At 67.2% G+C, this 459479-nt stretch carries 428 protein-coding genes and 2 tRNA genes (2 of these 430 cut by a window edge); 231 read left to right on the top strand and 199 right to left on the bottom strand.

Going from position 1 to position 459479, the window contains the following annotated elements:
• The 3 genes in view from ACFC4D_RS02425 to ACFC4D_RS02415 are tightly spaced (at most 10 nt apart) and all read left to right on the top strand, a layout consistent with a single transcriptional unit that may run on beyond the window.
• A protein-coding gene (locus ACFC4D_RS02425) for an SDR family NAD(P)-dependent oxidoreductase (protein WP_376061337.1) crosses the window boundary here: on the top strand, nt 1-366 show its end. Its footprint begins 381 nt before the window's first position; 366 of the gene's 747 nt are visible here — the last part of the coding sequence; its start codon lies beyond the left edge, outside the window; its stop codon occupies nt 364-366.
• Nucleotides 363-995: a TetR/AcrR family transcriptional regulator gene (locus ACFC4D_RS02420; protein ID WP_376061335.1), complete on the top strand. Its 633-nt coding sequence runs from the start codon at nt 363-365 to the stop codon at nt 993-995. The genes ACFC4D_RS02425 and ACFC4D_RS02420 overlap by 4 nt, the downstream gene beginning before the upstream one ends.
• A gap of 10 nt (nt 996-1005) precedes the next feature.
• Nucleotides 1006-2295 carry an acyl-CoA dehydrogenase family protein gene (locus tag ACFC4D_RS02415; RefSeq protein WP_376061334.1) on the top strand — a complete coding sequence of 430 codons (1290 nt, stop codon included), beginning with the start codon at nt 1006-1008 and terminating at the stop codon, nt 2293-2295.
• Between the two features lie 82 nt (nt 2296-2377).
• On the opposite strand, the gene ACFC4D_RS02410 is transcribed toward ACFC4D_RS02415, so the two are convergent.
• Nucleotides 2378-3322, bottom strand: coding sequence for a GlxA family transcriptional regulator (locus tag ACFC4D_RS02410; protein WP_375967795.1), 945 nt, complete (start codon nt 3320-3322; stop codon nt 2378-2380).
• 105 nt (nt 3323-3427) lie between these two features.
• Here ACFC4D_RS02410 and ACFC4D_RS02405 point away from each other — a divergent pair, with 105 nt between their 5' ends.
• Nucleotides 3428-4063, top strand: coding sequence for an HD domain-containing protein (locus ACFC4D_RS02405; protein ID WP_376061332.1), 636 nt, complete (start codon nt 3428-3430; stop codon nt 4061-4063).
• 54 nt (nt 4064-4117) lie between these two features.
• On the opposite strand, the gene ACFC4D_RS02400 is transcribed toward ACFC4D_RS02405, so the two are convergent.
• The 5 genes from ACFC4D_RS02400 to ACFC4D_RS02380 all read right to left on the bottom strand — a co-directional run bounded on the left by ACFC4D_RS02400 (nt 4118) and on the right by ACFC4D_RS02380 (nt 8986).
• A complete protein-coding gene (locus ACFC4D_RS02400; RefSeq protein WP_376061331.1) occupies nt 4118-4864 on the bottom strand; it encodes a PaaI family thioesterase in 747 nt (248 codons plus the stop codon).
• Nucleotides 4865-4975: 111 nt separating this feature from the next.
• Entirely contained in the window at nt 4976-5743 is a 768-nt protein-coding gene (locus ACFC4D_RS02395) for an SDR family NAD(P)-dependent oxidoreductase (RefSeq protein ID WP_376061330.1), read from the bottom strand.
• A gap of 64 nt (nt 5744-5807) precedes the next feature.
• A complete protein-coding gene (locus ACFC4D_RS02390) occupies nt 5808-6458 on the bottom strand; it encodes a DUF305 domain-containing protein (RefSeq protein WP_376061329.1) in 651 nt (216 codons plus the stop codon).
• On the bottom strand, nt 6455-8014 hold the full coding sequence (locus tag ACFC4D_RS02385; protein ID WP_376061328.1) for an LVIVD repeat-containing protein: 1560 nt from the start codon (nt 8012-8014) through the stop codon (nt 6455-6457). Before ACFC4D_RS02385 ends, ACFC4D_RS02390 begins: the two co-directional genes overlap by 4 nt.
• A 201-nt stretch (nt 8015-8215) precedes the next feature.
• Nucleotides 8216-8986 carry an SDR family oxidoreductase gene (locus tag ACFC4D_RS02380; RefSeq protein ID WP_376061326.1) on the bottom strand — a complete coding sequence of 257 codons (771 nt, stop codon included), beginning with the start codon at nt 8984-8986 and terminating at the stop codon, nt 8216-8218.
• Here ACFC4D_RS02380 and ACFC4D_RS02375 point away from each other — a divergent pair.
• On the top strand, nt 8985-10079 hold the full coding sequence (locus ACFC4D_RS02375; protein WP_376061324.1) for a hypothetical protein: 1095 nt from the start codon (nt 8985-8987) through the stop codon (nt 10077-10079). The two genes, ACFC4D_RS02380 and ACFC4D_RS02375, sit on opposite strands and share 2 nt — an antisense overlap.
• A 16-nt stretch (nt 10080-10095) precedes the next feature.
• Here the strand turns inward: ACFC4D_RS02375 and ACFC4D_RS02370 are convergent, their stop codons facing one another.
• Entirely contained in the window at nt 10096-10476 is a 381-nt protein-coding gene (locus ACFC4D_RS02370) for a PPOX class F420-dependent oxidoreductase (protein WP_376061322.1), read from the bottom strand.
• Between the two features lie 101 nt (nt 10477-10577).
• Between ACFC4D_RS02370 and ACFC4D_RS02365 the strand changes: the two genes are divergently transcribed.
• Nucleotides 10578-11042, top strand: a complete 465-nt coding sequence (locus ACFC4D_RS02365) for a winged helix-turn-helix transcriptional regulator (RefSeq protein ID WP_375967714.1) — start codon at nt 10578-10580, stop codon at nt 11040-11042.
• An 81-nt stretch (nt 11043-11123) separates the two neighbouring features.
• Complete coding sequence (locus tag ACFC4D_RS02360; protein WP_376061320.1) at nt 11124-12386, top strand: hypothetical protein; 1263 nt, start codon at nt 11124-11126, stop codon at nt 12384-12386.
• Nucleotide 12387: 1 nt separating this feature from the next.
• Here ACFC4D_RS02360 and ACFC4D_RS02355 read toward each other — a convergent pair whose 3' ends face one another.
• Nucleotides 12388-13062, bottom strand: coding sequence for a response regulator (locus ACFC4D_RS02355; RefSeq protein ID WP_376061319.1), 675 nt, complete (start codon nt 13060-13062; stop codon nt 12388-12390).
• Nucleotides 13055-14287 (bottom strand): sensor histidine kinase, encoded by a 1233-nt coding sequence (locus ACFC4D_RS02350; protein ID WP_376061317.1) that lies wholly within the window; start codon nt 14285-14287, stop codon nt 13055-13057. The genes ACFC4D_RS02355 and ACFC4D_RS02350 overlap by 8 nt, the downstream gene beginning before the upstream one ends.
• On the opposite strand from ACFC4D_RS02350, the gene ACFC4D_RS02345 reads away from it, so the two are divergent.
• Both ACFC4D_RS02345 and ACFC4D_RS02340 read left to right on the top strand, forming a co-directional pair.
• Entirely contained in the window at nt 14286-14447 is a 162-nt protein-coding gene (locus ACFC4D_RS02345; protein ID WP_376061316.1) for a hypothetical protein, read from the top strand. The two genes, ACFC4D_RS02350 and ACFC4D_RS02345, sit on opposite strands and share 2 nt — an antisense overlap.
• A 125-nt stretch (nt 14448-14572) precedes the next feature.
• Nucleotides 14573-15178 carry a hypothetical protein gene (locus tag ACFC4D_RS02340; RefSeq protein ID WP_376061314.1) on the top strand — a complete coding sequence of 202 codons (606 nt, stop codon included), beginning with the start codon at nt 14573-14575 and terminating at the stop codon, nt 15176-15178.
• Here the strand turns inward: ACFC4D_RS02340 and ACFC4D_RS02335 are convergent.
• The 4 genes from ACFC4D_RS02335 to ACFC4D_RS02320 form a co-directional block, all read right to left on the bottom strand.
• Entirely contained in the window at nt 15175-16050 is an 876-nt protein-coding gene (locus ACFC4D_RS02335; protein WP_376061313.1) for a 3-methyladenine DNA glycosylase, read from the bottom strand. The two genes, ACFC4D_RS02340 and ACFC4D_RS02335, sit on opposite strands and share 4 nt — an antisense overlap.
• A 2-nt stretch (nt 16051-16052) precedes the next feature.
• Nucleotides 16053-17117 (bottom strand): hemolysin family protein, encoded by a 1065-nt coding sequence (locus ACFC4D_RS02330; protein WP_375967705.1) that lies wholly within the window; start codon nt 17115-17117, stop codon nt 16053-16055.
• Nucleotides 17110-18486, bottom strand: coding sequence for a hemolysin family protein (locus tag ACFC4D_RS02325; RefSeq protein ID WP_376061311.1), 1377 nt, complete (start codon nt 18484-18486; stop codon nt 17110-17112). The genes ACFC4D_RS02330 and ACFC4D_RS02325 overlap by 8 nt, the downstream gene beginning before the upstream one ends.
• A 274-nt stretch (nt 18487-18760) precedes the next feature.
• A complete protein-coding gene (locus ACFC4D_RS02320) occupies nt 18761-20197 on the bottom strand; it encodes a GuaB1 family IMP dehydrogenase-related protein (RefSeq protein WP_375967793.1) in 1437 nt (478 codons plus the stop codon).
• 216 nt (nt 20198-20413) lie between these two features.
• Between ACFC4D_RS02320 and ACFC4D_RS02315 the strand changes: the two genes are divergently transcribed.
• Complete coding sequence (locus ACFC4D_RS02315) at nt 20414-20611, top strand: hypothetical protein (protein ID WP_364633729.1); 198 nt, start codon at nt 20414-20416, stop codon at nt 20609-20611.
• 33 nt (nt 20612-20644) lie between these two features.
• Nucleotides 20645-21328, top strand: coding sequence for a hypothetical protein (locus ACFC4D_RS02310; protein WP_376061310.1), 684 nt, complete (start codon nt 20645-20647; stop codon nt 21326-21328).
• A 125-nt stretch (nt 21329-21453) separates the two neighbouring features.
• Here ACFC4D_RS02310 and ACFC4D_RS02305 read toward each other — a convergent pair whose 3' ends face one another.
• The 7 genes from ACFC4D_RS02305 to ACFC4D_RS02275 all read right to left on the bottom strand — a co-directional run bounded on the left by ACFC4D_RS02305 (nt 21454) and on the right by ACFC4D_RS02275 (nt 28240).
• A complete protein-coding gene (locus ACFC4D_RS02305) occupies nt 21454-22077 on the bottom strand; it encodes a hypothetical protein (protein WP_376061887.1) in 624 nt (207 codons plus the stop codon).
• Nucleotides 22078-22124: 47 nt separating this feature from the next.
• Nucleotides 22125-23456: a DEAD/DEAH box helicase gene (locus tag ACFC4D_RS02300; RefSeq protein ID WP_376061886.1), complete on the bottom strand. Its 1332-nt coding sequence runs from the start codon at nt 23454-23456 to the stop codon at nt 22125-22127.
• A 109-nt stretch (nt 23457-23565) separates the two neighbouring features.
• The gene (locus ACFC4D_RS02295) at nt 23566-24507 is read right to left on the bottom strand and encodes a M48 family metalloprotease (protein ID WP_364633733.1); all 942 of its coding nucleotides are present in this window, start codon (nt 24505-24507) and stop codon (nt 23566-23568) included.
• 43 nt (nt 24508-24550) lie between these two features.
• On the bottom strand, nt 24551-24952 hold the full coding sequence (locus ACFC4D_RS02290) for a BlaI/MecI/CopY family transcriptional regulator (protein ID WP_067562558.1): 402 nt from the start codon (nt 24950-24952) through the stop codon (nt 24551-24553).
• A 77-nt stretch (nt 24953-25029) separates the two neighbouring features.
• Complete coding sequence (locus ACFC4D_RS02285; RefSeq protein ID WP_376061885.1) at nt 25030-25899, bottom strand: ABC transporter ATP-binding protein; 870 nt, start codon at nt 25897-25899, stop codon at nt 25030-25032.
• A 38-nt stretch (nt 25900-25937) separates the two neighbouring features.
• Entirely contained in the window at nt 25938-27032 is a 1095-nt protein-coding gene (locus ACFC4D_RS02280; RefSeq protein ID WP_376061884.1) for a FecCD family ABC transporter permease, read from the bottom strand.
• Nucleotides 27033-27202: 170 nt separating this feature from the next.
• The gene (locus ACFC4D_RS02275) at nt 27203-28240 is read right to left on the bottom strand and encodes a FecCD family ABC transporter permease (RefSeq protein WP_376061308.1); all 1038 of its coding nucleotides are present in this window, start codon (nt 28238-28240) and stop codon (nt 27203-27205) included.
• Between the two features lie 114 nt (nt 28241-28354).
• On the opposite strand from ACFC4D_RS02275, the gene ACFC4D_RS02270 reads away from it, so the two are divergent.
• From ACFC4D_RS02270 to ACFC4D_RS02220, 11 genes are all read left to right on the top strand, one after another.
• Entirely contained in the window at nt 28355-29062 is a 708-nt protein-coding gene (locus ACFC4D_RS02270; RefSeq protein ID WP_375967699.1) for a hypothetical protein, read from the top strand.
• 156 nt (nt 29063-29218) lie between these two features.
• On the top strand, nt 29219-30265 hold the full coding sequence (locus ACFC4D_RS02265) for an isopenicillin N synthase family dioxygenase (protein WP_376061307.1): 1047 nt from the start codon (nt 29219-29221) through the stop codon (nt 30263-30265).
• Nucleotides 30266-30340: 75 nt separating this feature from the next.
• Complete coding sequence (locus ACFC4D_RS02260) at nt 30341-31753, top strand: pyridoxal-phosphate dependent enzyme (RefSeq protein WP_376061306.1); 1413 nt, start codon at nt 30341-30343, stop codon at nt 31751-31753.
• A gap of 90 nt (nt 31754-31843) precedes the next feature.
• On the top strand, nt 31844-32905 hold the full coding sequence (locus ACFC4D_RS02255) for an LLM class flavin-dependent oxidoreductase (RefSeq protein ID WP_376061304.1): 1062 nt from the start codon (nt 31844-31846) through the stop codon (nt 32903-32905).
• A gap of 79 nt (nt 32906-32984) precedes the next feature.
• Entirely contained in the window at nt 32985-33812 is an 828-nt protein-coding gene (locus ACFC4D_RS02250) for an NADPH-dependent oxidoreductase (RefSeq protein WP_376061302.1), read from the top strand.
• Nucleotides 33813-33840: 28 nt separating this feature from the next.
• The gene (locus ACFC4D_RS02245) at nt 33841-34992 is read left to right on the top strand and encodes an ROK family protein (protein ID WP_376061301.1); all 1152 of its coding nucleotides are present in this window, start codon (nt 33841-33843) and stop codon (nt 34990-34992) included.
• Nucleotides 34993-35160: 168 nt separating this feature from the next.
• Nucleotides 35161-36198: an ABC transporter substrate-binding protein gene (locus tag ACFC4D_RS02240; RefSeq protein WP_376061300.1), complete on the top strand. Its 1038-nt coding sequence runs from the start codon at nt 35161-35163 to the stop codon at nt 36196-36198.
• Nucleotides 36195-37043, top strand: coding sequence for an ABC transporter permease (locus tag ACFC4D_RS02235; RefSeq protein WP_376061298.1), 849 nt, complete (start codon nt 36195-36197; stop codon nt 37041-37043). Before ACFC4D_RS02240 ends, ACFC4D_RS02235 begins: the two co-directional genes overlap by 4 nt.
• Nucleotides 37019-37741, top strand: a complete 723-nt coding sequence (locus tag ACFC4D_RS02230; protein ID WP_376061297.1) for an ABC transporter ATP-binding protein — start codon at nt 37019-37021, stop codon at nt 37739-37741. Before ACFC4D_RS02235 ends, ACFC4D_RS02230 begins: the two co-directional genes overlap by 25 nt.
• Nucleotides 37742-37753: 12 nt before the next feature.
• The gene (locus ACFC4D_RS02225; RefSeq protein WP_376061296.1) at nt 37754-39100 is read left to right on the top strand and encodes an LLM class flavin-dependent oxidoreductase; all 1347 of its coding nucleotides are present in this window, start codon (nt 37754-37756) and stop codon (nt 39098-39100) included.
• A complete protein-coding gene (locus tag ACFC4D_RS02220; protein WP_376061295.1) occupies nt 39097-42957 on the top strand; it encodes an ABC transporter ATP-binding protein in 3861 nt (1286 codons plus the stop codon). The genes ACFC4D_RS02225 and ACFC4D_RS02220 overlap by 4 nt, the downstream gene beginning before the upstream one ends.
• A gap of 23 nt (nt 42958-42980) precedes the next feature.
• Here the strand turns inward: ACFC4D_RS02220 and ACFC4D_RS02215 are convergent, their stop codons facing one another.
• On the bottom strand, nt 42981-43421 hold the full coding sequence (locus tag ACFC4D_RS02215) for a hypothetical protein (RefSeq protein ID WP_376061294.1): 441 nt from the start codon (nt 43419-43421) through the stop codon (nt 42981-42983).
• Nucleotides 43422-43597: 176 nt separating this feature from the next.
• On the opposite strand from ACFC4D_RS02215, the gene ACFC4D_RS02210 reads away from it, so the two are divergent.
• Complete coding sequence (locus ACFC4D_RS02210; protein ID WP_376061293.1) at nt 43598-45202, top strand: PucR family transcriptional regulator; 1605 nt, start codon at nt 43598-43600, stop codon at nt 45200-45202.
• A 38-nt stretch (nt 45203-45240) separates the two neighbouring features.
• Here ACFC4D_RS02210 and ACFC4D_RS02205 read toward each other — a convergent pair whose 3' ends face one another.
• The 3 genes from ACFC4D_RS02205 to ACFC4D_RS02195 all read right to left on the bottom strand — a co-directional run bounded on the left by ACFC4D_RS02205 (nt 45241) and on the right by ACFC4D_RS02195 (nt 48018).
• Nucleotides 45241-45765 carry a hypothetical protein gene (locus ACFC4D_RS02205; RefSeq protein ID WP_375967677.1) on the bottom strand — a complete coding sequence of 175 codons (525 nt, stop codon included), beginning with the start codon at nt 45763-45765 and terminating at the stop codon, nt 45241-45243.
• A 128-nt stretch (nt 45766-45893) separates the two neighbouring features.
• Nucleotides 45894-47561 (bottom strand): cation:proton antiporter, encoded by a 1668-nt coding sequence (locus ACFC4D_RS02200; RefSeq protein WP_375967675.1) that lies wholly within the window; start codon nt 47559-47561, stop codon nt 45894-45896.
• 37 nt (nt 47562-47598) lie between these two features.
• Complete coding sequence (locus ACFC4D_RS02195; protein ID WP_375967673.1) at nt 47599-48018, bottom strand: hypothetical protein; 420 nt, start codon at nt 48016-48018, stop codon at nt 47599-47601.
• A gap of 290 nt (nt 48019-48308) precedes the next feature.
• Between ACFC4D_RS02195 and ACFC4D_RS02190 the strand changes: the two genes are divergently transcribed.
• The 6 genes from ACFC4D_RS02190 (at nt 48309) to ACFC4D_RS02165 (ending at nt 52153) form a co-directional block, all read left to right on the top strand.
• The gene (locus ACFC4D_RS02190; RefSeq protein ID WP_376061883.1) at nt 48309-48698 is read left to right on the top strand and encodes a PaaI family thioesterase; all 390 of its coding nucleotides are present in this window, start codon (nt 48309-48311) and stop codon (nt 48696-48698) included.
• A 100-nt stretch (nt 48699-48798) separates the two neighbouring features.
• Nucleotides 48799-49101: an urease subunit gamma gene (locus ACFC4D_RS02185; protein ID WP_364633777.1), complete on the top strand. Its 303-nt coding sequence runs from the start codon at nt 48799-48801 to the stop codon at nt 49099-49101.
• A 15-nt stretch (nt 49102-49116) separates the two neighbouring features.
• Nucleotides 49117-49449 (top strand): urease subunit beta, encoded by a 333-nt coding sequence (locus tag ACFC4D_RS02180; protein WP_375967671.1) that lies wholly within the window; start codon nt 49117-49119, stop codon nt 49447-49449.
• Nucleotides 49449-51170, top strand: a complete 1722-nt coding sequence (locus ACFC4D_RS02175) for an urease subunit alpha (RefSeq protein WP_376061291.1) — start codon at nt 49449-49451, stop codon at nt 51168-51170. The genes ACFC4D_RS02180 and ACFC4D_RS02175 overlap by 1 nt, the downstream gene beginning before the upstream one ends.
• Before the next feature lie 62 nt (nt 51171-51232).
• The gene (locus ACFC4D_RS02170; RefSeq protein ID WP_376061290.1) at nt 51233-51901 is read left to right on the top strand and encodes an O-methyltransferase; all 669 of its coding nucleotides are present in this window, start codon (nt 51233-51235) and stop codon (nt 51899-51901) included.
• A gap of 120 nt (nt 51902-52021) precedes the next feature.
• The gene (locus tag ACFC4D_RS02165) at nt 52022-52153 is read left to right on the top strand and encodes a hypothetical protein (protein ID WP_364633785.1); all 132 of its coding nucleotides are present in this window, start codon (nt 52022-52024) and stop codon (nt 52151-52153) included.
• Here the strand turns inward: ACFC4D_RS02165 and ACFC4D_RS02160 are convergent, their stop codons facing one another.
• Nucleotides 52154-52696 (bottom strand): PadR family transcriptional regulator, encoded by a 543-nt coding sequence (locus tag ACFC4D_RS02160; protein WP_376061288.1) that lies wholly within the window; start codon nt 52694-52696, stop codon nt 52154-52156.
• 101 nt (nt 52697-52797) lie between these two features.
• On the opposite strand from ACFC4D_RS02160, the gene ACFC4D_RS02155 reads away from it, so the two are divergent.
• Together ACFC4D_RS02155 and ACFC4D_RS02150 are read left to right on the top strand one after the other, a co-directional pair.
• Complete coding sequence (locus ACFC4D_RS02155) at nt 52798-53199, top strand: nuclear transport factor 2 family protein (protein WP_376061286.1); 402 nt, start codon at nt 52798-52800, stop codon at nt 53197-53199.
• 12 nt (nt 53200-53211) lie between these two features.
• Complete coding sequence (locus ACFC4D_RS02150) at nt 53212-53622, top strand: YchJ family protein (RefSeq protein WP_376061285.1); 411 nt, start codon at nt 53212-53214, stop codon at nt 53620-53622.
• Nucleotides 53623-53705: 83 nt separating this feature from the next.
• Here ACFC4D_RS02150 and ACFC4D_RS02145 read toward each other — a convergent pair whose 3' ends face one another.
• The gene (locus tag ACFC4D_RS02145; protein ID WP_375967664.1) at nt 53706-54374 is read right to left on the bottom strand and encodes a TetR/AcrR family transcriptional regulator; all 669 of its coding nucleotides are present in this window, start codon (nt 54372-54374) and stop codon (nt 53706-53708) included.
• A 113-nt stretch (nt 54375-54487) separates the two neighbouring features.
• Here ACFC4D_RS02145 and ACFC4D_RS02140 point away from each other — a divergent pair, with 113 nt between their 5' ends.
• The gene (locus ACFC4D_RS02140; protein ID WP_376061283.1) at nt 54488-55954 is read left to right on the top strand and encodes an MFS transporter; all 1467 of its coding nucleotides are present in this window, start codon (nt 54488-54490) and stop codon (nt 55952-55954) included.
• Here ACFC4D_RS02140 and ACFC4D_RS02135 read toward each other — a convergent pair.
• Nucleotides 55929-56711, bottom strand: coding sequence for a hypothetical protein (locus tag ACFC4D_RS02135; protein ID WP_376061282.1), 783 nt, complete (start codon nt 56709-56711; stop codon nt 55929-55931). The two genes, ACFC4D_RS02140 and ACFC4D_RS02135, sit on opposite strands and share 26 nt — an antisense overlap.
• A gap of 115 nt (nt 56712-56826) precedes the next feature.
• Here ACFC4D_RS02135 and ACFC4D_RS02130 point away from each other — a divergent pair, with 115 nt between their 5' ends.
• Nucleotides 56827-57717 (top strand): SDR family NAD(P)-dependent oxidoreductase, encoded by an 891-nt coding sequence (locus tag ACFC4D_RS02130; protein WP_375967661.1) that lies wholly within the window; start codon nt 56827-56829, stop codon nt 57715-57717.
• Nucleotides 57718-57741: 24 nt separating this feature from the next.
• Here the strand turns inward: ACFC4D_RS02130 and ACFC4D_RS02125 are convergent, their stop codons facing one another.
• Nucleotides 57742-58719: a zinc-binding dehydrogenase gene (locus tag ACFC4D_RS02125; protein ID WP_376061281.1), complete on the bottom strand. Its 978-nt coding sequence runs from the start codon at nt 58717-58719 to the stop codon at nt 57742-57744.
• Nucleotides 58720-58896: 177 nt separating this feature from the next.
• Between ACFC4D_RS02125 and ACFC4D_RS02120 the strand changes: the two genes are divergently transcribed.
• The 3 genes from ACFC4D_RS02120 (at nt 58897) to ACFC4D_RS02110 (ending at nt 61061) form a co-directional block, all read left to right on the top strand.
• Complete coding sequence (locus ACFC4D_RS02120) at nt 58897-59529, top strand: urease accessory protein UreF (protein ID WP_376061280.1); 633 nt, start codon at nt 58897-58899, stop codon at nt 59527-59529.
• 75 nt (nt 59530-59604) lie between these two features.
• The gene (gene ureG / locus ACFC4D_RS02115) at nt 59605-60315 is read left to right on the top strand and encodes an urease accessory protein UreG (RefSeq protein ID WP_375967658.1); all 711 of its coding nucleotides are present in this window, start codon (nt 59605-59607) and stop codon (nt 60313-60315) included.
• Nucleotides 60316-60410: 95 nt separating this feature from the next.
• The gene (locus ACFC4D_RS02110; RefSeq protein ID WP_376061278.1) at nt 60411-61061 is read left to right on the top strand and encodes an urease accessory protein UreD; all 651 of its coding nucleotides are present in this window, start codon (nt 60411-60413) and stop codon (nt 61059-61061) included.
• Nucleotides 61062-61273: 212 nt separating this feature from the next.
• Here the strand turns inward: ACFC4D_RS02110 and ACFC4D_RS02105 are convergent, their stop codons facing one another.
• The 5 genes from ACFC4D_RS02105 to ACFC4D_RS02085 all read right to left on the bottom strand — a co-directional run bounded on the left by ACFC4D_RS02105 (nt 61274) and on the right by ACFC4D_RS02085 (nt 66095).
• Complete coding sequence (locus tag ACFC4D_RS02105) at nt 61274-61996, bottom strand: hypothetical protein (protein ID WP_376061277.1); 723 nt, start codon at nt 61994-61996, stop codon at nt 61274-61276.
• A 240-nt stretch (nt 61997-62236) separates the two neighbouring features.
• The gene (locus ACFC4D_RS02100; protein WP_376061275.1) at nt 62237-63220 is read right to left on the bottom strand and encodes a hypothetical protein; all 984 of its coding nucleotides are present in this window, start codon (nt 63218-63220) and stop codon (nt 62237-62239) included.
• Between the two features lie 134 nt (nt 63221-63354).
• The gene (locus ACFC4D_RS02095; protein WP_376061274.1) at nt 63355-64782 is read right to left on the bottom strand and encodes an NAD(P)/FAD-dependent oxidoreductase; all 1428 of its coding nucleotides are present in this window, start codon (nt 64780-64782) and stop codon (nt 63355-63357) included.
• Between the two features lie 78 nt (nt 64783-64860).
• A complete protein-coding gene (locus tag ACFC4D_RS02090; RefSeq protein ID WP_376061882.1) occupies nt 64861-65733 on the bottom strand; it encodes a tat pathway signal sequence in 873 nt (290 codons plus the stop codon).
• A gap of 176 nt (nt 65734-65909) precedes the next feature.
• Nucleotides 65910-66095: a hypothetical protein gene (locus ACFC4D_RS02085; RefSeq protein ID WP_375967651.1), complete on the bottom strand. Its 186-nt coding sequence runs from the start codon at nt 66093-66095 to the stop codon at nt 65910-65912.
• Between the two features lie 199 nt (nt 66096-66294).
• On the opposite strand from ACFC4D_RS02085, the gene recC reads away from it, so the two are divergent.
• The 5 genes from recC (at nt 66295) to ACFC4D_RS02060 (ending at nt 77769) form a co-directional block, all read left to right on the top strand.
• Entirely contained in the window at nt 66295-69720 is a 3426-nt protein-coding gene (gene recC / locus ACFC4D_RS02080) for an exodeoxyribonuclease V subunit gamma (RefSeq protein ID WP_376061273.1), read from the top strand.
• A 49-nt stretch (nt 69721-69769) separates the two neighbouring features.
• Entirely contained in the window at nt 69770-73405 is a 3636-nt protein-coding gene (locus tag ACFC4D_RS02075; RefSeq protein ID WP_376061272.1) for a UvrD-helicase domain-containing protein, read from the top strand.
• Nucleotides 73406-73448: 43 nt separating this feature from the next.
• Nucleotides 73449-75332, top strand: a complete 1884-nt coding sequence (recD, locus tag ACFC4D_RS02070; protein WP_376061271.1) for an exodeoxyribonuclease V subunit alpha — start codon at nt 73449-73451, stop codon at nt 75330-75332.
• A gap of 22 nt (nt 75333-75354) precedes the next feature.
• The gene (locus ACFC4D_RS02065; protein ID WP_376061269.1) at nt 75355-76197 is read left to right on the top strand and encodes an alpha/beta fold hydrolase; all 843 of its coding nucleotides are present in this window, start codon (nt 75355-75357) and stop codon (nt 76195-76197) included.
• Between the two features lie 87 nt (nt 76198-76284).
• Entirely contained in the window at nt 76285-77769 is a 1485-nt protein-coding gene (locus ACFC4D_RS02060; RefSeq protein ID WP_375967642.1) for a flavin-containing monooxygenase, read from the top strand.
• Nucleotides 77770-77774: 5 nt separating this feature from the next.
• Here the strand turns inward: ACFC4D_RS02060 and hutC are convergent, their stop codons facing one another.
• Nucleotides 77775-78545, bottom strand: a complete 771-nt coding sequence (hutC, locus tag ACFC4D_RS02055) for a histidine utilization repressor (RefSeq protein WP_376061267.1) — start codon at nt 78543-78545, stop codon at nt 77775-77777.
• Nucleotides 78546-78733: 188 nt separating this feature from the next.
• Here hutC and hutU point away from each other — a divergent pair, with 188 nt between their 5' ends.
• The 4 genes from hutU to hutG are packed head-to-tail and all read left to right on the top strand — an operon-like array spanning nt 78734 to nt 84030.
• Nucleotides 78734-80413: a urocanate hydratase gene (hutU, locus tag ACFC4D_RS02050; RefSeq protein ID WP_364633826.1), complete on the top strand. Its 1680-nt coding sequence runs from the start codon at nt 78734-78736 to the stop codon at nt 80411-80413.
• A 35-nt stretch (nt 80414-80448) separates the two neighbouring features.
• Nucleotides 80449-81879: a cytosine permease gene (locus ACFC4D_RS02045; RefSeq protein WP_364633828.1), complete on the top strand. Its 1431-nt coding sequence runs from the start codon at nt 80449-80451 to the stop codon at nt 81877-81879.
• Nucleotides 81857-83077 carry an imidazolonepropionase gene (gene hutI / locus ACFC4D_RS02040; RefSeq protein ID WP_376061266.1) on the top strand — a complete coding sequence of 407 codons (1221 nt, stop codon included), beginning with the start codon at nt 81857-81859 and terminating at the stop codon, nt 83075-83077. The genes ACFC4D_RS02045 and hutI overlap by 23 nt, the downstream gene beginning before the upstream one ends.
• Nucleotides 83074-84030 (top strand): formimidoylglutamase, encoded by a 957-nt coding sequence (hutG, locus tag ACFC4D_RS02035; protein WP_376061264.1) that lies wholly within the window; start codon nt 83074-83076, stop codon nt 84028-84030. Before hutI ends, hutG begins: the two co-directional genes overlap by 4 nt.
• Here hutG and ACFC4D_RS02030 read toward each other — a convergent pair.
• The gene (locus ACFC4D_RS02030) at nt 84027-84494 is read right to left on the bottom strand and encodes a hypothetical protein (protein WP_376061263.1); all 468 of its coding nucleotides are present in this window, start codon (nt 84492-84494) and stop codon (nt 84027-84029) included. The two genes, hutG and ACFC4D_RS02030, sit on opposite strands and share 4 nt — an antisense overlap.
• Nucleotides 84495-84611: 117 nt before the next feature.
• Nucleotides 84612-85571, bottom strand: coding sequence for an oxidoreductase (locus ACFC4D_RS02025; RefSeq protein WP_376061262.1), 960 nt, complete (start codon nt 85569-85571; stop codon nt 84612-84614).
• A 111-nt stretch (nt 85572-85682) separates the two neighbouring features.
• Here ACFC4D_RS02025 and ACFC4D_RS02020 point away from each other — a divergent pair, with 111 nt between their 5' ends.
• A complete protein-coding gene (locus ACFC4D_RS02020; protein WP_376061261.1) occupies nt 85683-86240 on the top strand; it encodes a TetR/AcrR family transcriptional regulator in 558 nt (185 codons plus the stop codon).
• On the opposite strand, the gene ACFC4D_RS02015 is transcribed toward ACFC4D_RS02020, so the two are convergent.
• Both ACFC4D_RS02015 and ACFC4D_RS02010 read right to left on the bottom strand, forming a co-directional pair.
• On the bottom strand, nt 86157-86912 hold the full coding sequence (locus ACFC4D_RS02015) for a tRNA-dependent cyclodipeptide synthase (protein ID WP_376061259.1): 756 nt from the start codon (nt 86910-86912) through the stop codon (nt 86157-86159). The genes ACFC4D_RS02020 and ACFC4D_RS02015 overlap by 84 nt on opposite strands.
• A 44-nt stretch (nt 86913-86956) precedes the next feature.
• Complete coding sequence (locus ACFC4D_RS02010; RefSeq protein WP_364633839.1) at nt 86957-87622, bottom strand: TetR/AcrR family transcriptional regulator; 666 nt, start codon at nt 87620-87622, stop codon at nt 86957-86959.
• A 135-nt stretch (nt 87623-87757) separates the two neighbouring features.
• Here ACFC4D_RS02010 and ACFC4D_RS02005 point away from each other — a divergent pair, with 135 nt between their 5' ends.
• A complete protein-coding gene (locus ACFC4D_RS02005) occupies nt 87758-89329 on the top strand; it encodes a succinic semialdehyde dehydrogenase (protein WP_364633841.1) in 1572 nt (523 codons plus the stop codon).
• Between the two features lie 33 nt (nt 89330-89362).
• Entirely contained in the window at nt 89363-90187 is an 825-nt protein-coding gene (locus ACFC4D_RS02000; protein WP_376061258.1) for an SDR family NAD(P)-dependent oxidoreductase, read from the top strand.
• 53 nt (nt 90188-90240) lie between these two features.
• Here ACFC4D_RS02000 and ACFC4D_RS01995 read toward each other — a convergent pair whose 3' ends face one another.
• The 3 genes from ACFC4D_RS01995 to ACFC4D_RS01985 form a co-directional block, all read right to left on the bottom strand.
• Nucleotides 90241-90954, bottom strand: coding sequence for an HAD family hydrolase (locus ACFC4D_RS01995; RefSeq protein WP_376061257.1), 714 nt, complete (start codon nt 90952-90954; stop codon nt 90241-90243).
• Nucleotides 90951-91823, bottom strand: a complete 873-nt coding sequence (locus ACFC4D_RS01990) for a putative protein N(5)-glutamine methyltransferase (protein ID WP_376061256.1) — start codon at nt 91821-91823, stop codon at nt 90951-90953. Before ACFC4D_RS01990 ends, ACFC4D_RS01995 begins: the two co-directional genes overlap by 4 nt.
• A 74-nt stretch (nt 91824-91897) precedes the next feature.
• Complete coding sequence (locus ACFC4D_RS01985) at nt 91898-92758, bottom strand: YdcF family protein (protein ID WP_364633849.1); 861 nt, start codon at nt 92756-92758, stop codon at nt 91898-91900.
• 288 nt (nt 92759-93046) lie between these two features.
• Here ACFC4D_RS01985 and ACFC4D_RS01980 point away from each other — a divergent pair, with 288 nt between their 5' ends.
• Nucleotides 93047-93895, top strand: a complete 849-nt coding sequence (locus tag ACFC4D_RS01980) for a bifunctional 5,10-methylenetetrahydrofolate dehydrogenase/5,10-methenyltetrahydrofolate cyclohydrolase (protein ID WP_375967627.1) — start codon at nt 93047-93049, stop codon at nt 93893-93895.
• A gap of 54 nt (nt 93896-93949) precedes the next feature.
• On the opposite strand, the gene ACFC4D_RS01975 is transcribed toward ACFC4D_RS01980, so the two are convergent.
• Complete coding sequence (locus tag ACFC4D_RS01975) at nt 93950-94699, bottom strand: L,D-transpeptidase family protein (RefSeq protein WP_376061255.1); 750 nt, start codon at nt 94697-94699, stop codon at nt 93950-93952.
• 130 nt (nt 94700-94829) lie between these two features.
• A complete protein-coding gene (locus ACFC4D_RS01970; RefSeq protein ID WP_375967623.1) occupies nt 94830-95480 on the bottom strand; it encodes a cyclodeaminase/cyclohydrolase family protein in 651 nt (216 codons plus the stop codon).
• Nucleotides 95481-95635: 155 nt separating this feature from the next.
• On the opposite strand from ACFC4D_RS01970, the gene ACFC4D_RS01965 reads away from it, so the two are divergent.
• Complete coding sequence (locus ACFC4D_RS01965) at nt 95636-96676, top strand: LLM class F420-dependent oxidoreductase (protein ID WP_375967621.1); 1041 nt, start codon at nt 95636-95638, stop codon at nt 96674-96676.
• Nucleotides 96677-96775: 99 nt separating this feature from the next.
• Here the strand turns inward: ACFC4D_RS01965 and ACFC4D_RS01960 are convergent, their stop codons facing one another.
• The 8 genes from ACFC4D_RS01960 to ACFC4D_RS01925 form a co-directional block, all read right to left on the bottom strand.
• Nucleotides 96776-97111, bottom strand: coding sequence for an STAS domain-containing protein (locus ACFC4D_RS01960; protein WP_364635985.1), 336 nt, complete (start codon nt 97109-97111; stop codon nt 96776-96778).
• A 191-nt stretch (nt 97112-97302) separates the two neighbouring features.
• Nucleotides 97303-99603, bottom strand: a complete 2301-nt coding sequence (locus tag ACFC4D_RS01955) for a SpoIIE family protein phosphatase (protein ID WP_376061253.1) — start codon at nt 99601-99603, stop codon at nt 97303-97305.
• The gene (locus ACFC4D_RS01950; RefSeq protein WP_375967617.1) at nt 99600-100256 is read right to left on the bottom strand and encodes a SpoIIE family protein phosphatase; all 657 of its coding nucleotides are present in this window, start codon (nt 100254-100256) and stop codon (nt 99600-99602) included. The genes ACFC4D_RS01955 and ACFC4D_RS01950 overlap by 4 nt, the downstream gene beginning before the upstream one ends.
• Nucleotides 100249-100662 carry an ATP-binding protein gene (locus tag ACFC4D_RS01945; RefSeq protein ID WP_364633863.1) on the bottom strand — a complete coding sequence of 138 codons (414 nt, stop codon included), beginning with the start codon at nt 100660-100662 and terminating at the stop codon, nt 100249-100251. The genes ACFC4D_RS01950 and ACFC4D_RS01945 overlap by 8 nt, the downstream gene beginning before the upstream one ends.
• On the bottom strand, nt 100652-101041 hold the full coding sequence (locus tag ACFC4D_RS01940) for an STAS domain-containing protein (RefSeq protein WP_364633865.1): 390 nt from the start codon (nt 101039-101041) through the stop codon (nt 100652-100654). Before ACFC4D_RS01940 ends, ACFC4D_RS01945 begins: the two co-directional genes overlap by 11 nt.
• A gap of 15 nt (nt 101042-101056) precedes the next feature.
• A complete protein-coding gene (locus ACFC4D_RS01935) occupies nt 101057-101953 on the bottom strand; it encodes an STAS domain-containing protein (RefSeq protein WP_364633867.1) in 897 nt (298 codons plus the stop codon).
• Nucleotides 101954-102135: 182 nt separating this feature from the next.
• Nucleotides 102136-102639, bottom strand: coding sequence for a MarR family winged helix-turn-helix transcriptional regulator (locus ACFC4D_RS01930; RefSeq protein WP_364633869.1), 504 nt, complete (start codon nt 102637-102639; stop codon nt 102136-102138).
• A gap of 138 nt (nt 102640-102777) precedes the next feature.
• Nucleotides 102778-103638, bottom strand: coding sequence for a helix-turn-helix domain-containing protein (locus tag ACFC4D_RS01925; protein ID WP_376061252.1), 861 nt, complete (start codon nt 103636-103638; stop codon nt 102778-102780).
• Between the two features lie 281 nt (nt 103639-103919).
• Between ACFC4D_RS01925 and ACFC4D_RS01920 the strand changes: the two genes are divergently transcribed.
• The 3 genes from ACFC4D_RS01920 to ACFC4D_RS01910 all read left to right on the top strand — a co-directional run bounded on the left by ACFC4D_RS01920 (nt 103920) and on the right by ACFC4D_RS01910 (nt 106648).
• The gene (locus ACFC4D_RS01920) at nt 103920-105596 is read left to right on the top strand and encodes a fumarate hydratase (RefSeq protein WP_375967613.1); all 1677 of its coding nucleotides are present in this window, start codon (nt 103920-103922) and stop codon (nt 105594-105596) included.
• 251 nt (nt 105597-105847) lie between these two features.
• Nucleotides 105848-106270 carry a M15 family metallopeptidase gene (locus ACFC4D_RS01915; protein ID WP_364635988.1) on the top strand — a complete coding sequence of 141 codons (423 nt, stop codon included), beginning with the start codon at nt 105848-105850 and terminating at the stop codon, nt 106268-106270.
• Between the two features lie 99 nt (nt 106271-106369).
• Nucleotides 106370-106648, top strand: coding sequence for a hypothetical protein (locus ACFC4D_RS01910; RefSeq protein WP_364633875.1), 279 nt, complete (start codon nt 106370-106372; stop codon nt 106646-106648).
• 23 nt (nt 106649-106671) lie between these two features.
• On the opposite strand, the gene ACFC4D_RS01905 is transcribed toward ACFC4D_RS01910, so the two are convergent.
• Both ACFC4D_RS01905 and ACFC4D_RS01900 read right to left on the bottom strand, forming a co-directional pair.
• Complete coding sequence (locus ACFC4D_RS01905; protein ID WP_376061251.1) at nt 106672-110517, bottom strand: NACHT and WD repeat domain-containing protein; 3846 nt, start codon at nt 110515-110517, stop codon at nt 106672-106674.
• A gap of 105 nt (nt 110518-110622) precedes the next feature.
• Nucleotides 110623-111351: a VWA domain-containing protein gene (locus ACFC4D_RS01900; RefSeq protein WP_376061249.1), complete on the bottom strand. Its 729-nt coding sequence runs from the start codon at nt 111349-111351 to the stop codon at nt 110623-110625.
• 291 nt (nt 111352-111642) lie between these two features.
• Here ACFC4D_RS01900 and ACFC4D_RS01895 point away from each other — a divergent pair, with 291 nt between their 5' ends.
• Complete coding sequence (locus ACFC4D_RS01895) at nt 111643-113037, top strand: metallophosphoesterase (protein WP_376061248.1); 1395 nt, start codon at nt 111643-111645, stop codon at nt 113035-113037.
• 150 nt (nt 113038-113187) lie between these two features.
• Here ACFC4D_RS01895 and ACFC4D_RS01890 read toward each other — a convergent pair whose 3' ends face one another.
• The 6 genes from ACFC4D_RS01890 to ACFC4D_RS01865 all read right to left on the bottom strand — a co-directional run bounded on the left by ACFC4D_RS01890 (nt 113188) and on the right by ACFC4D_RS01865 (nt 124819).
• On the bottom strand, nt 113188-114366 hold the full coding sequence (locus ACFC4D_RS01890; RefSeq protein WP_375967608.1) for a hypothetical protein: 1179 nt from the start codon (nt 114364-114366) through the stop codon (nt 113188-113190).
• Nucleotides 114367-114720: 354 nt separating this feature from the next.
• Nucleotides 114721-119223 (bottom strand): SbcC/MukB-like Walker B domain-containing protein, encoded by a 4503-nt coding sequence (locus ACFC4D_RS01885; RefSeq protein ID WP_376061246.1) that lies wholly within the window; start codon nt 119221-119223, stop codon nt 114721-114723.
• Complete coding sequence (locus ACFC4D_RS01880) at nt 119223-120806, bottom strand: TIGR02678 family protein (protein WP_376061245.1); 1584 nt, start codon at nt 120804-120806, stop codon at nt 119223-119225. Before ACFC4D_RS01880 ends, ACFC4D_RS01885 begins: the two co-directional genes overlap by 1 nt.
• Complete coding sequence (locus tag ACFC4D_RS01875) at nt 120806-122419, bottom strand: TIGR02677 family protein (protein ID WP_376061881.1); 1614 nt, start codon at nt 122417-122419, stop codon at nt 120806-120808. The genes ACFC4D_RS01880 and ACFC4D_RS01875 overlap by 1 nt, the downstream gene beginning before the upstream one ends.
• A gap of 326 nt (nt 122420-122745) precedes the next feature.
• Nucleotides 122746-123519: a DUF2127 domain-containing protein gene (locus tag ACFC4D_RS01870; RefSeq protein WP_375967604.1), complete on the bottom strand. Its 774-nt coding sequence runs from the start codon at nt 123517-123519 to the stop codon at nt 122746-122748.
• A 160-nt stretch (nt 123520-123679) separates the two neighbouring features.
• Nucleotides 123680-124819, bottom strand: a complete 1140-nt coding sequence (locus tag ACFC4D_RS01865) for an XRE family transcriptional regulator (RefSeq protein ID WP_364633890.1) — start codon at nt 124817-124819, stop codon at nt 123680-123682.
• Between the two features lie 244 nt (nt 124820-125063).
• Here ACFC4D_RS01865 and ACFC4D_RS01860 point away from each other — a divergent pair, with 244 nt between their 5' ends.
• Entirely contained in the window at nt 125064-125369 is a 306-nt protein-coding gene (locus ACFC4D_RS01860; RefSeq protein WP_067562883.1) for a hypothetical protein, read from the top strand.
• Here ACFC4D_RS01860 and ACFC4D_RS01855 read toward each other — a convergent pair.
• Nucleotides 125271-127892 (bottom strand): AMP-binding protein, encoded by a 2622-nt coding sequence (locus tag ACFC4D_RS01855; protein WP_376061243.1) that lies wholly within the window; start codon nt 127890-127892, stop codon nt 125271-125273. The two genes, ACFC4D_RS01860 and ACFC4D_RS01855, sit on opposite strands and share 99 nt — an antisense overlap.
• Before the next feature lie 69 nt (nt 127893-127961).
• A complete protein-coding gene (locus ACFC4D_RS01850; protein ID WP_309230821.1) occupies nt 127962-128855 on the bottom strand; it encodes a PAC2 family protein in 894 nt (297 codons plus the stop codon).
• Nucleotides 128856-129053: 198 nt separating this feature from the next.
• On the opposite strand from ACFC4D_RS01850, the gene metH reads away from it, so the two are divergent.
• From metH to ACFC4D_RS01835, 3 genes are all read left to right on the top strand, one after another.
• A complete protein-coding gene (gene metH, locus ACFC4D_RS01845) occupies nt 129054-132632 on the top strand; it encodes a methionine synthase (RefSeq protein ID WP_376061241.1) in 3579 nt (1192 codons plus the stop codon).
• An 84-nt stretch (nt 132633-132716) separates the two neighbouring features.
• The gene (locus ACFC4D_RS01840) at nt 132717-134420 is read left to right on the top strand and encodes a serine/threonine-protein kinase (RefSeq protein WP_376061240.1); all 1704 of its coding nucleotides are present in this window, start codon (nt 132717-132719) and stop codon (nt 134418-134420) included.
• Nucleotides 134421-134539: 119 nt separating this feature from the next.
• Nucleotides 134540-135202, top strand: coding sequence for an HAD family phosphatase (locus tag ACFC4D_RS01835; protein WP_364633899.1), 663 nt, complete (start codon nt 134540-134542; stop codon nt 135200-135202).
• Here ACFC4D_RS01835 and ACFC4D_RS01830 read toward each other — a convergent pair.
• Together ACFC4D_RS01830 and ACFC4D_RS01825 are read right to left on the bottom strand one after the other, a co-directional pair.
• Nucleotides 135189-135863 (bottom strand): CPBP family intramembrane glutamic endopeptidase, encoded by a 675-nt coding sequence (locus ACFC4D_RS01830; protein ID WP_364633901.1) that lies wholly within the window; start codon nt 135861-135863, stop codon nt 135189-135191. The genes ACFC4D_RS01835 and ACFC4D_RS01830 overlap by 14 nt on opposite strands.
• A 78-nt stretch (nt 135864-135941) precedes the next feature.
• Entirely contained in the window at nt 135942-136379 is a 438-nt protein-coding gene (locus tag ACFC4D_RS01825; protein ID WP_376061239.1) for a nuclear transport factor 2 family protein, read from the bottom strand.
• 50 nt (nt 136380-136429) lie between these two features.
• Here ACFC4D_RS01825 and ACFC4D_RS01820 point away from each other — a divergent pair, with 50 nt between their 5' ends.
• Nucleotides 136430-136912, top strand: a complete 483-nt coding sequence (locus tag ACFC4D_RS01820) for a MarR family winged helix-turn-helix transcriptional regulator (protein ID WP_376061237.1) — start codon at nt 136430-136432, stop codon at nt 136910-136912.
• A gap of 95 nt (nt 136913-137007) precedes the next feature.
• The gene (bla, locus tag ACFC4D_RS01815; RefSeq protein WP_376061880.1) at nt 137008-137907 is read left to right on the top strand and encodes a class A beta-lactamase; all 900 of its coding nucleotides are present in this window, start codon (nt 137008-137010) and stop codon (nt 137905-137907) included.
• Nucleotides 137908-137921: 14 nt separating this feature from the next.
• Here bla and ACFC4D_RS01810 read toward each other — a convergent pair whose 3' ends face one another.
• Together ACFC4D_RS01810 and ACFC4D_RS01805 are read right to left on the bottom strand one after the other, a co-directional pair.
• On the bottom strand, nt 137922-138728 hold the full coding sequence (locus ACFC4D_RS01810) for an acyl-[acyl-carrier-protein] thioesterase (protein WP_376061235.1): 807 nt from the start codon (nt 138726-138728) through the stop codon (nt 137922-137924).
• Between the two features lie 156 nt (nt 138729-138884).
• A complete protein-coding gene (locus ACFC4D_RS01805; protein ID WP_376061234.1) occupies nt 138885-140009 on the bottom strand; it encodes an epoxide hydrolase family protein in 1125 nt (374 codons plus the stop codon).
• 104 nt (nt 140010-140113) lie between these two features.
• On the opposite strand from ACFC4D_RS01805, the gene ACFC4D_RS01800 reads away from it, so the two are divergent.
• Both ACFC4D_RS01800 and ACFC4D_RS01795 read left to right on the top strand, forming a co-directional pair.
• On the top strand, nt 140114-141070 hold the full coding sequence (locus ACFC4D_RS01800; RefSeq protein WP_376061232.1) for a helix-turn-helix transcriptional regulator: 957 nt from the start codon (nt 140114-140116) through the stop codon (nt 141068-141070).
• A 108-nt stretch (nt 141071-141178) separates the two neighbouring features.
• A complete protein-coding gene (locus ACFC4D_RS01795; RefSeq protein WP_376061231.1) occupies nt 141179-141535 on the top strand; it encodes an MmcQ/YjbR family DNA-binding protein in 357 nt (118 codons plus the stop codon).
• A gap of 75 nt (nt 141536-141610) precedes the next feature.
• Here ACFC4D_RS01795 and ACFC4D_RS01790 read toward each other — a convergent pair whose 3' ends face one another.
• Nucleotides 141611-142537, bottom strand: a complete 927-nt coding sequence (locus tag ACFC4D_RS01790; RefSeq protein ID WP_376061229.1) for a toprim domain-containing protein — start codon at nt 142535-142537, stop codon at nt 141611-141613.
• A 245-nt stretch (nt 142538-142782) separates the two neighbouring features.
• Nucleotides 142783-144168 (bottom strand): NAD(P)/FAD-dependent oxidoreductase, encoded by a 1386-nt coding sequence (locus ACFC4D_RS01785; RefSeq protein WP_376061227.1) that lies wholly within the window; start codon nt 144166-144168, stop codon nt 142783-142785.
• A gap of 201 nt (nt 144169-144369) precedes the next feature.
• Between ACFC4D_RS01785 and ACFC4D_RS01780 the strand changes: the two genes are divergently transcribed.
• The 6 genes from ACFC4D_RS01780 (at nt 144370) to hisG (ending at nt 149857) form a co-directional block, all read left to right on the top strand.
• Nucleotides 144370-145287 (top strand): arpA protein, encoded by a 918-nt coding sequence (locus tag ACFC4D_RS01780; protein ID WP_376061226.1) that lies wholly within the window; start codon nt 144370-144372, stop codon nt 145285-145287.
• A gap of 96 nt (nt 145288-145383) precedes the next feature.
• The gene (locus ACFC4D_RS01775; protein ID WP_375967585.1) at nt 145384-146124 is read left to right on the top strand and encodes a class I SAM-dependent methyltransferase; all 741 of its coding nucleotides are present in this window, start codon (nt 145384-145386) and stop codon (nt 146122-146124) included.
• On the top strand, nt 146121-147923 hold the full coding sequence (locus tag ACFC4D_RS01770) for a choline/carnitine O-acyltransferase (RefSeq protein ID WP_376061224.1): 1803 nt from the start codon (nt 146121-146123) through the stop codon (nt 147921-147923). Before ACFC4D_RS01775 ends, ACFC4D_RS01770 begins: the two co-directional genes overlap by 4 nt.
• Before the next feature lie 47 nt (nt 147924-147970).
• A complete protein-coding gene (locus tag ACFC4D_RS01765) occupies nt 147971-148552 on the top strand; it encodes a TerD family protein (protein ID WP_375967582.1) in 582 nt (193 codons plus the stop codon).
• Between the two features lie 102 nt (nt 148553-148654).
• The gene (locus tag ACFC4D_RS01760; protein WP_309230825.1) at nt 148655-148918 is read left to right on the top strand and encodes a phosphoribosyl-ATP diphosphatase; all 264 of its coding nucleotides are present in this window, start codon (nt 148655-148657) and stop codon (nt 148916-148918) included.
• Nucleotides 148919-149005: 87 nt separating this feature from the next.
• Complete coding sequence (gene hisG, locus ACFC4D_RS01755; protein ID WP_375967580.1) at nt 149006-149857, top strand: ATP phosphoribosyltransferase; 852 nt, start codon at nt 149006-149008, stop codon at nt 149855-149857.
• 82 nt (nt 149858-149939) lie between these two features.
• Here hisG and ACFC4D_RS01750 read toward each other — a convergent pair whose 3' ends face one another.
• The gene (locus ACFC4D_RS01750) at nt 149940-150812 is read right to left on the bottom strand and encodes a RecB family exonuclease (RefSeq protein ID WP_375967578.1); all 873 of its coding nucleotides are present in this window, start codon (nt 150810-150812) and stop codon (nt 149940-149942) included.
• 105 nt (nt 150813-150917) lie between these two features.
• Between ACFC4D_RS01750 and ACFC4D_RS01745 the strand changes: the two genes are divergently transcribed.
• Entirely contained in the window at nt 150918-151751 is an 834-nt protein-coding gene (locus ACFC4D_RS01745) for a tRNA (adenine-N1)-methyltransferase (protein ID WP_376061223.1), read from the top strand.
• 128 nt (nt 151752-151879) lie between these two features.
• Here ACFC4D_RS01745 and ACFC4D_RS01740 read toward each other — a convergent pair whose 3' ends face one another.
• A complete protein-coding gene (locus tag ACFC4D_RS01740; RefSeq protein ID WP_376061222.1) occupies nt 151880-152305 on the bottom strand; it encodes a hypothetical protein in 426 nt (141 codons plus the stop codon).
• A gap of 41 nt (nt 152306-152346) precedes the next feature.
• Complete coding sequence (locus ACFC4D_RS01735) at nt 152347-152808, bottom strand: hypothetical protein (protein ID WP_375967574.1); 462 nt, start codon at nt 152806-152808, stop codon at nt 152347-152349.
• A 243-nt stretch (nt 152809-153051) separates the two neighbouring features.
• Here ACFC4D_RS01735 and arc point away from each other — a divergent pair, with 243 nt between their 5' ends.
• The 5 genes from arc (at nt 153052) to ACFC4D_RS01710 (ending at nt 160803) form a co-directional block, all read left to right on the top strand.
• A complete protein-coding gene (gene arc / locus ACFC4D_RS01730; protein ID WP_375967573.1) occupies nt 153052-154812 on the top strand; it encodes a proteasome ATPase in 1761 nt (586 codons plus the stop codon).
• 167 nt (nt 154813-154979) lie between these two features.
• On the top strand, nt 154980-156449 hold the full coding sequence (locus ACFC4D_RS01725; RefSeq protein WP_376061220.1) for a serine/threonine-protein kinase: 1470 nt from the start codon (nt 154980-154982) through the stop codon (nt 156447-156449).
• On the top strand, nt 156449-157717 hold the full coding sequence (locus ACFC4D_RS01720) for a hypothetical protein (RefSeq protein WP_376061218.1): 1269 nt from the start codon (nt 156449-156451) through the stop codon (nt 157715-157717). Before ACFC4D_RS01725 ends, ACFC4D_RS01720 begins: the two co-directional genes overlap by 1 nt.
• A 4-nt stretch (nt 157718-157721) precedes the next feature.
• Nucleotides 157722-159254, top strand: coding sequence for a serine/threonine-protein kinase (locus ACFC4D_RS01715; RefSeq protein ID WP_376061216.1), 1533 nt, complete (start codon nt 157722-157724; stop codon nt 159252-159254).
• Nucleotides 159255-159270: 16 nt separating this feature from the next.
• Nucleotides 159271-160803, top strand: a complete 1533-nt coding sequence (locus ACFC4D_RS01710; RefSeq protein ID WP_376061215.1) for a serine/threonine-protein kinase — start codon at nt 159271-159273, stop codon at nt 160801-160803.
• Here the strand turns inward: ACFC4D_RS01710 and ACFC4D_RS01705 are convergent.
• Nucleotides 160800-161246: a MarR family winged helix-turn-helix transcriptional regulator gene (locus ACFC4D_RS01705; protein ID WP_376061214.1), complete on the bottom strand. Its 447-nt coding sequence runs from the start codon at nt 161244-161246 to the stop codon at nt 160800-160802. The two genes, ACFC4D_RS01710 and ACFC4D_RS01705, sit on opposite strands and share 4 nt — an antisense overlap.
• Before the next feature lie 86 nt (nt 161247-161332).
• On the opposite strand from ACFC4D_RS01705, the gene ACFC4D_RS01700 reads away from it, so the two are divergent.
• Nucleotides 161333-163093 (top strand): ABC transporter ATP-binding protein, encoded by a 1761-nt coding sequence (locus ACFC4D_RS01700; RefSeq protein WP_376061213.1) that lies wholly within the window; start codon nt 161333-161335, stop codon nt 163091-163093.
• Here ACFC4D_RS01700 and ACFC4D_RS01695 read toward each other — a convergent pair.
• On the bottom strand, nt 163090-163500 hold the full coding sequence (locus ACFC4D_RS01695; RefSeq protein ID WP_376061212.1) for a hypothetical protein: 411 nt from the start codon (nt 163498-163500) through the stop codon (nt 163090-163092). The two genes, ACFC4D_RS01700 and ACFC4D_RS01695, sit on opposite strands and share 4 nt — an antisense overlap.
• Nucleotides 163501-163714: 214 nt before the next feature.
• On the opposite strand from ACFC4D_RS01695, the gene ACFC4D_RS01690 reads away from it, so the two are divergent.
• The 4 genes from ACFC4D_RS01690 (at nt 163715) to ACFC4D_RS01675 (ending at nt 169116) form a co-directional block, all read left to right on the top strand.
• Nucleotides 163715-164692 (top strand): alpha/beta hydrolase, encoded by a 978-nt coding sequence (locus ACFC4D_RS01690; protein WP_376061210.1) that lies wholly within the window; start codon nt 163715-163717, stop codon nt 164690-164692.
• A gap of 110 nt (nt 164693-164802) precedes the next feature.
• A complete protein-coding gene (locus ACFC4D_RS01685; RefSeq protein ID WP_376061209.1) occupies nt 164803-166299 on the top strand; it encodes a serine/threonine-protein kinase in 1497 nt (498 codons plus the stop codon).
• The gene (locus tag ACFC4D_RS01680; RefSeq protein ID WP_376061208.1) at nt 166286-167566 is read left to right on the top strand and encodes a hypothetical protein; all 1281 of its coding nucleotides are present in this window, start codon (nt 166286-166288) and stop codon (nt 167564-167566) included. Before ACFC4D_RS01685 ends, ACFC4D_RS01680 begins: the two co-directional genes overlap by 14 nt.
• A 2-nt stretch (nt 167567-167568) precedes the next feature.
• Entirely contained in the window at nt 167569-169116 is a 1548-nt protein-coding gene (locus tag ACFC4D_RS01675) for a serine/threonine-protein kinase (RefSeq protein ID WP_376061207.1), read from the top strand.
• 10 nt (nt 169117-169126) lie between these two features.
• On the opposite strand, the gene ACFC4D_RS01670 is transcribed toward ACFC4D_RS01675, so the two are convergent.
• Nucleotides 169127-170578, bottom strand: coding sequence for a PLP-dependent aminotransferase family protein (locus ACFC4D_RS01670; RefSeq protein ID WP_376061206.1), 1452 nt, complete (start codon nt 170576-170578; stop codon nt 169127-169129).
• A gap of 122 nt (nt 170579-170700) precedes the next feature.
• Here ACFC4D_RS01670 and ACFC4D_RS01665 point away from each other — a divergent pair, with 122 nt between their 5' ends.
• The 9 genes from ACFC4D_RS01665 to ACFC4D_RS01625 all read left to right on the top strand — a co-directional run bounded on the left by ACFC4D_RS01665 (nt 170701) and on the right by ACFC4D_RS01625 (nt 179990).
• Nucleotides 170701-171537 (top strand): nitrilase-related carbon-nitrogen hydrolase, encoded by an 837-nt coding sequence (locus ACFC4D_RS01665; protein WP_364633950.1) that lies wholly within the window; start codon nt 170701-170703, stop codon nt 171535-171537.
• Entirely contained in the window at nt 171537-172958 is a 1422-nt protein-coding gene (gene hydA / locus ACFC4D_RS01660) for a dihydropyrimidinase (protein ID WP_376061205.1), read from the top strand. Before ACFC4D_RS01665 ends, hydA begins: the two co-directional genes overlap by 1 nt.
• Nucleotides 172959-172977: 19 nt before the next feature.
• Complete coding sequence (locus ACFC4D_RS01655; protein ID WP_376061204.1) at nt 172978-174009, top strand: TIGR03842 family LLM class F420-dependent oxidoreductase; 1032 nt, start codon at nt 172978-172980, stop codon at nt 174007-174009.
• Entirely contained in the window at nt 174006-174965 is a 960-nt protein-coding gene (locus ACFC4D_RS01650; RefSeq protein WP_376061203.1) for an ABC transporter permease, read from the top strand. Before ACFC4D_RS01655 ends, ACFC4D_RS01650 begins: the two co-directional genes overlap by 4 nt.
• A complete protein-coding gene (locus ACFC4D_RS01645; RefSeq protein WP_375967561.1) occupies nt 174962-175813 on the top strand; it encodes an ABC transporter ATP-binding protein in 852 nt (283 codons plus the stop codon). The genes ACFC4D_RS01650 and ACFC4D_RS01645 overlap by 4 nt, the downstream gene beginning before the upstream one ends.
• The gene (locus ACFC4D_RS01640) at nt 175810-176583 is read left to right on the top strand and encodes an ABC transporter permease subunit (protein WP_364633960.1); all 774 of its coding nucleotides are present in this window, start codon (nt 175810-175812) and stop codon (nt 176581-176583) included. Before ACFC4D_RS01645 ends, ACFC4D_RS01640 begins: the two co-directional genes overlap by 4 nt.
• The gene (locus ACFC4D_RS01635) at nt 176580-177722 is read left to right on the top strand and encodes an ABC transporter substrate-binding protein (protein ID WP_364633962.1); all 1143 of its coding nucleotides are present in this window, start codon (nt 176580-176582) and stop codon (nt 177720-177722) included. Before ACFC4D_RS01640 ends, ACFC4D_RS01635 begins: the two co-directional genes overlap by 4 nt.
• Before the next feature lie 112 nt (nt 177723-177834).
• A complete protein-coding gene (locus ACFC4D_RS01630; protein ID WP_364633963.1) occupies nt 177835-178464 on the top strand; it encodes a TetR/AcrR family transcriptional regulator in 630 nt (209 codons plus the stop codon).
• On the top strand, nt 178464-179990 hold the full coding sequence (locus tag ACFC4D_RS01625; protein ID WP_376061202.1) for an ArnT family glycosyltransferase: 1527 nt from the start codon (nt 178464-178466) through the stop codon (nt 179988-179990). The genes ACFC4D_RS01630 and ACFC4D_RS01625 overlap by 1 nt, the downstream gene beginning before the upstream one ends.
• Before the next feature lie 6 nt (nt 179991-179996).
• On the opposite strand, the gene ACFC4D_RS01620 is transcribed toward ACFC4D_RS01625, so the two are convergent.
• Nucleotides 179997-180731 carry a peptidylprolyl isomerase gene (locus tag ACFC4D_RS01620; protein WP_376061201.1) on the bottom strand — a complete coding sequence of 245 codons (735 nt, stop codon included), beginning with the start codon at nt 180729-180731 and terminating at the stop codon, nt 179997-179999.
• Between the two features lie 173 nt (nt 180732-180904).
• On the opposite strand from ACFC4D_RS01620, the gene ACFC4D_RS01615 reads away from it, so the two are divergent.
• Nucleotides 180905-181585, top strand: a complete 681-nt coding sequence (locus ACFC4D_RS01615) for a TIGR00266 family protein (RefSeq protein ID WP_375967556.1) — start codon at nt 180905-180907, stop codon at nt 181583-181585.
• 335 nt (nt 181586-181920) lie between these two features.
• On the opposite strand, the gene ACFC4D_RS01610 is transcribed toward ACFC4D_RS01615, so the two are convergent.
• Complete coding sequence (locus ACFC4D_RS01610) at nt 181921-182439, bottom strand: NUDIX domain-containing protein (protein ID WP_376061200.1); 519 nt, start codon at nt 182437-182439, stop codon at nt 181921-181923.
• Nucleotides 182440-182582: 143 nt separating this feature from the next.
• On the opposite strand from ACFC4D_RS01610, the gene ACFC4D_RS01605 reads away from it, so the two are divergent.
• Both ACFC4D_RS01605 and ACFC4D_RS01600 read left to right on the top strand, forming a co-directional pair.
• Nucleotides 182583-182963 (top strand): nitroreductase family deazaflavin-dependent oxidoreductase, encoded by a 381-nt coding sequence (locus ACFC4D_RS01605; protein WP_376061198.1) that lies wholly within the window; start codon nt 182583-182585, stop codon nt 182961-182963.
• A gap of 151 nt (nt 182964-183114) precedes the next feature.
• Nucleotides 183115-184659 (top strand): glycosyltransferase family 39 protein, encoded by a 1545-nt coding sequence (locus tag ACFC4D_RS01600; RefSeq protein ID WP_376061879.1) that lies wholly within the window; start codon nt 183115-183117, stop codon nt 184657-184659.
• On the opposite strand, the gene ACFC4D_RS01595 is transcribed toward ACFC4D_RS01600, so the two are convergent.
• The gene (locus ACFC4D_RS01595; protein ID WP_376061197.1) at nt 184613-186076 is read right to left on the bottom strand and encodes an ABC1 kinase family protein; all 1464 of its coding nucleotides are present in this window, start codon (nt 186074-186076) and stop codon (nt 184613-184615) included. The genes ACFC4D_RS01600 and ACFC4D_RS01595 overlap by 47 nt on opposite strands.
• Nucleotides 186077-186261: 185 nt before the next feature.
• On the opposite strand from ACFC4D_RS01595, the gene ACFC4D_RS01590 reads away from it, so the two are divergent.
• On the top strand, nt 186262-187179 hold the full coding sequence (locus ACFC4D_RS01590) for a metal-dependent hydrolase (RefSeq protein WP_376061195.1): 918 nt from the start codon (nt 186262-186264) through the stop codon (nt 187177-187179).
• 44 nt (nt 187180-187223) lie between these two features.
• Nucleotides 187224-188435 (top strand): PDR/VanB family oxidoreductase, encoded by a 1212-nt coding sequence (locus ACFC4D_RS01585; RefSeq protein ID WP_376061878.1) that lies wholly within the window; start codon nt 187224-187226, stop codon nt 188433-188435.
• On the opposite strand, the gene ACFC4D_RS01580 is transcribed toward ACFC4D_RS01585, so the two are convergent.
• The 4 genes from ACFC4D_RS01580 to ACFC4D_RS01565 form a co-directional block, all read right to left on the bottom strand.
• Nucleotides 188366-190150, bottom strand: a complete 1785-nt coding sequence (locus ACFC4D_RS01580; protein WP_376061877.1) for an SDR family oxidoreductase — start codon at nt 190148-190150, stop codon at nt 188366-188368. The two genes, ACFC4D_RS01585 and ACFC4D_RS01580, sit on opposite strands and share 70 nt — an antisense overlap.
• A 141-nt stretch (nt 190151-190291) precedes the next feature.
• On the bottom strand, nt 190292-192352 hold the full coding sequence (locus ACFC4D_RS01575) for a CocE/NonD family hydrolase (protein ID WP_376061193.1): 2061 nt from the start codon (nt 192350-192352) through the stop codon (nt 190292-190294).
• 164 nt (nt 192353-192516) lie between these two features.
• A complete protein-coding gene (locus tag ACFC4D_RS01570) occupies nt 192517-193788 on the bottom strand; it encodes a PucR family transcriptional regulator (protein ID WP_376061191.1) in 1272 nt (423 codons plus the stop codon).
• A 10-nt stretch (nt 193789-193798) separates the two neighbouring features.
• Nucleotides 193799-195601 carry an AMP-dependent synthetase/ligase gene (locus ACFC4D_RS01565; protein WP_376061190.1) on the bottom strand — a complete coding sequence of 601 codons (1803 nt, stop codon included), beginning with the start codon at nt 195599-195601 and terminating at the stop codon, nt 193799-193801.
• 235 nt (nt 195602-195836) lie between these two features.
• On the opposite strand from ACFC4D_RS01565, the gene glnA reads away from it, so the two are divergent.
• Nucleotides 195837-197273: a type I glutamate--ammonia ligase gene (gene glnA, locus ACFC4D_RS01560; protein WP_376061189.1), complete on the top strand. Its 1437-nt coding sequence runs from the start codon at nt 195837-195839 to the stop codon at nt 197271-197273.
• Here glnA and ACFC4D_RS01555 read toward each other — a convergent pair.
• On the bottom strand, nt 197258-197878 hold the full coding sequence (locus ACFC4D_RS01555) for a TetR/AcrR family transcriptional regulator (RefSeq protein WP_376061188.1): 621 nt from the start codon (nt 197876-197878) through the stop codon (nt 197258-197260). The two genes, glnA and ACFC4D_RS01555, sit on opposite strands and share 16 nt — an antisense overlap.
• Nucleotides 197879-197979: 101 nt before the next feature.
• Between ACFC4D_RS01555 and ACFC4D_RS01550 the strand changes: the two genes are divergently transcribed.
• From ACFC4D_RS01550 to ACFC4D_RS01535, 4 genes are all read left to right on the top strand, one after another.
• Nucleotides 197980-198468, top strand: a complete 489-nt coding sequence (locus ACFC4D_RS01550) for a nitroreductase/quinone reductase family protein (RefSeq protein ID WP_375967541.1) — start codon at nt 197980-197982, stop codon at nt 198466-198468.
• Between the two features lie 35 nt (nt 198469-198503).
• The gene (locus ACFC4D_RS01545) at nt 198504-198863 is read left to right on the top strand and encodes a nuclear transport factor 2 family protein (RefSeq protein ID WP_376061187.1); all 360 of its coding nucleotides are present in this window, start codon (nt 198504-198506) and stop codon (nt 198861-198863) included.
• A gap of 286 nt (nt 198864-199149) precedes the next feature.
• The gene (locus ACFC4D_RS01540) at nt 199150-200835 is read left to right on the top strand and encodes a hypothetical protein (RefSeq protein WP_376061186.1); all 1686 of its coding nucleotides are present in this window, start codon (nt 199150-199152) and stop codon (nt 200833-200835) included.
• A 24-nt stretch (nt 200836-200859) separates the two neighbouring features.
• On the top strand, nt 200860-201219 hold the full coding sequence (locus ACFC4D_RS01535; RefSeq protein WP_375967536.1) for an arsenate reductase family protein: 360 nt from the start codon (nt 200860-200862) through the stop codon (nt 201217-201219).
• A 16-nt stretch (nt 201220-201235) separates the two neighbouring features.
• On the opposite strand, the gene ACFC4D_RS01530 is transcribed toward ACFC4D_RS01535, so the two are convergent.
• Entirely contained in the window at nt 201236-201682 is a 447-nt protein-coding gene (locus tag ACFC4D_RS01530) for a nitroreductase family deazaflavin-dependent oxidoreductase (RefSeq protein ID WP_364633993.1), read from the bottom strand.
• A 129-nt stretch (nt 201683-201811) separates the two neighbouring features.
• On the opposite strand from ACFC4D_RS01530, the gene ACFC4D_RS01525 reads away from it, so the two are divergent.
• On the top strand, nt 201812-202501 hold the full coding sequence (locus ACFC4D_RS01525; protein ID WP_376061185.1) for a TetR/AcrR family transcriptional regulator: 690 nt from the start codon (nt 201812-201814) through the stop codon (nt 202499-202501).
• Here the strand turns inward: ACFC4D_RS01525 and ACFC4D_RS01520 are convergent.
• Entirely contained in the window at nt 202498-202854 is a 357-nt protein-coding gene (locus tag ACFC4D_RS01520) for a DUF4873 domain-containing protein (RefSeq protein WP_376061184.1), read from the bottom strand. The genes ACFC4D_RS01525 and ACFC4D_RS01520 overlap by 4 nt on opposite strands.
• Nucleotides 202851-203768, bottom strand: a complete 918-nt coding sequence (locus ACFC4D_RS01515; RefSeq protein WP_376061183.1) for a diiron oxygenase — start codon at nt 203766-203768, stop codon at nt 202851-202853. The genes ACFC4D_RS01520 and ACFC4D_RS01515 overlap by 4 nt, the downstream gene beginning before the upstream one ends.
• Nucleotides 203769-203865: 97 nt before the next feature.
• On the opposite strand from ACFC4D_RS01515, the gene ACFC4D_RS01510 reads away from it, so the two are divergent.
• The 3 genes from ACFC4D_RS01510 to ACFC4D_RS01500 all read left to right on the top strand — a co-directional run bounded on the left by ACFC4D_RS01510 (nt 203866) and on the right by ACFC4D_RS01500 (nt 206886).
• Nucleotides 203866-204570 carry a TetR/AcrR family transcriptional regulator gene (locus ACFC4D_RS01510; RefSeq protein ID WP_376061182.1) on the top strand — a complete coding sequence of 235 codons (705 nt, stop codon included), beginning with the start codon at nt 203866-203868 and terminating at the stop codon, nt 204568-204570.
• A gap of 115 nt (nt 204571-204685) precedes the next feature.
• Nucleotides 204686-205297, top strand: a complete 612-nt coding sequence (locus ACFC4D_RS01505; protein ID WP_376061181.1) for a TetR/AcrR family transcriptional regulator — start codon at nt 204686-204688, stop codon at nt 205295-205297.
• A 29-nt stretch (nt 205298-205326) separates the two neighbouring features.
• Nucleotides 205327-206886 carry an FAD-dependent monooxygenase gene (locus ACFC4D_RS01500; protein WP_376061180.1) on the top strand — a complete coding sequence of 520 codons (1560 nt, stop codon included), beginning with the start codon at nt 205327-205329 and terminating at the stop codon, nt 206884-206886.
• A 10-nt stretch (nt 206887-206896) separates the two neighbouring features.
• Here the strand turns inward: ACFC4D_RS01500 and ACFC4D_RS01495 are convergent, their stop codons facing one another.
• Complete coding sequence (locus tag ACFC4D_RS01495; RefSeq protein ID WP_376061179.1) at nt 206897-208165, bottom strand: DUF418 domain-containing protein; 1269 nt, start codon at nt 208163-208165, stop codon at nt 206897-206899.
• A 143-nt stretch (nt 208166-208308) separates the two neighbouring features.
• Here ACFC4D_RS01495 and dop point away from each other — a divergent pair, with 143 nt between their 5' ends.
• The 13 genes from dop to ACFC4D_RS01430 all read left to right on the top strand — a co-directional run bounded on the left by dop (nt 208309) and on the right by ACFC4D_RS01430 (nt 222284).
• Nucleotides 208309-209808, top strand: a complete 1500-nt coding sequence (dop, locus tag ACFC4D_RS01490; protein ID WP_364634007.1) for a depupylase/deamidase Dop — start codon at nt 208309-208311, stop codon at nt 209806-209808.
• Nucleotides 209809-209965: 157 nt separating this feature from the next.
• Nucleotides 209966-210160 (top strand): ubiquitin-like protein Pup, encoded by a 195-nt coding sequence (locus ACFC4D_RS01485; RefSeq protein WP_067536347.1) that lies wholly within the window; start codon nt 209966-209968, stop codon nt 210158-210160.
• A 26-nt stretch (nt 210161-210186) separates the two neighbouring features.
• Nucleotides 210187-211011 carry a proteasome subunit beta gene (gene prcB / locus ACFC4D_RS01480; RefSeq protein WP_364634008.1) on the top strand — a complete coding sequence of 275 codons (825 nt, stop codon included), beginning with the start codon at nt 210187-210189 and terminating at the stop codon, nt 211009-211011.
• Nucleotides 211008-211784, top strand: a complete 777-nt coding sequence (gene prcA, locus ACFC4D_RS01475) for a proteasome subunit alpha (protein ID WP_375967523.1) — start codon at nt 211008-211010, stop codon at nt 211782-211784. The genes prcB and prcA overlap by 4 nt, the downstream gene beginning before the upstream one ends.
• A 310-nt stretch (nt 211785-212094) precedes the next feature.
• On the top strand, nt 212095-213453 hold the full coding sequence (pafA, locus tag ACFC4D_RS01470; RefSeq protein ID WP_375967521.1) for a Pup--protein ligase: 1359 nt from the start codon (nt 212095-212097) through the stop codon (nt 213451-213453).
• 170 nt (nt 213454-213623) lie between these two features.
• Complete coding sequence (locus tag ACFC4D_RS01465; protein ID WP_364634014.1) at nt 213624-214616, top strand: YafY family protein; 993 nt, start codon at nt 213624-213626, stop codon at nt 214614-214616.
• Nucleotides 214613-215713 (top strand): helix-turn-helix transcriptional regulator, encoded by a 1101-nt coding sequence (locus tag ACFC4D_RS01460; protein WP_376061178.1) that lies wholly within the window; start codon nt 214613-214615, stop codon nt 215711-215713. Before ACFC4D_RS01465 ends, ACFC4D_RS01460 begins: the two co-directional genes overlap by 4 nt.
• Before the next feature lie 11 nt (nt 215714-215724).
• Nucleotides 215725-216765, top strand: coding sequence for a 2-dehydropantoate 2-reductase (locus ACFC4D_RS01455; RefSeq protein WP_376061876.1), 1041 nt, complete (start codon nt 215725-215727; stop codon nt 216763-216765).
• 66 nt (nt 216766-216831) lie between these two features.
• Complete coding sequence (gene tatA / locus ACFC4D_RS01450; protein ID WP_375967517.1) at nt 216832-217098, top strand: Sec-independent protein translocase subunit TatA; 267 nt, start codon at nt 216832-216834, stop codon at nt 217096-217098.
• Nucleotides 217099-217193: 95 nt separating this feature from the next.
• A complete protein-coding gene (tatC, locus tag ACFC4D_RS01445) occupies nt 217194-218168 on the top strand; it encodes a twin-arginine translocase subunit TatC (RefSeq protein ID WP_376061177.1) in 975 nt (324 codons plus the stop codon).
• A gap of 2 nt (nt 218169-218170) precedes the next feature.
• Entirely contained in the window at nt 218171-220864 is a 2694-nt protein-coding gene (locus tag ACFC4D_RS01440; protein ID WP_376061176.1) for a DEAD/DEAH box helicase, read from the top strand.
• A 114-nt stretch (nt 220865-220978) separates the two neighbouring features.
• Nucleotides 220979-221707 (top strand): DUF4333 domain-containing protein, encoded by a 729-nt coding sequence (locus ACFC4D_RS01435; RefSeq protein ID WP_375967513.1) that lies wholly within the window; start codon nt 220979-220981, stop codon nt 221705-221707.
• Nucleotides 221708-221882: 175 nt separating this feature from the next.
• Nucleotides 221883-222284, top strand: coding sequence for a hypothetical protein (locus tag ACFC4D_RS01430; protein ID WP_376061175.1), 402 nt, complete (start codon nt 221883-221885; stop codon nt 222282-222284).
• A gap of 33 nt (nt 222285-222317) precedes the next feature.
• On the opposite strand, the gene ACFC4D_RS01425 is transcribed toward ACFC4D_RS01430, so the two are convergent.
• Together ACFC4D_RS01425 and ACFC4D_RS01420 are read right to left on the bottom strand one after the other, a co-directional pair.
• On the bottom strand, nt 222318-223286 hold the full coding sequence (locus ACFC4D_RS01425; protein ID WP_376061174.1) for a 5'-3' exonuclease H3TH domain-containing protein: 969 nt from the start codon (nt 223284-223286) through the stop codon (nt 222318-222320).
• 58 nt (nt 223287-223344) lie between these two features.
• On the bottom strand, nt 223345-223722 hold the full coding sequence (locus ACFC4D_RS01420) for a hypothetical protein (RefSeq protein WP_375967508.1): 378 nt from the start codon (nt 223720-223722) through the stop codon (nt 223345-223347).
• Nucleotides 223723-224085: 363 nt separating this feature from the next.
• Between ACFC4D_RS01420 and ACFC4D_RS01415 the strand changes: the two genes are divergently transcribed.
• Nucleotides 224086-225213: a Xaa-Pro peptidase family protein gene (locus tag ACFC4D_RS01415; protein ID WP_364634031.1), complete on the top strand. Its 1128-nt coding sequence runs from the start codon at nt 224086-224088 to the stop codon at nt 225211-225213.
• Nucleotides 225214-225302: 89 nt separating this feature from the next.
• On the opposite strand, the gene ACFC4D_RS01410 is transcribed toward ACFC4D_RS01415, so the two are convergent.
• Complete coding sequence (locus tag ACFC4D_RS01410) at nt 225303-225725, bottom strand: PPOX class F420-dependent oxidoreductase (RefSeq protein WP_364634033.1); 423 nt, start codon at nt 225723-225725, stop codon at nt 225303-225305.
• A 149-nt stretch (nt 225726-225874) separates the two neighbouring features.
• On the opposite strand from ACFC4D_RS01410, the gene ACFC4D_RS01405 reads away from it, so the two are divergent.
• Both ACFC4D_RS01405 and cbiE read left to right on the top strand, forming a co-directional pair.
• A complete protein-coding gene (locus tag ACFC4D_RS01405) occupies nt 225875-226630 on the top strand; it encodes an SDR family NAD(P)-dependent oxidoreductase (RefSeq protein WP_376061875.1) in 756 nt (251 codons plus the stop codon).
• The gene (cbiE, locus tag ACFC4D_RS01400; RefSeq protein ID WP_376061173.1) at nt 226627-227865 is read left to right on the top strand and encodes a precorrin-6y C5,15-methyltransferase (decarboxylating) subunit CbiE; all 1239 of its coding nucleotides are present in this window, start codon (nt 226627-226629) and stop codon (nt 227863-227865) included. The genes ACFC4D_RS01405 and cbiE overlap by 4 nt, the downstream gene beginning before the upstream one ends.
• Nucleotides 227866-227875: 10 nt before the next feature.
• On the opposite strand, the gene ACFC4D_RS01395 is transcribed toward cbiE, so the two are convergent.
• The gene (locus ACFC4D_RS01395) at nt 227876-228064 is read right to left on the bottom strand and encodes a hypothetical protein (RefSeq protein WP_375967504.1); all 189 of its coding nucleotides are present in this window, start codon (nt 228062-228064) and stop codon (nt 227876-227878) included.
• Nucleotides 228065-228168: 104 nt separating this feature from the next.
• Nucleotides 228169-228810, bottom strand: a complete 642-nt coding sequence (locus tag ACFC4D_RS01390; protein WP_376061172.1) for a winged helix-turn-helix transcriptional regulator — start codon at nt 228808-228810, stop codon at nt 228169-228171.
• 252 nt (nt 228811-229062) lie between these two features.
• Between ACFC4D_RS01390 and ACFC4D_RS01385 the strand changes: the two genes are divergently transcribed.
• Together ACFC4D_RS01385 and ACFC4D_RS01380 are read left to right on the top strand one after the other, a co-directional pair.
• Nucleotides 229063-229647: a hypothetical protein gene (locus tag ACFC4D_RS01385; RefSeq protein ID WP_375967500.1), complete on the top strand. Its 585-nt coding sequence runs from the start codon at nt 229063-229065 to the stop codon at nt 229645-229647.
• A complete protein-coding gene (locus tag ACFC4D_RS01380) occupies nt 229644-230405 on the top strand; it encodes a cobalt-precorrin-6A reductase (RefSeq protein WP_376061874.1) in 762 nt (253 codons plus the stop codon). The genes ACFC4D_RS01385 and ACFC4D_RS01380 overlap by 4 nt, the downstream gene beginning before the upstream one ends.
• Here the strand turns inward: ACFC4D_RS01380 and ACFC4D_RS01375 are convergent.
• The 4 genes from ACFC4D_RS01375 to ACFC4D_RS01360 are packed head-to-tail and all read right to left on the bottom strand — an operon-like array spanning nt 230376 to nt 233744.
• The gene (locus ACFC4D_RS01375; protein ID WP_375967498.1) at nt 230376-230921 is read right to left on the bottom strand and encodes a PadR family transcriptional regulator; all 546 of its coding nucleotides are present in this window, start codon (nt 230919-230921) and stop codon (nt 230376-230378) included. The genes ACFC4D_RS01380 and ACFC4D_RS01375 overlap by 30 nt on opposite strands.
• A gap of 35 nt (nt 230922-230956) precedes the next feature.
• Nucleotides 230957-232624, bottom strand: coding sequence for a precorrin-3B C(17)-methyltransferase (gene cobJ, locus ACFC4D_RS01370; protein ID WP_376061171.1), 1668 nt, complete (start codon nt 232622-232624; stop codon nt 230957-230959).
• Entirely contained in the window at nt 232621-233256 is a 636-nt protein-coding gene (locus tag ACFC4D_RS01365; protein ID WP_376061170.1) for a precorrin-8X methylmutase, read from the bottom strand. The genes cobJ and ACFC4D_RS01365 overlap by 4 nt, the downstream gene beginning before the upstream one ends.
• 50 nt (nt 233257-233306) lie before the next feature.
• Nucleotides 233307-233744 carry an Lrp/AsnC family transcriptional regulator gene (locus ACFC4D_RS01360; protein ID WP_364634048.1) on the bottom strand — a complete coding sequence of 146 codons (438 nt, stop codon included), beginning with the start codon at nt 233742-233744 and terminating at the stop codon, nt 233307-233309.
• A 137-nt stretch (nt 233745-233881) separates the two neighbouring features.
• On the opposite strand from ACFC4D_RS01360, the gene ddaH reads away from it, so the two are divergent.
• A complete protein-coding gene (ddaH, locus tag ACFC4D_RS01355; protein ID WP_376061169.1) occupies nt 233882-234757 on the top strand; it encodes a dimethylargininase in 876 nt (291 codons plus the stop codon).
• Here ddaH and ACFC4D_RS01350 read toward each other — a convergent pair.
• The 3 genes from ACFC4D_RS01350 to ACFC4D_RS01340 form a co-directional block, all read right to left on the bottom strand.
• Nucleotides 234726-235274 carry a hypothetical protein gene (locus ACFC4D_RS01350; protein WP_375967492.1) on the bottom strand — a complete coding sequence of 183 codons (549 nt, stop codon included), beginning with the start codon at nt 235272-235274 and terminating at the stop codon, nt 234726-234728. The genes ddaH and ACFC4D_RS01350 overlap by 32 nt on opposite strands.
• 186 nt (nt 235275-235460) lie before the next feature.
• Nucleotides 235461-236660 (bottom strand): precorrin-3B synthase, encoded by a 1200-nt coding sequence (cobG, locus tag ACFC4D_RS01345; RefSeq protein ID WP_376061168.1) that lies wholly within the window; start codon nt 236658-236660, stop codon nt 235461-235463.
• A gap of 152 nt (nt 236661-236812) precedes the next feature.
• Nucleotides 236813-237043, bottom strand: a complete 231-nt coding sequence (locus ACFC4D_RS01340; RefSeq protein ID WP_364634055.1) for a hypothetical protein — start codon at nt 237041-237043, stop codon at nt 236813-236815.
• Between the two features lie 299 nt (nt 237044-237342).
• Between ACFC4D_RS01340 and cobN the strand changes: the two genes are divergently transcribed.
• Entirely contained in the window at nt 237343-241020 is a 3678-nt protein-coding gene (cobN, locus tag ACFC4D_RS01335) for a cobaltochelatase subunit CobN (RefSeq protein ID WP_376061167.1), read from the top strand.
• 261 nt (nt 241021-241281) lie between these two features.
• Nucleotides 241282-241821, top strand: a complete 540-nt coding sequence (locus ACFC4D_RS01330) for a hypothetical protein (protein WP_376061166.1) — start codon at nt 241282-241284, stop codon at nt 241819-241821.
• A gap of 107 nt (nt 241822-241928) precedes the next feature.
• Here the strand turns inward: ACFC4D_RS01330 and ACFC4D_RS01325 are convergent, their stop codons facing one another.
• Genes ACFC4D_RS01325 through ACFC4D_RS01315 form a run of 3 tightly spaced genes read right to left on the bottom strand, consistent with a single transcriptional unit; the run spans nt 241929 to nt 244664 of the window.
• On the bottom strand, nt 241929-242312 hold the full coding sequence (locus tag ACFC4D_RS01325; RefSeq protein ID WP_364634060.1) for a PPOX class F420-dependent oxidoreductase: 384 nt from the start codon (nt 242310-242312) through the stop codon (nt 241929-241931).
• A gap of 28 nt (nt 242313-242340) precedes the next feature.
• Nucleotides 242341-243816, bottom strand: a complete 1476-nt coding sequence (locus ACFC4D_RS01320; protein ID WP_376061165.1) for an AMP-binding protein — start codon at nt 243814-243816, stop codon at nt 242341-242343.
• Between the two features lie 50 nt (nt 243817-243866).
• On the bottom strand, nt 243867-244664 hold the full coding sequence (locus ACFC4D_RS01315) for an enoyl-CoA hydratase/isomerase family protein (protein ID WP_376061164.1): 798 nt from the start codon (nt 244662-244664) through the stop codon (nt 243867-243869).
• Nucleotides 244665-244756: 92 nt separating this feature from the next.
• Here ACFC4D_RS01315 and ACFC4D_RS01310 point away from each other — a divergent pair, with 92 nt between their 5' ends.
• The 6 genes from ACFC4D_RS01310 (at nt 244757) to ACFC4D_RS01285 (ending at nt 249663) form a co-directional block, all read left to right on the top strand.
• Complete coding sequence (locus ACFC4D_RS01310) at nt 244757-245380, top strand: TetR family transcriptional regulator (protein ID WP_376061163.1); 624 nt, start codon at nt 244757-244759, stop codon at nt 245378-245380.
• 121 nt (nt 245381-245501) lie between these two features.
• The gene (locus ACFC4D_RS01305; protein WP_376061162.1) at nt 245502-246689 is read left to right on the top strand and encodes a lipid-transfer protein; all 1188 of its coding nucleotides are present in this window, start codon (nt 245502-245504) and stop codon (nt 246687-246689) included.
• Between the two features lies 1 nt (nt 246690).
• The gene (locus tag ACFC4D_RS01300) at nt 246691-247149 is read left to right on the top strand and encodes a MaoC family dehydratase N-terminal domain-containing protein (protein ID WP_376061161.1); all 459 of its coding nucleotides are present in this window, start codon (nt 246691-246693) and stop codon (nt 247147-247149) included.
• Nucleotides 247146-247556 (top strand): MaoC/PaaZ C-terminal domain-containing protein, encoded by a 411-nt coding sequence (locus ACFC4D_RS01295; protein WP_376061160.1) that lies wholly within the window; start codon nt 247146-247148, stop codon nt 247554-247556. The genes ACFC4D_RS01300 and ACFC4D_RS01295 overlap by 4 nt, the downstream gene beginning before the upstream one ends.
• 32 nt (nt 247557-247588) lie before the next feature.
• On the top strand, nt 247589-248419 hold the full coding sequence (locus ACFC4D_RS01290; RefSeq protein WP_364634072.1) for an SDR family oxidoreductase: 831 nt from the start codon (nt 247589-247591) through the stop codon (nt 248417-248419).
• A 53-nt stretch (nt 248420-248472) separates the two neighbouring features.
• Nucleotides 248473-249663, top strand: a complete 1191-nt coding sequence (locus ACFC4D_RS01285; protein ID WP_376061159.1) for a TetR/AcrR family transcriptional regulator — start codon at nt 248473-248475, stop codon at nt 249661-249663.
• On the opposite strand, the gene ACFC4D_RS01280 is transcribed toward ACFC4D_RS01285, so the two are convergent.
• Together ACFC4D_RS01280 and map are read right to left on the bottom strand one after the other, a co-directional pair.
• Nucleotides 249660-250952 (bottom strand): hypothetical protein, encoded by a 1293-nt coding sequence (locus ACFC4D_RS01280; RefSeq protein WP_376061158.1) that lies wholly within the window; start codon nt 250950-250952, stop codon nt 249660-249662. The two genes, ACFC4D_RS01285 and ACFC4D_RS01280, sit on opposite strands and share 4 nt — an antisense overlap.
• Before the next feature lie 83 nt (nt 250953-251035).
• Nucleotides 251036-251803, bottom strand: a complete 768-nt coding sequence (gene map / locus ACFC4D_RS01275) for a type I methionyl aminopeptidase (RefSeq protein WP_376061157.1) — start codon at nt 251801-251803, stop codon at nt 251036-251038.
• A 77-nt stretch (nt 251804-251880) separates the two neighbouring features.
• On the opposite strand from map, the gene ACFC4D_RS01270 reads away from it, so the two are divergent.
• Nucleotides 251881-252156 (top strand): helix-turn-helix transcriptional regulator, encoded by a 276-nt coding sequence (locus tag ACFC4D_RS01270; RefSeq protein ID WP_376061156.1) that lies wholly within the window; start codon nt 251881-251883, stop codon nt 252154-252156.
• A 45-nt stretch (nt 252157-252201) separates the two neighbouring features.
• Here ACFC4D_RS01270 and ACFC4D_RS01265 read toward each other — a convergent pair whose 3' ends face one another.
• From ACFC4D_RS01265 to ACFC4D_RS01255, 3 genes are all read right to left on the bottom strand, one after another.
• Nucleotides 252202-253293 (bottom strand): S1C family serine protease, encoded by a 1092-nt coding sequence (locus ACFC4D_RS01265; RefSeq protein ID WP_376061155.1) that lies wholly within the window; start codon nt 253291-253293, stop codon nt 252202-252204.
• A 118-nt stretch (nt 253294-253411) separates the two neighbouring features.
• Entirely contained in the window at nt 253412-255004 is a 1593-nt protein-coding gene (locus ACFC4D_RS01260) for an AMP-binding protein (RefSeq protein ID WP_376061154.1), read from the bottom strand.
• On the bottom strand, nt 255001-255918 hold the full coding sequence (locus tag ACFC4D_RS01255) for an NAD(P)H-dependent flavin oxidoreductase (protein WP_376061153.1): 918 nt from the start codon (nt 255916-255918) through the stop codon (nt 255001-255003). The genes ACFC4D_RS01260 and ACFC4D_RS01255 overlap by 4 nt, the downstream gene beginning before the upstream one ends.
• A gap of 150 nt (nt 255919-256068) precedes the next feature.
• Between ACFC4D_RS01255 and ACFC4D_RS01250 the strand changes: the two genes are divergently transcribed.
• Nucleotides 256069-256680 carry a TetR family transcriptional regulator gene (locus ACFC4D_RS01250; protein WP_376061152.1) on the top strand — a complete coding sequence of 204 codons (612 nt, stop codon included), beginning with the start codon at nt 256069-256071 and terminating at the stop codon, nt 256678-256680.
• Nucleotides 256681-256693: 13 nt separating this feature from the next.
• Nucleotides 256694-257521, top strand: a complete 828-nt coding sequence (locus tag ACFC4D_RS01245) for an alpha/beta fold hydrolase (protein ID WP_376061151.1) — start codon at nt 256694-256696, stop codon at nt 257519-257521.
• Nucleotides 257522-257612: 91 nt separating this feature from the next.
• On the opposite strand, the gene ACFC4D_RS01240 is transcribed toward ACFC4D_RS01245, so the two are convergent.
• The 4 genes from ACFC4D_RS01240 to ACFC4D_RS01225 form a co-directional block, all read right to left on the bottom strand.
• Nucleotides 257613-258428 (bottom strand): alpha/beta fold hydrolase, encoded by an 816-nt coding sequence (locus tag ACFC4D_RS01240; RefSeq protein ID WP_375967463.1) that lies wholly within the window; start codon nt 258426-258428, stop codon nt 257613-257615.
• Nucleotides 258429-258584: 156 nt separating this feature from the next.
• Nucleotides 258585-259091: a hypothetical protein gene (locus ACFC4D_RS01235; RefSeq protein ID WP_376061150.1), complete on the bottom strand. Its 507-nt coding sequence runs from the start codon at nt 259089-259091 to the stop codon at nt 258585-258587.
• A gap of 87 nt (nt 259092-259178) precedes the next feature.
• A complete protein-coding gene (locus tag ACFC4D_RS01230; protein ID WP_376061873.1) occupies nt 259179-260573 on the bottom strand; it encodes a metallopeptidase TldD-related protein in 1395 nt (464 codons plus the stop codon).
• A 21-nt stretch (nt 260574-260594) separates the two neighbouring features.
• Complete coding sequence (locus ACFC4D_RS01225) at nt 260595-262121, bottom strand: TldD/PmbA family protein (RefSeq protein ID WP_376061149.1); 1527 nt, start codon at nt 262119-262121, stop codon at nt 260595-260597.
• 187 nt (nt 262122-262308) lie between these two features.
• Between ACFC4D_RS01225 and ACFC4D_RS01220 the strand changes: the two genes are divergently transcribed.
• Nucleotides 262309-263286 (top strand): TetR/AcrR family transcriptional regulator, encoded by a 978-nt coding sequence (locus tag ACFC4D_RS01220; RefSeq protein ID WP_376061148.1) that lies wholly within the window; start codon nt 262309-262311, stop codon nt 263284-263286.
• A gap of 35 nt (nt 263287-263321) precedes the next feature.
• Here ACFC4D_RS01220 and ACFC4D_RS01215 read toward each other — a convergent pair whose 3' ends face one another.
• The gene (locus ACFC4D_RS01215; RefSeq protein ID WP_376061147.1) at nt 263322-264089 is read right to left on the bottom strand and encodes a TSUP family transporter; all 768 of its coding nucleotides are present in this window, start codon (nt 264087-264089) and stop codon (nt 263322-263324) included.
• A gap of 60 nt (nt 264090-264149) precedes the next feature.
• On the opposite strand from ACFC4D_RS01215, the gene ACFC4D_RS01210 reads away from it, so the two are divergent.
• The 9 genes from ACFC4D_RS01210 to ACFC4D_RS01170 all read left to right on the top strand — a co-directional run bounded on the left by ACFC4D_RS01210 (nt 264150) and on the right by ACFC4D_RS01170 (nt 287033).
• Nucleotides 264150-265367: a sensor histidine kinase gene (locus tag ACFC4D_RS01210; RefSeq protein ID WP_376061146.1), complete on the top strand. Its 1218-nt coding sequence runs from the start codon at nt 264150-264152 to the stop codon at nt 265365-265367.
• Nucleotides 265368-265410: 43 nt separating this feature from the next.
• Nucleotides 265411-266073, top strand: coding sequence for a response regulator (locus tag ACFC4D_RS01205; RefSeq protein ID WP_376061145.1), 663 nt, complete (start codon nt 265411-265413; stop codon nt 266071-266073).
• A 120-nt stretch (nt 266074-266193) separates the two neighbouring features.
• A complete protein-coding gene (locus ACFC4D_RS01200; protein ID WP_364634098.1) occupies nt 266194-266688 on the top strand; it encodes an FxsA family protein in 495 nt (164 codons plus the stop codon).
• Between the two features lie 49 nt (nt 266689-266737).
• The gene (locus ACFC4D_RS01195; protein WP_376061144.1) at nt 266738-267520 is read left to right on the top strand and encodes an alpha/beta fold hydrolase; all 783 of its coding nucleotides are present in this window, start codon (nt 266738-266740) and stop codon (nt 267518-267520) included.
• Between the two features lie 124 nt (nt 267521-267644).
• Nucleotides 267645-269240: an amidohydrolase gene (locus tag ACFC4D_RS01190; RefSeq protein ID WP_376061143.1), complete on the top strand. Its 1596-nt coding sequence runs from the start codon at nt 267645-267647 to the stop codon at nt 269238-269240.
• A 321-nt stretch (nt 269241-269561) separates the two neighbouring features.
• Nucleotides 269562-271178 (top strand): apolipoprotein N-acyltransferase, encoded by a 1617-nt coding sequence (lnt, locus tag ACFC4D_RS01185; protein ID WP_376061872.1) that lies wholly within the window; start codon nt 269562-269564, stop codon nt 271176-271178.
• 344 nt (nt 271179-271522) lie between these two features.
• Nucleotides 271523-285187 carry an amino acid adenylation domain-containing protein gene (locus ACFC4D_RS01180; protein WP_376061142.1) on the top strand — a complete coding sequence of 4555 codons (13665 nt, stop codon included), beginning with the start codon at nt 271523-271525 and terminating at the stop codon, nt 285185-285187.
• Nucleotides 285184-286176 (top strand): ATP-binding cassette domain-containing protein, encoded by a 993-nt coding sequence (locus ACFC4D_RS01175; protein WP_376061141.1) that lies wholly within the window; start codon nt 285184-285186, stop codon nt 286174-286176. Before ACFC4D_RS01180 ends, ACFC4D_RS01175 begins: the two co-directional genes overlap by 4 nt.
• 65 nt (nt 286177-286241) lie before the next feature.
• Nucleotides 286242-287033 carry an ABC transporter permease gene (locus ACFC4D_RS01170; protein WP_375967764.1) on the top strand — a complete coding sequence of 264 codons (792 nt, stop codon included), beginning with the start codon at nt 286242-286244 and terminating at the stop codon, nt 287031-287033.
• 117 nt (nt 287034-287150) lie between these two features.
• On the opposite strand, the gene ACFC4D_RS01165 is transcribed toward ACFC4D_RS01170, so the two are convergent.
• On the bottom strand, nt 287151-287486 hold the full coding sequence (locus ACFC4D_RS01165; protein WP_364634107.1) for an RNA polymerase-binding protein RbpA: 336 nt from the start codon (nt 287484-287486) through the stop codon (nt 287151-287153).
• A gap of 246 nt (nt 287487-287732) precedes the next feature.
• Between ACFC4D_RS01165 and ACFC4D_RS01160 the strand changes: the two genes are divergently transcribed.
• The 3 genes from ACFC4D_RS01160 to ACFC4D_RS01150 all read left to right on the top strand — a co-directional run bounded on the left by ACFC4D_RS01160 (nt 287733) and on the right by ACFC4D_RS01150 (nt 289697).
• On the top strand, nt 287733-288716 hold the full coding sequence (locus ACFC4D_RS01160; RefSeq protein WP_376061140.1) for an NADP-dependent oxidoreductase: 984 nt from the start codon (nt 287733-287735) through the stop codon (nt 288714-288716).
• 29 nt (nt 288717-288745) lie between these two features.
• Entirely contained in the window at nt 288746-289270 is a 525-nt protein-coding gene (locus tag ACFC4D_RS01155; RefSeq protein ID WP_376061139.1) for a flavoprotein, read from the top strand.
• A gap of 73 nt (nt 289271-289343) precedes the next feature.
• Complete coding sequence (locus ACFC4D_RS01150) at nt 289344-289697, top strand: hypothetical protein (protein WP_364634112.1); 354 nt, start codon at nt 289344-289346, stop codon at nt 289695-289697.
• Here the strand turns inward: ACFC4D_RS01150 and ACFC4D_RS01145 are convergent.
• Together ACFC4D_RS01145 and ACFC4D_RS01140 are read right to left on the bottom strand one after the other, a co-directional pair.
• A complete protein-coding gene (locus tag ACFC4D_RS01145) occupies nt 289648-290691 on the bottom strand; it encodes a hypothetical protein (protein ID WP_376061138.1) in 1044 nt (347 codons plus the stop codon). The genes ACFC4D_RS01150 and ACFC4D_RS01145 overlap by 50 nt on opposite strands.
• 129 nt (nt 290692-290820) lie before the next feature.
• Nucleotides 290821-291408: a M23 family metallopeptidase gene (locus ACFC4D_RS01140; protein WP_376061137.1), complete on the bottom strand. Its 588-nt coding sequence runs from the start codon at nt 291406-291408 to the stop codon at nt 290821-290823.
• Between the two features lie 284 nt (nt 291409-291692).
• On the opposite strand from ACFC4D_RS01140, the gene ACFC4D_RS01135 reads away from it, so the two are divergent.
• Nucleotides 291693-292019: a metalloregulator ArsR/SmtB family transcription factor gene (locus ACFC4D_RS01135; RefSeq protein ID WP_364634117.1), complete on the top strand. Its 327-nt coding sequence runs from the start codon at nt 291693-291695 to the stop codon at nt 292017-292019.
• Between the two features lie 43 nt (nt 292020-292062).
• Here the strand turns inward: ACFC4D_RS01135 and ACFC4D_RS01130 are convergent, their stop codons facing one another.
• A complete protein-coding gene (locus tag ACFC4D_RS01130) occupies nt 292063-293052 on the bottom strand; it encodes a glycosyltransferase family 9 protein (RefSeq protein ID WP_375967434.1) in 990 nt (329 codons plus the stop codon).
• Between the two features lie 183 nt (nt 293053-293235).
• On the opposite strand from ACFC4D_RS01130, the gene ACFC4D_RS01125 reads away from it, so the two are divergent.
• Nucleotides 293236-293586: a hypothetical protein gene (locus ACFC4D_RS01125; RefSeq protein ID WP_375967432.1), complete on the top strand. Its 351-nt coding sequence runs from the start codon at nt 293236-293238 to the stop codon at nt 293584-293586.
• A gap of 85 nt (nt 293587-293671) precedes the next feature.
• Here ACFC4D_RS01125 and ACFC4D_RS01120 read toward each other — a convergent pair whose 3' ends face one another.
• On the bottom strand, nt 293672-294424 hold the full coding sequence (locus tag ACFC4D_RS01120) for an SGNH/GDSL hydrolase family protein (RefSeq protein WP_376061136.1): 753 nt from the start codon (nt 294422-294424) through the stop codon (nt 293672-293674).
• The gene (locus tag ACFC4D_RS01115) at nt 294421-295866 is read right to left on the bottom strand and encodes an MFS transporter (RefSeq protein ID WP_376061135.1); all 1446 of its coding nucleotides are present in this window, start codon (nt 295864-295866) and stop codon (nt 294421-294423) included. The genes ACFC4D_RS01120 and ACFC4D_RS01115 overlap by 4 nt, the downstream gene beginning before the upstream one ends.
• 108 nt (nt 295867-295974) lie before the next feature.
• On the opposite strand from ACFC4D_RS01115, the gene ACFC4D_RS01110 reads away from it, so the two are divergent.
• Nucleotides 295975-296607 (top strand): TetR/AcrR family transcriptional regulator, encoded by a 633-nt coding sequence (locus ACFC4D_RS01110; RefSeq protein WP_376061134.1) that lies wholly within the window; start codon nt 295975-295977, stop codon nt 296605-296607.
• 114 nt (nt 296608-296721) lie between these two features.
• On the opposite strand, the gene ACFC4D_RS01105 is transcribed toward ACFC4D_RS01110, so the two are convergent.
• From ACFC4D_RS01105 to ACFC4D_RS01085, 5 genes are all read right to left on the bottom strand, one after another.
• Complete coding sequence (locus tag ACFC4D_RS01105) at nt 296722-297057, bottom strand: YnfA family protein (protein ID WP_375967425.1); 336 nt, start codon at nt 297055-297057, stop codon at nt 296722-296724.
• 22 nt (nt 297058-297079) lie between these two features.
• Nucleotides 297080-297883, bottom strand: a complete 804-nt coding sequence (locus ACFC4D_RS01100) for a methyltransferase domain-containing protein (RefSeq protein WP_376061133.1) — start codon at nt 297881-297883, stop codon at nt 297080-297082.
• A 124-nt stretch (nt 297884-298007) separates the two neighbouring features.
• Nucleotides 298008-299243 carry a Dyp-type peroxidase gene (locus tag ACFC4D_RS01095; protein WP_376061132.1) on the bottom strand — a complete coding sequence of 412 codons (1236 nt, stop codon included), beginning with the start codon at nt 299241-299243 and terminating at the stop codon, nt 298008-298010.
• Entirely contained in the window at nt 299236-299796 is a 561-nt protein-coding gene (locus ACFC4D_RS01090; RefSeq protein WP_376061131.1) for a copper chaperone PCu(A)C, read from the bottom strand. Before ACFC4D_RS01090 ends, ACFC4D_RS01095 begins: the two co-directional genes overlap by 8 nt.
• A 192-nt stretch (nt 299797-299988) precedes the next feature.
• Entirely contained in the window at nt 299989-300540 is a 552-nt protein-coding gene (locus tag ACFC4D_RS01085) for a hypothetical protein (protein ID WP_376061130.1), read from the bottom strand.
• A 156-nt stretch (nt 300541-300696) separates the two neighbouring features.
• Here ACFC4D_RS01085 and ACFC4D_RS01080 point away from each other — a divergent pair, with 156 nt between their 5' ends.
• The 3 genes from ACFC4D_RS01080 to ACFC4D_RS01070 all read left to right on the top strand — a co-directional run bounded on the left by ACFC4D_RS01080 (nt 300697) and on the right by ACFC4D_RS01070 (nt 305101).
• Nucleotides 300697-301386 (top strand): response regulator, encoded by a 690-nt coding sequence (locus ACFC4D_RS01080; protein WP_376061129.1) that lies wholly within the window; start codon nt 300697-300699, stop codon nt 301384-301386.
• Between the two features lie 59 nt (nt 301387-301445).
• Nucleotides 301446-302480 (top strand): ATP-binding protein, encoded by a 1035-nt coding sequence (locus tag ACFC4D_RS01075; protein WP_376061128.1) that lies wholly within the window; start codon nt 301446-301448, stop codon nt 302478-302480.
• A 341-nt stretch (nt 302481-302821) separates the two neighbouring features.
• Complete coding sequence (locus tag ACFC4D_RS01070; protein WP_376061127.1) at nt 302822-305101, top strand: DUF4153 domain-containing protein; 2280 nt, start codon at nt 302822-302824, stop codon at nt 305099-305101.
• Between the two features lie 6 nt (nt 305102-305107).
• Here ACFC4D_RS01070 and ACFC4D_RS01065 read toward each other — a convergent pair whose 3' ends face one another.
• Nucleotides 305108-305458 carry an iron chaperone gene (locus ACFC4D_RS01065; RefSeq protein WP_376061126.1) on the bottom strand — a complete coding sequence of 117 codons (351 nt, stop codon included), beginning with the start codon at nt 305456-305458 and terminating at the stop codon, nt 305108-305110.
• Nucleotides 305459-305552: 94 nt separating this feature from the next.
• On the opposite strand from ACFC4D_RS01065, the gene ACFC4D_RS01060 reads away from it, so the two are divergent.
• The 7 genes from ACFC4D_RS01060 (at nt 305553) to ACFC4D_RS01030 (ending at nt 312900) form a co-directional block, all read left to right on the top strand.
• A complete protein-coding gene (locus tag ACFC4D_RS01060; RefSeq protein WP_376061125.1) occupies nt 305553-306110 on the top strand; it encodes a sugar O-acetyltransferase in 558 nt (185 codons plus the stop codon).
• Nucleotides 306111-306246: 136 nt separating this feature from the next.
• A complete protein-coding gene (locus tag ACFC4D_RS01055; RefSeq protein ID WP_376061124.1) occupies nt 306247-308196 on the top strand; it encodes a CocE/NonD family hydrolase in 1950 nt (649 codons plus the stop codon).
• 76 nt (nt 308197-308272) lie between these two features.
• Nucleotides 308273-309724, top strand: coding sequence for an amidase (locus ACFC4D_RS01050; RefSeq protein ID WP_376061123.1), 1452 nt, complete (start codon nt 308273-308275; stop codon nt 309722-309724).
• 111 nt (nt 309725-309835) lie between these two features.
• A complete protein-coding gene (locus tag ACFC4D_RS01045; RefSeq protein ID WP_375967406.1) occupies nt 309836-310627 on the top strand; it encodes a helix-turn-helix domain-containing protein in 792 nt (263 codons plus the stop codon).
• Between the two features lie 38 nt (nt 310628-310665).
• Entirely contained in the window at nt 310666-311607 is a 942-nt protein-coding gene (locus tag ACFC4D_RS01040; protein ID WP_376061122.1) for a fructosamine kinase family protein, read from the top strand.
• A 224-nt stretch (nt 311608-311831) separates the two neighbouring features.
• Complete coding sequence (locus ACFC4D_RS01035) at nt 311832-312218, top strand: VOC family protein (RefSeq protein WP_376061121.1); 387 nt, start codon at nt 311832-311834, stop codon at nt 312216-312218.
• A gap of 190 nt (nt 312219-312408) precedes the next feature.
• Entirely contained in the window at nt 312409-312900 is a 492-nt protein-coding gene (locus tag ACFC4D_RS01030) for a peptidylprolyl isomerase (protein ID WP_375967401.1), read from the top strand.
• Between the two features lie 84 nt (nt 312901-312984).
• Here the strand turns inward: ACFC4D_RS01030 and ACFC4D_RS01025 are convergent, their stop codons facing one another.
• From ACFC4D_RS01025 to ACFC4D_RS01015, 3 genes are read right to left on the bottom strand one after another with little or no spacing between them, the layout of a single operon-like run.
• Nucleotides 312985-313479 (bottom strand): phosphoribosyltransferase, encoded by a 495-nt coding sequence (locus ACFC4D_RS01025; protein ID WP_375967400.1) that lies wholly within the window; start codon nt 313477-313479, stop codon nt 312985-312987.
• A 52-nt stretch (nt 313480-313531) separates the two neighbouring features.
• A complete protein-coding gene (locus ACFC4D_RS01020; RefSeq protein WP_375967399.1) occupies nt 313532-314242 on the bottom strand; it encodes a metal-dependent hydrolase in 711 nt (236 codons plus the stop codon).
• Between the two features lie 58 nt (nt 314243-314300).
• Complete coding sequence (locus ACFC4D_RS01015) at nt 314301-314558, bottom strand: hypothetical protein (protein WP_376061120.1); 258 nt, start codon at nt 314556-314558, stop codon at nt 314301-314303.
• A gap of 155 nt (nt 314559-314713) precedes the next feature.
• Between ACFC4D_RS01015 and ACFC4D_RS01010 the strand changes: the two genes are divergently transcribed.
• Complete coding sequence (locus ACFC4D_RS01010; protein ID WP_376061119.1) at nt 314714-315460, top strand: hypothetical protein; 747 nt, start codon at nt 314714-314716, stop codon at nt 315458-315460.
• 1 nt (nt 315461) lies between these two features.
• Nucleotides 315462-315992, top strand: a complete 531-nt coding sequence (locus ACFC4D_RS01005) for a hypothetical protein (RefSeq protein WP_376061118.1) — start codon at nt 315462-315464, stop codon at nt 315990-315992.
• 46 nt (nt 315993-316038) lie between these two features.
• Here the strand turns inward: ACFC4D_RS01005 and ACFC4D_RS01000 are convergent, their stop codons facing one another.
• Nucleotides 316039-316893: an alpha/beta fold hydrolase gene (locus ACFC4D_RS01000; RefSeq protein ID WP_376061117.1), complete on the bottom strand. Its 855-nt coding sequence runs from the start codon at nt 316891-316893 to the stop codon at nt 316039-316041.
• Nucleotides 316894-316951: 58 nt separating this feature from the next.
• On the opposite strand from ACFC4D_RS01000, the gene ACFC4D_RS00995 reads away from it, so the two are divergent.
• Nucleotides 316952-317824, top strand: coding sequence for an endonuclease/exonuclease/phosphatase family protein (locus ACFC4D_RS00995; protein WP_376061116.1), 873 nt, complete (start codon nt 316952-316954; stop codon nt 317822-317824).
• 134 nt (nt 317825-317958) lie between these two features.
• A complete protein-coding gene (locus tag ACFC4D_RS00990; RefSeq protein ID WP_376061115.1) occupies nt 317959-319473 on the top strand; it encodes a hypothetical protein in 1515 nt (504 codons plus the stop codon).
• Nucleotides 319474-319487: 14 nt separating this feature from the next.
• Here ACFC4D_RS00990 and ACFC4D_RS00985 read toward each other — a convergent pair whose 3' ends face one another.
• Nucleotides 319488-319742 carry a hypothetical protein gene (locus ACFC4D_RS00985; protein WP_376061114.1) on the bottom strand — a complete coding sequence of 85 codons (255 nt, stop codon included), beginning with the start codon at nt 319740-319742 and terminating at the stop codon, nt 319488-319490.
• A gap of 130 nt (nt 319743-319872) precedes the next feature.
• Nucleotides 319873-320892, bottom strand: coding sequence for an SDR family NAD(P)-dependent oxidoreductase (locus tag ACFC4D_RS00980; protein WP_376061113.1), 1020 nt, complete (start codon nt 320890-320892; stop codon nt 319873-319875).
• 131 nt (nt 320893-321023) lie between these two features.
• Between ACFC4D_RS00980 and ACFC4D_RS00975 the strand changes: the two genes are divergently transcribed.
• The 3 genes from ACFC4D_RS00975 to ACFC4D_RS00965 are packed head-to-tail and all read left to right on the top strand — an operon-like array spanning nt 321024 to nt 324351.
• Nucleotides 321024-322289 carry a sensor histidine kinase gene (locus ACFC4D_RS00975; protein ID WP_376061112.1) on the top strand — a complete coding sequence of 422 codons (1266 nt, stop codon included), beginning with the start codon at nt 321024-321026 and terminating at the stop codon, nt 322287-322289.
• Complete coding sequence (locus ACFC4D_RS00970) at nt 322286-322945, top strand: response regulator (protein WP_376061111.1); 660 nt, start codon at nt 322286-322288, stop codon at nt 322943-322945. The genes ACFC4D_RS00975 and ACFC4D_RS00970 overlap by 4 nt, the downstream gene beginning before the upstream one ends.
• A 50-nt stretch (nt 322946-322995) precedes the next feature.
• The gene (locus tag ACFC4D_RS00965; protein ID WP_376061110.1) at nt 322996-324351 is read left to right on the top strand and encodes an SPFH domain-containing protein; all 1356 of its coding nucleotides are present in this window, start codon (nt 322996-322998) and stop codon (nt 324349-324351) included.
• A gap of 91 nt (nt 324352-324442) precedes the next feature.
• Here ACFC4D_RS00965 and ACFC4D_RS00960 read toward each other — a convergent pair whose 3' ends face one another.
• From ACFC4D_RS00960 to ACFC4D_RS00945, 4 genes are all read right to left on the bottom strand, one after another.
• Complete coding sequence (locus tag ACFC4D_RS00960; protein ID WP_376061109.1) at nt 324443-325357, bottom strand: TAXI family TRAP transporter solute-binding subunit; 915 nt, start codon at nt 325355-325357, stop codon at nt 324443-324445.
• Between the two features lie 130 nt (nt 325358-325487).
• Nucleotides 325488-327053, bottom strand: coding sequence for a sensor histidine kinase (locus tag ACFC4D_RS00955; RefSeq protein ID WP_376061108.1), 1566 nt, complete (start codon nt 327051-327053; stop codon nt 325488-325490).
• Between the two features lie 3 nt (nt 327054-327056).
• Nucleotides 327057-327716 (bottom strand): response regulator transcription factor, encoded by a 660-nt coding sequence (locus ACFC4D_RS00950; protein WP_376061107.1) that lies wholly within the window; start codon nt 327714-327716, stop codon nt 327057-327059.
• Between the two features lie 13 nt (nt 327717-327729).
• Nucleotides 327730-329076, bottom strand: a complete 1347-nt coding sequence (locus tag ACFC4D_RS00945; protein WP_376061106.1) for an MFS transporter — start codon at nt 329074-329076, stop codon at nt 327730-327732.
• A 203-nt stretch (nt 329077-329279) separates the two neighbouring features.
• Here ACFC4D_RS00945 and fadD11 point away from each other — a divergent pair, with 203 nt between their 5' ends.
• The 3 genes from fadD11 (at nt 329280) to ACFC4D_RS00930 (ending at nt 332472) form a co-directional block, all read left to right on the top strand.
• Nucleotides 329280-331094, top strand: a complete 1815-nt coding sequence (gene fadD11 / locus ACFC4D_RS00940) for a fatty acid--CoA ligase FadD11 (RefSeq protein WP_376061105.1) — start codon at nt 329280-329282, stop codon at nt 331092-331094.
• 89 nt (nt 331095-331183) lie between these two features.
• Entirely contained in the window at nt 331184-331819 is a 636-nt protein-coding gene (locus ACFC4D_RS00935) for a TetR/AcrR family transcriptional regulator (RefSeq protein ID WP_376061104.1), read from the top strand.
• The gene (locus ACFC4D_RS00930; RefSeq protein ID WP_376061103.1) at nt 331816-332472 is read left to right on the top strand and encodes an enoyl-CoA hydratase-related protein; all 657 of its coding nucleotides are present in this window, start codon (nt 331816-331818) and stop codon (nt 332470-332472) included. Before ACFC4D_RS00935 ends, ACFC4D_RS00930 begins: the two co-directional genes overlap by 4 nt.
• Nucleotides 332473-332553: 81 nt before the next feature.
• Here the strand turns inward: ACFC4D_RS00930 and ACFC4D_RS00925 are convergent, their stop codons facing one another.
• Nucleotides 332554-333393, bottom strand: a complete 840-nt coding sequence (locus tag ACFC4D_RS00925) for a class I SAM-dependent methyltransferase (protein ID WP_376061102.1) — start codon at nt 333391-333393, stop codon at nt 332554-332556.
• 76 nt (nt 333394-333469) lie between these two features.
• On the opposite strand from ACFC4D_RS00925, the gene ACFC4D_RS00920 reads away from it, so the two are divergent.
• Nucleotides 333470-333922 (top strand): helix-turn-helix domain-containing protein, encoded by a 453-nt coding sequence (locus tag ACFC4D_RS00920; RefSeq protein WP_364634184.1) that lies wholly within the window; start codon nt 333470-333472, stop codon nt 333920-333922.
• A 37-nt stretch (nt 333923-333959) separates the two neighbouring features.
• Here the strand turns inward: ACFC4D_RS00920 and ACFC4D_RS00915 are convergent, their stop codons facing one another.
• The 7 genes from ACFC4D_RS00915 to ACFC4D_RS00885 form a co-directional block, all read right to left on the bottom strand.
• Nucleotides 333960-334859, bottom strand: a complete 900-nt coding sequence (locus ACFC4D_RS00915; RefSeq protein WP_376061101.1) for an alpha/beta fold hydrolase — start codon at nt 334857-334859, stop codon at nt 333960-333962.
• A 166-nt stretch (nt 334860-335025) separates the two neighbouring features.
• Nucleotides 335026-338136: a crotonase/enoyl-CoA hydratase family protein gene (locus ACFC4D_RS00910; protein ID WP_376061100.1), complete on the bottom strand. Its 3111-nt coding sequence runs from the start codon at nt 338134-338136 to the stop codon at nt 335026-335028.
• 221 nt (nt 338137-338357) lie between these two features.
• Entirely contained in the window at nt 338358-339596 is a 1239-nt protein-coding gene (gene mshC / locus ACFC4D_RS00905) for a cysteine--1-D-myo-inosityl 2-amino-2-deoxy-alpha-D-glucopyranoside ligase (RefSeq protein WP_375967364.1), read from the bottom strand.
• A 174-nt stretch (nt 339597-339770) separates the two neighbouring features.
• Nucleotides 339771-340550, bottom strand: a complete 780-nt coding sequence (locus ACFC4D_RS00900; RefSeq protein ID WP_375967362.1) for an SCO1664 family protein — start codon at nt 340548-340550, stop codon at nt 339771-339773.
• Nucleotide 340551: 1 nt separating this feature from the next.
• Nucleotides 340552-341142: a DUF3090 domain-containing protein gene (locus ACFC4D_RS00895; protein WP_364634192.1), complete on the bottom strand. Its 591-nt coding sequence runs from the start codon at nt 341140-341142 to the stop codon at nt 340552-340554.
• Nucleotides 341143-341169: 27 nt separating this feature from the next.
• Nucleotides 341170-341904 (bottom strand): histidine phosphatase family protein, encoded by a 735-nt coding sequence (locus ACFC4D_RS00890; protein WP_376061099.1) that lies wholly within the window; start codon nt 341902-341904, stop codon nt 341170-341172.
• 16 nt (nt 341905-341920) lie between these two features.
• Nucleotides 341921-342856 (bottom strand): undecaprenyl-diphosphate phosphatase, encoded by a 936-nt coding sequence (locus ACFC4D_RS00885; protein ID WP_375967358.1) that lies wholly within the window; start codon nt 342854-342856, stop codon nt 341921-341923.
• Nucleotides 342857-343244: 388 nt separating this feature from the next.
• Here ACFC4D_RS00885 and ACFC4D_RS00880 point away from each other — a divergent pair, with 388 nt between their 5' ends.
• The 6 genes from ACFC4D_RS00880 (at nt 343245) to ACFC4D_RS00855 (ending at nt 348611) form a co-directional block, all read left to right on the top strand.
• Nucleotides 343245-344201 (top strand): aldo/keto reductase, encoded by a 957-nt coding sequence (locus tag ACFC4D_RS00880; RefSeq protein WP_376061871.1) that lies wholly within the window; start codon nt 343245-343247, stop codon nt 344199-344201.
• Nucleotides 344202-344235: 34 nt separating this feature from the next.
• Nucleotides 344236-345279, top strand: coding sequence for a hemin ABC transporter substrate-binding protein (locus tag ACFC4D_RS00875; protein WP_376061098.1), 1044 nt, complete (start codon nt 344236-344238; stop codon nt 345277-345279).
• A 125-nt stretch (nt 345280-345404) separates the two neighbouring features.
• On the top strand, nt 345405-346490 hold the full coding sequence (locus tag ACFC4D_RS00870) for a FecCD family ABC transporter permease (RefSeq protein ID WP_376061870.1): 1086 nt from the start codon (nt 345405-345407) through the stop codon (nt 346488-346490).
• Nucleotides 346487-347341: a heme ABC transporter ATP-binding protein gene (locus tag ACFC4D_RS00865; protein ID WP_376061097.1), complete on the top strand. Its 855-nt coding sequence runs from the start codon at nt 346487-346489 to the stop codon at nt 347339-347341. Before ACFC4D_RS00870 ends, ACFC4D_RS00865 begins: the two co-directional genes overlap by 4 nt.
• Before the next feature lie 104 nt (nt 347342-347445).
• Nucleotides 347446-347865 (top strand): hypothetical protein, encoded by a 420-nt coding sequence (locus tag ACFC4D_RS00860; RefSeq protein WP_376061096.1) that lies wholly within the window; start codon nt 347446-347448, stop codon nt 347863-347865.
• A 233-nt stretch (nt 347866-348098) separates the two neighbouring features.
• Nucleotides 348099-348611, top strand: a complete 513-nt coding sequence (locus ACFC4D_RS00855; protein ID WP_376061095.1) for a GNAT family N-acetyltransferase — start codon at nt 348099-348101, stop codon at nt 348609-348611.
• A gap of 4 nt (nt 348612-348615) precedes the next feature.
• Here ACFC4D_RS00855 and ACFC4D_RS00850 read toward each other — a convergent pair whose 3' ends face one another.
• From ACFC4D_RS00850 to ACFC4D_RS00835, 4 genes are all read right to left on the bottom strand, one after another.
• Entirely contained in the window at nt 348616-349008 is a 393-nt protein-coding gene (locus ACFC4D_RS00850; protein ID WP_376061094.1) for a DUF2568 domain-containing protein, read from the bottom strand.
• Nucleotides 348999-351119, bottom strand: a complete 2121-nt coding sequence (locus ACFC4D_RS00845) for an MMPL family transporter (protein WP_376061869.1) — start codon at nt 351117-351119, stop codon at nt 348999-349001. The genes ACFC4D_RS00850 and ACFC4D_RS00845 overlap by 10 nt, the downstream gene beginning before the upstream one ends.
• Nucleotides 351120-351154: 35 nt before the next feature.
• A complete protein-coding gene (locus tag ACFC4D_RS00840) occupies nt 351155-351688 on the bottom strand; it encodes a hypothetical protein (protein ID WP_375967349.1) in 534 nt (177 codons plus the stop codon).
• A gap of 129 nt (nt 351689-351817) precedes the next feature.
• The gene (locus ACFC4D_RS00835) at nt 351818-352189 is read right to left on the bottom strand and encodes a hypothetical protein (RefSeq protein ID WP_375967348.1); all 372 of its coding nucleotides are present in this window, start codon (nt 352187-352189) and stop codon (nt 351818-351820) included.
• Between the two features lie 248 nt (nt 352190-352437).
• On the opposite strand from ACFC4D_RS00835, the gene ACFC4D_RS00830 reads away from it, so the two are divergent.
• From ACFC4D_RS00830 to ACFC4D_RS00820, 3 genes are read left to right on the top strand one after another with little or no spacing between them, the layout of a single operon-like run.
• Entirely contained in the window at nt 352438-353445 is a 1008-nt protein-coding gene (locus ACFC4D_RS00830) for a YncE family protein (RefSeq protein ID WP_376061093.1), read from the top strand.
• Nucleotides 353445-353708, top strand: coding sequence for a DUF5703 family protein (locus ACFC4D_RS00825; RefSeq protein ID WP_364634212.1), 264 nt, complete (start codon nt 353445-353447; stop codon nt 353706-353708). The genes ACFC4D_RS00830 and ACFC4D_RS00825 overlap by 1 nt, the downstream gene beginning before the upstream one ends.
• Before the next feature lie 17 nt (nt 353709-353725).
• Complete coding sequence (locus ACFC4D_RS00820) at nt 353726-354805, top strand: quinone-dependent dihydroorotate dehydrogenase (RefSeq protein WP_376061868.1); 1080 nt, start codon at nt 353726-353728, stop codon at nt 354803-354805.
• A 132-nt stretch (nt 354806-354937) separates the two neighbouring features.
• Here ACFC4D_RS00820 and ACFC4D_RS00815 read toward each other — a convergent pair whose 3' ends face one another.
• Both ACFC4D_RS00815 and ACFC4D_RS00810 read right to left on the bottom strand, forming a co-directional pair.
• On the bottom strand, nt 354938-355360 hold the full coding sequence (locus tag ACFC4D_RS00815; RefSeq protein ID WP_364634214.1) for a hypothetical protein: 423 nt from the start codon (nt 355358-355360) through the stop codon (nt 354938-354940).
• A 93-nt stretch (nt 355361-355453) separates the two neighbouring features.
• Complete coding sequence (locus tag ACFC4D_RS00810; protein ID WP_375967344.1) at nt 355454-355738, bottom strand: hypothetical protein; 285 nt, start codon at nt 355736-355738, stop codon at nt 355454-355456.
• Nucleotides 355739-356440: 702 nt separating this feature from the next.
• Between ACFC4D_RS00810 and ACFC4D_RS00805 the strand changes: the two genes are divergently transcribed.
• The 5 genes from ACFC4D_RS00805 (at nt 356441) to ACFC4D_RS00785 (ending at nt 362707) form a co-directional block, all read left to right on the top strand.
• Nucleotides 356441-357991: a carbohydrate kinase family protein gene (locus tag ACFC4D_RS00805; protein ID WP_376061092.1), complete on the top strand. Its 1551-nt coding sequence runs from the start codon at nt 356441-356443 to the stop codon at nt 357989-357991.
• A 61-nt stretch (nt 357992-358052) separates the two neighbouring features.
• On the top strand, nt 358053-358712 hold the full coding sequence (locus ACFC4D_RS00800) for a GTP cyclohydrolase (protein WP_376061091.1): 660 nt from the start codon (nt 358053-358055) through the stop codon (nt 358710-358712).
• Nucleotides 358713-359087: 375 nt separating this feature from the next.
• Nucleotides 359088-359996: a GTP cyclohydrolase II gene (locus tag ACFC4D_RS00795; protein ID WP_376061090.1), complete on the top strand. Its 909-nt coding sequence runs from the start codon at nt 359088-359090 to the stop codon at nt 359994-359996.
• A 33-nt stretch (nt 359997-360029) separates the two neighbouring features.
• Nucleotides 360030-360713, top strand: coding sequence for a GTP cyclohydrolase (locus ACFC4D_RS00790; RefSeq protein ID WP_376061089.1), 684 nt, complete (start codon nt 360030-360032; stop codon nt 360711-360713).
• Between the two features lie 164 nt (nt 360714-360877).
• The gene (locus ACFC4D_RS00785) at nt 360878-362707 is read left to right on the top strand and encodes an AMP-dependent synthetase/ligase (protein WP_376061088.1); all 1830 of its coding nucleotides are present in this window, start codon (nt 360878-360880) and stop codon (nt 362705-362707) included.
• Between the two features lie 49 nt (nt 362708-362756).
• Here the strand turns inward: ACFC4D_RS00785 and ACFC4D_RS00780 are convergent, their stop codons facing one another.
• Complete coding sequence (locus ACFC4D_RS00780) at nt 362757-364067, bottom strand: hypothetical protein (RefSeq protein WP_376061087.1); 1311 nt, start codon at nt 364065-364067, stop codon at nt 362757-362759.
• Between the two features lie 108 nt (nt 364068-364175).
• Between ACFC4D_RS00780 and ACFC4D_RS00775 the strand changes: the two genes are divergently transcribed.
• Nucleotides 364176-364739: a TetR/AcrR family transcriptional regulator gene (locus tag ACFC4D_RS00775; protein ID WP_376061086.1), complete on the top strand. Its 564-nt coding sequence runs from the start codon at nt 364176-364178 to the stop codon at nt 364737-364739.
• A gap of 75 nt (nt 364740-364814) precedes the next feature.
• Here ACFC4D_RS00775 and ACFC4D_RS00770 read toward each other — a convergent pair whose 3' ends face one another.
• From ACFC4D_RS00770 to ACFC4D_RS00760, 3 genes are all read right to left on the bottom strand, one after another.
• On the bottom strand, nt 364815-365351 hold the full coding sequence (locus tag ACFC4D_RS00770; protein ID WP_375967333.1) for a YbhB/YbcL family Raf kinase inhibitor-like protein: 537 nt from the start codon (nt 365349-365351) through the stop codon (nt 364815-364817).
• A gap of 27 nt (nt 365352-365378) precedes the next feature.
• Entirely contained in the window at nt 365379-366728 is a 1350-nt protein-coding gene (locus ACFC4D_RS00765) for a M20/M25/M40 family metallo-hydrolase (RefSeq protein ID WP_375967332.1), read from the bottom strand.
• A 144-nt stretch (nt 366729-366872) separates the two neighbouring features.
• On the bottom strand, nt 366873-368090 hold the full coding sequence (locus ACFC4D_RS00760; protein ID WP_376061085.1) for a hypothetical protein: 1218 nt from the start codon (nt 368088-368090) through the stop codon (nt 366873-366875).
• A 177-nt stretch (nt 368091-368267) separates the two neighbouring features.
• Between ACFC4D_RS00760 and ACFC4D_RS00755 the strand changes: the two genes are divergently transcribed.
• Both ACFC4D_RS00755 and ACFC4D_RS00750 read left to right on the top strand, forming a co-directional pair.
• Nucleotides 368268-369347, top strand: a complete 1080-nt coding sequence (locus ACFC4D_RS00755) for a phospholipid scramblase-related protein (protein ID WP_376061084.1) — start codon at nt 368268-368270, stop codon at nt 369345-369347.
• 190 nt (nt 369348-369537) lie between these two features.
• Entirely contained in the window at nt 369538-371073 is a 1536-nt protein-coding gene (locus ACFC4D_RS00750) for an FAD-dependent oxidoreductase (protein ID WP_376061083.1), read from the top strand.
• On the opposite strand, the gene ACFC4D_RS00745 is transcribed toward ACFC4D_RS00750, so the two are convergent.
• Nucleotides 371074-371457, bottom strand: coding sequence for a helix-turn-helix domain-containing protein (locus ACFC4D_RS00745; RefSeq protein ID WP_364634241.1), 384 nt, complete (start codon nt 371455-371457; stop codon nt 371074-371076). It abuts the gene before it with no gap.
• A gap of 140 nt (nt 371458-371597) precedes the next feature.
• On the opposite strand from ACFC4D_RS00745, the gene ACFC4D_RS00740 reads away from it, so the two are divergent.
• A complete protein-coding gene (locus ACFC4D_RS00740; protein WP_376061082.1) occupies nt 371598-372467 on the top strand; it encodes an NAD(P)-dependent oxidoreductase in 870 nt (289 codons plus the stop codon).
• Between the two features lie 22 nt (nt 372468-372489).
• Here the strand turns inward: ACFC4D_RS00740 and ACFC4D_RS00735 are convergent, their stop codons facing one another.
• The 6 genes from ACFC4D_RS00735 to ACFC4D_RS00710 form a co-directional block, all read right to left on the bottom strand.
• Nucleotides 372490-373713, bottom strand: coding sequence for a hypothetical protein (locus tag ACFC4D_RS00735; RefSeq protein ID WP_376061081.1), 1224 nt, complete (start codon nt 373711-373713; stop codon nt 372490-372492).
• A complete protein-coding gene (locus tag ACFC4D_RS00730) occupies nt 373710-373934 on the bottom strand; it encodes a hypothetical protein (RefSeq protein ID WP_364634246.1) in 225 nt (74 codons plus the stop codon). Before ACFC4D_RS00730 ends, ACFC4D_RS00735 begins: the two co-directional genes overlap by 4 nt.
• A gap of 227 nt (nt 373935-374161) precedes the next feature.
• Entirely contained in the window at nt 374162-376528 is a 2367-nt protein-coding gene (locus ACFC4D_RS00725; protein WP_376061080.1) for a GMC family oxidoreductase N-terminal domain-containing protein, read from the bottom strand.
• Nucleotides 376529-376544: 16 nt separating this feature from the next.
• Nucleotides 376545-377558 carry a hypothetical protein gene (locus ACFC4D_RS00720; protein WP_376061079.1) on the bottom strand — a complete coding sequence of 338 codons (1014 nt, stop codon included), beginning with the start codon at nt 377556-377558 and terminating at the stop codon, nt 376545-376547.
• A gap of 10 nt (nt 377559-377568) precedes the next feature.
• Nucleotides 377569-379098, bottom strand: coding sequence for an aldehyde dehydrogenase family protein (locus ACFC4D_RS00715; protein WP_376061078.1), 1530 nt, complete (start codon nt 379096-379098; stop codon nt 377569-377571).
• A 252-nt stretch (nt 379099-379350) separates the two neighbouring features.
• Complete coding sequence (locus ACFC4D_RS00710) at nt 379351-380070, bottom strand: FadR/GntR family transcriptional regulator (RefSeq protein ID WP_376061077.1); 720 nt, start codon at nt 380068-380070, stop codon at nt 379351-379353.
• 210 nt (nt 380071-380280) lie between these two features.
• Here ACFC4D_RS00710 and ACFC4D_RS00705 point away from each other — a divergent pair, with 210 nt between their 5' ends.
• Complete coding sequence (locus ACFC4D_RS00705; protein ID WP_375967315.1) at nt 380281-381411, top strand: glycosyltransferase; 1131 nt, start codon at nt 380281-380283, stop codon at nt 381409-381411.
• On the opposite strand, the gene ACFC4D_RS00700 is transcribed toward ACFC4D_RS00705, so the two are convergent.
• On the bottom strand, nt 381412-382527 hold the full coding sequence (locus tag ACFC4D_RS00700) for a hypothetical protein (RefSeq protein WP_376061076.1): 1116 nt from the start codon (nt 382525-382527) through the stop codon (nt 381412-381414).
• 151 nt (nt 382528-382678) lie between these two features.
• Here ACFC4D_RS00700 and ACFC4D_RS00695 point away from each other — a divergent pair, with 151 nt between their 5' ends.
• The 3 genes from ACFC4D_RS00695 to ACFC4D_RS00685 all read left to right on the top strand — a co-directional run bounded on the left by ACFC4D_RS00695 (nt 382679) and on the right by ACFC4D_RS00685 (nt 384832).
• Entirely contained in the window at nt 382679-383188 is a 510-nt protein-coding gene (locus tag ACFC4D_RS00695; RefSeq protein ID WP_375967311.1) for a hypothetical protein, read from the top strand.
• A gap of 35 nt (nt 383189-383223) precedes the next feature.
• Nucleotides 383224-383841, top strand: a complete 618-nt coding sequence (locus ACFC4D_RS00690; RefSeq protein ID WP_376061075.1) for an AAA family ATPase — start codon at nt 383224-383226, stop codon at nt 383839-383841.
• A 127-nt stretch (nt 383842-383968) separates the two neighbouring features.
• Nucleotides 383969-384832, top strand: coding sequence for a DUF4389 domain-containing protein (locus ACFC4D_RS00685; protein WP_376061074.1), 864 nt, complete (start codon nt 383969-383971; stop codon nt 384830-384832).
• Here ACFC4D_RS00685 and ACFC4D_RS00680 read toward each other — a convergent pair.
• The 9 genes from ACFC4D_RS00680 to mihF all read right to left on the bottom strand — a co-directional run bounded on the left by ACFC4D_RS00680 (nt 384822) and on the right by mihF (nt 394995).
• Nucleotides 384822-386240 (bottom strand): amidase, encoded by a 1419-nt coding sequence (locus ACFC4D_RS00680; RefSeq protein WP_376061073.1) that lies wholly within the window; start codon nt 386238-386240, stop codon nt 384822-384824. The two genes, ACFC4D_RS00685 and ACFC4D_RS00680, sit on opposite strands and share 11 nt — an antisense overlap.
• A 48-nt stretch (nt 386241-386288) precedes the next feature.
• A complete protein-coding gene (gene mgrA, locus ACFC4D_RS00675) occupies nt 386289-387332 on the bottom strand; it encodes an L-glyceraldehyde 3-phosphate reductase (RefSeq protein ID WP_376061072.1) in 1044 nt (347 codons plus the stop codon).
• Between the two features lie 28 nt (nt 387333-387360).
• Nucleotides 387361-387744: a hypothetical protein gene (locus ACFC4D_RS00670; protein WP_376061071.1), complete on the bottom strand. Its 384-nt coding sequence runs from the start codon at nt 387742-387744 to the stop codon at nt 387361-387363.
• A gap of 81 nt (nt 387745-387825) precedes the next feature.
• Nucleotides 387826-388764, bottom strand: coding sequence for an SMP-30/gluconolactonase/LRE family protein (locus ACFC4D_RS00665; protein WP_376061070.1), 939 nt, complete (start codon nt 388762-388764; stop codon nt 387826-387828).
• A 115-nt stretch (nt 388765-388879) separates the two neighbouring features.
• Nucleotides 388880-389680, bottom strand: coding sequence for a helix-turn-helix transcriptional regulator (locus ACFC4D_RS00660; protein WP_376061069.1), 801 nt, complete (start codon nt 389678-389680; stop codon nt 388880-388882).
• 87 nt (nt 389681-389767) lie between these two features.
• A complete protein-coding gene (locus ACFC4D_RS00655; protein ID WP_376061068.1) occupies nt 389768-392572 on the bottom strand; it encodes a hypothetical protein in 2805 nt (934 codons plus the stop codon).
• Nucleotides 392572-394365, bottom strand: coding sequence for an HSP90 family protein (locus tag ACFC4D_RS00650; protein WP_375967300.1), 1794 nt, complete (start codon nt 394363-394365; stop codon nt 392572-392574). Before ACFC4D_RS00650 ends, ACFC4D_RS00655 begins: the two co-directional genes overlap by 1 nt.
• A gap of 76 nt (nt 394366-394441) precedes the next feature.
• A tRNA-Leu gene (locus ACFC4D_RS00645) sits at nt 394442-394526 on the bottom strand.
• Nucleotides 394527-394680: 154 nt separating this feature from the next.
• Nucleotides 394681-394995, bottom strand: a complete 315-nt coding sequence (mihF, locus tag ACFC4D_RS00640) for an integration host factor, actinobacterial type (protein WP_067563442.1) — start codon at nt 394993-394995, stop codon at nt 394681-394683.
• A 251-nt stretch (nt 394996-395246) separates the two neighbouring features.
• Here mihF and ACFC4D_RS00635 point away from each other — a divergent pair, with 251 nt between their 5' ends.
• A complete protein-coding gene (locus tag ACFC4D_RS00635) occupies nt 395247-396080 on the top strand; it encodes a tetratricopeptide repeat protein (RefSeq protein WP_376061067.1) in 834 nt (277 codons plus the stop codon).
• Nucleotides 396081-396159: 79 nt separating this feature from the next.
• Here ACFC4D_RS00635 and ACFC4D_RS00630 read toward each other — a convergent pair whose 3' ends face one another.
• Entirely contained in the window at nt 396160-398448 is a 2289-nt protein-coding gene (locus ACFC4D_RS00630) for an ATP-binding cassette domain-containing protein (RefSeq protein ID WP_376061066.1), read from the bottom strand.
• A gap of 176 nt (nt 398449-398624) precedes the next feature.
• On the opposite strand from ACFC4D_RS00630, the gene ACFC4D_RS00625 reads away from it, so the two are divergent.
• The 3 genes from ACFC4D_RS00625 (at nt 398625) to ACFC4D_RS00615 (ending at nt 400095) form a co-directional block, all read left to right on the top strand.
• Nucleotides 398625-398942: a hypothetical protein gene (locus ACFC4D_RS00625; RefSeq protein WP_364634274.1), complete on the top strand. Its 318-nt coding sequence runs from the start codon at nt 398625-398627 to the stop codon at nt 398940-398942.
• A 71-nt stretch (nt 398943-399013) separates the two neighbouring features.
• Nucleotides 399014-399097 (top strand) — tRNA-Leu (locus ACFC4D_RS00620).
• 173 nt (nt 399098-399270) lie between these two features.
• Nucleotides 399271-400095, top strand: coding sequence for an SDR family NAD(P)-dependent oxidoreductase (locus tag ACFC4D_RS00615; protein WP_376061065.1), 825 nt, complete (start codon nt 399271-399273; stop codon nt 400093-400095).
• Nucleotides 400096-400104: 9 nt separating this feature from the next.
• On the opposite strand, the gene ACFC4D_RS00610 is transcribed toward ACFC4D_RS00615, so the two are convergent.
• The 3 genes from ACFC4D_RS00610 to ACFC4D_RS00600 form a co-directional block, all read right to left on the bottom strand.
• On the bottom strand, nt 400105-401289 hold the full coding sequence (locus ACFC4D_RS00610; protein ID WP_375967292.1) for a hydroxylase: 1185 nt from the start codon (nt 401287-401289) through the stop codon (nt 400105-400107).
• Nucleotides 401290-401399: 110 nt separating this feature from the next.
• Nucleotides 401400-402020: a cytochrome b/b6 domain-containing protein gene (locus ACFC4D_RS00605; protein ID WP_376061064.1), complete on the bottom strand. Its 621-nt coding sequence runs from the start codon at nt 402018-402020 to the stop codon at nt 401400-401402.
• Nucleotides 402004-402738 carry a molybdopterin-dependent oxidoreductase gene (locus tag ACFC4D_RS00600; RefSeq protein WP_376061063.1) on the bottom strand — a complete coding sequence of 245 codons (735 nt, stop codon included), beginning with the start codon at nt 402736-402738 and terminating at the stop codon, nt 402004-402006. The genes ACFC4D_RS00605 and ACFC4D_RS00600 overlap by 17 nt, the downstream gene beginning before the upstream one ends.
• Nucleotides 402739-402835: 97 nt before the next feature.
• On the opposite strand from ACFC4D_RS00600, the gene ACFC4D_RS00595 reads away from it, so the two are divergent.
• Nucleotides 402836-403030 (top strand): hypothetical protein, encoded by a 195-nt coding sequence (locus ACFC4D_RS00595; RefSeq protein ID WP_364634283.1) that lies wholly within the window; start codon nt 402836-402838, stop codon nt 403028-403030.
• Between the two features lie 6 nt (nt 403031-403036).
• Here ACFC4D_RS00595 and ACFC4D_RS00590 read toward each other — a convergent pair whose 3' ends face one another.
• On the bottom strand, nt 403037-403855 hold the full coding sequence (locus tag ACFC4D_RS00590) for an SDR family oxidoreductase (RefSeq protein WP_376061062.1): 819 nt from the start codon (nt 403853-403855) through the stop codon (nt 403037-403039).
• Nucleotides 403856-403911: 56 nt separating this feature from the next.
• Nucleotides 403912-404298, bottom strand: coding sequence for an SDR family oxidoreductase (locus tag ACFC4D_RS00585; protein ID WP_376061061.1), 387 nt, complete (start codon nt 404296-404298; stop codon nt 403912-403914).
• Here ACFC4D_RS00585 and ACFC4D_RS00580 point away from each other — a divergent pair.
• The 3 genes from ACFC4D_RS00580 (at nt 404284) to ACFC4D_RS00570 (ending at nt 405838) form a co-directional block, all read left to right on the top strand.
• Nucleotides 404284-404616, top strand: a complete 333-nt coding sequence (locus ACFC4D_RS00580; RefSeq protein WP_375967285.1) for an ArsR/SmtB family transcription factor — start codon at nt 404284-404286, stop codon at nt 404614-404616. The genes ACFC4D_RS00585 and ACFC4D_RS00580 overlap by 15 nt on opposite strands.
• A gap of 68 nt (nt 404617-404684) precedes the next feature.
• A complete protein-coding gene (locus ACFC4D_RS00575) occupies nt 404685-405329 on the top strand; it encodes a DedA family protein (RefSeq protein ID WP_375967284.1) in 645 nt (214 codons plus the stop codon).
• A gap of 107 nt (nt 405330-405436) precedes the next feature.
• Nucleotides 405437-405838 (top strand): hypothetical protein, encoded by a 402-nt coding sequence (locus tag ACFC4D_RS00570; RefSeq protein ID WP_375967283.1) that lies wholly within the window; start codon nt 405437-405439, stop codon nt 405836-405838.
• A 3-nt stretch (nt 405839-405841) separates the two neighbouring features.
• On the opposite strand, the gene ACFC4D_RS00565 is transcribed toward ACFC4D_RS00570, so the two are convergent.
• A complete protein-coding gene (locus ACFC4D_RS00565; protein ID WP_376061060.1) occupies nt 405842-406660 on the bottom strand; it encodes a class I SAM-dependent methyltransferase in 819 nt (272 codons plus the stop codon).
• 63 nt (nt 406661-406723) lie between these two features.
• Here ACFC4D_RS00565 and ACFC4D_RS00560 point away from each other — a divergent pair, with 63 nt between their 5' ends.
• The 4 genes from ACFC4D_RS00560 (at nt 406724) to ACFC4D_RS00545 (ending at nt 411260) form a co-directional block, all read left to right on the top strand.
• Nucleotides 406724-407314: a TetR/AcrR family transcriptional regulator gene (locus ACFC4D_RS00560; protein WP_376061059.1), complete on the top strand. Its 591-nt coding sequence runs from the start codon at nt 406724-406726 to the stop codon at nt 407312-407314.
• A 72-nt stretch (nt 407315-407386) separates the two neighbouring features.
• Nucleotides 407387-407800 (top strand): nitroreductase family deazaflavin-dependent oxidoreductase, encoded by a 414-nt coding sequence (locus tag ACFC4D_RS00555; protein ID WP_375967278.1) that lies wholly within the window; start codon nt 407387-407389, stop codon nt 407798-407800.
• A 254-nt stretch (nt 407801-408054) separates the two neighbouring features.
• Nucleotides 408055-409554 (top strand): PucR family transcriptional regulator, encoded by a 1500-nt coding sequence (locus tag ACFC4D_RS00550; protein WP_376061867.1) that lies wholly within the window; start codon nt 408055-408057, stop codon nt 409552-409554.
• Between the two features lie 77 nt (nt 409555-409631).
• Nucleotides 409632-411260 (top strand): amidohydrolase, encoded by a 1629-nt coding sequence (locus ACFC4D_RS00545; protein WP_376061058.1) that lies wholly within the window; start codon nt 409632-409634, stop codon nt 411258-411260.
• Nucleotides 411261-411416: 156 nt separating this feature from the next.
• On the opposite strand, the gene ACFC4D_RS00540 is transcribed toward ACFC4D_RS00545, so the two are convergent.
• From ACFC4D_RS00540 to ACFC4D_RS00525, 4 genes are all read right to left on the bottom strand, one after another.
• Complete coding sequence (locus tag ACFC4D_RS00540) at nt 411417-412577, bottom strand: polyprenyl synthetase family protein (RefSeq protein WP_376061057.1); 1161 nt, start codon at nt 412575-412577, stop codon at nt 411417-411419.
• A gap of 149 nt (nt 412578-412726) precedes the next feature.
• Nucleotides 412727-413707 (bottom strand): hypothetical protein, encoded by a 981-nt coding sequence (locus tag ACFC4D_RS00535; protein WP_375967274.1) that lies wholly within the window; start codon nt 413705-413707, stop codon nt 412727-412729.
• A gap of 79 nt (nt 413708-413786) precedes the next feature.
• A complete protein-coding gene (locus ACFC4D_RS00530; protein ID WP_376061056.1) occupies nt 413787-414107 on the bottom strand; it encodes an ABC transporter permease in 321 nt (106 codons plus the stop codon).
• A 38-nt stretch (nt 414108-414145) separates the two neighbouring features.
• On the bottom strand, nt 414146-414700 hold the full coding sequence (locus ACFC4D_RS00525; protein WP_376061055.1) for a TetR/AcrR family transcriptional regulator: 555 nt from the start codon (nt 414698-414700) through the stop codon (nt 414146-414148).
• Between the two features lie 74 nt (nt 414701-414774).
• Here ACFC4D_RS00525 and ACFC4D_RS00520 point away from each other — a divergent pair, with 74 nt between their 5' ends.
• Both ACFC4D_RS00520 and ACFC4D_RS00515 read left to right on the top strand, forming a co-directional pair.
• Nucleotides 414775-415989 (top strand): FAD-dependent monooxygenase, encoded by a 1215-nt coding sequence (locus ACFC4D_RS00520; protein WP_376061054.1) that lies wholly within the window; start codon nt 414775-414777, stop codon nt 415987-415989.
• 89 nt (nt 415990-416078) lie between these two features.
• Entirely contained in the window at nt 416079-416528 is a 450-nt protein-coding gene (locus ACFC4D_RS00515) for a nuclear transport factor 2 family protein (protein WP_364634314.1), read from the top strand.
• On the opposite strand, the gene ACFC4D_RS00510 is transcribed toward ACFC4D_RS00515, so the two are convergent.
• From ACFC4D_RS00510 to ACFC4D_RS00500, 3 genes are all read right to left on the bottom strand, one after another.
• On the bottom strand, nt 416486-417217 hold the full coding sequence (locus ACFC4D_RS00510) for a hypothetical protein (RefSeq protein WP_376061053.1): 732 nt from the start codon (nt 417215-417217) through the stop codon (nt 416486-416488). The two genes, ACFC4D_RS00515 and ACFC4D_RS00510, sit on opposite strands and share 43 nt — an antisense overlap.
• Nucleotides 417218-417231: 14 nt before the next feature.
• On the bottom strand, nt 417232-417816 hold the full coding sequence (locus ACFC4D_RS00505) for a hypothetical protein (RefSeq protein WP_375967267.1): 585 nt from the start codon (nt 417814-417816) through the stop codon (nt 417232-417234).
• Nucleotides 417817-417891: 75 nt separating this feature from the next.
• A complete protein-coding gene (locus ACFC4D_RS00500; protein WP_376061052.1) occupies nt 417892-418767 on the bottom strand; it encodes an LLM class F420-dependent oxidoreductase in 876 nt (291 codons plus the stop codon).
• A gap of 184 nt (nt 418768-418951) precedes the next feature.
• Between ACFC4D_RS00500 and ACFC4D_RS00495 the strand changes: the two genes are divergently transcribed.
• Together ACFC4D_RS00495 and ACFC4D_RS00490 are read left to right on the top strand one after the other, a co-directional pair.
• Nucleotides 418952-420187, top strand: a complete 1236-nt coding sequence (locus ACFC4D_RS00495; protein WP_375967265.1) for a transcriptional regulator — start codon at nt 418952-418954, stop codon at nt 420185-420187.
• 226 nt (nt 420188-420413) lie between these two features.
• Entirely contained in the window at nt 420414-420821 is a 408-nt protein-coding gene (locus ACFC4D_RS00490) for a DUF779 domain-containing protein (RefSeq protein WP_376061051.1), read from the top strand.
• Between the two features lie 59 nt (nt 420822-420880).
• On the opposite strand, the gene ACFC4D_RS00485 is transcribed toward ACFC4D_RS00490, so the two are convergent.
• The 3 genes from ACFC4D_RS00485 to ACFC4D_RS00475 form a co-directional block, all read right to left on the bottom strand.
• Nucleotides 420881-421885, bottom strand: a complete 1005-nt coding sequence (locus tag ACFC4D_RS00485) for an immunity 49 family protein (RefSeq protein ID WP_376061050.1) — start codon at nt 421883-421885, stop codon at nt 420881-420883.
• Between the two features lie 99 nt (nt 421886-421984).
• Nucleotides 421985-423538: a succinic semialdehyde dehydrogenase gene (locus ACFC4D_RS00480; protein ID WP_375967261.1), complete on the bottom strand. Its 1554-nt coding sequence runs from the start codon at nt 423536-423538 to the stop codon at nt 421985-421987.
• Between the two features lie 202 nt (nt 423539-423740).
• Nucleotides 423741-424589: a hypothetical protein gene (locus ACFC4D_RS00475; protein ID WP_376061049.1), complete on the bottom strand. Its 849-nt coding sequence runs from the start codon at nt 424587-424589 to the stop codon at nt 423741-423743.
• 152 nt (nt 424590-424741) lie between these two features.
• On the opposite strand from ACFC4D_RS00475, the gene ACFC4D_RS00470 reads away from it, so the two are divergent.
• From ACFC4D_RS00470 to ACFC4D_RS00460, 3 genes are all read left to right on the top strand, one after another.
• Nucleotides 424742-426268 carry an MFS transporter gene (locus ACFC4D_RS00470; RefSeq protein WP_376061048.1) on the top strand — a complete coding sequence of 509 codons (1527 nt, stop codon included), beginning with the start codon at nt 424742-424744 and terminating at the stop codon, nt 426266-426268.
• Nucleotides 426265-427284, top strand: a complete 1020-nt coding sequence (locus ACFC4D_RS00465; protein ID WP_376061047.1) for a sigma-70 family RNA polymerase sigma factor — start codon at nt 426265-426267, stop codon at nt 427282-427284. The genes ACFC4D_RS00470 and ACFC4D_RS00465 overlap by 4 nt, the downstream gene beginning before the upstream one ends.
• Before the next feature lie 124 nt (nt 427285-427408).
• Entirely contained in the window at nt 427409-428308 is a 900-nt protein-coding gene (locus tag ACFC4D_RS00460) for an alpha/beta fold hydrolase (protein WP_375967256.1), read from the top strand.
• A gap of 115 nt (nt 428309-428423) precedes the next feature.
• Here ACFC4D_RS00460 and ACFC4D_RS00455 read toward each other — a convergent pair whose 3' ends face one another.
• Nucleotides 428424-428945, bottom strand: coding sequence for a hypothetical protein (locus ACFC4D_RS00455; protein WP_376061046.1), 522 nt, complete (start codon nt 428943-428945; stop codon nt 428424-428426).
• Nucleotides 428942-430444, bottom strand: coding sequence for an alkaline phosphatase (locus tag ACFC4D_RS00450; RefSeq protein WP_375967253.1), 1503 nt, complete (start codon nt 430442-430444; stop codon nt 428942-428944). Before ACFC4D_RS00450 ends, ACFC4D_RS00455 begins: the two co-directional genes overlap by 4 nt.
• A gap of 427 nt (nt 430445-430871) precedes the next feature.
• Here ACFC4D_RS00450 and ACFC4D_RS00445 point away from each other — a divergent pair, with 427 nt between their 5' ends.
• The 7 genes from ACFC4D_RS00445 (at nt 430872) to ACFC4D_RS00415 (ending at nt 438311) form a co-directional block, all read left to right on the top strand.
• A complete protein-coding gene (locus tag ACFC4D_RS00445) occupies nt 430872-433310 on the top strand; it encodes a nitrate- and nitrite sensing domain-containing protein (protein WP_376061045.1) in 2439 nt (812 codons plus the stop codon).
• Entirely contained in the window at nt 433288-433695 is a 408-nt protein-coding gene (locus ACFC4D_RS00440; protein WP_364634349.1) for a roadblock/LC7 domain-containing protein, read from the top strand. Before ACFC4D_RS00445 ends, ACFC4D_RS00440 begins: the two co-directional genes overlap by 23 nt.
• A gap of 8 nt (nt 433696-433703) precedes the next feature.
• Nucleotides 433704-434276 carry an ATP/GTP-binding protein gene (locus ACFC4D_RS00435; RefSeq protein WP_375967249.1) on the top strand — a complete coding sequence of 191 codons (573 nt, stop codon included), beginning with the start codon at nt 433704-433706 and terminating at the stop codon, nt 434274-434276.
• 101 nt (nt 434277-434377) lie between these two features.
• Nucleotides 434378-436960, top strand: coding sequence for a nitrate- and nitrite sensing domain-containing protein (locus tag ACFC4D_RS00430; RefSeq protein WP_376061044.1), 2583 nt, complete (start codon nt 434378-434380; stop codon nt 436958-436960).
• Nucleotides 436938-437363, top strand: a complete 426-nt coding sequence (locus ACFC4D_RS00425; protein WP_067563521.1) for a roadblock/LC7 domain-containing protein — start codon at nt 436938-436940, stop codon at nt 437361-437363. The genes ACFC4D_RS00430 and ACFC4D_RS00425 overlap by 23 nt, the downstream gene beginning before the upstream one ends.
• Entirely contained in the window at nt 437363-437737 is a 375-nt protein-coding gene (locus tag ACFC4D_RS00420) for a DUF742 domain-containing protein (RefSeq protein WP_364634358.1), read from the top strand. Before ACFC4D_RS00425 ends, ACFC4D_RS00420 begins: the two co-directional genes overlap by 1 nt.
• A complete protein-coding gene (locus ACFC4D_RS00415; RefSeq protein ID WP_364634361.1) occupies nt 437718-438311 on the top strand; it encodes an ATP/GTP-binding protein in 594 nt (197 codons plus the stop codon). The genes ACFC4D_RS00420 and ACFC4D_RS00415 overlap by 20 nt, the downstream gene beginning before the upstream one ends.
• A 69-nt stretch (nt 438312-438380) precedes the next feature.
• Here ACFC4D_RS00415 and ACFC4D_RS00410 read toward each other — a convergent pair whose 3' ends face one another.
• Nucleotides 438381-439136 (bottom strand): phosphotransferase family protein, encoded by a 756-nt coding sequence (locus tag ACFC4D_RS00410; protein WP_376061043.1) that lies wholly within the window; start codon nt 439134-439136, stop codon nt 438381-438383.
• 23 nt (nt 439137-439159) lie between these two features.
• The gene (locus ACFC4D_RS00405) at nt 439160-439717 is read right to left on the bottom strand and encodes a TetR/AcrR family transcriptional regulator (RefSeq protein WP_376061042.1); all 558 of its coding nucleotides are present in this window, start codon (nt 439715-439717) and stop codon (nt 439160-439162) included.
• A 94-nt stretch (nt 439718-439811) separates the two neighbouring features.
• On the opposite strand from ACFC4D_RS00405, the gene ACFC4D_RS00400 reads away from it, so the two are divergent.
• Nucleotides 439812-440216, top strand: a complete 405-nt coding sequence (locus ACFC4D_RS00400; RefSeq protein WP_376061041.1) for a nuclear transport factor 2 family protein — start codon at nt 439812-439814, stop codon at nt 440214-440216.
• Between the two features lie 11 nt (nt 440217-440227).
• On the opposite strand, the gene ACFC4D_RS00395 is transcribed toward ACFC4D_RS00400, so the two are convergent.
• Both ACFC4D_RS00395 and ACFC4D_RS00390 read right to left on the bottom strand, forming a co-directional pair.
• Entirely contained in the window at nt 440228-440620 is a 393-nt protein-coding gene (locus ACFC4D_RS00395; protein WP_375967242.1) for a RidA family protein, read from the bottom strand.
• On the bottom strand, nt 440617-441198 hold the full coding sequence (locus tag ACFC4D_RS00390) for a DinB family protein (protein ID WP_376061040.1): 582 nt from the start codon (nt 441196-441198) through the stop codon (nt 440617-440619). The genes ACFC4D_RS00395 and ACFC4D_RS00390 overlap by 4 nt, the downstream gene beginning before the upstream one ends.
• A 63-nt stretch (nt 441199-441261) precedes the next feature.
• Here ACFC4D_RS00390 and ACFC4D_RS00385 point away from each other — a divergent pair, with 63 nt between their 5' ends.
• The 3 genes from ACFC4D_RS00385 (at nt 441262) to ACFC4D_RS00375 (ending at nt 445290) form a co-directional block, all read left to right on the top strand.
• On the top strand, nt 441262-442269 hold the full coding sequence (locus ACFC4D_RS00385) for a helix-turn-helix transcriptional regulator (RefSeq protein ID WP_376061039.1): 1008 nt from the start codon (nt 441262-441264) through the stop codon (nt 442267-442269).
• Between the two features lie 145 nt (nt 442270-442414).
• The gene (locus tag ACFC4D_RS00380) at nt 442415-443599 is read left to right on the top strand and encodes a 4-hydroxybenzoate 3-monooxygenase (RefSeq protein WP_376061038.1); all 1185 of its coding nucleotides are present in this window, start codon (nt 442415-442417) and stop codon (nt 443597-443599) included.
• An 80-nt stretch (nt 443600-443679) separates the two neighbouring features.
• Complete coding sequence (locus ACFC4D_RS00375; RefSeq protein ID WP_376061037.1) at nt 443680-445290, top strand: methyltransferase; 1611 nt, start codon at nt 443680-443682, stop codon at nt 445288-445290.
• A gap of 136 nt (nt 445291-445426) precedes the next feature.
• Here ACFC4D_RS00375 and mtnC read toward each other — a convergent pair whose 3' ends face one another.
• From mtnC to mtnA, 3 genes are read right to left on the bottom strand one after another with little or no spacing between them, the layout of a single operon-like run.
• A complete protein-coding gene (gene mtnC, locus ACFC4D_RS00370; RefSeq protein WP_376061036.1) occupies nt 445427-446110 on the bottom strand; it encodes an acireductone synthase in 684 nt (227 codons plus the stop codon).
• The gene (locus ACFC4D_RS00365) at nt 446107-446682 is read right to left on the bottom strand and encodes an acireductone dioxygenase (protein WP_375967230.1); all 576 of its coding nucleotides are present in this window, start codon (nt 446680-446682) and stop codon (nt 446107-446109) included. The genes mtnC and ACFC4D_RS00365 overlap by 4 nt, the downstream gene beginning before the upstream one ends.
• Before the next feature lie 19 nt (nt 446683-446701).
• Nucleotides 446702-448321 (bottom strand): S-methyl-5-thioribose-1-phosphate isomerase, encoded by a 1620-nt coding sequence (gene mtnA, locus ACFC4D_RS00360; protein ID WP_376061035.1) that lies wholly within the window; start codon nt 448319-448321, stop codon nt 446702-446704.
• A gap of 220 nt (nt 448322-448541) precedes the next feature.
• Between mtnA and ACFC4D_RS00355 the strand changes: the two genes are divergently transcribed.
• Nucleotides 448542-448823 (top strand): hypothetical protein, encoded by a 282-nt coding sequence (locus tag ACFC4D_RS00355; RefSeq protein WP_364634398.1) that lies wholly within the window; start codon nt 448542-448544, stop codon nt 448821-448823.
• The gene (locus ACFC4D_RS00350) at nt 448820-449233 is read left to right on the top strand and encodes a hypothetical protein (protein WP_364634401.1); all 414 of its coding nucleotides are present in this window, start codon (nt 448820-448822) and stop codon (nt 449231-449233) included. Before ACFC4D_RS00355 ends, ACFC4D_RS00350 begins: the two co-directional genes overlap by 4 nt.
• A gap of 30 nt (nt 449234-449263) precedes the next feature.
• Here ACFC4D_RS00350 and ACFC4D_RS00345 read toward each other — a convergent pair whose 3' ends face one another.
• Nucleotides 449264-449944 (bottom strand): response regulator transcription factor, encoded by a 681-nt coding sequence (locus ACFC4D_RS00345; RefSeq protein WP_376061034.1) that lies wholly within the window; start codon nt 449942-449944, stop codon nt 449264-449266.
• A 116-nt stretch (nt 449945-450060) separates the two neighbouring features.
• Between ACFC4D_RS00345 and ACFC4D_RS00340 the strand changes: the two genes are divergently transcribed.
• Complete coding sequence (locus tag ACFC4D_RS00340) at nt 450061-450747, top strand: phosphatase PAP2 family protein (protein WP_376061033.1); 687 nt, start codon at nt 450061-450063, stop codon at nt 450745-450747.
• Between the two features lie 9 nt (nt 450748-450756).
• On the opposite strand, the gene ACFC4D_RS00335 is transcribed toward ACFC4D_RS00340, so the two are convergent.
• Nucleotides 450757-451998, bottom strand: a complete 1242-nt coding sequence (locus ACFC4D_RS00335; RefSeq protein ID WP_376061032.1) for a KasA/KasB family beta-ketoacyl-ACP synthase — start codon at nt 451996-451998, stop codon at nt 450757-450759.
• Nucleotides 451999-452037: 39 nt separating this feature from the next.
• Between ACFC4D_RS00335 and ACFC4D_RS00330 the strand changes: the two genes are divergently transcribed.
• Nucleotides 452038-452595 carry a TetR/AcrR family transcriptional regulator gene (locus ACFC4D_RS00330; protein ID WP_376061031.1) on the top strand — a complete coding sequence of 186 codons (558 nt, stop codon included), beginning with the start codon at nt 452038-452040 and terminating at the stop codon, nt 452593-452595.
• On the opposite strand, the gene ACFC4D_RS00325 is transcribed toward ACFC4D_RS00330, so the two are convergent.
• The gene (locus tag ACFC4D_RS00325) at nt 452583-453074 is read right to left on the bottom strand and encodes a hypothetical protein (RefSeq protein WP_376061030.1); all 492 of its coding nucleotides are present in this window, start codon (nt 453072-453074) and stop codon (nt 452583-452585) included. The genes ACFC4D_RS00330 and ACFC4D_RS00325 overlap by 13 nt on opposite strands.
• A 40-nt stretch (nt 453075-453114) precedes the next feature.
• On the opposite strand from ACFC4D_RS00325, the gene ACFC4D_RS00320 reads away from it, so the two are divergent.
• From ACFC4D_RS00320 to ACFC4D_RS00305, 4 genes are all read left to right on the top strand, one after another.
• The gene (locus ACFC4D_RS00320; protein WP_376061029.1) at nt 453115-453534 is read left to right on the top strand and encodes an NUDIX domain-containing protein; all 420 of its coding nucleotides are present in this window, start codon (nt 453115-453117) and stop codon (nt 453532-453534) included.
• Between the two features lie 119 nt (nt 453535-453653).
• Nucleotides 453654-454775: an NAD(P)H-dependent flavin oxidoreductase gene (locus ACFC4D_RS00315; RefSeq protein WP_375967217.1), complete on the top strand. Its 1122-nt coding sequence runs from the start codon at nt 453654-453656 to the stop codon at nt 454773-454775.
• Nucleotides 454776-455044: 269 nt separating this feature from the next.
• Entirely contained in the window at nt 455045-455833 is a 789-nt protein-coding gene (locus tag ACFC4D_RS00310) for an HNH endonuclease family protein (RefSeq protein ID WP_376061028.1), read from the top strand.
• Nucleotides 455834-455868: 35 nt separating this feature from the next.
• Nucleotides 455869-456093 (top strand): hypothetical protein, encoded by a 225-nt coding sequence (locus ACFC4D_RS00305; RefSeq protein ID WP_364634424.1) that lies wholly within the window; start codon nt 455869-455871, stop codon nt 456091-456093.
• A 23-nt stretch (nt 456094-456116) separates the two neighbouring features.
• On the opposite strand, the gene ACFC4D_RS00300 is transcribed toward ACFC4D_RS00305, so the two are convergent.
• A complete protein-coding gene (locus ACFC4D_RS00300; protein WP_376061027.1) occupies nt 456117-456566 on the bottom strand; it encodes an SRPBCC family protein in 450 nt (149 codons plus the stop codon).
• Nucleotides 456567-456681: 115 nt separating this feature from the next.
• Here ACFC4D_RS00300 and ACFC4D_RS00295 point away from each other — a divergent pair, with 115 nt between their 5' ends.
• Together ACFC4D_RS00295 and ACFC4D_RS00290 are read left to right on the top strand one after the other, a co-directional pair.
• Entirely contained in the window at nt 456682-457116 is a 435-nt protein-coding gene (locus tag ACFC4D_RS00295; RefSeq protein WP_376061026.1) for a DUF418 domain-containing protein, read from the top strand.
• The gene (locus ACFC4D_RS00290) at nt 457116-457802 is read left to right on the top strand and encodes a DUF418 domain-containing protein (RefSeq protein WP_376061025.1); all 687 of its coding nucleotides are present in this window, start codon (nt 457116-457118) and stop codon (nt 457800-457802) included. The genes ACFC4D_RS00295 and ACFC4D_RS00290 overlap by 1 nt, the downstream gene beginning before the upstream one ends.
• Here the strand turns inward: ACFC4D_RS00290 and ACFC4D_RS00285 are convergent.
• Nucleotides 457777-458925, bottom strand: coding sequence for a serine hydrolase domain-containing protein (locus tag ACFC4D_RS00285; RefSeq protein WP_376061024.1), 1149 nt, complete (start codon nt 458923-458925; stop codon nt 457777-457779). The two genes, ACFC4D_RS00290 and ACFC4D_RS00285, sit on opposite strands and share 26 nt — an antisense overlap.
• A gap of 119 nt (nt 458926-459044) precedes the next feature.
• A protein-coding gene (locus ACFC4D_RS00280; protein WP_376061023.1) for an MFS transporter crosses the window boundary here: on the bottom strand, nt 459045-459479 show its 3' portion. 960 nt of this gene lie beyond the right edge of the window; the window shows 435 of its 1395 coding nt (coding positions 961-1395); its start codon lies off the right edge, out of view; it ends in the stop codon at nt 459045-459047.

Raw genomic sequence — 459479 nt, 5'->3', positions numbered from 1 at the left:
ATCGGTGCGCGGATGGCGGCCGCCGGTGCCGGATCGATCATCAATATCTCCTCGATGGAGGCCACCCATCCCGAGCCGATGGCCGTGCCCTATGCCGCCGCCAAAGCCGGTCTGGAGGCCCTGTCCGGCGGGCTCGCACACACCTATGGACCGGCGGTGCGGGTCAACACCATTCGCTGCGGTCCGTTCGATACCGATATCGCCAAAGCCTGGCCGCCCGGGATGAAAGAAGCGCTGGGGGAGCACACCGCGCTGCGGCGGATCGGAACACCCGCCGATATCGTCGGCGCGGCGCTGTTCTTCGCCTCCGACGCTTCGGCTTTCGCGACCGGGGCCACACTGGCGCTGGACGGTGGCTGGCGATGACCGTCGAACCGGTTCGCCGTCGCGGCCGCCCGCCCGCTTCGGAGGTGAATCCGGGGGAGACCCTGGAACGGATCACGCGCGCGGCCATGGAACTGTTCGCGGAGAAGGGTTTCCACGCCACCGGTGTCGCCGAGATCGGCGATCGGGCCGGGGTGCAACGCGGTGCGCTGTACTACCACATCGGATCCAAGGAGGAGTTGCTCTTCCAGATCCGGCGCGGCTACACCCAGCTCATGCTGGATGCCGCCGTCGCGATCGCGGACGGCCCCGATGATCCGGTCACCAAGCTGCGCAACCTGATTCGCACTCATGTGCGGCTCATCGTCGAACATCGGCACGAGGTCACCATCGCATTGCGCGAAGCCGGTGCGCTCACCGGCGAACGCGCCGCCGACCTTCAGATATTGCGCGACGGCATCCAGCGCGCCTGGCAGCGCGTCGTCGACGACGGCCATGCGGCGGGCCTGCTCCGCACCAACGATCACGTCATCACCAAAAGCGTTGTGGCCATGCTGAATATGGTCAGCGCCTGGTACCGCGACGACGGTGAATACACCCCCGATCAGATCGCGGACATTCTCAGCACCACCATCTTCGACGGTGTCGCGGCACCGGCCGACAACAAATGAAAGGCTGACCATGGCTTGGGATTTCGGAACCGACCCGGAATATCAGAAGAAGCTGGACTGGGTCGCGGAGTTCGTGCGCGCCGAGGTCGAGCCGCTGGACCTGCTCTACCCCGAACCCTACGACCGCAAGAACCCGGAGATCCGGGCGCTCATGAAACCGTTGCAGGAGAAGGTGAAGGAGCAGGGGCTGTGGGCCTGCCACCTCGGACCGGAGCTCGGCGGGCCCGGCTACGGTCAGGTGAAACTGGCGCTGCTCAACGAGGTGATCGGCACCTCGAAGTGGGCTCCGCTGGTATTCGGTTGTCAGGCACCGGATTCCGGTAACGCCGAGATCCTCGCGCACTTCGGCACGCCCGAGCAGAAGGCGAAGTATCTGCAACCGCTGCTCGACGGGGAGATCGGCTCCTGCTACGTCATGACCGAGCCCACCGGCGGCTCCGATCCGACCGCGTTCAAGACTCGCGCTGTGCGCGACGGCGATTCGTGGGTCATCAACGGCGAGAAGTGGTTCAACTCGGCCGCCGAATTCGCCAGCTTCCACATCGTCATGGTCGTCACCGATCCCGAGGCCGAACCGCATAAGCGGCTGTCGATGTTCATCGTGCCCGCGGACGCTCCCGGCCTGGAGATCGTGCGGAACTTCACCGTGCCGGGGTTCAGCGAGAACGAAGGGCATCTGCGCTTCACCGATGTGCGCGTCCCCGCGGACGCGCTGCTGGGTGCCGAGGGGCTCGGCTTCATCGTCGCCCAGACCCGTCTGGGCGGCGGCCGCGTGCATCACGCCATGCGCACGGTCGCCATGGTGCGCAAGGCATTCGACATGATGTGCGAGCGCGCGGTATCGCGGCCCATGCGCAAGGGTGTGCTCGGTGGTTTGCAGATGACGCAGGAGAAGATCGCCGAATCCTGGATCGAGATGGAGCAGTTCCGGCTGCTGGTACTGCGCACCGCGTGGCGCATCGATCAGGAACAGGACTACCGCAAGGTGCGTCATGACATCGCCGCCATCAAGGTCGCGATGCCGAAGGTCATGCACGATATCGCTCAGCGCGCCATGCATCTGCACGGCGCGATCGGCGTCAGCACCGATCTGCCGTTCGTCGACATGATGAACTACGCGCAGGTCATGGCGATCGCCGACGGCCCCACCGAGGTGCACAAGATCACCCTCGCCAAGGAGGTGCTCAAGACCTACGCGCCCGGTGATCCGGTGTACCCCAGCGGTTTCCGGCCCGCGCTGCGTGAACAGGCGCGGGAACTGGTCGCCCAGCGCCTGGAGCGCGCCGTAGGGAACCTCTGAGGCTTGCGTTGAAGTGCCGGAAGTCGCTGCTTGTCGGCGTCTTCCGGTTCGGCGGGAATCAGCGTCGGCTCAAGGTCATGAGTCAATGAGCCTCGGGCCGGGCCGAGCGGAAGCGCGCCCGGTACGCCGACGGCGTGACGCCCAAGTGCCGCAGGAACACTCGACGCAGCGATTCGTCGCTGCCCAGGCCGGATCGGCGGGCCGCCTGGGTGACGGACTCGCCCGCCTCCAATAGCGCCTGCGCCGCTTCGAGCCTGACCGTCTCCACAAAGGCGGCCGGGGTGGTGCCGAGGTGTTCGCGGAACAGGCGGGTCAGCTGGCGCACACTGAGTGCCGCGTGATCCGCCATCGTGGGCAGTGCATGATCGGCCGCCGGGTCCGCGACGATGTTGTCCAGTAACGCACGCAGCGGATCGTGCGGGGGCCGGGCGATTCGCGAGGCGGCGGAGAATTGCGATTGTCCGCCGGGGCGTTGCAGGAAGACCACCAGGTCACGGGCGACTTCGCGGGCCAATTCGGTACCCGCGTCGGCTTCCACCATGGCCAGCGATAGATCGATGCCCGCGCTCACGCCCGCCGAGGTGAGGACCCGGCCGTCCCGGACGTACAGGGCATCGGGTTCGACGGTGACGCGAGGATAGGCGCGGGCCAGGGTCGCGGCGTGCCGCCAATGGGTGGTGGCGCGGCGGCCGTCCAGCAGGCCGGTGGCTGCGAGGGCGAACGCGCCCGTGCAGATCGAGGCGATCTGCCGGTCGGAATCCGCGAGTTCGCCTACGGCATCCAGTAATTCGGCCGGGGCGGGTGCGGCGGGCAGCCTCGGGGAGCCGGGAACCAGCACGGTGTGCGCATCGGTGACCTCGGCGAATGAGCCGGTGACGCCCAGGGTGGCTCCGACCGAGGTCGTCACCGGATTGCCGGTGGGCGAATAGACCCGCAGCTCATAGTCCGCGCCCAATTCGATTGCGGTGCTGAACACTTCGAGCGGTGCGGTGACATCGAGCAGCCGCACCCCGTCGTAGGCGAGCATGGCGATCTTCTTATGCGGCACACCTCGATGGTAATGGCCAAATCTGTGGGGTGTGTGGCCATATGGACACGGCGGCGGGGTGGGCGCGCGGCCGATGCTCTATTCATGACTCGCATCGCCGATATCAAGATCCCCGACAGCCGTCTCGCGACCGAGGCCACCGAACTGGTGCGTGATGTCGCGACCCCGCTGATCTACGACCACTCCCGCCGCGTCTACCTGTTCGGCGCACTTCAGGGCGAGCGTCGCGGGCTAGCCTACGACCCCGAATTGCTCTACGTCGGAGCCATGTTCCACGACCTCGGCCTCACCGAGAAATACCGCACCACCGATCAGCGCTTCGAAATCGACGGCGCGGATCAGGCCCGCGAGTTCCTGCTCGCGCACGGCATCCCCGCCTCCGCCGCCGACACCGTCTGGACCGCCATCGCACTGCACACCACCCCGGAGATCCCCGCCCATATGGCCCCGGAAATCGCCCTGGTCACCGCGGGTGTCGAATACGACGTCCTCGGCATCGGCTACGACGACCTCCCCGCCGAGACCCGCGCCGCCGTGGTGGCCGAGCATCCTCGGCCGGACTTCAAGCGCCGCATCCTGGCCGCCTTCACCGAGGGCATCGCCGACCGCCCGGCCACCACTTTCGGCAATGTCAAAGCCGATGTCCTGGAACGCTTCTCGCCCGGCTTCACCCGCACGAACTTCGTCGAGGTAATCGAGAACTCGGCCTGGCCGGAGTAGCGGCCCCGTCATCCCGGCGTGCTTTTGGCCGGGATCCACACTTCTCGACGGTGCCTATGTCCAGCTGGCGTCGGGTTGGGCGTTGCGCGGTTCGATCCAGAGCGCCTCGGCGACCGCGCACAGCTCGCCCTCCGGCGTCGAAAGCGCTACGCCGACAGTGTGTTTACGTCCTTCGCCGCTGATCGGCCAGGCATGGGAGATGTACTCCGCGCCCGCGTGGATCGGCTGGAATTGGGTCGCGGTCAACGCGGCCGTGAACGCGCCGGGTGCCATACCGGAGTAGATCCAGGCCGCGAGCCCGCCCGGGCAATCCAGTGCGGACCAGACCGATTCCGTTGTCAGCTCACCGTTTTCGGCGGCGAGCCCGGGATCGGGGGTCCAAGCGGCGGTCAGGACACGGCGTTCGGGCACCGCCCACGCGAACAGCCGTACGCCCCGGCCCGGCGCACACGCCACACCGCAGCCGTAGCAGTCGCTGACTTTCCGATGGGGCGAGGACAGCGCCGTCTCGGTCGCGGTCTTCGCTTCGGCCCAGGACGGGGCGGGCGGGACATCGATATCGAGCACCGCCGGGGCGGCTTCGACCAGCAGGGTGCCGTCCGGGGCGGTGAGCCTCGCGTGCCCGTCCTCGGCGGCGAGCAAGACCGGGGTGGCGATGCCGACCGCGCGGCGGAAGTCGACCCGGACGGTGGGTGCGGCACTGCGTGCCGCGAGCATGCCCGCCACATAGCCACCGAAGGCCAGCTCGGGGTAGCCGTGGATATGGTCGGGAATGGTGAGCGTATCCAGCGGAATGGTCATGCTGTCGAGGCCCTTCCGTTCACGTCGTCGATCAACCTCTCGACGATAACGCCGGGCGGCGGGGCGCAGCACCCGGGTTACCGAGTGAGAAGTTCCACAGCCGAACCGTGGTCAGCCGACGTTTCCGCCGCCGCCGTCGACGGTCACCTTCTGACCGGTGAGGTACTCGGCCCGCGGTGAGACCAGGAAGCGGACGGTATCGGCGATGTCCTCCGGGCGGCAGACCCGGCCGAAGGGGGAGTGCGCGTCCAGGGCGCGAATGTCGTCCTTGCCGGTGACCGCTTTGACCAACCGGCGGCCCATTTCGGTGTCGACCAGCCCGGGTGCGACCACGTTGACTCGAATACCGTGGGCGCGTTCCTCTTTGGCGAGGGTGAACGCGAGTGCCTCCAGTGCGGCCTTCGCCATGGTGTACGGCGCGCCGCCGGGCGCGTACGACGTGGCCGCGACACTGGAGATCATGATGATGTCGCCGCGCGGTTGAGATCGCATGGAGGGCAATACGAGTCGCGAGATATGGTGCGCCCCGAGCGCGTGCGTGGACAGCACCCGCAGCATTTCGGCCGGATCGGTATCGGCGACGAACCGTCCGCGACTGGCGATTCCGGCATTGTTGACCAGCAGATCGATATGACCGAACTCGTCGATGATGTGGTCCACCATCCGCTCGTCGTCCTCGACCGAATCCACGCTGGCCTGGACGGGGATGGCGCGGCGGCCCAAAGCCTGGATGGCGGCGACGGTTTCGGCCGCGGACTCGGCATCGGAGCGGTAGTTCACCGCCACATCCGCGCCGTCCTCGGCCAAGGCCAGTGCGATGGCGCGGCCGATACCGCGCCCGCTACCGGTGACCAGTGCTACCCGTCCTGCCAAGCTCATAGCGCCGACCATACCGAGGGAGCCATTGCCCGAGTCAAGGCTTTCCGTCCGGTCAGTGGGACTCTCATGACAGCGGCTGGACACCGCGCTGGGCCAGCAGCAGCGTCATGATGCCCGCCTCCTGCGACTGTTCGGTGATCATGGCGCGGGCCGATTCCTTCACCGGCCCGGAGCCGATGAGCTTATCGGCGTCCTTGGCCATGCTGACGCCGCCGGTGTGGTGACGCAGCATCAGTTGCAGGAAAAGCGATTCCGCGTCCGAACCCTTGGCTGCGGAGAGGGCATCGAGCTCCCGCATGGTCGCCATACCGGGCATGGTGGTCGCGGCACTGCTCGCCATGGCCGCGTGATCGTGTCCGGCGGGCATATCCATAGCGCTCATCCAGGACATCGGATGCGGATTGGTCGGTGAGGCATTTGCCAGGCGCAACCAGCCGAGCAGGGTGCCGATCTCCACGCGCTGGGTATCGGAGATCTGCTGTGCCAGTTGCCGAATGGACGGATCGACGCCGGTGTCCAATCGTTGCACCATGACCAGCGCCTGCTGATGATGCGCCAGCATGTCCTGGGTGAAGCCGATCTCGGTCGGATTCAGCACCGCCGGGGCCGACTCGTTATCGGGAATCACCAGCGGGCGCAGCAGCATTCCCGCGCCGCACAGCAGCACGGCCAGCACGGCCATGACGGCGACGCGTACCCGGCGATCGGTCATCATGAACCTACGATCGAATGCTGATCGGCGGGCGGGGTGTAGATATCGTCGGCGAGCTGCAACACCATGAAGCCGTTGTCATTGCAGGTGGTCCACAGTTGACTGCCGTGCCATTCCGGTGGGGCGAAACACCAGTCGGTGGACAGGTCGCCGAAGGCGACCATGCCGGTGCGTGACGAAAGCGCCTGTGCCGGATCGAATTTGCCTTCGAGAATGGCCCGGGCGGCAGACGGGAATTGCAGTCCGGGAACCCCGATGATCGACGCCAGCGCGTGCGGGGAATTCCACAGCTCCAGATTCCGGCCGGTGCGGGCGGGCGGGTTGTAGTAGGCAATCTCCTTGGCGTGGAACGGATCTCGCACGTCGAAGACACGGATACCGGATTCCTCCCAGCCGCAGGCCAGGGCGGTCGGATTATCGGGCCGGTCCGCGGCGCAATAGTGCGCGTCGTAGGAGAACACCGACCCGCCCATGGATGAGGCCATGGCCGAATCCTGGTTTTCCAGCAGGTTGATCTCCAGCTTGATTTTGGCGGCGACCTTCGGATTGGTGTCATCGGAGATATCGATGAGCTTCACTCCGCCCGCGCCGCCCTCATCGGCGGTGAACAGGTACGGTTTGCCGTCATAGGTGACCGGAATGCTGTGCTGGGTGGCGAAGCCGTCCGCCCAGAACACCCGGCCGATATGGTTGACCTGCGGATTCGGATCGCGCCTCTGTACCGCGCTGATATCGAGGGTGGTGAATCCGCCCAGCGCCGAGAGGTACATGCGATTGCCGTCCGGGCTGATGCCGAAGCCGTGCGCCTCGATACCGGTCAGGCCCTGCCAGATCACGTGCGGGTTGGCCGGATCGGTGAGATCGACGGCGCTCACGAAACCGGGGGCGATGCCCGAGGCCCAATAGGTGCGGCCGTCCGGGGAGAAGCCGCCCTCGTGGGTGGTGATCGGGATCGGCATGAGCAGATTCGTGCCCGCGCCCGGATTCAGCAGGCGCGGATGCGCGCAATCGGAGATGTCGTACACCGACAGATAGCCCGCACCGGTGCCGACCGGAACGCCGGTGCCCACCAATAGTTTTCGCTCGGTATTGACCTTGAGTGATTCCCAGGTGCCCGCCAGCATGGCGGGTTCGGTCAGGCTGGCGGTCACCACCGGATTCGCCGGATCCGAGACATCGAGCACCTGCACGCCCTGGGCGGGGCCGAGAATATTGCCCGGGAACATCGATCCGGTGTACGAGCAGTGTTCGAAGGTGGTCGAGGTGATGCCCGCGCCCTTGCCGACATATCCGCCGACGAACGAGATATTGCAGCGGTACCCCTGCGTGCTGCGCCCGCTATTGCGGTCCGCTGCGGGCACATCGCCCTGCATTCCGCTTTCCGGCAGCGAATCCGGCCCGCAGTCCGCGCGCGGCACCGAGGTGCGCCCGACATCGAGGAATTGCTGTACCGCATTGCCGATATCGTCCGTCAGATCCGCCGATGCCCCACTCATCGGCAGCATGGCCGCGCCCAATAGCGCCGCCGTGAAAAGCCCTGCGGGCCTTGACCGTCGCATTCCCGAGAACCGCCTCATCGCGGTGCCCCCATTCCCTCAAGAGCTGCCGTCGTGACGGCCCGCACACGGGGGTATGCAGTGTGGTCACGGTTACGTGTCGGAACCGTAACTCATAAACTGACTGCTCGGTAGGTCCGCGATGAACGAGTTCTCGAAACCGGGTTGTTCGAGCCGGATCGGGGTCCGGGATGAGGTCCGGGGCTACTTCTTGGCAGCGTACGGATCCACCGTGGCCGTCCTGGCATAGTCCGACCAGCTCAGAGTGCCCTCGGCGTGATCGGGGCAGGTGTTGAAACCAGCACGGAAACTCTTCGCGATGCGACCTGGCAACGGCATCGGAACCGCCCTCGGGTGGGGGTGAACCTGTCGCCAAATATCAATCAACTCGCGCAGCGTCAGCACCTGCGGGCCGCCGAAATCCGGGGCGAATCCCAGCGGTGATCCCACCGCCAACTCGGCCGCCCGGACCGCGACCTCGGCGGCGGCCACGGGCTGAAATCGGAAATCCAAGGGCAATGGCGTAATCGGCAGCCGACCGGTGATAAGCAATGCCGAGGCGATCAATTCATGAAACTGTGTGGCCCGCAGAATCGTATGCGGCACATCGCTTTCGGCAATCCGCTGTTCACACGCCAGCTTATTGCGGTAGTAGCGGAACGGAATTCGATCGATACCCACGATCGAGATGTAGACGAGATTCCCCACCCCCGTCTCCGCGGCGGCCCGAATCACCGTATCCGTCTGTGCCACATCGGTATTCCCGAACCTCCGGCTATTCGACGCGGCATGCGCGATCGCATCCACCCCCGCCGCCGCCTCGACCACCCCCGCCCCGGATTCGAGATCCCCCACATGCGTCCCCGCCCCCGCCCGCCGCGACAGCACGCGCACCTCGTGCCCGCCCTCCCGCAACCGCTCGACGACAACCCGCCCCAGCACCCCGGTCCCACCGGTCACAAGAAAAGTCCCCATGCCCAACACCTACTCCCCGCCCATCCCACCCGGCAATAACCCCGACCGGGTGACAACCGCCACGCCGATCCCGAGCCTTCGAACTGGCATGCTCGGCACCATGCCACGTCGTGTACTCGGAGATCCCTCGGTACCGCCCTGGCCCGGAAGCGCCGATGAGCAAGCGGCGCAGCGGGTTCGAGCCGAACAGGCCGCGGTGGTGCGCGAGCGCCGTGATCGGGCGCTCGCTATCGCCGATTTCGGCGCGGCCGAAGCCGCGGGCTTCGACCCGGGGTCGGTGCGGCGCCTCGCCGAGGTGAACGGCGAGTTCAACCGGGACCTAACCGATTTCGCGAAGCTGCTCAACGATGAATCGATGCCGCCCGGCTCGGCTCGCGAATGGACCCGGCAACTCGTCGCCGAGTGCATCGGTGCGCTCTGGCCCAGCGATGGTGAGCGCGAATGGCCACGTTCTCAACTGGGCCAGTACCCCGGCTACCTCGGGCCGCTCCGCGAAAATCCGGGCTTCCTGCACGCATTCGATGTGCAGGGCCCCCACCGCGGTCAATTCGGCTGTCAACGGTGCGGCGCGGAATGGCCTCCGGGGTGGCCCGGAACGGGGGCCGGCATGATCGGAATCACGTGCCCGGACTGCCTGGTCCCCGGCGGTCGAATGATCGCCGCCGCCACCGAGCACAGCATTATCGACCTGCACTGGCTCATCATGAAATACGCTCCCCGCCCGGTGTCGCCATGTCCGACCTGCGGCGCGGAACGTGTTGGCCCCCGCGCCCTCCAGAACCCATCCATCAGTCGAACCCTCTACTGGGTCTGCCCCAACGGCGACACCTATCGAAAAGACGCTCACTTCATGGCGGCCCTCGAATACGCGACGTTCGACTCCCCAGCCGCCCATTTCACCTACTGGCTCGCGGTGGACGCCCTGCGCGCCCGCACCGACGAAGTAACCGATCTGCCGATCGGTGCGGTCTACACCGCCCTCGACGGCAGCGGTGAGCGCTGGCAGTTCGGCGAATCCGGTTGGACCCGAATGCCTTCCGACGAGACCCGCCCGCTCTACGCACCGCTTCCGCCGCCACCGCTACCGAAGTAGTTGCATCGCAAGCGATTCAGCCGATGGTTTGGTGGTCGGGTTCGATGAGGGCGACGACTCGGTCTTGTTCGCGGGAGTACGGCTGGCCTATGTATTTGGTGGCGATGGCGTCTATGACTTTCCAGGCTTCGTCGCCTTCGAGCCATTCGGTTACGCGGCCGCGGATCATGATCGATTGGTAGGGGTTGTCGGGTGGGGTGAGGGAGAGGGCTACTCGGGGGTCGCGGTGGAGGTTGCGGGCTTTGCGGGAGGTGGGGCCGGTGAGGATGGCTATGTGGTCGTTGTGGGTGCCTACCCAGAGGGGGATGGAGTGGGGGGAGCCGTCGGGGAGGAGGGTGGCCAGGTGGGCTACCGGGGTGCTGTCGAGGGCGGCGCGGATTTCGGGGGTGATGGTCATGGCGATACCTCGTATCGGGGATGGGGTCAGTTCCTTTAGGAGACGCCATAACCGTAGTGCCTTAAGTTCCCTTAGGGAACCCCAATTGGTAGACTTCTTTCATGCAACGCACGAACTTCAGTGAGATGGCCTGCTCGATCGCGCGGACCCTGGATGTGATCGGTGAGCCGTGGTCGCCGTTGATCCTGCGGGATATCTGGGTGGGGTTCAGCCGGTTCGAGCAGATCCAGTCCGATCTCGGGATCTCTCGCAAGGTGCTGACCGAGCGGCTGAATCACCTGGTCGAATGCGGTGTGCTGGAGCGTCGCCCCTATGACAACCGGCCGCGCTACGAGTATGTGCTGACCGAGAAGGGGACCGAGTTGATCGATGTCCTCATGGTCATGGTCGGCTGGGGGGATAAGTGGCTGGCGGGCGAAGCGGGGCCGCCGGTGCTCTATCGCCATCACGCCTGCGGTGCGATCAGTTCGGTGGATCTCACCTGCGCGCACTGCGGCACACCCATGCACGCATCGGATGTCGACATACTCCCGGGTCCGGGGGCCGCGCCGGTGGCGGGCGAATAATGCTGTGGCACAGGGCGGTCGAGCCCGGAATAGTGGGTTGAGTTCTCACCCCCCGCCATTCCAACTCCCCGAGGAGCCTGTGTGTCTGTTGGTCGTGTGCGTTCTCTTGCCCCCAGCGAGCTGGTTTTCGCCATGGCGGGCGCCTATATCGGTTATCGCCTGCGGGTACGCGGTGAGCTCGATATCCCGGCGCTCTCGGTCGCGTTCGCGGGATTGCGGCGCAGATATCCGGTGCTGTCGGCGGTCCTGGAGCCCGAGGACCGGGGGTACGCGATTGTGGCCGGACCGGGGCCGCTACCGGGGATCGTGGTGAGCGCGGGGGATATCGACGCCCCGATTCCGGGGGTCTGCGGGGATCAAAGCCGCGCGCTGTCCGGTCTGCATGTGGCGCATGACGGCGATCGGGCGGCGGTCACGCTGTTCACCCATCACAGCGTTGCCGACGGGTATCACTCGCTCGAGTTGCTGGCCGATTTGTGGTCGCTGTACACGGCCGCCGTATCCGGGGAAGCGGTCGACCTCATCCCGCGGGACTATCCCGAATCGCTCGAACAGGTGCTCGCCGATCGGGGAATCGTCAAGGCGGACAACCCGATCGCGGAGGCACCGAGCGCGGCCACGGCAGCCGCCGAGCCGTCCGGGCCACCGGCTCGGGTATCGGATGCGATGCGGATGTACACGATCGCCGCCGCCCGTGTCCGCCTGGACGCGGAAACGACCTCCGGACTGCTGGCCCGCGCGCGCAAATACGAGACCACCCTCAACGGCGTTGTCTCCGCGGTGATTCTGCGCGTCGAAGCCGAAATGAACGGGGTGGCGGGGGAGCGCCTCGCTTACACGTACGCGGTGGATCTGCGCAATCGGATCGCACCGCCGGTGCCGAAACCGGCCGCCACCAATCCGCTGGGTTTCGCGAGTTTCGTCCCCGCCGGCGATCTCGGCGGTACCGCGTCGGTCGCTCGCGCCGTCACCGAGGAATTGCGAAAAGGCTTGGAGAACGGCGAGATTCACCAGGCGGGACTGCGATTCTTCGACACCATGACCACCGCGGTCGCGCAATTCGCCCTGGTGCCCGAATCCCAGCGACCGGTGATCGTGATCTCCAGCAACTGGGGCGTGGTGCCGACACCGCGGGTCCCCGGTCTCGAATTCGAGGACTTCAGCAGCGTGATGTTCGAGCCGCGCACCGACCCGGACGCCCCGGTCGCCCCGCCCGGCACCTACGTCCTGTCCACCTTCGGCGATCGCCTGTCCATCGAACTGCGATCTCCGTTCCCGCTCGAGGCGGCCCGACAGCGCATCGCCGCAATCGAATCCGGTTTGCGCGCCCTCGACGGCGCGTGAATCACGCTCCGGGAACCACGATTCCGGATTCGTAGGCGAGCACCACCAGCTGGGTGCGGTCGCGCGCATCGAGTTTGGTGAGCAGATGGCCGATATGGGTTTTGACGGTCGCGATGCTGACGTGCAGGGTGCTCGCGATCTCGGCGTTGGTGCGGCCGGACGCGACGTGGATGAGGACCTCGTACTCGCGGTCGGTGAGTCCGGTGCGGATATCCGGCCGCCGATCGGGAGTGGTTGGGCGGCGGGCGAATTCGTCGATCATGCGGCGGGTGATACTGGGCGTCAGCAGGGCATCACCCTTGGCCACCACGCGGATCGCGTGCAGCAGCTGTTCCGGCGGTGAATCTTTCAGCAGGAAGCCGCTGGCACCGCTGCGGAGTGCCTGGAAGACGTGTTCGTCCTGATCGAAGGTGGTCACGATGAGCACGCGCGGCTGCTGCGCGGTGTCGGCGGCGATATGCCGCATGGCTTCCAGGCCGTCCATGATCGGCATGCGGATATCCATCAGCACCACATCGGGGCGCAGGCGGCGGGTCAGCTGCACCGCTTCCACGCCATTGCCCGCCTCGCCGAGCACGGTGAGGTCCGGTGCGGAATCGACCAGGACGCGAAAGCCCGCGCGCACCAGGGCTTCGTCGTCGGCGATGAGTACCCGGATCGGGGCGGCGTCAGGCATGGGGGTCATTATCGACGGGGAAGATCGCGGTGATCGCGAAGCCGCCCTGCGGACGCGGACCGGAGTCGAAATCGCCGCCGAACAGGGAGACCCGTTCGCGCATGCCGATCAGGCCGAGACCGGAGCCGGTGGCCGCGTTCCCGGTGGGTGGTGCGGCGGGTCCGTCGTCGGTGACGGTGATGGTCAATTCGTTTGGCGTATGCCGGATTTCGAGTTCGACATGTGTGGTGCGCGAGTGTTTGACGATATTGGTGAGCGCTTCCTGAACGATGCGGTAGGCGGTCGTCTCCAGCAGTGCCGGATAGTCGCGGGGCTGCCCGATGACGCGGTAATCCACGATCGCGACACTCTGGCGCAGGTCGTCGACGAGGCCGTTGATCTGGGTGAGGCCCGGTTCGCCCGGCTCCTCCCGCTGCCCCGGTTCGCGTAATTGCGCCAGGACCTGCCGCAATTCGGTCAGTCCCGACCGGCTGGCGTCTTCGATCGCGCTGAGTGCGCGGCGCGCCTCATCCGGCTGTTCGTCGAGCAGCAGCCTGGCCACCCCGGCGCGCACGGCCACCATGCTCAGGGTGTGCGAGATGAGGTCATGCACATCGCGCGATACCCGCAACCGCTCCTCGGCGCGGATCCGCCGCTCCGAATCCACGGCCCGAAGTTGTTGCTGCACAGCGATATCGCGCCCGTACTCACGCCGGGTGCGCAATGCGTCACCGGCCAGCCACGCCGGAATCGCGATGAACAGCTGTACGAAGTCCTGATCCTGATCGGGATGCCAACTCAGGCCGAACTGCGCGGTGATCGCGATCGCGACGAGCCCGAGGCCGGTGACGAGCAGCGATTCGCGCCGCGACCGCCGATCGGCGAGCGTGAGCACCGCGACCGCGAAAGCCGGACCGGTATTGCTGACCCAGGGCGTGAACCGAATACCGGCCAGCGCGGCGGCGCACAGCACCACCGCAACCGCGATGGTGACCGCCACCGGCCAGCGCCGCCTGACGACGAGCGGAAGAACGGCGGCGAGACCGAACAGCGCGATCGCGGTCCGCGAGCCGATACCGTTCCCGGTGATCAGCGCCGGCACCGTGAACGCCGCGAAACAGGCTGCGGCAATGGCGAAATCGACCCAATCGGGGCCGGTGTGATCCGCCCGCCCGGCCGGGATGAGCCGCTGATGCCACGGGGCCGCCCGCACGGTCCGTTCCGGCGGCAATGAGGTGATCACCATGGCGTTGACGGTAATCCGCTGGTGGACGGCCATGCATCGGCCCCGCGATGTCATCCCCGAGGTGGAGATGCCACCGCGAATCAGCCGCGCGCCGGGCATCGATTCCAGGCTCGGGATGGACGACGAGACCCGGGTCGGGACGCGACAGTTACAGCCATGAACGCCTCCGACCCCGACCCCGCCCGCCGCGCCACGCACAGCGCGGCTGTCGGCCCCGCATCGCGCCAGCCGCGCTCACCGGCTTTCGACTTCGGATCGGAGGCCAGGCGATCCCAGGCTTCCGGCTTGGGTTCGGCCCCGCGATGCGCGGCCTCCGGCTTCGGTCCGGGGCTGCGCGAATCGTCGGCATACGGGTTTCGGTTCAGGTTCTCGCGGCCGGCGGTGTGCGTTGCCGGGATTTCCCTGGTGGCGGGGATCGTTTCCGGCGGTGCGATCTATCTCAGCCGATCGCCGCAGCGTGAGGTGCAAGTGGCGGGTACCGATGCCTTTTGGCCGCATGTGGTGCTGTATGTGCTGGCCGCTTCGGTGGCGGTGATGGTGTTGCGTCGCAGCGACACTCGGTCTCCGCGGCTGTTGCTTGCGCCGTTGGGTAGCAATGCGGCGCATCGGCTCGCGTGGACGGTGCGGTCGATCTTTCGTCGGGTGTCCGCGCTGCCGCGCCTGTTGCTGTCGGTGATACCGCTGGCGATGCTGGTGTACTTCCCCTATCGCTGCGGTATGCAGGTGCTGGGCGGTCTGGACCCTAACTTCGTCGTAAATGCCTGGGGTGGGCCCACGTACTTCGGGGCGATGGCATTCCACTACGTGGATGGAGCACTATTGGCCGCCGTCTCCGCGGGCCTGCTGAATCTGTTGCTACTGCCCGCGAGAACTGAACCGGCACAGCGTTAGTCGAGGAGTGCGCGGCAGCTGTTGGCGAGGCGGTCGCGCAGGACAGCGGCGCGGGTTGCGATGTCCGCTTGCCTGCGCACGTATTCTGCTCGGCCCGAGGGTGTTTCGATGCGGATGGGCTCGTAGTCGTAGGACGAGAGGTCGTAGGGGCTGGCCTTCATATCGAGTTCCCGGGCGGCGCAGGCCAATTCGAAGCAGTCGAACAGCAGGTCCGAGGCGATCAGCGGGGTGAGTTTGAAGCCCCACTTGTACAGATCCATGTTGGCGTGGAGGCAGCCGGGTTGTTCGCGATGTTCCTGATCCGCACGCGTCAGCGGCTCGATGTTCAGGGGGACCGCTTCGGGGGTGAAGAACCGGAAGGCGTCGAAGTGCGTGCAGCGCAACTGCATCGACTCGACCACCGCGTCCGTCCCGGCGGTGCCCAGTCGCAACGGCACCTGCTGATGGCGGACCTCATCGGTGCGATACACCATCGCCCATTCGTGCAGTCCGAAGCAGGACAGCTGAGCCGGGCGGGTGGCTGTCGCCGAGAGCAGCCGGGTGACGAATTCGACGGTGTCCCGGCGCTTTTCGAGGAACGCCGGGTCGGCGGTGTACGCGGCGATATCCGAATTCAGGTGATAGCCCCGGGTTTCGGCGTATTCGGCGGCATCCGCCAGCCCGATGCCGAAACCCGGGTGCCAGCGTCGCAATTGGGCGGGCTTATTGCCGTAGTAGGTGAACAGGAAGTCGATGACCGGATGTTTGGTCCCGGCCGCGCGCTGCGCCAGATACGGGCCGACCAGCCGTTCGACCCGTTCCCGGTGCGCGGCGGCTCGCGCCCGCCAATCGGCGGGCGCGAGCACCGGAATCTCCTGTCGCACAACCGGCATGGTTACTCCGCGATGCGGTGGGTGGCGTCGCGGACGGTGCCGACGAACTCCTCCACCAGATCCTCGAGCGCGACGATGCCGACGGTATTGCCGCGACTGTCCACCACCCGGCCCAGATGGGAATTGGTGCGGCGCAACCGAGCCAGGGCCTCGAAGAGGGTGGCGCCGGTGCTGACCGTGGGCAGCGGGCGGATATCGGTGCGCGGGATGGGTGTCGACGGACCGGCCTGATCATCGGCCACCAGATCCAGCACATCCTTGACATGCAGGTAGCCGACCAGCGAACCGTCACCGGCGCGCACCGGATAGCGCGAGAAACCGGTCTCGGTCACCGCGTTCTCGATATCGCCGAGCGTGGTGCCCTCTCCGCGCAGCGGGACCGACCGCGTCTTGTCCAGCGGCACCATGACATCGGCGACGATGCTGTCGCTGGAACCCAGCGCCTGGGTCAGGCGGCGGTGCTCCTCCTCGTCCAGCAGCCCCTCGGAATGCGATTCACCGAACATCTCGGCCAACTCCACCGAGGACACCGTCGAATCGAGTTCATCCTTGGGTTCGATGCGCAGCGCCCGCAGCGACAGATTCGCCGCCAGGTTGTAGACCGCGATCAGCGGCCGCGCCAGGCGCAACCACATCAGATGCACCGGAACCAGCAGCAGCGCGGAGCGTTCCGGTCCGGCCAGCGCGATATTCTTCGGAATCATCTCGCCGAGCAGGATGTGCAGCACCACCACGATCGCCAGCGCCACCGCGAACGAAATCGGGTGCAGCAGCGAATCGGGCATGCCGACCAGATCGAAAACACCCGAAAGCAGATGCGCCACAGCGGGTTCGCCGACGCGGCCGAGCAGGATGGAGCAGATGGTGATGCCCAGCTGCGCCGCCGCCAGCATCATCGACAGATTCTGCGCCGCCTCGATCACCGTATTGGCGCTGCGCTTACCCTGTGCGGCAAGCGCTTCCAGGCGATCGCGGCGCGCGGAGATCAGGGCGAATTCCGCGCCGACGAAGAACGCGTTACCCAGCAGCAGCCCCAGGGCCAGCAGTACCGCTGTCCAATCACCCATGGTGCAGCTCCCATTCCGCCAGGCCCTCGGCGTCGACGGGGCGCAGCAGCACCCGGTCGATGCGACGGCCGTCCATGCGCTCCACCTTGGCGATCCAGCCGCCGCTGGTGTGCGGATCCATGGCGTGGTTGTTGCCGGGTTCGGGCAGCAGCACTTCATCGCCGGTGACCGGGATGCGGCCCAGGCGGGTCAGCACCAGACCGCCGAGGGTTTCGTACTCGCCGTCGGGCGCGTCGTAACCCGTTGTGCGCGAGACCTCGTCGACGCGCAGCAGCCCGGAGCAGTCCCAGCCGGTGGAGGTGCGGCGCACATCGAGTTCCTCTTCATCGTGCTCATCGCGGACGTCGCCGAGGATTTCCTCGATCAGGTCCTCCATGGTGACGATGCCGGCGGTGCCGCCGTATTCGTCGACCACCAGCGCGACCTGCATACCGTCCGCGCGTACGCGTTCGAGCACTTCGTCACCGTCCAGGCTGGCGGGCACGATCGGCACGGGCTGGCAGATGTCCTTGAGCTTGATGATCCGGCGCTGCGATGCCGGATGCGTGAACGCCTGTTTGACGTGCACCACGCCGAGTGTGTTGTCCAGATCCCCGTCGATCACCGGGAAGCGGGAAAACCCGGTGCGACTGGCGCATTCGATGAGATCGGCGATGGTGCAGTTCTGATCGAGGGATTCGATCTTCACGCGCGGGGTCATGAGCTCCTCCGCGCTGCGCTCACCGAATTGCAGTGAGCGATCCACCACCTGCGCGGTGCGCTGATCGAGCGCGCCGTGCAATGCGGACGTGCGCACGAGGGAACCCAATTCCTGCGGTGAACGCGCCGAACGCAATTCCTCGGCCGGTTCGATGCCCAGGCGTCGCACGGCCCAGTTGGCCGCACCATTGAGGAAATTGATCAGCCAGCGAAATGCCATGGAGAACCACATCATCGGCCCCGCGGTCCAGCGTGCGGTGGCCAGCGGTGAGGCGATGGCGATGTTCTTCGGCACCAGCTCGCCGTAGATCATGGACAGCGAGGTGGCCAGAATCAGTGCCAGCGCCAGCGAAATGCCATGCGAGGTACCGGCATCCAGGCCGAAGGCGTCGAATATGGGTTCCAGCAGCCGCGCCAATACCGGTTCGGCGATATAACCGGTGATCAGAGTGGTGATGGTGATGCCCAGCTGCGCCCCGGAGAGTTGGAACGAGAGCGTGCGATGCGCCTGGCGCACCTGCCGGGCGCGGCGGTCGCCGTCGCGGGCGTGCGCCTCCACGGTGCTGCGTTCCAGGGCGGTGAGCGAGAATTCCGCGGCAACGAATAACGCTGTACCGGCGGTCAGTGCGATGAAACCGATCAGGCTGAGAACGGTGAGCAGGGCTGACACGGTCAGCACCACCCGGCCGTCTGTGTGGCTGAGGGAGCGATGGCGCCGGGTTTGTCACCCGGCTCGGTAGAGGAGCCCTCCTGAACGGCGCCCTCGGACGCGGGTGACAACTGGTTCCTTTCGCATGGGGTAGATCGTGACGGGTCGGCACGATCCGATGGTCGACATGTTACCGGCTGGCCCGCTCGCCTTCAGCATGACCTGGCCGGGCATGGGAAAACCCGGCGGGTTCCGTACGGTCCCCGCCGGGATGGGCTGCCCGATTCGAGCCGGTTTACCAGCCCGAAGGCAGCGGACGGCCCTCGGCGAAACCGGCGGCCGACTGCACACCGAGCACGGCCCGGTCATGGAACTCGGCGATCGAACGCGCGCCCGCGTACGTGCAGGAGCTGCGCACACCGGAGGTGATGTGATCGATCAGATCCTCCACACCCGGGCGTTCGGCGTCCAGGCGCATGCGCGAGGAAGAGATGCCCTCCTCGAACAGCGCCTTGCGGGCGCGATCGAAGGCCGAATCGGTGGCGGTACGCGCGGCGACCGCACGCTTGGAGGCCATACCGAAGCTCTCCTTGTAGCGGTTACCGTCGCGGTCGATGCGCATATCGCCGGGCGACTCGTAGGTGCCCGCGAACCAGGAACCGATCATGACATTGGCCGCACCGGCCGCCAGGGCCAAGGCCACATCGCGCGGATGCCGGACGCCGCCGTCGGCCCACACGTGCTTACCGAATTCGGCTGCGGCGGCGGCACATTCGGCGACCGCGGAGAACTGCGGGCGGCCGACGCCGGTCATCATGCGGGTGGTGCACATGGCGCCGGGGCCGACACCGACCTTGATGATGTCCGCGCCCGCCTCGATCAGATCGCGGGTGCCCGCGGCCGAGACCACATTGCCCGCGACCAGCGGCACACCCAGATCCAGGGCGGCCACCGAGCGCAGCGCCTCCAGCATCTTCTGCTGATGGCCGTGCGCGGTATCCATCACCAGCACATCGGCGCCCGCGTTGACGAGAGCCTTTGCCTTGGAAGGGATATCGCCGTTGATGCCGACCGCCGCCGCGATGCGCAGCTGACCGTTGGCGTCGACGGCGGGCTGGTAGATGCCCGCGCGGATGGTGCCGGTGCGGGTCATCACGCCCGCGAGGGTGCCGTCCGCGTTCACCAGGACGGCGAGCTTGGAGTGACCGGCCTCGAGCAGGTCGAACACCTCACGCGGGGAGGCATCGGCGGGAGCGCTGACGAAGTTGGTATCGGCGACGGTGCTCAATCGCGCGAAACGGTCGACATCGCTGCACGCGGCCTCGGTGACCACGCCGACCGGGCGGTTGTCCTGCACCAGCACCACCGCGCCGTGCGCGCGCTTGTGAATCAGCGCCAGCGCGTCGGAGACCGAATCCTCCGGATCCAGGGTGACCGGGGTGTCGGCGGTGAGCGAACGGCTCTTGACGAAGGCGATGGTGTCGGCCGCGGCCTGGATCGGAAGATCCTGCGGCAGCACCACGATGCCGCCCCGGCGAGCCACCGTCTCGGCCATGCGGCGGCCGGCGACGGCGGTCATATTCGCGACCACGAGGGGAATGGTGGTGCCGGTTCCGTCGCTCGACGACAGGTCGACATCGAATCGCGACGCCACATCCGTCCGATTCGGGACGAGGAAGACATCGTCATAGGTCAGGTCGTAGGGCGGAGTCTGCCCGGGGAGGAACTGCACGGTGTTTGCCGCCTCATGGTTTGACGTGGGGTTGTCGTGTTCCATGCTTCGATGTCAGGTATTGGCGCGCTACCTGGTGTCACGCATGCAGCAGGCCAGTGTACTCGAAACTCGGTTGTCGCCTCGCTCACATGTGATCCAGCTGCGCCGCCGACCTGACCTGATCGGCATCCCGGTAGGACGATCGAAACGGCTGCGGCTGGGTATCGCGACGATATGTTCGCTATCGGAGCCGCAGTCCTGTTCGCCATCGCACTACTACTGGAACTCGTCAATCGAGGCACCACATTCGGCGTGGAGCTACTCATCATCGGTGGGCTGCTTGCCCTTTCACTACACCTGGCGGGCTTCAGCTCCCGCATTCCGTCGGGCGGCCAGTGGCGCTCCCGGGGCGGCTGGGCCCGCCGCCGCTGAGCTTTCCCGGCGTCTCACGGGCAGAATGTGCGCATGAGCGCCGATACTCACCTCCGGCGACTGCGTTCGCGGTACGAGGGTCCGGTCTTCGGTCCGGTCGGATTCGCCGGTGCGATCGGGGTCGGGCTCTTCGTCGAAATGGTTGTGCTGCTGGGGCTTCCGTACGAGTTGATCTCGCTCTCGATCATTCCGGCCGTGCTGATGCTGTCGCCGTGGCTGCGCGTGCGGCAGATCGCGGTGGGCGTATTGGTCGGGTGGCTCACCGTGCCGCTCGGAATCGTGGTCGCGCCGATCCAGGCGATCGTCGGCCTGATCGGGGGAATCCGCCTCATCGGAAAGGTGGTGGCGCGGCGGTATGACGTCCCGGGTGGGGAACCGGAGGTGCCGCGGACCGACGCCTGGGTCGCGGGCGTGTTGTGGATGCCGCTCGCGCTCACGGTGTCGCTGCTGGCGACCTGGAAGATCTCCGATGGTCTGACCCCGGCGGTGCCGGGTCGCGGGGAATTGGCTGCCGATGGGAAGGCGTTCCTGATCGCGGGTGCGGGGGTCGCGCTCGCCGGGCTGTTCGCCGTCTTCGGCCGCAGGCCGCGGACTTTCGGCTCGGCTCACCGGTTGGTACGCGGGCGCATTCGTGATGGTGACCCGCTCGGGGCAGCGGACGACCTTTGCCATCGACTGGTAGCGGGGTCGGACTCTCGCCCCGAGGGACACCGGTGATATTTGCTGAATGGTTGCCTAGTCGGTGAATCGCGTACTGCGAGCCCGCAAATCGGCTGCGATTGCCGGTGTGTCGGGCCTGCGCTCGGTTCGTGTCCGGGGCGGCGGCCCGTGGCGGATCGGGTTCAGAGGGTGCCGTTCTCGATATCTCGCTTCAGGGCGGCCTGGTAGGCGCGGTGGGATGATGCGCCGTTATCGGCGGTGAATTGGATCAGGGTCGCATCGGCGAGGAAGGTGATGTGCTCGTTGACCGTGGTGCTGCCATCGCCGTTCGCGGTGAAGGTGATCAACTGGTGGGTGGTGATATTCGGGATATCCCAGCTGTCCGAGGTGTAGTAGTGCTCGGCGGGGTGCAGGCGCTGTTCGGCCTGGGTGTGGCCGGGGAAGGTGACCGGGCCCATCGGAATGTCTTCCAGGGCGGTGAAATCCACCACCTGGACGCCGGAATCGTCGCAGGTGCGGTGGGTGATCACATCCTTCAGGAAGGGGTGGCGGCCGATATCGTTGTGCAGGTTGGAGTAGACCGACCAGACCCGCTCGAGCGGGGCGTTGATGGTGATCGGCAGATCGACCACCACCGCGGCGCGGGACTCGGCCGGATTGTGCTGTCCCGCTTCGTACATCGACCAACTGGCCTGCCACTCCGCCGTGTACCCATTGGGTGTCTCGGTACAGGTGGGAGGGGTAACCGCTTGCGCCACAGGCATTCCCGTCGCCGCGCAGGCGACGGCAAGGGCGCATCCGAACATGAACTTCACGGGGCGGACTCTACCTCGGCGAAGTCCGGGCGGCGCGGTCAGCGGCCGCCGCGTGACTTCGGCTTATGCTTCTTGGTGTGCTTGCGCCCGCCGGTGCGCGGATCGATGCGATGGCGGGGGCGTTCCGGTGCCGGATCCGGTGGTGCCGCAGCGGCTTTGGCGGCCGCCGCGACCGTGGCCGGATCGGGGATGGGGCGGCCGGAGGCGCGGCGCGCCCCGGTGATCTCGGCCAGGCGGCGATCACCGGGCCGCACTTCCAGATCGGTGACGGAAACCCCTGCGCGGCGGGCCAATTCGGCGGCTTCCTGACGATCGTCCGGGGTGACGACGGTGACCACGGTGCCCGATGCCCCCGCGCGGGCGGTGCGGCCGGTGCGGTGCAGATAGTCCTTCGGATCGGCCGGGGGATCGACGTGCACGACCAGCGAGACATCGTCGACATGGATTCCGCGCGCGGCGATATCGGTGGCGACCAGCACCGGCCAGCTGCCGTCCGCGAACGCGGCGAGGGTTCGGGTGCGCTGATTCTGGCCCTGACCGCCGTGTAGCGCGGCGGCGGCGATACCGACCTCGCGCAGTTTGCCTGCCAGTTTGTCCGCACCGTGCTGGGTGCGCACGAACAGCAGGGTGCGGCCCTTGCGGCCCGCGATTTCGGTGACCACCGGGCGCTTTTCGATACGGCGCACATGCAGGGCGTAGTGCGCGATATCGGGAAGGTCCGAATCCGATTCCTCGGCAACGGCATTGGCTGCCGGAGCGCTCGCATTGGGCTGTGCGGCGACCGTATGGGTGACGGGGGAGTGCAGGTATCGCTGCACCAGTTCGCCGATGGCCTCGTCCAGGGTCGCCGAGAACAGCAGCTTCTGTGATTCGGCGGGAACACGATTCAGCACGGCCGTCAGCTGCGGCAGGAAGCCGAGGTCGGCCATATGGTCGGCCTCGTCGACGGTGAGCACCTGCACGTCCGACAGATCCACGGCCTTGCGGCCGATCAAATCGGTCAATCGCCCGGGTGTGGCGATGAGCAGATCGACGCCGCGACCCAGCTTCTCGTCCTGTGCCTTGATCGCCAGTCCGCCCACGGCGATGGCGAGCCGCAGGCCCATGGACAGTGACGGCTCATCGAGCGCGGTCTCGATCTGGATCGCCAGTTCGCGCGTGGGCACCAGGATCAATCCGCGCGGACGGCGCGGCGCGGTCGAGGCACCGGACAGTCGCACCAGCATCGGCAGCCCGAACGCCAGGGTCTTGCCGGAACCTGTTGCGGCCCGGCCCAATACATCGTGACCAGCCAAAATGTCCGGAATCACGGCGGCCTGAATGGGGAACGGCGTATCGATCCCATTGCGCCGCAATGCCTGTACCAGCATGGGCGGCAGGCCCAGATCGGCGAACCGGCGCGCGCCCGCCGCGGAAGAGGCGAAACGGGGTGCGGCCGCGGGAGCCGCGGTGTCCGTCTGGGGAGTCGTGCTCCGCGGCTCAGGCACGGCTGAGCAATCGGCTCAGTTCCTGCAACCACGGAATCGCGACCGCGAGGGTCGGGACCACGAGGATGGCGGCGGCCGCGAGATACGCCGCGCTCGCGATGCGGATATCACCGATCGGCCCGGCCAGGCGCTGGATACGAATCAGGGTGGTGGGCCCGCCGACCGCCATAGCGCCCTGCGGTGCGGGCGAATTCGAACAGGCGACCAGGGCGCGCGCCAGCGGCGTCGGCCCGGTGACCTTGACCGCGGAATCATCGGCCAGCAATTCGATCAGCAGTTTCACCGAATCGAGTGCGGATTTGGAGCGCACCACCCGGGGGAACGCCTCGTGTGCGGCGGTGAACGCCTCCAGCACCAGGTCGTGGCGGGCGCGCAGATGCGAGCGCTCATGGCTGACGATTGCGGTCAACTCCTCTTGGGAAAGATTGGTCACGGTGCCCTGGCTGAGCACGACGCGGCGGCGCAGCCCGGGCAGGCAGTAGGCAATGGGTTCGGTGGCGGCGAGCACCCGGATATCCGCGGATTTCCGTGCCACGCCGCCCTGATCGAGCAGATCGACCAGCATGCGGTGTTTGGCGCGTCGCCGGCGCGTGTGCACGCCGACGCGGATGACCGAGAAGATCAGCCGCGCCCCGATGAGCAGGGTGAGCGCGAAGACCGTCACCAGGGCGAGCCACAGTGGCAGGCCCAGGGCGGCGATCTCCTTGCTCGGGGTGGTGGTGGGCCGTCCGTCACCGCCGGGCACCAGCAGTCTGCTGGCGATGGCGAGCCCGGAACCGAAGGCGGACAGGACGGCGGCGAGAGCGATGGCCTGCCAGAGCACCAGCGCCGCACGGGGACTCCGATACGGCCAGGTGGCTCGGCTGAGCAGCGCCGGGATCGGTCCCGCCAACAAGAGGGCGAGACCGGCGAAAACCGGCGCTGTCAGATCCATTCCTCAGCTCACTGCGTTGTGGGGGCCTGGGCCGAGGTCGGGGCTACTTGGAGTCTTTCGGCTCCTTGCGTGCCGCCTCGGTGGCTTCGAGCTTAGCGAGTGCGTCTCGCAAAGCGGCAGCCTCATCGGCTCCTACCTGTTCCACGAAGTGCACGAGTGCGGCTCGGCGCGAGCCTACTTCGTCGGCCTGCTGCAATGCGTCCACCATGAGACTGGCGACGAGTTCATCGCGAGTGTGCACGGGGGCGTACCGATGCGCGCGGTCATCGCGCTGCTGTAGTACGAGGTTCTTCTTCGCGAGACGCTGCAGAACGGTCATCACCGTGGTGTACGCGAGCTCGCGGCGTTCGGCGAGGGCCTCGTGCACCTGCCGCACCGTTTGGGGTTCATCGGCCGACCACAACTGGTCCATGACCGCTTTCTCGAGTTCACCAAGACCTGCCATCCCATAAGTTTACGGAGGCAACGACACAAATGCGTACTACAAGTCGTCGTAACCGGTCGGTAGCTGTGTGGGATTGGTCATAGCTCGCTGGTCGGCGCGGGATCCTGCCCGTCGGCGCCATGTACGTGCCGGGTGCCGATCGGCACGATCATCGGGCGTCCGGAGACCGGATCCTCCAGAACTTCGGCGTGCAGGCCGAAAACCTCGAGCAGCAGCTCGGAATTGACGATATCGGCCGGGCGGCCCTGCGCCACGATCCTTCCCGCGCACATGACGATGAGCTCATCGCTGTAGCGGATGGCCAGGTTCAGATCGTGCAGCACCATGACCACGGTGCGGCCGAAATCGGCGTGCAGGCGATCCACCAGATCGAGCACCTCGAGGGAGTGCGCGAGATCGAGGTAGGTGGTCGGCTCGTCCAGCAGCAGGATGTCGGTGCCCTGCGCCAGCGCCATGGAGATCCAGGCGCGCTGGCGTTGACCGCCGGAGAGTTCGTCGAGGGTGCGGTCGGCGAGATCGGCGATACCGGTCTGCGCGAGCGCGGTCGCGACCTCGGTCTCGTCATCGGCGGACCACTGCCGCAACCAGGATTGATGCGGATGACGGCCGCGCGCGACGAGATCGGCGACGGTCAGGCCCTCGGGAGCGACGGGTGTCTGCGGCAGCATGCCGACCATGCGGGCGATATCGCGGGTCTTCATGGACGATATCGCCTTGCCGTCCAAGACGATTCGGCCATCGCGCGGTTTGAGCAATCGGCCCAGTGAGCGCAGCAGGGTGGACTTGCCGCAACCGTTCGGGCCGATGACCGTGGTGATCACACCCGGTGCGATATCGAGTGACAGGCCGTCGACGATCACGCGGTCGCCGTATCCGAGAGTGATGTTCTCGGCGGCGAGAGTCACTGTGGCAGTGGAGGAATCCGCAACCGCGCCGACGGGGGTCACCGCATCGGGGGATGTGGTCACCGCTTCGCTTCGAATCGTCACAGGGTCGCCTTCCGATTGGCGCGTACGAGCAAGTACAGCATGAACGGTCCGCCGACCGCGGCGGTCACAACCCCGACCGGCAAATCGACGGGAAGTACGGTGCGGGACACCAGATCCGCCCCGACCACGGCGATCGCGCCGATCAGCGTCGAGGCGACGATGGGTTCCCCGGGGGTGCGCAGCAGCCTGCGCGCGATCTGCGGTGCGGCCAGGCCGACGAAGCCGACGGGTCCGGCCGCTGCGGTCGCCAGCGCGGCCGCCGTGACGCCCGCACCGAGCAGCAGCGCCTGCTGGGTCTGAATGCGAACGCCCAGAACGCGAGTGGTGTCGGTGCCGAACCGCAGGGCGGCCAGGGTGCGGCTGGACGCGGCGGCGATGAGCAGGGTGATGCCCAAACCAATTCCGGCGGGTACCAGGGTGGACCAGTCCGACCGATCCAATGATCCGGTGAGCCACAGCTGCGCGTGCGCGGCATCGGTGAGAGTCGCGCGGGTGAGCAGCCAGCTGACGACCGACAGCAGTGCGGCATTCACGCCGATACCGATGAGCACCAGGCGAAATCCCATGACACCGTGATCGCCGGTGCTGGTGCGGCCCCACGCGAGCAGATAGATGGCGACCGCGGTCAGCAGACCACCCGTCAGTGCAGCGAGCGGAATGCCCAGTGTCGCCGCGATTCCGGTGGTCGCGCCACCGGTTCCGGCCAGAATCAGCACCGCACCGCAGCTCGCGCCCGAGGTGATGCCGAGGATATCCGGGCTCGCGAGGGGATTGTGCAGGATGGATTGGGCGATCGCGCCCGCCAACCCGAGTGCGGCACCGACGATCACGGCGGTCAGCGCGCGCGGCAGACGTGAGTCGAAGATCACGAACCGCTGTGCGCGAGATCCGCCGCCGCCCAGCACATCCAGTACCCGCTCGAGCGGAATATGGAATTCGCCGGTGCTGATATCGAGCGCGAAAAGGGTGAACAGAATCGCGATGAGCACGGCGACGGTGAGCAGTGCCCGCGCCCGCAGTACCGCCGAATATCCGGCGATGCGTACCGCCGGTCGCGTCCGGCCCAGCAGCCGCGCGGATTCGGGTTCGATCCGCGCCGCCGCTTTCGGCTGTCCGGCAGTGGCTTTCACCGTGATGACACGACCGAGTGTCGTTTCCGCCCGTTCGGCACGGGGTTTCACCGCGATGGCGTGATCGGCCGTCGTGTCCGTTTGTCCGGGAGTGGATTCGGTGGATGTGCCGTCGATATGGGTGGGATCGCTCACAGGCTCACCAGCTTTCGGCGGCGGACCAACAGGATGAAGAACGGCGCGCCGATCACGGTGAGGGTGATGCCGGCCTGGAGTTCACCGGGGCGGGCGATCACGCGGCCCACGGTATCGGCGATCAGCAGGGTGATGGCTCCCAGCAGTGCCGAATAGGGCACCAGCCAGCGGTAATCGGGGCCGGTGACCGAGCGCGCGAGATGCGGCACGATCAGGCCGAGGAAGGCGATCGGGCCGACGGCGGCGGTGGCCGCGCCCGCGAGCAGCACCACCGCGGCCAGGCCCAATGCCCGATTGCGGGCGAGGTTCACGCCGAGACCGCGCGCCACGTCATCGCCGAGACCGAGCAGGTTCAGCCCGGGTGAGGCGGCCAGCGCCAGGCCAGCGCCCACGATGAGGAACGGCAGCACCTGCTGGAATACCGCCGCGTCGTGCCCCGCGACATCGCCGACGACCCAGTACCTATAGGTATTGAGCGCGTTCTCGTCCAGCAGCACAACGATATTGGTCATGGCCTGCAGGAACGCGGTCACGGCGGCACCGGCCAGCACCAGGCTCAGCGGGCTGGCCTTACCGCCGCCGATCGAGGACACCCCGAATACGATGATGCCCGCGATCAGCGCACCCGCCAGCGCGAACCAGATGTACTGCGTGGTCGCGGTGAGCGCGAACAGATGAATGCTCAGCGCCGCCAGGAACGCCGCGCCCGCATTGATTCCGAGCAGTCCCGCATCAGCGAGCGGGTTTCGGGTATAGCCCTGGATGAGTGCACCCGCCATGCCCAATGCCAGCCCGGTCACGAGGGCGAGTCCGGTACGGGAGAGCCGCAATTCGCGCACGATCTGCGCGGCGGTTCCGTCGGCGGGGCAGGAAAGTGGTAACCCGCCCGGACAGGTGAGTGCGTCGAATACCGCACTGAGAGGTAGGGAACGTGAGCCGAGCGCGATGCTGGCGAGCACCGCGCAGACCAGCAGCACGGCCAGGAGAAGGAGTCCGGACAGACGTCGCCGTCTGATGGTGACTACGGCGGGCACGGTGACGAACTACTCCTGACACATTGATTGCTCTCGTTAGCTTGGTAAGCCTAACCTATCTTCAATTCTCGTTGCGTACACAGTGGCCGGAAGTCCGATGAAAGAGGAGGTTCGATGTTCGAGCCCGTAACCGTGTGCCCGCCTCGCGATTCCCGGATCGCCTTCGGGAGGGCCTGCGCCCGGCTGCGCGGCCTGCAACCCGAACATCCGCGGGTGTATGCCGTCGCCGCCATGTCCGAACAGGGCAAACGGAGATGGTGGCGGTTGGCGGACGGAATACGCGAAGGCCGGATCGAGATGATGTACCGCCGCCACGCCGCCGAGATGAGCAATCCCGAGATCGCCGCGGAGGTGGTGGCCACCGCGCTCATCCACGCGGTCATCGGCCGGGTCATGGCCATGCTGGTGTCCGAGGGCCGGGCCTGGGATCCGGGCCTGGAGAATCTGTGGATCCATACCGACAATGACGGCGGCATCGATTGGGCGGGGCTGGCGGACACCACGATTCGCGTGGTCGACGGTGACCGGCTGACCGGTGAGCCGGGTGTGGTGGCGCTGCCGTGCGAACCCGCGCTGTACGTCTGGCTGGCGCACCGGTGCGAACCGGCGCTGCGGCTGATCCAGGAAGCCATGCTGCGTTGCGCCGGATTGGGTGTGCGGCGATTCTGGTCGCTGGTGGCGGAGTCGATCGTCGGTGCGGCGACCTATGTTCCGGCGCTGGCCAATACCTCGTCGACGGTGGGCGCGCAGCGCGGGCAGGACATGCTGGCGGCGCTGGAGGATCGCGGTCTGCCGGTGCGCCGGGGTTACGTCGTCCGATAGGTCGCTTGTGATACCGGGCAGCTGCTTCGAGCGGGCTGCCCGGTGAGTTCGGCGACGGGAAACCGATCACGGTGAGCGCAAGTGGTTCACCGCGCGGTGCGGGCGGTTAGCTTCGAAAGGGAGCACTGTCCGGGCCCGCCTCGCGAAGGATCTGTGATGACCGATCGATTGCCGCTCATCGACATCTCCCGTTTCCGCGGGCCTGAGCGGGACGCGTTTCTCGACGAGTTGCGTTATGCCGCACACGAAGTCGGATTCTTCTACGTTGTCGGGCACGGGGTGCCGGAGACATTGACCGAGGGCATTTTCGAGGTGGCGCGGCGTTTCTTCGCGCTACCGCTGGAACAGCGGCTCGAGATCGAGAATATTCATTCACCGCAGTTCCGGGGCTACACCTCGACCGGGCACGAATACACCGCGGGCGCGCCGGATCGGCGGGAGCAGATCGATATCGGGCCCGAGCGGGCAGCGTTGTCCGGGGCGGCCGGGGATCCGATCTGGCAGCGTTTGATCGGACCCAATCAGTGGCCGCCCGCACTGCCGGAATTGCGCGCGGTCACCCTGGCCTGGCAGGCCGAGGCATTGCGGGTGAGCCGGGAAGTGTTGCGCGCCTTGGCCGCCGCGCTCGGACAGGACGAGGGCTACTTCGACGCCTGGTTCGATGCGGAGGCCACCACGCACGTGAAGATCATTCACTACCCGGGCCGCGACACCACCGGCGACGATCAGGGAGTCGGCGCGCACAAGGACTACGGCTATCTGGCGCTCCTGCAACAGGACGAGGTCGGCGGTCTCCAGGTGCGCGGCCCGGACGGCTGGATCGATGTGACACCGGTGCCGGGCAGCTTCGTCTTCAATATCGGTGAGATGCTGGAGATCGCGACGCAGGGGTATTTGATCGCCACCGATCATCGGGTGGTGAGCCCGCCCGCCGGGGTCGACCGGTATTCGGTGCCGTTCTTTCTGGGTCCGCGCTTGGACGCCGTGGTCGAACCCCTTGAATTGCCCGCCGAATTGGCCGCGCGGGCACGCGGGGTGAGCGCCGATGCCGCCAATCCGCTGCTGGCGCACTACGGTGAGAACGCGCTCATCGGCTGGCTCCGTTCACATCCGGCGGTCGCCGAGAAGTGGTGGCCCGATGCTGCAGCCGGGGCCCGGAAAAGTGGTGTGGGACTTACCGATCGACCTGCCACGCCCGCGTGATCACGACCATCCCGAATATCTCCGACTACGCCGGGAGCTGTTCGACGCGCTCGGCGAGACAGGCAGGGCCGCCGCATGACCGCCGTATCCGCCGCCACCGCGGGCACGTACGACTCGTTCGCCGATGCCATCGGCAATACGCCGCTGGTGCGGCTGAACCGGGTCACCGATGACATTTCGGCCACCGTGTACGTCAAACTCGAATACCTCAATCCCGGTGGCAGCGTGAAGGATCGCGCGGCGCGCGCCATGCTGCTGGCCGCCGAGGCGTCCGGGGAACTGGGTCCGGGCGGCACCGTGGTGGAGGCCAGTTCCGGCAATACCGGACTCGGTCTGGCCGCCATCGCCGCGGCGCGCGGCTACCGCACCATCGTGGTGGTGCCGGACAAGGTGAGCGCCGAGAAGAAGGCGCTGCTGCGCGCCTACGGTGCCGAAGTGCACATCACGCCCGGACTGCGGCCGGTCGGGCATCCGGAGCATTTGCGCAGTGTCGCATTGAAATTGGTGGAGGAGATTCCCGGCGCGTGGTTCGCCGGGCAATACGACAACCCCGCCAATCCCGCAGCGCACCGCGCCACCACCGGTCCCGAGATCTGGGCGCAAACCGACGGGCGCATAACGCATTTCGTCGCGGGCATCGGCACCGGCGGCACCATCAGCGGTACCGGCGGCTTCCTGAAGGAGGTATCCGGCGGGTCGGTGCGGGTGATCGGCGCGGACCCGGAAACCTCTGTGTACGGTGGCGGCGACGGCCGAATCTGGTTCGTGGAGGCCGTCGGTCACTTCCTGCACCCCGAGACAGAGGAGGATCTGTGGCCGGAGGCGTACCGGGTGGATGTGGTCGACCGTATCGAACAGGTCGTCGACGCCGAGGCGATTCGGGTGCTGCACCGGCTGGCGCGGGAGGAAGGGCTACTGCTCGGCGGATCCTCCGGGACGGCGATCGCCGCCGCGCTCCGTACCGCGCGTGCACTCGGACCCGATGACGTCGTGGTGGTGCTCGCACCGGATTCCGGGCGGGCCTACCTGTCGAAGTACTTCAGTGACGAATGGCTGGGCACCTTCGGTTTCGAGCTGACCGGTCCGGTCGCCGGACCGACCGTCGGATCGATCCTCGGTGATCTGGGCGGCGAGGCCGTGCCCGTGGTGCTGTCGGGCGCACCGGTGGCGTCGGCGCGGGAATTGCTCGGCACGGCCGAGGCGCTGCCGGTGGTGTTGCAGCGCAACGCATCCGGACCGCTGGTGGCGACCGAACTGCTCGGCAGCATCACCCGGACCGGGCTGGCCGAGGCACCTGATACGGATCCGGTGAGCGAGCACCTGTCCGAGGCGCTGCCGGTGGTGGGCAGCACGGCTCCGCTCGCGGACGCGGTCGCGCGCTTGGACGGGCGAACCGGCCCGGTGGTCATCACACACGAGGGGCGAATCATCGCCGTGGTCGATGCCGAGCATCTGAATTCCCACGCCGCACGGACGGATACGCGGTGACCCCGCCCTGTCGGGTGTGGTGATCGTTGTCTGGAATCGTGCGGAATTTATCTCTCAGCGGATGGTGCGCGCGCGGGTTCAATCATCGCTATGAGCGTCGAATTCCTTTGGTACATCCCCAATCAGATCGATCCGGGGCATCGCGGGGATACCGCCGGTGCTGGCCACAACAGTCTGGACGCGCTGACCACGCAGGCGCGGGCGCTGGAGGAACACGGCTGGAAGGGTGCGCTGCTGGGTACCGGGTGGGGGCGTCCGGATACCTTCACCGTCGCCACGGCGCTGGCCGCGCGCACCGAGAAATTCGAACCGCTGATCGCCGTCCGCCCCGGTTATTGGCGGCCCGCGAACTTCGCCACCGCCGCCGCGACGCTCGATCACCTCTCCGGTGGGCGGGTCCGGATCAATATCGTCTCCGGTAAGGACAATCTTCCCGCGTACGGCGAGAGCGAGGAGGATCAGGCGCTGCGGTACGGGCGCACGAAAGAGTTCCTGCAATTGGTGCGCAAGCTGTGGACCGAGGAGAACGTCACCTATCGCGGTGAGCACTATCAGGTCACCGATTCCACCGTGGTGCCCCGGATCACGCCGCGCGACGGTCGCCCGCATCCCACGCTCTACTTCGGCGGCGCGTCCGATGCGGCCGAACGGGTCGCCGCGACCGAAGCCGATGTGCAGCTGTTCTGGGGTGAACCCCTGGAGGGCGTGCGCGAGCGCATCGAACGACTGCGCGCGCTGAGCGATGAACTGGGCCGCGAGCACGCACCGCTCGAATTCGGTTTGCGCGTCACCACTTTCGTGCGCGATACCACCGAACAGGCGTGGGCCGATGCCGAGGCGAAGGTGGCGGAGATGGCCGAAAGGCAGGGCGAACAGCAGAATTGGCGGCAGACGGCGGTCGGACAGCAGCGCCTGCTCGATCTGGCCGCACGCGGGGAGGTGCTGGACGACAACCTCTACACCACGCCGGGCCGCTTCGGCGGGGGCGGCGCGGGCACCACCTGGCTGGTCGGTTCGGCGCAGGACGTCGCCAAATCCCTGCGGCGCTATCGCGATCTCGGCATCACGCATTTCGTGCTGTCCGACACCCCGTACCTGTCCGAGATCGAACGGCAGGGCACGCAACTGCTCCCGCTGCTCGCGCAGCTGTGAGCCCCGGCCCGGCTGTGGGTTCGAATCGAGCTGCGGTCAATAGCTGACTCGGGCGGTGATCGCGGCGACGATACTCGCCATGACTCAGATCGCCCCGTCCCCGGAACAGGTGGTGGCCCAGCGCTACCGCGGCCCCGCCCCGGTCGAGCCCGCGCACTGGAATCCGGTGCTGCGGGTGCTGCACGAGCATCGCTCGGTACGCCGGTATCTGCCCGATCCGATCTCGGACGAGACGCTGCGGCTGCTGATCTCGGCCGCGCAATCCGCGCCGACGTCCTCGAATCTGCAGGCGTGGAGTGTGATCGCGGTGCGCGATCCCGAGCGCAAGGCGCGGCTGGCAGCGCTGGCGGGGGATCAGGAACACATTCGACAGGCCCCGGTGCTGCTGGTGTGGACCGCGGATCTGGCCCGGTTGCGCGGACTGGCCGCCGAGCGCGACGCCCCGCTGGAGGGCGCGGACTACCTGGAGTCCAGCTACGTGGCGTTCCTGGATGCGGCGCTGGCCGCGCAGAACGCATTGGTGGCGGCCGAATCACTGGGCCTGGGCACCGTATACATCGGCGCGATTCGAAACCATCCGGAGCAGGTGGCCGCCGAATTGGCTTTGCCGCCTGGGGTTTTCGCGGTCGTCGGCCTGGTGGTCGGCACTCCGGATCCGTCCGAGGACGCGCGGGTGAAGCCGCGCCTGCCGCAGGACGCCGTACTGCACGCCGAGGCATACGACGCGGACGCGCAGAGCGCGCATATCGCCGAGTACGAGACCCGGATCGCCGAGTTCTACTCCGAACAGCGCCTCGAACATTCCTGGACCGAACGCGTGCTGGCCCGGCTGGCCTCGGCCGCCGCGCTCAAGGGCCGCGATCGCCTCCGCGATCAGCTTGCGGCACAGGGCTTCCCGCTGCGTTGAGCGGTGTCGTTCCGGTGGAGGTGCGGGGATGGTGAGCGGGGACAAGAGTGCGGGAGCGGTGCTGCGGGCGGTGCTCGAGGAGGGCACCGCGCCGCGAAGCGTGATCGCGAAATCGGCCGGGTTGTCGCCCGCGACCGTGACCTCGCAGGTGCGGGCGCTGACCGCGGCCCGACTGCTCATCGAATTGCCCGAAACCGCCGGGCCTGCGGGGATGGGCCGCCCGCATTCGCCGCTGGTGCTCGATATCGCGGGCAATGTGGTGATCGGGGTGCATATCGCCGCCGACCACTGCACCGTCGCGGTGTTGAATATCGCCGGGACCGTACGACTTTCGCATCGCATACCGCACGCGACCCTGGAACCGGAGGTGATTCTGGCCGCCGCTGCCGCCGAGGTGCGGCGGTTGCGGGCCGAATTGACCGAGCGCGTCATCGGATTGGGCGTCGCCATCGGCGGCTGGGTGGACAGCGCGGCCGGAACGGTCATCGAGCACGGCACCCTGCCGTGGCGCAATGTGGCCGTGCGGCACTACCTTTCGGAGCACACCGGACTGCCGGTGACCATGGACAGTCACACCCGCGCGCTGGTGCACGCCGAACAGCTCTTCGGGCATGCGGGCAGCACCGCCGCCACCGTGGTGCTGTTCGCGGGCAATGTCATCGACGTCGCGTTCTCGGTGCACGGGCGGGTGCATTACGGCCCGCGCTCGGCCGCGGGCGCGATCACCCGGCTGGCCGGGGGTGATACCGCCGAATCCGAATTGGCGCAGTGCACCGATCGCGCGCTGGTGGCCGCCGCGCACGAACTGGGTCTGTCCGTGCGCGGTGTTCCGGATCTGGTGTCCGTGGCGGTCGGCGACCCGGCGGCGCAGACGCTGTTCGTGAACCGCGCGCGCATTCTGGCGCGGGTGGTGGCGGTGGTGATCGACCTGCTCGATCCGGACGCGGTGGTGATCGTGGATCCCGGACTCATTCGGGTGCCGGGCGTGCGCGCGGCGTATCTGGATGGCGTGCGCCGGTTCTCGGCCTGCGAGCGGCCCGAGGAGGTGATCTCGGGATCGTCGTTCTTCGGCCGGGTGCTGGAGACCGCCGCCGGGGCCGCGGTGCTACAGCGGCTGTTCACCGATCCGCTCGCGGTGGTGGCCGCCGCCGAACAGGCGGTGCGGCCGGTCGGGATTTGATTCGCACTTATTTTAAGTCGAACGAATGTTGCCCGATCGCAACGCTTTCCGCGAGAGTCTTGCTATGCGAAATCCTGCCGCCGCCACCCTCGGTTCCGAGACCCGCTCCTGTCTTCGCTGCCCGGATTCCTCTATTTCGTTCCGTCGCAGTTCTATCAGGAGTCACCAATGCGCTCTGCTATTCCCGGGCTAGGTTTGGTCCTGGCCGCCGCACTACTGGTCGCGGGTTGCGCCACCAAGGGCGGCGATACCGATCTTTCGGCGGCGCTGCCGACCAGCGTGCCGCCCGGCACCAAACTCTCCATTTCGGTGAATACCACCCGGGTCGCCCTGGAGGCGTCCGGACAGTCGAACACCCTGCCCTTCACCGTGTCCGACTGGCCCGTGGTGCAGGCCGGACCCGATGTGATCCAGGCCTTCCGCGGTGGCGCGCTGGATGTGGCCACCAATGCCGGAATTCCGCCGATCCACGCGCACGCCACCGGCGTCGACGCGAAGATCGTCGGGGTCAAGGTGCGCTCGACGCCGCTGTATCAGCTTGCGACAGCGCCGAATTCGGCGATCAACAGTCTTTCCGACCTGCGCGGTAAGCGCATCGGTTTCTCGCCGGGACAGGCGCAGGGCGTGGTCGTATTGCGCACCCTGCAGGCGGCGGGCCTCTCGGTGAGCGATGTCAAACTCGTCGAGTTGAACAGCCCGCAGTTCCTCACCGCGTTGCAGGGCAAACAGATCGATGTCGCCCCGCTCGCCGAACCGCAGCTCACCCTCTACCTGGCCCAGTACGGGGAGCAGGGCGCTCGCGGGGTGAAGACACCCGCGGTGGACGCGCTGACCATTCTCTGGGCGCCGACCGCCGTACTCCAGGATTCCGGAAAACTCGCCGCCATCACCGAATTCGTGAAGATCTGGGCGCGCACCGATATTTGGGCCTGGGAGCATCCGGACCAATGGCTCGACGCGTATTACGTGAAGGACCAGAAGGTCACACCGGATTCCGCACGCCGAATTCTGAGCACCGTGGAAAAGCCGTATTACCCCGCGAAATGGGATGACGCCATCAAGTGGGAGCAGGAAACCATCGACCTGGTCACCCGCTCCGGCTATTTCGGTTCGAGTTTCGATGCCGCCCAGCTCTTCGACAGGCGCTTCGAACAGCTCGCGTCCGATGCGGTGCCCGCCCAGTACCGGACCAAGGAGTCGCAATGACACTCGCACTGCCGCGCCCGGCACTCACCACAGCCCGGCCCGCCGAGACCTTCGTGGAACGGCGTCGACTGCGCCGCCTGGGACTTCGCAAACCGGTACCGTTCGCCCGCCTGCTCGGCGTGGTCGTGGTGCTCGCCGCCTGGTCGGCGGGCAGCTATTACGGCCTGCTGGATCAGCGCAAGCTGTCCGCGCCGTGGACCGTCCTGGACACCGGCTGGGAGCTGTTCCGTGACGGCACCCTCGTCGACAACACCCTCGCCTCGCTGACCCGGGCCGGAATCGGCCTGGGCGTGGGCATTCTGATCGGCACCGCGCTGGCGCTCATCGCGGGACTGTCCCGGCTCGGCGAATCGCTCATCGACGGTCCCCTACAGGTCAAGCGCGCCATTCCGAGCCTGGGCCTGATTCCGCTGATGATTCTGTGGCTGGGCATCGGTGAGACGTTCAAGATCGTGCTGATCACCTTGGGCGTGGTCATCGCCATGTACCTGCAAACCCACGCCTCGCTCACCGCCATCGACAAGCGATTCGTGGAACTGTCCGAGGTGCAAGGGGTTTCGCGCCTGGAATTCATTCGCAGCGTGGTGATCCCGGGCTCGCTGCCCGGCTTCTTCCTGGGCCTGCGGCTCTCGGTGACCGGTGCCTGGTTGTCCCTGGTGGTCGTCGAATCCGTCAATGCCACAGACGGATTGGGCAAGCTGATGAGCAGCGCCCAGAACTACGGGCAGGCCGATGTCATCCTGGTCTGCCTGGTCCTCTACGGCGTCTTCGGCTTGATTTCCGACGCCGGTATCCGACTGCTCGAACGCAAGGTGCTGTCATGGCGTCGCACGATCTCGACCTAGGCGTCCGCACCCGGGATCTGGTGCGCTCCTTCGGGAATCGCGTCATCCTGGACGATATCTCGCTGACCATTCCGCCCGGCCAATTCGTCGCCCTGCTGGGGCGCAGCGGTTCCGGTAAGAGCACGCTGCTGCGTGCGCTGGCCGGACTCGATCGCGATGTCGAGGGTTCCGGTTCGCTCCGGGTGCCCGCGAAAACCTCCGTGGTATTCCAGGATTCGCGACTGCTGCCGTGGCAGCGGGTACTGAGCAATGTGCTGTACGGACAACCGCGCAACCGCCGTCAGGCGGGTCGCGACCTGCTGGCCGAGGTCGGGCTGACCGGCCGCGACCGCGCCTGGCCGTCCGAGCTGTCCGGTGGTGAGCAGCAGCGCGTGGCGCTGGCCCGCGCCCTGGTCGGCGAGCCCGATCTGCTGCTGGCCGATGAACCGTTCGGCGCGCTGGACGCGCTCACCCGCATCAAGATGCACGAGCTGCTGCGCGAGCTGATCGCGCGGCACACCCCGACCGTGCTGCTGGTCACCCATGACGTGGACGAGGCGATCACCCTGGCACAGCGCGTGCTGGTGCTGGACGCCGGGCGTCTCACCGTCGACCTGCCCATCGACCTGCCGGCGCAACGTGATCCGGGCGAGCCCGAATTCCAGCGTTACCGCCGCACCCTGTTGACCGCGCTGGGCGTCGTCCCGGCCGGAGTCTGAGTAAGGAACCGCATGTCCCCGAAGCAGTTGCACCTCAACGCGTTTCTCATGTCGACCGGCCACCACGAGGCCTCGTGGCGGCTGCCGGAATCCGATCCGAACGCGAATACCAAGATCGACCACTATGTGAATCTGGCGAAGATCGCCGAACGCGGCAAGCTCGATTCCATCTTCTTCGCGGACAGCCCGGTGCTGTTCGGCGATACCGGCCGTCGCCCGGCGGGCAAGCTGGAGCCGACGGTCCTGCTCACCGCGATCGCGGTGCAGACCTCGCGGATCGGGCTCATCGCCACCGCGTCCACCAGCTACAACTCCCCGTTCAACCTGGCGCGCAGGTTCGCCTCGGTGGACTGGGTGTCAGGTGGCCGGGTGGGCTGGAATATCGTCACCACCGCCGGTGCGGACGCGGCCCGTAATTTCGGCCTCGACGATGTGCCCGATCACGCGCTGCGCTACGCCAAGGCCGCCGAATTCGTCGATGTGGCAACGAAACTGTGGGACAGCTGGGCCGATGACGCGGTGCTCGCCGATAAGGAATCGGGTATCCACACCGATCCGGACCGGGTCCGCAAGATCGATCACGACGGTGAGTACTTCAAGGTCGCCGGACCGCTGAACCTGCCGCGCTCCCCGCAGGGCTATCCGGTGCTGGTGCAGGCCGGATCCTCCGAGGACGGAAAGGAATTCGCGGCCCGCTACGCCGAGGCGGTGTTCACCGCGCAGCAGACCATCGAGGACGGGCTGGAGTTCTACACCGACCTCAAGCGCCGCGCGGTCGCGATCGGCCGCGATCCCGACACCATCAAGATCCTGCCCGGCATCGTGCCCGTCATCGGCGATACCGAGGAGCATGCCCGGGAACTGGATGCCGAACTGGAGCGGCTCATCTCGCCCGAATACGCCAAGCGTCAGCTCGCTCGCACCTGGGGCATTCCGGTCGAGGATCTGGACCTGGACAGTGAACTGCCCAACGATCTGCCCACCGAGGATGAGATCCAGGGGGCCAAGAGCCGGTTCACGCTGATCGTGAATCTCGCTCGGCGCGAACGACTCACGCTGCGCCAGCTCATCGCCCGGCTCGGCGGCGGGCGCGGGCACCACACCTTCGCCGGTACCGCCGAACAGGTCGCGGACACCATCGAGGAGTGGTTCACCCGCGGTGCGGCCGACGGCTTCAACATCATGCCCGCGGTGCTGCCCTCGGGTCTGGAGCGCTTCGTCGACGAGGTGGTGCCGATCCTGCAGCGGCGCGGCCTGTTCCGCACCGAGTACACCGAGACCACCCTGCGCGGGCACTACGGGCTCGACCGCCCGGTCAACCAGTTCGACGCCGCCGGCGCGCTCGTGGTCGCCGGATGAGTTCGGGCTCGGACTGTTTCGGTTCCGCGGCCTCGGAATCGGCCCCGGCGGCAGGTTCCGAGGCCACCGGGTGGATCCGGTATCTGCTGCGGCGGTGTGGCGCGCATAGGCGGACGGTGGTCGCCGCGGCGGTCGGATCGGTGATCGCCGCGGTGCTCACCGCGATACTGCCGCTGATCGTGCGGCATGTGGTCGATACGCTCACCGCGAGTGCGGCATCGGTGGTGCCGTGGGTGGCGCTGCTGCTCGTCATCGGCGTGGTGCGGTTCGGGGCCGGATACACCCGGCGCGTGGGGTCGTCGCGATTGTCGCTGGACGTACAGCATGATCTGCGCCGCGATCTGTTCGCGGCGCTGCTGCGGTTGAACGGGCGGCAGCGGGCCGGGCTGTACACCGGGCAAGTGGTGAGCCGCGCCATCACCGATGTGACGCTGATCCAGATGTTCCTGCAACTGGTTCCGCTGGTCACCGGGAACGCGGTACTGCTCGGGGTGTCGCTGGTGCTGATGGCGACCATGTCCCCGGCGCTGACCGCGATCGCGCTGCTGGTCATCCCGGCGCTGTGGTTCATTACCAAACGCAGTCAGCGCGAACTGTTCCCGGCCAACTGGGACGCCCAGGCGCGCGCCGCGGAGGTGGCCATGCGGGTGGAGGCCGCGGTGACCGGGGTGCGCGTGGTGAAGGGCTTCGGACAGGAATCGCGCGAGCTGGACGGGCTGGCCGAATCCGCGCGCGATCTGTACCGGTCGCGACTGCGGATCACCCGGATCACCAGCCGCTTCACACCGTTGATGCAGGCGATTCCGGCCGCGGGTCAGGCGCTGGTGCTGATCGTGGGCGGGCTGCTCGCCCTGCACCAATCCATTACGCTGGGCACGTTTTTGGCGTTCATGACCTATCTCGGATCATTCGTGACGCCGATTCGCATGTTCTCCATGCTGCTCACGGTGAGCCAGCAGGGCAAGGCATCCCTGGATCGGGTGCGCGAGGTGATCGAGACACCGGTTCCCGCCGAGACGGGGGCGGCGGGAACCAGGGCTCTCGATACCGTACGGGCAGAACACGCGCCGCGCATCGAATTCGAGGATGTGCGTTTCGGATTCGAGGATCAGCCGCCGGTTTTGAACGGCTTGGACCTGATCGTCGACGCGGGCGAGACGGTGGCCATCGCGGGCGCGGCAGGCTCCGGCAAATCGATTCTGGTGCAGCTGTTGCCCCGGCTCTTCGATCCGGACGGTGGTCGAATCCTGCTGGACGGCACCGATATTCGAGAACTGCCGGAATTGCGCGACCAGGTCGCCATGGTGTTCGAGGACACCTCGCTGATGGCCGATACGGTGCGCGCCAATGTCGCCTACGGCCGACCCGAGGCGGATGACGAGCGGGTGTGGCACGCACTGCGATTGGCGGCCGCCGACGAATTCGTGACCGCGCTGCCCGACGGGCTCGATACGCTCATCGGTGAACGCGGACAGCGGCTTTCGGGCGGCCAGCGCCAGCGCCTCGCACTCGCGCGCGCACTGATCACCGATGCGCCGATCCTGGTGCTCGATGACGCCACCTCGGCCATCGACGCCCAGGTCGAGGAGCAGATCTTCGCCCGCATCGCCGCCGAGGTGCGACGGCGCACCACCATCGTGGTGGCGCATCGCATTTCGACACTGGCGCTGGCCGACCGCGTCGCGGTACTCGATGACGGTCGCATCGCCGAACTCGGGACGCTGCACGAACTACAGCGCTCGGGCGAGCTGTTCCATGCCCTGTTCACCCCGCCCGATCCGGCGAGTATCGCCATCGATCTGGCGACCGATGCGGAATCTGTTCCCACCGAGGGACTCTGGGCGCAGGCCGAATCCGACGGCGACGAGAGCCGGGTGCTCGAACAGATCGCCAAGGCGTTCTCCCAGCGCGCCGCGGGCGCACCCGGGCCGATGGGCGGCGTCGGCGGCGGCATGATGTCGGGCGCACCGCCGAGCGGGGATGTACAGGCCCTCATCGATCGCCTGCCGCCGCTGTCCGGGGAACCCGAAGTGCCCGAACACTTCTCGCACACCCCCGACACCTCTTTCGATCTGTCGGGGCTGCTGCGCCCGTTCGCGCTGCCGCTGCTGGCCGGTCTGGGCCTGGTCGCCCTGGACGCCCTGGCACAGATCCTGATCCCCTTCCTGGTGCGCTTCGGCATCGACCACGGTGTACTCGAGAACGCGCGCGGCGTCCTGCTGATCGCCGCGAGCCTGGCGCTGGTGGTGGTCGCGGTGGACTGGGCGATCACGGTCGCGCAGGTCCGGGTCACCGGGCGCGCGGGGGAGCGGCTGCTCTACGGCCTGCGGGTCAAGGTGTTCGCGCAATTGCAGCGCCTGGGATTGCAGTTCTACGAGCGAGAACTGGCCGGACGCATCATGACCCGCATGATCACCGACGTCGACGGTCTGTCCACCTTCCTGCAGACCGGTCTCGCGGTGGCGCTCACCAGCACCCTCACCATCGCCGGAGTCGTGGTCGCGCTGGTCGTCATCGACGCCGGGCTGGCCCTGGTGGTCCTGCCGCTGCTCCCGGTGCTGGTGGTGGCGACCATCGCCTTCCGCCGCGCCTCGGTGCCCGCCTACAACCTGGCGCGCGAACAGGTCAGCGCCGCCAACGCCTATCTACAGGAGAATGTCGACACCATCGCGGTGACCCAGGCGTACCGCCGCGAAGCGGTGAATCAGCGCGAATTCGACCGGCGCTCCTGGGGATACCGCAACGCGCGACTGCGCAGTCAGACGCTGATGGCGCTGTTCTTCCCGTTCATCGAGATCATGTCGCTCATCGCCACCGCGGCCGTGCTTGCGGTCGGCGTGCATCAGGTCCGCGAAAGTGTGCTCACCGCAGGCACTTTGATCGCATTCCTGCTGTACGTGGATCTGTTGTTCGCGCCCATCCAGCAGCTGTCACAGGTGTTCGACAGCTACCAGCAGGCGGTGATCGGCGTGGAGCGCCTCGGTGTGCTCATGCGCGAGGAGGTCGCCACCCCGGACGCGCCCGATGCCCGTCCGGTCGAAGGGCTCGCGGGCGATATCGAATTCCGCGGAGTCGGTTTCGCCTACGACACCGCCGGAAACCGGGTGCTGTCCGGTATCGATCTGCGGATCGCGCCCGGTCAGCAGGTCGCCGTGGTCGGTGAGACCGGCGCGGGCAAATCCACCCTGGTGAAACTGCTCGCGCGACTCTACGACACCACCGACGGCGCGGTGCTGGTCGACGGCGTCGACATCCGCGACTACCGGCTGCGTGACTATCGGCATCGCCTCGGTGTGGTGCCGCAGGAACCGTTCCTGTTCGGCGATACCGTGCACGCCGCCATCGCGTACGGTAAACCCGATGCCACCCCGGCCGAAATCGAATGGGCGGCACGGGCGGTCGGCGCGCACGAGATGATCGCCGCCCTCGAACACGGCTACCGTCAGCCCATCGGCGCACACGGTGCGGCCCTGTCCGCGGGCCAGCGCCAACTGCTGGCCCTGGCCCGGGCCCAACTGGTCGATCCGGACATTCTCATCCTCGATGAGGCCACCGCATCGCTGGATCTGGCCACCGATGCCCGGGTCCGGACCGCGGTGGAGGTGCTGACGGTGGGCCGCACCACCATCGTGGTGGCGCACCGCCTGGCGACCGCGGCCACCGCCGACCTCATCGTGGTGGTCGGCGAGGGTCGGCTGTTGCAAACCGGACGGCATGCGGACCTACTCGAATCCGACGGTCCCTACCGTCGCCTCTGGTCGGCATATGTCGGTGATGCGGAGCCCGCTGAAGAATCCGAAGCTGTCGAAATGGGAAATTCCGAGTCGGAGGTTCATGCATTTGCACAACGCCATTGATGACACTTGTGGCAATTGATTAGCTATCTTCCTGGACGGGCGCATCGGTGCGGGAGTTCCACGATTCTCGTCACCAGTCCGTCCTCCAGATGGATTGTCATGTCCGGCATGGAGTTCGGCCGGGCCAGATCGGCGCGAAGGTGGTCCAGCGTGCAGGGGCCGCGGTAGGCGCTGTCGGCCAGGTGTGCGCAATCCGGGGTGCATACGATGGCCGCATCGCCGGAAATCATTGTCGCCCAGTCGATCACACGGTTGCGGTGCGCGGCATCGGCCCGATCCGGGGTGCGATAGACGAGCCAGCCGTTCGCTATGCGCTCCGGCCGCACGACGAGATCGATGGAACCGTGCTTACGCGCTGGATGCACGGGTGCGAATACGCCGTAGATCGATGCGGCCAGACCCGCGACGGTGAGGATTACGAGGGTCGGCCACTGCCTGCGGAACCATGATCCGGTGAACGTCATACCGTGATGCTTCCGGGCCCGGGGGTGGCCGGTCTTGTCCCGGTGATCAAGGGTGAAAGCCGGTATTTGTTCGCGCCGACAGTCTGTGCCGAGCTCGCCGGTGTCTACTTTTTCACTACCGGTACGCGTGCGGTATTCGGTAATCAGCGGTTACCTTCGGAACTATGAATGGTGTCGTGGCTACCGTTCGGCATATCGTCGCGGGATTCGACGACGATATCGCGCGACTGCTCGATGCGAATGGTTCGGCGGATCGCCCGGTGACGAGTATCGAACTATTCGACTCGGCCGATTCGCTCGTCGAGCCGGGTGCGCTGGTCCTGGCCGTCGGGGTGGACGATGAGGACCGGGTGCGCGCGCTGCTGGCCGCCGCCGAACGCGATGGCGTCGCCGGGGTGGTCGTCAAGGGGACGGCCGCGAAGATCGCCGCGGATCTGGCCGCCGATATCGCGGTGGTGTGGGTGCGCGAGGATATGTCCTGGCTGGATTTGGCGGTATGCCTGCGTCAGCGGCTCATCGACCGCGTCCGATCGCAGCCCGCCGCGGACGGTTCGGCGGCGAATGAGCTTTTCGCACTGGCGGATTCGATCAGCACCCTGGTCGGCGGACCGGTCACCATCGAATCCGAAACCTCCGAGGTGCTGGCCTGGTCGACCGGACAGCAGGGGGCCGACGGGCTGCGCGTCGAATCGATTCTGGTGCGTTCGGTGCGGCCCGGCTGGGTGCGACTGCTCGCCGAGGAGGGCGTGCTCGCCGAAATCGCGAAGTCCCCGGATCCGGTATTCGTGCCCGCGCATTCGATCGACGGTCAGCCGATGCCCCGGGTCGCGATCGCGGTGCGCAGCGGCGGCGTCATTCTCGGTTACATCTGGATCGTGGTGCATGAGCCGTTATCGGCGGAGACCGCCGGGCAATTGCGGTACCTGACGCGCATCGTGGCATTGCAGCTCGCACAGCTGACCATGAATCCGCCCTCGGCCATCCGGCAGCAGCGCCGTGAGCTGGGCGAGACCATCTTCGCGGGTGGGCCGGGAGCGGTGATCGCGGCGAATCGGCTCGGATTGACGCCCGGACCGCTGGTGGTGCTGGCGATCGGCGCGGAGGATCCGCGCGATGCGCCGGGTAGGGGAGACGGTTCGCTGATCGCGGATCGGCGGAGAGTGGACAGTCTCTTCGAGCATTATCTCAGCGCCGTCCATCCATCCAGCGTGGTGCTGCGCAATGACGGCGTGCTCTACGCGCTACTGGGCTGGCCGGGACTCGACGATGATGCCGCCGCCACCGAAACTCGTTCGCTGGCAGATGATTTCCTGCGCCGCTCACTCGACGGCACCGACTACCGCATTGCCGTCGCCCCCGCGATCGCGGCGGTGTCGCGGGTCGCCGTGGCGCGGGCGCAGGCCGATGCGATCCTGTCCGCCATGCTGCGTGAACCCGGCTCCGCGAGTGCGCGATTGGCGGATGTGGCGCTGCCGATGCTGCTCGGCCGCCTCGCCGACTACGCGGATTCGCTTGACCTGCCGCCGTTCTCGGGCCCGCTGCGCGTGCTGGCCGATGAACAGGGCACGAACGGGCAACTGCTGGAATCGCTGTCCGCGTATTTCGAATCGGGCGGCGTGCTGGACGTGGCGGCGGCCCGGCTGCATGTGCACATCAATACGCTGCGATATCGCCTCCGCAAGGTGCAGGAGGTCAGCGGACTGGATCTGCAGGACGCGGACGCGATATTGCTGGCGCAGTTGGAACTTCGGCTGTTACGCCTGCGGCGCGGCCTCCGGTGATCGCGGTCCGCGATCCCGGGTAGCCGTCGCGGATGCGGTCAGTGCACCACATTCGGTACCGCGTTCGGGTTCGTCGCGCCCACCGCCGCACCGATGCCCGCACCCACACCGGTACCGATCGCCGCGCCGACACCCGCGCCGACCGCCACCGGTACCGCCTCACCGGCCGCGAAACCCAGTGCGCCGCCGACCAATCCGCCGGTGATGGCGCCACCCGGAACGGTGACCCCTTCGAGCGGGACCGCGGGCAGTCCGATCACACCGCCGATGGCAGCGCCCGTGGCCGCACCGATCGGCACGCCGATCGCGGCTCCGGCCAGACCCACCGGCAGCCCGGCTACCCCGCCGACGATGCCGCCGCCGACCGCACCGACACCGGCTCCGATACCCGCGCCGACCGCCGCACCGCTCGCGATCGGATTCGACGGTTGCTGCTGTGCGGCGGGGGCCGGGGGAGTCACGGTCGCCGCACTCGCGGTACCCGTGCCCGCCGCGAGAATGAGCGCGGGCGCGGCCAGGGCGATGACTCCGGTGCCGGCGATGGTGACGAGATTCTTCTTCATGGGAACGGATCCTTACGAACAGTTGGAACGTGGACCATTCGATAGTCGTACGCCACGTACCAGCGGTTCTTGTCCAGCCGTTCAAACTCCCCGGTGCCCGATTGTCCCAGCGGACACCCTGGGCGCGTTCAGCCGGTGAGCGTGCCGCGCAGCTCGATCGCGATCTCCGTGGCGTCGAGATTGGCCAGTGCGTTCGCGAGCACATCCGCGTCGAAGGTGCCGTTATCGCGGGCGTCCAGCAGTGCGGAGCGCTGGGCGGAAATGACGGCGAGGCGATGGTCGCGCGAGGTTTCGAAGGTCTCCCGGCTGGGCTCGCCGTCGGGATGCGGCGGTTCGGGCACCGTCTGCGCGCTCTCGCGCAGCATTTCCATGATCCGGGTCAGTTCGGTCTGGGTCTGCTCCTCGGACTCGCCCGGATCGGTATCGGCGGGCAGGATCCGCAACAGCGGCCCGATGGTGCCGCCCTGCACGACCAGTGACATGAGCGCGACCGCGAACGCGATGAGCACCAGTACCGAACGCTGCGGGGTGTCCTCGGGCAGGGTCTGCGCGGCGGCCACGGTCACCGCGCCGCGCATCCCCGCCCAGACGACCGCCGCGCCCTCGCGGGGGCCGAGCGGTTCGCGCAGGAAGTACTCGATATTGGCCAGCCCCTTGGTGACTCGCCGGGCGAGGCGGTCGATATCGTGCTCGGAGAGTGTGCGCCGGCTGGTCGACCGGGACAGCATTTCCTGCTTGCCCGCATCGGTGCTCATCTTCTCCTGCATGCTCTCCAGCCGGGGCTGCAGTTGTTCACCGCGGCGGACGCTGCTCGACAGCACGCGCAACAGCGGGGCGACGAACGCCGCGCGCACCGCGAGCGTCAAGATCAGCGCGCCCGCGGCGATCAGCACGGCCGTGCCGACTCCGCCGTGATCGTCGTGCACCTTGGCGACGATGGTGCGGATCTGCAGACCCATGGTCAGGAAGACCGCGCCCTCCAGCACGAGTTCGATGGTGCGCCAATTCTGCGAATCCGAGAGCCGGTTGCGCGGCGAAAGATCCCGTGGCGCACGGATTCCCGTAATGAGACCGGCCACCACCGCCGCCACCAGACCCGATGCGCCCAGCAGTTCCGCGGGCACCGACGCGACGAACGGGACCGTGAAGGAGATGACGGTATTGACCGTCGAATCCGTCACGCGCTTGCGGATCATCAGATTGAGCCGCCCGACGCACCAGCCGATCACGACGGCCACCAGCACCGAGTAGACGAACATGCCGACCGAACTCCAGAACGAGAAGGTCGCGGCCGTGGCGACGATCGCGGTGCGCAGCAGCACCAGCGCGGTCGCGTCATTGAGCAGACTCTCCCCGTCCAGCATCGCGACCACGCGTTTGGAGACCGAGGTCTGTTTGATGATCGAGGTCGCCACCGCATCGGTCGGGCTGATGATCGCGCCCAGCGCCACACCCCAGGCGAAGCCCACATCCGGGATGACGATCATGAAGAACAGGCCCAGTGCCAGTGCCGTGCCCACCACCAGCACCACGGAAAGTCCACTGATGGCGCCGAATTCGCGCCGGAAGTTCATCGCGGGCATGGAGACCGCCGAGGAGTACAGCAGCGGCGGCAGCACGCCTTCGAGAATCCACTCGGGCTCGATATGGGCTCCGGCGAACATCGGCAGGTAACTCACCACGACACCGATCGCCACCAGCACCAGCGGGGAGGCGATCCCGAGCCGGGGACCCGCTACGGCCGAGGCGGCGATCACCAGGAGCGCGGTCACGCTCACGATCAGCAGTTCGGTCACCCGGCCAATAGTGGCAGTGATCGCCGCCGAATCCCGGTTACTCCTCGGGTCGGTGTGCCGACCGGTCGGCTTCGGCCTGCGCGGCGATCCGCGTGCGGACCTCATCCCAGCTCATCGGCAATTCGGCGGCCGGTGCGCTGAAGAACGTGAAAGTGGCGTCCTTCATGACTTTTCGCTTGCGCTCGATGGTCGACTTATGCGGCTCCGCCCCCGCATAGGCGTAGATGGCGGCCTTATCGGTCCATGCCGAATAGGTCCAGAAGGTGCCCTTGAACAGTTCGGCGTCCAGGGCCACACCGACCGCTCCGGGCGAGCGGCGGGCCTGCCGCCACAGCGCCATCGAGGCGATCAGGAAGCCGGGCACATCGCGCAGCGATTTGACCTGCAGGCGGGAGGCCATGCACTGCACCTCGGGGGTGGCGGGGGTGGCGACCGCGATCCACGGAATCTTTGGCATACCACCAACATTCCACAATGGAAGTTAAGTTGTCAATGACAAGATTCGGCGGAGTGGCCGGACCGGGTGAAGGGCTTGCTTTGTTAGGTAAGCCTGACCTACACTTGGAATCGGCGTTGGGACCGAGTGAGTGTCCGGAGGGCTGCCGAGACCCCCGGTCCATTGCCGCGGCGGGTTCCCCTATCCAAGGGGAGCCCGCCGCTTCGTATTTCGGGCGGACATGCGAGTGTGAGGTCATGACCGATGACTTCTCCTCGATCAAGTCCATGGCCGATGTGACTCCCGAGCTGATGAACCAATTCGCCGCCGGCACCTTCGTCGACACCTTCGGGCTGAAGATGACCGAGATGAGCCCGGATCGGGTTGCGGCCGAATGGGTTGTGACGCCGAACCAGCATCAGCCCGCCGGAATCGTGAACGGCGGGGTGTACTGCACCGTCATCGAAACCCTGGCCAGCGTCGCGGGCAGCGTGTGGCTGGGCGATCGCGGAACCGTGGTCGGGGTCAACAACAACACCGACTTCCTGCGGGCGGTGCGCGAGGGCGTATTGCGCGGGGTCGCGACGCCGATTCATCGCGGGCGGTCGCAGCAGCTGTGGGTCGTGGTGATCACCGATGAACAGGATCGGACCGTGGCGCGCGGTCAGGTGCGCCTGCAGAACCTCGCCGCACAGGGCTGAATCGCGGCGCGATAGGGCTGATCTCGGACGAAACATCCAGGTAACGCGGGTCATGTCAGAATGGCCGACGACCCGCCACGCCGTTCGCCGAGGAGCCCGAATGCGACTGTCGCCGCACGAGCAGGAACGCCTGCTGCTGAGTTACGCGGCCGAGCTGGCCCGGCGGCGGCAGGCTCGCGGACTCAAGCTGAACCATCCGGAGTCGGTGGCGCTCATCGTCGATCATGTGCTCGAGGGGGCGCGGGACGGGCGCAGCGTCGCCGAATTGATGACCTCGGGGCGGACCGTGCTCACGCGCGCGGATGTCATGGAGGGGGTGCCGGAGATGATTCACGACGTTCAGGTCGAGGCGACTTTCCCGGACGGCACCAAGCTCGTCACCGTCCACCACCCGATCGGCTGAGTCATGCTGAATCCAATGCGAGCTCCGCAAGCTCCGCTCGTGCCTGGTGAATTCCTCTGTGCCGAAGGCACTATCGAGCTCAATGCCGGAGCCGATCGCATCGAGGTCGATGTGGTGAACACCGGTGACCGGCCGGTTCAGGTCGGCAGCCACGTGCATTTCCCGCAGGCCAACTCCGCGCTGGCATTCGATCGCGAGGCCGCGCACGGCCGCCGCCTCGATATTCCCGCCGGTACCGCCGTACGCTTCGAACCCGGTCTGGGCCAGCGTGTTTCGCTCGTTCCGCTGGGCGGCACCCGCGAAGTGCACGGCATCAGCCTGACCCCTCCCGGAAAGCTGGACGCCTGATGGCCGAACTCTCCCGCGCCCGCTACGCCCAGCTGTTCGGGCCCACCACCGGCGACCGAATCCGCCTGGCGGACACCGACCTTCTCATCGAGATCACCGAAGACCGCAGCGGCGGACCGGGACTCGCCGGTGACGAGGCCGTCTTCGGCGGCGGCAAGGTGCTGCGCGAATCCATGGGCCAGGCCCGCGCCACCCGCGCCGAGGGCACCCCCGATACCGTCATCACCGGTGTGGTCATCATCGATCACTGGGGAATCATCAAGGCCGACATCGGTATTCGCGACGGCCGTATCAGCGCCATCGGCAAGGCCGGTAACCCGGACACCATGACCGGGGTGCATCCGGATCTGGTGGTCGGGGCCTCCACCGAGATCATCGCGGGCAACGGCCGCATCCTCACCGCCGGGGCCATCGACTGCCACGTGCACTTCATCTGCCCGCAGATCCTGGACGAGGCCATCGGCAGCGGCATCACCACGCTGGTCGGCGGCGGCACCGGACCCGCCGAGGGTTCCAAGGCCACCACCGTCACCCCGGGCGCATGGCATCTGGGCCGCATGCTCGAGGCCACCGACGGCTGGCCGGTGAACATCGTGCTGCTCGGCAAGGGCAACACCGTGCGCCAGGAAGCCATGTGGGAGCAATTGCGCGGCGGCGCAGCGGGTTTCAAACTGCATGAGGATTGGGGCACCACCCCCGCGGCCATCGACGCCTGCCTCACCGTCGCCGACGCCTCGGGCGTCCAGGTGGCGCTGCATTCGGACACCTTGAACGAGGCCGGATTCGTCGAGGACACCCTGGCTGCGATTCGCGGAAGGGCCATCCACTCGTATCACACCGAGGGTGCGGGCGGCGGGCACGCGCCCGACATCATCACGGTCGCCGCGTACGCGAATGTGCTGCCCAGTTCCACCAATCCGACTCGGCCGCATACGGTCAACACCCTCGACGAGCATCTCGACATGCTCATGGTGTGCCATCACCTGAGCCCCTCCATTCCGGAGGATCTGGCCTTCGCGGAGAGCCGGATTCGGCCCTCCACCATCGCGGCGGAGGATCTGCTGCACGATATGGGCGCGATCTCCATGATCGGCAGTGACGCCCAGGCCATGGGCCGCATCGGCGAGGTCGTCATGCGCACCTGGCAGACCGCGCACGTGATGAAGCGGCGGCGCGGCTCGCTGCCGGGAGATGGTGCGGCGGACAACAATCGGGTGAAGCGGTACGTGGCCAAGTACACGATCTGCCCGGCCGTGGCGCACGGTCTCGATCAGGAGATCGGATCGGTCGAGGTCGGCAAGCTCGCCGATCTGGTGCTGTGGGAACCGGCCTTCTTCGGGGTGCGCCCGCACGCGGTGCTCAAGGGCGGCACCATCGCCTGGGCCGCCATGGGCGATGCCAATGCCTCCATTCCGACCCCGCAGCCGGTGCTGCCGCGTCCCATGTTCGGCGCGTCCCCGGCGGTGGCGGCGGGTACCTCGCTGCATTTCGTCTCCGAACAGGCCATCGAGGACGGTCTGGCCGATCGGCTGCGGGTGAATCGGAAACTGGTGCCGGTGGCCAATGTCCGCAGGCGCGGTAAGGCCGATATGCCGCGCAATGACGCCATGCCGCGCATCGAGGTCGATCCCGATACCTTCACCGTGCGCATCGACGGTGAGGTGTGGGCCGAGGAACCCGCCACCGAACTGCCCATGGCACAGCGGTATTTCCTGTTCTGAGGGCTGCGATCAGGCCGAATTAATCCCCGCGGCCCGGTCGGAACGCGTGGCAGACTGGCCATATGACCACTTCCGACTGGGCCGAAGTTGATCGCTATCTCGTGGATACCCTGGTGGGAGACGGGGATTCCGCGACCCTGAGCGCGAATGCCGCCGCCGGGCTGCCCGCCATCGATGTGTCACCGCCGCAGGGCAAATTCCTGTACCTCATCGCCAAGTCGTCGCGGGCGCGCCGGGTGCTGGAGATCGGAACGCTCGGTGGCTACAGCACCACCTGGCTGGCGCGCGCGGTCGGCAAGGAGGGTCAGGTGCTGACCCTCGAATACGAACCCAAGCACGCCGAGGTGGCGCGGGAGAACCTCGATCGCGCGGGAGTCGGTGACCGCGTGGAGATTCGGGTCGGCGCGGCCCTGGACAGTCTGCCGGTACTCGCGGGGGAGAACCCGGAACCGTTCGATCTGGTCTTCATCGACGCCGACAAGGTGAACAACGCCAACTATGTGCAGTGGGCGCTGCAGTTGACCCGGCCCGGATCGGTCGTCATCGTCGACAATGTGGTCCGAAACGGCGGTATCGCGCACGCGGATTCGTCCGATGCCGCGGTGCGGGCCAGCCGCGAGGTCATCGAATTGCTCGCCGCCGAACCACGATTGGACGCCACCGTGCTGCAGACCGTGGGCGGTAAGGGCTGGGACGGTTTCGCCTATGCCGTGGTGGTCGATCAGGACTGAGCGTGTCTCAGCTCACGGCTATCGGGTGACCTGGCGGTTTCCTGCCGGATTCACCCGATATGCCGAGAATTTGCCAATACTCGGTTGTCGGCCGAATTTTGAATCAATACGTTCGATGGCATGAGTGAACATCCGAGCCGCACCCGAGAACGCCTGCGTGGTCTGGCGATTCTGATCGCCCCCATCGCCCTGCTGGCGCTCACGGTCGGCGTGCTCGCGGCCATCATGCTGCAGGGTGACTACCCGAGCTAGCTACGGCGCATCATCTGGATGCGCGGCCAGATCCTCCCAGAAATCGACGTACGCCCGCTCATGCTTGATGCCGAGTTGCAGAATGCGTCCCCGCGAGACCGCCCGCTCGCTATCGGCCGGATCGATCTCGGCATGCAGTTTCCGATAGAGCTCCAGCCATCGGCGATGTTCGGCCGCCTGCTTATTCGCCAGCGCCACAACATCTTCCGGCTGCCCCAGATCGGCGAAGAACAGTTTCACCTGCGCCGGATCGCGCGTCTCGGGCGGGGCGGCCACCGGATCGCCCAGCCAGTGTGACAATTCGGCGCGCCCCGCCGCGGTGAGATGGAAGACGCGGCGGCGCCGGCCCTCGGCCTCGGCCTCCTCACGCAGTAATCCCTGCTCGGCCAGGCGCGGCGGGATGCGATAGAGCTGCGCGTGCGGGATGGGCCAGAAGTATTCGACGCTCTCCTCGACCCTGGCCTTGAGTTCATAGGGCGTGAGCGGTCCGTGCCTGGCGATCAATCCCAGCACTATGTGGTCCTGCTGGCCGAGTTCGGCCATCGCGCAGCCCCTTTCCTTCGGTTCCTGTTGACACCGTATCACTGAGACTATACGTTCGTTCCAGAGAGACCGTATCAGAGATACTATTGAGGAGCTTGACCATGCGTGGCTTCGCCATCGACCTGTTCGACCGCTGGACCGCCATGTGGAACGGTGATCTGGCCCTGGCCGAGGAGATCATGGCCCCCGAATTCACCCTGCGCTACGCCCAGCCGGGTGCGGTCGAATACGACGACATCCACGATCGTGCGGCCTTCATCAAGCAGATCGAGGTCTTCCGGGCCGAGCGACCCGGTCTGGAATTCGAGGTGCAGGGCCTGCCGGTGGTCGAAATGGATGACACCCGAACGGGATTGATCGCCCGGCCCTACGGTGCCCGCATCACCCGCCCGGACGGCACCGCGGTCGCGCTCAGCGGCAATGACATCCTGCGCACCGAGAACGGGCAGATCGTGGAGGTGTGGTCGGTCTCCGGCGGTCAAGGCGGCCGCAGCTTCTACTGACAGAATGTTCGGATGTCGAAGCGCGGAAAACCCCGTCCCGCCCCCGCGGACTGTCCCTGCGGCCTGCCCGCGAGCTATGCGGACTGCTGCGGGCGGCTGCATCGGGGCGAGGCAGCGGCGACCACGGCCGAACAGCTGATGCGCTCGCGCTACAGCGCCTTCGCGGTGCGGGATGAGGCGTATCTGCTGCGCAGCTGGGATCCGGAGACCCGCCCCGCCGATGTCGATTTCGATCCCGGTCTGCGCTGGGAGCGGCTCGAAATCCTCGCCACGACCGGTGGCGGGCCATTTCATGCCGAGGCCACCGTGGAGTTCCGCGCGCACTATCGATCGGGCGGTGCGGCGGGGGAAATGCGTGAGCACAGCCGTTTCCGCCGCGATGGCGGGGCCTGGGTCTACCTCGACGGCGACGTGGAAGGGTGAGCGGCGGGCGCGGATTCGCGCCAACCGCACGATTGCACTCGATGCATCGCGGCGGACGGTGCCGGACAGGCTGATTCGCCGCGCTACCGCCGCGCCCTGGCCTCGAAACCATCGCAGATCGCCCGCAGACCGGATTCCAGGAGCTGTTCCGGGTTCAGCAGATCGTCCTCGCCGGTGCCGATCAGATCGGTGAGCGCGGGCGGGGTGGGCCAGCGCGGCGCACCCTCCAGAAGCGCGGTGAGACCGGACCGTTCATCGGTTTCGGAATCGCGGTCGATGAGCAGTCGCGCACTGACATGCTGGAGCGCGACCCCGGCGATATAGCTCCAGACCGCCAGCGACATGCGGGTCGCCTCGCGGGTGCTCACGCCGAGTTCGCTGAATCCCTCGACCAGCCAACTCAATACGACCAGGCTGTTCTCGCCGAAGTTGTAGCGCGGGACCGCGAAGGTGAACAGCACCCACGGATGTTCCTGGTACAGCCGCCAATCCACCTCGGCGGCGATGCGCACGCGATCGCGCCAGGTCCAGACCTCTTGACCGGGCGGCGGGTACGGATTGCGGCGCGAGACCTCATCGGTCATGGCCGCGAGCAACGTGTCCTTATTGGGGATGTGCCGGTACAGCGACATGGCTCCCGCGCCCATACGCTCGGCGATCCGGCGCATGGACAGGGCGTCGATTCCGGACTCGTCGGCCAGGGTGATGGCGGTATCGACGATCGCCGCCCGGGTGAGCTTGGCCTCGGTCATCGGATGAATTCTTTCCTTCCCGCCGCGGATCTGCGTACACTGTACTCCGGCCGCGCGTACGACGTACGCGCGCTCTTCTCGTAAAGCCCCTTGATCAGCTCGGAGGATAGGTGATGACCAGCATTCTCGCGCGTCCCGTCGTACGCACGCCGCGCCGCGCGTGGGCCGGACTCGCGGTGCTACTGCTGCCGGTACTGCTGGTGTCGATGGACATGTCCGTGCTGTATCTGGCCATGCCCACCCTGACCGAACATCTGGACCCCTCGGCCACCCAGCAGCTCTGGATTCTCGATATCTACGGCTTCATGATCGCGGGCCTGCTCATCACCATGGGCAATCTCGGCGATCGCATCGGGCGGCGCAATATTCTGCTCGTCGGCGCGACCGTCTTCGGATTGGCCTCGGTGCTGGCCGCTTTCGCGCCCAGCGCTGGCGTGCTCATCGCCGCGCGAGCGCTCATGGGCGTCGGCGGCGCGACCCTGCTGCCGTCCAGCCTGGCGCTGATCTCCACCATGTTCCCGGAGGCGCGGGCGCGGGCGACCGCCATCGGCGTCTGGACCGCGTTCTTCGCGGGCGGGTCGGCGGTCGGGCCGATCATCGGCGGCGTACTGCTGCACCACTTCTGGTGGGGCTCGGTCTTCCTGATCAATACCCCGGTGCTGGTGGTGCTGCTGGTCTTCGGGCCGCTGCTGCTGCCCGAGCATCGTTCGGCCGCGCTCGGACCCCTGGATCTGCCGAGTGTGGTGCTGTCCATCGGCGGCATTCTGCCGATCGTGTACGCGGTCAAGCATTTCGCGGCCGAGGGTTTCGATCTGCCGGTGATCGGTATCGGGGTCATCGGTGTGCTGCTGCTGATCGCGTTCGTGCGACGGCAGCGGCATCTGACCGAACCACTGCTGGATCTGAGTCTGTTCCGCAATGGATTGTTCTCCGTCGCAATCGGTTCCAGCACCGTCGGCATGTTGGCACTGGCCGGTATGAGCTATCTGACCAGCGTGTACCTGCAATCGGTGACCGGGCGCGATGCCCTGGGCGCGGCGCTGCTGGGTATTCCGATGGCCATCGTGGTGTTCGTCTGCTCGGTGAGCGGTGCGCGCATCGGCCGTCTGCTCGGCACCCGGACCGCGTTCGTGCTGGCGCTCAGCATGGCGGCGGCGGGCAACCTTATGTTGCTCGGTATCGGCGTCAACGGGGGTATCGGCTGGTACATCGCCGGAACCGTGGTCGCCGGTGCGGGTTTCGGTATGGCCTTCACATTGGTGTCGGAGGTAGCGGTGGCCGCGGTGCCGCCGGAGCGGGCCGGTTCCGCGGTCGGCATCTCCGAGACCAGTTTCGAACTCGGCAACGGTCTGGGTCTGGCGCTGCTGGGTTCGCTTGCGGCGCTGGTCTTCCGGTCCGGCGGCGACTTCGGATCGACGCTGGGGGAGACCCTCACCCATGCGAACGGCGATACCGCGCTGATCGACTCGGCGCGTGATTCCTTCGTGCACGGTATGCACGTGGCCACCACGGCCGGTGCGATCCTGCTCGCGATCATGGCCGTGATCGCCGTGCTCAGTGGCCGAAAAGCGAAGTCATGAGTTCGGCCGCGGCCTTGTTCATCGGCGTGATCACCCGTAGGTAGAGGAAACGAACCGGGCGGACCACCGTGGCCCGCCATACCGTGCCGCAGACCGCGAGAATCGGTCGCAGCACCGTGCGGTACAGCCAGCGACAGGGCGTCACCACCAGCACTCGCACAATGGTGGTGGCGACCCGCCAGCCGAAGAGCAGTGCGGCCGAGAGCGCCAGCAGGATCGGGCGCAGCACCCAGCGCCACAGCTGGTGGAGCGGCCATACGATCAGCCATTTGCCGAGTGAATAGACCAGCCACAGCACGGCTTTGGCGACGGGCACCAGAATCCAGCGGGCGATCCAGTCGCCGACTGGTTCGATGACGCTGTCCCACAGCCAGATCAGGCCGGGCTTCAGAATGCGCCGCCACAGCCATTCCTCCACCGCCCGTTTCAGCGGGCGCAGCAGGAAGTCGAGAATCAGCGCGCCGAGCGGGGTCAGGATCATGCCCCAGAGCAGCTGGTGGATCAGCAGGCCCCAGAGGAAATCCTTGCAGAACGCCCAGGCCGGGCGAATCAGCCAGTACCAGAGCAGTTTCGCCAGCGGCTCGATGAGGTTATCGAAGCAGAACTCCGCCGCCGCGACGATCGCGCGGCCCACGAATTTGCAGCCCTCCCACAGCAATCGCACAGGGACGAACACCACCACCGCGATTATTCGGGCGACCCAGCCCGCTATCGAAATACGCTCCGGCGGCCCTTCCCGCTGCTCCCGTACCGACATCATCCCCGTCCTCTCCCCGTGCACTGCCTCCATCCTGGTACGGCAAAGTGCCTCGCGCCCTGGGTATTTCCACTCAACTCCGGTCGCGGACCGGTCGGGCGGTTAGAGTCGAGGCGTGGGTGAGAACTCGACCTCGGATCCCCAGCAGCAGCCCGAATCGAACGGCCGTCCCTTCGCGGAACGCGTCGCGACCAGGCTGTTCTATCCGACCACCCGCCCGCGCGAGAAATCGTTGCGCGAGGCCGTGGCGGGTCAGGTCATTCTGATCACCGGCGCGTCACACGGTATCGGCAAGGCCGCGGCTCGCAAACTCGCGGCCGCGGGCGCGACCGTACTGCTGGTGGCGCGCACACTCGATGATCTGGAGAAGGTGGCCGCGGAAATCCGCGCGGACGGCGGTATCGCGCATGTGTACCAGGCCGATATCACCGAAATGGACGCCACCGCCGAACTCGGCGCGGCCCTGCTCGCCGAACACGGTCACGTGGATGTCGTAATCAATAACGCGGGCAAATCCATTCGCCGCCCCGTCGACGAATCCTATGACCGCTTCCACGATTTCACCCGCACCATCGATATCAATTACCTCGGCCCGGTCCGCCTGCTGCTGGCCCTGCTGCCCAGTATGCGCGAGCGCCGCCACGGCCATATCGTGAACATTTCCACCTGGGGTCTGCGCATGCCCCCGGCCCCGCGCTGGGCGGCCTACGGCGCGTCGAAAGCGGCCTTCGATGTCTGGTTGCGCACCGTCGCAACCGAAATCGCCGCCGACGATGTGACGACGACCTCCATCTACATGCCCCTGGTGCACACCCGAATGAGCGCACCCACCGACTTCACCGGCGTCCCCGGCCTGACCGCGGATGAGGCCGCCAACCTCATCTCCCACGCGGTGGTCTCCCGCCCCCGCGAGATCTCCCCGTGGTGGACCGGACCCGTGCAAGCGTGGACCGATCTCCGGCGCGGTGCGGCCCAGCGCTTCATGGAACGCAGTTTCCGGCACTGACCCGCCCCGCGCGGAGCGTGATCGTCAGGGGATGAGGACGACTTTGCCCGTGGTGGCCCGGGATTCGAGGGCGCGGTGGGCAGCCGCCGCCTGAGCGAGGGGGAAGCGGTGCAGGCCGGGGACCAGGCGTCCGGCGGCGGCTTCCGCGAGGGCCCGGTCCTCGAGGGCACGCATGCCTCCGGCTCGTTCGTACATTTTCGGGCCGAGCGTGGCGACCGGGGTGATGCCCAGGTCCGTCAGTTCCGCTTCGGTGATACCGGTCGGCCCGGCGGCGAAACCGTAGGTCAGCCACTGGCCGCCCTTGGCCAGCAGGGTGATCGCGGTGCGGCTGACACCGCCGCCCACGCCGTCGAACAGCAATGTGGCGGGGCGGTCACCGAATTCGGCTCGAATGCGATCCAGCCAGTCGGGGAGCAGATAGTCCACGGCCAGATCGGCCCCGTTGCGGGACACCAGATCCACCTTCTCCGGACCGCCCGCGAGGCCGACCACGGTCGCCCCGGCGTTCTTCAGATACTGCACGAGCAGGGTGCCGATACCGCCCGCCGCGGCCAGTACCACCGCAACCGATTCGGGGGAGATATCGGCGAATTGCAGTATGCCCATGGTGGTTCGGCCGGTGCCGATCATCGCCACGGCCGCGGCCGGATCCAGCTCCGCCGGAATCTCCTGTAGCCGTTCGACTTCGGTGACCACGAACTCGGCGTAGCCACCGGGGACCTGGCCGATATGTGCGACAACCCTGCGCCCGAGCCAGTTTTTGTCGGCCACGGATCCGATGGCGTCCACGATGCCCGCGATCTCCCGGCCCGGAATGGTGGGCAGTTCCGGCAGTTGGATCGGTCCCATCGCCACGCCCTTGCGGATGGTGGTGTCGATGAGGTGTACGCCCGAGGCGGCGACCGCGATGCGCACCTGTCCGGGTCCGGGCTCGGGATCCCGCACTTCGGTGTACTCGAGATTCTCGGCGGGGCCGAAGGCGTGCAGGCGAATGGCGTGCATGAGAACTCCTGGAGATCGAAAGCTGGTCGCGCGCCCAAGCTTGCAACCTCGACCGGGGTTCAGGTCAAGACCTTCGATCTCGCACTCGGCTCTCGTGACGCGGCGGATCGAGCCGGGAGCGTGTGCTCGCTGCGCCGCCGCTTAGGATCGGGCGATGCGATATCCGGAGGTGCGGCGATGAGTCTGGCCACGCTATTGACCCTGGCCGACTCCCGGCTGCCCATCGGCGGGCATGTGCATTCGGGCGGCGTGGAGGAGGCGGTGTCCTCGGGTCTGCTGCGCGATGTGGCCTCGGTGGAGCTGTATCTGCGCAGGCGTATCCGGACCTCGGGGGCGGTGGCGGCCTCGCTGGCGGCCGCGGTGTGCGCGGGCGCGCTGGATCCGGCGCGAGCCGAACTGGAAGCCGATGCTCGGACGCCGTCGCCGTCCGCGCGCACGGCGTCGCGGGCGCAGGGGCGCGGATTGCTGCGGCTGGCGAAACAGGTCTGGCCGCAGGCGGATTGGCGCGCGCTGGGTCCGCGCCCGCATTTGTCCACGGTGTTCGGCGTGGTCGGCGCGGTCTGCGGGGCGTCACCGGAGGAGATCGCGGGGGTGGTGGTCTACACGACCATGACCGGTGCGGCCACGGCGGCGCAGCGATTGCTGGCCCTGGATCCGGCGGCCGTGGCGGCCTGCACCATCAGGCTCGGTGAGGTCTGCGATCGCACCGCGCGGTCGGCGACCAAGGGTCTGGTCGCGCTGTCCGATCCGCTCCAGGATGTGCTCGCCGAGCGTCATCTGGCCCGCGATATGCCATTGTTCGCGTCCTGACCTGCGGAATCGAGCCGGGTAACAAGCGCTTTACGTGCGTCCGACAGGATGAAGCCCGGAAAGGAGCACACCTACATGCCACCTCATTTCATCGACGGGGAACCGCACGAGCACCACGATCGGCCCAAGCGCGAGCGCACGCCGGGGGAACCGGTGCGGATCGGCGTCGGCGGACCGGTCGGTTCGGGTAAGACGGCGCTGGTGGCCGCGCTGTGCCGGCAGCTGCGCGATGAGCTGTCCCTGGCCGTGCTGACCAATGACATCTACACCACCGAGGATGCCGACTTCCTGCGCCGCAATGCGGTGCTCCCGGACGAGCGCATCACCGCGGTGCAGACCGGCGGCTGCCCGCACACCGCCATTCGCGATGACATCACCGCGAACCTCGATGCCATCGATGACCTCATCGAGGCCAATCCGCCGCTGGATCTGATCCTGGTGGAATCGGGCGGCGACAATCTCACCGCCACCTTCTCCTCGGGTCTGATCGACGCCCAGATCTTCGTGGTGGACGTCGCGGGCGGCGATAAGGTGCCGCGCAAGGGCGGCCCGGGCGTCACCTGGTCCGATCTGCTGGTCATCAACAAGACCGATCTCGCCCCCATGGTCGGCGCGGATCTGGGTGTGATGGACCGTGATTCGACCAAGGTGCGCGAGGGCCGCCCCTTCGTCTTCACCTCCCTCACCGAGGATCCGGCCGCCACCCCGGTGCTCACCTGGGTGCGCGAACAGCTGGCCCTGGCCGCGGAACAGGATGCGAAGTCCGGTGCCGCGCACACGCACTGACCTCGCGGTGCGCGCGGGTGCCGCGGTGCCCGGGGTCGCCGCGCCCGGGGCCCTGAGCGTCGCGTTCGGCACAGCGGCCGGGGAATGGATATCCGGTGCGCACTGAACTGCGGATCGATGCCACCGCCGGGGAACTGCCGCGGATTCACGCGGTGGGCGGTCTGGCGGCGCGGCTCACCGGTCCGGATACGGTGCACCTGATCGGCACGGCCGCAACGCCTTTGGGCGGTGACGAGCTGGATATCCGAATCACCGTGGGCGCGGGAGCGCGTCTGTCGGTGCGCTCGGTGGCGGCCACCATCGCACTGCCGGGCAGAGCGACTCCGAAGTCGTTCGCGCACTGGCATGTCGAGGTGGCGGCGGGCGGTGAGCTGGATCTCGATCCGGAGCCGACCGTGGTCGCGGGCGGGGCCGAGCATGAGACGCTCAGCACCGTGCGGCTGGAAGACGGTGCGCGGCTACGGCTTCGGGAACGGGTACAGGTCGGTCGCATCGGCGAGGATCACGGTTATTGGTCCGGTGAGCTGAATGCCGATATCGGTGATGTGCCGCTGCTGCGGCATCGCCTGGATCTCGGAGCCGACGCGTGTACCGATGACGCGCTGTCCGGACCCCGTGCGCTGGAGAGCATTCTGACCTACCCGGATGTGCGCGCGGCCGAATTCACCGGCGTGGCAGCGGCATTGCTGCCGCTCGCCGCGGGTGGAACCCTGTTCACCCGTACCGCAACGCTTTTGCGCGTCTAACCCGTCAGGGCCGCAGTGCCGAGGCGAACGAGTCGAGATTCAGCAGCGCGAAAATCCAGTCGGCGCTGATGCGGTGTCCGAAGAAGCGAAACATGCGGGCACTCCATTCTTTCCGGTTGGATGGGGATCGACGCGCAACAGCGGGAACCAGACCTCACCCCTGGTTCCCGCCGTGCACACTGTTGCGCGAAAAGCCTGTCGGCGAACCGAACTCAGTTCGCGACGACGCGCGGTGGAGCGTTGAACGCGTTCACGGCGCCGACCACGGCACCCACCGCGGCACCGGCCGCGGCTGCGGGCAGTGCGATCACCGCGGCACCGGCCGCGGCGCCCGCCGCGGGTCCGGCCACCAGGCCGACCGGGAACAACGGCAGTCCGACCACGAGGCCCAGGGCCGCGCCGACGGTCGCCGAGGTGAGAGCGATCGGCATTGATGCGCTCGCACCCGCTACCGCTCCCATGGCCGCGGTGCCGACGGTCTGGCCGGCGATGCGGTCGGAACGGCTGCGCTCCAACCCGATCGAATCGAGGAACGTCGCGAGATTCGCCTCGGTCTGAGCGGAGTTGTCATTGATCTGGATCGCCTGCTCGCTATCGATCCAGTTCGGCGCGTCGACGATCACATCGCCGAACCGGAACTTACCGGCGGGCGGGGCGATCGGGGGCACCGCGGGCACCGGCATCGGTGCGTGCAGTGCGCCGACGGGCGCCAGGTAGCTCTTGTCCGGGGCCTGACGTGACCACTGGATGGAGCTCTTGGTGTCACCGGGAATCTGCAGGCCCTCGTACGGCATCACGTTGGGCGCATCGGCGGCGGGCCACTGGGCAGCCGCGCCATCGTGCTGCGCGACCGGATCAGTTTGCACCGGTGCGGCATTCGCGGCTCCGGTTCCGACGATCGCCATGACTAGCGGAACGGCGCCCGCCGCCACCACGTTTCCGACTTTATTGCGATGCGGGTTGAGGGCTCTGTGCTTGCCTGCGGCCAATTCACGACCTTTCTTGCTCGGGGGAACATCGACGCCCGACATTCGGACCCGTCGGTCAACCGGATTGGTCGGATTTCGTACTCGCGTAGAACGTCCGCATTGCCGAAAGTTAGCTATTTGCTTGCGTATTCACGAGAACGGGGCCGGAATCCCAGTTGATGGATTCCGGCCCCGGCAAAACGGCTATCACTCGCTGATAGCTGCTCCGGCATCGTCGGCGGAGGCCGCGGGCTGGTCCACCGTTGCCGCGGGACCGGTCGCGGGTGCGAGCACGCCATTGGCCATGCCCACCGCCGCACCGATGCTCGCGCCTACGGTGGCCGCGGGAATCGCGATCAGGGAGACCGCCGCGGTCGCGCCGATAGCCGGGCCGAAGACCCAACCGGCCGGTGCGAACGGCGTGCCCGCCATGGCCCCGATGAACCCGCCCATGACCGCACCGGCGATCTCGGCGGGCGCGGCCACGCCGACGCCCACCGCGGCGCCGACGGCGGCGGTGCCGACCGTCTGCGCGGCGATGCGATCCGACCGGCTCGGCTCGAAGCCGGCCGAGTCGAGCGTGCGCGCCAGGTTGGCCTCCGTGCCCGCGGAGAGCTCATTGACCTGAGCGGCCTGCTCGGGGGTGAGGAACGACGGGATGTCGATCACGGTATCGCCGAAACGCAGCTTGCCTTCCGGCGCCGCGATCGGCGCGACATCGGCCGCGAGGGCCGGGTTCGGCATGCGCAGACCCTGCATGTCCACCGCCGCGACGGGGCCATTGGGGATATCGCGCACGCCGGTGGAGGAATTGCGGCCGACCCGGACGACGGGTGCGGGCGCGGTGACCGTTTCTACGCCCTCGGTCTCGAGCACCGGTGCGGCTTCGGCGGAGTAACCCGCTTCGCCCGCGGTCGGCTTGGCCTCGGGCTTGGTCTCGTCCGACATCATCGGGGGGACCGGAACCGAGAGCTGTCCGAACGGTGAGTCGAGAACGAGACCGGGCTGTGCGTCGGTGCCGGGCTGCTTCTCCACGACCGTGGACTGGTTGTCCTCGGTGCTCGCCGGATCCGCCACAGCGGTTCCGGCGGTGGACAGGGCGGCTACCAGCGGGAGTGCTCCCGCGATGGCAAGCGACCCGAGACGGCGGCGGCGCGGTGAAACTTGATCAGCCGGTTGGCGTTTGCCCATGGATGACCTTTCCGATTCGAATGTCGACAGATGTCGGACATTCGGATCCGGACGGCATGCCGGATTGGTCCCGGTGCCGCCCGGTCAGGGCATCCCTGCGTGGCGCGGCGGCATCGCCGCCCGCCAGCGTGTCGTTACGAGGCGGCCGCGTCCTTGACGTTCGCTACGGATTTGCCGTTCTCCGAAGCGGATTCGCCGCCGATCTGCTTGGCGAGCTCGCGCGCGTCATCCGGATTATCGAGCGCTTCCAGGGCCAGCCGCGCGAACACCCACTGTTCGGTGGCGGCCATCTGACCGCGATGCCGACCCAGGAACGAGGTGAACCACTCCAGCACGGTGACGAACCGGCTGCGGAAACCGACCAGGTAATACAGGTGCAGTCCGAGCCAGGCCAGCCACGCCAGGAAACCGCTGAACTCGAGCTTGCCGACCTGGCAGACCGCGTAGAACCGCGACACCGTGGCCATCGAGCCCTTGTCGAAGTACTTGAACGGCTTGCGTTCCGCGGGTTCGTGACCGGCCAGGCCCGCCTTGATGGCCTTGGCGGCGTAGGTGCCGCCCTGGATGGCGCCCTGCGCCTGTCCGGGCACGCCCGGTACCGACATGAGGTCGCCGACCACGAAGACGTTGGGGTAGCCCTTGATGGTCAGATCGGGTTCCACGATCACGCGCCCGGCCCGGTCCGTCTCGGTGCCCTCGGAATGCTCGGCCAGGATCTTGCCGAGTCCACTGGCCTGCACACCGGCCGACCACACCTTGCACGCGGATTCGATGCGCCGGGTGCCGTCGCCGTCCTTGATGGTGACCCCGCGCGCGTCGACATTGGTGACGATGGCGTTGAGCTGGATCTCCACGCCCATCTTCTCCAGCCGCTGATGCGCCTTACCGCCGAGCTTGGGGCCCATCGGCGCGAGCACCGCGCCCGCGCCCTCGACCAGGATCACGCGGGCGTCGCGGGTGTCGATATTGCGGAAGGTGCCATCGAGGGTACGGTCCGCGAGTTCGGCGATCTGCCCGGCCAATTCGACGCCGGTGGGGCCCGCGCCCACGACCACGAAGGTCATGAAACGGTCGCGGGTCTCCTGATCCTTGGCCAGTTCGGCCTCTTCGAACGAGCCCAGGATGCGCGCGCGCAATTCGAGCGCGTCGTCGATGGTCTTCATACCGGGCGCGTAGGTCGCGAACTGATCGTTGCCGAAGTACGACTGCTGCGCGCCCGCGGCGACGATGAGGCTGTCGAAGGGGGTGACGGTGTCCTGGTTGAGCAGGCGCGAGGTCACCGTCCCACCCTTGACGTCGATTTCGTCGACCTCGCCCATGATCACCCGCACGTTCTGCTGTTTGCGCAGCACGATGCGGGTGGCGGGCGCGATCTCACCGACCGACAGAATGCCGGTGGCCACCTGGTACAGCAGCGGCTGGAACAGGTGGGTGGAGGTCTTGGAGATGAGCGTGATGTCGACGTCGGCCTTCCGCAGGTGCTTGCAAGCGAAGAGGCCGCCGAACCCGGACCCGATCACCACCACGCGGTGGCGCTGTGCGACGGAATTATCGGCGTTCATCTAGTCCCTGCTCCTAGCCAGACGGTGAAACTACGACACTTCTCACGTCAAGGGTAGTGCGATGGTCGCCGGTTCAGCTCATCGACCCGCGAACAGCAGTTGCGCCACCCGGGTGGTGGTCTCGGATCCGTCGGTGTAGCTACCGTTCGGACCCTGTTCGGTCATGATGGCCAGCGTGTAGCGCTCACCGGGTCCGGCGAAGCCGACCGAGTTGACCACCCAGCCGCCCTGTTCATCGGACCAGCCGTTCTTGAGACCGGGTTGCATGGCCGCGCCCGCGCCCCAGACGCCCCAGTGCTGATTGGTGTCGACGCGGCGCATGCGGTCCACCAGGTAGGCGCGATCGTCCGGATGCATGCGGGTGAGCACGTTGTCCATCAACCGGTCCAGATCGGACGGTGAGCACTGCTGGAAGCCCCAGTCCGGGAACAGTTTCATCTGCTCCAGGGAGGTGCTCGGCTGCAGCGGGACGAGCCCGGCCATACCGTTGGCGCGGAAGGCGTTGTTGAACGCCATACGGTCCAGACCTGCGAACTTGTTCCACAGGATGTCGGCGGCATTGTCGTTGGAGGTTGCCAGCATGGACTCCATCAGCGAGCGGTCGCCCGGGTCCAGCACGATCGCGCCGATGCGGGCGCGATTCAGCAGATCCTCCGCGATCGCCAGTTTGATGGTGGAGGCGGTCCAGAACATGTTGTCCGAGTTCGCGTTCCGGTAGATACCGCCGGAGACGCGGTCGCGCACCACATATCCGGTGATACCGGGTCTGCCCGCGAGATAGTTGTCGACCGACGCGATGCGATTACTCAAATCGCAGTCGAATCCCGGCAGGCAGCCCTGCGCGAGTACGGGCCGCGCGGCGGCGGAGGGGAGGAATACCGGCGCAGCGGGAATCAGGGCAGCGGCGGCGAGGACGCAAGCGGAGGCGGCCACACGGGAGTTCCGGGCCATCGGAGAACGCACGGTGGGAAACAATAGACATCACAATGCCCGATGTGCACGTCTTGAGTGGATTGACTGGCTGTGCTATGGAAAACCCGCTGTCACAGCGGGTTTCGAATTTCGCTTCGGCGCGCCGGATTGCCTTGCGCCGCAAGGCGGGCGGACACGCCGTGCGAAAGGGGTGCTCAGCGGAATGCGGCGGACAGTTCCTCGACACTGCGACCGTTGAGGCGATAGCAGTGCGCGAATGCCTCGGCATGCTGATCCCGGGCCCACGACGCGAGTACCACGGTGCGCCCGTAGCAGCGGGAATTCACCAGCTCCCAGCGTTCTCCGACCCGCCGGACAGTGAACCCGCGCCTCGGGATCATGGGAATCACCGACGCAGACATCGACGCAACCAGCCTTTCCTCACAGCACAATCGACCTCCCCGAAAAGCACTGTCGCATACCACACTCGAATTTCGGGGTGACGCGCCCTAGCTAATCTCCGGCGTGTGGCAGGTGTCACCCGGCGAGCCGAGGGACCCGGTGATTGCATGTCGTTCGCTGACTGTATAAACACAGGTCGTGCACATTCACCGGGCCGAGCGTGCGGACACGCTCGCCGACGCGCTGGCCGAGCTGCTCGCCGCACCGCTCGGCGATCCGTTCACCCCGGAAGTGGTAGCCGTTCCGGCCAAGGGCATCGAGCGCTGGTTGCAGCAGCGGCTCGGGGTGGTTCTCGGCAGCGCCGCGCATGCCGACGGGGTCGCGGCCAATATCGATTTCGCGGATCCGGCCGCGCTGGTGGCGCGGGTGCTGGCCGAGGCGACGGGCTGGGTGCCCGAGGATGATCCGTGGGCGGGCGAGCGCGTGGTGTGGACGCTGCTGCCGGTGCTGGACGAGGTGCTGTCCGAGCCCTGGAGTGCCGTGCTGGCACGGCATCTCGGCAATGGTGACGCGGGCGGGCATCGGGTCGGGCGGCGGTATGCGACGGCGGCGCGGATCGCGGAATTGTTCGCGGGTTACGCCATGCAGCGGCCCGGCATGATCACGGACTGGGCGGCCGGTTCCGATACCGACGGTGCCGGGCATCCGCTGCCCGAGGATCTGCTCTGGCAGCCGCAACTGTGGCGGCGACTGCGCGCGGCGGTCGGGGAACCCTCTCCGGCCGAACGACTTTCGGACGCGTGCGCGCGCCTGCGGACCGATCCGGCCGTGGTGTCGCTGCCCGATCGTCTCTCGCTGTTCGGGGTGACCCGATTGACCACCGATCAGCTCGAGGTGCTCTCGGCGCTCTCGGCTGGGCGGGGCGTGCACCTGTGGCTGGTGCATCCGAGCCCGGCGCTGTGGACCAAACTCGCCGATGCCGAGGTGATCCCGAATTCCGGTGTGCGGGTGCGGCATCCGCTGCTCGCGGCGCTGGGCCGGGATGTGCGGGAATTGCAACAGCGGCTCGCGAGCTACGATCACATCGATACCTACCACCCCGCCCCGGAGCCGCACCGGTCGGGGATGTCGGATCCGCGGACGCAGCTGTCCGGTACGCCGGATTCGCCTGCGGGTGCGCCCGATTCGCGGCTGGAGCCGATCACGCCGCGCACGCTGCTCACCGAATTGCAGGCCGCCATCCGGCAGGACCGGTGGTCGCTCATGCCGGAACCGGCGCTGGCCGACGGCAGCGTCATGGTGCACTCCTGTCACGGTCCGGCTCGGCAGGTGGAGGTGCTGCGGGACGCGCTGCTCGGATTGTTCAGCGCCGACCCGACTTTGGAGCCGCGCGATGTGATCGTCATGTGCCCGGATGTGGAGAGCTACGCGCCGCTGGTGCGCGCGGCGTTCGGACAGTGGTCCCTGGACGGATCCGCGCCGGGGCATCCGGCGCACGGATTGCGGGTGCGGCTGGCCGATCGCGCACAGCGGGCGGTGAACCCGCTGCTCGATGTGATCGCCACACTGCTGGAGCTGGCCGACGGGCGCGTCACCGTCACCGAGGTGCTGGATCTGGCTGCGACGGAACCGGTTCGGCTGCGCTGCGGTTTCGACGAGGACGATATCGAGCGATTGCGCGATTGGGCCGCCGAGACCGGGGCGCGCTGGGGGATCGGGCAGCGGCAGCGACAGGCGTTCGGGCTGGGCGATTTCGCGCAGAACACGCTCAACGCGGCGGTGGACCGCATTCTGCTGGGTGTGGCGGCCGGTGAATCCAGTGAGGACTGGCTGGATCTGGTGCTGCCGCTGGACGATGTCGACAGCAATGACATCGATCTGGCCGGGCGCTTCGCGGAATTCGTGGACCGCCTGGCGGTCTGCCTGCGGGATCTGCGCGGGCCGACCCTCGAGGAACCGGCCGGATCCGCACGGCCCGCGTCGGAATGGGCCTCGGTGCTCGGGCGAGCGCTGGATCTGCTCACCGATGTGCCGCTGACCCAGGGCTGGCAGGGCGTGCAGGCGCGCCGGGAATTGGCCGCCGCCACCGAGCACGCCGGGCAGATTCCCCTGCGGCTCACCGATATCGCCGCACTACTGGCCGCCAGGCTGGCCGGACGGCCGTCACGGGCCAACTTCCGCACCGGTGAGCTGACCGTGTGCACCATGGTGCCCATGCGGTCGGTACCGCATCGGGTGGTGGTGCTGCTCGGGCTCGATGACGAGGTGTTCCCGCGCACCGGCGGCGTGGACGGTGACGATGTGCTGGCGCGGCATCGCTGCCCGGGCGATCGCGATCCGCGCAGTGAGGACCGGCAGCTGCTGCTGGACGCCATCATGGCGGCGGGGGAGCGACTCGTCCTGCTGCACACCGGATCCGATCCGGTGACCGGTGCGCATAGGCCGCCCGCGATTCCGCTGGCCGAACTGCTGGACACCGTGCGCGCGCACGTCGGTCCCGCCGGGCTCGAGCACGTCGTCATGCGACATCCCCTGCAGCCCTTCGACCGTCGCAATTTCGATCCCGAGAAGCCGTTCAGCTTCGACGGTGTCGCGCTCGCTGGTGCGCTCGCGGCCCAGCGACCGCCCGCCGCGCGCCCGCCGTTCCTGGCCGCCGCACTGCCCGCGACCGAACGCGGGGATGTGGAACTGGCCGATCTGGTGTCCTTCGCCGAACATCCGATTCGGGCGTTCCTGTGGCAGCGCTTGGGGATTCGCGTCCCCGAGAGCGAGGAGGAGATCGCCGACCGCCTGCCCATCGAGCTGGACGGGCTCACCAAATGGGGTATGGGCGAACGCATGCTGTCCGCCCGGCTCACCGGGGTGGACCCCAACGCGCTGCGCGCGGCCGAATGGCGGCGCGGCTCGCTGCCGCCGTTCGCGCTCGGCGCGGCCGTACTCGACGATGTGGAGAACACCGTCGACCGCCTGGTGCGGGTGGCGCAGCCGCTGCACGAAATCCCCTCCCGCACCGTCGATATCGCGGTCGATCTGGGCGACGGCCGCCGCCTCACCGGCACCGTCCCCGATGTGCACGACGACGCGCTGTTGCGCACCACCTTCTCCCGGCTCGCGCCCAAACACCGGATAGCGGCCTGGGTGCGGCTGCTCGCACTCGCCGCCACCGGCGACCATCAGAGCTGGCGGGCCATCACCATCGGGCGCGGCAAGATGTCGCGTCCCGCATGGCAATCCACGCTCGTAGCGCCCAATGCGCACGCGGCGCGCCTGCTGCTGCGCGATCTGGCGGCACTGCGAGACGAGGGCCTGGCCGAGGCGCTGCCCATCGCTCCAGCGGCCTCGGCGGCCTATGCCGAGCGCCGCTGCCAGGGCTCCTCCGCCGAGGATGCCCTGCTCGCCGCCGAACACGAATTCGACGGCGGGAAGGACGGTCCCGGCCGCTACGGCGAACACACCGACCGCTATCTGCGCTATGTCCTGGGCCCCACCCCGCGCTTCCATCAGTTGACCGAATCGCTCACCACCGCGCCCACCGCGCTGGAAGCCGAGCCGACCCGTTTCGGTGAACTGGCGCGCCGTCTCTGGAATCCGTTGCTCAGCAACGAGAATCAAGGCCAGCCATGACGATCCACCGCCCGGCCCCACAATCCGGCCCCGAATGTGAAAGGCGCGGATGACCGACGACCTGTTCTCGCTCACCGATCCGGACCTGTCCGTCCGCCCGGCGGTCACCCGAGCCCGTCACCGCGACGACTCCGCCGGCGGTGACTCCCACCCGGATCCGGTGGGCGACGACGGCGCGGACCTGTTCACCCTGGGCGCGGACATCACCCCCGATGCGCCCACCGCGCGTTCGGGTGCGATGACCGGCGGTGCGGCTGACGAGACGGAGGTCGACGCGGATGCCCCGCCGTCGCAGAGCGAAGGACTCTGGGCCGCCGACAATGTCACCGATCCGGTGCCGAATGTCAGTGGTGAGCAGGAGGATTCGGGGAGTGGGTTTCAGCTGACCGGGCCGCTGCCGGTGGGGACCACGGTGCTGGAGGCCAGCGCCGGGACCGGGAAGACCTACGCCATCGTCGGCCTGGCGGTGCGGTTCGTGGCCGAGGCCGGGGTCGATATCTCGGAATTGCTGCTGGTGACATTCAGCCGGGCGGCCACCCAGGAGTTGCGCGAGCGGACGCGGGATCGGTTCGTCTCGGTGGCGGCGGCGCTGGCGGAACCGGAGCGGGCGCAGGCCACCGGGGATGAGCTGATTCGGCATCTGGCGCAGGCGAATCCGGCGGAGGTGGCGGCGCGCCGGGAGCGGCTGCTGGCGGCGCTGTCGGATTTCGACGCGGGGACCATCGCCACCACGCACAGCTTCTGCCAGCGCATGCTCGATGAGCTGGGGCTGGCGGGGGAGCAGGATCCGGGGGTCCGGCTGGTCGAGAATGTCGACGAGGTGGTGTCCACCGTCGCCGATGATCTGTACCTGAGCCGGTACGCGCGTGAGCTGCCGCCGTTCAGTCCGGCCGACGCACAGCGGCTGGCGGCCGCGGCCGTGCACGACGGGGCCGCCATGCTGGTGCCCGAGGTCGAGTCCGAACTCGATCCGGCGGGGGAGCGGGTCGCCTTCGCGGCGGCCGCGCGCGCGGAAACCGCACGGCGCAAACAGCTTTCGGGACTGCGCGATTTCGACGATCTGCTGGTCTTGCTGCACGATGTGCTCGCCGACACCGAGCACGGCCCGCGCGCCTGCCAGCGCATCCGGGATCGATTCCGGGTGGCGCTGGTGGACGAGTTCCAGGACACCGATCCGTTGCAGTGGGACATTCTGCGGCGCGCTTTCCACGGGCACACCACGCTGGTGCTGGTCGGCGACCCCAAACAGGCGATCTACGCCTTCCGGGGTGCGGAGGTGCTCAGCTATCTGGATGCGGTGGCGCACGCGGACTCTCGGCGCGAACTGACCACCAACCGGCGCAGCGATGCCGGACTGCTGGCGGCGCTGGAGCATCTGCACGGCGGAGCGGCCCTGGGGCATAAGGAGATCACCGTGCACACGGTGGCCGCGACCCGGCCGTACAGCAGGCTGACCGGCGAGCCCGATGCGGTGATTCCATTCCGGCTCAGGTGTTTACCGCGCACCGGTGCCGGACCGCTCAATCGCTCCGGCTATCCGACCGTCGGCCGCCAGCGTGAACGCGTGGCCACCGATGTGGCGGCCGATATCGTGCGACTGCTGGAATCGGGCACCACCATCGACGCCGATGGTGAAAGGCCGCTCGGCCCGGGCGATATCGCGGTGCTGGTGCGCAATCGGAACCAGCTCGACATGGTGCGCAAGGAACTCGAACTCGCCGGGGTGGCCTCGGTGCTGGCGGGGGGTGCGAGCGTTTTCGGCACGCCGTCGGCGACCCAGTGGCTGTGGGTGCTGCACGCTTTGGAGCAGCCGCATCGCGCCGACCGGGTGCGCCTGGCCGCCGGTACCGCATTGCTCGGGCTCGCCGCCGAGGAGATCGATTCCGGCGGTGCGGATCTGGTGGGACGGCTCAGTGCCGAACTGCGCGATTCGGCCCGGCTGTTCGCCCGCGCGGGATTCGCGGCGGTCTTCGAGAAGATGAGCGCGGAAACGAGACTCGCACCGCGCCTGCTCGGCTTGGAGGGCGGTGAACGCCAGCTCACCGATCTGCGCCATATCGCCCAGCTGCTCGACGATGCCGCGCTGCGTGAGGGTTTGGGCCTGAGCGCGCTCACCCGCTGGCTCGCCGATCGGGTCCGCGATCCGGCATCGGGCAGTGTGGCCGATCGCAGCCGCCGCCTGGACCGGGACGCGGCGGCCGTGCAGATCGCCACCGTGCACGCCAGTAAGGGACTCGAATTCCCGGTCGTCTACCTGCCTTTCGCATGGGATGCAGCCAAGATCCGCAATCCGCAGACCCTGCTCTTCCACGATGACCAGGGTCGCCGCGTGCTGGATGTGGGCGGTCCGGACGCCTCCGGCTACAACACGCGCAAACCGCGCGCCGAAGCGGAGGAGGCCGCCGAGGAACTGCGCCTGCTGTACGTGGCGCTGACCCGCGCGGGCGCACAGGTGGTGGCCTGGTGGGCGCCCGCCTTCGACACCCAGACCGCACCCCTGCACCGCATGATCCTGGGCCGCGAACCCGGCAGCCCGGCCGTGGCGGACAAGGTCGCGGTACCCGCCGATGCGATGGTGCTGAACCGCATCTCGGAATGGGCGAGCACCGCCGAACCCGGCGTCATCGCCATCGAACCGGTGCATGAGATCCGCCGCGCCCGGCTGCCCCGCGATCACACCGCCACCACCGCGCAGGACCTGGCCGTGGCGCGCTTCCACCGCCATCTGGATCAGGATTGGCGGCGCACCTCGTACTCGGCGCTCACCGCCGGAGCGCACGACGCCATGCCGGTCGGTGATCAGCCCGACGGCGGCGGCGTCGCCGATGAACCGGCCACCCCGAGCGTGCTCGCCGAGGACCTGGACGTATTCACCACGGCCGCACCGTCACTCATGAACACGCTGCCCTACGGCGCGGAATTCGGCACCCTGGTGCACGAGATCCTGGAGTACGTCGACACCGACGCGGCCGATCTCGCCGCCGAGATGCGCGCCCGTTGCACGCACGCGGTCGCCGAGCAGATGTTCGACGCCGATCCCGAAGTGCTCGCGAATGCCCTGCTGGCCGTCATGCACACGCCCATCGGATTCGGTTCCCTGGCACAGATTTCCGCGCGCGACCGGCTCAGCGAACTCGATTTCGAACTGCCGCTCGCGGGCGGCGACCAGCCCACCGCCACCCGGGTGAGCGTGCCGCAGATCGCCGGACTGCTGCGCCGCCACCTCCCGCCCGGCGATGTCTTCATCCCCTACGCGGATCAGCTCGAACATCTGGACGACACCCCGCTGCGCGGCTTCCTCACCGGCAGTATCGACGCCGTATTGCGCATTCCCGGACCGCGTTTCGTGGTGGTCGACTACAAGACCAACCGCCTGGGCACCGGCGACCTCACCGTCGCGCACTACACCCACGAGCGCATGGCCGCGGAGATGATGCGCTCGCACTACCCGTTGCAGGCGATCCTGTATTCGGTTGCACTGCACCGGTATCTGCGCTGGCGGCTGCCCGGCTACGATCCGGCCCAGCACCTCGGCGGTATCCGGTACCTGTTCGTGCGCGGCATGATCGGTCCCGACACCCCGGACGGCGCGGGCGTTTTCGACTGGATGCCACCGCCCGCCCTGGTGGAGGATCTGTCCCGCCTGCTCGCGGGCGAACCCATGGACCCGGAGGCCGCCCGATGAGCCGCGATATGAATGCCGTCAGCGTGCGCGGGCGGGTGATCGCGTGACCTCGATTCAGTTGGCGCAGCGCGGAACCGGCGCGATGCAGATCTTCAATACCGCCGGTGTGCTGTCCGCGGCCGATGTGCACGTGGCGGTGCGACTGGGCCGGTTGGGGCAGGAGAACTCACCGCTGGTGCTGTTCGCCACCGCGCTGGCCGTGCGCGCGGTGCGGTCCGGCTCGGTGTGTCTCCAGGTGCGGCGCATGCACGAGATCGGCGTGGATGCCGAAGGGACCGAAGAGTCCTCGATCGATCCGGCGACCCTGCCCTGGCCCGATGTGGACGCGGTGATCGCCGAACTGCGCAAGAGTCCGCTGGTGTGCGGCAGTCCGGCCGGACCGCTGCGACCCTTGCGCCTCATCGATCCGCCGGGGTCCACGGATGGACCGCTGCTCTACCTGGACCGGTATTACCGGCAGGAGGAGACGATCCGGCAGGTGCTCACCGAACGCTCCACCACCCAGCCCATGGTGGACGCGGAACTCATTCGGCGCGAACTGGATCGGCTGTTCCCGCGCGAGGGCGGCCCGGGGGAGCCGCCGGATCGGCAGCGCCTCGCGGTGGCCCTGGCCGCGACCCAGTGGACCACCGTGGTCGCCGGCGGCCCGGGTACCGGTAAGACGCACACCATCGCCCGCGTGCTGGCCCTGCTGGTCGCGCACCAGGAAGCGATGCCGGGCGCGCCCGCGCTGCGCATCGCCCTGGCGGCCCCGACCGGTAAAGCCGCTGCGCGCCTACAGGAATCGGTGCGCGAACAGGCGGGCGATATCGGCCTGCCGGAATTGACCGCCGCCACCCTGCACCGCCTGCTCGGCTGGCAGCGCGGTGGCGCGAGCCGCTTCAAGCATCACGAATTCAACCGGCTGCCCTACGACGTGATCGTGGTGGACGAGACCTCCATGGTCTCGCTGACCATGATGAGCCGCCTGCTGCCCGCGGTACGCCCCGACGCCCGCCTGGTGCTGGTCGGCGACCCGGATCAGCTGGCCTCGGTCGACGCGGGCGCGGTGCTCGCCGATCTGGTGGCGGGACCGATTGCCGGACAGGCGAATCCGGCCCTGGACAAGATCCTGGGCGGCGAAATGCGCGATACCGCCGCACATCCCGACGCGCTGTCCGCCCGCGAACGGGAACGCCTGCGCGGCGGCATCGTGCGCCTCACCCGGGGCCGCCGCTTCGGTGGCCGCATCGCCGAACTCGCGGTGGCCGTGCGCGCCGGAGACGCCGATACCGCCCTCGATCTGCTGCGCGCGGATGGCACCGAACTGTCCCTGCACACGCCCGAGGATCACACCGAGGTGCGCGCGGACGTCCTGCGCGCCGCGCACGCCGCCACCGACGCGGCACTGGCCGGGGATGCCACCGCCGCGCTGACCGCCCTGGAATCGCATCGCCTGCTGTGCGCGCACCGTCAGGGTCCATACGGCGTGGAACGCTGGGATCGCATGGCCGCGGGCTGGGTGGCCGCCGCGGGCATCAGCACCGAACCCGGTCCCGGACACTGGTATCCGGGCCAGCCGCTGCTGGTTACCGCCAATGATCACGAGGCCCGCATCTACAACGGCGATACCGGTGTCATCGTGCGCATGCCCGACGGCACCCTGCGCGCCGCGCTACAGCGCGGTACCGAACCGTATCTGGTGCACCCCACCCAGTTCCCGGGCGTCACCACCGTCTATGCCATGACCATCCACCGCAGTCAGGGCAGTCAGTACGACACCGTCACCGCGGTGCTGCCCGGACCGGAATCGACACTGCTCACCCGAGAGTTGCTGTACACGGCCATAACTCGCGCCCGCAAACATGTGCGGGTGCTGGGCACCGACGAATCGATTCGCGCCGCGATCGGCCGCCGGGTACTGCGCGCGAGCGGTCTGCGCGCGTAGCCTGGTAACCCGGAGGGGTGCCATGGCCGACACCGGGTTCGAACAGTTCGCCGATACCGTGCTGTCCGCGGACGGCACCCGCATCGCGTATCTCACGGTGGGCCAGGGGCCGCCGGTGATCGTGCTCCCGGGAGTGCTGTCCGTGGCGAGCGGTTTCGCCCGCTTCGCCGCCGCCCTCGGTACCGGGTTCACCGTGCACACCCTGGAGCGGCGCGGGCGCGGCGACAGCGGACCGCAGGGGCCGGACTATCGAATCAGCCTGGAGTGCGAGGATATTCGCGCACTCCAGGACAAAACCGGTGCGGGACTGATCGTCGGGCACAGCTACGGCGGGCTGATCGCGCTGGAAGCGGCGCGGGACAATCCGGATATCCGCAAGCTCGCCCTGTACGAACCGGGCGTCTCGATCGCCGGATCGGTGCCCTCGGACTGGATGCCCGCCTATGAGCGATACCTGGATCAGGGCAAACCCTTCGACGCCTTCGTCGAATTCGTTCGCGCCATGGGTCCGGAGAATATGCGCAAGGTGCCGCGCTGGATGTTCCGGCGCATGATGCCGCTATTCATGAACGCGCCCGAAAAGGACATGGTGGTGAGCCAGCTCGCCGAGAATCTGCGCGAGCATCGCGAGATCATCCGGCTGAACGACACCTATCGCGCCTATGCCGGGATCACCGCCGAGGTGCTGCTCATGGACGGGGACAAGGATCCGCAGCGCCGAACCGATCCCGATCACACCCGGCTCGCGGAAACCCTGCCGCACTGCGAGCGCCGCACCGTCCCGGGCCTGGATCATTTCGGCATCGACAAACAGGCCCCCGAACTCGTCGCCGGGATCATCGGCGAATTCTTCTCGCGTTCGTAGTGCGCTTCGCCCCTGCGCGGGTGCGGTGCTGGATACGCTGGGATCGGGTGCGCGGGCACCGTCATATTGCGAATCGGAGGAGTATCGATGAGCAGCACTCCCGAGCACGTCGATGTGCTCATCGTCGGCGCCGGACTGTCCGGAATCGGCGCGGCCCATCATCTGCAGACCGCGTTTCCATGGCGCACCTACGCGATTCTGGAGATGCGCGAGGGCATCGGCGGGACCTGGGATCTGTTCCGCTATCCCGGAATTCGCTCCGATTCGGATATGTTCACCCTCGGCTATCGCTTCCGGCCGTGGCTGGGAGACAAGGCCATCGCCGACGGCGATTCGATTCTGAACTATGTGCGCGATACCGCCGTGGAGGCGGGTATCGACAAGCACATTCGCTACCGGCACCGGGTGCTGCGCGCGGAATGGTCGACCGCCGATGAGCGCTGGACGGTGACCGCCGACCACGATGGCGAAACGGTGACCATCACCGCGAATTTCCTGTTCAGCTGTTCGGGCTACTACCGCTACGACGAGGGCTACACCCCGGAATTCGCCGGTATGGAACGCTTTTCGGGTCCGGTCGTCCATCCGCAGCACTGGCCCGAACAGCTCGAGGTGGCGGGCAAGAAGGTCGTGGTCATCGGTTCCGGCGCGACCGCGGTGACCCTCGGACCGGCGCTGGCCGATCAGGGCGCGCACGTGGTCATGCTGCAGCGCTCACCGTCGTACATCATCTCCATGCCCGCACGCGATGCCTTCGCCGATCGGGTGCGCCGCATCCTGCCCGCGCGGGCGGCCTACGGTCTGGCCCGGGCCAAGAATGTCGCGCTCAGCACCGCCATGTATCAGATCTCGCAGCGCTATCCCAAGCGTATGCGCTCGTGGATCTTCGGCCTCCAGAAGCGCTGGCTCCCAGCTGGTTACGATATTCAGACGCATTTCAATCCCAGCTACAAGCCGTGGGATCAGCGGCTGTGCCTGGTGCCCAACGGTGATCTGTTCCGCGCCATTCGCCAGGACAAATTGGAGATGGTCACCGACCGCATCGAGACCTTCACCGAAACCGGCCTGCAGCTCGAATCCGGTCGTGAACTCGACGCCGATATCATCATCACCGCAACGGGTTTGAACCTCATCGCCTTCGGCGGCCTGGAACTGACGGTGGACGGGGAGAAGGTGGAACTCCCGAATGCCATGGCGTACAAGGCCATGATGCTCTCCGACGTCCCGAATTTCGCGTTCATCATCGGCTACACCAACGCCTCCTGGACGCTCAAGGCGGATCTCGTGTGCGAGTACGTGGTTCGGCTACTGCGCCATATGGATTCGAACGGCTATGCGAAAGCCACCCCGATCCGCGACCCCTCGGTCGGCACCGCGCCCTTCCTGGATTTCCAGCCGGGCTATGTGCTGCGCGCCCTGGATCACCTGCCCAAACAGGGTGACCGGGTGCCGTGGCGGTTGCGTCAGAACTATCTGCGCGATCTGCCCACGCTGCGCTACGGCAAGATCGTCGACCCGGATATGCGCTTCGAGCGCGCGGGGGAGTCGACCCCGGTCGCCGAGGCGCGGTAGCGGTCTCAGCGCCCGAAGACGCCTTCGAGTCGATTGCGCGAGCCCGGATGCACCAGCCGGGCCACGCTCACAAGGCCCTGTTCGGACCAGGTGCGGCGGCGAATGAGCAGGCACGGTTCACTGCGATCGATACCGAGCAGGCGGCATTCCTCGGCGCTGCCGAGCACCGCCTCCACCACGTGCTCACCGCGCACCAGCGGTGCGACCCGGCTCAGATAGTCATTGGGCGTGGTGGCGGCGAAATCCTGTTCCAGATAGCCGGGAGCCTGCGCCGGATGCACGTACCGGTCCTCGACCTGGATCGGGGTGTCATCCTCGAAATGCACCAGCACCGAATGAAAAGCCTTGGGGCCGAGGGACTCCCGCAGCGACGGCTGCGTGCCGTCCAGCTTCTCCTCGCGCACCAGAATCACCTCGGTGCGATGCCGATGCCCGCGCTGTTGGATCTCATCGGCGATATTGCGCACCTCGAACAGCGGTGAGGAACCCTTGGTGCTCGCCACGAAGGTGCCGACGCCCATCATGCGCACGATCAAGCCCTCGGCGGTGAGTTCGCGCAGCGCTCGGTTGATCGTCATGCGGGACAGTCCGAGCGCCGCCACGAATTGATGCTCGGACGGCAGTTGATCGCCTTCCGTCCAGCGCCCTGAACGCACCTGGTTGATCACCAACTGCTTGATCCGCTCGTACGCGGGCACGGCATCGCCGCCCGCCTCGGCGAACAGGGTGGCCAGGGAGGTCTCGCCCGAGCTGTTCGATCCCGCGACCGTTGCCATCCCCGTACCGCTCCCTACCGTGTGCACGTTCCGAGCATGCAGCCTACCGGCCCGGATCCCGCGATTTTGACAGTTGTATAGACAGGACTATACAACTGTTGCAGAATGCGATCCAGCACACATTCACGGCCCAGCGCGAACGGAGTCACCGGGCCGCAGGTGCGAAACAGCCGAGGACGAGGAATCCCATGGACATCAACTCCCCGGGCCACGAGGCCCGACCCGTGCGCGCTCCGCGCGGCCCCGAGCTCACCACGCTCGGCTGGCAGCAGGAGGGAGCGCTGCGCATGCTCATGAACAATCTCGATCCGGAGGTGGCCGAACATCCGGACGCCCTGGTGGTCTACGGCGGCACCGGCCGCGCGGCGCGGTCCTGGGAAGCCTTCGACGCCATGGTCGCCACGCTCAAGACGCTGCACAACGACGAGACCATGCTGGTGCAGTCGGGGAAGCCCGTCGGCGTCTTCCGCACCAACGAATGGGCTCCGCGCGTGCTCATCGCCAACTCCAATCTCGTTGGCGACTGGGCGAACTGGGAGGAATTCCGCCGCCTGGAAGAGCTCGGGCTCACCATGTACGGGCAGATGACCGCCGGATCCTGGATCTACATCGGCACCCAGGGCATTTTGCAGGGCACCTATGAGACCTTCGGTGCGGTGGCGCGCAAGCGATTCGGCGGCACCCTCGCCGGAACCATCACCCTCACAGCGGGTCTCGGCGGTATGGGTGGTGCCCAGCCCCTCGCGGTCACCATGAACGAGGGCGTGGCCATCTGCGTCGACTGCGATGTCACCCGCATCGACCGGCGCATCGCGCACAAGTACCTGGATGTGAAGGCCGACAACCTCGACCACGCCCTGGAATTGGCGATCGAGGCCCGCGATGCCCGGCGGCCGCTGTCCATCGGCGTGGAAGGCAATGCGGCGGAGGTGTTTCCGGCGCTGCTCGAACGCGAGGCCCCCATCGATATCGTCACCGATCAGACCTCGGCGCACGATCCGCTCGCGTACCTGCCGATCGGCGTCGACTTCGGCGATATGAAGACCATGTCCGAGAAGGATCCGGTCTGGTTCACCGAACAGGCCCAGTTGTCCATGGCCGCGCATGTGCGCGCCATGGTCGGTTTCCTGGATCGCGGTGTCGAGGTCTTCGACTACGGCAACAGCATTCGCGATGAGGCCCGCAAGGGCGGCTTCGATCGCGCCTTCGATTTCCCGGGCTTCGTACCCGCCTACATTCGCCCGCTCTTCGAAGAGGGCCTGGGCCCATTCCGCTGGGCCGCGCTGTCCGGCGATCCCGCCGATATCGCCGCCACCGATAAGGCCATCCTCGAATTGTTCCCGGACAACGAGCATTTGAAGCGCTGGATCACCCTGGCCGGGGAGAAGGTCGCCTTCGAGGGCCTGCCCGCGCGCATCTGCTGGCTGGGTTATGGCGAACGGCATCTGGCCGGACGCAAATTCAATGAAATGGTCGCCAGCGGTGAGCTTTCCGCGCCGGTCGCCATCGGCCGCGATCATCTGGATTCGGGTTCGGTGGCCTCGCCGTACCGCGAAACCGAGGCCATGAAGGACGGTTCGGACGCCATTGCCGACTGGCCGCTGCTGAACGCGCTGCTCAATACCGCCTCCGGTGCGTCCTGGGTATCGCTGCATCACGGCGGCGGCGTCGGCATGGGCCGGTCCATGCACGCCGGACAGGTCATCATCGCCGACGGCACCGAATTGGCCGCGCGCAAGATCGAGGCCGTCCTGACCAACGATCCGGGCATGGGTGTCATCCGGCACGCCGACGCCGGATACGAACACGCCATCGAGACGGCCCGCACGCGCGGAGTCCGCATCCCCATGTCCGAGAATCAGCACTGATCCACCGCGGTCGCCAAGCAGGAAAGGCTGAGACCATGACGCACGACGGTCCCGCCGAGGTCGTACTCACCCCCGAACGCCACACCATCGATGTCATTCCCGATGCGGAACGGCACGGCAGTCCGCGCAGCCAATTCACCCTGTGGTTCGGGGCGAATATGCAGATCACCGCGATTGTCGATGGAGCGCTCGCGGTCATTTTCGGAGCGGACGCGCTCTGGGCCATCATCGGCCTGCTCATCGGCAATATCGCCGGTGGCGCGGTAATGGCGCTGCATTCCGCGCAGGGGCCGAAACTCGGCCTGCCGCAGATGATTTCGAGCCGGGCGCAATTCGGGGTGCGGGGTGCGATATTGCCTTTGCTGCTGGCGATCGTCATGTACCTGGGGTTCGCGGCCACCGGCACCGTATTGGCCGGTCAGGCCGTGGCCAAGGTGCTGCATATCGACAGCCCCAAATTGGGCATGGTGATCTTCGGACTGCTCACCGCGTTCATCGCGGTCACCGGTTATAAGCTCATTCATATCGTCGGCCGCATCGCCACGGTGGTGGGCATTGTCGGATTCACCTATCTGGCAATCCGTTTGTTCGCCGAATACGACGTGACCGCGCAGCTCGGGGTGAAGGGTTTCGAGACCGCCACCTTCCTGCTGGCGATCTCGCTGGGCGCGGGCTGGCAGCTCACCTTCGGACCGTATGTGGCCGATTACTCGCGCTATCTGCCGCGCTCGACCAGTGATCGGGCCACCTTCTGGTCCACCTTCGCGGGCACCGTGATCGGCTCGCAGTGGTCCATGACCTTCGGCGCGCTCATCGCCGCGGTGGCGAGCAAATCGTTCATGAAAGATCAGGTCGGTTTCATCGGTGATCTCGCCGGACCTGCCGCCGTGGCGGTACTCATCTATCTGGTGATCGTCACCGGCAAGCTGACCGTGAACGTACTCAACGCGTACGGCGGTTTCATGTCGATTCTCACCACGGTGACCGCTTTCGAAGGCCGCTCGCGCATTTCGACCCTGGCGCGCGGGCTCTACATCATCGGCTTCACCACCGTGGCGACCCTGATCGCCATTGCCGCCAGCGCGGATTTCCTGGCCAATTTCAAGAATTTCGTGCTGGCGCTGCTCATGGTGTTCACGCCGTGGAGTGCGATCAACCTGATCGACTACTACCTGATCTCCAAGGAGCGCATCGACATTCCCGCGCTCTATGACGCCTCCGGGCGCTACGGAGCGTGGAATGTGCCCGCGCTGGCCTGCTATTTCATCGGCGTCGGGGTGCAGATTCCCTTCCTGGCGACCAAGTTCTACACCGGACCCGTCACCGACATGCTGGGCGGCGCGGATATCTCCTGGATCGTCGGCATCGTGGTGACCGCCGGGCTCTACTACCCGCTCGCCAAGCGCACCGCCACTCCGCCGGAGCAGATGATCTATCCGCCCGATGCCGAGATGGCCCGAGCCTGAAAGGAATTCGACCGTGACCAGCCTGGTCGTCACGAATATCGGAACGCTCGTCACCAATGATCCAGCCATCGGCGAGGGCACGCTGGGTGTGCGCCGCGACGCCGCCATCGCCTTCACCGACGGCCGCGTGGTGTGGATCGGCGACAGCGCCGACGCGCCCGCCGCCGATAACGGCGTCGACCTCGGCGGCCGGGCGCTGCTGCCCGGATTCGTGGAAAGCCATTCGCATCTGGTGTTCGCCGGTGAGCGGGCCGAGGAATTCGCGGCCCGCATGACCGGAACCCCGTACACCGCCGGCGGTATCCGCACCACCATCGAGGCCACCCGCGCCGCCGATGAGGGACTGCTCGAGGCCAATGTGCGGCGGCTGCTCAATGAGGCGCTGCGCTCGGGCAGCACCACGGTGGAATGCAAGACCGGATACGGGCAGACCACCCGCGATGAACTGCGCAGCGCACAGGTCGCGGGGCGGTTCACCGATGAGGTCACGCTGCTGGCGGCGCATGTGCCGCCGCCGGAATACGCGGGCCGCGCCGATGACTACGTGGCGATGGTGTGCGATGAGATGATCGAAGCCTGTGCGCCGCACGCCAAATGGATCGATGTGTTCTGTGAGCGCGGGGCGTTCGACGAGGAGCAGTCCCGGGCGGTATTGAAAGCCGGTGTGGCGCACGGGCTCATCCCGCGCGTGCACGGCAATCAGCTCGGGCAGGGGCCGGGGGTGCGGCTCGCGGTGGAGATGGGTGCGGCCTCGGTCGATCACGTCACCTACGTGAATTCCGCCGATATCGACGCGTTGGCAAGCGGTTCCACGGTGGCCACCCTGCTGCCGGGTGCGGACTTCTGCACCCGCAACTCCTATCCGGACGCGCGGGCGCTGCTCGATGCCGGGGTCACGGTGGCGCTGGGCGCGGATTGCAATCCGGGCACCTGCTACACCACCAGCCTGCCGTTCTGTATCGCCCTCGCGGTGCGGGAAATGCATATGACCCCGGCGGAAGCCGTGTGGTCGGCGACCATGGGTGGTGCGAAGGCATTGCGGCGCAACGATATCGGTCAGCTGACCATCGGTGCCCGCGCCGATGCCATTGCCCTGGACGCACCCTCGTACCTGCACCTGGCCTACCGGCCCGGTGTGGCGCTGGTGCGCGAGGTCTGGAAGGACGGCGTGCTCGTCACCCCGGGAGTCGCGGTATGAGCGCGGAGATTCCGGTCGATATCCCGCCCGCCGCATGGACCGGGCGCAACGACGGCGATACGCCCGAGCATCTGCGGTGGCATCAGGCCATCCGGTCGTACGATCCGGCCGCTACCGAAAGCCGCTGTGTCCTCATCGGTTTCGCGAGCGATGAGGGTGTGCGCCGCAATAAGGGCCGTCAGGGCGCGGCGGCAGGTCCGCACGCCCTGCGCGCCGCGCTGGCATCCATGGCACTCAATGATCCGGCGTTGCTCGAGGACGCCGGAACGGTCGCGGTCACCGATGCCGATCTCGAATCCGGTCAGGCCCGATTGGGCCGAGCTGTCGCCGGGGCCATCGACTCCGGCCGATTGCCGGTGGTGCTCGGCGGCGGACACGAGGTCGCGTACGGAACCTATCTTGGTGTGGCCGCCGCCGCGGCTCGGGGAACGGGCACCCGGCTCGGAATCCTCAATCTGGACGCGCATTTCGACCTGCGCGGCGAGGCGACCCCGAGTTCCGGTACGCCCTTCCGGCAGATACTGGAGGCCGAACACGCGGCGGGCATGTCCATTCGCTACGACGTGCTCGGCATCAGCCAGCCGAGCAATACCCGCGCGCTGTTCGACACCGCCGACCGCTTCGACGTGCACTATCTACTGGACGATCGTTGCGGCCCAGCCGATTACGCGCTCGTCGACGCCTTCGTCGCCGATCTGCTCGACGCGGTCGATCTGCTGTATCTGACCATCGATCTGGATGTGCTCCCGGCCGCCGTCGCCCCCGGGGTCAGCGCCCCGGCGGCGTACGGCGTTCCGCTGGAGACCATTCAGCGCGTCTGTGACCGAGTGGCCATGAGCGGCAAGCTGATCGCGGTCGACGTCGCCGAACTCAACCCCGGCCTGGATATCGACAATCGCACCGCGCGCACCGCCGCCCGGCTCATCCACCGCATCGTGACCCGCCACCCCTAGCGGGCGGCGGGAGCGCCGATCGGGCGGACGCGCTCACGGGAGAACAGCAGCGCCAGGAATGCCACCACCAATCCGCCGCCCACCAGGTAGAGGCCCCAGCTGCCGTTCAGCAGATCGCGGTAGTCGTCCCGGAGCTGCTGGTCGAAGCTGTCGTACAGCCGCCAGGCGAGTACGCCCAGCGCCGCCAGCCCGGCCAGCACCCCGAGACCGCCCAGCACCCGCGAGCCGACGAGCGCGGAGATCAGCACGACCGCCGCCACCCCGAGCAGCACCACGGCCAGCGAGGACCAGAACGACGCGGATTGATGACCGACCTGATCGAGGGTCTTACCGGCATCGAAGCCATTGCGCAGATCCCCCAGCCGGACATCGCGCGCGTTCACGCTGCCGAGCAATGGGCCGAAGGTTCCGACGGCGATCACGATGGCACAGGCGAAGAGCAGCAGATGTACGAAAGTACGCATACCCCACGGTAGGTCCATTTCGGGCATCGATGCCGTAGGCGGCGGAAGGTATTCACGAACTCGGCGTCACCGCGTCGCCCCGAGTACGCCGACAGCGTGTCGCGCGAGCTCGGCGACTCAGTGATCCACCCGTTGCGCCAAGGGATAGGTCACCTTCGTGAGTCGCTCGGATTCGGCCCACAGCCGCAGTTGCGCCGCTCGATCGTGGGATTTCGCGGTGGATTCGACCTTGGCCGGATAACCGGTGAACTGGAGGCGACCCGGCGGGCCGAAGTAGTCGCCGCCGCGCGCCTCGGGATCGACCGCGGCCCGCACGGACGCCAGTGCGCCCATGGTCGCGCTCTGCAGCAGCCACCAGGTGACGACCCGGGCCCCGGGGTGCAGCAGAACCTGTGCGATCCGGGGCAGTTCGCGGCCGAATTCGGTCTGCGCGTTACCGGGATGCGCGGCGACCGCGATGGTCTGCGCACCCGCCGCCGCGAGCCTGCGCTGCAGCTCGTAGGTGAACATGAGATTCGCCAGTTTGGACTGGAAATAGGCTGTGCCGTACCGGTATTCGCGCTCGGCCTGCAAATCGTCGAAGTGGATATCGCCGCGCCGATGCCCGATGCTGCTGACCGTCACGATGCGCGATCCCGGTGTCGTGGTCAGCCGATCCAGCAGCAGTCCGGTGAACGCGAACGGGCCGAGATGGTTGGTGGCGAAGGTCGATTCGAAGCCGTCCTCGGTGACGGCGTAGCGGGTGCGCATACCGCCCGCATTGTTGATCAGCAGGTCGATGCGCGCGTGGTCGGCCCGGAGTTGTTCGGCCGCAGCGTGAATGGAGGCGAGCGAGTCCAGATCCAGGTGCTGGACGCGCACCTCCGCGGCGGGTGCGGCGGTCCGGATGCGTGCCGCGGCGGCAGCGGCCTTGCCGAGATCGCGACAGGCCAGCACCACGGTCGCGCCGTGTTCGGCGAGCATGCGGGCGGTTTCGAAGCCGAGGCCGGTATTGGCCCCGGTGATGACGGCCGTACGGCCGCTCTGATCGGGAATGCGGGCGGCGTTGAAGCGCTGCCCGGGTGTCGTCGAGTTCATCCGTGCCTTCGATCACGAGGGAGTCGTTAGAATCGGGATGCGCATCCCGGTTAGGACTATACGGGATGGCCATCCCGTTTGTCGTCCGATGCGAAAGGCCCTGTGCCGCCTATGGAAAACCCGCGAAACGATCGACCCCTGCGCGCGGACGCCCAGCGGAATCGGGACACGGTGCTGCGGGTGGCGGCCGAGGTCTTCGCCGCCGAGGGGCTGTCTGTGCCCGTCCATGAGATCGCGCGCCGGGCCGGGGTCGGCACTGGAACCGTCAGCAGGCATTTCCCGACCAAGGAGGAACTGTTCGCGGCGATCCTCATCGATCGCATGGCCGCACTGGTCCAATTGGCCGACGATCTCGCCCGCACCGAGGAACCCGGCCCGGCCTTCTTCTCCTACTTCGCCGCCATCGTCCGCGAGGGTGCGACCCACCGCGGCCTCGCACAAGCCTTGGCAGGCTCGGGATTCGACGTCGAGAGCGCCGGACAGCGAGCCGGCCACGATATGCCCGGCCGTCTACGGGATCTGCTGGACCATGCCCAGCGCGCCGGTGCGGTGCGCGCCGACGTCGGCTACGACGAGGTGAAAGCCCTACTGGCGGGCACCATGTCGTGCGATATCACCGTGGTGGAGCCGATCGTGTCCGTCATCTGCGATGGTCTCCGGGCTCGGTGACAGGGTGAGATAGCCCTGCCGGGCGCTGGGCCGAATCGGGAGATCGTGTCGAAAGAGCGCGTCCAGGAACGGGGTACGCCGGTGGTAGGCGTACAGCGATGACTCGCTGCCGACGATTCCCGGGGTATCCAGGAACAGCGGCAGTTCGGCCAGGAAGTACCGCGCGGCGATAACGCACTGTTCGATCTCTGGTTCGGTACCGGCGGGCAGCCTGTGCCGCAGGACATTTCGCGAGGTTTCTAGGCACTGCTCCCGGAACGTCGAGTCGATATCGAAGAGCGCCAGCACTTCTCGATGCAGTGCGAGGAATGCCGGATCGGTGTCGACGTAGGCCCAATTCACGATTCGGGAGTCCGCATCGGGCAGCCCCGCCAGGGTGATTGCGTCCCGAATGCGATTGCGCATTTTCAGCCCGTTCTCATGGGCTCGCTTGCGCGCCTTGTCTTCCGGAAAGCCCAGGGCCAGCAGTGTGAAGATCGATGGCGTATCGGGCAGGTGAAACTGGATGTGCCGGAACTCTTTCGCGGCCCAGCGGGTCAGTTCCGCGATGCGGTCCCGGGTGAAATAGCTGTTGAACGGGCTGATCCCCAGCAGCAGATGATCGCGGTCCGCGAAGAGTCGAGCGCAATTCGCGGTGAGCGGCTGGGCGGCGAGCTCGAGCGCCATGGGCATTGCCCCATGGTTGCACAGCGGCGATCGGCCGGGTGCGGGATCGCTCAGCCCGCGAATAGGCCCGGAATCGTGAGGGCGTATTCGACGTCTTCGCGGCTGCCGAGGGTGACCAGGCAGCTGCGAATCATGGTGAGGCGGGCCGCGGCGATGGTTTCCGGGGTTGGTTCGCCGTTTGCGGAGATGCGGTAGACGACGAATTCGCAGGTTTGCAGGCAGGTGTCCAGGTCGAGGTCGGCGGGGGTGGGGCGGCCGAGTTTCTCGAATTTGGCGCGGATGAGGGCGCGGATATCGTCCATGGCCCGTTCGCGGTACGGGGAGACGGGGGAGCCCGGATCGTGGAGTTCGGCGAACAGCGGCGAGAGCATGGGGCCGTGGCCGTCGGCCCAGTAGAGGTAGGCCTCGATCATATTGATGCCCAATTGCACCGGCTCTTCGGTGCGTTCGAGCGCGGTGCGGATACCGCCGACCAGATCGTCATTGGAGATGGCCAGCACCGCGTGCAGCGGTTCGGTCGCATTGGCGAAATAGCGGTAGAAGGTGGGGCGCGCCAAGCCCGCGGCCTCGATGATTCGGGCCACACTCAAACCGCGCGAACCGTGCTGGGCGAAGACGTCGGCGGTGGCCAGCACGATGCGGGCGCGCACCTGATCGGCCTGCTGGGCCGTTTGCGGCGGGCGGCCGCGGCGGGTGGCGGGGGTGGCCGAGGTCATCGACTGCTCCAGGTGCTTGACATGGGGTGTGGCACGGACATTAATCTAACACTAGTGTTCACCTAACAGAGGTGTTCAGAAAATTGCTTCCACGCACCGCGGCCGGACCCGCGGGCGCTATCGAGAGGGCGACCAATGTCGACTGCCCCGCAGCTCGCCGCCGCTGACGCACTGCCGTTCGACCTGGTGCAGCGCTTGCTCGCGCACGCTGTCGCGGGCGGCGCGCCCTCGGTCGAGGTGTTCGCACCCGCCACCGGCGCCAAGATCGCCGATCTGCCGCAGTCCTCCATCGCCGATGTGGAGACCGCCTTCGCCACCGCCCGCACCGCACAGGCCGAGTGGGCCAGGACGCCGGTCGGCGAGCGCGCCGCGCTGCTGCGCCGCATTCACGATCTGGTACTCGCCGAACAGGACACCATCCTCGATATCGTGCAGCTCGAGACCGGTAAGTCCCGCGTGCACGCGTTCGACGAGGTCTCCGATGTCGCGGTGAACACCCGCTACTACGCCGCCGAGGGCAAACGCCTACTGGCACACCGCAAACCGCGCGGCGTCATGCCGGTGCTCACCCAGGTCGAGGTGCGCAACCGGCCCAAGGGCGTGGTCGCGGTCATCTCACCGTGGAACTACCCCCTCGCACTGGGCGCTTCCGATGCGCTGCCCGCACTGCTCGCCGGTAATGCCGTCATCGGCCGCCCGGACAATCAGACCGCGCTCACCCTGCTGTGGGCCATCGATATCGCCGAGCGCGCGGGCCTGCCCAAGGGCCTGTGGCAGGCGGTCCTGGGTCGCGGCGCGAAGCTCGGACCCGAGGTCATCGCACGCGCCGACTACGTCGATTACACCGGTTCCAGCGCCACCGGCCGCACCATCGCCCAGCAGGCGGGGGAGCGGCTCATCGGGTACTCGCTCGAATTGGGCGGTAAGAACCCGCTTTTGGTGCTCGAAGACGCCGATGTGTCCAAGGCCGCCAAGATCGCGGTGCGCGCCTGCTTCGCCTCGGCCGGGCAGCTGTGCGAATCGATCGAGCGAATCTACGTGCACGACAAGGTGTATGACCAGTTCATCACCGAATTCGTCGCCAACACCAAGGAATTGAGCCTCGGCAAGACCCTCGATTTCGATTACGAGATCGGCTCGCTCACCTTCCCGCGTCAGATCGACACCGTCAGCACGCATGTCGACGATGCGGTGAGCAAGGGCGCGAAGGTGCTCGCCGGTGGCAAGGCCCGCCCGGAACTCGGCCCGTACTTCTACGAGCCCACCATTCTGGCCGAGGTGCGCGAGGGCATGACCGTGTACCGCGAGGAGACCTTCGGCCCGGTCGTCTCGGTCTACCGCGTCGCCAGTGACGACGAGGCCGTGGCGCAGGCCAATGACACCGCGTACGGGCTCAATGCCAGTGTGTGGAGCCGGGATACCGAGCGCGGGCGCGAGGTCGCGGCCCGTGTGAACGCCGGATCGGTGAACGTCAACGAGGGCTTCATCGCCGCCTGGGGTTCGGTCGCCGCACCGTCGGGCGGGCTCGGCATCTCCGGCACCGGCCGCCGGCACGGTCCCGAGGGCCTGCTCAAATACGTCGACACCCAGACCATCGCGGTGCAGCGCATGCTGCCCATCGCCCCGCTGCCGGGTATGTCGGAGCAGGTGTGGGCCAAGACCATGACGCTCTTCCTGGGCGTGATGAAGACGCTGCGCCAGAAGTGATTCGCTGACTCGAGACAAAGGGGTACCGGGGTAATGAAAGACGTTGCGGGCAAGAAGGTTCTGGTCACGGGCGCGGCCATGGGCCTGGGCAAATCGTTCGCCGAGCGCGCGGTGCGCGAACGGGCCGCCGATGTGGTGCTGTGGGATATCAACGCCGAGGCGCTCAAGCAGACCGCCACCGAACTGGCGGCGCTGGGCGGCAGCCGGATTCACCACTATGTGGTCGACGTTTCCGATCGCGACGCCATCGCCGAATCCGGGGCGGCGGTGCGCAGTGAGGTCGGCGATATCGATGTGCTCATCAACAACGCGGGCATCGTGCGCGGCAACGGATACTTCTGGGAGACCGAGAACCGCGGCGATATCGAGAAGACCGTCGCCATCAATTCCCTTGCGCCCATGTACATCACGCTGGAATTCCTGCCCGCCATGGTCAACGGCACCGGCGACGCGCGGGTGCTGAACATCGCCTCCTCGGCGGCGCTGGTCGCCAATCCGCGCATGAGCGTGTACGCGGGCTCCAAGTGGGCGGCCCTGGGCTGGTCGGATTCGGTGCGACTGGAACTGGAGCAGTCCGGCAATACGCATGTGAAGGTGACCACGGTCTGCCCGACCTACATCAACACCGGAATGTTCGACGGCGCCAAGGGTTTCCTGTTCACCCCGATCCTGGAACAGGACGAGGTGGTGAACACCTCCTGGGAGGAAATGAAGAAGGGCTCCCCGCTGGTGGTGCTGCCCTGGACCTCGCGCCTGAACCGCGCCATCTCCGGGCTGCTACCGCTCAAGGTGCGCGACTTCTACCTCAACTCCGTCGGCGTCTACCACTCCATGGACGAATTCACGGGCCGCAAATAGCTTTTCGGCACGATGTCGCGCCGCCGGACCCGGTGTCCGGCGGCGCGCTCGGCTCAGTGCGGGTCGAAGTGCCCGAAGGTCGTCGCGCTCAATTCGGATAGTGATGGGATCACCGTGACGCCGTCGAGATGCGCCACCCCGCGCGCCGTGCGATCGAGCCAGTAGGCGCGCAGGCCCGCATCGCGCGCGCCGATGCCGTCGGTGTCGAAGCGATCGCCGACATAGGCGACCTGATCCGGTGGCAGGCCGATCATCGCGCAGCCCGCCAGGAAAATGCTCGGATCCGGTTTGGCCGCACCGAATTCCGCCGAGCACAGCACGGCATTGCCGAAATGCTCATGCAATCCCACGGCCTCGAGCTTGCCCTGCTGATGCGCCTGCGACGAATTGGACACCACCCCGAGCGCGACCTGCCCGGACAGTCCGCGCAGCGTCGGCGGCACATCGGGGAAGGCCGCCCACGCGGTATCGCGCCGCGCGGCATAGCGCGCGAACCACGCCACCGGATCCCGCTCCTTCACCCCGATATGGGACAGAAAACGCTTGGTCCGCAATTGCTGCTGCCCGGTGAAAGTGAGCTCACCTGCCAGGAATCGCGGATACTCCTCCTCCTCGAGCGCCCGCCACAGCAGCACCGCCTCCTCGGGCGAGAGGAAGTAATCCAGCAGATCCTCCGCCCGCAAATGCCGCAGCAGACCGACCCGAGCCGTCGCCGAATAATCGATCAGAGTGTCGTCGATATCGAACAGAATCCCGCGAATGCTCATGCGGCCGCGCCCGATAGCGCGGGCCGGGTGCCGATGACCACGGTCGCGCCGAGTTCGTCATCCTCGGCGATGCGGGCGTGCAGACCGTGGTCGCGCATGAGCTGGACGGCGCGCGGAGCCTGTGCCTCGCTCTCCTCGACCAGGAGATGTCCGCCCGGCGCCAGCCAGTCGGTGGCGACCGCCGCGATGCGGCGCAGTACGTCCAGGCCGTCCGCGCCGCCGTCCAGGGCCACGCGCGGTTCGTGATCGCGGGCCTCGGGCGGCATGGAGGCAATTGCGGCGGACGGCACATACGGGGTGTTCGCCAGCAGGATGCGCACTCGGCCGCGGAGTTCGGCGGGCACGGGCGTGAAGAGGTCACCCTCGACGACTCGTGCGCCGAGCGGCGCGAGATTGGTTCGCGCGCACGCCACGGCGGCGGGCTCGATATCGGTCGCGGTCAAGTCGACCCGAATGCCTTCGGCCGCAGCCTCGATCGCGAAGGCCATGCCCAATGCGCCACTGCCGCAGCACATATCGAGTACGGTCATCGGTTCGCTGCTCAGGGTGACATCCGTCGTTTCGTCGTTTCGATCGGCACTCTCGGTTCGAATCATCGCGCGCCCCAGGGCGATTGCCTGTTCGACCAGGAATCCGGTGCGCTGCCGGGGCACGAACACATTCGGCGCGACCGCCACCCGGAGTCCCCGGAATTCGGCCCAGCCCAGCAGATGTTCCAGCGGGAAGCCCGCGATCCGGCGTTCGACCAGCGTTTCCAGCTGTTCGTCATCGGTGGCCGCCGCGATCAGCAGCGCCGCCTCGTCCTCCGCGAAAACGCACCCGGCCGTCCGCAGACGAGCGATAAGGGTATCGATTCCGGTAGTGCTCACCGCGCAATTGTGCCCGTTCCGACCTGCGCGGTTCCCACGCGGGTCGAAACGGGCACGGTGCGGAGCTCGGAGGATCAGCGCTCGACGGGCAGCAGCATGGTGCGGGTGGCGTCGAGGTAGATGCCGCGCTGGCTGTTCTTGGCGGGCGGGGGGAGCTGGGAGACGAGCTGCTCCAGGGAGGTGGTGGCACCGACGACGGGGATGCCCGCGACGATGAAATCGGCCACCGCGCGCCGGATGTGATTGGGGGAGGTGACCACGATCGCGCTGGTCGCGCCCGCTTTGCGGAGCATATCCGCGCCGTAGAGCGCGTTCTGCACGGTCGAGCCCGCGCGGTGGTCGGCGATGATGCGGGCGGCGGGGATGCCGTGGCCGATCAACCAGCCCTGCATGGCCGCGGCCTCGGTGATGCCGTTCTGCGGGTTGCCGCCGGTGACCAGGATCGGGGACATGGGCGAGGCGATGGCCTGCAGCCAGGCCGCCTGCAACCGGTTCACCAGTTCGGGGCGCATGCTGCCGTCGGGCAGCAGACCGTAGCCCAGCACGGCGATGCCGGTGCTCGGTCCGGCGATGGCCGGAATCGGATTGGGCAGGGTGCCCACGGCCGCGCCGATGGCGTGGAAGAGGTTGCGGGTGCGGTCCGCGAGCTGCGGGTCGACGCCCTGCAGCCGGTTCAGCGCCACCTCGCGGGTGAGCAGATCGCCCGTGTAATCGGACCAAATGGCTTGCAGCGCAAGCGCTTGCGCGTCATCGGGGGATTCGGCGAGCAGGTTCCGCAGGTCCGCGAGTCCCGCGCCGGCGTCACCGTCGGTGAAATTGTCCTGTGCGGAGTTGTAGAGCGGGCCGGGGTCGGCGTGGGCGATGCCCGGGCCGAACAGGGTCAGGGCGGCTGCCGCCGCCGCGAGAACTGTAGGAAAACGCCTGGCGATCTGCACTGCTGTCGACCTTTCCGAAAGAGGGTCACGCATGCTTGCTGGGTTATCTACTCACTTTGCTGACTGGTGGCTCGGTACCGATTGGGGACACAATACGGCTGACCACAGCCGTTGTCGGGTATTTGCCGAAGTGATTTTCGTGGGTTTGACGGTCACCACGGGCGGGAAGGCGCGCGTGTCGCGGGCGCGCGCCCGCGCGTGTGAGCGCGCAGCACGGCCCGGGTTCCGAGTCCATCGGGCGTGCGCGGGTTACCGGGCGGCATCGCCCGGGCGATAGGGTGTACTTCCGTGGACACGACTTCGCTCATCGGCAAGGAACTCGCCGCCGCCATCAATGCCGACACCAAGGCCCGCGCCGCCGCGCTCACCGAGAACGGGGCCCCGGCTCGCCTGGCACTGGTGATCGCCAATGACGATCCGGCCAGCACCTGGTACGTGAAGTCGCTCAATCGCGCCGCCGAGCGCAATGGAATCACTTGTGAGAACGTCGATCTCGGTGTCGAGGCGACCGCCGAGGAGATTCGCGCCAAGCTCACCGAACTGTCCGCCGACCCGTCCGTGGACGCGATCATGCTGCAGACCCCGCTGCCCAAGGGCGTCGGTCTCGATGATGTGAGTCTGGCGATCGCCGCGGCCAAGGATGTGGACGGCGTCAGCCCGCTCTCGCTGGGTCTGCTCGCCTCCGGCCTGCCGGGCTTCCCGCCCGCCACCTCCGAGGCGGTCGTGGAGCTCGCGAAGTTCCACGGCATTCCGCTGGAAGGCCGCCTGGTGGCGGTGATCGGCCGTTCCAATATCGTCGGTAAGCCGCTGGCTCAGCTGCTACTGGCCGAGAATGCCACCGTCACGGTCGCGCACTCCCGCACCGCCGATCTCCCGGCCGTGACCTCGGCCGCCGATATCGTCGTCGCCGCGGTCGGCCGCGCGGGCCTGGTCACCGCCGAGCACATCCGGGACGGCGCGACGGTCATCGACGTCGGCACCAATGAGGATGAGAACGGCGGAATCACCGGCGATGTGAATGCCGAATCCGTCACCGGCAAGGCAGCGGCCCTGAGCCCGGTTCCCGGTGGCGTCGGTCCCGTCACCACGGCCCTGCTCATGCGTCATGTCGTCCAGGCCGCCGAATCCGCACGCTGATCATTCGTTCGCGTCAGGAGGTGTGGGGGCCTGCCCCCACACCTGTTCCTCCCACTACCAGTGGACGGTGACGGGGTCGCCGAGCGAGACATTGTCGTAGTACCACTCGGCGTCGGCCGGTGCGAGGTTGATGCACCCGTGGCTGACGTTCGAGTTGCCCTGTGAATCCACCGACCACGGGGCGGAGTGTACGTAAACGCCTCCCCACGTGAGCCTTTCGGCGAATTCACCTTGAATCAGATAGCCCTGCGGATCGCTCAGCGGAATGCCGATGGTGCGCGAGTCGAAGGTCACCGAACGATCGTGCGACAGCACCGGGAAGGTGCCCGTCGGGGTCTCCCAGCCGGGTTTGCCCATCGAGGCCGGCATGGTGCGCACCGGTACCCCGCCGATGGAGACGGTGAAGGTGTGCGCGGACATATCCGCGTCCGCCGTTGTGCCGCCGTTGGTTTCGAACTGGGTGTGCAGGCGACCCACCGACACCGTGATAGGCGATGAGGTGGGCAGGTACGCGGCCGGAGTCCAGGTCAACTGTCGGTCGTCTACCCAGGAGAAGTGCCCGGCGAGGGAGGTGTCGGCGCGAACGCTCACGGCCTGTTCGGCGCGAGCGCGATCGGCGACGGGTTCGGTGAAGCGCACCCTGACCGGCGCGGCTATCCCGACCGTTTCACCGGGCCCCGGCGTAATCGCCTGCACCGCCGGGAGATTGGGTGAGACACCCACCGCCCCCGCGGCTCCGGAGCCGAATGCGGCTGCTGCCGCGAGTGTCGATGCGACGAACAGAAGGCGCAATGCTTTCCGCATGGGTCCATCCCTTCGAAAGGGTGTGGTCTGGAGGCTCAGCCTATGACCTGATCATCCCATTCTTCCGGAAATGTTCCCGCTTCGTGACCTAGTTTGCGGCGTGGGAAGTTGGAAACGCCTGATCGAGGGGCTATTTGGTGATCGAGAGCACTACGTCGTTGTGCAGCGCCTCGGCCCGCGCGATGATCTCCTCGATCTGGGTGAGCACCGGAGCGAACTCCGCGCCCGCCCCGGCGTCGAGCGAGGCCACATTGATGGCGATATTGAGCTGCGAACTTGCCGCGGCGGCGCGGGCGGCATCGGCGGCCGCGCCGATATCGGTGACCACGTTCGGATTGCCGATGGGCAGCAATTCGCTTGCGAGCGAGACGACTTCGTCGGCGGCGGCCACCACGGCGGCCGGTACCCGCGCCGCGCCCAGCAGGGCGGCGGTAATGGCCTCGGCGCGCGCGGCCTGCTCCTCGCCGGACTCCTTGGGCAGTTTATAGGCCGCGCCGACCGCGGTGAAGGCGGCGGCATCGGCATCGGCCAGCGCCAGCGCGCGATCACGGGCGATATCGGCCGCCACGATGATGCGATCGATGACCGGCCGGTTCTCGGCGTCCTTGGCGCGGGTGGTGTAGCGCGCCACCATGGCGACCAGCGCGGCCCCCTGCGCGGCGTGCAGCGCGGCCACCGCGCCGCCACCCGGCGCGGGCACCTTGGCGGCCAGCTCATCCAGGTAGCCCTGCAGGGTCGAGTCACCGAAGCTGGTGCCGGTCTGCGCGGCGTCCTGAGTCATGAGGAATGGCCTCCTTGAGAGTGCGTGTGATCGAGCGAGATTCGCCGCTAACGGTACCGGTGCGCGGTGGCTCGGCCGTCGCTGGGCCGTCCGCCGGGTTCGTCCGGACCCGGCCCGTGTGAGCGGGCGTCGAGCAGATCGGTAAGGTCCGGGTCATGCGTATCGGTCTATCGATCAACTACACGGACGGCTTCAAAGAGGTAGCCGCCGAGGTCGCCGACCTCGAACGGGCGGGCCTGGATATCGTCTTCGTGCCCGAGGCGTACTCGTTCGACGCGGTGAGCGCGCTCGGCTATCTGGCCGCCAAGACCGAACGGGTGCAGCTCGCGTCGGGCATTCTGCAGCTGTACACCCGCACGCCCACGCTGACGGCCATGACGGCCGCAGGTCTGGATTACGTCTCGGACGGCCGGTTCATTCTGGGTCTGGGCGCGTCCGGCCCGCAGGTGATCGAGGGCTTCCACGGCGTGCCCTATGACGCGCCGATCGGCCGCACCCGCGAGGCGCTGGAGATCTGCCGCAAGGTGTGGAAGCGCGAACGCCTGGAGTACCAGGGCAAGTACTACAACATTCCGCTGCCCGAGGGGCAGGGCACCGGGCTGGGCAAGCCGCTCAAGCTGATCAATCACCCTGTGCGCGAGAACATTCCGGTGCTGCTCGCGGCGCTGGGCCCGAAGAATGTGGAGCTCGCCGCCGAACTCGCCGAGGGCTGGCAGCCGATCTTCTTCCTGCCGGAGAAGGCCGATGACATCTGGGGTGATTCGCTCAAAGCCGGTCTGGCCAAGCGTGATCCGTCCCTGGGCAAACTCGAGGTGTTCGCCGGGCCCGCGCTCGCCATCGGCGATGACGTGGAGCCGCTGCGCGAATTCGTGAAGCCGCATCTGGCGCTGTACATCGGCGGTATGGGCGCCAAGGGCAAGAACTTCTATCACACCCTGGCCACCAAGTACGGCTACGGCGCCGAGGCCGATCGCATCCAGGAACTGTTCCTGCAGGGCAAAAAGGATGAGGCCGCCAAGGCGGTGCCGGATGATCTGGTGCGCGATGTCTGCCTGATCGGTTCGGCCGGTTTCGTCAAGGAGCGCGTGGCCGCGTTCCGCGAGGCCGGGGTGACCGCGCTCAATGTGGTGCCGCTGGCCGCCACGCCCGCCGATCGGGTCAAGCTGATCGAGCAGCTGCGCGCCATCTGCGACTGATTCCGTACCGACCCCGTACCAGAGCTGAGCCCCGCCGCGACCGTCGCGGCGGGGCTCGATTCGTCTGTGCCCGAACTCGATTCTCGAATGTGCCGGAGCTCAGTTCTCGGTGAGTGCGGTGAGCGCCTGGTCCAGCGTGGAGTGCAGTGCGAACACCTGATCCAGATTGGTCATCTTCAATTGGCGGCTGGTGGCGGGCCCATCGGCGACGACGGCGATACGGGTACCGCCCGCGCGCTGATGGGCGGCAACCAGGGCGGCCATGCCCGCGGAGGCCAGGAAGCTGACCTCGGACAGATCGATGACGAGCGCGCCGGGTTTACCGGACAGTGTCGAATCGATCGCGTTCTCGAGTGCGGGCGCAGTCGCCAGGTCGACCTCACCGATCACCGCGAGGACCGTGGCGCCGTCGTGCACGGTGACCGTGGTGGTCATCGTCTCGCCGGGGGGATACGCGTCTCCGGAGTTAGTGGTCACGTTGGAACAATCTGCCATGATCCGTCCAATCATGTTGCATCGTCTGCGACATCGGTTTCGTTTCAGTTGCCGGATGATCGCGAAATACCCAGCTACCGCACCGTTTCTGCTTGGTCAGGAAGGCAATGGCGCATATGTGCCTTCCATGTTCACACGCGACTGGCCGCCGAGAAAGCGACTGCGGGCAAACGGGAGATCATGCGGACCCGGGTGCCGGGTCCGGCGTGATCGATCTCCAGCTCATCGGTGAGGGCGCGCATCATGGCGATACCGCGGCCGCGATGGCCGGGATCCGAAGGTTGCGGCCGCCAGATACCGGTATCGGTGATGATGAGAGTGACTGCGTCGAGCCCACATTCGGCGGTCAGCTCGACGCGTCCGGAGTCGCCGTTGAGGTAGGCGTGTTCGATGCTGTTGCTCAGTGCCTCATTGGCGGCCGCGATGAGATCGCCCGCCCTGTCATGCGGTATCGCGGCGGCGGCCAGCCAGGATTTGAGTTCGCGGCGCATACGGGACAATTCGCTCGGGGTTGCGGGCACGTCCAGACGCAGCGGTTTGGGCGGCTGGCGGTAGACCACCAGCGCCACGTCATCGTCGTAGCCGCCCGCCGGGCGTAGCCGGGACAGCACCGAATCGGCCACCTCGCGCGGCAATTGTCCAGCGACGCCGGTCAATTCGTCGGCGAGCTCGACGAAGCGATCATCGATATCGACACCGCGCTGTTCGACCAGGCCGTCGGTGAACAGCACCAGGGTGGAGCCGGGGGCCAGCGCGGTGGTGGCCTCGGGACGGCGCGGCGGATCGAAGGTGGCCAGCGGCACCGCCCGCCCGCCTTCGAGAAGCCTTCCGCGCGTACCGGGTTCGGCCAGCACCGGCGGCATATGCCCGGCACTGGAATAGCGCACCAGACCGCGCACGGGATCCAGGATGGCGGCGCAGACGGTGGTGCACATGGCGCCGGGAATGCGGGCGGCGACGGTGTCCAGTTCGGCGAGCAACTGCGCCGGTCCGGCCCCGCGTAGCAGCAATGCGCGTGCGGCGGTGCGCAATTGGCCCATGACGACGGCTGCGGACAGCCCTCGACCGACACAGTCGCCGACCACCACGCCCATGGTGCCGTCCGCCAGGCGCACCACGTCGTACCAGTCGCCGCCGATTTCCAATGGCGGCAGGGCGGGTTCGTAATGCACCGAGAAGCGCGGCGGCAATTCGATCGGGCCGAGCATGGCGCGCTGTAGCGTCAGCGAGGTCGAGCGCGCCTGATCGAAGTTGCGCGCCCGCTGCACCGCCAGGCTCAAATGCCCCACCAGCAGCGAGAACAGCGCCCAATCCTCGGGGGCGATGGCGCGGGGCGTGGCGAATCGCAGCCACAGCGCCGAATCCCCGGCCTCGCCGAGCGGGGCGACAATGCCCTCCGAACTCGACGCGCCCTCGGGAATCGCGAACATGGTGCGGCCGGGCCGCAGTCGCGCCCGATCCAGCAGGGCTCGGGCGCGGGCATCGAGCACCTGCCGGGATTCCCTGCCGCCCAGCGGAATCGGGTCCGCGCTCGCACCGGATCGCAGTGCGATACCTCCGGCGGCGACCGTCTCCAGCTGCGGATTGTCTTCGGAGACATAGAGTTCCGGACCGGTATGGCGATTGGGCCAGACCGATACCACCGCGGATTCCGCGCCGACCGCCCGGCGCAATTCCTCCAGGCCGACGGTGAGCACCTCGACCACGCTGGTGGCCGCGCCGACCGCGGTGGCCAGCCGCGAGACCGCCTGATCGCGGGCCTGGGCGTCGTGTTCGGCGGTCACATCGCGAATGGTGCCGACGAAAATGCGTTCGCCGTTCTCGGGTTTCACCAGTGAACTGGTGGAGACGGCCAGCCAGAGGCGGCGGCCGTCGCGATGGCGAATCGGCATGACGAAGCGCGCGGCGTCGGTGCCCAGATCCGGATAGCGCGGCGCTTCGGCCACGGTCCACGGATGGGGGAGCGGATAGGGCACGCCATCGGGGCCGTACCCGGTGAGCGCGCCGAAGGCCGTATTGACCTCCACCAGCGTGCCATCCGCGTCCACCACGAAGAAACCGTCCTGCAGCGATTCCACCAGCGCGGTGCGGAAGGCGTCGCGGCCCGCGAGATCGTCCGCGCGCGAACGCTGTTGCTCATACCGGCGGGTGCCGTCCAGGAAGCCGCGGGTGGCCACGTCCAGCGCGGCCATGGTCTGCAATAGGAATTCCAGTGCGGCCTCGGCACGTTCGTCATCGCTGACCGGGGCCATGCCCTGCTCTTCCAGAATCCGGAAGTGGTGTTCGGTGAGATCGAGAATGCTCACGCCCTCGACCAGCGCGCGCCGCCCGAGTTCATAGCCTTCGGCCAGGGTGTTCTGATTGGGTGCGCGCAGATGCAGCCGCAGCGCACCGGTGTACGCGTCGCGGAAGGCCGCCAGCGCCGAACTCATGCGTGGTGCTCCGGTGGTGAGTGCAGGGATCGCACCGTATGCCCGCGATGGCGGGCCGCGAGCACGATCGCGTCGTCGGTGTCCTTGGCGTGCCGCGCCAGAATATCGGCGGTGATCTCGGAAGTCGGCTTGGCCAAATCGATTCCGTCGGAGTAGTCGCTGGTGATGCCGTCGGTGGACATGAGCAGTAGATCGCCCGGTCGGATCGGCACGGTCTGCGATTGCAGATTCGGCGGCAGCAGATAGCCGACGATGCCGCCGGACAGCAGGGCCGCCGCGCGAATCGCCGGTTTGCCGGGAGCCGCCGCGACAATGCGGGATTCGACATTGCCGACACCGAGCCAGGTCAGTCGATCACCGGCATCGAAGAGCGCCAGCGATACCGCCGCGCCGCGGGTGTCGGACATGGCGCGATGACACAGCAGAATCAGCACATCCAAAGGCTCGGCGCGGTTTTCGGACAGCACCTGGGCCGCGCGATCGGCCGCGTCCGCCGCCGCCGCGCCGTGTCCGAGTCCGTCCAGGACCGCGAAAAGCACTGAGCCGCCGCCCGCGTCGAGAATGACGGAGCGGTCCCCGGAGACGCGTTGCCCGGGGAGGGCACGCCCGGCGACGGCCCATTCGACCGTGCCGATGAACCCGTCCTCACGCATTGCGCGGCACCCACTTCCACATCTCCACGAGCGTGCCGTGCCCGGGTTTGGAGGTGATGACGAGGCCGTCCATCAGCCGGCGCGCACCCGGAAGACCAAGTCCCAGACCGCGTCCGGTGGAATAGCCGTCTTCCAGCGCGCGATCGATATCGATGATTCCCGGCCCCTGATCCTGGGCCTGCACCACCATCGAGCGGCGGCCTTCCCGTTCGCCGACCGCGAGCCTGATCTCGCCGGTGCCCGCATAACTGGTGATATTGCGCGCCACTTCGGAGATCGCGGTGGCGATCATGGTGCGATCGGATAGCGAGAAGCCGAGAGTGCTTGCCAGCTCCAGCCCCGCCTGCCGAGCGGTCACGATGTCGTTGGACACCTTCACCGCGATCACCATGACTTCAGCGGCCACGATCACGACCGTCTCGCTGGCCCCGATTACTGATCTTGTGGTTGAGCCAGGCCAGCCCTTCCTCCAGATCCAGTGCGGTATGCATACCTTCGAAGGTGAGGCCGAGTTGCACCATCGCGAAAGCGACCTCGGGTTGCAGACCGACGATGACCGTCTCCGCGCCGCGCAGCTTGGTCATGTGGGCGATGGTACGCAGTGATCTCGCGGCAAAGGAGTCCATTACGTCGATTGCGGTGACATCGACGATGATGCCCTGTGCTCGATACTTACTGACGTATTTCATCAGATCGTCTTGCAGGCGTTCGGTATCGGCGTCGGTGAGTGCGGACTGCACCGACGCGATCAGATAGGTGCCTTGCTTCAGAATGGGTACCGGCATGGGCCCTGTCCCGGGTTACCGTCCGTCGCGGTCAGCGGGGACACGCGACACTTCGTAGCCCAGGAGCCGCTCGGCCTCTTCGATACCACCCTGGAGGTCGCCGACCGCGTTCATCTTCGACAGATCCAGGCCGATGGTGACCAGGGTGAGCGCGATCTCCGAGGACAGACCGGTGATGATCACGTTCGCGCCCATCAGGCCGGACGCGTCCACGGTCTGCACCAAGTGGTTGGCGACCGTGGAGTCGATCGCGGGGACACCGGTGATATCGATGACGACGACCTTGGCGCGGTTGGCGCGAATCGCGCGCAGCAGCTGTTCGGTGAGCTGGCGTGCCCGCTGGGAGTCCAGCACGCCGATGATGGGCAGGATGAGCAACTGCTCGCGCACCTGCAACACCGGGGTGGAGAGTTCGCGAATCGCCTCCTGCTGCTGGCGGATAACGCGCTCGCGCTCCTGCACGAAGGAGACGGCCACGGTGTTGGCGATGCGGTTGGCGGCTGGTTCGTACGCGTCCAGCACCCGCTTGAGCAATTCGAAGTCGGTCTGATACTTCTCGAAGAGGCTGCGGGCCAGCACATCTCGAAGCAGTAGCACGATGCCGACGACCTCGTCGGTTTCGACGCCTCGCGGGATGATGCGTTCGGACAGATCACGCGCGTAGGCCTGCAGCGCTTCGACGCTACCGGTTTCGAGCACCTCGACGTAGTTGTCGTAGACCGAGGTCGCTTCGGAGAAGATCTCCTCCGGGGTCATGGCGGTCAGCAGCTGGGCATCGGTGATGCGACGGGCCCACTCCTCGCGCAGTTCGGTGCGGTTCTGCCGCAGGTGTTCGACGAGCTGCGGGAGCAGGTTGTCGACAGAACCCGCGGGCTGCGAATCCGCCGAAAGGCTTATGGACACGTCGGACATGAAAACTCCTGCCCCTTTCGCTAAGGCCAGGTCGGGGTGCACACACTCGAGTCAACTAGCGCGGCGGTCGTTTGCCGACCATGCGCTCGGTGCCGACCGCCGTCGGAAGCCGGTGCCGAGCCTAGTCTTACCCACTACCCCCCGTGTGCCAAACCAAACGCCGGTCGACGGGTATTTTTCGCTCAGATGGGGTTCCTCGTATCGGGTCTTCGGTGGTGCGCCAATAAGGTGTCGTAGATATCGGCCAGCGCGGTGAGCTGCCCGCTGTCCAGCACATCGATCATGTGCCGCCGCACGCTTTCCACATGTGCGGGCGCGGCTCCGGCCAGTACCTGCTCGCCCTTGGCGGTGAGTACGGCGGCGGTGCGCCGGGCATCGTCGGGAATCGATTCGCGGGCCACCAGCCCGCGCTTCTCCATCCGGGTGATCTGATGCGAGAGCCTGCTCTGCGACCATTCCAGCACCCCGGCCAGTTCGGCGAAGCTGCGCCGATGGTCCTGTGCGTCGGCCAGCCGGGCCAGTACCGTGTATTCGACATAGGTCAGATTGGATTCGCGCAGCGAATCCCGCCCGACCGCGGCGGCGATGAGGTCGCGGGTGAACACGAATCCCAGCCACGCACGCGTCTCGACATCGTCGAGCCAACGGGTTTCGGTCACGATTCCACTCCCGGTGTCTGCTGCCATGCTAGATCCTCCCCGCCGCCGACAAGCGCATCATCACAGGTAACACCCCCCGACTTGAAGGTGCAACCTGTGCGGATTCGCACAATCCGCACCGGGATTCACACAAATCCGCACTCGGACATCGCGTCTCGGGCATCGCTAGCCCGCCCCGGGGCCGGGTTGTGCACCCGGCTCGGGTACCGCGCGACGGAGTTCGCCGATTCGCTCGATGCTCGCTCGCGGGGCCGCGGCGAGCATGGCCAGCCGGTCCGCGGTGCGCAGATACGGTTCGGTGTCCGCGGGCAGATCCCGGCAGATCGCCCCGGACAGCTGTTGTGTGCGCACCAATTCGTGCAGCCGGAAATTCCGGAATCGGAGGTATGTAAAGGATTCGCCGGTTCGTGCGGGTCCGCACGCGGCATCGTCGAGCAGTTGTACGGTCACGTGGGGGAGTTCGGCGAGCATGAGCAGATGATCGATCTGCCTGTGCCACAGGGTCGTATCGACGACGGGCCGCAGCAGCGCGGTCTTCTCGACGACGAGCCAGACCGTGGGCGGATGCCGGTCGAAGAGCATCTCCTGGCTGCGCATGCGCAACTCCAGTACCGCGGTCACATCGTCCTCGCACAGCTCTTCCCGGGACATGCGCAGCGCCGCGTCCGCGTACTCGCGGGTCTGCAGCAGCGCCGGGATGACCCCGTGCTCATAGCCGCGGACGAGTTGCAGCGGCACGTCACCGAGCAGCGCGTCCAGTCCGGAGTCGGCGTCCGTATCGTCATAATCCGGCCAGCTCGGGCCGTTGACCCGCTGTGCCCAGGTCAGATAGCGCTGCCGGGCGGCGGCGGGGACGCCGTAGAGGTCGAGCAGGACCGCGGCGTCGTCCTCATGCCAGTGGGTGCGCCCCGATTCGAGGCGGCTGATCTTGGAGGCGTCGGCGTGGATGGCCCTACCCGCGGTCCGCTGGGTGATATCGCCGGCTTCGCGTAGTCGCCGGAAGCGGTCGCCCAGGATGGCGGGCAAAGGCCTTCGCCTGCTGATGGTTTGGTGTCGATCGGTGTTCTCGGCTCGGCGTTCCCGAGCCCCGCGTGGAATAGCCACGGACCGAGTCTGACAGCGCGGGGCGGGGCGGGAAACGGTCTCAGCAAACTTCGTGTGTGCAAATGCAAGTGCAAATGCGATCCCACGGGCGATATTTCCGGTTAGGACTGCCTGCGCGGAGGCGGTACCGGGGCGGTGGATAAAGTCTCTGTGCTTGAACCGTCGGCTGGACAGCCCCCAGCCCTGCTCGAGGAGTGCGAACCTTGACCGCGCCTGATTTCCTGTATTCGGATCTGCTGCCGATCGGTGCCGATGAGACGCCGTATCGGTTGCTGACGACCGAGGGGGTCAGCACGTTCGAGGTGAACGGGCGCACCTTCCTGCAGGTGGAGCCCGAGGTGCTGCGCATGCTGACCGCGGAGGCGATGCATGACATCAGCCACTACCTGCGGCCCGCGCACCTGGCACAGCTTCGCAAGATCATCGATGATCCGGAGTCCAGCGGTAACGACCGGTTCGTGGCCCTGGATCTGCTCAAGAACGTGAACATCTCCGCGGGCGGGATCCTGCCCATGTGCCAGGACACCGGCACCGCCATCGTGATGGGCAAGAAGTCCGAGGGCGTGCTCACCGGCGCGGACGACGCGGAGTGGATCTCGCGCGGTGTGTTCGACGCCTACACCAAGCTGAACCTGCGCTACTCCCAGCTCGCGCCCATCAATATGTGGGATGAGAAGAACACCGGCAACAATCTGCCCGCGCAGGTCGAGTTGTATTCGGCCGCAGGCGATCCCGCCAAGCCCTCATACAAGTTCCTGTACATGGCCAAGGGCGGCGGTTCGGCCAACAAGTCCTTCCTGTTCCAGGAGACCAAGGCGATCCTGAACCCGGATCGCATGCTGGAATTCCTGGACGAGAAGATCCGCTCGCTCGGCACCGCGGCCTGCCCGCCGTACCACCTGGCGGTCGTCATCGGCGGCACCAGCGCCGAATTCGCTTTGAAGACAGCGAAATACGCCTCCGCGCACTATCTGGACAATATGCCGACCGAGGGCTCGATGTCCGCGCACGGCTTCCGTGATCTGGAGCTCGAGGAGCAGGTCTTCAAGCTGACCCAGTCCTTCGGGATCGGCGCGCAGTTCGGCGGTAAGTACTTCTGCCATGACGTGCGCGTCATCCGCCTGCCCCGGCACGGTGCGTCGCTGCCGGTCGCCATCGCGGTGTCCTGTTCGGCGGATCGCCAGGCGCTGGCCAAGATCACCCCCGAGGGCGTGTTCCTGGAGCAGCTCGAGCGGGAACCGGCGCAGTACCTGCCGGAGCAGACCGATGCCATCCTGGGCGGTGACGTGGTCAAGATCGACCTGAACCGGCCGATGTCCGAGATCCGCGACGAACTGTCCAAATACCCTGTGAAGACCCGGCTTTCGCTGACCGGCCCGCTGGTCGTGGCGCGCGATATCGCGCATGCCAAGATCAAGGAGCGCCTGGACGCGGGCGAGCCGATGCCGCAGTACATGCGCGATATGGCCGTGTACTACGCCGGTCCGGCCAAGACCCCCGACGGGTACGCCTCGGGGTCGTTCGGCCCGACCACCGCCGGTCGCATGGACTCCTACGTCGATCAGTTCCAGGCCGCGGGTGGCTCACATGTCATGCTGGCCAAGGGCAATCGTTCCGCACAGGTCACCAAGGCGTGCAACGCACACGGCGGCTTCTATCTCGGCTCGATCGGCGGACCCGCGGCGCGACTCGCCCTCGACTGCATAAAATCCGTCGAAGTTCTCGAATACCCTGAGCTCGGCATGGAAGCCGTCTGGAAGATCGAGGTCGAGGATTTCCCGGCCTTCATCGTGGTCGATGACAAGGGCAACGACTTCTTCGCCGAAACCTCCAAGCCGATCGCGCTGCGTGTCCGCGAGCGGTCCAAGGAACGAATCTGAACGAGGAAGAGGGCCGTATGCGCGCTGAGCGCCGCGACGACAATCCGGTATGCGAGCCGGAAAAGCTTGCATACCGGGCGAATCCGGCAATCAGCCGCGGTACCCGCAGAGCCGCCGCGGTCTCGCTGATCGCGGGGGCGGGCCTGTTCGTCGCGGGTCTGCCATCGGCATCGCCGTCCGCGCATGCCGCTCCCGCGATCGCCGCGCCCGGGGAGATCATCGATCTGCCCGCGAGTCCGCTGCCGGGGAACGTGTTCGGCGTACCCCCGCTGCCGTCCGCCTCGGCCATCTCCGCCGAGACCGAGGGCCTGGACCCGCTGCTGGCCTCGGCGTACTCCTCGGCCGCCGCACAGGCGCGCGAGGAGGGCGTGACCATCTGGATCACCTCCGGCTACCGCTCGCCCGCCGAACAGCAGGCCATGTGGGAGGACGGAATTCGCACCTACGGCAGTCCGGAGGCGGCCCGCCAGTGGGTGCTCCCGCCCGAGGAATCCACGCACGTCTCCGGCCAGGCCATCGATGTCGGCCCGCGCGCGGGCGCGCAATGGCTCGAGGACAATGGCAACCGCTGGGGGCTGTGCCGCACGTACGACAATGAGTGGTGGCACTTCGAGTTGGTCACCGTGCCCGGAATGTCCTGCCCCGCACGACTACCCAATGCGAGCATGCGCTGAAAAGACCGGACACCCTGTTGTCCGCTCATTCACCGCTGTGCGCTCGCCGCTGATTCGGCATCCTGGGGTTCGGCACATTTCTAGCTACGGAGGCAATGGGTGGTCCGGCAACAGCAACATACGAGGCACGGCAGCATCGGCAGGCAGCGCCCACCCGTTCGAGCCCACCGCCTCACCCATCCGGTCCGCACCCCGTACCCCACCGCTCGCGAATCGGTGATGGCCCCCGGCTGGTTGCTGTTCGAACTCCCCACCGCCGTGCTGCTGGCCATCTTCGTGGGCACCGGCTGGCTCGGCTACGCCCAGCACTCGGGCACTCCCGCCCAGCCGCGTCCGGCGGTGGTGGTCCCGGCCGACCATCCGATCCCGGGTCGCTGAACAACACCGGGACGCAGTCGATATCACGCGCAGAGGCGGGGAAGCCGTTGTGCGGGAAAATGATCGGCGAGGTCGGCGTTTATGCGCGAGCCGAGGAGCGCGCACAGGCGGGTGACGGCGTGCCGCGGGTCGAGATCCCAGACCCGCAGTGCGCCATTGTCGCCGCCGCCGAACAGGTAGTTCGCCTTCGGATGGAAGGCGACGTGCCAGGGGCTGGCCGACGGCGGGGTCAGCGATTGGCCGTAGGCCACCGGATGCGCCGGATCGGCGAAATTCCAGAGCCGGACGGTGGAATCGGTGCCGCCGGTGGCGAGCAGGCGGCCATCGGCGCTGAGATCCAGTGCGGTGACGGTGATCTCACTGGCTCGGAAGGGTTCGCCGATCGGTTCGATGTGCGCCGGATCGCTGATATCCCAGCGCCGCACCAGGCCGAAATCGCCCGCCGCGACGGCGATTCGATGATCGGGACTGATCGCGAGTCCCAAACCGCCGCCGGACCAGTCGGCCCCCGTTGCGCCCAGCGGTGGTCCCAGCTTGCGGATATCGGCGTCCCACAGCATCAGCTTGTCGGTCAACGCCGCGATCAGTTCGCCGTCCCGGGTCATCGACACCTGTGCGCCGGTCGAGGCGACCTTCGACGAGATCTGCACCTGCACGGGTAATCCCAACGGCACCGGATGTGCCGGATCGGCGTAATTCCACGCCTGGAAGCTCGGCGGAGTCGCCGATATCGTGAGCAGCAGCGGCCGGTCCACGGCGAATCCCAGTCCGATGGCATTGGAAAACCGGTATCCCGCACGCGGTTTCGCGGGATCGGAGATATCGACGAGCGTCATCGCGCCGTCCATGACCAGACCGGCGAACTTACCGTCGGAGCTGACCGAGGGCAGCGTGGTCACCGCCAGACCGGGCAACCGGACATCGGGCGTGGGGATGGTCCCGGCCAATCGCACGGCCGCCGGATCGTGGATATCCCAGATATGCGCGTCCGCACCGGGCGCGACGGTCAGCATGCGGGTGCCGTCGGCGCTGATCACCGGTCGTACCTGCCCGGCTTGGCCGCCGAGCACGGCGGGCGGCACCAGCCACTGCTGCACGGCCCCGTCCTCGAATCCGATGGCGAGCACCCGTCCGTCATGGCTGAATCGCAGGGCCCCCGGGATCGCGGTGCAGCGATGTTCGGCCGGTATCCGGGGACAGGCGGCCGCATTGCCGGTGAGCAGTGGGCCGAGCGCCACCGGGCGGGCCGGATCGGAGAGGTTCCACAGCCCGGTGCCGAAGGCGGTCAAGGTGGCCAGGGTGCGCCCGTCCGGGCTGAAGGCCATACCGAGCAGATAGGTCGCCGAGGACGCGGCGAACGATGGGCCGACCGGGGTGGTGCGGTCGGCGCCGTCGACGCGGATGAGCCGCACCTCGCTGTCGACCGCCGCAGCGCTGCCGGGCCGATCGTCGGCGATGGCGACGAGATTGCCCGCCGGGCTCGGCATCATCCGCAGATCGGCGGATTGCGCGAGCACCGTGCTGTTCGGAATGCCCTGTGCCGGAGCGGTATTCCAGGCCCGCAGGGTGCGCGTCTGCGCCGCGGCGTTGGGCGTCACCCGATCGACGGTCAGCAGGGTGCGGTCATCACTGACGAAGCCGAGGGTGGTCAGCCTGCCGTCGACGGGGAACCGGATCGGCAGGCGGGCGGGGCGCGCGGGATCGGTGAGGTCGTACAGATCGGCCCCGTGCTCATCGGCGACCGCGAGGGTGTGGCCGTCGTGTGCCAGCGCCAGGGCCGTGATCGGAGCGCCGGTATCGATGACGGCCGATATCCGCGATCGGGCCGGATCGGAGATATCGCGGATGCGCACGGTGTGGTCATCACCGCCGGAGATCAGCAGTGTCCCGAGCGCGGCCAGTGCGGTCACGGTGCCGGTGTGATCGGTGATCGCCGGTCCGGCCGGGGTGACCGCGCCCGGACTCGCGGTATTCCAGAGCCGGATGGATCGATCGGCTCCCGCTGTCGCGAGTACATCACCGTCCGCGTACGCCAGCATCGACACCGGACCGGTATCGGCGGTGAACGCGGCGACGGCGGGCAGGCTCTGGGTGCCGATCAGCCGGGATGCCACATCGAGATCGTCGGGTCGCAGTCCGGCGGCCAGGATGGCGAGTTCGGCGGAGAGGGTCGGATCGCTGCTCTGCACCCGGCTCGCCTCGCTGAGCACGTTCGCGAAGAATCCGGCGTCCTTCTCGCGGTTGGCGATTCGGGTATTGGTGAAACCGGTCAGCGCCGCCACGAGCAGGATGGCCAGCGTGCCCGCGAGTCCGGCCTGCATCCAGATGCGCTGTCGCCGTGCGCGAATCGCGGCACCCAGGAATTCGCCGGTCTGCCCGGCCACGGTCCGGCCGTGCGCCCGCGCCCGGGTGAGCCGATCGCCCCGATACAGCAGCGCGCGGGTGCGTCCGGCGGAAACCCATTCCGCCGCATCGGTTTCGGCGCGCTGCCGGATGAGATGCCCGTCCCGGTCGGCGTCGATCCAGCCGCGCAGTTCGGGCCAGGCGTCGATCACGATCTCATGGGTGAGCGCGGCGGTATCGGTGTCGAGGGTGATCAGCCGGGCACTGGCCAGCTGTTCGAGCGCATCGGCCGCGGCGTCGGGATCATCGGTGTGGGTGAGCAATTCGGTGATCGGCAGGTGCCTGCGGGTATCGCGGGTGTCCTGCCCGACGGTGACCAGGCGCAGCAGGATGGATCTGGCGGCCTCCTGTCCGGCCGCGTCCAGCCGGGCCCACGCCTCCTGGGCGGTCTGCGCGACCGAACCGGCGACACCGCCCGCTTCCCGATAACTCGCCAGGGTGAGCCGGTTACCGTCCCCGCGCTGCCAGGTGACGGCCATGACGTGTGATAGCAGCGGGAGGGCCCCGGAACCGTCGGTATGGCCGCCGAGCCCGACCAGTTCGGCGCTGATCAATTCGACCAGGCCGCTCTCGATCTTGAGTCCGTGCGCGCGGGCGGGCCGGGTGATCGCCTCGGTGAGTTCGGTCGCCAGCATCGGGGCCAGCACGTACGCGCTACGGCCCAGCGCATCGGCGAGTGCGGGATGATCCAGGCAGCGGGCGAAGAAGTCGGCGCGCAGCCCGAGCACCACGGTCGCGCCGGATTCCGCGCGCCGGGTGAGGGTTTCGATGAACTCGAGCTGTTCGGCAGCGGTCGCGGACTGGGTGAACAGCTCCTCGAACTGGTCGATGATCAGCGCGCTGTGGTCCGCCGGCAGATCCGCCATATCGGGTGGGGCACTCGGGGTTCCGGTGCGAACCGTCCAGTCCGGCCCGAGCCCGGGAATGAGCCCGGCGGCGAGCAGCGATGATTTGCCCGCGCCCGACGCGCCGACCAGGATGACGATCCCGCCGCCGGTATCACCGGTCTTTCGCACCAGCGCGACGAGTTCGGCCGAGGGCCGATCCCGCCCGAAGAACAGTGCGGCGTTCTCGGTGCGATAGGACTCCAGGCCGCGATACGGGCAATCCGAGACCGGCGTCCACGCCACCGCGCTCACCCAGAGTTGCCGCCAGCGGGTCGAATCCAGCAGTTGCGCCGGAACCGGTTCGGACTTCTGCTTGGTCATCTCGATGAGCACGAACAGCACCGGCCGCACCGATTCGAAGACCGCGGGCAGATTGCGGCCCTTGCGCCAATCGCTGATGCGCTGCACGGTGAGCCGTTTGGCGTTCTCACCGCGACTCGATCGCATGACGCGGTTCGCGGCATCGGCGACGGCCTGCAGGGTCGGATTGCCCGCGTACCGCCAGAGACTGGTCAGCTGCTGTGCGAACACCTCGCGCGGTAGTTCGTTGCCGGGTAGCGGACCGGTGTCATCGGTCATGAGCCGATTGCCTCCCATTGTGCTGTGCCGGAGGCGTTCTCCGGCCCGAAGGAGTATGGAACGCGGGTCGGCGCGGTGCGCGGGGTGGTGCCTCGGTCGGTCGGCTCAGTCGGCCGAGTCGACGGGCAGCGGCGTCAATCCGGCCGCGGCCGGGACGATCAGCGATGCGGTTCCGCAGTGACCGGACGCGGCGGTACCGGTGATGTTCGCGGCGGTCGCGGTCATGGTGGCGGCGGTCTCGGCGATGCTCGCGGTGACGGTGTCCAGGATGCTCGCGGTGGCGACGACCGGATCGCGGTCTCGGGCGAAGAACGCGTACCGGGTCGAGACCGCGCCGATGGCCTGCCGGTCCGCCGCGCCCATCCCGAAGCTGACCACTTCCGCACCGTGCGGATCGGCCGGATCGGTCAGCCGCTCCCAGTCGGCCCGCCAATCCGCGCCGGTGTCACCGCCGTCGCTGAGGAAGTAGACCACCGGGCGGGATACGCCGATCCCCGTGTCCCGTGCGCGGATTCCGTCCGCGAGGGTCGTGCGCGCCCGATGAAAGGCGGCCCGGAAATTGGTCGCGCCGCCCGCCTGGAGGAACGGAATGCGCGCCCGGGGGAGTTCGGTCAGCGGCAGGACGGTGTGCGCGTCGGAGGCGAACGCGATCAACGCCAACCGCACTCGCGTGCGCGCCCCGGGATCGGCCAGCAGTGCGCGCCGCACCCCGGGCAGCAGTCGATTCACCGCGTCGATCGGTGGTCCGTACATGGAGCCGGAGACGTCGATCAGCAGGCAGACCGGCAAGACCGGCGGCTCGATTCGAACGGGATGAGTGGATGCGCCCCCCACGGGTCACCTTTCGGCCGGGCGAAACCGGCGGTGCGGCAACGCGTCTGGAACTGCGTCGACGATAGATTCGGGGCCGGGTGAAGACGTGGCTTTCTCCCGCGCGGACGCCTTCGTGCGCAGGTCAGGGGGCTTGCCGGAATTTCCGGACCGGAATGATCACCGGGTATTCACTCGGACGCGGCGGGTGCGGCACAAATGTCCGGAGCTGGCGGCTGACCGGTCATGTGCGGTCATAGCTGCGTTCAATCGTTAACCGTACCGTCGGGTAATAGCAGTCGGCGGCGGACGGAGATGGTCGTGCTGGATCCGCGATTACGAACATTGTGGCTGGCCAATGCCGCCACGGGGGCGGCGGTGGCGGTGCGGGCACAGCGCCCGGTGTTCGCCGGTTACGGGGCTCGGATACAACACAATTCGCTGACGGTGTCGGATCTCGAGGTAGTCACCGTCACCGATACGTCGGTGATCCTGACCTGGACCTCGCGCATTCGGAATCGGGCGGGGCGGTTACAGCCCGCGCCGGCCGATACCGAGGTGCGCCTCGGACCGGCGGACAGCCCGCTGCCGCTGCCGGTGCGGTGGCACGAATCCGGGCGCACCGCTTTCCATTATGCGGAGATCACCGGTCTGGAGCCCGGGCGGGAGTACCGCTTCGAGGCGTATTCGGACAGCTGCCGGGCCACGCCCGCGCGCACGCTCACCACCCGGCGTTCGGGCGCGCCCGAATCCACCGGCCGCGTCCGCACCCTCATCCCGCCGCCGGGGCGACTGCTGCGCACCATCGCGCTGGCGAACGATCTGCATCACGGCGAGGTGCGCAGCGGGCTGCTGCCGGGCGGGCTGGTCGAGGGGTTCGGCGATGACCGCTATCCGGAGTTCATGCTGGCGGCGGTGCTCGAGGAGTTACGCGAATCCGGCCGGGGCGCAGACCATCTCATCGCCGCGGGCGATCTGACCGATCACGGCACTGCGGCACAGTGCGCGGCCGTGCGCGCGCAGTTGGACACCTGGGGTGAGCTGGGGCGCGATTACTTCGTCTGCCGCGGCAACCACGATATGCCGCCCAAGGACGAAGCGGACCACTGGGGCGAGGTGTTCTATCCGTACCAGCAGCTCGGCGAATACGCTTTGGGCGGAATGCGTCTGGTGGGACTGGACACCACCCGGCCGCGGGTGCGCGGCGGCGGGGGCACCCTGGATTTCGCGCAGCTGGCGCATCTGCGCGATCTGCTGCACGCGGAACCGGATCGGCCGACGCTCGTATTCGGTCACCACCCGATCACGACGCACGCGGCGATAAGCAACCCGGGCGGACCGGGTTTCGTGCTCGACAGGGCCAATGCGGCGGCATTGCACACCCTCTACCGTTCGGCCCCGGGGGTTTTCCTGCATCACAGCGGGCATACGCATCGAAATCGCGTCACCCGGGCCGATTCCGGCGTACCGGTCGAATTCCTGGAAGTCGCCGCGGTGAAGGAGTACCCGGGCGGGTACATGCTGCTGCGCATCTACGAGGGCGGCTATATGGCCAACTTCTACAAGACGCGGTCCGAACAGGCGCGACGCTGGAGCACCCGGACCCGCAAGCAGTATCTGGGCCTGCATCCCGATCACGCGCTGGGCAGTCTGGCGGCCCGCAATCACGTTGTGCTGCGCGACTTCTCGGGACTCACCGGGGTGAGCTGAGCCGTCAGCGCGATCCGCTTCGCCGATCGCGCCGGGTGCTTCGGTCGGCTGCGCTGACGTCCGAATCACCCGGCGCGGCATGATCACCCGTGAAACCGCCGATACCGCCCGCAGCGCTGGCTACGGGCGGTGGCGGGTGCCGTACGGGTATCAGTCGACGTCGGTTCCCCCATTGCGGGCGCGGGCCGCGGCGCGAGCGCGACGGCGGGCGGCCTGGAGTTCGGCGAGTTCCTGTTCGAGGGTTTCCGCGATCCGGAACTGACCGGTGTCGTACACGTTCAGCGGCGGACCGCCGTCGCTGATGTCCGAATGCGTCTCGGCCTCGGCGGTTTTCGCCGATTTGGTGGCCGAGGTGCGCTCTTCCTTGCGCGGGGCGGGCTTGGGCTGCGGTTTGACAGGCACCGGATCCGGGGTGCTCTCCACCACCTGTGCGGCCTCGGCCTCGGGAGCAGCGGTCAGCGCCGGGGTGGGCGCGGCCATGGTCGGGGCGGCGCTGGGCCCGGTGGGCCGGGTCGGCCAGGTCACCATGCTCGGCAGGGTGCGGCGAATCGTCTCGGCCGGATCGGGGAGATCCCGGATCTGATCGGTGGCTCGGACGATGGCCAGACCGTACCGGGCGCTGGCGGCATTGTGGATGAGCAGCGCCACGCCGATCATCACCGGCGCGATGGCGTGCACCGAGACGTCGTACCAGCTACCGGTTTTCAGGTAGGGGTAGGTGTTCAGCGTGACCGTCAGGCCCAGCAGCGCCATCTCGGCCGCGACGACCTGCTTGGTGCTGTCGATGACACCCCACTCGGCGACCTTGTTGGTGCCGATCATGATGATCACGAGGCAGACGCTGATCATGCCTTCGAGCAGGTAGCTGAACCAGAACAGCGGATCCTTCGCACCACCGGGAGCGATATTGTGCTGCACGTTGACCGCGGACCACAGCATGCCCGCGGCGACCACACCCGCCAGCGCGCGCAGCGACCACGCGCGATGCTTGTACAGCGAAGCCAGCTTGGCGTGCGGGCTGGATTCGCGCCGCTGCGCGGCAATCGCCTTGCGGGCCATCAGCAAGTCCCGAATGTCGGCCTTCTCGATTTCTTCGGTGGTCTGCCGGGCGCGGTCAGCCGTGGCGGCCGCGGCCTCGACTTGCTTCAGGCGCTGGGCGCGATCTTCATCGCGAATGCGCTCGGCTAGCTCGCGCTCGGCGGAGAGTTCGTTCTCCGAGAGCGCCTCGGTGAGGGCGGGGTCGAACTGATAGGCCAGACGTCCGCGGGCCTTCTCGACCCGCCGTGCGAGGACGGAGACTTCGTCCTCCAGCGGATGTTCGATCGTCATCGGGTCCCCCGTCCCGGGAGTATCGATGGCTGACAGGTGAACTCGATAGGGATCGGCACGGAAAACATTTCTAGTCGATACACCGCCATTGGCGAAACTGTTGATTTGCCGATACACCAATCCTTACGGCGTGGCGCGCCGCGACACGCGTAATCCGGTGGTGCACGAGTTGTTTACCAGGGGTGTTTCGGACCGCCCGCCGAGGGCCGGTTCCGTAGCCGTGTCCAGGCCACTGGACACGGTGCGGACGGGATTCGAGTGACGATCACCGCAACCGTGCGAAACCGGTCATGAAGAGCGAAGTTCGCGTAAGCCCCGCGCGCGGACCGTGATTCGCGCGCGGGGCGGCGTCCGTCAGAGCAGCGCCATCGCGCCTTCCACACCGTGCGGGAGCCGACGCCGATTGGGGGAGCCGAGCGCCGCGGTGAGATCGGTGCCGTCGTGTTCGGCCAGCAGATCGGCGCTGTCCCACACCAGCAGCGTTGCGCTGACGGTGTTCTCGGCCGCGGAGTGCGCAAGATCGTAGTGCGAGCACCCCGGGACATGCGCGTAGGTGATCCACAGGTCGTAACCGGTCATGAACAGGTCGAGATCGAATTGCACGGACAGGCCCAGCAGTTCGCTCTTACCATTGTCATCGACACCGGCGAACGCCTCGTCCAGCGCCAGCAGGCGCGGGGCCTGGGGGTCCGCCGAATCCAGCATGACGTGCGCGGCCGCGAACAGCGGCAGGTGCAGCGATACCGACTGCTCACCGCCGGACAGCGCGCTGTGCCTGGCCACCGTGAGCCGATCCTCGGTGCCATCGGAGGTGATGATGGTGAACGAGAACGACCGCCAGGTGCGGTAATCCAGCGTGGCGGCCAGAATCTCCGGGAACGAACGCTCCGGATGGCTCGCGCGCGCGGCCCGGATCTCGGCCGCGAAATGCGCACGGATGGTGGCGAGATCGTCCGGGACCAGTTCGGCGGAATCGCGATCGAGCAGTTTGCACACCGCCCGCGCGGGCTCGGACAGATTGTCGGCCAGCACCCAGTGCACGCCGATGGTATTGCCCGAGGACATGCGGCGCTGCTTCATCTCCATGCCCATGCGGGTGATGAGATCGCGTGCGTCGCTGGTGCGTTCGTGAATCTGCTGGGCCAGACCGGTGAGCAGCGCGTCCTCCAGGATGCGGCGCTCGGAATCGGTGAGCAGCAATTCCTGATCCCGGCGCGCGCCGCCGATGCGCTCGGCGAAATCCGCCAGTGACGACAGGCCGTGATCGTCGTGCACCTGCACCACGGTGAGACCGTCCGCGGCGTCCCAGTGCAGGCGGTAGTCCTGCCGGGCCGCGGTGAGCGCGGCATCGAACTCCTGCAGCGCGGTGGTGACGGCGCTGCGCGTGGACTTGCGGGTGGCCTCCCCGGCGCGCACCGAAGCCGTTGCGGTGGCGAGGTTCTCGAACAGTTCGGCGACCTCGTCCGGGAGCACCTTGGGCTCCTGCTCCGGATCGCCGTTCTCGATGCGGTACAGCAGCTGTTCGGGCGTGGACCAGGCCGCATCGCTGCTGGGCCAGCGGCTCTCGATCGGCGCGCCCAGCAGGCTCAGCAGGTCCGGGCGGGCGTACGGGGCCAAATGCCTGACATCGGCCAGCAATTCGGTCAGCGCGGTGCCCAGGGTGTTGTGCGCGGCACGGTGCGCGCCCTCGGCGGTGCCGACGGCCTCGATCGCCTCGTGTGCGGCCTTGCGGGCCGACTTCTGTTCCGCGCGTGCGGCATCGATGCGCTCGCGCGCGGCCTCCAGTTCGCGATCGATATCGGCCGCGCCCGCGCCGAGCGCCTCGCGCAGCGTCTCCAGCTTGCGCAGCTGCTCCTCGTACCCGCCGCGCGCCGCCTCGGCCTCCTCGGCGAACGCCTCGGCCAGATCGGTGGCCTCGTCGAGCCGATCCCCGGCCTCGCGGGAGCGTTCGTTCTCGCGCTGGGAGTCCCCGCGCAACCGCAACAGCGCGGTGCCCGCGTTCTCGAAATGCCGCACCGCCGCGGCCAATGCGTCCAACTCGGCCGGATCGCGCGGTGCCTTGTGCTCGGCCGCGATAGCCCGCACCTTCTTATCGGCCGCGCCGTACTCACCGACCGCCTGATCGAGATCACGCTCCGCCTGCGCCGCGGCCTCGGACCGCGACCGCAACATCCCCGCCGCCTCCGAAACCGCCCGCAGCGCACCGGTTACCGCCGTGGTCCGCGGCAAAGCCTTGGCAGCGGCCGAAACCCGCCCCAACTCAGCGGTCGCGGCCTCCTCCTGCTCCAGCGCCTCCTGCACAGCGGTCTCGGCGGCTTCGATGGCCGCGGCCAACTCCGCCAGCCGCAGCTCCCGCCGCCGAGCCCGCGCGGTGGTCCCGATGAACTCCGCATCCGCCTTGACATGCCGCCCGACCTGCACACCCTGCCGATAACAGCCATCGGTCGCGATGGCGAGCGAATCGGCGGATCCGGCAACCGAATTGGCGGCGGGGAGTGCGGCGGCAGTGGTCTCGGTCTTACCCGTGGTCGGCGATTCGTGCAGGGCGATGGACGCCAGCACATCGGCGACCGTCTGGCGCGGCACGGTGAGGTTGTCGGAATCGTCCTCCACCACAAGCACATCGGCGAGGGTGCGACCGCTCGGGCGCTGGGCTTTGGGCAGCGGGACCAGGAACTGGTCGGAGGCGTGGTCCGGCAGGGTGGCATCAGCACACACCCAGCCGTCCAGCAGGTTCGCGGCCTGGAGCGCCGCCTCGATTCCAGCGGCCGCTTCCGGACCGACATAATCGGCGAAGCGAACCAGACGCCACAGCGGAGCACCGGCGTGCTCGCCGCGCACATCCGTGCGTGCGGTGAATGCCTTCGGCGCGTCATCGCGTTCGGCCGCGACCTGCTCACGCTCGCCGCGCAATTCGGCCGCCCGCGCCTTGGCCTGTGCGGCACGCGACTTGGCTTCCTGGCGGCGGCCGCGAATCTCCTCGGTGAGAGGTTCGGTGCGCTCGGCCAGCACTTCGGCCGGGGTGGCGAGTATCGGGCCGTCTTCCGTGTCGGCGTGGAAAGCGGTTCCCGGGATTGCGTGGGTGCTCGATCCCGCGGCCGAAATCGAGGTGGCCGAAGCACTGTCGGTTGCCCCGGGGACCTCGGCTGCCGCACCGTTGTCGAGCGCGGTCGGCGAGGGTGCGTCGCCTGCCTTGCCTTTGGCGGGGGCATCGGCGGTGTCACCCTTGCGTTTACGGCCCTTGCCCGCCTGGCCGAGCATGCCCGCTGCCGCGTTGTGGCGCTGTGGGGACGGGTTTTCGGTGCCCGCGGCGGCGAGGGCGTCGTTGAGGGCTTCGAAGAGGCCCTCGCGGATGGGGGTGTAGACCTCGCGGTGCTCGTCCCACCAATCGCGCAGGGAGATGGCGGTGTTGGAGCGGGCCAGGGTTACCGAGGCTTCGGCCTGGGCGAGTTCGGCGGCGGCGGCTTCGCGGAGTTCGGTGGCGCGCTGGGTGGCTCGTTCGGCGCGGGTGCGTTCGGTGACGGCGGCGTCGACCATGGTCAGGGCGCGGCGTACGGCGCGGACGTCGGCGTCGCGCTCCTCGGCGTGACTGCGGACGGTGGTGGTGAGGTGGTCGGCGCGGGCCTGCTCGGGGAGCGAGGTCCAGGGGATGCCCGCTTCCTCGGCGGCGGAACGCAATTCGTCCTCACCGCGAGCCAGCGCGGAAGAGGCGTGCTGGACGGCGGCGGTGGCACGCTCGGATTCCTGGGCGCGCTGATCCACGGTCTGGCGGGCCTTGAGCGCCTTATCGCGGTGCACACCGGAGGAGGTCTCCAGGCGGCGCACGGCGTCGGCGAGATCGTCGAGCTGCTGTTTGCCCTCGTAAGCGCTGGAACGCTGCAGGGTTTCGCGATCGGAGAGCGCCTGCTCATAGGCGCGATCGGAATCCTCGGCACGGGTCTCGGCGGCGGCGCGATCGGTTTCCCGGCGCCGGCGCAGCGCGGCGGCGGCGTGCAGGGCGGTACTGGCGTGCGTCACCGCGTCCAGGCGCACGCGCACCTGATCGATATCGGTCTTCGCCTGTACCGCAAGGTATTTGCGGTACACACCGACGAAAGCCTTGGTGGCGGAATCGGCCTGGATCAGCCCCTCCAGCGTGCGCCCGACCTCCTCCATATCGCTGAACGAGCGCGCCGCGTCCAGGATCAGCTGTTCGTCGAGCGGCCGCAAACCGTCGGTGAGCGCCTGCGACAGCCCGCGCGGATCCAGGTTCTTGGCCAGCTGCGGGCGGCGCAGCGTCAGAATCAGATTGATGAGCTGGTCGTACCGCTGCTGCCCGAGCCCGAACATGCGGGCGTCGATGGCGGCGCGATACTCCACCGGCCGATCCACTATGGCGTCACCGCCGATCTGCTCGGCCAGCTGTTTGCGGGTGAGCGGGCGATCATCGGGTCCGAGCAGTGAGAAGTCCACGCCCACACGCCCGTCGGCGACGAAATACCAGCGCGTCACCTTGTCCGAGGAGCGGGTGGCGCGCATACCGATGCCGACGGTCACCGTCTCCGGATCGGACCAGGAGCCGCGCGCGAACTCCATCCACACGTACGAGTACGCCGATTCCTGCTTGCGGTACAGCAGATTCGACTTCATGGTGCGCTCTTCACCCGCGAACGGATTCAACCGCCGCGGTTCGATCCGTCCGTCCAGTACGAACGGGAACAGCACCTCGAGCGCCTTGGTCTTACCCGACCCGTTCGGCCCGCGCAGCACCAATCGCCCATCGGCGAAACAGAACTCCTGATCCCGGTAGTCCCACAGGTTGACGATGCCCGCGCGACTGGGGACGAAGCGGACTCCACCGTGAATGAGGTCGCCCATCAGCTCCCGAATCCCTTCTCTGTAGCGACAAGCTCGGAATTGTCCGCGGCGGTCTCCGCCGGATCGGGTGCGATCGCGGACTGCGGGTCGACCCGCTCGGCACCCTCCGCCGCGGCCGCGTCGTCCGGGACGGCCGGGGCGGGATCCGTCACCGGTGCACCGGGTTCCGGCCGCGCGCCGACATCGGTCGGTGAGATGAACAATTCGGTTTCCGCGCGGGTGCGGATGGTGACGATGGCACCGCGATAGCGGGCCAGGGCGGGCAGGATGAGCAGGCCGGAACCGAGATCGTCCGGTGCGGGGGAGCCGGATGCGGTGGTGTCGACGCGTTCGATCAGGCGCAGTCGCTCCAGCAGTCCGACCACCTCGACGGTGAGTCCCGGGACATCGGCCTGCCATTGGGCGGCGAAGGTCGCGCCGTAGCGGCCGGTGAGCATGCGCACGGTATCGCGAATCCAGGCCGATTCGATGAACGGATAGTCCGGGATCTCGGGCTCGACGTCCTCGTCGTCCGAATCCTGTTCGGCGGCAAAGATATCCACGGTATCGGCGAGCGGCGCGAATACCGTGGTGACCGGAATGGCGGTATCGAGCTGGTCCGCCAGGTCGGTGCGCGGGCGTTCGGGCCGGGGGATGCGTGCGACGGGATTGTCGAGATCCAGTACGAGGTCGGCGATCTCACCGGCCAGCAGCAGCGCGACCTGCGCGAGCGTGCCCGTGCCCGGGAATCGCACATCGGACAGTCGCCCCGAACTGTCGATCAGCGCAACGCCTTCCGCGCGTCGCTCGGCCTTGAGCCCGGTGACCAGCTCGACCTCGTGCACGAGTTTCTCCTGCGCGAGCAGCGACCGATGCGGCTCCGCCAGATCGTCGGCATAGACGACCGGCTGCTCCACCAGCGCCCGCCGCACCGCGCGCGACGCCAAAGCCATTGCGGGGGAGCGGGTATCACCGCCACCGGCTTCCTCGCCGAGCAGTCCGGTGACGCTCTGCAGATGCTGTAGCGCGCGCGGTGGCCGGAACAGCGCGAACACCACGGATCGGTCGATATCGTAAAGCGCCTCGCCCGCTTCGGGATCGCTCGCCCAGCCTCCGGCGTCACCGTCGGCGAGGGTGACCGCACCGCGCGCAGCCAGCCAGCCGACCGCGTCCACGAACGCGTCGCGATCACCGGCCCGGTCGGCCGCCAGATCGAGCCCGTCCACCCGCTCGGTGTACGAGGCCACCTGATCCGCCAACTCCGACAAGGTGATCTGATCACCGGCCCGCCCCAGCGCGGCCAGTGCCAGCGCCAGGTAGGCGTACCGCCGCCGATCGAAGAGCCGATCCGCCGCCGTGCGCGCGGGCCGCCCCGCATCGAGGCTGTCCAGCACCGGGAACAGCCGAGCCGTGGATTCGGTGACCTCCAGCCGATACCCGAACAGCTCCGCCAGATCCTCGCGCAACTCCGTCGCCCACCGCCGAATCAACGGCAGCGCAATCCGATCCGGATAACTCCGGGTGATCAGATGGTTCGCCAGCACCACCCGAGCCGCCCGCTGATAGTTGTCCAGCGCCAGCGAATCGATAGTCCGCGCATGCATCAGCCCACCCCCTCCCCGGAACCGTCCACACCCTGCGAATCCCCTGAACCGTCACTCCCGCCGCCACCGGTTGCGGTGTGGGCACCGGACTCTGATCCGCCGCCGGTCGATGTGCGGTTGGCGGCGTGCGCGGCCACGACTTTGCTCTTGCGCGTGGATGCCGTCTCACGCACCTGGAGTTTGCGGTTGTTCAGGTGCAGGAGCCCGCGCGAGGTGCGCACGACCGTGGAACCCTCGTGCTCGGAGACGGTGAGGGTGACGCCGCTGTCGGATCCCGTTGTGCCGGAGACTCTTCCGCTGACCGGCACCCAGGCGGTGGAGGCGGCGTCGATGAGGCGGAGCAGCACCTCGGTTTCGCGTTCGTCGAGTTCACGGTCGTGGACGTCGGCGGCGGCCAGCGAGCGCGCGGCCTGGGAGCGGGCGCGCTGGGCGTCGAGTTGCGCCTCGCGCAGGCGGCGGATGCCCGCGTCATTGCGTTGCAGGCGCGCCGGTGCGCCGGGCGTCGGCGGGCGGCCGGTTTCGGCGAGGGTGCGCGCGATCTCCAACGGCGGTGCGTCCCACCAGGATCGGATCGCCGGAATGATATCGGCGTCGGGGTGGTGCATGGCCAGATGCCGGGGCCTGCCGAGCCCGAAGACGGCATCGAACAGCGCGTGCGCGGCATCCGCGCTGGGAGCCGCGGTGAACCAGCCCGCCAGATGGCGCAGCGCCGATTCCCGGCTCACTCCGCCCTTGCGGGTCTCGGTGACCCGCCGCAGCAGCGACAGCACCGCGGCGATGGCGCTCATGGTCGCCTCGCGCAGGCGTTCACATTCGGTGAGCCCGCCCTCGGTGCCGTCACCGATGAACCACGCCCGCAGGCCCTGCCAGCGTGCCCGCCAATCCGCCTCGCGCTCAGCGGTATTGAGCAGAACGCGCTCGTCACAGCGGGCGGCCCGTTCGATGAGTTCCTCGGCCCCGGTCTCCTCCACCTCGCGAATGGCCGCGGCCAGCCTGGGTGCGAACCGTGCCAGGTCCATGGAGAACTCGCGCATATGCGCGAGCAGCGCGTCCTTATGCGCCAGGAAGGCTTCCGGGGTGGCCTCGGTGGTCCGCACCAGATCGCCGAGCGTGAGGTAGAAATGCGCCGCCCGATCCGCGAGATCCGAGAGCGCCCGATCGAGTCGATTCAGCACCCGATAGACCCGAGGCGCATCCCCACTCCGGTTCGCCTCCGCGAGGGTGTGCAGATCCGCGAGTAATTCGGGCAGTACCAGTCGTGAGAGCGACGCCTCGTCGAGCCGTGCTTCCAGTACCTCCGACACTGCCCGATATGCCTGAAATCCGGCCTGCGAGAACTGGTACACGAAATGCCGATTCCGGTACTCCGCCAGCGTCGCCGCCCGCGTTCCGTCATAGCTGCGCTCCAGCACCCCCCACTGATGCAGCTGCTCCAGCAGCGGCCCCACCTCGGTGGGGGTAAGCCGCGGCCCACCGGGGCAACGATTGAGCGTCTCCACGACGTCGGAGGCGTGCAGCAGCACCACGTAGGCCCCCCGCGCCATATCGAAAGCACGCAAAACCCACAGGTAGTCGCCCCGCTTCTCAGCCGTTGCGAAGGAGAACAACCGCAGCCGCTCGGCATGCGCGAACTCCTCCACGCCGGCCCCTGCGGGGTCGGGCAGCAATCGGTCAGCGGCTTCGGTCACCGAAGGAAGGTTAGTACCGCCCACCGACCGGTCTGGCATTGCGGCGGGTGTCGGCGCGCCCACACCCGGTTTCCGCCCGATGACGGCGGTGGAACTGCCGGACGTCAGTCGGCGCCCGCGGCGCACTCCCGGTCATCCGGGCACGCAGACATCCGGGGCACGCACGAGTGATCACCGGGACCCAGTCGTCGCGATCGCGCGTGTTCGGCCCGTGAGTTCCCGGTGATCGCTTCCTCCGGTGTATGCGGACCCTACGTGGTCCCGGCGGCCTGGGCCGCGACGGCCGAACGCTCCACTGTCAGCAGACTTTCGGTGTGGTGTTCGGCGTAGTACGCCTTCGCACCGCCATTGAGGCCGAACAGGCGCTTGCTCCAGAGCAGCCAGATGACCGCGGCGAGGTTGATGAGCAGGGCGCCCGCGCGGATGACGGTCACCTTCTCGGTGAGTTCGTAGATCTCGAACGGCAGGAAGAGGCTGGTGGCGATGACGGCGAAGTATTCACCCCAGCGCTTGACCAGCCACAGGCCGACCGCCTCGGTGAGTTGGATTGCGGCGTAGGCGAATATGCCCACCGCTACCCAGGTCAGCGTGGTGGGGGAGAGGGTGAATGCCTTGTCGATCCAGTGCACGATCTTGGAATGGTCCGGATCCCAGCCGATCTGGTCGGCCAGCTGCCGGATCAGCGGCAGCTCCTCGCCCCACTTGTCCCGCCAATGTTCCTGGGAGCCGCGTAGTTTCAGCACGCCCGCGCCCACCAGAATCAACACCAGCGCCCGCAGCACCCGCTCGGCGGCCAGCAAGCGCATGATGATCCGGTCGCGCAGCAGATGTCCGCGCGGCACCTCCGGCGCGTTATCGGCCGGACCCGTGCGTCGCGGCTCACCGGGCACGAAATCACCGCAGCGCAGGCAACGCCACGACTCCCCGGCGGGCGTTGTCACATGCAGTCGGGCGGCGAGCTCGGGTTCATCGGGCGCGTAGGTCTCATGCCCGCGGGTAGCGCAGGTCCACAGACTGAAGTCCATGGGCTGGAGCGTAACCGGAACGCCCGGCGCGCGCCCCGAACGCCGCCGCGCGCACTCGGCCTTCGCCTCGAACGCCTGCAGCGGGCACTCGGCCTTCGCCCCAAACACGCGCAGCGGGCACAGAGCCTTCGCCCCGAATGCGCACGGCGGGCACTGAGCCTCAGCCTGCCGCGAGGGCTCTGAGCTGGTCGAGGTAGGTGCGGGTGCGGGGGTCGCTCGGAAAGCGCTGGATCATTTCGCGGGCGGTCTCACCGGCGATCCACATCAGGGAGGGTAGCGAGCGGCGTTTGCCGGTGAAGGCGCGCATGCCCTCGTCGAGGGCGAGTTCGAGGTTGCGGTCGCGGACCGCGACGACGGCCAGGGTCAGGTGCGCCTCGGAGACCCGCATGGGTTTGCGGATGGTGCCGTCGGGGCGGGTGGCGGACAGGATGACCTGGCGCGCATAGCTTTCGGCGAGGCGATCGTCACCGGCGACGCGACAGCAGTCCATGGCGTAGAAGTCGAACTTCTGCGGATCGACGACGAAGTGATTGTCCAAATTGGCCGGATGGTCCAATCCGTCCAGTATCGAACGGCCCTGCGCGAGTGCGGCTTCCACCTCGCGGCGATCACCGAGCCGGGCCCACGCCTTGGCGCGCTGTGCGCACAACTGCACCCCGACCCCGAGCCGCCCGGTGCTCGCGTGTGCGGCCTCCGCGGTCTCTATCGCCCCGCGATAGTTCGCCTGGGTGAGCGCGAACCAGGACGCCATTTCGGCTCCCCAGCCGATGATTTCGACGTGTTCGGCCTCCTGGCCCAGCGATACCGCGGCCCGGCGGGTGGCCTCGGCGGCGGTGCGCCAGCCCAGGTCGTAATCCACGCAACCGACCAGTAGGGCAACCCATCCCGCGAGCACCAGCACCTCGCGATGCTGTGCCAGCGTCAGTCGCCCGTCCAGCAGCGAGGTGATGCGCCGCAGCCAGGCGGTGCCCTCGGTATGCAGCTCATGCGGATCCGCGCACGGATACTCCGAACACAGCCGATCCGCGGTGATGCGAATGGCGTCCAAGGTCGCCGAGGAGACATCGGACATGCGCAGCCGCCCGATGAACTCGAGGGTGTCCATCCCGGTCGCCGAGAGCAACTCGTCATCCCGATTGGGCCGGGCCTTGGGAAAGAATGCCGCCGTGACGGTGTCGAATGCCGCCGCGATTATCGGGGCGTAGAAATCATCGGGCCGGGACTCCCCGGATTCCCAGCGCCGCCAGTTGCGCAGAAGTGTGCTGTCGGTTGGCAGATTGTGGCTCGATTTGCTCCGCATGGTGCGCACGGCATCGGCTTGTGACCACCCCCGAGCATCGCGTTCGGCGCGCATTCGGACAGCCCAGACAGGTCGATCATCGCCAGCGGACACACTCTGTAGTATCCCACTGGTTAACGCTGGATGGACCCGGATAGGGCATGTAGATGTCAGTGGGTTGACATCTGCAATTGCATTCGCGAATACACCATGCTGGTTTCGGGCACACTTCAGGACAGCGATCCCCAATCCAACGGAGGTTCGGGTGGAAGCGTTGATCTATGGGTACGTGCGTGACGATTTGGCAGACGGCCGTAGCGATGAGCTCGAAGACGCTATGACCAGCCTGGCGCAATCAGCCGGTTTCTGCTTCGCGGCCACGTTCCATGAATCGACCCCCGGCGATGGCACCGCGTTCGCGGAGCTAACAGCCGAACTCAAGCGTGCCGATGCACACCATGTGGTGGTGCCGTCACTCGATCATCTTGCCGGCCAGACGATTCCGCGCGATCTGCTGATCGCGAAACTGGCTCATGAGGCGGCCGCGCAGATCTGGGCCGTCGAGCACTGATTCCAGCATCCGGCGAACCGGCCGGTGGTGCACCGTAATTCGCGCCGTCACATTCCGGGCCCTGCCCATGAGTTGTGCGGCCGCGATTCCGGCTGCCACCGACGCCGTCAGCGCCAGGATGTGATGCTTGCCGAACAGCGGATACACCTGCCAGTGCAGGAGATACGCGAACAGTGACGAGTCGGCGAGCAGTGCGGCCGCGCCCGCGATCAGTGTCGGCACCCGCACCGACGGCACCCAGATCAGCAGCAGCAGACCGGCCAGCACCAGGTGTTCGCGATTGCTCTCGCCGAAATATCCGGGCACGGTGAGCACTGCGACCCCGGTCAGCAGCGCGCGCTGTGGTACCGACGTGGCCTTCGCGCCCGCCCAGCCGAGCACGAAGAACCACACCGCCAGCGGTGAGAATGGAATATCGTGCGGTGCATAGAGATCGAAGGACCGGTAGCGGAAGATCAGCGCGACCGCGAGTACCGCCATGGCGAACCAGAACGGTGCGCGCCGTTCCAGGGCATCGACCAGAGGCAGCCGCAGCAGTAGCGCGCCCGCGAGCATGAAGTAGACCGCGACCTCCACGAACCACAGATGTCCGGCGGTCGGACTGTCCTGCGGTCCCAGAATCTTGTTGAGCAGCAGCACGTTCTGCCAGCCGTAGTAATCGGTGAAGGCGAGCGTGAGCGCAACCCACAGGCCGGTCGGTACGGCGATCAGCGCGACCGTGCGCAGGGTTTTGCGCAATCGCTGCGCGGCCGGTGCGGGCGTCACGCCGAACCGGGCGAAGTTGAACCCGGCGACCGCCAGCATCACATGTGCCCCACCCCACAGTACGAAAAGTCCGATATGCGAACCCAATACGGTGATGATCCCGGCGGCGCGCAACAGACTCGTGGTGTCCAGTGATCGGCCGAACCGCCGTTTGCGCCGGGGCAGCGACTCCAGTTCGGCCACCGTCATGGTCTGCCAGTTCGCCGGGAGCTGTCCCAGCGCCCGATCGAGTTTGACCGACAGTGCGACATAGGTGAGCGAATCGCCGCCCAGATCGGCGAAGGTGGCCTCGGGAGTGATTGCGGCGGTGTCGAGTCCGAGCGCATCGGCGAACAGGGTCCGGACATTCGCGGATGGCCTGCTGCGAGCGACCGGTAAGCGCCGAATGGCTGGATAGTCCGGTTTTCCGGAGGGCAATCGCGGGATCTCGCCGACCGTGCACACCCGCACCGCGGATACCGGCAGACCGGACAATTGCGCCGCGAGTTGCGCCGCTGCGGCCGCATCCTCGCCCGTGACGGCCACCACCAGCGATTCCGCGTCATCGGTGCAGCAGACCGTATATCCGGCCGCCGCCAACCCGGATTCGATGCGCTGCAAATCGATTCGCAGTCCGAAGATCTTGGCGAACCGCGACCGGCGGCCGATCACCCGATAGAGTCCCTCGGGGGTGCGGCAGGCCAGATCCCCGGTCCGCAACTCGGTGAGCTGCGGACCGAGCGCGAGTTCGGCGGGCGATTCGGCATAGCCCATCATGATGTTCGGGCCGCGATAGACGAGTTCATCACCGCCCTCGTCGACCGGTTCCAGACTGAATGAGCCGCCGGGAATGGGGATTCCGATGCAGTCGGGCTGTGTGGCCGCCAATCCCGGTGGCAGATAGGCCATTCGCGCGGTGGCCTCGGTCTGGCCGTACATCACATAGAAATCCCAGCCCGCGCGCGCACCCATCCGGGCGTAATGCCGTACGCGGTCGGGGTCGAGTTTGCCGCCCGCCTGGGTGATATAGCGCAGCCGCGGCAGCGCCATGCGCTCGAAGCCGACGCGTTCGAGCAGATCGAAGGTATAGGGCACGGCCGCGAAAGACGTTGCGCGATGACATCGGAAGTCATCCCAGAACTCCGGTTCCAGCACCGACCGGCTCGTCATGAGCAGGCTCGCACCGCGCAGCAGGTGGCTGTGCACCACCGAGAGGCCGTAGCAGTAGAACAGCGGCAGGGTGGTGGCCGCGCGATCGGTCTCCCGGATATCGAGGTACTCCGCAATCGATTCCGCATTGGCGAGCAGGTTCCGATAGGAGAGCCGCACCAGCTTGGGGGAGCCGGTCGATCCGGAGGTGCTGAGCAGCAGCGCCAGCTCCGGGTGCAGGGTGTGCGCGGAACCGGTTCGCCGCAGGCGTGGTTCGGGAATCGCTCCGTCGCCCGATTCCACGACGATATCCGGGTCGTAGACGCGGAGCATTTCGTCACTGACCGAACCGGTGAGCAGCACCGCGCAGCCCGCCTCGAGCGCACCGAGATAGGCCACCAGCGAACCGATGTCATTGCGGGCGGCCAGCGCGACGAGCCGCCGGACCGGTTCGGTTGCCCGGCATTCGCCACCGGGCTCCGATGAAACCTGTTCCGCGCGCAGTCTGTTCGCGAAATCACAGATTCGCGCGGCTAGTTCGGCATAGCTGAGCTCGTGGCCGTCATCACCGATGATCGCCGTTCGATCGCCGAATCCGTTCAGGTGCGCGGCAATCCGTGGCGAGCTCATTCGGGACATTCTAGGCAGGGTAGGCTTACCTGTCGGCAAGCCACTCCCGAATGAACCTAAAGTTAACGCCTAGAGACCGAATCCGCCGCGACCCCGCCTGCGCAGGTACTTCTCGAATTCCGCGGCGATGGCGTCGCCGTCGATCTTGGCCATGGCCTCGTTGAGATCGACCTCGGCATCGCCGCGCTCCTCCAGTGAGCGGACGTATTCGGCGATTTCCTCATCGCCCGTGGTCATCTCGTTGACCGCGCCCTCCCACTCCTCGGCCTGTTCGGGCAGACCGCCGAGCGGAACCTCGACATCGAGCACATCCTCGACGCGATGCAGCAGCGCGATGACCGCCTTGGGATTCGGCGGCTGCGAGACATAGTGCGGTACCGCGGCCCAGAAGGAAATGGCCGGAACACCGGCGCGCACGCACGCGTCCTGCAGCACCCCGGTGATACCGGTCGGCCCTTCGTAGCGGGTCTGCTCCAGATTGAAGCGCTCCGCGGCTTCCTTGCTGTACGCCGTGCCGGTGACCGGCACCGGCCGGGTGTGCGGGGTATCGGCGAGCAGTGCGCCCAGGATCACCACGGTCGAGACATCGAGCTGCTCCACGAATTCCAGCAGGTCATTGCAGAACGAACGCCAGCGCATATTCGGCTCGACCCCGCGCAGCAGCACCACATCGCGATCGCTACCGGGCGGGGAGCACACCGAGAGCATGGTGGACGGCCAGTGAATTTCCCGGGTCACGCCGTCGACCTGGCGAACGGTCGGCCGGTTCACCTGGTAATCGTAATAATCCTCGGAGTCCAGCTCGGCGAGCGGCTGTGCGTCCCAGATCAATTCCAGATGCTCGACGGCTCCGCTCGCCGCATCCGCCGCGTCGTTCCACCCTTCGAAGGCGGCGACGAGGATCGGATCCCGCAGCGTAGGCAGGTCCGAATCGGGTGGCACCGGGGGTTCACTGGCGTTCACCCGGTCAGCTTAGGGGGTTGGACACCCGGACGCGCCAGCGACGCGCAACCGTGCTGGTCGGCGAGCCGGTGAGCGGAAGGCCGAAGTGGCCTGCGAAAGCGCGGAGAAGGGCGACCCGCCGGGCGGCGCGCGGGGTTCGCGACCCGGCGCGCTACACCGGGGGCCGGATTGTCCGTGCTCCCCACTACTCTTGAGGACATGTCTGTGTCCCCCCGCGCCGAGTTCGACACCACCCTACTCGACACGCTCAGTCGGCGTGTCGTCATCGGCGACGGTGCGATGGGCACCATGTTGCAGGCCGCTGACCTGACGCTCGACGACTTCCGCGGCCTCGAGGGCTGCAATGAGATTCTCAACGAAACCCGTCCTGACGTGCTCGCACACATTCACCGCGCCTATTTCGAGGCCGGTGCCGACGCCGTCGAGACCAATACCTTCGGCTGCAATCTCCCCAACCTCGCCGACTACGACATCGCCGATCGGATTCGCGATCTGTCCGAGCGCGGCACCCGCATCGCGCGACAGGTCGCCGATGAGATGGGCCCGTCCGCCGACGGCACCCCGCGCTATGTGCTCGGCTCCATGGGTCCGGGCACCAAACTGCCGACCCTGGGTCACGCGCCCTATGCCTCGCTGCGCGATGCCTACGCCGAGGCGGCGCTGGGCATGCTCGACGGTGGCGCGGACGCCATCCTGATCGAGACCTGCCAGGACCTGTTGCAGGTCAAGTCCGCGATCGTGGGCAGCCATCACGCCATGGCGCGCGCGGGCCGCAAGATCCCGATCATCACGCACGTGACCATGGAGACCACCGGCACCATGCTGGTCGGCTCGGAGATCGGGGCAGCGCTCACGGCGCTGGAGAACCTCGGCATCGACATGATCGGATTGAACTGCGCCACCGGCCCGGACGAGATGAGCGAACATCTGCGCCATCTGTCCAAGCACGCGCAGTTGCCGGTCTCGGTGATGCCCAATGCCGGTCTGCCGGTGCTGGGGGCGAACGGCGCGGAGTATCCGCTCACGCCCGAGGAGCTCGCTATCGCGTTGAGCGGCTTCGTTTCCGAGTTCGGCCTGGCGCTGGTCGGCGGCTGCTGCGGTACCACGCCCGAGCACATTCGCCAGGTCGCCGAGGCGGTGCACGCGGTCACCCCGGCGGTGCGCCAGCCGGTACACGAGCCCGCGGTGTCCTCGATCTACTCCGCGGTCCCGTTCGAGCAGGACTCGTCGGTGCTGATGATCGGTGAGCGCACCAATGCCAACGGCTCCAAGGCTTTCCGCGACGCCATGCTGGCGCAGGATTGGCAGAAGTGCCTCGATATCGCCAAGGATCAGATTCGCGACGGCGCGCACATGCTCGACCTGTGCGTGGACTACGTGGGCCGCGACGGCGCGGTCGATATGAATGAGCTGGCCTCGCGCCTGGCCACCGCCTCGACGCTGCCGATCATGCTGGACTCCACCGAATTGCCGGTGCTGCGTGCGGGTTTGGAGCAGCTGGGCGGGCGCTGTGCGGTCAACTCGGTCAACTACGAGGACGGTGCGGGACCGGAGTCGCGGTTCCAGCAGACCATGGCGCTGGTCGCCGAACACGGTGCCGCCGTGGTGGCCTTGACCATCGACGAGACCGGTCAGGCGCGCACCGCCGAGACCAAGGTGGCGATCGCCGAGCGGTTGATCGCCGATATCACCGAGAACTGGGGCCTGGCCGAATCGGACATCATCGTCGATACGCTCACCTTCACCCTGGGCACCGGTCAGGAGGAGTCGCGGCGCGATGGCATCGAAACCATCGAGGCCATCCGGCTTTTGAAGCAGCGGCATCCGAATGTGCAGACCACGCTGGGTCTTTCCAATATCTCCTTCGGCCTGAACCCGGCCGCGCGTCAGGTGCTGAACTCGGTGTTCATGAACGAATGCGTCGAGGCCGGACTGGATTCGGCGATCGTGCACGCCTCGAAGATCCTGCCGATGGCGCGGATTCCCGAGGATCAGCGCAAGGTCGCGCTGGATCTGGTCTATGACCGCCGCACCGAGGATTACGATCCGCTGCAGGAACTCATGGCCATGTTCGAGGGCGTCTCGGCGGCCTCGTCCAAAGCCTCGCGCGCCGAGGAGCTGGCCCAGCTGCCGCTGTTCGAACGCCTGGCCCGCCGCATTGTCGATGGTGAGCGCAACGGCCTGGACGTGGACCTCGATGAGGCCATGAAAGAGGTTCCGCCGCTGCAGATCATCAATGAGACCCTGCTCTCGGGCATGAAGACCGTCGGTGAGCTGTTCGGTTCCGGTCAGATGCAGCTGCCGTTCGTGCTGCAGTCGGCCGAGGTGATGAAAACCGCTGTCGCGCACCTGGAACCGCATATGGAGGCCACCGACGACTCCGGTAAGGGTCGCATCGTGCTGGCCACGGTCAAGGGTGACGTGCACGATATCGGCAAGAACCTGGTGGACATCATCCTGTCCAACAATGGCTACGAGGTCGTGAATCTCGGTATCAAGCAGCCGATTTCGGCGATCCTGGATGCCGCGGTGGACAAGAAGGCCGATGTGGTCGGCATGTCCGGACTGCTGGTCAAGTCGACGGTGGTCATGAAGGAGAACCTGCAGGAGATGAATGTCCGCGGTGTCGCGGAACAGTTCCCGGTGCTGCTGGGTGGTGCGGCGCTGACCCGCGGCTATGTGGAGAACGATCTCACCGACGTCTACGAGGGCGATGTGCACTACGCCCGTGACGCTTTCGAGGGTCTGCATCTCATGGACGAGATCATGACCCGCAAGCGCGGCGGTGGCCCGGATCCGGACAGCCCCGAAGCCCTGGCCGAGGCGGCGAAGATCGCCGAGCGCAAGGCCCGGCACGAGCGCTCCAAGCGAATCGCGGAGGAGCGCAAGGCCAAAGAGGTGCCGATCGAGGTGCCCGCCCGCTCGGACGTGGCCGCGGACCTGCCGGTGCCGACCCCGCCGTTCTGGGGCAGCCGCGTGGTGAAGGGCCTCTCGGTGGCCGAGTACTCGGGTCTACTGGACGAGCGGGCACTGTTCCTGGGCCAGTGGGGTCTGCGCGGTCAGCGTGGCGGTGAGGGCCCCTCCTATGAGGAGCTGGTGGAGACCGAAGGCCGTCCGCGGCTGCGGTATTGGCTGGACCGGTTGATCGCCGAGGGCGTGCTCCAGCATGCCGCGGTGGTGTACGGCTACTTCCCGGCCGTATCCGAGGGCGACGATGTGATTGTTCTCACCGAGCCCAAACCCGATGCGCCGGAACGGTATCGGTTCACTTTCCCGCGTCAGCAGCGCGACCGGTTCCTGAACATCGCCGATTTCATTCGCTCGCGCGAACTCGCGGTACAGCACGGCCAGGTCGATGTGCTGCCGTTCCAGCTGGTCACCATGGGACAGCCGATCGCGGACTTCGCCAATGAGCTGTTCGCGGGCGATAACTACCGCGACTACCTCGAGGTGCACGGCATCGGTGTACAGCTCACCGAGGCACTCGCGGAGTTTTGGCATCGCCGCATCCGGGAAGAACTTGTGCTGGAAGGGCATTCCGTCGCCGACGACGATCCTTCCGATGTGCTGGAGTACTTCAAACTCGGCTACCGTGGCGCACGGTACTCGTTCGGGTACGGTGCCTGCCCCGACCTGGAAGATCGGGCGAAACTGGTGGACCTGCTGGAGGCGGGCCGGATCGGAGTGGAGCTCTCGGAGGAACTGCAGCTGCATCCGGAGCAGTCGACGGATGCGTTCGTACTTCTGCACCCGGAAGCGAAGTACTTCAACGCCTAAGATTTTCGAAGAGTTACCGGCGGGCTCGTCGCGCAACGTTGCAGGGTGGCTCGGCGCGAAAGCCAGCAGGAGGGGCACAACCACATGACTTCAGACCGGTTGATCACGGGGCGGTACCGACTAACGGATCCGATCGGCACCGGTGCGATGGGGGTCGTGTGGCGCGCGACCGATGTTCGACTGCGGCGCACGGTCGCGGTCAAGCAGTTGCTATTGGGTCCCGGGCTCACCCGGTCCCAGGCGATCGAGGCCAAGATGCGCGCGATGCGGGAGGGGCGCATCGCGGCGCGACTGCATCACCCGAACGCGGTCACCGTCTTCGATGTGGCGGAGGAGGACGGCCAGCCCTGGCTGGTCATGGAATACGTGGACGCGGTCTCGCTGGCCGCGCTCATGCGTGAGAAGGGCAATCTCGCGCCCACCGAGGTCGCCCGGATCGGGGCCAAGGTGGCGGCGGCGCTCGCGGCCGCACACAAGGCCGGGATCGTGCACCGCGATGTGAAACCCGCCAATATCCTTGTGGCCGATGACGGGACGGTGAAGATCACCGACTTCGGCATCTCGCGCGCCATCGGTGATGTGACGGTGACCTCCACCGGATTCCTGGCCGGAACGCCCGCGTACTTGTCGCCGGAAGTGGCGCGCGGTGAGAATCCGGAGCCGCCCTCGGATGTATTCGCGCTGGGCTCAACGCTTTTCGCGGCCGTCGAGGGAATGCCCCCGTTCGGTGAGGGCGATAACCCCCTCGCGGTACTGCATTCGGTGGCGCGGGCGCAGGTGCCCGAACCCGCGCACGCGGGCGCGCTCGGGCCGGTGCTGATGGATCTGCTGGCCGCCGAAGCCGCGGACCGGCCGACCATGGAACAGGCCGCCGAACGACTCCAGGCCGTCGCCGACGGGCGGGTCACCGCGCCGATTCCGCAGACCAAGGTGCTGCCCACGGTCAATGGCGGTGCGGCGGTGGACAGTTCGGCCGCCACCACGGTGCTCGCCACGTCCACGACCGGGCAGTCCTCGGCCAATGCCACCGATCCGACGGTGCATATCGCCACCGGCGGACCGTCCGCCCGCTCCACCTCACCCGAGACGCCGGTGCCGCCCGTACCGCCGTTCACGCCGAAAACCGGTGGGCAGGACCGGAATCGGCGACAGCTCGGACTGGTGGCGCTCGGCGTCGTCGGCGCACTGGTGCTGGCCGCGCTGGTGGCGTACGCGGTGAGCCGCGGCGGCAATGACAATTCCCCGGTCGCCAAGGAGACCACTTCGGTTGTGGCGCCGGTGAATCCGTCGGCCCCGCCGTCCACGCAGGCCGCCATCGGACCGTCCGGCGGCGGCGTCGGAAATACCGAACCCACCCAGGGTGCGCAGCCGACCACGACGCCTCCGCCCGCCACCACGACCACTCCGCCGCCCGCCAGTACCACCACGACCCCGGCCAAGCCGACCACCACGGCGCCGCCGACCACGACCCCCGCGGGTCCGCCGTCGGCCGCCTCGGTGGCCTCGTTCATCCAGGGCTACTACGGCATGCTGCCCGGCAATGTCGGCGGCGCGTGGTCCATGCTCTCGCCCGGCTATCAGGCCTCGACCGGTGGTTTCGGCGCGTACTCCCAGTTCTGGGGCAGCGTCGCCGCGGTGAGCGTCGGCGGGGTCACCACCACCGGTGACAATCGCGCGGTGGTGAATCTGACTTACACCATGCGGAACGGTCAGGTCGATCGCGAGAGCCGGTGGATCCAGGTCGATTCCACCGGCGGCCGGATTCTGATCGCGGCGTCGGGCTTGTAGTCGATTGGTCTGGACCGGATCGCACCCGCGAATTCGGTCCAGACCAATCGCCCGATAACCTGTACACCGCCTCGCCTCCGCGAGCGCCAGTGGCAGTGGATGACAGGAGTGGTGTTCCGGTGACGCGTTTGGACGCGGTGTTGTGGGATATGGACGGAACGCTGCTCGATTCGGAGAAGCTCTGGGATATCGCAGTCCGGGAACTCGCGGGCGAACTCGGTCACGAGATGAACGATGCGATGCGGCATGCGCTCATCGGCGCGTCCGGCCCGAACGCGCTGCGCATCATGTTCAGCGGCTTGGGCGTGGCGGCCACACCCGAGGCGCTGGCCGAGGCCGACGCCTGGATCGAACGCCGGATCATCGAACTGTTCCGGGATCCGGTGCCGTGGCGGCCGGGCGCACAGGATGTGCTCGGTGCGCTGCACGCGGCGGGTATCCCGATGGCGCTGGTCACCAATACCAAACGGGCACTGACCGAATACGGCCTGGACACCCTGGGACGGCACCACTTCGCCGCGACCGTCTGCGCCGATGAGGTGCCGCACGGTAAGCCGTCGCCGGATGTCTATCTGCGGGCGGCCGAGCTGCTCGGGGTCGCGCCCGAACATACGGTGGCCATCGAGGATTCGCCCACCGGTGCCGAGGCCGCCGCTCTCGCGGGCTGCACGGTGCTCGTAATCCCCTGTGAGATAGCGGTTCCCGCGGCTCCCGGGCGCACCTTTCGGGATTCGCTGGTGGGTCTGACGCAGGCGGATCTGCGGGGGCTCATCGCCCGTTGAGCTGAACCCGCGCCGCCGGTGCGGCCCCGTGATAGAAGTACCGGCCCAGGCCGACGGTGAAAACCATGATGCCGTAGACCGAATGCTCCACCGATGCGGTGAACAGGGACTGGGTCTTCGCATAGCGATCGGCGAAGATCCAGCCGCCCACCCCGCTCGCGGCGACCGAGAACCAGCTGCCGAATACGATGTGCACGTAGCCGAAGGCGGCGGCGCTGGCGGCGACCATGGCGCGGCCCTCACCGAAAACCGGTGCGTACCGGTGGAACAGGAACGACCGGAAGATCAACTCCTGCGGGTACACGCTCAATGCCGGGTACAGCACCATGACCGCCAGCCAGATCGCCGGGTTGTTGCGCGGCAGATCGAACAGATCCTCGCGCCGCCGCACCGCGACCGCCGTGGTGAGCGCCAGTGCGCTCGCCCCCGCCAGTGCCGCCATCGGCCGCGCCTGCTCGCGCACGGCCGCACTGCGCCACAGCGCGTCCCGATCGAAGCCCGAGGACCGGCGCAGGTAAACCGTTGCGCCCGCGGCCAATGCGAGCAGTACCGGAATCGGCGATCTGCCCCGGCCCACCGCGTTGTACAGGGTCGTCCCGCCGAAGAACAGCCCGGCGTACTCCGCCGCCAGATACACCCGCCGCCGCGATCCAATCCTCATGAGCTCACGATAATTTCCGCGGGCGCACCGCGCTGACCGCCGAAGCTGAACATTGGGTTCCGACGGCCGACCTGGGGCTCAGCGCCGCTGTGCCGCTCCCGCGTCGGCGGTGATGGGTTCATAGCAGTCGTAATTGCGCTGGGCGAGGATCTTGCCGTCGCGGAATTCGAGCACGGTCGCGATATGCGCGCGCAGCACATGGCCCGCCGGGAGCTCGCCCATGGCCACCGCCGTGGTTCCCTCCCAAAGCACTTCCAGCGCAACCTGATCGCCCGCGGCGATGGCATTGAGCACTTCGAAGTTCTGCTCGCGCACATTCTTTCGGCCCGCCTCGGCGGCGGCGCGCAGCCCGGCGATATCGCGGACAACGCCATGGGGGAAGAGCGCGTTCGGCAATTCGTGATGCACGGCGTCGGGGTGGAAGAACTCGGCGAGCTCGTCACCGACCGCTGATCGGGAGACGGCGCGGTGGTAGCGGACGGCGATATCGATATTGGGGTGCTGTTGCAACGTCATGTCCACAACCATAGTTGCACAACTATGGTTGTGCAATAGAGAATGGTGCCATGCCCGTACCGATCGATCCGCTCGACCTCGACACCGGAACCCTGGCCCTGTTCGTCGGCAATGCCGGAGCGGCGGCGGTCCAGAAACAGTTGGCGGACGCGGGTTTCGGCGATCTCCGCTTCTCGCACGGCTATCTGTTCCAGCACCTGGTCGACGGTGAACCCACCGTCAGCGCCCTGGCCGCCGAATTGGAGATGACCCAGCAGGGCGCGTCCAAGGCCGTCGCCGAACTGGAGAAGCTCGGCTACTGCGAACGCGCGCCCGACCCGATCGACGCCCGCATCCGCCGCGTTCGCCTCACCGCGCGCGGCCATGCCGCCATCGCGGCCGCGCGGACCGCTCGCGCGGATCTCGATCGCCGGCTCACGGAGCGTTTCGGTACCGAGGCCCTCGCCGTCGTCCGATCCCAGCTGGCCGAATTGCTCGCCGAACTCGGCGGCACCGCGGCGGTGGCTCGCCGTGCTGTGCGCCCGCCTCGGTGAGCTGGCGACTCTGTGGCAATGGCGCAATGGCGAACCTGCACGGCCATATTGATCTTGGTTATGGTGGATTGGTGACTCGTTATGGCGCAACCGATTTGGGGCGGCGCGCGGTGCTCGGCGCGGCGCTGGTACTTCCGATCGCGGCCTGCGGAAAGGCGGGATCGGGATCGGGTTCGGATCCGGGACCGCCGTCGCCGTCCCGAACGGTGGATTTGAGTGCGGGGTTCGGGGAGTTGGAAACCAGGTTCGGGGCTCGGGTGGGGGTATTCGGGGTATCGATGGGGTCGGGGGCGACGGTGGCCTATCGATCCGATGAGCGATTCGCCTACTGCTCGACTTTCAAGGCCATTGCCGCGGCGGCGGTGCTGGCGAAGAATCCGCTCGAGTATCTCGATACCCGGGTGATGTTCTCGCGGGACGCCATTCGATCGATTTCACCGGTGACCCAGGATCGGGTGGATACCGGAATGACGGTGGGGGAGCTGTGCGATGCCGCGGTGCGATTCAGCGATGGCACCGCGGGGAATCTGCTGCTGGATCAGATCGGCGGGACGGCCGGATTCAACGCGTATCTGCACTCGCTCGGTGATGACGTGGGCAAGATGGTGAACTATGAGCCGGAGTTGAACAATGTAGCGCCGGGCGATGATTCCGATACCACCACACCGCGCGCCATCGCGGACAATTTCCGCGCGCTGCTGCTGGGATCGGCGCTGCCCGAGGACAAGCGGGCCAAACTCTCGGATTGGCTGGAACGCAGTCTTACCGGTGCCAAGCGCATCAAAGCCGGTGCGCCGCAAGGGGTGACGGTGCGGAGCAAGACCGGCACCGGGAACTACGGGCGCGCCAATGACGTGGGGGTGGTGACGCGGCCCGACGGCGCGACCTGGGTGCTCGCCATCATGACCGACCGGGTGCGGGACGGATACGACTCCCAGCCCAGTGAGGATTTGATCGCCGAATCCGCCCGCAAGGTATTCGCCGCACTGCCCTAGCTCGGCGAATCGGCTCAGGAAATCCCTGGGAGAGAACGCAGTTGGGCTACCGCGCGCACATCGCCCTCGATGGTGAACCAGAGGGTCTGTGCGTCGGGGGTCCGGCGGGTATGGATATCGAGGGGCTCGCCGTGCCGGATCGGTTTGTTGTATTCGAGGATGAAGCGATGCGGTCCGGCGGTGAGATCCGCTGTGTCGGAAGTGAATTCATGCACGGCATGCCAGTACGCGGTATTGGTGACGTGCTGGAAGTGGTCGATATCGGTGCGGCGCAGCGGGAAATGAGCCGGGGCGATCGGCGGCAGCGGATCGGTGAGCCATTGCCGCCAGCGCAGCCGCTGTTCCGAGGTTGTGGTGCACATCAATTCGAAGAATTTGTCGTCGACCCGTGACGGGCTCATGGTCTCTTTGTTCATATGAATCCAGAAGCCCTCGGTTTCGATGAGGCCGCCGGATTCGGAGTCGATGCGCACGCGCATGGTGCACCAGCGCGGTGATATGCCCGAACACCAGCGGCGGGTGCGGAGTGTCGCGGGCCAGGTGATCGGGCGGATGACGTCTATGACGGTGCGGCGGACAATCCAGTGCGGATGCGATTCCAGTGCGCCGCAATGCACCAGGTGATCGACGCCCGCGTCCTGGATATGCCGTGCGATGCCGTCGATGCGCAAACCCTGGTTCTCATCCATATCGACGGTGCCCAGGCGGCCCGGGAAATCGAAGATATGGCCCGAGGACGGGACCGGGGGCAGCGGGCGCAGCATCGGATGGTCGTCCAGTGCGGGCAGCACCGGCGGCGGATCGGTGAGCTGGTTCATCATCGGCAAACCTCCGGGACATCCATCCGAGTGGGGCGGGGAGTGCGAAAAGGCTGCGGTGCCAAGAGTCCGCGGCGGCAATGCCGGGGCGCGATGAGGTCAGCGTAGTGCAGAACCGGGCGCGGGGCAGGGCGGGCCACCCGCGCGCCCGGTGGCGTGTCACCGCAGCGGGCCGAAGAAGGTTCGCAGGTCCCGGGCCAGATCGGCGGGAGCCTCCATGGCCGGGAAATGCTTACCGCGCTCGAATTCGGTCCAGTGCGCATCGGCGGGGGCCGGGACCACCCGGCGCACGGTCTCATCGGAGCCGAAGATGGCGAAACCCTGGGGTGCGATCGGTGCCGAGCCCCAGTCCATCGAATGCGCCTGTTCGTAGAGGGTGTGCGCGGCGGTTGCTCCGGCGCCGGTGAACCAGTAGAGGCTGACCGTGGTCAGCAGTTGATCGCGGTCGATCGGGAGATCGGTCCACTGCTCGAACTTCTCCGCGATCCAAGCCAATTGCAGCAGTGGGGAATCGACCAGGCCGTAGCCGATGGTCTGCGGGCGTGAGTTCTGGATCGCCAGATAGCCAGAACCCTCGCGGCGGAAGGCGTCCATACGCTCGAGAATCACCTTGTCGACCGGATCATCGGCATCGAGGCGGTCGGCCACACCGGGCAGGAAGGTGGCCACATTCGCGGCGGTCAGCGGATCGGTGACCACGTGTACGCCGAGCACATGTTCGGGATCGAGACCGCCGACCATACCGGAGACGCCGCCGCCGATATCACCGCCGTGCACGCCGTAGCGGGCATAGTTGAGCCGGTTCATCAGCTCGATCCAGGCGCGCGAGGTGCGGGCCATGGACCAGCCGGTATCCGAGAGCGGGGTGGAGAAGCCGTACCCGGGCAGCGATGGGGCCACCACATGGAATGCCGGACCCTCCTCGGGCTCGGTGAGCGGCCCGATCAGATGCATGAATTCGGCGATCGAGCTGGGGAAACCGTGCGTGATGAGCAGGGGAGTGGCATCGGGGCGAGTCGAGCGCACATGCAGGAAATGGATCTGCTGTCCGTCGATCTCGGTGGTGAACTGCGGGAAGGCGTTGAGCGCCGCTTCCTGTGCCCGCCAATCGAATTCGGTGCGCCAGTAGTCGGCCAGCTCCCGCAGATCGGCCACCGGGATACCTCGCTCCCAGCCGACGCCGGGGAGTCCGGCGGCCCAGCGGGCATGCGCCAGGCGGTCAGACAGGTAGTCCAGCTCGGCCTGCGGGATGTCGATGCGGAAGGGGCGAATCTCGGTGCTCATCAGGGGTTTTCCGTTCCTTCGAGGGGAGTGGCTTACTCGATGGGACCAACATTAGGAACGATCGCGGAAAGGTTCGTTCCGCGATTGCCGGATACCATCGAAAAATGTTGGAAACCTCCGCCCGCCTGCTGCGTTTGCTCTCGCTCCTGCAGTCGCGGCGCGATTGGACCGGGCCCGAACTCGCCGAACGACTGCGCGTCACCACCCGCACCATTCGCAATGACGTCGACCGGCTGCGCGAACTCGGCTATCCGGTCGAGGCCAAGTCGGGCGTGGACGGCGGCTATCGGCTCGGTGCGGGCGGCGCGCTGCCGCCGCTGCTGCTCGATGATGAGGAGGCGGTCGCGGTCGCCGTCGGATTGCGCACGGCCGCAGGCAGTTCCATTGCCGGAATCGACGAGACGGCGCTGCGCGCGCTGACGAAACTGCAGCAGATCCTGCCCTCGCGATTGCGGCATCGGGTCAGCGCCTTCCAGCACACGCTGCCGGTGCCCGCCCGCGGTCCGCTGGTCGACCCGGATGTGCTGACCGTCATCGCCACCGCCTGTCGCGATCACGAACGCCTGCGGTTCGACTACGAATCGCACGGCGGTGCGTCCGCCCGCCGCGAGGTCGAACCGTATCGCCTGGTCAGCCTGCGCCAGCGCTGGTATCTGATGGCCTGGGACGTCGAGCGCGACGATTGGCGCACCTTCCGCGTCGACCGCATGCGTCCGCGCACGCCGACCGGCCCGCGCTTCACTGCGCGCCCGATTCCCCCCGATGCCGATATCGCCACCCGCGTGGAACGCTCCGTCGGCGAGGCCGTCTGGCGATTCCGCGCCCGCGTCATCGTGCACGCCCCGGCTTCGCATGTGCGCCAACGCCTCCCGATCCAGGTCGATATCGAGACACTGGGCGAGAACCGCTGCGCATTCGAACCGGGATCGGACAACCCGCAACAGCTCGCCCTCTACCTGGGCATGCTCGGCGCGGATTTCGAGATAGTCGACTCACCCGAACTGGCCGCCGCGCTACGCGATCTGATCGGCCGCTACGAACGTGCGCTCGCGCCCGAATAGCTCGGCGGCGTTCCCGGGGGAATGCGGAGGTGAAAGACCTGCCGTTCGATGCGGTGCGGTTCCCATTCGTACAAGTCCGGGACCTGGGAGATCGGTTAGCCTTCGGCCATGGGTGAACCTCTCGAATCGTTGCGGGCGCTGTGCACCGCGCTGCCCGAGGTGACCGAACGCCTCAGCCACGGCGAACCGACCTGGTTCGTGCGCGGGAAGAAGACCTTCGTCATGTTCGCCGACCACCATCACGACGACCGCCTCGGCTTCTGGTGCGCGGCCCCGCCCGGCGTGCAGGAGGAATTGGTCGCCGGACAACCGGACAACTACTTCCGACCGCCGTACGTCGGCCACCGCGGCTGGCTCGGCGTCTATCTCGACGTCCCCGTCGACTGGACCGAGATCGGCGAGATAGTGCAGGACGCATACCGGCTGATCGCCCCCAAAGCCCTGGTGGCCCAGTTGGACTCGTAGCGTGCTGGTCGCCCCGCCGCCTGGAAATCGCCACCCAGCCGCGCGCAGAACCCCGCACCGGTATAACGGGTGCGGTCAGCGATCGTGACTTCGCAGGCAGTAGTGGGCGTCCAGAACCGGCACGGGGTCGAGGTCGGAAATGTGGTGGCCCGCATCGCAGTGCTCGGTGAGGTCCTTGCCGTCGCGGGCCTGGACTATGCGTAATTCGCGGACGAGGTCGAACAGGGATTCGGCGACCCGGGCGGCGTGACGGTAACCCGGTGCGTCGCGGTCGGCGATGATCCAGACCCGGTGCGCGCCGGTGAACCAGGTGGCGTGCTCCGGATGCCAGCCCTGTGCGCCACCGGCATTGCAGGTGGCGGTGAGACCGGCGTGGGTGGCGGTGAGTGCGTCGGCCTCACCCTCGCAGATGTGAATATCGCGGCCGGAGCGGACCGCGTCGAGCACCTCGGGGAGATGGAAGGGCAGGTGCGCGAAACCGCCGGGGGTCCAACCGCTCTCGGTGCGGCGATACTGCCGGAAGGACTTCGCGCGGCCGTTCCGGTGCTCGGTGTGAACGCGGACCACGCATCCCGCCGAGCGACCGTCGGGCCAGCGGTAAAGGTAGGTGGCCACATCCTTCGGGTTGGCCAGTCGTGGACCGAGATCACGCTTGTGTACCTCGAGGGACAGGCCCGCCCGTTGCAACGCTTGATCGGCCAAAGCCACTGCGGGGGAGTGGGTTCGGCGCGCACCGGCGGGGGCTCGCGGCTCGTCGAATAGATCGCGGATGCGCAGGCCGAGCCGCTCCAGCACCTGCTCGTCGGGGCAGCCCGCGAAGCACCGCACCACCGTGCGCCCGCGCTGCCGGTTGTAGACGACGCCCAGCGAGGGGTGGTGATGGCGGCCGTCGGATTCGTGAACGGGGCACAGGTAGGTGGTCCAGTCGGCACCGCGCCTGCCGGGACCGGATACCCGGTTCAGGGCGGCGGTGATGGTGTCCCAGGATCGGTTCGAGTCCATAGCGAAGTCCTCTCACGACCGGTGTACCCGGATCGCGGGGACTGTCAAACGGATCGAAACCCGTTGGAGTGCACGGTAAATCGTGCTTGCAGATGTGCTGGATCGGCTTCGATGTGGCAATTGCACAATTAGTCAATGGAAATATGCGCATCTAAGCATGTAACTCGGGCGTGGCTCACCGCGCACCGGTGCCGTTCGGGCGGAACGTTCCTGCTCGCGACGACGGCCGCGAGCAGGGCGGAGTGTCAGCGACCCGAGATGAGATCGGCCATTCGCGCGATGCGGGAGGTGTGCCCGAGGCGGGTTTCGCGGTGATCGGCCGCTCGGTACAGGCTGTACATGAGCTGTACGCCGATCCAGCGCAAGGGTTCCGGTTCCCAGCGGCGCATCCGCCAGTTGACCCACGGCAGTGCGGTGAGCTCGGTATCCCTGCGCAGCAGGAGATCTCGCAGGGTGCGACCGGCCAGATTGGTGGTCGCCACACCGTGCCCGGTGTAGCCGCCCGCGTAGCCCAGGCCGGTGTCGTGGTCGAGGGCGATACTGGAACACCAGTCGCGCGGGACCGCGAGCACCCCGGACCAGGCATGTGCGAGTGGGACTTCGGCTGTGGCGGGGAAGAAGTCGGTGAGCATCGCGCGCAGGACGTCCACGGTCCACTGCTGGGTCCGCCCGTCCGCATCGATGCGGCTGCCGTATCGGTACGGCTTTCCGCGCCCGCCGAAGGCGATCCGGCCGTCCGCGGTGCGCTGGGCGTACATGTAGTAGTGCGCCATATCGCCCAGCAATTCGCTGCCCTGCCAGCCGATTTCGCGCCACACCGCATCGGGCAGCGGTTCGGTGACGATCATCGAACTGTTCATCGGCAGCCAATCACGATGGCTGGAAGCGAAAGTCGCGGTGAAGCCCTCGGTGGCGCGGATGACGTACTCGGCGGTGACGGTGCCGCGCGCGGTGATCGCGGCGGCCGGGCTGGACGCCGTGCGCGGGCGTACGGATTCCACCGTGGTGTTCTCGTAGATCCGCACCCCGAGCGCCCGCACCGTATCGGCAAGTCCGCGTGCGAGTTTCGCGGGCTGCACGCGCGCGCAGTGCGGTGTCCACAGTGCCCCGGTGGCTCCGGCGACGCGGATTCGGTCGTCGGCGGGGACGGTCATGAGATCGTCTTCGCCCCAACCCCATTCGCGCGCATGCGCCAGGGTGTCGCCGAGCCGCGCCCGCTGCGCGTCGTTGCGGGCCACGGTCAGCTGTCCGCTCTTGATCACATCGGCGTCGATGCCCTCGGCCGCCGCGACCTTCACGATCTCCTCGACGGTGTCGAACATGGTGCGCTGCAACCGCACCGCGGCATCGCGGCCGTGGACGCGGGCGTACGCCTGCGCCGATCCCGCTATCTCTCCGACAACCCAGCCGCCATTGCGGCCGGAGGCGCCGTATCCGGCGAATTCCTTCTCCAGTACTACGATTCGCAGGTCAGGTTGTGCCTGCTTCAGGTAGTAGGCCGTCCACAATCCGGTGTATCCGGCTCCGATAACGCACACGTCGGCCTGGGTGTGCCCGGACAGCGGGGCTCCCGGGTCGACGGGGGCGAGCTCACGGAACCAATACGACACCGAACCATTGACAAAGGACATATCAGACATCCTGAGCTATCTCCGAGCATTCGGCCACCGGCATTTTCGGATGGTCCCGGGGAGTGGGAACCGGCCGGGCGCGCGATGCGGCGGCCGCGCCGGATTGGCGCATGAAAACTCTTGGTGCACAGGAATAGTGAATATCCACAATCCCGGTACATCCCGGGCGTGTCGGTCGGTTTGCCCGCCAGAATGATCGACATGGTTGCGACAGGGGGTAGGGCAGACGTGTGCGATACGGACGGCGCCGGGGTGGTGGCGGCCGCGCCGGCGGGCAGTGCTGTCCCCGGTGTGGACATCGCCCGCTATCCGCTGGACTCGCCCGGCGACGCCGGGTGGAATGCCGCGGTGGCGGCCGCGCGCGCCGAATTGGCCGCCGACGGCTGCACCGTACTGCGCGGTTTCATTCGGCCCGATGAGGTCGAGACCATGCGCACCGAGGGCGTGGCGCTCGCACCGCACGCCTACTACACGGTCGAGAACGTCAACGCCTACAACATCCCGATCGATGCCGACCTACCCGCCGATCATCCGGGCCGCATCGTGCTGCGACGTGGAAATGCCTTCGTCGCAAGGGATCTGATCCCGCGCGAGGCGCTCATCCACCGGCTCTACACCGATGCGCGCTTCCAGCGTTTCATCGCCGAGTGTTTCGGCCTGGACGCGCTGCACGAGTACACCGATCCGCTGGCGGGCCTGTGCCTCAATGTCGTCGCGCCCGGTATGTCGCATCCGTGGCATTTCGACACCAATGAGTTCACCGTCAGCATGCTCACCCAGGAGCCGGAAGCCGGTGGGGTGTTCGAGTATTGCCCGAATATTCGCTCCCGCGAGGCCGAGCACCTCGACGATGTGCGCGCGGTGCTCACCGGCCACGGCGACCACCTCATCCGGCGGCTGGAACTACGCCCCGGCGACCTGCAACTGTTCCAGGGGCGGTTCTCGCTGCACCGCGTCGCGCCCGTCGGCGGCACCGTGCAGCGGCATTCGGCGATCTTCGCCTACAGCGATTCCCAGGGCGTCATCGGCACCGCCGAGCGCACCCGGCAACTGTTCGGGCGCGTGCTGCCCGATCATCTCGCGGCCGATGCTGTCCGCGGCGACCGCCTGCTCGACTGAGAAGAGGACCACGTGCCGGTTTCCTTACACAGCACTGGGAAAGCGTCGTTCGACGATATCTATGAGAGCCCCGACCCTCGTGCGTACTACGCCCGAATGTCCGAATTGGACTATCGGATACCGGAACTGGCGAAACCACACTTCCAGCAGCTGCTGGCCGACCACCACGCGGCCACCGGCATCACGAGCCCGACCGTGCTCGATATCGGCTGTTCGTACGGGGTGAACGCGGCCCTGCTGCGCCTGGACACCACCATGTCCGACCTGTTCGACAGTTACGCCGAACCCACCCCGCCCGATCTGCGGGCCCGCGACCGCGCTCGCCTGGCCGAGGAGGATCAGCTACCCGGTGTCCGATTCCTGGGTATGGACGCCTCCGGTGTCGCGCTGGACTACGCCCGCACTGCCGGACTGCTGCACGACACCGTGCACGCGGATCTGGAGGCCGCCGATCCCACCGAGGCCCAGCGCCGCGTCCTGGCGACCGCCGATCTGGTGATCTCCACCGGCTGCGTCGGCTATGTCACCGAGCACACCCTGCTGCGGGTGGCCCGCGCCCATGGTGGAAAGCTGCCCTGGATGGCGCATTTCGTACTGCGCATGTTCTCCTTCGATCCCATAGCCGCACATCTGGCCGCACTCGGTTATCACACCGAACTCGCGCCCGGCGCCTTCCGGCAACGCCGGTTCGCCTCGCCGGAGGAGCAGGCGCAGGTGTGTAATGCACTGGCGGCCAATGGAATCGATACGCAAGGCTACGAATCCGATGGCTGGCTCTACGCCCAGCTCCACCTGTCCCGCCCGAACCTATCCTTCGACCACGAGGACCTGCATTGAGCGAACGGACCTTCGCCCACGACGATCAGCTGCCGCGGGTGCCGCTCCCCACTTTGGAGGAGAGCTGCACTCGCTTCCTGCACTGGTCCGCCCCGCTGCTCTCCAGCGACGAGTACGCCGCCACCGCGGCGGCCGTCGAGGATCTGCTGCGCCCCGACAGCCCGGCCCGCACCCTGCACGCGGATCTGCAGCGGTTCGACGCCGAACCCGACGTCGGCAGCTGGCTGGACGAATTCTGGCCCTCGCGCTACCTCGGGCGCCGGGACCGAATCGCGTTGAACGCCAACTTCTTCTTCCTGTTCCGCGATGACACCGTGCTCGCGTCCTCCACCTCCGCCGGACAGGCGGAGCGGGCCTCGGCACTGGTCACCGCGGCGGTGAACTACAAGCTGCGCCTCGATGCCGAGGAGATCCCGCCGGTCACCCAGCGCGGGCAGAAACTCAATATGGCGCAGAACAAGTTCCTGTTCTCCGAGACCCGGATTCCGGGTGCTCCGCAGGACACCGTGCGGGTGCCGTACACCGATGAGTGGCCGGGGCCGTCGCAGGCGGGCCATATCGTTGTCCTGTACCGCGGCAACATGTTCCGGATGGATGTGCTCGGGGCGGACGGCGTGCCGTACAGCCCCGAGGATCTGACCGCCGGACTGCTCGGGGTCATGAAGGCCGGATCGCGGCGCGCACCGGTGAACACCTCGGCCGGACATCTCACCACCCTGGCGCGCAAGGATTGGGCCCCGCTGTACCAGCAGCTGCGGCCGGTCAACGCCGCGGCGTTCGAGACCATCGAAACCGCGCTGTTCTGCGTCTGCCTGGAGGATTTCAGCCCGCGCGACACCCTGCATGCGTGCGATCAACTCCTGCACGGGGACAGCGGTAATCGCTGGTTCGACAAGGCGGTGTCGTTCATCGTCTTCGCCGACGGCCGGACCGGTATCAATGTCGAGCACTGCGGGCTGGACGGCACCACCATCCTGTCGTTCGTGGACACGCTGCTGGAGACCTCGGTCGCCGATCACGCCGCGCAGTCCGGGGCGCAGCCGCAGGGTCTGCCCGCCGCCGAACCCATCGAGTTCACCCTCGATGCGGCGCAGCGGTCGGTGACCTCGGCCGCGGCGGCGTCGTTTTCGCAGTTCGCGCTGGACACCGCCACCAGTACGGTGTCCTTCGAGTTCGGCACCGGGCATATCAAGACCCTCGGTATTTCCCCGGATGCCTTCGCGCAGTTGAGCTATCAGCTCGCGCATCGGCGCAGCAAGGGGTTGACGGGTGCGACCTACGAGTCGATCGCGACCCGGCAGTTCCGCAACGGCCGCACCGAGGCCATGCGCGTGGTGACCCCGGAGATCCTGGAATTCATTGCCGCCATGGAGAATCCGGCCGCCGATGACGATCGCAAGCGTGAGGCCGTGCGGGCGGCCGCCACGGCGCATGTGCGGCGGGCGCAGGAGTGCCAGCGCGGGGAGGCTCCCGAACAGCACCTGTGGGAACTCGAGTGGATTCAGCGGCGGCGCGGTGAGCAGCTCGGTGCGACCGCGCCGATGGCGTTCTACGACAGCCCCGGCTGGAAGATCACCCGCGATGACTATCTGAGCACCAGTTCGGCTCCGTCGGTGAACATCCAGTACTTCGGTTTCGGATCGACGAGCCCGACCTGCATCGGTATCGCGTACGTGCTGCTGCCCGATCGCTGGAACCTCTACCTGGCCACCCCGAAGTCGGTGGCGCAGCAGATGCACGACTTCGCCGCTCAACTGCGCACGGCCGCAGCGGAATTGGAGAAGCTGCTGGCCGGATGAGTTCGGAGCCCGCCACTGCTGTCTGATTTGTCGGTAACGTGACAATCGTGATTACGCTCAAGAAAGAAGACGGCGCAGCGGATCTCGGCGGCATCACCAAGATGAGCGTCGGGGTCAGCTGGGATCCCTCCTCGGGCAGCAGTGGTGGACTACTCGGTATCGCTCGGCGCAAAAAAGGCGTCGACCTGGATTTGATCGCAGTGCTCATGCAGGGCAGCGAACCCGTGCGGTTCGCGGGCCTCGATTCCCTCGACCCCTTCGGCAACGGTTCGGTGCAGCACACTGGCGATGAGCAGACCGGCGCGGCCTCCGGTGACGATGAGACCGTGCATGTCACCTTCGCCACTGTGCCGCCCGCCATCGACGGCATCATCTTCGTCGCGGCCGCCTTCAAGAAGGGCAGCAGCTTCGAGAAGGCCAACAATGTGTCCTTCAAGATCTACGACGCGACCGGTGGCAGCACCCAGCAGGTCGCCGATATCTGGCCGTCGCTGCTCGGCGCGGATAACGCCAATGCCATCGCCCGCGCCTTCCGCAACGGCCCGGCCTGGCAGCTAGAGGTGCTCGACCGCAAGGGCAAGGTGAAGCAGGGCGATATGCAGGCCCTGTTGCGATTCGCCATGGCCTGACCTGGGATTCGCTCCGGTCCGGGTGGTTCCCGCCCTGCGGGTGAACCGCCCGGACCGGCCGGTTCATGGGGCAGGGGTGGCGATCTGCGACAATCACTTACCGTGAAATCTTTCGAAGCCCTGTTCGCCGAGCTACAGGATCGTGCAGTAAACCGCCCCGAGGGGTCCGGAACCGTCGCCGCTCTGGACGCCGGTGTACATGCGCAGGGCAAGAAGGTACTGGAGGAGGCCGGCGAAGTATGGCTGGCCGCGGAACATGAGAGTGACGAGTCGCTGTCGGAGGAGATCTCCCAGCTGCTCTATTGGGTTCAGGTGCTGATGGTGGGCCGCGGTCTGCGGCTCGAAGACGTGTACCGACATCTGTGATGCGCCGTTTCACCGCACAGCCCGTGCGGCCGACAACCCCGCGTCCACTGTCCTCACGTCCCCCCACCCGTCCCGAAAGGAATATCTATGCTTCGCGTCGCCGTCCCAAATAAGGGCTCGCTGTCCGAATCCGCCGTCGCCATCCTCGCCGAGGCCGGTTACCGCGGCCGCAAGGACGCCCGCGATCTGAGCGTGCTCGACAATGCCAACCAGGTCGAGTTCTTCTTCCTGCGCCCCAAGGACATTGCGATCTACGTCGGCTCCGGTGAGCTCGATCTCGGCATCACCGGGCGCGATCTCGCCCTGGATTCCGGCGCGCCGGTACAGGAGCGCCTGGCCCTTGGCTTCGGCAACTCCAGCTTCCGCTACGCCGCCCCCGCGGGCAGCGAATGGAAGGTCGAGGATCTCTACGACAAGCGCATCGCCACCTCGTACCCCAATCTGGTGCTCAGCGATCTGAAGTCGCGTGGCATCGAGGCCGAGGTCATTCGCCTCGACGGCGCGGTCGAGATCTCGATTCAGCTCGGTGTGGCCGATGCCATCGCCGATGTGGTCGGCTCCGGTCGCACCCTGCGTCAGCACAACCTGGTCGCGTTCGGCGATTCGCTCTGCGATTCCGAAGGTGTGCTCATCGAGGCCAAGGGTGCGGATCAGCGCAATAAGGCCCGCAATCAGCTGGTGGCGCGCATCCAGGGCGTGGTATTCGCGCAGCAGTACCTGATGCTCGATTACGACTGCCCCAAGTCGCTGCTCGACGCGGCCGTGGAGATCACCCCGGGCCTCGAGTCCCCGACGATCGCACCGCTGAGCGATCCGGAGTGGGTCGCGGTTCGCGCGCTCGTGCCGCGCAAGAACGGCAACGAGCTCATGGACAAGCTCGCGGATCTGGGCGCGAAGGCCATCCTGGCCACCGATATTCGCTCCTGCCGCGCGTTCTGATCGGTCGCGTCCGCGCGAAAGAGCGAACGCGAAATAGCCTCGCCCGCCGCGGTTTCGCGGCGGGCGAGGCTGTCTTCGATGCTCAGTCGGCCGTTTCGGTGAGGACGGTGATGGTGTCGGGTGCGGCGATGGCCGGATACGGCGGCGGGGTGCCGCCGAACTCCGGGCACAGCGGCTTGAAATCGCAGTACTGGCAGAGCCAGGATCGGCTGGGCGGGAAATCGCCTGTCTTGGAGGCGGATTCGATGGCCTGCCAGAGCGCGGAGACAATGCGCTCGAACCGTAGCAACTCCTCGGCATCGGGTTCGTAGCTCAGGGTCTGCTCATCGGCGAGGTACATGAGCCGAAGTTCGGCCGGGGCCGCGCCGAGCGTGCGCATTAGCACCAGGGCGTAGAACTTGAGCTGGAACAGCGCCCGGGTTTCGCGTTCCGGACTGGGGGAGCGGCCGGTCTTGTAGTCGATGACGTGCAGTAATCCATCGGGGGACCGGTCGATTCGATCCACGAAACCGCGCAGCGGAGTGCCATCGGGCAGATCGGTCTCGATGAACGCCTCGAGCGATTGCGGTTCGAAGGCGGTGGGATCCTCGAGGTTGAAGTAGACCCGCACCAGGTCGTACGCCTCGGCCAGGAAGCCGGGCAGTTCCTCTTCGGCTATCAGGTCGACGGTTTCGGGGCGCGATTCCAGCAGGCGGGTCCAGGCGGGCGCGATCAGATCTCCGGCGTGTGCCAGATCGCGTTCGGGCGCGGGCAGTCCGAAGAGCGCCTCGAGCACCGCGTGCACGAGCGTGCCGCGCACCGCGACCCGGGCGGGGGCCTCCGGGATCTTGTCTATCGCGCGTAGCCGATACTTGAGCGGGCACTGTTTGAAATCCATTGCGCGCGAAGGTGAGAGTGCGAGCCTGCGCGGCTGGGCGCCCGCTGAGTCCGGGGTAGTGATCGCGGGTACCGACATACCTGGCAGGCTAAACGCAGGCACCGACAAGGTGCGAACCTGATTCACGCAGCAAAATCGCAGCGACTTTCGGCATGCGCCGGGGTCGAACCAGAACGGAGATTCATGACGGCCAGACGGACCGGGCCTTTCCAGATCGGCGACCGGGTGCAGCTGACCGACGCCAAGGGACGCAAGTTCACCGTGATCCTGGCGCAGGGCGGCACCTTCCACACGCATGCGGGCGAGATCGCCCACGACGATCTGATCGGCGCGGATGAGGGCAGCGTGGTCACCTCCGCCAAGAACACCGCCTACCTCGCGCTGCGGCCGCTGCTGACCGACTACGTGCTGTCCATGCCGCGCGGCGCGGCGGTCATCTACCCCAAGGACGCCGCGCAGATCGTGCACGAGGGCGATATCTTCCCCGGCGCGACCGTGCTCGAGGCGGGCGCGGGCTCCGGCGCGCTGACCTGTTCGCTGCTGCGCGCGGTCGGCCCGGAGGGCAAGGTCGTGTCCTGGGAGATCCGCGAGGATCACGCCGAACACGCCGTCCGCAATGTCGAGCGCTTCTTCGGTGAGCGTCCGGACAACTGGGAACTGACCCTCGGCGATGTCGCCGAGTACTCCGGTCCGCAGGTGGACCGGGTCATCCTGGACATGCTCAAGCCCTGGGACACCCTGGACGCGGTCTCCAAGGCGCTGGTCCCCGGCGGTGTGCTCATGGTCTACGTGGCCACCACCACGCAGATGTCCGAGGTGGTCGAGCATCTGCGCCGCCAGGAATGCTGGACCGAACCCCGCGCCTGGGAATCCATGGTCCGCGGCTGGCATGTGGTCGGCCTGGCCGTGCGCCCGGAGCATCGCATGCAGGGTCACACCGCGTTCCTGGTGACCGCCCGCCGCCTCGCCGACGGTGTGGTCGCGCCCAAGCCGCAGCGTCGCGCCGGTAAGGGCTGACACCGCGAATCGGCCTGCCTCGCATGCTTTTCAACACGATGTGCCCCCTTTCCGCTTGGAAAGGGGGCACATTCGTGTGTTCCGGGCCGAGAGTTTTTCAGCCCGTGCGGGTTTTCACCCCGTGCGCATCAGCAGGGAGCGCGGCCCATCGACAGGATGGTGCACGCGGTGCTCTCCGAGAGCTGCCAGCCCGCGGCGGTGTGCTGCCAGGACATCGGCACGCCCGGCATGGTGCCGTGCGGGGAGATGACCGCGACCGAGGCATTGGCGTTATCGCCGTCGACCTGGATGTTCGAGACGCCGAAGCCGATCTTGCCGTAATTGCCGAGCTTCGAGGTCATGGTGTCGATATTGCTCGCGCGCCGATCGCCGCCCACCATGAGCTGCTCCTTGTCGACCGTGGCGATATTCGGGTCGACGAAGCGTTCCAGGGTGGACTGCAACTCCTCCGGCGAGGGCGCGGGGGAATCGGCGCTGGCGAATCCCGCACCCGAGACGAGCGCGAGACTCGCGCCGAGGGCGGCCAGGGTGATGCGGGCGGAGCGAGCGAGCATGAGCGGTCGAGCCTTTCGATCGGAGCGGTTACTGCTGGGTATTACGGCTGACAGGCGGCGCGCGCCATACCGAGGATGGTGCACGCGCCCGAATCGGCGAGCTTCCAGGTGCCGTCCACGTACTGGAACGACATCGGCACATCGGCCATGGTGCCGTGCGGGGATACGACCGACACCTTCACATCGGCCTTATCGCCGGTCTGCTTGATTTCGCCGACGGTGAAAGACACCGCGTAATGTGCCAGACCCTGGTTCATTGTCTCGATGAGTGAGATCCGCTTGTCCCCGTCGACAACGAGTTTCGCCTTGTCCGCGGCGGGTTTCGCCGGATCCGCGAACGCGGTCAGCACGCCCTGGAGCTGCTCGGCGGTCGGTGCGGGCGCGGTGGCCGCCTTGGTCACCGCGGCCGAGGTGGTGGCCGCGGAGTCGGTGGAGGTCTTGTCATCGGAGCCGCAGCCAGCCAGGGTTGCGGTAACGGCGAGGGCCGCCGCAACGGTAGCCACGGAAACACGAAGCGTCCGCGAGGCGTTGCGCATACCAGAAGTTCGACTGGTGGGAAGGAGCATCAACGGCACCCTTTCGGATCGGCCGGTGATTAACTCACCGGAAACATGTTAGGGCAGGCTAACATGTCCGTCCGGTCCGCTAGCCGCAGCCTAGATGTGATCACGACGAAACCATGTCGGAAAGCGAGAACGAGTATCGCCCGGTAGCGTTGATAGACCGGGACTGGGAGGAGCAGCATCATGAGCCCCAACGAACATTCGGACTCGGCGGCCTGGAGGGAACTCGAGGCCGTCCGCGCCGAGGCGGCTGCACTCCGGAGGCAACTCGCCGACTCGCCGGATCGCTCACGGGAATTGGAAGCGCGCGTTGATTCGCTGACAATTCGCAACACCAAACTCATGGACACCCTCAAGGAAGCGCGACAGCAACTCGTCGCTCTCCGTGAGGAAGTCGATCGGCTCGGTCAGCCACCGAGCGGTTACGGCGTTCTGCTTGGTGTATATGACGATCAGACGGTCGACGTGTTCACCTCAGGACGCAAGATGCGCTTGACGTGCTCGCCGAATATCGATACCGCCACCCTCATCTACGGTCAAACCGTGCGCCTCAACGAGGCACTGACCGTGGTCGAGGCCGGCAAGTTCGAATCAATCGGCGAAATCGGCACGCTGCGCGAGATTCTCGACGACGGCCGTCGAGCACTGGTTGTCGGTCATGCCGACGAGGAGCGAGTGGTGTGGCTGTCCGGCCCGCTCTCCGCGCTCGTCGACGTGGACGATATGGAAGATCCGGATCGCCCCATTCGCAAACTGCGCCCGGGTGATTCGCTGCTGGTCGATACCAAGGCCGGTTTCGCCTTCGAGCGAATCCCCAAGGCAGAGGTCGAGGATCTCGTGCTGGAGGAGGTGCCCGATGTCGATTACCACGATATCGGCGGCCTCGGGCGCCAGATCGAGCAGATCCGCGATGCGGTGGAATTGCCTTTCCTGCACAAGGATCTGTTCCGCGAATACGCGCTGCGGCCGCCCAAGGGTGTGCTGCTCTACGGCCCTCCCGGTTGCGGTAAGACGTTGATCGCCAAGGCTGTGGCGAATTCGCTGGCCAAGAAGATCGCCGAGGCGCGCGGTGAGGATGCCAAGGAAGCCAAGTCGTTCTTCCTGAACATCAAGGGCCCCGAGCTTTTGAACAAGTTCGTCGGTGAGACCGAGCGTCATATTCGGATCATCTTCCAGCGGGCTCGGGAGAAGGCCTCCGAGGGCACCCCCGTGATCGTGTTCTTCGACGAGATGGATTCGATCTTCCGCACCCGCGGTTCGGGTGTCTCCTCCGATGTGGAGACCACCGTTGTGCCGCAGCTGCTTTCGGAGATCGATGGTGTCGAGGGCCTGGAGAACGTCATCGTCATCGGCGCCTCCAACCGCGAGGACATGATCGACCCGGCCATTCTGCGGCCCGGCCGCCTGGACGTGAAGATCAAGATCGAGCGTCCGGATGCCGAAGCGGCACAGGACATCTTCTCCAAGTACCTCACCGAGACGCTGCCGCTGCACGCGGACGATCTCGCCGAATTCGATGGTGAGCGCGCCAAGTGCGTGAAGGCCATGATCGAGCGAGTGGTGGATCGGATGTACGCCGAGAGCGAGGACAACCGCTTCCTGGAGGTCACCTATGCCAACGGTGACAAGGAAGTCCTGTACTTCAAGGACTTCAACTCCGGCGCCATGATTCAGAACATCGTGGACCGCTCCAAGAAGTACGCCATCAAATCGGTTCTGGAATCGGGCAACCCGGGTCTGCGCATTCAGCACCTCTACGACTCCATCGTCGACGAGTTCGCTGAGAACGAGGACCTGCCCAACACCACGAATCCCGATGACTGGGCTCGTATCTCGGGCAAGAAGGGCGAGCGGATCGTCTACATCCGCACCCTGGTGACGGGCAAGAACGCCTCCGCCAGCCGCGCCATCGACACCGAGTCGAATACGGGTCAGTACCTGTAAATCGGAATCGTCAGGGGCGCGCCACCATTGGTGGCGCGCCCCTTTCGTATTTCCGGACCGGCGGGTTCGATATCGCATGCGGGTTTGTACCGTGCGGCGTATCGTATGCAGGCACGCCGCCACGGTCGCTGTGGTCGGCGAGAGCGTGTCGCGGGGGAGGGTTCCGGGTGCAATTCGCCCAGGGCAGTGTGGTTTCCGGCTATGTCATCGAGCGGGAGCTGGGCAGCGGCGGGATGGGTACGGTCTACCTCGCCCGGCATCCCCGTTTGGATCGGTTCGACGCGCTGAAGGTGCTGTCCGCCGAACGCAGCGGCGATGCCGGCTTCCGTTCCGGGTTCTTTCGTGAGGCCGAAATCGCCGCGCGCCTGCAACATCCGAATCTGGTGACGATTCACGATCGCGGCGAGCAGGACGGGCGGCTGTGGATCGCCATGCAGTACATCGCCGGGACGGATCTCGCCGGGCTGCTGCGGCAGGGTCCGCTCGATATCGAACGAGCGCTGCGCATTCTGGACGAGACGGCGGCGGGGCTCGACGAGATACATCGCGCCGGACTGCTGCATCGGGATGTGAAGCCCGCGAATATCCTGATCGCCGCCTCGAACGGTGGCGCGGAGCGGGTGCTGGTAACCGACTTCGGGATCGCCCGCGCCGCAGACGATTCCGCCACGCTGTCCGCACACGGCACGGTCGGGACGCTCGCGTATGCCGCGCCGGAACAGCTCGCCGGAGATACGGTGGATCACCGGGCCGACGTGTACGCCCTGGGTTGCACGCTGTACCAGATGCTCACCGGCACGGTTCCATTCCGGCGGGAGGGTGCGGGTGCGATCATCTACGCGCATCTGCACGATCCGCCGCCCCTTGTCTCGCAGCATGATTCGGCCTTGCCCAAGGCCCTGGACCGGGTGATCGCGTCCGCCATGGCGAAACAGCCGGGGGATCGCTTCGAGAGCTGTGGCGCGTTCGCGGCCGCGGCGCGCGATGCCGTCTACGGCAGGGCGCGAACCCCGGCTCGATCGCGTCGGCCGTGGCTGCTCGGTGCCGCGATCATCGCCTTGGTCGCCGCCGTCACTGTGGCCGCGGCGCTCGTCACGAGCAGGGACGACGGTGCGGGGGCGCGGAAGTTCCTGGCAGTCGATCCCGCGAGTGTCGATCCGGATCGCTGGGGCGTGTACGGGTATATCGCCGAGCTGTTTCCCCGATTGCTCCCGCCCTCGCAGATCGGCGCGGGCTATCAGGAATTGTCCATCTGCCAGCCCATGGATGAGGGCGATCACCAGATCTCACTCTTCACCACGGTCGCCGAGGTGCGAATGGTGTGTCTCGGCAATCGTGATCCGGTGGAGGGCGTCGATGTGGTGTGCCGGACCGATCGAAAGGCGATTCTGCCCGGTCCGTTGCTCGACACGGTCGAAGGCGATGAATCCTGGCAGCGGTCCTCCGGCAGCGGTCATGTGTTCTGGGGTCACAGCCTGGATTCGGCGGACTTCATCTCGCATCCGCTGGGTCAGCCGATCGGCTTCCTCGAGGTGCTGTTCGAGGATTCGTATCGGAACTTCTGCCGAATACAGGTGGTGGGCGGGACCGGCGGTGCGGAGCTGCGTGACCGCTGGTGGCGGGATGCGCCGCTGTGATGGCGAGGACCGCGCGGATCGGTCACGTCCGAGCATTGTTCACCGTCGCGCTCATGGCGTTGACGGTGGGCTGCACCGTGTCGGGGAATCCGGAGCCCGAACATGTCGATCTGACGGCGCTGGATATGGGTCGCTACAGCAGCGTCCCGCTGGCGACTCCGGTGAACGACGCCGAGCGCTATGGCCGGGTGCTGGAATCGGTGCGGCTCGGTGAGGCCCTGCTCGATCCGGTCGAAGCCGATCCGGCCCTGAGCGTTCTGCTCGAGGGTGACAGTGTCGTACCGCTGCCGACTCCGGCGACGGCCACGGTGCTGCTGTCGGACGCGGTGCGTCCGGTACTGGAGCGCGAGGGCATGGTGGCCGGTGTGGCGACGGGCGCGCGCGATCGCGATTCGGCGACGGGCGCGGTGCGGGTCGGCGGGATGCGCCAACTGGTCGCGGTCGTGCTGCGCTTCGGCGATGCCGAGGCGGCGCGGCGGGCCGCCCGGGACATCGACGCCGCCGACGCGGCGGTGAGCGCCGAGAATGTGGCGGTGAGCATCCCGGATCATCCTGGCGCGCACGGTCATTGGCGTCCCACCGCACCCACGCTGGCGGCGACGCTGGCAGAAGGTTCGTACGTGATCAGTCTGCTCGTGGCACATACCACCACCGATCTGGGCGCACTGACGGACTTGGCGCACAAGGCTTTCAACGCGCAGTTGCCGCGCCTGCGAGAGTTCCTCGCCACCCCGCCCGACCGTCTGACCCAGCTCGCGCTGGACCGGGACGGCATGCTCGCGCGCATGGTGCCCGAAGCACCCCGGCGCTGGACGTATCCAGCGGTGGCCATGACGACCACGCAGCGGATCGCGGGCTGGCAGGGTGGATTGAATCCGGTGGGCATCGTTTTCGGGCCGCGCGCCACCTACCTGTCGTTCAAACGCACCGCGGACGGGGGGATGGTCACGGACGCGGCGCAGAGCAAGCGAGATGCGTTCGCGCTCACCGGAACGACCGCGCTCATCCGATTCACCGATGTGAAATCCGCCCGGTCCGCGTACGCCCGGGCGGTGCGCACCGATGCGGCGGCCGATGTCATACCGGGCCCTACCGGGCTCGCGGATGCGCAATGCACGCAGGCGTCCGACAAGCCTCCGATGGACACCGCCAGATTCACCTGCCGCGTTCTCTACGGCCGCTATATCGCGGTGCTGTCGGGTGCCGAGCGGACGAACACGCTACAGCGAGTCGCGGCACAGTACGGTCTGCTGGCGAGGGGCGACTAGCGCCATGGTGCGAATACTGAGTGCGGGAACGGTTTTCGCGGGATACCGGATAATCCGTGTGCTCGGCAGCGGCGGCATGGGCGTGGTGTATCTGGCCGAACATCCGCGACTTCCGCGCGCCGATGCACTCAAAGTGCTTGCCGCGGGCGACGAACCGGAGTTCCGCGCCAGATTCGCGCGGGAAGCCGATGTGCTGGCACGGCTCGACCACCCGAATATCGTCGCGATCCGCGACCGCGGGGTCGAGGACGATTCGCAATGGATCGCAATGCAATTCGTCGACGGTGAGGATGCCGCACAACTCATCGCCCGCCATCCGAGCGGTATCGCTCCGGAATCGGCGGTGCGTATCGTCACCGACGCCGCCCGTGGGCTGGACGAGGCGCATCGAGCCGGGGTGCTGCATCGGGACGTGAAACCGGCGAACATACTGTTGGAGTCACGCCCGGACGGTCCGCCACGGGTCTACGTCACCGATTTCGGGATTGCCGGTACGGCCGCGGAGTCCACCGTCCTGACCGATACCGGAACGGTCCTGGTGACCCTCGCCTACGCCGCACCCGAACAGTTCACCGGGGTTGCCCGGGATCATCGGGCGGACGTGTACGCGCTGGGCTGCACCCTGTTCGAGCTGCTGACCGGTGCCAAGCCGTATCCGCACGCGGATGTCGTGCGGATCATGCGGGCGCATCTGACCGATCCGCCGCCCCGCCCGAGCGCGCACAATCCCGCTCTCCCGGCCGCGCTCGACGAAGTGATCGCCTGTGCCCTGGCCAAACGGCCGGATTCCCGTTATCGCTCATGCGGGGAACTGGCGGCCGCTGCCGCAGCGGCCTTCGATACGCCGAATGTTGTTGCCACCGTGGCGCACCGCCCCGCGCCGGTCCCGGCAATCGATCGGCCGCGTCGACGGCGCGCGGTACGAACGCCGGTGGTCCTGGCCGTGGTCGTCGCGCTGGCGCTGGCGGGTGTGGGTTGGTTCGGATTCGCCGGGCGCACAGCGCATTCGGGCCCGAGTGCCGCCGCGCCGACCACGGCAGCGAGTCCCGTCCCGACCGTGACCTCGTCGGGTCAGGCGGGGCTGACCTGGGGTGCGTACGCGTTCATCGTGGCGGCGTTTCCGAAATTGCTGCCCGTGAGCCCCGCAGCCGGTGGGTATCAGGGGATTCGGTGCCAGGTTGTGGACAAGGAGTGGAAGATGCTCGATCCGACTGTCCGGCCCGAGTCGCTGGCCACAATATTCTGCCGGGGCGATAAGAATCCGCTCAATACCCTGGCGGTGATCTGCAATACCAGTCGCACGCCGACCTCGCTGCGCGGATACCTGGGACAGGTGCAGCTCGGCGACACCCGTTGGCAGCGCGGCGCGGACAGCGGCCGAATCGTCTGGGGGAACGAGCCGATCGACGATTCGGATATGGGTTCGCTGGAGGTCGGATTCGACGATCCGGCGCGGAACTTCTGCTATCTGTCGGCTTTCGGCGGGGCGAACGGGCAGGAACTGGTGGATCGCTGGTGGCGCGATGTGCCGCTGTGAGGGATGAGGTTCGACGGTGGTGGAGTTGCGTCCGGGCTCGGTATTCGGCGACTACCGGATAGAGCGGGTACTGGGCGGTGGCGGCATGGGAACCGTCTACGCGGCCCGGCATCCGCGCCTGCCGCGAGTGGACGCGCTCAAGGTGTTGTCGGCCGAACACGGTGACGATGTCGAGTTCCGGACCAGATTCGCGCGCGAAGCGGATCTGACCGCGCGCCTGAATCACCCGAATATCGTCGCCGTCCATGATCGTGGGGTGGCGGAGGGGCGGTTGTGGATCGCCATGCAGCTCATCGACGGAACCGATGCCGCCGCCCTGCTGCGCCGGGGCGCGCTGGCACCGGAACGAGCGCTGCGTATTGTCGAGCAGGCGGCATCGGGACTGGATGAGGCGCATCGCGCGGGCGTGGTGCACCGAGACGTGAAACCGGCGAACCTGCTGGTGGAATCTCGTGCCGGGCAACCGGATCGGGTGCTCGTCACCGACTTCGGCATCGGTCGCGGTGCGGGCGGCACGGTGCTCACCGCGACCGGGACGGTGCTCGCCACGCTGGCGTACGCGGCACCGGAACAGCTGGCCGCGGGAGCGGTCGACGCGCGCACCGATGTGTACGCGCTCGGCTGCACGCTCTACGAACTGCTGACCGGTGCGAAGCCATTTCCGCGCCCGTCCGCGGTCGCGGTCATGCACGCACACCTGATGGATCCGCCGCCGCGGCCCACCGACCTGAATCCGGCACTGCCGCAGGCGATGGACGATGTCATCGCCCGCGCCCTGGCCAAGCGGCCCGAGCACCGCTATCGGAGTTGCGGTGCCCTCGCCGGCGCTGCCGCAGCGGCATTGGGCATGGATGAGCCGGTCGTCCAACGGTATGGCGGATCGGCCGGTGGCAATCACGATCGGACCGCGGTCGCATCGGCGGGGCGAGGCGTTCCTGGTCGGCGCGGTCTCATCGTCGCGATGGTGCTGTCGGTTGCCGTACTGGGAACCGTTGTGGCGGTCGCGATCTCGTCCCATCGAGCATCCGGTGGCGGGACCGCCGCAACCGCGACCACCGGTGCGACGAGCAGCGTGGCGGATCCGGCGTCGCCGTGGGGCGGCTATTCCTATATCGCGCAAGCCTTTCCGGCGCTGTTGCCCTCCGCGCCGGAAAGTGCCGGTTATCAATCGATTCACTGTGCCGCATTGGATTCCGATAGCCGTCCGGCCGACATCGGCGTTCCCGCGACCGGCTCGAATCTGTTGTCCTGCGGCGGCAACAAGAATCCGGTGTATCTGCTGACTGTGCGCTGCAATGCCGATCGCAGTGCGATGGATGCCTCGGAACTGGACGCCAAGGCGACTTCGGTCGGTGATCAGGCGTGGCGGCGTGGCTCCGCGAGCGGACAGGTGCGCTGGGGTGATATGCCGAGTCCGGCCGGTGATCCGGCAGGAACGGTGGCGGTTTCGTTCGACGATGCGGCGCACCGGTTCTGCCGCCTGGTGGCCTACGGCGGTACCTCGGGTCAGGACCTTTTCGATCGCTGGTGGCAGGACGCGCCGATCTAACTCTGTTCGCGCGATATCGAATTCGCGGTGTCGAGTTCGGCGAGGATGTCGCGCAGGGTTTCGCGGCGGTCGGGGGACAGGGTCGAGAAGAGGTCGCGGGCAGCTTGGACGCGGGCCTCGGACATGCGGGTGAGCAGGGTGTGGCCCGCGTCGGTGAGTTCTACGAGGGTGGCGCGGCGGTTGGTGGGGTCGGGGGTGCGGGTGAGCAGGCCCGCGGCTTCCAGGGCGTCCACGACGGTGGTGGCCGAGCGCGGGACGATGCCCAGGCGCTCGGCGAGGTCGGACATGCGCAGGGGTTCGCCCGCGCGGCTCAGGGTGCGCAGCGCGCGGGCCTGGGCGGGTGTCAGGCCCAGGGGGGCGAGGTTGGCCATCTGACTGTGCCGGATGCGTTTGGCGGTGCGCAGGAACAGGTCGGGCAGGTCGCCTTCGGATACCTTCTCCATATTGCTGAGCATAGCTCACTGTCATGTGGAATAATTGTGAGCCTAGCTCAGTTATGGGGAGAGATTCCCGTTGGAAGGAGGCGCCTATGGCTGCCCGATCCGAACTTCGCCGGATACTCCGGCTGTTCCATCCCTATCGTTCCCGGCTCGCCGTCGTCGGCGTGCTGGTCGGCCTGTCCTCGATCGTGGGACTGGCCTCGCCGTTCATGGTGCGCGGGGTCATCGATACCGCGCTGCCCGAGGGGCGTACCGGACTGCTGACCGCGCTGGCGGCGGGCATGATCGCCGTCGCGGCGCTCACCGCCGTGTTCGGCGTCTGGCAGACCTATCTGTCGACCGCGGTCGGCCAGCAGGTCATGCATGATCTGCGGACCGCGGTCTACTCGCGGCTGCAGTCCATGCCGCTCGCGTTCTTCACCGCGACCCGCACCGGTGAGGTGCAATCGCGTATCGCCAATGACATCGGCGGGATGCAATCGACGGTCACCTCGACCGCGACCTCGCTGATCTCCAATTTCACCTCGGTGTTCGCCGCCGTGATCGCCATGTTCGCGCTGGACTGGCGGCTCACCCTGGTATCGCTGCTCATGCTGCCGTTCTTCGTATGGATCAGTCGCAAGGTCGGTTCCGAGCGCCGCCGCATCACCGGGGAGCGGCAGAAGCAGCTCGCCGGCATGTCCGCGATCGTCGAGGAATCGCTATCGGTGAGCGGAATCCTGCTGGGCCGCACCATGGGTCGTTCGCCCGCACTGGTCGATGATTTCTCCCGTGAGTCACGGGGCCTGGTGGACTTGGAGATTCGCTCCAATATGGCGGGCCGGTGGCGGCAGTCGACCATCACCATCGTGATGGCGGCCATGCCCGCGGTCGTCTACTGGGCGGCGGGATTGACTGTCGCGGCGGGACATCCGCTGGTATCCATCGGCACGCTGGTGGCATTCACCACCCTGCAGGCCGGATTGCTGCGGCCCGCGGTCATGCTGCTGTCCACCGGTGTGGAGGTGCAGAGTTCGCTGGCGCTGTTCGGGCGGATCTTCGAATATCTGGATCTGCGACCGGAAATCGCCGAACCGGAGCATCCGGTGGCGCTGCCCGCCGCGGGCGTGACCGGCGCGGTGCGGTTCGATCGGGTCGGGTTCGCCTACGATCCCGCCGATCGGAATGTGCTGAACGATATCGATATCAGCGTTCCCGCCGGGACCAGCCTGGCGATCGTCGGCGAAACCGGTTCGGGCAAGACGACTCTCGGCTATCTGGCCGCGCGGCTGTACGACGCGAGCACCGGTGCGGTCACCGTCGACGGAATCGATGTGCGGGACTTGAGTTTCGCGGATCTGTCCGCCACCGTCGGCGTGGTTTCCCAGGAGACCTACCTGTTCCACGCCTCGGTCGCGGAGAATCTGCGCTTCGCCAAACCCGATGCGACGGACGAGGAGCTGTACGCCGCCGCGCGCGCCGCCCAGATCCACGAGCACATCGCTTCGCTGCCCGACGGCTATGACACCAAGGTCGGCGAACGCGGCTACCGCTTCTCCGGCGGTGAGAAACAGCGCCTGGCGGTGGCGCGCGCCATCCTGCGCAACCCGCCGATCCTGGTGCTGGACGAGGCCACCAGCGCCCTGGACACCCGCACCGAACGCGAGGTCCAGGCCGCCATCGACGCGCTGTCGCAGGGCCGCACGACGATCACCATCGCGCACCGGCTCTCCACCATCCGCAATGCCGATCAGATCGTGGTGCTCGACCACGGTCGCGTGGTGGAGCGCGGTACACACGCGGAACTGCTGGCGCGCAACGGTTTCTACGCCGATCTGCTCGCCCGCGATGAGGTGCTGGCGGTGGCCTAACCGCTGCCCGGAATGAATCCGGGGTAGACGTAATGGCTGGCGCCGCCACCCGGCGCGCCCGATCCGGTGAAGGACGGGAAGTTGAACGGCAACGCGATCAGCTTGTGCGGGTTGCCGTCCGCGTCGGCCTGCCAGCAGCCCGTGGACACACCGTGGAATCCGGTGCACACGATGCGCGTGCTGGTGCCGTACGGGGAGGTGAGCCGGGGGCTGGAATCGAGCGGATTCCAGTACCCGATATCGGTGGGTGTCAGGAAGTTCTTGGTCTCGATCACGTAGATCGGGCTGTTCGGCTGCTGCTGCGGCCAGTCATCGGCCGCCGCCACGCCCGCGCCGAAGGCCAGGGCCGTTCCGGTCGCGGCCACGGTGGCGGCGAGGCGGGTGATGTTTCGAACGCTTGTCTGCACTACCCCTCCATCGAATTCGAATGCCATACGGCGTCGATCATCCATCGTGCGCGTCCCGGCAAACGTTGCATCGTGATGTTCGTGTTGTCATAACCCGAGGTATCGCATACGGTCTACCTCGACCGTCGGGGGATTGTCGAGTGAACGAGTTCTGCTGGTGTGCAGTGTATTTGGCTGCATGACCGGATGATGGGCACCTGGAGGGGAAGTCCCGATGCGTTTCGATTCCGCACGCCTGCTCGCGATAACCGCGGCGGCTCTTGCCATTCCGCTCGCGGCCGCGGTGGCCGCCCCGCCGACGGCATCGGCCGCACCGATATCGGGTCCGGTGCATCGCGCGCCCGCCGGTGGCTTCGAGGAATTGATGGTCCCGTCGAGTATGGGCCCGGTCAAGGTGCAGGTGCAGTGGGCCAAACGCGGTGGCGGCTCGGCACTGTATCTGCTCGACGGTATGGCGGCCCGGGACGATCGCAACGCCTGGTCCTTCGAAACCAATGCCCTGCAACAGTTCGGCGACGACGATGTCACCCTGGTGATGCCGGTGGGCGGCCAATCCAGCTTCTACACGGACTGGGCCTCGGCCAGCAATACCAATGGCCAGAAGTACACGTACCGCTGGGAAACCTTCCTCACCAAGGAACTTCCCGATTTCCTCGCCGGTTACGGCGTCTCGCGCACCAATAACGCCGTGGTGGGGCTGTCCATGAGCGGCGGTGCCGCGCTCATGCTCGCCGCCTTCCACCGTGACCAGTTCAAATTCGCCGGAACCTTCTCCGGAGCCCTGAACATCTCCGCCCCCGGTATGCGCGAAGCCGTTCGCGTGGCCGTATTGCGCTGGGGCGCATACAACATCGACGCCATGGCCGCCCCGTGGAGCCCCGCATGGCTGCGCATGGACCCCTTCGTCTTCGCACCCCAGCTGAAGAGCCTCCCCATGTACATCTCCGCGGGCAGCGCCCTGCCCGGCCCCGACGATCGCCCCGCCAGCGTGGCCCAGGTCTTCGACACCGGTGTGAGCATGGGCATCGAAGCGGTGGCCCTGGTCAACACCAGATCCTTCCAGGCCCGCCTGAATTCCCTCGGCATCCCCGCCACCTTCGACTTCCCCGCCTCCGGCATCCACACCTGGAAGTACTGGGAAGCCGAACTCTGGAAGGCCCGCCCCGCCATCCTCGCGGCCCTGAACGCCTGATCGCCGATCCCGGAGAATACCGTCCGGCACTGTTATAGTCCGTCCGGAAGCCTTGTCGCGCAGTCTGTTCGAGCGGCGAGGCGGGAGTGCTGGTCGCGGGAGGGGACCCGTTGGATATCGCTGCGGGTACCGCCTTCGCGGGTTACCGAATCGAACGTCTGCTGGGTACGGGCGGAATGGGTACGGTCTACCTCGCCACGCATCCGCGCCTGCCTCGATATGACGCGCTGAAGGTGCTGTCCGCCGAACGTTCCGCGCCGCGATATCGGGAGGGTTTCCTGCGCGAGGCGGAAATAGCTGCGCGCGTACGACATCCGAACCTGGTCGCGGTGCACGATCGAGGCGAATCGGCGGGCCGGCTGTGGATCGCCATGCAATATGTGGCCGGGGTGAACCTCGCCGAGGTGATCCGGCGCGGGCCGGTACCGCCCGAACGAATCGTGCACGTGCTCACCGAGGCGGCATGCGGGCTCGATGAACTGCACCGCGCCGGACTGCTGCACCGGGATGTGAAGCCCGCCAACATACTCATCGACGAACAGCCCGGACAGCCGGATCGGGTGCTGGTGACCGATTTCGGAATCGCCAGTGCGGCAGAGGATTCGGCGGCCATCGCGGCCGGCGGTTTCACCGGGACGCTGGCGTACGCGGCTCCGGAGCAGCTCGATGACGACCCGATCGATCATCGCGTGGATGTGTACGCGCTGGGCTGCACGCTCTTTCAGCTGTTGACCGGATCATTGCCGTTCGTGCATGATGCGCCCGGCTCGCTGATGTACGCGCATATGCATGCGGATCCACCGCGCCCCTCGGCACTGAATCCCGCGCTGCCGAAGGGATTCGACGCGGTCGTGGCGCGGGCGATGGCCAAGCGGCCCGCTGATCGGTATCAGAGCTGTGCCGCGCTGGCCGCCGCGGCGGCCGCGGCGTTGGAGGGCGTGGTCGAACAGACGCCTCGACACCGGCGGGTCATACCGCGCCTGCGCGGCGCGGTGTCGACTCGGCGACTCACCGTGGCGGTGGCGCTGCTGATCGCGGTGATCGTCATGGGCGCGTTCGCGGTCCGATCGCTCTCGGGCGGCGCACATCCGGATTCGACCTCGGTCAAGCCGGTGACCGGCACCATCGATCCCGCGTACTGGGGTGCCTACGCCTATATGGCGCAGACCTTTCCGGAGTTGCTGCCGCCGACGCCGTACGGCAGCGGCTATCAGGAACTCACCGGATGCATTCCGATCGGCGAGGGTGATGCCGACTCATGGGCGACACCGGTGGCCGAGGGGCAGCTGTACTGCATCGGGAATTCGGATCCGGTCTACTCGGTCTTCCTGACCTGCAATGCCGACAGGTCACCCATTTCGACGGATTTCGGTATCGCGGTCGCCGAAGGCGATGAGCGCTGGACTCGGCCGTCGGGGTCGGGCCATTTGTTCTGGGGCATCGGCGTATTGAATGAGACCGGCACCGTTCTCGATAATCGAGGCGTCGGGGTGCTGGACGTGTATTTCGACGATCCCTCCCGCAATTACTGCCGCCTGGAGGTGCTCGGCAGCGCCGCGACCGGCGCCGAGTTGCGCGCGAGGTGGTGGCCGAATGCGCCGTTCTGACAACGCGCTCCGCCGTTCCGGAGAGGTGGTGCGCCGCGCCTTCGGAGCTGTCATGGCGCTCGCGGTGGGTGTGGTCCTGTCGGTCAGCGGTTGCACGGTGCCAGGCACGCCCATCGGGCAGTATCCGGATCCCGCCGCGCTGGACGTGGGCGCGTTCGGCATTCGCCGCCTGGAGGAACCGGCGGGCGGTGAACAGTACGGCCGGGTGGTCGAATCCGTGCGCATCGCCGAGGCGCTCATCGACCCGGTCGACGCCGATCCGATCCTGTCCGGTGTGCTCGGCCCCAACGGCCTGCATCTGTTGCCGACAACGGCGAAGGCCACCCTGTTGCTGGCCGCTCCCGTGCGCGCGGTGCTCGACCGGGAGGGCATGCTGGCGGGAGCTGCGGTGGGCGGCACCGAGCCGAAGGTGGGTTTCGAACCGTCGGTCGGTGCGGCCAGGGTGCTGTCCCTGCTCATCCTCCGTTTCCCCGATGCCGATGCGGCCCAGCGCGCCGCCCGCGATATCGATGCCGTCGACGTCGCGGTCAGCGCGCAGAACGTCCCGCTCACGGTGCCGGGATATCCTGCCGCGCACGCACATTGGCGTCCGGGCGTGCCGACCGCGGCGGCGACCATCGCCACCGGCGACTTCGTGGTGAGTCTCTACGCCGGTGAGACCACCCCGGATGCCACGGCTCTGATGTCGCTGGCGCGCAAAGCGTTCGACGCCCAACTCCCCAGGCTCCGGAACTTCGTGGTGACTCCGCGCGACCGGATAGCCGCCTTGCCGCTGGATCGCGATGGCATGCTGGCGCGCATCGTGCCCGAGGCGCCCGGCCACTGGCCCTATCCGGTCGTCGTGGCGAATGTCCCGCAGCCCGATGCGGCCTGGTCCGAGGTCATCCGCGGCGAAGGAGTGGTGTACGGCCCGCACGCGGCGCGGCTGTGGAGCAATCACTCACCGCGCGATACCGGGATCGAACTCGAGGCCGTCATCGGCTTGACCCAGCTGGTGCGGTATTCCTCCGCGACGGCGGCGCGTCTGGCGTACGCGGCGGCCGTGCGGGACTACTCCACGGGAGCGGGCAAACGTCCGGCGGCGGGACCCTCGGGCGTGCCGGATATCTACTGTGCCGAGGACACATCGGCGAGCATGCAGTGGCATCTGCGCTATGCCTGCCGACTGCTGCACGGCCGATACCAGGCGATGTTGATCGGTCCCGATCTGACCGATCTGCGGCAACGCCTCTCCGCCCAGTACGGCCTGCTCGTGAACGGTGACTGACGATGGCCGCATTACCTCTGCCCGGGCAGACCTTCGCCGGATACCGCATCGAACGCGTGCTGGCCGGTGGTGAGCGCGGCCGGGTGTATCTGGCCGCGCATCCGCGCCTGCCCCGGCGCGATGTGCTCAAGGTGCTGCCGCCGACCGAGGATTTCGAATTCACCGCGCGTTTCGTTCGCGAAGCGGAATTGGCTGCCCGACTGGAGCATCCGAATATCGTGCGGGTGTACGACCGCGGTGTGGAGCGCGGCTGCCTGTGGCTGGCCATGGCATTCGTCGACGGTATCGACGCGGCGGAACTGATTCGGCGGCACCCAGACGGTGTGCCCGCGGCGCGGACGGTGCGCATCGTGACCGATGTGGCGCGCGGGCTCGACGCGGCGCATCGAGCCGGGCTACTGCACCGGGATGTGAAGCCCGCCAATATCCTGATCGAATCCCGTTCCGGGGATACGGATCTGGCCTATATCTCGGATTTCGGGGTGGCCCGGTCGATGGCCGAGACCGAAGCTCTGACCGAGGCCGGAACCATGCTGGCCACCCTGGATTACGGTGCGCCCGAACTGCTCTCGGGCACGGCGGTCGATCACCGGGCCGATGTGTACGCGCTGGGCTGCACCCTGTTCGAATTGCTCACCGGGACGGTGCCGTTCCCGGTAACCAGCCCGGCGGCGCAGATCCGGGCGCATCTCACCGAGCCGCCGCCCCGGCCGTCGCAGCGAAATCCGCGGCTGACGACCGCGCTGGACGAGGTGATGGCGCGTGCCCTGGCGAAATCGCCGCAGCGGCGCTATGACTCGGCCGAGGAGCTGGCGCGGGCCGTCGCCGCGGCGGTGGACACCGGCGGGAGCGGCGGGCCCGGACTCCGGTGGTGGGCGGGGCGGACGGTATGGCACGGAAGGCCCGCGCGGGGTGGCTGGCGTGCGCGCGCCGCCATCCTGCTCGCGCTGCTCGCGGTGCCGGTACTCGTGGCCGGTGTGCTCGGCTGGCCCCGGCCGTGGTTCGCGAGCCCGCCCCAAGCGCCGGTCGCCGTCCCCGTCGCCACCACCGCGGTCGCGCCGATCGACAGATCCTGGGGTGCTTACGGTTTCATGGTGCAGGCTTTCCCCGCACTGCTGCCCCCGGCACCGATGGGCAGTGGCTATCAGGCCCTGCGCTGTTCCCCGATGGACTCGCACCACGCCGACACCAAACTCAATGCCCCGCTCGGGGATATCGCGGGGTTGCGCTGCAATGGCAATGGCGACCCCATGATGTGGCTCTTCGTCGTATGTCGCGTCGACCGCGGTCCGATGACATTGGATGCCGACACCGACGAATCGGTGCTGGGCGTGCGAGAGTGGACCCGATCCTCGGGAAATGGGCGGATGGTCTGGGGCACCGGGGTGGGCCTCGGGTCCGGACTCGATACCAGCGTCGACCGGATGCGCACCGGCAGGCTCGATATCGCGTTCGACGATCCCGCGCGAAACTTCTGCGCGTTGCAGGCGTTGGGCGGGGTCACCGGTCAGGAATTGGTGGATCGCTGGTTCCCCGGAGTGCCGCTGTGAACCGTCGCGATCAACCCCGCCGAATACGCCGATAGGCGGGCGCGGCGACCGCGGCGACCGCCAATCGCGCTGCCAGCGAATCGATTTCGGTGAGCGGCAGGGTGGCGATGGTGAGGCGGAGGTGGTCGGTGTCGGGGTGGTCGGTCACCTCGAAGGGGCCGCCGGGGGCGGCTTTGATGCCCGCGGCGGCGAGGGAGATCATGGCGGCGTTCTCGTCGGTGACGGGGAGCCAGAGGTTGATGCCGTCGCCTCGGGTGACCGGGAGGTGGTGGCGGTGCAGGGCTTTGCGCAGGGCGGTGGCTCGGGTGCGGTAGGTGGTGCGGGCGGTGGCCACGGTGGTGCGGGCGGTGTCGTCGGTGAGCATGTGGAGTAGGACGCGCTGCAGGAGGCGGCTGGTCCAGCCGGGGCCGAGCATGCGGCGTTCGATGATCGGGTCGAGGTAGGCGGCGGGGCCGCCCGCGACCGCGAGGCGCAGGTCCGCGCCGTGGGATTTGGAGTACGAGCGGATGTGGACGGTGTGGGTGGGCAGGCGGCTGCCGAGCGAGCGGACGGGGGTGTGGGCGATGCCGTCGGAGTGGTCGTCCTCGATGATGAGCAGGGGGGACGCGGTGAGGATGTCCGCGAGTTCGCGGACCCGGGTCGCGGAAAGAGAAGCGCCGGTGGGGTTTTGGGCTCGGGGCTGGAGTAGCAGCGCCACGGGGGAGTGACGGGGGAGGGATTCGGCGAGATCGGCGGGCAGCGGACCGGATTCGTCCATGCGGAGGGGGATGGGGCGTGCGCCGATGCGGGAGAGTAGGTCGAGGAACGGCGGGAAGCACGGGTTCTCGACCAGTACCGCGTCGCCGAGGTGGATGTGGGCGGTGAGCAGGCGGTCGATGGCGTCCAATGCACCGTCCAGCACGGTGAAGCGTTCGGCGCGCATGGGCCAGTCGGCGCGCACCGTGGCTTCCAGTTCGGGCAGCACGGCCTCGCCCAGGTAGGTGGCGGAGAGATCATCGATGGCGTCCTCGCCGCCGAGGGCGCGCAGGGCCGCCGTCAGATCGGGCAGTAGTGCCGGATCGGGGACACCGCACGAGAGGTCGATGCGAAAGTTGTTGTCCGAGTGCGAATGTAGGCGCTGATAGCGGCCAGCGGCGGTGACCGGGATCGGTTGCGGCAGGGTGGCGACGAAGGTCCCGGCGCGTCCGCGCGCGCGAATCGCGCCCGCCGCGGCCAGGGCGCGCCAGGCCTGATTGACCGTGGCGGGGGAGACCTTCAGCACCCGGGAGACCTCGCGGACCGTGGGCAGCCGGGTGCCCGGTGCCAGTGCACCGGACCGAATGCGGCGGCTGACGGCGGCGGCGATGCCCGCGGCGGTGCGGTCGTGTATCCCTGACAGGAATTCGATGGCCTCCGGACCGGCCGGGGCCGGATCGGCGCTGGGCGCGTCGTCCGGGACCGTGGGGCCGAGTTCCGTTGTCACGCTTTCATTCTGCGTTGGCGCATGCCGGGTGACGGGTGCGGTCCGCAAGATTTACGGTCACGAAACTGTTTCCGTCAACATGTAACACAACGAAATTCGTTTCGGGTGCAGTATCACAAAGTATGGCAATCGTTCGAGCTGCGCTGGTCCAGACGAACTGGACCGGCGACAAAGAGTCCATGATCAAGGCGCATGAGGACTATGCGCGGCAGGCCGCTGCGGCCGGGGCGAAGGTGATCTGCTTCCAGGAGCTGTTCTACGGGCCGTATTTCTGCCAGGTCCAGGATGCCAAGTTCTACGACTACGCCGAATCCGTGCCCGGCCCCACGGTGGACCGGTTCGCCGCGCTGGCGCGCGAGCTGGGCATGGTGATGGTGCTGCCGGTGTACGAGCAGGAGCAGTCGGGACTGCTGTACAACACCGCGGCCGTCATCGATGCCGACGGCAGCTACCTCGGCAAATACCGCAAGCACCATATTCCGCAGGTCAAGGGGTTCTGGGAGAAGTTCTACTTCCGCCCCGGCAATTCCGGCTGGCCGGTCTTCGATACCGCGGTCGGCAAGGTCGGCGTCTACATCTGCTACGACCGGCATTTCCCGGAGGGCTGGCGGGCGCTGGGCCTGGCGGGCGCGGAGATCGTGTTCAATCCCTCGGCCACCTCGCGCGGACTGTCGAGTTATCTCTGGAAGCTGGAACAGCCCGCCTCGGCGGTGGCCAACGAGTACTACATCGGCGCGATCAACCGGGTCGGCATCGAAGAACTCGGCGATGACGATTTCTACGGCACCAGCTATTTCGTCGATCCGGAGGGCAAATTCGTCGGTGAAGTCGCCTCGGACACCAGCCCGGAACTGGTGGTGCGCGATCTCGATATGGATCTGATCAAAGTGGTGCGCGATCGCTGGGCCTTCTACCGCGACCGCCGCCCGGACGCCTACGGACCGCTGGTGAACCCCTGATGACACGCACATTCATTCACGGCGGAACGGTGGTGTCGCCCACCGGATCCCAACTCCTCGACGTACTCATCGACGGGGAAACCATTGCGGCCGTTGTACAACCGGGCAGCACCGCGCTCGGCACCGATCTGGCCGCCGCCTCCGATACGGTGATCGACGCCACCGGCAAATACGTGATTCCCGGTGGCGTGGACGCGCATACGCATATGCAGATGCCGTTCGGCGGCACCGAAGCCTCGGACACCTTCGAGACCGGCAGTCGCGCCGCCGCCTGGGGCGGCACCACCACTTTCGTGGACTTCGCCATCCAGAAACCCGGTGAGCGCGTTCAGGACAGCCTCGCGCTATGGCATCGGAAGGCCGCCGGGCAGTGCGCCATCGATTACGGCTTCCATCAGATCATCGGTGACGTGAATGCCGAATCCCTCAAGGGCATGAGCGAATTGGTGTCCGAGGGCGTGAGCAGTTTCAAACTGTTCATGGCGTATCCGGGCGTCTTCTACTCCGATGACGGGCAGATCCTGCGCGCCATGCAGACCGCCGGTGACCTGGGCGCGGTGCTGATGATGCACGCGGAGAACGGAATCGCCATCGATGTGCTCGTCGAACAGTCGATCGCGCGCGGTGACACCGCACCGTACTTCCACGGCACCAGTCGCCCTTGGCAATTGGAGGAGGAGGCCACCCACCGCGCCATCATGCTGGCGAATGTGACCGGTGCGCCGCTGTACGTCGTGCACGTCTCGGCGAAACAGGCCCTGGAACAGATCGCCACCGCACGCGGTAAGGGGCAGAACGTCTTCGGTGAGACCTGTCCGCAGTACCTCTACCTCTCACTCGAAGAGCAGTTGGGCGCACCGGGTTTCGAGGGCGCGAAATGGGTGTGCTCGACCCCGCTGCGCTCCCGGGAGGAAGGGCATCAGGACGAGCTGTGGCGGTATATCCGCACCGGTGACGTCGCCAATGTCGCCACCGATCACTGCCCGTTCTGCATGAAGGGCCAGAAAGAGCTGGGGCTCGGCGATTTCAGCAAGATCCCCAATGGCATCGGCGGTGTCGAACATCGAATGGATCTGATGTTCCAGGGCGTGAAGGACGGCCGCATCTCGCTGGAGAAGTGGGTGGAGATCTGCTGCACCACACCCGCGCGCATGTTCGGCATGTACCCGCGCAAGGGCATCATCAGCCCCGGCGCGGACGCGGACGTGGTGATCTACGACCCCAACGGGCACACCAGCATCGGGGCGGACAAGACCCATCACATGAATATGGATTACTCCGCCTACGAGGGCTTCGAGATCGACGGACACGTGGACACGGTGCTCTCGCGCGGCCGGGTGATCGTCGACGGCGGGCAGTACCTGGGTGCGGCCGGACACGGCCGGTTCGTCAAACGCGCACTGTCACAGAACCTCATCTGACGCGAAGGGAGTGTGCGGGATGGATATCGGAGTGGTGCTGCAATGCACGCCGCCCGCGTCACGGGTGGTCGAACTCGCGAGAGTGGCCGAGACGCACGGGTTCTCGCACGTGTGGACATTCGATTCGCATCTGCTGTGGCAGGAGCCGTACGTCATCTACAGCCAAATCCTGGCCGTGACCCGCAAAGTCGTGGTCGGGCCCATGGTGACCAATCCGGCCACCCGGGATTGGACGGTCACCGCGTCGACCTTCGCCACCCTCAACGAGATGTTCGGCAATCGCACCATCTGCGGTATCGGACGCGGTGATTCGGCGGTGCGCACCCTGGGCGGGCGGCCGTCGAATCTGGCGACGCTGCGCGAATCCATCGGTGTCATCAGGGAACTCGGTAATGGCCGCGCGGTCACCATCGGTGACACCACGGTGCGATTGCCGTGGGCGGGCGATTCCCGCCTGCCGGTGTGGGTGGCCGGATACGGGCCGCGCGCACTGGATCTCACCGGTGAGGTGGCCGACGGCTTCATCCTCCAGCTCGCCGATCCGGATATCACCGCGTGGACCATCGCGCGGGTGCGAGCGGCGGCCGAACGCGCGGGGCGCGATCCGAACGAGGTGACCATCTGTGTCGCGGCACCCGCGTACATCACCGATGGCACCGAGGCCGGACTGAAACACGCACGCGAACAGTGTCGTTGGTTCGGCGGCATGGTCGGCAATCACGTCGCCGATATCGTCGCCAAATACGGTGCCGACAGCGAGATTCCGGCCGCGCTGACCGAATACATCGCGGGGCGGCAGGGTTACGACTACAACCAGCACGGCCGGGCGGGAAATACGCACGCGGACTTCGTCCCCGATGCCATCGTGGACCGCTTCTGCATCCTGGGCACACCCGATGAGCACCTGGTGCGGCTGCGGGAACTGGAGGCCCTCGGTGTCGACCAGTTCGCGGTGTACCTGCAACACGATGCCAAGACCTCGACACTCGAGGCATATGGCGAATCGGTGCTACCGCGCCTGGCCCATCCGGTGACGGCGACCAGCGCATGACCGATTCATCGACGCTGACCGCGGCGGCCGCGCTCGAACCCGCCGCGGTCGTCCGGCCCATGCGACGGGGTGCCCCGGTGCGCGCAGCGGCAACGCTGCGCGCGTTCGGGTATCCAGTCGCCGCATTCGTATTACTGCTCGCCGCATGGGAATTGGTGAAGACGCTGGTGCCGGAGAACGGTGTCAGCATCGGGGATCAGCGGATACTGCCGCGCACCTCGGACGGCGCGCTGCCGCATGTATGGGCGGTGCTGACCGTCCTGGGGGAGAAGGACGGAAAGCGTTCGGTCGGCGCGACCCTGCTGCACACCGCCGGATTCACGCTCGGCCTGGCGCTGCTGGCGCTGGTGCTGGGCACCGTGGTCGGTATCGCGCTGGCGGTGCTCATGCAGCGGTTCTCGGTCATCGAGCGCGGACTGCTGCCGTATGTGATCGTCTCCCAGACGGTTCCGCTCATCGCGCTCGCGCCACTGGTCGCGGGCTGGGGCGGGCGGGTGGTCATCGCGGGCCAGCCCTGGAAACCGTGGATGAGCATCGTGGTGATCGCCGCCTACCTGGTGTTCTTCCCCGCCGCCATCGGCATGTTGCGTGGCTTGCAGTCGCCCGCCAAGGCTTCGGTCGAACTGCTGCACAGCTGCGCGGCCGGATGGTGGCGCACGCTACTGCATCTGCGCCTGCCCGCCGCCGTCCCGTATCTGCTGCCCGCACTCCGATTGGGCGCGGCCGCCGCCGTGATCGGGGTGGTGGTGGCCGAGATATCCACCGGCACCGCGGGCGGTATCGGCCGCCAGATCATCGTCTTCTCGCAGCAGTCCACCGGTAACGCGGCCCGGCTCTACGCGGCGGTCATCGCGGCGGCGCTGCTCGGGGTGGTGCTCACCGCGCTGGTGGGGCTGGCCGAGTTCGCCCTGCGCCGCTACAGCAAGCCAGGTCATTCTTCAGGAGATACCCGTTGACCGTCGAACCCTCGCTATCCGAAAAAACATCGACCACAACGGATTCCGTGCCCGCCGTGGAATTGGACGCGGTCGGGAAGATCTTCACCGCCGGAGCGGTGACCGCACTCGAACAGGTGAGCCTGACCGTCGCCGCGGGCGAATTCGTCTCGCTCATCGGACCTTCCGGATGCGGTAAATCCACGCTGCTTCGCATTGTCGCCGATCTCGAACAGCCCAGTTCGGGAACCGTTGTGGTGCACGGTAAGACAGCGCGGCAGGCGCGCCTGGACCAGGACTACGGCATCGCCTTCCAGCAGGCCGGACTGCTGGATTGGCGGACCGTGCAGGAGAACGTCGAGCTCCCACTGCAATTGCACGGAATCGGCAAACGTGAGCGGCGCGCCCGCAGCGCCGAACTCCTGGAGATCACCGGGCTCACCGACTTCGCGCGCCGCTATCCGGCCGAACTGTCCGGCGGTATGCAGCAGCGCGTCGCCATCGCGCGGGCCTTGGCCCGCAAACCACCACTGCTGCTCATGGACGAACCGTTCGGCGCGCTCGATGAGATGACCCGCGAACGCATGCAGGGCGAACTGCTGCGCATCGCCGAAGAGACCGGTGCGGCGGTCATTTTCGTGACGCACTCGATTCCCGAAGCGGTCTTCCTCTCCGACCGCGTGGTGGTCATGACACCGCGGCCCGGACGCATCACCGCCGTCCTCGATACCGGCGGCTGGGATCGCGATACCGACACCGATGTGCGCTCCAGCGACGCCTTCTTCGCCTCGGTCGCGGCCGTGCGCGCCGCGCTGCACGAGGGTCACGGCACCGATCCGCAGGACACCGCGGGACGGGATATCCGGTGACTCGACTGCTCAGAACCGCGCTGCCGCCGGTGCTCTTCGGCATCACCATTCTCGTGCTCTGGCAGGTGCTCACCGTCGCGGCCGGGGTGCCGTCCTTCCTGCTGCCGTCACCGTCCGCGATCGCCGATGCCTTCACCGGCAATTTCGACGCGATCGTCAAGGCCGCCACCGCGACCGGAACCAATGCGCTCATCGGCCTGATCGTCGGAAGCTGGTTCGGAATCGCCGCCGCCATGCTGGCGGTGCGCTTCGAGGTGGTGGGCGGACTGCTCGGCGCACTCGCCGCCGGTGCCGCGGCCGTGCCCATCGTGGCGCTGGCCCCGCTGCTGAACTCCATGTACTCGACCACCACCGATCTGCCGCGCCGGCTGGTCGCCGCCATCGTGGTGTTCTTCCCCGTATTCGTCAGCACCGCACGGGGATTGCGCCAGGTCCCGCGTGTACAGCACGACCTCATGACCGCCTACGCCGCCACCGGCTGGCAGATCACCCGCACCGTGCGATTGCCCGCCGCGCTGCCACATCTGTTCACCGGCCTGCGCATCGCCGCACCGGGCGCGGTCATCGCCGCCATTATCGCCGAATACTTCGGCGGTCTGCAGCACGGACTGGGCAGCCGGATCACCTCGGCCGCGGCCAATACCGCGTATCCCCGCGCCTGGGCCTATGTGGTCGCCGCCATGGTGCTCGGCCTGCTCTTCCTGGCCGCGGTCCTGCTGCTCGAACAACTCACCCGCCGACCCCGCACCACCCTCTGGAGATCCGAATGAGAAGTACCGCACACAAATACCGATTCCGGGCCTGTCTGGCCGTCGCGGCGCTGGGCCTGGCAGCGCTGACGGCGTGCAGCACCACCGACAGCACCACCACCTCCGACGGCCTGACCAAGGTGAAGCTGCAACTGCAGTGGTTCAAACAGGGACAGTTCGCCGGATATCTGGCTGCCGTCGACCAGGGCTTCTACAAGGAACAGGGTCTGGACGTCGAAATCCTCGACGGCGGAACCGATATCGTGCCGCAGACCGTTCTCGCACAGGGACAGGCCGACTACGCCATCGCCTGGGTACCCAAGGCGCTCGCATCCCGCGAGGCCGGGGCGGGCATCACCGATGTGGCGCAGATCTTCCAGCGCTCGGGCACCAAACAGGTGTCGTTCAAGAACGCGGGCATCAACGCTCCGGCGGACCTGCGCGGTAAGAAGGTCGGAAACTGGGGCTACGGCAATGAGTTCGAGCTCTTCGCAGGTATGACCAAGGTCGGCATCGATCCGGCCAAGGACGTCAAACTCGTGCAGCAGCAGTTCGATATGAACGCCTTCCTCGCGCACGATATCGATGCGGCACAGGCCATGTCGTACAACGAGTACGCGCAGCTGCTGGAAACCAAGAACCCGGCCACCGGAAAGCTCTACACCGCAGACGATTTCGCCGCCCTGGACTGGAATGATCAGGGCGTGGCCATGTTGCAGGACGCCATCTGGGCCAATACGTCCAAGCTGAAGGACACCAAATACGCCGATCAGACGGTGAAGTTCATCGCGGCCTCACTCAAGGGCTGGGCGTTCTGCCGCGACAATGTCGATAAATGCCGCGATATCACCGTCGCCGCCGGGTCCACACTCGGTGCGAGTCATCAGCAGTGGCAGATCACCGAGGTCAACAAACTCATCTGGCCCTCGCCCAACGGCATCGGCCTGATGGACAAGGCCGCATGGGATCGGACGGTATCGATCGCCAAGACCGCCCGCAATCAAGAGGGCGCGACCGTGCTCACCAAGGATCCGGACGCGGACGCCTATACGACCGAATACGCCACCAAGGCCCTCGATCTGCTGAAGTCGCAGGGCCTGGATGTGACCGGCAGCGGGTACACCGCACAGCCGGTGACCCTCACCGAGGGCGGTAAATAGCCAGCTCACCGGCCTGACCGTGCTCGCTGTCCCGCGTCTGCCGCGCGGGGCGGCGGGCACCCCTGTTTTCTGGGGCTTCCCTTCGGTTGACCATCTGTCATAAAATTTGGCCGTGCGGTCAGAAAATGAGCCAGACGGTCAGCCGAGGTCGTTCATCGAGGAGGCGCGGCGGCGGCAGATCATCGCCGCGGCCGTCGAAGTGATCTCCGAATTCGGTTACGGCAATGCCTCACTGGCTCGGATCGCCAAACACGCCGGAATCTCGAAGGGTGTCATCTCCTACCACTTCGACGGTAAGGACGATCTGATGACGCAGCTGGTCATCCAGCTGTATGTCTCCGGGGCGGAGTACATGACCCCGATCATCGGTGCCGCGCCGGGCTGGCGCGGCAAGGTGCTGGCGTACATCGAATCCAATCTGGAGTTCATCGCCGCCAATAAGCGCTATGTGGCCGCCATGACCGATGTGGTGCTCAATCTGCGTGACGCCGAGGGCAAATCGCGGTTCGTGAACGTGGAGAGCGCGCGGGAGATCCTGCGGCCCATCGCGGACATGCTGCGAGAAGGACAGCGCGAGGGCGAGTTCGGGGATTTCGATCCGATTCTGATGGCGAAATCCATTCGCGATGCCATCGACGGCACCGGCGGGCGGGTCATCAATGAACCGGATTTCGACGCGCGTGCGTACGCGGCACACGTGTGCCGCATTTTCGATCTGGCTACGGGCAAACCGGGGGAGTAATGACAAGAACACTGGATATCGAAGTGACACGGCAGGATTCGGCGGATGAGCTACCGCCGTTCGCGCTCGGCTGGGTGAGCGCCATCGCCGCGATCGGCGCGCTGGCGCTACTGGCCACTCTGGGCCAGTACGGATTCTTCGGTGATGAACTATATTTCGTCTCGGCCGGGCATCGGCTCGCGGTGAGCTATGCCGATCAGGGGCCGCTGGTGCCCGCCATCGCCTGGGTCATGGATCTGCTCGCACCGGGATCGATGGTGGCGCTGCGGCTTCCGTCGGTGCTGCTCACCGTGGCGGCCCTGGTGGTGAGCGCGCTGATCGCCCGCGAACTCGGCGGCTCCCGCGCGGCGCAGGCGCTCACCGCCCTGGCCTATCTCACCTCGCCGTTTCTGCTGGTGCAGGGAACTCAGTTGTCCACCAACAGCATCGACACCGCGTTCTGGGTGTTCATCAGCTGGCTGGTGATCCGCTGGGTGCGCACTCGGCAGGACAGTCTGCTGCTGTGGGCGGCAGTGGTGACCGCGCTGGATCTGCAGGTGAAATGGCTGGTCCCGTTCCTGTGGGGCGCGATCGCCATCGGGGTGCTCTGTTTCGGGCCGCGCGAGCTGCTGCGCCGCCCGATGCTGTGGGCGGGTGCGGCCGGTGTCGCGGTGACCATGGCGCCCAGCCTGATCTGGCAGGCCCGGCACGGCTGGCCGCAGCTGGGCATGGGTGCGCAGGTGGCATCCGAACAGGCCGATATCGGCGGGCGCGCGATGTTCGTGCCCATGGCCCTCGCCTCGGCGGGCGTACTGGGCGCGGTATTGCTGCTGGGCGGCATCGTGGCGCTGCTGCGCATGCCCGAGCTGCGGCCCTACCGGTTCCTCGGGCTGGTGCCGGTGCTGCTGACCATCGCCTTCGTAATCACCGGCGGCCGTGCGTATTACGTGGTCGGCTGCTACGCCGCGGTGATGGCGGCCGGTGCGGTCTTCGCCACTCGCCACGGTATCGCCGGGTGGCGGCGCTGGGTGGGTGGCGCGCTGGCGGTGGTGTCGGTGGCGGTCCTCGCGCTGACGCTGCCGCTGCAACCGGAATCGAAGGTGAAACCCGCTGCGTCCGAACAGGATGCGTGGATGAGCCTGAGCGTATACGGCCGGTTCGGCTGGGAGGACCTGGCGCAGGCGACCGAGGCCGCCTATCAGGCGCTGCCCGCGCCGGAGCGGGAGCCTGCGGTGATCATCACCGATTCCTACTGGCAGGCAAGCGCATTGGACCTGGATCGGGCCAAGCATGGACTGCCGCCCGTCTACAGCCCCAATCGAGGGTTCGGTTACTTCGGCACACCGCCGGATGATGCCACCACGGTGATCTGGGTCGGCGGTGACGGCAGTGAGCCGCGCTCGCGGTGCGGGCAGGTCAGCGATATCGGCAGAGCCGATGCGCGACTGGGGATTCCGGGCGTCACCCGCGATATCACCATCCGGCGCTGCGACCACCCGCGCGCACCGTGGTCGCGCGAGTGGCCGACTATGTTGCGGCTGGGGTGAATCCGGTCAGTTCCGGTTCGCGGAGACGGTGTCGAGGGTGACTCCGGCGGCGGGTGCACCGTCGCCGGATCCGTCCGCCACCCCGGCGGCGGCGATGTTCTGCAGCACGTCCAGGCCGCCGGTCACCTTGCCGAACGGGGTGTAGTTCGGGGGCAGCTGAGAATCCTTGTACACCAGGAAGAACTGGCTGCCATTGGTGTTCGGGCCGGAGTTGGCCATCGCGAGCGTGCCCGCGGGATAGGTTGCGCCCGCGAGGTTCTCATCGGTGAACTTGTAGCCCGGACCGCCGGTGCCGGTGGCCGTCGGATCACCGCACTGCAGGACGAAGATGCCCTGGGTGGTCAGGCGGTGGCAGGTGGTGTGATCGAAATACTGCTGCTGGGCCAGGAATACGAAGGAGTTCACCGTATGCGGTGCGCGGGCGGCGTCCAGGGCGACGGTGACCGTGCCGCAGTTGGTCGCCAGATCCGCGGTGTACGCGGCGTTCTGGTCGATGGTCATGCCCGGTTCGCTCTGCCACTTCAAACCGTTCGGCTGTCCGCTCGCGGCGGTATTGCAGCCGGGGGCGGTTTCGAACCGCGGCGCGGGGGCGGCCTGGGCCCGTCCGGTGACCAGCAGGGCGACCGCGATGGTCAGCCCGAGCAGGCCGACCCGCCGAAGCGCCTTGCGTTCGAGGCGGATACGGCGGGGCTGCCGGGCGGTATCGCCGTCGACGGTCTGCGCGTGCGGTTCGGTATTCACCGGTCGGGATCTCCTTCATTCGCGGATTGCGCTTCGGACCGCATAGTGATCGGACTATGCGGTCGGCATCATTCCATCTCCCGGCCGTGCGCGGGGGTGGTTCACCGGACTGCTCGCGCCAACGCGCCGGGATCACACCCCTGCCCCGGGTTTTCGCTGCTAACTTGGCGCACATGAAGGTTCAACTGCGGCACAATCCGTCGTCGACCATCGCCCGCTGCTTCCTCGCGGGCGGTGAGCCCATGCGGGTCGAGAGCGGTGCCATGGTGGCGCACTCCGCCGGAGTTACCTTGGCCGCCAAGGCCGAAGGCGGCATCATCGCCGGACTCAAGCGGTCGGTGCTCGCGGGCGAATCGTTCTTCGTGTCCACGTTCACCGCGCCCGCCGCGGGCGGCTGGGTCGATGTCGCGCCCGCGCTCCCCGGTGACATGCTCTCGCTCTCCATCACCCAGGACCGCCCGTACTTCATCAGCCGCGGCGGCTGGATCGCGAATTCGCACGCGGTCACCGTCGAGGCCAAATGGGGTGGGCTGGCCAATCTCTTCGGCGGTGAGGGCGGTTTCGGCCTGCGCGCGCACGGCGACGGCGAGGTGGTGCTGGGCGTCTTCGGCGCGATCGACGTCATCGATCTGGCCCCCGGTGAACCGGTCACCATCGATACCGGCCACGTCGTCGCGTACGACCTCGCCATGAACTTCACCATCCGCCGCGCAGTCTCCGGCCGCTCGCTGCAATCCCTCAAATCCGGCGAGGGCTTCGTCTTCGACTTCGTCGGTCCCGGCCGCGTCCTGCTGCAAACCCGCAATCCGGGTGCCTTCGCCGCCTGGGCGGGTTCGTCGGCCTCCTCCGGCTAGATCTTGTGAGATACCTCACTCTTCACCTGTTCTCAAATAACCCCAGCTGGAACAGGTTCTACTTGGTGCGCCCGTCGACAGGCGATGCTTTTCTCTCGAAAATCATTCACCAACCAAAGTGAATCGTGCATGCTTCACATGTCGACATGTCATTTCATAGATGAGGAGTAACGCGTGTCCGGATCCGCCTCGGATTTCCTGGCCCAGGTACTGATCAAGACCCTCCAGGGTCTGTTCACCGGCAGCACCGGCCAGTAACTCGCGGAAACGCGAACGGCCCCTTACGAATCGCGCGGGATTCGTAAGGGGCCGTCCTCATGTCCGGACCATGCCGCTCAGCGCAGCAGGTGCGGGATGAGGGTGCGGGTGTCGGGGACGAAGGGCCAGGCGGGGTCGGCCAGGTGGGTGCGGAGTTCGGCGTCGGTCCACCACCAGGCGTCGGCTACTTCGGAGGGTTGATGGGTGAAGGGGCCGTCGGAGTGGACCTCGTAGGCGAACAGGTGGCAGCGCATGGGGATTCCGGCCCATTCGCCGTCCCAGGATGAGGTGATCAGGGGAGTGGGGCGCGGGTCGGCGGGGGTGAGGTGGATGCCGAGTTCTTCGCCGAGTTCGCGGATGGCAGCTTCGGCGGGATCCTCGCCGGGGTCCAGCACGCCGCCGGCGAGGCAGTCGTGCATACCGGCGAAGACGGATTTGGTGTCGGTGCGACGGTGGACGTAGACGCGGGTGCCGTCCAGGGAGCGGACCAGGACGCCCGCGCTGGCGTGCCAGAGACCTTCGGCGTAGACGACGGCGCGATCCTCGGCGCCGATCTCGCGGCCCGCGGCGTCGTATACCGCGATCATCTCCGGCATGGCGGTTCCCTTCCGTGCCGCCGGGGGTCGGCGGCGGTATCGGGAGCAGACTAGCCATATCGGGGGAAGATCCGGGACGCGGAGGGGGTGCCGGGCGCGTAGCGTCTGGGGCGCAATCGATTTCGTCGGAGAGGACGAGACCCATGCCGCTGCCCCAGGCGCTCGCGCGCATCAATCGCCGGATCAGCAATCCCGTACTCGGTGTAATGGCCCGGATCGCACCGGGATTCGGGATCGTCATCCATACCGGGCGCAAATCGGGGCGGGTGTACCGGTCGCCGGTGATGGTGTTCCGGCGCGACGGCGGCTATCGGATCGCGCTCACCTACGGGCCGAAGGTGGACTGGCTGAAGAACATTCGGGCAGCGGGCAAATTCGAATTCGAGACCCGGGGGCGCGTGATCACCCTCACCGATCCGGTGCTTCGACAAGACTCGTCGGCGGCTTGGGCCCCGATCGGCGTGCGGCAGGTGCTGACCGCGCTTACGGTGGAGTACTACGTGCAGGCTCGGCTGGCGGAATAGTCCACCGGTCGCGGACGCCGTCCGGACCGCCCCCGATCTTCCCCTGCTGTCGTAAGCGCTCTCCCCCGAAGTGAAGCTGTAGATTTGCTGATGTCCCGTCGTCATCAGGTCGAGCAGTACTTCACCGGGCAGGAGCATGCTGTTGACCGAGGTGGTGAATAGTCCGGCCCAGCCGAATTCCTCCGGTCGGCACCGGTTGGAACCGGATCGTCCGATCATCGCGTGGAAGGCGATCGCGGCCGTCGCGGTACCGGCAGCTGTGGTGTTGCTACTCGCCGCGACGCGGTACGGCTACTTCGGCGACGAGCTGTATTTCCTGGCCGCCGGACGACGGCCCTCATTCGGCTACGCGGATCAGGGACCGGTGCTGCCACTGCTGGCGCGGCTCATGGACACCATCGCGCCGGGCTCCTATTTCGTGCTGCGCCTGCCCGCGGTGGCATTGACGGTGACCGCGATCGTCCTGTGCGCGTTGCTCGCTCGCGAATTCGGCGGCGGACGCTGGGCGCAGGCGTTGGCCGCCGCCGGTTATGCCACCTCACCGTTCCTGCTGCTGCAGGGCACCATGCTCACCACCAACGCGGTCGACACCGCGCTGTGGGTGATCATCACCTGGCTGGTGGTGCGCTGGGTGCGCACCCGCGATGACCGCCTGCTGCTGGCCGCGGCCCTGGTCACCGCGGTGGACATGCAGGTGAAATGGCTGATCCCCTTCTTCTGGCTGGCCGTGGCCGCGAGCAGTCTGGTCTTCGGGCCGCGCGATCTGGTGCGCCGCCCGCTGCTGTGGCTGGGCGGTGCGATCGTGGTCGCCGCGACGATTCCGGAACTGCTGTGGCAGGCGCACCACGACTGGCCGCAATTGGAGATGGGCCGGGTGATCGGCAATGAACAGGACATCCTGGGCGGGCGGCTCATGTTCCTGCCCATGTCGGTGAGCCTGGCGGGCTTCCTCGGCGCGGTGCTGCTGGTATTCGGGGTGTGGGTGCTGCTGGTGTGGGAGTCGTTGCGGCGCTACCGATTTCTGGGCGCGACCCTCATCCTGCTGTACCTGGCGTTCCTGATCACCGGCGGGCGGATCTACTACGCCGCCGGAATGTACGGGGTGCTGATCGCCGCGGGCGCGGTCGGCGTGGTCACCACCGCCGAGCGCATGCGGGTCGAGACGCGGCGCGCGCTCATCGCCGTGGTCACCGTATTGGCGCTGGGCGCAACGGCATTCGTGCTGTACTCCACCCCGTGGCGGCCCGCCGCCGATGTGCATCCGCCCGCCGATGACGCCGAGGCCGCCATCAATATCGGTGTGTACGGATCATTCGGCTGGCATGAACTCACCGATGAGGTGGAGCGGGTCTATGCGGGCCTGACCCCGCAGGAGCGCGCCAAAGCCATCATCCTCGCCGATACCTATTGGCAGGCAAGCGCATTGGATGAGCTCGGCCGCCATGACCTACCGCCCATCTACAGTCCCAGTCGCGGCTTCGGATACTTCGGCACCCCGCCCGATGACGCGACTGCGGTGATCGCCGTCGGCGGCTACGAGGCGGTGCTGCGCTACCAGTTCGAACACGTCGATCCGGTGGGCAAGGTCGACACCCGCATCGGCTTCCCGGGCAATACCCAGAACGTGACGATCTGGAAGTGCACCGGCCTCAAGAAATCGTGGACACAGGTGTGGCCGAATTGGATGCATCTGTAACCGGGCGCACCACCCGCCCCGCCATGCCCTCGCCGAGATTGAACCGTTCCATCGCGGTCCGCAGTCCGGGCAGCGCGGCGAACAGTTCATCCCGCAGCGGCCCCTCGGCCCCGAGCTGAGCCAACACCCCGACGGTGGCCAGAATCGTGCGCCCGATCGGGGTGTACGCGGGCGGTGCGGTGAGCTGCCTGCCCACATTAGACAGACTCGGCTCGATGGTCCGGCGGACCTGACCGCGCAACCATTTCGTCGTCAGCCGCACGGTATGCGGGAAGAACAGCTCCCGGATCGGCTCGGCCAGGGTGCGCAGCGCCACGATATCGAGTTCGCGATCGGGGGCGACGAAACCGTGTGTGCGCAGTGCGGCCTCCACGTGCGCGTTCTTCCCGTTGAACGCCGCATCGGCGATATCGGCGACCACCTGCTGGAATCCGGCCGGAATCGGCGGGCACGCGCCGAAATCCACCACGCCCAGGCGGCCGTCGCGCAGCACCCGGAAATTGCCCGGATGCGGATCGGAGTAGATCAACCCGGTCCGCCCCACGCAGGAGGTGACGAAACGCAGCACCAGCAGGCCGATCCGGTTCTTCTCCTGCTGTGCGCCCGAGGCGATGATGCGCGGCAGCGGAATCCCGTCCAGCCATTCGGTGACCAGCACATCGTTCTCCTGATGCACCACGCGCGGGACCACGAAATCCGGGTCGTCGGCGTACGCCTCGGCGAAAATCCGCTGGGTGTCAGCCTCTTTGGCGTAGTCCAGCTCTTCGCTGATGCATTCCGCGAACGCCTCGGCCAAGGCCCTGGTATCGGCCCCGGGTACGAAAACCGTTGCCAGTGGCGCGAGTTGGCGAATCTGCCGCAGATCGGACTGCACCGATTCGCGCGCACCCGGATACATGAGCTTGACCGCGACGGGGCGGCCATCGTGCCAGACAGCGCGATGCACCTGCCCCACCGAGGCGGCCGCACAGGCGCGGAGGGTGAAGTCGGAGAACCGATCTCGCCAATTCGGACCCATATTGTCCGCCATGGCCTGATTCACCGCACCGGGCAGCATGGCCGGGGCGGAGTCCTGCAGACGGCTCAGCGCCTCGCCGTAGGGTGCGCCCAACTCCGGCGGCAGCGCCATCTCGTAGAGGGCGAGCACCTGGCCGAATTTCGCCGCGCAGCCCTTGAGCTCGCCGAGCACCTCGAACATGTGCTGGGCGGTGCGGGCCTGGATATCGATCTCGACCTCGCGTTTGGGCGCTCCGAGGGCGCGTCGCCCGAGTCCGCCCGCGCGCCGGGCCGCATAGGCCACCGGCAGCGTGACGATCTTGGTATTTCGGACGGCGGCGCGGGTCGGCGGCTGACCGGTCGTCTCCGGTTCGGTGCGACGACGGAGTCGCCGGAGACCACCCTGGCGCGGTTCGAGCATCGAGGACCTCCCAAGATCGGGTGTCTCAGTGTGTCATGCGGTCGATCTCCGGGGGTAGGCCGGACAGCGGCGGATTTGACCGGTTGGGGTGGCAATGGGTTATTCCGGGTGACGATTTCAGGTGCGGGACGGGCCAATCATGTGATTGTCTGGGACAATTAAGCGACCGGTCTGCCCGGACGGCAATGGGGCGGTTCGCGCGATCGGGCACAGGAGTGATCACGATGAACGAGAAGATCGGTTCGGTCGCGCTGCGACCGCGTGCGGTGCGGTTCGATTTCTCCCGGTCACCGCTGCACTGGATACCGGGTGAACCCGTTGCCTCACATGCCATCTCGGGCCTGAATCTGATTCTGCCGCTGGGCGAGCGCGGCTTCGTCGAGATGTTCCGGCGGGCGCTGCCCTATGTCACCGACGCCGACCTGCGCGAGCAGATGATCGGCTTCATGGGGCAGGAGGCCATGCACGCCGAATCGCACAATCAGGCCGTCTGGGAGTTCCTGCAACGCCACGATATCGACCCCGAACCCATTCTGACCGAGGCCGAATACCTCTTCGACCGGGCCATCGCCCGCCTGGACACGCTGCCGGAGAACCTGCGGCACCGGGTCGTCACGCAAATGCTGGCGCTCATCGCCGGGGTGGAACACTTCACCGCGCTCGGCGGCGATTGGATCCTGAATCAGGATTTCGAGAGCCTGCACGCCGATCCCGCGCTCACCGATCTGTTCCGCTGGCACGGTGCGGAGGAGGTCGAACATCGCAGTGTCGCCTACGATGTCGCGCGCTACTTCGGGGCCAAGCGCCCGCGCCTGGTCACCTTCTACCTCGGCACCAGCGTCGGACTGCCGGTGGGCTTGATCGCCATCGCCTGGTGGCTGGTGCGGCAGGACCCCACCATGCGAAATATGGGACCGGTCAGGGTATTCCGCGAGGTCGGCAGCGGTATACGGCGCGGGGTGCTGCCGCGCTGGGGCTTGATCGGACGCGGTTTCGCCTCCTTCGTGCGTGCCGATTACGACCCGGCCGATACCGGCGACACCGCACAGGCCGTCGCCTACTTGGCCAAATCTCCCGCTGCCAAATTGGCGCACGCGTCATGACCAGAACCCCCGAACTGCAATCGGTCGAAGGCCGCATCGCCGAAATGCGCACGCGCGGTGTGCCACCCGCCTTCTGGGCCCCGCTGCGCCGCGATCCGCTGCTGATGGTGGCCGACCGGCTCATCGGTCCAGGGGCGCGGGTGCTGGCCTGGCTCTCGCCGGACGCACCGGAGCCGCCACGTGCCGTACAGGCCAGAGAACTGGTGCTGGTGGACCGGGAGGTCGTCGCCGCCGACGAGGACGTCGTGAGCCTGGTCTTCGCCCACCCGCGCGGCGCGGCACTGCGGGCCTGGAGCCCCGGCGCTCATCTGGACCTGGTCCTGCCGTCCGGCCGCATGCGGCAGTACTCGCTCTGCGGCGACCCGGAAGACCCGTTCCACTACCGAATCGCGGTGCGGCGCATACCGAATGGCAGCGGCTCCATCGAACTGCACGACCTGCGGCCCGGCATGCGAGTGCGGATTCACGGCCCGCGCAACGCGTTCCCGCTGACCCTGGCGGGCCATGGTTCGCCGCCCGAGTCACCTCGCCGAATACGGTTCATAGCGGGTGGAATCGGGATCACGCCGATGCTGGGCATGATCCGCGCGGCCGATCGGGCCGGTGCGGAGTGGTCGCTGCTGTATACCGGCCGCCATCGGGCGGCGCTGCCGTTCCTCGATGAAATCGCCTGTTACGGCGGCAGAGTCACCGTGCGTACGGATGATGAGGCAGGGTTGCCGACCGCGGCGGTGCTGGTGCCGTCCGTGGAACCGGGGCTCGCCGTGTACGTATGCGGTCCGCCCGCGCTGCTCGAGGTGGTCGCCGCGCGGGTGGCGCGTGCGCCCGGGGTGGAGCTGCATCATGAGCGGTTCGCGCCGCCGCCGATTGTCGACGGGCGGGCGTTCAGCGTGCAGTGGGGCAGGTGCGGCAGTGTTTTCGAGGTGCCCGCCGATCGCACGGTGCTCGCGGTGCTGGCCGAGGCGGATCCGGCGGTGCCGTATTCGTGCCGTCAGGGCTTCTGCACCACCTGCAAGGTGCGGGTGCTCGCCGGAACCGTCGAGCACCGCGACACCGTACTCAATGACGCGCAGCGGGCACAGGGCGACATGCTGATCTGTGTGTCGCGGGCACAGCCCGGTGAGCTGCTGGTGCTGGATGCGAATACCGGTGCGGCGGGGCCGGTTCCGCCGCCGTACCGAGGCCGCTATCGCGTCAGGCTGGCGCGGGCCATGCCGAAGCGCATGAGGCTCGGCGGGGTCAAGCGGGTGCCGTAGTAGGCGACCCACGCTTCCGGGGTGACGGGGACGACCGCGCTATTGCGTTGTACGGCACGGACAATCGCCGCCGCCACCTTGGCGGGTGGGTAGCTGCGCATCCGGTACAGGGTGTCGAACAGCCGCTGCCTGGCATCCTGCTGATCCGCCGAGACACCCGAGAACTCGGTGGTGCGAACGATATTGGTGTGCACGATGCCGGGACAGATGGTGGTGACCCCGATACCGTCCTTCGCCAGTTCGGCGCGCAGGCAGTCCGAGAAGGTGAAGACGGCCGACTTGCTGGTCGAGTACGCGCTGAAACCCTGCTGCGGGGTGTACGCGGCCATGCTGGAGACATTCACGATATGACCGCCGAGCCCGCGTTCGGACATCAGATGTCCGAAGGCCCGTGAACCGTGCACGACGCCGAACAGGTTGATATCCAGCACCCGTTTGAAGCTCTCGCTGGGCGTGCGCAGGAACGGCGCGGCCTGGCCGACGCCGGCATTGTTCACCACCACATCGGGGACGCCGTGCACCGACGCGACCTCGTCCGCGTGTGCTTGAACAGCGGACTCGTCGGAGACGTCCAGGGCGTACGGGTATGCCGCGCCGTCGAATTCGGCGATCAGCGCGGCGGTCTCCTTGGCGGCATCGGCGTCGATATCGGAGACCACCACCTCGGCCCCGGCGCGGGCGAAGGCGAGCGCGGTCTCGCGGCCGATTCCCGACCCCGCGCCGGTGACCACGACGAGTTGATCTTCGAACGGACGGCGGTCGCGACCGACCTCGGCGCGGCGCAATTCCCGCGCGGGCTCGGCACCGGATACGGCGTCGATGAGCTGGACGGTGGCCCGCGCCAGCACCGCCGGATGCGAATACGGCACCCAGTGACCGGCTTTCAGATCCCGCCGCCACAGCCGATCGGTCCATTGATCCTCATCGTCGAACACCGCCGGGCGCACCGCCGGATCGTACTGGGCGACAATGAGCTGCACCGGCACCGTGGTTCGCCGCTCGCGTGCCGAGAACAGCTTCGCCACAACGAGATTGGCGCGATAGATCTGGAGTCCATTGGCGGCGTCCGCGGTGAAGGTGTCACCCAGGGTGACCTGTTCGGCGGGCGTGCCCTGCGCCAGACGCAGCCCCGCGCGGAACACCCGGTCCCGCAGACCGAACCGGACCAGCGCGGGGGTCACCGGTGCCATGAACGCGAATTGATAGGCGATCGACGCCAATTGGGCCAGGGGAGCGGCGAGATTTCCGGGGGTCGGCCGGGTGAAGCGGCCGCGCGCCCAGTGACCGGCGTGATCGAGATTCGGCCCGGACACCGAGGTGAACGAGGCGATGCGGGCCTGGGCCCCGGGTTCGCATACCGCGTCCCATACGGTCACCGAACCCCAGTCGTGAGCCAGGACGTGTACCGGAGCGTCCGGGCTGACCGCGTCGATGACCGCGAAGAAGTCGGTGGCGAGCTCCGGTATCCGGAATGCCCTGTGGTCCTTGGGATTCGTGCTGCGCCCGTGCCCGCGCGAATCGTAGGTGACCACCCGGAATCGGTCGATGAGATGCGGAAGGACGTTGTCCCACAGTCGATGTGAATCGGGCCAGCCGTGCACCAGCACGATGACCGGCCCATCGGGCACGCCCTGTTCGTACACGGCGATATCGATCTCGCCATTGGTCACGGTCCGGGTTTGCAGCGCTACTGCCGCCTCCTCTGTCTCAGACAGGTGATTCGACTCCAGCTTGGCGGGCGGCGGCAGCGCTGTCAATGTGCGGACGCGGGGGCGTTGCAGGGTGGTACGGCGGCGGCGACCAGCCGTACCACCCGCCCCCGGCCACCCGGGCCGGTGGATTCGGACGCCGCGGACTCAGTGCGTGAGCGACCCCGCGGGCGCGAGCGGCAACACCAGACTCGACGGCCATACCGAATTCCGCTGCACCTGCTGAGACGTTCCCAGCAGACGCGGCAGATCGGTCGGAATCGGCATCGTCGAGGGGAATGTACCGGTCGAAATCCGCAGGCGCAGCGCATGCCCCGGCTCCAGGCGATAGAACGTGGGGCGCAGCTTGATATCGACCTGCACCACCTCGCCCGGGGTGAGCAGCCGCTGATTCTCCCGCAGCAGCACATGTTCGGGCGCGTAGACGGTCCCGTCCGGCGTGCGCCAGGTCTTGTCCTCGTTCAGGGTGCGCTGGCTCGCCAATTGTGAACCGCCGGTGATGTTCACGGCCGAACCGTCCGGGGCCACATCGTCGAGCCACACCTGGAAGGCCGCATCGGTGCCGGTGGAGGAGGCGTACAGGCTCACACTCGACGGTCCGGCCAGCACGGTCGGCTCGGATACCGGATCGGCCGTGTACTTCAGGCCGGCGGTGGGTTCCAGCACCCGCTCGGTGCACGGGTTGTATGCGGTGAAGACGCGGAAGACGAAGTCCAGCAGCCCCGCGGTGTACTGGCCCAGACTCTGTCGATTGCAGAGATTGTCGATACCGGAGTAGTCGATTCGATCCGCGCCGACCGTGCCGGTGGGAGCCTGCTCGGTCAGCCGACCGGCATCGAAATAGCGCCGCACCACGGTGGCCTGATCGAACGGATAGTGCGCGGTATCGGCGGCATTGTTGCCCGGATCGATGACGTGCAGCGGCCGGTCGGTGTTCTCGACCCCGTTCGGAATATCCTTGAGCCAGCGGTCGAACCAGGCCAGCGTGATCATATCGGTGTCCAGGCGCGAGCCCGGGCCGACGCCGAGGCCCACGTGATACCAAGGGCCCATGAGCAATTGGTAGCGGCCGTCGGCCTGCTGGTCGCCCGCCATGGGCGCGAACTGATCGCGTCCGGCCGAAAGATTCTGCAGTTGCGAGTAATTGCGGAACGGCCCCTCCTGATAGAGGTCCCAGAGCCCGCCCACCTGATACATGGCGATGCCGTTGTCGACCAGATTGTGCAGATCGGTCTCGAACCGCCGCTCCTGCCACCACGAGGTGTCATAGGCGAGCGGCCCGCCCGCGTACGCCTCCAGCAGCAGTTTGATGGTGCTGTCCGAGGACACCAGCGCCTGGAGGTGATCCACCAGCGATTTCACGAAGGTCTGCGGGGATACCACCGCCGTCAGGAACGGTCCCATCAGACTCAGGTACGGCACCATGAGCGAGATGGCGGTGAGCAGAATCGGGCTCATCATGCCGTCGTGGCCGAGCACCTCGTTGAAGATATTGTTCGGCATCGCCATGGGCACAATGGCTTTGAGCGGTGAATCCGGGCCGACCGCCTCGGCGGTGCGCAGGGCGCTCAGCGCCGGGAACGAATACCCGTACATGCCGACCTTGCCATTGGACCCGGGCAGCTTGGCCGCCCAATCCACCAGCTGCACACCGTCTATGCCGTCCTGCCGGGACGCCGGATTCCACGCGCCGGTCGACCCGCCGGTGCCGCGCACATCCGCGATCACCTCGATATAGCCGTGCCGCACCAGCATGTCCTGTGCGCTGGTGGCCTGATTGATTACGCGCCGAACGTCTTTGATCTGATCCGGCAGCGCGATGTGCAGTTCGTCGATGACGCTGATGAGCGCCGCTGTCAGCGCACTGGTGACCGCGCCGTAGGTGGTGAAATTGACCACCACCGGGAAATCCCCGGCCGCGCGCTGCCCGGTCGCCGGATCGGTCGGATAGCGCACCTCGGCCTGCAATTGCGTGCCGTCGGACAGCGGAACCACATGTCCCAGTTCATAACTCACGCCGTATGCGGCGGGCGTCGGCACGTAGTCGGCGGGCAGGCCGAAATTCACCGGCGCGTTCGGCACCGGCCCGCTGCCGGGCACCGCCCCCGCGAAGGTGCTGCTGGACACCGTCACGGCGAACGCGGAGAAGCCCGCCACGGCCAGGGGGACCAGACGGCGGCAACGCGGCCACCGTGACTTGTTACTCAACGATCTACCTCTGCGGATGGTCAGGAGGCCGTCGCGGCGGCCCATCCCGCCCGGTGACCTCGTCGTCGGAGTTCAGCACACCGCACAGTCCCCACCCTCGGACACCGCCAATCCCCAAGACTCCGCCGTGCCCCGTTGTGCACCGGACCAAGATCGGGAGGGAATTACGGGGCGAAGGCGGCGGATTCGAGGCGGCGCGCGATCCGGGCCGCGGACAGGGTCATGGCATCGGTGGGCCGGTGCGGATCCAGACCCGTCAATTCGTGAATGCGGGCCAGTCGATAGGTGACCGTATTGCGGTGGATATTCAGCAGGCGCGCGGTGGCCAGCTGATTGAAACCGCTGTCGACGAAGACCTCCAGGGTTTCCGCGAGCAGGGGCTGCGGATCGAGGGGGAGCAGCACCGCCGCCAGGCCCACCCGCGCGGAACCGCCCGCGGCGACCGTGTACTCGAACATGAGATCGCTACGGCGGCACAGGGTTTGCGGCCGTTCCAGGCAGCGGCCCAGTTCGGCGAGCATGCGGGCCTCGGCGAACAGCTCCGGCACCGCCTCGCGGGTGGACGCCACCGTGACACCGACCCAGAAGGGCGCGGCGTGAGTGGCCTGATTGGCTGAATCGGGCTGCGGTGCGGGGTGATTCGCCGCGGCGGGCGGGGACTGCTCAGGGCGGCGGGTCGCGCTGCGCTGGGTCTGCTGCTCCTGCGTGGGGAGCAGCCGGGCACTGAGCGCGGCGATGGTCGCGGAACCGTCATCACCCGGGTGCAGGGGAAGCAGCGCGGTCCAGCCGCCACTGTCCAGGCGCAGGAACACTCCGGGAATGGCCTCGATGCGATGGCGCAGATCGCCGGTATCGGCGATCCGGGCCGAGCTGAGCCGGAACACCGCGATGAGGAACGCGTCCGGCACCGCGATGGCCGGTTCATCGGCCCATTCGATGGGATCGCGTCCGGTGAGCAGTGCGTCGGCGATGGCCCGCCGGCGCTCCAGGAGTTCCCAGCGCGGATCGTGCGCCCGATGCACGCAGGCGGTGGCGATGCGCGCGGTGAGCGTGGTGATGTAGTGCAGCAGCGGCAGCGCGGCCTCGGTGAGCAGTTCCCGCTCGGGTCCCTCGACCGCGGCGAGCATATGCGACCAGATGAATTCCGCGCCGATCCGATAGCGGCCGAGCACTTCCTCGAGGGGTTCGCCGTCGCGGACCCGGCCCAGCGCGATCTCCACGACTTCGCGGGTGTCCTCCTCACCGGGGGTGATCCCGGTGCGCAGGAAATCGAAGAACAGATCCACATTGAGCTTGGTGCCGCGTTCGAAACCGCTGGCCACCAAGGGTTGCGGCAGGGTTCGGTACGGCGGCAGCGCGGCGGGGAATACCTCCCGCGCCGCGACCGCGCGCCGATACAGCTCTTCCAGCGCACGGTCCCGGATTCGCGCTTGCATGACTCTCCTACTACGCGTACAGCGAGTCGATAGTAGCCGCATAGGCGGTAGCTATCGGTTTGCGCCTCAGTTTTCCGGTGGCCGTGAGGCAGTCACTGCCCGGGAGCCACACATCCGGCAGCACCGCGAACTTCTTGATCTGCTCCACCCGGGAGAGCTTGGCATTCGCCGCATCGACACCCTCCTGGAGGGCTTTGCGGACGATCGGGTCCTGTGCCATGGCCGCGATACTACGGTCGGTTAGCTGGTGCCGCTCGGCGAAGGCGGCGGCCAGATCCGGATCGAGGCAGATCAGCGCGGTGTTGTAGGAGCGCGCCTCACCGATCACCGCGACCGCACCCACGAGCGGGGTGTTCTCGGTGATGGTGTTCTCGATATTGGTCGGCGACATGTTCTTGCCCGCCGCGTTGATGATGAGTTCCTTCTTGCGATCGACGATCTTGAGGAAACCCTCGCTGTCGAGTTCACCGATATCGCCGGTGTGCAGCCAGCCGTCGGCGTCGATGGTCTCGGCGGTCTTCTCGGGGGCGTTGCGGTAGCCGCGCATGACCATGCGGCCGCGCACCAGCACCTCACCGTCCTCGGCGATCTTGACCTCGGCACCGGGCAACGCGGTGCCGACCGTGCCGATCTTGATGCGCTCCGGGCGGCCCACGGTCGCTCCCGCCGTGCACTCGGTCATGCCGTACCCCTCGCACAACGGCAGACCCAGGCCCAGGAAGAACTCGTGGGTGTCGGGGGGAATCGGCGCGGAGCCGGTGACGGCGACCCGAACCTTGTCCAGCCCCAGGCGTTCTCGAATGGTGGCCAGCACCAGGCGGTCGGCCAGGCGGTATCGCAGCGTCGCCAGCGGGCTCAGCGGGCGACCGTCCGAGATCGCGCGAGCGCGGGCCCGGCCGGTGCGGATCGCCCAGTCCACCAGTGCCCGGCGCACCGCGCTGGGTTCGGCGGCGAAGCGATCCTCCAGTGCCGCTTTGACTTTCACCCATACCCGGGGCACACCCAGGAAGACCGACGGATGCACCTCGGCCAGGGCCTCGGCGACCTGCTTGAGATCGGGGCAGGTGGTGATCTCGCCGCCGCTGATCATGGCCAGATAGTGCGCGAACCAGCGATTGGCGGCGTGCGCGTCCGGCAGATACGAGACCACCTTGTCCTCGGGTCCGCCACCACCGAATTCGTCGACCACGCGGGCGTTTTCGAGGAAGTTGGTGTGCGTGAGCTCCACGCCCTTGGGTGGGCCGGTGGTGCCCGAGGTGTAGACGATGGTCAGCAGATTCTCGGGATCGACCGCGCGCCAAGACTTCTCGAAATCGAAATTGGCGGCCGGGGCGGCTTCGACCGCGGCCAGCGCCAGGGTGCCGTCCGGCGCTTCATCCACGCAGATCACGTGTTCGACCGTATTGCCCTGTGCCGCGGCCTTCTCCACCGCGGCCAGGATCTGCGGTGCGAACTGGCGCTCGCAGATGACGGCGCGATTGCCCGCGTTGCCGAACTGATAGGCCAGCAGATCCACCGGATTGGTGTTGTACACCGAGAACGGCGTCGCACCGGTGTGCAGGACCGCGGTATCGCAGAGATGGAACTCCGGGCGATTGGTCAGCATGATCGCGACCGTGTCACCGGGGCCGATGCCCAATCCCGTCAGGCCCGCGGCAATGCTCCGGACCCGTTCGCCGTACTCGCGCCAGGTGATGGTCACGGCCCCGCCGAGCGTGCGCAGCGCGATCGCGTCCGGATTGGCCGCGACATTGGCCTGGAACGCCTCACACAGCGTGCGCGGCCGCACCGTCGTCACCTTTGATGAACTCACGAACCTACCTCTCTCGGATTGCCATCCAGCACACCGCACAAAGGCGGTGCGATACCAGTGGCAATCAAGAAGACAAGCGGCGCGCGGTTTGTGCACGTGAACAAATTGTCTGCCGGAGCGGCCGGAATGGGATGGCCGGTCGGCATGCGACGTATGGTTTTTACAGCCGTAGGACCGCCGGACCCAGACCGGGCCGTCCGATCGGGTAGCGGTGCGGCTGTACTAGGAGCCCGCAGTGATCACCCCCACCGCACCCGGCGTACAGGAATTCATCCGCGCCGAAGCCGTCGAATACGTCGATATCCGCTTCTGCGATGTGCCCGGCGTACAACAGCATTTCTCCATTCCCGCAACGATGTTCGGACCGGATCTGGTGCAGGAGGGCATCGCGTTCGACGGTTCGTCGGTGCGCGGCTTCCAGGCCATCCATGAATCGGACATGCTGTTGCTGCCGGATCTCGGCACCGCACAACTGGATTCGTTCCGCGGCGCGAAAACGCTCAATATCAACTGTTTCGTGCACGATCCGCACACCCGGCAGGCGTACAGTCGCGATCCGCGCAATGTGGCGCGCAAGGCCGAGGATTACCTGCGCAGCACCGGAATCGCCGATACCGCGTACTTCGGGCCCGAAGCCGAGTTCTACATCTTCGATTCGGTGCGCTATCAGACCAAGATGAATGGCGCTTTCTACGAGGTGGATTCGGTCTCGGGCGGCTGGAACAGCGGCGCGAAACACAATCCGGACGGATCCCTGAACCGCGGCTACAAGGTGCGCCCCAAGGGCGGATACTTTCCCGTCGCGCCGTATGACGCCGACGTCGACCTGCGAGATCAGATGTGCACCAACCTGATGCGCGCCGGATTCGATCTGGAGAAGGGGCATCACGAGGTCGGCACCGGCGGGCAGGCGGAGATCAATTACCGCTTCAATACCTTGCTGGCCGCCGCCGATGACCTACAGCTCTACAAGTACATCATCAAGAACACCGCGTGGGAGCACGGTAAAACCGTCACCTTCATGCCGAAACCGCTGTTCGGTGACAATGGTTCGGGAATGCATGTGCACCAATCCCTCTGGAAGGACGGCGCACCGCTGTTCTACGATGAGGCGGGCTATGCGGGCCTCTCGGATCTGGCCCGGCATTACATCGGCGGCCTGCTGCATCACGCCCCGTCATTGCTGGCGTGGACCAATCCCACGGTGAATTCCTACAAGCGCCTGGTCCCCGGCTACGAGGCCCCCGTGAATCTGGTGTACAGCCAGCGCAATCGCTCGGCCGCCGTGCGCATCCCGGTCACCGGAACCAGTGCCGCCGCGAAGCGCCTCGAATTCCGCTGCCCCGACTCCTCGGGCAACCCGTACCTCGCTTTCGCCGCCATGATGATGGCCGGATTGGACGGCATAGCCAATAAAACCGAACCAGCGCTCCCTGTCGACAAAGACCTCTACGAACTCACCCCCGAGGAATCCGCCGAGGTAACCCAGACTCCCGCCAGTCTCGATGCAGTCATCGACCGCCTCGAAGCCGATCACGAATACCTCACCCACGGCCGCGTTTTCACCGAAGACCTCATCGAAACCTGGATCCGCATCAAACGCGATAGCGAGATCGCCGAAATCAACGTCCGCCCGCACCCTTACGAATTCGACCTCTACTTCGACGTGTGAGGTTCCAGGAGCCGGGCCACCGAGTCGGCGATGGCGGCGGGTGCGGGCAGGTCCGCGTGCGCGTCCGGCGGGCTGAGGCGGCGTTGCAGGGCGAGCTGGTGCGCCGCGCCGACGAGCAATAGGGCCGCGGGGCGCGGGTCGGTGCCGGGGGCCGTGTGCCGGGTCAGTTGTGCGGCAACGGCTTCCACGGCGCGGTGCGGGCCCAGGTCCAGGTCGCGGCTGCGCTGCTGGTAGACCACGCGGAGGTCGGCGTCGGATTCGACGGCCGCCATGACCGGGATGGCGGCGGTGAAGAAATCCTCCAGGGTGGACAGCAGGGTGACCAGCTCGGTGCGGAGATCGGTTGCGGCGGTGCCGGATTGATCGGTGAGCAGGTCCTTGAACGGGCGCAGTTGATGCTGAATCACGGCCTGTAGCAGGCCCATTCGGTCGCCGAAGTGGTAGAAGATGCTGGATTCGGCGACGCCCGCGCGCTTGGCGATCTCCTTGGTGGACAGGCGGGCCACGCCGGATTCGGTGAGGGTCTGCTGGGCGCAGGCGATGACGGCCTCGCGGACGCCGGTGCGGGGGCGGCCGCGCGGGCGGGTCGCGCGCTCCGATGTCATATCGCCTCCTGGATTTTCGCTGCCTGCCCTTGCAGTATGCCGCATTCGGCCGTAGTTTTTGAGTATCTACTCAGTAAATAGGTGACTCGGAGGTAGTCCCGATGTCCAGTCCCGCCACCAGCGTCCAACCCGCCGTCGGATCGCGCGTACAGCGCACGGGGGACGCGTTCATGCGCCGCCTGCTGCGCTCACCACTGCATCGCATGGTCAGCTCGAAACTGCTGATCGTCACCGTGATCGGCCGCAAGACCGGGCACGTCTACGAAAACCCGGTCGGCTACGCCCAATTCGAAGGGCAGATCCTGATCGGCACCGCCGCGCGCTGGCACCGCAATCTGCGCCCCGGCGAACCGGTGCGCCTCACGGTGCGACGGCAACCCGTCGAGGCGGACTGGGAGGTGATCAGGGATGAGGAGACCGCGGCCGAATGCTACGGAATCATCCTCGAGCAGAACCCGACCCACGGGAAGTTCGCCAAGATCAGCCTCGACCCCGTCGGCCGCGTCAACCGCAAGGAACTGCGCGCGGCGCTCGATCGCGGCACCGTGGTGGTGCGGCTGCGGCCGCGAAAGGTTTTACCTGACGCGTAATCGCTTCCGCGCAGCTCAGCGAACAAGCTTGGTACATGAGCGAATACGAGAACATTGCACAGCGGTACATCGACAGCTGGAACGAGAAGGATGCCGATAAGCGCCTGGCGCTGATCGACGAGTTGTACACCCCCGGCGTGATTTTCACCGATCCGCTGGTGTCCCTGGTCGGCACCGCGGCCGTCGCGGAGATGGTGGCCGGAGCCCAGGAACAGTTCGCCGGGCTGGAATTCGGACTCGGCGCCGTGGACGGGCACCACGATATCGCCCGCTTCACCTGGACCCTGAACGCGCCGGGAGCCGAGGAGCCGATCGTCATCGGATTCGATGTGATCACCATCTCCGGCGGGAAGATCGAACGGGTGCACGGATTCCTGGACAAGGTGCCGGGCTGAGTGCTGAAGTATTCGGTGGTGCGGCGGCGAATCATCCCCGCACCACCGGATATTCGGTTGTGAGCCCGATCAGGGGGTGGTGCCGTCGGCGTAAGCGCGGCGGAAAATGTTGTGGGGGAACGTAGTTGAGTGCCGGGGGAGGAGCATTCCCGGCGACCGGAGCGGGTCGCCGGGTAGCCTTTCATGCCCGCGTCCCTCAAACTATGACGTTTCCCTCACTGCCCGCGCGAGTCCGGTGGCGCCCCATACGATCCGGACCTGAAGAAGGCGGGAAGGCGAAGAGGCCATGGATCGAAATGCGTTCGTCGAGGTGATGAACGAGGCGAGCGGCATGCTGGAATCCGGCCGCGCGCCCGAAGCGCTCGCCCGGCTGACGGCGTTCGACAATGCGCTGCTGTCACCGCCGGACCCCAAGGATTACGGCTGGGTGGTGTCGTACACCTTCCGGTCCGCGTTCGCCGCGGGCGAATACGACCAGGCACTGCGCATCGCCGAGAACGGCCCGGCGCGCTTCCCTGCCGATATCCCGCCCGCGACCCTGGCGACCATGTACTCCATGGGCGTGGAGGCCGCCACCCAGCTCGGCCGCGCCGACAGCGCGGTGCTCATGGCCGACCGCTGCATCGATCTGCGCCGCAGCCACGGCGATCACGGCGAGGTCCTGATGGCCGCCATGACCGCGTGCACCCTGCTCGGCGATATCGAAAGACATGATCTGGCAAGCCGGTACGCCCAGCTCCTGGTCGCCGAGGGCGACGGCTACGACGAATACCGGGCCTACGGCTACTACGCCATCTGCGCCGCCATCGAACACGAGGTCGGCGGCCACCTCATCGACACCCTGCGCGCCGGCCGCGACTGGCTGCTCGCACACGACAACGAATTCGCCCGCGAGGCACTGGGATACCTGAACAGCTCCGCCGCGGTCGAGAACGCCGCTCCGGCCCCGCAGCGCACGGACGTGCCCCTCGGCCAGGATCCATTCGCGCCGCCGCCCGGACCGGGGCAGTTCGGTCAACCCCCGCTCGGCGCGGATCCCCTCGGTCAGCGTCTGCCCGGACCGGACCCGCTCGGACAGCCGTCGTTCGGCTCGGACCCGCTCGGGCAGTCCCCGTTGGGCTCGGACCCGCTCGGTCAGCCTCCGCTCGGCTCGGCCCCTTTCGCGCAGCCGCCGCTCGGCCCGGAGTCGCCGGTTCCGGGTCCCTTCGGCCCGGCTCCGGTGGATCCGGATTTCCTCGCCCCGCCGCCCTTCGGCGCGGAGCCCTTCGACGCGCCGCCGCCCATCGATCTGTCGGTGCCGCTCGGGCCGCCGCTGGGTGAGGTGGCGCAGACCGAACTGCTGAACATCTCCGGGGACGGGATGGAATCGGTCACCGGGCCGAAACAGCCTCCGGCGGATCAGCTCGCGGGCGGTGAGGCCGCCGATGCGTTGCTCGAGGCGCAGCGGCCGGGTATCGCCGCCACCGCGTATCGCGCGCTCATCGACGATGCCATCGCCACCGGCACACCCGATCCGCTGATCGCCGGTAAGGCCGTGCTCGGTCTGCTGATGGCGCTCATCTTCGACAATCGGGTCGGCGAGGCGCACGCGGTGTGGATCGATGAGCAGGGGCCGACCTATCTCGGCGTCTGGGCGCTGGAGAACGGTCAGACCTCGGTGCACGACGCCATGGCCTACAACCTGGTCGCGGCCTTCCTGCATTCGCTCAGCACCGGTGATCCGAATGCCGCCAATCACGCCGTCGACACCCTCATGGGCCGCTGCGTGAACTGGGCCTTCGGCACCGATCCGCAGGTCGTGCCCGCCATGCTCAATACCTGGCGGCGGCACCTGTTCGAGATTCACGAAGGTGAGCCCGCCCCCGAGTACCTGTGGGAACTCGGCCAGGCCGAACAGCGCTGGGGCGGACCGCTGCCCGAATCGGCGCTGTACTGGATGCGCCCGTACCCGTGGGTCGTCGACTGGCTCTGATCGGCCCGAATTAGGCTGCCCGGTATGGCAACCGAGATCTGGCACAACCCCAAATGCTCGAAGAGCCGCACGGCCAAGGCGACGCTCGATGACACCGGCGTCGAGTACGTCGAGCGTCGCTACCTCGACGATCCGCCGAGCGTCGCCGAAATCGATTCCGTACTGGGCAAACTCGGGCTCGAACCGTGGGATATCACCCGCACCGCCGAACCCGAGGCCAAGGAACTCGGGGTGGCCTCCTGGGATCGCACGCCCGCCGAGCGGGACCGCTGGATCGAAGCCCTCGCCACCCATCCGCGACTCATCCAGCGGCCGATCGTGCTGACCGCCGACGGTCGCGCCATTCTCGCCCGCAGCGACGAAGCGCTCGACGAATTGCGCTGAGCGGCACGACGATTCGTCACGAGAGCGCGAAAACCGGGAATCCCGGTGCGATGGCGGCCAATTCGGCATCGGAGGAGTTCTTGGTCACGCCCTCGAAGAACCGGCCCACTTCCCAGCCCCAGCGATCCAGGTAGGCGTGCAGGACGGGGAGCTTCTCGGCATCGGGGAGCTCCCGTGCGGTGAAGGTCTCGGTCTTGCGGCCCAGCCGCAGTTCACCATTGCCGGAGACGCGCAGATTCCGGACCCACTGGGTGTGGCCGCGCGGTGCGACCAGATAGCGCTGTCCGTCGACGACCAACAGATTGACCATCGTGGTGCGCCATTCGCCGCTCTTGCGCCCGCGCACCGCGAGCAGTCGTGAACCCGCCACGCTGATGCCCAGTTTGGGCAGGGTATTGGCGATGCGGTTCATGATCGGGTCCAGGCCGGTGGGGGACAGGTACCGGGTTGCGAGGTCGCTCATGGCTGACTTCCTTCTCATATTCGAGAGCGGCGCTCTCTGATGTGATCAGTGTGCGCCGCCGGTCGCCGCGCTGTCAAGAGCAGTGCTCTCATTTCATTCATCTGCTCCGAAACGTGGCACACTATTCGCATGAGCGCCCCACGCACCGCCCGTGAACGGGCACGAGCCGAGATCACCCGCGAGATCACCGACGCGGCGCGCCGTCAGCTCGCCGACTCCGGCGCGGCCGCGCTGTCGCTGCGTGCCATCGCCCGCGAACTCGGCATGGTGTCCTCGGCGCTGTACCGGTACTTCCCGAGCCGGGACGAACTGCTCACCGCGCTGATCATCGAGGCGTACAACGCCGTCGGCGAGGCGGTGGAGAACGCGGTCGCGACCGGGGACACCCCGCGCGCGCAGTGGCGGGCCGCGGCGGCGGCGGTGCGGCACTGGGCCATCGGGCATCCGCACGAATACGCGCTGCTGTACGGGTCGCCGGTGCCTGGGTATCAAGCGCCGCAGGACACCATCGGGCCCGCGTCCCGGGTGCCGGTCGCGGCGCTGGGAATCGTCGTGAACGCCTGGCGGGCAGGCACTTTGGCGGACGGCGGGGGCGAGATGTCCGCCGAGCTCACCGCGCAATGCTCCGAGATCGCCGCGCAGATCGCACCGGGGTTGCCGCCCGAGGGCGTGGCGCGCACGGTGGTGGCGTGGACGCAGCTCTACGGCGCGGTCGGCTTCGAACTCACCGGGCAGCTGGTCGGCAGTATGGATCCCGCCGGGCCGTTCTTCGACTACGCCGTGGAACTGATGGCCGATCTCATCGGCCTGTCCGGCTAGCGGCGGTGAATCTCGGCCTGCTCCAACGGGAATGGCGGCTCACCGAGTCCGACGATGCGCAGATTGCCCCAGGGGTCACGCTCCTGGAGCACGCCGCGCGCGGGCGTTCCACCCGGCACTGTGAGGAAGACCTGACCGCGCCCGGGATCGGGTAATTCGATGCCCTCGGGCGCGGAAACCCTTCCGTACCAATGGAAATTGCCGTCGATCGGATCGAGGTGGCCGTTCAGGCTGACCGTGACGGCGACCTCCGCGCCCGGCGCGTCCAAGAGCGCCGGACCCGAATACTCCGGTGCGGGAGCGGGATCCGGATAGTCGATATCCGGTGCCGCCGCCCGCCGCGATCGCCTCACAGCAGCCCCTGGCGCTGCCAGATGCGCTTGCCGATCGGGCCGATCAGGCCCTGCTTGTCCAGGAACGCACCGAGATTCGCGGCTCCGACGCCCAGGGCGCGCTTGGCATGCGGATTGGCGCGGGCCATCCGCCGTGCGCCGCGACCGTCCTCGATGCCGGCGCGGACGTACATATGCCAGTTCGTCATCAGGTGTACGAACAGCGGTGCGGCGATCGCGACGCACAGTTTGGTGTACGCCAGTTCGGCCCGGGACATCTCGGGGACCATGCGCGCCAAGGCATCCCGGGCGAAACCGATATGCCGCGCCTCCTCGGTGACGTGAATCCGCATGGCGCGCGCGACGACCGGCTGCAATTCCGGATCGTCGAGGGTCTGGCGCTGAATGGCGTCGAAGATCTCCTCGCCGACCAGCGCGCCCACCCACACCATGGAACCGCGCAGGAAGATCTGCAATGCGCTGATGGTCAGGCGCTCATAGCGATTGGGCCAGTACGGCTTCGCCTCCACCCGGTCGATGAGCTTGCCGAACATCATCATGTGCCGGCATTCATCGCCCATCTCGGTGAGCGTGTAGTGCGAATGCCGGGACCGTGGATCGCCGGACATGAGCTCGCGCAACAGCAGTCGATTGAGCAGGTTCTCGAACCAGATGCCGACGGAGAGCACATTGGCCAGTTCCTGGCGCGAGAGTTCGCGGCGCTGTTCATGATCCATCGCATCCCACAGCGGCGTGCCGAAGAGCGAGACCACCTCGGGCGGCAGGAAGAGTTTGTCCGGGTCCAGGGGTGCGTCCCAGTCGATATCGACGACCGGATCGTAGAACTTCTTCACATGCCCCGTGAGCAGTCGCTGAGCGAAGGAATCGCGAGGGAGCAGTGTCTTGTCGGGGGAGGCGATGGCGTCGTTGCTCATGGCAGCATCCTGACTGAAATTACTGATACACGCTGTTACACTCAGATTAGTGGTACACGGTGTATCGGTCAATAAGCAGGTGGGTATCGTGGGCCGAGTGACCGGAACCAGCACTCATACACCGTCGAGCGACGGCCGCAGCACCCGCTGGAGCGGACACAAGGCTCGCCGCCGCCTCGATATGCTCGACGCCGCCCTCGGTGTCATCGAGGACAACGGTGTGGAGATCTCGGTGCAGCAGATCGCCGATCGCCTCAAGGTGCCGCGCCCGGTCGTCTACCGGCACTTCGACGGCCGCGCCGATCTCGACGAGGCGATTCGCCGGCACATTCTGGATTCGCTACTGGCCGAACTGCTTCCGCGCCTGCGACCCGACGGCACCGTGCGCGATGCGGTGCGCGGCGCGGTCGGCACCTATGTGGGTTGGGTTGTGCGGCATCCGAATCTGCATCGCTTCCTCGCTGCCGGTGATCCGCACGGGCAGTCCTCGGGGGCGCTGGCCGGAGCCCGCGATCGCATCGGTGCGCAATTGGCGGACCTGTTCGCCGATATTCTCGGCGGCTTCGGGCTCGATCCGAATCGCGCCCGCCCCACCGCATTCGGCATGGTCGGCTTCGTGGACGGCGTGGTCAACAGCTGGCGCGCGGACGGTGTGCTCACCTCCGAGCAGGTCGAGGGCATCCTCACCGAATCGGTCCTCGCGCTGCTCGAGGGCAATGCGCGCAGTCTCGAGGTGCCGATGACCCGGGATACCGTCGTCGCCGAATTGGTGGCGCGCAGGGAAGCCGCCCAGCTCGGCTGACGGTCGCCGCTCGGTCGATCACCATCGCAAGACATGGCGGGGCCTCTCGTACGTCGAATAATTTTGCCGACGGGGAAATATTGCCGCGACGGCAAAAATCTGTACGCTGGGACACGTGAGCGATGGACTGCGTGAGCGCAAGAAGCGGGAAACCCGGCTCGCCCTGAGCCTGGCCACCATTCGGCTGGGCGTCGAACGCGGCTGGGACAACGTGACGGTGGAGGACATCGCCGCCGCCGCCAATGTCTCGGTCCGCACGTTCCGCAACTACTTCTCCAGTAAGGCCGAGGCCGTGGCGTCCCGGCATCTGGAGCGCATGGAACAGGTCGCCGAGGAATTCGCCGCCCGCCCGGACGGCGAAACCCTTTGGGAGGCAATGACAGCCGCCGTCCTGGATCGCTTCGGGCTCGGCGAGACCGTCACCGCCGCGACCACCACCGACCGGCACTGGGTGGACGGCATTCGGATCATGCTCGGCACACCCGCGGTGCAGGTGGCCATTCTCGAAGCCAATGCGACCGCGCAGCAGACGCTTACGGCCGCGGTGGCCGCCCGCACCGGCACCGATCCCGCCCGGGACCTGTATCCGAGTCTGGTCGCCGCCGCGGTGTCGGCCGCCATCAGCGCCGCCATCGATCACAGTCAGCGGGCCGATCCGCCGCAACCGCTCATGGATCTGCTGCGCGAAGCGCTCGACCGGCTGGCCGCGGGCCTGCCGGTGCCCTAACTGAAAAACGCTGTCTCGCAGGAGAAGTCATGACCCACGACGTCATCATCGCCGGAGCGGGCCCCGTCGGCCTGATGCTGGCGAGCGAACTCGCCCTGGCCGGTATCCGCCCGCTGGTGCTCGAACGGCTCACCGAACCCAGTACCGAAGCCAAGGCCAACGGCCTGGTCGGACAGGTGGTGCCGATGATGGATAGGCGCGGCCTGTACGAGCGTCTCGGCGGACCGCCCGGACGGCCGCAACCCAACTCCGCCTACTTCATGTTCGCCGCTCTCCCTTTGGATTTGAGCCTGCTCGAGCACAGTCCCGTCTACAACATGGCGATTCCGCAACCGGAGCTCGTCGCGGTGCTGCGGGATCGGGCGCTCGAACTCGGCGCGGAAATCCGCTGGGGCGCAGAGATCACCGGCATCTCGCAGGACGAAGACGCTGTCACCGTGGATGTTTCGACGGCGGGGGAGACGGTCCGGCTGCGCGCCCGATACCTGGTCGGCGCGGACGGCGGGCACAGTGTGGTTCGCAAACGCTCCGGAATCGGCTTTCCCGGAGTCAGTTACGACCGCACCACCACCCGCACCGCGCACGCCACCATCTCCCCGGACCTGGTGGATCCCGCCACCGGGGTGCTGCGCGTCCCCGGCTACGGCGAGATTCGCCCCTTCCTGCCGATTCGCACCGAACGCGGCGGACTGGCCTACGCGCCGTTCCCCGGCCGGACACCGCTGTTCAGCACCACCGAATGGGATCGCCCGGCACAGGACGGGCCGATGACCCTGGCGGAAATGCAGGCCAGCATCGCGTACGTGCTGGGCGCGGAGATCGAACTCGGTCCCGCGACCGGACCCGGACCGCACGCCCTGCGTCGCCAGCTCGGCGGAAACACCAGGGTCGCCGCACAATTCCGGGACCGCCGCGTTTTCCTCGCCGGTGATGCCGCGCATGTGCTGGTATTCGGCGGCGGTCCCGGCCTCAATCTGGGTCTGCAAGACGCCATGAACCTCGGCTGGAAACTCGCCGCCGAGATCAAAGGCCAAGCGCCGCAGGGACTTCTGGACACCTACGACATCGAGCGGCGCATCGCTGCCGACCGCGCGGTGGCGCAGTCGCAAACTCAGGCGGCGCTACTCGCGCCCGGCGCGGACATCACCGCCATGCGCGCGGTTTTCGCCGAACTGCTCACCGACCCGGCCACTGTGCAGCGGATCGCCGACCTGATCTCGGGCTCGGACGTGCGCTACGACATGGGCGTGCCGGACCCGCATCCGCTGGTCGGCGCACCCGCCCCCGACCTCGACCTGGCCCTCGACTCGGACCGGTTCCGCGTGGCCGAATTGACCAGGGCGGCACGGCCGATACTGCTCGACCTCACCGAAACCGGCTCATTCGCCGATGCACTGAGGCCATACGGCGATCGGATCGAGATCGTGCAGGCTCGCACCGAAGATCCACCCGCCGCCGCACTCCTGCTGCGTCCGGATACCTACGTCGCCTGGGCGACCGACGCCCCGACCCTCGATATCACCGACCTGGACGGATTGCGGTCCGCGCTGGCCCGTTGGTTCGACGCTGTGCCGGTGAGCACGGTCTGATTCGCGTCGTCTACGCGGCGTGAGCGGTGCCGCTGCCGCGCTCTGCCAGGGCGCGGTAGCTGGCGTTCCACAGCCATTCGACCGGGCCGCGGTCGAAACGGCGCAGCCAGATGTGGGCGAAGACGAGCATGCAGGCCGATACGAGTAGGTAGATACCGAGGGTGAAGGGGACGCGTGCGGCGGGGGAGACCAGGGCCGCCAGGCCCAGACCCCAGCCGTAGCAGAGGAATCCGGCGAGCAGGTTTTGTAATATGTAGCAGCTCAAGGCCATTCGGCCGACCTCGGCGAAGCGGCGGCCGACGAAGGCCGGGGCGCTGCGATGGGTGTAGACATGGGCGACCAGGCCCAGGATGCCCATCGACACGAACGGGGCCAGGCCGTAGCGGGTCACCAGGATCAGGTCGCCGCCCACCATGCCGACGGCGAAGTCCACGGGTGCGGCGACCGCTCCGATGATCATCAGGCGCTTGCGGATTCGCGCACCGTCCGGTTCGAACACCCCGGCCCGGAACAGGCGCGCGCCCAGCAGGAACAGGGCGATCGACATGGGGAAGATGAAGACCGGTTCGAGCCGGAACAGCAGCGCGTGGTCAACGCGGAACACCACCAGATCCCAGAAGGAGCCGTCCGCATAGGGATTGGGGTCCAGTGATTGCGGGGTGGACGATTCCTGTTGCCCGTCGGCCAGCGCGATGCCCGCCACGATCGCGGTGAGCATGAGCGTGTGCACGCTCGCCGCCACGATCAGCCAGCGGCGCTGCGCCTGCGGCCCGGTGGCGAGCACGAACGCCACCACCAGGCCCGTAATGGCATAGCCCATCAGCACATCGAATTCGGCGACCAGCAGGAAGTTCAGCAGTCCGTCCAGGCATAGCAGGGCCGCCCGCCACGGATACTTGCCCGGCCACGCGCGCCCGCCGCGCACCGCGGACCCCTGCTGAATCGCCAGCCCGATACCGAACATGATGGTGAGCAGTCCGAGGAACTTGCCCTGCGCCAGTTGTTGCAGGAAGCGCTCGATCCACAGCCACACGCCCTCGGGCTCGTCCAGGTGTGAGATGTAGCCGACCAGTCCCGAACCATTGGTGAAGATCCAGATATTGGTGCCGAGGGTGCCCAGAATCGCGATGCCGCGCAGCACATCCAGGGCGGGCAGTCGCGCGGATCGCCGCGGGGACGGTGCCGTCGGTGCGGTATCGCGTTCCGCCGGAACGGGATTCGACTCGCTCGGGGCGGTGATCGGGCGTTCCGATCGCGGGGAGGTGACCGGTTCGACCATGTCTGACATTGTGTCGTCCGCGCAGGTGGCGGCGGATCACCCGGGAGGACGATGCCGGATACGCCGCACGAATGACCAACCCCGAGACCCGAGCCCGACCCGGTCGCGCCCGATCCGCGCCCGCGTCGCCTAGGCTCGACCACATGCAGCGCATCATCGGAATCGAGGTCGAGTACGGCATTTCGACGCCTTCGGAGCCGTCGGCCAACCCGATTCTCACGTCGACCCAGGCGGTTCTCGCCTATGCCGCAGCCGAAGGCGTGCCGCGCGCCAAACGCACCCGCTGGGATTACGAGGTGGAATCACCGCTGCGCGACGCACGCGGATTCGACCTCGGCCGCCTCAACGGCCCCGCACCCGTCATCGACGCCGACGAGGTCGGCGCGGCGAATATGATCCTCACCAACGGCGCACGGCTCTACGTCGACCACGCGCACCCCGAATACTCCGCCCCCGAGGTCACCGACCCGCTGGACGCGGTGATCTGGGACAAGGCCGGTGAGCGGGTCATGGAGGCCGCCGCCCGCTTCGCCTCCAGTGTGCCGGGTGCGCCCCGCATGCAGCTGTACAAGAACAACACCGACGGTAAGGGCGCCTCCTACGGCACCCATGAGAACTACCTCATGAGCCGTGAGACCCCGTTCAACCAGATCATCGTGGGCCTCACCCCGTTCTTCGTCTCCCGCCAGGTGATCTGCGGTTCCGGCCGCGTCGGCATCGGCCAGAACGGTGATACCGCCGGATTCCAACTGTCCCAGCGCGCGGATTACATCGAGGTGGAGGTCGGCCTGGAAACCACGCTCAAGCGCGGCATCATCAACACCCGTGACGAACCGCACGCCGATGCGGACAAGTACCGTCGCCTGCACGTCATCATCGGTGACGCGAACCTGTCCGAATGGGCCACCTACCTCAAGGTCGGCACCTCGGCGCTGGTGCTCGACATGATCGAGGCGGGCGAGGACCTCTCGGACCTCCAGTTGGCCCGCCCGGTCACCGCTGTGCACACCATCAGCCATGATCCGACGCTGCGCGCGACGGTCGCCCTGGCCGACGGCCGCGAGCTGACCGGCCTTGCGCTGCAACGCATTTACCTCGACCGCGTGGAGAAGTTCGTCTACCGCCAGGGCATCGACGACGCCCGCGTGCAGGACCTGCTCACCAAATGGGCGCACGTGCTCGACCTGCTCGAGCGCGACCCCATGGAAACCGCGGACCTGCTCGACTGGACCGCCAAACTCCGTCTGCTGGAAGGCATGCGCAAGCGCGAGGGCCTGACCTGGGCGGCCCCCAAACTGCACCTGGTCGACCTGCAGTACTCGGACGTCCGCCTGGACAAGGGCCTCTACAACCGCCTGGTGGCCCGAGGTTCCATGCAGCGCTTGGTTTCCGAACAGCAGATCCTCGACGCCATGACCAACCCGCCCACCGACACCCGCGCCTACTTCCGCGGCGAATGCCTGCGCCGCTTCGGCGCGGACATCGCCGCCGCCAGCTGGGACTCGGTCATCTTCGACCTCGGCGGCGACTCCCTCGTCCGCATCCCCACCCTCGAACCCCGCCGCGGCACCAAAGCCCACGTCGGCAAGTTGCTGGACGGTGTCGAGACCGCCGCCGAATTGGTGCAACAGCTCACCCACTGAGGGTGAAAACGAGAGGCGGCGGCAGGCTTCCGGAAGATCGCGAAGCGACGTCATTGCGGTTAATCCGGCATGTTGTCGCCGCCGCTGGGTAGTGTTGGGGGACGGGCATCGGATTTTCTCCGGTGCTCGCCGATGATCACAGAGGAGGTCGGCTGCTATGGCACAAGAGCAGACCAAGCGCGCCGGTGGTGGCGACGAGGATGAGGGCCCCGTCGGGGACGGTGCTGCGGGGCAGGAGCGCCGGGAGAAACTGGCTGAGGAGACCGACGACCTGCTCGATGAGATCGACGACGTCCTCGAGGAGAATGCCGAGGACTTCGTGCGCGCGTACGTTCAGAAGGGCGGCCAGTGACCCAAGGCGACCCACTGCGTCTCCAGATGGGGAACGCCCTCTCCTCCTTCTCCGAATACTTGCGGATGCACGCTCCGGAACTGTTGCCCGGCAACAGCTTCCGGGGTGACGGAGCGCTCTCGAATACGGGCGCGCCCTCGGATATCGCACCGCACGGCACCACCATCGTCGCGGTCAGCTACCGCGGCGGTGTGCTGATCGCGGGCGACCGCCGGGCCACCCAGGGCAACCTGCTGGCCAGCCGGGACATCGAGAAGGTGTACATCACCGACACCTTCTCGGCGGCCGGTATCGCGGGCACCGCGGGTATGGCCATCGAAATGATCCGGCTGTTCGCGGTGGAGCTCGAGTACTACGAGAAGATCGAGGGCGTCCCCCTCACCTTCGACGGCAAGGCCAACAAACTCTCGAAGATGGTGCGCGACAACCTCCCCGCGGCCCTGCAGGGTCTCGCGGTGGTGCCGCTGCTGGTCGGTTTCGACCCGGATCAATCCGATCCGGATAAGTCCGGCCGCATCATCTCCTACGACGTGGTCGGCGGCCGCAGCGAGGAGCGATTCGGTTACACCGCGGTCGGTTCCGGCTCGCTGTTCGCCAAATCGTCGCTGAAGAAGACCTATCGCCGGGGCATCGATCAGGACGCGGCATTGAGCATCGCCGTGGAATCCCTGTTCGACGCCGCCGACGACGACACCGCCACCGGCGGCCCCGACACCCTGCGGGGCATCTATCCGACGGCGATCGTCATCGATTCCGAAGGCTCCGTTGAGGTGTCGGAGGGACGGCTGGCCGAGATCACCCGCGAGATCGTGGCCGAACGCGCGGACGAAGAGGGGAGTGCGCGAGCATGACACTGCCGTATTACGCGTCCGCCGAACAGATCATGCGCGATAAGACCGAACTCGCGCGCAAGGGCATCGCACGCGGGCGAAGCGTCATCGTGCTGGTGTACGACAAGGGTGTGGTGTTCGTGGCCGAGAACCCCTCGGCCACACTGCACAAGGTGAGCGAGCTGTACGACCGCGTCGGTTTCGCCGCCGTCGGCAAGTACAACGAGTTCGAAAGCCTGCGCCGCGGTGGCATTCTGCAGGCTGATCTGCGTGGTTACCAGTTCGACCGGCGCGATGTCACCGGCCGCTTCCTGGCCAACCTGTACGCGCAGAGCCTGGGCACCATCTTCACTGATCAGCTCAAGCCGTTCGAGGTCGAGATCTGTGTGGCCGAGGTCGGCTACCCGGATTCGACGCCGAGTTCGGTGCTGTACCGCATCAACTTCGACGGATCCATCGTCGACGAGCGCGAATTCGTGGTCATGGGCGGCAATACCGAGCCCATCGTCACCGCGCTCAAGGCGTCCTATCAGCCCGGTCTGGACCTGCACTCCGCTGTCACGGTGGCGATGCAGGCCCTGGCCAAGTCCGCACCCGAGGGCGCGGACAAGGACAAGAAGCCGGCCGCGTCGGCCTCGCTGGAGGTCGCCACGCTCGAACAGTCCCGGCCGCGACGGGCTTTCCGCCGCATCACCGGGGCCGCACTACAGGAACTGATCACCGGTAAGGCGCAGAGCGCCGCGGCGGCGGCCGAGGCCGACAGGCCCTCGTCCGGAGATCCGTCCCAGGCCTAGGATTTCGCCGAAATCCCCGGCCGCACACGACAAGTGCGCGCCCGGCGATTCCGGGCGATTTTCTCCCGCCCCGAAACCGGGCCGCGAACCTATTGTTCGCGGCCCGGTTTCGCATTTTCACCCCCCGCCACGTTGCACTCGGGACCTGCGAGTGTTTGCACTCTGCACAGCAGAGTGCAAAGGGGACTTGCCTTTTCGCTGCCTACAGGGGGTGCGGCGTTGCATCCCGTGCTAAATCGTTGTGAATACGTTTGCATCGGGTCTGCCACACCGCCCTTATCGGGCACTACATCGCTGTAATGTCGATAGGGTGCAGCGACGAATCATGGGGATCGAAACCGAATTCGGGGTGACGTGCACCTTTCACGGTCACCGTCGGTTGAGTCCTGACGAGGTGGCCCGGTATCTCTTCCGCCGGGTGGTTTCCTGGGGCCGTAGTTCCAACGTGTTCCTTCGTAATGGCGCCCGGCTCTACCTCGATGTCGGTTCCCATCCGGAGTACGCGACGGCCGAGTGCGACAGCTTGGTGCAGCTGGTCACTCATGACCGCGCCGGTGAACGGGTCCTGGAGGATCTGCTCATCGACGCCGAACAGCGTCTCGCCGAAGAAGGTATCGGCGGCGACATCTACCTGTTCAAGAACAACACCGACTCCGCGGGCAACTCCTACGGCTGCCATGAGAACTTCCTCGTGGTGCGTGCGGGCGAGTTCTCCCGCATCTCCGATGTGCTGCTGCCGTTCCTGGTGACTCGTCAGCTGATCTGCGGTGCGGGCAAGGTGCTGCAGACGCCCAAGGCCGCCACGTTCTGCCTCTCGCAGCGCGCGGAGCACATCTGGGAGGGCGTCTCCTCGGCGACCACGCGGTCGCGGCCCATCATCAACACCCGGGACGAGCCGCACGCCGATGCCGAGAAGTACCGCCGCCTGCACGTGATCGTCGGCGATTCGAATATGGCCGAGCCGAGCACCATGCTCAAGGTCGGCACCGCATCGCTGGTGCTGGAGATGATCGAGGCGGGCGTCGCCTTCCGAGACTTCGCTCTGGACAACCCGATTCGGGCCATCCGTGAGGTGTCGCACGATCTCACCGGTAAGCGCCCCGTGCGCTTGGCGGGCGGCCGGCAGGCCAGTGCCCTGGAAATCCAGCGCGAGTACTATGCCCGCGCCGTCGAACATCTGCGCAATCGCGATCGCGATCCGCAGGTGGACGCGGTGGTGGACCTCTGGGGCCGCACCCTCGACGCCGTCGAGGCGCAGGATTTCGCCAAGGTGGACACCGAGATCGACTGGGTCATCAAGCGCAAGCTGTTCCAGCGCTATCAGGATCGCTACAGCATGGAGCTGTCCGATCCCAAGATCGCCCAGCTGGATCTGGCCTATCACGACATCAAGCGCGGCCGCGGCGTCTTCGACCTGTTGCAGCGCAAGGGTTTGGCCAAGCGCATCACCGAGGACGAGGCGGTCGACGCGGCGGTCAACACCCCGCCGCAGACCACTCGCGCCAAATTGCGCGGCGATTTTATCACCGCCGCACAGGAAGCCGGTCGTGATTTCACGGTCGACTGGGTGCACCTCAAGCTCAATGATCAAGCCCAGCGCACGGTGCTCTGCAAGGACCCGTTCCGCTCGGTGGATGAGCGCGTCGACCGGCTCATCGCCTCGATGTAGCGGCATAGTTCGCGATCGAGAGGCGGGCCGTGAATCCTCGGATTCACGGCCCGCTTCGTCGTCGGTGGCCGACGCGCCGGGCGGATTCGTGAATTCGCTTGCAGCGAAGCCGAAGGCAAATGGGTACTGCCGTGCTACGCGCGTCGCGCGGGCACACTACTCTCTAACGGGTGGCGATATCCAAGGTCGAGCGGTTGATGAATCTGGTTATCGCGCTGCTGTCCACCCGTCAGTTCCTGACCGCCGAGCGGATTCGGGACTCCGTGGCGGGATACGAGGAGTCGGCGAGCGACGAGGCCTTCAGCCGCATGTTCGAGCGCGACAAGAACGAGCTGCGCGATCTGGGCATCCCCCTCGAAATCGGGCCCATCAGCCGGTATTCCGGCGCGGAGGGCTACCGCATCAATCGGGATGCCTACGAGCTACCCGATATCGATCTGACCAGCGCCGAATCCGCCGCGGTCGCGGTCGCGGTGCAGCTGTGGGAGTCCCCGGAACTGGCCGCGGCGGCCGAGGGCGGACTGCTCAAGCTGCGCGCGGCGGGCATTCACCTGGAGCCCGACGCCGGTGTCGCGTCGGTGCCCGCGGTCCCGGCGCGCACCCGCGGTTCCGAACCCGTACTGGGCAAACTGCTGGCCGCCATCGACGCGGGCCGCGCGGTGCGATTCCTGCATCGGCAATCGCACGGCGAACCGATCGAACGCGATGTGCAGCCCTGGGGTGTGGTCACCCATCACGGCCGCTGGTACCTCGCGGGCTATGACAATGCTCGCAACGCACCGCGAGTGTTCCGCATCTCTCGTATCGGTGAGGCGATCACCGCGTACGGCCCCGAAGACGTCGTGCACAAGCCCGCCGATGTGGATCTGCGCGCGCTGGTCGCCGAGGTCACCGGGCAGGCCCCGATCACCGGTTCGGCCACGGTCTGGGTCGCGGACGGCCGCGGTCAGGAGATCCGCAGACTCGGCGCGACCATGGAGGAGCGTGAGCTCGGCGGCCGCAAGGGCTCGATCGTCGAGGTGCCCATCCGTTCCCGCGATTGGCTGGCCCGGCTCATCACCGGTCTCGGCGCGGACGCGCTGGTGCTCGCGCCGGAAGAGCTGCGCCACAATGTGATCGCCCGGCTCGAGTCGGTGCTGGAACGGACGGAGGTCTCGGCATGAGCGACGGCGGCAATCCGCGCAAACCCGCATCGGGTGCCACGGACGGTGCGCGCGTCTCCACCGGGGCCCGCGATCGCCGTGCCAATGCCGTTGCCGCGAGCAGGCTTTCGGTGCGGCTGTCCAGGCTGCTGAATATGGTCCCGTACTTCCAGGCCAATCCGGGCATCAGCGCCGCGGAGGCCGCCGCCGAACTCGGTGTCACCACCAAACAGCTGATGAGCGATCTGAATCAGCTGTGGATGTGCGGACTTCCGGGATACGGACCGGGTGATCTGATCGATCTGTCGTTCTCCGAGGAGAGCATCGAGGTCACCTTCTCCGCCGGTATCGATCGCCCGCTGCGGCTGACCTCACTGGAGGCGACCGCACTGCTGGTGGCCCTGCGCTCGATCGCGGATCTGCCCGGCATGGTCGATCCCAGCGCCGCGCATTCGGCCATCGCGAAGATCGAATCCGCTATCTCGGGCATCGAATTCGAGGCCCCGACCACCCCGGCCGAGGCCCCGTCGGTCGCGACGGTGCGGTCCGCGCTCGCCAACGGTCACGCCGTGCGGATGGTCTACTATTCGGCCAGTCGCGATGTGGTGTCTGAACGAACCGTGGACCCGATTCGTATTGTCTTGGTGGACAACAACAGCTATCTGCAGGCCTGGTGCCGCGAAGCCGAGGGCGTCCGCCTGTTCCGCCTCGATCGCATCGAGGAGGCCGCCGAACTCGACGAACCGGCCCGCCCGCCCGCCGAGGCCGCCGCCGATGAGACCTCGGCGCTGGACCTTTTCGTCGACGATCCGGCGGTTCCGCTGGCGCGCCTGCTGATTCACGCCGACTACTCGTGGGTCCTGGATCAGTATCCGATGCATCGGGTCGCGGTGCATCCGGACGGCAATGTCGAGGCCACCATGCGCTTCGCCACCCTGGACTGGATGGCCCGGCTGCTGCTCGGCTTCGGTTCCGGGGTCACCGTGCTGGGCCCGCCCGAACTGGTGACCGCGGTGCGCGAACGCTCCGGCACCGCGCTGGCCGCGTATTCGGCCCTGGTCCAAGATAATTCGACCGAACTGCAATTGACCGGGTTAGAGGAGGTCGGTCCGGCGTGACCGTCCCGAACATGACACCGCCGGGCTCCGCGCCGCGCGTAATGGTGCTGGGCGCGGGCAGTATCGGCATTTTCGTCGGCGGCAAGCTCGCCGGTGCGGGCGCGGATGTCACGTTCATCGGACGGCCCCGCCTGCTCGACGAGATCAGCGCGTCCGGGCTGCGGCTCACCGATCTGGACGGACTGGACCAGCGCGTCGAGGCGTCCGCGTTCCGGACCGCGACCGATCCGGCCGCGGCGGCCGACGCCGATCTGGTGCTCATCACCGTGAAATCCGCCGATACCGAGAAGGCCGCGCGCGAGCTGTCCGGCCTGGTCAAGCCCGGCACCGTGGTGATCAGCCTGCAGAACGGCATCGGCAATGACGCGGTCATCCGGGAGGTGCTGCCCGCGTGCGTGGTGCTGGCGGGCATGGTCATGTTCAATGTCGTGCACCGCGAGAACGGCCGCTTCCATCGCGGTACCGCGGGCGGGGTCGCCATCGCCGATGACGCCGTGCTGAACCGTTTCGCACCCGTGCTGCACGAATCCGGGCTCGGCGTGAAGCGGTATCCGGACCTGCTGTCCGTGCAGTGGGCCAAACTGCTGCTGAATCTGAACAATCCCATCAACGCGCTGTCCGGCCGCCCGCTGCGGGAGGAGCTGGGCACCCGCGATTACCGCCGCTGCCTGGCCCTGACCCAGCAGGAGGCGCTTGCGGTGATGACCCGCGCGCGGATTCGCCCGGCCCGGCTCACCCCGCTGCCGCCGGAGCTGATGGCACGCCTGCTGACCGCCCCCGACGGGGTTTTCCGCCGGGTTGCCGGGCGAGTGCTCGCCATCGATCCGATGGCCCGCTCATCCATGGCCGATGACCTGGCGGCGGGTCGCAAAACCGAAATCGCTTGGCTCTGTGGTGAAATCGTGACCCTCGGAACCATGGTCGGCTTGCCGACACCGGTCAACGCGCGGCTCATCGAATTGATAGCGGCCGCCGAGAACGGTGACCAACGCACCTGGTCCGGGCCGGAGTTGCTGGCGGAGTTGAGCGCAGTGACCCATTCGGACTCTTGACGAAAAACCCGGGCATATGCATGTCCGGTAGCATCTGAAACACCACAGTCTTTGGAGGTTGGAATTATGGGCAGCATCAGCCCGTGGCACTTGCTGATCGTCGCACTGGTCTTCCTGCTGTTCTTCGGCTCGAAGCGCATGCCCGACGCCGCGCGCAGCCTCGGCCGATCCATGCGGATCTTCAAGAGCGAAGTCAGCCAGATGCAGACCGAGGCCAATAAGCCGGCCGAGACCGCCCCCGAGGCGGCCGCCCCGCAGCAGCTTCCCGCCGCGCAGCCGGTTCAGCCCGCTGCCGTCGCGCAGCCCGTGAACGTCGAGAAGCCCCAGGCCTGACATCATCCGTCCCCGGGGTTGAGTGATCAGCTCACCCCGGGTCGAGCGTTGTCCAGGTCCGGGGCGTTCACTCACCGCGAGGCAGTCACACACACATGCGCATTCCGTTCGATCCGCGCCGCAGCAAACGCCGGACCAATCCCGAGGGCACCATGTCCCTCGTGGAGCATCTGGCCGAGCTCCGTTATCGATTGCTCGTCGCACTGGCGGCCATCTCGGTCACCACGCTGCTGGGATTCTTCTGGTACTCGCACTCGTTCCTCGGGATCGAGAGCCTCGGTGATGTGCTGACCGGGCCGTACTGTGAACTGCCCGCGTCCTCCCGCGCCAATATCAGCCCCGATGGGGCGTGCCGCCTGCTGGCGACCGCGCCGTTCGAACAGTTCATGCTGCGATTGCAGGTCGGCGCGACCGCGGGTGTGGTCATGGCCAGCCCGTTCTGGCTGTATCAGCTGTGGGCGTTCGTGACGCCCGGGCTGTACGCCAAGGAGCGCAAGTACGCGGTCTCGTTCGTCACCGCGGGTGCGACGCTGTTCGTCGCGGGCGCGGTGCTGGCGTACTGGATTGTGGCGCACGCCTTGAGCTTTCTGCTCACCATCGGCAACAACACCCAGATCACCGCGCTCAGCGGTTCGCTGTATTTCGGGTTCATCATCAAGCTGCTGATCATCTTCGGCGTGAGCTTCGAGACGCCGCTGCTGATCGTGGGCCTGAACTTCCTGGGCGTGCTCACCTATGAGCGGCTCACCAAGTGGCGGCGCGGCTTGATCTTCGGCCTGTTCGTATTCGCGGCCATCGTGACACCGCAGGACCCGTTCTCCATGCTGGCGCTCGCGCTGGCGCTGACCGTGCTGTTCGAGATCGCGGTGCAGATCGCGCGCGTCAACGATAAGCGCAAGGCGCGCAATGCCGAGAACTGGAACAACCTGTCCGATGACGAGGCCTCACCGCTCGGGGACACCGGCGGCGGCATCGATGCGGCAACCCCCGTGGAGACTCCCGAACCGGTCGCCGCGGCCACGCCGGAGAAAACAACGCGAAGCGTGTCGGATTACTCCGATACCCTCTGACGGTGACATCAAGGTCGCTTACTGGCGAATTGGCGGCATTCGCCGCCGAGCTGAAATTCGAGCTGGATCCGTTCCAGCGGCAGTCCTGTGAGGCGCTCGCGGGCGGGCACAGCGTGCTCGTCTGCGCGCCCACCGGTGCGGGTAAGACCGTGGTCGGTGAATTCGCGGTGCATCTGGCGCTGGCCTCGGGCGGGAAGTGTTTCTACACCACGCCGATCAAGGCGCTGTCGAACCAGAAATTCGCCGATCTGACCGCCCGCTACGGGCGCGAATCGGTGGGTCTGCTCACCGGTGACCAGTCCATCAACCCGCACGCCTCGGTCGTGGTGATGACCACCGAGGTGCTGCGGAACATGCTGTACGCGAGTTCGGATGCGCTGCAAGGGCTCTCGTACGTGGTGATGGACGAGGTGCACTATCTGGCGGACCGGTTCCGCGGCGCGGTGTGGGAGGAGGTCATCCTGCACCTGTCGCCCGAGGTGCGGCTGGCGTGCCTGTCCGCCACGGTCAGCAATGCCGAGGAGTTCGGCGCGTGGATGGAAACCGTGCGCGGGGATACCGCGGTCATCGTGGACGAGACCCGGCCGGTGCCGCTGTCCCAGCACGTCATGGTCGGGCGGCGCATGTTCGATCTCTTCGACTCCCGATCCAGCGATCAGAAGGTCCTGGTCGACGAGGATCTGGTGCGCTTCATCAAACAGCGCGAAGCCGCGGACCGGACCGAGAATTTCGGCGTGCCCGGTCGGGGGCGCGGCGGTCCGCGCCGGTTCTTCCGGCCGGTGCCCCGGCCCGAGGTGATCGCCAAACTCGATGACGAGGGGCTGCTCCCGGCCATCACGTTCATCTTCAGTCGCGCGGGATGCGATGGGGCGCTTGCCCAATGCGTGCGCTCGCGGCTGGACCTCTCGCGCGATGAGGATCGCGAGGAGGTCGACGCGATCATCGAGAAGCACACCGGCGATCTGCCGCGCGGTGATCTCGAGGTGCTCGGCTACTGGGAATGGCGCGAGGGACTGCACCGGGGATTCGCGGCGCATCACGCGGGCATGCTGCCCGCCTTCCGGCATACCGTCGAGGATCTGTTCGTGCACGGTCTGGTGCGGGCCGTATTCGCCACGGAGACACTGGCTCTGGGCATCAATATGCCCGCGCGCACCGTGGTGCTCGAACGCCTGATGAAGTTCAACGGCGAAACGCACGCGGAGCTGACCCCGGGCGAGTACACCCAGCTCACCGGGCGGGCCGGGCGGCGCGGTATCGACGTCGAGGGCCACGCGGTGGTCATGTGGAATCCGGATGTGGACACCAGCGCGGTGGCCGGATTGGCTTCCACCCGAACGTATCCGCTCAAGAGCTCGTTCCGGCCCGGGTACAACATGTCCATCAATCTGGTGGATCGGATGGGTGCGGAGAACTCGCGGGCGCTGCTGGAGCGCTCGTTCGCGCAGTTCCAGGCCGACCGCTCGGTGGTGGGGCTGGTGCGCGGTATCGACAAGAACGAATCGGCCATGCGCAAGCTGCGCTCGCAGCTCGGCGATGACGATTTCCTCGAGTACATCCAACTGCGCGAACGCATTCGGGGCCGGGAACGTCAGATCGAGAATCAGGGCCGCACCGATCGGCGGTCGGCGGCGGTGAACGCACTGGCCGCGCTGCGGCGCGGCGATGTGGTGGCCATTCCGGCGGGTCGGCGCCAGGGACTCGCGGTGATTCTGGAAGCCGATGCGACACCGGGTGATCCGCGTCCGCTGGTGCTCACCGAGGACAAATGGGCGGGCCGGGTCTCGGCCGCGGACTTCCCGACACCCGCGCAATCACTGGGCCATCTGCGGTTGCCGCGGCATGTGGACCATCGCACCGCGCGGGTGCGGCGCGATCTGGCGTCGGCGCTGCGCAGCACCGGCATCGTGGTGCCGGGGCGCGGTCGCACCGGTAAGAAGTCCAAGGCCGCGGACGATCACGAATTGCAGTCGCTGCGGCGGGCCCTGCGCAACCATCCGGCGCACGCACGGCCGGATCGGGAACAGTTGGCGCGCATCGGCGAACGCTATAACCGGCTCGCGCGCGAGACCGAATCGCTGCGTCAGCAGGTGGCGTCGACGACCAATTCGCTGGCGCGCACCTTCGACCGGATTCTCGCGTTGCTCGCCGAACGCGGATACGTGGAAGACGGTGAGGTGACCGCCGACGGCAGGCGACTCGCGCGCATCTACGCCGAGGCCGATCTCGTTGTTGCCGAAAGTCTGCGGCAGGGGCTGTGGCGCGGCCTCGGCCCGGCCGAATTGGCCGCCGCGGTATCGATCCTGGTGTTCGAATCCCGCCAGGAGGGCGGCTATCTCGGCGCTTCCGGGCCTACCGCCCCGATCCGCCGGGCCGTGGACGCCACCATCGGGGTGTGGTCGCAGCTGCGCGCGGATGAGGCCAAGCATCGGCTCTCGCCCACCCGCGAACCCGATCTGGGTTTTGTCACGGGTATGCATTCCTGGGCGCGCGGCGATGACCTCGCCGACGCCCTGCTGGCCAGTGGCGATCGCGGAAATCCGCTCTCGGCGGGCGATTTCGTGCGCTGGTGCCGGCAGGTCATCGACATGCTGGATCAGATCCACAACACCGCCGACGATGTGGAGGTCGCGGCCACAGCGGCCAAGGCGGTCAAGGCTATTCGGCGGGGTGTCGTCGCGGTGGACGCCGCGTAGCGAATGTGACTGTGCTTTGATTCTTTCAGACGTACCGACCGCGGTGGGTTCACGAGCGTGTTCCCGCTCGGGGGGCTAGCGTGTGTACATCGGATTGCGAGTGGAGGCAAGCAAATGAGCGGCCCGTACGGACCGAACGACGCCCCAGGCACTGGGGAGGGACGCAACGATCCGACGCAGCAGTGGGGCGGCGGTCAGCCGCAGCCCGGCGGCGCTCCGGGTCAGAACTGGGGTGGGCAGCCCGCGCAGCCGACCACGAATTGGGGTGACCAGCAGCAGCCGTGGGCGCAGAGCCAGCCGCAGCAGCCGCAGCCCGGTCAGCAGTGGGGGCAGAGTCAGCCGCAATGGCCGCAACAGGGTCAGCCGCAGCAGCCCGCCACCGGCGGTCAGGAGTGGGGCCAGCAGCCGCAGCCCGGTCAGCAGTGGGCGGGGAGCCAGCCGCAGTGGCCGCAGCAGGGTCAGCCCGGGCAGCCCGGCTGGGATCAGTCCCAGCCCGGCGGTCAGCAGTGGCCGCAGCCGCAGCCCGCGAAAAAGAAGAAGACCGGTCTGATCATCGGCATCGCGCTGGCGGTCCTGGTGGTGCTCGGCGCCATCGTCGGCGGTGTGGTGGTGCTGACCGCCAAGGATCAGCTCGACAACAAGGCCGTGGCCACCGGTGTGCAGAAGGTGCTCAAGGATTCCTACGGCATCGAGGATGTCCAGGATGTGAGCTGCCCGTCCGGCCAGAAGGTCGAGGTCGACAAGACCTTCGACTGCTCGCTCAAAGTCGGCGGTGAGGCCAAGAAGGTCACCATCAAGGTCACCAAGGATGACGGCACCTACGAGGTGGGTCGTCCCAGCTGATCCGGTGCGATAGGCGTTGGCAACCCGGGGCGAGAGCGTTTCGCCCCGGGTTTCGTCATTTCCGGGGGTGGTTGCGGTGAATGCGCTGGAAGGGACTGTCCGGGGTGAGCGGGAGGGATATCGGGAGTACAGTGGCCACAAGATCGTGTTAGCCGATAGGAGTGTGGGGGGCGTGATGATGAAAAACGCTGCGCGCAAAGCCGGTTGGACCGTGACCTCGATCGCGGCGCTGGCCGCCGCCTTCGCCCCCGCCGCCGTGGTCAATGCCGCGGGACCCGATCCGGTGGTCTACGACTGCACCCGCACCACCGATCAAGCGGTGCAGCGGCCCTCGAACGTCCTGCTCGCCTGCGGTGACGGTGGGCTGTGGGTCAAGGACATCACCTGGACCAGCTGGGGGCCGAATACCGCCGAGGGCGACGGCACCCAGTCCCGGCGGACCTGCGTACCCAATTGCGCGCAGGGCGGTGTCGCCACCGGGCCCACGCACATCACGCTGACCGATGTGCAGGGCAATCGTTTTCGGCAGGCCGTGATCACCGATCTGAACGGTAAGCAGGAGACCTGGCCGATGTGAGCCGGAGCCCGGCCATCGGCCGGGCAGCGTGCTTCAGCGCTTGGCCATGGCCGTGATGAGGCGCTTGACCGGGCTCTCGGCGTTGTACGCGACCGCGAGGGCTTGCAGCTCTTCGGGATTCGCGGGTTCACGGGGGAGTAGATCCGGCCTGGAGAACTCGACCGTGGCATCCTGGACCACCCGCACGACGGGTGCGGCGGCCTTCAAATAGTCTTCCGCGGCAACGAGTTTGGCGCGCACGCCCTTGGCCATATCGGAGTCCGGATCGGCGGCCGCGGCGCGCAGCGATTCGATCGAACCGAATTTGGAGACGAGCTGGGCGGCGGATTTATCGCCGATACCCGCGACACCGGGCAGACCGTCCGAGGCGTCACCGCGCAGAGTCGCCATATCGGCGTACAGCGGGCCCGCGTTCTCTTGTGGCACACCGTATTTCGCCGAAACCTCGGCAGGGCCCCAGAGTTCGGCCTTGGACAGGCCGCGCCCGACATAGAACACCCGCACCGGGGGAGCCGGGGTATCGCGAACCAGTTGCAGCAGATCGCGATCGCCGCTCACCACGATCACCTCGCTATCGCGCTCCACCGTGGCCAGCGTGCCGATCACATCGTCGGCCTCCAGCCCCTCCGCGCCCGCGGTCGCGATCCCGGCGGCCTCCAGCACGGCCATGATCATGTCCACCTGTGGGGTCAACGTGTCCGGAACCTCTTCCGCCACAGCGTCGATGGCGTCCGCGGGCTGTTCCTCCGCGACCCGGTGCGCCTTGTACGACGGAATCAGATCGACCCGGAACTTGGGCCGCCAATCCAGATCCAGGCATACCACCAGTCGGCTCGGCGCATGCTGTTTGACCAGCGCCGCGACCATATCGGTGAACCCGCGCACCGCGTTCACCGGTTGCCCGTCCGGCGCGGTGATCTTCTCCGGAATCGCGTAGAAGGCGCGGAACCAGAGACTGGCGCCGTCGAGCAGCAGCAGGGGACCGGTGGCGGGAGCGCTCATAACGCCAAACGCTACCGCGCACCCCCGACACCGCGCGGCACGGCACGACGTGAGCGCGTTACCAGATCAGGACGCCGCCGCCGACTTCCAGAGCGCGTGCCGCGGCGGCTTCGATATGGGTCAGGCGCGCGGCGATGCGTTCGGTGTGCACTTCGCGGGGATGGGAGTCGTCGGCCTGTGCCGCGATCGCGTCCAGATGCGCACGCAGCAGCGCGCATTCGTCGAGGAATTCCGGGACCGCGTGCGGGAGGACGGTGAGGTCGCCGCGCGCCAGGACGGGAAAGTAGTACGCGCCCAAGGCCAGGACGGCGGTGGAGCCCCAGACGGTCGTACGCCAGCGTTCGAACCCGGCAAGTTCGCCGCCAGGTGTCGGCGGGTCGAGCAATTGCCAGGCGCGGTTCTCGTCGAGAACATAGGCGTAGACGGAAAGGCTCATTTGCCAAGCATGCGCTGACGATCACGGCGGTCCGCGCAGGGGTTGCCCGATTGGTCGTGATTCTCGGCGATCACCCAGGTCGCGCGACGAAGAATGTGGCCGTCATCGCGCACAGAACTCTGCCGTGCGACGGCTCACCATGAACCGTGCGACGGCTGACTTCGAACCGAGTGCTGGCCGGCCTCGAGTCATGCGATGGCCTGCGTCGAGCTGCGCGATGGCTGACCCCGAGCCGCGCGAAGGACTGACGGTGATCGAAATCGATGGCGGCGCTGGATGATTCGAGGCGGACGCGGTGTGTTCGCGGATCCACCGTGATGACCTTGCCCGGGCTGTCGGGGGTACCGGGTAACGTCGGGGGCTATGAGCTCTCATGACGAGACACGATTCGGAGCGGACGTCTACGGGGCGCGGCTGGAGCGGGCGGCGGAGCTGACGCGGGCCGCCCATCTGGACGCACTGCTCATCACCCCCGGGCCGGATCTGCAATATCTGATCGGGTCCCGGGCGCAGTCGCACGAGCGGTTGACCTGCCTGGTGGTGCCCGCCTCGGGTGAGACGCCGTCCGTGGTGATCCCCAAATTGGAGTTGGCGGCGCTGGGGCCGTCCGCGGTCGCCGAGCTGGGTCTGCGGATCGTGGACTGGGTGGACGGCGTCGATTCGCACGGGCTGGTGAAGTCCATTCTCAATGCCGGCGCCCGCACCGCCGTCGATGACAATATGCCCGCGCTGCATTTGCTGCCGATCACCGATCGGCTCGGCACGCTGCCGGTCTCGGCCACGCCGGTGCTGCGCGAATTGCGAATGCTGAAGGACCCCAGCGAGATCGACGCGCTGCGTCGCGCGGGCGCGGCCATCGATCGGGTGCACGCCCGCATGGGTGAGTTCCTGCGCGCCGGGCGCACCGAGGCCGAGGTCGCCGCGGATATCACCGCCGCCATCATCGCCGAGGGCCATACCCGCGCCGCGTTCGTGATCGTCGGTAGCGGCCCGCATGGCGCGGACCCGCATCACGAGGTCTCCGATCGCGTGATCGAGGACGGTGATGTGGTGGTCATCGATATCGGCGGTCCCGTCGAACCCGGCTATTTCTCCGATTCCACCCGGACCTATGTGCTGGGTGAGCCGTCCGAGGAGATCGCCGAACAGTTCGCGGTGCTCGAGCGCGCGCAGGCCGCGGCCGTCGCCGCGGTGCGGCCGGGTGTCACCGCCGAATCGGTCGATGCCGCCGCCCGCGATCTGCTGGCCGCCGCCGAACTGGCCGAATACTTCGTGCATCGCACCGGCCACGGCATCGGCCTGTCCGTGCACGAGGAGCCGTACATTGTCGCGGGCAATGATCTCGTGCTCGAAGAGGGCATGGCCTTCAGCATCGAACCGGGCATCTACTTCGCCGGTGAATGGGGAGCCCGCATCGAGGACATCGTGGTCGTGACCGCCGACGGCTGCGAATCGGTGAACAAGCGCCCGCACGGCCTCACCCGCCTGTAAAGCGCCGTACCGCAAGAGGTTTCACCGAGCTCCGCGACCTGTTTCGCGGAGCTCGGTTGTTTCCGAGGTGATTCCCGTCGAAGCCGGTCTCAGCGCTGAGCCGCTCCGGGCTTGAAGCCGCTGCTGGACAGTACGCGCCGCACGGCGATGGCGATGACCACGCGCGTCGGGTTCTCGCGCGGCTGACGGTAGCGACCGGCGTACCGCACTTCCGCCGCAGCGACGTCGGCGGGCGCGTCGAGGACCGTTGCCGGACCCTCCAGGGTCAGCCAGCGCGCACCGTCCACCTGGCTCACCGCCGCGTAACCGCCGCGCCGCACATTGCGCACCTTCATCGATCCGCCATCGGTGATGATGCGTGCGATCCCGGCCTCCGGATCCCAGGTGAATCCGACCGCGACCACGTGCGGAGTCCCGTCGGCGCGCAACGTGGTGAGGGTGGCGAGGTGGCGCTCGGTCACGAATTCGATGGCGGCGGGCGAGAGTTCGGGGCTGGTTGACGTGGTCGGCATGCGCAGAACGCTAGCAACCCCCGACCGATGCCCGTGCGTGGCGTGCGCGATGCGCCGTGCGGGGCCTGGACCTGGTGTTGGTCGTTGCGGGTCGGCCACCTCGGCGCGCCGGTGCGGGCGGGGCGAATGGCAGACTGTTCGCCATGGGAATGGGTTCGCGGGATGCCGATGCGGGCGTCGTGTTGTTGCTGGGTGGGCGCAGTGAGATCGGGCTCGAAGTGGCGCGGCGGCTGGCTCCGGGTCGGGTGGTGGTGCTGGCGGCGCGCCGGGCCGACGACCTGGGACCGCAGCGGGCTGAAATGGGCAGGTCGGGGGCGGCCGAGGTGCATTGCGTGGAGTTCGACGCCGATGATTTCGCGAGTCATCAATCGCTGTTGGAGAAGGTCACGGCCGAGTACGGACCGCTCGGGGTGACGGTGCTGGCGTTCGGGGTGCTGGGTGATCAGGCGCGCGCGGAACATGATCCGGCGCATGCGGTCGCGGTGGTGCAGACCGACTATGTGGCGCAGGTGAGTGTGCTCACCAGTCTGGCGAATCTGTTGCGCGCGCAGGGAAATGGGCAGATCGTGGCGTTCAGCTCGATCGCGGGCGTGCGGACGCGGCGCGCCAACTACGTCTACGGTTCGGCCAAGGCGGGTCTGGACGGTTTCGTCACCGGTCTCCAGGATGCGTTGTACGGCACCGGGGTTCACCTGCTGCTGGTGCGCTCGGGCTTCGTCATCGGCCGCATGACCGCGGGCATGGATCCGGCTCCGCTGTCCAGCACCCCCGATCAGGTGGCGGACGCGGTGGTCTCCGCGCTGTACCGGCGCTCGCGCGTGGTGAGTGTGCCGCGCACCATCAAACTCATGTTCATGGCCATGCACTTTGTGCCGCAGTCGATCTGGCGGCGGATGCCGCGATGACCCGCCCGGTGTCCTGGCCCGCGGAGCGCCCGATCGTGGTCGCGGGTATCGGCGCGGACGGCTGGGACGGTCTCGGCGGCCCCGCGCGCCGCGCCGTGGCCGACGCCCAGGTGCTGTTCGGCTCGCCCCGTCAACTGGCCCTGATACCCGATTCCGAATGCGCGGCCGAGCGCGTGGCCTGGCCGTCCCCGCTGGTTCCCGCCCTGCCCGGCCTGCTGAATCAGCATGCGGGCCTGCGGGTTTGCGTACTGGCGAGTGGCGATCCGATGTTCTACGGCATCGGGGTGACCCTGGAGCGGCTGGTCGGCGCCGCGGCCCTGCGGGTGCTGCCGCAGCCCTCCTCGGCCTCGCTGGCTTGTGCCCGACTCGGCTGGAATCTGGCGCAGACCCCGGTGGTGAGCGTCGTCGGCCGCCGCCTGGAGACCGTACTTCCCGAATTATCGGACGGCCGCAGGATTCTCGTGCTGAGCGAGGATGAGCACACCCCGGCCCGGTTGGCGGAGATGCTGTCCCGCAACGGTTTCGGTGATTCCCACCTCACGGTTCTGGAGCAGCTCGGCGGCCCGGAGGAACTACTGGCCGCCGCACGCGCCGTGAATTGGCAACGGGCGGCCGGAAATCCGCTCAATATCGTCGCCATCGACTGTGTGGCCGACCGGACGGTGACCCGTCTGACCCGGCTGCCGGGTCTCCCGGATGCGGTCTACGCCGGGGATGGCCAGCTCACCAAGTCCGAGATCCGCGCGCTGACCCTGACCGCTCTCGCTCCCGCCCCCGGCGAGCTGCTCTGGGATATCGGCGGCGGTTCGGGCACGATCGCCATCGAATGGTGCCGCACCCATCCGGCCTGCCGGGCACTCACTTTCGAACGGGTCGAGAGCCGTCGCAGGCAGATCACCGAGAATGCGGCCGCCCTCGGCGTTCCCGCCGTCGAAGTACACGGTGCCGCCCCCGATTCCTTTGCAGAGCTGCCCGATCCGGATGCGATATTCCTGGGCGGCGGACTGACCCAGCAGGGAATGTTCGACGCCTGCTGGAATCGGCTATCGCGCGGTGGTCGACTGGTCGCCAATTCCGTGACGGTCGAATCCGATGCGCTATTGACCGCGCTGGCCGCCGAATACGGTGGCGCGCTTCGCAAATTCCAGGTCTATCGTGCCGAACCACTCGGCGGATTCACCGCGTGGCGTCCGCAGCTTCCGGTCACCCAGTGGTCGGTCGTCAAACCGCTGTAGGTGGCCGCGGTTATTTGAGCCGGGGCTTGCCGGAGAGTTCGTCGAGATACCAGCCGCGCGGATATTCCGGTGCTGCGGATTGTGCGGGCGGCTGGGCATCGGACGAATCCGGTGGGAGCGAGTCCGACGGTTTTATCATCAGAAGTAGGACCGCCACCAGGGGCAGTGACGCGATGGCGACAATGGCGAAAAGCTGCATACTTGGCGCTTACCCACATCCGTCGCCGCCACGCATCGGCGACGGTCGGCTGGATCCCGCGTCACAGTCGATGTCGCACCGCATGGGACGACCGCGCGCGGTGTTCAGCCTCTGCTGAACACCGCGGCGAGTTCGAGTGTGTCCCCGCGCAGTTCGCCGATTTCGGCGGCCTGCTGGACGGTGAGCTGCCCCGAAGCGAGTCCCAGTACGGTCGCGGGCTCGCCGTGGAATACCGTCGCCGGATATTCATCGGGATCGAGCATCGCGTGCGTGCCGGTCGCATCGACGCGAACCGCGACCAGGGTGCCGTCGACCTCCACGCCCACCACGGTCGGCGTCTCGGTTCTTTTGTCGTGCATCAGCGCGCGCAGGGCCACCACCAGCCAGTGCGTGCGAAAGGTCTCCTCGTGCTGCGGACCCGACGCCATCAGCGGCGCGCTCCAGGTCACCAGCGAATCGACGGTGCCGCGGAGTTCTTCACCCCAGGAGGTGAGGCGATAGCTGACGCCTCTGACACCGGGTTCGAGGCTACGCCGGATCACGCCCGCGCTCTCCAGCCCGCGCAAGCGCTCCGCGAGCAGATTGGTCGCGATACCCGGCAGCGCCGCGTGTAGATCGCTGTATCGCGCTGGGCGGATGAGCAATTCGCGCACGATCAGCAGATTCCAGCGTTCGCCGATGATGTCGAGCGCGCGGGCCAGCCCGCAGTACTGACCGTAGGTCCGCGTGGAGTTCGGTGGTCGCATTCCTGTCTTCCGAATCGGGGAGGAGGGCGTGCCGATGAGGAGCGTGCAACCTAACTACTACGTACGTACGGCGATAGTAGATGGCGGTATCCGCCTGCGCAACAAAGGGTCCGGGCGGCGCGGTGCGTACACGCCGGAATTCACCAGGACAGCGAAGCATTCAGAATGAAACGTGTGCGAGTCGGCGGTAGGGTGGCCAGCGGTGATCCGGCTGTTGCCGGATCCGACTGTTAGAGCTCTATTGGGAGATTCATGAAGTACACGAAGTATGTGGCGACGGCATTCATTGCGGCGGCGGCGACAACGATCGCGGCGGGCACCGGATATGCGGCTCCGGCGGCTCCGGCTCCGGCTGTGCAGGACCAGCAGGATTTGCCGCAGATGAAGGGCAGCCAGCAGGGTGTCGACTATGTGGTGAATCTGGCGCAGGCCGGAAATGGCATCATTACCCAGGTGACCGGCGGACAGTTCAGCATGAGCGCCGATGGGAAGTCGGTGGCGCTGCAGAACAAGGATGGCGCGGTTCTCACTCGGGTGAATTTGTCCAGTGTGGTGGCCGGTAAGCAGATCGATCTGGCGGCCGCGATCGATCAGGACGGGCGGCAGTTGACGCTCACCTCGGATGCCACCCCGGTCATGTCCGCGAAGGAAATCAGCGGCGTGGATTGGTTCATCTCCGAATTGCAGCGTGCGGCGATCGGCGGATTGATCGGTGGTCTCATCGGTCTGATCTTCATCGGTATCGGCGCGATCCCGGGCGCGATCATCGGCCTGCTGGTGGTCGGTGGGCAGCCGCTGATCGATTCGGGTTCCGCGGCTCTCACGGGGCAACCCTGAAAACGTTGATTCTGGGCGGGACCCGGGAAGCCCGGGAACTCGCCGCTATCGCTTCCGGTGAGCGGGGATTCGATATCGTATCCTCGCTCGCCGGTCGTGTGCGCGAGCCCGTACTGCCCGTCGGGGCGGTGCGGGTCGGGGGATTCGGGGGAGTCGACGGGCTGCGGGAGTGGCTGGCGGACAATGGGATCGACGCCATTGTCGACGCCACGCATCCGTTCGCCGGGGGGATCACCGCCAATGCCGCGCAGGCCGCCGCGGACGTCGGGTTGCCGGTGCTGCATGTGCGCCGCCCGGGTTGGCGGGAAGAGGCGGGGGACAGGTGGATTCGCATCCCGGATGTGAGTGCCGCGGCCGAAGCCGTTGCCGGACTGGGTGATCGGGTCTTTCTGACCATCGGCCGTCAGGGCGTGGCCGCCTTCGCCGAATCGGCGCAATGGTTTCTGATCCGCGCGATCGACCCGCCGGACGGTGCGATGCCGGTTCGGCATGAATTGCTGCTGGCGCGTGGGCCTTTCAGCGTCGAGGACGAGACGGCACTGCTCGCGGATCGCCGCATCGAGGTCACGGTCACCAAGGACAGCGGGGGAGCGTTGACCGAGGCCAAGCTCACCGCCGCTCGCGCCCTGGGTATTCCGGTGCTGATGATCGATCGCCCGCCGCTGCCCGCGGGAGCGCGGCGGGTGGAAACCGTTGCCGCGGCCTGGGAATGGCTGCGGCAGGCCGGGTCAGGACAGTCGGCTGGCCGGGTCGAGTAGTTCCGGGAGCCGGTCGAACCAGTCCAGCACCGCGCGTTCGTAGCGAATGCCGAAATCCAGTGTCGCGCGTTCGAAGGGCGACATCTGCTGTTCGTCATGCCCGGACAGGTAGCCCGAGAGCCGCTGTTCGTGCAGTGGCCGGTTGGCCGCGATGATGCGCTCCAGCCGGACCGGATCGACGAATTCGCCGAAGGACAGCGTGAGCAGCAGCGGCACCCGAATCGTTTCGGCGCCCGGATCGCGGGCGATCCATTCGGCGAAGGCGTCGCGGCCGTCCTCGGTGATGCGGTACGGGGTGCGATCGCGCGCACCGGTCTCACCCTTTTCGACCAGGCCGTGCTGATGCATGGTCGCCAGTTCGCGGTACACCTGGCTCTGGGTGATGGTCCAGAAATCGCCGATGCGGTCCTGCGCCTGCGCGACCAGATCCCAACCGGACATATCGCCCTGGTGTAGGAAGCCCAATAGCGATGCGGCCGTCGAATTGAGCGGGCGCCGGGTCTTTTCCTCTGCCACTACACTCCTTCCAGCCTGCATTCCACTATGGAATGTTAGTCCCCATATCGCCGGGACGTGTACACCCGGGGTCCTCCGGGCGCGTCGAACACGGTGGTGGTGGACGCACCGATGATCAATAACGTGCGCATATCCACCTCGGCGGGGTCCAATTCGCCCAGGGTGACCACGCGTACGGTCTCGGTCGGACCACCCACATCGCGCCCGATCACCACCGGCGTCTCGGGCTTGCGATGCTCGAGCACCAGATCCCGCATCGCGCCCACCTGCCAGGTGCGCTGCGAGGACGCCGGGTTGTAGACGGCGAACGCCATATCCGCGGCGGCCACCGCGGCGATCCGCCCGGCCACCACCTCCCACGGCTTGAGCCGATCCGAGAGCGAGAGCATGGCGAAATCGTGGCCCAGCGGTGCGCCCATCCGGCTCGCCACCGCACTGGCCGCGGTCACCCCGGGCAGCACCCGCACCGGCACATCACGCCACTGCGGATCGGCCGATTCCTCGACCACCGCCGCCGCCATGGCGAATACCCCGGGATCGCCGCCCGAAACCACGACGACCTTATGCCCGGCCTTGGCCAGATCCAAAGCCATTGCCGCGCGCTCGGATTCGACCTTGTTATCGCTGGAGTGCCGCCGCTGCCCCGCCCGCTCCGGCACCCGATTCACATACGTCGCGTACCCGACGATATCGGTGGCCTCGGCCAGCGCCCGCGTCACCTCCGGCGTGGTCCACTCCGCCGCGCCGGGCCCGAGCCCGACCACAACCACCTCGCCGCGCGAATCACCCGGCGTAACAGCAGGATCGGAGTCCGCCGCCGTCGATCCGCCGTCGGCCGTCGTGGCAGCGTCGAGGTTGAGCACCGCAGCTACCTCGGCGGATTCATGCGATGTCGCGGGCACGGTGGCGGTGCGAGCAATCCGACGCGCGTCGAGGTCGCTCTCGGCAGCGCTGGAAACGTTGTCCGTCAGTGTGATCCGCGTTTGTGGTGTGGGTCCGGGGACGACGGTGATCGCGAAGTAGGGGACGCTGCTCTCATCCACGTCGGCGGCGCGCAGTACGCGCTGGCGGGTGGAGCTGGCGCGTTCCACGTAGTAGGCGTCTTCGAGGCGACCGGCGTCCGAAAGGGCTTGGCGCACATTGGGATAGGTGCGGCCGAGCTTCATGATGGCGGCGGCGTCGGCGGTGCGCAGGCGTTCGGTGAGCTCTTCGACCGGCATGGTGCCGGGCAGGACCGACAGCACCTGTTCGCCTTCGACCAGGGGTGTGCCCAGGGCGGCGGAGGCGGCGCTGACCGAGGTGACGCCGGGGATGATCTCGGAATCGAAGCGGTCCGCCAGGCGGCGGTGCATATGCTGGAAAGAGCTGTAGAAGAACGGATCTCCCGCCGCCAGCAGTGCGACCGTGCGCCCGGCGGCCAGGTGTTCGGCCAGCCGCGCGGCGGCGCTCTCGTAGAATTCGTCGATCGCGCCCTGATAGCCGCCGGGATGATCGGTGGTCTCGGTGGTCACCGGGTAGACCAGGTGTTCCTCGAGCTGTCCCGCCCGCATGTACGGTGCGGCGATGGCGCGCGAGATGCTGCGCCCGTGCTTGGCGCTGTGGAAGGCGATCACATCGGCCGCGCCGATGATCCGCGCCGCCTTGACCGTCACCAATTCCGGATCGCCGGGGCCGAGCCCGACACCCCAGAGCTTGCCGCTCATTCTTGTTCGCTCGCAATCGCATTGAGGGCCGCGGCGGTCATGGCGCTGCCGCCGCGCCGTCCCCGCACGGTGAGGAATTCGATATCCCCGTATTCGGCCAGGGCCTGCTTGGATTCGGCCGCGCCGATGAACCCGACCGGAATGCCGATCACGGCCGCGGGTTTCGGCGCACCGGAGTCGAGCATGTCCAGCAGATGGAACAGCGCGGTCGGGGCGTTGCCGATGGCGATCACGGCCCCGTTCATGCGGTCGCGCAGGAGTTCCAGCGCCGCAACCGATCTGGTGTTGCCCAGCTCCGCCGCGAGTCCCGGCACGCGCGGATCGCCGAGCAGGCACAGCACCTCGTTATCGGCGGGCAGCCGCTTACGAGTCACCCCGGACGCGACCATATTCGCATCGCACAGGATGGGCGCTCCGGCGCGCATCGCCGTGCGCGCGGCGTTCACCACGTCATTGCTGAAGTCCACGTCCGCCGCCAGATCCACCTGCCCGCAGGCGTGAATCATCCGCACCACGACCTGCGAAACATCCGCCGGAAAGCGCGCCAGATCCGCTTCTGCGCGAATCGTGGCGAACGAGCGCCGATAGATCTCGGCCCCGTCGGTGAGGTAGCTGGTACGCACGTCGGACATGGGGTTCACCCTAAGCCGTGCCCGCCAGCGTCCTTGCGCCGGTGTTCGACTCAGGTGCGCGGCCGTTCCAGTAGCCGGGACATGACGATGCTGCTGCGGGTGCGGCCGACGCGGGCGTTCTCGCGGATGCGTTCCACGGTGACTTCGATTTCGGCCATATCGGTGGCCATGACGTGCACCAGCGCATCGGCTTCCCCGGCGATGGTCCAGATGCCGATGACCTGCGGGATGGGTTCGAGGCTGCGACGGAGTTCGGCCGGGGAGATGTTGTCGCGGTAGTAGACCTCGACGTACGCCTCGGTGCGCCAGCCCAGCGCGGCCGGATTGACCAGTGCGGTGAAACCGGTGATCTGCCCGGCCGCGACCATCTTGTCCACCCGGCGTTTGACCGCGGGCGCGGAGAGTCCGACTATCGCGCCGATCTCCTGGAACGAGGCACGGGCCTGTTTGAGCAGGTGGGCCAGAATGCGCCGATCGATCTCGTCCATCGGTCCGCCTTTCGCTCCGACGCAACGAATCGCCGCCATCCATGGAAACTGCGCAACGATTCGCTATTTCTGACGCAACGGTACGCCATTTAACTTCGTGATCAATGCTTGTACGCGCAAGTCATGAAGGAGCCTCGTTGACCTCCGCAGCCACGCTCCGCGCGCCGGAACCCACGGGCGCCCGCCGCCCCACCCCGCGCCGGTATCTGATGTGCCGACCCGATCATTTCGACGTCTACTACGCGATCAACCCCTGGATGGACACCACGGCCCCGGTCGACCGGGCCCTGGCGCTGGCGCAATGGGAGAACCTGCGCGCCACTTTCGAACGGCACGGTCACACGGTGGATGTGATCGACGGCGTGCCCGCACTGCCGGATATGGTCTTCGCCGCCAATGGCGGTCTGGTGATCGGGGATCGGGCGCTGTCGGCCCGCTTCGCCAATCCCGAACGCGCGGCCGAGGGCCCGGCCTATCACGACTGGCTCTCCGCACAGCGGTTCGCGCGGGTCAGCGCCGCGCGCGAAACCAATGAGGGGGAGGGTGATTTCGCCATCGCCCACGATAAAATCTTGGCGGGCACCGGTTTTCGCAGCTCCCGCGCCGCGCACGAAGAGGTGCAGGAATTCTTCGAATTGCCGGTCATTTCACTGGAATTGATCGATCCGCGGTTCTATCACCTCGATACCGCGCTCATGGTCCTCGATGACACCATCGCCTACTATCCGGCCGCCTTCAGCGGTGAGAGCGCGCGCCTGCTCGCCGGAATGTATCCCGATGCCATCATCGCCACCGAGGAGGACGCGAACGTCCTGGGCCTCAATGGAGTCTGCGACGGCTACCACGTGTTCCTGAGCGAGAAGGCCGTCGCACTGTCCGAACAGCTGCGGGCGCGCGGTTACGAACCCGTCGGCATCGAGCTGTCCGAACTGCTCAAGGCGGGTGGCAGCGTGAAATGCTGCACGCTGGAAGAGCATTCGGTCAGAACGGCAGTGCGGCCTTCCACGGACTGACCGCCGGATTGTTCAGCGGGTGCGCGATCACCAGGAACCGCAGCAGCATGAGCGCACCCGTGATCTGCAGGATCGCCAGCGGAATCTCGCCGATGAGCGCCGTGCCCACCGACACCCAGATATCGCCGGGCGCGGCGGTCACGATATCGAACCAGGCGTCCACCAGCAGCAGCATGCCGGTGGCGAAGGCGGGCAGCACGAGGAATACCCGGCGTTTCCAGCCCAGGTAGGCGGTGGCGCTCATCATGATCACCAGCAGCACGTCGAAGCCGATCCAGGTCAGCGACCAATTGCGGGCGTGATAGTCGGCGGGCAGGGTCATGGCGAGATACACGATCCAGGGGATCAGGATCAGTGAGCCGCCGACCATGAGCGTCAGGCGAATGCGGCGGTGAATCCGCACCACCTCGGGCCGTGGCAGTCCGCGCCCGGCGGGTTGTAATCGTGCGATGAGCTCGCGCCGCTCATGATCGGACATGGCGGCGATCTCGTCATCGCTCATCTTCGAAACAGTCATGCCGACCTCCCGCGCGCTCCCTATGCGCCGATCAACAATCCGAGGTTCCCGAACAATCCATTGTCGGCCGAATCGGCCGGGATGCCACCGGCTGCTTGCCGGGGCCGCCGCCGTTCTGGTCGCCGATGTCGGACCAGCCCTGGACGCCGACGCAGCCGGAGCGAAGGCGGGGCGTGCGATCGGATCTCAGTCGGCGGGGTTGATGCGGTAGCCGTCCGGGGTGGCGATGACATCGGTGACCGCGCCACGCGGTCGGCCGCAGCGGCGATCGCAGCCGGACCAGTGCTGGCGGCCGGAGGCGACGATCTCCTCGGCGTCGAGGCCCTCCTGCGCGAATTGCGGTGCGCCGGAAGGGACTACGCGCCCGGATTCGACGGCCTCGGCAACGTCGGCGCGCACATCGGTGAGCGATTTCGCGCAGCCGGGCGCGCCCGCGCAGGCACTGGCCAGCAGCCAGGGGGAGTTGGCGTCGAAGATCAGGCCCATCGGGGCGAGCACCCGCACCACCTGCTCGGCGGTCCACTCGTCGAGGTCGGCGATGATCAGACTGCGCCACGGCGTGACCAGGATCGGGCGTTCGATCGCGGCGATGAATTCGGCGGTGCGCGCGGGCAAAGAGCCCAGTCGCACGCCCGCGCCGAGGGCGACGCGATTATCGGCCTGGGTGAGCCAGCCGATCGGAATGTCATGGTGGCCGGTCACTTCCACGCCCGGGGTGCCGGTTTCCAGCCCGGGGCGTTTGGCGTGCAGGTGTTCGGTCAGCCGGGTGACACCGTCGGGGATCTCGTGCACTCGCCACTGACCGTCACGCAGTTCGAGGAATCCGTGCGCGGCGGCGAGCATCAGCTCGACCGCATCGTCGGCGGTCACCCGAATCCCACTGTCCGTGCCCGCGAGCAGCAGCGCGAAGCTGTTCTCGTCGACCGCGTGCACGCCGATATCCCCGCCGAGTCCGCTCACATCGCCGCGACCGTCATCGAGGGTGAACAGCACGCGCCCCGGCAGTTCCGCGAGCCGCGCATCGGCTTGCAATCCGGCATCGAGCACCGGTACCAGCGGATGCACATCCGCCCAGCCGCCGACCCTCCCGGCCAACGGCGACGCGATGATATTGCGAACCCGCTCATGCGAGGCGCTGGGCAGCAGCCCCGCCGCGCTGAGCCGTTCCTCCAGCGCCGCCGCATCGCGGACCTGCCGCAACTGCACATTGCCGCGCGAGGTGAGTTCGATATTGCCGTCGGCCAATTCGCGCGCGGCCTCGGCGAGGGTCTGCATCTGTTCCGGCGTGAGCTGTCCGCCGGGTACGCGAATCCGCGCGAGTGGCCCGTCGGCGGCATCGTGCAGGCGCAACACTCCCGGGCAGGAGTCGGGATCTGTTCGGCTCATGGCAACACAAGCCTACGACGAGTGGCGCGGGCGGCCGACGACACCCGCCGTGTCCAGGTGGTAACACGACGAGCTCACCGCGGCGGCGAGATCGGGCGCGTTATGAGGCCGATGCATTGCCTGCCGCGGTGAGCGGGTGTCGGGACGGGCGGTCAGCCCGCCTGGTGGGGTTCGATGGATTTCGGTGCGCCGCGGCGAGTCGCGAACGCGGGGGAGAGTTCCCAGGTGTCCTGGAGGAGGTTGGGGACATTGTGGTGGTCCTGGTGATCGCGTCGCACCGTGGTGGTGATCAACGTGATCCCGAACAGGATGGTGCCCGCGCAGATGATGCCCGCGAGCATCGCGTACTGCGTGTGGCCACTGCCGGCGGCGGTCAAAGCCATTGCCAGCGTTGCGAACGCAACCAGTGTGCAAAAGTATCCTGACCAGGCAGCAAAGCGATTCCGCCTGACCCATCCCGGTGTGATTGGCATACCGGCAGCGTACGCGCGGCGGTGATAGCGGAACAGTATGGCGGACCGGGCTTTGCCGCACTGTGATCCGGGCGCGATAGCATCGGCGAGCTCGTCGGACGGAAGAAACCGGTGCAATTCCGGTGCGGTCGCGCCACTGTGACAGTCAGACCTTCCCGTCGAGCGCCACACCGTGCTGGGCGCGTCACCCGAGGAAGGCTGAAACCACTGTGATTCTGCTGCTGTCCACGTCCGATACCGATCTGCTGAGCGCGCGCGCCAGCGGCGCCGCGTATCGGCTCGCCAATCCGGCGCGCATCCTGCCCGAGGATCTGCCCGGCCTGCTCGACGGCGCGGATCTGGTGATCGTGCGCATCCTCGGCGGTAAGCGGGCCTGGGAGGAGGGTCTGGACACGGTGCGCGCCAGCGGTATTCCGCTGGTCGCCCTCGGCGGTGAGATCGCCCCCGACGCCGAGCTGATGGAGTGCTCGACCGTGCCCGGCGGTGTCGCCGCCGACGCGCACAACTATCTCGCCGCCGGTGGGCCCGCGAACCTGCTGCAGCTGCACAACTTCCTGTCCGATACCGTCCTGCTCACCGGGCACGGTTTCGAACCGCCGGTGGAACTGCCCAGCTGGGGTGAGCTGGAACGGGATTCGCGACCGGTTGCCGAGGGTGCGCCGACGGTCGCCGTCGTGTACTACCGGGCACAGCATCTGGCGGGGAACACCGGCTATATCGACGCACTGTGCTCGGCCATCGAGGACAAGGGCGCTCGCGCGCTGCCGGTGTACTGCGCCTCACTGCGCACCGCCGAGCCGGAGCTGCTCGCCGCCCTGCGCACGGCCGACGCCCTGGTGGTGACCGTGCTCGCCGCCGGTGGCACCAAGCCCGCGACCGCGTCCGCCGGTGGCGATGACGAAGCCTGGGATGTGGGCGCGCTCGCCGATCTGGATGTGCCGATCCTGCAGGGACTCTGCCTCACCAGCGGGCGCGCGCAGTGGGAGGCCAATGACGACGGGCTGTCCCCGCTGGATGTCGCGACCCAGGTGGCGGTGCCGGAATTCGACGGGCGCATCATTACGGTGCCGTTCTCGTTCAAGGAGTTCGACGCCGACGGGCTCTCCACCTATGTGCCCGATCCCGAGCGTGCCGCACGCGTGGCGGGTATCGCGGTGCGGTACGCGCGACTGCGCCATATTCCCAACTCCGACAAGCATATTGCGATCGTGCTGTCGGCGTACCCGACCAAGCACGCCCGCATCGGCAATGCGGTCGGCCTGGACACCCCGGCCAGTGCGCTGCGCCTGCTGAACGAATTGCGTTCCGCCGGTTACTACCTCGGTGAACCGGGCGAGATCCCGGGCCTGGAGGAGGGTGACGGCGATGCGCTGATCCACGCGCTCATCGCCGCCGGTGGTCAGGATCCGGACTGGCTGACCGCGGAACAGCTGGAGGGCAACCCGATTCGCATCGGGGCCGACACCTACGGTGCGTGGTTCGCGCAGCTCCCCGAGGATCTGCGCGAGGGTGTGGAAGAGGCGTGGGGCGCGGCCCCGGGCGAGCTGTACGTGGACCGCTCCGCCGATCCCAAGGGTGAGATCGTCATCGCCGCAATGCGATTCGGCAATGTGGTGATCATCGTGCAGCCGCCGCGCGGTTTCGGCGAGAACCCGGTCGCCATCTACCACGATCCGGATCTGCCGCCCTCGCACCACTATCTGGCCGCCTACCGCTGGCTGGCCGCCCCGGACGGTTTCGCCGCCGACGCCATGGTGCATCTGGGCAAGCACGGCAATCTGGAATGGCTGCCGGGCAAGACCCTGGGCATGTCCGCCTCCTGCGGTACCGATGCCGCGCTCGGCGATCTGCCGCTGATCTACCCGTTCCTGGTGAACGATCCGGGCGAGGGCACCCAGGCCAAGCGCCGCGCCCACGCCACCCTGGTCGACCATCTGATCCCGCCGATGGCGCGCGCCGAAACCTACGGCGATATCTCGCGTTTGGAACAGCTGCTCGACGAGCACGCCAATATCTCCACCCTGGATCCGGCCAAGCTGCCCGCCATTCGCCAGCAGATCTGGACGCTCATGCGCGCGGCCAAGATGGACCACGACCTCGGACTGGCCGAACGGCCGGACGAGGACGTCTTCGATGACATGCTGCTGCACGTCGACGGCTGGCTGTGCGAGATCAAGGATGTGCAGATCCGCGACGGCCTGCACATTCTCGGGCAGGCACCGGCCGGGGAGGCCGAGGTCGATCTGGTGCTGGCCATGCTGCGCGCCCGCCAGCTCTGGGGCGGCGAGACCAATGTGCCGGGCCTGCGCGAGGCGCTGGGCCTGAGCGAAGCGGGCGATGAATCCCGCGAGCGGGTCGACACGTTCGAAACCCTTGCGCGTGAACTGGTCTCGGCCATGCAGGAGGTCGACTGGGATGTCCAGGCGATCGACGCCATTACCGAGAGCTTGGTCCCCGATGCGGACGCGGGCGTTCAGCCCACGTCCGATGCGGCGGGATCCACCGCACCGCAGGGTGATTCGAGCGCGACCCCGGAATCGCCACGTGACGCGGTGCGCCGGGTGCTGGGATTCGCTGCGACAGAGGTGGTTCCGCGGCTGCGGCAGACCGGTGTCGAGATCGCGCGCATTCTGCACGCGCTGAACGGCGGCTTCATTCCGGCCGGGCCGAGTGGTTCGCCGCTGCGCGGGCTCATCAATGTGCTGCCCACCGGGCGCAACTTCTACTCCGTCGATCCCAAGGCCGTGCCGTCCCGGCTGGCTTGGGAGACCGGGCAGGCCATGGCGGAATCGCTGCTGGCCCGCTACCTGGCCGATCACGGCGAATACCCGCGCTCCGTTGGCCTTTCGGTCTGGGGCACCTCCGCCATGCGCACCTCCGGCGATGACATCGCCGAGGTGTTCGCACTGCTGGGTGTGCGGCCGGTCTGGGATGAGGCCAGTCGCCGCGTCACCAAGCTGGAGGCCATCGGGCTCGAGGAACTGGGCCGCCCGCGCATCGATGTGACCGTGCGCATCAGCGGCTTCTTCCGCGACGCGTTCCCGCACGTGCTGGCGCTGCTCGACGACGCGGTGCGCCTGGCGGCCGGGCTGGATGAGCCCGCGGAGTCGAATTACGTTCGCGCGCATGCCCAGTCGGATCTGGCCGAGCATGGCGATGAGCGCCGCGCCACCACCCGCATCTTCGGTTCCAAGCCGGGCACCTACGGTGCGGGCCTGCTCCAGCTCATCGATTCCAAGAGCTGGCGCACCGATGACGATCTGGCCCAGGTGTACACGGCCTGGGGCGGTTTCGCGTACGGCCGCGAGCTGGACGGCGTTCCGGCGGCCGACGATATGCGCATCGCGTATCGCCGAATCGCGGTGGCGGCCAAGAACACCGACACCCGCGAACACGATATCGCCGACTCCGACGATTACTTCCAGTATCACGGCGGTATGGTCGCCGCGGTGCGCGCGCTCACCGGTAAGAACCCGGAAGCCTATATCGGCGACAGCACCCGTCCCGATGCGGTGCGCACCCGCACGCTGTCCGAGGAGACCGCGCGGGTATTCCGGGCGCGCGTGGTGAATCCGCGCTGGCTCGAGGCGATGCGCCGGCACGGTTACAAGGGCGCGTTCGAAATGGCGGCGACCGTCGACTATCTCTTCGGCTATGACGCCACCACGAATGTGGTCGCGGACTGGATGTACGAAAAGCTCGCGGAATCCTATGTATTCGACGATGTGAATCGGAAGTTCATGGAGCAGTCGAATCCGTGGGCGCTGCACGGTATTGCGGAGCGGTTGCTGGAAGCCGCCGAGCGAAAGCTCTGGGAGCAGCCGGAAGCCGATACCCTGGAGCGACTGCGCGAGGTCTATCTGGAAACCGAAGGCGAACTGGAATAAGGGAATTCCGCATTTCGCGGCGAGTCGGGGTAGGACGCATAGGACATCGGCGGACAACCCCGGCACCTGCCCTATCCTCGCGGCAAGTCTGAGGGGACGATAAGAATCGTCCCGGCGTCAGTCTCGGGGAGGCGCCGGGAACTCCAATCACGCTATTGGGATGAATAATTGGATGTGGATTCCCCGATTCGCCGTGTGCACCCCCGGAATACGCCTTCTAGGTAATGCGGTGAATCGGCTCTTCGAATACGGGTAATCATCATGAGAATAGCCAAATTCGCCGCAACAACCCTCTTCTCCATCGCCGCGGTCTGTATAGCCACGGTCACCGCGCACGGTGAACCCGCGGTCGCGCAACCCGGTATCAGTGGTGTCGATCGAGGGGTCGAGTACACCACTGCCCTGGCGCCCGATCACTCTGCGGTCACCACCACCCTCACCGGTGGTAGGTTCGAAATGGCCGGTGGCACAGTCAATGTGCTCGGGCCCGGTGGTGAGACCATCGCCTCGCTACCGCTGACCTATCAGGCCGCTGACCGGGCGCTCAATGTCATCCCCGAAATCGACGCCGCCGGAACGACATTGACCATGCGTCCGGAGAACGCGGCCGATATCGCCACTCCCGCAGCCGATCCGGTCGCGCTACAGAATATTTCCAATGTCGGATCCATCGTGGCCGGGGCGCTGATCGGCTGTGTGGTCGGCGCGGTGATCGGCGTGTGGTTCTTCTTCGTCGGCGCGATCGTGGGCTGCGGTGTCGGCGGCCTGCTCGGGGCGATCATCGCCGGCCAGCAACCATGAGGTGAGCACGGCTGTGCGCGGGGCAGCACCGAGCCGTGCGCATGGCGGACCGCCGGACCGGATCACCGGCCCGGCGGTTCGACCGTGGTTTATTCGACGGTGGTTTCTCAGCCCTCGGCGATGATTTCGATGCCGACGGTGCCGGTCTTACCCCGGCGCAGCGTGCTGCCGGTGACCACGAGATGACCCTGCAGGCCGTAGCGGCGCTTGACCAGACCGCGCACGCGATCACTGCCCGCGTCATCGAGGATGGTCGCCTTACCGCTGACGATGTCACCGTTCGGCTTACCGCGCACATCGCACGCCTGCACGGTGACCTGCGGATTGCGGCGAATGCGCTTGACCTTCCAGCTGTCGGTGACCGTCCAGACATAGAGGCGGCCGTTATCGAGGGCCGCCCACAGCGGCGTCCCAACCGGGGTGCCGTCCTTCTTGAAGGTGGTCAACAGGACGTACTTGGCGGTCCCTACCGGGCCGAACGGGTTATCCACGCCCGCAGCCTATCCGGTGCCCGCGCGTTTAGGCGGGCTCCTCGGGCCAGTAGCCCGCACGGATTCGGCGTTTGAAGAGTTTGCCGGTGTCCTCGCGGGGGAGGTTGTCGTCGAAGACGACGGTCTTCGGGACCTTGTATCCGGCCAGGTTCGCGCGTACGTGCTCGCGGACCTGATCGGCGGTGAGGCCGGTGGCCTCGATATGGGCGGCTATGGATTCGCCCAGGTCGGCGTCGGGGATGCCGAAGACGGCGGCATCGCGGACACCGGGGAGTTCGAGCAGACAGGCTTCGATCTCGGCGGGATAGATATTGACGCCGCCGGAGATGATCATGTCGGTGCTGCGGTCATTGAGGTACAGGTAGCCGTCGGTGTCGAGGTAGCCGATATCGCCGATATCGAGGTAGCCGTCGCGTTCCATGGCGGCGCGCTTGGCCGGATTGCCGTGGTAGGTGAAGTTGGGCCAGCCGGTGGGCGGACGCAGATGGATGCGACCGGAGGTTCCGGCGGGCAGTGGTTCGCCGGTGTCGGAGTAGATGCGGATATCGCCGTCACCGATCGGGCGCCCGACCGTTCCCGGATGCGCGAGCCACTCTTCGCTGTCGCAGGCGACGCAACCGCCGGTCTCCGAGCCGCCGTAGTACTCGCGCACGATCGGGCCGAACCAGTCGATGATGCGGCGTTTGATCTCGGGCGGGCAGGGGGCGGCTGCGTGTACGACCGCTTTCAGCGAGGAGAGATCGTAACGGGCACGCACGGATTCGGGCAGGCGCAGCAACCGGACGAACATGGTGGGGACCGCTTGGAAGTGATCGATCCGATGGGTGTCGATGAGCCGCAGCAGCTCCTCCGGATCGAATTTCGGCATGATCGTCAGATCGATGCCCGCCGCCGCGCTGACCAGACAGTGCACATTGGGCGCGGTGTGATAGATCGGCGCGGGCACCAGGGTGCGCATTCCCGGTGCGAGACCGAAGGTTTCGAAGACGAGTGCGGCGAGCGCCGCGCCCTGTTCGGGGGTGGTGGCATCGCGCACGATGCCCTTGGGCCGTCCGGTCGTACCGGAGGTGTAGATCATCGATTGTGGTGCCCGCGTGGGGGATTGGGACCACGGACGCAGTTCGCCGAGCCATTTCTCATAGCGGGGATGGCGACCGGTCGGTGCTACCGCGTCGTAGTCCACCTCGATGAGCACCCGATCACCCGCCACGGGTTCGACGGTCGGGATGAGATCCGAATGCGCGAAGATCACCCGGCTGCCGCTGTCATCGAGCAGATAGGCCAGTTCCGCGCCCTTCCAATGCCAGTTCACCGGAACGGGAGTCGCGCCGAGCAGTCCGGCCGCCATGCTCACCTCGATGAACGGCAGGTCATTGTGCATGAAGATGGCGACCCGGTCACCGGCGCGCACACCGTATTCGGCGAGTCCGGTCGCCACCTGTGCGGCGCGCAGTCGTAGTTCGTCGTAGTCGCGGGAGGTCTGTCCACATCGAATCGCGGGCATGGTCTTTCGTCCTTCATCGGTTGAAACGGCGTGTTCGACAGGGTGATCGGTCAGTCGGCGACGCGGGTGGTGCGCCAGGCGTCGAAAGCGGCCGCGAACTCGCCGCGATGGAAGGCCGCGGCCTGCGCCACCGCCTCGAGGTCGATGGCGGTCGCCAGATCGGTCTCGGCGGCCGCGCGCAGTAGCCGTTTGGTCGCCGCGGCGGCCCCCGGCTGCCGGGTCAGCATCGTCGCGAGCTCCAGCGCCGTCTGTAAGGGATCCGCGGTCACCTGCGCGACCAGTCCCATCTCTTGGGCGCGCTCCGCACCGACCGGTCGGCCCGCGAGCAACATCTGCAAGGCCGGTCCCGCGCCGATGAGGCGCGGCAGTAGCCAACTCGCCCCGGTATCGGGCAGCAGGCCCATGCGAATGAATGACGGCAGCAGTATCGCCCCGGGGGAGGCGACCCGGATATCGCAGGCCAGCGCCAGTGCCATGCCCGCGCCGACGGCCGCACCGTCGACGGCGGCGATGGTCGGTTGCGGCAGCGCCCAGAGCCGTTCGGCGGCGCGCATGGTGCGCGCGAGATTCTCCGCCACCTCCTGTTCGGAGGTGCGGCCGAGATCGCCGATCGTCTCGAAATCGCCACCGGCGCTGAATGTTCCGTTCGCTCCGGTCACCACGACCGCTCGCACGCTCGAATCCGCGGCGATCGATTCCAGCTGCCGGATCAGTTCGGTGAACAGGGCATCGGTGATGGCGTTGCGGGATTCGGGGCGATCGAAGATCAGGACGCGGATCCCGTCCGAGCGCTGTCGCACCCGCAGTCCGGCGCTGTGATCCAGGGTTGAGGTTTCGGTACTCGGCACCGGGGTCCCCATTTCGTTCCGGTAATTACAGGTCACTTGACCTGTGTCGGAGGTTACAGGTCAAGTGACCTGTCGTCTATATAGTGAGGGCCATGGTTTCCGCCGCGACCCGCAATACCGCCAGTGCCCAGCGCGAACGCAGTGATCAGATGCGTGCCCGGTTGATCGAGGCGACCATCGACAGCCTTGCCGCGCACGGCTATCCGGCGACCACCACGCGCCGGGTCGCCGAGATCGCCGGGGTCTCGCTCGGGGCGATCGCACACCATTTCCCGGTGCGGATCGACCTGATCACCACCGCGCTCGACGAGGTCGGGCGGCGCATGGCGGCGGAGCTGCACGCGGCCGCCGCCGCGGCGATCGCGGCCCGGCCGCAGGAGCGCACCCCGGCCCTGCTCGATGTGCTGTGGACCGCGTTCACCAGCGAGTTGTTCGCGGTATGGGTGAAGGTGTGGATCGCCGCGGTGGACGATGCGGAGCTCTATGCCGCGCTGGCCCCGTTCGAACCGGCGCTGTCGGCGGCCTTCGCGGCGATCGCCGATGATGTTGCCCCCGAGCATCTTCCGCGTGCCGAATGGACCCATCGCATCGCGGTGGCGCTGGACGCCATGCGCGGACTCGCGCTCACCCAGACGATCCAGCCGCGTCCCGCGCAGCCGCGCCGGGATGCGTGGCCCGCGACCAGGGCGGAACTCACCGCACTCCTCGATCGCTGAGATGTGAATCGTCTCTAGTTCCGCCCTGCTGTAGCCGGGGCGGAAAAACTTCTCCTTGACTGTTGTCTTGTCGACGGTATTCACTAAGTGAATCAGCGTTAGTCAACGGAATGGGAATGGCATGAGTAGACGCGCCGTCGTGGCCGGTGTCGGGATGATCCCGTTCACCACGCCAAGTCGCAGTGAGACCTATGACGTCATGGGCACGAAGGCGGCACAGGCCGCCCTGCTCGACGCCGGGGTGGAGTACGCCAAGATCCAGCAGGCGTACGCCGGATATGTGTACGGCGACTCGACCTGCGGACAGGCCGTGGTCTACGGGCTCGGGCAGACCGGGATCCCGGTGATCAACGTGAACAACAACTGCTCCACCGGATCCTCGGCGCTGTACCTGGCGCGCCAGGCCGTGGAGTCCGGTGCGGCCGACGCGGTGCTGGCCGTCGGATTCGAACAGATGCAGCGCGGTGCGCTCGCGATGGGATACACCGATCGCCCGAGCCCGTTCGCACGCTTCGACGCGGTCATGGATCAGATTCAGGAGCGCGACGAATCTCCTTTCGCCGCACAGATGTTCGGCGGTGCGGGCAGGCAGTACGCGGAGAAGTACGGCACCTCGCCGGAGACCTTCGCCAAGATCTCGGTGAAGTCCCGCCGGCATGCGGCGAACAATCCGTTCGCGGTATTCCGGGATCCGGTGACGGTGGAGGAGGTGCTGGCGTCCCCGCATATCTACGGCCCGCTGACCCGATTGCAGTGCTGCCCGCCGACCTGTGGCGCGGCGGCCGCGGTCATCGTCAGCGAGGAGTTCGCCCGCGCCAACGATATCGACGCCTCGGTGATCATCCGGGCGCAGGCGATGGCGACGGACTTCTCGTCGACCTTCACCGAGAACGATATGACCAAGATCGTCGGCTACGACATGTCCAAGGCCGCCGCCCAGCAGGTGTACGAGGCGTCCGGGGTATCGCCCGAGGATCTGCGCGTGGTCGAACTGCACGACTGTTTCACCGCCAATGAACTGCTCACCTACGAGGCGATCGGGCTCACCGCGGAGGGGACGGCGGAGAAGTTCGTCAATGACGGCGATAACACCTACGGCGGCCGCGTGGTCACCAATCCCTCCGGCGGGCTGCTGTCCAAGGGGCATCCGCTCGGCGCGACCGGGCTGGCGCAGTGCGCGGAACTGGTGTGGCAGTTGCGCGGACAGGCGCAGGCCCGACAGGTCGAGGGCGATGTGCGCTTGGCGCTGCAGCACAATATCGGCCTCGGCGGCGCGGCCGTGGTGACGCTGTACGAGAAGGTGAGCTGATATGGCCGTCGATCCCGCGATCATCGGAACCGAGCTGCCCGCAACGACTTTGACCATCGACGCCGGTCGGCTGCGGTTCTTCGCCAAGGCGATCGGCGAGACCGATCCGGTCTACACCGATCTCGACGCCGCGCAGGCGGCGGGCTATCGCGATCTGCCCGCACCGCCGACTTTCCTGTTCTCCATCGAACTCGAAAACCCGGATCCCTTCACCTTTTTGGCGGCGGCGGGCGTGGATCTGCGCTTCGTCCTGCACGGTGAGCAGTCGTTCGTCTATCACTCGGCGGCGGTGGCCGGTGACGTGCTGACCGCGACGCCGCGCATCACCGATGTGTACAGCAAGAAGGGTGGCGCGCTGGAATTCATCGTCAAGGAAACCGCTGTCACCCGGGCCGACGGTACGGCCGTCGCGGAGCTGAAATCGGTTATCGTGGTTCGCAATCCGGGAGCAGGCAAATGACCCTCACGCAGCCCGTCGAGGTCGGCACCGAACTGCCGCCGCTGAAGATCCGGCCCATCTCGCGCACCACGCTGGCCCTGTTCGCGGGCGCGTCGGGCGATCACAACCCGATGCACATCGATCTCGATGTGGCGAAATCCGCTGGGCTGGACGACGTTTTCGCGCACGGCATGCTGTCCATGGCCTATCTCGGCCGATTGCTGACCGGCTGGGTGGCGCAATCGTCGATCCGGTCCTACGGTGTGCGATTCGCCGCCATCACCCCGGTACTGGGTAAGCCCACCGCCACCGGCCGGGTCGTCGCCATCGATGAGGTCGACGGGGAACGGCGCGCTACCGTCGAACTCGTCGTCACGCTGGACGACGGCACCGTCACCCTGACCGGCGACGCCGTCGTCGCACTCTGACTTCCACCACCAATCGAAAGGTTTTGTCTCCCATGGGAACTCTTGATGGCAAGGTCGCCATTGTCTCCGGCTCGGGGCGCGGTATCGGCCGCGAGATCGCGCTGAAGCTCGCCTCCGAGGGCGCACGCGTCGTGGTGAACGATCTCGACGCCGAACCCGCCAAGGAGACCGTCGCGGCGATCGAGGCTGCGGGCGGGGCGGCCGTGGCCTGCACCGGGAGCGTCACCGAGGAAGGCTTCGCGGAGCGCTTCGTGCAGACCGCGGTCGATACCTACGGCGGACTCGACATCATCGTGAACAATGCCGGATACACCTGGGATTCGGTCATCCAGAAGATGACCGATGAGCAGTGGGACGCCATTCTCGATGTGCACCTCAAGGCCCCGTTCCGGATTCTGCGCGCCGCCCAGCCGGTGATCGCGGCCGCGGTCAAGAAGGCCAAGGCCGCGGGCGAGCCCGTGCCGTGCCGCAAGGTCGTCAATATCTCCAGCCTCGCGGGCACCGGCGGCAATGCCGGACAGGCGAACTACTCCTCGGCCAAGGCCGGGGTCAACGGTCTGACCAAGGCGATCTCCAAGGAGTGGGGCCGCTACAACGTCACCGTGAACTCGGTGGCGTTCGGCGTGATCAAGACCCGGCTCACCGAAACGCCCGCGGGCGGCGACGGCACCATCGATGTGCAGGGTAAGGAGATCAAGGTCGGGGTGAATCCCGGACTGCTCTCGGCCATGGAGCAGATGGTGCCGCTGGGTCGCGGTGGCACGCCCGCCGAGGCCGCCGGTGCGGTGTACCTGTTCTGCATTCCGGAATCGAACTACGTCAGCGGGCAGACCCTGGTCTGCGGTGGCGGGTTCAACATCTAGGATTCGCAGGACGCGAACATCGCCGCCGCGCGGTGTCCTGAAGGAGTGATGCAATGGTGAACGGGCCGGACGTGGTCCGTCCGGCCCGTGGCACCCGGCCGGCGAACCGGCGTGAGCTGATCGTGTCGGCGGCGGCGGATCTGTTCTACCGCAAGGGATTCCAGAATATCGGCATGGGCGAGGTGGCCGAGGCGGTCGCCATCGGGCCGTCCGCGCTGTACCGGCATTTCCGGGGTAAGCAGGGACTGCTGGCCACGGTCATCGGCGGGGCGCTGGCCAAGGTCGATGCCGCCATCGACGAGATGGGGGAGCCGCCGCACGATATCGCGGGTGTACTCGCGGCGTTCGCGCTCGCCCATCGCGAGGTCGGGGTGCTGTGGCAGCGGGAGGCCCGGCATCTGTCGGAGGCCGATCGCGCGGAATTCCGCGCCGATGCCCGGCGCATCGGTGTGAAGCTCGCGGAGGTGCTGCGGCGGCGACGGCCCGAACTCGATGCCGCCCAGGCCGATCTGCTGGCCTGGAGTGCCCTGGCGGTCGCGGACAGTATTTCGTTCCATAGCCTTTCGCTGCCGGAGCCCGAATTCACCGCGCTACTGCGCGAACTCATCGCGGTCGTGGTCGACGCCCCGGTGCCGGCCTTGTGCGACGGGCGCGCGGATTCGGTTGCGCTGGTGGCCAATTCGCGGCGCGAGGCGATTCTCACCGAATCGGCCAGACTGTTCGCCGAACGCGGTTTCGCCGGGGTCAGCGTCGACGATATCGGCGCGGCGGTCGGCATCGCCGGACCCAGTGTGTACAACCACTTTCCGGGCAAGACCGATATTCTCGCCGCGGCGATGGTGCGCGGCGACGAATGGCTGCGCTTGGGCATGCATCGCGCGCTGTCCACCGCCTCGGATCCCGGTGACGGACTGGTGCGATTGCTGGGCAGCTACAGCGAGTTCGCATTCGAAAACCCCTATCTCATCCGGACTCTCGTCTCCGAGGCCGAATATCTGCCCGAGGCGGAGCGGGAGCGAGCGCGGCTATCCCAGCGCGCGTACATCACCGAATGGGTGCATCTGCTGCGCCGATCGCATCCGGAGCTGGATCCGGTCACGGCCCGCATTCGGGTGCAGGCCGCGCAGATCATGGTCAACGACATCGCCTCGACACCGCATCTGCAACGGATTCCGGACATACACGTCGCCGTATCCGGTATCGGGGCCGGGTTGCTCGGTGGCTCCCGACCCTCGGAGACTTAGCGCGGGCGGCGGTGCTCGGCGATCTCCTTGGCCGTGGTGCTGTCGAGTTCGGCCGGACCGGGGGCGACCTGGCCCTGATATTTGATCGCCGAACCGATCAGGCCGCCGTTGTACACCAGTGCGGTCCAATCGTTCTGGGTGGTGAGCACACCGCGCACCTCGTCCTTGTTGATCGAGGTGGCGACGGGCGCCGGGCCGAAGATGCCGTCGCAGTTCCAGTCGATGCGCTTATCCGCGGTCTGCTGGGTGGTGACCATCCACTGCGCCCACTTCTGGCAGTAGTAGGAGGTGCGCCACCCGGCGGCACCCTCGCCCAGGCCCAGTGATTCGTCCAGGTGGTCCTCGTTCAAATCCGGCAGCGCGAGTGCGGAGTAGCCGAAATAGTTGGTGCCGTCACCGCGCGGGACGCCGCCGGTCTGGAACGAATAGTTCAGCACGCTCAGGTAATTGGGCTTGAAATTCACCCCGTCATGACCGCCGTGCTGCAGGCCCAGATTATGGCCGAGCTCGTGTACGAAGGTGCCGACGAGTTCATCGTCGGTGGGGGTCGGTCCCCAACTGCACACCGCCGCCGGGCTGAAGGCGACGATGAAGGTGTCACCGGGCAGCTGCGGTGAATTACCGCTGGAACAGCCGCCGTCATAGCCGTTGACCCAGACCATGTAGTGGAAGACGTGCTGTCGTTCCGGCGCGAAGTACTGATCCTTCAACTGTTGCAGTCCGGCGAGCATGGGGTTGAGATCCTCGGCGGCGGGGACCTGATTTCCGCCGCCGAGATCGTATTTTCCCCGTGCCGGTGCGTTTTTCGGCGTCAATGGACCGGGCGACGCGGCGGATCCGGACGAGCCCGAGGCCGGTGAGTTCGCCGAACCGGTATCGGCATCGCGTGCCGGTTGGCGCGGCGGCGGAATCGGCGCACCCCGTGTGCCGAGGTCCAGATGGATGCCGATCCCGGTCTTCTTGTCCGGATTGGTGACCGGACTGGTCGCGAACACCTGGGTGATCCGGTCCAGCACCGCGTCCGAGGGCTCTTTACCCGTCATGTAGTCCATCTCGACGAAGATGTCCTTGTGATTCGGGTCCGCACCCATACCGGGCAGATCCACATCGGCGACACCGTCACCGTCGGCGTCCAGCCCGTACTTCTCCCAATTGTCCGGCAGCCCGTCACCGTCGGTGTCGACGGTGTCCTGGAGCGTGCCCACCGGAGCCGCGAAGGCGATCGGGGCATGGGCGGCCACCAGAACGACGGTGGCGGCGAGCGTTCCGACGAGCACCCGGGTCCTCATTACGCTGAGAATTATGTCCGGTTGCCCGCCCAACCGCGCGACACCCCGTCGGTTCAGCGGAAAGGCGCTGGACCGGGCGGGTGTCAGGCGGCGGCGGTGAGGATGCGCGGGCCCGATTCGGTAATGGCGATGGTGTGTTCGGAATGCGCGGTGCGGGAACCGTCGGCCGAGCGAATGGTCCAGCCGTCCGGATCGGTGACGATCCGATCGGTGGTGCGGGCGAACCAGGGTTCGATGGCGATGGTCAGGCCCGGGCGCAGGATGAAGCCGCGGCCCGCGCGACCGGTATTGGGGATGTGCGGATCCTCGTGCATGGTGCGGCCCAGGCCGTGGCCGCCGAATTCGGTGTTCACCGGATAGCCGTAGGACCGGGCGACACCGCCGATGGCAGCGGAGATATCGCCGATCCGATTGCCCGGCAGCGCAACGGAGATCGCGGCGTCGAGGGCCTCCTCGGTGGCGCGGACCAGGCGGGCGTCGGCCGCGTCCGGGGTGCCGACGATGGTCGTGACGGCGGAGTCGGCGACCCAGCCGTCGATGCCGACCGCGAGGTCCGCCGTCAGCACATCACCGTCGGCGAGGGTGTAGTCGAACGGAAGTCCGTGCAGCACCGCGTCGTTCACCGACAGGCAGACGGTATTGCGGAATGGGCCGCGCCCGAACGAGGGCGAGTAGTCCCAGTAGCAGGACACCGCACCGCGTTCTCGAATGCGTTCGCGCACATGGGCTTCCAGATCGAGCAGATTCACCCCCGGTCGCGCGCGCTCATGTAGTTCGGACAGGACGTTCGCGACGAATTCGCCGGTTACCCGCATGCGGTCGATCTCCGCCGCGGATTTGAGTTCCACCATGACAACCTCCGGATTGGTATTTTAATACCGACCATAGCGGGTTGCGGTATTTTTATACCAACCGTAAGGTGGCGGGCATGGTTCGACTTCCTTTGACCCCCGCCCAGGTAGAAGCCGGTCGGCGGCTCGGTTCGGCGCTGCGCTGCGCACGCGGCGACCGGGATCTGGTCGAGGTGGCCGTCGACGCGGGCATCTCTCCGGAGACGCTGCGCAAGATCGAATCGGGCCGCATGCCCACCCCCGCCTTCGGCACCGTGGTCGCCCTGAGCCGCGCCCTCGGCATCTCCCTGGAGGAACTGGCCGATAACTGGCAGCCCGCCGTCGTGGAATCGGCGCGGCTCACCGCCTCCTAGGCCGAGCCCGCCGACCGTATCGGCTGACGGCCGTCCGAATCCGATTCAGTCCACGGTCAATTCGACCGGGACGGCGATCACGTCCACCATCGCGCCGTTGCGCAGCACCGTGACCGGCAGGGTGCGGCCGATGGCGTCGCCGAAGAGTTGGCGTTGGATGCCCTGTGCGTCACGCACTTCGCGGCGGGCCACGCTCAGCACCAGATCGCCGCGCCGCAATCCGGCGCGTTCGGCGGGGCCGCCGCGCACCACCTCCACGATGCGCAGACCGGCGTTCTGGCCGGTGCGTTCGGCGACGGCCTCCGGTAGCGGTGCTGGTACGCCGACAATGCCCAGGTAGGCGCGGCGCACCTTGCCCTCGTGTTGCAGGGTGGTGATGATGCGGCGGGTGGTCACATTGATCGGAATGGCCAGGCCCAGGCCGATTCCGGCCACGGCGGTATTGATGCCCACCACCCGGCCCGCCGAATCCGCCAGTGCGCCACCGGAATTGCCCGGATTCAGGGCGGCATCGGTTTGGATCACATCCTCGATGACCCGCGCGGCTCGGCCATTGCCGACCGGTACCGAACGGCCGAGCGCGCTGACCACGCCCGCCGTCACCGATCCGGCCAGGCCGAGTGGACTGCCGACCGCCACCACGAGCTGCCCGACCACGAGATTGTCGGCGTCACCCATCGATACCGCCGCTGGTGCGCCACCGCGAGCGCGCAGCACCGCCAGATCCGACAGCGGATCCACCCCGATCACATCGAAGCGGGATTCCACGCCGTCGGCGAACACGACCACCCCGTTCTTGGCCGAGCCCACCACGTGCGCATTGGTGAGCAGATACCCGTTATCGGTGTAGACGACGGCAGATCCGCCGCCGCGCCGGGTCTGCACGCTCGCCACATGCGGGGTCACCGCCTGCGCCACGCTGATCACCGTGCGGGAGTACGCGTCCAGCGCGGCGGCTTCGGCAGCCGCATCGATGTCGGCAGTCGTACCGCCAGTGCTGCTTGATCGTTCCGTGCTCGGGACGGCCCCGCTATCCGCCGGCCGGGGCGCGTCCGCGCGGGAACCCGTCGTGTCGAAGTCCGGTTGCCCGGTTTCGTCCGAACTGGCGGTCGGGGAGAGGGTTGAGTCGTCGGCCATGGTCATCACCACCCGATTACATGATTACGTTGCCTGCTCCCAGGATGCCCGCGCGCGAGCGTCTCGGCATCCTGTTCGCCGGTAGCGCAATGGGATCGGAGTCGATTGGCGGCCGCGGTCAGTTGACCTGGCGGTCCCGGCCGGACCAGTACGGTGCGCGCAGCGCCTTCTTGTCGACCTTGCCGGAGGCGTTGAGCGGGAGCGATTCCACGAAGTCCAGGGTTTTGGGCGCCCAGACGCTGCCCTTGTGCTCCTTCACCAGTTCGATCAATTCGAAGGCGGTGACGGGATGCCCGGGGCGGCGGACCACCACCGCGTGCACGGCCTCACCCCATTTCGGATGCGGTACACCGATCACCGCCGACTGCGCGACCGAGGGATGGGTGGCGAGCACATCCTCGATCTGGCGGGGGAAGACGTTGTAGCTGCCGGTGACCACGAGATCCTTCTTGCGATCAACGAGGAACAGATAGCCCGCGTCATCGGGGTAACCGATATCGCCGGAGTGCACCCAGTCCGCGCGGATGGCCTCGGAATCCTTGGCGGCGTCCAGATATCCGGCCATGCGGCCGAGTTGGCGCACGCAGATCTCACCGGGTTCGCCGGGCGGCAGCGGGCGATCCTGTTCGTCCTGAATGGAGATGTCCACCTGGAACAGCGGGCGTCCGGCTGAGCCGAGGCGGGCGAGCGCATGCGGGTCGTCGGCGTTGTGATCCTGTTTGCGCAGGCAGCTGATGAAACCGGGTTCGGTGCCCGCGTACGCCTGGACGAACACGGGGCCGAGCGCGTCGACGGCGGCGCGCAGTTTCTCCGGGGCCATCGGGGAACCGGCGTAGATCACCGTGCCGAGTGAACTCAGATCCGCCGCAACCAGTTTCGGATGATCGAGCAAGACGTACAGCACGGTGGGCACGATCGCGGTGGCCGTGACGCGATGCCGCTCGACGGTGCCGAGCAGGGTATCCACGTCCAGGCCGGGCATGATCACATTCGTGCCGCCGCGCAGGAAGGTCGGCAGCAGGAAGATCTGGGTGAAGTGGGTGAGCGGAGCGCCGTGCGCGAAGACCTCGCCGGGGCGGGTGTCGCCGATCTCCAGGCCCGCGGTGATCAGGTAGTGGCTGAGCCGATCGTGGGTGAACAGCACGCCCTTGGGGATGCCGGTGGAACCGGAGGTGAACAGGATCTGGGCCGGATCGTTCGGGCCGAGTTCCACCCCGGGCGCGGAATCGGATGCGGCCGAGGTGATTTCGCCGAAGTCCAAGGCGAGATCGACGGGCTGGTCACCGACCCGGATGAGCGTGCGCAGGGTCGGCACCCGCTGTACGAGCCCGGCCGCCACCGCATCGAAAGCCTGGTGGTAGATCAGCGTGGTGGCCTCGGACGCGGTGAGAAAGTATTCCTGATCCTCGGCCGAGGCGCGGGCGGCCATCTGCACCGGCACCGCGCCCGCCTTCCAGATGCCGTACTGGGCGGGCACGAATTTCAGGGTGTTCGGCATCAGCAGGCCCACCCGGTCACCCTTCGAAATGCCTAGTGCGAGCAGGCTGTTCGCAATCCGGTTGGTGAGGCCGCCCAGTTCGGCATAGGTCAGCGACCGGTCACCGGCGATGAGCGCGGTGCGCGTCGCGAAGTGCAGACAGGCGCGATCGAGGACGCGGGTGACCGGTCCCCACAGTGAGTTCTGATAGGTCATGACGGTGATTCCCTTCACCCGCAGGAGTTTTCGAGCAGCAGATCGCGGGCTTCGCGATATTCGGCGCGCACCCGTTCGATGACCTCGGCGGCTGATGTCACCGCGTGTACACCGGACACCGAATGCCCGGCGCTCCAGACGGTTCGGCCGCCCAGCAGTCGTTCGGTCCGGAAGTCGCCCGCCGACACCCGTTGTATGTGCAGCTCATCGAGCCAGGCGGCGAGGAGATTGGCGGGGAGCCCGCCGACATCGTCGGTCTGGCGCACATCGTCGAGGGTCGCCGCCACCACGGCTTCGCGATAGCGCTGTGGCGCACGGCTTTCGGTGGTGGCGATGAATCCGGTGCCCATATAGGCCAGATCCGCGCCGAGCGTGCGCGCGGCCAGCAGGGCGTGACCGTCGCCGATACCGCCCGCGAGCACGACGGGCCCGTCGAAGTATTCGCGCACCGCGCGCACGAACGCGAACGGGTTCGCCGAACCGGTCTGCCCGCCCGCACCCGCCGTGAGCAGGATCAGGCCGTCCGCACCCGCGTCGAGTGCGCGGCGGGCATGACGCAGGGTGGCGACATCGGCGAAGACGCGGCAGCCGAAGGCGTGCAGGGGTTCGATGACGGGTTCGGGGGAGCCGACGCTGGTGATGACCAGCTCCACCCGATGTGCGCGCAGCCGGTCCAGATCAGCGGTCAGGCGCGCGTTGGTGCGATGCACCACCAGATTGGGCGCGATCGGGGCGGCGTCGGCCGGGAGCGCGCTCAAACGGGTGAGCCAGTCGTCCAGTTCCTCGGAATCGGCCGCGTTATGCGTCGGAAAGGCTCCGATCACCCCGTTCCGGCAGGTCGCGGCGACCATTTCCGGACCGGAGACGCCGGTCATCGGCGCGGCTATGAGCGGGATCGTCAGCCGGTCGGCCAGGTCGGCGGGCAGCGACACGGAACCTCCAAAACGTGCATCTTGTTGACAGTCGAGTGCGGTGCGTGCACTCTGAGAACATCAGAGTGCAACTATTCAATGTGTGGAGTGCGACTGTCAACCGGCGGGTGAAGGAAGACGTGATCATGCGGACAGGGAAGGATGTACGCCGTGAACAGCAGCGAGACACCCTCCCTGCGCGCGGCCTCCCGTGCGCTGGCCCGGCAGCGCATCATCGACGCCGCCATGGAATTGGCGGGCAGCACCGGCTGGAACGCGGTCCGGATGGCCGATATCGCCATCCGCGCCGGGGTGAGCAGGCGCACCGTGTTCAACGAATTCGGCTCCAAAGCGGCTGTGCTGGAAGCCATTTCCTGGGAGAACACCTCGCGCTACCTGACCGGTGCGGCCGCGGTGTTCGAGGAGCATCGCGCGGATCCGGTCGCCGCCATCACCGCGATCGCCGAATTCCTGCTGCGCACCCAGGCGCAGGATCCGTTGTCGGCGGTGGTGCTGGGCGCCGCGCCCGAGGCTCCCGACGAAATGCTCTCGCTGGTGACGATTCGCTCCGGGCCGTACCTGGCCGCCGCGACTCAGCTGGCGCTGGCCAATGTGGAACAGCATTGGAAACCCCTGCTGCGCACCGATATCGACCTGGAATTCTTCGTCAACAGCCTGGTCCGGCTGCTGTTCAGCCACATGATCCAACCCGGGGACACCCCGGAGAACTCCGCGCGCTCACTCGGTCAGCTCATGCGCCTGGCCCTGCTCGATCCACCGTAGAAAGGACTCGTCAATGCCGACGAACCCCGATACCCATTCGACGACCGCGTTGCGAGGCGGGCAGGGGGAACCGCTGCTGCTGTTGCACGGCGGCACCAGTAGTTGGCATTGCTGGGATACGGTCGCGCCCCTACTGTTCGAACATCACGATGTGTTCGCGCCGACCCTTCCCGGGCACGCCGGAATGATCGATGTTCCCGGCTGGCCGCGCCCGTACACGATCGCGAAGGCCACCGATTGGCTCGAAAAGGCCATGGACGACGCCGGATTCGAGACCGCGCACATCGTGGGAAACTCCCTGGGCGGCTGGTTGGCGATGGAATTGGCGCGTCGAGGCCGGGCGCGCAGTGTGGTCGCGCTGTCTCCGGCCGGAGCGTGGTCGACCACCGAGACCCGGGTGCCGGGCATCTTCCGCGCCATGCGCCGTCGGCAACGGCTGGGCGCACCCCTGCTACCGCTGGTGATGCGGGTGCCCGCGCTGCGCCGCGAGGCCATGCGGGTGGTCTGTGAGCACGGTGATCGGGTCACCGCCGAGCATGCCATGCTGGCCGCGCGAAACGCTTTGCAGTGCACCGCGATCGAGGACTTTCCAGGAATTATCGCCACCGAGTACGAGCCGTACGGTCCGCTGGATCTGCCGGTGCTGATCGCCTGGAGCGGTAGCGATCGCATCCTCCCGTACGACCGCTACGCCCCGAACTGGCGTCGCTACGCCCCGTCCGCGACCTGGCGCACGCTGCCCGATGTCGGCCACGTCCCCATGTACGACGATCCGAAGCTGGTGGCGGACACCATTCTCGAATGGACGGCACTGGCCACCGCCACTCGCGCGGCGGGCTGATCGGAACCGGTGATCAGCGCGCGGGGTGCGGATCACCGGGTCCGATTCGGTCCGAAACTCGCTGTGCCGGTGTGGAACCGGCGCGGGATCGTCAGTGCGTCGGCCTGGCCGCGAAGAACGTCTTCAACGTGGGCGTGAAGAGCCTGGCCTTGACCTGGCGGGTCTGACCGGGCAGTTCGGCGTAATACGCGCCCGGAATGGCCTGCGCCAGTGCGGTATTGCCGTGGCGGATCCACTGCGGGCTCTTGGAGCCCGCGAAGACTGCGGTTGGTGCGGTGATGTAGTCGTAGCGATCGGCGGGGATGGGTTTACCGTCCAGGGCGTCGGCCAGGAAGCGGGCGTCGTACGGCAGCGTGTGCGCGGTCTTGGTGAGTCCGGACCAGCCGGGCATGAGGGGGAAGACCGCCGTCACCGGTGCGGGCGCTCCGATGGCGGCGCGCATGAAGTATCTGATTGCGGCGCCGCGTTTTTCGGCGGCGATGAGATCGATCAGGCGCTGCTGGTAGTCGGCCGGGATCGGCGTGCGGGAATCATCGGTGACCAGCGGGAATTCATAGAGCCCGAGTTTGTCGACGGCCAATCCGTGCCGCACCGCCTCCAGGGCGAGCGGGACGCCGGAGGCGAAGGCGCAAATGCTCACGGGCGCACCGGCTTCGGCGGCCACCGTGGCGAGATCCTCGATCTCGCGCTGCGGATCGTACGGCTGGGTGTCCCCGCTCGCACCGCGTCCGCGCCGGTCATAGGTGTACACGGTGTAGCTGTCCGAAAGCTCCTTGGCCACAGGGGCGCTGGGCCCCATGCCCCGGTGGCAGAACGCGCCGTCGACCAGGACGACGGCCGGGCCGCCGCCGATCTTGTCGTAGGCGATGACGGTGCCGTCCTTGGAGATAACGGTCGAGGTGCTCATGGTTCGGTCCTTCTGGTGCGAACGCTGGAAGAGGTGATGCCGGTACAGCCGGGTAGCTAGCCGAAGGAATCATTGCGTGGCGGAGCCGATTTGGCGTGTGTTCGCCGTCTGCGGCGTGTTCGCTGGGCGCGTCACCCGCGCCGTGGCGTGTCGCGATCAGCGGGCGGCGGTGGGCAATGCCGCGAGTAATCGCTCCGCATCGGAGGTGCTGAGCAGTACGGCCCGGGCGCGCACCCGCCGGGTGCCGCGGGTGCGGGCGGGCAGCTCGGCGCGAAAGTCGATGCGCACCAAGGGGGAGCCGGGGGAGCGGATGAACGAGAGTAGTTCGCTGTCCGCGTCGAAATCCAAGCCGAGTTCGGCGGGGCGTTGCGGTGTCGGCCGGAACCGCTCGGCCTTGCCGATCTCGGTTCGCGGAATATCAACGGCCGCAAGCCAGCCGAAGCGTGCCCGCACGCGTGCGTTATCGACCCGGATCACGCTCCACAGCGGTGAGGCCGCCGCGAGCAGGACCAAGAGCGTCTCACCGCCCACCACCGCATCCACGATGCGCGCCGCCACGGTGGGCAGCAGCGCCGTCGCGAGGAAATGCAACACAACGGCTTCGAGCACGCCGACCACCGTCATTCCCGCGACAACCGCCCACCAGCCGCCGCGTGTACCCATACCGATGCGCGACGAACCGTCCGCGTGCCGGCCGTTGGGCCCGGAGTCGTCCCTCACGCCCGAGGTCGGCTCGCCAGTCGGCACCGGTTACGTCGCCTGGCTCACCGAGGACATGTGGAAATCGGGAATTCGCAAGGCGGGCATGGAGGTCCGGGTGAACCAGTCCTTCCATTCGCGCGGCAGGGTGATCTCGCTGCGGCCCGCTTCACTGACCCGGCGCAGCAGATCCAGGGGTGATTCGTTGAAGCGGAAGTTATTGACCGCGGCGGTGACCTCACCGTTCTCGACCAGGTACACCCCGTCGCGGGTGAGACCGGTCAGCAGCAGCGTCGCCGGATCCACCTCGCGGATGTACCACAGGCAGGTCAGCAGCAGCCCGCGTTCGGTGCGCGCGATCATATCCGCGAGGGACGCGTCCCCGCCGCCGGTCATGAGCAGGTTCTCGCCAGGAACCGTGACGGTGGCATCGAATTCGGCCGCGGTGGCGCGCGGATACACCAGATTCTCGATGACGCCCTTGCGCACCCAGTTCGCGCGCTGCGCGGTGAGCCCGTTATCGAACACCGACAGCGATTCCGAAGACGCGGGGGTCGCGACGAACGGCCGATACTCCAGTCCGGCCGCGCTCGGATCCGAATACAGGGTGAGCGGAATATCGGTGAGCCGCTCCCCGATTCGGGTGCCGCCCGCGCGGGAGAACGCGGTATGGCCCTCATGCGCGCCGCGGCCCTCCATGGTCCACGCCATATAGATCATCAGATCCGCGACGGCCGATGGCGGCAGCAGGGTTTCGTAGCGTCCGGCGGGCAGGTCGACCCGCCGTTTGCTCCAATCCAGGCGGCGGGACAGCTCGGCGAGCAGGCCGGGCACATCCACATCCGCGAAATCGGTGGTGCCCGCACCGACCCACGCGCTCGCCAAATCCGCTCCGGCGCCGCGTTTGCCGTTGATCTCCACCGATCCGGTCGGCTGCACCCAGCGCCGCCGAATCCCGGCCGAGGTGCCCAGCCAGGTGGAATGCAATTGATGATGCGCGAATCCGTACAGCTGATCGCTGCCGTCGAACCCGGGTGCGAGATCGCGGGCCAGTTCGGCGAAGACCGAGATATCGGTGCTGCCGGGTTCACCCTCCCAATCCAGCATGGCATCGAGGGTCGCGTGATCCACGATCTGCGGATCCAGCAGCGGCATGGCATCGCGCGCGGGTTCGGCGGTGCGCGCGGCCTCCTCACTGGCGCGCACCACGGCCTTGATATCGGCCGGGTCCACACTCGTGGAACTCACGCTGCCGACGCGCGCACCGGCGTCATCGCGGAAGATCGAGACCACCGCCCAGTCCCGCGCTATCGAGGAACCATTGGTGGTCATGGAGTTTCCGGCCCAGCGCAGCGACGCCTCATGCGCGTCGGTGACGATCACCATGGCCTCATCGGCGCGCGAGGACCGCAGCGCGCGTTCGACGACCTCGGGGGCGGGGAGCACACTCACCGTGTCGGTCCTTTCCTACTGTCCGGCTTCGGCGCGGGTATTGAGAATATTGACCCCGCGCACCAGCACCGACGGGCAACCGTGCGAGACCGCCGCCACCTGACCGGGCTGGGCCTTACCGCAATTGAACGCACCGCCCAGCACCCAGGTGGAGGGGCCGCCGACCGCTTCCATCGAACCCCAGAAGTCGGTGGTGGTGGCCTGATACGCGACATCGCGCAGCTGCCCGGCGAGTTCGCCATCGCGGATGCGGAAGAAACGCTGGCCGGTGAACTGGAAGTTGTAGCGCTGCATATCGATCGACCAGGACTTGTCGCCGACGATATAGATGCCGTTCTCGACGCGGGAGATGAGTTCGGCGGTGGTGGTATCGCGTTCGGGATCGGGTTGCAGGGAGACGTTCGCCATGCGCTGGATCGGAACGTGGTGTGCCGAATCGGCATACGAGCAGCCGTTGGAACGCTCCAGGCCCAGGCGGGGTGCGAAGACGCGGTCGAGTTGATAGCCGACCAGGGCGCCCTCGCGCACCAGATCCCATCGCTGTCCGGCGACGCCCTCGTCGTCCCAGCCGACGCTGGCCAGACCGTGCCGCTGGGTGCGGTCGCCGGTGACATGCATGATCGGGGTGCCGTACTTCAGCGTGCCGAGTTTGTCGGGGGTCGCGAAGGAGGTTCCCGCATAGGCGGATTCGTAGCCGATGGCGCGGTCGTATTCGGTGGCGTGGCCGATGGATTCGTGGATGGTCAGCCACAGATTGGTGGGGTCGATGACCAGATCGGTGGGTCCGGCGGTGACGGTCGGGGCCTTGACCTTCTCGGCCAGCCACCCGGGGATCTGCGCGAGTTCGCCGTTCCAGTCCCAGGTTCCGTCCGCGCCGGTGACGTACTCCCAGCCGCGACCCGCCGGGGCGGCGAGGGTGCGCATGGTTTCGAAGACGCCCGCCGACGGATCGACGGTGATGGCCTCGATCTCCGGGTGCAGGCGCACACGCTGCTGGGTGATGCGCGAGCCGAAGGTGTCGGCGTAGAAGGTTTGCTCCTTCACCTGCAGCACGTTCGCTGTCACGTGATCCACGCCGTCGGCTGCTTTGAGCCGCTCCGAATAGTCCAGTAGCAGTGCGACTTTGTCCGGTGTCGGCACCGCGAACGGATCGATATCGTATTCGGAGACGTATTCCACGCCGTCATAACGTGGCTCATCGGCGAGCTCGACACGCTCGCGATTCAGGCCGCGCAATGTGCTGGCAACCGTCACGGCGCGCCGCGCCACCTGCACCGCCGACTCCGGTGTGAGATCGGCGTGCGAGGCGAATCCCCACGTGCCGTCGACGATCACGCGCACCGCGAAACCGAGATCGGTACTGTCGCGCACGGATTCGACGCGCCCGTCGCGTAACCGGATGCTCTGCTGCGTGAGTCGGTGCACCCGCAGGTCCGCGTACTCCGCCCCGGCCGCTCGCGCCGCCGTCAGAGCGGCATCGGCGAGCGCGGTCAGCGGCAGCGCGCGGAACTCGGGATCCACGACCTTGGTTGCGATGCTCACCCGCACCACGCTAGAGGGTCGCGTACCGGTGCTTCAACAACACACTGGGACACAATGAAGTTCACACCGTGCAAACCTGCACACGCTGCAAGAATGCACGGAGTGTGAAGAAGCACAGCATGAAACGCGGGCGACAAGCCCAGTACATACCGGGTTTTTCGGTCGCAATGGCGTAGCGTCTGCCCGCGTGCCGCCATCAGCGCTCCGCGACCGCAAACGAGAACGCACCCGCCGTGCCCTCTACGAGGCCGCCGTCGAATTGTTCGAAAGCAGAGGTTATGAGGCGACCACCGTCGCCGATATCGCCGCGGCCGCCGAAGTCGGCACCCGGACGTTCTTCAACTACTTCGCCAGCAAAGAGGAACTCCTCTTTCCCGAACCCGACGATCGGGTGAGTGCGGCCGCCCGCGCCATCGCCGCCCGCCGTCCCGACGAACGCCCCGTCGAGGTGTTGCTACGTGCCTTACGCGCGGCCGGCGATAACCCCGGCGAGCACCTCGGCGACACCCTCGCCGCCCGCATAGCCGTTGTCCGAGCGCAGGTCTCGCGCACCGTCCCCGCCGTCTCGGGCCGCGCCGCCTACGCCCAGCTCTCGGCGCAACAGGAAATAGCCCGGCAACTGCGCACCGCCTTCCCCGACGAACTCGACGAGGTCGGCGCGGCCGCCCTGGTGGGCGCGGTCGTCGGCGCGGTCTCCGGCGCGCTGACGGTTCTGTTCCAGACCAGCGCCATCAGCGATCCCGATGAGCTGCAACGCAAGATCCAGGAAACCACCTCGAAGGTCCTGGCCCCCTGGCTCTCCGCCCCGCCCCCCGCGGCGATAGCCAGCGCCGATCCGGACGCCAGCCATTCCCACGCCATGACGGCCGCCCCGCGCGTAGACCAAACCCCCGCGCCCCGCACCGAAGACCCCCGCCCGTCCTACGTGACCACGGAACCCGTGCGCCGCACCGACCTCCCGGTTCGCCACCTCGGCGCCGCCATGCTCCGCCGCGTCACCCCCGACCCGGTGCACCACCTCCCCACCGGCTCCTGCGTCACCCCCGACTCCACCCCCACCCCCGACTCGGGCGGCGAATCCTCTTGGCGCGGCAACTCTTCCGCATCCGACCCGGACCCCGAACCGGCAGGCGACCTACGAGTCCGCGAAAACGCCTACGTCTGACCCCGGCCCGTCGTGCCTCAGCGGTACGGCGGGAATCAGGCGAACTGCTGCCAGCCCAGGCGGATCACCATGGCTACCACCACGACCAGTAGGACGATGCGGACGAAGCCTGCGCCCTTGGCGAGGGCCATGCGGGAGCCCACGATGGAGCCCGCCACATTCGCGACGGCCATGGAGAGGCCCAGGGCCCAGAGGACGTGGCCGGTGGAGGCGAGGAAGATCAGGGAGCCGAGGTTGGAGCCGCAGTTGATGACCTTGGCCATGGCGGCGGCGCGGACGAATTCGGTGCCGAGCAGGGTGGCGAAGGTGATGATGAGGAAGGTGCCGGTGCCCGGGCCGAGGACGCCGTCGTAGAGGCCGATGAGACCGGCGGCCAGGCCCACGACCAGCAGGGTTTTGCGGCGGGTGGGGGGATGGGTCGCCATGGTGACGCCCACGGACGGGCGAATGGTGACGAAGATGGCGACGCCGATCAGCACCACCATGACGATCGGGATGAAGTATTTGCGGTCGATCAGGGCCACCAGTGCGGAACCGCACGCCGCCGCGATGGCGGCGATCACCGCGCCGGGAATCAGCAGCTTCCAGCGCATCGGCACCTTGCGGGCGAAGGTGATCACCGCGGCCGTGGTGCCGGAGAACGCGGCAATCTTATTGGTGCCCAACGCCGTTTGCGGCGCGAGTCCGGGCAGCACCACGAAGAGCGTCGGCAAGACGATCAAACCCCCGCCGCCGACCACGGCATCGACCCACCCCGCGGCGGTAGCCGCCGTCAGCAAAACCGCCCAGTCCGCAACACCCACCCCGCGACCCAACCAGACTTCGTGAACCGCGAGCAAACCGCCTACCTCTAGGGTGTGGGAGTGCGCCGGTTCAGCTTGTGGCTGCGAGGGAAGCCGCTCATCTCCGATTCCATACTGGCTCTGTTGCTGTTGACCTTGGATGTGCTGGCGGTGGGGGAGGCCAGGAATAAGGTCGCCTACCTGGTGCTGGGTGTGCTGTTGGTGGTGCCGATCATTTTCCGGCGGACCTATCCGCGCGGGGCGGCGCTGGTGTTGGTGCTGATTTCCACGAGCACCACGATCACGCATTGGGCCGGGGATGATTCGTCGGTGCATCCGGCGCTGCTGGGGCTCGGGGTGATGCTGTACACGCTGGTCGCGTATGTGGGCCGGCGCGAAGGACTCTGGTATCTGGGGTTGCTGGTCTTCGACAGCACGCTCTCGTTTCTGCTGATCGGCAAACCCGAGGGTGGTGATCTGGCGTTCACGGCGCTGTATTACGCGCTGTGCTGGACCTTCGCCGAATTCGTGGGGGCGCGGCACGCCTATGACGCAGAGGTGGCTGCACGGTTGGCGGTTGCCGACTATGACAAGGAAAGGCGTGCGCACGATGCCGTCGCGGCCGAGCGCACGCGCATCGCTCGTGAATTGCACGATGTGGTCGCGCACGCGGTGAGCGTGATCATCGTGCAGGCCGACGGTGCGCGATTCGCGTTGCGGGACAATCCCGATCTGGCCGAGAAGGCCATGACCACCATCGCCGGAACCGGCCGCGACGCGCTGCGCGAACTGCGGCGCACCGTGGAGCTGCTGCGCATCGAGCATGCGCCGGAAGAACTTCCGCAGCACGGCACCGCGGGCATCGCCAAAGTCGTACGCATGATGCGCGATACCGGACTCGATGTCTCCCTGGAATTGTGCGGCGAAATCGATACCGTCACACCGGAAGTCAGCCTCGGCATCCACCGCATCGTGCAGGAATCGCTCACCAATACCCTGCGGCACGCCGGTCCCGATCCGCGCGCCGAAGTCCGCATCGAACGCGCGGAGAACGATGTGCTGCTCGATATCGTCGATTCCGGCGGCGCGCCGACTGCCCGCACGCACGGTAAATGCGGTGAATCCCTGCCCACCCGGATCACCGCCCCCGCGAGCCTGATTCCCGGCAGTGGTCTCGGCCTGGTCGGTATGCGCGAACGCATCGCGGTGCTCGGCGGCACCCTCACCGTCGGCCGCACCGGCAATGGCGGCTGGGCGGTGCACGCCACGATCCCGCTGTACCGGGCCGTCCCGGACTAGCCGCCGGGGCCGGTCCGGCCGTCGTACCGATAGATTGGATGATGTGCCGATCACCGTTCTCGTCGTGGACGACCAGGAACTCATGCGCGCGGGTTTGAAGATGGTGCTGGGCGCCCACCCGGATATCGAGGTGGTGGGGGAGGCCGATAACGGGGCCACCGCCATCTCCCGCACCGCCGAACTGCGCCCGGATGTGGTGCTCATGGATGTGCGCATGCCCATCACCGACGGTGTCACCGCCACCGGCAAAATCATCGAATCCGGTTGCGGCAGCCGCGTTCTGGTCATGACCACCTTCGATCTCGACGAGCACGCGCTGGGCGCGCTGCGCGCCGGGGCCAGCGGCTTCCTGTTGAAGGACACCCCGCCCGAGGACCTCATCTCGGCCATTCGCAGTGTCGCCGCCGGGGACGCCGTGGTGTCACCGAAGGTCACCAAACGCCTGCTGGACCGTCTCATCGCCGATGATCCCGCCGCCGGGCGCGATCCCGCCATCCTCGATGTGCTCACCGCCCGTGAGCGCGAGGTCCTCGAACACATCGCCGTCGGACGCTCCAATGCCGAGATCGCCGGGGCTCTGTTCCTGTCCGAGGCGACCGTCAAAACCCATGTCGGGCGCGTGCTCACCAAGCTCAACCTGCGCGATCGCGTGCAGGCGGTGGTGCTGGCCTACGAAACCGGATTGGTCCGGCCGGGCAACGCCTGACCCGCTCTGCACCGGGCATTACCGCATACACCCTGATAGCCGAATGTGAATCCGGACGCATCGGGAGAAAATTCGCAGTGCGAACCGTTGAGGGAAGTAGATCGCCGAAAGGATCGCCTAATGCCCGCACTATTGTTCGCCGCGTACTTCATCGCCGAGATCGCCACGCTCATTCTGTTCGGTCACCTCATCGGCGTGTTCCCGACCATTCTGCTGCTCATCGCGGGTTCGGCCGCGGGCCTGATCCTGGTTCGCTCGCAGGGCCGTCGCGTCTTCGAGAACTTCCGCCGCGCCTCGCGCGGTGAGCTCGACCCGAGCACCGCCGTCGCCGACGGCGCACTGGTTACGGTCGGCGCGGTGCTGATGTTCGTGCCCGGTCTGCTCACCTCGCTGATCGGCCTGGTCGCGCTGGTGCCGTTCACCCGTTTCCTGATCCGCCCGGTGGTGGCCGCGTTCGCCGCGCGCCGCCTGGCCCGGGTCGCCACCGCGGTCGGCCCGTACGGCTACCGCAATGTGGTGATCGATCCCGACGGTGAGGTCATCGACGCCACCGTGGTCACCGAGTACTACGACGACGGCCAGGGCGATGCCCGCCGCATGATCGACCCGCGCTGACCGTAGGCTGAACGCCGTTCAGACCCGCATAGTCGAAGGGCCGATAGCGATGTCCAGCGAGACCACCGTGCGCAATGGCGCGGTCACCCTGCCGGTGACGCGGTCCGGGGCGGGTCCCGCGCTCGTCTTCCTCAACGGCGCGGGCGCGACCCAGGTCGCGTGGAAGCAGGTCGTCTCGGAACTGCACGGATACGAGAGCATCACGTTCGACCTGCGTGGGCACGGAAAGGCTTCCACCGCAGAGTCTTACAAGTTCGCGGACTTCGAATCCGATGTGGACGCGGTGCTGCGCGCGCTGGATGTGCAGCAGCCGATACTCATCGGCTGGTCCCTGGGCGCGGATCTTGCGGTCGAGTACGCCGCCGCGCATCCGGGCGAGATCGCCGGACTGGTGCTGCTGGACGGCGCGGCCCCCATCCAGGCATCGCTCATCGACGATCCCAAGAAGACCCGCGAATCCTTCAACAGCCTCGGCACCAAACTCGCCATGCTGTTGGTGCGTATGAGCGCGCACGGATACGCCATGCCGGGCAAGGCGTTCGCCGACCTCACCATCGAGGTCGATCAGCGGCGGCAGAAACTGCTGGACACCTATCGCACCCTGGACTGCCCGGTGACCATGCTGCTGGCCACGCAGACCTCGCAGGGTAGGGACGCGCAGGCCGCCCGGATCAACAAGACCTGGCGCGATGGCGGCGAAATCCTGCATGCCGCGGTGCCGAGCATCGAGGTGCGCTGGCTCGAGGGCGATCACAAACTGCCCTTCACCCATCCCGCCGAGGTCGCGGCCGCCATCACTGAACTCGCGGCCAAGGCGCAGCCCTCCGAATAATGTCGCCTCCCACACGGAGCGCGCGAGTCCGAATCACCGTGAGCGCCGGGCGAGATGTGACGTACGTCCGGTGGGTGGAGTGCGGTTGCGAGTGCACGCGGCGCGTGCGGCAGACTGGAAACCCGTGAGTACCCAGTTGCTTGTCGGCGGTCGCATCTACAGCTCCAGTAATCCCGACGCCACCGCCATGGCCGTCACCGACGGCACCGTGGTGTGGGTCGGCGCGGACCGCACCGGACGAGCACTGCACCCGGACGCCGAGATCGTCGACCTCGGCGGGGCGTTCGTCGCACCCGCGTTCGTGGACCCGCACGTGCACACCACCGCGCTGGGACTCAAACTCACCGGACTCGATCTGGCACAGGCGCGTTCGCTCGCCGAATGCCTGGAACTGCTGCGCGCGCACGCTGCCGCGCACCCCGCCGGACCGGTGCTCGGGGATGGCTGGGACGACACCACGTGGGCCGAAGGCCGCCCGCCCACCCTGGCGGAGATCGACGCCGCCGCACCCGGGCGCATCGTGTATCTGGCTCGGGTGGACGCGCATTCGGCCGTCGCCTCCACCGCACTGCTGGACGCCGTGCCCGCGCTGACCGGAACACCCGGCTTCACCCGGGGTGAACCATTGCGCGCCGAAGCGCATCACCTGGTGCGCCGCGCCGCGCTCGGGGCACTGGAACCCGCGCAGCGCGATGCCGCCCGTCGCGCCGCGCTGGATCACGCCGCCGCCAATGGCATTGCCGCCGTTCACGAATGCGCCGGACCCGATATCTCCGGTGAGACCGATGTGCGCGAACTGCTCGCCTTCGACCACGGTGTGGAGGTGCGCGCGTACTGGGGTCAGGCTGTGCGCACCGCCGACGAGGCCCGCACCCTGATCAAGGAACTCGGCGTGCACGCGCTCGGCGGGGACCTGTTCGTGGACGGTTCCATCGGCTCGCACACCGCGTGGCTGCGCGACCCGTACGCCGATCGGGACACCGTCGGCACTTCCTACCTCGACGCGGAAGCCATTGCCGCCCATGTGCTCGCGTGCACCGAGGCCGGGATCCAATCCGGCTTCCACGTCATCGGTGATGCCGCAATGGACGCGGTCGTCGCGGGCTTCGAACAGGTCGTCACCCAGGTCGGCGGCCCCGCCTTCGCCGCACGCGGACACCGCATCGAACACGCCGAAATGGTCGACGCCGAGCAGATCGCGAAACTGGCCGCCTGGGGTGTAATCGCCAGCGTCCAACCGGCTTTCGACGCAGCCTGGGGCGGCACGGACGGTATGTACGCCGCGCGTCTGGGCGCGGACCGCGCCGCCACCCTGAACCCCTTCTCCGCCATGGCTTCCGCGGGCATCTCCCTCGCCATCGGCTCGGATGCCCCGGTCACCGCCCTGAGCCCGTGGGAGGCGCTGCGCGCGGCGGTCAACCACCGCACCCCCGGCCACCAGATCTCCCCGCGCGCCGCCTTCGCCGCCGCGACCCGGGGCGCATGGCGCGCGGGCGGCGTCCGTGACGGCGTCGCCGGAACCCTGGTCCCCGGCTCACCCGCCTCGTACGCGGTGTGGGAAGCGGACGAATTGGTCGTCGCCGCGGCCGCCGACACCGTCCAGCGCTGGTCCACCGACCCCCGCTCCCGAGTCCCCGGCCTCCCGCCCCTGACCCCGGACGCGGCCCTGCCCCGCTGCCTGGCCACCGTGCACCGCGGGACCACAATTCATGCGGTCTGACGGGCCGGCGGAAGGCGCTTCGCGCACGACAGTGGCCGACGATAGGGCGAAGGCCCGGCCGCGTCGCGACCTGGTGCACCGCCCGCCGCTCGACATCGCGTACGGTCGGCATGAATTCCGAACCGGCAGGCCATATCTCGGGCGTGCGATCCGCATCCCATCGGGAAAGACGTTTCGGGGTGCGGTGCAGGATCGAAAGGTATTGGCGTCGTGAGCAAGTCGATTGTCGAGGGCGATGATCATGCGGGGAGCGACGCGGCGGGGCGCGGCATAGCCGCCCGGGCGAACGGTTTGCTGCGGGATCATCCGGTGGTGGCGCGCATGGTTGCGGCGGTGATCGCCGGACTGTTGCTGTTCGCGAGTTTCCCGCCTCGGACGCTGTGGTTTCTCGCGCCGGTCGGGATTGCGATTCTCATTCTCACCGTGCGCGGAAACGGCCGTCCGCGTGGGGGTTTCGGGTATGGATTCCTCGCTGGGATGGCGTTTTTCCTGCCGTTGCTGCCGTGGACCGGAATCTATGTCGGACCGGTGCCGTGGATCGGACTCTCGACGGCGCTCTCGGTGTATGTCGGATTGTTCGGAATGCTGGTGCGCGTGGTCGGGCGGTTGCCGGGCTGGCCACTGTGGGTCGCCACGGTGTGGTCGCTCACCGAATGGGGACGCTCGAGCTTTCCGTTCGGTGGGTTCCCGTGGGGCAGACTGGCTTTCGGGCAGGCCGACGGCTGGTATCTGCCGTACGCCATGCTCGGCGGCGCACCGCTGGTGAGTTTCGCGGTGGCGCTCACGGGCGCGGGACTGGCTGCGGCGACGGTGTGGGGCATCGCGTTCGCGCGTAGCACGGACACGCCGCGGGCGCGTCCGAATCGTCCCAGATCGGGGCGTTGGCGTCTCATATCCTGGAACCGAATTGTTGCTGCGGCAATGCTTGTGGCTATAGTTCCCCTCACCGGAGTGATCCTCCGGACCGCGCTGCCCCGCCCGGAGGACGGCAACCGGCCGATCACGGTCGCCGCCATCCAGGGCAGCGTGCCGCGGTTGGGATTGGACTTCAATTCCCAGCGTCGCGCGGTTCTCGACAATCACGTCAAGCGCACCGAAGAGCTCGCCAAGGCCGTTGCGGCCGGGCAGGCCGCGCAGCCGGATGTGGTTATCTGGCCGGAGAATTCCTCCGATATCGATCCGCTGCGCAATTCCGACGCCTATGCCGAGATCACGCAGGCGTCGCGAGATATCAAGGCCCCCATCCTGGTTGGCGCGGTGCTCGTCAATGACGATCGCACCACCACCAATTCGGTGATCGTGTGGACCGCGGACGGCGGCCCGGGCGAGCGGCACGACAAGAAGATCATCCAGCCGTTCGGCGAATACCTGCCCTATCGGAGCTTCTTCCGGCATTTCTCCGAATACGCCGACCGCGCTGGCTATTTCGTGCCCGGTAACGGTGACGGCGTGGTGCACGTGCAGCCCGCGAGCGGCGGCGCGCCCGTCGCCATCGGCGTGGCCACCTGTTACGAGGTCGCCTTCGATCGCGCCTTCGAGGACGCGGTGCGCGCCGGTGCGCAGATTCTCACGGTGCCGTCCAATAACGCCACCTTCGGCAAGAGCGAGATGACCTATCAGCAGCTCGCCATGTCGCGGATTCGCGCGGTGGAGCACGGTCGCGCCGTGGTGGTTTCGGTGACCACCGGGGTGAGCGCCATGATCACCGCCGACGGCACCATTCAGCAGCAGACCGAGCAGTTCGTTCCGGCCGCTCTGGTGGCGACCCTGCCGCTGCGCACGAACACGACACTCGCCTCCCGGATAGGTCCCGCGCCGGAACGAATCTTGTGTATCCTGGCCGCGGTCGCAACTGTGGCGGCCGTCACTCGCCGGCGCACCACCACTGCGACTCCGGCAGATCCTGATGCGGTGGCCGGCACCCTTCCGGCCGAATAATTCACTGCGGGCACGTGCGACGAGGGCTGTCCCGCTGCGGCGATCATGATTCGCCGATATTTAGCTGAGGCTGTCGAACCGTCCGATTTGCCCGAGTTTCCTACGGTTCCTTTTGCGAGTAACGCGAAAATCGCGAGGTTTGCTTTGAGGTAGCTGTCTAAATATGCGCTCCGCCAACGCCGTTCGTTGCCGGGCAACTCGAGATCATCCCCAATCCGGTCGGGGAGGTGCTCCGAATCATAGGGCGTGGATCACGTCCTAAGGCTCGCGCGTGCGCGAAAGCCGAAGAGACGGGGCACGGGGGTTCGGGGAGTTGCGTCTTACAGCGGCAGAAGGAGTGATTGATGAGTTCATTGGCCACCGATCGTGTCGACCAATGTTCTTCGGGTGAATTCTCGGCTCAACCTTTCGCGTTGTCTCCCGCGCAATCGGCCCTCTGGTACGCGCAACATGTCCGGCCCGACATCCCCCTCACCATCGCGCAATATGTGGAGATCCACGGTGATCTGGATGTCGGCCGCCTGCTGTACGCCATCGAGCGGTTCGGCTCGGAGACCGAGGTGGGCCATGTACGGCTGCTGGAGATCGACGGGGTGCCGCACCAGGTGATCGACCACACCCGGCGGCCGGGCTGGGGGCGCATCGATCTGCGCGAGGAACCGGATCCGCGGGCCGCGGCCCTGGCGTGGATGAACGATCACGCCAGCTCGGTCATCGATATCGAGAACGATCCGCTCAGTATCAATGTGGTGCTGCGGACGGGCGATTCGGAATACATCTGGTACACCCGCGGGCATCACATCGTCATCGACGGGTACGGGGCCATGAACGCCACCACCCGCACCGCCGAGATCTACTCGGCCCTGGAGAACCAGACCGAACCGGTCGTCTCCCGCGCCACCCCGCTGGCCACCATCTACGCCGATGAGAACCGCTACCGCGAAACCAGCCGCTCCCGCAATGACGCGGACTACTGGCGCGAACAGCTCGACGGCGTCAGCGAACCCATCACGCTCTCCAATGCCAATGTGCTGGCGGCCGGTTCGGACGCGGGCCGCCGCTGCGCCACCGCGGTGCTGGCCCCCGAGGTCGAACTCGCGGTGCAGGAGGCGGCGACCGCGTTCGGCTCCAACCCGTCCGCGCTCTTCGTCGCCGCGCTCGCCGGTTACGTACGCGCGGTCACCGGCAATCAGGATGTGGTGCTGAGCCTTCCGGTCTCCGCGCGCACCACCGTCGCACTGCGCCGCTCGGCGGGCGTGGTGTCGAATGTGGTGCCGGTGCGGGTGCGCTTCACCGGCCCGGAAACCGTCGCCGACACCGTGCGCGCGGTCGAATTGCAGATCACCGGCGCGCTGCGGCATCAGCGCTACCGCAGCGATGACATTCGCCGCGACAGCGGATACGCCCGCGACGCCCGTGGATTCTTCGGCCCCATGGTCAATCTCATGCTGTTCCACAGTGAGCTGAAGTTCGGCAGCCTGGTCGGCTCGCTCAATGTGCTCTCCACCGGACCGGTCGAAGATCTGTCCATCAACCTGTACAACGGCGTCGGCAATCGCATTCACATCGACTTCGAGGCCAACCCGCGCCTGTACAGCGATGGCGAACTGACCATGCACCACGGCCGGTTCCTCGATTATCTGGCCAGGTTCCTGCGCGCCGATCCGCAGACCGCCGTCGGCGATATGCCCGCCCTGACCGATTTCGAACGCGAACGCGTTCTGCACGAATGGAATTCGACCCAGGTCGCGCGCCAGGAGGGCACCCTGGCCGGGCTCTTCGCCGATCGGGCCGCCATGTGCCCGGGCCGGATCGCCCTGGACTTCGAGGGCGAGACGCTCACCTACGCCGCCTTCGACGAGCGCGCCAATCGCCTGGCCCGCGAACTCATCGCGCGCGGCGCCGGACCCGATACCGTTGTCGGCCTTGCCATTCGCCGCAGCCTCGACCTGCTCATCGGCATGTACGCCATCGTCAAGGCCGGCGCGGCGTACCTGCCGCTCGATCCCGATCATCCGGTGGACCGCATCGAGCAGATCGTCGAACAGGCGCATCCGCTCTGCGTGCTCACCGCCTCCCGGGACGCGGTCGAATTGCCCGATTCGGCAACCCGATTCGATATCGACACCGCCGACCTGTCCGCGCACGGCGCGCGGCCCGTCACCGATGCCGACCGCACCGCCCCGCTGCGTGCCGAACATCTGGCGTACGTGCTGTTCACCTCCGGCTCCACCGGTAAGCCCAAGGGCGTGGGCATCTCACACGCCGCCATCGTGAACCGCCTGCGCTGGATGCAGCACGCGTACCCGCTGGACAGCTCCGATGTGGTGCTGCAGAAGACCCCCGCCACCTTCGACGTCTCGGTGTGGGAGTTCTTCTGGCCGTTGCAGATCGGCGCGAGACTGCTCATCGCCGCACCCGACGGACATCGCGATCCGGGCTATCTGGCCCGGATCATCGCTGACAAGGGCGTGACGACGGCGCATTTCGTACCGTCCATGCTGTCGGTCTTCCTCACCGATACCGATGTCGCGGGCTGCACCGGACTGACCAGGGTGTTCTGCTCCGGTGAGGCACTGCCCGCCGCCACCGTCGCCGAATTCCACACCGCGCTCGGCACCGGTTCCGGCGCACCGCAATTGCACAATCTGTACGGACCCACCGAGGCCGCCGTCGACGTCACCGCCTGGCATTGCACGCCCGGCGCGACCGATGTGCCCATCGGCGCACCGGTGTGGAACACCCGCACCTATGTCCTGGACGCGCGTTTGCAGCCGGTGGCCCCCGGCGTCGTCGGCGAGCTCTACCTCGCCGGTGTCCAGCTGGCGCGCGGTTACCTCGGCCGCCCCGGATTGAGCGCCGATCGTTTCGTGGCCAACCCGTTCTCCCCCGGCACCCGCATGTACCGCACCGGCGATCTGGTGCGCTGGCGCGGCGGTCGCACCGGAGTGCTGGAATACCTGGGCCGCAGCGATTTCCAGGTCAAGATTCGCGGTCTGCGCATCGAACTCGGCGAGATCGAAGCGGCCCTGCTGTCCGATAAGCGGGTGGCGCGCGCGGTCTGCGTCGCGCGCCGTGGTCGCGGCGGCGATGAACTCGCCGCGTACGCGGTCGCCGCACCCGGCGCCGCACCGCTCGATTCGGCCGAACTGCTCGCCGGTCTGCGCCGGATCCTGCCCGGCTATATGGTGCCGCCGGTGCTGCTGGTGCTCGACGAACTACCGCTCAATGCCAATGGCAAGGTCGACCGCAAGGCGCTGCCCGATCCGGGCAGCGCCCCGCGTCGTGCCGCCCGGCCCAGCGCCGGACCGCGCACCGAACTCGAACATCAGCTCATCGCCATCTTCGCCGAGGTGCTCGGCATCGACGAGATCGGCGTCGGCGACAATTTCTTCGACCTCGGCGGCAATTCGCTCAGCGCCGCCCGGGCCATCGCGCGCGTCAACAATGTGGTTGGCGCGGGACTCACCATTCGCGATCTGTTCGAATCCTCCACGGTCGGCACGCTCGCCGCGCGCGTGGAGGGGCTCGCGGCCGAGACCTCCTCACCGAAACTCGGTGCGGCACAGCGGCCCGAGCACATTCCGCTGTCCCTGGCCCAGCAGCGGCTGTGGATCCTGAACCGCTTCGCCGAACACGCCGCCGCCTACAACATGCCCCTGGCCGTGGCTTTGACCGGGCCACTGGACATTTCGGCACTGCGCGCGGGTCTGCTCGATGTGCTCGAACGCCATGAAAGCCTGCGCACCACCTTCCCGGACAGTCCGGAAGGTCCGGGCCAGGTGGTGCATCCGGCCGCCGAGATCCCGCTCACCCTGGACCCGATCGACGCCACCGCGGGCGATGTCCTCACCCTCGCCACCGAATTCGCGGGCTACGGCTTCGATCTGCGCAGTCAGGCCCCCGTGCGGGTCGCGCTCTACGAGACCGGACCGGACCGGCACGTCTTCCTCATGGTGCTGCACCACATCAGCGGCGACGGCTGGTCCATCGCACCGCTGACCCGCGACATCATGAGCGCGGTCGCCGCCCGCAGCACCGGGGTCGCACCGGACTGGACGCCACTTCCGGTGCAGTACGCGGACTTCGCGCTCTGGCAGCGCGAATTGCTCGGCGATGAAGCCGATCCCGCCAGCGCACTGTCCAAACAGCTCGCCTACTGGCGCGCCGCGCTCTCGGACCTGCCCGATCAGCTCGATCTGCCGCTGGATCGCCCGCGGCCGCGGCAGCGCTCCACCGATGGCGGCCGGGTGGAGTTCAGCATTCCGGTCGACACCCGCCGCAGGCTCGCCGCCGTCGCGGCCGAACGCGGCGTCAGCACGTTCATGGTGTTGCACGCGGCGCTCGCGGCCGTGCTCGCGCGCCTGTGCAATACGACCGATATCGCCATCGGCACCCCCATCGCCGGGCGCAGTGATCCGGCCCTGGACGAGCTCGTCGGCATGTTCGTCAACACCCTGGTGCTGCGCACCCGGGTCGATCCGGCCGCCGGCTTCGATCGCATGCTCGCCGAGGTCCGCGATACCGATCTCAATGCCTTCGCCAATGCCGACGTACCGTTCGAACGTCTCGTCGAGGTGGTCAACCCGGAGCGCTCGGCGGCCCGGCATCCGCTGTTCCAGGTCATGCTGTCCTACGACAGCACCCCCGAGCTGAAGTTCGATCTGCCCGGGGTGACCGCCGAGGTGCTGCCCATGGCGGTCGACGTGGCCAAGTTCGATCTGCAGCTCACCGTGCACGAACCGCTCGGCACCGCGGCCGAGGAAATGCCGCTCACCGCCGAATTCGGTTATGCCGCGGATGTTTTCGACCATGCCACGGTCGAGGCCATTGCCCGCCGCTTCGGTGCGGTGCTCACTGCGGCCGTCGCCGATCCGGCCGTCCCGGTCGGCGATCTGCCCATGCTGGACGCCCGCGAGATCGCCAAACTGGTGCCCATCATGGGGTCGCCCGCCGAACCCGCCAGCACCCTGGCGCGCCTGCTCACCGATACCGCCGAACGGGTGCCCGATGCGGTCGCGGTGCGATACCAGGGGCAGGACACCAGCTATCGCGAACTCGACGAGCGCTCGAATCGCCTGGCGCGCGTGCTCATCGAACACGGCGCGGGCCCCGAAGTGGTGGTGGCCGTCGCGCTGTCGCGCAGTCTGGACTGTGTGCTCGCGGTCTGGTCGGTCGCCAAAACCGGTGCCGCGTATGTGCCGATCGATCCGGACTATCCCGCCGATCGCATCGCGCATATGCTCGCCGACTCCGGGGCCATGCTCGGCATCACCAGTCCGGACCGTCGCGGCGAAATGCCCGATTGGCCGGGAAACCGTGGGCGGCACCGCAAGAGCTACGTCGACTGGCTGCTGATCGGGTCACCCGAACTCGCCGCCGAATGCGAACAGTTCCCGCTCACCCCGCTCACCGACGCCGACCGGCATCACCCGCTGCGCACCGCCGGACCCGCGTACCTCATCTACACCTCGGGATCGACCGGAAAGCCCAAGGCCGTGGTCGTCACCAATGCGGGCATCGCCTCGCTGGCGCATGAGCAGATGCATCTGTTCCGCGTCACCGATTCCGCACGCACACTGCACTTCTCCTCGCCCAGCTTCGACGCCTCGGTACTGGAACTGCTGCTCGGTTTCGCGGCCGGAGCCACCATCGTGGTCGCGCCCGCCGGTATCTACGGCGGTATCGAACTGGCGGTGCTGCTGCGCGAGGAGCGGGTGACGCACGCCTTCGTCACCCCGGCGGCGCTGGGCACCGTGCCCTCGCGGGATCTGCCCGATCTCGAGGCGGTCATCGTCGGCGGTGAGGCCTGCCCCGAGGATCTGGTGCGCATCTGGACCGATCCCGAGGCGCGACCGGAAGCACTGCCCGTGCGCCGGATGCACAATATGTACGGTCCGTCCGAGGCCACGGTCGCCGCGACCGCCACCGGTCCGATGATCGCGGGTCAGCCCGTGCCCATTGGTCTTCCGGTGCGCGGTATGCGCCTGTTCGTGCTCGACGGCCGCCTGCATCCGGTGCCACCGGGTGTGGCGGGCGAGCTGTACCTGTCCGGTCCCGGCCTGGCGCGCGGTTATCTCGGACGGCACGGGCTCACCGCACAGTCGTTCCCGGCGAATCCGCACGGGCGACGCGGTGAGCGCATGTACCGCACCGGTGATCTCGTGGTCGCGGACGGCTCCGGACAGCTGCGCTTCCTGGGCCGCGCGGACGATCAGATCAAGATCCGCGGCTTCCGCATCGAACTGCGCGAGATCGATCATGTGCTGCTGGCGCACGAGGGAATCACCTTCGCGCTCACCGTCGTCCACAATGACGAACGCGGTATCCCGCGCCTGGTCTCCTATCTCACCGCCGATACCGAGGTCGATATCACGGCCGTCATGGCGACCGCGCGGGGCAGGCTGCCCGGCTATATGGTGCCCTCGGCCTTGACCCTGCTGGAGAATCTGCCGGTCACCCCGTCCGGCAAACTCGACCGCAAGGCGCTGCCCGCACCCGATTTCGCCGCGGGCGCACCCTCGCGCGCCCCGGAAACCGAGATGGAACTCCAGGTCGCCGCCGTCTTCGGCACCGTACTCGGTACCGAAATCCAAGGCGCGGAAGACAATTTCTTCGAGGTCGGCGGCAACTCACTGCTCGCCACCCGGCTCACCGCGGCCCTGCACACCGAATTCGGTGTGGAACTGCCGGTGCGCGCCATCTTCGAAGCGCCCACCGTGGCGGGCGTGGCCGCCCGATTGCAGGAAGCGCCCCGGACGCAGCGGGCGGCGCTGGCTGTGCATGCCCCGCGCCCGGAGCGCATACCACTGTCCCTGCCGCAGCAGCGACTGTGGTTCCTCAATAGATATTCCCCCGAATCCAGTGCCTACAACATCGCGTTCGTGCTGCGAATCGACGGCGATCCGGATGTGCCCGCCCTGCGCGCGGCCCTGGCGGATCTGGTCGAGCGGCACGAGGTGCTGCGCACCGTCTTCCCCGAGGACGAACACGGCGCACACCAGCTGCTGCAGGAGACCGCACAGTGCCTGCCGGTGCTGGACCCCATCGACACCGATGACGTCGGCGCGCGCACCGCACTGCGCTCGCTCGCCCGCCGTGGCTTCGACCTCACCCGGGACATCCCGCTGCGAATCACCCTGCTGCGCACCGGGAATCGACGGCATCTGCTCGGCATCGTGCTGCATCACATCGCCGCCGACGGCTGGTCACTCGGCCCGCTCACCCGGGATCTGGCCATCGCGTACGCCGCCCGGCACGGCGGGGTCGCACCGGCCTGGACGCCACTTCCGGTGCAGTACAGCGATTTCAGCCTGTGGCAGCGCGAATGCCTGGGCCTGGAATCCGATCCGGAGAGCACCGCCGCCACCCAGCTCGCCTACTGGCGGGGCGCACTGGCGGATCTGCCCGAGGAAATGCCGCTGCCCTACGACCGGGCCCGGCCCGCCGAACCCACCCAGCGCTCCGGCGTGGTGCGGTTCGAGGTGCCGGAAGACCTGCAGCACCGGCTCACCGACCTCGCGCGCGGCCATGGCGTCAGCATGTTCATGGTGCTGCGCTCCAGCCTCGCGGTGCTGCTGCGCGTGGTCACCGGCGGCCGGGACATCGTCATCGGCACCCCGGTGGCCGGTCGCACCGACACCCGCCTGGACGAGCTCGTCGGCATGTTCGTCAACACCCTGGTGCTGCGCTCGGATGTGGATCCGGACCGCACCTTCGCCGAACTGCTGCAGGCCGATCGCGATACCGAACTCGCGGCCATGGCCAATGCCGAGGTGCCGTTCGAACGCGTCATCGAGGAGCTCGGCACCGGTGCGGGCGGCAGCCGCCCGGTCCTGCAGGTCGCGCTGACCGTGCAGGACACACCGTTGCCCGCACTGCAATTGCCGGGTCTGGCCCTGCAGGCCGAGGAACTCGATATCGCGCTCGCCAAGTTCGATCTCGAACTGCGGGTGCTGCCCGGCGATCGCACCGCCGAGGACCGGATCTACGAATTCGTCTACGCGGCGGAGCTTTTCGATCAGCAGTCGGTGCAGATCCTCACCGACCGCCTGCTCCGGGTGTTCGAGGCCGTCACCGCCGACCCGCGGGTCCGGGTACGCGCCATCGACGCCCGCACCGACGCCGAACGCGAATTGCTCACCCCCGCCTGGGGACCCGCGCCCGAACCGCAGTGCAGCCTGGCCGCGTACTTCGCCGCCACCGCACACCTGAACGCGGACCGCGAATTCCTGCGCTTCGGTGACACCGCGCTCACCTACCTCGAATCCGACGTCTACTCGAATCGCCTGGCACGCGCGCTCATTCAGCAGGGCATCGGCCCGGGCGACCGGGTGGCCCTGGGCCTGACCCGCTCCGCCGAATCGGTGCTGTCGGTGCTGGCCGTCGCGAAGTCGGGGGCGGCGTTCGTCCCGGTCGACCCCAACTATCCGGCGGATCGCGTGCGGCATATGCTCACCGACTCCGGCTGCCGGGTCGGCATCAGCATGACCGAACACGCCGACCGGCTGCACGCGGCCGCGGGTGATCACGCCATGTCCTGGATGCTGCTCGACGATCCCGAACTCCTCGACGATCTGGAAGTACTCGACGACGGACCCATCACCGACGCCGACCGCACCACCACGCTGTGGACCGCGGACCTCGCCTACGTCATCTACACCTCCGGCTCCACCGGAAAACCCAAGGGCGTGGCGGTGACCCACGGCGGCCTGTCCAATTTCGCCGATGAGATCCGCGACCGCATGCGGGTGGACCGCGAGGCCCGCACCATGCACTTCTCCTCACCGAGCTTCGACGCCGCCATCTTCGATCTGCTGCTGGCGGTCGGCTCCGGCGCGACCATGGTCATCGTGCCCGCCGATATCTACGGCGGCGACGAATTGGCCGCGCTCATGGAGGAAGAGGAGATCAGCCACACCTTCATGACCCCGGCGGCGCTCTCCACCATCGACCGGGACCGCTGGGCGCTGCCGCATTTGCGTTCGGTCATGGTCGGCGGCGAGGCGTGCGGGCCGGAATTAGTGGCCCGCTGGGCGCCCGGGCGCGCCATGTTCAATGGGTACGGACCCACCGAGACCACCGTCGTGGTCACCATCGCCGGGCCCATGGTCGTCGGGGAACCCGTCACCATCGGCTCCCTGGTGCGCGGTGCGCGGGCGCTCGTCCTCGATGAGCGACTCCGCCCGGTGCCCGTCGGCGTTCCCGGTGAGTTGTACATCGGCGGACAGGGTTCCGCGCGCGGCTATGTCGACCGCTACGACCTCACCGCCGCGCGGTTCATCGCCGATCCGTACGGTCCCGAAGGCGCGCGCATGTACCGCACCGGTGATGTGGTGCGCTGGACCGCCGACGGCGAACTGAATTACCTGGGCCGCAGTGACCATCAGGTCAAGGTGCGCGGTTTCCGCATCGAACTCGGCGAGATCGACGCCGTGCTCACCGCACATCCGGGAATCCACTTCGCGCACACCGAAGTTCGCGATATCGCGGGCACCAAGCGCATCGTGTCCTTCGTACTGCCCGTCGATCCGGCCGCTGTCGATCTGGATCAGCTGCGGGCGCACTGTGCCGAACACCTGCCCGCGCATATGGTGCCGAGCAGCCTGACCCCGCTGGACCGCATTCCGCTGACCCCGGTCGGCAAACTCGATCGCGACGCGCTGCCGCAACCCCGGGCCGTGGTCGCACTGGTCTCTCGCGATCCGGAGACCGATACCGAACGCCTGGTCGCCCAGGTGATGAGCGATCTGGTCGGCGCGGACAACCTCGGCGCGGACGACAGCTTCTTCGAAATCGGCGGAAACTCGCTGCTCGCCACCCAATTGGTGGCGCGCCTGGCCACCGCCACCGGTGTCCGGCTGGAGGTGCGGACCGTTTTCGCCGCGCCCACCGTGGCCGGGCTCGCCGCCGCATTGGACTCCGGTCCGAGCACCGCCGACGCCCGCCTGGAACCGCGCCGGCGCACCCGCCCCGCGCAGATCCCGCTCTCGGCCGCACAACGGCGACTGTGGTTCCTGGAGAAGTTCAACGCCTCCGGGGATCAGGGAGAAGCGCTGGGCGCGTACAACATTCCGGTCGCACTGCGCCTGCACGGCGACCTCAACGTACAGGCGTTGCGCGCGGCATTGCACGCGGTGCAGCGCAGGCATGAGACGCTGCGCACGGTCTTCCCCGAAATCGACGGCGAACCCTGCCAGCACGTGCTCGAACCCGCCGACGCCGCGGTCTCGCTGCCGCTGCGCGCGGTCAAACCGCAGGAGGTGCCCGAGGAGATCCGCCGGGTCACCGCCGCCGGATTCGACCTCGGCACCCAGGTTCCGCTGCGCGCCACCCTGTTGCGCCTGACCGGTGCTACGGGCGGCAACCGGGCCGAACCGTCCGAACACGTGCTGGTCATGGTGGTGCATCACATCGCCATGGACGGCTGGTCACTGCAACCGCTCGCGGCCGATGTGGCCACCGCCTACCGGGCGTACGCGGGCGGCGGCGAACCCGACTGGGCCGAATTGCCCATCCAGTACGCCGATTACACGCTGTGGCAGCAGGACGTGCTCGGCGTCGAAGGTGATCCCGATTCGGTGATCAGCCGCCAGCTCGACTACTGGCGGCGCGCCCTCGACGGCATTCCCGAACTGCTGTCGGTACCGGCCGACCGGTCCCGCCCGCCGGTGCCCAGCTATCGCGGCGGCACCGTCGAATGCACCCTCGACGCCTTCACCCATCGCGAATTGCAGTCCCTGGCAGCCGAACACGGCGTCACCATGTTCATGGTGCTGCACGCCGCACTGGTCGCCCTCTTGCATCGGGTCACCGCCGCGGACGACATCACCGTCGGCACACCCATCGCCGGGCGCGGACATCCGGCACTGGATCGCATGGTCGGCATGTTCGTCGGCACCCTGGTGTTGCGTACCGGGGTCACCGGCGGCGCGGCCTTCGGCGATCTGCTGCGCGCGGTCCGCGATACCGATCTGGAAGCCTTCGCGCACGCCGACGTACCGTTCGAACGGCTCGTCGAGGTGCTCAATCCGGTGCGCACCCAGGCGCACCACCCCATGTTCCAGGTCATGTTGTCGGTGCAGAACCAGCCCGTGCGCGTGCTGGAGCTGCCCGGTCTGCGCATCGAGAACGACGACGCCGATCCCGGCATCGCCAAATTCGATCTGCAATTCACCCTCACCGAAGCCTGGACCCCGCGCCGCGAACCCGACGGCATCACCGTCTCGGTGAACTACGCGGCCGACCTCTTCGACGAGGGCACCGCACAGCGACTCGCGGATCGGTTCGTGCGCATGCTCGGCGCGGCCGCCGCGAATCCGGCACTGGCCGTGGGGGATCTGGAACTCCTGGACTCCGGCGAATGGTCGGCGCTGGCCCCGGTGCGCGGTGCGGAGCCCGGTCTGCCGATCACCTTCCCCGAGGTGTTCGAGGCCGCGGCCAACCTCAATCGACAGGCCATCGCCGTGCGCGCGGCGGGCACCCAGATCTCCTATGACGCCCTGGACCGCTGGACCAACCGGCTCGCCCGGGTGCTCATCGGCTACGGCGTCGGCCCGGAAACCCTGGTCGCCATGGGCATTCCGCGCTCCGCGGAATCGGTGGCCGTCACCCTGGCCATCGCCAAGGCCGGAGCCGCGTTCGTACCGGTCGATCCCAACTATCCGGAACAGCGCATCAGCCATATGCTGCTCGATTCCGGTGCGGCCATCGGCATTACGCTCTCCGCGCACCGCGAGCGCATGCCCGAGGGCGCGAACTGGACCGTCCTGGACGCGCCGTCGTTCCGGCGGCGGGTGCTGGCCTCCTCGGACGCGCCCATCCGCGATGACGAGCGTGTCTCACCGCTGCGCATGGACAATCCGGCGTACGTCATCTACACCTCCGGCTCCACCGGCATCCCCAAGGGCGTCGTGGTGACGCACGGCGGTCTGTCCAACTTCGCCGCCGAGACCGCACAGCGGTTCGAGGTCGGACCGGGTTGCCGGATATTGCACTTCGCCACACCGAGTTTCGACGCCGCCATGCTCGATCTGCTCTTCGCGCTCGGCGGTGCGGCGACCCTGGTGATCAGCCCGCCCGGTGTGGTGGGCGGCGCGGATCTGGGCCGGGTGTTCATCGACGAAGGCATCACGCACGCCTTCATCACCACCTCGGCGCTGGGCACCGTCGATCCCACCGGCGTCACCTCGCTGCGGCATGTGCTCGTCGGCGGTGAGGCGCTGCCACCGGATCTGGTGACCCGCTGGTCACCGGGCCGCAAGCTCTACAACGTGTATGGGCCCACCGAGACCACCATCGTCACGCTGATGTCCCAGCCCATGCGCCCGAACGGGCACATCACCATCGGCGGACCCATCCGCGGTGTCGGCGCGACCGTCCTGGACAGTCGCCTGCACCCGGTGCCCGCCGGCGTCACCGGTGAATTGCAGTTGGCCGGTGCGGCTTTGGCGCGCGGCTATCTGCGGCGGCCCGGGCTCACCGCACAGCGCTTCGTGGCCAATCCGTTCGGCAAACCGGGCGAGCGCATGTATCGCACCGGCGACCTGGTGCGCTGGGTCGAGAAGAACGGGCGCGTACGGGATCTGGAATATGTCGGGCGCACCGACCACCAGGTCAAGATCCGCGGCTTCCGCATCGAACTCGGCGAGATCGACGCGGCGCTGGCCCGGCATGCCGCCGTGGAGTTCGCCACCACCATCGGACATCGGACACCGGCGGGCTCCACCGCGCTGGTCGCCTATGTGAAACCGCGCAACGGCAGCTCGCCGAGCATCGACGAGCTCACCGCGCACGTGGCCGAACTGGTGCCCAATTACATGGTCCCGCAATCGATCATGCTGCTGGACCGGGTGCCGCTCTCACCGGTCGGCAAACTGGATCGGGCAGCGCTGCCCGAACCGGTGTTCGCCGCCCGCGAGGGCTACCGCGCGCCCACCACCGCGACCGAAGCGGCACTGTGCGCCGCCTTCGCCGATGTGCTTGGCGTGGAACAGGTCGGCGTCGACGACGGCTTCTTCGAACTCGGCGGCAACTCGCTGCTGGCCACCAAGGTGGTCGGACAGCTGCGCGCCGCCGGGGTGGACTTGCCCGTGCAGGCCATGTTCGGCGAATCCACCCCGGCCGCCATCGCCCGGCGCCTGGCCGATGCCGACGGTGACGCCGGTGCGGCCCTGGCGGCCGCACTGCAACCGGTGCTGCCGCTGCGTCCCATGACCGAAACCAGTGCGGCACCGCTGTTCTGCGTGCACCCGGCCATCGGTCTGGCCTGGTGCTTCGCCGGACTGCTCGCCCAGCTGCCCGCCGACCGCCCGGTCTACGGGTTGCAGGCGCCGCACGTCACCGGTGGTGATGACCACACCACCATCGGTGAAGCCGCGAATTACTATGTGGCACACATGAAGTCGGTACAGCCGCACGGCCCGTACCATCTGCTCGGCTGGTCGCTCGGTGGTCTGCTGGCGCACGAGATCGCGGTGCGGCTGCAGGAAACCGGCGATGAGGTGGCAACGCTCGCGCTCATGGACAGCTACCAGCTGTCCGATCAGTGGCTCGAGGAAGCGGTGCCCGGCGTCGCCGACATCATCGGCGAATTCGGCAGTGACCTGCTCGGCGGCGACACCGATGTCGACCCGCGCATGACACTCCAGGAGGCCGCGGAATTCCTGCGCAACCGTCCCGGACCGTTCGCCGCGCTCACCGTCGATCATCTCGAACGTCTCTACAACGGCTATGCCAATGGCGCGGTCCTCGCACACGGCTTCGAACCCCGCGTGTTCATCGGCGATCTGCTCTTCTTCACCGCCGCCGATGACGAGATCAACCGCTCCGACCCGGACCGCAACGCCGCCGCCTGGGAACCGCACGTCACCGGAGTCGTACACGATCAACTGGTGCGCTGCCGCCACTCGGGCATGACCACGCCCGAATCCCTGGCGGTCATCGGACCGGTTCTGCGGGATCACCTGGCCGCCAACGCCGCCCGCACCGAGCGGGAGGGGAGCCGATGAGTCTCGCGGTCGAAGTGGAAGGACTGATCAAGTACTACGGCAAGGTCCGGGTGCTGGACGGGATCGATCTGGAAATCCCGTCCGGCACCGTGATGGGCCTGCTCGGACCCAATGGCGCGGGTAAGACCACCACGGTCCGCATCGTCACCACCCTGCTAGCCCCGAGTTCGGGCAAGGTGTGGGTGGCCGGGGTGGACGTGCTCAAGAATCCGGCGCGCGCCCGCACCCGGCTCGGGCTGTCCGGCCAGTACGCGGCGATCGACGCCAACCTGTCCGGCTTCGAGAACCTGCGCATGGTGGCGCGGCTGTACGGCATGAGCCATAAGGAATCCGCCCAGCGCGCCACCGAACTGCTCGCCGCGCTCGGCCTCGAACACGCGGCCGGGCGGCGTGCGGGCACCTACTCCGGCGGTATGGCCCGGCGACTCGACCTGGCGGGCGCACTGGTGTGCAAACCGCCCGTGGTCGTGCTCGACGAACCCACCACCGGACTGGATCCCCGTGGGCGCCTTGATATGTGGCGCGTCATCGGCGATCTGGTGGACGACGGCACCACGGTGCTGCTCACCACCCAGTACCTCGAGGAAGCCGATCTGCTCGCCGACCGCATCACCGTCATCGATCGCGGCCGGGTGATCGCGCGCGGGTCCGCCGATGAACTCAAGACCTCCATCGGCGGTGACAAACTCACCGTCACCCTGGCGGCCGGACAGGACCCCACACCCGCCAAACAGATTCTGGCGCAGGTCGGAATCGGCGAACCCAGCGCGGACGCCGCCACCGATCAGGTCACCGTCGTGGTCGGCGACGGCACCCGCACCATGGTCGAAGCGCTGCGCCGCCTGGACGACGCGGGCGTCTGCATCCTGGACGCCGATGTGCACCGGCCCAGCCTCGACGACGTATTCCTTTCCCTCACCGGCAAATCCGCGGACCGCAAAACCTCCGCCCGCAGCACCGATACCGTGCAAGAGGAGATTCTGTCGTGACCACCACCGCCGAAGCCCCGGCGCCGAACAAGCCGCCGAGCACGGACAACACCGCGCTCCTATTGCTGCCCAGGGCGATTCGGGACAGCGCCATCGTCGCCTACCGCAATCTGCTGACCATCCTGCGCGTGCCCACCCTGCTGGTCACCGCCACCATCCAGCCGCTCATGTTCGTCTTCCTGTTCGCGTACATCTTCGGCGCGTCCCTGGGCGGCGGTCAGTACCGCGAATTCCTGCTGGCCGGAATTTTCACCCAGACGGTGGCATTCAATGCCGCGTTCACCACCGTCGGCCTGGCCAACGACCTGCACAAGGGCATTATCGACCGGATGCGCACCCTGCCCATGTCCCGGCTGGCGGTGCTGATGGGCCGCACGCTCTCCGACCTCGTGGTCAATATCCTGGCCCTGGCGGTCATGGTGGGCTGCGGGTACGCGGTGGGCTGGCGCATCAATGACGGAGTCATCAACGCCGTCTTGGCTTTCGCGGTCATCCTGCTGTTCGCGTTCGCCATGTCCTGGGTGGGCGCGCTCACCGGGCTCATGTCACCGAGCGTGGAGGTGGCGCAGAGCGCGGGCCTGATCTGGCTGTTCCCACTGACATTCATCTCCTCGGCGTTCATCTCCGGGGAGACCCTGCCCGGTCCGTTGCGCACCGTCGCCGCCTGGAATCCCATCACCGCCGTCTCGGCGGCCGGGCGCAAACTCTTCGGCAATGGCTCGCCCCCGGGATTCACTCCCGCCCAGGGCTGGCCCGCCGACCACTGCATCATGTACGCGTCGCTGTGCTCGCTCGGCATCCTCGCGATCGCGGTTCCGTTGGCGCTGTTGCAGTATCGCAAGGTCGCCAGCCACTGAGTAGCAACCAATTCGGCCCGCCAAGGGTGGCGGGCCGGTAAGATATAAGAGGCGAGCCCCCCTCCCGAATGGGAGGGGGGCTCGGCCAATTCCGTAGCGCGGAGTATTTACCGCGGATCAGGCGCGGCGACGGCTCTTGATCAGATCCATCCGCTCCTGCAGGAGCTCTTCCAGCTCCTCCTTGCTGCGACGCTCCAGCAGCATGTCCCAGTGCGTGCGCGGCGGCTTCACCTTCTTGGGCTCCTGCGTGGTGCCCTCCATGAGCACACCCTCCTGGCCGTTGCGGCACAACCAGGTCGGGGGAATCTCGGCGTCATCGGCGAACGGAACATCGAATTCCTCGCCGTTCTCCGTCTTGTACCGCGCCATCCGACGGGGCGCCAGGTCGTGGTCGCGGTCGGTCTCGTAGCTCACCGCTCCAAGTCGACTGCCCCGGAGTACGCGATCTGCCATGGGTGCGGTCCCTTCTCGCCTATCGGCAACGTTCAAAACTTCATGTCAACGCTTCTGCACAGTTAACGCAGGGGCGCGGGCTTCGGTTCCCGTGGGGGGAGAACCCTGCCATTCTACTCGCCCGTCGGCGACGCTTTCGCCACGGCGTGTCACACGCCATGCGCCGAGGGTGGATTGCGTTCAACGCAATCATGGACTGCGAAGTATGCAGTAGACATCATGCCATTCGAATTCGAGACTGAGTTCATGAGCAGAGATCAGAGAATGGACACCGTGGCCCGGATAGTGCGGCCGACCGGATACGGATCGCCGGATGTGCTCGAGGTCGTCGAGACCCCGGTACCGCTGCCCGAAGCGGATGGCGTAGTCGTGCGAGTGCGGGCGGCGGGGGTGAACCCCATTGATTGGAAGCTCTACAGCGGCGCTTTCCACGAGGTCGACGAGGACGAGAAGGATGCCGCCGGGCTCGCCGAGGAACTGCCCCGGCTCGGACTCGAATGTGCGGGCGTGGTCACCGCGATCGGTGCGGACGTGCGCGATATCGAGGTCGGCGCGGAGGTGATCGTCTATCCCGTCACCGGCGCCTACGCCGATTACGTCACCGCACCGGTGACCTCGCTGATCCCCAAGCCCGCCGAACTGGGCTGGCCCGAAGCCGGGGCATTGATGCTCACCGGCACCACGGCGGCGCACACATTGCACGCGGCCGGGGTCGGCCCGGGCGACACCGTGCTCGTGCACGGCGGTTCGGGCGGCGTCGGATCGCTGGTCGTGCAGTTGGCCGTGGCCGCGGGCGCGACCGTCATCGCCACCGCGAGCGCCGCGAATCATGAACTGCTGCATGATCTCGGGACCATTCCGGTGGCCTACGGTCCCGGATTGCTGGATCGCGTGCGGGCCGTCGCGCCCGGGCCCATTACCGCCGCCATCGATTGCGCGGGTGGCGACGAGGCCCTGGATGTTTCGCTCGAGGTGGTCGCCGATCCGCGGCGGATCGCATCGATCGCGGCCTCGGATCGTCATATCGAAGCCGGTATCAAGGCACTGGGTTACGGCCCGGGTCAGGACGCGGGGTTCGCCGTCCGCAATGCCGCGCGCGCGGAGTTGGCGGCGCGTTCGGGTGAGCTGCGCATTCTGATCGACGCCGTGTACCCCCTGACCGACGCGGCGCAGGCGCATCGCGACGGGATCAAAGGCCACGGGCCCGGCAAGCTTGTGCTCGTCCCGTAGCCGCATGCCCGGTGGCTCATGCTGGTCATATGAATGCTCAAGGTGCGCCGGCGCTGTACGCGATCGTCACCGGATCTTCCCGGGCGAGCGAGGTTGCGGCCCTGGTAGATATGGCGCGGGGGCAGGGGTGGGAAGTCTGTGTGATCGCCTCCCCATCGGGGAGAAAGTTCATCGATGCCGACGCCCTCGCGGCCACGACCGGATGGCCCGTGCGCAGCGAATACAAGGAACCGGGGACACCGGATCTGCTGCCGCCCGCGGACGCCATGATCGCGGCTCCGCTGACCGGTAATTCGATAGCCAAATGGGCGGTGGGCATTTCGGACACGCTCGCGCTCGGTCTGCTCATCGAAGCCGTCGGGGATGGGAAACCCGTTGTGGCCGTTCCGTATTCGAGTCAAGGGCAATTGAACTTCCGGCCGATTCAGCGGGCCCTGCGCACCCTCGCCGAGAGCGGGGTCACCATCGTGCCCGCAGAACCGGGTGCGGCACTTCCGCTTTCGGCGGCATGGCGCGCGGTGCTCGAGCATCCCGGGCTGCGCATGCGGGCGTGATCCGGTGGAAAAAGAGGAGGTGGGTTGTGGTGTTGCCGCGGTACGGGTGATCGATCCGGCTATCGTGTGCTGCGTGACGCGTACTCCTACCTCAGATCATCGCGCCCCCAAGCGGCAACTGTCCTGCCAGTGGTGTGGGAGGGAGATCGCCGATTCGGAGGTGGGGCGGCGTCGGCGGTATTGCCGGCAATCATGCAGGCAGCGCGCCTATGAGGCGCGGAACAGCCTGAAGGGGAGCGGGATTCCCGAGGATTCGGTGGTGCTCAGCGCGCAGGAGGTAGGCGATCTGTCCGATCGCTGGTTCGCCGCGCGCTGTGCCGCCGAGGATGTGGCCACCGCCGTCGAGGAGGGGGCCGACTCCATCGAACTGTCCGAACTCACCGCGATATTGGTGAAACTGACGCGCGATGCCGAGCGGCTGCGCTGACCACCGGCGCGGTGCCGCGGCCGTGGATCGCGTAGACCAGGGCGGTCCCCAGTAGCAGTACCGCGGCGGTGATTCCGAACCCGAGCAGGGTCGCGGAATCGGGATGGATGAGCGCCTGACCGCGCAGCGCCTGCCAGGCGATGACGCCGAAAAGTCCCGCGTAGGTCAGGGCGAACACCCAGATCAGGTCGGCGCGAGCGCGTTCGGTGCGCAGCCAGCGGGTGCGCGGGGCCAGCCGGGCCAGCAGCAGGGCGGCCACGATGAGTATCTGAATCGCGTGCAGGCCCAGGAAGTGCGCGATGCGCAGATCGCCGCCGACGGTGCTCCAATGCGTGATCGGCATGGTGCCGACACCGTCGCGCACCAGCGGTTGTCCGCTCTCGAAGGTGTGCCCGGCCGCGAGTTCGATGGGCTTGCCGTAGGCGTCGGTGGATTCCTGTTTACCGCTGAAGCCCATCATGTACGCCACGCCCATCCCGGCCACCGCGAGCGCGAGCCCGGCGTGGATGGCGCGACTGACGGGCCGATCGGTGACCCGCTGCCAGCTCAGCGTCACCGCGATCACCAGATTCGCCAGGAACAGTCCGGGCACACCGGTCATGAAGATCTGCTGTCCGATGGTGTTGAAGGCATCGGTTTCGGTATTGAAATGGCTGAAGGTGCCGCGCGCGGCCTGCATCACGATGAATCCGACATCCAGGATTCCGGTGACGGCGAAGATCGTTCCCATCCACCAGGTGAGCCGCTGCCCGCGATGCGGGAAGCGCAGCAGCCACGCCAGGGTGATCGAGTACGCGACGAAGGCGACCGCGAATTTGAGCGGTTTGAGCCACACCGATTCGTGCAGCAGCATCCGATCGTCGAATGCCATGGCGCACAGCGCGAATAGCGCCAGCGCGGACATGACGACGGTCATGGCGAGCAGGGGGCGATGCCACGGCCGCGGGCTGGAAGCGGGAGCGGCGGTGCGGATTTCGGCGACGCTGGTGGTCATATCGGTGACGCTATGAGCGCCGTCCCGCACCGGGCGTCCCCCGGCGGTGGGGTTCGCACGTAATACCCGGGTACTAGAAACGCCGAGAACCCCTCATCGATTCTCGGCGTTGCTATTTCGCTGTGCCGCTCAGTCGGTCGCGGTGCCGACGTCCATGCCGCGGCCGGCGAGCCAGGGCAGCGGATCGATGGCAGCGCCCGGGGAGGTGTGCACCTCGTAGTGCAGATGCGGTCCGGTGGAGTAGCCGCGGCTGCCGACGGTGGCGATCTCATCGCCCGCGCGCACCTGCTGGCCGACATTCACCAGGATGTCCTGCATATGGCCGTAGACGCCGATGGTGCCGTCGTCCTGCTGCACCCGCACCCACAGGCCGAAACCGGACGCGGGGCCCGCCTCGATGACGGTGCCGTCGGTGACGGCGCGAATCGGCGAGCCGAAGCCGTCGCCGAAGTCGATACCGGCGTGCATGGCACCCCAGCGCACCCCGAACCCGGAGGTCAGCGGACCTGCCACGGGACGGACGGTCTTGGGACGGGCCTGCTCGACGCCGAGGTTGCGCAGGAAGTCGGTGACCTCCGGCGGCACGAACTGCGGCATCTGGGCTTCGTACGGGGTGAAGGCGGTGAACTTCGCGTCCTGCGGGGCGGCAGCGGCGATAACCGAGGCATTGCTGTCCGGGGTATCGGTGTTCGGGTCTGCGGCGGCCAGCGCACTCACGGAGGCACAGACGACTGCGGAGACGGCCACTGCACGAGTTGCGGCCGTCCGGTACCGGCTGGCCCTCATGAGGCTTCGAGATAACGGAACGGTTACGGGCATGCATCGAACGTATGGGAGGTAATAACCGGTCCACAAACCCTGTTACCACCGTCACGTTGGTACAAAACGCCAGGTCGATTGTCACGAGTAGATAACGACACGGCGGTAATTTCGTTATGACCTCGGTATCGGGCGTTTCAGCGTGTATTGACCTGATCAACTTCGCCGGGCACTCTATTTAAGTGCCCGCTAATGGAGTGAGAGTGCTCAGCGCACTGGCCGACCCTACCCGGCGCGCGGTCTTCGAGGCGCTGCCGCAGGGGCCGAGATCGGTCGGTGAGCTCGCCGACCTGGTCGGGGTCAGTAGCTCGGCGGTATCTCAACATCTCAAGGTGCTGCGCGAGGCCCGGTTGGTGATGGCACAGCCCGAGGGCACGCGCCGCCTGTACACCCTGGACCCGCGCGGTCTGGCCGATGCCCGCGACTATCTCGAACAGTTCTGGCCCAGTGCCATCGCGGCGTATTCGGCGGCGCTGTCCAGTGCGCGCGCCGATATCGCGGACACCTGATTCGCTTCCCTATATAGAAGCGCTCCCCTTATAAGGGGAGCGCTCAGCCCACGCGCCGATAGGCCTGCTGCGCCCGCCGATCCAGTCCGGTGCCGGGCCACGGCCGTTTGCGCAGTTGCTTGTCGATGGCGTTGACGACCTCGGGCACATTGATCTTCAACAGTCCGGGATCGATGGTGGCTGCGTCCGGATCGCCGACCTGTCCGGCCCACAGCACCGCATGCCTGCCCAGCAGATGCGGCGGCGGTCCACTGCGACTGGGCGGTGTCGGCCCGAACAGCAGTACCGTGCGGGTGCCGAAAGCCGTTGCCAGATGGGCGACTCCGGTATCCCCGCACACCACCAGCGCGGCCTCGGCGACCGTCGCGGCGAGTTCGATGAGATTCTGCTGGCCCGCGAGCACATGGGTGATGGGCAGTCCGGCGCGCGCCGCCACCCCGAGGGCAATATCGCGTTCGGTCTCATCGCCGGTGAGCACCACATCGCGATCCTGCACCAGCAGATGCCGCACCACGGCCGCGAATCGATCCGGTGGCCAGCGCCGCGCGGCGGCTCCAGCGCCGATGTGCACGACCACGCAATCGCGATGGCTGGTGCCCGCCACCGGCGGCACCAGTCCGAGATTGCGGCGATCGGCGCTGATCCCCGCGGATTCGAGCAGATGGCACCAGCGGTCCACATCGTGCATATCGATCTGCCAGTCGGGTCCGGCCACCTCCGGGAAGGCCGGGTTCCGATAGGTCAGTACGCGATCGGCGTGTACGCGGGTCACCTCGGTGATACTGTCCGCGCCCGCTCCGTCCAAGTTCACCGCGAGTGCGGGCGGCGCTCCGTCCCAGCGGATTCCGGCGGGATCGGCGGTCGGGATCATTTCGTCGATGGAGGCGATGAGGTCGACGATGGGTTTGAGTCGATGGGGTGCGGCCAGTGCGATGTGGTCTTCGGGCCGGGCCCGGCGTAGTGCGCGCAATGCGGGGACCGCGGTGAGTAGATCACCCAGTCCGCGTGCCCGCAGCACGAGTACAACCGCCACCTGCGTTCTCCCTAAGCGTCACTGCTCACACATTGAGGGCCCTCCCGGTACAGCACGGAGAGCCACTGGAGGAGGACTACCCGGCCGACGGGGTGGTAAAACCTGTGCCGTACCCGATCAGCAGGCGCTTTTCGGTACTACCGGCTGTCGTTGACGCGAGCCGATCCATTAGCGTGTACAGCCATGGACGTTGTCTACAACCTGGTGGTTGTGTCCCATCTGCTCGGGATGGCGGCGGTGGTCGGCGGATATGTCGCCGCGCAGCCCCGAGTATCGGAATTGATGGTGTGGGGTGCGCGCGCCCAGCTCATCACCGGCGTGATCCTGGTCGGACTGGCCGAGTCGATCGATTCGCTCGGCAAGGATCCGAATATGCCGAAGATCATCACCAAACTCGTTGTGGCCGTTCTGGTCGCGGCGTTCGCGGAGATGGGCCGCGCCGATGCCAAGCGCGGTAAGGCGGTGCCGTGGATGACCCATGCCGCGGGTGGGCTGGCGATTCTGAACGTCTTCATCGCCGCGCTCTGGCACTGACGCCGAAGTGCCCCGGCGCCGAATTGCGCGGTGGCCGGGGCTCTTCGATATGACGCGGGCCCTCCGATGACGCCCGCGCGATGACCTATTCGCCGCCGTGCCTCGAGTCGGCGTGGCGGGCAAAGGATTTCGCCAGTTCGGCGGCGACGACGGCCTGACCGGCCATGGTCAGGTGAATGCTGTCGGCGCTGAGCCAGTCCTGGCGCAGCCGGGCGGGATGCCGCCAGAACTCGGTGAGGATGGCGTCATGGCGGGCCGCCACCCGCCGCACACTTTCGGCGAACCCGGCGAAACGCGGCCGCAGCGGGCGCAATGGCCCGGTGAACGCGTCAGCCAGGGTGAACATCGACAGGCGCGCACCGGTCGCGGCGGCCTCGGCGCACAGTGCGTCGAGATCGCGTTCGACCGCGCCGACATCACCGTCGCGGCGCATGAGGTCATTGCCGCCGCAGGTGATGTGCACCAGATCCGGGCGGAAGGCGCGCAGCGCGCCGAGCTGTTCGGCGCGGACTTCGGGAATGGTCGCGCCCACCCGCCCGGTATTGAGGTACTCGGTGTCGGGATGCGCGGACCGGAACCACCGCGCCAGACGATCGGCCCAGGACAGGTTCTCGTGGCCCGGGGACGGATCGCCGGTGCCCGCCGCGGTGGAGTCGCCGATGACCGCGAACCGCCGCCACGGAACGCCAGCGAACAATTCGCGCGCGGTGGGATCGGTGAGCAGATAGGGATCGTCGAGCCCGATCAGAGTGCGCGGGGTGAGGGTATCGACGCCGCGATTGTCGTCACGCACGCGACGAATATCGGTGTCCACGCTGCGAATATCGTTGGCGCTCACAGGTTCACTTCCTCGGTGCGGGCGGGCAGGGCGGCGAGCGCGGCGGCGATCAGGGCGATGACCCCGCAGACCGCGAACAGGGTGTGGAAGGCGGCGATCGGATCGTCCGGCCGGGCGGCGAAGATGGCGGCCAGTACCGCTACCCCGAGTGCGCCGCCGGATTGGCGGGCGGTCAGATTCATGCCGACCCCGGCCGCGAAGCGTTGCGGCGGTAGCGATCTCGCGGCGGCGGTGCCCAGCACCGTGATGACCATGCCGACTCCGCCGCCGCCCAGGATTCCGGCGGGTATCCAGCCCTTCCAGAGTTCGGGCGTGGCATCGAAGATATCGGTGCACATGTAGAACGCGGACGCGGCGAACAGCACCGCGCCGAGTACGCCCAGCCAGCGCTGGGTGGATTCGGGTGCGCGCCCGGCGATCACGGCCGTCACCATCGAGGCGATGGCCCCGACCGTCATGACCCCGGCGGATTTGAGCACCGAGTAGTGCCAGATGCTGTCCAGCCAGAGCGGTCCGGCCAGCAGCCAGGCGAACATGGCCGCGCCGAAGACGAACGCGACGGCGTTGACGAGCGCGTAGCGGTGACTGCGCCACAGTGTCACGGCGATGGCCGGGCGCGGATGCCGTCGGGACCGCCATAGCGCCACACCCAGCAGGACGAGTCCGCCGATTCCGGCGGCCAGGGTGCGCGCATCGGCCCAGCCCCACTGCTGGCCCTGGGTGACCGCGGCGACGACCGCGCCGATACCGAGTCCGGTGGCGGCGGTGCCGAGCAGATCGGGCAGCCCGTCACGGTGACGTTCTTCGTTCGTGGTGAGTGTCAGTCCAAAGGCGATGAGCGCCAGCGCGATCGGCACATTGATGACGAAGACCGAACGCCAGCCGAACCAGTCCACGAGCGCACCGCCGACCGCGGGTCCGACGGTGGCGGCGAATCCGCCCGCGGCGGTCCAGGCCGCCATGGCCATGCCGATGCGGGCGGGCGGGGTGGCGCTGAGCACCAATCCCAATCCGGCGGGAATGAGGAAAGCCGCGGCCGCGCCCTGCAGGAAGCGTCCGGTGATGAGCCATTCGGCACCGGGTGCGAGTGCGCACAGTAGGGAGGTGAGTGCGAATCCGGCCAGCGCGCCGAGGAATACGCGGCCGCGGCCGAGGGAATCGGCGAGTCGTCCGGCGGGGGTGAGCAGTGCGGCGAAGGCGACCGCGTAGCCGCTGACGACCCAGGTGAGGGTGGCCGGTGCGGTGCCGGGATAGTCGCGTCCGATCGCGGGGAAGGCGATGTTCACGACCGAAAGGTCGAGGAAGGCAATGAAAGCCGCACCGCAGGCCACGAGTAGGGCGCGGCGGCTGGAGCGGTCGGCGGGTGCGGTGGTGCCGGCGGGTGACGGGGATCGGCCGGGTTCCGGTGGCGCGGGGGAGTGTCGCGCGGAGGTCTCTGTCATGGGAGTGCTTCCGAGAGGCGGGATGAAAACTGTACGCACGATCGTTCGTATTGTTGAAAAGTACGACCGATCGTGCGTTTAAGCAAGAGTTAGTGCGAGACTGGAAGAATGGATGAGCCCGTGCACCCCGCTGAACAGCAGATTTCCGATCAGCGCCTGCTGAAGGGGGCGCGCGCCCGCGCCTCCATCGCCCGGCATGCCGCCGATGTCGCCTCCGTGGAGGGGCTGACCGGGTTGAGTCTCGGGCGGCTCGCCACCGATCTCGGGGTGAGCAAGAGTGGGGTGGCGACGCTGTTCGGCACCAAGGAGAATCTGCAACTGGCCGCCGTCGAATCCGCCCGCGAGGTATTCATCGACCACGTGGTGCGGTCCGCGCTCGCGGTCCCCGGGGGTATCGACCGCCTGCGCGCGCTATTGGACAACTGGTTCGTCTATATCGGTGAACCGGTCCTGCCCGGCGGTTGCTTCCGGGTAGCGGGACTCTCGGAATTCGACAGTCGCCCGGGCCCGGTGCGCGATGCGCTCGCCGCCGATCGCGCGGACTGGTTCGCCCTGTTGGAGAAGGAGATCGGCCGCGCGCAGGAGCAGGGCTACGCGCTCGGGCATGATCCGCACGCTCTCGCCTTCCAGTTCGACGCGCTGGTGTCCGCGGCCAATACCGCCGCCCGGCTCGGCGACGACTCCGCGATTCCGACCGCGCGCACCCTCATCGATCTGCTCATCGGATCGTCAACGCGCTGAACGCATTCGCGTGAAACGGTCGTCGATATCGCGCTGACCGGCGCGCACTCGAATGTCCTTCGCGGACTGCGATTTTGCACGAAATGCACGAATGCGCGCAGGTCAACGGTTGTTTCACGTGGAGCGTGGCGCATACATGATGACCGCGACACCCACCAGGCACACCAGCGCGCCGATCACATCCCATCGATCCGGCCGGAACCCATCCAAAACCATGGCCCACAGCAGTGATCCGGCCACGAACACTCCGCCGTAGGCCGCCAGAATCCGCCCGAAATTCGCATCCGGTTGCAGCGTCGCCACAAACCCGTAGCACCCCAGCGCGATAACCCCCGCCCCCATCCACGCCCACCCGCGATGCTCACGCACCCCCTGCCAAATGAGCCAGGCCCCACCGATTTCGGCGACGGCGGCCAGTGCGAACAGCGCGATCGAACGCAACACGGTCATGCGCTCACCCTAGATCAGCGAATTACCGGCCAACGCTGATGAGATGCGCCCGGATCATCCCGTCCACCGCACCGGTCCCGAATCGCTCGGTCAACGCGCGCTCGGCCGCCGCGGTCGCGGCATCGAGATCGCCCCGGGCTTCGATCTCATCGCGCAGCGGAGTGCCGTGACAGTAGGCCAGGGCCGGAATGCGTGCCGATTCGGCCCGACTGCGCGCGGTGACCGTGCCGATGCGCGGATCGGTGAATCCCGCTCGCGCCAAATCCGCGCTGATGGCGGATATTTCGTGATACCCGTGCGGTGTGCGTGCGAGGAATCGCGGTGGATCCTCCGGGAATAGCGACGCCATCGCGGTGATGACCGTATCGGCGAATTCATTGACCTCGATGCGATCCCAGGTGCTGAAGACGAACTGTCCGCCCGGCCGCAGTACCCGGCGCGCTTCGGCGTACGCCCCGGTCCGGTCGGGAAAGAACATCGCACCGAATTGGCACACGACCGCATCGAAACTCGCATCCGGAAAGGGGAGTTCCTGGGCATCGGCCCGCTGCCATCGGACCGGTCGCGCGGTGCCGATCGCCGCGGCCTGATCCAGCATGGCCTGATTGAGATCGGTTGCCACAATGGCTGTTCCGGCCGCCAATTCGCGTGCCAGCGCCCGGGTGACCACACCGGTGCCCGCCGCGATCTCCAATACCTCGGAGATATCCGGTGCGGAAAGCAGGCGCACGGCGGGCACTGCGTAGGGCTCGAATATCAATGGCACCAGATAGGTCTCGTAGAACTTCGCCACGACCCCCGTGAACACACTGTCATCGGCTGACATGACGCGACCTTCCGGCACGGTATTGCTGGTCAGCCGAGCGTACGCCGCGTCCTCGATTCGCGATTGCCAATCGGATGCTGACCATTCGGCCGGACCGCCCCTCAGCGCGGTCCGGCCGATCGGGTCAGCGTTGCCGCGCGGCGGCGTCGAAGAGTTGCTGGCCGAGGTATCCGCCCGGTGCGGGTACGCCGGGTGGGATGACGAAGACGGCCGAACCGACGGGTGTGGTCCATTGGTTCAGGGCGTCGAACTCCGCGAGGCGGGCCTGTACCGGCAGATACTGGGCGTCGACATCGCGCTGGAAGGCCGCGAACAACAACCCCGAATTCGACACCTGCCCGGGGGCGGGTGCGTCGTCGTAGTTGTAGCCGCGGCGCAGGAATCGCTCGGTGTCGTGCGCGTGATGCGCGCGAGCGATATGCGAGGACGGCGGGATCACCGGAATGCCGTACTGGTCCACCTTGGCGAAATCGGGTTCGTCGAATTCGGTCGAGCCCGTGAGCGGTGCGCCGTTGCTGTCGCGCCGCCCCATGGTGATGGCCCGCCCGTCGGCATCGAGTTCATCCCAGGTGTCGAGCTTCATGGCGATGCGGCGCAGTACCAGGGAGGTGCCGCCCGCCAGCCACGGCCGCGCGGCCCCGTCATCCCAGATGAGCCGATCGAAATCGACTGTGCCCGGGGCGATATTGACCGTCCCGTCCACCTGGCCCATGAGATTGCGCATGGTCTGCCCCTTGGGGGCGTTGCGGAAGCCGCGCTGCACCCAGCGCACCCGCACCAGCGATTTCACATGTTTGGACAGCACCCGCACCGCGTGCGCGACCGTGGTCGGCTCATCGGCGCAGATCTGCAACAGCAGGTCCGCGCCGGTGTACGCCGGATCCAATTGGTCGATCTTGAACGGCGGCAACTGTTTCAGCCAGGCCGGTCGTTCGGCGTCGAGTCCGGCCACGGTGAACAGTTCCGGCCCGAAGCCGACCGTCACGGTCAGCCGCGCCGGGCGCTGCGCCAATTCCGGTTCGGTATCGGCGAGCGCCGGAATGCCCTGGGTGAGCCGGGCCGCGTCATCGGTCCAGATCTTGAGCAGTCCGATAATGTCCTCGCGATCGAGCCCCGGGTTCAGGTCGAAGCCCACGAACGCCGCCGAAGCCGGTGCGTCCGTGGCGATTCCGGCCTGATGCGGTCCGTGGAACGGCACCGTCTCGAGTCCGGGATCGCGATCGTGTTCGCGATGGGTGGCCGAGGCCGCGCCCCAGCCGATGCCGGCCGCGCCCGCGACACCCGCCACCGCGGCCCCGCCGCCGAGTAAACGCCGCCGGGTCACGCGGGACGGGTGCGGCGGCTGTGCCCGCTCAGCCACCGTGCGCGGAGTTGTCGCCGGAGGCGGGTGCGTAATTCTCCTTACCGCCGGCGAAATCACGCACCTGCGCGGTGACGGTGGTGCTGGAGCCATCGGAGAACACCAGGGTGATGGCGGTTTCCGAACCGGTGCGCAGCGGCTGCTTCAAATCCATGAACATCAGATGCTCCGCGCCCGGCTTGAGCGTGGCCGATCCGTGCGCGGGGATGGCGAGCCCGCCTTCCTTGGGGCGCATGGTCTTATCGCCACCGGCGGCATCGGCGACGACTTCGTGGATCTCCACCCGCGCCGAGGCCGGACTGGACGCGGCGACCAGCTGGACGGGCTGATCACTCGAATTCTCGAGCGTGCCGAACGCGGCGGACATACCGCTGTCCGCGGCCTTGATCCACTGATCCTTGATGGTCACCTTGTCCGCGGCCTTACCGGTGGAGGTGCTCGATCCGGAATCGGAGGAACAGGCGACGGGGAAAACGGCCAGGGCCGAGATGGCGGCGATGGCGGTGAGGCGGCGGGCGATACGCGGCGCGCGGCCTGCGACAGATACGGACACCAAATACTCCGTTCGATGAGAAAGCGGCGGAAGATTCGACCCGAAACGTGCGAACACCGAAAGCGGTTGTGCGAACGGCCTACCCGGGGCGCGAACGGTCGGAACGACGGTCGGCTATCCCTGGGCGGGTGCTGCGGGGTGCGCAGGCGCACGATGCCGGAACACCGCACGATGCGCCCGCGAAGAATGCTGCTACGCCGGGGCGAGGTGAGAGAGAAGACGCGCCCGCACGGGTGGCCCGCGCCGCGCGATTCCGGGACTCACCAGCAGCAGCCGGACAGTGGCTCGCTCATCCGTGGAGGTGGTGCGTGCGGTCCGCTCCGCCGGAACGGGTGCGAGACCGAGGGTGAGAATGAATCGCCGCACACTGGTGATCGCGCGCCGCATACCGGCTTCGGCGGCGCGAATCGCCATGGCCCCGACCGGGATCGCGATCAGATGCGCGGCCAGCATGCTCGGAGACGCCGCGTGATGGTGATGCCCGGGCGACATCGACAGCGCGATATGCCCGATTCCCTGCCCGGCGGCCAGCATCCCCATCAGCGAGGTGAGCCCGTAGCGCGGTCGCACCGAGGCCACGATCACCCCGATCAGCGCGCACGCCGCGAACAGCAGTGCCAGCGCGGATCCTTCGGGCGCGGTGGTCCCGCCGCCGAGTCCGTGCGCGAAGATGGCGACGGCTCCCGAGGCGGCCCCGACGGCAGCGCCGCGCAGGCGCGCGGTGTGATCCGTCGGTGAGTGCACCCGGTCATACTACGACCGGTCGTATCAGAACCGGTGTCCAGGCCGGACTTTCCGATGCCCGGTTCGCCCCGCTCGCGCGGCCCGTGACGGGGGTCTCCACAGGATCTTCACAAGCGGCGCGAACCATCTCCACGCGCACTGCCTAATGTCACCTCCATGGAATCGATCCAGCAGGGCAGTGCGCGGCGGATTCTCGTGGTCGAGGATGAGCCGACCATCGCCGAATCGATCGCGGCCCGGCTGCGCGCCGAGGGGTTCGCCGTGGAGCTGGCGCATGACGGTCCGGCCGCGGTGGCCGCCGCGGAATCGCTGCTGCCGGATCTGGTGGTGCTCGATGTGATGCTGCCCGGCTTCGACGGGCTCGAGGTGTGCCGTCGGATTCAGGCGCATCGACCCGTGCCGGTGCTCATGCTCACCGCCCGCACCGATGAGACCGACGTGCTGATCGGGCTCGGGGTGGGCGCGGACGACTATCTCACCAAACCGTTCTCGCTGCGCGTGCTCACCGCGCGCATTCATGCCCTGCTGCGCCGGGTGGAGCGCACCGCCACCCCGGGGGCCACCATCGTCGTCGGTGATCTGCGCATCGACACCGATCAGCGCCGGGTCTGGCGGGCCGAGGCCGAAACCCAGCTCACACCACTGGAATTCGAGCTGCTCGTGCATCTGGCGCGCCGCCCGCGCGCGGTGCTGGCCCGCGATCGGCTGCTCTCGGAAATCTGGGGTTGGCCCGACGCGTCCGGGACCCGCGCGGTGGACAGTCACATAAAAGCCTTGCGCCGCAAGCTCGGCTCGGATCTGATTCGTACCGTGCACGGCGTCGGTTACGCGCTCGAGGCACGATGATCCGGGCACGGGGGGTGCGCGGTGCGGCGGTAGACGCCGCGCGAACAGGGGGAGGTGTGATGGACAGCGGCACGACCATGCGTGAGCGCGCGGACTGGTTATCGGCGCGATTACCGCGGCCACTGGATCGCATGCGCTCGATCAAACTCAAACTCGCCATCGTGATGGTGTGCTCGGGCGCGGTGGCGTTCGCATTCTTCGCACTGCGCATCGGCTGGCTGCCACCCAAGACCACGGTGGCCTCCATGCTGCTGGCGCTGGTGCTGTCCCAGGTGCTCGCGCACGGGATGACGCTGCCGCTGCGGCAGATGACCGCGGCCGCCAAACGCATGGCGCAGGGCGACTATTCGCGCCGGGTGCGCGCGACCTCCCGCGATGAGGTGGGGCAGCTGGCGGAGGCGTTCAATCAGATGGCCGCCGATCTGGCCGCCGCCGATCAGCAGCGTCGCGATTTCATCGCCAATGTCTCACATGAATTGCGCACTCCCATAACGGCTTTGGGTGTGGTGCTGGAGAACCTGGTGGACGGGGTCGCCGAACCGGATCCGGAGACCCTGCGTACCGCCCTGGCCCAGACCGAACGCCTGAGCCTGCTGGTCACCGAACTGCTCGCGCTGTCCAGCGTGGAAGCGGGCGCGGTCTCCCTGGATCGCGAAGCGCTACCCCTCGAGCCGCTGTTGAAAGACGTTGTCGCCGAAGCCGAGGTCATGGCCGCCGCGGTAGACCGTCCCGTCCGTTTCACCATCGCCGCCACCCCAGGGCTCACCGTGCACGCCGATCGCGCCCGCCTGCACCAGGTCCTGCTCAACCTGCTGGACAACGCCACCCGGCACGGCCCGGCCCACGGCGAGGTCCGCGTCACCGCCCACGCCCTGCGCGATCACACCGTCATCGAGGTCGAGGACGACGGCCCGGGCATCCCGCCCGCCGACCGCGCCCGCGCCTTCGAACGCTTCACCCGCGGCGGGCGCACCAACGGCGGCGGCACCGGCCTGGGCCTGGCCATTGCCCGCTGGATAGTCGAACTGCACGGCGGCACCATCGCCGTCGCCGCCCCCGGCTCCCGCATCCGCCTCACCCTCCCCAACCCCTGACCCACCGCGCCACCCGGCACCTCCGGCCGCGCCCATCCGATCCACCCGTACACCGTTTCCACCCAACTCCATTCACCACCCACCCGGATCACCCACGGTGCCCGGGCGGGTACCGCACGCCCATCGGAGGCACCCGAATGCCAGACAAACCCACCCCCGCCGACCCCACCCCGGATCCCGCCGACACTCCACCCGCGTCTGCCAACACCGCCGCATCTGCGCCTCCCGCCACCGCCCCATTCGCGTCATCTGGCGCGAATGCCGAGTCATCTGGCGCGAATTCCGATGCCCCTGCCGATGTTCCGTCAGCGGAGCACCCTGAACCACAGAGCATCGGTGACATGAGTGAACCGGCAGACGCCGATCCGGCCACCCCGGACTCCGGTGCCGAGGCAGCCGCAGGAGCGGTTCTCGAGGCCGTACCCACCGAGGGCGACCGGGAGGGCGCGGGCGGTGGCACCGATGCGCGGCCTTCCAATGCTGGTGCACCGCCGGTGAACTCGAACTGGGCTCGGCCCGAACCGTCCGCCGTGCCGACCCCGGATCCCGTGCCCACCGCGCCGGATCCGGTCGCGCCCGTCTCCGATTTCGTGTCCGCAGGCTCGAAGGGGTTTGCGCAAGGGGACGCGGCCGCGTGGGGTCGGCCGTCGCACAATGCGGGCCCGGGTGCCGTTTCTACGGCGGATCCGGGGACCTATTGGGATGCGGCGGCCGCCGCGCCGGGATGGCGGATTCCTGTGGCGGGTGAGATGGGTGCTGCTCCGGGAGCGTCGTGGGGTATGTCGGGAACCGAGGCGCTGTTGTATCCGCGACGTGTTCCACCGGTGCAGCGGCCGCCCAGGTCCGCGGTGATTCCGATGCCTCGCGGGACGTTCACCGCCATTGCGGGGGCGGGCGTGGCCGCGGCGGTGTGTGTGCCGCTGGATCGGCCCGGGATCGGATGGCTGTTCGCGGTGCTCGCATCCGGTGGTGCGGTGTACGCGGTGGATCGCCGGGCACGGCGAGAGGCGGCCGCGGAGGAGGCGAGTCTCGATGCGCGAGAGTCGGTGCCGAATACGGCATCGGAGGCGCGCGCCGCGGTACCGGATTCGAGTGCCGATGCGACGGGTACGTCCGGCGGTGCCACGAACGCTGCTGCTGTCGATCCGACGGGTGCGTCCGGCGGTGCCGCGAACACTGCTGCGCCGCAACAGAATTCCGGACACGCCAGCTCCGGAGCGTCGCGCGAGAGTGTCGGAGATGCTGCGAACCGGGGAGTGTCGCAGGAGAATCCCGGCGTCTCGCACGGAGACTCGCCGCAGCCCGCCGGGATATGGAGCCGGATGCCCGTGCTCGGCGGATGGTCGGCGGATCGGGTATTGCGGTCGGCTCGCATGTGGTGGGTGCTGCTCGCGGTACTGCTGGTGGCGGTCGGGACGTTCCGGGCGGCGAACTGGTTGTTCGTGCTGTGCCTGCTGGGCGCGGCGATGGCGGCATCGCTCGCGGTGGTGGGGCGGCGCACGGCCTACGGGACGATCTTCGATGTGCTGGCTGTCCCGTACGGGGCATTGACCGCACTGCCGTGGCTGTATCGATGGGCGGGGCGGCGAGAGTCCGCACGGCGCGCGGGGAGTCGCCGGGCGGGCTGGTCGGTGTTGGTCACGCTCGGACTGCTGGTGGTGTTCGTGCCATTGCTCGCGGGAGCGGACGCGGTCTTCGCGCGATTGGTCTCGGGTCTGATCCCTTCGCTCGATCCGGCCGATGTGTGGTCGTGGGGGTTCCTGTTCGTGCTCGCGGGGCTGGGTGTGGCGGGTGCGCTCTACCTGCTGGCGGGACCGCCGCCCGCCGCGCGGGGCGATTCGGTGGCCGGTGAGGTGCTCGATGACCTGCTCTCCGGTCCCGATACCGTTGGCGCGCAAGGTGTCCGACGGTTCTCCAAAGCCGAATGGGGTCTCCCGCTCGGCGCGCTGACGGTACTGTTCGCGGTGTTCGTCGGCACCCAGCTGGCGGTGCTGTTCGGCGGAGACGGCTATGTGCAGCGCACCGCCGATCTCACCTACGCCGAATACGCGCGCAATGGCTTCTGGCAATTGTCGATCGTCAGCCTGCTCACCCTCGGGGTGATCGCGATCGTGCAGCGCACCGCCGCACAGCGCACCCCGAGCGACCGATTGTGGCTGCGCGTGGCGGTGGCCGCGGTGAGCGTGCTGACCATGGTGATCGTGGCCTCGGCGCTGCATCGCATGTGGACCTATCAGCAGGCGTACGGCTTCACCGTGCTGCGCGTGCTGGTGGAGGTGTTCGAACTCTGGATCGCGCTGATCTACATCCTGGTGCTGGCGAGCCTGGTGCGGCTGTCGCGGGAGTGGGTGCCGCGCGCGGCGATCGGCGCGGCCGCGCTCACCCTGCTGGCGCTGGCGGTGGTGAATCCGGAAGGCTTCATCGCCGACCGCAATATCGACCGCTGGGAGTCCTCGCATCGCCTGGACAGCGAATATCTGAGCGGCCTGTCACCCGACGCGCTGCCCGCGGTGGACCGCCTGCCCGCCGCGCAGCGCGACAAGATCGCCGACATGATCCGCTCGGGCATCGAGCGCGACTCCTGGCGCAGTTGGAACCTGTCCCGCGCGCGAGGGCGCTGACCCGGTTCAGTGACCGCCGCGCTCGGCTTCCAGCAGCGCGGCGGTCCGCCCGATCAACTCATACGGAATCGGCTTGTCCAGCAAGAACTTCAGCGTGCCCCGACCGGTCTGATACGGCTCGATCGCGCGCGCGTAGGCGGCGTCCCCGACGGGCACCGGGTACACGCTGATGTGCTTCTTCCACCCGGCGAAGAACACCACGACCTTCGAGTCGACCCGCATGGCCGGAATCTGATAGCTGATCACCTCGGTGCCTTCGGGCAGCGCCTCCCGTATGGTCGCCCGCACCCGTTCGAGCACCTCCCGCGTCTCGGCCGGGAATCCCGCGATGTATTCGTCGACATTCGAAGCGACCACGCCGCACCTCCGCCAGTGCACTCGGACACAGCTTCCGTCGTGTCCGACCGTACCGCGCGGTCCCCGGACGATGACTGCGGTAGGGATGGATGTCGTGGGTGAACACAAAGACCGCATGCTGCGCGGTGAGCTCTACCGCGATAACGATCCCGAACTGATCGCCGAGCGCCGCCACTGCCAAGAACTACTCGACACCTTCAATGCCACGGCAGCGGGGGAGGACCGGCGGCGCTACACCCTGCTGACCGAACTGCTCGGGTCCATAGGCGAAGGCTCCTGGATCATGCCGCGCTTCCAATGCGATTACGGGCATCTGATCCGCCTGGGCTCCAACAGCTTCCTCAACTACGACGCCATCATCCTCGATTGCGCCCCCGTCACCATCGGCGATGATGTCTCCATCGGCCCGCGCGTCCAACTGCTGACCGCCCTGCACCCCATGGAGGATCACGAACTGCGCCGCCAACGCTGGGAAACCGCCGCCCCCATCACCATCGGCGACAACGTCTGGATGGGCGGCGGCGTCATCGTCTGCCCGGGAGTCACCATCGGCGCGAACACGGTGGTGGGCGCGGGCAGCGTGGTGACCCGCGACCTGCCGGAGAAGGTCTTCGCGGCGGGCAATCCGGCCCGGGTGATTCGCGCGCTGTAGTCGCGTTTGGCGGAATGCACAAGTGGCGGGCCGTGTTTCGGAGTGTTCGGCCCAGTGACAGCACCACCGTTCGGGAGTTACTGTCTGAGACAACATGCTCGCGTGGTGGCGGGCCGCATCGGCAAAGGAGCCGACCATGGCGCATCCCCGGAATCTGTCGTCCGCGCTGCCCGCGAGCGGTGCGCCGTTGCCGCCCAACGCGCGCTTCAAGCTCGGTCCCGCCCTGTACCCGCGCATCCGGATCGAGCGAGGCGTGGGAATCCGCCTGAGCGACGGCACGATTCTCTCCGCCGACATCACCCGCCCGGCGGACCGGCACGGGGAAGCGGTCACCTCCGCCCTGCCCGCGGTCATCACCCTGAGCCCCTACAACAAAACCCTGGTGACCCGGGCCAACCCGCTCATCAACGCCGTCTCCGCGCTCGGCCCGCTCATCTACCGTGCCGTCCCACCCTCCGCACACGGCCGTGCGGGCGGCCGGGAAATGCTGCGCGCCCTCGGCGGGGGAGCCCTGGAAGCCGTGCGCGCCAATCGAACCCTCATCTCCCGCGGCTACGTCCACGTCGCGGTCGACGTGCGCGGCACCGGAACCTCCACCGGCCGACTGCAACTCATGTCCGAACGCGAACAACAGGACCACCTCGAAGTCCTGGACTGGGTGCGCCGCCAACCCTGGTGCGACGGCGACCTCGCCATGACCGGCATCTCCTACCTCGCCATCACCGCCCTGCAAACCGCCGGACACCGCCCCGAAGGGCTCAAAGCCGTATTCGCACTGGTCGGTTCGGAAGACCCCACTCGCGACATCATGCTCACCGGCGGCACCCAATCCACCTTCAACCTGGCCTGGATCGCCGCCGTCAACGGTATGAAATGGCTGCCCTCGGTGCCCGGACTCGTGAAAACCGGTGCCACCGGCCGATTCCTGCGCGATCGGCTCGCCAGCCCCTTCACCCGGGGCTCCGATATCGCCGGAGCCCTGCTCTCGGATCGGCACCATCAGCACTTCTACGACGCGGACGCTGACGGCCGCCGCCCCAACCTGGAGAACTTCGCCGCCGCCACCTGGATCCACGCGGGCTGGCATGACGTCTTCGTCCGCTCCGCGCCCGCGCTCTATCAGCGCCTCCAATTACCGCCCGGCGCGGCCCAACTCGTGGTCGAGGACAGCTATCACGTCGGCCCCGGCACCGGATTCGGCTCCGCCGACCACCCGCAACGCCTCGACGAACTGCAATGTGCCTTCTTCGACCGCTGGGTCAAAGGCATCGACAACGGTATAGACGACTACGGACCCGTCACCGTCCGCCAGCTCGGCGGCGGCTGGATAAGCCGCGATGCCTTCCCGCACCCGCAGGCCACCGTGCACCGCCGCTACCTGTCCGCCGAATCCAGCGGTACGGCCCCGCACGCCGCCGTGGACGGCTCGCTGCGCGCCGAACCCGATCGGCTCCCGGGGCGAATCCCATTGCCCCGCAAGCGCCCCGGCATCGCCTCACAAACCAGCAGCTGGATCCTGATGGGCCTGCCCACCCTGCTCGGCGATCACTGGGCCGTGGATGACCGCGGCCACGAAGCCGCCGCCGTCACCTTCACCGGTGAGGCATTCGACACCGATCACGTGCTCTCGGGACCGTTGAACCTGCACCTGCGTGTCATGGCGAGCGGCACCGATGCCTTCTGGGCTGTCACGGTCTGCGATGTCGCCCCCGACGGCACCTCGGCCGTCATCGCGCGCGGTGCCCTGCGCTCCACCCGCCGCGCCATCGACGACACCGCCAGCGACTACCGCAACGGTGAACTCCTGCACCCCGCGCACCCCCTCACCGTCGAGGCCATCCTCCCGGTGAAACCCGGTGTGCCACATGACCTCGACATCGATATCACCCCCACCGAAGCCCTGCTGCGCACCGGCCACCGCCTGCGCATCGCGATAGCCCGCACCAGCTGGCCCCGCTACTTCCTCACCCCCGCGGTCACCCGGCACATCAAGAAGCAGACCATCGTTCTCGACCCCCGCCACCCCGGCCTGCTCACCTACCTGGCCGCCCCCGCCGAAACACTGCCTGCCGAAGACTCCGCATAACCGATTTCGGGCCGTGGAACCCGTTGCGCAAAATAGTATTTCGTGGCTGAAAACGACCCTCGGTAGCGTCGCCGCCATGGAACGCAGCTATCTCTCGGCCGAAGAACTCGCCACCGCTTTGCGCGGCGGCGAGGTGACCTCCCTCGAACTCACCGAAGAAGCCATCGCCCGAATCGAGCTCGACGACAAAGCGATCAACGCCATCTGCGTCCCCGACTTCGACCGCGCCCGCGCCGCCGCACAGCGCGCCGACCAAGCCCGAGCGCGCGGCGAAGACGGCCCACTGCTCGGCATCCCCGTCACTGTCAAAGAGTCCTACAACATCGCCGGACTGCCCACCACCTGGGGCATGCCCGAGAATCGCGACTTCGTGCCCGCCGCAGACGCCGAACAGGTCGCCCGCATCACCGCCGCAGGCGCGGTCATCCTCGGAAAAACCAACGTGCCGTACATGCTCCAGGACATCCAGACCTTCAACGACATCTACGGCGTCACCAACAATCCGTGGGATCACGCCCGCACCTCGGGCGGCTCCTCCGGCGGTTCGGCCGCCGCGCTCGCCGCCGGATTCGGCGCACTGTCCCTCGGCTCCGATATCGCCGGATCCCTGCGCACCCCCGCCCACTTCTGCGGCGTCTACGCGCACAAACCCACCCTCGGCCTCGCCTCCACCCGGGGCATGGTGCCACCGCACGCACCCGCCCTGCCCAGCCCGCACGACCTCGCCGTCGTCGGACCCATGGCGCGCACCGTCCGCGACCTCACCCTGCTGCTGGACATCATGGCCGGACCCGACCCGCAAACCCTCGGCATCGCATACCGATTGGCGCTGCCGCCCGCACGCCACGACCGCCTCGCCGACTTCCGGGTCCTGATCATCGAAGACCATCCGCTCATCCCGACCGGATCAGCCGTGCGCACCGCCCTCGACGACGTCGCCGAAACCCTCACCCGCAACGGAGCCCGTGTAGACCGGCACAGCCCACTCCTGCCCGACCTCACCGAAGCCGCGATCCTCTACGTCGAACTGCTCACCTCCTTCGCCGCCGCGGGCTTCCCCCTCGAACGCTACGAACAGATCCGCGCCCAAGCCGCCCAACTCGATCCGACCAACCGGGGATACGACACCGCCTGGCTGCGCGGCCCCGCCTTCACCCACCGCGACTGGATTCGAGCCGACAACCTCCGCGAACAACACCGGCGGCAATGGCGGGAACTGTTCACCGAATACGACATCGTGCTCTGCCCGATCACCCCGACCCCCGCCTTCCCGCACGACCACGAACACAGCCTGGGGGAGCGCCTCATCGACATCGACGGCAGCCCACACCCATTCCACAACCAACTCGCCTGGGCCGGCGTGGCGACCATGCCCGGCCTGCCCGCCACCGCCATACCGGCGGGCCGCTCACCCGAGGGCCTGCCGGTGGGAGTGCAACTCATCGGCCCCATGTACGAAGACCGCACACCACTGCGCCTCGCCGAACTCCTCGAACGGGAAATCGGCGGCTTCCAGCCCCCACGGTAGGAACCGCCCAAACCGCTGTCACGGGACCTCGCACACCCCGGCGTCGGTCAGTCCGCAACCATTACCTGGCGGGTAATGGTTGTGCCGCCGCCCGATTCGTACGATCGAGACATGCGTACACAAACTGCCGGGGACCTGCTGCGGCACTGGCGGGTCACCCGGCGGCTCAGCCAACTCGAATTGGCGGGCCGGGCCGAAACCTCCACCCGGCACCTGAGCTTCATCGAAACCGGCCGCGCCACCCCCAGCCGGCAGATGATCCTGCACCTGTCCGATGAACTGGAAATCCCACTGCGCGAACGCAATCGAATGCTGCTCGCCGCCGGATACGCACCCGTCTACCACGAACCCGAACTGGACGCACCCGCCATGGCACCCGTACGCGACGCCATCCGCCAGATCCTCACCGGCCACGAACCGCACCCCGCCCTAGCCGTCGACGCCAGCTGGAACATGGTCGACGCCAACGCCGGCATCGCGCTCTTCCTCGAAGGCGTCGACCCGCGCCTGCTCGCACCACCGGTCAATGCGCTCCGCCTGAGCCTGCACCCCGACGGCCTCGCACCCCGCATCACCAACCTCGCCGAATGGCGCGGCCACCTCTTCGAACGCCTGCAACGCCAGATCGACGTCAGCGGCGCACCCGAACTCATCGCACTCCTGGCCGAACTGCGCGGCTACCCCGGCGGTGAGGAAGCCCCCGGACTCCCCGAACCCGATCAGGCCGTGGTACCCATGCGCTTCCGCTACGACGGACACGACCTCGCCTTCATCAGCGTCACCACGGTCTTCGGCACCCCCATGAACGTGACCGTCGCCGAACTAGCCATCGAAGCCTTCTTCCCCGCCGACGCCGCCACCGCCGCCCTGCTGCGCGCACGGATCGCGATCCCCGCCGACTAACCCTCCCAACCGCGGCGCATCGGTCAGAATCGAATTCCATGGACGTGACCGCGCACCTGACCCAGCTGACGGGTGCCCCGGTCGCGCACCTGGAACCCGTGGGCCGCAGCCACGATTGGACCCTGTACCGAGCCGATCTGGCAGACGGGCGCGAGGTATTCGTCAAGGCCATGCGAGAGGCCCGTGACTGGCACGGAGACACGGAGTCAGCGGCTCGGGCCCGAGCGTCGGACCTGCCTCGCGATATCGCGTCCGCGGCGCACGATGGAGATTCGACGCCGAGCCCGCTCACCGCGGAGGCATCAAGCCTGCGCTGGCTCGCCGACGGCGATGCGAACCTCGTACCCCCGGTCCTCGCCGCAGACGACCGAATGCTCGTATTGCCCTGGCTGGCAGCCGAATCCGCCTCCGCACCCGTCGCCGAGAAATTCGGCCACGATCTCGCGGAGCTGCACGCGGAGTCCCCGCCCGCCTACGGCGCACCCTGGCCCGGCTACATCGCCACGCTCCCACTGGACAACTCACCGAGCACGGGGGAGTGGGGGAGCTGGTACGCCGAGCACCGCCTCGCCCCGTATCTGCCTGCGGCCCAACGGTATCTGGGCCGAGCCGGAATCCGCTCGATCGAGCAGGTCATGCGCCGCATAGCCGACCTGGCCGGTCCACCGGAACCGCCCAGTCGCATTCACGGCGACCTGTGGTCGGGCAATATGCTCTGGACCGCAGATCGCGCCCTGCTCATCGACCCGGCCGCGCACGGCGGTCATCGCGAGACCGATCTGGCCATGCTCGCCCTCTTCGGAGCCCCCTACCTCGACCGCATCCTGGCCGCCTACCACGAACGCACACCCCTGGCTTCCGGCTGGCGTCAACGCATTCCACTGCATCAGCTGCACCCGCTCCTGGTGCACGTGGTGCTCTACGGCGACTCCTACCGGGGGATGGCCTTGGCGGCCGCGGCCGCTGCGCTGGCCCAATAACGGCCGATAGCGCGGTTTCTCGTCTCGAATCCTGGCCTCCCAGAATCACTTTGTTCATGTAGTTCATACAAACATGGAAATATGCGCATCTACGCATGTGAATCCTCGGTGTATCGGGGTCCGGTAGGAGCAAAGAACCATAAGGAAAAAGCTGCCTTCAAAAGGGGAGTCGCCGCCGCGCGGGGTGCGGTGGGTTGTCGGTGGGGTGGGATACGGTCGGGCGTGTGCAGCTGCAGCGGATTCATCATGTCGCGGTGATCGCGTCGGACTATGAGAGGTCGAAGACCTTCTATGTCGATGTGCTCGGGCTGAAGGTGGTGGGGGAGCACTATCGGGCCGAAAGGCGTTCGTACAAGCTGGATCTCGCGTTGCCCGATGGGGGACAGCTGGAATTGTTCACCTTCCCGGATGCCCCGCCGCGGCCCTCTCGGCCCGAGGCGATCGGGCTGCGGCATCTGGCGTTCGTGGTGGCCGATGTGGGGGCGGCGCTGGCGGAGCTGGCCGGCAGGGGAGTGGTGGTCGAAGAGGTGCGGGTGGACGAGTACACGGGGAAGCGGTTCGGCTTCTTCTTCGATCCGGATGATCTGCCGCTGGAGCTGTACGAGGCGTGACCGCGGCATCGCCGGGATGGGTGTGGCGATTAGATAATGGAAATATGCGCATCTACGCACTGGTTTTCGGTTCTCGAAGATCGACGTGAACTCCCGGCCAACGGAACCTCACCTGCGCACCAATCCCGTTGAACCGCAGCAGAGGATGCCGGGCGGTTGACCGGTTCGGCTCTCCCATACGATGGTCGCCATGACCAAAGTGCTCCTGAAGACCTCCGCCGGGGATATCACCCTGGAACTCGACGAGGCCAAGGCGCCGAAGACCGTCGCGAACTTCGTCGACTACGTCAAGGCGGGCCACTACACCGATACGATCTTCCACCGGGTGATCCCGGGCTTCATGGTGCAGGGCGGCGGTTTCACCGCTGATATGCAGCAGAAGCCCGCCCCGAACAAGGTGGAGAACGAGGCGAACAACGGTCTCAAGAACGACAAGTACACGATCGCCATGGCGCGCACCATGGATCCGCATTCGGCCAGCGCGCAGTTCTTCCTCAACTCCAAGAACAACGATTTCCTGAACTACCCGGGCCAGGACGGCTGGGGCTACACCGTTTTCGGCAAGATCGTCGACGGCAATGCCGTTGTCGACGCGATCGAGGGTGTGCGCACCGGTTCCAAGGCCGGTCATCAGGATGTGCCGGTCGAGGCCGTCACCATCCTGTCGGCCGAGCTGGTCTGACACCTTCCCGCTGTACGGAGAACGCCCCGGAATTCGAGAGTCGAATCCGGGGCGTCGTGCTGTGCGGGGTCAGGCGTCGTGAGGTCAGGCGTCGAGGACGCGGACTTCGCGCTGTACCACGGGCGGCTGTACCGACCAGGGAAAGTTGATCCAGCGGTCGGTGTGCTTCCAGACGTATTCGCAGTTCACTTCCGAGCGCGGCTTCTCGTAGATGACCGCGCAGCGGACTTCGGCGACGTGGTCCTGGCAGAAGTCGCGGACGAGTTTGAGCGTCGCGCCGGTATCGGCGACATCGTCCGCGACAAGCACTTTGGCGCCGGTGAGGTCGACGACGCTGGGTACCGGCGGCAGCATGACGGGCAGGTCCAGGCGCTGGTCGACGCCGGTGTAGAACTCGACGTTCATCACGTGCAGGTTCTTGACGTCGAGGGCGTAGCCGAGGGAGCCGGCGACGAAGAGCCCGCCGCGGGCGATGGAGAGGATGAGGTCGGGTTCGAAGCCGTCGTCGGCGATTTCCTGGGCTAGTTCGCGTCCGGCGATGCCGAACAGTTCCCAGTCGAGTTCTTCCCGATCGCTCATCCCTGGCTCCCTCTGCCGTGTGGTGGTCGTTCAGGCGATCATACGAGCCTGCTCAGGGCTGGTGGGTGATGGTGTACCAGAGCAGAGCGAGGGTGCCGAGTGCGAAGATCGGGACCACGACGAGGGTCTCGATCTTGTTGCCGGTGCGGTCGATGAGCGGTAGCCGGGTGCGGATCTTGAGCGGCCACAGTAGGCGGCAGCCGCGATCGGTGAGGCAGTCGCCGACCAGGTGGGCGAAGGCGCCGAGGCCGACGGAGAAGGGCAGCCAGGCGGGTTTATCGCTGATGAAGTGGTCGATGGCGAATGTGCCTGCGGCGGCGAGGATTATGACGGTGCCCCAGGCTTGGGGTTTGTCGCCGGTGGGCGCGAGGTTGAGGGCGCGCACGGCGAGGGCGAGCAGGAAGAAGACGAGCGAGAGGGTGAAGTAGCGGCCGAGCCAGTGTTCACCGGCCCAGGTGCCGTAGGTGACGAGGGCGACGAACGCGAAAGAGTGCGTGCCGTGGCGGTGTCCGCCGGAGATCCACGAGATGCCTTTGCAGGCGTAATGCGAAACCGGGCCCAGTACATGGGAAATGGTGCCGGAGGGGTGGTCGGCGTCGGGCAGCAGGGCCGCGCCCGCGGTGAGGAAGGTGCCCATCACCAGGTCGACGGCCCGGATGTTTCCGGATTGCATTGCGGGATAAGTCAATACGGTCAGGGGTAACGCCGCGGCGGCCGCTGACCAAGCGAGCGCACCACTGGTTGCGTGTGAATGTCCTAGCACCTGTAGAGATTAGTTCATGTTGTTGGTCTTGCGTTCATGTGTTGGGCGACAGGACAGTTCACGTGTTCGGCGGCAGGGCTCTGGGGCTGGTGCGGTGTACGGGTGCATTGCTGGTCATGGTGCTGAGGTCGGCGGGTCCGTTCCAGCCGCAGGGTAGGCCGCAGGTGGCGACTATCTGTTCTTCGGTGCTGCCGTCGGAGAATTGCGCGGTGTAGGTGGAGGCGCGCGCGGGATAGCCGCAGAGTGGGCATTTGCCGAAGTAGTTGAGGATTTCCCGTACCTCGGAGGCGATGACGGTACGGCGGGGTTCGGTCATGCTGGCAACACCTTTCGTTGCCCGCCCAGGGTAGCGATTTTCGAATGTGCGTGCAGCGGAGATTGTTTGGCGGTGTGACGGGGGCTGCGGCGGGGGTGCGCGACCGGTGAAATATGGTCGGGTGGATTGCGCTTTCCGCTCAGAGAGGAACGGACATGTCGGTAGCGTCCGCGGTGAAGGATCAGATTCAGCAGATCGGCGGGGGGTTCATGTTCTCCCGGGAGGCGAAGGCCTTCGCCGCGGAGGTGGGTGTGCCGGGGTTCATGCCGGCGTATACGCGGGGGCGCGGGGGTGTGCTGGGGGATGTGCCCGCGGATGTGGTGACCGCGGCGTTCGGCTTCTTTCCGGCGGATTCGATTCGGGCAGCGTGGGACTCGACGGCGGGGGTACCGGCTGCGAAGGCCGCGCGGGGGTATCTTCAGGCGGCTCAGGATTTCGGGCGGCGCAAGTTGGCGTCGTTCGAGGGCGCGGATCGGCTGGCGGAGTTGCTGGACAGGGTGGTGTCCGCGGCGGATCCGGCGGGTGTGGTGTTGTTCGCCGGTTGGCGGGCTTTGCCGCAGGCGGAGGATGCGCCGGCGCGGATTCTGCATTTGATCGTGGCGCTGCGTGAGTTGCGTGGTGGGTTGCATTTGATGGCGGTGCGCGCGAGTGGTTTGGCGCCGCGTGATGCGGTGTTGATCGCGGGTTCGCCGTTGAGTTCTGGTCCGGATCAGGCGCGTTTGTACGGCTGGCCGGAGCCGTTCGGTGAAATCACTCCAGAGTTGAAGGGGCGTTGGATGCAGGCGGAGGCTTTGACCGATGAGTTGATCGCTCCGGTGTGGGCGGTATTGGATGAGGGGGAGGCGAGAGAGTTCGTGGCGTTGCTGACCGAGTGTCAGACGACCGTGTTCGGGCAGCGCTGATATGTCGCGGGTCGCGCATCTGCGAGCGTTGATCGAGCATCCGTCGACGGGTGCGGGGGAGCGGGCGGCGGCTCAGCGGATGCTGGATCGCATTCTGTCCAAGTCGAATTCGCATGCGGCGATGGATGGTCGTTCCTATGGTGTCCGGTATGAGCGGGTGGGCAGGCATGCGGATCTGGAGTCGATCGCGGAGATGATTCGCGATGATCTCGCTTTCGTGCGGGTGGTGTTCGATGACGCGCCGCATGTGGGTGGTCCGGGTCCGAATGAGCCCGCGCTGCACGATGTGATCAGGGATGCGCCGCGGGGGATCACCTATTCGGTGGTGAGTTCGCCGGCGGAGAACGCGATTGTGATCACGATCGAGGGTGTGCCCGGGGAGTGGGTGGGCTCGGAGGGTGTGAGTCCGGAGTTGAAGCGCTTGGCCGATGAGTTGGTGGCGTTGTTGAACAGCTACAACCATGACGGTGAGCAGATCGGTAAGCGGTTCTTCGCGCGGGTGCGTACCCCGCACGAGACGCTGGTCTGGTAGTTCGGCCGGGGTGCGGGTCGTAGCGGCCCGCACCGTCCGGTGGTGGTCAGCGTTGCAGGAATTCGAGGCTGGTGCGTTCGAAGGCCTGTTTGGCTTCGATCATGACCCAGTGCCCGCATTTGGGGAAGATGTGCAGTTCGCTGTCGGGGATGAGGCGCAGCGGCATCATGGCCATATCGGGTGGGCATTGCCGGTCGTCTTTGCCCCAGGCGAGCAGGGTGGGGCAGGTGACCTTGTGCAGCATGGCCCAGTAGGGCGGGGTGGGTGCGTTGGCGAGGAATTGTTGTTGTAGCGCAAAGGCTTCGGAGCCGTACATGGCTTTGAGGGCCTGATGTGAGTCGGGGTTGGCGGCGGTTTCCCAGCGTTCGTCGATGATGTCGGCGGTGACGGTTTTGGGGTCGTAGACCATGCAGTTGAGCCAGCGGGTGAGTGCGTCGCGGCTGGGGTTGTCGGCGAATTCCTGGAGGAGGCGGGTGCCTTCGCTGGGGTTGGCGCTGAAGACGCCGGTGCCGACGCCACCGATGGAGATGATCTTGTTGATGCGCGCGGGGTGTTTGACGGCGACGTTGACCGCGACGACCCCGCCCATGGAATTGCCGATGAGTGCGGTGTTGTCGATGCCCAGTGCGTCCATGAAGCGGATGACCGAGTCGACGGCCGAGAGCACCGGGTGTGCGCCGGGGACGGGATCGCTGATGCCGAATCCGGGGAATTCCAGGACGTAGCAGTGGAAGTGTTCGGCGAAGACGGCGAGGTTTCCGCGATAATTGCGCCAGCCGGAGACTCCGATACCGGATCCGTGGAGCAGCAGCAGGGGTGGGCCGTCGCCGGCTTCGTGGTAGCGCAGGGTGCCCTGGTCGGTGCTGATCTCGCGGCGGGTGTTCTCGTAGGTGATGTCCACCCCGCCAGAGTAGAACACGTTACAGTTGCTGGAATCCCTTGGGCGAGTGAGGAAATGTATGTCGCAGGGCAAGGTATTGCGGGTGGCGCAGCTCAATATGGGCTCACTGCTGGAACCGCACTGGGATGAACGACGGGTCGAGATCCTGGCCTGGCTCGACCGCCTGAACCCCGATGTGGTGTGCCTGCAAGAGGTCTGGGAGACCGAACCCGGCACCAATACCGCGGGCTGGCTGGCCGATAACGCCGCACCCGGGCGCTGGCACTGGTGCTTCGGCGGATATCCGCTGCCCGAGGAAGCCTGGGCCGATCGCAGCCTGCTGTTCGGCTCGGCGATCCTGAGCCGCTGGCCCATCGACAACCATCGGGTGTTCGCACTGCCCCTGGACGAGAACCCGGCGGATTCGCATCCCTCCTGGCGGATGCAGGCCGAGCTGCTACACGCGCACACCGCCGGAATCGATGTCTTCAGTACCCATCTGGCCCCGCCGCCCGCACAGGCGTATCACCGGGTGCGGCAGGTGCTGGCCATCGATGACGCCATCAAGGCCACCCGGGATCCGGCCACTCCCATGCCCGCCATTCTGTGCGGTGATTTCAACGCCAAGCCGCAATCGGATGAGATGCGGTATCTGGGAGCCAACGCGGTCATCGAGGGCCGCAGCACCTATTACGTGGACGCGTGGTCCACGCTGCGGCCCACCGAGCCCGGGTACACCCTCGATCCGCTCACCAATCCGCAGGCGCGGTTCTTGAACGTGCCGCCGCAACGCATCGACTACATCCTGGTGGGTGATCCGTTCCTGCGCCCGGGCGGTGCGGGCCGAATCCTGTACACCGACTTCGCCTTCCACGATTCGCTCACCGGCCCCATCGCGAGCGACCATTACGGGCTCATGGCCGACATCGCCTGGCCCCAGCGGCCGGAGTAGTTCACTCGTCAAGTCCGGCAATATGATTCGTCCGATTGTGCCGGTTTGACGGGTATGGCACAGTTCGAAACCGCCGTAGTAGGGCGGTGCAGGGGCCGCCGGAGCAGAGGGGTGCTTCTGTGTCGGAATATTCGGTGACCGGGGAATCCGGTGAGAAGTACGAGATAGCGCTCGGCGCCATCGGAATCGACGGCGAACTGTTCCGCTGCCGCGACCAGCAGGGCCGCGACCGCATCTACCGGAAATACGCGGAACCGATCACCGATCCGGACAGTATCGGCTTCGCCGAACAGGCCCTGCTGCTGGGCCGGGAGATCGTGCTCGCCGCCGAGGACGAACCCGGCTCCCGGGACTGGGCGGCGACCTCGATCAACTGGCCCATCGATCTGATCATGCGCGACCACGCCTTGGCCGGGGTGATCCGGCCGCTGATACCGGACGAATTCCTACGCGAGGACGGCACACCCCGCACCCTCGACCAATTGGTGGGGGAGCATCCGGCCGCCGCGTACTTCCGTGTCGGGGTGCTGATCCGGGTCTGCGATATCTTCCTCGTCCTCGAAGAGCGCTATCTCGCACTCCCCGGCATCGCCGAACCGCAACTGGCCTGGAGTCGCACCGAACCCCGCGCCCAGCTGATCGACTGCGACGGACTGCGGCCCGCCCTCGGGGATGCGGAGTTCGCGGGCAGGCTCGCACTGGCCAATATCATCCGCTGCGGATTGTTCCTGGCCCCCGGCATTCCCGAGGATCTCGACCTGCGCCTGCGCATGCTGTTCGATCGCGCCGACACCGCCGCGCCCGAACACAAACCCACACCGGAGGAGTGGCTGATCGCGTTGAAGGCGGCCTTCCTGACCTCCGACGGCGGCGCCTACCGCATGGAAATGCTCGATGTGGTGGATCGGCCCGCCCCGACCCTGAAACCCTTGCCCGTGGGGGCTTTTCCGCGTCCACAGCGCAGTCCCGGCGGTCGGATCGCGGGCATCCTGCTGGCGGTGGCCGGACTGCTCGCGGTCATCGGGCTGATCGCGGTCCGGTCGGGGGAGCCCGAAACGACCGAGGCGGCCGCACCCGCCGCGGCACCCGTGGTGACGACCACCCCGGTGTTCGATCCGGCCTCGTTGGATGCCGCGGGCACCGATAAGACCCCCTTCACCGAGGACGGGTTGCTGCCCAAACGCTTCCGGGACGCCAAGAATGTGGAATACACGCGGCGGGCCGGGGGAGTACGGGACTGTGTCACCAAAGGCATGTCGCAGAACGTGAAGCAGATCCTCACCAAATATCAGTGCACCAAACAGGTCGCGGGGTCCTATATCGATCAGTCGAATCGAATCCTGGTCTCGATCAACGTGTTCGCGTTCGCCACCGCCGCCGACGCCACCGCGCTGTACACCACCATGAAGGGCCAACCGCAGGACTGGACCATCTGGTGCCCGAACGAGGGGCCGGGTTCGGCGCTGTGCGACAGTGACGCCGGATCGGCGGTGCGCACCAACTGGGGTTCACTGTCGCACCGCTACGTTTTCAAGTCCACGGCCCTGTACATCAACCTGGCGACCGATATCTCGGTCAAGCAGTGGCTGGACCCGGCGGCCGAGGCCGCGGTGAAACAGGCTGGGCCGGACAACTATTGGCGTCGGTGAGGTCTGGAGGGGAGTCACCCCATAATCCCTAACTTGACATAATGTTGATTATCGGTGGTTTTACGGCGGCGGGTGAGGGGCTTAATGATCTTGTGCGACAGGCATTTTGGTGGCTTTTGACCCCTGCCGGGCATATTTTCCGGCCCCGCCCCGTGGGTTGCCGTCGGTGCGCGGTTGTCGCCGTGGACGGCGTAAACCGCTGCCGTAATTTTATTTCCGGCCAATCCGTGATTCGCCGGAGAATTTCCTGTTTGCACCGAAATGGTCAATCGGGGTGAGTTCGGCGACCTCCGGTGAATACGTCACTGTGACGGTTCTTCCCGATTCCACTCCCCTCGGGATCCGTTCCCGCACAGTACAATTCGTCACAGTGACGTAATGAGGTGGGGTGGCTGGACCCTACGCGTGTGCGGTTTTACCGCCGTCGATGACCAATTGTGCCCCTGTGAGGTACGGGTGCTCATCCGAGGCCAGGGTCAGCGCGAACGCGGCGATCTCCGCCGGGGTGCCGAGCCTGCCCAGGCCCGGAATATTGGATTTGGCCCACTGTTTCATGAACACCTGCCACGCGTCATCCGGTATCGCCTCCATACCCGCCGCACGCCGTACCAGCTCGGTATCGGTGGTACCAGGAATTAATGTATTGATACGAATATTGTCCGCCGCGTAATCCAGGGCGGCCGCCTGCACCAGCCCGGCCAGACCGCGCTTGCTGGCGGTGTACGCGCCGCGGGCGGCATCGGTGGCGATGGCATTGCTCGAGGAGGTCACCACGATGGTGCCGCCGCCAGCCCGAATCAGATGTGGCACCTGATATTTGATGGCCAGGAAGGTGCCGCGCAGATTGGTGTGCAGGACCTGATCGAACTCGTCGGCGGAGTATTCGTGCAGTTTCTTCTGGATGGTGATCCCGGCATTGTTGAACGCCACATTCAACCCGCCGTACTTGCGGACCGTGGCGTCGACGAAATCACGCACCTGGGCTTCGTCGCGGACATCGGCGCGGAAATAGGTGGCTTCCCCACCGGCGGAACGGATTTCACGCTCCACCGCGCGCCCGCGATCCTCCCTTCGACCACAGAACGCCACTCGCGCGCCCTCAGCGGCGAACAGGTGCGCGGCGGCCGCGCCGATCCCGGAGGTCGCACCGGTGATGAGCACCGTCTTACCGGTGAATCGCTGTCGTGCGGCCGGGGTGTATTGCGGCGCATTCGAATTCGCGCCGAGTGCGATACCACCGGCGAGTCCGGCCGCACCGCCCGCGAGCAGTCCGGAGGCCAGACCGCCGAGCATGCGGCGACGACTCGGGCCGGGGCGTGTGGCCGAGTCCGATGCCTGTGCGGATGTCGTTGTCGCGGAGGCATTGTCGTCGTCCTGGCCGAAGGTGGGGTTCGTGTCGGGGTCGGTCTCACGTGTCATGGCTTCGATCCTGGCGAATGCGGGGTGCGAGCGAATCCGTCCGCGAGCCCGTCCGTCGGCCACGAGGATGAGTCGTCTCCTCCGATCGGAGGAATCGGGTTCGGCGTGATTCGCGCACAATGATCGCTGTGATGGATCAAGCACGGGCGCACGGTGTCGACTCATTGTTCGATCCGCGCGCCATACCGGTTCGTGCCGTGGTGCTGGTGATTCCCGCGCTGGGCTGTCTGCTGTTCCTGTCCGCCGCGCCGAATGGAATCGATTGGGCCATCGCGTTACTCGCGGTCGCTGTCACCGCCGTAGGTGTGCGCCGGCCACTGGCCACGGCATTGGTGACCTCCGCGCTGTTGCTGGCCGGGTTCGAATTCGGTTCCACCGGACCGCTGGTCGCCAAGGTGGGTGCGGGTATCGCACTGACCGAATTGGCGGCGCGCCGCGATGGGTGGCAGCCCTACCTCGGGGCCGTCGTGCTGGCGGCGGTGTACCTGCTGCATCCCAGTGGTGAGTTCGCGGCCAATGGGTATCGCGCGGTGGTGATGGCGGGGGCACCGCTGCTGCTGGGTGGTGTGCTGCGTGCCGCACACCGATCCGCGGTCGAGGCGCGCCGGGTGGCGGTGGAAGTGGCGCGGCGGCGCGATAGTGAGGTCGCGGCCGCACGCGCGCTCGAACGCACCGCTATCGCGCGCGAACTGCACGATCTGATCGCCCATCACGTGTCCTCGACGGTGTTGCGGGTGGGTGTGGCCCGGCACGCGCTGCCCGACGCACCCGCGCCGGTGTTGCAGGTGCTGGACGAGATTCATGCCAGTGGCCGCGAAACCCTGGCCGATCTGCGCCGCCTGGTGTCGATCCTGCGGGATCCGGATATGACGGGTGAGGCGTTCCTCTCCCCCGCCGATCTGCCGGTCACCGTGCGCGCGGTCGCCGAACGTGCCCGCGCGCTGGGGATCACCGTGGACTGTGCGATCGATGAGCGTGCCGGTGAGATCGACGCGGTGTCCGCGCTGACGCTGCTGCGCCTGACCCAGGAGGGTATCGCCAATATCGCCGCGCACGCGGGCACCGATGTCATCGCGGATCTGCGCATCGACGCGGACGAGGACGAGGTGGTGTTCGTGTTGCGCGACAACGGTTCCCGGCGGCCGCATGGTTCCGGGTGGGCGAGCGGGCACACCCGGCAGTCGGTGAGTTCGGGTGCACCGGCGCTGCCGTCGCACGGTTCGGGAATGATCGTCGCCGCCGATGCGCTGCCCGGTGAGACGGACGGCCGGGGATTGGGGTTGGTGGGATTGCGCGAACGCGTGGAGTTGCTCGGTGGCGAGTTCGAGGCCGCGCCCGCGCATCCGGGGTGGCGGCTCAGTGCGCGCCTGCCCCTGGGAGCGCGGGTGCCCGCATGAGTGTGCGCGTCCTGATCGTCGATGATCAGCAGTTGGTGCGGGCCGGGTTGCGCATGCTGTGCCATACCGATCCCGCGCTCGAGGTCGTGGGTGAGGCCGCCACCGGGCGCGAGGCCATCCGGTTGGCCGAACAGCTCGCACCCGAGGTGGTGCTGATGGATCTGCGGATGCCCGGGATGGATGGCATCCGAGCCACCGCCGCCATACTCGCTGCCCGGCCCGCCACCCGCGTGCTGGTGCTGACCACCTTCGACGATGACGACCACCTGTATCCCGCGCTCGCGGCCGGAGCCGCCGGATTTCTGGTCAAGGATGCCTCACCGGCGGAACTGCTGGCGGGCATCCATCGGGCCGCGGCCGGTGAGCAAGCCTTCACCCCTGAGATCTTGCAGCGCGTGGTGGATGCCGCCGTGCGGGCGCGCACCGCACCCGAGTCCGCCGCGTCACCGCCGAACGGGCCGAACCCCCTATCGGGTCTCACGCCGCGCGAAACCGAAGTGCTGGCACTGCTGGCGGACGGATTGGGCAATGCCGAGATCGCGGTACGCCTGCATGTCGGTGTCACCACCGTCAAAACGCACATCACCAATCTGCTGAGCAAGACCGGGACCACCAACCGGTTACAGCTCGCGCTGCTGGGTGCGCGCCTGTCGTAGCGGCGCGAAAATCGCTGGGCCGCAGCGGTTTGCGACGGTAACGTGCGCCCATGGCAGCCAAGAACAATTATCTCGACCACGTGGTGGCACAGCAGGCGGCGCTGGAAGAGGATCTGCGATCCGGGCCCGCGCGCGCCGAATCCGCGGGCGCGCCGACTCGCGGGGCATTGGGGAAACGCGCCGGGCGGATCGGGCCCGCGCGTGAGACGCCCGCGCAGGGACCGGTGGATGTGCGCATCACCGGATTCTGGCGGTGGCAGACGGTGCTGGTGCCGCCCAACGCGTTCGTGGTGCACACCCGGCGCGGGCGGGCCGAACCGCTGCATATCGGGGTGGGGGTGTCCTTCCGGTTCGATCCGTCCACCGACTTGTATCTGGTGGTGCCCGGCGCGATTCAGACGATCCTGATCAACGCCTACTGCATCTGCAAGGAATTGCAGGGTGTGCTGGTGCAGGGGTATGTGCAGTGGATCATCGACGATTTCGCCACCGCGTATCGCAAACTCGACTTCTCCGATGCCGAGGATCCGATGCGACTGGTGAATGTGCAATTGCGGGAGCAGGCCGAGGCCGCCATCAAGGACAAGGTGTCCACCATGGCGGTGCGCGATGTGCTCAGCGATAAACAACCCATCATCGAAGAACTCACCGCACGCCTGCGCACCGTCGCCGAGGGGAGCGGCGGGGAGAGCCGCAATGATCGCGGGCTCGGGCTGAATATCGTGACCGTGCAGATCAAAGAGGCGGTGGTGTCCTCGAACACGCTGTGGGAGAACCTGCAACGGCCGTACCGCAGTGAACAGGATCGGGTGGCGCGGCTGGCCGAACTCGAAGCCCAGCAGTCGGTGTCCGAACGGCAGGTCGCGGTCGCGCGCACCACCGAGGAACGACGTATCGAGAACGAACGCGAACTGGCCGAACTCCGTGCCCGCAATGAGGCCGCGCGATTCGATCGCGAAGCGGTGGAAGCGTTGCGGCGCACCAACCGTGAACATGATGACGAACGCGCGGTCGCCGAACTCGCCCAGGAGACCGCGTTGCAGGCATTGCGCCTCGAACGTGAACGCCATGCCGAACAGGTGGAGAACACGCGCCTGCAACACGAGCTCGCGCGTCAGCAGCTAGAGGCGGAACTGGCGCTGGCACAAGCCCGTACGCGCGCCGCGCACGAGGAACAACTCCTGGTCCTCGAACGCGACAAGGTCGGCATCGACAATGCCAACGGTCGCAGCGCGACCAATATCCAAGCCCAACTGGTGCAGTCACTACCCGCGATCGTGTCCCGCATGCCCGCACCCGCCGAACTCAAATCGGTGCAGATCGGCGGGGACACCACCGGATTGACCGGCATCATCGCCCAGCTCACCGAAATCGTCGACGCGGTACGGCATTCACCGAAGGGCTGACGTCACTCGAGCACAGTCAACACTCGGGCGGAGCCAATGTCGTACTCGAAGTCGTGTCGTTCGTCGTGACATCAGTCGTGTGGAGTGCGGATCATCCGTGGTGACGGCGGTAGGCGTCCGCCGCACCTGGATGCAGCGGCACCGTACCGGTACCGATCAGGGACCGGGCGTCCAGGAACTGGGTACCCGCGGCTTCGGCGGGAACCAGCGAATCGGCGTGCGCGAGCAGCACTTCGGTGAGCGCCCGCGCGGTGGACTCGGCCAGGGCGGGCGCGGCCACCAGCAGATTCGCCACCCCGATGGTGTGCACGGCGGGCGAGCCGGGATAGGTGCCCGCCGGAATCAGCACCGGGTCGTACAGATATCCGAACCGTTCGCGCATCGGCTCGGTCAGCGACCCCAGATCCAGCAGTCGCACCCCGGGCTCGGCCAGCGCCGGCGTGGGCACCCCGCCCGCCCACAGCAGTGCGTCGATGCGCCCCTGCCGCAATGCCGTGACGGCCTCGGCGAGCGGCAGATGCGTCGCGGTCACCTCGGCCGGGCTCAAACCGGCCGCCGACAGCAATTTCTCCCCGGTATGAGCGGCCCCGGACCCGGTGGCACCCACATTGATTCGCGCACCCCGCAGATCGCCCGCGCTTCGAATCGGCCCGTCCGCGGCCACCGCCACCTGAAGATAGTTCTCGTACACGCGCCCTATGGCGGGCGGCGGATCAGCGCTGTCGGCCACCGAATCGGCCAGCACCAACCCCACCTCTGCTCCCCCACGCGCCAGCAACTCCAAATTGTCGACCGACCCGGCGGTGCTCACCACCTCGATCCGTACTCCGGACCCCGCCGCGGTCCGTGAAAGCAGCTGCGCGAAGGCGTAATAGAACCCACCCGACTCCCCCGCCGCCATGCGCACGGTTGTCTCATCGCTCGCGCATCCCCCGAGCGTGCCCGATAGTACGGTCCCGGCCGTGAGCGCACCCGCGCCGCGCAGGAATCCGCGTCGCCCGATCATCGCTGACCACCAGCGAAAGATGTTGTGGGAGAGTGGAATACCGCATCAAGCGATGCGGCGGCCCGGCGTGTGCGTTCGGACGGAATTCGCGACCTTCGCCCGGCGGCGCTCGTGCGCGATTGCGGTGCGGTCATCGCGGCTTCCCCACGGGCAGGCGCACGATGACCGACAGGCCGTGCGGTTCCACCGGGCGTACCGTCAGAGTCCCGTGCCGGGACGTGGTCAGTGCGGCCGCGATCGGCAGCCCCAGACCCGAACCGCCGATCCCGTCGGCGGACGACCCCCGGAAGAACCGAGTGGTCAACTCCTCGAGTTCGGTAGCGGGCACACCGACACCGTCATCGGAGACGGTGATCGTCACCCACCCCGGCTCGGTCCCGACGCTCAGGCACGTGGTTGCGCCCGCACCCGCGTACCGGCAGGAATTGCTCAGCGCCACATCGAGAATCTGCGCCAGCACATCCACCGACACCGCGATATCGGTGGGTTGCTGCGCGGAACCCGCCCGGGTGGTCGCGTGCTGCGGTTCGGCATCGCATTGTGAGGTGCGGTTGAGCAGGTCATCAGTGCTTGTGGCGATCTCATGCGAGCGCGTCACGGCTGCCGTGGCGGTGCCGACTGCCGAGGTGGTCACGCTCTGGCCCGCGAGATCGGAGGACGTGCGCTGCAGAGTGCTGCCCGCGCGTGCGAAAGCGGTGTGCCAGGCGTCGATTCGATCCTCGATGACGGTGTCGGCGTCACAGTGGTCGGTGGTGCGGGTGCGGGTGGGGTCGAAATCGGTGCCCTCGGCGACCGCGAGATCGAGCAGGCCGTCCAGCAGTGCGGTGAGGCGCTCTACCTCGCGGGTCGCGCCGTGCAAGGTGGGTAGTGCTGTCTCCGAGACGCCGGGTTCGAGGGAGTCCAGGCGAATGGTCAACGCGGCCAGTGGGTTTCGCATGGCGTGGGCGGTGTCGTCGACGAGGCGGCGCTGGGCTCGGGCCGAATCGCGGACCGCCATGGCCATGGTGTCGAAGGATTCGGCGACCGCGCGGAGTTCGGGTGGGCCGCCGTGATGGCGGGTGACGGGGGTGGCGGTGCGCGGTTTGGGCAGGGTGGCGGTGAGTTCGGCGACCGATCCGGAGAGTCCGGCCAGCGGGCGCAGGACCCAGCGCGAGAGCATCAGGGCCAGGGCCGTGAACAGGGCCATGGCCGCCAGACCACCGACCGCGACGATTCCCCAGACACGGGTGATATCGGTGCGGGCGGTGGCGGTGGAGGCTTCGATCAGGACCGCACCGTCCACATGGGTGTCGCTGCCGACCGGGCGGGCAATGAGCAGGCCGGTGTTCGACCACGGGGTCAGGCGTTGCACGGTGGCGGTGCGCTGATTGCGGCGCGCGGCGCTCAACGCCGTCGCGACGACCGGATCATGCTGGTTCACACCGGCATTCACGATCGGGGTGCCGCGCCCGTCGATCACCAGCACCGGTTCGCCGTACAGGTCGTGATAGCGATCCACCTCCATGGTGAGGGCGCGGTTGTCGCCGGTGGCGGCGGCGGTCACCGCGAGCGCGGCCAGGCGGTCCGCGTCACCGGTGCGGCCCAGGATCAATTCCTGGGTGCGGCTGGTGGCCGCGGTCAGGCACAGCGGGATCGCGAACGCGAGCACCGCGACGGTGGCGAACACGGTCAACGCGATCAGCAGACGGCGGCGCATGACCTACTCACCCCAGCGGTAGCCGTAGCCGCGAATGGTGGTGATCAGGCCGGGCCGATCGAGTTTGGCGCGCAATCCGGTCATATGCACATCGAGCGAACGCGAGACCGCCACGAACGCGTCACCCCAGATGCGATCCATCAACTGCTGGCGGCTCACCGCCGCACCGGGCCGCTCCACCAGTGCTTCCACCAGTTCGAACTCCTTGGGCGTCAACCCGATATCGACGCCCGCGACCTCGACCCGCCGCGCACCCAGATCCACCCGCACATCCCCGGATTCGACCACGCGCCGCGGTGGTGCGGTCACCGCACCGGCGCGGCGGGTCACATTCTCGATGCGCGCCAATAATTCGGAAATGCGTGCCGGTTTGACCACGTAATCGTCCGCGCCGCCGCGTAATCCGCGCACGATGGAACGTTCGTCATTGCGGGCGGTCAGAATCACCACCGGCACCGCACTCACTTCCCGCAATTGCCGCAGCACCGTCAGCCCGTCCGCATCGGGCAGACCCAAATCCAGAATGATCGCGTCATATCCGCGATGCGCGATCAGCAGATCCGCACCCCGGCGCATCCGGGTCGCCTGCAACCCGCGCGCGGTGAACGCCTCCACCAGGGCGTCACCGACCCCGTCGTCATCTTCGACTACCGCAAGGCGCATGGACCGGATTCTTTCAGTGCTGCGGGACCGCGACCGGCACGGGGTTCGGCACCGCCGGGCTGTCCTCGGCATCGATGGTCGAGGCCGCGGAGGTTTCGCGCATGAAGAAATAGGTGACCAGCGAGATGAGCACGCACGCCGACACGTACCAGAAGTACAGCGACTCATGCCCGGCCTTCTTCAATGCCAGCGCGATCATTTCCGCCGTGCCACCGAAAATCGCGACCGTGAGCGCATACGGCAATCCGACCCCGAGTGCGCGAATACGCGTCGGGAACAGTTCGGCTTTGACGATCGCGTTGATCGAGGTGTAGCCGGTGATGATGACCAGCGCGGACAGCATCAACGCGAACGCGGCGAACGGATTGCGGGTATCGCCCAGCAGCGTCATCAACGGCACCGTGCCCAGCGTCCCCAGCACACCGAAGGTGATGAGCAGTTTGCGCCGGCCGATGCGATCCGAGAGCGCGCCCGCGATCGGCTGCAACACCACGAACACCAGCAGCGCCGCGAAATTGATCCACGCCGCGGTCGGCTTGGAGATACCCGAGGTATTGACCATGTATTTCTGCATATAGGTGGTGTACGTGTAGAACGCGACCGTGCCACCCAGGGTCAACCCCACCACCAGCAGGCATTCGCGCGGATACTGCAACAGCACCCGCAGCGACCCGCGATTCGATTTCGCTTGCGGCGCAGCCGATTCGGCACGGAACGATTCGGACTCGTCCATACCGCGCCGCAGCAGCATCACCACGATCGCACCGAACGCGCCGATCAGGAATGGGATACGCCACCCCCACGAATACATTTGCGCCGACGACAGGAACTGCAACAGCACCAACTGCACACCGAGGGCGGTCAACTGCCCCGCCACCAGCGTCACGTATTGGAAGCTCGAATAGAACCCGCGTTTACCCGCCGAGGCGACCTCGGACAGATAGGTGGCGCTGGTGGCGTACTCACCGCCGACCGACAATCCCTGCAACAGTCGCGCCAGCAGCAGAATGACCGGTGCGGCCAATCCGATCGTCGCGTACGAGGGGGTCGCGGCGATGATCAGCGAACCCGCCGCCATCACCGTCACCGACAGGGTCAGCGCCGCGCGCCGCCCGAACCGATCCGCGTACCGGCCCAGCGCCCAGCCGCCGATCGGGCGCATGAGGAACCCGACCGCGAACACCGCGGCGGTGGACAGCAATTGCGCGGTCGGATCCCCGTCGGGGAAGAACGATTTCGCGAAATACACGCTGAACGCCGCATAGACATACCAGTCGTACCATTCGACCAGATTGCCGATCGAGCCACGCAGCACATTGGCCACGACCCGCCGCTCCCCGCCGGGTTTGATGTCGGTCACCGGATACTCCTTCTCTGGGAGCCTCATCGCATCCCGCACCCACTGTGGCCCGCGACACACGCCCGCAGAAGCCATGACGGGGTTTCCTAACGCTCCCTTAGGACGATCACCACCCGGCGGCGATGCGCGCAAACCTCCTGCGCGCCCCACGGTCACCCTCTACTGTCTGAGAGAGCAGGCTGGTGAGTGGATCGAGAAGTGTTATGGCAGAAATGATTACGGCCCCGGCGGCGTTCCAGGCGACCGCGGCCATCGACCCCGACGCCATCGCGGTGCGCTCGATCGGCGGGGAGCAGTCGCTGACCTGGGGTGAATACGCCGCACAGGTGCGCGCGGTCGCCGGGGGTCTGGCCGCGCTCGGGGTCGGGCGCGGGGACACCGTGGCCCTGATGATGGCCAACCGGGTCGAGTTCTATCCCCTGGAAGTGGGCGCGCAGCACGCGGGCGCGACCTCGTTCTCGGTGTACAACACCCTCACCGCGCAACAGTTGAACTATGTGTTCACCAATGCCGGGAATCGGATCGTCATCTGCGAAGCCCAATACGTGGATCGCATCCGCGCCTCGGGCGTGCCGATCGAAACGATCGTGTGCGTGGATCGTGCGGTGCCCGGCACGCTGTCGGTGGCGCAACTGACCTCGCTCGCGCGCTCGGACTTCGATTTCGACGCCACCTGGCAAGCGGTGTCCGGCGAGGACATCGTGACCCTGTGCTACACCTCGGGCACCACCGGCAACCCCAAAGGCGTCGAGATATCGCACGCCAACCTGAGTTTCGAATGCCAGGCGTACGCCTCGGTGATGCCCGTGGAATTCGGGGACCGCATCACCTCGTATCTGCCGAGTGCGCATATGGCCGACCGGGTGACGGGGCTGTATCTGCACGAATACTTCGGCAGTCAGATCACCGCGGTGCCCGATCGCGCGCTACTGGGTGCCGCGCTGGTCGATGTGCGGCCCACCATTTGGGGCGCGGTGCCACGGGTGTGGGAAAAGCTCAAGGCGGGAGTGGAATTCGCGGTCGCGGGGGAAACCGATCCCGCGCGCAAGGCCGCGCTGGCGTGGGCGCTCGAGGTCGCCGACCGCAAAGCCCAGGCGCAATTGGCGGGCGTACCGCTCGATGATGTGCAAGCCGCCGAATGGGCCAAGGCCGATGAGCTGGTGCTGTCGGCCTTGCGCGCCAAACTCGGCCTGGATCAACTCAAATGGGCGCTGTCGGGGGCCGCGCCGATTCCGGCGGAAACACTCGGCTTCTTCTTCGGGCTCGGCATTCCCATCTCCGAAGTGTGGGGCATGTCCGAGCTGACCTGTGTGGCCAGCGTCAGCCCGCCCACCCAAGCCCGTCTGGGCACCGTGGGCAAACTGCTGCCCGGACTCGAATCCAAAATCGCCGAGGACGGCGAATTCCTGGTCCGCGGACCCCTGGTCATGCGCGAATACCGCAGCGAACCCGGCAAAACCGCCGACGCCCTACAGGACGGCTGGCTCGCCACCGGCGATATCGTCACCCAGGACGCGGACGGCTATCTGCGCGTGGTGGACCGCAAGAAGGAACTCATCATCAACTCCGGCGGCAAGAACATGTCCCCGGCCAATATCGAGAACACCATCAAAGCCGCCACCCCGCTCATCGGAGCCCTGGCCACCATCGGCGACCGGCGGCCCTACAACACCGCACTCATCGTCCTGGACGCCGAATCGGCCGAACCGTATGCGGCACAACACAATCTGACCGATGCTTCGGCGGACTCACTCGCCGCGCATCCGGAGGTGATCGCCGAGATCGCGCGCGGAGTCGCCACGGGGAACACGCATCTGTCGCGCGTCGAACAGATCAAACGGTTCGTGATCCTGCCCGTGTTCTGGGAGCCCGGCGGCGACGAGATCACCCTGACCATGAAACTGCGCCGCACTCCGATCGCGGACAAATACGCCGCCGACATCGAGCGCATGTACGCCCCCGAACGCGACGCCGACGTCCACGAACCGAGCACCGAACAGGCCTCAGCGCCCGCGTAGGAGGCATTACCGCAGGTGAAGCACCCGTCCCCGGGCGGGTGCCACACACCACACTCGTAACAGAGCGCTTGCTCTGTTATGTTTCGACTATGCCCCGCCCACGCACCCACGACCCCGGCACCGTCCTCGATGCCGCCGAAGCCCTGGCCGCCGACGGCGGGGCCGCCGCGGTCACCATTCGCGCCGTCGCCACCGCCACCGGGGTTTCGAACGGGGCCATCTACCACACCTTCGGGTCGCGCTCGGAACTGTTGGGGCGCACCTGGATTCGCGCCGCCCGACGCTTCGGAGCCGTCCAGCTCGAACTCATCGACGCCCACGACGGCGGCGGAGTCGAGGCCGTGGTGGCCGCCGCGGACGCGCCCGCGGTGTTCGCGCAACGCTTTCCCGAATCCTCCCGCCTGCTGCTGACCGTGCGGCGCGGGGATCTGCTCGGCGATGACCTGCCCGCCGAGGTCGCCGACGAGCTCGGCGGACTCGAACGCTCCCTCATCGACTTGATGAAACGCCTGGCCCTGGATTTATGGGGCCGCAAGGACGCGCGCGCCGTCGACGCCATCACCACCTGCCTGGTCGATCTGCCCACCGCCATCCTGCTGCGCCGCGACCGGCTCGCCGACCCCACCGCCCGCGAACATCTGCGCGCCGCCGTGCGCGCGATCCTCGCGGTCGGACCCGCACCACGACAACCACACCGCGATACCGATCCGAAGGAACCCTCATGAGCATCACCCTCACCCACCACGACAAGATCGCCGTCCTGGACCTCGGCGGCGACGAGAACCGCTTCACCCCCGAACGCCTCGACCAGATCAACGCCGCCCTGGACACCGTGCTGACCGACGGCTCGCACGCGCTCATCACCACCGGCGGCGGCAAGTTCTACTCCAACGGCCTGGACCTGGAATGGCTCTCGGCCAATGGCGACCGCGCGGATTGGTATGTGGCACAGGTGCAGGCACTGCTCGCACGCGTGCTCACCTTCCCGCTGCCCACCGCCGCCGCACTGCCCGGACACGCCTTCGGCGCGGGAGCCATGCTCGCCATCGCCCACGACTTCCGCCTCATGCGCGCCGACCGCGGCTACTTCTGCTTCCCCGAAGCCGATATCCGCATCCCGTTCACCAAGGGCATGGCAGCGCTCATCCAAGGCAAACTCACCCCGCGCTCGGCCATCGCGTCCATGACCACCGGGCGGCGCTTTCCCGCGCCCGAGGCCGTGGAATACGAACTCATCGACGCCACCGCACCCGAGGCCGAAGTCCTGGACGCGGCGGTGGCCGTGCTCACCCCGCTCGGAGCCAAGGATCAGAGCACGCTCGGAGCGATCAAGAGCGTCATGTTCGCTGGGGCCGTCACCGCACTGACCAACCCCTGACCGCACCCTGAACGGCCCGGTGCGGGTCCGCCACGGTCCGGCGTATCAGGTGCGAATAACGCCGCGCGGCACCAGGATTCATCACGCGTGAGCGTCGACCATCCAGCACGCGGAGGTATAGCGCACCTGATCGCCGTCCACGAACGGCTCGAACGCCGCCCGCACCACCTCGATCACCATGGCGCGAGTGGACTCATCGGCCTCGGGCAGCACCTGACCCACCGGGCCGAACTGGGTGAAATACCCGACCAGTGACTCCTCGGGCATCGCGCACCGCACATCGGCCGGACGCACCGAGATATCGGCCCACCCGCTCTTGTCCAGCACCCCGCGCACGAACTCCGGATCCGCGAACCCGAACTGGCCCGGCTGATTCGCCACACGCGGCGGCAGATTCGGCAGCAGCGGTGCGGCCGCGCGCTCGGCGGTCGTCATGAACGGATTGTCCTGGGTACCGCGCCACGCCAGGAAACGCAGTGCGCCGCCCTCTCGGGTAGCCGAGCGCAAATTCGTGAACGCGGCCACCGGATCGGGAAAGAACATCACCCCGAACCGGGACAGGATCAGATCGAACGACGCCGGTTCGAAATCGTGAGTCTGGGCGTCGGCGAGCAGAAAGTCCACGCGCGCACCCGAATCCACCCCGCGCGCCTTCGCCGCGGCGATCATCGGCTCGGAGATATCGACCCCCGTACACCTGCCGAGCGCACCCATGCGCCGCGCCGCCGCGATGGTGGTCGCACCCGCCCCGCACCCCACATCGAGTATCCGCGCCCCCGATCCGACGACCACCGGCTGCACCAGCAACTCCTCGAGCGGTTTCATCACCTGATCCAGCAGCTCCTGCCACTGCACCCACGCGTGCCCGGACGGGCCGTTCCAGCGGGTGCTCTGCTCATCGGCCTGCGGTGCGCTCGCCATGGGGGATCTCCTTTACTCACCGGGATCTGCGGTACACACTTCACTGTGTCAGTTCAAGTCGACTAGAGGTCAAGCCATGAACCCCAGCACCGGCGTGGATCTCGATATCGGTGAGGTCGTCACCCGCTCGGGCATACCCGCCTCGACCCTGCGCTACTACGAGGAACGCAACCTCATCACCTCCACCGGCCGGCGCGGACAACGCCGCATGTTCGCGCCCAGCGTGCTGCGCCAACTGGCCCTCATCGGCATGGGACGCGCCGCCGGATTCAGCCTCGACGAAATCGGGCGCATGTTCACCCCCGACGGCGACCCGCACCTCGATCGCGCCATGCTCGCGGCCAAAGCCGATGAACTCGACCGCACCATCGCACGCCTGAGCACCCTGAGTGAGAGCCTGCGTCACGCCGCGGACTGCTCCGCGCCCACCCATATGCAATGCCCCACCTTCCAGCAGCTGCTCGAAGCGGCCCTCGCCGATCCGGCACGGCCGCAACCGCATCGGATCGGACGGGCACTGCCGGTGTGAGGTTCGGTGCGGGGACGGTTAGCCAGCGGCCGACGGTTCAGCGTGAGGTGGCGTGCAGATGCGGCAGCAGGTGTTCGGCCACCGCCGCGGGTTGTTCGGCATGCAGGAAATGGCCCGCGTCCGGTATCTGAGCGGCATCGACCCCCGCACTGCGCGCCAACGCCAACTGCATCGGCGGGGACATACAGCCATCGCGCGCACCGGACAGGGCCAGCGTCGGAATCGGTGCGGGAGCCGCCATCAGCACCCGATGGAACCGGCGCGTGGGGGCACGATGCACGGTGAACAGCGAACGGTAGTAGCGGGTCGCCGCGCGCGCGGTCGCCGGATCGGTGAAAACCGTTGCGGTGGGCGCGAACTCGGCATCGGTGAAATCCCAGCCCGGAGACCAGCGCCGCCACAGCCGCCGCACGAACGCCGCGTCATGACGGGTCAGCAGACGATGCGAGGCACCGGACTGCATCACCGGGATATACGACGACATCACGGTTTGCCGGGGTAGCTGCCGCGCCGCGGCCGCGGGGAAACCCGCGCCGAACGGCGGGATCGCCAGCTGGGTCAGGGAAAGCCATTGGCGGGGTTGGCGTTTGGACAGGACCATCGCCGCGAACGCACCCCAGTCATGACCCACCAGATGCGTCGGCGGGCCGCCCAGGGCACGATGCCAGGCCGCGATATCGTCCGCGACCGCCATCAGGTCATAGCGAGCATGACGGCGCGCCGACTCGGGGGTGTAGCCGCGCAGCCACGGGGTCAGCACCTGGAAACCGGAATCGACCAGCAGCGGAATCAATCCGTCCCAGCTGTGCGGGGAGTCCGGGAAACCGTGCAGCAGCATCACCAGCGGTGCGTCGGCCTCCCCGAACTGCCGTGCCGACAGCAATAAACCGTCCCGCCGCAACTCCAGCGCGGACTCACCGGTGTCAGCCGATGTCATAGGTACCTCTCTTCGAGCGCGGCCCCACCCGCGGTAGCGGATGGGGCCGAAGGCGCGCGCCGCGACCCGGCGCGCGCACGCACCCGCCCGATCGGCGAGTGCGGTTGTGCCACAACATATTCCACCCCGGGCATGCCGAACGGTGAAATCGGCGGGAAAATCCCGCTCAGCGGCCCCGCCACACCGGTGCGCGCTTCTCCACGAATGCGCGCATGCCCTCACCGGCATCCTCGGACGAGAGCGCGGCCGCCGCGACTTGACCCTGGCGCGAGAACGCCTCGGCGGTGGACCAATCCGGGGCCTGATCGATGATCTGTTTCCCGGCGTCGATGCTCAGCGGGGCGTTCACCGCGATCCGCTCGGCCAACTCCAGCGCCGCGTCCAGGGCTTTCCCGGGTGCGGCGACCTGGTTGATCAATCCCAGCTCGGCGGCCCGGGTCGCGGTGATCGGATCACCGGTCAAGGTCAACTCCATGGCGATCGCGCGCGGCAGCCGTTGCGACAGGCGCAGCACGCCACCGCCCACGGCCACCAGACCGCGCTTGACCTCCGGAATACCGAATGTCGAATCCTGCGCCGCCACAATCAGATCCGCCGACAACGCCAGCTCGCATCCGCCCGCCAGCGCCGGACCCTCCACCGCCGCGATCAACGGTTTACGCGGCGGCGTCGACACGATCCCGAGAATGCCGCGCTTCTCGGTCACCGGCACCTCACCGCGCGCGGCGGCCTTGAGATCCATTCCGGCACTGAAATATCCACCCGCACCGGTCAGAATCGCGATCCGCGCGTTCGGATCCGCCTCATAGGCGTCGATCGCTCGCTCCAGCCCCAGCGCGGTCGCCAGATCGATCGCATTGCGCACCCTGGGCCGATTGATCGTAATGATCATCACGTGCCCGCGCCGCTCGATCAGCACCGGAGCCGGTGGCGCGGCGGGCAATTCGACCCGTTCGGTGCCATCGACCCGGACCAGATCCCCGGTCACCGTCACCGGCAACCCGAGCAGATCACCATCGACCGGGAACCCGGAACCGGCCTGCTCGGGGGTCACCGCGTCCTCGCCGGAATCGGTACCCGCGCCGACAGCAACCGATTCGGCCGCACCGGCGGGAGTGTCCACTGCCGAGCCGGTAGCGGCTGTGCGGTCATCGGCCGCGGTCCCCTCGCCGCTCAGCGCGGTGAGAAGGGCGGAATCGGTGCTGCGCAGCAGGACTCGATCACCTTCGGGGGTGAGCAGGCTCAGGATCGCGGCTTCGGGATGGCCGTCGCGGTCATAGGGCAGGGTGTACGCCTCGACCACGGCGGGGCCGTCGTAACCGGTGCGGGCGCGGCGCTTGGGCGGATGCTCGATCACCGGGGTCAGATGCCGGTAGGCCGCCGCAGGCGGGGTCGCGGAGTAGACGCCGATCGCGTGTTTGGTCAGATACCAGCCCAACGAGGTGGACAGGCCGAAGGATTCGGGTTCGGCGCGCAGCCGCTGCACCAAGGTCGCGACCGCGTGACCACCGTAATTGTTGCCCGGACCGCCACCGAAGGTCAGCCCGCCGGTCACCGACAGCGGACGCTTGGGATCATCGGCGGGCAAACCCAGCTCGCGCGCGGCGATCTGCACCGCGACCGGGAAGCACGCGTACAGGTCGATATGGGCCAGATCCTCGGGGCGAATACCGGTGTGGTCGAACACCGCGGCGCCCAGGGCGCGAATGGCCGGGGAGGCCGCGAGTTCGGTGCGTTCGGAGACGAACCATTCATCGCTGCCCGACGCGCCCGCGTGCAGGAACACCCACTTGTCCTGCGGGATACCGGCGGCTTCGGCGGCCGCGGCACTGCACATGATGATGCCCGAGGCCATATCGACGGTCAGGTTCGCGCATTCGAGTTTGGTGTACGGCGCGGAGATCATGCGATTGGCTTCGGTGGCCGTCGCGATCTCGGCCGGGGTGAATTCCTGCGGCTGCCAGGCGTTCGGGTTGCCCGCCGCCACCGCCGACAACCGCGACCACAGCTCGGCCACCGCCTGCGCGTGCTCGGCCGCAGTGCGGCCCAGGCGATGCCGGTTCGCCGATTCCAGCAGCGCGTACATATTGATCGGAGCCAGTAGTCCGGACTCGGTCTCGGGTGCGTTGTTCGCGGGCTTGTCGATACCGACCGTGCGCGTGGGACGCACCGCGGAATCCTGCACCGGCCAATCCACCTCGATGCCCGCGCGCTGGGCCGCGGCCTGGGTGGCACCGGCTTCGGCTCCGGTCACCAGCACCACGTCGTAGTCGCCCGCCGCGATCGCCGCGGCCGCCTCATTGAGCACCAGCTGTCCGCCGTCACCGCCGAACGGGCTCGACTGCACCGTGTCCACCGTGCCCGCGCCCACCGCATCGGCGATCAGCGCGCCCAGATCCCGGTACTGCCACGAAGTCGGGGACACCGAGTACACCGCGTCCGCGCGCGCCAGCAGTGCGTCCCCGGCCCCGGCGTCGGTGGCCGCGGCGCGCAGCGCCCGCACCGCCAGCTCGGACGGATCGACATAGCCGGGGTCGGGGGTGCGATTCACGATCTGACCCACACCCACCAGTACGGGTGTCGTCGGCGCGAGCACCGCACCGGACGCCTTGTGCCGCACGGCTTTCCGAGACGGGCGGGACGCGGGCCCGGCGGCCGCGATCGCGGCGGGCAGTCCGGTGAGCGACTCGGCCAGTGCGTCACCGAGACTGCGCGCCACCGTCCCACCCAGGGGGCCTTCGATCGGCTGTCCGGCCAGTCCCGCATCCAGATACACCGTCGACCCGGCTCCGGCGGGCGTCACCGTGATCCACAATCCGAGGGTCAACCCCTGCGGGCCGGTACCTCGCAAGTGCAGCCCGGTCTCATCGACCCCCGCCACGGTCCAGCGCAGATCGGCGGGAATGCCCATGAACTTGGCGACCTGCCCGTATTCCAGGCCCGTCTCGGCCTGTCCGGGGGCGTCACCGCGCCAGCCCGCGTGGAAGGTGACCCACTCCGGAATCCGGTGCAGATCCACCAGATACGCCAGCGCCGTGGCCGCGTCGACATCCAGGCCCTGCTGGGCGTGCGCGGTCCGCACGAACTCGCTCAACCCCGCGGGTGGCGTGTGCTCCCCGAGATCCACCGGTTCCGGTGCCGCCTGCTGCCCGGTCAATCCCGCCACCAGATCACGCACGATGCGCGGATCCCGGCGCACGGCCCCCAGCAGATCACCGCCCGCGCGCAGCTGTTTACGCACCGCACGGAATTTGTCGAACCCGGGCACCGAAGTCACCGTCGAACCTCCTCATTGAGGATGAGAGCATTAAAGCCTCACCGTATCGCCAACCGGCGCTGAGCGGGAGGGGTGCCCGCCTCGGGAGCGCGGAAGCACCTTCGGGGCTCGTGGGCGGGAAACGAGAATCGCCCACCGCCGCATGGGCCGTGGGCGATTGTCGAAATGCGCGGCGATTGTCGTCGTCGCGCAGTGCGATCCGAACCCCGCCGATAGTTCTGCTACAGGCTGATGCCGAGCAACGCGTCCACCGCGGCCCGGATCGCCCCGGGGGCATCCGCGTCGGGACCGCCGTAGTTCAGCGCCTGCTGGGCCCAGCTGTCCACCGCGGCAAGGGCTTTGGGGGTGTCCAGATCATCGGCGAGATGCTGGCGCAGGCGCGCGATGGTGTCCGCGGCATCGGGGCCGGATGCCAGCGCGACCGCCGAGCGCCAGCGGTCCAGGCGCGAGAGTGCTTCGGCGAGCACCGCATCGGACCATTCGCGGTCCTGGCGGTAATGCCCGGAGAACAAGCCCAGCCGGATCGCGGCCGGGTCGGTGCCCGAGCGGCGCAGCTTGGACACGAACACCAGATTGCCGCGCGATTTGGACATCTTCTCGCCGTCGAGGCCGATCAAACCGGCGTGCACGTAGTGGCGGGCGAAACGACGACCCTTGACCAGTGCTTCGGCGTGCGCGGTGGAGTATTCGTGATGCGGGTAGATCAGATCGCTGCCGCCGCCCTGAATATCGAATTCGGTGCCGATGCGATTGAGCGCGATCGCCGCACACTCGATATGCCAGCCCGGGCGGCCCGCGCCGAACGGGGCGGGCCAGGACGGTTCACCCTCGCGCTCGGCGCGCCACAGCAGCGCGTCGATGGGATCGCGCTTACCGGGGCGATCCGGATCGCCGCCGCGTTCGGCGAACAGTTTCTCCATGGTGGCCCGGTCATAGCCGGACTCGTAGCCGAACTGGTCGGTGGCATCGTGCCGGAAGTAGATATCCGGATACTGCGCGTCATCGACCACATACGCCGCCCCCGACGCGAGCAGCTTGTCGACGAGTTCGACGACCTCCTGCACCGATTCGATCGCGCCGATGTAGTGCGCGGGCGGCACCACGCGCAGCGCTTCCATATCCTCGCGGAACAGGTTGATCTCGCGGGTGCCCAGATCGCGCCAGTCGATACCGTCGCGCGCGGCCCGCTCGAACAGCGGATCATCCACATCGGTGACGTTCTGCACGTAGTGCACCTCATGTCCGGCATCGCGCCAGAGCCGGTTGACCAGATCGAAGGTCAGGTAGGTGGCGGCGTGCCCGAGATGGGTGGCGTCATAGGGGGTGATCCCGCAGACGTACATGGTGGCGGTGGGGCCGGGGGTGACCGGGCGCACCTGCCGATCGGCGGTGTCGAACAAACGTAACGCCGGTCCGGATCCGGGGACGGTCGGGACAGCGGTATCGGACCAGGACTGCATGAATCGAGGTTAACTGTGTGACGGGCGTCCAACCCGCGCGCCCCCGCTCACCGGTACCCGCACCCCCGCGGTGATGCACCGCTCGACCTGCACTTTAATTACGCCCGCGCACCCGTCAATGGTTGAAATCATGATGCAGGCAACGTTTTTCGCGTTGCAACGGACTCGGCGTGATCAGAATGCGGGCCAGGGGATGGGTCGCTGGCTCGACGGCAGCGGCAGCACCGGATGCTCGAGCAACTCCCGCGCGCGGGCCTCGAGGGCCTCGATTTCGGTGTCGGTGATCAGCTCGGCGAGCCGGGCACCCAGCTCACCCGGCAGCGCTTTGACCAAAACCGTGATGTCGGTGAGCAATTCGTCCTCGATCGGCTCACCGGCCCAGCCCCACAGCACCGTGCGCAGTTTGGGTTCGGCATTGAGGCAGATGCCGTGATCGACCCCGTACACCCGGCCATCGATCCCGGCCAGCACGTGCCCGCCCTTGCGATCGGCGTTGTTGATCAGCACATCGAGCACCGCCATGCGTAGTAGCCGCGGGTCTGCCGCATGCACCAGCGATACCGGATGCCCGGACGGATCCAGCGCCCGCAGCACCTCCCGGAACCCGTCCGGAATCTGCCCCACGGGCACCAGATCCACCAGATCCGGGCCCTCGTCGACGATATCGATCCAGCGCTGCACCATGCCGATCCCGTACGGGCCCTCGCGCAGCACGGTTTCGGGAATCACGCCCCAGCCCAATGCCTCCGACACCGCGTACGAGGCGACCTCGCGCTGGGCCAGGGTGCCGTCGGGGAAGTCCCACAGCGGTCGTTCCCCGCGCACCGGTTTGTACACCACGCGCAGCACCTGGTGCTCGTCCTGCTCGGCCTCGCACACCAGCGTCACATTGCTGGCGGTGGTGACCTGCCCGATCACCGTCAGCTCGGCGGTGCGCAGCGGGTCGTTCGACACGTCAATCCTCTTCTGGCTCGCTGGTGGCGCCGAAGATCTCGCCGCGCTTGTACCCGTTGGTGCGCACACACATATGCCCGGTCGGGGACAACGGTTCCTGACACAGCGGACACGGCGGGCGGCCCGCCGCGATCACCCGCGTGGAGCGCAACGCGAATTCGCGCGCCTGCACCGGGGTCAGGAATACCCGCACCGCGTCCGGGCCTTCCTCGGTGTCATCGAGCACCACCGATTCGTCGACCTCGGTCTCGGTGATCGCCAACAGCTCCACCACCACCGCGTTCGCGTCCGCGTCCCAGCCCAAACCCATGGTGCCGACCCGGAATTCGGCTTCTATCGGGGTCGCCAGCGGTGCGATATCGGCCACATCGGCCGGTTGCGGGGGCACCGGGGTGCCGAAGCGGCGCGCCACCTCGTCCAGTAGCAGCCCCATCCGATCGGCCAGCACTTTCACCTGCTGCTTCTCCAGCAGCACGCTGACCACGCGCGGCTCCTGCACGGCCTGCAGGTAGAAGGCGCGGTCACCCGGCTCGCCGACGGTGCCGGCGATGAATCGATCGGGGGTGCGGAAAATATGGATTGCTCGGCCCATGGCACCTCCTCCAAAGCTCACTCACCACTAAGAATCGGGGCGCTCCGCTACCCCATTATCCGTACTACCGGTATTGCCCGTTTCACCGCCGGGCACCGGTCCCGATCTGGATTCGCCGCCGGTTTGCGGCGAAATCGCCGCCAAGGCGGACAGATCCGAGCCGGTGTCATTGAGCCGCCACACGTACGGGGCGGTCGGACTGTAGCGGATCACACTGATCGAGGCCGGTTCGACCACGATCCGCTGGAAACCGTCCAGGTGAATTCCGAACGCGTCCGCCAGCAGCGACTTGATCACATCCCCATGGGTGCACGCCACCCACAACACATCGCCGCCGTGTTTCTCTCCCAGAATCCGGTCGTGTTCGCGCACAGCGGAAACCGCGCGGAACTGAACCTGCGCCAAACCCTCACCCGAGGGGAACACCGCGCCCGAGGCGTGCCGCTGCACCACCTTCCACAGCGGCTCGTTCACCAGCTCGCTCAACGCCCGCCCGGTCCAGTCGCCGTAATCCACTTCCAGCAGGCGCTCATCGGGTTCGGCCTCGATCCCGAGCTTGTCCGCCAGCGGGGCGACGGTGCGCTGACAGCGCAGCAGCGGTGAGGTCACGATGTGCTCGATGGGCAGCGACCCCAGCCGCTGTGCGACCGTATGCGCCTGCTCGCGCCCGCGGTCGGTGAGATCGACGCCGGCGCTGCGGCCGGCCAGGGTGCGGGCAGTGTTCGACGTGGAGACGCCGTGCCGCAACAGGATCACCGTCACCGGGACAGCCTACGTGCTACGTCGCGCTGACGACGCCGGTCGCCAGCAGCGCCATCACCGTCAGGCCCAGGATGATGCGGTAGCCGACGAACCAGTCCAGCGAGTGCTTGGTCACGAACCGCAGCAGCCACGCCACCGAGGCGTAACCGACCAGGAAGGAGATGACCGTGGCGACCAGGATCTGCATGCCCGAGGCGTTGAGGCCCTCACCGGCGGGTTCGAAGGCGTCCGGCAGCGAGAACAGGCCCGAGGCCAGCACCGCGGGAATCGCGAGCAGGAATGAGAAGCGCACGGCGGCTTCACGAGTCAGGCCGATGAACAGACCCGCCGAGGACGTCGCACCCGAGCGCGACACGCCCGGAATGAGCGCCAGGCATTGCGCGAAGCCCATGATCAGGCCGTCGCGGGTGGTGAGCTGTTCGATCGGGCGGCGCTTCTCGCCGTAGTACTCCGCGGCCGCGATCACCAGTGCGAACAGGATGAGCATGGTCGAGACCAGCCACAGATTCCTTGCGCCGGTACGGATTTGGTCCTTGAGCAGGAATCCGATCACACCGATCGGGATGGTGGCGATGATCACATACCAGCCGATGCGGTAGTCCAGATCGCGCTGCGAATCCGGATCCAGCACATACCCGCCGGGCACATCGTCGCGATAGACCGGCAGCACGGTGGTGGGCTGATCGTGCAGCGGCACCCGCGCGGGCTCGCGTCCGGTGATCTTCCACGAGATGGTGGTGAACCAGGCCACCAGGATTCGCCAGATGTCCTTGGCGAAATACACCAGCACCGCGGCCTCGGTGCCCAACTGGGTGACCGCGGTGAAGGAGGCGCCCGCGTCATCGCCGAAGAAGACCGCCGACACGATGCGCATGTGCGCCGAGGACGAAATCGGCAGAAACTCCGTCAAGCCCTGCACCAGACCCAATATCAGGGCCTGCACCCACGTCATCGACTCGCCCACGCACATCCTCCAGTCCCGAATCGTCGGCTGCCGGTGGACAATTCGCCCACGCGCGACGGATTCGCCGCGAATACCGCCGGTGACCCTACAGGGCGCGGGACAACACCTGTCAGCGGAAGCACCCAACCGGGCGCGGAACCACCGCACGGGGTCCGCACCGTCACCGCGCGTGCGCCGGAACCGCGGTGCTCACCGTGCGCACCGGCACTCCGCGAACACGCAAACATGGTGGTCCAGAGGGGGATTGCGCGATCGGACGCGGTGGCCGCGCGACATCGCGGCCGAATCGATACGCGCACGGCCCGGCGAGGCATAGCGGGGCGGACGGGACATGTGCGCTTAGGCTGACGCGTGTGACGAAAGTGCATGCGCGGTGATGGAACAGCGGACGGTGGGGCGCAGCGGGCTCCGAGTTTCCCGGCTCGGACTGGCCACCCACACCTGGGGCCGGGAGACCGACGCCGAGGACGCGGCAGCGCAATTGGCCGCCTTCGCCGAAGCGGGCGGCACCCTGGTGGACACCTCCCCCGCGTACTGCGACGGTGCCGCGCAACGCATCCTGGGACCCCTGATCGCCGAGATCGGGCGCGAGGATCTGGTGTTGAGCGTGTGCTCGGGACAGCGTGCGGTGCATACCGATCCGGCCGCCGGACCCGCCACCATCCGCTGGAGCGTGGACGCCTCGCGCCGCACCATGATGCGCCAGCTCGATCAAACCCTGCACGTGCTGGGCACCGATCACCTGGACCTGTGGACCGTGGCCGCCTGGGATCCGCACACACCCCTGGAAGAGGTCGCGGGCACCCTCGAATACGCCGTCCGCACCGGACGCGTGCGCTACGCCGGTGTGCGCGGCTATGACGGCTGGCAGCTGGCCACCCTGGCCGCGGCCGCCCCGCTGACCGCCGCGCAAACCCCGTACTCGCTGCTCGCGCGCGGTGTGGAACACGAATTCGTCCCCGCCGCACAGCATCACGGCCTCGGCATCATCGCCACCGCGCCACTGGCCGGAGGCATCCTGACCGGCAAATACCGCGACGGCGTGCCCGCGGATTCGCGCGGCGCGGACGAGGCCACCGCCGCGGAGATCAACGCCAGCCTCGACGACCGCGCGGTGCGCGTGGTCGATGCGGTGGTGACCGCCGCGGACGGGCTGGGCACCTCGCCATTGGCGGTGGCGCTGGCGTGGATTCGCGATCAGCCCGGTGTGGCGAGCATGGTCGTGGGCGCCCGCGATATCGGCCAGCTCACCGGCGTGCTCGCCGCCGAGACCCTGGAGCTGCCGCGCGCCATCACCGCCGCACTCGGCGACGTCAGTGCGCGCACCGAATGAGCGCTGGAAATGAGCGATGGCTAGCCTTACCTGCATGAGGTGTCTCGCGAATGCCCGATCAGCGGTCCTGATGCGCACCGTCGCCGCCGTGCTCGGTGCCGGTCTGCTCATCGGCGCCACCGCCTGCACCAGCACATCGAACACACCGGCGGCCGGTCAACAGGGACCGGCCACCGCGACCGTCGGTGACGCCAACCCGGTGCCGATTGGCCCCGAACCCACCCCGACCCTGCCGGTCACCGTCCACAGCTACGACGGCGGTGAGGTGACCGTCACCGACTCCAGCCGCATCATCGCGGTCGACCGGTCGGGCACGTTCGCGCAGACCGTGTACGCGCTCGGCATGGGCTCGAAACTGGTGGGCCGCTCCACCTCCGCGGACTTCCCCGCGGTCAAGGACGTCGCCAACGTCGCGGGCGGTTCGGGCTCGATGAACGTGGAAGCCATTGCCGCACTGCGGCCTTCGGTGCTGCTCACCGACAGCACCAGCGCCACCCCGGTCATGCGCGATCAGCTCAAGGCGCTGGGCATCACCACGGTGTACCTGGATCCGCAGCGCACCATCGACGGCGTCGGCCCGCAGATCCAGGCCGTGGCCGACGCGCTCGGCGTCCCCGAGGCCGGGCGCAAACTCGCCCAGCGCACCAAGGACGAGATCGCCGCGGCCACCGCGACGGTCCCCGCGCAGGATCCGAAACTGCGCATCGCGTTCCTGTATCTGCGCAGCACCGCCATCACCATGATCGCCGGACCCGGATCGGGCGCGGACTCGCTCATCGCATCCCTGGGCGCGACCGACGCGGGCACCGCCTCGGGCATCAAGGAACCCTTCATCCCGATCACCAGTGAAGCCCTCATCGCCGCCGCCCCCGACGTGCTCATCGTCATGACCGACGGGCTGGCCTCGGTCGGCGGCGTCGACGGCCTGGCCAAGGTCCCCGGCATCGCCCAAACCCCCGCCGGAAAGAACAAGCGTGTGGTCGACATGTCCGACGCGGTCGTCCTGAGCTTCGGCCCGAACACCGGCCGCGTCGTCGCCGCCCTGGTCAAGGCCGTCTACGGCGAAAAGACGGCATGACCAACCCCGCTCACCCCGACGCACAGGACAGAACCGTGCCCCCGGCGCACTCCCCCGACCCCTCGAATGAGGATGTCGCAGCATCGGATTCCGCGAACGATGCCGATGTGCAGTCGGTGCCGGATTTGAATGCCGAGGTGGATTCGATAGGCGGACATGGCAAGTCGCGGCGGAGTTCGACCTCGCGCACCACGCTCATCTTCGCCGGATCGCTGATCGCGCTGGTGCTGCTGGCGTTGATCTCCGCGGCCGTGGGACAGGTGCCCACGACACCCCTGGAAGTCGCGGGCAGCTTCCTGCATCGCATCGGGCTGGACTGGGGTCCGATGCCCAAGCACCCCGCCGGGGATGTCACGTTGTGGGAAGTGCGATTCCCGCGCGTGGTGATGGCCATGCTCGTCGGCGCGGCACTGGCCACCGCCGGTGCGCTGCTACAGGGCGTGTTCGCCAATCCGCTGGCCGAACCGGGCGTCATCGGTGTCTCGGCGGGTGCGGCGGTCGGTGCGGGCACGGTCATCGTGGTCGGCGGGGCGTTCGTGGCGTCTTGGTCGGTGGCGGCGGGCGCGTTCGTGGCCGGACTGCTCACCACGCTGCTGGTGTATGTGCTCTCGCGGTCGAACGGGCGCACCGAAGTGGTGACGCTGGTGCTGACCGGTGTGGCCATCAACGCCTTCGCGGGCGGCCTGATCTCGTTCCTGCTGTTCAGCGCCTCACCGGCGGCACGCGATCAGATCGTGTTCTGGCAGATGGGCAGTCTCAACGGGGCCACCTGGGAATCGGTGTACGTGGTAGCGCCGCTGACCGCGCTCGGCGTGGCCGCCGCGATCCTGATGGCCCCGCGCCTGGACCTGCTCGCCCTGGGTGAATCCGCCGCCCGGCATCTGGGCGTGGACGTGGAACGCCTGCGCCGCAATGTGATCGTGGTGGTCGCGGTGCTGGCGACCGCGGGTGTGGCGTTCACCGGCATCATCCTGTTCGTCGGATTGATCGTGCCGCATCTGGTGCGCATGCTCGTCGGTCCCGGCCATCGCGTGCTCATCCCGCTCTCGGCGATCGTGGGCGCGGTGGTGCTGGTGGCGGCCGATATCGGTTCGCGCGCCCTGGTGCACAACGCGGACCTGCCGCTGGGCATGCTCACCTCGCTCGTGGGCGGGCCGTTCTTCTTCTGGCTGCTGCGGCGCACCCGCGCCCGTTCGGGAGGCTGGGCGTGAGCACCGTATTGCGAAGCATCACCGGGGTTTTCGCGCGCACCCACGAGCTGCCCGAGACCCCGAAAATCGGCGAGGTCACCCTGCGCGCACGCGGGGTCGGACTGATCCGCAACGGCGGCAACCGCGTTCTCGACGGTGTCGATTTCGAGGTCATCGCCGGGCAGATCGTGGCCCTGGTCGGCCCCAACGGCGCGGGCAAATCCACCCTGCTGGCCGCACTCGCGGGTGAACTCGACCCGACCGAGGGCACCGTCGAACTCGACGGCAAACCCCTGGGCGACTGGGCGCACCTGGATATGGCCCGCCGCCGCGCGGTACTCCCGCAGGACCACACCGTCGGATTCCCGTTCACCGCACGCGAAGTCGTCGCCATGGGCCGCGCACCCTGGGCGCGCACCGACCGTCAGGACGCCGATGAGCGGTACATCGCCGACGCCCTGACCGCCACCGACGTGAAACACCTTGCCGGACGGCCCTTCCCGGCCCTGTCCGGCGGTGAACGCGCCCGCGTCGCCCTGGCCCGCGTGCTGGCCCAGGACACCGCGACCCTGCTGCTGGACGAGCCCACGGCCGCGCTGGATCTGGGTCATCAGGAACAGGTCCTGCACCTGGCGCGCGAGCGCGCCACCGCCGGAGCGGCCGTCGTGGTCGTGCTGCACGATCTCGGTGTCGCCGCCGCCTACGCCGACCGGGTCGCGGTCCTGGACTCCGGTCGCATCGCCGCCGACGGCCCGCCCCGCGAGGTGCTGACCACCGAACTGCTCACCCGCGTCTACAAGCACCCGGTCGACGTATTCGACCATCCCGCCACCGGCGCACAACTGGTGCTCCCGGTGCGCGGGCGGCCCTGACCACGGATCAACGCGACTTACCCGAAACCGGCGACAGCACCGCCGGAAATACTACGATAAGTAGTACTACTCGGCCGCGCACCATCGCACCCCTGGATGTCGCCATGCTCGAAACATCTGCCCCCGCCGCCACCTCCCTCCAATTGCGCTGGGCCACCGTCATATTCGCGGTGGCACTGGCGACCCACGGCGCGGACCACCTGCGCCGCGGCATGAACACCGTCTCCATGACCGTCATGGTCCTGGGCTTCACGCAATCGGCGATCGCGCTGATCACCATCGCCCTGGTCTTCACCGGCCACCGCTGGGCCCCGCTCTTCGCGATCGGTATCGGCTTCGCCAGCGCCATCGGCTTCACCCTGGTGCATGTGTTCCCGGACTGGTTCGGCCCGTTCAGCGACAGCTTCATCAACCCACCCGCCAGCGCCAAGGTGAACGGGTTCTCCTGGTTCGCCGCCCTCTTCGAGATCGCCGCCGATCTGGCGATCGGTATCGCGGGCCTGCGGGCGCGCCGCCTGTGGTGACACTCGCCTCGAATTAGCTGGACGATCGCCCAGCTTCTGCTAGGCTGATCGGCGTCCGAATTCCGCACCTTCGTGTGCCACGAGAACCAGGGAGTGATGTTGATGACCGCGCGCATGGCCGTTGCCGCCAGCCGGATCACCGCATCCCCCGCGGCGACGGCCTGACCCGTTCCCGCCCTCCCGCTCGCGCCTGACGCGCGGCGGTTCCTCGTACACGAAAGGGTCTGTGCCCCATGAGCACACACCGGTCCTGGACCATCCGTACCGAAAACAGCGCGGACATCGCCCGCGTGCACGCCATCAACGCCGCGGCCTTCGACACCCCCGCCGAGGCCGAACTGGTCGACCAACTGCGCACCGACTCCGCCTGGATCGACGGACTGTCCCTGGTCGCCACCGACGACACCGACACCCCGATCGCGCATATCCTGTTGACCCGCAACCACATCGGCGACACCGAGGCGGTATGCCTGGCACCGATGGCCGTACTGCCCGAGTATCAGCGCAGCGGTGCGGGCGGCGCGCTCATTCGCGCGGTATTGCGCGAAGCCGCAACGCGCGGTGAACGATTCGTCACCGTGCTCGGACATCCCGAGTACTACCCGAGGTTCGGTTTCGACCGAGCCTCCAAGTACGGCATCGCCATGGGCGTCGAGGTCCCCGATGAGGCCCTGATGGTCATGAGCCTGGACGGTTCGGAGCTGCCGCGCGGAATCATCCGCTACGCGGCACCTTTCGGCGTGTAGGAGATCAGTCTCCCGCGGGCGGTCGCGGTGCTTCCGCACCGCCCGCGTACACCTGACCCCACAGCAGCCGCAGCCCGGCATTGCCCAGCCATAGCAGGAACAGCACCAGTCCGGCGATCGGATGCCAGGCGAAGCCCAGCAGCACACCGGCCGTGCCGAACCACACGATCTCCAGTACCGCGCGCTTCCAGCCGCGCACCGGAATCCGCGCGTCATGGGCCGCACCGAATACCGCCCACACCGCCACGAACACCGCGACCGCGCCGAACGCGGCCACCACGCGCACGATCGTCGGCACATCGAGGCTGAAACCCCACGCGATGGCCGCACCCAGCACACACAGTTCCAGCAGGAACATCAGCAGCAGGTTCGCGCCCTTGACCACATTCAACGCCACACCAATTTCAGCACAGCCGGGGTGAGCAGCATACGAACCACCGTGGCGTCCAACAGCAGTGCCGCGATCATGCCGTACGCGATGTACTTCATCAGCACCAGATCGGAGAAGCCGAAGGCGCCGGTCACCACGATGAGAATAGCCGCGGCCGAGGTGATCACGCCGCCCGTGTGCGCGATGCCGTACCGGATCGCCTCGGCGGGTTCCGCACCGTCCGCGCGCGCTTCGGCCATGCGCGATTGCAGGAACACCTCATAGTCGGTGGACAGCCCGAACAGCACCGTCACGATCAACACCAGCACCGCGAACATGAGCGGCCCGGGCGTGAAATCGAACAGCCCCGCCCCGTGCCCCTCGACGAAGATCCAGGTCAGGATGCCCAGGGTCGCACCGAGCGAGAGTGCGCTCATCACCACGGCTTTGATCGCCAGCACCAGTGACCGGAACGCCGCGTACATCAGCGCCAGCGCCGCGCTGATCAGAATCGCCGCCAGCAATGGCAGCCCCTTGATCAATCCGAGAATGCTGTCGCGTTCGAGCGCGGGCACTCCCGCCACCATGACCTGCACCCCGGGCGGCTTCTCGATCCCGCGCAATGCCGACATCACCGTATCGGCGTCCCGCTTATCGGCCAGGCCGCTGCCGAGCACCGTCACCGCGTCCTTGGTCGGTGCCACCGGATCGAACGGCCCGGTCATATGCGCGGCGCTGACCTGATTGGCCGCATACCGAATATCGCTGAGCTGCTGCGGATTCGCGCCCACCACCACGAGTTTGAGCGGTTCGGTGCGGAACTGCGGGAACATGCGATCGAAGTCCTGCTGCGCGACCCGGGCCGGATTGTCCGAGGCCAGATAGCGTTCGCTGAGCCCGCCGAATTCGATGCTGCGGAACGGCAGGATCAACGCCAGCAGCATGAGCACGATCGGCGCGATCACCAGCCACGGTTTGCGCATCGCGAAAGTGGCCAGGCGGGAGAAGAATCCGGCGTCGATCTGCTCGGCGGTGCGAATGCTCGCCAGGCGATGCCAGCCCCACAGATCGATGCGCCGCCCCACGATGCTCAACATCGCGGGCAGCGCGGTCACCGACAGCACCGCCGCCAGCAGCACGGCGCTGATACCGCCGAGCGGCACCGAGCGCAGCACTCCGTTCGGGTAGATGAACAGCGCGCCCAGGCTCACCGCGATGATCGCCGCCGAGAACAGCACCGTGCGCCCGGCGGTGGCCACGGTGCGCGCGGTCGCCTCCTCCACGGTGCGCCCGGCGGCCAACTCCTCCCGGAATCGGGTCACCGCGAACAAGCCGTAGTCGATCGCCAGGCCCAGACTCACCAGAGTGACCACGGCCGAGGCGAAGACGTTCACCTGGATGTGATCGGTGAGCATGCGCATGATGCCCTGGGTGCCCAGAATCGTCATGCCGCCGATGAGCACCGGCAACAGCGCGCCCACCACGCCGCCGAAGACGAAATACAGCAGGATCGCCACGATCGGCAGTGCGATCAGCTCCGCGCGATGGATATCGTTCTGCATACCGGTGTTGATGCCCTCGACCACCGGTTGCATACCCGCCAATTGCACGGTGGTCCCGCCCGGTCCCGAACCCGGTGCGCCGGCGTGGAATTCGTTCTTGACGGCCATGTAGTTGTTGACCGTGTCGGTGCCGCCGTCCCCGCGCAATCCGATACTGGCGAAGGCGTGCGTGCGCGAGGCGTCCGCGAACTGGCCCATGAGCGCGCCGTCCCAATACGAGTCGATCTTGAGGATCTGCTCGGAATGCGTGCCGCGCAATCGATTCAGCTCATCGGTGACCGCCGAGCGCATCGGCTCGTCATCGAGGGTGTGCCCGGGCGGGGCGGTGTAGACCACGATCAGATCGCTGTCGGTATCGCGCCCGAAGGTGGAATCGGCGAGTTTGGAGGCGGCGACGGATTCGCTGGATTCGTCGAACCAGCCCTCCTGGGTCAGATGATCACCCAGATCGCGGCCGTAGAACCCCGACGCGAGCACGATCAGCCCGAACACCGCGAACACCAGATACCGGTGCCGGTGGACGAAACGTCCCCACCGCAGCGCGAGCGGAGAGTGCACCGGTGCTTTGCCGATCATGATCCGGGGTGCGCGCTCTCCGGTCTTACCGACCATCAGCCGCAGGCCGCGGTGCGATAGTCGGCCGAGCGCAGAATGCCGCACAGATCGGTGCGCGAGATCTTCCAGCGCCCGTCCTTGTTCACGAAATGCACCACGGTGGTGCGCACATTGGAGCCGGTGCCGTCCTTGTCCAGGCTCAGCGTGGCGGTCAGGGTGCCGTCGTGATTGTCGAACACCGGATCCTTGACCCCGTACACCGCGCGCGGATTGTCCTGCAGCGCTTTGTACATATCCGGAATGGCGTCCTTGAACGCCTCACCGTCCTCGATCAGGGCGGTGCGATCGGCATCGGGCAGTGACGGATCCAATGCCGCCTTGATCTGCGCGTCCAGTTCGGCGGCGGTCGGCAGCGGCGGCCGGTTCGCGCTCGAGACGGCCGCGGCCTGGGAGGACGAGCTCAGTGCGGCATAGGCCGAGGAGCGCGCCGCCGCCACCGACGATTCGTCATCGGAGCCGCCGCACGCGCTGACGGTGAGACCGAGGACGGTGATGATCAGTGCTGCTGCGGCCGGTCGTCGAAAAGCCATCAACTTCCTCATGCTCGAACTGCGGTTACTTGCCCACAGTCAATCATGCGAACCTGTGGAACCTGACTCGCGCGTCACATGTGCGCGGCCGAGTGTCCGAGCTCATGACCGCGTCCGGGCGCGCGGGTCTCAGATTCCGTCGAGTACCGCGCCGAGGCGGCCCAAGAGCGCTCGGACCGTGCTGGCTTCCAGGGGCTGCACCGCGGGCACCGGGACCGCTTCGGGGATGAGATCGCGGACCAGGGCGATGATGCTGCGCTCATCGTCGAGATCGATATCGGTGACCCGGGCCACGGCCACGGCCACCACATCCTCGGCGGCGGGCACATCGGTATCGAGGTCGGGGCGGTAGATCTCCAGGGTGAGCGTGGACCGCACCGTGCGGAACGCGAACGAGCGCCCGTCACCGGTGACGCCGAACCCGTGCGCGTACCGACCCACGGTGATGTCCTCGACGGCGAAACCGGGCTCCGGTATGCCCGAGGTGTGGTCGGTTACCAACGAATCTCCCCTGCCAGCGCCCACTATTACCTTCCACGGTAACCGTTGCCCCCGACACGCTCTCCCAAACCCCATGTCACGTCATATGACTCGGCGCGTATGCGGCACGCCCGCGAAATGTGTGCCCCGTCATGTAGCGCATGACGGCGCGCCGTGAACCAAGACCCCGCCCACCGGGCGTGGTCGGGCAACATGGTCATATTGGAGAGCACGCATACGTTTTGTCGGTCAGGTAAGGAGTTCGCTGCATGCGCCGTCGCGGCTGGATCGAGTCGGCCCTCGCGGGTGCGGCCGTGCTGACCCTGCTGGCCGGATGTTCCTCCAGCGACGACGGTGGGGACAAACCCACCATCGAACCCGCCACGCCCGCCGCGGCTCCCGTGGCCGCCGCCGCGCCGACCGGTGAGGTGACCCCGTTCGCCGCGGTCGGAGCACTGCTGGCCGAACCGTCCACCGGAATCCTGGCCGTGCTCTCCGATGCGGGAAAGACGCTCTCGCTCATCGACAAGAGCGGTACCCGCGCGGTGCCGCTGCCCGGTCCGGCCGCCGCGCTGGCCGCCGGTAAGCCCGGGGAAATCCTGATCGCGGTGCCCGGCAAGGTACTTCGCCTCGACGCCGCCACCGCCAAGGTCACCGAGATCGCCGTGGACGGGGACGTGCGCTCGGTCGCGCTGCGCGCCGACGGTGATCTGGTCGCCGGGCTCGCCAAGGGCAAGGTGCTCATCCTGGCCCCCGATGGCGCTGTGCGGGAAAGCATTTCGGGCCTGGCCTCGGCCGATGCCATCGACACCAGCACCGACACCATCGTGGTGCTGGACCGTCGCCAGAGCGCGCTGACCGAACTCAACCTGCCCGATAAGCGCCTCGGATTGACCCTGCGCTCCGGTGACGGAGCCACGAATCTGATCGGCGATCACTTCGGCCGCCGCATCGTCACCGACACCGCCGGAGCAGAACTGCTGGTCTACACCGCCGATCCTTTGGTCCTGCGCCAGCGTTTCCCGGTAGGCTCTTCGCCCTACGCACTCGCCTACGATCAGCGGTCCGAGACCGTGTGGGTGACGCTGACAGGCAGTAACCAAGTCGTCGGATACGACCTGTCGACGGGTATACCGGTAGAGGTGGGGCGCTACCCGACGGTGCGCCAGCCCAATACGGTGACCGTCGACGCTCGCACCGGTGACCTGTTCGTGGGATCCGCGACCGGTGACGGTCTGCAGCGGATCAGCGCGGACCAGCGGAAGAGAGGGCAGTGATGGCTCGGGCCTCACGATCAGCGCATAATTCGCGCGCACTACCGGCCGGCTGGGAGGAAACCAGCGACGAGTACGAATACGTGCCGTTGCGACTACCCCCGGAAATGAATCGCGTGACCGCCTCCATGCGCCTGGCCATTCAGGCCGAATACGGCGGCTGGGAGTTGTCGCGGGTGCGCGCCTACACCGACGGCAGCCGTCGCGTGCTGCTGCGCCGCCGCAAGAGTTCCCTGCTATCCCCGACACCCGAGGCGGTGATGTAACCCGCATGTCTGAGCGCCTGTACGCCCTGCTGTTGAAGGTGATGTTCCTGCTCCCCCCGGAGCGTATTCATCATCTCGCATTCGGTGCGATCAAACTGGCCACCCGGTTCGCCCCGGGCCGCTGGATCACCTCGAAACTGCTTGTCGCCGAGGATCCGGTGCTGGCCACGCGCGCGTTCGGGATCGATTTCCCGGCTCCGCTCGGGCTGGCCGCAGGGTTCGACAAGGATGCCGAGGGCGCCGACGCGTGGGGGCCGCTGGGCTTCGGCTACGCCGAGATCGGCACCGTGACCGCACAGGCGCAGCCGGGCAATCCCGCGCCGCGCCTGTTCCGGTTGCCCGCGGACCGGGCGCTGATCAATCGGATGGGTTTCAACAATCACGGTGCGGCACAGGCGGCTTCGCATCTGTCGCGGCGACGCGCCGGCGGGATTCCGATCGGGGCGAATATCGGCAAGACCAAGGTGGTCGAGGCCGCCGACGCCGCCGCCGATTACGCCAGCAGTGCGCGCCTGCTCGGGCCGCTCGCGGATTTCGTTGTGGTGAACGTGAGTTCGCCCAATACGCCCGGTCTGCGCGATCTGCAGGCGGTGGCATCGCTGCGGCCGCTGCTGCAGGCGGTGCTCGATACGGTGTCGGTGCCGGTGCTGGTCAAGATCGCGCCGGATCTGTCCGATGAGGATATCGACGCGGTCGCCGATCTGGCCGTGGAGTTGGGGCTGGCCGGAATCGTGGCCACCAACACCACGATTCGCCGCGACGGGCTCAATACCCCCGCCGATGCGGTGGCGGCGCTGGGTGCGGGCGGGCTGTCCGGTCCGCCGGTGGCCGATCGCTCGCTCGAGGTGCTGCGCCGGTTGTACGCGCGGGTCGGCGATCAGCTGGTGCTGATCTCGGTCGGCGGTATCGAGACCGCCGAACAGGCGTGGGAGCGGATTCTCGCGGGCGCCACCCTGTTGCAGGGCTACACCGGATTCATCTACGGCGGGCCGTTCTGGGCGCGGCGCATGCACCGCGGGCTCGCGGTCAAACTGCGCGCGCACGGATACTCCAGCCTGGGTCAGGCCGTGGGCGCGGGGCATACCGCTCGCGCCTGAGTGGGTTTCTTGCGCTGACTGCGACTTTGCAGTCGGCGCAATGACTTTCGGCAACAGCCTTCGGTGGCAACGACTTTCGGGTGCGGTGACGCGCTCCGGGTCAGGACGCCGGGACGTCGTGCGCGTACGTCGTCAGGCCCACAGATGCTGTGAGCGCGCGCCGGAGGCGGCGGGGGCCAGCGTGCCCGGCGGCAGTGTTCCCACATACCAGCCGCGCAGGAACGGTTCGGGCAGTGCGGCATCGGTCTCGTACGGGACCAGGGTGTCGTGATGCATGCGTTCGGCCATGCGCTGGGCGAGCATGACCACCGCGTGCTCGACCAGAATGCCGAGCCGGGACGCGCGCTCGGCGGCCTCGGAATGGGCGGCGTCATCGAAAACGATCTCCGGATCGGACAGGATTTCGTCCAATTCCATTCCCGCGTGCGCTTGTGCGCGGGTCAATCGCTGTTCCGGTAGCCAGCTCAGCGACCACGCGTCCTCATCGCGGGCGCGTCGTGCGAATTCGGGGGTGATGTCGCTCGTCATCTCCCGATGGCTGATATCGATTGTCACTGCTGGGTCCTCCCTGAGCTGTTTGCATCCTCATCGAACACCGGGCGGTCGGTATTTCACCATTTCCCAACGCCGCCCGTTTTGTCGGGAAATTCAGTGTTCTCTCCTCCCCTGCAATACCTGCTGCACCTCTTCCACCGGCATGCCCAATTCGTCCGCGTTGACGATCGCCCGCGCCGCCAGAATCACATCGCGGCGATAGTGCTGCCCGGAAAAGATCTCCGCCAACTCCATCCCGGCCAACGCCTGCCCGCGCGACACCAATCGATGCGGCAACCAAGTCAACCGCCAGTCCAACTCCCAGCCATCGGCCACCCGATGCGCTGCCTCGCCGGTGAGGTCACTGGTCATCTGCCAGTCGGAGTAGTAGATCGTCACGGTCTCCCCCGCTCCATCATCCGCTGATGCAGCACCGCCATGACGTGTTTCACGCTGGTTCCCAGTTCCCTCGCAAGAACCTCCGCCCGAGCCCCCGGCTCTTCGGGCGAACTACACAATTCCGCAAGCTCCATCCCGGCCCGCGCCTGCTCGAGCATGAACAACCGCTCGGGCCACCAACTCAGTTCCCACGCGGGCTCGGCCCGATCATTGCGCCGCCGCGCCCACTCGGGGCACGCGCTACTGGTGATCGATCGACTGCTCTCGTACATCAAGACGGTTCTCCAAAGGTGAAGCGCCGCCGCCGCGGGATCCGTTTTCCGGAATGCCCGAGACCGGCCGATCGCATCGCGATGATCAGCCGGTGCTGTCGCTGCCAACGAATTTTGTGTACACGGATCGAGCGGGCGACGGCGGAACAGGGTGTGGTCTGTGCTGAATCGGCGAATCCGCCTACCGCACAGCGACTTCACCGTCCTGCTCCGTCTCGGGCTCGCCGGCCGCCGCCCGCGTCCCCCGCCGAAACCGCCAAATCAGTGGAATCACTCCCAACACCGAGACCTCCCAAACCGTCTGGTGCAGGCTTTCTTTCGCCTAGACTGAGAATGGCATTTGCCGACCGATCCCGGCAATTGCCGATGCACCAAGGGAATTGACGGTTCTTCTGTTCAATAAACCTGACCTCCGGTACGTGGAGGAAGAATGACCAGGAACAACCCGCACCGCCGCACCGACCGGGAGTCGGCACCACAGGATCCGGGCGTGGTCGCGGTCCGCGAACTTCTCCTGCGCCTGCGCAAACGATCCGGTCTGAACAGAGAACGGCTGGCCAGCACCGAAATCGACATCGATCCGCTCCTGCAGCTGAGCGTGGTTCGGCGGTATGCGTACTTGAGCGGGAAGTCGGCTGTCGAGGTTTTGCCGAACGTCGTCGGCCATGTGGCTCGACGGCTTCCACCCACGCAGCGGTTGATCGTCGACGCGGAGCTGGGGTTGGGCCTGCTTCGCGAAAGCTGCTCCGAGGGAGTGGATCTCGATCAGCTGTACGGGGCGGAGCTCGGCGGGCGGCGTATCTATCTGACACGGCATTGGGCGGCGCTGCATCGAATCCTGCGCATCACCGAACCGCCTGCCGCTCCCAGCGCCAGGACGTTGCGGGATGCGCCGGAAGAACTGGCCTTCACCGCACTGGCCGAGTTGTTGACCATGGGTTCCGACCTCGACGTCGGCCTCATGGTCAAGGCCGACAGCGGGCACGATGAGCCGGCTCATGTTCGCGTGACGGTGACCGTGCTCGGCGATGCGGCCATCGACCATGTCAGTGTGGTCGAGGCGATACCCGAATTCGGCGCCTCCGCGTGGGGGGACTTCCGCCGTCATCCCGGCGGTAAGGGTCTCAACCGGGCCGTCGCCCTGGCTCGTCTCGGCATGGATGCCCGATTGATCGCGGCCATCGGTGCCGATGAGGACGGCAAGAGGATCGAGGACTATCTGAAGGAACAGAAGGTCGACACGAGTCTGCTCAAGGTAATGGACGGACCGCATACGCCCGTGGCGACGGTGATCGCGCTGCTGACAGGCGAGTCCACCTCCATAGCGTTCAAACAGGACCGGCTCGCGATGACCTCGGCCGATTTGGGCAGTGCCGCGATTCACCAGGCCCTGACGAGTTCCGACGCCATGATGGTCACGTTCGAGCAGCCGATCGATGTTGTGGCTGAGGTGCTTGCGATTGTGGATCGTGCGGTGCCGCGTCCGTGGCTGATCGTCAATGCCTCCCCGCCTACCGTCCTTCCCGGGCACCTGCATCGGCATCTGGGCGCGGTCGACTACCTGATCGGTAATGCGAAAGAGGTGGCGGCGGCCTGGCCCGCGAGTTCGTGCGAGGCCTCCACCGAGCGATTGCTCCGGTACGGCGTCGGGACCGTTTGCGTTGTGGACGGCCTGGGATGCACGATTCGAACTTCGGACAGTGAGCTCCATGTCCCCCATCGCCGCATTCGTGACAGCTCGGCCGGGTCGACATCGGCATTCTCCGCTGCCTTGGTCTACCGGCTCACCACGATGCGGCGCGCCGCTCGCGAGGCCGACTTTCAGTGGGCCACCGCGGCGATCTCCGCGCGCGTTCAAGCGCTCGATATTCCGGAATCCATGCCGTCGGTCTCGGAAATCGACTCATACTTCGACGGCGGTAACCTGAATGGACTCAATGTGATTGGTGAGGAACCGGGTCGGTCCAACCGCAACTGGTAGGCGGGGCATTCGACGGGCTGCTCGCTACTCGACCGGGTCGCGCCGGTGTTGGGAGCAATCGATGCCGCCAGAAGATATCGGCCCGGTGATGCTGACCCCGGTGGGCGACCAGCGCTATGTAATCCGCAAGGGGCACCGAATGTTGGTGCGGGACTGGGAGATAGGGCCGCATGGCAGGTTCGGGCTGGCGTCCGTGATCGGTCCCGATCTGCTGGAGAACTGCCTGGTTCGCATTCATTCGCGATGCCTGCACGGGGAAGTCCTCCAGTCGGACGATTGCGATTGCGGCAGCGAACTGGATATGGCTCTGGACTTGATCCAGGATGCGAACGCCGGTGTGCTGATCTATCTGGAGCAGGAGGGCCGGGGGGCCGGCTTGATCGCGAAGGCGCGGGCCTACCAGCACGGTGAACGGACCGGGGACAACACCTATGCCAGCTATCGTGCGCTCGGATTACCGCCCGATTCGCGCACCTATGAGCATGCGGTAGCGGCGCTGCTCGAGTTCGGCCTCCGTTCGTTGCGACTGCTCACCAACAATCCTGAGAAGACCGCTGCGGCACGGGCGGCGGGGCTGGTCGTAACGCAGGTGCCCTTACACACTCCGCCACGCAGTGAACGCGCCCGCCGCTATCTCGAAGCGAAAAGACAGTACGGCCACCACCTTCCGACCTATCGCCGCTGGAGGTTGCGGTTGCGTGGGTCACGGGACTTCTGGTAGCCAATCAATAGCTGTTGCAGCGAAATTCTCCTCGGCAATCGCTGGGTAGCGCTTTCCGTCGTTGATGACGCCGGCCGCATCAGGGTCCACCCGGGCTGTGCGGTAACGGTTTCGTGCGCGACCGGGCTGTGCGGCGACACGTGCCGGCGGATTGATTGCCATTCGGATGCGAGTGGTGTTGCCTGCCTGTACCGTGTCGTCCGAGCCGTGATCGGCGCCTGCAGCGCCGGTGCATGGACCGCTCCTGTGCCTCCCGCATCACGATGGCGGGAGGCATCGTCGTGTCCACGGACTCCGGGCCCAGCCGACTACGACTGGGCGAAAGACGGTCGGTGTGGCGGACTTTCCGCTCCTGGATGCAGACGAGGCGGTCATGTGAGCGTTGATGTGGGCGATTTGTCGGGTCGGATCGATGTCGCCATCCCGTGTGGGGCCACCCTCGCCGGACACGTGGCGCTACCCGCGATGACGGTCGATTGGGAACAGGTCGAGCGAACCCGGCATCGGATGACGCGCAAGGGTGCGGAGATGACGGTGCGAGTGCTGGATGTTCCCGGTGACGGCGGCGGCAAAGCCATCATCGTCGGTGATGCCGAACGCAGCAGCAACCCACTGGTACGGATCCATTCGCGCTGCCTGTACGGCGATGCGCTGCAATCGGATGACTGCGACTGCGGTCCGGAACTGAGCAAGTCGATGGACGCCATCCAGCGGGAAGGCGCTGGTGTGCTCTTCTATCTCGAACAGGAGGGTCGCGGAGCCGGACTCGAGGTCAAGGCAATGGGTCTGCGATTGACCCAGTCGCTGGGAATAACCACCTTCGACGCCTACCACGAGCTCGGGTATCCGGACGATCTGCGGCGATTCGACCATGTCGCGCAATCCTTGCTCGACGACCTCGAATTGAGGTCGATACGCCTGCTGACCAATAACCCGGACAAACAGTCGGCCTTGGCGGAACATCGAATCGAGGTCGACAGGGTGCCGCTGCGCACCGTCCCACGCAGTGTCAGGTCACGAAAGTATCTGGAGGAGAAGCGCGTTCATCGTGGCCATGCGCTTCCACCGCGTTGGGCGTGGGTCTGCGGCATTTGGGCGAAACGCGTGGGTGTGGCTGTCACAACCCTCAGTGTCGTCGGCGCCTGGGCTCTGGATATCCGTGAACTGGTGATCACCAGTCACCTACTCATGATTGCCACATTCATACTGAATCATCCCGCCAATGCCAACGCCCGATTTCGGGTTCGCGCGATGCTGCGGCGCCTGGGCATGCTTCGGCGATAATGGCCGAAGGTCCGCAGATGAGCCGGGGTGGTCGTGGAAGAGCTTCAGGCGACAGCGCATTCGCTCGCACGCAAGGGTCGTGAACTACGCGTGCAGGTGATGGAACTCCGTGGCGACATCGTGGGCGGCGACCCCGGATCGATCTTCGGGCACGTACTGGTGTTCGGAAATCCCGGGCCGGGGTGTCTGGTGCGGATCCACTCACGCTGCCTATACGGTGATGCGCTGCGGTCCGATGACTGCGATTGCGGTCCCAAGCTCGATCTGGCCATCGACATGATTCAAGCCGAAGGACACGGCGTGCTCGTCTATCTGGAGCGGACCGGGCGCGGGGCCGAACTCATCGAAAAGGCAATGGGGCTCGGGCCGCAGATCGGGGTGGATACGTTCACCAGTTATCGGATGCTGGGGCATCCGATCGATTCGCGGTCGTATGGGCATGCGGCGCAGGCGTTGTCGGGGTTGGGGCTGCGGTCGGTGCGGTTGATGACGAACAATCCGGACAAGGTGGCGGCGTTGGAGGAGGCGGGGTTCGCGGTGGTGACGGTGCCGCTGTCGACCGAGCCGCGGAGTGAGCGGGCGCGCCAGTATATGGAGGCCAAGCGGAGGTTTCGGGGGCATCGGCCGCCGGTGGGTGGGCGGCGATGGCCGGCGCGGGCGGTGCGGGGAGCCTGGGGTGCGGTCCGAAATGTCCGATTTGTTGGATCTGGGTTGTAGCGCGAGACACAGCGGTGACTTTCTGGCTAAGCTGAGTGAGCCGCGCCACAGATGAGCGTGCGGCCATCGCGTGATCGGTGGGTGTTCTCTCGGGACGTCGGGTTCGCGCAGGTCGGATGGGTGCGCGTGTGGCGGTGTAAGCGAGAGGCAATCGGAAAAGGGTTATGACGACAGACATCGGCTATCCGCACAAATCGGGCAAAACGGTCTACACGATTCCGGAGGCGTTTCAGGAGACGCTGACATTGCGTCCGGAGCAGATCGCGATCAGGACGGTGGGGGGAACCACTGAGATCAGCTGGCGAGAGTACGGGGAGCGGGTGCGCGGCATTGCCGCCGGACTGGCGGGGCTGGGGGTCGGGCACGGCGACACCGTCGGCATCATGCTGACCAACCGGCCCGAGTTCAATCTCGTCGACACCGCGGCGCTGCACCTGGGCGCGACGCCGTTCTCGATCTACAACACCAGCTCGCCCGAGCAGATCGCGCATCTGTTCACCAATGCCGAGAACAAGGTCGTCATCACCGAACCGGCGTTCCTGGACGCGGTGCGCGGAGCCGGTGTGGAGATCGAACACATTGTGCTGGTGGAGGGTTCGGCCGCGGGCACCAAGACCCTCGCCGAGGTGGAGGCCGCACCGGCCGCCGATTTCGACTTCGACGCCACCTGGCGCGCGGTCAAGGCCGAGGATCTGGCGACGCTGATCTACACCTCCGGCACCACCGGCCCGTCCAAGGGCGTGGAGCTGACCCATCGCAATGTGGTCGCCCAGATCGTCGGACTCGTCAACGGCCCGCTCGTGGTCGGCCTGGATGACCGCTCGGTGTCGTATCTGCCCGCCGCCCATGTGGCGGACCGCATTTCGGGACACTGCGCCAACCTGTTCACCGGCGTGCAGATGACCACCGTGCCCGATCCGCGCGAGATCGCCGCCGCCCTGCCCGACGCCCGCCCCACCGCGTTCTTCGGTGTGCCGCGCGTGTGGCAGAAGATCAAGGCCGGTATCGACGCCAAGCTCGCCACCGAACCCAGCGGCGTGAAGAAGGCGCTGGCGAATTGGGCCATCGGCGTCGGTGTGGAAGCCGCGCGCGCGGACCTGTCCGGCAACGGTCGCGGCCTGCTGCTCGATGTGCAGCACAAGCTGGCCGATGCCCTGGTGCTGTCGAAACTGCGGCACACCTTGGGATTCGACGAACTCAAGGTCGCGGCCTCGGGTGCGGCGGCCATCCCGCCGGAAACCCTCGAGTACATGCTCGGACTGGGTTTCGTGGTCACCGAGGTATGGGGCATGTCGGAGACCTCCGGCGTGGGCACCTACACCCCGCTGGCCAAGCCCAAGCCGGGCACCGTGGGAATCCCCATGCAGGACACCGAGGTTCGCCTCGGCGAGGACGGCGAGCTGCTGCTGCGCGGGGCCATCGTCACGCATGGCTACCGCAAGATGGCCGATAAGACCGCCGAGGCCATCGACGCCGACGGCTGGCTGCACACCGGTGACGTGGCCACCATCGACGGTGACGGCTACATCACCATCGTGGACCGCAAGAAGGAACTCATCATCAACGAGGCGGGAAAGAACCTGTCTCCCACCAATATCGAGAACACCGTGAAGGCGGCGTCCTCGCTGGTCGGTCAGGTGGTGGCGATCGGTGACGCCAAGCCGTACATCGCCGCGCTCATCGTGCTCGATCCCGATACCGCGGTGGTGCGCGCCAAGGCGCTCGGCACCCCCGACGCCGATCTGAAGACCCTGGCCGTGCGCCCGGAAATCCTCGACGAGATCAAGGCGGCGGTCACCACCGCCAACGCCAAACTCTCACGCGTGGAACAGATCAAGCGTTTCATCGTGCTCGACGCGGGCTGGGAGCCCGGCGGTGACGAACTCACCCCGACCCTCAAACTCAAGCGGAGCCCGATCAACACCAAGTACGCGGCCGATATCGCCGCGCTGTACACCTCCCCCGCACCGGACAATGTCGTAAACCTGTCCTGAGCTGGAAAACGCTGTGGCCCCGGATGATTCATCCGGGGCCACGGTCATGTCAGACGCGGGCGGCGGTCACTCCCGCTCGCCGCAATTGCAGCGTCATCGCGGCGCTGATCCGTTGCATCTGCTCGTGGCTGTGCTCGGCCGTGTCGTACTCGACCTGAATGGTGAGGCGGCCGTCGACGGTGAAAATGGTCATCTTCGGCGGCATGCCCGGGGCCATGGCGAACACCTCATCGCGCACGAACTCCAGTGTCGCGGGCAGCGAATGTGCCGGTACCCGGCCGATATTGGACAGCGCCAGGGTGGGCGGGGCATCGAACAGCGCGGCGGTCACCGCGTCGAGTTCACGCTGGGAGGCGCGCATGAACATCGCCGGAAAACGCAGTTGCGCCGAGTCTTTCATACCCGCGGCGACGGCATGCGCCAGGTCGATCGGATCGGAATCCGCGGCCGCCGATACCGGTGTTCCGGAACCGGCCGCGCAATTGAGCAGGGTCGAGGCGGACACCACCGGCACCAGATCCGGGCGCAGATCCACCGCATGCCCGCACATCATCGGCAGCGTCCCGGCCTCGGGCGCGAACTCGGTCCGCACCGCCGCCATGGCCGCCCCGGCGAGCAGGCTGTTCATCGAAAACCCCTGTGCGCGTGCGGTCGCCACCAGTGCGGCGGTCTGATCGGCATCCACTTCGATGCGCCGGACCGCGAGCCTGCCGTTCGGGTCTCCCCCGGGCTGCCCGTCGATCGGCAGATGCACCGGAGCGGCCGCCGGATCCATGGCCATCGCGCCCGCGCGCATCATGGCCACGAACGCGTCGACCTCGGCATCACTGATCAGCGCCGCCAGTTGGGTATCGACCCCGGCGGGCAACTCGTAGTTCCATTCCGGTTGCGGCAGTGGCGATCCCGTCACCCGCGCGGTGTAGCGCCGCCACATCTCGTCCAAGAGCGGAAACACCGAGCGGCCGTCGGAGATACCGTGATGCAGCACCAATACGACCCGCGTGAACTCGCCTTCACGCAGTAGTTCCGCGCGGAAAAGCCCTGTGCCCCATTCTTGCCGCGAGTTCACCAGCGTCCGATACGCCTGCGCACCCCCGGGGCTGACGGTGACGCTCGGCCGGTAGTCGTCATCGAGTTCGAAGCGCTGCACCCCGTCGCCGCCGATGACGACTCGAGCGCGCAGCAGAGGATGCAGGGCGGCGAGTTCGGTGAGCGTCGCACGCAATGCCGCGGGATCGATCTCCCCGCGCACGGTGCTGCCGATGAACAGCGGCATACCGCCGATGGGCACGCTACCCAGATGCGTGTTCTCGCCGAAGTAGCCGATCTCGAACGGGGACAGTGGGCGCTGTGTGGTCATGTGCTTCCGACTTTCCTGCGGTGGACCTGGCGAAATCGACCATACACACGTTTCAAACAATTGTCACAAACGTGTGTTTGAAACAGTTGTCACAAACACGCTGTTAGGATGCGCATCGTGGGAACCCGAGAAGATCTGCTCGCCGGAGCCAAGAAGTGCCTGGCCGAACGCGGCCTGGCGCGCACCACCGTGCGCGATATCGTGGCCGCCTCCGGCACCAATCTGGCTGCCATCAACTACCACTTCGGCACCCGCGACCAGCTGCTCAATCAGGCGATGCTCGAATCCACGGGCGAATCGGTGACCCGGGTACTCGACTCCCTGCCCGATGACGACGACCTGGACACGGGCGAACGCCTGACTACCTTCTGGCGCAAGCTCATCGAATCCTTCGGCGCCGACCGCGCGGTGTGGTCGGCCAATGTCGAGAGCATGGCGCAGGCCCTGCACTCCCCCGAACTGCGCACCGAGATCGGCGCCGCCCAGGTCCGCGCCCGCGCGGGACTCTCGGAAGCCCTGGGCGACAACGACCCTCGTATCGGCGCCATCGTGCAAACCCTGATCGGCGGCCTACTTGCCCAGGCCCTCATCGACCCGGACAACACCCCCACCGCCGAGGAACTCACCGCCGGAATCCAAGCCCTGGCGGCACTTTCGAACCCGACCCCCTGAATCTGCTCTACATATACGGAAAAGCTGTGGCCCCGAGCGAATCGCTCGGGGCCACAGTCGAATACAGCCTGGTGACTACTTCTGCTCGTGCGTGCCGATCAGCGTCGCGCGCCCGATGGCGTTGAGGAACAGGTTGAACCCCAGGTAGGCGGGCGAGGCGCTCTCATCGACCTCGAGCTTGTCCACCCCGACCGCGTGCACCACCACGAAGTACCGGTGCGGGCCGTGCCCGGCGGGCGGGAACGCGCCGGTGTACTCGTGCAGCCCCGCGTCATTGCGCAGTACGACCGCGCCCTCGGGCAGGCTGCCGCCCTTGCTGCCCTGTCCGGTCTCCAGACCGGTGGTGGTCGCGGGGATATTGGCGACCACCCAGTGCCAGAAGCCCGAGGCGGTCGGCGCGTCCGGGTCGTACACGGTGACGGTGAAACTCTTGGTCTCCGCGGGGAATCCGGACCAGCTCAGCTGCGGGGAGATGTCCTTGCCGCCCGCGCCGCCCAGCGCGCTGACCTGATCCAGGTGCAGCGGCTCGCCCTCGGTGATATCGCCGGAGGTGACGGTGAATTCGGGCAGTTGCGGCAGCGGAGCGTAGGGATTGTAGGAGTAGTCGGGCACGGGCCGTCCTTTCGATCGCGGGGCTGATCAGCAGTTCAGGAGGAAGTGTTCCAGCACGCTCGCACCGAATTCCAGCGCCGCCACCGGGACGCGCTCGTCCACGCCGTGGAACAGCGCGCTGAAATCCAGGTCCGGCGGCAATTGCAGCGGCGCGAAGCCGAAGCAGCGAATTCCCAAGCGCGCGAACGCTTTCGCGTCGGTACCGCCGGAGAGCATATAGGGCACGGTGCGGCCCTGCGGGTCATGCGCGAGAATGGCGGCGTTCATGGCGTCGACCAGGTGACCGTCGAAAGTCGTTTCATACGAGTCGAGTTTGGTGATCCACTCGCGTTCGACATCGGGGCCGATGAGCGCGTCGACCTCCTTCTCGAACTCGGCCTGCCGCCCCGGCACCACGCGGCAGTCGACCACGGCCTCGGCGGTCTGCGGAATGACATTGGCCTTGTAGCCCGCCTGCAACATGGTCGGGTTGGCCGTATCCCGCAGTGTCGCACCGATAATGCGCGAGATGGTGCCGAGCTTGGCGAGCTGGCCCTCGATATCGGGACTGGCCGGATCGAATTGCAGGCCGGACTCCTCGGCGACCGCGGCCAGGAATTCGGCCACCGAATCCGAGACCACCAGCGGGAAGGTATGCGTGCCCAGGCGCGCCACCGCCTGCGCGAGAATGGTGACCGCGTTGTCCTCGTGCAGGAACGAGCCGTGTCCCGCGCGCGCCTTGGCGCGCAACCGCATCCAGCCCAGACCTTTCTCCGCGGTCTCGACCAGGTACAACCGCCGTTCGGTGCCATCGGGTCGCGGTACGGTGAGCGAGAATCCGCCGACCTCGCCGACCGCCTCGGTGACCCCGGCGAACAGATCGGGCCGATTATCGGCCAGCCACTGTGAACCCCAGCGCCCGCCGTTCTCCTCATCGGCCAGGAAGGCGAACACGATATCGCGCGGCGGCACCGTGCCCTCGATCTTGAACTGCCGGGCCACGGCCAGCATCATGCCGACCATATCCTTCATATCGATGGCCCCGCGGCCCCACACATAGCCGTCGCGGATCGCGCCGGAGAACGGGTGCACGCTCCAGTCCTCGGCCTGTGCGGGCACCACATCGAGGTGCCCGTGCATCATGAGCGCGCCGCGGCTCGAGTCCGCGCCCTTCAACCGCGCGAACACATTGCCGCGCCCGGGCGCGCCGGATTCCACGTACTCGGTGGTGTAGCCCGCCTGATGCAGTTGATCGGCCACCCATTGCGCGCATTCGCGCTCACCCTTGGTGGTCTCGAGTTCGCCGGTATTGGAGGTGTCGAACCGGATCAGCGTGCTGACCAGGTCCACCACCTCCGAGACGGCGCGGGACGTGCGAAGTTCGCCAGTTTCGGACACGTCCCCTTTCCTACCATCTCCGCACACCCCCGCCGCCGCGCACCATCGCCTCGGACCCCGCGCCGCGCAGGTGAGGTGTATCGGGCGCGATTGAAATCAGCCCTCGCCCAACCCTTTCCCCGCGCCGGGCACTGTGCCGAGTGGTCAGCGCAATACGCGCAGGGTCATGGTCAGGGTCGCCAGCAGTGATTCCAGGCGCTGATCGGCGATGCGGCGTTCGAGAATCTCGGGATCCAGGCGGGTGGCGGAGGCCCAGAGTTCGCCGATGCGAGCCTGCACGTCGACATCGGTGGCGGCCAGCACCCACAGCAGGGGTGCCCAGAGCCGGGCGGCCTGGGCGATGGCGGGGAGCATGATCAGCGTCGAGGCATCGAGTTCGGCGAGCTGGGTGCCTGCGCGGCGGCGCACCTCGGCGTGCGTGCGGGCCAGCGGCTCGAGCACCCCGCGCCACAGGGCCAGCTCACTGCTGCCGTCCAGGGCCGCGACCAATGTTTCGGCGGTTTCGGCGACGACCGGGTTGAACGCGAGTTTGGTCAATGCCTGCGGGCTCAATTGCCCGGCGAAACGCAGCAGGTCATCGGTGGCGCCCGCGGCCAGGAAGCTGGTGAGCAGATCCGCGATGGCAGAGGGCGGCGCGACCTCGAAGAGGATATCGCCGACCGCGGCGATGACATCGGGAGCGCAGCGCGCGAAGACCGACAGCGCCGCCAGTCGCAACTCCTTGGAACCGTCGATGACCGTGCCGAGCAGCGCCGGAATGCGATCACCGGGGCCCGAGAGCAGTTGCCGCACAATGGCACTGATGCTCTCCCCGGAATAGGCGTAGGCGGCCGAGCGGATCAGTCCCTCGTCATCGGGGACGCCCTCCTCGACCGCGCGCACCAATTCCGGTGTGGCATAGGCCAGGAACGGCCCGGCGGTGATGTAGTCGCGCCGCCGCAGCAGTTCATTGACGATCGCTATCACCGGTTCGGTGGGTGCGTCATCGGCGAGCTGTCCCACGGTGCGCGGATCCAGATACGGTGCGCAATCGGCGGCGTATTCGGTGCTGAGCCGCAGTAGCGCGTCCACGGCCTTGCGCGGATGCTGGACGCCGACGGCCCCCGCCGCGCGCCCGGTCATGGTGGGTGGCACCAGGCGCTGCACGATGGGCAGTGAAATACTGAGCGGAATGATCGGCACCAGTGAGCTGATCCGCTCGAAAACCGGTGTGTGCTGGTCGAACAACGCACCCGACATGCGCTGCTGGAGTTCGTTGAGCCGGTGCGCGCCGAGTCGCTCCAGATGTTCGACGCGTTCGACCGGGACGTGCAGGGTCCTTGCCAGGAGCACCAACTGGGCGCGGGTGACCAGATCGGTCATAGGCCGCACCGGGTCGCGGGTCTTCCGCCATAGGCGAAATCGACTGTGGCAGACATGTTTCCCCGTCCTGCGGCGTCCGTGTCCGGACCCGCCGTGTTCGACCGCCCATCATAGGCGGGCAGATACGACGAAAACCGCAAACAGTGCAGACTCACAGACCCCCGTTAGGATGCGGCCATGAGTCATCCCGCGGGGTGGTACCCCGAGAGTCCAGGATCCACCGTTTTGCGCTGGTGGGACGGTAGTCAATGGACCAATCACACCCAGCCGCAGCAACAATCGGCGCAACCGCAGCAGCAGGCGCAACCGCAGCAGAGCCAGCAAACGGGTAGCCAACAGCAGTACGGACAGCAGGATCAGCAGGGCTACGGCAAGCAGGGCCAGCAGTACGCCCAACAGGGTCAGCAGCCGCAGGGTCAGCAGTACGCCCAGCAAGGTCAGCAGTCGCAGGGGCAGCAGTATGCCCAGCAGGGACAGCAGTATTCGGGTCAGCAGTACGGCCAGCAGCCGCACCAGGGGCAATACGGCCAGCAGCAGTACCAGCAGCCCAGTGACGCGCACGCCCTGGAATTCGATATCGGCGGCGCTCACGATCCCGCCGCGATCCAGCGCCAGGTGCAGCAGCAGGCCGGCGTGGGCGCGACCCAGGCCGGTGGCGGCACCGTGTTCACCGAGCCGATCCTGGTGGTGAACCAGAAGGTCAAGCTCATCGAAATGGCCAATGAGTACGCCGTTTTCGACCAGCAGGGCCGTCAGATCGGCGCGGTGGTGGAGGTCGGGCAGAGCGCGCTCAAGAAGGCCGTGCGTTTCATGTCCAGCTATGACCAGTTCATGACGCACAAGCTGGAGATCCGCGACGGTCAGGGCCAGACGGTGCTGCGCGTGACGCGCCCGGCGAAGGTCTTCAAGTCGCGCTTCGTGATCGAGCACGGCAATGGTGCGCCGATCGGGGAGATCATCCAGGAGAACATGATCGGCAAGATCAACTTCTCCTTTGTGGTGAACGGTCAGCAAATCGGCGGGATTCGGGCCGAGAACTGGCGCGCCTGGAACTTCATGATCCACGATCACACCGGTCAGGAGGTCGCCCGCATCACCAAGACGTGGGAGGGCCTGCTCAAGAACATGTTCACCACCGCCGACAACTATGTTGTGCAGATTCACCGACAGCTGCCGCAGCCGCTGCTGTCCATGGTGGTGGCCTCGGGCCTGGCCATCGACACCGCGCTCAAACAGGATTCGCGCGGCTGGGGCTGATCCGGCCTCGCCGCGCCGTCAGCACGGCGTCCCAACCGCCTCCGGGTCGCGCGCCATATGGTGCGCGACCCGCGTTGTTTGCGGTGTGCGAGGTCCGCGCATGAGCGGCACAGCCTCCTCTCATGCGGGCGCAAGCGGTACGCAAGACAGCGCAAGGGCGCGGTAATCGAGGCTCGGCACAGTGATTCTCATGAACGAGACACGCGATGTGGTGATTGTCGGAGCCGGACCGGTCGGGCTCATGCTGGCGTGCGAGTTGCGACTGGCGGGCGTGGATGTGCTGGTGCTGGAGCGGCTCGCCGAGATGGATCCGACCCTGAAGGCGGGCGCGATCAACGTGCCCACCGCGCAGGCGCTGTACCGGCGCGGATTCCTGCCCGAGCTGATGGAACAGCATGAGGCCACCATGGCTCAGTTCGCCGCCTTCCGGCGCAGCGCCGGGATCGGGGAGCCGCCCGCCGGGAAACGCTTCGTGCCCGGACACTTCGCGGGCATCCAACTCGACGGCGGCGCAATCGATCTCGACGATCCGGTCTTCGCAAACGCGGGCCCGGCCGCCGCGGCCTGGTTCATCTCCCAGCAGGGCATCGAAACGATTCTGGCGCGCCGCGCGACCGAACTGGGCGTGGAGATCCGGCGTGAAGTAGCGGTGAGCGGATTCGAGGACGACGGTATCGGCGTCACCGTGAACACCGGTGATCGCACCGTGCGCGCGGGCTGGCTGGTCGGCTGCGATGGCGGCCGCAGCATCGTGCGCAAGCTCGCGGGCTTCGAGTTCCCGGGCGTGGACCCGGAGATCACCGGCCGGCAGGCCGTGGTGGAAATGACCGGCGCGGAACAGGTTCGGCCCGGCTGGCACGACACCCCCGGCGGCATCTACGTCTACGGCCCCACCCCCGGCCGGTTCCTGACCGTCGAACTCGACGGCCCGCCCGCCGACCGCGACGCACCCATCACCGCCGCGGAGCTGGAGGAGAGCTTCCGCAAGGTCACTGGCGTGGAAGTCCATATCACCAAGGTCATTTCCGCGACCCGCTTCACCGACAACACCCGCCAGGTCCCCGACTACCGCAAGGGGCGGGTCCTGCTGGCAGGTGATGCCGCGCACGTACATTCACCCTTCGGCGGCCAGGGCCTGAACCTCGGTATCGGCGATGCCCTCAACCTGGGCTGGAAGCTCGCGGCCGTGGTTCGCGGCTGGGCCCCGGCGGATCTGCTCGACACCTACACGACCGAACGCCATCCGATCGGCGCCTGGGTGCTGGAATGGACTCGCGCGCAGATCGCCGTCATGCGCACCGATCCGCGCAGCCGCGCCCTGCGCGCGGTCATGACCGATCTGCTCGGCACCAAGGACGGGGCCACCGAGATCTTCAAACGCATCTCCGGCGTCCTGCACCGCTACGACCTGGGCGGTACGCATCCCCTGGTCGGCGCGGTCGCGCCCGATCTGGAGCTGGCCGACGGCACCCGGCTCGGCGAATACTTCGCCGACGGCACCGGGGTCCTGCTCGACCTGAACGACTCCCCCGCACTCCGCGAGGTGGCCGCCGCATGGCCGCACCGAGTGCGCGTCGTCACCGCCAAACCCGCTCAGCCCCAAAGCGTTTCCGCGCTGCTGGCGCGCCCGGACGGTGTCGTCGCCTGGGCGGCCGACACTTCCGACATGGCCGGGTTGAAGGAGGCCCTGAGCCGCTGGTTCGGCCCCGCCGAGCGAGATGCGTAGCTAAGCCAGCGCCGGGTGATCCGCACCGAGCTGGGGTGCGTGGACGCGGGTCGCGCCGATGCGGGTGATGCGGCGTGAGCCCCACGCGCCCAGTGCGTTCAGGGCGGTGTTCAGGGCCACGCCCTCCTCGGTGAGCGAATAGTCCACGCGGGGCGGGATTTCCGGGTAGAGCTCGCGGTGGATGATGCCGTCCTCCGCGAGCTCGCGCAGATGCTGGCCGAGCATTTTCTCCGAGACGCCGGGCAGTCCCCTGCGCAGTTCACCGAAGCGGCGGACGCCGTGCTCGTGCAGCTCCCACAGGATCAGGACTTTCCATTTGCCGCCGATGACATCCATGGCGGCGTCGATACCGCAGAAGTATGGTCCCGATCTCTTTTCGCTCATGCCCGTCCTCACTAGCTGGATACACACCTTTCGGTACGTGTCCGAGAAAATAGTGCGTACTTGTTGCCCAACGTCACCGCGGGCAATCTCGATTCCAGCGCGCGCCGATCACTTCAGCCGGAATCGAAGGAGTAGTCCCAATGACGAACAATCAGCACACCCCGGTGATCGTGCTCGGCCTGGGCGCGATGGGTCAGGCGCTGGCGGCGGTATTCGTGAAAGCCGGGGTGCCGACCACGGTGTGGAATCGGTCCGCGGGCAAGGATATCGACCTGGTCGACGCCGGTGCGGTGCGCGCCGGGTCGGTGGCCGAGGCGATCAGTGGTGACGGTCTGATCATCAGCGTGCTGCTCGATCACGCCTCGGTGCACGAACAGCTCGATCCGGTCGCCGCGCGGCTCACCGGACGGCAGTGGGTCAACCTGACCAGCACCGCACCCGAGGAATCACGCGAACTTGCGCAGTGGGCGGCACGGCACGACATCGAATTCCTCGACGGCGGCATCATGGCGATTCCATCCATGATCGGCACACCGGGTTCGGCGATCTTCTACAGCGGCGGGCGCGAAGTGTTCGACACGAATCGCGGCATGCTCGAACTGATGGGCTCCGCCGAGTACTTCGGCGACGACGCCGGTGCGGCGGCGCTCAATGATTTCGCATTGCTGGCGAGCATGTATCAGATGTTCGCCGGGTTCTTCCACGGTGCGGCGATGGCGGGCACGGGCGGTCTGACCGCCACCGAATTCGCGGCGCGGGCCGTGCCGTTCCTGTCCGCCATGGTGCAGGGCCTGCCCGCCTACGGCGCGGCCATCGATGCGGGAACGTACGCGGCGGAGGTTCAGCACCTCGCCTTCCAGAAGTCCGCGCTCGATGCCATCGTGCGCGCCAGCAAGGACGCCGGGATCGCCCCGGACCTGCTGGAACCGATTGCCACCCTGGTGGATCGCCAGGTCCGGGCCGGACACGGCAACCTCGCCTTCGCCCGCACCATCGAGGAATTGCGCTGAGCGCCAAGTAGTCCGGTATCGGTCAGTGTGTGATCCGCAAGGTGGCAGCCAGTGCCGAAAGCTGTTCACCCAACTGAAGGTCGGCGATGCGCTGCTCCAGCGCGCCACGTTCGGAATCCTCCAGCGCGGACCACACCTCGCCGATCCGCGATTGGGCATCGGGTTCGGCGACCGCGAGGATACGCAGCAGTGGCGTCCACAGGTCCGCGGCGGTGAGCACCGCCGGAAGCCGGGCCAGCAGTGCTCCCTCCAGGCGGGACAGATTGCCGCCGATCCGGCGCGTGGCCGGAGCGGGTGTGCGGTCGGCCAACTCCAGCAGGCCCCGCCATACCGCGGCATCGCTGTCGATATCGATCGCCGCGGTGAACGCGTCGATGGACTCGGGTTCGGCCACAGCCGGATTGGCGGCGAGCCGATCCAGGGCCGAGGGGCTGAGCTGTCCGACGAACCGCATCGTCTCGGGCACCACCCCGGCGGTGACGAAGGCGCGAATGAGCGCGCCGATGTCCTCCGTCGAACCCTCATCGAACAGAATGTCGCCGATACCCACGATGACATCGGCGTCGCAGCGCGAGAACACCGAGACCGCCGCCAATTGGAGTTCGGCCGAGCCGCCCAGGATGGTGCGCACCAGTTTGGGAACCCGCTGTAGGTTTCCATTGAGCAGATGCCGCACCACCATGGAGATGCTCTCGCCGGAGTAGGCGTAGGCGGCCGAGCGGATCAGGCCCTCGTCATCGTGAGCGCCCTGCTCGACCGCCGCGATCAATGTCGGTGTGGCATAGGCCAGGAACGGTCCGGCCGTCACGTAGTCGCGGCGGCGCAGGATCTCGTTGACGATCCGCACCACCGGTTCGGGCGGTGCGTAATCGGCGAGCTGACCGACCGCGTGCGGATCCATATACGGCGCACCGTCGGCGGCATAGCCGGGGCTGAGAATGGTGAGCGCCTCGGCGGCCTTGCGCGGATGGTCCACCCCGATCGCCCCGGCCGCGCGCCCGGCGATGAGGGCGGGCACCAGGCGCTGCACCAGCGGCAGCGAAATGCTCAACGGAATGACCGGCACCAGCATGCTCAGCCGGGAGAAGGTCTGATTGTGCTGGGCGAACATGACTTTCGCCATGGCCTCCTGCAATTCGTGCAGGTGTTGCGCGCCCAATCGCTCGAGATGCGTCAGGCGCTCCTCGGGCACATGCAATGTCCGAGACAGCAGGGTGATCTGCGCGCGGGTGACCAGATCGCTCATCCGAGCTTGTTCCCGAACATGATCTTCTTGGCCGCCGTGCTCAGCGGCCACGGTAGCGCGCCGACGGTCTTGTCGACCGCGGCGACCATGTCCGCGGTCTCGGTGCGCTGTGCCTGCCGGAAAACCTCCAGCAGATCGGCGGTTTCGGCCTCGGTGAGCAGTTCGAGCGCGGCCAGCGGCCCGCCCAATTCCCGCTCCAGTTCGGCTTTGGCGTCCACCATGACTCCCCTTGTCCCCGAATGACCCGGATCACTCCGGTCTCGCCCCCAAGGTGTACCAAGATCGCCGCCACCGCGCCAGCCCCCGGCACGAGCCGGAATCGCCCGGGGCCGCGGGTGAACGGGGATGTCCTCGAGCACGCGAGCACCCTCTCGATCCCGAGCACGGGCCGATGCGAGTTCACCGGCCCGCCCGGCGAGCAGGGCGGGCATGCGAGAATCGTTGGTGTTCAGCGCAGTTCGGCGGCGATCGCATCCGCGGCGCGCAATGCCATCGCCATGATGGTGACCTGCGGGTTGACCCCCAGCGAGGTGGGCACCACCGAACCGTCGGCGATGTACAGGCCCCTGGTGCCGAAGACCCGGTTCTCGAAGTCCACGACCGCGGTGCGTGCATCGCCGCCCATTCTGGCGGTGCCCAGGGGATGCGGGCCCATCATGCGGAATTGCCGTGGTGTGAGCGGTGTTTCGGCGACCGCGTGAGCCTGCTCCAGCGTCCGAATGGGTGGCATACCCGCGATCGGCAGCGCCACCGCCTCCGCACCGCCGTGCAGGAACAGCTCGGCCAAGCCCGCGCAAGCATGCTGGAGGGCGGCCTGAACGCGCGGAGTCACGGTGTAGCGCAACAGCGTTCGCCCGCCCGGGCCGTGTTGCACACTGCCGCTGCCGGTATCGCGGACCATGGCCCCGAACTGCTCGGTGTACGCCCAGCGGTTCATCCATTCGGTGAGCTGCGCACCGTGGAACGGCAGCACCCCGGCCGCGAATTGCGGTGGGATGGACACCCCTTCGAACGTGCACAGCGGATCGCCCAGGCCGGTGACGTGATAGCCCTGCGGAATACCGGACCACGGCGTGCCCGGGGTGGACATCATCGCGACCGCGCCGAGTGAGGGATGCACGGACAGGTTGCGGCCCAAGGCGGGCAGGTCGATGCCATTGCGGCGCAACAGCAGCGGTGTCATGAGCGTGCCGGCGGCGACCACCACCGTGCGGGACCGGACCTCCAGCGTGCGCGGTGCGCCATGGCTGTCCTGACCTTCGGCGAGCACACCGACCGCCTGCCGGTCATTGAGCAGAATCCGGGTGACCGTCAGATTGGTGTACAGCTGCGCACCGGCCTCCAGGGCGCGCGGCACCCAGCTCACATTGCTGCTGCGCTTGGCATCGGTGGGACAGCCGTACACGCATTGGCCCTGACCGTCGCAGCCTGCCGCATTGCGCGGCAGCGGGCCGTGCGCGGCCCCGAGCGCGTCCGCGCCCTTGCCGATAATGTCCGCGACCCGGCCCAGATAGCGCGAATCGGCGTGGGCGATACCGAGTTCGCTCGCGACCTCGTCCAGGTAGGAACGGAAGATCTCGGGTTCGAAATCGCCCGGGAAACCCGCGTCGAGCCATTCCCGCAGCACCGCGTCGGGGGTGCGGAAGGCGGTGCCGGAATTGATGGCGGTGGTACCGCCGACCAGGCGTCCGGTGCTCACCCCGAGCACCGAATTGCCGAGCGCGAGGTTGTATCCGCCGTCGCGCCAATACTTCTGGGTGCGATCGTGCAGTTCGCCGCGGAATTCGGCGCGGCGCGCGTAATCGCCCTCCTCGACCATGACCACGCCCAAGCCCTGTTCGGTGAGCCGTGCCGCCACCGCCGCACCGCCCGCGCCGGTGCCGATCACCACCACATCGCAGTCGATGAGATCCCGGCTCGGGAGCGCGTCGGGAGTGGTCATATTGGCGAGCCAGCCGGGTGCGCGTTCGAGCACCGGTTCCCGATAGCTCGGTGCGCCGATGGCGTCGAGGTACCTGCGATCGCTGAAATGCGCTATCCGCACCGGTGTTTCGACCGCGGCCACGGCATGTTGCAGGGCCGGATGCTTGCGCGCGGACTCGATGAACCGCCCTCGCTCGGTCTCCCCCAATGCGGCCAGCCCGTGCCGATATCGAGCGCGCGCGGCGGTGTCCAGGCCGCGCAGCGCCAGCCGCAGGCCCGACTGCATGATCGGGGTCATATTGCCGATGTACTCATCGACGCGATCGACCGTGCCCGCGTCCACCGGCGGTACCGCGCCACCCGGTTCGATCAGGGCGGCGGCGACCGCGCGCAGTGTCGCGCGCTGCGCGTCGGTCAGGACGCCGGTGGGTTTGCCGCCGTCCGGCAGATCATCACGCAGCGAGGTCCACGGCTGGAACGAATGCAGGAAGCTCGGATAGTCGTTGGCGAAGAATTGCATTCGCCCCGAAGCGATTTCGCTATCCTCGCACCACAGCGTGGCATCGAGGTTGGTCAGGCTCGCGTGCGCACGGCGCAACCAGCGCACATCCTTGTGCCCGCTGAGCCGCCACGCGCGCCCGTCATCGTCGCGGAAGCTCACCTCGTAGGCCATCAGCCGCTTGGTCACCGGCAGCGCCACCAGGGTGCCCGTCACGGCCGCGCCGTCCACCCAGGGCAGTGCGCGAATGGTGCCGGTCAGGCGGGATCGGCCATTGGTGACGAAGCCCAGTGCCCGCCCCGATTCACAGCGCAGATCCATGGCGACGTGATGCAGTTGACCGTCGGCGTCCCGCAGTTCGCCGCGCATGGTCTCGAAGAAGGTCAAAGGCATGGTTCGGGACTTTCGCTCAGACGATGGGTTGTACGGCCGGAACCGGCTGCGAGGCAAGGAATTCCAGCGCGCCGCCGTGCGCGCTGCGCAATTCGAAGGCATTGCCGTTGACCGGGGCCACATGCACCGATACCGCCGCGGTCTTGGAATTGAGGCAGTAGCTGGTGGCGCGCGCCGGATTGCGGTAGGCCAGGCACACCATCTGCGCGGGATCGGCATGCATGCGCACCTCGGCGGTGCCGTCACGTCCGCGCATGCGCAGCGTCCACCGCGGGAAATCCAGATGCGGGCGCTGCCGCCACAGGTCGGCGATGCGGTCGAAACGGTATTCCTGGTCGCCGCGGCGGATCACCAGCATGGACAGCAGCGGGGAGACCTTGCCGCCGATGCGGGTGCGCCCGGACGCGCCCTCCATGACCGCGAACGGGGCGTCGGTGCCGGTCTCGGTGAAAATGCTGTGGCCCCAGGCATATTCGGGACTGTGCTCGGTGCCCCAGTTGTGGCCCTGCATACCGTGCCAGCCGTGCAGATCCCAGCGTTCGCCGTCCCAGTCCAGATATCCGGTCACGGTGGCAACCGGGAACGGGGTCACCAGCTTGTTCTTGGGAAAGCCGGTGTCCAGCAATCGATCCGAGGGCAGCATGGACAGCGGTGCCCCGAGCACCGGAACCCGGGTGAATTCGAGATCCCAGGTGATGGTCGAGGTGTCGTCGGCCAGGGTGCCCTGGGAATCCCCGCCGCGACCGGTCAACTGCATGCGCAGCGGTCCGGCCGTGATCGCCTGGCCGAGCGCGTTCTCCTCGAATCGCGCTGTGTCCAGGGGAATGTCGGTGCACCAGGCGCGGGTCCGGTCACCGTCGAACACACTGCACCACGCCTGTGCCAGCGCGGTGCCGTCCTTACCGGTGAGCACGGTGGCCTTGATCCACACCGCGCGCGGTGACCGCGGGTCATTGGCCCGGATGAACCAGGATTCGACGTGATCGGCGCCGGGCCGCAGCCGCGGCGCGTTCTGTTCGGTGGCAATCATGCGGTGTCCCTCAGAGTTTCGGTGTGCGGCTGAGCATGCCGAGCAGCTGCTGTCCGGCGCGGCCGTAACCGCGCAGCCGGGCGATGGGCCGGGGTTCGGCGAAGGTTGTGGCCAGCGCGCGCATGGCGTCCTCCAGTTCGACGCCGTACGGGTACCACCAGGGGCGTTTGGGGCCGAAGGCCGGACCGCGCGGGGATTCCACGATCTGCACCCAGGCCGCGTCCAGCAGGGCATCGGTGCCGTGCGAGCGGCCGAAACCGGAGCGGGCGACACCACCCCAGGGGAACTCGGGGGTCGAATACATGGTGGCGGCAACATCATTGATCGCCACCGAACCCGCGCGCAGGCGTGCGCCCAGGGCTCGGGCGCGCGCGGTATCGGCGGAGAAGACGCTGGCGGTCAGGCCGTAGTCGGTGGCGTTGTGCAGGGCAATCGCCTGCTCATCGGTATCGAAGGCGGCGACGGCGACCACCGGGCCGAAGGTCTCCTGCTGCCACACCTGCGATGCGGTTACCTCGGAGCCCGTGATGACGGTGGGTGTGTAGCGGCGGCCCGGCAGGACGGTCCCGCCGTCCACGGTGAGCCCGGCCTCCCGCGCCGCGTCCACGTGCTGCCGCCAAATATTCTGCTGCCGTTGATCAATGGCGGGTGCGAGATCACGGCCGGTGTCGATGCGGCGCAGTTTGTCGCGCAGTCGCACCACGAACGCGTCATGCAGATTCCGGTGCACCAGTACCCGCTCGATCGAGCAACACGCCTGTCCGCCATTGAATGTCGCGCCCCAGGCCACCGCCGAGGTGGTGAATTCCAGATCCGCGTCATCCAGTACGACCGCCGCGTCCACCCCGCCCAATTCGAGCCCGACCGGAATCGGGAAGCGCGCGGCCGCGGCCATCACCTTGCGGCCGGTGGCCACCGAACCGGTGAACAGCACCTTGTCCGGTCCTGCGGCCACCAGTTCCGCGCCCAGCGATCCGTCGCCGGCCGCGAGCTGGAGCACCCCGTCGGGCAGTCCGCAGCGCTCGATCACCTCCACGAGCACCGCCGCCACCTGCGGGGTCAGCTCGGACGGCTTGAGGATCACCGCGTTCCCGGCGATCAGCGCGGGCAGCACCTGACTGAACGGAATCAGGAACGGCAGATTCCACGGCGCGATGGCCACCACGACCCCGTAGGGATGATGCAGCCGCAACCCCGTGCGATGCGGCTCACTGGCCGAGGTGATCTTCGCCGGACCCAGGGTCGCGACCGCGCTCTCCAGATGATGCCGAGTCAGTGCGATGGCCGGAACCGCCTCGTGCGCAATGGCTTCCACTCGAGGCTTGCCGTTCTCCGAGCTGATCACCTCCGCGATCCGATCCAGCTCCGCCAGCAGCAGCCCCGGCAGTCCGGACAGCGCCCGCACCCGGCCCTCGACGCCGAGCGCACCCCATCCGGGCTGTGCGGCCCGAGCCGACTCGATCAACGCCTGCGCCGTCGCCGACCCGGGCATATCGCCATCAGCGGCCGTATCCCGCACCGCCTCCTCGAGGGGCGTCATATGCATCCCGCCTGTTCACAGAGATTCGATCTTGGCCAGATGGCCAAGTGGTCAGACCACTATATCCATGCGGGCGAATTAGGCAACAGTGGCTGTGGGCTATCCCAACCGCTCTGCCCGGATGGTGGCGGGAGCGGAGGGTCGGCGAAAGTTAGTGTGACGTGTCGCCGCCGGGCGTCCGGAAGACTCGATGGCGGCGTGCGACCGTCAGCCGCTCACCGCTATGGGGTGGGGACCTGGCCCAGCACCGTGTTATGGGGTGTGGACCTGGCCCAGCACGGTGTCGAATTGCTTTGCGGCCAAGGACAGCAGGGATTCCGCCGTCGCTCGCGCGGTCGCCCCGTCACCCGCGATAACAGCGTCAGCGACGGCCCGATAGCGCTCGACCTGACTCACCTCGGCGGCCATCAATCCGGCCAGGGCGGCAAGTGCGGGTTCGTACACCGCGCGTAGGTCGTTGTAGAGCAGACGGAAGACGATCGAGTCGGCCGCATCGACCAGGTGATCCCAGAAAGCCATGGCGGTTATCTGCTGCGTGATCGGATCAGGCTGCGCCGCAAGGGCTTCCAGGGCCGCACCCAGGTCTGCGGTCAGTCGCGCCCCGGCCCGCTCGGCCGCAAGTCCGGCCACCTCGCGGCCCAGTACCAGGCGCGTTTCCAGGATCGAGCGAATCACCGCCGGATCGATCTCACCCTGCCGCACCAGCAGTCGCGGCAACATATCCATCCCCGCGTGCCGTCGGTAGTCGCGCACCGTCGTCGACCCACCCTGGCGCACCTCCACCAACCCGGTGTGCGCCAACCGCTGCAATGCCTCCCGCACGGTCGGCCGCGACACCCCCAGCGCCTCGGCCAGCGCTCGCTCGGCGGGCAGTGCCGCCCCGGGTGCCAATTCCCCATCCAGCACCTCGTCCACGAGTTGCTCGAACACGGTATCGGGCACCGTCCGCCGATCGATCCGCCTGATTGCCATGCCCCGAACGTAGATCCGCCTGGTCAACAGGTCAAGCGGCCAGACCAGTGGGTGGCCCATTCGACACCGCAACGCTGCCTGGTTGGCGAGCGGGTGGTGACGCGGGTGTGGCGGGTCGGGGTGGGGGTTCGCGGGGTCTTCGGCGGGTGTTCATGTGGCGTTGGTCGGTGGGGTGCCGCGGGTAACCCGTTGCCCTGCACGATCAGCGACGTGCGCATCGTGCAGCTGGCGAACTTCTATGGGCCGCGGTCGGGTGGGCTGCGCACCGCACTGCATCATCTGGGTGAGGGGTATGTGGCGGCGGGGCACGAAGTGGTGCTGATCGTGCCGGGGCCACGGCGTGGCGAGGAGCTGCTGCCGTCGGGGGTGTGGCGAATTACCGTGCCTGCGCCCGCGATTCCGTGGACGGGCGGGTATCGGGCGGCGCATCCGCGGCGGGTGGCCGATGTGCTGTCCGGGTTGCGGCCCGATGTGCTCGAGGTGTCGGATCGGTTGACACTGCGGGGATTCGGGCGCTGGGCGCGGCGGCGCGATGTGGCGGGGGTGATGATCTCGCATGAGCGGCTCGACCGCCTGCTCGGGCAGGTGCTGCCCGGCCCGGCCGCACGGCGGGCGGCGGACGCGGCCAATCGGCGCACCGCCGAGAACTACGACATCGTCGTCTGCACAACACAATTCGCGCGCGAGGAATTCGAGCGCATCGACGTCCCGAATGTGGAATTGGTGCCGCTCGGGGTCGATCTGGACATGTTCACCCCGTCGCGCTGCGATATCCGATTGCGCACCGATCTGGGCGCACAGGACTATCCCCTGCTCGTGCACTGCGGCCGGCTCTCGGTCGAGAAGCGCGTGGATCGCAGTATCGAGGCGGTGGCCCGGCTGCGCCGCGAAGGTGTGGACGCGCGCCTCATCGTCGCCGGGGACGGCCCGCGCCGCGAGGCTCTCGAGCGCCGCGCCCGCACCCTGACACCGTTGCGCGACGGCCTGTCGGCGGTGCATTTCACCGGATTCATCAATGACCGAACCGAATTGGCGACCCTGCTGGCCACCGCCGATGTCTCTCTCGCCCCCGGCCCGCACGAAACCTTCGGCCTGGCGGCCCTGGAAGCCCTCGCCGCGGGCACCCCGGTGGTGGCGAGCCGCTCCTCCGCGCTCGCCGATATCGTCACCGCCGACTGCGGGGCCGTCGCGGCCGACCACCCCACCGCCTTCGCGCACGCCGTCACCGACGTGCTGTCCCGCCCCCTGCTCGAACGCCGCCGCGCCGCCCGCACCCGAGCCGAGCAATTCACTTGGTCCGCAGCGGTTTCCGGAATGCTCGGCCTGCTCGGCTCGGCCTGATCAGTCGCGCGTCGGATCGGGCTCCCACGGAACATACGGGCGCGCTTCGGATTCCGCGGCCACCCGCGCGGAATTCAACTGGTATGGCGTGATGCCGCCGGGCTGCCACGGCCCTACCGAACCCGAGGCGATCGCGGCCTCGGCCTTGGGAACCAGCCCGATCTCGGTGCGCACCACCGAGATCGGGCGATCGGCCAGATCGAACCAGTCCTGATCCAGGAAGTCATGACTGCCTCGGGTGAGCGCACCGCGTCGCAGCGCATCTGCCAGTCGCCCCGCCATACCGGAGGCCCGCAGATGCCCAGCGTCTGCCTCGAACAGCCCGGCCCCGGCCCGCAGATATCCGGTTTCGAACAGCGAGATCACCATCGCCAGCAGACTGAACGCGCGCGGATCGTCGTTGGCGCGCGCCATGAACGCGAACACCTCGATCTCGTTCTCCAGCGTGGTGCCGTATCCGGCCAGCACATGCACCCAATCATGCTGGGCCAGTAGCGGCGGCGCGGAACCCGGCAAACCGGGCGTGACGAAGCCGCGGTCGCGATAGAAGTCCGCCACCCCGCGCCCGAGCGTGCCCATCGGCAGCTCCCGCAATTCACCCCAGCGCGCCGCCAGCACCGGATCATCGACCACCGCGCTCCAGGAACTATCCAGCTCCGAGGTGTGCAGCGCGTGCAGCCGTCCCGCGCCCAGCCCGCCGAGATAACCGTTGCGGGAGAAGTCGACCGCCGCCAGATCCTCCGCGCCATCGGCGTATTTGCGTGCCACCGAGATCATGTCGTCGTCCACGCCCAGCGCGTCGGCGAACACCCGCAGCTTCTCGGCCACGCTCGCGGGCAGCGGCCGCACCACCAGCGCCGCCAGCAGCATGGTCTGGATGACGCGTTCGCGGAAGATCCGATTGCGACGGGTCAGCCCGTACGCGTATTCCTCGGCAGTGATCGGGGCGAGGGCGTCCAATTCCACCGGGTGTCCGGTGAGGGAGAGGAACAGCGCCGGAATCAGCAACTGCTGCAATGGCGTGAGTCCCTGTTCACCCTGCGCCGCGGTGACCACCCCGCGCGCCACCAGGTGAACCTCGGCCGCATCGGGCGGGGTCAGCAGCACATCTGTCATCGGACACCTTCCGGATTCGATTCGAACCCTGACATTGTGTCCGCGAAACCATCAGGCTGCGTGTTCATTTCACTTAGCGCGTATGAGTGGCCGCGTCCGCCGCCGCTGCCTACAATTCGTGGTTCGATCCGAGGTGAAGGGGGCAGCCCCAATGACTTCCATACCTCCGCATCCCGCCGTGGCGGCGGCCGCCGCCCGGCTGGCCGCACTCGACCAGGGCTTCGAGCCGGTGGCGCTCATCGAACACGGCGACGGCGCGGCCGCGGTGCTGCTGGAGAGCCGGGATTTCCGCGTCATCGTCATCGTGGAACACCGGGACGATGAATGGATAACCCCGGCGATGGTCTCGGGCACTCCGCGCCCGGTCTCCCGCGCGCGGCCCGCCCGCACGCTGGACCATCGCCCATTACTACGCATGAGCCGCAGCCGGGTCGCGCATCCGGACCCCAATGGCAAACCCGCCGAAACGAGTTGGTCGGCAGTGCTGGGTACCGCCGCGGCCGATGCCACCAGCCTGACGGTCATATCCACCATCGACAGTTACACGGCCCCGATCGCGTCCAACGGTTTGGCCTTCGCCCTGGTCCGCACCCGCAACGGTGAACATCCGCTCATTCACGTGCACACCGCCGACGGTCGCATCGTGCCCGTCGCCTCCTGAAATCGCCGATCATGCCGCCGGATACGGTGAGGGCGATGACGAATCGAGACGGCGGAGCGGCCCCGGTCGCGGGCGACAGTGTGGTCGAGGTCGCGAGCGACAGTGCGGTCGAGGTCGTAGGCGACAGTGCGAGCCGCGCGGTGCTGGTGGTGCTGCGCGGCAATTCGGCGTCCGGGAAGTCCACCACCGCACGGACTTTGCAGCATTCGATGGAACGCGGCAGCTGCGTCGTGGTGCCGCAGGATGTGGTGCGCCGTCAAATGACCTGGGAGCCGGACGAACCCGGGCGGATCAATGTCGATCTGATCGAGCACATCGCGCGGTTCGCACTGGCTCGCGGTCTGGTGACCATTGTCGAAGGCATTCTGGACAGCCGTCGCTACGAGGCCATGCTCGAACGCCTGGCCCGATCCGCCCCGGCGAGCCTGTTCTACGGCTTCGATCTCACCTTCGAAGAGACCCTGATCCGGCACGCGAGCCGCCCGCTGTCGGCCGAGGTGCCGGAGAGTTCGCTCGCCGAGTGGTATCACGGCTGGCAGCCACTGGGATTCACCACCGAGACCCGCATCGATGTGAGCTGGGACCTGACCGCTATCACGGAGCGAATTCGCGGCGATATCGAGAAAGCGCGCGCGACCCGTCCCTCCCGGTGAGTTCGCCGCGAGTGCCGCCCGCCCGGTAGTCGCCGTCACACCGGCGCGTTACCGGGCAATTCTCCCGTTCCGGACTACATTCGGGCTCGACTGCGTACGGCTCGAATCCGAAAGCGGGTGTGATCACATGACGATGGGTGAACCGTGGCCCTCCGGCGGCGCGGAGTGGCAGCAACCACCGGGCAGCCAGGGCTGGCAGGGCGGTGAGACGCTGGTGGAGCTGGATGTCTTTCCGCCGGAACAGCATCGGCGCTGGACGGTGCTGTTGCGCGCACTGCTGGTCATTCCACAGCTGATCGCGCTGTGGGTGCTGGGCATCGCCGCGTTCGTGGTGGTGGTCTGCGGCTGGTTCGGCGCGCTGTTCACCGGGCGGCTGCCGGAGTGGTGCGGCGATTTCCTGCGCGGGTATTTCTCCTACAGCACGCGGGTCTACGCGTACGGCATGCTGCTGGTCGACGCGTATCCGCCGTTCGCCTGGAATCCGCCGGATTATCCTGTGCGCGTGCTGTTTCCGGCGCCGACACCGCTGAATCGGCTGGCGGTGCTGTTCCGGCTGATCCTGGCGTTCCCGATCCTCATCTTCGCCAGCTGGCTCACCGGCGGCTGGGCGGTGGTGTCGTTCGTGCTGTGGCTGATCGTGCTCATCACCGGGCGTATGCCGCGGCCGGTCTTCGAGGCGACCAGCGCGGTGCTGCGGGCCGAATTGCGCACGCAGGCCTACACGTATCTGCTCACCCCCGCCTACCTCAAGGGCGTATTCGGTGATCAGACCGGTGTTCCGGCCGATGCGAGTGCGGAGTGGGTGCCGTCGGTGCCGCAGCAGTCCCCGACCCGGCCGCTGCTGCTCTCGCGCGCCGGGCAGGTACTGCTCATCGTCATGCTGATCCTGGGCATCGCGGCGAGCCTGCTGCAGAGCGTCACCACCGACTATGACGACGATTCCGACGACTACACCTCGGCGCCGGGCACCTCGCATATCGTCAAGCTGTAGGACGCCGTCCCGCGATCGACGGAAAACGGTGCGCCGCTTCGAGTTCGAACGCCGATTCCAGCAGCGTCCGTTCATCACCGTAGGCCGCGGACAATTGCACACCGATGGGCATGCCCGCACCGGTCATGCCCATCGGCAGCGAAATCGCCGGTGTGCCCGCCACATTGTTGATCGGGGTGAACCCGACGTAGTTCATCAGCCGCGTCAGCAGTTCATCGAAATCCAGTGTGGGACTGAGGTAACCGAGCTTCGGCGTGGTGTGGCAGAGCACCGGGGAGAGAATCAGTTCGTGTTTGGCGAACATCCCGGCCACCGTGTCCGCGGTACCGCGCAGCCGCCACAGCGCCGCGGGCGTGCGATACAGATGCGCGCGATGATGCGCCCGCAAACCGCGAGTGAGGCCATCGAATTCGGCGGTGTCGAAGGACAGGTCGAAGGTCAGCTTGCCCGCCGTGCCGATCAAATCGGCCAGCAGCGCCCACAATTGCACGAAATCGTCGGCCCAGCCGCGCGTGACCGGCAATCGCACCGGCTCGACATGATGTCCCGCATGCTCCAGCAGTGCCGCGGTGTATTCCACCGCCGTCCGCGTCTCGGCGTCGATCGGCTCACCCATCAGTGTCTCGGTCACCAGCCCGATGCGCAGCCGCCGCCGTGCCGGACCCAGCACAGCGCCGATCGGCGGCAGCGCAGGATTGCGCCGATAGTCCTCCGCCGCAGCCACATACGCGGCCGTATCGCGCACCGTGCGGGTGAGCACACCCTCGGAGACCAGGTTGATCGGCATCATGCGCGCCATATCGCCGTCCACATGCCGGCCTCGGCTCGGCTTCAGACCCACCAATCCGGCGCATGCCGCCGGGATGCGAATCGAACCGCCGCCGTCATTGGCGTGCGCGATCGGCACCACGCCCGCCGCCACCAGCGCGGCCGCGCCGCCGGAGGACGCGCCCACCGAATACTCGGTGTTCCACGGATTGCGCGCGGGTTCGTCGGTCATGAATTCGGTTGTGGCACTGAACCCGAACTCCGGCAGCCGGGATTTGCCCAGCACCGTCAGCCCGGTATCGCGCAGCTGGCGCGTGTACACGCCATCGGCCCGTGCGGGCCGTGCCCGGAACGCGGTGGTCCCGTGATTGCTGGGCATACCGCGCACATCGGTGTTGTCCTTGACGAAGCTCGGCACCCCGTACAGTGCGGCGGATTCGTTCTCGGCGTAGCGCGGCTGTTCGTAATCGGCGTACGCGATCGCGTGCAGCGCCGGATCGACCTTGCGGGCGCGGGCCGCCGCGGCCGCGGCCAGTTCGGCCGCGGTGGTCACTCCGGCGCGCACCGCAGCCGCCGCTCCGACCGCGTCATGATGTCCCAGGGCGTCATCGGCGAAGGCATCTAGTCGACTGTCCAGCATTAGCCGAGCATAGAGAGCGGCCACCGCACGGGGAAGGCTTCCGGCCCCTTACAACTCGCCCTTGCGGGCCGCGCGCCACAGATCGACCGTGCCGTCGTCATCGAGCAGGGCATCGATCGCCGCCAATTCCGAATCGGTCAAATCCGGTCCGGCCAGTGCGCCGATATTCTGATCCAACTGCTGCGTCGAGGACGCGCCGATCACCAGCGAGGTGACGCGCGGATCGCGTAATGCCCAGGTCAAGGCCAACTGCGCCAGCGTCTGATCGCGTTTGGCGGCGATATCGTTCAATCCGCGCAGGCGGCCGATCATCTCCTCGGTGAGCCATTCGGTCTGGAACGATTTGCCCTGTGTGGCACGCGAACCCGCCGGGACGCCGTCCAGATACTTCGCGGTGAGCAATCCCTGCGCGAGCGCGGTGAAACCGATGATGCCGAATCCGGCGTCGGCCGCGGTATCGAGCAGCCCCTCGGTCTCGATCCAGCGATTGAGCATCGAATAGGACGGCTGATGAATCAGCAGCGGCGTTCCCAGCTCCCGCAGCAGCTCCGCCATCGCCGCCGCGTTCGGCGCGGTGTACGAGGAGATGCCGACGTACAGTGCTTTTCCTTGCCGCACAGCGGTATCCAGCGCCCGCGCGGTCTCTTCCAGCGGCGTATCCGGATCGAACCGGTGCGAATAGAAGATATCGACGTAATCGAGCCCGAGCCGCGTCAGCGACTGATCGAGCGATGCCAGCACATATTTGCGGGACCCGCCGCCCTGCCCGTACGGCCCCGGCCACATATCCCAGCCGGCCTTGGTGGAGATGATCAATTCATCGCGATAGGCCGCGAGATCCTCCCGCAGCAGCCGTCCGGCATTGATCTCCGCCGCACCGTAGGGCGGTCCATAGTTATTGGCCAGATCGAAATGCGTGATCCCGGAATCGAACGCGCGCAATGCGATTGCCCGCTGCTCCTCGAACGGCCGGTCATCGCCGAAGTTATGCCAGAACCCGAGTGACAGCACCGGCAAATCCAACCCGGACCGTCCGCACCGTCGGTAACGCATGGCCCCGTCGTATCGGGCCGGATCAGCAGCAAATGTCATGCCGAACTATGTAGCACGCCTCCGGCGTTCAGTTCCCATCCAACGCGGTCACCGGAACCCCGTACGGGAGAAACCGCACCCGCCGCCGCACATCGGTATTGTCCCGATGCGCCCGCAAAGCCTCCAGCTCACTGGGAAAAACCTGCTCCACCAACGCCGCCCCGGCCTCATCCAGACTGTAAATAGCCCACACCCCACTCCCGGTCTCCCCGGTCGTCTCCTCCTCGACCTTCGTCCCCCGCCCCCGCTCCGGCTGCGCGAACTGCCCCAACAACCCCGCCAGCGTATTCACCCCCGCCTTATCGATGAACTCCCCCGCCTTCCCCAGCAACCCACCGATCTCGACCCCCGCCTCCCGCAGCGCACGCTCGAAATCTTCCGGATCGATCCCAAAGGGCTTGTCAGACGCCATAGCACTACTCCTGAGGACGAATTCGCCGATACGCCTCAACTGTCCTCTCCCGGCCCCGACTTCGCCACGAAGGGCGCGGGGCTAATCGCTCGGATGGACGCGCAGAATATCGCCGGATCCGGTGGTGACCATCAGATCGAGGGTGTCGGGGATCGGAACCACCGCGGCCAAGGGGCCCGTGCTGAGCAGTGTGCAGATGGTGCGTCGGGTGGGGTCCACGCGCAGGAGGGTGCCCGAGGTTGTTGCGACGTAGAGGAATCCGTCCGGGGCGGAAGTGAGGTCGTCGGCGAGCGGGAGGTCGAGGGTGGTGTGGGACCGGGCAGGGGTGGCGATCGGGATTTGCAGGATGCGGCCATCGGGGGCGAGGTAGACCGTCGTATAGAGCGAATCTCCCTGTATGGCAAGGCCGTTGACGCCGAAGAGGGTGGCTTGGGCGGTCCAGTCGGTGTCGACGGTGCCGTCGCGGCGGACTCGGATCACGCCCGATGCGGTGTCGGCGATGTAGAGGTTGCCCGCGGGGTCGAAGGCAGCACCGTTGGGCATGGTCAGGCCGCCGATGAAGACTTCGGGAGTGAGGGTGGGGGCGGCCGGGTCGAAGCGGACAACGCCGCCGTTTCGCGCGCCGGGGAGCATGTTCAGGGAGTTGTCGCCGTAAACGACGTAGAGCAGGTGGTCGGGGCCCAGGCGGATCGCACCGGGGGACGTGACGGGGACGGTGGCGGTGATGTGGCCCGTCGTGTCGTAGCGCTGGACCTCGTTGCGGTAGAGGCGGGATACCCAGAGGTTGCCCTGGGTGTCGTAGCCGAGGTTCTCGGCCCAGTCCAGGAATGGGACGGTCGGTGCGGTGAACGTCGTGGCGGTGGCGGTGGCGGTGGGGCAGGATCCGGGGTCGGCGTGCGCGTTCGCCGATGTGGCAGCGCCCGCCGCGGTCAGAGCCACGACGGCCGCGCACGATGAGGCGAGGGCACGATACCGGGAGTGATTGCGGGCGTGAGGGTTGTGCTGCCGCGTATCCGGCACGGGGTCTCCTGCGTGCTGAGTGGTTGCCGCGAGCCTGTTCGCGGAGTGCTCATGCATGGTAGGCGCGGCCGTCGCGGGTGTGCCTGGGTGCGTGACACCCAGGAAACCGGGTGAATCAGGCAGGGCGGGCGGCGAGCCGGGCCAAAGACTCCGCCCCGGGGCCTGGTTCGAGTTGGTAGAGCATCAGGCGCTGGCCCGCCGCACCGCGCACATCGAACGATTGGTAGGTCAGGCGGAGCGGACCAGCCTCCGGGTGGGTGAACACGCGGGCGTCGGTGGTGGCGGCGCACAGGGTGTAGGAATCCCATAGCTCGGCGAAATCGACACTGGCCGTGGTGAGTTCGGCGATCACCTCGCGCAGCCGGAGGTCGTCGGGGAACAGTGCGCCCGATTGCCGGAAGCCCGCCACGATCGCCTGACAGGTCCAGATCCAATCCCCGCAGAAGTCGGGGCTGATCGGATCGAGGAATGTCATGCGCGCCAGATTGTCGATTCGCGCGTAACCCGAGAAGAACGCGTCGGCCATCGCATTGGTGGCGAGTATGTCCATCGCCGGATTCAGTACGAAAGCCGGTGCAGCCGGATAACTTTCGAGAATCCCTCGCAGTACCGGAGCGACCGTGCCGACCGCTCGCCCCGTCGGTGCGACGCCCGCGAGCCGGAACATGTGATCGCGCAGTTCGGCATTCAGCAGCAGCGTGCGACTCAGCGCCTCGAGCAGCTGCGCCGACGGCCGCCGCTCCCGACCCTGTTCCAGTCGCGTGTAATAGTCCTGATTCATTCCGGCCGCGGCCGCGACCTCCTCGCGCCGCAACCCCGCCACCCGGCGACGACCGTACGAGACCACCCCGATGTCCGCGGCCTGCACGGTCGCCCGCCGCGCCCGCAGGAATTCACCGAGGAGATTGTCCGTCACCCGCCCAGGCTAGGCCGCCACCGAATCGGAGCGCTCGGCGAGCCGACTACGGTCGCTTCGAATGCCGGATACGTATGTCGGGGTGTCTCAGAGTTGGGTGCGGGCGTGCTCCAGGGCTTCGATCAGGGCGGGGCGGAGGGAGTTGTCGTCGGCGGCGATTTCGGTGAGGGTGGCGTCGAGTAGGTGCACCGCATCGGCTGGGCGGTTGAGGTCGATCAGTATGCGGGCTTGGCCGAGATCGACGCGGGCCGCGTTCGTGGGGTCGCCGATCGAGCGGAAGTGGGCGGCGGCGGTTGTCGATCTCGCCACCGCCTCGTCGAGGCGGCCCGCATGGCGCAGGATGCGTGCGGCACTGTGTTCGAAACGTGCGGTATGCCAGTGCAGCACTTCGGGATCCGGGTCGGTGGCTGCCAGGGCGGCGATGGCTTGCTCGGCCGGGTCGAGGGCGGCCAACGCGTCGGCGTTCGCGCCGCTCCAATGTAAGGACAGGGCAGCGCTGTAGCGGGTGTAGGACACGCGCAGTGGATCCTCGGCCAGCTCGGCCGCCTCGGCGGCTCGCCGGTAGTAGTCGGCCGCCAGGGCGTCGCGGTCGAGGGCGTCGAGGAAGTCTGCGGTTAGTGCGAGGGTGTAGCCCAGGGCCGCGTGATCGTCCGCGCCGCTGTGGAATTCGATGATTTCGTCGTAGATCGCCAGCGCCGCCTCGGGTTCGCGCAGCGCGCGATGCAGATCGGCGAGCAGGAACCGGCAGCCGTGGGCCGCCGCGAGGTGACCGTGCGCCTCACATCCGGCGATCGCCTCCTCGGCCGCGTCGGCGGCGTCGACGAGCTGCCCGGTCGCGCGATATGCCTCGGCCAGAGACCATTTCATCGACGGGACCTCATGGGGATCGTCGCTCAGCGCGATGGCGGACAGCAGTTCACCGACCGCTTCGGCATCGCGATCCACCTGCCGCAGCAGCTGCCCCCGCAATCTGTGCGCGCGTGCGCGCAAACCGGCGGGGATCTCCGGCGATGCCACGGCCAATGCTTCCTCGACGAGAGCCAGCCCGGCGTCGTGGTCGCCGCGATCGGCGTTCGCTTCCGCCATTCGGCACGCGCAGAGCACCACCATGAGTGGCGGCCCGGACGCGCGGTAGGCCGCCAGCGCTCGAGCACCGGCGTCGAGTGCCTCCTCGTGCCGGTGTCGAAGATCCTCGAAATCCATGTGCTCGTAGGCGATATCGCCGATCAGCACGGGATCCTCGGATGCCGCCGCGATTTCCTCGCTCTGTTCCAGCAGGACCGCGATCTCGTCGAGGGTGACAGCATCATGACCGTTACCCGCGGCGTCGCCGAGTCCGCTGATCAGACGCAGCACCACCCACACCCGGTCGTTGATCGGTGCGACCAGGTCGAGGTCGGCGTATGCGGCGCGAAGCAGCGCCAGGCCCTCGGACAGATCGCCGCTACCGCACAGTTTCGCGCCGAGGCGCGAGACCGCTACCGTGCGACGCTCCGATTCCCCAGCGGCGGTGAACAATTCGATCGCCCGCCGCAGCAATGATTCCGAGCGCGCGTCCTCGCCGCCGCTCGCGGCATGGAACGAAAGAAGTGCCGCGATCCGTCCGGCCAGCACGGGATCGGCGGGATCGTGTTCTTCGAGCTGCCGCATCAGCGGGCCCATCGCGGCCAATGCCTTAACGCCCTGCGCGGATTCGAGGCGTTCGACAAGTTCGAGCACCGGCAGCTCCGGCGGATCCGTGGCGGCGGGCGGGTCGAGTACCGGGCCCGGCCGAACCGAAATCGACAGCGGCAGTTGGTCGACCACCGGCTTCTGATCGAGCAGCTCACGCACCGAAGCGGTTTGGCGATCGGTGCCGTTGCGCTGATCGAAGCGTGCGGCGATCGCCAGCGCGTGACCGCGCATCTCCTCGAGCAACGCGCCCGCGGTGAGCTCGGTGGCGGGCCGATCCGCGTGCCCGGGACGCCGGATCATGGCGTCCGCGTGCCCGGCCTCGGCGACCGTGCGCAGCAGCAGCGCCGCGGACCCGGCGAATTGCATGGCCGCCAGCGGATTCGGCGCACGATCCAGCCAGGGCAGGTGGCGCTCCAGGATTTCCAGGCCGCGGGCATGATTGCCCGAGAGCGCGCAGAACTCGAGATGCCGGGCCATGGTGGCCAGATCCTGCGGCCGGTTGCGCAGGATGCGGTAGGCCCGGCGATGCGCGTTGCGGGCTTGCTCCCACTGTCCGGTGCGCAGATAGGGCAGCATCAGCTCGCTGAGGATCGTCTGCGGTTGTTCCCGGCATGTCAGCTCACCCGCGAGCACCGGCGTGGCCACCTCGATCGCCTCGCCGTCGCGTCCGAGTTCGGCGAGGTAGGCGACCTTCTGACTGGGATCGCAGCCCTCGCAGTCGGAATTGTGGTCGCGCGGGCTGGTGCACCAGCGCCCGTACCAGTCCTCGGCGGCCGTCAGATCACCCAGATGCAGGGTGACGCGATGCCGGTGCGCGTACACCGCGTTCGGGCTCTGCCCCTCGGACTTGTAGCGGCGCTCCATCTGATCCAGTGCCGCCAGCGCCCGCTCCTTGGACACCTCGGGAAAATTCACCATCCCCTGGACGGCGAACTTGAAGAACCAGCGCAACCGCCAGGCCGCCCACTCCGGGTACTCCGCCGGATTCCGGTCGTAGTCGGCCAGGCACCGCGCGAAGGGCACGAACAACTTCGACGGCTGCATGCCTCCGGCGTACGCGCTGACCAGGTCCAAGCGCGTCTCGAACGCCAGCATCGAATGGCCGCCGGCCTCGGCGTGCCGCAGGATCTGTTCCAGCGCGGCGTCCTTGCCGTCACCCTCGGGCAGTTCGCCGGCCTGGGTGAGCAGCGTGCGCAGGTCGTCCTCGCTGGGCGCCATCAGAGTTTCCCCTCCGGATCGTGCACTGCCCAATCGAGCAGTCCGACAAAAGATTTGGTCAGCAGGGCGCTGTCGACGGGACGCATCGGATGCTGGCCGAGCAGCAGCGCGTGGCTGTAGAGCGCTTCCACCGCCGTCGTCACCAGACCCGGGTCGGTGAGCCCGCAGACGCGGCGCACCAGTGGATTGCGGTAGTTGAGCAGCAACTGCGGGCGATCCGGACCCGGACCGGTGTCGAACGCGCCGAGCACATCGGCCCACAGCTCGTCGGCGACCTCGCGGGTAGCCCGCAATTCGGCGCGGTGCGCGGTATCGCGGTCCAGCAGGTACAGCGCGCCCAGTGACGGCGGATCGAAACCGCGCAGCGCGACCTCGCAGTCCAGCCGATCCAGGCAGCGCTGCGCGATCGACAGGAACGGCCGCAGCGCGAGTTCGGTCGCCGGATCCACCAGATCGAAATGGGTCGCGAGTTCGGCGGCATCCAATCGGGCGACCCGGATATCGGGATCGATCGCGGGCAATCGCTCCACGATTTCGCTGAGGTAGGAGTAGCCGCCGTTGACCAGGCCCAGGCCCTGCGCGCTGGATACCGCCGCGAGCTGACGGAACTCCTCCACCGATGGGGTGTAGCGCACGGTGCCGAAGCGGCGGCGGAATTCCGCGAGCGGGATGCGGCCCGCATTGGTTTCCACCGGCAGCCACCGATCGACCAGCCGGAGCATATCGTCGTCGTGCAGCGCCAGCGCCTTCACGCCCATGTCGTGCACCTGCAGGAACCGTGCCAGTCCGCCGGGATCGGCGGTGGCGAGCTCGACCAGCCAGTCCCGAACCCGCGCGCCGAGCGCCTCGCGAGTGGCATCGAGCAGATCGTCCTCGTAGAGCGCCTCGCGGCTGGCCGTCGGCCGCAGCTCACCGGTGTCCACCACACAGCGGATGAAGAAGGCCCAGTCCGGCAGCAACCCGATGAGGTTCTCGGACAGCAACATTCGCTTGAGGTAGACCCGATGTCCGGCGCGCGCAGCTGGATTGGCGGCGTGCGGCAGCACGAAAGCCACACCGGTGAGCCCGGCCTCGGCGCAGGACAGGTCGAAACTGGCGAACGGGGTGAACCCGAAGGTGTCCTCGGCGTATGCGGCCAGCGCCGCCTGCCGATCATCCGGGGTGGGATGACTGGCCTGCCAAGGCAATACGGAATCCGACCCCGAATGCCCGTCCACCATCACCGGGAACGGGAGCAGACCACCGAACAGGGCCGTGAGATCGGCGACGGTGGCGCGGGTGGCCCACTGCTCCATCCCCGATCGCGGCAGCAGGGTGACGGTGGTGCCGGGCTCGCCGCGGTCCTCGACGGTCTCGACTCGGAACCGGCCGTCGGCGTATCCGGTCCAGCGCACGGTCGGCCCGCCCTTCGCGGACCGGGTCACCACCAGCGCCTGATCGGCGATCATGAAGCACGACAGCAGGCCGATGCCGAACTGTCCGAGGAATTCGTGCCTGGCGAACCCGAGTTCATCGCGTTTGGCGCTGCGCCCGATGGTCGCGAGAAAGGTGTGCACCTCGGATTCGGTCAACCCGATCCCGCTGTCGTGCACCCGAATGCTGCCGTCTCCGGTGATATCCGGTGTTTCGATCCGTATCACGGCGGGTGCGTCCGGTTCGAGAGCTCGGCGCGCGGTGATCGCGTCCACCGCGTTCTGCAGCAACTCGCGCACATATACCCGCGGACTGCCGTACAGGTGGTGACTCAGTAAATCCACAATGCCGCGCAGATCAACCTGAAAGACCTGCTCCACCTGAACCTCCGAACCCCACAGCGATAAAAAATGGCGTGAATCCCTGTGTCATTCAACAGGAATTCACGCCTTGGTGTGTCCGGAGGGGGACTTGAACCCCCACGCCCTAATACGGGCACTAGCACCTCAAGCTAGCGCGTCTGCCATTCCGCCACCCGGACCGGTGTGCTCAGCCAGGTTATCGGATGCGATGGTCCGGTACAAAATCATCCATCCCGGTCGCAACCCGTTTATCGCGCGGTGGAGGAGACGTCGGAGCGGCGGGAGCGGTTGCCGCCGGGCTGATGTGCGGCCCGGCCGGCGACCCCCCGAAACTCAGGCGCTCAACGCCTCCAGCAGCGCAGCGCGCTGGCGAGAGCCCAGGCCACCGATACGACGATCGGCCGGGATTTCCGCCTCATCCATCAACTTGGCCGCCTTGACGGGGCCGATTCCCGGGAGCGCCTTGATCACGGCCGCTACCTTGGTCTTCTTGACCAGGTCTTCCTTGTCTGCGCGCTTGAGAACCTCCGCCAGACTGACCGATCCCTGCTTGACCTGCGCGATCAACTCCGAGCGGGCCTTGCGCACCGCGGCGGCTTTGGCCAGCGCCTCAGAGCGTTGTTCGGGGGTCATGGTGGGCAGAGCCATATGTCCTTACCTTTCACTCGTTCGCTGGTACGTCGGCGTCGAGTAAACATGACGCCAGGCCCGCAACCGGTACGACACACCGCGTGTTTCGGCTCAACACGTCGAGCGACCTGCCGAAACCGTCTCGTATCGCCGGTCAATTGTCCAGAAGTTTGCTGAAAAAGTCACCTGGCAAATACGCCGCTCATCGGCCGGGATCGGTATTACGGTGGGCCGGAACACCGCACGCGCACCGGTGAAAGGCGGGGCAGATGACAAACTCGTATCAGTACGCCGGGTGGGCCACCGATGAATCACCGCTGGCGCACCGATACGACAGTTCCGAGCCGCTGACCTGGAACGGCGCGAAGGTCTACCCGCTGCATTCGCAGAGCGTGGGCATCTCCCCCACCACCGTCACGCTCACCCTGCGCTCGGCCGCACCGCGCCGCGGGGTACGCGGGGTGGGTATGGGATTGGCCGTGGAGAGCGGGCACGTACTCCTGAACGGCCGCCAGTTGAGTGGGGTTGACGTCTGGGCCGACGCCATGTCCGGCGGCATCGAACTGCATGTCCGCCCCGACTCCAGGGATGCCGCCATCTCGCTGACCCCGGTCTGGGTTGACGAATTCGGCGATGTGGTCTCCTGGTCCGGCAACTACGGCATGCTCATCACCCGCGAGAGATCGTGCCTGGTGCTGCACTGCAGCACCGGCGTCGGCCCGCCCGACTTCACCGAACTCGTGGTCGAACTGGCCACCGCCCCCACCCCGCCCGACCCCATTCCGCCCGCGGACGCCGGCCGCTACACCGGCGCGCTCTACGACCTCGGCGTGGCCCTGCACCATCGCGGCGACGACCGCAAAGCCTGCGAATTATGGCGACAGGCAGCCGGTTTGGGAAATATGAGCGCCGCCTACGATCTGGCCGTGGTGCTGCTGCGCCTGGGCCAGCTCGCCGAATCCGAACAGTGGTGGCGCATCGCCGCCGAGCATGGCAATACCCGCGCCATGGCAGGGCTGGCCGACGTCCTGGACCGCCGCGGCAATCCCACCGAAGCCCGCATCTGGCGCGCGGCGATCAACGCCGAATCCCCCGCGCACTGACCGGAAAGCACTGCGGCCCCGCCACTTCGAATCCGGCGGGGCGCAGTCGATGCCGAATGGCAGTCACTGCCAGCGCATCTCAGTTTCCGCGTACCGCGGAGCCGTCCTTGTAGAGCCGCAGGTACGCACCGGTCAGTGAGTCCGGATGCCGTAGCAATTCAGCCGGGGTGCCGGTGAATACGATCTCGCCGCCGTTCTTGCCGCCGTCCGGACCCAGGTCGATGACCCAGTCGGCGTGCGCGACCACATCGAGATTGTGCTCGATCACCACGACGGTGTTTCCGCGCTCGACCAGGCCGTCCATCAGCCGCAGCAGCGTGTCGACATCGGACATGTGCAGTCCGGTGGTGGGCTCGTCCAGGACGTACACCGCCCCGCTGTTCTGCAATTGGGTGGCGAGTTTGATGCGCTGGCGTTCACCGCCGGAGAGCGTGCTCATGGCCTGTCCGAGGCTCAGATAATCGAGACCGACCTCATTCATGGTGCGCAACTTGGCATTCAGCGCCTTTTCCGGGAAGAAATCGACGGCGGCCTCGGCCGAGAGTTCCAGCACATCGGCGATCGACTTACCGCGCAGCGTGAGTCCGAGCACCTCCTCGGAGAACCTGCGGCCGTCACAGGATTCGCAATGCGTGGTCACCGGATCCATGTACGCGATCTCGGTGATGATCACCCCGCGCCCACCGCATTCTGTGCACGCGCCATCGGAATTGAAGCTGAACAGGCTCGCGGGCTTACCGGTGGCCTTGGCGAAGAGCTTTCGAATCGGATCCATCAAACCCAGGTAGGTGGCGGGCGTGGACCGCGAGGAGGCCGCGATGGCCGACTGATCGACGAATACCGAGTCCGGATAGCGCGCCATGAACTCATCGCGGATCAGACTGCTCTTCCCCGATCCGGCCACGCCGGTGATGGCGGTGAGAATTCCGGTCGGAACCCCGACGGAGACGTTCTTCAGATTGTGCGCGCTCGCATTGTCCACGCGCAGTTCACCATTGGCTGCACGGAATGCCTCTTTGACCGTGAACGCCCGCCGCAGCGCCTGCCCGGTGAGCGTCTGCGCCGCCTGCAGCTCCGCGAAACTGCCGGTGAACATGATCTCCCCGCCGTGCGCTCCGGCGCGCGGTCCGACATCGACGATGTGATCGGCGATCTGGATGACATCGGGGTCGTGTTCGACCACCAGCACCGTATTGCCCTTGTCGCGCAGCGCTTCCAGCATGCGATTGAGCCGCCCGACATCGCGCGGATGCAGTCCCACGCTGGGTTCGTCGAAGATGTAGGTCATCCCGACCAGCGTGCTGCCCAGATGTTTGATCATCTTCAATCGCTGGCCCTCACCGCCCGAGAGCGTCGACGTCGGCCGGTCCAGGCTCAGATATCCGAGCCCGATATCGGCGACCCGCCCGAGCGCGATCCGGGTGGCTTCGGCCAGCCCCAGCGCTGCCGGATCCTGGATCTCGCCGAGCACCTCGATCAGATCGGTGATCTGCAACCCGGTCCAGTCGGCGATATTGCGCCCGTTGATCTTTGTCGCGAGCGCCTTCTCATTGAGCCGAGCCCCGTGACAGGCCGGGCACACGCCCTCGGTGAGGTACTTCTGAATCTGCTCCCGGGTCTTGTCCGAGAGCCCCGAGGTATCCCGCTTGACCCGCGACCGGGTGAATTTATCGGCCAGCCCTTCGTAATTGGCTTTCCAGGTGCCCTTGTTGAAAGTCAGCTCCACTTTGCCGCCACTGCCGTGCAGCAGATCGTGCCATTCCGCATCGCCGTAGTCGGCGAGCTTCTTATCCAGGTCGAAGCGCCCGGAATTGCCGTACAGCTGCCAATCTCCGCTGCCCACACCGTATCCGGGCAGCAGGATCGCGCCTTCGTTGAGCGATTTCGACCGGTCCACCAGCTTGTCCGGATCGGCGGTGATGGTCATGCCCAGGCCGTCGCATTCGGTGCACATGCCCTGCGGTGTATTGAACGAGTAGTCGTACACCAGCCCGGTGGACGGCGAACCGAATCGGGCGAAGAGCGCGCGAATGAGCGCGTAGATATCGGTCATGGTCCCGACCGTCGAGCGCGGTCCCCCGCCCACCGACTTCTGGTCGATGATCACCGGCGCGGTGAGATTCTCGATGGCCTCCGCGTGCGGGCGCTCATAGCGCGGCAGGAAGTTCAGGATGAACGCCGGGAAGGTGGCGTACAGCTGGCGCTGGGATTCGATGGCGATGGTGTCGAACACGATGGAGGACTTACCCGAACCGGAGACGCCGGTGAAGACGGTGATCTTGTTCTTGGGGATGTCGAGGGAGACGTTGCGCAGATTGTGCTCGCGGGCGCCGAGGACCCGAATCGTTTCAGCGGAAGCAGCGGACATACCTCTCACCATGCCATCCACGTACCCCCGAACGTGCGGTGAAATGTGACGCAAATCACATCAAATCCCTTGAATATCAGGGTCCAGCCAGGATTGCCGAATGGTCGCGCCGTTCTACAGTGGCGGTCGATCGCGGCGGTCGGACACCGTCGCGCGCTACCCCGAGGGACATACCGATGAAGACCATGCGCTGGACCGCCGGCCTCGCCGCCGCCGCGTTCGCCGTCACCCTGATGTCCGGCTGCAGCGAGATCAAAACCGCTGTGAACCAGGGCGGCGACACCAAATGCACCGACTACCTCAAGCAGGATGCGGACACCCAGCGCATCACCATCACCAAGTTCATCAAGCAGCAGACCAACACTCAGAACGAGCCGTCCGGCACCAACGTGGATATCGGCATGGCCTCGGTGCAGACCCTGTGCCAGATCCAGGCCAATGGCGAAACCCCGATCAAGAACGCCGACATCGCCGGAATCTTCATCAGGAAGTAGTCCGAAACGGCCCGCTACCAGCCGATTTCTGTTTTTCCCACATCCTCGGCTACTGTTGTCGAGCACACCGAGTCGGGGTGGCGGAATGGCAGACGCGCTAGCTTGAGGTGCTAGTGCCCTTATTGGGCGTGGGGGTTCAAGTCCCCCTCTCGACACAGAAAAGAGCCCTCCTTCGGGAGGGCTCTTTTGTTTGCACGAGCAGATTCCAGGGACCTGCGCACAGCGGCGTACCGCCGATTACGGCTGGCGGCGGATGTGGGCCGCCGCCCGCCGAAGTTAGCGTTCGACCTGCGAATCACTCATTCTTTGGAGTTGTCATGGCATCTCTGTGCTTGATCTCATCGCGGGCCCGATCATGAGGGCGCTCGTCACCGGCGGCACCGAGGGGATCGGCCGCGAGATCGCGATCGGACTCGTCGGCTCGGGCGCGCGGGTACTGGTGACCGGGCGCGACGCCGCGCGCGGTGCGGCGTTCGCGGCCCAGACCGGCGCGACGTTTCTGACCGCCGAACACGCGACGGTGCACGGAAACCTCGAACTGGCCGCGGCGGTCGCGCACACCACCGACGAACTCGACATTCTCGTGAACAACGTCGGTGGTATGGCGTTTCCGACTCGAACGCTGAATTCGGAAGGGCACGAGGTCATCTCGGTGCTCAACTACCTCGGCCCGATCACTCTCACCGATGCGCTGCTGCCCATCCTCACCCCGAACGCCCGCATCGTGCAGATCGTCTCCAGCGCACTGCTCATGCACAAGGGCGACCCGTTCACCGAGCCCGACACCTACACCGCGATCGGTGCCTACGCCCGAGCAAAACAATTGAACCTGCTGGCCATGCTCTCGCTCGCCCGGCAGGCCGCCGACAATCGATCGATCAACGCGGTCAACCCCGGAACCGCCTGGACCCCCGGCGTCCGGCAGCTCACCCCCGAGACCGTCCCCGCCTGGCGTTTCATCTGGCCGATCGTGCGCGCCGTACAAAAGCGCGCACGGCCGGACAGAGCGGCCCGGGTTCCGCTCCGCCTGGCCCTGGAAAGTGTTGGCAGCGGCCAATTCTTCGAGAGCAAGGGCAAACCCGCATCGCTACCCGAGCGACTCCGTGACCCGGACCTTCAGGACCGGGCGTGGGAGGCCGCGCTGGTCCACTGACGACCCGAATCAGATCAGTGCGCGCAGCATGCCCTGTGGCTCGACACCCATCGAGGTCAGCGCATCGGAGTGGTAGATCGATCCGGGAATGTGGATGGCGTGCTGCAATCCCACGTGCGCGTCACGCCAGAAGCGCTGTAGCGCATTGTTCTTGCGCACCGCGTTACCGCCGGAGCGCGCGAAGATCTCATCTACGGCCGCAACCGCCCGCCAGGCCGAGCGAACCTGGTTGCGGCGCACCACCGATCGGTCCTCGAAGGCGATGGTCTTGCCCGCGTCGGCGAGATCGTAGAGGCGGCTGATGCCGTCGAGCAGTTGCGAACGCGAGGCGGCGATCTCCGAGGCCGCCTCGGAAATGGCGTACAGCACGTACGGATCATCCTTGATGGCGGTGCCCATGGCGGTGATGCGATTGCGCTGATAGTCCAGGTGCGCGGCCAGTGCGCCCTCGGCGATGCCGATGACCGCGGCGGTGATGCCGAGCGGGAACATGGCCCAGAACGGCAGCCGGTACACGGTTTCGGTGCGCCCGGCGCGGTCGGCGGCAATGGTTCCCGAGGCCACCTCCTCCGAATCGATGGTGCGGTAGTCGGGGATGAACGCGCCGTCGACGCTGACATCCTTACTGCCGGTTCCGCACAGCCCGATGACATCCCACGAGTCGTCGACGATCGTGTAGTCCGCGCGCGGCAGCACCACGTGCAGGGTGCGCGGGGGCATGACGGGGGTGCCGTCGGGGTTGCCGACCAACGCGCCCAGGAAGATCCAATCGCAGTGGTCGGTGCCGGAGGAGAAACTCCAGCGGCCGCGCAGAATGTAGCCGCCGTCGGTCGGGGTGGCCACGCCCTGCGGCGCGTACGGGGAGGCGATCCAGGTATCGGGATCGGTGCCCCAAACCTCCTGTTGCAGACGGCGATCCATCAGCGCCATTTCCCAGGGATGCACACCGCCGACTCCGCACACCCAGCCGGTGGAGCCGCAGGCGGCGGCGGTCGCCATCACCGCTTCGGCGAAATCCCTGGGATGTGCGGCGTATCCGCCGAATTCGGTGGGTTGCAGCATTCGCATCACCCCGGCCTCGCGTACCAGCGCGACGCTCTTCTCGGACAGTTTGCCCGCCCGCTCGGTCTCCTCGGCGTGCGCCGCCAGCTGGGCGGCGAGCTCCTCGACCCGCTGAACAACCTTGTGCGACATGCCCGCACCTTTCGAACCAACTCACGACCTCGGCCCCGCCGTGCGACGGGGCTACGTCGAAGCTAGCCGTGACGGGGGCCACAGCGGGCGGAGTTCCCGGTGACCGGGTCTCAGGATGTCTCGTCGGTGGACTCGTGCTCGGCGGCCCACAGCATGTGCTCGCGGTCGGCCCAGCGCCGCGAGACGGTGCCGGTGAGCATGCCGCGCATGGCTTCTCGATCGCGCAGCGCGTACATGACATGTCCGACAACGAGAATGCCGAAGGCGAGTGCGAACCAGTCGTGCATGAGGGTCGCGCCGGTGCGCCAGACCAGACGGGTCCAGTCGGGGAAGTACATGATGATGCCGGTGCCGAACAGGACGAAGATCGATCCGGCACTCAGCGCGGCATTGAGTTTCTGCCCGGCATTGAATTTCCCGACATCGGTGCCGAACAGTCGGCGCGCCTTGGATCGGAACCACAGTCGATCCGCGGCGGTGAATCGATTCAGCCGGGACAGATCGGCGCGATAGGCCCGCGAGACCAGACCGAGCAGGATCGGCACGGGCAGCGCGAAACCCGAATAGACGTGCACCAATTCGACGATGTGCCGATTGCCCACCAGTACCGCGAGCGAGCCGTTGTACAGGATGGCGGCGGTGGCTATGCAGATCAGCACGAGCACCGCGACCAGCCAGTGCACCCAGCGTTCGACCCGCCCGAAGCGGTGCAGCTCAGCTGGTCGGGTCATCATCACGCCCGTTCGACGCGCCGACCCAGCCGTCGATGGAATAGCCCCGGCGCTCCCAATAGCCGGGGACGACGTCGCTGGTCAGCTCGATTCCGGAGAGCCATTTACAGCTCTTGTAGCCGTACATGGGCGCAACATACAGCCGAACCGGGCCACCGTGATCGTGGCTGACCGGTCCGTCGATCATTTCCAGGGCGACGATGACGTCATCGCGCCGGGCTTGATCGAGGGTCAGGCTCTCGGTGTAGGTGCCGTCGAAGGAGGTGAAGCGCACCGCGGTCGCCGTGTTCTTGACGCCCGCGTCGTCCAGCAGATCGGCCAAACGCACTCCGCGCCAATGGACTTCGGGCACTCGCCAGCCGGTGACGCATTGGAAGTCGCGCACCAGGGTGGTCTGCGGCCGCGCGCGCAACTCCGGGAGCGTGTGACTGCGCGGGTTGTCGACCAGTCCGGTGATATCGAGCCGATAGTTGCTCTCATCGCGTCTCGGCGCGCCGCGGGTCACCGAGTAGAACCGGAAGGTATTGCCCACCGGCAACAGCCCGATCAGCCCCGTCGGATCGTGATTGCCGATGGGGCCGAGCACCGCCGCGAGGCCCCGTTGAATCGAGGCCCCGCCCAGCACCCCGGCCGCCCCGGCGGCCAGCAACCCCAGCACCACCCGGCGTCCGACGGGTGCGCCTGGATCGTCGGGCTGGGAAGCCTTGTCGGCGGGCACGACTCCACTATCCACCGCGTGCGCCGCCGCGCCCACCCGGGGCGGCTACGGTGGTGTCGAGAACCGCTTCCGCGCGGTGCCAACGAAAGGCCCGGCTATGCGCAGCCCCATCCTCGTCGCGCTCGGTGTCATCCTCGCCCTGGCCGGAGGGCTCTGGGCGCTCCAGGGCTTCGGCGTGGTCTCCGGCAGTCCGATGACCGGCACCGTCACCTGGTCGATCATCGGACCGATCGTCTTCATCGCCGGTGTGCTGCTGGCCGTGCGCGGCTGGCGCGGCGGCCTGCGCCGCTGACCGAGCTCAGTTGCCCTGTGCCGCAGCCGAAACCGGCTGCCATTCGCGCCAGGTCGCCAGCCGGGATTCGTATTCCGCGGTCGCCATGGCGAGCGGGTTCTCACCCAGGAAGATGCGCAGCGGCGGCTTCTCCGCATCGACGACCTTGAGGATCGCCTCGCCGGTGGCGGTCGGATCGCCGGGCGTATTGCGCGCCCGCTGAGCCGCACGGGCCGCACGAGCGGGTTCATACGCCTCGATGGGCGTGGCGTGCTTGGCCGACGCACCGGCCCAGTCGGTGCCGAAACCGCCCGGCTCGATGAGGGTTACATGAATCCCGAACGGCGCGACCTCCTGCGCGAGCGACTGGGAGAACCCCTCCAGCGCCCACTTGGAGGCGTGATACGCGCCCAGGTTCAGGAAGGCGGCGATACCGCCGATGCTGGACACCTGCAGAATGTGCCCGCTCCCCTGCGCCCGCAGAATCGGCAGCGCGGCCTGGGTGACCCAGAGCGCGCCGAACACATTCGTCTCGAACTGCGCCCGCAGTTCCTCCTCGGACAGTTCCTCGATCATGCCGAACTGCCCATACCCCGCATTGTTGACGACCACGTCGAGCCGCCCGAACCGATCCGCGGCCGCTCGCACGGCGGCGAAATCGCCCTCGCGATCGGTGACATCGAGCTGGATCGCCTGGAACGTATCCGGATACTTCGCGACCAACTCATCGAGCGTGCCTAGATCGCGTGCCGTGCCCGCCACGCTGTCGCCGCGCTCCAGCGCAGCCACCGCCCATTCGCGGCCGAATCCTCGTGAGACCCCGGTGATGAACCAAACTTTGCTCATGCGCTCAACGGTAATCAGCTGGAGTGCACTCCAAGCAAGCCTTTGTCGCGGCGAGTTCACACCGTCTTGATGGCGCCGCCGTCGATGACGTGGTCGGCCCCGTGCGTCGCGCCCGCCAGCGGTGATGCCAAATAGGCCACCAGCGCGGCGACCTGCCGGGGCTGCGCGAATTCGCCTGTGGTGACACCCATTTCGCGCGGAATATCGCGCAGCAACTGCTCCTGGCTCACACCGCGCGCGGCCGCGAACTTGGCCCCGGTGCCATCGGGTCCGGTCCACTGCTCGGTCAGCACGGGTCCGGGCGAGATGGTGTTGACCCGGACGCCGCGCGGCCCGTACTCCTCGGCGAGCCCTTTGCTGAACGTGCTCACCGCGCCCTTGGCGGCCGCGTAGGTCAGCGGCGAGGTGTGCGGGATGCGCGCGGTGATGTGACCGTCTACCACCCCGATCTCGACCGCCTCGCGGTCGAAGACGTATTGGCCGCGCTGGGCAATCCGGTGCGGCTGTTCATCGTGCGGGAGCTGGCAGCGTCCGAGGACGCGCGAACCTGCGGCAGTCTTCCCCTGACCGTCACCAAGCCGACGGCGACTCACCACTGGCGGGTGCTGCGCGAATCCGGCATCACCCGGGAGCGACGCGAGGGCCGGGTGAAGTTGGTGGAATTGCGGCGCGACGAACTGGCGGAACGGTTTCCGGGGTTGCTGGACGCGGTGCTCGGGGCGCGGCCGCCGGTCGAAGACGGCGCGGCGGCACGCTCGTGAACCTGTTTCGCTGAGCCGCTTACGCATTCGATATCCGGTGTGATGGGTTCAATGGGTAGCGTGGCGGCATGAATTCGCTGCTGCACCGGATCTTGGACATCGCACCGGTGTGGATCTATTTGATAGTCACCGCACTGGTTTTCGTCGAGGACGCCATCTTCGTCGGATTCGTGGTGCCCGGAGAGACCGCGGCGGTGCTCGGCGGCGTCGCGGCAAGTCAAGGGCACGTGGCGCTTTGGGCGATGATCGTGCTGGTGGTGGTCGCGGCGATCGTGGGCGACAGCGTCGGGTACGAGGTCGGTAAGAAGGTCGGTCCGCGACTGCTGGCCGTGCGGATTCTCGACAAGCATCGCGGGCGGGTGGAGCAGGCGCAGGATTTCCTGGCCCGGCGCGGCGGCTGGGCGGTCTTCCTCGGCCGCTTCACCGCGTTCTTCCGGGCCATGATGCCCGCCCTGGCCGGCACCTCGAAGATGCCGTACCGCCGCTTCCTCGCCTTCAACGCGTTCGGTGGAATCGTCTGGGGCACAACGTTCGTGGTGCTCGGCTTCATCGCCGGCAATTCCTATGAGCGGGTCGCCAAGACCGTCGGCCGCGATATCGCCATCGGCGTCGCGGTGCTGGTGATCGTGGGCTTGATCGTCTGGAAGGTGCGCGAACGCCGCCGCGAGCGCTCCTTCGAGGCGAACTACGAGGCCGCGCACGAGGCCGACTGACCCGTCCCGGGATGCCACCTGCCGAGCGTTTCGTCCGCTCTGGTTGGATATGGCCAGTGACCAGCGTTGCTTTCAAACTCGTCGGACCGCATCACTTCGATAGGGTGATGCCGGCGTGGGCACCGCAATTCCCCCGCTTCGACCGGGTGATCGGCTATACCGACCTGGGCCACGCCCTGCTCATGAGCACCCGTACCGGCGAATACGCCATTCTGGACCCGTATTTCCCCGGCACCAAGGTCTACGGGACCTTCGACGATCTGTCGGCCTTCGTGGATCGGGTCCTGTTCGACCCCGATGTCATCACGTATATCCTGCAGCCCCAGCATGTTTCGGCCATTCGCCGTCGCCTCGGCCCGCTCGCGGCCGAGGAGGTCTACATCGCCGCGCCTTACCCATTCATGGGCGGTTCGGAGCATCCGGACTCGTATCACCGAGGTGGGGTCTGGGCTTTCTACGATCTGGTGGCCCAGGCACACGGCTTCGACAGTGACGCCTTCAGCGAATGACGCTCACCCGCGCGTCGCGGTGACCGCCACGGTCGTATAGCGCACGACCGCACGACCTCCGAGCGCGTCGATGGCCGCACCAACCCCGTCGAGGATCTGCGCCAACGGTTCCGGCGCGAGCTGGGTGAGTGTGCCCTGGGACGGTAGTAGGTCCAGATATTCCGCGCGGGTGTACGGCTGTTCCCACTCGAACCGCCACACCTCGGGTTCGGTGAACCGGCCCGATTTGCCCAGCCCCTCGGTGGCCCGGTCGGTGACCGCGCCGGAGCCGGTGGCACCCCGCCGCATGGCGGCGGTATCGAACGGCGAATCGGGCAGCACTCGCCGATAGGCGGTGATGAAAGCCTCCGTCACCTCGGACGGCGCGTCGGCGACATTCCAGAACGCGGCGAACCTGCCCGCCGGGCGCAGCACGTCCGCGGCTTTGGCGGCACCGACTACCGGATCGACCCAGTGCCACGCCTGTCCGGCGGTGACGATATCGAATTCCCGCCCGGCGGGATCCCAGGTCTCGAAGGTGCCGACCTCGACCTCGACCCCGGTGCCGCGCGCGAATTCGGCCATGCGCGCATCGGGTTCGACGCCCAGCACCGCACATCCCGCGGCCTGTAGTTGCCGCGCCGATATGCCTGTGCCACAGCCGATATCGAGCACGCGCGGACCCGGGCCGGTGGCGACCAGCTGCCGGATCATGGCCTCCGGATAGTGCGGGCGACTCCGGTCGTACCGTGCGGCGTCCACCCCGAACGATTCGGCGACATCGCGATGCGTATGCGGCTCCGGTGCACGCGGAACCACCGGTTCCGGCGGTATTGTGGGCATGTGCCCACTCTAGTGGGCACCTGCCCACTCGTCAACGATCGCCCTGTGAGAGAAGGATTTACGGTGCCCACCGGCATAGCCCTCCGTGACGTTCGCGAACAACTGTTCGCCGCCGCCGAACGCGTGCTCTTGCGCGCGGGTCCCAGCGGTTTGACCAGTCGCGCCGTCACCGATGAGGCGGGCTGCGCGAAAGGCGTACTGCACCGCCACTTCTCCGATTTCGACGATTTCCTCGCCGAACTGGTCCGGGACCGGATCGCTCAACTCGCCCGCGACGCAACCGAACTGCGTGACGCCGCAGGCACGGGCACCGTTGACGACAATCTCGCCGATGCCGTCACCAAGGTCTTCGGCCCCGTCGCCGTGGCCATCGTGAGTCTGATCATCTTCCGCGACGAACTGCGCACCCGGCTGCGCCGCACCCGCCCGATCGGCGTCCCACTGTTATCGGACGCGACCGTCATGATCTCCGAATATCTCACCGCCGAACGTGAATTGGGCCGCCTCACCCCCGGCGCCGATGTGGACGCCCTCGCCCCCACTCTCATCGGCGCGGGACATCTGCTCTTCGCCGACCGCACCGGCACGCCGCCGGACGCCGTCGCGGTGCGCCGCATGGTGGCGACGGTGTTGTCCGGATCCCAGATTCGGTAGGTGCGGAATTTCGTCGGCGCACCCCGGGTTGGTGCCGGGAGACCGTAGGACGACAGCGACAGGACGGGTGCGATGAACGCCTTCAATGAAAATGTGATCCAGGAATTTCGCGCGAACGGCGGCAAGGTCGGCGGGCCGTTCGAGGGCAATAAAAACCTGGTGCTCATCACCACGACCGGCGCGAAGTCCGGGCGGGCCATCACCAGTCCGCTGGTGTACGTGGCCGACGGTGACCGGATCGTGCTGATCGCCTCCAACGGTGGCGCGGACAAGCATCCGGCCTGGTACCACAATCTGCGCGCGAATCCGGAGCTGACGGTCGAGCTGGGAACCGAAACCTACACGGGCAAAGCCGAATTCACCTCCGGCGCGGAGCGGGCGGAGCTGTACGATCGCATGGTCGCGGTCATGCCCCAGTTCGACGAGTACCGGCGCAACACCACCCGGGAGATTCCGGTAGCCGTGGTGCACCGGCAACCGGCCTGACCTACGCTGCCGTAACCACAATCAGCGCGGCACAATTTCGTACAAAAAACCCAGACTCGCCGGTAACCACGCGCCGAAATGGTTATTCGCGGAACGTGTCTTCGACATTCTGTACACTCACTCCCCTACCCTTGCATTAACGGCTTCGGAGAATTAGCGGCTTCGGATTCACGCGGCGTTGCTTTCACATGGCGTTGCATTCATGCGACACGTAATTCTGGTGATTCGGCGGAGGGGGTTGGGTGTCCGTACCGGTGAGCTGGGTGCTCGCGCAGCCCGATCTGGAGATTCCGCTGCGCGGCGGCGTCGCGGGCATCGGCCGCACCATCGAGTCGGTGCTCACCATCGAAACGGAGAATCCGTTCCCCTGGCTGTCCGGTGGTGAGCTTGTCCTCACCACCGGCCTACAACTACCCGCGACCCACGTCGCCCGCGTCGCCTACCTGCGCCGACTGCATGAACGAGGCGTCGCCGCAGTCGGTTTCGGCGTCGGCCAAACCCATCCGGCCATTCCCGAGGATCTGATCAAGGCCGCCGACGAGATCGGGCTGCCGCTTTTCGAGGTCGCGCCGTCCACCCCGTTCGCCGCCGTCGCCACCCGGATCGCCGCGCGCTCGGCCCAGCTCCAGCACGACGCCCTGCTGCGGGCCTCGCGCACGCAACCCCGCATGACCCGTGCCCTGGTGCGTTCGGGTGCGCGCGCCATCGTGCGTGAGCTCGCCACCGCGCTGCGCGCCACCGTGCTGGTGCTGGACGCGGAAACCCGGGTCACCGATGTGCACCCCGATACCCCCGATGACGAACTGCTGCATACGGTTCGCACCGCCATCGCCACCGATCCGGGCGGCGTGCACACCGATCAGGGCCGCTCGATCACCCATCAGCGCATCGGTGTCGGCGGCCGCGTGCACGGCAATCTGGTGGTGGTGAGCTCCGCCCCGCTCAGCGCGGTCGATCAGATTCTGCTCGGTCACGCGAATTCGTTGCTGGCCTTGGATTTCGAGAAACCGGCACGACTATGGGAGGCCCAGCATCGACTGAACAGCACCGTGCTGGGCCTGCTGTTGAGCAGCGAATCCGATCTGGCCCCCGCCTGGACGCATCTGGCGCAGGCCGCCGATGCCGCCGGGCGCATTCGAGTCCTCGCCGCCGATTGCGACAGCCTGGACGCGGTCGATGAGATCCGCTCGGTGGCCGAGAGCATGGCGGTGCGCTCGGGTCATCCGCTGTTCCTGCACCTGCTCGCGCGCCGCGTACTGGTGGTGCTGCCCGGGGTCGCCGCCGTCGCCTTCGCCCGCGAACTCGCCGCCGATCTGGGCGAGAGCACGAGTCGTTCGGTGCGCTTCGGCCTGAGCGGTGAACATCCGCTCCCCGAACTGACCGTCGCCGCCGATGCCGCGGGCTTGGCCGCCGCGACCGCCGAACGCGGTAGCGCCCCATCGGAATTCGGCGCGCTCACCGGTAGATCGCTGCTGTCCTTCGATTCCACCCGCCGGGTGCTGGACACCCTGGCCAATACCGTGCTGACCCCGCTCATCGATCATGACGCGGCGCACGGTTCGGATCTGTTGCATTCGCTGCGCGCCTATCTCGAGGCCAATGGCCAGTGGGAGACGGCCGCCGCCGCTATCGGTGTGCACCGTCATACCCTGCGCAAACGCATTGCGACGGCACAGGGTTTGCTCGGCTGCGATCTGGACAGCGCGCGTGTGCGCGCCGAACTGCTGCTCGCGATTCTGGCCCGGGGCAGCTGACCCGGTGTCCGGTCCGGGATGGGACGCTGGTTGATTATGAGCCGCAACCGACTTCCAGCGCTGTCAGGAGCAGTTTCATGTCCCATGCCGACCTAGTGTTCACCGGCGGCGCGGTGCTCACCATGGATTCCGCCCGCAGCCGTGCGACCGCGCTGGCGGTGACCGGCGATCGCATCAGCGCGGTCGGGCACGCCGAGGTGCGCGCCGCCATCGGTCCCGCCACCGAGGTGATCGAACTGGGCGGGCGCGCACTGCTGCCCGGCTTCCAGGACGCGCACGTGCACGCCGCCGCCGGTGGTATCGAATTGGCCGCCTGCGATCTGAGCGGGACGGTCGACCTGGCCGAGTACGTGCGCCGAATCGCCTCTTACGCCGCCAAACATCCTGAGCGCGAATGGATTACCGGCAGCGGCTGGTCCATGGAGAGTTTTCCCGGCGGGCAGCCGACCCGGCAGCAGCTCGACGCGCTGGTCGCGGACCGGCCGGTGTATCTGGTCAACCGGGACCATCACGGAGCCTGGGCGAACACCCGCGCACTGGAGCTCGCGGGGATCACCGCCGCGACCCCCGATCCCGCCAACGGCCGGATAGAACGCGAAACCGATGGCGGCCCAACCGGAATGCTCCAGGAAGCCGCCATGGCGCTGGTGGAGCGAGTGCTGCCGGAGATCACCCCGCAGGACCGGCTGACCGGACTGCTGTGCGCACAGGAACTGCTGCATTCGCTCGGAATCACGGGCTGGCAGGAGGCGATCGTCGGCGGCTACGACCGCAATATGGATTCCGCGGCGACCTTCGCCCGCGCCGCCGAACAGGGGCTGCTGACCGCGCGCGTCACCGGGGCGCAGTGGTGGGAACGCGATCGCGACGTCACCCAGATCGAGACAATGGTGCTGCGCCGCAAGCAGTTCGGCAGCGAGCGCTTCCGCCTGGACACGGTCAAGATCATGCAGGACGGAATCGCCGAGAACTTCACCGCCGCCATGACCGAGCCCTATCTGGACCATCGTGGCTGCTGTACCGCCAACGCGGGCATGAGTTTCGTGGATCCGGTGGCGTTGCGCGGCTATGTGACCGAACTGGACGCACTCGATTTCCAGGTGCACTTCCACGCGCTCGGCGACCGGGCCGTGCGGGAGGCGCTCAATGCGGTCGAGGCCGCGCTGATCGCCAACGGCCCGCGCGGCAATCGGCATCAGCTGGCGCATCTGCAGGTGATCCATCCGGACGATATGGGCCGCTTCCAGCGGCTCGGCGCGGTCGCCAATCTGCAACCGCTGTGGGCCGCGCACGAACCGCAGCTCGATGACCTGACCCTGCCGTTCCTGGGCGCGGGCCTGCGCGATCGGCAATACCTGTTCGGTGATCTGCTGCGCGCGGGCGCCACGCTGGCGGCGGGCAGCGACTGGCCGGTCAGCGATCTGAATCCGCTGTCCGGCATTCACACGGCGGTCAATCGCATCACCCCCGGTTCGGCGCTGCCGCCGCTGCTGCCCGAGCAGAGTCTGGACCTGATGACGGCCCTGGCCGCGTACACCGCGGGTTCCGCCTATGCGAACCGGCGCGATGACACGGGCAGTCTGCGCACCGGCATGCTCGCGGATCTCGTTGTGCTGGACCGTAATCCGTTCGAGCATCCGATCACCGAGATCGCCGACGCCAAGGTCGAGCAGACCTATGTCGGCGGAGCGCGGGTATTCGGTTAGGGCGAATTTCCGGGGCGGAGCCGCGGCACGGCGGGCGGGATGCTATGGTCGTATCCATCAGCCGCCCGTCGTGTGCGGCGAATCCCCCTTCTTCGGTAAGAGTCAAAGTATATGTAACCGTCGGTTACACATAAATCGCCTTTGCCTCGTTCACCGCTATTTGTCCCGGTAGGCCACCAGATGAGCCAGCGCCGTCAGATCGGCGGCGGCCATTTCCGGTGGCAACACACCCAGTGCGGATTCCAGTGCCGTGGCCGCGCGCCCCAGCGTGCGCTGCCGTCCACCGGCCTCCTCGATCAGGTTCGCCGCCCGCGCCGCCCGCTGCGCGGTCATCGGCTGCCGGGCGTGATAGAGACGCGCGAACTCCCGGCCCGGTCCGGTATCGGAGGCCAATGCGCAGACCACCGGGAACGACTGCTTGCGCTGAATCAGATCGCTGTGCGCGGGTTTTCCGGTCACCTCGGGATCACCCCAGATATCGATGGCGTCATCGACGAGCTGGAACACCAGCCCCAATTCACATCCGAAGGTATGCATCGCGGACACCACCCGATGATCGGCCCCGGCACACAGCGCACCGAGGGCGCACGCGCAGCCCAGTAGCGCCCCGGTCTTGCCCGCGGCCATGGTCAGGTATTCATCGACGGTCACCGAGGAGCGCGCCGCGAAGGCGCAATCCTCGTACTGCCCGCGGCACAGTGTGACGGTGGCGCGTGCCAGCCGGATCACCGCCTCCGCGGTCACCGATTCGGGCACACCGTCCGAGAGCACGCCCAGGGCCAGCGCCTGTAGCGCGTCCCCGAGCAGGGTGGCATTGGTTTCACCCCAGACCCGCCAGACCGTGGGCCGGCCGTGCCGGAAACGGTCCTCGTCCATGACGTCGTCGTGCACCAGGGAGAAGTTGTGCAGCAGCTCGACCGCGGCGGCGGCGTGGGTGGCGTTCTCGATGGTTCCGCCGCAGGCCACCGCGGCCGCGAAGGTGAGGGCGGGTCGCAGGGCCTTGCCCTGTAGCCCGGTGATCTCCACGCCTTCGGCGTCACACCAGCCGAAGTGGTATCCGGCCATGCGATCCATGGGTTCGGAGAGTGAGGCGACCGCCGCGCGCAGCACCGGTTCGATGGCCAGCCGCGCCGCGGCCAGCTGTCTGCGCGCCGCGACGTGCGGGCCGCCATCGGAATGTTGGCCGTATTCGGCGGGCCGCTGGCGTATTTCGCTGTGGCCGATGGTTTTCATCATGGTCGGCCGGGTGAGACCCCAGCGGCGCATGCCCTCGAGTCGTTGTCCCGCTGTGGTTCTGGTCGGTTTCGACGCTCGCATAATCGGCCCCGCTCACTCGGACACGGCCTCCGCAGCCACCCGGCGGTGATTGGGCGGCCATGCATAGAAGATCCCAATCGTCCCATCCGAACGTGAAAACGCGGGACCGCCTGTGGATTTCATTTCGGCAACGGCGGCTGCGCCGCAGCTCAGGTGAGTGGCAGGCCGTGTTCCAGCGCCTCCACCGGCGCGCTCGTATAACGGGCGGCCTGATAGTGGTAATCGAAATTCGCCCGAACGTACACCGTGTAACTGCCTGCGGTGGCCAAAGTGTCGGCGCGGTCACGATCGCCGAGTCCGGCGTCGGCGAGTTCGGCCGGAAGTTGCTCGAGTGCGGCCGTCATGCGGGCTATGCACTCGGTGAGCATGGTGTTGACGAGCTCGAGCGCTCGGGTCCGGTTGTGCCCGAAGTGATATTCGGCCAGCAGCACCGAGTTGTACAGGTAGCCCGAGGCTTCGTCCGAGGCCACCGACAGCACATCGTTGAACAGGCCCATATGCTCGACCGCCGCCTCGCGCAGGCTGCGCATGGCCGGAAGGTAGCGGGCGGGCGCGCAGAGATCTATCCCCTCGGCGCGCTCGCTGATGTCGAGAAAGACGAAGAGCGCCACACCATCTCGGCGATGCGCGCGATAGGTCTCCAGATCCGGAAGATTTCCGGAAAGCCGCCCCACGCTCTCGGTGTAATACGTCCAGAGCCAGTCCCGGATCTCCGCGCGTACGGCCTCGCACCATTCGGGTGAGCGACCCTCGCACAGTCTCCGCCACAGATCAGCGAACGCCACGGCCAGTACGCCGGAAGGTTGCCTGGCACTGTCGAATACCGCGTTCAGCGCGCGCACCGCTTCCAAACAGCGCTGTGGATCGGGGATTTCAATATCGAACTGATCGTCGACCACGAAAGCCCAAGCCGTGTACTGGCTGAGCAGCGTGAGCTCCTCGACATCGGCCTTGGGACACCAGAGTGCGTACATTCGCGCCGGTCTGGTGCGTACCATCCGCCGCCGCGTCAACTCGGTGGGCACGAGCTCGAACTTCTCGAGCCACTCCCACATACCCGCTTCTGCCTCCAGCTCCAGCGGATTGAGGTCCACCGGGGCGTACGGCATGAAAAAATCGGTTGGTTCCATCGAAACTGCCTATCTCCCAACCAGTTTACCCGCCCACCCGACAATACCGGCGTTTCGGGCAGATCCGGCGATCCGACCGCTATTCGGCCGGTGACGCGAGTCGCCGGGCGGAGTCGGAGAACGGTCGCTCCCCGGCCCGCATCGCTGTCAAAGGGGCCCACACCCGCCGCATCAGACCGGTCGTCACACCCGGAAATCTGATCAGCCCTACCACTTTCGCCGATTCTATCGTGCGAGCACGCGCCGCGCGCAGCGCCGCGGACCGGTGTGGCGCAAATGACCTTCGCATCGAGAGATCAAGGGTGAGAACGGCTTCCGCCTCGGACGCGCAGGGCGAGGAGCCTTCCGGCGGTGCCGCATCCCCGACCGCATCGACGAAAGTGCTTTCGGCACTGATCAATACGCGTCATCGCCGTCGTGGTGTACGTGCGAATGAGATTACCGATGCGCGTCCACGCCGGTGATGCGGCGCAGACCATCGGCGAGATCGCTTCCGGTGGGCGCGGTTTCCGGATCGATCAGATACTGCGCGGCCACGCCGATGAGCAGCGCCTGGTGCACCAGTCCGGCGGTGCGATCGTCGTCGGCATCGCCGCCGAACAGCCGGGCCAGGCCCGCCCGCGCCTCGGGCATGGTCGCGGCCAGCTGCGCGCGGGAATCCGCGTGTGAGAGCGCGTCGAAGGTGGCCGCCCAGACGCCCCGGTGATCGGCGATCGATCCCCGGACCGCGTCCCATCGGGTCGCGAAGCGGCGCAGTGCGTCCGGATCGGTGACATCGGTCGCCGCGAGAGCACGCGCCAGTTCGGCCCCCCATTCCCGGGTCGCCTCGGTGAGGGCGGCGGTGAGCAGAGCTTCCTTGGATCCGAAGTGGTAGCCGATGGCGGCCATGCTCACGCCCGCGGCGGTGGCGATATCGCGGACGGTGGTGCGGGCGTAGCCCTTCTCGAACAGGCAGGTGCGCGCCCCGGCCAGCAGATCCTCACGGTTTCCCATGCTGAGCAGACTAGCGCAAATGCCTGAGACAAAAGTATTGCGCAATTGCCTAAGACATTTGTACAGTTCTGCTCATGCGAAACCTGGCCAACCAGAACGTCCTCATCTCCGGCGCGAGCATCGCGGGTCCCGCTCTCGCCTTCTGGCTGCGGCGGTACGGCTTCCGGCCGACCATCGTGGAGAAGGCCCCGGCCCTGCGCGAAGGCGGTCAGGCCATCGACGTGCTCGGCACCGCCACCGAGGTCATTCGCCGGATGGGACTGCTGGAGCGGGTGCACGCCTTGCAGACCGGGAAGCGCGGCACCTCGTATGTGTCCGCCGACGGCACCGTCAAGGCGAGTATCAGCAGCGAGGTCTTCAACGGCGTCGGCGCGGGCGGCGATACCGAGATCGCGCGCGGCGATCTGGCGCGGGTGCTGTACGAGGCCACGCGCGATGATGTCGAGTACCTCTTCGGCGATTCCATCGCCGAGCTCACCGAGACCGCCGACGGGGTGCACGTCACCTTCGAGCACTCCCCCGCCCGCACCTTCGATCTGGTGATCGGCGCCGATGGCGTCCACTCCCGCACGCGCGCACTGGTTTTCGGCCCGGAATCGGATTTCGTCCGCCACATGGGCTACTACATCTCGATCTTCACCATCCCCAACCTGCTGAATCTGGATCACTGGGAACTGGACTACAACACCCCGGGCAAGATCGCGGGCAGTTACAGCGCGCGGGAGAACACCGAAGCCAAGGCGATTTTCGCGTGGGCGTCCGAGCAACTCGACTACGACTTCCGGGATGGCGACGCCCAGCGCCGCATTCTGACCGACACCTTCGCCGAGCAGGGCTGGGAGGTGCCGCGGCTACTGACGGAACTGCACAACGCCCCGGACTTCTACTTCGACGCCATGGCGCAGATCAAGATGGACACCTGGTCCCGGGGACGGGTGTCGCTGGTCGGTGATGCGGGGTACTGCGCTTCCCCGCTCTCGGGTCAGGGTGCGGACCTCGCACTGGTCGGCGCATATCTGCTGGCGGGTGAATTGGCCGCCGCCGCAGGCGATTACCGCATCGCGTTCGCCGCCTACGAGCGGGAGATGCGGCCCATGGTGGATGCCTGCCAGCGGTTCGCCGAGGGCGTGGGCCAGTGGTACGCGCCCGGTAGCAAGACGATGATCAAGGTCCGCAATCTGAATGTGCGCCTGCTGCCGTACCTGCCCTGGCGCGGGCTCATCGGTGGCGCCCCGCAGAAGGTGGCGCGCACCGTCGCGGCCAAGGACTACACGGTCGCGGTGTCCTGATTTTCGGAAACCACAAGATCAATCCGCGCCGCGCCGTACGCTCGGGCACCGAACACCAGCTGTACAGAAGGCACTACCCGGAGGCGCGCATGCTGTCCCTGCAGGAGATTTCGGATCGGATGGAGATCGAGGACCTGATGGTCCGGTACTCCCATGCGGTGGACACCAAGCAGTGGGAGCTGCTCGATGAGATCTTCACCGCCGACGCCCATATCGATTACACGGCGATGGGCGGACCGGCCGGAGATGTGGCCTCCACCAAGGCTTTTCTCGCCACGGTCATGCCGAATTTCACGGCGTTCCAGCATTTGATCGCCAACTCCGCCATCAAGGTCGACGGTGATACGGCGACCGCCCGCACCATGTGCCACAACCCGATGGTGGTGGCCGGTGCGGACGGTCTGCCCCGCTTGATGCTGTGCGGGCTCTGGTACCACGACTCATTCGTCCGGGTGGACGATCAGTGGCGGATCAGCCGGCGAATCGAGGAGAAGTCCTATATGTTCGTCGCCCCGCCGGCCGAGGCCGTGATCAGCTGATCGAACAGGTCGCGGTACCCGCGTAGCGCCTGGCGCAGTTCCTCGGTGTCCGAACCCTTTTCCTCGTGCCAGCGCTGTTCGAGCGCGTGCCGCCGCTGGGCGAAGCTGTCCACCAGCGCCTGAATGCCGCCCTCGACCAATTTGTCGGCGCGGGTCACCGCATCGCGCGGGTCGTCGACGAACATGGTCTGCACTTCGCGCCACTGCCCGCGCAGCTGGTTCGAATCGACCGGATGCGCACTCTGTCCGGCGCCGTGCTGCCGCTGCTCGTCGGTGCCCGGGCCGCCGTTGTGCAGTCGCTGTCCGGCCTCATCGGTGGCGGGACCACCGTTCGGCTGTCGCTGTCCGGCCTCATGTGCCCGCTGCGTGCTCGCGGACGGTTGCGGCTGGGCGGCGCGGAGTCGCTGATCCGCCTCGACGTTCTGATTCGGCTGTCCGTGGACCGCCTGATCCGGTGCGTGCGCCGGACGGGCATCCGGTCCCTGTGTCGCAACCGAACTCGGTTCCTGCGCCCCAAGGGAATTCGGATCGCGGCGGGGGTCGAGGGCTTCCGGCGTGCCCCGCTGGGCGTCCTCGGATCGACCGGTGTGCTCGGGCCGCTCCGGAGAACCGGCGGCGCGGACATCACTGCCGGTCACCGTATTCGCCTGTGCTGCGGCCTGTTTCGCTTGCTCTTTGTCAGTGCTCATTTGTCGTACCTCACTTATCGGTTATCGCGTGCGGAATGCGGTGCGGCGGTGTCGGATTGGGATCCGTTGCCGTCCACCAGTTCCGCGAAGAGCTGCCGGTAGTCGACAATCGCGGCGCGCATATCCTCGGTGGACACCTGCCCGCGTCCGGCCTGACCGGCGATCTGATGCGCGCGGCGGAAACGATCCACCGGCTGGGCGTGCTCGACCGAGAGATCCGCGACCCGCTGGTCCGGATCCTCGGTCGGATAGCCGCGATCGGCCATCGCCAGGGTGAGCAGGCGATCGGCGTTCTCCAGCGCGTGCGCCGGATCGTCGACGAACTGTTCCTGCACGTGGGCCCACTGCATGGTGTAGCGGCGCTTCTCATCGTCGGTCAGCTCGCGCAGCTGCAACTGCTGATGCCGCTTCTGCCGTTCCACCAGTTCACGTTCGGCGTCGCGGCGGTTGTCCGACTGTTCGACCGCGCGGTCGTACTCCGGCCCGAACCGCTCCTTCAATTTGCGACTGCGCATGCGTGGCATCAGCGCCAGCGCGATCACGATTGCCGCGGCGATCACCACCACGATGACAATCACGGTTACTACTGCACCCGACATCTTGCTCCTCCTCGCCGAGTCCGTCTTCTTGCGGACGTAATGCCTCGACGCGGCGGGCTCAAACGTATGAGCGGATCATTCCCCGCGCAGCAGCTCGATGACCGGAGCGAGTTTCTCCATATTGGGCTCCAGCACGGTGATGTAGTTGAAGCCCAACGTTTCCCGGCGTTCGCGCAGCGTATCGGCGATCTGAGCGGGCGTGCCGAGCAACAGCACCGGGAGGTCATCGAGCGCGCCGTCGAACTCGAATGGCAGGTGCGCGGCCAGATAATCGGCTGCGGCGGAACGCTCTTCGTCCCGTATGACGCCCTGCACCAGCAGATTGAATTCCACCGAGCGCCCGCCCAGATGGTCGCGCACATAGTCGGTGCGCTTGGCGAGGGCCGCGCTGTCGGCGAGCGTCAGGCGGCCGTTATCGCTCGCACCCGCGCCGGTGAAGGCGACGATATCGGCGTTCGCGGCGGCGAAGCGCAGTGAACGGTCTCCCCACGCCGCGAGCAGCAGGGTGGGCCCGCCGGGCTGTACCGGCCGCGGGGTGTACTCCGGATCGGCGAACAGCCCGCGCAGCGTGGCGACGGTGCGCTCTAGATGGTCGACCCGCTCCCGGGCGGACGGGAAAGGCATTCCGGCGGCTTCGAATTCGGCCTTGACGTAGCCCGCGCCGAGGCCGAGTTCGACCCGGCCATCGGTGAGCTGATCGAGTCCGGCGACATCGCGCGCCAGCAGCACCGGATTGTAGAACGGGGCGTTCAGGACGAAGGTGTTGAGCCGGACTCGCTCGGTCGCCTCGCCCGCGAGCATGAGCGCCGGGAACGGTGCGGCCAGGCCCAGATGGTCCGGGACGCCGATCACATCGAAGCCGAGTTGTTCGGCCCGGCGACACTTCTCGATCCAGCTCGCACGCGAAGACGGGGCAATCATGTTCACACCGAAGCGAAATGGGTACGCCATACCTACTGTCTACCAGTCGAATCCGAACAAGATCACAAGCATCGGCCCCGCGACGCCAGGCGAAGCCTGCGAAGACGGTCGAATCGAATTAACGCGCGGACTCCACCGAATGGGGTACGGGCGGGGCTCGCGCACGCCATCATGGGGTATCGCATTTCCGAGTCGCCCGCGAGGAGTTTGCGCGATGACACAGCTACCGGCCATTTTCCAACAGCGTGCGGAGTTGGAGAAGGTGTGGGCGCGGTGGGCGACGGGAACGCAACAGCTGCCCGCGCTCGGTCCCGCGAGCGCACCGGTGCCGGTGCTGCGCGAGGAAGTGGTGGAGTCGTGGGAGCGCTCGCTGCGCACCGTGGACCCCGCACGGGCGGTGGCACCGGCCACCGATCGGGACGAATTGGGTTCGCGCTGGGCCGAATCGCCGCTGCGCACCCCGGTCACCGAACTCGCCGGGGAGATTCGCGCCATCGCCGAGGACGCCGGAATGATCGCGGTCGTCACCGATGACGAGGGCACCGTGCTGTTCAGCTGCGGCGACCGCGCGGTGCGGCGGCGCGCCGAGACCGTGAACCTCGCGCCCGGCGGTTGCTGGGATGAGCCGTACATGGGGACCAGCGGGGTGGCGCTATCGCTGCACACCGGCCGCCCCAGTTCGGTCTGGGCCGCCGAGCATCTGGTGGAGGCGTTGCACGGCTGGGTCTGCTACTGCGCCCCGATTCGCGCCGCCGACGGCCGTCAAATCGGCGTACTGGATCTGTCGACCTATTGGGATCGCTCGCATCCGATGATTCTGGCCACGGTGCGGGCCCTGGTTACCGCCATCGAATCCCGTTTGCACACAGAGCAATCCAGACCGGTGGCGCGCACCCGGCTGGAATGCCTCGGGGTGCCGCGCCTGTACAAGCAGGGCCAGCAGGTCCCCATGCGCCCGCGGCAGGTGGAGATCCTCACGCTGCTGGCGCTGGAGCCGGAGGGTTACACCCCCGAGCGTCTGCACGCCGCCGTCTACGGTGATCGGTCCGTCTCCCCCAGCACCCTCAAGGCCGATGTCTCGCGCCTGCGCCGCGCCACCGACGGTCAGATCGCGGACCGCCGCTATATGCTCACCGATCCCCTGGCCTGTGACGCCACCGAATTGCTCGCGGCGCTGGAGGCGGGCGATCTGACCACCGCCGTGCGGCTGTATCGCGGTCCGCTGCTACCGGATTCCGATATTCCCGGCATCGTACAGTGGCGCGAACATCTCGACGTGGGTCTGCGCACCGCCGTGCTCGCGGACCGGAATCCCGAGCACGCCTTGCGATTCGGGCAGCGTTGCCCGGACGATATCGAAATCCACGAGCACGCACTGCGTTTGCTCGCCCCGGGCGACAGTCGCCGCGCGCTGGCCACGGCCCGGCTGCACACCGCACTACGCGCGTAGTTGGTCGATACCGGTCCATAGCGGACCGGTCCGGCGAATAGGACACGAACGCCCGTGGGTTGGCGCATCGTTGCGCCGAGGTTGCAGTGAACAGCCTACTTTTCACCAACCGCGCGCCAACCCTGTGCCAACCCGGCGGGGTCATAGTGACCCCGGTCACCGTAGCTCGGGTTCGTCTGAGGCCCAACGCTTCCCACGACATCCGAGCTATCACTGGAGGAGTCAGATGAAGACGGGTTCGGTCACCCGGGTGGCCATCACCGATGCCGCGGCCGATGTGCTGCAGGTGCTCATCTCCCATCACGGCCCGGTCCTGTTCCATCAGTCCGGCGGCTGCCGCGACGGCAGTTCGCCGATTTGCTATCCGCTGGGCGATTTCCGGGTCGGGGCGGCCGATGTCATGCTCGGCCGGGTTTTCCCGGATACGCCATTCTGGTTGAGCGCCGGTAATTTCGAGCACTGGCGGCATACCCATTTGACCGTCGACGTGATATCCGGTCGCAGCAGCGGCTTCTCCCTCGAGGTCCCAGAGGGGGTCCGATTCATCATCCGGTCGCGGTTGTTCACCGATGCCGAGGCGGCGGTGTTGGAGGCGGCTCCCAGGCCGCCCCGAGGCGCCGACCTGACCGGATGAGATAGGTGGCGCGGCCGGTTTCTCCGGGCCGGCCGCGCCTCCGCCCTCTCGTGAAAACGCTACTGCGGCAGCAGTTCCCAGAGACCGTCGATACCGAGACGGAGCGGATACAGCGGATGCCCCTGGTCGTCGTGCGTCACCCTGGGGCGCACGATGATCTCCTCGGCGAAGGGAATCGTCCACCCGCGATCCAGCAGCGCGGGCGGTAGATAACCGGACTCGACGGTCACCGGCAGTCCGCGATCGGCCGCGAAACCGGCCAGTCCGAGCAGATGCCAGGAGACGAAACCCACCGGGGCGAGACATCGTTCGGGCGTACCCCAGAATCGCCGATGCTGTTGCAGCGCTTCGGCGATCGCGGTGTTGAACTCCGCGGCCGAACCCGTTGCGGCGTAGTCGAGCGCCCGGATAGCGGGCGCGGCACACAGTACGGCGTATTCATCCGAACTGTCCGCGGCCGCGCTCCAGGCTGCCCGCAAGGTGTCCCGGACATCGGCTGCACCGCTGTGCAGCTGCTGCCAGCCCAGCGCCCACAACGTCGCGTAGTCGTGCGCGTCCGGCAGTGGAAAACCCGGCCGGTCCGCGGTGCCCACCAGAAAGGCCAGCAGCCGCGGATCGCGGGTGATGAGGCCCAGCGAGAGCGCGGACACGAAATCCGATGCGGCGGGGCCGGGTTGGCGGCCGCCGATGCCCGGCACCCGGTACTGATCATCCTCGATGATCATGGTGACGGCGGAGCCGCCCGCCGGTTGCCGCGCCGCCTGCAACCGGCCCACCAGCGCGTTGGCCGCCGATTCGGTGTACGAGCGGATGCGTGTGTTCCCGTCGCCGAAATCGGCGAGACTGTAATATCCCGCGAGCCCGAGGAATTCATTGGCCACCGCCTGCAACCCGATGAAGGGTTCGGTCGCCAGTTCCTCCTCGAGAATCGCGTGCGCGGTCTCCCACGCCCCCGAGACCTGCTCGTGGACCAGATCCATCGCGTCGTCCAGGCGGCCACCGGGCCGCTCCGCATCCGGATCGCAGGGATAGTGCCGCCCGATCTGCCCCGTGCTCAGCGTCATTGGCCCTCCTGAAATCGAAACAGGGTGCCGGACATCGCCGCCCGCCCCCGTACCGAAACATACCGGTGGTTTCGGGCCGGGGCAGGCGGGCGGATCGGATCAGCGGCCGGGCAGGTACTTGATGGCGCGGGCAACGCCCATCAGGAACGGCTGCCACTTGTCCTGCGAGATGAGCGGGGGCGCATCGAGATTCAGGAACCGGGTGACCACGACCGTCTGCGGTTCGGTGAACTTGAGCAGCCCGTCGGGACCGTGGCGACGGCCGACGCCGGAGATGCCCATACCGCCCATCGGCGCGCCGGTCGAGCCCCAGGCGGGGGCGTAACCCTCGTCGATATTGACGGTGCCCGCGTGCAGGCGTTCGGCGATGCGCTCGCCTTCGGCCTTGCTGCCCGCCCAGACGCTGGCATTGAGGCCGTATTCGGTGTCGTTGGCGCGGGTGATCGCCTCTTCCACATCGGCTACCGGGTAGATGGACACCAGCGGGCCGAAGGTTTCGTTGCGGCCGCATTCCATGGTGTCGGTGACCTCGGCCAGTACGGTCGGCTCGTAGAACAGCGGGCCGAGGTCCGGCCGGGCGTTGCCACCCGCGAGGACCTTCGCGCCCTTGGAGACCGCGTCGGCGACGTGCTTGGTCACCGTTTCTAGCTGAGCCTCGGAGATGAGGCTGCCGATATCCTCCGAATAGTCGTAGGCCGCACCGACTTTCGCGGCCTTGACGGCGGTGACGAACTTCTCGGTGAATTCGGCGGCAACAGACTGTTCGACATACAGGCGCTCGATGGAGATACAGAGCTGACCGGCGTTCGAGAAGCATGCGCGCACAGCGGCTTTGGCGGCCTTGTCGAGGTTCGCGCCCGCGGTGACAATCATCGGGTTCTTGCCGCCGAGTTCGGCGGAGAAGCCGATCAGGCGACGCCCGCACTGCTCGGCCAGGGTGCGGCCGGTGGTGGAGGAACCGGTGAACATGAGGTAGTCGCAGGCCTCGACGATGGCGGTGCCGACCACCGTACCCGGACCGGTGACCACGGCGAACAGATCGCGCGGCAGTCCGGCGCGGGCGAACAGTTCGGCATTGGCCAGCGAGGAGTACGGGGTCTGGCTGTCCGGCTTCACCACGACGCCGTTACCGGCCAGCAGTGCCGGAATCGAATCGCCGATCGAAAGCAGCATCGGATAGTTCCACGGTGCGATGACACCGACGACACCCTTGGGCACCGCGCGCACGGCGGCCCGGTTCAGCACCGGGAACGCGCCCGGGACGCTGTGCGAGGCCAGCAATTGCGGTGCGACACGGGCGAAATAGCGGGCCGCCATCATCAGGCCCATGATCTCTTCCTGAGCAGCCCAGCGCGCTTTACCGGTCTCGGCCTGCACCACGTCCATCAGGTACTCGCGGTTCTCCACCACCAGATCTCGATACCGATTGAAGACCGCGGCCCGGTCCTTGACCGGGCGGGCGGCCCATTCCGCCTGCGCCGCACGCGCTTTGGTGACGGCGACGGTCACATCGGCGGCCGTGCCCACCGGCACCGTACCGAGCGTCTTTCCGGTGAACACCTCGGTGATCGCGCGAATATCGCGATCCTCGGTGGTATCAACGGCCGCGAACGTCCGCAGACGTTCGAACACTGCGGCTGCCGGGACGGGCATCGTCGCCTCCTACTTACGGGTAACCTCGGGGTACACACAATCTACCCTTACCGGGCACCCGTGACGGCTGAGTCCGGGATACGGCCGGTCGAGCCGGGTTTCCGTCCGAAAATGTCGGCAATCGGGGTGCCGCCGCGCACACCGAAACACGGCCGGTGCGACTTCGAGAAGTCGCACCGGCCGTGCTGATTCGAGTGGGATATCAGGGCTTCGGCGCGCAATTCGCGGGCGGCACGATGCCCTGGTTGGCGACATTGTTGCCGAGCAGGACCGTGGTCTTGGCCTCCACCGACGCCTGACCGGGCGCGGAGATCTTGATAGTGAAGGACTGGGTCTTCTCCTGCGGGGTCGCGGTGCACAGTGCGGTCCAGGCGATCTTCTGGCCGTTATCGATGATCGAGGCACCGACGTAGTTCTTTTTGGGCTCGGCGCTGGTCACCAATTCGATCTTCGGGGTGACACCGGCCGGGGCGTCGACCAGTTCGGAGATCGGGGTCTCGGCGCGACCGAAGGTGTTGACCGAGGCCACATCCGTCTTGGCCACCAGCTGGGTGCCCTGCGCGCCACCGGCGGAGACCACGACCAGGGTGTTGGAGGACGCGTTGGTGTCGAACGCGCCGTTCGGGGCGAAGCCCTTGACCACCGCGTCACTGGAGATATTGGTGTTCGGCGGCGTCTGGCCGTCGACCATGACGGTCATGGTCGCCGACGCGGTCTTGTTCTTGGTGACCTCGCCCAGGGTGAAGGACACCTTCTGCCCGCCCAGCTTGTTGCCGCCGGATTCGTACACGGTGCCGTTCGGAATGGTCACTTCGGCAATGACATTGGAGAACGAGTCGTTCCCGGCGGTGCTCACCGTGACGGTGCACGCCACTTCGTCACCGGGGAAGAGCTTGCCGGGGGTCTGCAGATCGCGGCACTCGTATTTGGTGGTCGGGCCCGCCACGGCGTACGCCGGAGCCGCGGCGACCTGGAGCGCGCCGGCGGCGAGTGCGAATGCCGAAGCGACCATCACGGCACGTTTCAGGGCGGGCTTGGGGGCACTGGTCATTGTCTTCTCACCTTCTTGGTGTTCGTTGGTTCTGCACCAAGAGTCGGTGCGGTGACTCTGCATCCACCAACGAAGCACTAACGGCTCCGATGAATCCGGCCGGGCTCGCCGGTATGTATTCGCGACACCCCTTCGGAGAAGGACTGCACGCGATGACAATGACCGTCGGTCAGCGCTGGGTGCTGGCGCTCACCTCACTCACCGGATTGATGATCGTGCTGGACGCATTGGTCGTCACCACGGCCATGCACGCCATCCAACTCGATCTGCACGCCTCGATCGGCGCGCTGGAATGGACCATCAATGCCTACAACCTGAGCTTCGCGGTATTGCTGATGGCGGGCGCGGCGCTCGGCGAACGGTACGGGCGCAGGCGCGTACTGGCGACGGGGCTGACGCTGTTCACCGTGGCCTCGGCTGGATGCGCGCTGGCTCCTGATCTGGGCTGGCTGATCGCCGCACGCACGGTGCAGGGCGTCGGCGCGGCTGCGGTCATGCCGGTCGCCGTGGCCCTGCTATCGGCCGCCTTCCCGCCGGATCAGCGCACTCGGGCACTCGGATTCTTCGCCGCCACAACGGGATTGGCGACGCTCGGCGGACCACTGGTCGGCGGTGCGGTGGTGCAGGGGCTGGCCTGGCAATGGATCTTCTGGATCAATGTGCCGATCGGGGCGGTGCTGATTCCGCTCGTGCTCACCCGCCTGGCCGAAAGCTTCGGCGAGGCAAGGAGAGTGGACTACGCCGGGATTGCGCTGGTGAGCGTCGCGGCGTTCGGCGCGGTATGGGGCCTGATTCGCGGCAATGAATCCGGTTGGGGCAGTACCGAAGTCGTTGCCGCCTTTGTCGCAGGCGCGGCAGGGTTGATCGCCTTCGTGCGCTGGGAGCTGCGGACGACCGCCCCGCTGATTCCGATGCGATTCTTCACCTCCCGCGCGTTCAGTGCGGGCAATACGGCGAGCTTCCTGCTGACCGCCTCCATCTTCAGCGGCGCGTTCTTCTTCACCCAATTCCTCCAGGTGGCACAGCAATACGGTCCGCTGGGCGCGGGCCTGCGCCTCGCGCCGTGGACGGTGACGCTGTTCTTCGTCGCCCCCGTCGCGGGCAAACAGGTCAACAGATTCGGCGAACGCCCGCTGGTGGTGCTCGGCCTGCTCTTGCAGACGATCGGATACGGCTGGATCGCACTGATTGCCCGGCCAGACCTGCCGTACGCGATGCTGGTCGCGCCCTTCGTGATCGCGGGTATCGGCGCGTCGATGGCCATTCCGTCCGCACAGAGCGCCGTGCTGCGGGCGGTTCCCATCTCCGCGGTCGGGGCCGCGTCCGGAACCTACAACGCACTGCGCCAGCTCGGCGGGGCATTCGGAATCGCGGTCCCGGCAGCGGTTTTCGCGGCCGTGGGCGGTTATGAGTCCGCGCACGCGTTCACCGACGGCTTCATCGCCGCGATCATCGCCGGGGCGCTGCTCGCGCTGGCCGGGGCGCTGGCGGGTCTGCTGATTCCCGCCGGAGCGCCCACCGCGCCGGATGTGATCCCTTCGACGGGAGCGGGTGGGCAAGTGAGCGATAAGACCCCGCTCGATGCCGATGCCGATGCCGATGCCGATGCCGATGCCGTTCGCGTCGCGAGCGCCGTGGGCGCGCACGCATCCGTCACGCGCACCGGGACCACCGCATGACCGGTCCGGCCGCTCGGGCCCCCGAATCGTCGGTAGGTTCGACTTCCATGACGGTCAGCGCCGAATTCGCGACCCGCACCGCACCATTCCGCCCGGAATTGCTCGCGCACTGCTATCGCATGCTCGGTTCGATCCACGAGGCCGAGGATCTGGTGCAGGAGACCATGTTGCGGGCCTGGCGCGCCGCGGACCGATTCGACGAGCGGCGAGCGTCCCTGCGCACGTGGCTGTATCGGATCGCCACCAATGCCTGCCTGACCGCGCTGGAACAGCGCGACAGACGGGCGCTCCCCAGCGGTCTCGCGGGTCCGAGCCCGGTACTGGACACCTCCCCGCCCCGGCATCCGGAGGTTCCGTGGCTGGAGCCCATTCCCGATGGGCTGCTGGGCAATTCGGCCGATGATCCGGCCACGGTGGTGGCGGCGCGCAGCGGTGTGCGGCTCGCGTTCATAGCGGCGCTGCAATTTCTGCCCGCCCGCCAGCGCGCGGTGCTGATTCTGCGCGATGTGCTGGCCTGGTCGGCGGCCGAGGTCGCCGAACTCCTGGACACCTCCCCCGCCGCCGTCAACAGCGCGCTGCAACGCGCGCACGCCCACCTGGAGGAGGTCGCTCCGATGCTCGACCAGATGTCGGAATCATTGAGCCCGGACGAGCGGGCGACCGTCGACCGTTATATGCACGCCTTCGGCAATGCCGATATGCGCGCGCTGGCCGAACTGCTCCGCGATGACGCGGTGATGGAGATGCCGCCCGCCCTGGTGTGGTTCGCGGGACGCACGCACGTGGTGGATTTCTTCACCGCCAAGACCTGCGCGGATCCGGGCAGATGGCGGCTGGTGCGCACGGCGGCGAATACCCAACCGGCCGTGGCGTGTTATCTGCGCGGCGCGGACGGTGTGCATCGCGCGCACGCGATTCACGTACTCACCGTGTCTGATTCGGCGATCGAGCGGATCACCGTATTCCTGGATCCGCGATTGTTCCCGCGCTTCGGGTTGCCCGCGGTGCTGCCGTAGCGCGTCCCGCCGGAATTCCTCCCCACTGAAACTTATATCGCGGACCCGGGCTTGCCGCAAGCCCCCGGCTGTGGTCCATACTCGCTGCTCTGTGGCTTTTCTGGACCGAAGGACGAGGTGGGAGATGGCTGAGCACAAGGCGATCGGGGTGGGGCCCGCGGGAATCGAGCTGACCTACGAGACGGCGGGTGATCCGGGACATCCGCCGGTGCTGCTGATCATGGGCGCGGGCGGGCAACTGATCAATTGGCCCGACGGATTCCGTGATGAGCTGGTCGCGCGGGGGCTGTACGTGATTCGCTTCGATCATCGCGATACCGGCCGATCGACCTTCATGACCGATGCGCCCGCACCGGATATCGCGGCGGCCCTGGCCGGGGATCTGTCGTCGGTGAGCTACACGCTCACCGATATGGCCGCCGATACGGTCGGCCTGCTCGATACCCTCGGCCTGGACAGCGTGCACCTGGTGGGCGCGTCCATGGGCGGGATGATCGCGCAGCTCATCGCGATCGAATATCCGAGCCGGGTACGAACTTTGACCACCATCATGTCCACCACCGGAGATCCCTCGGTCGGCCGGGCGCGACCCGGTGCGTTCGGCGAACCCGGCGGACCGCCGAGCACCCGTGACGAGTTCATTGCCTGGCGGTTGAAATCCGTTCGCGCACTGAGCTCCCCGGGCTTCGACTTCGACGAGGCCGCCGCCGTCGACACGCTCGGCCGCGTCTGGGATCGCGGCTTCGCCTTCGACGCCATGATGCGGCACATGCTCGCGGTGATCGGCTCCGGCGACCGCACCGAGCGCTTGCGCGAATTGACGGTCCCCGCCCTGACCATGCACGGCGAGGAGGACGGCGTCATCGATATCAGCGGCGGAAAAGCCACGGCCGCGGCGATTCCCGGTGCGAAGTTCATCTCGTTCGCGGGTATGGCGCACAGCCTGCCGCGTGAGCTCTGGCCCAGCTTCGCCGACAATATCGCGGACTTGATCGGCGCGGCGGAGTCGGCGGCGGTGCGCTGATGCCGAGTTCGCGCCGAATTCCGTTCCGCTGCGCGCGAATCCGCTGAACAACCAAGCGAGCCCGCGTGCGCCAGGTATGCGCACGCGGGCTCGCGAGTGGTGTTGCGGTCCGGCGCTATTCGTTCACCAGCACCGGAATCGACAGCACCGCGGCGGAAACCGCCGCGCCAGCCGGAGCCGGAATGGTGAAGTCGATGCCGTCGTCGTGCGGGATATGCGTCCCGCCGCCCATGGCCTCCTCATCGGCATGTTCGAAATGCCCCGTCCCGACGAGCTTTCCAGCCGCGTCATAGAACGCCGCCTGCACCTCGAGGGCGAGCACATCGCTCACATCGGTGGTGATGGCCAGCCGCCCGTGCACCGTGGTCCCGTCCAGCCGGGTGCCGGTCAGCTGAATTCGATCGGTGAACGGTCCGGGTTCGAGACGCACCTCGCCCGGTCCGGCGGTGATCGAAGCAGCGGGCGCCACAGCGGGTTTCGCCGCGTAGGACGGCGTGGTCACCGTGGTCACCGTGGTCGGCGCACTCGCGGTCTGCGAATTCGAGCACGCGGTCCCCAGCGTGGCCGTCAGCAGCAGTCCCGTGAACAGCACGACCCGTGCCGAACCCTTGCGCCGCGCAACACCATTCATGCTCACGGCAGCAGGGCCTTGTGCATCTTGGTGTACAGCGCGGTGTTGTCCTGGCTGGCGGCGAAGACGTCACCGCCCGGACCGTACGCGTAGATCATCACGTCCGCGCCGGTGTGGTTGCCGGACAGGTAGGTCAGCCACAGGCTGGCCTCGGGCGAGCCGTCCTTGACCTCGGGCTTGTCATTCGGGGTGCGGAAGGTCGCCGGGGCGAAGTTCTTCGGATCGTTCGAGCCCGCACCGTTGATCAGGCCGCTGGAGCGCGCCGGATCCTTCACGTTCTCCTTGCCGTCGCGCGAGGGCAGGGAGTTGTTGGCGGTGTTGCCCGCGTCCACATTGGTGGGCGGAGCGATCGCCTCGGCATTGGTGAAGGTGTTCTTCTCGATGATGTTGAAGCCCGCGCACTCGTGGTCTGCGGTGACGATGACCAGGGTGTGCTTATCCTTCTTCGCGAAGTCCATGGCCGCGGCGACGGCGTCGTCGAACGCCTTCATCTCGTCCAGGGTCTGGGCCGCGTCATTGGCGTGCGAGCGCTTGTCGATCTGCGCGCCCTCGATCTGGAGCAGGAAGCCCTTGCTGTCCTTGCGATTCGACAGCAGGTCGATGGCCTTGGTCGCCATGGCGGCCAGGGTCGGCTCCTGCTTCTGCGGTGCGGAGTCCGGCAGCGCGTTGCGGGCCGCGGTGACCGTCAGATTGCCGCGGTTGAACAGGCCGATGACCTTATCGCTCTTGGTCGCGGTCAGGTCCGCGGCCGTGGCGACCTTCTGGCTGTCGGCGGTCTGCGCCTTGAGCGCGGGATCGCCCATATTGCCCAGCACCTGATAACCCTTGTCGGTCAGGGCCTTCTGGTCATCGGGTTCGAAGCGGGCCAGGCCGCCGCCGAAGATGACGTCGGCGGTGCCGTTGCGCGCGATCTGCTCGGCGATCGGGGTCACCAGCGTCTTATCGGCGGGTGCGGCCTCATAGCTGCCATCGGACTTCTTGGGCAGGCAGGTGGCCTCGGTGAACGTCGGTCCCTGGCAGCCGCGCAGCAGCGCATGGCTGAACATGCCCGCCGGGGTGGCGTCGGTGATCTCGGCGGTGCTCACATTGCCGGTGGCGTACCCGGCGGTCTTGGCCTGCTCCATCAGCGTGGGCACGGATTTGCCGTAGGCGTCGACGCCGATGGCCGCGTTGTAGGTCTTGACGCCCGACGACCAGGCCGTCGCCGCGGACGCGGAGTCCGTCACCAGCGCCGGCTTATCGCTGTTCGGCTCCACCGCGTAGGTGGCCACCGCGCCGACATAGGGCAGCTGCTCCATGTTCAGCCGTCCGTTGGCGCCAACGAAGCGTTCCCGGGCGGCGGTGATGTGGCTGCGCCCCATACCGTCGCCGAGCAGGTAGATGATGTTGTGCACTTCGTTGTCGGCTTTTTTGTCCGAGCCACAACCCGCGACCAGGGTCGAGCCCACGAACGCGGCGGTGATGGCCGCGACCGCGCCGAGCCAGGCGCGTTTCTTGTGCTGCACTTCGTTCCCTCCAACCTTCGCGGCACGGGGTCTCCGTGCGCGACCCGCTGTACCCCGGGCGCGGCGAACGTATCCCTGGACGGTTGCCCGAATCCGACGCGGAGCTGTCGATTCGGTGAACGTATGTCATGACAACTGACATGGGGTGGATGACACGGGCACTATTTCCGGGTCCCGCGAACCGGCTACACGCGCGGGAATGCGGGGCTATTCTCTGGTCACCAGGCTCCAATCGCATAGCGCAGGTGGTGATCCGGGAGTGGCCGGACCGTGGGCGAGAAATACTCTCGCGCAACGGATTCAACGATTGTTCCGGCGTCTGCGCGCCCGCGATCGCATACCGGACGGCCGGTCTTCGAGTCAAATCCCGTCCCGCTCAAAAGGACTCGCGTGGGTGTTCCGGCCACCGGATGGCTACCCTCGGGCAATGCTCACCAGGCGGCTCGGGGTGCGGACCCGGATTCTGGCCATCGCACTCGTGCCCAGTCTGGCGCTGGTGGTGATCGGCGTCGGTGCGACCGGATACCTCGTGGACCGCTCCAACACCGCCCAGGACTGGGCCGATGAAATGCGCGACGGTGTCGCACCCACCCGCGAACTCATCGAGGCGCTCGAATCCGAACGCCGAATCACGCTGTGGCGCATCGCCGGAGCCGATACCGATCTGCACGCCCTGGCCGCCGCTCGCCAGCGCCTGGATATCGCGCTGACCCAGCTCGCTCCCGCGCAATCGCGGTTGAGCAGCATCGGGCCCCGCGCCATGGGCGATACCACCTCCGCGCTCACCGATCTGGGCAAGCGGCTCACCCTGATTCGCGCCGGACTCGACGCGGGCACCCTCGTACTCGGCGACGCGGACGCCTTCTACAGCTCCATGCCGCAGCTCGTGCTCGCCGGTGTGCGCATCGCCCAGCAGACCGCCCCGGACGCGCCCACCGCCATCGAACTCGCTTCCGCCAGTGAGGTATTGCAGAGCCTCGAGGCCATGAGCCGGGCGAACGCGCTGGGTGCGGCGCTCATCGACGGCGGCGGCGGACTTGCTCCCGACCTGGCCAATGAATATCTGCGCCTGCTCGGCTTCTATCACAATCGCGTCGATCGGCTCATCGGCGACGGTGACCCGCGGCAGGCGGCCGCCGCGAAAGCCCTTGTCTCCGGGGCGGCCTGGCAGCGACTGGGCGCGATGGAGGTATCGCTGACGCAGCGCGCGGTGCCGCGCGCGGAGGGCGCGACGTTCAAACCCGCCCCGCTGCCGCTGACCACCGCCGAGTGGGAGAGCGTGGCGAACGAGGTCAACAAGGCGCTCGCCGATCTGTGGCAGGCCCAGAACATCGAGGCGCAGCGGCTCGCCGGTGATGCCGCCGCCGATACCACCCGGAACTCACTGCTCACCGGTGCGGCCATGGTGGTCACCGCGCTCGGCGCGATCCTGGTGGCGCTGGCACTGGCCAATCGAATCATTCGGCGGCTGCGGCGACTTCGCGACGAGACCATCGCCCTGGCGGACGATCAACTTCCCGAGACCATGCGGCGGCTCGCGGACGGTGAACAGGTCGACATCGATACCGCTTCTCCCGCACTGAAATTCGGCGGCGATGAAATCGGCCAGGTGGCAGACGCTTTCAGTCATGCGCACACCGCCGCCATCTCCGCCGCGGTCACCGAATCGCGCACCCGCGAGGGCGTCAAGGCGGTCTTCCTCAATATCGCGCACCGCAGCCAGATCGTGGTGCACCGGCAGTTGGAGCTGCTGGACGAGGCCGAATCCAAGCAGGAGGATCCGGTCCTGCTGGAAACCTTCTTCCTGCTCGACCATCTCGCCACCCGCGAACGCCGCAATGCCGAGAACCTGGTCATCCTCGCCGGTGGCCGTCCCGGTCGCCAATGGCGGAACCCCGTGCCACTGATGGAATTGGTGCGCAGCGCGGTCGGCGAAACCGTGGACTACAAGCGCGTCCGCACCGGCAAGCTGCCGCAGAGTTTCATTGTCGGCGTCGCGGTCGGCGATCTCATCCATCTGCTCGCCGAACTCATCGACAATGCCGCGCACTTCTCGCCGCCGCAATCGCACGTGCAGATCACCGGCAATACCGTGGGCCGCGGGGTGGCCCTGGAGATCATCGATCAGGGCGTCGGCGTCGGCGAGGAAGAGCTCGAGCGCATCAACACCCTGCTCGCGACCGCCGCGGATATCGGGCTCACCAGCTTCTCCAGCGATTCGCGCCTTGGCCTGTTCGTGGTCTCGCAACTCGCTGCCCGGCACGGTATCTCGGTCCGCCTCTCCGAATCCGATTACGGCGGCCTGCGCGCCATCGTGCTGATCCCGGCCGCCCTCATCGCCGGTGAGACCCCCTCCCCGGACTACAGCTCCGGCCAGCTCCCGATCCCCCGCCGCGCCGAATTCCGCCCGGACACCGGCGAACTCCCGGTGCTCGACGCGCCCGCGGCGCGGGACAGCGGTCACGACGCCAACGAGGCGCGCTCGGACCGGCCGCGCGCCATCAACCATGACGCGACCTACGGACCCCGAAGCGCGAACGCGGCGCGTCCGAGCGATATCGGGCGGCACGCGCGCCGCCCGCACGACACCCGCCCGTCGCTGCCAAAACGCCGCCGGCAGGAAAGCCTCGCACCGGAATTGGCGCACGACCCCGCGCCGGAGCCGACCGCCCCGGCACCGGACGCCGTCGGCCCCGGCGCGGGCGCGCCGCCCGCACTGCCCGAGCGCAGTCCGGAGCAGGCCCGAGACCTCATGTCCGCCATCGAGAACGGCACCCGGCAGGGCCGTCGCTCCGATCCGGGCACCCTCCCCCCATCCGACAACACTCGACAGGAAGGCGACGGTGAGTACTTCTCCCGCCGGTGACCTCGACTGGCTGCTCGACGATCTCGTCGACAAACTCGCCGGTGTGCGTCACGCCGTGGTTCATTCGACCGACGGTCTGCTGCTCGGCCGCTCCACCCGCATGCTGCGCGAGGACGCCGAACACTTCTCCGCCATGTCCTCCACGCTGTACGGGCTCTCCCGCAGTGCCGGACACCGTTTCGACGGCGGCGGCGTGCGCCAGGCGGTGATCGAACTCGATCGCGCGGTCTTATTCGTGACCGCCGCGGGCGCGAACGCCTGCCTGGCGCTACAGGCGGGCGCGGACGCGAATCTGGGCATGGTGGCCTATGAGATGAACCTGACCGTGCAGCGGGTGGGTTCGTTCCTGTCGACCGCGGCCCGTCGCTCCGGCGAATTCGGCTGAGCCCCCGCATGACCGGGTTCGAGGTGGACACCCCGCTGGCGCAATCGGTGAAGATCCTGATCGCGGGCGGTTTCGGGGTCGGCAAGACCACCATGGTCGGTTCGATCAGCGAGATCACCCCGCTGCGCACCGAGGAGATCATCACCGAACGCTCCGCGGGCATAGACGATCTCACCGGTGTGGAGGGCAAGACCACCACCACGGTGGGGCTGGATTTCGGCCGCATCACCATCGACGCCGGACTGGTGCTGTACCTGTTCGGCACCCCCGGCCAGGACCGATTCTGGTTCCTGTGGGACGAATTGGCGCGCGGGGCGCTCGGCGCGGTGATCCTGGCCGACACCCGCAGACTGGAGAATTCGTTCGCGGCCATCGACTTCTTCGAACGCCGCGGCATCGGATTCACCATCGGCGTCAATTGTTTCGAGGGTGCGCCGGTGTACTCGCCCGAAGAGATTCGCGATGCGCTGGACCTGGACGAACACGTGCCGATCCTGCTCTGCGACGCGCGTGATCGCAGCTCCTGCAAAGAGGTGCTGACCACCCTCGCCGAATATCTGATCACGCGCGCCCTGGCGTGAGGGTTTCATACCGGTGCATGCATGAGAACCTGTGTCAATCCTGTTCCCGCTCAATGAGATCAGCTTGACGAATGTGACGTTCATCCCGTTACGTTGCGCAGATGTTCAGAGCGAGACTCGGGGTCCGGACCCGTGTTCTCGCCATCGCATTGGTTCCGAGCCTCGCGCTGCTCGTGATCGGTGTGGGTGGCGCGGGATACTTGGTGGTGGAAGGCAAGAACGCGCGAGAGTGGGCGGACGCACTGACGGCCGCCACTCCTCTTTCCAAGGAGCTGGTCAGCTCGGTGCAGCTGGAACGCCAGCTCACCATGGCCCAGCTGGCCGGTGACGAACCCAATCCGAAGGCCCTGACCCAGGCCAGGACTCGCCTCGACAACGCACTGCGCGGCATGTCGGGCACCACCAAGGATATGGAGGCGCTCGGCCCGCAGGAGGTCACCGGCGATGTCGGCGGGTTCCTCACCCTGACCCGCTCGCTCGCGGCCGTGCGCACCCAGATCGACGGCAACGCACTGCCGTTGACCGACGCCTACAACTTCTACGGACATCTGCTCGACCTCATCTCCGTCGGCACCCGCGCCGTGGAGACCACCGCGCCCAATCCGGAAGTCGCCATCGAGACCGCGGCGACCCTGGAGATCGTCTCCGCGTCCGAAATGCTCTCGCGGGCAGACTCATTGGCCGAGGTGCTGCTCCGGGACGGAACGCTCGCGCCGGATCTGGCCATCGAATTCTCGCGCGTGCTCGGCGCGTACCGCGTCAATATCGGCGTCCTCGCGGGCGCGGACGGCAGTAAGGGCAAGCCCGCCTTCCAGGCGGTGGTCAACGACCCGAACTGGCAGAAGCTGATCATGATGGAGAACGTGCTGCTGGCACGCGCCATCGATCCCATGACCGCGGCTCCGGTGAAAGCCGGTGCCACGCAACCGGTCGCGCCGCTCACCTTCACCCCGCAGGAATGGCGCGATACGGTCACCGCCGTCAACAAGTCGCTGCTGGACATGTGGGACGCGCAGAGCCGGTACGCGCTCGGCCTGGCCGGTGACGCCGCCGATAAGAACGCCCGCAACTCGGCCATCGCCGGTGGCGCCATGCTGCTGGTATCGCTGTCCGCGTTCCTGGTGGCGCTGCTGCTCGCGAACCGAATCATCGGGCGGCTCAAGCGACTTCGCAATCAGACCTTCCTGCTCGCCGATGAGCGACTACCCGAGATCATGTCGCAGCTGCGCGAGGGCAAGTCCGTCGAAGTCTCCACCGAGACACCGGAAATGGACTTCGGCACCGATGAGATCGGCCAGGTGGCAAAGGCTTTCGGTCACGCGCACAGCGCCGCCGTCGCCGCCGCGGTCACCGAGGCCCGCACCCGCGAGGGTGTGAAGGCGGTCTTCCTCAATATCGCGCACCGCAGCCAGGTGGTGGTGCACCGGCAGCTCGAGGTACTCGACGAGGCCGAGGCCAAGCAGGAGGATCCGGCACTGCTGGAGATCTTCTTCCGCCTGGACCACCTCGCCACCCGCGAACGCCGCAATGCCGAGAACCTGATCATCCTCGCGGGCGGTCAGCCCGGACGGCAGTGGCGAAACCCGGTGCAGCTCATCGAGGTTGTGCGAAGCGGTGTGGGCGAGGCGCTGGACTACACCCGCGTCAAGATCACTCGACTGCCCGAGGTCGCGGTCGCCGGCAGCGCCGTCGCCGACCTCGTGCACCTGCTCGCCGAACTCGTCGACAACGCCGCGCATTTCTCGCCGCCGCAGTCGCAGGTCGAGGTGCGCGGCAATGTGGTCGGCAAGGGCATCGCCATCGAGATCGTCGATCAGGGCATGGGCATGCAGGAGGCCGAACTCGCCCGGATCAACGATATGCTGCGCAACCCACCGGATTTCGGTGTCAACACGCTCTCGGAGGACTCGCGCCTCGGCATGTTCGTGGTGGCGCAGCTGGCGGTCCGCAACGGCATCTCGGTGCGACTCGCCGAATCCGATTACGGCGGCGTGCGCGCCATCGTGCTGGTGCCGTCCTCGCTCACCGTCGACGGTGGCCGCCGGACCGGCGAAATCCCGGCGGTGCCAGCGGCATTCGACACCGGCCAGTTCCACGCCGCACTGGCCGCCGAGACCGCCAAACAGCTCGAGGCACAGCAGCAGTTCGAGGCGTCCAAGACGCCCAAACCACTCGATGCCCCACCGGCGTTCGAGGCGCCCCGGCAGCTCGAACCCCCCGCCGGGCTGCCGTCCTTCTCCAACCAAGCCCTTCCGGCCCGCCCTGAACCTCGCGCACCGGAGCGTCAAATGTCCTTCGATACCCCGCGGCCGTTCGAACCGCCGACCCAGCCGAACTCGAATCGCCCGCAGTCGTTTTCCCGGCCCGCACCCGAGCCGCAACCGGAAAACGATTTCCGCTCTCGCGATTTCGACCGATCCCAGTACACTGGCTCGGACGTCCGGCCCGAGCTCCCGCGAAGGCGCCGGCAGGCAAGTCTCGCACCGGAATTGGCGCAGGAGACGGCGGCTACCGAAGCGCCCGATCAGCCCACCCGCACGGCCGAGCAGGCCCGAGACCTTTTCTCCGCCATCGAAAACGGAACCAGGCAGGGCCGCCGGGCCGATCCCGGCGCGGCCGAGCCTGTGTCCAAGCATTTCCAGGACCGACAGGAAGGCGACGGTGACCACCTCAAACGCTGGTGATCTCAACTGGCTACTCGATGATCTGGTGGATCGGCTCGCGGGCGTCCGGCACGCGGTGGTGCATTCCACCGACGGTCTGCTGCTCGGGCGCTCCTCCGCGATGAGCAGGGAGGACGCCGAGCACTTCGGCGCCATGTCCTCCACCCTCTACGGACTCGCACGCAGCGCGGGCAGCCGGTTCGACGGCGGCGGCGTACGCCAGGCGGTCATCGAACTGGATCGCGCCGTACTGTTCGTGACCGCGGCGGGCAGCCACGCCTGCCTCGCGCTGCAGGCCAATGAGCAGGCCAATCTCGGCATGGTCGCCTATGAGATGAACCTGACCGTGCAGCGCGTCGGTACCTATCTGTCCACCACGCCGCGCCATCATCTGGCCGGACAGGTTAACCCCAGGCTGTCATGATGGCGCGGCCGGGGGATCACTGGTTCGACGATGCAGCAGGTCCATTGGTGCGCCCATACGCCAGGACCGGCGGTCGAACCATGGGCGCTGGGCATGATTTGGACATGCTCACGGTAGTGGTGGTGCCGAACGCGGCCCCACCGCTGCGCCGGGTGGAACCGGAATACGGCGACATCGTGCGCTTGTGCAGGCTTCCGCTGTCCGTCGCCGAAGTATCGGCGGCCCTGCGGCTGCCTCTTGCAGTGACCAAGATCCTCGTCGGCGACCTCATCTCCGACGGCATCCTCAAGTTCCGTGCGCCCGTCTCTCCCGACGCGGCGCCCGGTGACCTCAACATTTTGCGAGCTGTACTCGATGGCATCCGAAAACTTTGACCAATCCCAGCCCATGGCCGCGTCGGTGAAGATCCTCATCGCGGGCGGTTTCGGCGTGGGCAAGACGACTATGGTGGGGGCGCTCAGCGAAATCACGCCGCTGAGAACCGAAGAACTCATCACCGAACTCTCCGCCGGGGTCGACGATCTGCGCGGCGTGGAGGGCAAGACCACCACCACGGTGGCACTGGACTTCGGCCGCATCACCATCGACCGAAACCTGGTGCTGTACCTGTTCGGCACCCCCGGCCAGGACCGATTCTGGTTCCTCTGGGACGAATTGGCCCGTGGCGCCCTCGGCGCGGTGGTGCTGGCCGACACCCGCCGCCTCGAAAGCTCTTTCGCCGCAATCGATTTCTTCGAACGCCGCGGTGTGGCGTTCACGGTAGCGGTGAACTGCTTCGAGAACGCACCCCTCTACACCCCGGTGGAAGTCCGCGACGCCCTGGACCTCGACGAGCAGATCCCCGTCCTGCTCTGCGACGCCCGCGACCGCGCCTCCGCCAAGAACGTGCTGATGACGCTGGTGGAATACCTCATCACCCGCGCCGCGGCCGCACCCGTGGCCACCTGAACCACCCTCGCCACGAAAGCAGCGCCCGCCCTTGCCAGTTCAGGGACGGGCGCTGTTTTCGTCTCCCGGTCAGGACAGCCGGGTGAGCACTCCGGCCAGACCGTCCTCGACGACGGCGGCATCGTCGATGTCCAGACCGTGGATGACTTCGTGCCAGGGCCCGAGTTGATGCCAGATCTGCGCGCGGGCGCGCAATTGCGCTGTCACGCCGTAGGTTCGCGTGACAGCAGCGCCGAATTCCGGTGGCGTGCCGAACAGTGCCCAGGCCAGATCGATGGCGGGATCGCCCAGGTGGGCGTCGCCGAAATCGATGATGCCGCTGAGGGTTCCATTCTCGGCCAGCACGTGTTCGGGACCGAGGTCGCCGTGTACGACGGTGTCGGCGGGCAGAACCACCGCCGCATCCAGCAGCGACAACGCTGAATCTCGCTGTGCGGCAGGCAGTAGCGGCACGACCTCGGTTCGGAAACGGTCGATATCGGCTGCCCGCTCGGTTCTGGTATGCGCTTCGGGCGGGAGGCCGTGCCGTAGCGCGTCATTCGCGGGGACGTCGTGCAGTGCGCGCAGGAACTCACCCAGCGCCCGGCCGTGTTTCGCCGTCGGTTCGGTCAGCTCCGCGCCCGGAACGAATCGATGGCGCAGTATCAGCGGCTCCTCGCTCACGACGCCCGGTACGGGGACGGGAAGCGGTAATCGCGGTGCCAGCCAAGGCATCAGGCGCGCCTCGCGGCGCAACTGCACTCCCACCTCGGGCCTGCGTGGCCGTCGTTCCACCCAGCCGTCGACCAGGACCGCTCGACTATCCCATCCGCCGTCGAATTCCATTCCACCACTGTGCCAGGGCCGGGTCAGCGCAGGAGGCCGCGTGCGACCAGGGCGATCAGGGCGTCCGCGCGGCGGGCCGGGTCTGGAAGGGATTCGGTGGCGAGGGCGATGCCGTTGGCCAGATGCAGTAGATCCTCGACGGTGACCGTCGGATCGACCACGCCCTCGCGATGCGCGCGCTCGAGCAGCGGGTGGACCGCCTGTCGAATCATGGTGTGCGGCTCGAACTCCGGGGCGGAGTGATAGCCGGTCAGGGCGGGGCCGAGGCCGCGGGCGGTGGTGGCGTGCGTGACGACATCGCGTATCCAGAGCACCAGGGCGTCACCGGCGTCGGGTGCGGTGAGCAGGTCGGCCGAGCGGTCGCAGAGCGCCTGCACGCGGGTGTGCAGCACCTCGCCCAGCAGGGCTGCGCGGCTGGGGAAATGGCGGTGCAGGGTGGCGGATCCGACTCCGGCACGGCGGGCGATCTCCTCGAGCGATGCCTCGGCTCCGGCCTCGCCGATCACCTCACCGGCGGCCGCCAGCAGGCGATCGCGATTGCGTTGCGCGTCGGCGCGCAGCCGGATGGGTTGCTCGGCCATGGGTCGCGGCACCTTCTTGCTAAGTGGGGTGGGTCCCCCGTATCGTACCGAACTGTAACTGGGGTACCCCCTCCACTTAGTTCGAGGAAGTCTCATGTTGAACATCACCACCGCCGACCGCGTAGCGATCTACGAGGTCATCGCCCTGCACGGCCATCTGATCGACGATGGCGAATGGGACCGTCTCGGCGAGGTTTTCGCCTCCGACGTCGTTTTCGACATCACCGACTACGGCTACGGCACCCTGCGCGGGCTCGACGCCATGCTGGATCTGGTGCGCGGCGTGCACGACGACAAGAATCAGGCGCTCGGCCATCACGTCACCAATACCGTCGTGACCGGTCAGGACGGCGATACGGTGTCGGCCCGCTCCAAGGGGCTTGGCGTCGCACCCGATGGAGGGGCCGGAACCGCCATCTACGAGGACACGCTGCGGCGGGAACCGCAGGGCTGGCGGATCAGCTATCGCAAAGCCATTGCCCGCCGCACCGAAAGCTGAACCACCGCAGGCTATTCGGGAATGGTGGCCACCGCGTCTATCTCCACCAGCGCGCCCGGGCGGCCGTGCGCGGCGGTCGTGATGACCGTGATGGCGGTGCGATGATCACCCCACACCGCCCGTGACGCGGCGAAACCCGCTTGGGCGTCGACGCCGTTGACGATGTAGATATTCAGTTTCACCACATGCTCGGGATCGGTTCCGGCAGCGGCCAATACGGCCAGTACATTGCGCATCGCCTGTCGGGTCTGCGCCTCGATGCCCTCCAGCATGACGCCGTCGCCATCGGTGCCGAGCTGGCCGCCGACGTACAGCGTCCGGCCCGCGGGTGCGATCACGCCCTGGGTGAACGCCGGGTTGTAGTGCAGCTCTTCGGGATCGAGATGGATCGCCGCCGCGGTCATCGGTCGCCCGCCGCGGCATCGGTGTGCAGGTAGAGATCGCGCAGCAGCGAGACCTCCGAAAGATGGTGGATCAGTTCACGATTGATGTGCAGCACCAGTGCGGCCATCGGCAGTTCGGGGAAGGGCTCCTTCGAGCCGACCGGGGTGCGCAGTTCGGCCTCGCTGAGCCCCTTCACCCCTGCCAGCCAGACGTCTACCTGAGTCTCCAACTGCTTCAAGGCATCCGCCGCACTTCCGGCGTACTCCCACTCGTCGTAGGAGGCCGCGGGCGCACCGAAATGCACGGCATTGCGCGCGGCCAGCACGCCGACGATCACATGCCCGAGCCGCCACGCGATGGTGGTGAAGGGTGCGGGCGTCGGGGTGGGGATGGCGTAGTCGATGGTGAAGTCGCCCGCCCCGGCCTGCACGGGTGCGGTGGAACTCCCCCGCTCCCGCACACTCCACGCCTCGGGCACCGGTGACCAGAAGTATTCGTGATCGGTGAGCCCGGTCAGCCGGGCACGAATCTGATTCTCCCAATGCCACTCCCATTGCTCGCGCAATGTCTGATTCCAGTCGAATTCGTTCGTATCCATGACAGCCACCCTCGCACCGATAGCGGACAGATCCGGTCCGCTATCTTAGACACGATGGGCGGTATGAACGAGGGATCCGAGGGCGAGCGCGGCACCACCGAGCGCGTCCTCACACTCCTGGGACTGCTGCAGCAGCGGCAGGTCTGGACCGGTCCCGAACTGGCCGGGCGTCTCGGTGTCACGCCGCGCACGGTCCGCCGCGATGTCGACCGGCTGCGCGCGCTCGGCTACCCCGTGCACGCCAGTCAGGGCGTCGGCGGCGGCTACCAACTGGGGCGCGGTCAAGACCTGCCACCGCTGCTGCTCGATGACGAGGAGGCGATAGTCACCGCCGTCTCGCTACTGCTCGGCGCGGGCGGTGCGCTCACGGGTGCGGGCGACGCCGCACTGCGCGCGCTCACCAAACTGGATCGGGTGCTTCCCGTCCGGCTCCGGCAACAGGTCCAAACCCTGACCGGCGCAATCGATTCCTTCGACGGCGGCCGCACCCCGATCGACCCCGACGTCCTGATGACGCTCGCACGAGCCTGCCGGGATCACCTCGAAGCCGCGTTCGAGTACCCCTCGTCCTCCGCGACCGGGCCCCGCCGGGTCGAGCCGTACCGCCTCGTCGCCTCCGATCGCCGCTGGTATCTGCTCGCCTACGACCTCGATCGCGCGGACTGGCGCACCTTCCGGGTGGACCGCATGAGCGCGGTCGCGTCCCGAACCTGGCGCTTCCGGCCGCGCCCCGCGCCCGATCCGGCTCCGTACGTCCAGGAAGCCGTGACTACCCGCGCCTACCCCGAACAGGCGGGCTTCCTGATCCACGCCCCCGCTGACACCGTTCGCGCACAGGTGCCACCCTCGGCGGCCTCGGTACATCCACGGGATCGCGACACCTGTGAATTGCGCAGTGGCGCAGCCAATCTCGATGCCGTCCTCATGCACGTGGCGATGCTGGGCCACGATTTCGAGGTCCTGTACCCGCCGGAACTCACCGCCCGTTGCGAATCTCTCGCGGCCACTCTCCGATCGGCCGGGCGCGGCAGCGGGTCGCCCTCTGCGTCCGATTTGCCCGAAAGTAACTGAAATCAATGTTGACTGCGGGATTTTCAGTCTGCGAGATCGTTTGACCCGCAAATATGTTGCGGGTGAGGACATTTGAAATCGGCTTCGTCACGACACGCGGTCGCAGTGGGGTTGCGAGGCGTCAAGTGCTCTAATCTCCGATCCCGTGCATGTGGGCAGAAATGATCGCATCGCCGAGGTCTTGATCCTCGGGGCCGGACCGGCCGGGTTGGTGCTCGGCAATATTCTGCAGGGCGCGGGGATCGATTCGGTGATCCTCGAGCGCGGCAGCCGCGCGCATATCGAACAGCGGGCGCGGGCCGGATTCCTCGCGCCCGAAAGCGTCGCGGTGCTGCGCGAGTACGGGCTCGACGATGGGCTGCGCACGCGCGGGCGCACCCACGATTCCTGCGAATTCCGCACTGCCGCAGGGCGGTTCGAACTCTCGTACGGTGCGCTGGGGCGGCGTGAGGTGCATACCGTGTATCCGCAGCAGGATCTGGTGACCGATCTGGTCGCCGAATACCTGCGCCGCGGTGGCGAGCTGCGCTGTGAGACCACCGCGCAGCAGCTCGGCGACCTGCGCGGCGATCTGCCGTGGGTGCTGGCGCGCACGCTGGAGGGCGTCGAAAACCGGCTCGGCGCAAGCTATGTCGCCGGCTGCGACGGTGCACGGGGACTGGCTCGCAAGACCTTCAACGCGCCCAGCTCGACCTGCGAATACGACATCACCTGGCTGGCACTGCTGGCCCAGGCCCCGCCGACCACGGACACCGTCGTCTACGGCGTGCACCGGGACGGCTTCGCCGGGCAGATGCCGCGCGGGCCGGAGGTGACCCGCTACTACCTCCAGTGCGATCCGCACGATGATCCGCTGCACTGGAGTGAGCAGCGCATCTGGGATTCGCTCGCAACGCGATTGGACGCGGGCCGATACGGACCGCTGCGGGCGGGGCCCATTTTCGAGCGCGGTCTGGTGCGGCTGCGCTCGGAGATCCTGGATCCGATTCAGCAGGGCCGATTGTTCCTGGCCGGTGACGCGGCATCCTCGATCAGCCCGTCGGCCGCCAAGGGCGCGAACCTGGCCATTCTCGGCGCGCGCACGCTGGCGCGGGCCTTCATAGCGGCGCTGCGCGGCGGTAATACCGCTGCGCTGCAACGCTATTCGGCCGAATGCGTGCCGCGTATCCGGCGCGCGCACGAGTTCTCGCACTGGATGATCAATCTGCTGCACCCTCCTGTCGGCCCGAACCCGGCCTTCGAGCGCGATCTCCAGCAGGCCCGCCTGCACAGCCTCGCCACCTCGCGCACCCATCAGGACTTCTTCGCGGAGAACTACGTCGGCATCTGAATACAGGAGGACGCGTGACCCGTTCGCTGGCTGTACCCCTTCGTATCGAAACAACCGACCGCGAAAGAATCACGGAGGCAGTGGAGTTCGTCAGAACGCATGACACCGGCCGGGTGCTGGCCGCGATGCTGCCCGATCTGACGGTCGCCGAACACGCCGCCATCGCCGCGCACTGCCGGTTCGCGCACACCGCGGTCCTGATCTTCCCGGAGGAACCGCAGGCGATCGACGCGCTGTTCGCCGAGCATGACCTCACCGTGGTCTCGGCGGGCCCCAGCACGGTGGTGCGCCGCCGCCTGGCCATCCGGCACGGCCTGTCGGACGAGCGGCTGCCGGTGCACATCTACCGGGCCGCGTTACCGGCCCTCGATGGAACCCCCTGTGAGATAGAGCTTTTCGCCCTCGAGAACGCACCGGAGGAGGTGGCGGCCGCCGAACGCGTCACCGGGGCCGAGTCCCATCTGGCCATGGCCACCGGGGTCATCGACGAAATCACCCTGACCGGTCTGCGCGCACTGTTCACCGGCCGGGGCCGGATGCGTGCCGACGGCGGCGGCTACAACCCGCACGAGGACACCACCATCCTCTACTTCGCGTGCACCGGTGCGCGCACTCAGCCGTACCGGCGACTGGAACTGCATGTCGCCGGGCATCAACCGCAGGTGCTGAGCACCCACACCCTCGAATCCGAGGGCCCGGCACAGCGTTTGCTGCGACAGTTGACCGGTGCGTGGGCCACCCAGGCCCTCGCGGTCGCCGCCGAACACGGCATCGCGGACCATATCGCCGCCGCCCCCGGCGTCCCACTCGCCGAACTGGCCACCCGCACCGGCACCGACTGCGGGGCGCTGACCCGGCTCATGCGCTATCTGCTCGACCTCGAGGTGGTGGAACCCGCGGGCGCGGGCTACGCCCTCACCGATACCGGCGCGCTGCTCGCCCACGGCCACGAGCACTCACTGAATTCCCTTGCGCGCCTGTACGGTGGCGCGTTCTACGAATCCTTCGGCGCCCTCGACTACGCCATTCGCACCGGCCACACCGCATTCGACGAACACTTCGGCCAGCACCATTTCGACTACTTCACCGCCGATCCGGACCGCGCCGAACTCTTCGACAGCGCCATGGCCGCCAGCGCCGCCATCTTCGGTCACGTGGGCCACCTGATCGACACCTCCACCGCCGACACCGTCATCGACGTGGGCGGCGGCAACGCCGAACTCCTGGCCCGAGTCCTGTCCGCGAACCCCCGCCTGCGCGGCACCCTCTTCGAACGCGCCACCACCCTGGACCGCGCCCGCACCACCCTGCTCCGCGAAAACTGCTTCGACCGTTGTCACCTGGTCCCCGGCGACTTCTTCACCACCCCGCTACCCCCCGCCGCTGACATCTACCTGCTCTCCAGAGTCCTGCACGACTGGAACGACACCGACTGCCGCACCATCCTGCACAACTGCGCCACCGCCATGACCCCCACCTCACACCTCTACATCATCGAAAGACTTCTCCCCGAAGACAATTCCCCCTCCCTCGTCCCCGCCTGGGACATCCACATGCTCTGCAACGTAGGCGGCCGCGAACGAACCCCCACCCATTACCGAGATCTGGCTGCATCGGTCAACCTCGAAGTGACCGAATGCCACGACCTCCCCCTGGGTTTCGCGCTCCTGAAGGTGCGCAAGCGGGCCTAGAACACCTGACGATGCGCCGGTGCCAATGGGACGTCAACGACGTCCCTTGGTATCCGGCGCATTCCGCTTCGGGCCGAATGTTCATGTCACGTGGCGTTATTGCCCGGAATGATCGGCATTGGTCCCGGGTCGGGGATCAGTTGGGTTCGACGTCGGCGAAGTCGTTGATCCAGCGGTGTGGAGGGCGGGGCGGGTTGGGTTCGCCGGGGCGCGATACGCCGATGGCTTGCCAGCCCGCCGCTACCGCGGCGTCGAGTTCGTCCGGATGGTCGGAGAGGAACAGGATGCTTTCGGCGGGGACTCCGATTGCGCCTGCGATCTTTTCGTAGGACGAGGCTTCGCGCTTCGGGCCCGCGGTGGTCAGGTCGAAATGACCGGTGATCAATGGGGAGAGGTCGCCGGGACGGGCGTAGGCGAACCAATCCTTTTGGTTGCGGACCGAACCCGAGGAATAGATGTAGAGCTCGAGGCCGGATTCGCGCCAGGCACGGAGCATGGGTGGGACGTCGGGGAAGAATTCGCCGTAGAGGGAACCGTTGCGGAAGCCTTCGGCGCAGATGATGCCCTGGGCGGCTTTCAACGGTTCGGCTTTCACGTCCGTGTTCAGCCAGTTGATGAGGATCGCCGCCACCTCGGCGACCGACGCGTCCGGCTGTTCGGTCAGTGCGCGGGTTTCGGCGATGATCGAATCCGCCGCTCCCCCGGTGTTTTCCGCGAGCCAGTCCGGGAGCCGGTCACGGGTGTAGCCGTACAGCTCCTCGCGGACCGAACTCGTCGGGCTGGTGGTTCCCTCGATATCGAGGACGATGACATTGATCATGCCGGGAGCAATTCGTCGAGGGTCGGGAAGCCGCCGGAGATCTTATCGCCGGTGAAATCGCCGATCCAGCCGTCTTCCTCCTCGAAGAACCGCACGGCCACGAATTCCGGCTCGGTGCCCATATCGAACCAGTGCAGCGTGCCCGCCGGAACCGAGACGAGATCGCCCGCGGTGCAGACGGTCGCGAGCACCTCGTCACCGAGATGCAGATAGAAGCAGCCCTGTCCGGCGGCGAAGAAACGCACTTCGTCCTCGGCGTGCCGATGCTCGTCCAGGAACTTGGTGCGCGCGGCGACGGCCTTGGCGGGCCATTCCGGATCATTCGCATCGGGGTGAATCCGCGCCACATCGATGAACTTGAAGCGGCCGTCCGCATTCAATTCCTCGATGCGCGACTGATATTCGGCCAGCAGGTCCTCGGTCGAGGTCGCGGCGTCGAAACCGTCGAACAGCGACCAGCGCTCGAAGGTGATGCCGCGCTTACCGAGTTCGGCGGCGATCACCGCGTCATCGGTGGTGCGCAGCTTGACATCGGCGGAGTCCTGATCGGACATGATCTGCAGCAGAGTCATCGGTATTCCTTCCTCGGAACTAATTCTCGCGCACCGGCAGCTCGCGGAGACCGGTCAAGGTGACCAGCTCGCACATGGCCTCGAGGCATTCGGCGCGGTCGCGGGCCTGCGCCAGCGTCGCACCCCATGCCGTAATGCCATGTCCGGCAATGAACAACACCGGCGGAGCGTCGGGATGTTCGTTCAAATACTTCTCGATATCCGCGCCGATCTGCGGGACATCGGCGTGATTCGGGAAAACCGGAATGTCGATGAGATCGGGACGGGTACCGCCCAATCCCTTGATGAGCTCGTATCCGGTGAAGCGCACAGGCTGCACATCGGCACTTGCTGCAATGATCGACAGCGCGGTGGCGTGCGGCGGATGCACATGCACGACCGCGGTCGACTCGGTGGTCCGGTAGACGGCGGTGTGAATCGTGGTCTCGGCGGACGGCTTTCGCCCGGTCGCCGACAGCGGCGCGGAATCCGAGACCGCCACCGTCACGGTGTCATTCTCGGCCAGCTCACCCTTGGACAGTCCGCTCGCGGTCACCACGGCCGTATCGCCCTGGCGCACCGAGATATTGCCTGCTGTGCCGGGCATCCAGCCATTGGCGTAGAGCCCGCGCGCGATGGCCGCGATCTCCCGCCCGGCATCGAGTGCGGGATTGCCGAGCACGCCATTTTCGGTGACAACAGCGGTCACCAACTCCGGCGGCGTCACATCGAACGCGGGATTGAACGTCGGCGTCCCCTCGGGAGCCGTTGTCACACCGCCGAATCCGGTGACCTCAGCCGAGGCCCGCTGTTCCACCACGATGTCGCTGCCACGCGCGGTCGCCACATCCCGGGTCGATTCCGGCGCAACGACGATGAACGGAATCCCATGCCGCTTGGCCGCGATGGCCAGCATGTAGGTGCCGATCTTGTTCGCCACCGACCCGTCCGCGGTGATGCGATCCGCGCCGACCATGACCGCGTCCACACCCTCGGTCGCCATCGCCCAGGCGGCGGCGGAATCGATGGTGAGCCGATGCGGAATCCCGGCCTCGGCCATCTCCCACGCGGTCAACCGCGCACCCTGCAACAGCGGACGCGTCTCGTCCACAATCACTTCCGCGAGCGCACCGCGCTGATGCAGCACATTCAAAGCGCCGATGGCGGTGCCCACGGCGGTCGTCGCGAGCCGTCCGGTATTGCAGTGCGTGAGAATCCGCAGCGGCCGATCCGCGCACAGTCGCTGGACAAGATCGGCGGCATGCGTGGCGGCAGCCAGGTTCACCCGGCCGTCCTCGGCCAGCATTTCCAGCGCCTCATCGAGTACGGCCTGCGCACCGTTTGGCAGCTGCGCCAGCGCCCGCTTCACACCCCACGCGAGATTGACGGCGGTCGGCCGGGCATCGGCGATGCGCGCCGATTCCGCTTCGACCAGTTCGGTATTCACCACCCCGTCGACCGTTGCGGCCTGCGTCGCGATCACCACACCGAACGCCCCCGACACGCCGATGGCCGGAGCGCCGCGAATCGCCAGCGATTTAATGGCGTCGATGAGATCGTCGACCGTGGTGATCCGCAATTCCCGCAGCTCCTGCGGTAGTGCGCGCTGATCGATGGTGACCAGGGCACCGTCGACCCACTCGATCGAACTCGTCGCCATCTATCGTCTGTCCTCTCGCTGACTCCGGCGCGACCCGCGACCGGCACACGCCCACCGTATCGAACACGGATCGCCGCGTGACCGGCAGGTTTCAGATCACCGGAATCCGAATCATCGCGATCGGCACACCCATCGGGAGCAAAGATCGGCGAGTCCTGCCAGGTGGGATCACACCGTTACCTTCTCGTGTTCTTCGGGCATACCGCGCTACCATTGCGGTATGGCGAGAGAACGTCGCACCCGAAAGATCACCGTGACGGTGCCGGAGGAGATCGCCGCGACCCTGGACGATTGGCGCAGCCGGGGTCGTATCGAATCGATTTCGGCATTCGTGGCGGAGTCCGTGAAGAACCGCGTCGACCGCGCCGAATCCCTGGCTCGCATCGAGCAGGTCTTCGGCGGCCGCCCACCCCTGGATCTGATCAATCGCGCCCGAGCCGTGCAGGGCCTGCCTCCATTACCCGAGGAGGATGTCAACGGCGACCACGCCGGCGCGGCATGACCTCCCCCGGCGCCACCCTCGGCGGCGTCGTCTTCGATACCGCCGCGCTGACCGCGTGGGCGCATCGGGTCGCCTATGTGCAATCGGTGGTGTGGGCCACCGCGGACGCCGGGCACACCATCGTCATCCCGGCCACCGCACTGGCTGCGGCGCGTGCGCTCATCCCGCCGGGCCGGCATGACATTCTGACCGTCCTGCTGGATCTGCCGAATACGGTCATCCAGCCGCTGGACCGCCCGGCGAGTGATCAACTCGGCGCGGCCCTGGCCGATCGTTTCGACGCCGATGCGCTCATCCCGGCCGGGCACGCGACCATCGAAGCGGTGAGCCGGGATTGGCCCTGTCTCACCGACCGCCCCGATACGCTCCGCAAGCTCGATCCGCGCATTCAGACCGACACCCTGCCCTGACACCTCGGCTCCGGATTCGTTGCGCTACCGCTAACCGGTCCCGGGATCGATCAGTCGATAGCCGACGCCCCGTAGCGTTTCAATGGTGTTCTGCCCGAACGGCGCATCGATCTTCTTGCGCAGATAGCCGACGTACACCTCGACCACATTCTCCGGTCCGGTGTAATGCGCATCCCAGACATTGCGCAGGATCTCGGCTTTGGTGAGCGCGATTCCCCGGTGCCGCATCAGGAATTCCAGCAGCGCGAATTCCCTTGGCGTGAGCGTCAATTCGGTCTCGCCGTAGCGCACCAGCCGCCGCGCGGGATCGAGCGTCAGCGCCCCCGCCGCCAAGATCGACGGCTGCTGCGGGGCTCGCCTGCGCAGCAGCGCGCGCAGGCGAGCGATCAGCACCACGAAGGAGAACGGCTTCGTCAGATAGTCGTCCGCGCCCAGATCGAGCGCATCGGCCTGTTCGTAATCGCCGTCCTTGGCCGTGAGCATCAGCACCGGCGTGGCCACATCGCGCTGCCGCAATCGGCGCAGCACCTCGTACCCGCTCAATCCCGGCAACATGATGTCGAGCACGATCACATCGAAATCGTCCTCGGTCGCCAACCACAGCCCGTCGGTCCCGGTGTGGGCGAGCTGCACCACGAAACCCTCCAGCTCGAGACCGCGCGCAATGGTCCGCGCCAGGCGCTCCTCGTCTTCCACCACCAGCACTCGCACCGCCCAAGCATGCACCAGGTGATGCGGACCTCCCGCAATCGGCGTGTGTTCTCAACATCCTCTCAGCGGGTTCGTGACATGGTCGAAGGATGTCCTCCGCAGCTACCTCTAAGCAAATGGAGTCATCGGCGGTATTCACGCGGCCGAAACCGCCGCGTCCGGCCGCGCTCGGCGTACTGATCGCCTTGGGGTTGGCGGTCCTGGCATTGACCATCGCGGTGCTGGCCCATCCGGATCCGCTCGGTCCGGATGCGAGCTGGATGCGATGGTTCGTCGAACATCGCGGTGATACCGCGACCTCGCTCGCCAAGGGCATCAGCATGCTCGGCGGCACCGCCGCCATGACCTTGCTCGCGGCCGTCGCATATGCGGTATTGCTCTGGGGAAGGCGATGGGAGACAGCGGTTTTCGTCGCGATCACCGGACTCGGCGCGGCTGCGCTGGTCTACTTCGGCAAGCTGCTGATCGCGCGCCCGCGCCCGCCGCTGGCCGATCGGCTGGTGATCGAGACCAATCACTCCTATCCGTCGGGGCACGCCCTGGGGTCGATCGTCGTGGTCGGCGTGGTGGCATTGCTGGCCGCGCGGGTGCTGCACGGAGTATGGCGAGCGCTGTTGCTGACCGTCGCGGCGCTGTTCGTCGTGGGCGTCGGGGTCTCCCGCATCTATCTCGGGGTGCACTGGCCGACCGATGTCTTCGCCGGATGGGTCTTCGGCATCCTGTGGTTGAGCCTGTGCTTCACCTTCGAGCCCGTGCTCGCCGAGCGCTGCCGGGCCGTGCTGGCGCGGGCCGCGCGGAACTGAACCGGTGAATCAGGCGCGCCCCAGCGCGAGGGTGACATTGTGGCCGCCGAATCCGAACGAATTGCTGAGCGCGTAGTCGAAGCTCTGCGCACGCGGCGCACCGGCGACGATATCGAGCGGGGTTTCCGCATCGCCCTGCTCGAAATTCAGTGTGGGAGGCACGATCTGCTGTTCCAGCGTGCGCAGCGTGAGGATCGCCTCCAGCGCGCCGACCGCGCCGATGGAATGTCCGAGCGCCGACTTCGGCGCGTACACCGAGGCATTCGGCGCGACCGCTGTGATGGCATTGGCCTCGGATGCGTCCCCGACCGGAGTCGAGGTGGCATGTGCGTTGATATGCCGGATATCTGCCGCCGACAATCCCGCGGTGCCGATCGCCTTGCGCATGGCCCGCGCGGCCCCATCGCCATCGGGCGCGGTGCCGGTGATGTGATACCCGTCCGAGGTGATGCCCGCCCCGAGCACGCGCCCGAGTATCCGCGCACCCCGGGCCCGCGCGTGCGCCTCGGATTCCAGCACCACCATCGCCCCGCCTTCGCCGAAGACGAACCCGTCGCGATCCTTGTCGAAAGGCCGTGAGGCGCGCGCGGGTTCGTCATTGCGGGTGCTCATGGCCCGCATCATGGCGAAGCTGGCGATCGGCACCGCATCGATATGCCCTTCCACGCCGCCCGCGACCACCACATCGGCCTCACCGGTGGCGATCAGCCGCCAACCGTGCGCGATGGCTTCCGCACCCGACGCGCATGCCGAAACCGGTGCGTACACACCGCCTTTCGCGCCGATCTCCAAGCCGACGGTGGCGGCCGATCCATTCGGCATCACCATGGGCACCGTCATGGGCGGCACTTTGCGATAGCCCCCGGCTCGCATGGCGTCGACCGCGTGCACCAGCGATTCGCCGCCGCCGAGCCCGGTTCCCACCGCGACCGCGAGTCGTTCGGGATCGATCTCGGGCGTTCCGGCTTCCTGCCAGACCTGTCGGCTCAGTACCAGTGCGAGCTGCTGGACGAACGACATCCGGCGCTGCTCGATTCGGGTCAGCCGCTCCCCGGGCTGATTGGTCAATCGCCCGCCGATCCGCACCGGCAGTTGATTCTCGGCAACGAAATCGTCTGTGAGCGTGGCGATTCCGCTCTCCCCCGCCAGTAGCCGCCGCCAGGTCGTATCCAGATCCGGCCCGAGGCAGGTGGTGGCCGCCATCGCGGTAACCACGACATTGCGAGTTTCTGTACCAGTTGCTACACCCATGCCGACATGGATACCTGTACCGTCCGCTACAGTCAACCCGTGCCCCGCCCCCTCGACCACGCTCGTCGCGCCGAACTCCTCGCCGGTGTCATCGCCTACATCGCCGAACGCGGCCTGGCCGAACTCTCCCTGCGCCCCCTCGCGGAGTATCTGGGCACCAGCTCCCGCATGCTCATCCACTATTTCGGCACCAAAGAGCAGATGTTGATCGCCGCGCTGGAAACCCAGCGTCCCGACATCCCAGCCCTGTTCGCCGGTATCGACAACCCGGATGTCCTCAAATCGCGCCTGGCTCAATCCTTTACGCTGAACACCACGGGCGACGCCTCGGTCAGCATCAGGGTCCTGCTTCAGGTCCTCGGCGCGGCCACGGTCCCCGGGAGCCCTTTCACCGCCTACGCCACCGACGCGGTTCGAGTTCTCGTCTCCGCCATGACGGACACTCTCATCCGCATCGATCCCGCCATCGATGATCCCGACGCCGCCGCGACACTGCTCATCTCGGGCATGCGCGGCATCATCACCGACTGGTGGATCACCGGTGATACCGACCGCATCACCCGCGCGGTGAATCGGCTTGTGAATCAAGCCTTCTGAAGCGTCCCCGTCAGCGTCCCACCCGGCCGCTCACTGCTGTAACCGGCGGATCGATCCGCGTGCACACCGACTGTTGCCAGCTTCCCGTTATCGGTGCAGTCGCTCCCGCCGACGAGCCGAAACGCGAAGGTCAACTCGTTCTGAGTGCCGTAGATCATCCGCCCGATGCTCTCGCATCGATTCCCCGATCCCTGTTCGGTGGCGACGGCGTTCACGACCTCTTCGCCGCCCTTGCCCGATCGAATGGTGAAGACCAGGTCGAAACTCCCGGCCCCCGTCACCACTCCGGTCCATTCCCCCAGAAATGCTTTCGGCACGGCCCAGACGGCCGCCGCGGGTGTCGTATCCGCGGGCAGGTCGACACCGGAGGTTGCCGTCGTACTCGTACTTGCTGTTGGTGACGCCCCATTCGATTGGCAGCCAACCATTCCCGCGCCCATCGCGATGATCGCGACGGCGACGGCCGCACCCCGCCTCATGCTCCGATTTTAGTTCCGCCGCGTCCCCTAGGCTGCGGGTATGCCGACGGAACAGCGATTGATCGACACGGTGGCGTGGGTGCGGATCGAGAATGGGCGGATCCTCTGCGCGCGGCCCAAGGGTAAGGACGTCTTCTATATCCCGGGTGGTAAGCGGGAAGGCGCGGAGACCGATCGGCAGACCCTGCTGCGCGAGATCGAGGAGGAGCTCACGGTCGCGCTGTTGCCGGAATCCGTTGTGCACGTTGGCACTTACGAGGCGGAGATTCCCGATGCCATCGTGCGAATGGCCTGCTACACCGCCGACTACACCGGTACGCTCGCCGTCAGCAGCGAGATAGAGGAGACGGCCTGGTTCACCTATGCCGATCGCCCGCATGTTCCGCCGGTCGACCAGTTGTTATTCGACGATCTGCTGGCCGATGGCCTGCTCGCCGCACATCCCGATTCCACTAACTAGAACATGTTCTTGACATGTCGCAGTGGTTGGTCGTCCGGAGACTGGTCTCAATGTAGAACATGTTCTAGTGTGATGGGCAGAACATTCCAGTGCCGGGAAGTTAGAGGAGCCCCCACCACATGCGTACCGAGATCTGCGACCGCCTGGGCATCGATGTCCCCATCTTCGCGTTCACCCACTGCCGCGATGTGGCCGCCGCGGTCAGCAATGCGGGCGGCCTGGGCGTGCTCGGCGCGGTCGGCTTCACCGCCGAACAGCTCGAGGTCGAACTGGCCTGGCTCGATGAGCATGTCACCGGCGTGTACGGCGTCGACCTGGTCATCCCCTCCAAGTACGAGGGCAAGGGCGTCGAGGGCCTGAGCCCCGAGGAGCTGGAAGCCCAACTGGCCAAGCTGGTTCCGCAGGGCCACCGCGATTTCGCCGAGAAGATCCTCGAGGATCACGGCGTCCCGCACCTGCCCGAGGACGAGCGGCACAATCAGCTGCTGGGCTGGACCGCCACCACCGTCGCCCCGCAAATCGAGGTAATCCTCAAGCACCCCAAGGCGAAGCTGGTCGCCAACGCGCTGGGCACCCCGCCCGATGACGTGATCAAGACGATCCAGGACTCCGGCCGCCTCATCGGCGCGCTGTGCGGTTCGGTCAAGCACGCGCTCAACCACAAGAACGCCGGACTCGACTTCGTCGTCATGCAGGGCACCGAGGGCGGCGGCCACTGCGGCGAGATCGCCTCGATGGTGTTGTGGCCGCAGGTCGTCGACGCGATCGGCGATATGCCCGCGCTCGCCGCCGGCGGTATCGGCAACGGCCGTCAGGTCGCGGCCGCGCTGGCCATGGGCGCGCAGGGCGCGTGGACCGGTTCGCTGTGGCTGACCGTGGAGGAGGCCAATGTGCCGCCCGCGCAGATGCAGACCTACGTCGACGCCACCAGCTCGGACACCGTGCGCTCGCGGTCCTGGACCGGTAAGCCGTGCCGCATGCTCAAGAACGACTGGACCGAGGCGTGGGACCGCGAGGACACCCCGAACCCGCTCGGCATGCCGCTGCAGATGATGGTCGCGCTCGATGGCGTCAAGCGCGGGCACCGCTACCCCGAGGCCGCCAAGGACGTCAACTTCAACCCGGTGGGCCAGGTTGTCGGTCAGCTCAACAAGATCGAGCGTTCCACCGATGTGGTGCAGCGCCTCATCCAGGAGTACCTGGAGGCGTGCGAGCGCCTGAACAAGCTCAACAACGCCTAGCGACACCCGAATTCGCCGCGTCGACCTTGTTGTCGGCGCGGCTTTTTCATGCGTGTGAGAAGTGCCGCGCGACAGCGCTTCCGCGAGTCGCCCCGGCGTGTCGCCCGAAACCCGCTGCAACCGCGTTGTTCTCGACCCCCGTCTACCCCACTATGTAGGTAGCGCCGCGTTCGCCGACAACCGCTGCTCGCGCAGCGATGTGACACGCGTCTCCGAACCGCCGGTGCGACTTGCTGTTTCGGGTCCAGGATTGCGACGGTGTTCGAATCATGCTGAAAAAGAAGCCTTCGCGCCGAATCCTCGGGACCGTCGTGTCCGTCGGCATCGTCCTCGTGCTCATCATCGCCGCCGCGCTGCTCGAGAATATGGGCGGTTCGAAGAGCTCCACCACCTCCACCCCGCCCGCGCCGCCGCGCGGCGGGCCGGTGGCGTCGGCGGCCGAAATCAACGGCCTGCTACCGAAACTCAAGGTGTCCAATGAGTTGCCGATGACCGGATACGAGCGGGATCGGTTCCCGCACTGGGATACCGAGAAGCCCGAACACGGTTTCGGTGACGCGTTCGCCAAGTACAGCCGCTGCACCACCCGCGAGGTCATGCTGCTGCGCGATGCGGTCGGCACGGTCACCCTGGATCCCGCGACGTGCAAGTTCACCATCGGCAAGGATTCGGGCTGGCGGGATCAGTACGGTGTGCCGGACAAGAAGACCAACGGCCTCAAGCCGTACAAGTTCATCACCGATTCGGCGGGCGTCGACATCGATCACATTGTCGCCCTGGCCGAAGCGTGGCGTTCGGGTGCGGCGAAGTGGGATGACGATCATCGCCGCGCCGTCGCCAATGACGCGCTGAACCTCGCGCCCTCGGACCCGACGGCCAACCGTTCCAAGGGTGACCAGGACCCGTCGACCTATATCCCGCCCGGCAATTTCCGGTGTGGCTATATCGCCCGCTATATCCAGGTCAAGATAAAGTACGACCTGAACGTCGATTCCAAGGAGCAAGCCGCGATTCAGACCGCGGTCAAGGACTGCATCGACAAAGGAGAGTTCAAATAGTCGACATCGTCGAAATTCGCACCGAGGCAGCCGTCATGACCCAGGAAGAGGGCACGGTTTCCGGGGATCTCGATGTCACGCTGGACTATTCGGGTAAAGGTCTGGTCCGATACCGTGGCACCGCCACCTGGTACACCATCGGCAACCTCGAGGACACCCCACCCCGATCCTGGTCCGCGGTAGAGGATTTGGCGGGCGCCATCGAACAGGAAGCCGACGGCCGCGACTCCTTCGGAAACGTCATTCCCTTCGAAGCCTGACGGCCGCCCGCTCCTTTCGCGAATCAGCCCTGCACGGACGCCAATGCCTCGGCGCGCTGCTTGAGCCCATCGGTCATACCGCCGAAGCCCTTGCGCATGGCGCCGCCCAGCACCGCGCTCACCAGAATGCTCAGCGGGCCATTCAACTCGAAATGCGAGGTGTACCGCGTGCGGCCGTCCTCGAGCGGAATGACATTATGCTGCCGCAGGCTGTTCAACAGGCCCGGGACCGGTTTCATGTTGTAGCTGAATTCCTTGCCCGGGGTATGGGTTCGGATGTATTCGCGCTGCTGGCGGGGTTTCGAGCCGAGTAGCCGCACCTGCATATCGATCGGGGTGCCGGGTTCGAGGGTGGTCTGGCAGGAGGGGACGAAGGGGTTCCACTCGCCGTATTTGGCCACATCGGTGAGCACCTGCCACACCAGGTCGGCGGGTGCGTCGATCTCCACGCTGTTGTCGATGACAAGGGTCATGGGGGAACCATACTGAAACGCGTTCCAGTACTCGGGGTGAGTACCCCCGTAGAGGTAGGCGCGGGTCATTCTCTGAGGCGATTCGGCGGGGAGCGGGCGACTCTAGGGTCGAGCGATGACGGAACGGCCGGCGGTCCCGCGCCTGATCGAGTTGGACGCGCTGCGCGGATTCGCCCTCGGCGGAATCCTATTGGTGAACATCACGGTGATGTCCGATCCGGGCGGCTTCGGCGACGGCTCCGCGATCACGGTGCTGGAAGCGTTCTTCCACAATAAGTTCTACGTCCTGTTCTCCTTCCTGTTCGGCTACTCGCTGACCATGCAATTCCGGTCCGCCGCACGGGCGGGCGTCAGCGCGCGGGCCCGCACGGTGCGGCGCTGCCTGGCCCTGATGGTCATCGGCGCACTGCACGCGGTGTTCTTCTTCATCGGAGACGTACTGTTCGGATACGGCGCGATCGGCCTGGTGCTGTTGCTGCTCAGCGGGTTGCGACCGCGCAGAGCGTTGCAGGTCGCGGGTGCGCGATATTCGCCGTCTGCGTCATCGTGATGACGGTCCTGGGCCTGCTCGCCTCCGGCGGCTCTTCCGAAATCGATGCCGCCGAACATGATCGGCTGCTGGGGATCATGCGGGCGGGCTGGGGCGCTGCCGCCCGCCTGCGCTGGGAGGAGTTCAGCGGCAACCTGCCGCTCTTCGTCGTCTACGGACTGATCAACATTCTGCCCCTGTTCCTGGTCGGCCTCGCCGCGGGAAAGGCCAGAGTCCTGGAAGAACCCGACCGCTACCTCCCCTACCTTCCCCGGATTCAATGGATCGGTTTCGGTGTGGGACTTCCGGTCTCGATCGTCGCGGCACTCACCCACTGGCCACCGCTGGCGGGTCCGGTCACGGTCGCCGACCCGCTGCTATCGGCCGCGTACGCGGCGACGCTGCTGCGCATCCTGCACGCCCGCCCGCGGGTGGCCGATATCTTCGCTCCCGCGGGCAAGATCGCCGCCACCACCTACATCAGCCAGTCGATCATCACCTCGATCATCTTCACCGGCTACGGCCTGGCCTTGGCGGGCAAGCTTTCCGATTGGACGGTTCTGGCCATAGCCGTCGCCATCTACCTCACCCAGCTCGCCGCGGCTCGAATCTGGGTGCGCCACCACAGATACGGCCCGCTCGAATGGCTACTGCGCAAAGCCACCTACGGCCCGACGCCGGTCACGGACAGAGAGCATGGGAGATGAGGGCGGTGACATCGGGCTTCTGGTCGGGGGCGGCGGTCATGGCGATGGTGAAGGCTCGGCCTTCCTTGGTGCCGCCGGTAATGGTGATATATCCGGCGATGCCGCCGGTGTGGCCGAAGTATTCAGCGCCGCAAGGCAGTTGGGTGTGCCCGATGCCCAGGGCGTAACGCATGTTGCCGTCCTCGGGCATGGGGGAATCACTGGTCAGCATTTGATTGAGCTCGGGGGCGGCCACGATACGACCCGCGAGCAGTGCCAGGTAGAAGCGATTGAGATCCGCTCCTGTCGACACCAGTGCACCCGCCACCCACGGCACCGACGGTTCGGAGCGGGACGCATCGGTGAGGACGCCGTCGATGGTGGCGTACCCGTGCGGATGCGGGCCGCGGATATCGAGTTCGCCGGTGGGCGGGAGGTAGGTGTCGGCGAGCTGGTTCGGACCGGTGATGCGTCCGGCCAGCTCCTCGGAATACGCCCTGCCGGTGACCTTTTCGACGAGCATCCCGGCGACGATGTAATTGGTGTTGGTGTACTTGTACTGCGTGCCCGGTGCGAATTGCGCGGGCATGCGCAGGGCGATCGCGATTTCTTCCGCGGGCGTATAGGTGCGTCCGTCGAGAGCGGCACGATATTCGTCGATCTGCGGGTCATCGGTCAGCTCCGGCAATCCGCTGCGATGCTGGAGCATTTGGCGGACGGTGATGGTCCGACCGTCCACGCCCTGCCCGGTGAGCAGTCCGGGCAGGTAGGTGTCGATGGGTTCATCGAGCCGAACCTTGCCCTCGCTGACCAGCTGCATGATGATCGCCGCCACAAAGGTTTTGGAGATGCTGCCGACCCGGGTCTGCTGCGGCGGAATCATGGGAATCGGCGCGCCGGTGGCCCGATCGGCGACGCCCGAGGTGAGCGTCACCGTCTGCCCGCCCTCGGTGAGCGTGGCGATCACACCGGGCACGCCCCCGTGTACTATCGCGTCGATATCCTTGCGCACCTGGTCGACTCGACTCGGCGACACCTCGATCGGTGTCGTCGTGACGACCTTGGGTGAATTGTCGCCGCTGACGCTGGAGCAGCCCGCCACCGCCAGGAGTCCGAAAGCGGTCACGATCGGCATGATTCGCATAGTTCGACCGTAGGGACCGGGGTGCGCCCGGACCATCGGGACAACCCCTGAGTCCGGCCCTGAGATGTGCCGGGGCGACACCCGCCTCCGGTCGGATGTGCGGGTGCCGCCGATGCGAATCAGGCGGTCGGTCGCGGCAGTCGTGCGGCCAGCCCGACGATTCCGGCGGCGACAGCAGCACCGGCGATGACGTACCAGCCGCGCTGGAACGCTTCCAGGGTCGCGTCCGGTCCCGCCGGGGTGCCGAGCACCGCGACCAGAATCGCCACCCCGATGGCCAATCCCAGCTGACGCGCCATGCTCAATACCGCTGAGCCGGTGGCGAATCGCTGCGGCGGCAACCCGGCGGTGCCGGTGGCGAAGCTGGTCGGCAGGGTGAGGCCGACGCCGAGTCCGGTCAGCAGCATGCCCCCGAGCAGCCCGCCCGCGAAGTTCGGCGTCAGCGTGACAGACACTGTCCACCATAGGATTCCGGCCGCGAACAGCACACCGCCGAGCAGGATCACCGGCCCCGCGCCGAGCTTGGCGATGACCTTTCCGGCCAGCACCGCCAC

Source organism: Nocardia sp. NPDC056000 (genome assembly GCF_042269265.1).
Classification (GTDB): Bacteria; Actinomycetota; Actinomycetes; order Mycobacteriales; family Mycobacteriaceae; genus Nocardia.
Note: the sequence above shows the minus strand (reverse complement) of the source record. Positions and strands in the feature narration are given on the sequence as shown.

Bases quoted from the DNA above. Each gene is read 5' to 3' on its own strand.
- ACFC4D_RS02205 (WP_375967677.1), bottom strand. From the start codon at position 45,765: ATGAAGAAGAATCTCGTCACCATCGCCGGCACCGGAGTCATCGCCCTG.
- ACFC4D_RS02085 (WP_375967651.1), bottom strand. From the start codon at position 66,095: ATGATCCCGAGGCGCGGGTTCACTGTCCGGCGGGTCGGAGAACGCTGG.
- ACFC4D_RS01430 (WP_376061175.1), top strand. From the start codon at position 221,883: ATGATGAAAAACGCTGCGCGCAAAGCCGGTTGGACCGTGACCTCGATC.
- arc (WP_375967573.1), top strand. From the start codon at position 153,052: ATGAGCCCCAACGAACATTCGGACTCGGCGGCCTGGAGGGAACTCGAG.
- ACFC4D_RS01975 (WP_376061255.1), bottom strand. From the start codon at position 94,699: ATGCGGAAAGCATTGCGCCTTCTGTTCGTCGCATCGACACTCGCGGCA.
- ACFC4D_RS01955 (WP_376061253.1), bottom strand. From the start codon at position 99,603: ATGAGTTCGGCGCTGGCGGCCTTCCGCGACGCGTACACCGGTGCGCTG.
- ACFC4D_RS02190 (WP_376061883.1), top strand. From the start codon at position 48,309: ATGAACCAATTCGCCGCCGGCACCTTCGTCGACACCTTCGGGCTGAAG.
- ACFC4D_RS00975 (WP_376061112.1), top strand. From the start codon at position 321,024: ATGGATCAAGCACGGGCGCACGGTGTCGACTCATTGTTCGATCCGCGC.
- ACFC4D_RS02185 (WP_364633777.1), top strand. From the start codon at position 48,799: ATGCGACTGTCGCCGCACGAGCAGGAACGCCTGCTGCTGAGTTACGCG.
- ACFC4D_RS02245 (WP_376061301.1), top strand. From the start codon at position 33,841: ATGGTGAGCGGGGACAAGAGTGCGGGAGCGGTGCTGCGGGCGGTGCTC.
- ACFC4D_RS00535 (WP_375967274.1), bottom strand. From the start codon at position 413,707: ATGGAACCAACCGATTTTTTCATGCCGTACGCCCCGGTGGACCTCAAT.
- ACFC4D_RS01950 (WP_375967617.1), bottom strand. From the start codon at position 100,256: ATGCGTGAGGACGGGTTCATCGGCACGGTCGAATGGGCCGTCGCCGGG.
- ACFC4D_RS00520 (WP_376061054.1), top strand. From the start codon at position 414,775: ATGCGAAACCTGGCCAACCAGAACGTCCTCATCTCCGGCGCGAGCATC.
- ACFC4D_RS01180 (WP_376061142.1), top strand. From the start codon at position 271,523: ATGAGTTCATTGGCCACCGATCGTGTCGACCAATGTTCTTCGGGTGAA.
- ACFC4D_RS00430 (WP_376061044.1), top strand. From the start codon at position 434,378: ATGTTCAGAGCGAGACTCGGGGTCCGGACCCGTGTTCTCGCCATCGCA.
- ACFC4D_RS00935 (WP_376061104.1), top strand. From the start codon at position 331,184: ATGCCCCGCCCACGCACCCACGACCCCGGCACCGTCCTCGATGCCGCC.
- ACFC4D_RS02415 (WP_376061334.1), top strand. From the start codon at position 1,006: ATGGCTTGGGATTTCGGAACCGACCCGGAATATCAGAAGAAGCTGGAC.
- ACFC4D_RS02410 (WP_375967795.1), bottom strand. From the start codon at position 3,322: ATGCTCGCCTACGACGGGGTGCGGCTGCTCGATGTCACCGCACCGCTC.
- ACFC4D_RS01385 (WP_375967500.1), top strand. From the start codon at position 229,063: ATGAAGTACACGAAGTATGTGGCGACGGCATTCATTGCGGCGGCGGCG.
- ACFC4D_RS00595 (WP_364634283.1), top strand. From the start codon at position 402,836: ATGCGCAGCCCCATCCTCGTCGCGCTCGGTGTCATCCTCGCCCTGGCC.
- mshC (WP_375967364.1), bottom strand. From the start codon at position 339,596: ATGCAGTCCTGGTCCGATACCGCTGTCCCGACCGTCCCCGGATCCGGA.
- ACFC4D_RS00325 (WP_376061030.1), bottom strand. From the start codon at position 453,074: ATGAGGCGGGGTGCGGCCGTCGCCGTCGCGATCATCGCGATGGGCGCG.
- ACFC4D_RS00805 (WP_376061092.1), top strand. From the start codon at position 356,441: ATGACCAGGAACAACCCGCACCGCCGCACCGACCGGGAGTCGGCACCA.
- ACFC4D_RS00995 (WP_376061116.1), top strand. From the start codon at position 316,952: ATGTCGCAGGGCAAGGTATTGCGGGTGGCGCAGCTCAATATGGGCTCA.
- ACFC4D_RS01905 (WP_376061251.1), bottom strand. From the start codon at position 110,517: ATGACCGATGACACCGGTCCGCTACCCGGCAACGAACTACCGCGCGAG.
- ACFC4D_RS01330 (WP_376061166.1), top strand. From the start codon at position 241,282: ATGAGAATAGCCAAATTCGCCGCAACAACCCTCTTCTCCATCGCCGCG.
- ACFC4D_RS00495 (WP_375967265.1), top strand. From the start codon at position 418,952: ATGACACAGCTACCGGCCATTTTCCAACAGCGTGCGGAGTTGGAGAAG.
- ACFC4D_RS00710 (WP_376061077.1), bottom strand. From the start codon at position 380,070: ATGGCAATCAGGCGGATCGATCGGCGGACGGTGCCCGATACCGTGTTC.
- ACFC4D_RS00365 (WP_375967230.1), bottom strand. From the start codon at position 446,682: ATGACTCTGCTGCAGATCATGTCCGATCAGGACTCCGCCGATGTCAAG.
- ACFC4D_RS00880 (WP_376061871.1), top strand. From the start codon at position 343,245: ATGGAACAGCGGACGGTGGGGCGCAGCGGGCTCCGAGTTTCCCGGCTC.
- ACFC4D_RS01360 (WP_364634048.1), bottom strand. From the start codon at position 233,744: ATGGACGAGATCGATCGGCGCATTCTGGCCCACCTGCTCAAACAGGCC.
- ACFC4D_RS02215 (WP_376061294.1), bottom strand. From the start codon at position 43,421: ATGACGTTCACCGGATCATGGTTCCGCAGGCAGTGGCCGACCCTCGTA.
- ACFC4D_RS01105 (WP_375967425.1), bottom strand. From the start codon at position 297,057: ATGACCGTGTTGCGTTCGATCGCGCTGTTCGCACTGGCCGCCGTCGCC.
- ureG (WP_375967658.1), top strand. From the start codon at position 59,605: ATGCCACCTCATTTCATCGACGGGGAACCGCACGAGCACCACGATCGG.
- ACFC4D_RS01795 (WP_376061231.1), top strand. From the start codon at position 141,179: ATGGGTGAACCTCTCGAATCGTTGCGGGCGCTGTGCACCGCGCTGCCC.
- ACFC4D_RS01680 (WP_376061208.1), top strand. From the start codon at position 166,286: ATGCGCCGTTCTGACAACGCGCTCCGCCGTTCCGGAGAGGTGGTGCGC.
- ACFC4D_RS01545 (WP_376061187.1), top strand. From the start codon at position 198,504: ATGAGCGAATACGAGAACATTGCACAGCGGTACATCGACAGCTGGAAC.
- ACFC4D_RS00970 (WP_376061111.1), top strand. From the start codon at position 322,286: ATGAGTGTGCGCGTCCTGATCGTCGATGATCAGCAGTTGGTGCGGGCC.
- ACFC4D_RS01865 (WP_364633890.1), bottom strand. From the start codon at position 124,819: ATGCGGAGCAAATCGAGCCACAATCTGCCAACCGACAGCACACTTCTG.
- ACFC4D_RS01885 (WP_376061246.1), bottom strand. From the start codon at position 119,223: ATGGGCGACCTCATTCACGGTGGAGTCCGCTTCGTCCCCAGTCGCGCG.
- ACFC4D_RS02160 (WP_376061288.1), bottom strand. From the start codon at position 52,696: ATGGCCGAACTCGGCCAGCAGGACCACATAGTGCTGGGATTGATCGCC.
- ACFC4D_RS01030 (WP_375967401.1), top strand. From the start codon at position 312,409: ATGACCAAAGTGCTCCTGAAGACCTCCGCCGGGGATATCACCCTGGAA.
- ACFC4D_RS01270 (WP_376061156.1), top strand. From the start codon at position 251,881: ATGGTTCGACTTCCTTTGACCCCCGCCCAGGTAGAAGCCGGTCGGCGG.
- ACFC4D_RS01700 (WP_376061213.1), top strand. From the start codon at position 161,333: ATGGCTGCCCGATCCGAACTTCGCCGGATACTCCGGCTGTTCCATCCC.
- ACFC4D_RS02420 (WP_376061335.1), top strand. From the start codon at position 363: ATGACCGTCGAACCGGTTCGCCGTCGCGGCCGCCCGCCCGCTTCGGAG.
- ACFC4D_RS01820 (WP_376061237.1), top strand. From the start codon at position 136,430: ATGCCCGTACCGATCGATCCGCTCGACCTCGACACCGGAACCCTGGCC.
- ACFC4D_RS02120 (WP_376061280.1), top strand. From the start codon at position 58,897: ATGAGTCTGGCCACGCTATTGACCCTGGCCGACTCCCGGCTGCCCATC.
- ACFC4D_RS00285 (WP_376061024.1), bottom strand. From the start codon at position 458,925: ATGCGAATCATGCCGATCGTGACCGCTTTCGGACTCCTGGCGGTGGCG.
- ACFC4D_RS01785 (WP_376061227.1), bottom strand. From the start codon at position 144,168: ATGTCCTTTGTCAATGGTTCGGTGTCGTATTGGTTCCGTGAGCTCGCC.
- ACFC4D_RS02370 (WP_376061322.1), bottom strand. From the start codon at position 10,476: ATGACCATCACCCCCGAAATCCGCGCCGCCCTCGACAGCACCCCGGTA.
- ACFC4D_RS02290 (WP_067562558.1), bottom strand. From the start codon at position 24,952: ATGGCAGGTCTTGGTGAACTCGAGAAAGCGGTCATGGACCAGTTGTGG.
- ACFC4D_RS00655 (WP_376061068.1), bottom strand. From the start codon at position 392,572: ATGGCGCCCAGCGAGGACGACCTGCGCACGCTGCTCACCCAGGCCGGC.
- ACFC4D_RS00860 (WP_376061096.1), top strand. From the start codon at position 347,446: ATGCTCGAAACATCTGCCCCCGCCGCCACCTCCCTCCAATTGCGCTGG.
- ACFC4D_RS01595 (WP_376061197.1), bottom strand. From the start codon at position 186,076: ATGCTCGAACCGCGCCAGGGTGGTCTCCGGCGACTCCGTCGTCGCACC.
- ACFC4D_RS00340 (WP_376061033.1), top strand. From the start codon at position 450,061: ATGGAGTCATCGGCGGTATTCACGCGGCCGAAACCGCCGCGTCCGGCC.
- ACFC4D_RS00460 (WP_375967256.1), top strand. From the start codon at position 427,409: ATGGCTGAGCACAAGGCGATCGGGGTGGGGCCCGCGGGAATCGAGCTG.
- map (WP_376061157.1), bottom strand. From the start codon at position 251,803: ATGGTGGAACTCAAATCCGCGGCGGAGATCGACCGCATGCGGGTAACC.
- ACFC4D_RS01855 (WP_376061243.1), bottom strand. From the start codon at position 127,892: ATGAGCTCGCCACGGATTGCCGCGCACCTGAACGGATTCGGCGATCGA.
- ACFC4D_RS01540 (WP_376061186.1), top strand. From the start codon at position 199,150: ATGGATCGAAATGCGTTCGTCGAGGTGATGAACGAGGCGAGCGGCATG.
- ACFC4D_RS02385 (WP_376061328.1), bottom strand. From the start codon at position 8,014: ATGCGACGGTCAAGGCCCGCAGGGCTTTTCACGGCGGCGCTATTGGGC.
- ACFC4D_RS01615 (WP_375967556.1), top strand. From the start codon at position 180,905: ATGAAGGTTCAACTGCGGCACAATCCGTCGTCGACCATCGCCCGCTGC.
- ACFC4D_RS01155 (WP_376061139.1), top strand. From the start codon at position 288,746: ATGAATGCTCAAGGTGCGCCGGCGCTGTACGCGATCGTCACCGGATCT.
- ACFC4D_RS01965 (WP_375967621.1), top strand. From the start codon at position 95,636: ATGCGTATCGGTCTATCGATCAACTACACGGACGGCTTCAAAGAGGTA.
- ACFC4D_RS02065 (WP_376061269.1), top strand. From the start codon at position 75,355: ATGGCCGACACCGGGTTCGAACAGTTCGCCGATACCGTGCTGTCCGCG.
- mihF (WP_067563442.1), bottom strand. From the start codon at position 394,995: ATGGCTCTGCCCACCATGACCCCCGAACAACGCTCTGAGGCGCTGGCC.
- ACFC4D_RS01995 (WP_376061257.1), bottom strand. From the start codon at position 90,954: ATGAGCATTCGCGGGATTCTGTTCGATATCGACGACACTCTGATCGAT.
- ACFC4D_RS02350 (WP_376061317.1), bottom strand. From the start codon at position 14,287: ATGGTGATCACCTCATTGCCGCCGGAACGGACCGTGCGGGCGGCCCCG.
- hutC (WP_376061267.1), bottom strand. From the start codon at position 78,545: ATGGCAACGGTCGCGGGATCGAACAGCTCGGGCGAGACCTCCCTGGCC.
- ACFC4D_RS02220 (WP_376061295.1), top strand. From the start codon at position 39,097: ATGAGTTCGGGCTCGGACTGTTTCGGTTCCGCGGCCTCGGAATCGGCC.
- prcA (WP_375967523.1), top strand. From the start codon at position 211,008: ATGACACTGCCGTATTACGCGTCCGCCGAACAGATCATGCGCGATAAG.
- ACFC4D_RS01420 (WP_375967508.1), bottom strand. From the start codon at position 223,722: ATGAGCCTTTCCGTCTACGCCTATGTTCTCGACGAGAACCGCGCCTGG.
- ACFC4D_RS01485 (WP_067536347.1), top strand. From the start codon at position 209,966: ATGGCACAAGAGCAGACCAAGCGCGCCGGTGGTGGCGACGAGGATGAG.
- ACFC4D_RS01605 (WP_376061198.1), top strand. From the start codon at position 182,583: ATGCCGCTGCCCCAGGCGCTCGCGCGCATCAATCGCCGGATCAGCAAT.
- ACFC4D_RS00895 (WP_364634192.1), bottom strand. From the start codon at position 341,142: ATGGGCCGAGCAATCCATATTTTCCGCACCCCCGATCGATTCATCGCC.
- ACFC4D_RS00295 (WP_376061026.1), top strand. From the start codon at position 456,682: ATGACGGAACGGCCGGCGGTCCCGCGCCTGATCGAGTTGGACGCGCTG.
- ACFC4D_RS01110 (WP_376061134.1), top strand. From the start codon at position 295,975: ATGGATGAGCCCGTGCACCCCGCTGAACAGCAGATTTCCGATCAGCGC.
- cobJ (WP_376061171.1), bottom strand. From the start codon at position 232,624: ATGAGCGGCAAGCTCTGGGGTGTCGGGCTCGGCCCCGGCGATCCGGAA.
- ACFC4D_RS00420 (WP_364634358.1), top strand. From the start codon at position 437,363: ATGGCGCGGCCGGGGGATCACTGGTTCGACGATGCAGCAGGTCCATTG.
- ACFC4D_RS02090 (WP_376061882.1), bottom strand. From the start codon at position 65,733: ATGGCCCGGAACTCCCGTGTGGCCGCCTCCGCTTGCGTCCTCGCCGCC.
- ACFC4D_RS00930 (WP_376061103.1), top strand. From the start codon at position 331,816: ATGAGCATCACCCTCACCCACCACGACAAGATCGCCGTCCTGGACCTC.
- ACFC4D_RS00750 (WP_376061083.1), top strand. From the start codon at position 369,538: ATGAACGAGACACGCGATGTGGTGATTGTCGGAGCCGGACCGGTCGGG.
- ACFC4D_RS00925 (WP_376061102.1), bottom strand. From the start codon at position 333,393: ATGGCGAGCGCACCGCAGGCCGATGAGCAGAGCACCCGCTGGAACGGC.
- ACFC4D_RS00845 (WP_376061869.1), bottom strand. From the start codon at position 351,119: ATGATCGGCAAAGCACCGGTGCACTCTCCGCTCGCGCTGCGGTGGGGA.
- ACFC4D_RS00780 (WP_376061087.1), bottom strand. From the start codon at position 364,067: ATGACCACACAGCGCCCACTGTCCCCGTTCGAGATCGGCTACTTCGGC.
- ACFC4D_RS01165 (WP_364634107.1), bottom strand. From the start codon at position 287,486: ATGGCAGATCGCGTACTCCGGGGCAGTCGACTTGGAGCGGTGAGCTAC.
- ACFC4D_RS02140 (WP_376061283.1), top strand. From the start codon at position 54,488: ATGACCAGCATTCTCGCGCGTCCCGTCGTACGCACGCCGCGCCGCGCG.
- ACFC4D_RS02380 (WP_376061326.1), bottom strand. From the start codon at position 8,986: ATGGGGACTTTTCTTGTGACCGGTGGGACCGGGGTGCTGGGGCGGGTT.
- ACFC4D_RS00630 (WP_376061066.1), bottom strand. From the start codon at position 398,448: ATGTCCGCTGCTTCCGCTGAAACGATTCGGGTCCTCGGCGCCCGCGAG.
- ACFC4D_RS01515 (WP_376061183.1), bottom strand. From the start codon at position 203,768: ATGAGCAACGACGCCATCGCCTCCCCCGACAAGACACTGCTCCCTCGC.
- ACFC4D_RS01890 (WP_375967608.1), bottom strand. From the start codon at position 114,366: ATGACGATCGAACATCCGCTGGAGGACGAAGTCTCCGTCCTCGCACGG.
- ACFC4D_RS01825 (WP_376061239.1), bottom strand. From the start codon at position 136,379: ATGACGTTGCAACAGCACCCCAATATCGATATCGCCGTCCGCTACCAC.
- ACFC4D_RS01655 (WP_376061204.1), top strand. From the start codon at position 172,978: ATGGATATCGGAGTGGTGCTGCAATGCACGCCGCCCGCGTCACGGGTG.
- ACFC4D_RS01310 (WP_376061163.1), top strand. From the start codon at position 244,757: ATGGTTTCCGCCGCGACCCGCAATACCGCCAGTGCCCAGCGCGAACGC.
- ACFC4D_RS02155 (WP_376061286.1), top strand. From the start codon at position 52,798: ATGCGTGGCTTCGCCATCGACCTGTTCGACCGCTGGACCGCCATGTGG.
- ACFC4D_RS00920 (WP_364634184.1), top strand. From the start codon at position 333,470: ATGAACCCCAGCACCGGCGTGGATCTCGATATCGGTGAGGTCGTCACC.
- ACFC4D_RS00690 (WP_376061075.1), top strand. From the start codon at position 383,224: ATGACGAATCGAGACGGCGGAGCGGCCCCGGTCGCGGGCGACAGTGTG.
- ACFC4D_RS00760 (WP_376061085.1), bottom strand. From the start codon at position 368,090: ATGACCGATCTGGTCACCCGCGCCCAGTTGGTGCTCCTGGCAAGGACC.
- ACFC4D_RS01775 (WP_375967585.1), top strand. From the start codon at position 145,384: ATGTCCGAATTGGACTATCGGATACCGGAACTGGCGAAACCACACTTC.
- ACFC4D_RS01410 (WP_364634033.1), bottom strand. From the start codon at position 225,725: ATGCCGACCACGTCAACCAGCCCCGAACTCTCGCCCGCCGCCATCGAA.
- ACFC4D_RS02195 (WP_375967673.1), bottom strand. From the start codon at position 48,018: ATGCCAAAGATTCCGTGGATCGCGGTCGCCACCCCCGCCACCCCCGAG.
- ACFC4D_RS00830 (WP_376061093.1), top strand. From the start codon at position 352,438: ATGCGCCGTCGCGGCTGGATCGAGTCGGCCCTCGCGGGTGCGGCCGTG.
- dop (WP_364634007.1), top strand. From the start codon at position 208,309: ATGCAGCGCATCATCGGAATCGAGGTCGAGTACGGCATTTCGACGCCT.
- ACFC4D_RS01175 (WP_376061141.1), top strand. From the start codon at position 285,184: ATGAGTCTCGCGGTCGAAGTGGAAGGACTGATCAAGTACTACGGCAAG.
- ACFC4D_RS02255 (WP_376061304.1), top strand. From the start codon at position 31,844: ATGAGCGTCGAATTCCTTTGGTACATCCCCAATCAGATCGATCCGGGG.
- ACFC4D_RS01610 (WP_376061200.1), bottom strand. From the start codon at position 182,439: ATGCCGGAGATGATCGCGGTATACGACGCCGCGGGCCGCGAGATCGGC.
- ACFC4D_RS01635 (WP_364633962.1), top strand. From the start codon at position 176,580: ATGAGAAGTACCGCACACAAATACCGATTCCGGGCCTGTCTGGCCGTC.
- ACFC4D_RS00300 (WP_376061027.1), bottom strand. From the start codon at position 456,566: ATGACCCTTGTCATCGACAACAGCGTGGAGATCGACGCACCCGCCGAC.
- ACFC4D_RS02005 (WP_364633841.1), top strand. From the start codon at position 87,758: ATGTCGACTGCCCCGCAGCTCGCCGCCGCTGACGCACTGCCGTTCGAC.
- ACFC4D_RS01075 (WP_376061128.1), top strand. From the start codon at position 301,446: ATGGACAGCGGCACGACCATGCGTGAGCGCGCGGACTGGTTATCGGCG.
- ACFC4D_RS01435 (WP_375967513.1), top strand. From the start codon at position 220,979: ATGAGCGGCCCGTACGGACCGAACGACGCCCCAGGCACTGGGGAGGGA.
- ACFC4D_RS00960 (WP_376061109.1), bottom strand. From the start codon at position 325,357: ATGATCGGGCGACGCGGATTCCTGCGCGGCGCGGGTGCGCTCACGGCC.
- ACFC4D_RS00670 (WP_376061071.1), bottom strand. From the start codon at position 387,744: ATGGCGTCTGACAAGCCCTTTGGGATCGATCCGGAAGATTTCGAGCGT.
- ACFC4D_RS00775 (WP_376061086.1), top strand. From the start codon at position 364,176: ATGCGCATCGTGGGAACCCGAGAAGATCTGCTCGCCGGAGCCAAGAAG.
- ACFC4D_RS00390 (WP_376061040.1), bottom strand. From the start codon at position 441,198: ATGGATACGAACGAATTCGACTGGAATCAGACATTGCGCGAGCAATGG.
- ACFC4D_RS00755 (WP_376061084.1), top strand. From the start codon at position 368,268: ATGAGTCATCCCGCGGGGTGGTACCCCGAGAGTCCAGGATCCACCGTT.
- ACFC4D_RS00610 (WP_375967292.1), bottom strand. From the start codon at position 401,289: ATGTCGCACAAGGTTGTTCAGCGGGTCGAGGAGCTCGCCGCCCAGCTG.
- mtnA (WP_376061035.1), bottom strand. From the start codon at position 448,321: ATGGCGACGAGTTCGATCGAGTGGGTCGACGGTGCCCTGGTCACCATC.
- ACFC4D_RS02230 (WP_376061297.1), top strand. From the start codon at position 37,019: ATGGCGTCGCACGATCTCGACCTAGGCGTCCGCACCCGGGATCTGGTG.
- ACFC4D_RS01650 (WP_376061203.1), top strand. From the start codon at position 174,006: ATGACCGATTCATCGACGCTGACCGCGGCGGCCGCGCTCGAACCCGCC.
- ACFC4D_RS00355 (WP_364634398.1), top strand. From the start codon at position 448,542: ATGGCGAGAGAACGTCGCACCCGAAAGATCACCGTGACGGTGCCGGAG.
- ACFC4D_RS01780 (WP_376061226.1), top strand. From the start codon at position 144,370: ATGGTTGCGACAGGGGGTAGGGCAGACGTGTGCGATACGGACGGCGCC.
- ACFC4D_RS01840 (WP_376061240.1), top strand. From the start codon at position 132,717: ATGACTTCAGACCGGTTGATCACGGGGCGGTACCGACTAACGGATCCG.
- hydA (WP_376061205.1), top strand. From the start codon at position 171,537: ATGACACGCACATTCATTCACGGCGGAACGGTGGTGTCGCCCACCGGA.
- ACFC4D_RS00965 (WP_376061110.1), top strand. From the start codon at position 322,996: ATGGCAGCCAAGAACAATTATCTCGACCACGTGGTGGCACAGCAGGCG.
- ACFC4D_RS01240 (WP_375967463.1), bottom strand. From the start codon at position 258,428: ATGAGCACCTCGACCGTTATCTCCAAGGACGGCACCGTCATCGCCTAC.
- ACFC4D_RS01395 (WP_375967504.1), bottom strand. From the start codon at position 228,064: ATGCAGCTTTTCGCCATTGTCGCCATCGCGTCACTGCCCCTGGTGGCG.
- ACFC4D_RS02265 (WP_376061307.1), top strand. From the start codon at position 29,219: ATGACCGATCGATTGCCGCTCATCGACATCTCCCGTTTCCGCGGGCCT.
- ACFC4D_RS00725 (WP_376061080.1), bottom strand. From the start codon at position 376,528: ATGCCTTTGACCTTCTTCGAGACCATGCGCGGCGAACTGCGGGACGCC.
- ACFC4D_RS00855 (WP_376061095.1), top strand. From the start codon at position 348,099: ATGAGCACACACCGGTCCTGGACCATCCGTACCGAAAACAGCGCGGAC.
- ACFC4D_RS01290 (WP_364634072.1), top strand. From the start codon at position 247,589: ATGGGAACTCTTGATGGCAAGGTCGCCATTGTCTCCGGCTCGGGGCGC.
- ACFC4D_RS01320 (WP_376061165.1), bottom strand. From the start codon at position 243,816: ATGCCCGCGATTCGATGTGGACAGACCTCCCGCGACTACGACGAACTA.
- ACFC4D_RS00825 (WP_364634212.1), top strand. From the start codon at position 353,445: ATGGCTCGGGCCTCACGATCAGCGCATAATTCGCGCGCACTACCGGCC.
- ACFC4D_RS00565 (WP_376061060.1), bottom strand. From the start codon at position 406,660: ATGCCCACAATACCGCCGGAACCGGTGGTTCCGCGTGCACCGGAGCCG.
- ACFC4D_RS01265 (WP_376061155.1), bottom strand. From the start codon at position 253,293: ATGGCCGACGACTCAACCCTCTCCCCGACCGCCAGTTCGGACGAAACC.
- ACFC4D_RS00395 (WP_375967242.1), bottom strand. From the start codon at position 440,620: ATGACCGCGGCGGCGATCCATCTCGATCCCGAAGAGCTGCACTACAAC.
- ACFC4D_RS01880 (WP_376061245.1), bottom strand. From the start codon at position 120,806: ATGCATGCGCGGACTATCGATTCGCTGGCGCTGGACAACTATCAGCGG.
- ACFC4D_RS01625 (WP_376061202.1), top strand. From the start codon at position 178,464: ATGACAAGAACACTGGATATCGAAGTGACACGGCAGGATTCGGCGGAT.
- ACFC4D_RS02060 (WP_375967642.1), top strand. From the start codon at position 76,285: ATGAGCAGCACTCCCGAGCACGTCGATGTGCTCATCGTCGGCGCCGGA.
- ACFC4D_RS02075 (WP_376061272.1), top strand. From the start codon at position 69,770: ATGACCGACGACCTGTTCTCGCTCACCGATCCGGACCTGTCCGTCCGC.
- ACFC4D_RS01015 (WP_376061120.1), bottom strand. From the start codon at position 314,558: ATGACCGAACCCCGCCGTACCGTCATCGCCTCCGAGGTACGGGAAATC.
- ACFC4D_RS00745 (WP_364634241.1), bottom strand. From the start codon at position 371,457: ATGAGCGAAAAGAGATCGGGACCATACTTCTGCGGTATCGACGCCGCC.
- ACFC4D_RS01740 (WP_376061222.1), bottom strand. From the start codon at position 152,305: ATGCTCGCTCGCTCCGCCCGCATCACCCTGGCCGCCCTCGGCGCGAGT.
- ACFC4D_RS02395 (WP_376061330.1), bottom strand. From the start codon at position 5,743: ATGAGCTTGGCAGGACGGGTAGCACTGGTCACCGGTAGCGGGCGCGGT.
- ACFC4D_RS01810 (WP_376061235.1), bottom strand. From the start codon at position 138,728: ATGATGAACCAGCTCACCGATCCGCCGCCGGTGCTGCCCGCACTGGAC.
- ACFC4D_RS00540 (WP_376061057.1), bottom strand. From the start codon at position 412,577: ATGCGAGCGTCGAAACCGACCAGAACCACAGCGGGACAACGACTCGAG.
- ACFC4D_RS00720 (WP_376061079.1), bottom strand. From the start codon at position 377,558: ATGATTGCCACCGAACAGAACGCGCCGCGGCTGCGGCCCGGCGCCGAT.
- ACFC4D_RS02150 (WP_376061285.1), top strand. From the start codon at position 53,212: ATGTCGAAGCGCGGAAAACCCCGTCCCGCCCCCGCGGACTGTCCCTGC.
- ACFC4D_RS00405 (WP_376061042.1), bottom strand. From the start codon at position 439,717: ATGGCCGAGCAACCCATCCGGCTGCGCGCCGACGCGCAACGCAATCGC.
- cobG (WP_376061168.1), bottom strand. From the start codon at position 236,660: ATGAGCCGAACAGATCCCGACTCCTGCCCGGGAGTGTTGCGCCTGCAC.
- ACFC4D_RS01800 (WP_376061232.1), top strand. From the start codon at position 140,114: ATGTTGGAAACCTCCGCCCGCCTGCTGCGTTTGCTCTCGCTCCTGCAG.
- ACFC4D_RS00320 (WP_376061029.1), top strand. From the start codon at position 453,115: ATGCCGACGGAACAGCGATTGATCGACACGGTGGCGTGGGTGCGGATC.
- ACFC4D_RS01040 (WP_376061122.1), top strand. From the start codon at position 310,666: ATGGACGTGACCGCGCACCTGACCCAGCTGACGGGTGCCCCGGTCGCG.
- ACFC4D_RS00410 (WP_376061043.1), bottom strand. From the start codon at position 439,136: ATGGAATTCGACGGCGGATGGGATAGTCGAGCGGTCCTGGTCGACGGC.
- ACFC4D_RS00525 (WP_376061055.1), bottom strand. From the start codon at position 414,700: ATGGGAAACCGTGAGGATCTGCTGGCCGGGGCGCGCACCTGCCTGTTC.
- ACFC4D_RS00955 (WP_376061108.1), bottom strand. From the start codon at position 327,053: ATGCGCCGCCGTCTGCTGATCGCGTTGACCGTGTTCGCCACCGTCGCG.
- ACFC4D_RS02250 (WP_376061302.1), top strand. From the start codon at position 32,985: ATGACTCAGATCGCCCCGTCCCCGGAACAGGTGGTGGCCCAGCGCTAC.
- ACFC4D_RS02145 (WP_375967664.1), bottom strand. From the start codon at position 54,374: ATGACCGAGGCCAAGCTCACCCGGGCGGCGATCGTCGATACCGCCATC.
- ACFC4D_RS00885 (WP_375967358.1), bottom strand. From the start codon at position 342,856: ATGACGTGGGTGCAGGCCCTGATATTGGGTCTGGTGCAGGGCTTGACG.
- ACFC4D_RS01125 (WP_375967432.1), top strand. From the start codon at position 293,236: ATGGACGTTGTCTACAACCTGGTGGTTGTGTCCCATCTGCTCGGGATG.
- ACFC4D_RS02165 (WP_364633785.1), top strand. From the start codon at position 52,022: ATGAGTGAACATCCGAGCCGCACCCGAGAACGCCTGCGTGGTCTGGCG.
- ACFC4D_RS01525 (WP_376061185.1), top strand. From the start codon at position 201,812: ATGAGCGCCCCACGCACCGCCCGTGAACGGGCACGAGCCGAGATCACC.
- ACFC4D_RS01045 (WP_375967406.1), top strand. From the start codon at position 309,836: ATGCGTACACAAACTGCCGGGGACCTGCTGCGGCACTGGCGGGTCACC.
- ACFC4D_RS00400 (WP_376061041.1), top strand. From the start codon at position 439,812: ATGTTGAACATCACCACCGCCGACCGCGTAGCGATCTACGAGGTCATC.
- ACFC4D_RS00915 (WP_376061101.1), bottom strand. From the start codon at position 334,859: ATGACATCGGCTGACACCGGTGAGTCCGCGCTGGAGTTGCGGCGGGAC.
- ACFC4D_RS00490 (WP_376061051.1), top strand. From the start codon at position 420,414: ATGAAGACGGGTTCGGTCACCCGGGTGGCCATCACCGATGCCGCGGCC.
- ACFC4D_RS02305 (WP_376061887.1), bottom strand. From the start codon at position 22,077: ATGTTCGGATGCGCCCTTGCCGTCGCCTGCGCGGCGACGGGAATGCCT.
- ACFC4D_RS00735 (WP_376061081.1), bottom strand. From the start codon at position 373,713: ATGAGCGATCTGGTCACCCGCGCGCAGATCACCCTGCTGTCTCGGACA.
- ACFC4D_RS01895 (WP_376061248.1), top strand. From the start codon at position 111,643: ATGGTCGTGCTGGATCCGCGATTACGAACATTGTGGCTGGCCAATGCC.
- ACFC4D_RS01460 (WP_376061178.1), top strand. From the start codon at position 214,613: ATGAGCGACGGCGGCAATCCGCGCAAACCCGCATCGGGTGCCACGGAC.
- ACFC4D_RS01280 (WP_376061158.1), bottom strand. From the start codon at position 250,952: ATGAGGACCCGGGTGCTCGTCGGAACGCTCGCCGCCACCGTCGTTCTG.
- ACFC4D_RS02390 (WP_376061329.1), bottom strand. From the start codon at position 6,458: ATGATGACCGATCGCCGGGTACGCGTCGCCGTCATGGCCGTGCTGGCC.
- ACFC4D_RS00605 (WP_376061064.1), bottom strand. From the start codon at position 402,020: ATGACCCGACCAGCTGAGCTGCACCGCTTCGGGCGGGTCGAACGCTGG.
- ACFC4D_RS02335 (WP_376061313.1), bottom strand. From the start codon at position 16,050: ATGCCGGTTGTGCGACAGGAGATTCCGGTGCTCGCGCCCGCCGATTGG.
- ACFC4D_RS00415 (WP_364634361.1), top strand. From the start codon at position 437,718: ATGGCATCCGAAAACTTTGACCAATCCCAGCCCATGGCCGCGTCGGTG.
- ACFC4D_RS00785 (WP_376061088.1), top strand. From the start codon at position 360,878: ATGACGACAGACATCGGCTATCCGCACAAATCGGGCAAAACGGTCTAC.
- ACFC4D_RS02095 (WP_376061274.1), bottom strand. From the start codon at position 64,782: ATGAACGCCGATAATTCCGTCGCACAGCGCCACCGCGTGGTGGTGATC.
- ACFC4D_RS02310 (WP_376061310.1), top strand. From the start codon at position 20,645: ATGAGCGCCGATACTCACCTCCGGCGACTGCGTTCGCGGTACGAGGGT.
- ACFC4D_RS00730 (WP_364634246.1), bottom strand. From the start codon at position 373,934: ATGGTGGACGCCAAAGCCGAACTGGAGCGGGAATTGGGCGGGCCGCTG.
- ACFC4D_RS01200 (WP_364634098.1), top strand. From the start codon at position 266,194: ATGCCCGCACTATTGTTCGCCGCGTACTTCATCGCCGAGATCGCCACG.
- ACFC4D_RS01245 (WP_376061151.1), top strand. From the start codon at position 256,694: ATGCCGACGAACCCCGATACCCATTCGACGACCGCGTTGCGAGGCGGG.
- ACFC4D_RS01590 (WP_376061195.1), top strand. From the start codon at position 186,262: ATGGGGCGGTTCGCGCGATCGGGCACAGGAGTGATCACGATGAACGAG.
- ACFC4D_RS02345 (WP_376061316.1), top strand. From the start codon at position 14,286: ATGGCGTTGACGGTAATCCGCTGGTGGACGGCCATGCATCGGCCCCGC.
- ACFC4D_RS02025 (WP_376061262.1), bottom strand. From the start codon at position 85,571: ATGAACTCGACGACACCCGGGCAGCGCTTCAACGCCGCCCGCATTCCC.
- ACFC4D_RS00695 (WP_375967311.1), top strand. From the start codon at position 382,679: ATGACTTCCATACCTCCGCATCCCGCCGTGGCGGCGGCCGCCGCCCGG.
- ACFC4D_RS00480 (WP_375967261.1), bottom strand. From the start codon at position 423,538: ATGCCCGTCCCGGCAGCCGCAGTGTTCGAACGTCTGCGGACGTTCGCG.
- ACFC4D_RS01100 (WP_376061133.1), bottom strand. From the start codon at position 297,883: ATGTCAGCCGATGACAGTGTGTTCACGGGGGTCGTGGCGAAGTTCTAC.
- ACFC4D_RS02400 (WP_376061331.1), bottom strand. From the start codon at position 4,864: ATGACCATTCCGCTGGATACGCTCACCATTCCCGACCATATCCACGGC.
- ACFC4D_RS01570 (WP_376061191.1), bottom strand. From the start codon at position 193,788: ATGCAAGCGCGAATCCGGGACCGTGCGCTGGAAGAGCTGTATCGGCGC.
- ACFC4D_RS01340 (WP_364634055.1), bottom strand. From the start codon at position 237,043: ATGGCTTTGACCGCCGCCGGCAGTGGCCACACGCAGTACGCGATGCTC.
- ACFC4D_RS01415 (WP_364634031.1), top strand. From the start codon at position 224,086: ATGAGCTCTCATGACGAGACACGATTCGGAGCGGACGTCTACGGGGCG.
- ACFC4D_RS02365 (WP_375967714.1), top strand. From the start codon at position 10,578: ATGCAACGCACGAACTTCAGTGAGATGGCCTGCTCGATCGCGCGGACC.
- ACFC4D_RS00740 (WP_376061082.1), top strand. From the start codon at position 371,598: ATGACGAACAATCAGCACACCCCGGTGATCGTGCTCGGCCTGGGCGCG.
- hisG (WP_375967580.1), top strand. From the start codon at position 149,006: ATGCTTCGCGTCGCCGTCCCAAATAAGGGCTCGCTGTCCGAATCCGCC.
- ACFC4D_RS01010 (WP_376061119.1), top strand. From the start codon at position 314,714: ATGTCGGTAGCGTCCGCGGTGAAGGATCAGATTCAGCAGATCGGCGGG.
- ACFC4D_RS02020 (WP_376061261.1), top strand. From the start codon at position 85,683: ATGGAAAACCCGCGAAACGATCGACCCCTGCGCGCGGACGCCCAGCGG.
- ACFC4D_RS01425 (WP_376061174.1), bottom strand. From the start codon at position 223,286: ATGAGCGCTCCCGCCACCGGTCCCCTGCTGCTGCTCGACGGCGCCAGT.
- ACFC4D_RS00840 (WP_375967349.1), bottom strand. From the start codon at position 351,688: ATGGCTTTTCGACGACCGGCCGCAGCAGCACTGATCATCACCGTCCTC.
- ACFC4D_RS01115 (WP_376061135.1), bottom strand. From the start codon at position 295,866: ATGACAGAGACCTCCGCGCGACACTCCCCCGCGCCACCGGAACCCGGC.
- ACFC4D_RS01350 (WP_375967492.1), bottom strand. From the start codon at position 235,274: ATGACTGTTTCGAAGATGAGCGATGACGAGATCGCCGCCATGTCCGAT.
- ACFC4D_RS01235 (WP_376061150.1), bottom strand. From the start codon at position 259,091: ATGGGTACACGCGGCGGCTGGTGGGCGGTTGTCGCGGGAATGACGGTG.
- ACFC4D_RS02375 (WP_376061324.1), top strand. From the start codon at position 8,985: ATGCCCAACACCTACTCCCCGCCCATCCCACCCGGCAATAACCCCGAC.
- ACFC4D_RS02260 (WP_376061306.1), top strand. From the start codon at position 30,341: ATGACCGCCGTATCCGCCGCCACCGCGGGCACGTACGACTCGTTCGCC.
- ACFC4D_RS01930 (WP_364633869.1), bottom strand. From the start codon at position 102,639: ATGGCAGCAGACACCGGGAGTGGAATCGTGACCGAAACCCGTTGGCTC.
- ACFC4D_RS01070 (WP_376061127.1), top strand. From the start codon at position 302,822: ATGAGTGAACCGGCAGACGCCGATCCGGCCACCCCGGACTCCGGTGCC.
- ACFC4D_RS00475 (WP_376061049.1), bottom strand. From the start codon at position 424,589: ATGACCAGTGCCCCCAAGCCCGCCCTGAAACGTGCCGTGATGGTCGCT.
- ACFC4D_RS00350 (WP_364634401.1), top strand. From the start codon at position 448,820: ATGACCTCCCCCGGCGCCACCCTCGGCGGCGTCGTCTTCGATACCGCC.
- ACFC4D_RS01935 (WP_364633867.1), bottom strand. From the start codon at position 101,953: ATGTCCGACGTGTCCATAAGCCTTTCGGCGGATTCGCAGCCCGCGGGT.
- ACFC4D_RS01530 (WP_364633993.1), bottom strand. From the start codon at position 201,682: ATGAGCGACCTCGCAACCCGGTACCTGTCCCCCACCGGCCTGGACCCG.
- ACFC4D_RS01960 (WP_364635985.1), bottom strand. From the start codon at position 97,111: ATGACCACCACGGTCACCGTGCACGACGGCGCCACGGTCCTCGCGGTG.
- lnt (WP_376061872.1), top strand. From the start codon at position 269,562: ATGGTTGCGGCGGTGATCGCCGGACTGTTGCTGTTCGCGAGTTTCCCG.
- ACFC4D_RS01300 (WP_376061161.1), top strand. From the start codon at position 246,691: ATGGCCGTCGATCCCGCGATCATCGGAACCGAGCTGCCCGCAACGACT.
- ACFC4D_RS00545 (WP_376061058.1), top strand. From the start codon at position 409,632: ATGTCCCATGCCGACCTAGTGTTCACCGGCGGCGCGGTGCTCACCATG.
- ACFC4D_RS00485 (WP_376061050.1), bottom strand. From the start codon at position 421,885: ATGACGCTGAGCACGGGGCAGATCGGGCGGCACTATCCCTGCGATCCG.
- ACFC4D_RS02045 (WP_364633828.1), top strand. From the start codon at position 80,449: ATGACGCACGACGGTCCCGCCGAGGTCGTACTCACCCCCGAACGCCAC.
- ACFC4D_RS01750 (WP_375967578.1), bottom strand. From the start codon at position 150,812: ATGTCGGTACCCGCGATCACTACCCCGGACTCAGCGGGCGCCCAGCCG.
- ACFC4D_RS02355 (WP_376061319.1), bottom strand. From the start codon at position 13,062: ATGCCTGACGCCGCCCCGATCCGGGTACTCATCGCCGACGACGAAGCC.
- mgrA (WP_376061072.1), bottom strand. From the start codon at position 387,332: ATGACATTTGCTGCTGATCCGGCCCGATACGACGGGGCCATGCGTTAC.
- ACFC4D_RS01535 (WP_375967536.1), top strand. From the start codon at position 200,860: ATGGCAACCGAGATCTGGCACAACCCCAAATGCTCGAAGAGCCGCACG.
- hutG (WP_376061264.1), top strand. From the start codon at position 83,074: ATGAGCGCGGAGATTCCGGTCGATATCCCGCCCGCCGCATGGACCGGG.
- ACFC4D_RS01665 (WP_364633950.1), top strand. From the start codon at position 170,701: ATGGCAATCGTTCGAGCTGCGCTGGTCCAGACGAACTGGACCGGCGAC.
- ACFC4D_RS01690 (WP_376061210.1), top strand. From the start codon at position 163,715: ATGCGTTTCGATTCCGCACGCCTGCTCGCGATAACCGCGGCGGCTCTT.
- metH (WP_376061241.1), top strand. From the start codon at position 129,054: ATGTCTGTGTCCCCCCGCGCCGAGTTCGACACCACCCTACTCGACACG.
- ACFC4D_RS01790 (WP_376061229.1), bottom strand. From the start codon at position 142,537: ATGGACTCGAACCGATCCTGGGACACCATCACCGCCGCCCTGAACCGG.
- ACFC4D_RS01940 (WP_364633865.1), bottom strand. From the start codon at position 101,041: ATGCCGGTACCCATTCTGAAGCAAGGCACCTATCTGATCGCGTCGGTG.
- tatA (WP_375967517.1), top strand. From the start codon at position 216,832: ATGGGCAGCATCAGCCCGTGGCACTTGCTGATCGTCGCACTGGTCTTC.
- ACFC4D_RS01970 (WP_375967623.1), bottom strand. From the start codon at position 95,480: ATGACTCAGGACGCCGCGCAGACCGGCACCAGCTTCGGTGACTCGACC.
- ACFC4D_RS01805 (WP_376061234.1), bottom strand. From the start codon at position 140,009: ATGAGCACCGAGATTCGCCCCTTCCGCATCGACATCCCGCAGGCCGAG.
- ACFC4D_RS02295 (WP_364633733.1), bottom strand. From the start codon at position 24,507: ATGGATCTGACAGCGCCGGTTTTCGCCGGTCTCGCCCTCTTGTTGGCG.
- ACFC4D_RS02015 (WP_376061259.1), bottom strand. From the start codon at position 86,912: ATGCCCATGGCGCTCGAGCTCGCCGCCCAGCCGCTCACCGCGAATTGC.
- ACFC4D_RS02300 (WP_376061886.1), bottom strand. From the start codon at position 23,456: ATGCTGGTACAGGCATTGCGGCGCAATGGGATCGATACGCCGTTCCCC.
- cbiE (WP_376061173.1), top strand. From the start codon at position 226,627: ATGACCCGCCCGGTGTCCTGGCCCGCGGAGCGCCCGATCGTGGTCGCG.
- ACFC4D_RS00385 (WP_376061039.1), top strand. From the start codon at position 441,262: ATGAACGAGGGATCCGAGGGCGAGCGCGGCACCACCGAGCGCGTCCTC.
- ACFC4D_RS00680 (WP_376061073.1), bottom strand. From the start codon at position 386,240: ATGCTGGACAGTCGACTAGATGCCTTCGCCGATGACGCCCTGGGACAT.
- ACFC4D_RS00555 (WP_375967278.1), top strand. From the start codon at position 407,387: ATGAACGCCTTCAATGAAAATGTGATCCAGGAATTTCGCGCGAACGGC.
- prcB (WP_364634008.1), top strand. From the start codon at position 210,187: ATGGGGAACGCCCTCTCCTCCTTCTCCGAATACTTGCGGATGCACGCT.
- ACFC4D_RS01715 (WP_376061216.1), top strand. From the start codon at position 157,722: ATGGTGCGAATACTGAGTGCGGGAACGGTTTTCGCGGGATACCGGATA.
- ACFC4D_RS01720 (WP_376061218.1), top strand. From the start codon at position 156,449: ATGGCGAGGACCGCGCGGATCGGTCACGTCCGAGCATTGTTCACCGTC.
- ACFC4D_RS00625 (WP_364634274.1), top strand. From the start codon at position 398,625: ATGAAGACCATGCGCTGGACCGCCGGCCTCGCCGCCGCCGCGTTCGCC.
- ACFC4D_RS02030 (WP_376061263.1), bottom strand. From the start codon at position 84,494: ATGCGTACTTTCGTACATCTGCTGCTCTTCGCCTGTGCCATCGTGATC.
- ACFC4D_RS01830 (WP_364633901.1), bottom strand. From the start codon at position 135,863: ATGAGGATTGGATCGCGGCGGCGGGTGTATCTGGCGGCGGAGTACGCC.
- ACFC4D_RS01080 (WP_376061129.1), top strand. From the start codon at position 300,697: ATGGAATCGATCCAGCAGGGCAGTGCGCGGCGGATTCTCGTGGTCGAG.
- ACFC4D_RS01025 (WP_375967400.1), bottom strand. From the start codon at position 313,479: ATGAGCGATCGGGAAGAACTCGACTGGGAACTGTTCGGCATCGCCGGA.
- ACFC4D_RS01585 (WP_376061878.1), top strand. From the start codon at position 187,224: ATGCGCACGCGCGGTGTGCCACCCGCCTTCTGGGCCCCGCTGCGCCGC.
- ACFC4D_RS02315 (WP_364633729.1), top strand. From the start codon at position 20,414: ATGTTCGCTATCGGAGCCGCAGTCCTGTTCGCCATCGCACTACTACTG.
- ACFC4D_RS00470 (WP_376061048.1), top strand. From the start codon at position 424,742: ATGACAATGACCGTCGGTCAGCGCTGGGTGCTGGCGCTCACCTCACTC.
- ACFC4D_RS02170 (WP_376061290.1), top strand. From the start codon at position 51,233: ATGACCACTTCCGACTGGGCCGAAGTTGATCGCTATCTCGTGGATACC.
- ACFC4D_RS02175 (WP_376061291.1), top strand. From the start codon at position 49,449: ATGGCCGAACTCTCCCGCGCCCGCTACGCCCAGCTGTTCGGGCCCACC.
- ACFC4D_RS01195 (WP_376061144.1), top strand. From the start codon at position 266,738: ATGTCCAGCGAGACCACCGTGCGCAATGGCGCGGTCACCCTGCCGGTG.
- ACFC4D_RS01145 (WP_376061138.1), bottom strand. From the start codon at position 290,691: ATGACCACCAGCGTCGCCGAAATCCGCACCGCCGCTCCCGCTTCCAGC.
- ACFC4D_RS02125 (WP_376061281.1), bottom strand. From the start codon at position 58,719: ATGCACGCCATTCGCCTGCACGCCTTCGGCCCCGCCGAGAATCTCGAG.
- ACFC4D_RS01495 (WP_376061179.1), bottom strand. From the start codon at position 208,165: ATGGTCGAACCGGTCACCTCCCCGCGATCGGAACGCCCGATCACCGCC.
- ACFC4D_RS01745 (WP_376061223.1), top strand. From the start codon at position 150,918: ATGACGGCCAGACGGACCGGGCCTTTCCAGATCGGCGACCGGGTGCAG.
- ACFC4D_RS02330 (WP_375967705.1), bottom strand. From the start codon at position 17,117: ATGGGTGATTGGACAGCGGTACTGCTGGCCCTGGGGCTGCTGCTGGGT.
- ACFC4D_RS01005 (WP_376061118.1), top strand. From the start codon at position 315,462: ATGTCGCGGGTCGCGCATCTGCGAGCGTTGATCGAGCATCCGTCGACG.
- ACFC4D_RS00305 (WP_364634424.1), top strand. From the start codon at position 455,869: ATGACCCAGGAAGAGGGCACGGTTTCCGGGGATCTCGATGTCACGCTG.
- ACFC4D_RS01550 (WP_375967541.1), top strand. From the start codon at position 197,980: ATGTCCAGTCCCGCCACCAGCGTCCAACCCGCCGTCGGATCGCGCGTA.
- ACFC4D_RS00445 (WP_376061045.1), top strand. From the start codon at position 430,872: ATGCTCACCAGGCGGCTCGGGGTGCGGACCCGGATTCTGGCCATCGCA.
- ACFC4D_RS01055 (WP_376061124.1), top strand. From the start codon at position 306,247: ATGGCGCATCCCCGGAATCTGTCGTCCGCGCTGCCCGCGAGCGGTGCG.
- ACFC4D_RS00515 (WP_364634314.1), top strand. From the start codon at position 416,079: ATGCTGTCCCTGCAGGAGATTTCGGATCGGATGGAGATCGAGGACCTG.
- ACFC4D_RS02405 (WP_376061332.1), top strand. From the start codon at position 3,428: ATGACTCGCATCGCCGATATCAAGATCCCCGACAGCCGTCTCGCGACC.
- ACFC4D_RS00435 (WP_375967249.1), top strand. From the start codon at position 433,704: ATGACCGGGTTCGAGGTGGACACCCCGCTGGCGCAATCGGTGAAGATC.
- ACFC4D_RS02100 (WP_376061275.1), bottom strand. From the start codon at position 63,220: ATGGGCAAACGCCAACCGGCTGATCAAGTTTCACCGCGCCGCCGCCGT.
- ACFC4D_RS00950 (WP_376061107.1), bottom strand. From the start codon at position 327,716: ATGCGCCTTGCGGTAGTCGAAGATGACGACGGGGTCGGTGACGCCCTG.
- ACFC4D_RS02000 (WP_376061258.1), top strand. From the start codon at position 89,363: ATGAAAGACGTTGCGGGCAAGAAGGTTCTGGTCACGGGCGCGGCCATG.
- ACFC4D_RS01870 (WP_375967604.1), bottom strand. From the start codon at position 123,519: ATGGACTTCAGTCTGTGGACCTGCGCTACCCGCGGGCATGAGACCTAC.
- ACFC4D_RS00505 (WP_375967267.1), bottom strand. From the start codon at position 417,816: ATGTCGGGTGCAGTAGTAACCGTGATTGTCATCGTGGTGGTGATCGCC.
- ACFC4D_RS00510 (WP_376061053.1), bottom strand. From the start codon at position 417,217: ATGAGCACTGACAAAGAGCAAGCGAAACAGGCCGCAGCACAGGCGAAT.
- ACFC4D_RS00465 (WP_376061047.1), top strand. From the start codon at position 426,265: ATGACCGGTCCGGCCGCTCGGGCCCCCGAATCGTCGGTAGGTTCGACT.
- ACFC4D_RS00310 (WP_376061028.1), top strand. From the start codon at position 455,045: ATGCTGAAAAAGAAGCCTTCGCGCCGAATCCTCGGGACCGTCGTGTCC.
- fadD11 (WP_376061105.1), top strand. From the start codon at position 329,280: ATGGCAGAAATGATTACGGCCCCGGCGGCGTTCCAGGCGACCGCGGCC.
- ACFC4D_RS01455 (WP_376061876.1), top strand. From the start codon at position 215,725: ATGACACCGCCGGGCTCCGCGCCGCGCGTAATGGTGCTGGGCGCGGGC.
- ACFC4D_RS00800 (WP_376061091.1), top strand. From the start codon at position 358,053: ATGCCGCCAGAAGATATCGGCCCGGTGATGCTGACCCCGGTGGGCGAC.
- ACFC4D_RS02225 (WP_376061296.1), top strand. From the start codon at position 37,754: ATGTCCCCGAAGCAGTTGCACCTCAACGCGTTTCTCATGTCGACCGGC.
- hutU (WP_364633826.1), top strand. From the start codon at position 78,734: ATGGACATCAACTCCCCGGGCCACGAGGCCCGACCCGTGCGCGCTCCG.
- ACFC4D_RS00570 (WP_375967283.1), top strand. From the start codon at position 405,437: ATGCCGGCGTGGGCACCGCAATTCCCCCGCTTCGACCGGGTGATCGGC.
- ACFC4D_RS01365 (WP_376061170.1), bottom strand. From the start codon at position 233,256: ATGTCCGACGTGCGTACCAGCTACCTCACCGACGGGGCCGAGATCTAT.
- ACFC4D_RS00875 (WP_376061098.1), top strand. From the start codon at position 344,236: ATGAGGTGTCTCGCGAATGCCCGATCAGCGGTCCTGATGCGCACCGTC.
- ACFC4D_RS00715 (WP_376061078.1), bottom strand. From the start codon at position 379,098: ATGACGCCCCTCGAGGAGGCGGTGCGGGATACGGCCGCTGATGGCGAT.
- ACFC4D_RS00590 (WP_376061062.1), bottom strand. From the start codon at position 403,855: ATGAGCAAAGTTTGGTTCATCACCGGGGTCTCACGAGGATTCGGCCGC.
- ACFC4D_RS00980 (WP_376061113.1), bottom strand. From the start codon at position 320,892: ATGACACGTGAGACCGACCCCGACACGAACCCCACCTTCGGCCAGGAC.
- tatC (WP_376061177.1), top strand. From the start codon at position 217,194: ATGCGCATTCCGTTCGATCCGCGCCGCAGCAAACGCCGGACCAATCCC.
- ACFC4D_RS00685 (WP_376061074.1), top strand. From the start codon at position 383,969: ATGACGATGGGTGAACCGTGGCCCTCCGGCGGCGCGGAGTGGCAGCAA.
- ACFC4D_RS01295 (WP_376061160.1), top strand. From the start codon at position 247,146: ATGACCCTCACGCAGCCCGTCGAGGTCGGCACCGAACTGCCGCCGCTG.
- ACFC4D_RS02235 (WP_376061298.1), top strand. From the start codon at position 36,195: ATGACACTCGCACTGCCGCGCCCGGCACTCACCACAGCCCGGCCCGCC.
- ACFC4D_RS01405 (WP_376061875.1), top strand. From the start codon at position 225,875: ATGGGTTCGCGGGATGCCGATGCGGGCGTCGTGTTGTTGCTGGGTGGG.
- ACFC4D_RS00500 (WP_376061052.1), bottom strand. From the start codon at position 418,767: ATGGCGTACCCATTTCGCTTCGGTGTGAACATGATTGCCCCGTCTTCG.
- ACFC4D_RS02135 (WP_376061282.1), bottom strand. From the start codon at position 56,711: ATGTCGGTACGGGAGCAGCGGGAAGGGCCGCCGGAGCGTATTTCGATA.
- ACFC4D_RS02010 (WP_364633839.1), bottom strand. From the start codon at position 87,622: ATGACCTCGGCCACCCCCGCCACCCGCCGCGGCCGCCCGCCGCAAACG.
- ACFC4D_RS01160 (WP_376061140.1), top strand. From the start codon at position 287,733: ATGAGCAGAGATCAGAGAATGGACACCGTGGCCCGGATAGTGCGGCCG.
- mtnC (WP_376061036.1), bottom strand. From the start codon at position 446,110: ATGATCAATGTCATCGTCCTCGATATCGAGGGAACCACCAGCCCGACG.
- ACFC4D_RS01050 (WP_376061123.1), top strand. From the start codon at position 308,273: ATGGAACGCAGCTATCTCTCGGCCGAAGAACTCGCCACCGCTTTGCGC.
- ACFC4D_RS01390 (WP_376061172.1), bottom strand. From the start codon at position 228,810: ATGCGACCACCGAACTCCACGCGGACCTACGGTCAGTACTGCGGGCTG.
- ACFC4D_RS02270 (WP_375967699.1), top strand. From the start codon at position 28,355: ATGTTCGAGCCCGTAACCGTGTGCCCGCCTCGCGATTCCCGGATCGCC.
- ACFC4D_RS01285 (WP_376061159.1), top strand. From the start codon at position 248,473: ATGGTGAACGGGCCGGACGTGGTCCGTCCGGCCCGTGGCACCCGGCCG.
- hutI (WP_376061266.1), top strand. From the start codon at position 81,857: ATGCCGAGATGGCCCGAGCCTGAAAGGAATTCGACCGTGACCAGCCTG.
- ACFC4D_RS00575 (WP_375967284.1), top strand. From the start codon at position 404,685: ATGAATTCGCTGCTGCACCGGATCTTGGACATCGCACCGGTGTGGATC.
- ACFC4D_RS00635 (WP_376061067.1), top strand. From the start codon at position 395,247: ATGACAAACTCGTATCAGTACGCCGGGTGGGCCACCGATGAATCACCG.
- ACFC4D_RS01705 (WP_376061214.1), bottom strand. From the start codon at position 161,246: ATGGAGAAGGTATCCGAAGGCGACCTGCCCGACCTGTTCCTGCGCACC.
- ACFC4D_RS01500 (WP_376061180.1), top strand. From the start codon at position 205,327: ATGACCCACGACGTCATCATCGCCGGAGCGGGCCCCGTCGGCCTGATG.
- ACFC4D_RS00315 (WP_375967217.1), top strand. From the start codon at position 453,654: ATGCGTACCGAGATCTGCGACCGCCTGGGCATCGATGTCCCCATCTTC.
- ACFC4D_RS01675 (WP_376061207.1), top strand. From the start codon at position 167,569: ATGGCCGCATTACCTCTGCCCGGGCAGACCTTCGCCGGATACCGCATC.
- ACFC4D_RS01555 (WP_376061188.1), bottom strand. From the start codon at position 197,878: ATGACATCGGAGCGCGCGACCCGCCCGCGCGGCCGCCCCCGCACCGGC.
- ACFC4D_RS02180 (WP_375967671.1), top strand. From the start codon at position 49,117: ATGCGAGCTCCGCAAGCTCCGCTCGTGCCTGGTGAATTCCTCTGTGCC.
- ACFC4D_RS00290 (WP_376061025.1), top strand. From the start codon at position 457,116: ATGACGGTCCTGGGCCTGCTCGCCTCCGGCGGCTCTTCCGAAATCGAT.
- ACFC4D_RS01305 (WP_376061162.1), top strand. From the start codon at position 245,502: ATGAGTAGACGCGCCGTCGTGGCCGGTGTCGGGATGATCCCGTTCACC.
- ACFC4D_RS02240 (WP_376061300.1), top strand. From the start codon at position 35,161: ATGCGCTCTGCTATTCCCGGGCTAGGTTTGGTCCTGGCCGCCGCACTA.
- ACFC4D_RS00335 (WP_376061032.1), bottom strand. From the start codon at position 451,998: ATGGGTGTAGCAACTGGTACAGAAACTCGCAATGTCGTGGTTACCGCG.
- ACFC4D_RS00700 (WP_376061076.1), bottom strand. From the start codon at position 382,527: ATGACAGATGTGCTGCTGACCCCGCCCGATGCGGCCGAGGTTCACCTG.